The sequence below is a fragment of the Streptomyces sp. BK208 genome (genome assembly GCF_004364245.1).
In the GTDB taxonomy this organism is placed as follows: domain Bacteria; phylum Actinomycetota; class Actinomycetes; order Streptomycetales; family Streptomycetaceae; genus Streptomyces.
Genome location: NZ_SOAV01000004.1, coordinates 1 through 451,351, shown reverse-complemented (window position 1 = coordinate 451,351; position 451,351 = coordinate 1). Strand labels below are relative to the sequence as shown.

Genomic DNA, 451,351 nt, shown 5'->3' with positions numbered 1-451,351 from the left:
ACACCCGCGCGGCCGAGGCCCGTGAGCGAGCGGCCCGGCACGACTGGTACCGCCGCTACCGACACGACCATCCCGCACAGTTCGCCGCCGCCGACCAGGCACAGGCGGAGGCCGTCGCCGCCGTCGTACGGGAGGTCGGCGCGCGCCCGGCGTCCCGGTGGGAGGCCCGATGACCAGGCGCCAGCGCGTGGCCGAGAACCTCAACAGCGCACTGCACCACCTCCTCGGCGCCCACCCCGGCACATATCTGATCGGCGAGGACGTCGCCGACCCCTACGGCGGGGCGTTCAAGGTGACCCGGGGACTCTCCGACCGCTTCCCGGACCGGGTGCTGTCCTCACCGCTGAGCGAAGGCGGCATCGCCGGCGTGGGTGCGGGTCTGGCCCTGTCCGGCAACCGGTCCGTGGTCGAGATGATGTTCTCGGACTTCGCCGCGCTGGCCTTCGACCCGCTGCTGAACTTCGCCGCCAAGTCCGTGTCGATGTACGGCCGCAGGGTCCCGATGAGCATGGTCGTCCGCTGCCCCACCGGCGGCAACCGGGGGTACGGCCCGACGCACAGCCAGAGCCTGCAGAAGCACTTCCTCGGCATTCCCTCCCTGCACCTGCGGGAAGTCTCCCCGTTCCACGACAACCGGCGCGTACTGACCGCGATGCTCGACCGCGAGGAGCCCGGTGTGCTCTTCGAGGACAAGGTGCTCTACACCCGCGCCATGTACCGGGCGGGAGTCGTGGACGACCTCTTCCGCTACGAGGTGCTGACCGATCCCAGCGAGACCGCCCGGGTGTTCGCGCCTGACTGCGGACCCCCCGACTGGATCGTCCTGGCCCCGGGCGGGCTCACCGAACGGGCCGTCACCGCCCTGCGCACCCTGCTCCTCGAAGAGGAGATCACATGTGAACTGCTGGTGCCCTCCCAGCTCTACCCCTTCGACAGCAAGGCGCTGCTCCCGGTGCTGTCCCGGGCCGACCGCATCTGTGTCCTGGAGGACTCCACGGCCGACGGGACCTGGGGCGAGCTGCTCGCCCAGCAGATCCACGAGCAGCTGTGGAGCCGGCTGGCCCGCCCGGTACTGCCGCTGAGCGCCGAGCCGAGCATCGTGCCCACCGCGGCGCACCTGGAGCACGGCGTGCTGCTCCAGCCGTCCACCATCCACCGTGCGATCACGGAGGCGACGAAGTGATCGGCATCGAACTGCCCACGCTCAACACGAACGACTCCAGCTACACACTGGTCGAGTGGCTCGTCCCCGACGGCGACAGCGTCAAGGGCGAGGAACCGCTGGCCATCGTGGAGACCTCCAAGGCCAGTGAGGAGATCGAGAGCACCGGCTCCGGAATCCTGCACGTCCTCGTCGGCGGAGGCCAGGACTGCAGGCCGGGGCAGACCATCGCCTACCTCTTCGAGTCGGCCGAGGAGCGCGACTCCTACCGGGCGTCGGCCGCCACCCCGGCGGCGGCACCCGCACCCCCCGGCGCGGCGCCGACCATCACCGACGCGGCCCGTGCGCTCGCCGACCACCACGGGGTGTCCGAGGCCGAGCTGCGCGGTCTCGGGCGCACGGTCGTCCGTACGGCCGACGTCGAGGCCCTGGTGCGGCGGACCGAGGCGGCACCCGCCTCCACCGAGCGCCGACTGTCCAAGCGGCAGCGGACGGTGGGGGCGGTGGTGACCGAGTCGATGCGGACCGTCCCGGCCGCGGCCGCCTACGCCAAGGTCGACGTCGGACCGGCGGAGGAACTGGCCCGGCGGCTGTCCGAGCGCACCGGCAGTTTCGTCTCCCTGCCCGTCCTGCTGATCAAGGCGGTGGCGCGCCGGCACGCGGCACATCCCCTGATGTTCGCCGCGCTCACCGACGACGGCGCGGTGCGCGAGAGCGAACGCGCCCATGTGGGCGTCGCCATGGACGCGGGCCGGGGTCTGTACACCCCGGTGGTGCACGACGCCGCCGAGCTGAGCGGCGACCGGATCGCCGACCTGCTGACCGGCTTCCGGAGCAAGGCGTTCCGGGGCACGTTCCAGGCCGCCGAACTCACCGGGGCCAACATCATGGTCGCCCCGCACACCACCGAGGGCGTGGTCCTGGCCACCCCCATCGTCTTCCCCGGCCAGACCTGCGTGATCTCCATCGGCGCCGTCGACGACCAGGTGCTCCTCGACGCGCAGGGCACTTTGCGCACCCACCGGTTCGTCCACCTCGGCCTGGTCTACGACCACCGGGTGGTCAACGGCAGGGACGCGATGGCCCTGCTCAAGGACGTCAAGGAGGAGCTGGAGGCACCGGCCGCACTCGGCTGACCGCCGGCCCGCCGTCACGGAAACCCACCCCAGGGAACCCCGCCACCGCGGGACCCCGGCACACGGAAAACCCCGCCACCGCGGGACCCCGGCACACGGAACCCCACCACACGGAACCCCACCACCCCCGGGGCACCGCCCGTCGGACCGGAAAGGACACCCCTGACATGACCACCGACACCACACCCCACAGCCGCGCCTACGAGCTGCTCACCTCGGTTCTCAGCGACAAGTTCGAAGTGCCCCCCGAGTCGATCGCCCCCACGGCGACCTTCGAGCAACTGGACCTCGACTCGCTGGCCGTGGTGGAGCTCTTCGTCGTGCTCACCGAGGAACTCGGCATCGAGGTGCAGGACCGCGAGGCCGACCCGGACCTCACCCTGGCCGGCGTGGCCGACCTCATCGCCGAGGCCGTCAAGCCGTGACCGGCACCCGTCCCGACGTCGCCGTCACCGGGATCGGCCTGGTCACTCCGGCCGGCACCGGTCGCGAGGCCACCTGGGACGGCGTGTGCGCGGGCCGCCCCACCGCCCGGCACGTTCCCGAACTCAAGGGCCTCCCGGTCGACTTCGCCTGCCTCGTACCGGACTTCTCGCCCCGCGATCACGTCCCGGGCTCACGCCCCTGGCAGTACGACCGCTTCACCCAGTTCGCCCTCTACGCCGCTCTGGAGGCGGTCTCCGACGCCGGCCTGGACCCGGCCGGCTGGGACGCGGACCGCGTCGCGGTGGTCTTCGGCAGCTCGGCCGGCGGCACCGGCACCATGCTGGAACAGCACCGCAAGCTGCTCGAACTGGGCTCGGCACGCGTCTCACCGCTGCTGCTGCCGATGTTCCTGCCCAACATGGCCACCGGACAGCTCACCATCCACCTGCGGGCCCGGGGTCCGGCGCTGTGCACGGTCACCGCCTGCGCCTCCGGCGCCACCGCCATCGGCACCGCCCTGCAACTCCTGCGCTCCGGGGCCTGCGACATCGCCGTCGCGGGGGCCTCCGACGCGGTCGTACAGCCTTTCTGGGTCACCGGCTTCGACCGGATGGGCGCGCTGTCCCGGCGCGGCGACGACCCGCGGGCCGCCTCCCGGCCCTTCGACACCGCCCGGGACGGCTTCGTCATGGCGGAGGGCGGTGCGGCCCTGGTCCTGGAGTCGGCGAGTACGGCCAGGGCCCGCGGACGCCCCGGCTACGCCCTGCTGGCGGGCTACGGAGCCTCGTCCGACGCCCACCACCCCGTGGCACCCGACCCCGAGGGCAAGGGCGCCGCCCTCGCCGTGCGGCGGGCCCTCGACGACGCCGGCGCCCGCCCCGCGGACGTGCAGCACATCAACGCGCACGGCACCGGCACGCCGCTCAACGACGCCGCCGAGGCCCGTCTGATCCGTCGCCTCTTCCCTCACCGGCCCTCCGTGACCTCGGTCAAGGGCACCCTCGGCCACCTGCTCGGGGCGGCCGGGGCGGTCGAAGCCGCGATCACCGCCCTGTCCGTGGCCCACGGCCGGGTGCCTCCCGTGGCCAACCTCGAGAAGCAGGAAGGCGGCGCCGAGATCAACGCCGTCACCGGCAGCAGCCGGACGCAGCCCGTCGACCTCGCGCTGAGCCATTCCTTCGGTTTCGGCGGCCACAACGCCGTACTCGCCTTCAGAAGCTGCCCCGCCGAACCGGCCCGGGAGCCGGCCGCTCCTTCACCGTGAGTATTTCCGGGCGGCGGCAGCGGACATCCGAACGACCTCTTCGCCGGCCGCCGCCGGTCACTCAGGTCTCTCCACCCCCCTCCCGATCGTCGCGGAATTCGACGGACGCGAGACCGAGGAGACAGTCCGAACTCCGCGCCGTTCCCCCACGAAAGGAAAAGACCGTGAGTTTCCTCAACCCCCGTATCCCCGGTGTGAACTCGGACGACGTCGTCACGGACATCACCGAGGCCCCGCACCGCCTGGTCGCGGTCACCCAGGCCGGCGGGGCGCAGGTCATCGCCACCGTCGACGTACCTGCGGGAGAGGACGACTGGAACGCCCCGCCGGCCGAGGAGCATCCGCGTCCGGTGGTGCTCGTGCACGGCACCTTCGGCAACCGCGGCTACACGTGGAACACGGCGACCCCCCTGCTGCGGCAGAACGGCCACCGTGTCTTCCGGCTCGACTACGGCCAGCACGGCAACCCGGTGATCTTCGGCCTCGGTGACATCAAGCGCTCCGCCCGGCAACTGGCCGACTTCGTCGACGAGGTGCTGCGCCGCACCGGCACCCAGCAGGTCGACCTCGTCGGCTTCTCGCAGGGCGGCATGATGCCGCGCTACTACCTGAACGCCCTGGGCGGAGGACCCAAGGTGCGCAACTTCGTCGGCATCGCGCCCAGCAACCACGGAGTCACGGCACAGGGGCTGATGAACCTCGCCCGCCAGATTCCCGGTGCGGTGGAACTCCTCGAACAGGGCGCCGTCGGGGAGGTCGTGCCGGCCTGGCCGCAACTCCAGCACGACCACCCCTTCCAGCGCGAGCTGGCCGATCTCGGCGAGACGACGGAGGGCGTCCGCCACACCGTCATCGCCACCCAGTACGACGACGTGGTCACTCCGTACACGTCGTGCGCCCTCGCCAGGACCGAGGGCCGCTACGTCAACAACATCGTCCTCCAGGACATCGACCCGGACGACCACACGCCGCACGCCGCACGTGAGCATGCCCTACAACCCGACCGTGCTGAACGAAGTCCTCAAGGCCCTGGCCGACTGAGCCCTGCTGCCGTCCAGGAGAACGCGGGCGACCAGCGCCGGGTCGTCGTTCATCGGGACGTGGCCGCAGCCGCGCAGCCGCACCAGCCGGGCCCGCGGAATGGCGTGCTTGGCGCGTACGCCCTGCCGGGGCAGGAGCAGCCGGTCCCGGTCGCCCCACGCCACGGTGACGGGGACACCGGGCACGTCGTCGGTGAACAGCACGCTACGTCCGGCCCGGAGCGTCTCGGTGAACCCCGGCGCGTGCGCGAGCGCCAGCGTCTCGGCGACGACCGCCTCGGGGGAGCGGCGGCCGGGACGGGCGTAGATCGTGCTCGTCAGCGCGGTGCGGCCGACCGCGGTGCGGGACAGCCGTTCGACCAGCGGGAGGGGCAGGCTCCGGGCGGTCCGGCGCATCCCCATCAGGACGCCGAAGGCGTAGCGCCGCTCGGCCTGCGTCCAGAAGCCGGCCGGGGACAGGGCGGTCACCGACCGCACCAGGTTCTCGCGGGCGAGCCCCAGGGCCAGCAGACCGCCCAGCGAGTTGCCGGCCACGTGCGGCCGGTCGAGCCCCAGCGCCGCGCAGAAGGCGCCGAGTACCGCCGTCGTCGTCGGCAGATCGTGCGGCAGGCCGTGCGGGAGTGCGGACGACTGCCCGAACCCCGGCAGGTCCACGGCTGTCACCTCGCGCTCGGTCGCGAGGATGTCGACCACCGGGTCCCAGGCCTGCCGGTGGTGACCTATGCCGTGCAGCAGTAGCAGCGGCTCGCCCTCACCCACGCGCGCGTAGGCGAGGGTGATGTCCTGCGGACCGTGCTCGGTGGGGGCCGTGAAGGAGAGCGTTGCGGACACGGGGCTCCTTGTTGCTCCTTGCCGTGAACATGTGTTGCGGGAACGCATGTTCACGGGAACGAATGAACGACGATGGTGCGTAGACACCTTGTCAGTAAGAGCTACCGACGGGTAGCCCCCGGTCGCCGGCCGGCCTCGGGCGGGGGCGATTCCGCCTGGACAGGGCGGGACGTGTCCGCTGGGATGGAGCGGTGACCACCGACACCGCGACCGACGTCTTCGAAGAGCACCGCCCCGTCCTCCTGGGGGTCGCCTACCGCATGCTGGGCCGCCTCGCCGACGCGGAGGACGTGGTCCAGGAGGCCTGGCTGCGCTGGTCCGGCGCCGACCGCTCCGGCGTCCGGGAGGCGCGCGGGTACCTGGTGCGCGTCACCACCCGCCTCGCCATCGACCGGCTGCGCCAGGTCAAGTCGCGGGGCGAGACCTACGTCGGTCCCTGGCTGCCGGAGCCCTACGCCACCGACTTCGGGGACGCCGTGCAGGACACCGCCGAGCGGGCCGTGCTCGCCGACTCGGTGTCCTTCGCCGTGCTCGTCGTCCTGGAGTCGCTGTCACCGCTGGAACGGGCGGTCTTCGTCCTGAGGGAGGCGTTCGGCTACCCGTTCGCGGAGATCGCCGCGATGCTGGAGCGCGGGGAGGCCGCGGTGCGCCAGCTCGCCGGACGGGCCCGCAAGCACGTCGAGGAACGGCGGCCCCGCTACGACGTCGACCCGGCGCAGCGCCGCGACCTCACCGAACGCTTCCTCGCGGCCGCGGCGAACGGCGACATGGCCGGTCTGCTGGCCACGCTGGCGCCGGACGTACGGCTGGTGGGCGACAGCGGAGGCCGCGCCAAGGCACCGCTGCGCGTGCTGGAGAGCTCCGACAAGGTGGCCCGCTTCCTGCTCGGCGTGGCGCGGCAGGGCATCCCCGACGCCACCTTCCACTTCCTGGAGGTCAACGGCGGTCCGGCGCTGCTGGTCCGCTCCGGCGGGAAGCCCGACTCCGTGGTCCAGGTGGACGTCGCCGACGGCCGCATCCAGTCGGTGTACGTCATCCGCAACCCGGACAAGCTGGTGTCCCTGGCCGACATCCCCTAGACCGGCCCGCCCTCGTCACTCCACGGCCCCGGCCCCCGTCCCGCGACGGGGGCCGGGGCCGTCCTGTCGCCGGATTGGTCTTGACCAAGGGGGTGGGGCGTCTTATGGTCACAGAGAACTGCAACAACCTTTAATAAACAAGGGCGTCAAAACGCCGCCGGACCACGGCGATTGCGGAGGACAGGGTGGGGACCACGCAGTTGGAACCGGTGCCGGAGCCCAAGTACTGGCACCTCAGGACCGTGCTCAGCGAGGCCCTGGACTCGGAGTTCGAGGTGGGCGAGATCCTGCCCAACGAGCGCGACCTCGCCGCCCGCTTCGGCGTCGCCCGCGCGACGCTGCGCCAGGCCCTGGAGCAGCTCGAACTGGAGGGCAGGCTCCAGCGTCGCCGCGGCGTCGGCACGACCGTGGCCCCGCCGCGCGTCGGCGTGGCCGTCGACACCCGGGAGCACGCCTGGCCGGGAACGGCCGACGACGTTTGGCATCCGGTCGACTGCCTCCTCGCGGCACCGCCCGCGGCCGTGGCCGACGCCCTGGAGACGGGCCGCGACGAGGACGTCCACACCGTCCGCCGCTCCCGCGTGAGCCACGGCCAGCCCGTCGCAGCGGACCTGCTGTACGTCCCGTCGTCCTCGGTGCCCGGCCTCACCGCCATCGACGCGCCCTCCGGCGCCGCACGCGCGCGTGCCGTACTGCGCGAACTGCAGCGCGGGGTGCTGGAGCGGCGGGAGAGCGCCGTGGAGCTGGGCTCGGCCGGCGCGGACGACGCGAGGGAGCTGGACCGTCTCCCCGGCGCACCGGTGCTCGTGGTCACCACCCGCTACCTCGCCGAGGGCCGCACCGCCGCGCTCTCCGTCGCCACCTACCGCGCGGACACCTGCCGGCTGACGTTCGGCGACTTCGGCGACGTGGAGATCCACCACGGCCCCGAGACCCAGGCCTCCTGACCCACCCGCCCCTTCCGCGACCCTGCCCCCGACGCTCGACCGCGGGGACGGGGCGGGGTTCCCTGGGCAGGCCGCAGCAGGATCGCGCCGATTCCAGCCGCCCCCCCGGGGCTGTCCCGCTCGCCGATACGGCCTCTCACCGATGCCCCGGCCTCCCGCCGCGTGCGGCAGCGGCGGGCCGCGGCGTGCTCGTCGCCACGGTGGCCTCGCCCGGCTAGGTCGGGGCGACCCGCGGCGGTCGCGGGGGCAAGCATGCGGGCTCCCGCCGCCACGGCTCCGGGACGCGGTCAGGACCGGGCGACAGGGCCTGTCGCCCGGTGCGCCGGCCTCCCGAGCCGCGGGTCAGCGGCGGGCCGTCGCGCCCTCGACCGCGAACAGCTGCTCCTCCACATGGTCGAGCGCGAGCCGCAGCGCACCCGTCGCCACCGCGGCCTCGCCGAGCAGCGACAGCGCCACGCGCGGCGGGCGCAGGCAGTAGCGCGCCAGCTCCCGGCGCAACGGCTCCAGTACGCCGTCGAGACCGGCCGCCCAGCCCCCGATGACGACCATCTCGGGGTCGAGGGCCAGGGCCAGCGCCGCCACGTCGTGCACCAGCCGCTGGAGGAAACGCTCCACGGCCGCGCGGGCCCGTTCGTCGCCCTCCCGGGCCTCGGCGAAGACCTTGGCGACCGCCTGCTCGTCCAGCGGGTGCAGCGGCTGGTCCGTCGTCGACAGCAGCGTCTCCGGCGTCACGTCGCGGCCCAGCAGATGCAGCGCGCCGATCTCCCCGGCCGCCCCGCCGTACCCCCGGTGCAGCCGTCCGCCGATCAGCGCTCCGGCTCCGGGGCTCAGCCCGGCCAGCACGAACACCATGTCCTCGCACTCGGTGGCGGAACCCTTCCAGTGCTCGGCGACCGCCGCCGCGTTGGCGTCGTTCTCGACCAGGACCGGGCACTTGAAGGAACGGCTCAGCCGCTCGCCGAGGCCCAGGCCGGTCCACCCGGGCAGCGCCGTGCCCAGGCGGACCGTGCCGTCCGCCTCGACGATGCCGGGGGTGGCGGCGCCGACCGCGCGCAGCGAACCGCGCGCCACACCGGCCCGGCGCAGCAGCTCGGCGACGGCCGTGCGCAGCCGCTCCAGCCGCTCGTCGGCCGACGCGTTCTCGTCCACGTCCTTGGCCTGGGCACCGATCACCCGGCCGTCCAGGTCGGACAGGAGCGCTGCGACGCGGTGCGGGCCGATCTCCAGGCCGAGCAGGTGCCCGGCCTCCGCCCGGAACCGGAACCGCCGCGCGGGCCGCCCCTGCCGCCGGGCCGCCCCTTCGCCGGGCGCCGCCTCGACGACCAGACCGGCCTCCGTCAGCCCCTCGACGACGCCCTCGACGGTCGGCCGGGACAGCCCCGTCACCCGGGTGACCTCGGTCAGTGTCGCGGAGTCCGTCGCACGCAGCGCGTGCAGCACCACAGCGGAGTTGATCCTCCGCAACAGCGACGGATCCCCGCCGGTCAGGCCTGCCAAGGTCCGTCCTCCCAGCTCGTGCGCGTGTTGGGCCGGATGGTACTCGGCCCGCCGACCCCCGGCGAGCGCCGGTCCGCCCCTCCCCGGACCACCACCGTCCCTCACGCGGGTGCCACGAACCCCGACTCGTACGCCTTGATCACCGCCTGGGTGCGGTCCCGCGCCCCCAACTTCGCCAGGACGGCGCTCACGTGCGACTTCACCGTCTCCGTGCCGACCACCAGCCGCGCGGCGATCTCCGCGTTCGACAGCCCCCGCGCCATCAGCCGCAGCACCTCGCCCTCCCGCTCGGTCAGCCGGGCTCGCTCCAGCTCGGCACGCGCCGCGCGGTTCCCCTCGCCGTCGCCGTACTCGGCGGCCAGCTGCCGCACCGAGGCCGGGAACAGCAGGGAGTCGCCCTCGGCGATCAGCCGCACCGCGTGCACGATCTCGGCCGGGCGGGCGCGCTTGAGCAGAAATCCGTCGGCCCCCGCCCGCAGCGCCTCGTACACGTACTCGTCGTTCTCGAAGGTCGTCACCACGAGGATCTTCGGCGGGTCGGCCACCGTCCGCAGCAACGCGCGCGTGGCCTCGATGCCGTCCAGCAACGGCATACGGACGTCCATGGCGACCACGTCCGGCCGCACCTGCCGCACCAGCGGAATGACCGCCGCCCCGTCGGCCGCCTCACCGACCACCTCGATGTCCGGCTGCGCCTCCAGCACCGCCCGAAGGCCCGCACGTACCAGGGGTTCGTCGTCGACGAGGAGCACTCTGACCGGCATCGGGCCAGCGTAGATCAGCCCGGCGGCAGCTCGACGCGCACCTTCCAGTCACCGGCGCCGTCCGGCCCCGTGTGCGCCCGGCCGCCCAGCAGCGCGGCCCGTTCCCGAATGCCCCGCAGCCCCGCGCCGCGTCCCGGCGCCGCCCTCGGGTCCGGCAGCGGATTGCGCACGTCCAGGACCAGGACACCGTCCGCCACCTCGACGCGGACCCGGGTCGGCACGGCACCGGCGTGGCGCAGCACGTTGGTCAGCGCCTCCTGCAGGATGCGGTAGCCCTCGCGGGTGACGGGGCCCGGCAGTGTCTCCACGGCACCCGTGACCTCGGCGTCGACCTCGGCCCCCGAGGCACGGGCGGACTCCAGCAGCCGGTCGGCGTCGGCGAGCGTCGGTCTGCCGCTCACCGGCCGCTCCGACTCCCGCAGCACCCCGAGCACCCGCTCCAGGTCCTCCAGGGCAGCCCTGCCGGTCTCCTCGATCGCGCTCAGCGCCCGGTCGGTGAACTCGGCGCTCCCCGCCGCGCGCGCGGCGCCCGCCTGGACGACGGCGACGGTCAGCGCGTGGCCGATGGAGTCGTGCAGCTCGCGGGCGATGCGATTGCGTTCCAGAAGCTGCTCGGTGCGCTCCTCCAGGGCCGAGAGCCGTTCGGCGCGGGACGGTCCGAGCAGCCGGCGGGCGAGCCGGGTGATCAGTTCTCCGGCGCCGACGACGACCGCGGCGAGCAGCAGCAGCGGCAGCGGCGACAGCAGGCCGTACCACCAGTGGTTCCCCGCCAGGCGCAGGTACGAGCCCGGCGCCTGGTGCCCGCCCCGCGCCGCGTTCACCAGGTCGACGGCGAGGACGGGCAACTGCACCGTGAGCATCGCGACGCAGAAGCCGACGGCCAGACGGGCCTCCAGCCACACGACCAGGCGCCCGTGGTCGGCCCAGGTCGCGGACGGCGCCACCACGATGTCCACGCTCGCGTCGTCCGGCCGGTGACCGGTCAGCAGCAGCCTGGCCTGCACCCCCTCGACCACCCGCATCCCGGGCACCAGACCGGCGAGCGCCAGCGGCACCACCGACGCGAAGGCCCACGCCTCGTCGACGAATATCCACATGGCCGGCCACACCACGGCCATGAAGAGGTGCAGCCATCGCGTGTACGTCACGGCCCGACGGAACGGGCGCAGCAAGCCGGCCATCCGCCCATGCTCCCAGCCGCCTCCGGCACCGGACCTCCCCCGCACGGGGGAGACGATCTCCACCGGCGGGGGAGGCCCCGCCCCCGCGGCGAACGGCACGCTGCTGCCATGACCAGCATCGACGTCCAGAACCTCACCAAGGAGTACGGCACCCGACGAGCCGTCGACGACCTCACCTTCACCGTGCACCCCGGCCGTGTCACCGGCTTCCTCGGTCCCAACGGCGCCGGCAAGTCCACCACCATGCGGCTCGTGCTGGGCCTTGACCGGCCCACCTGCGGCACCGCGACCGTCGGCGGACGCGCCTACGCCGCGCTGCGCGAGCCGCTGCGGCAGGTCGGCGCCCTGCTCGACGCGGACGCGGCCCACGGCTCGCGCACCGCCAGGAACCACCTGCGCGTCCTGGCGGCGAGCAACCGCGTGCCCGCCCGCCGGGTCGACGAGGTGATGGAGGAGACGGGCATCGCGTCCGTGGCCCGCCGCCGGGTGAAGACGTACTCCCTGGGCATGCGTCAGCGGCTGGGCATCGCCGCCGCGCTGCTCGGCGACCCCGAGGTGGTGATGCTGGACGAGCCGTCCAACGGGCTGGACCCCGAGGGCATCATCTGGATCCGCGGACTGCTGCGCCGGCTCGCGGCCGAGGGGCGCACCGTCCTCGTCTCCAGCCACCTGATGAACGAGACCGCGTCCTTCGCAGACCACCTGGTCGTCCTCGGCCGGGGCCGCCTGCTCGCCGACACGCCGATGCGGGAGTTCATCGACGCCCGCGTGCGGCCCCGGGTCCGCGTCCGCACGTCCGACCCGACCGCCCTGAAGGCCGCTCTCGCCCGGCACGGCCACGAAGCCGTGGAACACGACGACGGCCACTGGACCGTGCAGCACGCGCGCGTGGACGACATCGGCCGGATCGTGTCCGGCGCGGGCGTACCCGTCCTCGAACTGGCCACCGACGAAGGCACGCTGGAACAGGCCTACCTCGACCTGACCGCCACCGAGACCGAGTTCACCGCACAGCCCCAGGAGGCCTGACCATGGATCTCGCGCCCGTTCTCCGCGCGGAGGCGCTCAAGGTGCTCACCCTGCGCTCGCTGTGCGGCACCTTGCTGGCCCTGTTCGCCTTCACCACCGCGTTCTCCGCGCTGGCGGGGGTGTCCGACACCTCCGACCCGGACTTCGACCCGCTGTTCATGGCCCTGTCCGGAGTCATGCCCGGCCAGATCGCGGCCGTCGCCTTCGGCGCGGTCGTCGTCTCCGGCGAGTACCAGGGCAACGGAATCCGGCTCACCCTGGCCGCCGTCCCGCAGCGGGGGCGGTGGTTCGCGGCGAAGCTGGCGGTCGTCGCCGTACCGGTCCTCGCGGTGGGGCTGGTCACCGCACTCGCCGCCCTGCTCGCCGCGCGTGCGGGCCTCGGCGCGGCGGCGGACGGACTCACCGCGGGCGAACAGGCCCGGGGCGTCGCGGGATGCGGGATCTACCTCACGCTCATGGCCCTGTTCGCGGCCGGCCTGACCACCCTGTTCCGCAGTGGCGTGGCCACCCTGTCCACACTGATCCCGTTCATCCTCGTCGTCTCCTTCGTGATCGGGGACACCGCGGGCAGCGGCGCCGACTTCCTGCCGGACAGAGCCGGGCAGATCGTCCTGTACCAGACGCACGAGGGAACCCTGGGGCCCTGGTCGGGGCTCGCGGTGACCGCCCTGTGGGCGGCGGCCGCACTCCTGGCCGGGCTGTGGCGGCTGCGCCGACGGGACGCCTGACCCCGAAGGCCCGGCGGCCGGTCTGACGCCCCGCCAATTGTCAGTGGCGGCGGGTTTACTGGAGGCATGGACATCGCGCGGCACCTCGCCCTCATCGACGAGCTGTGCTTCCGGCCGTTCCCGGCGGAGCACGGCCCGTTGGACGGGGGCACCGCGGGCCCCGGGTACTTCACGGCGGTTCTGGAGAGCAGCCACGGTCTCGGCGGCGGCGACCCGGCCCGGCGGGCGGCGACGGTGGAGCAGTACGAGAAGGAGCGGGACGCCCTCTACGAGCGTCTCGCCCGGCGCTGGGGCGAGACGGACCCCTGGAACCTGCAGACGGTCCTGCTGCGGACCGAGCGGGAGGAGATACCCGAGCCGTGGGCCGGCCTGAGTGCCCGCGCGGACACGGCCTGCCTGTGGGAGGCGCGGGGCACCGGCCGCTGGATCGCGGTCGCCGTCGCCGGCCGCGACGAGACGGACGAGGTGCGGCTGCTGGCGGTGCTCACGCGAGAGGCACCCCCGTGACCGCCCCGCCCCCGCCTGCTGCCCCGGCTACGCCTGCGGTCCCGCCTCCGCCGCGACCCGCAGCCGGGCGAACTCCTCCGCCATCGACTCCACCGACCAGTGCGCGTTGAGGCCGCTCGGATTGGGCAGCACCCACACCCGCGTACCGCCGAACATCCGCTCCTGTGGCCCCACTTGCGCCTTCCGCTCGTCGAAGGCCGTGCGGTACGCGGTGACCCCGACCACGGCCAGCCAGCGGGGCCGCAGCCGCGCCACCTTGGCCGTCAGCAGCCGCCCGCCCTCCCGGTACTCCTCGGCGGTCAGCTCGTCCGCCCGCGCGCTGGCCCGCGCCACGACGTTCGTGATGCCGAGCCCGTACGACGGCAACAGCTCCTGCTCCGACGGCTTGAGCAGCCGCGGGGTGAACCCGGACCGGTGCAGGACCGGCCAGAAGCGGTTGCCCGGGCGGGCGAAGTGGTGCCCCGTCGCCGCCGACAGCAGCCCCGGGTTGATGCCGCAGAACAGCACCCGCAGGCCGTCCGCGACGACGTCCGGCAGCAGACGGTCGCGGGCGGCCTCCAGCTCCTCCCGGGTGACCCGGCTCAGAGGATGGCTCCCGGGGTGTAACCCGCGGCCTCCGGGTGCCGCTTGACGATCTCCTCGATCCGGCCGACGACGACGGCGACCTGGCCGGCCGCGGCGCCGGTGAAGGAGAGCTTGTCGGCCATCAGGGCGTCGAGGGCGGCACGGTCCAGCGGGATGCGGTCGTCGGCGGCCAGCTTGTCGAGGAGCTCGTTGCGCTCGGCTCCCTGCTCGCGCATGGCCAGCGCGGAGGCGACGGCGTTCTCCTTGATCGCCTCGTGGGCGACCTCACGGCCGACCCCGGCCCGCACCGCGCCCATCAGCACCTTGGTGGTGGCGAGGAACGGCAGGTAGCGGTCCAGCTCGCGGGCCACGACAGCGGGGAAGGCGCCGAACTCGTCGAGCACGGTCAGGAACGTCTCCAGCAGCCCGTCCAGCGCGAAGAACGCGTCCGGCAGCGCGACCCGGCGCACCACCGAGCAGGACACGTCGCCCTCGTTCCACTGGTCGCCCGCCAGCTCGCCGGTCATCGAGGCGTAGCCGCGCAGGATCACCATCAGGCCGTTGACGCGCTCGCAGGAGCGGGTGTTCATCTTGTGCGGCATCGCCGAGGAGCCGACCTGGCCGGGCTTGAAGCCCTCGGTGACCAGCTCGTGCCCGGCCATCAGACGGATGGTCTTGGCCAGCGACGACGGGGCCGCCGCGAGCTGCACCAGCGCGGTGACGACCTCGTAGTCCAGGGAGCGCGGGTAGACCTGGCCGACCGAGGTGAACGCCTGCGAGAAGCCGAGGTGCCCGGCGATCCGCTGCTCCAGCTCGGCGAGCCTGCCCGCGTCGCCGCCGAGCAGGTCCAGCATGTCCTGGGCGGTGCCGACCGGGCCCTTGATGCCGCGCAGCGGGTAGCGGCCGAGCAGCTCCTCCACCCGGCCGTGGGCCACGAGCAGCTCGTCGGCGGCGGTGGCGAACCGCTTGCCCAGCGTCGTGGCCTGCGCGGCGACGTTGTGGGAGCGGCCGGCCATGACCAGCTCGCCGTACTCGCCCGCCAGCTTGCCGAGGCGGGCCAGGACGGCCACCGAACGGTCCCGGATCAGTTCGAGGGAGAGCCGGACCTGAAGCTGCTCGACGTTCTCCGTCAGGTCGCGTGAGGTCATGCCCTTGTGCACGTGCTCGTGCCCGGCGAGGTCGTTGAACTCCTCGATCCGCGCCTTCACGTCGTGCCGGGTGACCTTCTCGCGCTCGGCGATCGAGGCCAGGTCGACCTGGTCGAGGACGCGCTCGTAGTCGGCGATCGCGGCGTCGGGCACCTCGATGCCCAGGTCCTTCTGGGCCCGCAGCACGGCGAGCCAGAGCTGCCGCTCGAGCCTCACCTTCTGCTCGGGCGACCAGAGGGTGGCGAGCTCGGCGGAGGCGTAGCGTCCGGCGAGGACGTTCGGGATGCGGGGCTTGGCGGGAGCGGAAGTCACGTGGACGGATTCTACTGGCGATTCGTGCAGGTCGGCCCGGCGGGGCCGTTCGTCGGAAGCTACGAAGGGCCCCGGGCGCCGGCGATCACCGCGTCAGGTCCTCGTAGGGCAGCAGGTCCGGACGCTTGGGCGGCAGGCCGTCCCCGGACGAGCGGCCGGTCAGCCTGCGGCCTATCCACGGCAGCAGGTGCTGCCGGGCGAACCGGACGTCCGCGGTCCTGCGGGCCACCCAGCCCGGCGGCGCGGTCGCCGGGACCGGCGCGTGCCAGTCGGGGTCCTCGGCGTCGTACCCGAGCGCCTGCCACACCGCCTCCGCGACCCGGCGGTGGCCCTCGGCGGTCAGGTGCAGCCGGTCCACGTCCCACATCCGCGGGTCGGCCAGCGACCGGGCCGCGTACAGGTCGACGACCACGGCGCCGTGCTGTCCGGCCAGGTCGTCGATGATGGCGAAGAGCGCCTCCATGCGGGGCCGGAACCGCTCCAGCACCGGACCCTGGCGGCCCGGGCTGCGCATCAGCACCAGCTGCTCGCACCGCGGCGCGAGCCGCTCCACGGCCTGGGTCAGCAGGTCCCGCACCCGGGCCATGTCGCACTTGGGCCGCAGCGTGTCGTTGAGCCCGCCGACGAGCGTGATCACGTCGGCCCCCATGGCGGCGGCGACGTCCACCTGCTCCTCGACGATCTGCCCGATCAGCTTTCCGCGCACCGCCAGGTTGGCGTACCGGAAGCCGGGGGAGCGGGCCGCCATCCGCGTGGCGAGGAGGTCGGCCCAGCCCCGGTAGGAGCCGTCGGGCAGCAGGTCCGACATGCCCTCGGTGAAGGAGTCGCCGACGGCGACGAGACTGGAGTACGTGGGGTTCGTCTGCATGGCGACGGAAATGCTATCCCCTGCACATACCCGCCGGTCGGTCGCCCTCCGCGGACAGGTCCGGACGGCCCGGGTCCACCGGGGTCACGTCGGCTGCCCGAACAGCTCCCGCAGGACGTCCTCCATGGTCACCAGGCCCGCGAGCCGCCCGTCGGAGCCGAGGACCGCCGCCAGGTGGGTGCGGCTGCGCCGCATGGCGGTCAGGACGTCGTCCAGCGGGGTGCGCTCGCGTACCCGGGCGATGGGACGCATGTCCTGCAACCGGAACGGCAGGTCGCGCGGCGAGGCGTCCAGGGCGTCCTTGACGTGCAGGTAGCCGACGATCCGCCGCCCGTCGTCCACCACCGGGAAGCGGGAGAACCCCGACTGCGCCGACAGCCGCTCCAGCTGCTCCGGGGTGATGCCCACGCGCGCGTGGACGACGCGCTCCAGCGGCAGCACCACGTCCCGCACCGGCCGCCGGCCCAGCTCCAGGGCGTCGTGCAGGCGCTCCCGGGCCCGGTCGTCGATCAGACCGGCCTCGCCCGCGTCCTTGACGATCTCCGCCAGCTCGGTGTCCGTGAAGGTCGCCGCCACCTCGTTCCTGGCCTCGACCCTGAGCAGCTTGAGCAGCCCGTTCGCGAAGGCGTTGACCGTGAAGATCACCGGACGCAGTGCCCGGGACAGCGCCACCAGCGGCGGCCCGAGCGCCAGCGCGCTGCGCACCGGCTCGGCCAGCGCGACGTTCTTCGGCACCATCTCGCCGAGCAGCATGTGCAGATACGTCGCCAGCGCCAGGGCGATCACGAAGGACACCGCGTGACCCGCGCCCGAGGGCACCCCCACCGCGTGGAACACCGGTTCCAGCAGATGCGCGATCGCCGGTTCCGCGACCACGCCGAGGACCAGCGTGCACAGCGTGATGCCCAGCTGTGCCGCCGCCAGCAGCGCCGACACGTGCTCCAGTCCCCACAGCACGCGTTTGGCTCGGGTGTCGCCCTCTTCGGCGTACGGCTCCACCTGGCTGCGGCGCACGGAGATCAGGGCGAACTCGGCGCCCACGAAGAACGCGTTGACGACCAGCGTCGCCAGGCCGATCAGCAGCTGTACCGCGGTCACCGCCGAGCCTCCCCTTCGTCGTCCCCGCCGCCGGGACCGGTGCCGGCCGCCCCGTCGGCGCCCTCGGCGCGGTCGGCGCCGTCGAGGGGTGCGTGCATCAGCACCCGGGCGGCCCTGCGTCCCGTGGCGTCCACGACGTCCAGCCGCCAGCCGGAGACGTCGAGGCGGTCACCGACCGAGGGGATACGCCCCAGGCCCGCCGCCACCAGCCCCGCGACCGTCTCGTACGGTCCTTCGGGCACCCGCATCCCCAGCCGCTCCAGCCGGTCCACGCGCGCCGAGCCGTCGGCCCGGTACAGCGCGCGCCCCTCCTCGTCCGTGCCGGCCGGGTCCAGCTCGGGCGTCTCGTGCGGGTCGTGCTCGTCCCGGACCTGTCCCACGACCTCCTCGACGATGTCCTCCAGCGTCGCCACGCCCGCCGTCCCGCCGTACTCGTCGATCACCACGGCCATCGTGCGCCGCCCGGAGAGCCGGTCCAGCAGCCGGTCGACGGTCAGCGACTCGGGGACCAGCAGCGGCTCGCGCATCAGGTCGGCGACCGGCATGCCGGGCCGTCGCTCGGCGGGCACCGCCAGGACGTCCTTGACGTGCGCCGTCCCCACCACGGCGTCGAGGGTGTCCCGGTAGACGGGGAACCGGGACAGGCCCGTCGCCCGCGTCGCGTTCGCCACGTCCTCGCAGGTGGCCCGCGCGTCCAGGGCCACGACCTGGACGCGCGGGGTCATCACCTGCTGCGCCGTCAGGTCGGCGAGGTTCAGGGTGCGCACGAACAACTCGGCGGTGTCGGCCTCCAGCGCGCCCTCCTTGGCCGAGTGCCGGGCCAGCGCCGCCAGCTCCTGCGGCCCGCGCGCGGACGCCAGCTCCTCGGCGGGCTCCACGCCGAGACGGCGTACGACACGGTTGGCGGTGTTGTTCAGGTGGGTGATGAAGGGCCGGAAGGCGGTGCTGAACCAGCGCTGCGGGCCGCCCACCCGCTTGGCCACGGTCAACGGTGAGGAGATCGCCCAGTTCTTCGGCACCAGCTCGCCGACGATCATCAGGAAGAGCGTCGACAGGGCCGTGCCCAGCACCAGGGCCAGCGAGGACGCCGCCGAACGGGACATGCCCAGGTCCTCCAGCGGACCCGAGATCAGCGCCGCGACCGACGGCTCGGCGAGCATGCCGACCACCAGGTTGGTGACCGTGATGCCGAGCTGCGCGCCGGAAAGCTGGAACGTCAGGTTCCGGACGCCCTTGAGGGCGCTCGCCGCGCCCCGTTCGCCCCGCGCCGCGGCCCGCTCCAGTTCGCCCCGTTCGACGGTGGTCAGCGAGAACTCGGCCGCGACGAAGGCGCCGCACGCGAGCGACAGCAGGATCGCCACCAGCAGCAGGAGCACTTCGGTCATCGGGTCACCTCGGATCCATGATCGGCCAGGACCCGGAGATTCGCCCGATGTTCAATTCTTCAACCTTTCGTCCCGCGGCCACTCAGCCGGCGAGGTGCTTCACCCAGCGCCGCCACTGCTCCTGCGGCTCGTACCCGGCGGCCCGCCAGGCATGCTGGGCCCGCTCGTTGCGCACCAGCACCATCGCGTCCCCGCGGCGCCCGCCGAGCCGTACGAACCGCTCGTCGGCCGCCGCGAGGAGGGCCGAGCCGATGCCCTGACGCCGGTGGTCCGGGTGCACCGCCAGCCGGTACAGATGGCACCGCCAGCCGTCGAAGCCCGCGATCACCGTGCCCACCAGCCGCCCGTCGCGCTCCGCGAGGAGCAGCGCCTCGGGGTCGCGGGTCACCAGGCGCTCCACGCCGTCCCGGTCGTCACTGATGCTCGTTCCCTCGGCGGCCGTCTTCCAGAAGGCCAGTGCCGCGTCGACATCCTCGGGGGCGGCGGGCCGTATGCGCAGTTCGGTCATGCCGTGATCCCAGCATGATCGTTCAGGTCCCGTGCGGCGATTCCGGCATGCGGACCGGTGCGGCACGCGCGGCCCGGTCGCCGTTGACCAGGGCACGCCCGCCCGCCGGGTGGGCGCCGGGACCGGGACGGACTGCGCCGGTGGAGCGGCTGACCGCGGGGCGCCTCAGGCGGGCCGCCAGGCCGTGCCCTGGACGCAGTACGAACTCGGCAGGGCCGGCCCGTTCTCCGGCATCATCACGCGCCGGTAGGGCCCGAGGGTGAACCCGGCCTCCCGCAGCGCGGCCACCGGCTCGCGGGACAGGTGGCAGCCGCCGGACAACGGGGGCCACAGCGTCCGGTCCAGCGCGCGCTGGGCCGACGTCATCACCCGGCCGCCGCCCCTGCCGTGCTCGAAGAACCGCACCTGTCCGCCGGGCCGCAGCACGCGCCGCAGCTCCGCGAGCGCCCGCGGCACGTCCCGGACGCTGCACAGCACCAGCGAGACCACGGCCGCGTCGAAGGCCTCGCTCTTGACGGGCAGGGCCTCCGCGGTGCCCGGCGCCACGTCCACCGGAACCCGGGCACGCAGCGCCGCCTCCACCGCCAAGTGCCGCAGCACGCGCTCCGGTTCGATGGCGACCACCTCGGAGACGGTGTCCGGGTAGTGGGAGAAGTTCAGCCCGTTGCCCGCACCGACCTCGATCACCCGCCCGGACAGCCCGGTGAGCAGCCGCTCGCGCACCCGGGCCATGCCCATCCGGGTCTCGGCGTTCACACTGATCCGGGCGTAGCAGCGGGCGAACAGCGGATGGTGCACGGCGTCCCGCGGCACCCCGCGGGCCCGGACGGATCGCAGCGGCATGGGACCTCCCTCACGAGGTGGCGCCTTACCGCGATTGTCCCCCGCACCGGCCCCGCGCACCCCCCGGCGGGAGAGAGTCCCTCGCCCCACCCCGCGACGGTCCCGCCCGCGCCCGCGCCCGGAGGCCCCCGGGCTCACGCCGGGCGCGTGGCGCTTTTCCGCCCCCGGGCCGGCGGCGGTGCCGTGCGGGTGAGAGGTCCGCCTGCCGCCTGCCGCCTGCCGCCTGCCGCCCGCCGCCCGCCGCGGGCCGTGCCGTAGCGGCGGGCGGGCGGGCCCGGGGGCCCCGGGCCCGGGTCAGGAGGCGTGCCGGGTGCCGAACGCGTCCGCGTCCCAGGTGCCCTCCAGCGGGGGTGCCAGCCAGGCGGGTGCCGCCGAGCGGAAGGCGGCCGGAGCGAGGGCGCCCGCTCCGGCGGGCACGGCGCCCAGCAGTGGGGCACCGGTCACGTCCGGCAGGTCCGCGAGGTTGCAGCGGGAGGCCAGGTCCGGGGAGCCGGGCCAGCTGCCGATCACCAGGCCCGGCAGGTCCAGCCCCCGGGAGCGCAGTTCACGCGCCGTCAGCTCCGTGGTGTTCAGCGTGCCCAGCCCCGCCGACGTCACCACCAGCACCGGTGCGCCCAGCAGACCGGCGACGTCCGCGAGGGTCCCGCCGGCCGCGTCGAAGCGGACCAGAAGACCGCCCGCGCCCTCGACCAGGACCAGGTCGTGCTCGGTGGCCAGCTTGGCGGCGGCCTCCGCCACCTCGGACGGGCGCACCGGCGGCAGCCCGGCCCGGCGTGCGGCCGTGCCCGGTGCCAAGGGCTCAGGGAACCTGGCCACCTCGGCGACCGTGACGTCCCCCGCGAGCCGTGCCACCTCCTGCGCGTCCCCGGCCTCGTCCGGTCGCACGCCGGTCTGCGCCGCCTTCAGGACGGCCACGGACCGGCCGCCCGCCAGGGCCGCCGCGGCGACGGCGGCCGTCACGACCGTCTTGCCGACCTCCGTGCCCGTGCCCGTGATCACCAGTACCGGCATGTCATCCCTCCCGTGCCGCCGCGCACACCGCGCGGGCGATGCGTGCCACGTCCGCGTCACCCGTGACGTACGGCGGCATCGTGTAGACCAGGTCGCGGAACGGCCGCAGCCACACGCCCTCGCGCACGGCCGCCTCCGTCGCGGCCCGCATGTCGACGGGGTGGTCCAGCTGCACCACCCCGATCGCGCCGAGCACCCGCACGTCCCGCACCCCGGGCAGCGCGGCGGCGGGCGCTAGGCCGTCGACCAGGCCGGCCTCGATCCGCTTGACCTCCGCGAGCCAGTCCTGCCCGAGCAGCAGCCCGATCGACGCGCAGGCCACCGCCGCGGCCAGCGGATTGCCCATGAACGTCGGCCCGTGCGCCAGCACCGGCACCTCGCCCCGCGAGATCCCCTCGGCCACCCGCGAGGTGCACAAGGTGGCCGCCATCGTCAGATAACCGCCGGTCAACGCCTTGCCCACGCACATCACGTCCGGCGTCACCGCCGCGTGGTCCGCGGCGAACAAGGCACCCGTGCGCCCGAACCCGGTGGCGATCTCGTCGAACACCAGCAGCACGTCGTGCGCGTCGCAGGCCTCGCGCAGCACCCGCAGATACGCGGGGGAGTGGAACCGCATCCCGCCCGCACCCTGCACCACCGGCTCGACGATCACCGCCGCCAGTTCGCCGGCGTGCCGCTCGATCAGCGACCGCAGGTGGTCGGCGTAGGCCTCCTCGTACTCCGCCGGAGGCGCGTCCGCGAAGACCTGGCGCGGCAGGACGCCCGACCACAGCTCGTGCATCCCGCCCTCCGGGTCGCACACCGCCATGGGCTGCCAGGTGTCGCCGTGGTAGCCGCCGCGCCAGGTGAGCAGGCGCCGCTTGCCGGGACGGCCGAGCGAACGCCAGTACTGCAGGCACATCTTGACGGCGACCTCGACCGAGACCGAGCCGGAGTCGGCCAGGAACACGTGCTCGAGACCCTCGGGCGACATGTCGACAAGGAGCTTCGCCAGCCGTACGGCGGGCTCGTGGGTGAGCCCGCCGAACATGACGTGGCTCATCCGCTCCAACTGCCCGCGCGCGGCCTCGTTCAGCACCGGGTGGTTGTAGCCGTGGATCGCCGACCACCAGGACGACATCCCGTCGACCAGCTCGCCGGAGCCGTCGGCAGGCCGCAGGCGCACCCCGCTCGCCGACTCCACGACGAGCGGGTCCTGCCGGCCGGGCATGGGGCCGTACGGGTGCCAGACGTGCCGCCGGTCGAGCGCGAGCAGCTCGGCGACGTCCGTCGCGGGCTCAGGCATTGGGCGCGAGGTCCGTGCCGGCGCCGCGGCGGCGCACCGCCACCAGGTCCGTACGGGGCTCCTCGGCGGGGCGCGGCGCCGAGGACACGGGGGCGCACACTCCGCCGCCCGCGTGCGAGCCGCAGCCTCCGGCACCCTCCGCATCCGCGTGTGAGCCGCAACCCTCCGCATCCGCGTGCGAGCCGCAACCGCCGGCATCCGCGTGCGAGCCGCAGCCGCCGCCCCGCACCGAGGCGCGGTGCTCCGGCAGCGTGACCTCGCCGGCGCCCTCCACCTCGAAGCCGGCGTCCGCGATCATCTCCAGGTCGGCATGGCCCGCCTGGCCCTCGCTGGTCAGGTAGTCGCCCAGGAAGATCGAGTTGGCGAGGTGCAGGGCGAGCGGCTGCATCGTGCGCAGGTGGACCTCGCGCCCGCCCGCGATGCGCACCTCCACGTCCGGGCAGACGAAGCGCGTCATCGCCAGGATGCGCAGGCACCGCTGCGGGGTGAGGTGCCACTCCTTGGCCAGCGGGGTGCCCTCCATCGGGATCAGGAAGTTGACCGGCACCGAGTCCGGGTCCAGCTCGCGCAGCGAGAAGACCACGTCGACCAGGTCCTCGTCGCTCTCGCCCATGCCCGCGATGAGGCCGGAGCAGGCGGACAGCCCGGCCGCGTGCGCCTTGTTCACCGTGTCCACCCGGTCGGCGTACGTGTGCGTGGTCGTGATGTCGCCGTACGTCGACTCGGAGGTGTTGAGGTTGTGGTTGTAGGCGTCGGCGCCCGCCTCGCGCAGCCGCTCCGCCTGCCCGTCGGAGAGCAGCCCCAGGCAGGCGCACACCTCGACGGCCTCGTTCTGCTCCTTGATGGCCCGGATGGTGTCCGAGACCCGGTCCACGTCCCGGTCGGTCGGGCCGCGCCCGCTGGCCACCAGGCACACCCGCTTGGCGCCCCCGGACACCCCGGCCGCGGCCGCCGCGGAGGCCTGGTCGGGCTTGAGCCAGGTGTACTTGAGGATCTCCGCCTTGGAGCCCAGCCGCTGCGAGCAGTACGAGCAGTCCTCGGGGCACAGGCCCGACTTGAGGTTGACGAGGTAGTTGAGTTTCACCCGCCGGCCGAACCAGTGGCGGCGCACCTTTCCGGCCGCGGCCACCACGTCGAGCAGGTCGTCGTCGGAAGTGGCGAGGACGGCGAGCGCCTCCTCGCGGCTCGGCGTCTCGCGCCGAAGCCCCTTGTCCACCAGCGTGTTCAGCAGGTCCATGAGAGCCGATCCTGTCCTAAGGGGCCGTCCGCGGCCAAGGAGACTTTGCACAACACTGACAGATCGACGTGTGGGTATTGCCACACCTCGCGGGGGTGGCCGGACCGCTAATGTCTGTCCATTGCCTACAAAACCCCGGAGGGCCGCCCCATGGCGTTCGGCTGGATCGACGAGCAGGCGCGGGTACGCCGCGAGGCAGGGCTCGTACGGATTCTGCGCCCACGTCCGGCGGCGTCGCCGCTGCTGGACCTGGCGAGCAACGACTACCTGGGGCTGGCCCGCCACCCCGAGGTCGTCGAAGGGGCGGTGCGGGCCGCGCGGACCTGGGGCGGCGGCGCCACCGGCTCACGGCTCGTGACCGGCACCACCGCGCTGCACACCGAACTCGAGCGCGAACTGGCCGCCTTCTGCGGGTTCGAGGCGGCTCTGGTCTTCTCCTCCGGCTACGCGGCCAACCTCGCCGCCGTCACCGCGCTGGCACCGCACGGCAGTCTCGTCGTCTCCGACGCGGGCAACCACGCCTCTCTGATCGACGGCTGCCGACTCGCCCGCGGCACCACCCGGGTCGTGGAGCACGCCGACCCCCAGGCCGTGCGCAAGGCACTGGCGGAGCACGGCGGGCCCGCCGTGGCCGTCTCCGACACGGTCTTCTCGGTCGACGGCGACGCCGCGCCGCTGGCCGAACTCGCCGCCGTCTGCCGGGAGTACGGCGCCGGTCTGATCGTGGACGACGCCCACGGGCTCGGCGTCCTCGGCGGCGGCGGCCGGGGCGCCCCGCAGGGGGCGGGGCTCGCGGGCCGGGACGACGTCGTCGTGACCGTCACGCTGTCCAAGTCGCTCGGTGCCCAGGGCGGCGCCGTGCTCGGCCCCGCCCGGGTGATCGACCACCTGGTCAACGCGGCCCGCACGTTCATCTTCGACACCGGACTCGCCCCCGCCGCCGCGGGGGCGGCCCTCGCGGCGCTCGCACTGCTGCGCCGCGAGCCGGAGCGCGCGGGGCGGGCCCGCGCGGTCGCCGACGGACTGCACGCGCGCCTGACCGCCGCGGGGCTGGACGCGGTACGTCCGGACGCCGCGGTCGTGTCGGTGCGCGCGCCCTCCCCGGAGGCGGCCGTGCGGTGGGCGGCCGACTGCCGAGCGGCCGGCCTGTCCGTGGGCTGCTTCCGCCCTCCATCGGTGCCCGACGGCATCTCACGGCTCAGGCTGACCGCTCGCGGAGATCTCACCGCGGAGCAGGTTGAACGCGCTGTACGGGTGATCGTCGAAGCGCGGCCATGAGTCGGCGTGACACGGCCGTGCGTCGTCCGGCGTCCGGTGCGGTCAGCCCTGGTGGACGCCGGTCGTGAACGCCGTCCAGCTCTCGGGGGAGAAGAGCAGGGCGGGCCCGGCCGGGCTCTTGGAGTCACGTACGGCCAGCAGCCCGGCCCAGGGGCCGGCCGACGCACGTGCCGTCTCCACACAGTTGTTCGCGCCGGTGCTGTAGCTGCTGCGCAGCCACCGGGCGCCGGGCAGATCGGTGCTGACGGGGATGTTCCGGGGACGTGCGGACATGGAGCCTGACATGGTGCCTCCTTACGCGCCTGCCGCGGTCGCGGCGATGAAGTCCAACGAGTCCTCGGGCGAAAGGGCATGGATCAGAAGGGCGTCGAAGGCCTCGGTGTAGGCCTCTAGGTCTTCTTTCCGTTCGAGGTGCAGGCTACTCGTCAAGTGGTCGAGAACAACCACGTCGAGATCAGAAGTGCTCGAAAAGGAGAAGATTACGAAAGGGCCGGTGACGCCGATGTGCGCCCCGGCGGCAAAGGGCAGGACCCGGAGCCGGACATGGGGCAGTCGCGCGGCCTCGACCAGTCTGTCCAGCTGACGTGCCATCACCTCCGGTCCGCCCACCTCCCGGCGCAGCACCGCCTCGTCGAGGACCGCGCTCAGTTCCAGCGGCGGCTCGCCGCGCAGCACGTCCTGCCGGGCCAGCCGGACCTCCACCAGCGCGTCCAGCCGCGCCGCCGGCATCCCGTCCACCGCGGCCCGTGTCACCGCGCGGGCGTACTCCGGCGTCTGGAGCAGGCCCGGGACCACCGTGGTCTCCAGCGTGCGCATCGCGCTGGCCTGCGACTCCAGGCTGATGTAGTCGCGATAGGTCGGGGGCAGCACCCCGCGGTAGGCGTGCCACCAGTGGTTGCGGCCGCCCGCGTCCTCGGAGCGGGCCAGCATCACCAGCAGGCCCCGCAACTGTTCGTCGTCCACCCCGTAGACGTCCAGGAGTAACCGCACGTCGGCCGGTTTCGCACCGCTCGTGCCGGTCTCGATCCGGCTGACCTTCGACTGGTGCCAGCCCGCGAGCCGGGCCGCCTCCCCGCTGGTGATGCCCGCCGACGTGCGCAGGGCGCGCAGTTCCGCGCCCAGCTTGCGGCGGCGCACCACGGGACCGTGCTGCATGGGACAACTCCCTTACTCCTTATGAGCCGCCCAAATACGCTCTGCCGTCGCAGAGTTCACCGCTTCGAGCGACAGATATATGCATATCTTGGGGGATCGCCGCCCTTCACGGGCCTGGTGATGGCACTCTGGCGGCGAAGCACCAGTCCGGGACCGTACTCGAACCATCTCCTCCGTGTCGGGCCTGCGGTCCCGTGAGAAAGGGACGACGTCGCCATGGCAGACCATCTGGAAGCATCCGTCACTCTGCCGAGCGATCCCGCCTCGGTGGCCGCCGCGCGGACCTACGCGGTCGGCACCCTGGCGGAATGGGGGCTGCCGACCGACGCGGACCTGTCCGAGACCGTCCGCCTCGTCGTCTCCGAGCTGGCGACCAACGCGGTCCAGCACACGCTCGGGCAGTCGCCCACCTTCACGGTGGACCTCGTCCTCGACCGTGACGAGCGACTGCGCGTCGGTGTCACCGACAGCCATCCGCGCTTCCCCAAGCGGCTGCCCGCCGCCGTGCAGCAGGACAACGGGCGGGGCATGGTGATCATCCGCTGGCTGACCGCCGAGTGCGGCGGCAGCCTGAGGGTCCGGCCCACGCGCGAGGGCGGCAAGACCGTCTCCATCGAACTGCCCTGGACGCCCCCGGACGGTACGGGTGCACCCGCGGGAGTGACGGCGGGGCAGAACGCCGTCACTCCCGCGGGCGGACTACTTGACCCGGCCGTACCAGACGCTTGAGGTCCAGATCTTCTGCAGGCGCACCACGTCCCCGGTCTTCGGGGCGTGCCAGAGTCTGCCTTTGCCGGCGTAGATGCCGACGTGGTAGACGCTCGGTCCGGAGTGGAAGAACACCAGGTCGCCGACCTTGCGCTTGGCGGCGGAGACATGGCGGGTCTTGTTGTACTGCTGAGCCGCGGTGCGCGGCAGCTTCTTCCCGGCCTTCTTGAACGAGTACAGCGTCAGACCGGAGCAGTCGAACCGGTGCGGGCCGATGGCCCCCCAGCGGTACGGGGATCCCTTCTTCGAGGCCGCGATCTTGAGGGCTTTCGTCGCATGGCTCGCCGCGGCCGCCTCCGAGGCGACGCTGGGGACCACGACGGAACCGCCCACGGCGGCGAGGGTGAGAGCCGAGGCCGTACCGGCACGAGCCATCAGCGACGGGACACGATTGAGCGCGGACATGCGCAACCCTTCGTCAGCCGCCTGTGAAGGATGACCTGTCGGATTCGGGCTGGCGAAGTTGCCCGGCCGCACGAGTGCGGCTTCACCCCAAGGACCGCTCGGCCCGGTGCCTCTCGCGAGGACGGCCGTGCCGGCGACCCGTCGTGCTCGGGTCCTCCACTCCTGCCGATCCACTTCCCTTGCGACCGGTCGTCCGGACGGCGGCAGGACTCGGCGTCCGCCCGGACCGCCCCGCCGCTGCGGCGGGGTCTTGTCGTCAGTCACGGATCTTGTCCCGCCCCGAGGGGAATTCCCAACGGAACGTGCCTTTTGTGTTGTTACGTGGCGCTCGTCCGTTCGGGTTGCCGCCCCGTGTCGCGGACGGCGGCGAGCGTGGCGGCGGCCCCGGGACCAGCGGCGGAGTGCGGCGTCGTCCCGGCCGGACGTCCGGCGGCGCAACTTCGGCGGGTCGCCGATCGGAGGTGTTCCTACGCCGAAGGGGGGTAAGCCGTTTGGTCCGTTTCGGTCCGGGACCGTCCGGACCGGTGGCGGGGGACCGGAACCCGTCCCGAGCGCGGGCATGCGGAAGCAAGCCGATGGCACCGGTAATCAATCGGTCAAAACCGGGTCACGTGGCCGTAACACTCTAGCCCTAGTCTGCACCCCGATCCACCTGCGGTTTTCCATGTAGCGGTAGGTTAATTCCAGCCTGTTCCTGTGTGTTACATCTAGAACCGTCGCGGTGGCCGCGGCAGCCGGACCCTTCGGTCCCGGCGTCATGCCCTGTGAGGTGGTACATGCAACTGACCCCGCACGAGCAGGAGAGACTGCTCATCCATGTGGCGGCGGACGTGGCGGAGAAGCGCCGCGCACGAGGCGTCAAGCTCAATCATCCCGAGGTCGTCGCGCTGATCACCGCGCACATCCTCGAAGGCGCCCGGGACGGGCGCGGCGTCGGCGAACTCATGTCCTCCGGGCGCAAGCTGATCCAGCGCGACGAGGTCATGGAGGGCGTCCCCGAGATGATCCACGACGTGCAGGTCGAGGCCACCTTCCCCGACGGCACCAAGCTGGTCACCGTCCACGAGCCGATCCTCTGACGGGGCCGCAGTCGTGATCCCCGGAGAGATCCTTTTCGCCGACGGCCCGGTCGCCTTCAACGAAGGCCGGGAAGCCGTCCGCATGACCGTGCTCAACACCGCCGACCGGCCCGTTCAGGTCGGCTCCCACTACCACTTCGCCGAGGTCAACCCCGGTCTCGAGTTCGACCGCGCCGCGGCGCACGGCAGGCGGCTGGACATCGCCGCCGGCACCGCCGTCCGGTTCGAGCCCGGCATTCCCGTCGACGTGCGGCTGATTCCCCTCGGGGGCGCCCGTGTCGTCGTGGGTCTGCGCGGCGCGACCGGAGGTGCCCTCGATGCCTGAACTGTCCCGACCCGCCTACGCCGACCTGTTCGGCCCGACGACCGGCGACCGGATCCGCCTCGCCGACACCGACCTCCTGGTCGAGATCGAGGAGGACCGCTCGGGCGGTCCCGGCCGCTCCGGGGACGAAGCCGTCTTCGGCGGCGGCAAGGTGCTGCGCGAGTCCATGGGCCAGGGGCGCACCACCCGCGCCGAGGGCGCCCCCGACACCGTGATCACCGGCGCCCTGATCATCGACCACTGGGGTGTGGTCAAGGCCGACATCGGCATGCGCGACGGACGGATCACCGGCATCGGCAAGGCCGGCAACCCGGACACCATGGACGGCGTCCACCCCGACCTGGTCATCGGCCCGGAGACCGAGGTCATCGCGGGCAACGGCAAGATCGTCACCGCGGGCGGCATCGACACCCACGTCCACTTCATCGCGCCGAACGCCGTCGACGAGGCGCTGGCGTCCGGCATCACCACCCTCATCGGCGGGGGCACGGGCCCGGCCGAGGGCAGCAAGGCGACCACCGTGACGCCCGGGGCCCGGCACCTCGCCTGGATGTTCGCCGCGATGGAGTCGAGCCCCGTCAACATCGGCTTCCTCGGCAAGGGCAGCACCATGTCGAAGGAGTCGATGCGCGACCAGCTGCGCGCCGGCGTCCTCGGCTTCAAGATCCACGAGGACTGGGGTGCGACCCCCGCCGTCATCTCCGCCTGCCTGGACGTCTGCGAGGAGTCCGGCGTCCAGCTCGCCGTCCACACGGACACCCTGAACGAGTCCGGCTTCGTCGGTGACACCTTCGACGCGGTCGCGGGCCGCACCCTGCACGCCTTCCACGTCGAGGGCGCCGGCGGCGGGCACGCACCCGACATGATCACCGCGGTGTCGCTCCCCAACATGCTGCCGGCGTCCACCAATCCGACCCGGCCGCACACCGTCAACACCGTCGAGGAACACCTCGACATGCTGATGGTCTGCCACCACCTCAACCCGGCCGTCCCCGAGGACCTGGCCTTCGCCGAGTCCCGGATCCGGCCCAGCACCATCGCGGCCGAGGACATCCTGCACGACATGGGGGCGATCTCCATCATGTCGTCGGACGCCCAGGCCATGGGCCGCATCGGCGAGGTGATCCTGCGCACCTGGCAGACCGCGCACGTGATGAAGCGGCGGCGCGGCTTCCTGCCCGGTGACACCCGTGCCGACAACCTGCGCGCACGTCGCTATGTCGCCAAGTACACCATCAACCCGGCCGTCGCCCAGGGCATCGAGCACGAGGTCGGTTCCGTGGAGACAGGCAAGCTCGCCGACCTGGTGCTCTGGGACCCCCGCTTCTTCGGGGTGAAGCCGCAACTGGTCATCAAGGGCGGTCAGATCGCGTACGCGCAGATGGGCGACGCCAACGCCTCCATCCCCACCCCGCAACCGGTCCTGCCGCGCCCGATGTTCGGGGCGCTGGGGGCCGCCCCCGCGACCAACTCGGTCAACTTCGTCTCCGAGCAGGCCGTCGCGGACGGGTTGCCGGGGCGGCTGGGACTCGGACGGGAGTTCGTGCCCATCCGGTCCACGCGCGGGCGTACGAAGGCCGACATGCGGCAGAACGACGCGCTGCCCCGCGTGGAGGTCGCCGCGGACTCCTTCGCGGTGACCATCGACGGTGAACTCGTCGAGCCCGCTCCCGTCGACGAACTGCCGCTGGCCCAGCGGTACTTCCTCTTCTGAGCGCCCGGATGAGCCGCGCAGCACTGCTCGTCCTCGCCGACGGCCGCTTCCCCGCCGGAGGGCACGCCCACTCCGGCGGGGCGGAGGCCGCCGTCCGGGCGGGCCGCGTCACCGACGCCGCCAGCCTGGAGGCGTTCTGCCGGGGGCGGTTGCACACCAACGGAGTGGTCGCGGCCTGCGTGGCCGCGGCCGCCGCGCTCGGTGCCGACCCCGGCGAACTCGACCGGGCCGCCGACGCCCGCACCCCGTCGCCCGCCCTGCGGGTGGCGGCGCGCAGACTGGGGCGGCAGCTGACGCGGGCCGCCCGCTCGACCTGGCCGAGCCCCGAACTCGACGCCCTGGCCTCGGCGTTCCCCAAGGGCGCCCATCAGCCCGTGGTGCTGGGGCTGGCCGCGCGCGCGGCCGGTCTCGGGGCGCTGGACGCGGCGTACTGCTCGCTCTACGAAGGGGTGAGCGGACCCGCGACGGCCGTCGTGCGGCTGCTCGGCCTCGATCCGTTCGACGCGACGGGAGTGCTGGCGCGGCTCACGGGCGAGGTGGACCGGATCGCCGCGGACGCCGTGGAGGTGGCGGAACGGGTGGTGACCGACGGGGTCGACCTGCTGCCCGCGCGGTCCGCGCCGTTGCTGGAGATCGGGGCGGAGGCGCATGCCGCCTGGCCGGTGCGGTTGTTCGCCTCGTAGGCGGGATCGCCCCCGCCGCCCCTCCCCGTACCCAGGGGCTCCGCCCCTTCGACCCCGCCAGGGGGCTCTGCCTCCTGGACCCCTTCGGCCTGGGCCCCTTCGGCACGGAGCCCTTCGCTCTGGAGGGCCTTGTCCGCAAGCAGCCGGACGGGCTGGAGGGCCGACACCGACTTCGACAGGAGCCGTTCATGCACCTTGACCACCACCTCGAGACCCCCGCCGCCGTCTCCGCCGACGCCCGGCGGCCCGACGGGACCCGTCGCGCGCTGCGGATCGGGCTCGGCGGGCCCGTCGGGTCCGGGAAGACCGCCACCGTCGCCGCGCTGTGCCGGGCGCTGCGGGAGGAGTTGTCCCTCGCCGTGGTGACCAACGACATCTACACCCGGGAGGACGCCGAGTTCCTGCTCCGCGAGGCGGTGCTGCCGCCCGAGCGGATCACCGCCGTGGAGACCGGCGCCTGCCCGCACACCGCGATCCGGGACGACATCTCCGCCAACCTGGAGGCCGTCGAGGACCTGGAGGACGAGGTCGGGCCGCTCGACCTGGTGCTGGTGGAGTCCGGTGGGGACAATCTCACCGCCACCTTCTCCAGGGGGCTCGTCGACGCGCAGGTGTTCGTGATCGACGTGGCGGGCGGCGACGACATCCCGCGCAAGGGCGGCCCGGGGGTCGCCACCGCCGACCTGCTGATCGTGAACAAGACGGACCTCGCACCGTACGTCGGCTCCGATCTCGCGCGGATGGCCGCCGACGCCAAGGCGGCCCGCGGCGAACTCCCCGTCGTCCTGCAGTCGCTGCGCGGCGAGGACGGGGTCCGGGAGGTCGCCGACTGGGTACGGGAGCGGATCGCCGCGTGGACCGCGTGACCACCGCACCGGGCGGCGTCCGGGCCCGCGCCCGCATCCTCGCCCGCGGCGACGGACGGGGCGGCACCGTGCTGCCGGTGCTGGAGGGCGAGGGGCCCCTGGCCGTGCGGCGGACCCGGGGGAGCGGTGCCGAGGCCCGGGTGATGCTGGTCGGCGCGATGAGCGGGCCGCTCGGCGGCGACCGGTTCGAGGTGGCGGTCCACGCGGCCGAGGGGGCAAGGCTGCGGGTCGGGTCGGCCGCCGCCACGCTCGCGCTGCCCGGACAGGACAAGACCGGCGCCCGCTACGACGTCCGGCTCACCGTGGACGACGACGCCGAACTGTGCTGGCTGCCGGAGCAGCTGATCTGCGCCGACGGCAGCGACCTGGCCGTCACCACGACGGCCGACCTCGCCGCCGGGGCGCAGCTGCTGCTGCGCGAGGAGCAGGTGCTCGGACGTTCCGGTGAGGAACCCGGCCGCCTCACCAGCCGTCTGACCGTACGGATCGACGGCCGGTGCGTCCTCGACCAGGAGCTGGCCTGCGGGCCCGGCGCGCCGGGCGGCTGGGACGGGCCCGCCGGACTGGCCGGGCACCGCGCGGTCGGCCAACTGGTGGTCGTGCGACCGGAGTTCGCCGAGGCGCCGCCGACTGCCCGAATGTACGAGGAGGGTGCGGCCGTCATGCCGCTCGCCGGGCCCGCCGCCCTGGTCAGCGCGGTGGCGCCCGATGCGCTGCGGCTGCGGCGGCTGCTGGACGGGGCGCTGGCCTCGCTGGACTGAGCCTCCCGGCGCGGGCCGCCCGACGGTTCCGCCGATCGAACGCGTTTCTCCGTTTATCGGATTGGTAAAGAAGTAGCACCACCTCTGTTCTCAGTAATCCCACAGCCGCGAGGATCCCCGTACTTGTCGCGAACACGTACGGGGAGGGCCACTTGAGGAAGAGCAGCATGCGGCGGAGGGCGACCGCGATCGGCTCGGCCGGAGCGCTGGTCACGGCCACGCTGATAGCCGGCGCCGTCTCGGCACCCGCCGCGAGCGCCACCCCGGCAGGCGGGCACGGCCACGCGCGGGGCCAGGACCGGGAGGCACGCGGTGCCGCCATCGCCGCGGCCCTCGCCGCCCGGGCCGGCATCGACTGGCAGGACTGCGCCGCCGACTGGAACCTGCCCAAGCCCATCCAGTGCGGCTACGTCACGGTGCCGTTGGACTACGCCAAGCCGTTCGGCAAGCAGATCAAGATCGCGGTCGACCGCATCGGCAACACCGGGGGCAAGAGCGCGCGCCAGGGCGCCCTCATCTACAACCCCGGTGGCCCCGGCGGCTCCGGTCTGCGCTTCCCGGCCCGCGTCACGGGCAAGAACGCGGTGTGGGCCAAGACCGCCGAGGCCTACGACTTCGTCGGGTTCGACCCGCGCGGCGTCGGCCACTCCGCGCCCATCTCCTGCGTCGACCCGCAGGAGTTCGTCAAGGCGCCCAAGGCGGACCCCGTGCCCGGCTCCGAGGCGGACAAGCTCGCCCAGCGCAAGCTGGCCCGCGAGTACGCCGAGGGCTGCTTCGAGCGCAGCGGCGAGATGCTGCCGCACATGACCACGCCGAACACCGCGCGCGACCTCGACGTCGTCCGCGCGGCACTCGGCGAGAAGAAGCTCAACTACCTCGGCGTCTCCTACGGCACCTACCTCGGTGCCGTCTACGGCACCCTCTTCCCGGACCACGTCCGCCGCATGGTCGTCGACAGCGTCGTCAACCCGTCCCGCGACAAGATCTGGTACCAGGCCAACCTCGACCAGGACGTCGCCTTCGAGGGCCGCTGGAAGGACTGGCAGGACTGGGTGGCCGCGAACGACGCCACCTACCACCTCGGCGACACGCGCGCCGAGGTCCAGGACCAGTGGCTGAAGCTGCGCGCCGCGGCCGCGAAGGAGCCGCTGGGCGGCGTCGTCGGTCCGGCCGAGCTGATCTCCTTCTTCCAGAGCGCCCCGTACTACGACTCCGCCTGGGCGCCGACCGCGGAGACCTTCAGCAAGTACGTCGCCGGTGACACCCAGGCCCTCGTCGACGCCGCGGCGCCCGACCTGTCCGACACCGCGGGCAACGCCTCCGCGGAGAACGGCAACGCCGTCTACACGGCCGTCGAGTGCACCGACGCCAAGTGGCCCACCGACTGGAGGACCTGGGACCGGGACAACACCCGGCTGCACCGCGACCACCCGTTCATGACCTGGGCCAACGCCTGGATGAACCTGCCGTGCGCCACCTGGCCGGTCAAGCAGCAGACCCCGCCGGACGTGAAGACCGGCAAGGGACTTCCGCCGGTGCTGATCGTCCAGTCGGAGCGGGACGCGGCCACCCCGTACGACGGCGCCGTCGAACTGCACCAGCGGTTCAAGGGCTCGCGCCTGATCACCGAGCGGGACGCCGGCTCGCACGGCGTCACCGGGCTGGTCAACCCGTGCGTCAACGACCGTGTGGACACCTACCTGCTCACCGGCAAGCTGGACGGCCGTGACGTGACCTGCGCGCCGCACGCCACGCCCAAGCCGTAACCCGGCCCACGCGAGAGGGGGCGGCCGGTCGCACCGGCCGCCCCCTTCGTCGTGTCCGGTGCTCAGCCGGACCGGCCCGCCAGCCAGGCGTCCTCCGCCGCGTAGTCGAAGAGGTCGCCGTACGTCGTGAACATCCTCGGGTACGCCTCCCGCCAGTCCCGCCCGGCCAGCCGCTCCTCCAGGAAGGCCACCGTCTCCGGCAGGCTCTCGGCGTAGCGGACCACCGGGCGGTAGCCCAACTGCTCCCGCGCCGCGCTCATGTCGCACACCACCGGCGACGGTGTGCTCCACGGGGTCTCGCCCACACCGTCCACCGGCGGCGGACCGTCCACCAGCACGTCCCGCACCTCGACGCCCATCACCGCGTCGATCGCCGCCGCGATCTCCGCCACCGTCGGGGCGTCCGGGTCCACCGCGTTCAGGACGCGCGTGCCCGGCCGGGCGGCCGCCAGCCGGATCAGCTCGGCGATGTTGCGGACGCTCGCCGGGTGGAAGCGGCTCGCCCCGCCGTACGCGAGCACGCGCCGGCGCCTGCCGTCGAGGTTGCGCTTGACGAAGTACAGCTCGCGCGGGCTCCGGCAGTGCGGCCCGTGGATCGCGCCCGCCCGCAGGAGCGTCACCGGCAACCGGTCGCCGGCCGCGAGGAGTTCCCGCTCCAGCGCCACCTTGCGGGTGCTGTACGAGGTGTCGCCCGGAGGTACGGTGCGCTGCGTCTCGGGGACCGGCACCGGGTACTCGGGGAAGCCGCCGGGCTCCGCCTGCGTGTCGAAGCCGCGGCCCTTGTCGTCCTCGTAGACCGACACGCTGGAGATCGCCACCGCCGAGCCCACCCGCCCGGCGAGCGAGACCAACTGCCGTGCGTGCGGCTCCCCGTAGGCCACCATGTCCACCAGGACGTCACAGCCCTCGCCCACCGCGGCCGACAGCGCCGCGTCGTCCTCCCGGTCGGCCCGCGCCACCCGTACCTCCGCGGGCCAGCGCGCGTCCCTCTCGCCGCCGCGCGAGACGGCCGTCACCTCCCAGCCGTCCCGGGCCAGCGCGTCGACCGCCGCCCGTCCGATCTGCCCCGTCGCCCCGACCACCACTGCATGCGTCATGCGACGACCGTAGGCGCACCGCGGCCCGCCGGGCCACGACCTCTGCCGACGGCAGAGGAGGTGACCACGGGGGGCCACCACGAGGGAGCCGCCGCAGACGCGGCTCGCGGCGCCTACCGGTGCGGCAGCCGGGGGAACCTCCGGCCCTGGGCCGCCTTCCCGGCCTCCTCCGCCTTCACGTCCGCCGCGTAGCGGTCGACGTACTCCTGCCCGGACAGCGTGAGGATCGCGTGGACGATCTCGTCCGTGACGGCGCGCAGCACGGCCTTCTCACCCTCCATGCCCGCGTAGCGGGAGAAGTCGAGGGGCTCGCCGAAGCGGATCACCACCGGGTGCAGCTTCGGGATCTTGCGGCCCGGCGGCTGCGCCTCGAACGTGCCGATCATCGCGCAGGGCACGACCGGCACCCCGGCCCTGATGGCCATCACCGCGACACCGACCTTGCCCTTGTAGAGCCGGCCGTCGTGCGAGCGGGTGCCCTCCGGGTAGATGCCGAGCAACTCGCCCCGGTCCAGCACCCCGAGACCCTCGCGGATCGCGGCCTTCCCCGCCTCCTTGCCGGAGCGGTCGACGGGGATCTGGCCCGCGCTGCGGAAGAAGAACGCGGTCAGCCTGCCCTTGAGGCCCGGCCCCGTGAAGTACTCGGCCTTGGCGAGGAAGGTGATGCGGCGCTTGAGCACCGCGGGCATGAGGAAGTGGTCCGAGAAGGAGAGGTGGTTGCCCGCGACGATGGCCGCGCCCGACCCCGGCACATGGTCCAGGCCCTCGATGCGGGGGCGGAAGACGACCCTCAGCAGCGGACCCAGCAGTACGTACTTGAGCACGTAGTAGAACACGGTGTGTCTCCCAGTTCTCCGGGCTCCCGGCCGGCCGTCCGTGACCGGTGATCGATCGTAGCCCGACCACGCCGGAACCGGACGGGACCGGTTCGGCCGCTCTTCGGTCAACTCGATTGACGCCGTACACCCCGTCCTCTGTGCTGTCCGGTGACGGAACACGCGCGGCCCGGGCGGCGCGCGCGGACCGCTGCGGGGCGCGACCGCGGGAGGGCGGATGACCGGTGGACCGGCGCGGACGGCGGGGACCTCGTGGGCGGAGTTCGGGCGGCAGTTGCGCTCCCTTCGCAGGGCGGCCGGGTTGACCCAGCTGCAACTCGGCCTGCGGATCGGCTACCACCACTCGGCCGTGAGCAAACTGGAGGCGGGCCTGCGCGAGCCGCCCGCGGGCCTGGTGCGCCGGCTCGATGCGGTACTGGAGACCGGCGGCCGGCTCGCCGCGATCGTCGCCGCGCCGCACGAGGTGCCGAGACGACCGGGCCGGTTTCCGGCGGACCCGGCACTGTTCGCGCCGCTGCCCGGCGCGGACGATCCCGGCGGCCGGGAGGCGCCGGACCCCGGGATGTGGCCCGCCCGGCTGCCCGCCGAGGGCCTGGTGTGCCCGCTGCACGGCACCGCGGGGTGCGCGGTGCCCGGGCCGGGGGAGTTGCCTGGGCTGCTCGGCCGGCTCGGTCCGGCGGGCGGCCTGGGCCCGGGGCGGGGCGCGGGCACGGAAAGGGGCGCGGGCGGCGTCCGGGCGGCGGTCGCCGAGGCGGAGTTGCTGCACGGCCTCACCGCCGTCCTCGCCTGTCTCATCCGCGAGGCATTCCGGTACGGGGGACGCGTGACGGCCGTCGAGGGACTGCTGCGGGCCCTGGCCCGCTGGGCCGGTGAGGTCAACTCCGCCGGGCGGCTGCCGTACGGGCAGTTGCGGCTCGGCGCGCAGTACGCGCAGGTCGCCGGACGGCTGCGGATGGAGCGCGGGCAGACCGGCGTGGCGATGGCCTGGTTCGGCCACGGTCTGCGCTGGGCGGACGCCGTCCGGGACGCGCCGGCCCGCGCCACGCTGCTCAGCGACATGTGCACCCTGGTCCGGCTCGACGGGGACCCCTCGTCGATGCTCGGGTACGCGCAGGGCATCGGCGCCGTGGACGGGCGGCGCCGGTGGACGGCCACCCTGTCGGACCTCTACCAGGCGCGCGGCCACGCCCTGGCGGGCGACGCGGCGCAGAGCCGCCGTCACATCACCCTGGCCCGGCGGGGGTTCGCCCGCCTCGGCCCGCAGGACCTCCTGGAAGCGCCGTGGATGGCAGGGGCCGAGGGCGCGATGCGGGTCGACTCGGCGATCGGCGGCGCCCTGCGCGACCTCGCCGTGGCGACCGGGGACCGGGCCGCGGCCAGGCGCGCGGTCGACGCCACCGCACGCTCGCGGGCGCAGGTGCCGCCCCAGATGCGGGGCGCGCGGCTGCTGCTCACCCTGCGCCTGGCGGACAGCTGGGCGTGTGCCGGCGATCCCGGCGCCGCCGTCGCCCTGGCCTCGGAGGTCCTGCCGGAGGCCGTGCGCTCGCGCGAGTCGATGGTCACCGCCGAACTGCGTGGCCTGCACAGCCGGCTCACCGGGAGGTGGGCCGACCTGCCGGAGGTCCGTGAGTACCGCCGGCGGCTGCTGGACGCGGGGGAGTGAGCGCCGGGGACCGCGGCTTCGCAGGGCGGGCCGCTCGCGAGGCGCACCCCCGCTTGCCGGATTTTGACAGGTCCGTACCAGCCCCGCGGAGCCGTTGCTTCCGCCGCGGCGGGGTGTGAGGGTTCCGCCAGCCCGTGACATGACATGCAACGGACATCCGTAGGACGCGCTCCCGCACCCCGGGGAGCGCGTCCGGCAGGTCACGGCCCGGGCCGGCCCGACAGGCGCCTCCCCACTCTCACAAGGAGCCACGATGCTCAGACAGACCGCGGTGGCCGGGACAGTCCTGGCCATGACGCTCGCAGGGGTGGTGGTACCGACCTCCCTCGCCTCGGCCTCGGAGCGGTCCGCGCCCTCCGCGGCGGAACCCACCCCCGTCGGGAAGGCCGTCGCCGCGGCCGACCGGGCCGTCCGCAGCGGCCTCGACGCCCTCGTCGCCGGCGGCCCGGACGAGCAGTACGACCGTCACCAGGTCATCCCCTGGGGCAAGGATCTGTTCTCCGTCGCCTACGAACGCACCTACCACGGGCTGCCGGTGGTCGGCGGCGACGCCGTCGTCCTCGCCGACGGCAAGGGCAGGGTGCGTGCCGTCCAGTCGGCCACCGAGGCCGCCGTCGCGGTACCGACCGAGGCCCGGATCAAGGCCGAGCAGGCGGTGCGGACCAGCCGCAAGCGGCTCGCCGACGTCGACGAGGCCGACTCCGGACGGCTGGTGGTCCGGGTCGCGGACGACGTGCAGACCCTGGCCTGGGAGACCGTGCTCGTCGGCACCACCGAGGAGCACGTGCCCAGCAGACTGCACGTCTTCGTCGACGCCCGCACCGGAAAGGTCGTCGACAGCTACGACGAGGTGAAGGCCGGCACCGGCCACAGCGAGTGGAACGGCCCGGACCCGCTGACCATCGACACCTCGCGCTCCGGCAGCCAGTACGCCCTGCGCGACACCACCCGCCCGGGCCTGCAGTGCTCGGACTACAACGGCGGCCTGTTCACCGGCCCGGACGACGACTGGGGCACCGGCAGCGCCTCCAGTCGCGAGACCGGCTGCGTCGACGTCATGTACGCGGCGCAGAAGGAGTCCGACATGCTCCGCGACTGGCTCGGTCGCAACAGCCACAACGGCAACGGCGGCAGCTGGCCGGTCCTCGTCGGCCTCGACCAGCTCAACGCCTACTGGGACGGCTCACGGGTCACCATCGGCCACAACAGCGCCGGCAAGTGGATCGCCGGCATGGACGTGGTGGGCCACGAGTTCGGCCACGGCCTGGACAGCAACACCCCCGGCGGCGCCAACCACGAGAGCGGCCTGGGAGAGGCCACCGGCGACATCATGGGCGCGCTGACCGAGGCCTACGCGAACCAGCCGGCCCCCTACGACACCCCCGACTACACCGTCGGCGAGGAGATCGACCTCCAGGGCCGCGGCCCGATCCGCAACATGTACAACCCCCGGCTGGTCAACAACGACCCCACCTGCTACTCCGCCTCCATCCCGAACACCGAGGAACACGCGGCCGCCGGCCCCATGAACCACTGGTTCTACCTCCTCGCCGAGGGCTCCAGCCCCGGCGGCGGCAAGCCCGCAAGCCCCACATGCGACGGCAGCCAGGTGACCGGCGTCGGCATCCGGAACGCCGGAAAGATCTTCTACGGCGGGATGCTCCTCAAGACCAGCGGCATGACCTACAAGCGGTACCGCACCGCCACCCTCACCGCGGCCAAGAACCTGGACGCCTCCTGCGACCTGTTCGACGCCACCAGGGCGGCCTGGACGGCGGTCGCCGTCCCGGCCCAGGGCGGCGACCCGACCTGCACCCGGCAGGAGACCGACTTCTCGCTGGCCCTGAGCCCCGCGAGCGGAAACGTCGAGGCCGGCTCCGCGGCCCAGGCCACGGTCGACACCAGCACCGTCGCCGGCGGTGCCCAGCAGGTGGCGCTGACGGCCACCGGCACCCCGCCCGGCGTCAGCGTCACCTTCAGCCCCTCGACGGTCACCTCCGGATCCAGCTCGACGATGCGCGTGACCACCGCCTCCGGCACCGCCGCCGGGACCTACTCGATCACCGTCAAGGGCACGGCGGGCAGCAGGAGCCACACCGCGCAGTACACCCTCACCGTCGGCGGCGGCACCGGCCCGGGCACGCCGCCCGACGTCGACGTCGCCCAAGTGCAGGCCCACCTCGCGCAGTTCAACTCGATCGCCGCTCAGAACGGCGGCAACCGCCGGTCCACCGGCACCGGGTACGGCGCCTCCCTCGCGTACGTGAAGGGCAGGCTCCAGGCGGCCGGCTACACCGTCACCGAGCAGACCTGCACCTCCGGCTGCGCCGCGGGCGCGGGCAACAACCTCGTCGCCGAGTGGCCCAAGGGCGACGCGAACAGCGTCTACATGTTCGGCGCCCACCTCGACGGCGTCGCGGCCGGCCCCGGCATCAACGACAACGGCTCCGGTTCCGCCGCGCTCCTGGAGACCGCGCTCACCCTGGCGAAGCAGAACCCCACCATGAAGAGCCGGGTCCGCTTCGCCTGGTGGACCGACGAGGAACAGGGCCTCAACGGCTCCGACTTCTACGCCCGGAACCTCACCTCGACCGAGCGCGCCAGGATCAAGGCGTACTACAACTTCGACATGGTGGCCTCCGTCAACGGCGGCTACTTCATCAACAACCTGGCCTCGGCGGCCTCCGCCCCGATGCGGGAGTACTGGACCTCCCTCGGACTGGCCCCGCAGGAGAACGTCGAGGGCCAGGGCCGCTCCGACGACTACTCCTTCCAGCAGGTCGGCATCCCCACCTCCGGTTACGCCACCGGCGCCTCCGCGACCAAGTCCGCCTCGGAGGCCGCCAAATGGGGCGGCACCGCCGGCCGCTCCTACGACCCGTGCTACCACTCCGCCTGCGACACCACCGCCAACATCAGCGCCACCGCGCTGAACCGCAGCGCCGACGGCATCGCGTACACCATCTGGAAGACCGCCGTCGGCGACGCACCGAACCCGCCGGACGACTTCTCCCTCTCCGTGAACCCGTCCTCGGGCACGATCGCCCCGGGCGGCTCCGCGACGGTCACCGTGAACACCGCGACGACCGGCGGCGAAGCGCAGACCGTACGGCTGTCCGCGACCGGCGCGCCGACCGGCGTGAGCGTGGGCTTCAGCCCCGCCTCCGTCACCTCCGGCCAGTCCGCCACCGCCACCGTCCGGGTCGCCGCGGGCACGGCCGGCGGCACCTACACCCTGACCCTCACCGGCACGGGCACCGTCACGCACACCACCACGTACACCCTCACCGTGCCCGGCGACGGCGGCGGTGAGACCACCTGGCAGCCGGGAGCCACCTACGCGGCCGGTGATGAGGTGACCTACGCCGGCGTCCGCTACCGGTGCGTCCAGGGCCACACCGCCTACCCCGGCTGGGAGCCCCCGAACGTACCCGCCCTGTGGCAGCGCCTCTGACACCCCTGCGCCGGCACACACCCGGACACGCCTGACACGCCGACGGGGCGGTGGGGTTCACGAACGAACCCCACCGCCCCGTCCCCGCGCGCTCGCGGTGTCAGAACTTCGGCGTCGGCGCCTGCGCCTCGACGATCTCCGCGGCCTCCTCCTCGGTCCCCACCGCCGGCGGGGAGCCCGCCAGCGGCTTCTGGGCCGTCTCCCGCATGCAGGCCACGGCCACCACACCGACCAGCGCGGCGGCCATCGAGTAGTAGGCGGGCATCATGTCGGAGCCGGTCACGCTGATCAGGGCAGTGATCACCAGCGGTGTGGTGCCGCCGAAGATCGACGCCGACAGGTTGTAGCCGACCGAAAGGGACCCGTAGCGGACGTTGGTCGGGAACATCGCCGGGAGCGCCGCCGACATCGTGCCCAGCAGACAGACCAGTGACAGGCCGAGCATCAGCATGCCGCCCGAGACCGCGAGCAGACTGCCCTCCTGCACCAGGACGAAGGCCGGGGCGGACAGCACGAAGAAGCCGATCATGCCGGTCATCAGAAGGGGCTTGCGGCCGAAGCGGTCGGAGAGCCGGCCCACCTGGTTGATGATCAGCATCAGCAGCACCATCGTCGCCACCAGGATCATCAGACCGTGGCTCTCGCTGTAGTCCAGCTCGTCCGACAGGTACGTCGGCATGTACGACAGCAGCATGTAGTCGGTGATGTTGTAGGCGCCGACCAGCGCGATGCACAGCACCAGCGACCGCCAGTGGGTACGGAAGATCTTGGCGAGGTCGCCCCGCGCGGTGGTCTCCACCGCGTTCGCCGCCTCCGAGATGTGGACGTTGGAGTCCTCCAGCTTCAGGAAGGCAGGCGTGTCGTCCAGCTTCAGCCGCAGATAGATACCCACGATGCCCAGCGGCGCCGCCACCAGGAACGGGATCCGCCAGCCCCAGGCGTCCATCGTGTCGCTGCCCAGCCCCGCCGTCAGCGCGGTGACGAGAGTGGCGGCACCGGTGTACCCGGCGAGCGTGCCCAGCTCCAGGAAGCTGCCGAAGAAGCCGCGCCGCTTGTCGGGCGCGTACTCGGCGATGAAGGTGGAGGCGCCGCCGTACTCGCCGCCGGTGGAGAAGCCCTGGAGCAGGCGGAACAGGATCAGCAGCACCGGGGACCAGAAGCCGATCGAGTCGTAGCTGGGGATGAGCCCGATGGCCGCGGTGCCGATCGCCATGAGGATCATGGTCAGCGCGAGCACCTTCTTGCGGCCGATCCTGTCGCCCATCGGTCCGAAGACCATGCCGCCGATCGGCCGCACCAGGAACGCCACGGCGAACGTGGCGAACGAGGAGAGCAGCTGCGCGGTGTCACTCCCGGACGGGAAGAACACGCGGCCGATGGTGCCCGCGAGGTAGGCGTAGATGCCGAAGTCGAACCACTCCATGGCGTTGCCGAGAGAGGCGGCCTTCACGGCTCGCTTGACCGCGGCCTCGTCGGTGACGGTGATGTCCGACCGGCGCAACCGGGGGTTCTTCCGACGCTTGATCGCCCGGAAGAGGGCGGGGTGGCGGCGCACTGCCGCGGCGTCGGTCTCTGGGCCGTTGTCGGTGGGGGACGTGGCAGCCTCCCTTTCCACACGCAGACACTCCGGACGGAGCCTGCTGGGTCGTACGTCTCTCGGCTCGTACCCGTTCCCCCGATCATGCTGGGTATGGTCGTGACTTCGGTCATGTGACTGGGCCGATGAGGTGAGCGGACGGTGAGTACGCTGCGCACATGCGCATCTCCGTCTCCTCCGACATGGACGAACCCGTGGCCCGGCTCCTCGTCGAGGAGCTGCGCGGACGCGGACACGACGTACGGACGTACGGAGCGCTGAGCCCGGGAGCGGACCCCCGGTGGGCGACGTGCTCCGAGCGGGCGGCGCGCGAGGTCGCCGAGGGGCGGGCCGACCAGGCCGTGGTGTGCTGCTGGACCGGCACCGGCGCGTCCATCGCCGCCAACAAGGTCCCGGGCGTCCGCGCGGCCCTGTGCACCGACGCGTACACCGCGGACGGGGCGCGTCGCTGGAACGACGCCAACGTGCTCGCGCTCGGCCTGCGGCTGACGTCCGGGCCGCTGCTGCGGGAGATCCTCGACGCCTGGTTCGCGGCCGGGCCCGGCGAGGACGCCGAGGACCGCGACAACGTCGCCCACGTGGAGCGGCTCGACGAAGGACGCCGAGCCGCTCGGTGACCGCCCGCGGGCGTGGTCAGGACGTCAGGACCTTCTCCAGCGTCCCGAGGGCGCCCGACAGCTCCCCGGCCGTGACGGTCAGCGGCGGGGCGAGGCGGATCGTGGAGCCGTGGGTGTCCTTGACGAGGATGCCCTCACGCATCAGCCGCTCACCGATCTCGCGCCCGGTGCCCAGGGCCGGGTCCACGTCCACGCCCGCCCACAGGCCGCGTGCCCGGAAACCGACGACGCCCTTGCCGACCAGGGCGGCGAGGCCCTCGCGCAGCACCGTGCCCAGCTCGGCCGCGCGGCGCTGGAACTCGCCCGTCTCCAGCAGCTCCACCACCGCCGTGCCCACCGCGGCGGCCAGCGGATTGCCGCCGAACGTCGAACCGTGCTCGCCCGGATGCAGCACGCCCAGCACCTCGCGGCGGCCGACCACCGCCGACACCGGGACGATGCCGCCGCCGAGCGCCTTGCCGAGCAGCACCACGTCCGGCACCACCGACTCGTGCTCGACGGCCAGGGTGTGCCCCGTGCGGCCCAGGCCGGACTGGATCTCGTCCGCGACGAACAGGCAGCCCTTGCGCCGGGTCAGCTCCCGCACGCCCGCCAGGTAGCCGTCGTCCGGGATCAGCACCCCGGCCTCGCCCTGGATCGGCTCGATCAGCACGGCGGCCGTCGTCTCGTCGACCGCCGCCTCCATCGCCGCCAGGTCGTTGTAGGGGACGATCCGGAAGCCGGGGGTGAAGGGCCCGAATCCGGAGCGGGCCGTCTCGTCGGTGGAGAAGCCGACGATCGTCGTCGTACGGCCGTGGAAGTTGTCCGCGGCGACCACGATCGTCGCCCGGCCGGCCGGGACGCCCTTGACGTCGTAGGCCCACTTGCGGGCGACCTTGATGCCGCTCTCCACCGCCTCCGCGCCGGTGTTCATCGGCAGCACCATGTCCGTGCCGGTCAGCGCGGCCAGCCGCTCGGCGAAGCCCGCGAGCCGGTCGTTGTGGAAGGCGCGCGAGGTGAGCGTCAGCCGGTCCAGCTGGCGGTGCGCGGCCTCGATCAGCGCCGGGTGGCGGTGCCCGAAGTTGAGCGCCGAGTAGCCGGCCAGCATGTCCAGGTAGCGGCGGCCCTCCACGTCCTCCACCCAGGCGCCCTCGGCGCGGGCCACCACGACGGGCAGCGGGTGGTAGTTGTGCGCGAGGACGGGCTCCTCGGCGCGGATCAGCTCCGCGGAACCGCGGGCGGCGCGGGCGGGTGCGGTCATGAGCGGGTCTCCCGGATCTCCTGGGTGCAGCACTTGATGCCGCCACCGGCCTTGTGGAACTCGGACAGGTCGACGGGGACCGGCACGTAGCCGAGACCCGAGAGCCGCTCGGCCAGCCCCCGGGCCTCCGGAGCGATGAACACGTGCCGTCCGTCGGACACGGAGTTGAGCCCGAACGCCAGCGCGTCCTCGCGGGTGGCGAGCACCGCGTCCGGGTAGAGCCGCTCCAGCACCTCGCGACTGCCGGGGGAGAAGGCGCCCGGGTAGTAGGCGATGTTCCCGCCGCCCGACCCGGCTCCGCCGTCCCCCTCCGTACCGTCGTCGAGCACGAACAACGCCGTGTCCAGGTGGTAGAAGTACGGGTCCACCAAGGTCAGCGAGATCACCGGCACGCCGAAGAACTCCTGCACCTCGCGGTGCGCGTCCCGGGTCGTACGGAACCCGGTGCCGGCCAGGATGAAACGCCCGGCCGGGACCAGGTCGCCCTCGCCCTCGCAGACCGACTCGGGATGGTGGACCTCGAAGCCCTCCGTCTTGAACCACGCCTCGAAGGGCACCGACTCGGGACGCCGCTCCGGCGCGTGGAAGCGGGAACCGAAGACCCGGCCGCCGACCACGACCGCGCAGTTCGCGGCGAAGACCATGTCGGGCAGGCCGGGGACCGGGGCGACGACGTCCACGGTGTGTCCGTGGGCACGGTAGGTGTCGACCAGCGCCTGCCACTGGTCGAGTGCGCGGATGACGTCGACGGGTCGGGCGGTGCTCATCCACGGGTTGATCGCGTACTGCACGGCGAAGTGTCTGGGTTCGCAGACGACGAAGCGTCGCCGGCGCGGCACACGGGACTCGGTCACAGAGGGGTACCTCCGCTTTTCACGGTGCGTGACGGGGTGTTGACACCACGGTAGGAAGCGGCGCCCGAGCCCGACAAGCGACGAAGGCTGCGTGTTCCCGCAGGATCGCTGCGTCGTTCCCCCGTTCAGCGCACTTCTGCTGCGCCGTCCGGGGCGAGCAGGGCCGCTCCCGCCTCCGGACTGTCCGGGATCAGATGGGACAGCACCATCACACTGATCGTCTTCCGGATGAACGGCTCCGCCCGGATGCGCTCCAGGACCTCCTCGAAGTGCTCCACGTCCCGCGCCCGCACGTGCAGCAGCGCGTCCGCGCCACCGGTCACCGTCATCGCCGCCGTGATCTCCGGGTAGCCCCGCACGACCTCCGCGAGCCGCCGGGGCGGCGCCGCCCCCTCGCAGTACACCTCCACGTACGCCTCCGTGCGCCACCCCAGCGCGGAGGGCCGCACCGTCGCCGTGAACCCGGTGATCACGTCCGTCTCGCGGAGCCGGTCCACCCGGCGCTTGACCGCCGTCGAGGAGAGACCGATCTCCGCGCCGATCTCGGCGAAGGACGTCCTGGCGTTCTCCATCAGCGCGGTGACGATCTTCCGGTCGAGTTCGTCGAAGGAAGCGGGCCTGCTGTTCATGCGGGCACTGTATCCAGCGGATACGGCCACGTCGCGGGCGTGTGCAGGCGCTCGGATCGCCCCTACACTCCACGTTCATGCTGCGCGCCCTGGCTGTCGACGACGAACGCCCCTCGCTCGAGGAACTCGTGTACCTGCTGAACGCCGACCCCCGCATCGGCACCGCGGAGGGAGCGAGCGACGCGACCGAGGCGCTGCGCCGCATCAACCGGGCCCTGGAGTCGGGCCCGGACGGGCCGGACGCCATCGACGTCGTCTTCCTCGACATCCAGACGCCCGGCCTCGACGGACTGGACCTCGCCCGGCTGCTGACCGGGTTCGCCCGGCCGCCGCTGGTCGTGTTCGTCACCGCGCACGAGGACTTCGCCGTCCAGGCCTTCGACCTCAAGGCCGTCGACTACGTGCTCAAACCGGTGCGCAGGGAGCGGCTGGCGGAAGCCGTGCGGCGGGCCGTCGAACGGCGCGGCACCGCCGCCGTGCCCGCCCCGCGCATACCCGTGCACGAGCCCGACCCCGACCACGTCACCGTGGAACTGGGCGGCGTCACCCGCTTCGTCCCCGTCGACGACATCACCCACGTCGAGGCCCAGGGCGACTACGCCCGCCTGCACACCGACCGGGGCAGCCACCTCGTCCGCATCCCCCTGTCCACCCTGGAGGAGCGCTGGCGCGCCCGCGGCTTCGTCCGCATCCACCGCCGCCACCTCGTCGCCCTGCGTCACATCGGCGAGCTGCGCCTGGACGCCGGCACCGTCAGCGTCCTGGTCGGCACGGAGGAACTCCAGGTCAGCCGGCGCCACGCCCGCGAGCTGCGGGACCTGCTCATGCGGAGGCCGTGAGCCGTGCCCCAGGACCCCGCCGAACGCCGCGTCACCGTCACCGGCCCGCCCCGGCGCACCGCCCCGCCCGCCCGGCTCCGCTCGCGCGGGCGGCACCCCCAGGCCTCCGGCCACTACCGCCCGCGCACCGAGATCGACGAACAGACCACCCTCGGCCACACCTACGTCCGCTCCCTGATGCGCAGCCAGCTGCGCGCCGGTCTCACCGCCCTCGCGGTCCTCGGCCTCCTCGTCGGCCCGCTCCCGCTGCTGTTCGCGGCGCTGCCCGACGCCCGCCACCTGGAGTGGGCCGTCCTCGGGTTCGGCCTGTACGCCCCGCTGGTCCTCCTCGCCCGCTGGTACGTGCGCCGCGCCGAGCGCAACGAACGCGACTTCGTACGGCTCGTCGAGGACCGATGACCCCGCCGGACGAGAACGCGGCCGAGGCCGTGCACGAGTGGGACGAGGCCGAGGCCGTGCACGAGTGGGACGAGGCCGAGGGTCTGCACGAGAAGAACGAGGACGCGGCCGGGAAGGCGCCATGAACTCCAGCTACGCCATACCCGCCGTCGCCCTGGTCGTCGTCGCCACCGTCCTCGTCGGCGCCTTCGGCCTGCGCATCTCCCGCACCACCTCCGACTTCTACGTCGCCTCCCGCACCGTCGGCCCCCGCCTCAACGCCGCCGCCATCAGCGGCGAGTACCTCTCCGCCGCGTCCTTCCTCGGCATCGCGGGGCTGGTCCTGGTCCAGGGCCCCGACATGCTCTGGTACCCGGTCGGCTACACCGCCGGATACCTCGTCCTGCTCCTCTTCGTCGCCGCCCCGCTGCGCCGCTCGGGCGCCTACACGCTGCCCGACTTCGCCGAGGCCCGGCTCGCCTCCCCAGGGGTCCGGCGGCTCGCGGGGGCCTTCGTCGTCGGGGTCGGCTGGCTGTACCTGCTGCCCCAGCTCCAGGGCGCCGGGCTGACCCTGACGGTGCTCAGCGGTGCGCCCGACCGGCTGGGCGGGGTGATCGTCGCCGTCGTCGTGACCGCCATCGTCGCGGCCGGCGGCATGCGCAGCATCACCTTCGTCCAGGCCTTCCAGTTCTGGCTCAAACTCACGGCCCTCCTCGTCCCCGCCCTCTTCCTGGTGCTGGCCTGGCAGGGCGACGGCGCCCCCGGACGCCCCTTCGAGGAACCCGCCACCTTCCGCGAGCAGCGCTCGGTCCGGGTCGACGACGCCCTCACCCTCAAGCTCGACGAGCCGCTGACGGTCACCGTCGACGGCACCGTGGACGGCCGCGCCCGCGACGGCGCCCGTGTCGCGCTGCCCGCCGGCACACACCGCATCGAGGCCGGCACCCGCCTCACCTTCGCCGCGGACACCCCCGTACCCGCCGCCGGGCGCGGCGCCGACGACGCCCTGTCGCCCTCCCGGGCCGAAAGCCGCACGGAACGCCCGCTGTACGCCACGTACGGCCTGATCCTGGCCACCTTCCTGGGCACCATGGGCCTGCCGCACGTCGTGGTCCGCTTCTACACCAGTCCGCACGGCGTCGCCGCCCGCCGCACCACCGTCGCCGTGCTCGGCCTGATCGGCGCCTTCTACCTGCTGCCGCCCCTCTACGGCGCCCTCGGCCGCCTGTACGCGCCCGAGCTGACCCTCACCGGGGACGCCGACGCCGCCGTCCTGCTGCTGCCCGACCGGGTGATCGGGGGAGTGGGCGGCGACCTGCTCGGCGCGCTGGTCGCGGGCGGCGCCTTCGCGGCCTTCCTGTCCACCGCGTCGGGCCTCACCATGGCCGTCGCGGGCGTGCTCACCCAGGACGTGCTGCCGTCCCGCGCGGTGCCGCACTTCCGGCTCGGCACCCTGCTCGCCATGGCCGTGCCGCTGGCGGCGAGCGCGCTGGTGGGCGGACTGCCGGTCGCCGACGCCGTCGGCCTCGCCTTCGCCGTGTCCGCCTCCTCCTTCTGCCCGCTGCTCGTCCTCGGCATCTGGTGGCGGCGGCTCACCCCGCCCGGCGCCGCGGCCGGGATGCTGGTGGGCGGCGGCTCCGCCCTGCTCGCCGTCGCGGCCACCATGGGCGGCTTCCCCGGCGGCGGAGGCGCGCGGCACGCGCTGCTGGCCTGGCCCGCCCTGTGGTCGGTGCCGCTGGGCTTCCTCACCATGGTGCTGGTCTCCCTGGCCACCCCGGGCCGCGTACCGCCCGGAACGGCGGCGATCCTGGCCCGCTTCCACCTGCCGGAGGAACTGCGTGCGGAGGAGTTGCGTGCGGAGGAACCGCGCACGGAGGATCCACGCACGGGCGACGGGCGTACGGATGACGGGCGTACGGACCGCGGGCCCACCGTCGGCGCGCACACTGACGGCAGGCGTACGGACGACGTGCGGGTGACGGACGGCCCGCGCAAGGAGACGACGCGGTGAGCGGCTCCGCCGGCGGTTTCCTGGCGGGCCTCGCCGTCGCCCTGCTCCCCCTGCTGGCCGCCGGCTTCTGGCTGGGGCGGCGCACGGCCCGCCCGCAGCACCTCGGCGGCCTGGGCACCCCCGTGGAGCACGCCACCTTCCAGACCCTGCACACCGCCTCGCTGGCCGCTCCGCCGCTGCGTGCGGGCCTGACCGAGGAGACCGCGGGCAAGTCGGCCCGCAAGCTGCGCTCGCTGCTGGGAACGGACGCGCTGTGCCTGACCGACCTCGAAGAGGTGCTGGTCTGGGACGGCCTCGGTACCCACCATCGCGCCGAGATCATGGAACGGCTCTCGGGGCCGCTGGAGAGCGGACGCGGCGAAGCCTTCCGGCTCACCTGCGACACCCCGGACTGCACGGTGCGCTGGGCCGTCGTCGCCCCGCTCACCGTCGACGACCGGGTGCACGGCGCCCTCGTCGCCTGCGCGCCCCGCGAGTCCGCCGTCCTGGTCCGCGCGGCCGGGGAAGTGGCCCGCTGGGTCTCCGTCCAGCTGGAGCTGGCCGACCTCGACAGGTCCCGCACCCGCCTCATCGAGGCCGAGATCAAGGCGCTGCGCGCGCAGATCTCCCCGCACTTCATCTTCAACTCGCTCGCGGTGATCGCGTCCTTCGTGCGCACCGACCCCGAGCGTGCCCGTGAGCTGCTCCTGGAGTTCGCCGACTTCACCCGCTACTCGTTCCGCAGGCACGGCGACTTCACCACGCTCGCCGACGAGCTGCACGCCATCGACCACTACCTGGCGCTGGTGCGGGCCCGCTTCGGCGACCGCCTCGCCGTCACCCTCCAGATCGCCCCCGAGGTACTGCCGGTCGCGCTGCCCTTCCTCTGCCTCCAGCCCCTCGTGGAGAACGCCGTCAAACACGGCCTGGAGGGCAAGGCCGACCGCTGCCGCATCCAGATCACCGCCCAGGACACGGGCGCCGAGGCACTGGTCGTCATCGAGGACGACGGCGCCGGCATGGACCCGGACCTGCTGCGCCGCATCTTGGCGCGCGAGGTCAGCCCGTCGGGCGGCATCGGACTGTCCAACGTCGACGACCGCCTCCGCCAGGTCTACGGAGACGACCACGGCCTCGTCATCGAGACGGCCGTCGGCGCGGGCATGAAGATCACGGTCCGGCTGCCGAAGTACCAGCCGGGCGTGCACTCGGCGGGCCGGATCGGCCGCGAGTGAGCCGGGGCGCCCCGCGAGGGGCTCAGGCGCTGCGCGTGGCCACCAGCCCCACAGTGATCAGACCGAGCACGACCCAGCCGAACCACAGCCAGCCGTTGCTTCCGAGCGCCACCGTGTAGGCCGTCACCGCGACGAGCCCGCCGATGGTGAGCGCTCCCATCGTCTTCGTCGAACTGTCCGTGGAACCGGGCATCGCAACACCCTCCTCGTGGTCCGCTCCTCCTATGGTGCCCCGGTTCCGGCTCCGAAGGGGTGCGGACGACGAGATGCGTGCCGTCGCGGGGTCAGCCGCCCCGGGTGTTCAGCGAGGCCAGGTAGGCGTTGTACGCCGCGAGCTCCTTGTCGCCGTCGCGGTCGGCGGCCCGGTCGCTGCGCCGGGCCTGGCGCTCCTCCGAGGCGTACCACTGGAACAGCAGGGCGAGCAGCACGAGCACCGACGGGACCTCGCTGAAGGCCCAGGCGATGCCGCCGGCCGCGTTCTGGTCGGAGAGCGCGTCGATACCGAGTGAGGCGGGCGGGTTCTCGAACGTGCCGACCATCGGCGAGGAGGCCATCATCAGCGCGATGCCGAAGAACGCGTGGAACGGCATGCCCGCGAACAGCTCCAGCATCCGCATCAGGTAGCCCGGCCGGTGCGGTCCCGGGTCCACGCCCATGATCGGCCAGAAGAACACCACACCGACGGCGAGGAAGTGCACCATCATCCCGATGTGCCCGGCCTGGGAGCCCATCAGGGTGTCGAAGAGCGGGGTGAAGTACAGCGCGTACAGGCTCGCGATGAACAGCGGGATGGTGAACGCCGGATGGGTGATGATCCGCATGTACCGGCTGTGCAGCAGCATCAGCAGCAGTTCACGGGGCCCCTTGCGGCCACGGCCCGCCGGGGGCAGCGCGCGCAGCGCCAGCGTGATCGGGGCGCCCAGCAGCAGCAGGATCGGCGACACCATGCTGATCACCATGTGCTGGACCATGTGCACGCTGAACATGACCATGCCGTAGTCGTTCAGCTTGGTGCACATCATCAGGGCGACGCTCAGCACGCCGGCGACGAAGGCCACGGTGCGCCCGACCGGCCACTTGTCACCGCGCCGCACCAGGCGGGCGACACCCCAGCCGTAGAGCGCCAGCCCCACGAGGCAGGCGATCAGGAAGAACGGGTCCGCCGACCAGGCGAGCCCTCGCCCCAGCGTGAACGGCGGCAGATCCATCGTCATGCCGTGCCCGCTGTGATCCATCCGCCGGCTCCTGTTTCGTGGGGGTTGAGCGCGGTTGCACGCCGCTTGTCCGAAGCAAGCGTAGAACCGCCCCCGGCAGCATTCTCAACCGGGGGCGGCACAGCGCCCCGTCAGCGGCGCGGGGCTGTACCGATCTGCGGCGCCGCCGCGTGGGCGCGACGAACCGCAAACGGCCCGCAGGCCGCGCATCACCTCAAGGCCCGAGCTCCGACCGGCAGGTCAGAGAACACACTCCGCCTCCGCGTACCGCGCGTCCGGCACCGTCTTCAACGACTCCACCGCCTCGGCCAGCGGCACCATCTGGATGTCCGTCCCGCGCAGGGCCGTCATCTTCCCGAACTCCCCGCGGTGCACCGCCTCCACCGCGTGCCACCCGAACCGCGTCGCCAGCACCCGGTCGTACGCCGTCGGCGTGCCGCCGCGCTGGACGTGTCCGAGGATCACCGGCCGGGCCTCCTTGCCGAGCCGCTCCTCCAGCTCGATGGAGAGCTGGCGGGCGATCCCGGCGAAGCGCTCGTGGCCGTAGACGTCCTTGCCGCCCTCGTCGAAGTCCATGGACCCGGCCCTCGGCTTGGCACCCTCCGCGGCCACCACGATCGCGAACCGCTTGCCCGCGGAGAACCGCTCGCCGACCTTCGCCGTCAGCTCGTCGATGTCGAAGGGCCGCTCCGGGACGACGACGGCGTGCGCGCCCGCCGCCATGCCCGAGTGCAGCGCGATCCATCCGGTGTGGCGGCCCATGACCTCGACGATCAGCACCCGCTGGTGGGACTCGGCGGTGGTCTTCAGCCGGTCCAGGGCCTCGGTGGCGACGGTCACTGCGGTGTCGAAGCCGAACGTGACGTCGGTGACCGCTATGTCGTTGTCGATGGTCTTCGGCACGCCGACGATCGGCAGGCCGTTGTCGGACAGCAGCCGGGCCGCCTTCAGCGTGCCCTCGCCGCCGATCGGGATGATCGCGTCCAGGCCGAGTTCCTCGACGTGGCCGCGGGCCCGCTCGACACCGTCCCGCAGGTGCTCGGGACGGACCCGGGACGAGCCGAGGATGGTGCCGCCGCGGGCCAGGATGCCGCCGACCGCGTCGAGGTCGAGCTTGAGGTAGTCGCACTCCAGGAGGCCCTTCCAGCCGTCCCGGAAACCGATGACCTCGTCGCCGTGGTCGACGACGGCACGGTGCACGACGGACCGGATGACGGCGTTCAGGCCGGGGCAATCGCCGCCGGACGTGAGGACACCAATGCGCATAGCCCGAAATACCTTCTCAACGTGGCACGGGTCCGGACCGCGCTGTCCGGCTCGATCCCCGCCACCCTAGCGGCAACGGGGGGCGGGACCGAACCGTGCGTCCGCCTACTGGACGAGCCCGCTCACCTGTGCGGACGCGCCATCAGAAGGGCCGGGGCGGGGAGCGTCACGCAGGTCGCCGCGCGACGGCCGGCGTACGCGGGCTGCCGCGCGGCCGTACCTACGCGGGCTGCCGCGCGGCCGTACCTACGCGGGCTGCTGCGCGGCCGCGATGCGCTCGTTGCGGAGCGCCTCGTACCAGCGGTCGTCCGTCGGCGGCAGCGCGTTCACGTCCAGGGCCAGCTTGAGCAGCAGGTCCGCGATCTGCGGGTTCCGCGCCAGCACCGGGCCGTGCATGTACGTACCGAACACCGTGTCGTTGTACGCGCCCTCGGTGCCGTCCCCCGTGCCGTTGCCGTTGCCGAAGCGGACCTGGGCGAGCGGGCGGGCGGTGGGGCCGAGGTGGGTGACGCCCTGGTGGTTCTCGAAGCCGGTCAGCGGCGGCAGACCGAGCCGCGGGTCGATGTCGCCGAGGACGTCGCCGACGCACCGCGCGCCCTCGCCCCGGGTCGAGACCACGTCGAGCAGGCCGAGGCCGGGCTCGCGCTGTCCGAGGTCGTTGATGAATTCGTGGCCCAGGATCTGGTAGCCGGCGCAGACGGAGAAGACGATGGCGCCGTTCGCCACCGCCCGGTGCAGGCCGCCGTCACGGCGCAGCCGCTCGGCCGCGAGCCGCTGCGGGCGGTCCTCGCCGCCGCCGACCAGGTAGATGTCGCCGGAGGTCGGGATCGGCTGGTCGCTGCGCACGTCGAGCCGCGCCACGTCGAGGCCGCGCTGACGGGCCCGGCGCTCCACGACCAGGGCGTTGCCCTGGTCGCCGTAGGTGCTGAGCAGGTCCGGGTAGATCCAGACGATCCGCAGTTGGTTGTCGCTCACGAGAGTCCCCTGAAGTTACGCGGTCAGTTGCCGACGCGGCGGCGCAGGTCCTGGAAGGCGGTGTAGTTCGCGATGACCTCGATGCGTCCCGGCGGGCACAGCTGCACCGCCTGGTCGAGGTCCTCGCACACCTGGAACTGCTGGTTCGCGACCTCCAGGCGCACCGCGAGGTCCAGCTTCCGGTCGCCGACCACGCAGATCGGATGGCCGGACAGCCGGGTGTAGTCCACGTCCCACAGCCAGGAGGTGTCCGTGCCGTCGGCGCCGCGCGCGTTCACCGAGAGGATCACCGGGGCCGGCGGCGGGTCGATCAGGGAGAAGGTCTCCAGCCAGCCCGCCGGGTTCTTGGCGAGCAGCAGACGCAGGTCACGGCCCTGGAACTGGACCACGTCGTAACGGCCGGCGACCGCCTGCACCTGGTACATGCGCTCCAGGGCGACCTGCGGCGGCACCCCGAAGACGGCGGCGACCGCGGCCGACGAGGCGGCGTTGGCCTTGTTGGCGCGGCCCGGCAGCTGGAGGTGGATCGGCCAGGCGGAACCGTGCGGGTCCAGGACGTGGTCGCCGGACAGCGCCCAGCTCGGCGTCGGGCGGCGGAAGCCGCACTCGCCGCAGAACCAGTCGTCGCCGGGGCGCTGCATCACGCCGCCGCAGGACGGGCAGGACCAGGCGTCGTCCTTCCACATCTGCCCGGCGGCGACCCAGATCACGTTGGGGGAGGAGGAGGCGGCCCACACCACCAGCGGGTCGTCGGCGTTGGCGACGATCACGGCCTTCGAACCGGCCAGACCCTCGCGCCAGTTCTCCGCGAGCATGCGGGTCTCGGCGGCGCGGTCCAGCTGGTCGCGGGAGAGGTTGAGCAGCGCGATGCACTTCGGGTCGGTGGCCTGGGCGACGCCGACGAGGTACTTCTCGTCGACCTCGATGACCCCGTAGCGGGAGTCCGCGCCGCCCGCGAGGGCCGAGGTGATGCCGGCCGGCATGTTGGCACCGAGCGCGTTGGAGACGACCGGTCCGGCCGCCTTGAGCGCCTCGGCGATGAGCCGGGTGGTGGTGGTCTTGCCGTTGGTCGCCGAGACCAGGGTCACGTCCAGGTGCTGGGCGAGCCGGTGGAGGAGGTCGGGGTCGAGTTTCAGCGCGACGCGGCCGCCGATCACCGAACCGCTGCCGCGCCCCGCGGCGCGCGATGCCGCCGCGACCGCCTTGCCCGCGGTCACGGCGATCTTGGCCCGCGGCGTGAGCGGGTCCGAGTTGCCTGCCATCAGTTCTCGATCCTCCTTGCCGTACGCGCCGCGCCTGAAGCCTGTGAAGCCTGACGGCCACGTGGTGTGGACCTCAGCCTATCGAGATCCATTCGCACTCCCGAATCGCGGCACCGGCCACCGGGTTCCGGCGGTGGGCGCGTGCCGCCGGCGGACACTGGGACCTTACTCTGACCGCCATGCGACAAGGCCCCATCCCGGGCGCCCACGGGCGCGTCCGTCCCCTCAGCCTCCTCGGCGACCCCGTCCTGCACGCTCCCGGCGCGGAGGTGACGGACTTCGGCCCGGAACTCGCGGCGCTCGTGGAGGACTTGTTCGCGACCATGTACGCCGCCCACGGCGTCGGCCTGGCCGCGAACCAGATCGGCCGGGCGCTGCGCGTCTTCGTGTTCGACTGCCCGGACGACGAGGAGGAGCGGCACCTCGGGCACGTGGTGAACCCGCGGCTGGTGGAGACCGGCGGGGTGGTGGTGCGCGGTCCCGAGGGCTGTCTGTCCCTGCCGGGTCTGGAGGCGGGGACCGAGCGGCACGACGAGGCGGTCGTGACGGGCCTCACGGTGCGGGGCGAGCCGGTCACCGTGCGCGGCACGGGGTTCTTCGCGCGGTGCCTCCAGCACGAGTGCGATCACCTGGAGGGGCGGGTCTACGCCGATCGCCTGACCGGCCGGCGCCACCGGAAGCTGATGCGCCAGGTGGAGCGGGCGTCCTGGCACCGCTGAGCGGACCCGGCCGGTGAGGCTCCTCGGAGCGGCGGTCCGGGCGGTCAGAAGCCGGGGCCGCCCGCCTTGTCGCCGGCCGCGGCGAGGCGGCCCCACAGCAGGTCGGCCAGGCTGCGGACCAGTTCTTCCCGGGGGCAGGGCCGTTCGCCCAGCCACCAGTCCCCGGCGGCGTGCATCATGCCGACGATCCCGTGCCCCCAGACCCGGGCCAGCTGCTGAGTGCCCGGTCCGACGTCGAGGCGCTCCTCGATGACCTGGGCCAGCTCCTCGCCCATGCGGCGCAGCAGCGGCGCCGAGTGCCTGCCGACGTCGAAGCCCTGTTCCGACTGGTCGCCCGGAGCGCCGGCGCCCTCCGCCGGATGCATCAGGAAGCGGTACACCTGCGGGCGGGCCTCGATGGCCGCCAGATAGGTGTCCAGGGTCGACTCGACGCGCTGCCGGCGCTCCGCCGGGGCGTCCAGGGCGGCCCGCAACGAGGCGAGCAGGGCGTCCGTGTGCCGGACGGCGAGGGCGGCGTAGAGTCCGCCCTTGTCGCCGAAGTGGCGGTACAGGATGGGCTTGGTGATGCCCGCCTCGGCGGCGATGGCGTTCATCGAGGCCTGCGGACCGTCGCGCAGCACCACCCGGTCGGCGGCCTCGAGGAGCTCGCGCCGTCTGCGGTCGGCGGACGTCTGCTGATCGGCCCGCTGCGTGGTGTCCATGTACTTCTCCCCACCCGTGCTGTTTCGGTGACGCCTGCGCAAACTAACACTCACGGGGCGCGGCACATCGAACGGGAGGGCGAGGGGGTCCGGGGAGTTGACTTTTCCTACCCGTCGGTAACACACTCGGGGTTACCGCAAGTAACATGCACGGGCGTCACTGGAGGGGACATGGCCGAGTTCACCATGGAGCTGAGCGACGAACAGAAGGAGGTCCGGGACTGGCTGCACGGCTTCGCGGCCGACGTCATCCGTCCCGCGGCCGCCGAATGGGACGAGCGCGAGGAGACTCCCTGGCCGGTCATCCAGGAGGCCGCCAAGGTCGGCATCTACTCCCTCGACTTCTACGCCCAGCAGTACTTCGACTCCACCGGCCTCGGCATCCCCATGGCGATGGAGGAGCTGTTCTGGGGCGACGCGGGCATCGCCCTGTCGATCGTCGGCACCGGCCTGGCCGCCGTGGGCGTGCTCGCCAACGGCACCGAGGAGCAGATCGGCACCTGGATCCCGCAGATGTACGGCGACGCCAACGACGTGAAGGTCGCCGCCTTCTGCTCCTCCGAGCCCGACGCCGGCTCCGACGTGGCGTCCATGCGCACCCGCGCCGTCTACGACGAGGCCAAGGGCGAGTGGGTGCTCAACGGCACCAAGACCTGGGCGACCAACGGCGGCATCGCCAACGTCCACGTCGTCGTCGCGGTCGTCGACCCGGACCTGGGCTCCAAGGGCCACGCCTCCTTCATCGTGCCGCCGAACACGCCGGGGCTGTCCCAGGGCCAGAAGTTCAAGAAGCACGGCATCCGCGCCTCGCACACCGCCGAGGTCGTCCTCGACGGCGTGCGGGTGCCCGGTTCCTGCCTGCTCGGCGGCAAGGAGAAGCTGGACGCCCGCCTCGCCCGCGCCCGGGAGAAGGCCAGGAAGGGCGGCGAGCGCGTGAAGAACGCGGCGATGGCCACCTTCGAGGCGTCCCGCCCCGCCGTCGGCGCGATGGCGGTGGGCACGGCCCGGGCCGCGTACGAGGTGGCGCTGGAGTACGCCCAGACCCGCGAGCAGTTCGGGCGGCCGATCATCGACAACCAGGGCGTCGCCTTCCAGCTCGCGGACATGCGGACGTCCATCGACGCGGCGCGGCTGCTGGTGTGGCGGGCGTCCTGGATGGCGATCAACGGCAAGCCGTTCACGGCGGCCGAGGGGTCGATGTCCAAGCTGTTCGCGAGCGAGACCGCGAAGAAGGTGACCGCCCAGGCGATCCAGATCCTGGGCGGCAACGGCTACACCCGGGAGTACCCGGTGGAGCGGATGCACCGCGACTCCGCGATCTACACGATCTTCGAGGGTACGAGTGAGATCCAGCGGCTGGTGATCGCGCGGACGCTGGCCGGGATGCCGATCCGCTGAGCGCCGGCCCCGGTCCGTGACGCGGCGCCCGCCCGGCAAGGCGGTGCACCCCTCCCGGGGTGCACCGCCTGTGTCAGGAGGAGGGGCCGCTGCTGTGGGCGATGCAGGCCACGTCGATCCGGTCGGCCAGTTTGGCCAGCTCGATGGTGAGGGCCGCGACGGTGTCCTCGTCCAGACTCTCCTCGCCCGTCTCCACCAGCCGCAGCCACCGCCCGCCCACCGTGCGCAGCAGCTTGCTCACGTCGGACGCGGCGACCTGGAGCGTGCCGCGGTCGTCGACGATCAGAGGCAGGGTCACTTCGCGGTTCACAATGGGGATCGTAGTCGCGGAAGCCTCACGCTCCGTGCCATACGGTGGTGATGTTGCAGAACTCGCGGATACCGTGCCCGGACAGCTCACGCCCGTACCCCGACCGCTTGACCCCGCCGAACGGGAACGCCGGATGGGACGCCGTCATCCCGTTGACGTACACACCGCCGGCCTCCAGGTCCCGCACGAAGCGGTCCACGTCGGCGTCGTCGCGCGTCCACACGTTGGAACTGAGCCCGAAGTCCGTGTCGTTGGCGATCAGCACCGCTTCGTCCAGGTCCGCCGCCCGGTAGAGCGTGGCGACCGGCCCGAAGGCCTCCTCGCGGTGGATGCGCATCTCACGGGTGACGTCCGCCAGCACGGTCGGCGGGTAGTACCAGCCGGGACCGTCCGGGCGTTCACCACCGCACAGCACCGTCGCGCCGCCGCGCACGGCGTCGTCGACCAGCTCCACCAGGTCGTTGACACCCTGCTCGCTGGAGAGCGGGCCGACCTCGGTCTCCTCGTCCATCGGGTCGCCGACCCTCAGCGCCCGCATGCCCTCGGCGAAGCGCTCGGCGAAAGCGTCGTACACGTCCGTGTGCACGATGAACCGCTTGGCGGCGATGCACGACTGCCCCGCGTTCTGCGTGCGCGCGGTCACCGCCACCGCGGCCGCCCGGTCGATGTCGGCGGACGGCATGACGACGAAGGGATCGCTGCCGCCCAGCTCCAGCACCGTCTTCTTGATCATCTCTCCGGCGGTGGAGGCCACCGCGCGGCCGGCCGGCTCGCTGCCGGTGAGGGTGGCGGCCCGCACCCGCTCGTCGCGCAGGAGGTCGTCGACTGCGGCGGATCCGATGAGGAGGGTCTGGAAACAGCCCTCGGGGAAGCCCGCCCGGTGGAACAGGTCCTCCAGGTAGAGGGCGGTCTGCGGCACGTTCGAGGCGTGCTTGAGCAGTCCCACGTTGCCCGCCATCAGCGCGGGCGCGGCGAAGCGGATCACCTGCCAGAGCGGGAAGTTCCACGGCATCACCGCGAGCACCGGACCGAGCGGCCGGTAGCGGACCAGGGCCCGGGAGGCGCCGGAGTCCTTCACGTCGGCCTCCGAGGGCTCCTCGTCGGCCAGCAGCTCCGCCGCGTGGTCGGCGTACCAGCGCATCGTCTTGGCACACTTGACCGCCTCGGCGCGGGCCTGCTTGACCGGCTTGCCCATCTCCGTGGTGATGAGCCTGCCGATCTCCTTCTGGTCGGCCTCCAGGAGGTCGGCGGCCCGGCGCATCAGCCCGGCCCGCTCGTAGAACCCCGTGGTGCGGTACGTGCGGAAGGTGGCCTCCGCGAGCTCGATCCGGCGCTCGATCTCCTCCTCGCCCATGGCCTCGTACGTCCTGAGCGTCTCGCCGTTCGCCGGGTTCACCGTCGCGATGGGCATGGCCGACCTCCCTGGGTGCGTGCGTGCCTCGACCTTGGCGCGCGGCGCGGGGCGCCGCAACGGGGACGGGCCGCGGTGTTGCTCGTGGTGTCTCGTCAGTGCGAGTGCTCCGTCAGACGGTCGAGAAACGCGGCCTGCGCCTTCACGATCACCTCGCGGGCCGCGTCCAGGGCGAACCACGCCACCCGGTCCAGCTCCGGGAACTCCGCGGTCCGCCCCGACCTCGGCGGCCACTCCATGGTGAAGGTGCCGGGCAGGACCGCCGCCGGATCGAGGTCCGCCTCGACGGCCCACACGGTGACGACCTTCCCGCCCGCCTGCCGCACCTCGCCGAGCGGCACGGCCTCGCCCTCGGGCGGGGGCAGCCCCAGCTCCTCCTCGAACTCCCGCCGCGCCGCCTCCCACGCGGGCTCCGCCGGGTCGTACTCGCCCTTGGGGACCGTCCAGGCCCCCGCGTCGCGCCGGGTGTAGAACGGCCCGCCCATGTGGCCGAGAAGCACCTGGAGCTCCCCGCCGGGACCGCGCCGGTGCAGCAGCAGGCCCGCGCTGCGCCTCACGGTGCCACCCCGGGGTGCGCGGCGAGCAGCGTCTCCACGGTGTCCGCGTCCCCGGGGCGCTTGTCCTCGCGGTAGCGGACCACGCGGGCGAAGCGCAGGGTGACGCCGGCCGGGTAGCGGGTGGAACGCTGGAGGCCGTCGTAGGCGATCTCCACGACGAGCTCGGGGCGTACGGTCACGCCCCAGCCGTGCTCCTCGACGGCCAGCTCCTGGAGGCGCTCGGTCTGCCAGGCCAGCAGCGCGTCGGTCATGCCCTTGAAGGTCTTGCCGAGCATCGCGAACGAACCGTCGGCGGTGCGGGCGCCCAGATGGAGGTTGGACAGCCTGCCGGTGCGGCGCCCGTGACCCCACTCGGCGGCCAGCACCACCAGGTCGAGGGTGTGGACGGGTTTCACCTTCAGCCAGGAGGCGCCGCGCCGGCCCGCGCTGTAGGCGGCGTCGAGTCCCTTGACGACGACGCCCTCGTGTCCGCGCTCCAGCGTCCGGGCCAGGAACTCCTCCGCCGCCCCGGTGTCCCCGGCGTCGTGCACCAGCGTGCGCCGTACCCGCAGCGGCTCGGGGACCAGCCGGGCCAGCTCCGCGTGCCGTTCGGTCAGGGGTAGGTCGAGCAGGTCGCGGCCGTCGACGGACAGGACGTCGAAGAAGACCGCGGAGACCGGGAGCGCCCGCGCCGCCGTGGCGACGTCCGTACGGGAACCGATCCGGCCGGCCGTCTCCTGGAAGGAGCGGGGGCGTCCGTCGGCGTCGAGGGAGATCGCCTCGCCGTCCAGGACGAACCGCTCCCCGGGAAGCGCCAGGGCCGCCCCGGTGACCTCGGGGAGCCGGTCGGTGATGTCGTCCAGGGTGCGGGTGTAGACCCGCACGGTGCCGCCGTCCCGGTGCACCTGGACGCGGATGCCGTCCAGCTTCTCCTCCACGGCCGCCGTGCCCAGCTTGCCGACCGCCTCGGCGACCGAGGACGCGCTGTGCGCCAGCATCGGCAGCACCGGCCGGCCGACGGTGAGCCGGAAGGCCGCCAGGGCGCCGGGGCCGTCCGCCAGCAGTGCCTCGGCCACCGTCTGGAGCGAGCCGGCCAGCATCACCGCGCGTCGCACGTCCGCCGGGGGCGCCCCCGTCGCCGCTGCCAGGCCCTCGACGGCGGCCGCGTCCAGGGCGCCCTGGCGCACCTCCCCGGTGAGCAGTCCGATCAGGAAGCGCTGCTCCTCCTCGGTCGCCGCGCCCATCAGCTCGCCGACCTGCCGGGTCCGCTCGGCCTGCGCACCGGCGCCCGAGACCGCGCCCAGCCGGGTCAGGCGAGCGTCCACGTCGCGTACGGTCAGGGTCGGGGCGCCGGCGGGCGGGACCGGGCGGCCCAGCACCTTCCAGCCGACGCCGATCCGGCCCTGCGGGAGCCGTCCCGCCAGGTACGGGATGACGACCGGCACGTCCTCCGCCTCCGCCTCGCGGAACAGCTCCGCGAGCAGGACGGTCTTCCGGGACCGCGCCGACGTGGCGGCGACCTCCCGGGACACCTGGGCCAACCGGGCAAGCAACATGCCAACAGGGTGCACCTCAGTGGCCGGTCGTACACCCCGCGCGTTCCGCGCGAGGCGGCGAACGCCCCCTCCGGGTGCTCGGCCGTGCCCTCACTCCCCGACGGCCGCGTCCAGGTCCGACATGATCAGGTCGCCGACGATCGCCGTCGCCGCCCGGTAGCCGCCGCTCGCCGCGTGGACGACCTGCTCGGCGAAGCCCATCGCGTTGCCGGCCGTCCACACGCCCGGCACGCTCGTGCGGCCCGTCGGATCGACCACGGGGTAGGCGCCGAACGGGGTCTCCTGCAGCTCCGCCCCCAGCCGCTCCATCAGACCGGTCTGCGGAAGCGCCTTCGGGGCGACGAACAGCACCGTGCGCTCGTGCACCGTGCCGTCCGCCAGCCGGACCCCGGTGAGCCGGTCGTCCTCGACCCGCAGCCCGGCGACCTCGCCCGGCACCACCTTGACCCCGGCCGCGGCGAGCCGGCGCAGGTCGTCGTCGGACAGCTCGCGCTCGGCGACCGTGTGCAGGAAGAGCGTCACGTCGTCCGACCAGCCGGACACCATCAGGGCCTGGTGCACGCTGAGCGGGCTGGTGGCCAGGACGCCGAAGCGTTCGTCCCGCACCTCCCAGCCGTGGCAGAACGGGCAGTGCAGCACGTCCCGGCCGTACCGTTCGGCGACCCCCGGCACGGGCGGCAGCTCGTCCCTCAGCCCGGTGGTGACGATCAGCCTCCGGGAGCGCACCGTGGCCCCGCCCGCCAGTTCCACCGCGAAGTCCGCGCCGCGCGCGACGTCCACGGCGCGGTCGCGGACCAGCTCCACCCCGTAACGGGCGATCTCCTCCCGGCCGAGGGCAAGGAACTCGGCGGGGGACATGCCGTCCCGGGTCAGGTACCCCTGCATGTGGGCCGAGGGCGCGTTGCGCGGTTCACCGGCGTCGACGACCAGGGTGCGCAGCCGCGAGCGGCCCAGGAGGAGCGCTGCGGAGAGTCCGGCCGCGCCGCCGCCGACGACGATCACGTCGTACCGGCCGGTCGGGTCGCTGCTCTCGGTCGTGGTGCTGTGCTGGGTCATGGTGACCACCTCCACGACAGAAGGTCGCTCCTGGACCCCGGAATTGACAAACAGAGTTGCCGATTCTGCAATATCCCCATGACCGCAGACGATGTCCTCGCCGGTGTCGGACCCCGGCTCCGCCAGCTCCGCAAGGAGCGGGAGGTGACCCTGGCGGCCCTCTCCGGGGCCACGGGTATCTCGGTGAGCACCCTGTCGCGGCTGGAGTCGGGGCTGCGGAAACCGAGCCTCGAACTCCTGCTGCCGATCGCCCAGGCGCACCAGGTGCCGCTGGACGAGCTGGTCGGCGCTCCGCCGGTCCGCGACCCCCGGGTGCACGCCGAGCCGATCACGCGTCACGGCCGCACCCACTGGCCGCTCACCCGCCAGGCGGGCGGACTCCAGGCGTTCAAGGTGCTGATACCCCGAAGCGAGGAGGAGCCGGACCCGCGTACCCACGAGGGGTACGAGTGGCTGTACGTCCTCTCCGGCAGGCTGCGGCTCGTGCTCGGCCGGCACGACGTGGTGCTGGCGCCGGGGGAGGCCGCCGAGTTCGACACCCGGGTGCCGCACTGGTTCGGGTCGGCGGGGGAGGGGCCGGTCGAGTTCCTCAGCCTCTTCGGCCCGCAGGGGGAGCGGATGCACGTGCGGGCGCGGCCCAAGCGGTCCTGACGGCCGTGACGCACGACTGCCGTGGAAGCTGTTCCCTGAACGGCAAGCGACCGCTTAGTATGCGAAGGACCCGGTCGGACGACGCAGTCGGTGGAGGCCCCGCATGCAGGCATGGCAGGTGCACGAGAACGGCGAGCCGGGCGAGGTGATGCGCCTCGCGGACGTGGCGCCGCCGACACCCGGCGAGGGCCAGGTCCTGCTGAGGGTCCGCGCCGCGAACATCAACTTCCCGGACGCCCTGCTCTGCCGGGGTCAGTACCAGGTCAGGCCGCCGCTGCCGTTCACGCCCGGCGTGGAGATCTGCGGCGAGACCGAGGACGGCCGCCGCGTCATCGCCAACCCAGTGCTGCCGCACGGCGGCTTCGCCGAGTGCGCCCTCGCGGACGCACGCGCCCTGCTGCCCGCGCCCGACGCGCTGGACGACGCCGAGGCCGCCGCCCTGCACATCGGCTACCAGACCGGCTGGTTCGGCCTGCACCGCCGGGCCCGCCTCGAGGCCGGCGAGACCCTGCTCGTCCACGCCGCCGCGGGAGGCGTCGGGAGCGCCGCCGTACAGCTCGGCAAGGCGGCCGGCGCCACCGTCATCGGCGTCGTCGGCGGCCCGGACAAGGCGGCCGTCGCCCGTGAGCTGGGCTGCGACACGGTCGTCGACCGGCACGGAGAGGACGTCGTCGCCGCGGTGAAGGAGGCCACCGGCGGCCGGGGTGCCGACGTGATCTACGACCCCGTCGGCGGCCAGGCCTACGCCCAGTCCGCCAAGGCCGTCGCCTTCGAGGGCCGGATCGTCGTCGTCGGCTTCGCGAGCGGCACGATCCCCAGCCCCGCGCTGAACCACGCGCTGGTCAAGAACTACGCGATCCTCGGCCTGCACTGGGGCCTGTACAACACCAAGAACCCGGAGCTGGTCCGGCACTGCCACGAGCAGCTCACCGAGCTGGCCGCGCGGGGCGCGATCAAGCCGCTGGTGAGCGAGCGGGTGCCGCTCGCCGGTGCCGCCGACGCCGTACAGCGCGTCGCCGACGGAAGGACGACCGGCCGCGTGGCCGTCGTCCCGGAGAACCTGGACAAGGGAGCCACCGCATGACGGACGCAGCGGAACTGCGCCGCCGTACCCGGGAGCTGCTGGCCGCCCATCCGCCGGCGACCACCGAACGCCTGGACTTCCTGCGGGCCCGCTTCGACGCGGGACTCGCCTGGGTGCACTACCCGGAGGGCCTCGGCGGACTCGGTGCCCCCCGCTCCCTCCAGGCCGTCGTGGACGCCGAGCTGGCGGCGGAGGGCGCCCCCGACAACGACCCGCGGCGCATCGGCATCGGCCTCGGCATGGCCGCCCCCACCATCCTCCAGTACGGCACCGACGAGCAGAAGCACCGGCTGCTGCGGCCCCTGTGGACCGGGGAGGAGGTCTGGTGCCAGCTCTTCAGCGAGCCGGGCGCCGGGTCCGACCTGGCCGCCCTCGGCACCCGCGCGGTGCGGGACGACGGAGGGGACTGGATCGTCAACGGGCAGAAGGTGTGGACCTCCAGCGCGCACCTCGCCCGCTGGGCCATCCTCATCGCCCGCACCGACCCGGAGGTGCCCAAGCACCGGGGCATCACCTACTTCGTGTGCGACATGACCGACCCCGGCGTCGACGTGCGGCCGCTGCGCCAGATCACCGGCGAGGCCGAGTTCAACGAGGTCTTCCTCACCGACGTCCGCATCCCCGACTCCCGCCGTCTCGGCGAGGTCGGCGACGGCTGGCGGGTCGCGCAGACCACGCTCAACAACGAGCGGGTCGCCATCGGCGGCACCCCGATCCCCCGCGAGGGCGGCATGATCGGCAAGATCGCCGCGACCTGGCGGGAGCGTCCCGAACTGCGCTCCCACGACCTGCACCAGCGACTGCTCGGGCTGTGGGTAGAGGCAGAGGTCGCCCGCCTCACCGGCGTGCGCCTGCGCCAGCAGCTGGTGGCGGGCCAGCCCGGCCCCGAGGGTGCCGGCATGAAGCTGAACTTCGCCCGCCTCAACCAGGAGATCAGCGGCCTGGAGGTCGAACTCCTCGGCGAGGAGGGCCTGCTCTACGACGACTGGACCATGCGCCGCCCCGAGCTGGTCGACTTCACCGGCCGCGACGCCGGATACCGCTACCTGCGGTCCAAGGGCAACAGCATCGAGGGCGGGACCAGCGAGGTCCTGCTGAACATCGTCGCCGAGCGCGTCCTCGGTCTGCCCGCCGAACCGCGCACCGACAAGGACGTCGCATGGAAGGACCTCGCCCGATGAGCGCACAGCCGGAACCCGCTCTCCTCTACTCCGAGGAGGAAGAGGCGCTGCGTGCCGCCGTCCGGGACCTGCTCACCGACCACTGCGACCCGGCGGGCGTCATCACGCGCACCGAATCGGCCGCCCCGCACGACCTGACGCTGTGGAAGACCCTCGCCGGCTCGATGGGCCTTGCGGGCCTGCTGGTCCCCGAGGAACTGGGCGGGCAGGGCGCCACGCACCGGGAAGCCGCCGTGGTTCTGGAGGAGTTGGGGCGCGCGGTCGCACCGGTGCCGTACCTGACGAGCGCCGTCGTCGCCACCGAGGCGCTGCTGGCCTGCGGGGCCGACGACCTGCTCACCGAGCTGGCGGCCGCCACGACCGTGGCCGCGCTCGCCGTCGGGCTGCACGTCGCACCGGGCGGCGCCGTGCCGCACGTACGGCTCGAAGGCGGCACGCTGCACGGGGAGTTGACGGGGATCGCCGACGCGTCCTTCGCCGACGTGCTGCTGGTGCCGGCGAATGACGGAGGCCTTTACGCGGTCGCCACGGCCGACGCGAGTCTCGCCCCGCAGGTGTCGCTCGACGCCACCCGCCCGGTGGCACGGGTGACCTTCGACGGGGCGCCCGGGCGCCGGATCGGCGACGCGGAGCCCGCCGTGCGCCGGGCCCTGCGTGCCGGTGCCGGGCTGCTGGCCTCCGAACAACTGGGCCTCGCCGACTGGCTGCTGACCGAGACGGTCCGCTACCTCAAGGAACGCAAGCAGTTCAACCGGCAGGTCGGCGGCTTCCAGGCGCTCAAGCACCGGCTCGCCCGGCTGTGGCTGGAGGTGGCCGGCCTGCGCGCCGCCGCCCGGAGCGCCGCCGACGCCCTGGCGACCGGCGAGGACACCGACGTGGCCGTCGCCGTGGCGCAGGCGTACGCGGCCCAGGTCGCCGTCCACGCCGCCGAGGAGGCGCTGCAACTGCACGGCGGGCTCGGCATGACCTGGGAGCACCCCGTCCACCTGTACCTCAAGCGGGCCAAGGCCGACTCGATCGCCTACGGGGCGGCGGGCACCCACCGCACGGCCCTGGCCGAACTGGTCGACCTGCGAGCGCCCTGACGCGTCCTTCCGGGACCCGAGGGGGGCCTGGCGCGTGCCGTCCGGGTCGGGTCTGGCGCGTGCCGTTCGGGCCCTGAGGGGTCTGGCGCGTGCCGTCCGGGTCCCGAGGGGGGCTGGCCGAGGGGGGCTGGCGTGCCGTCCGGGTCCCGAAGGGGTGCTGGCGTGCCGCCCGGGACCCGAGAGGGGCCCTGGCGTGCCGTCCGGACGCCGCGTAGGTCCGAGTGAACGACCGGCGGCGGTCCGGCCAACTCCCCGCAGGGCTCTGCTCCCGAGGCCACCGGGCACCCATACTCACTGGGGTCCCGTACGGCACCTCCAGGGAGGCAGAGCATGGCCGGCACCACCCGACGCAGAGCCCTCACCACCCTCGGCGCCGCCCTCGCGGGCGCGGTCGCCCTGCCCGCCGGCACCGCGCTGGCGTCCGAAGGCAGGCACGGACCGCGCCCGTTGTGGCGCGCGCACGCCCACAACGACTACGAGCACCCCCGCCCTCTCCTCGACGCCCTCGACCACCGCTTCGGCAGCGTCGAGGCCGACATCTACCTGGTCGACGGTCAACTCCTCGTCGCCCACGACCCCGAGGACCTCGACCCCTCCCGCACCCTGGAGTCCCTGTACCTCGACCCGCTCGCCGCCCGCGTCCGCGCTGGCCACGGCCGGGTGTACCCGCGGGAGGCAGGCTCCCTGCAACTCCTGATCGACATCAAGACCGAAGGCGCGTCGACGTACCTCGAACTCGACCGCCGACTGCGCCGCTACCCGCACCTGTTCACGTCCTGTGTCCACGGACGGGTCCGCCCGGGCGCGGTCACCGCGGTGGTCTCCGGCGACCGGGCCGCCCGCGCGCCCATGGCGGCCCAGCGCACCCGCCGCGCCTTCTACGACGGCCGTCTCACCGACCTGGGCACCGCCGCACCGGCCTCCTTCGTCCCGCTCATCAGCGACAACTGGACGCTCAACTTCACCTGGCAGGGCGTGGGCGCCTTCCCGGCCGCCGAGCGGCGCAGGCTGCGGGAGATCACCGAAGCGGCCCACGCGCGCGGGCAGCGGGTGCGTTTCTGGGCCACGCCCGACGTGGCCGGGCCCGCGCGGGACGCCGTGTGGGGCGAACTGCTCGCCGCCGGGGTCGACCATCTCAACACCGACGACCTGGCGGGCCTGGAGGCCTTCCTCGACGCCCGCCGGGACCGGTAGGGGCGGCACCGGAACACCACTCGTTCGGCGGACAGGTCAGCTGCCCGGACGAACCGTCCGCTACGCCACACTTACGGCCGAACGCCGCGAAGTGGACGTGGCGGAGGAGGTTGACGATGGCCATTTCCATCTCTGTGGTGCTCTTGCTGTTCATCCTGGCGGTGCTCTTCCTGCGCAACGGCGGGCTGAAGGTCTCGCACGCGCTGGTGTGCCTGCTGCTCGGCTTCTACCTGGCGAGTACGAGCATCGCCCCGACCATCAGCAGCGGTCTGACGGCGACGGCGGACATCGTGAGCAGCCTCAGACCGTGACCCGGTGACCCGGGTCCCCGGTGTCTCAGCCGTCGATCACCCGGGAGCGGATGAGGAAGCGCACCCCCTCGGGTGCCTCCAGTGAGAAGCCGCTGCCCCGGCCCGGGACGACGTCCACCGTCAGCCGGGTGTGACGCCACCCCTCGTACTGGCTGCGCGACATCCAGAACTCCACCGGCTGCGCGACGCCGTCCACGGCCAGTTCGCCGAGCAGGACGTCCGAGGCGCCGGTGCGGAACTCGCCGGCCGGATAGCACATGGGTGCGCTGCCGTCGCAGCAGCCGCCGGACTGGTGGAACATCAGCGGGCCGTGCGCCTCGCTCAGCCGTCGCAGCAGCAGGGCCGCCTCAGGGGTCAGCTCGACGCGGGGGATCTCCTCGTATGTGTCGCCCATGGCGCGTATGGCACCACGGGGAAGGTTGCGAGTGCGTTGCGCGGCAGTGCCCCTTTCGGCGTACCTCTCTCGACGTGCCCCTCTCGCATATGTCTTTTGACATACCTATAGTTCCATACTTATTATCCGCGGGTGACCGAATCCAGCACCCGGCGCCGGGACATCGACCACGTGGCCTCCGGCCTCGCGGCGTGCCTTCCCGCGCTGCACCGGGCGCTGGACCGGCAGGTCGCCGCCCGGTACCCGCACCCCAAGCCCCCCGAGGGCCATCTCGCCCTGCTGCGGTTCGTCGCCCAGCACGAGGGCGCCACGGTGCGCGAGGCCGCCGAGTCCCTGCTGATGAAGCCGAACAACGTCAGCGCGCTGGTCTCCCAGCTCACCGAACAGGGTGACCTGGAGCGCCGGCGGGACAGCGCCGACAAGCGGGTCGCCCACCTCCACCTCACGGCCACGGCCCGTGAGCGGCTCTCCGAGGTGCGGGAGCTGGAGACCGCGTTCATCCGCCACGCCCTGACCTCCCTCACCGAGGGCCAGCAGGGCGCGCTGGGCTCCGCCCTGGACGCCCTCGACGCGTTGACGCGGCACCTCCACCCCGGCGTTCGCTGACCCACGGGCCCGCCCCTCGCGGTGCGCCGCTCCCTCCCCCCGTATCACCCCTTCCGGCAGCACCCCTTCCGGCAGCACCCCTTCCCGCAGCACGCCTCGCTGCGGTGCCCCCGCATCAGGAAGAGAAGGCTCCTTCATGCCGTCCACGTCTGTGGATCACTCCGCCATGCCCGCGGCCGAGACCGCCCCCGCCCCCGCCCCGGGGACGGCCGGCCGTCCGCGGGCCAATCCGTGGCTGACCCTCCTCGCCGTCGCGTTCGGACTGTTCATGGTCCAGCTCGACGGCTCCGTCGTCGCCATCGCCAACCCCGAGATCGGCGGCGACCTGCACGCGTCCACCGCCCAGCTCCAGTGGGTGACCAACGCCTATCTGCTCGCCCTCGCCGCCACCCTCATCCTGGGCGGCAAGCTCGGTGACCGCTTCGGCCGCCGCACCTACTACCTGGCGGGCGTCGCGGGCTTCACCCTCGCCTCGGTCGCCATCGGCCTGTCCGGTTCGATCGAGGGCGTGGTCGCCTTCCGGGCCCTCCAGGGCGCCTTCGGCGGACTGCTGATGCCCAACACCCTCGGACTGCTCCGCTCCGTCTTCCCGCCGAAGAAGTTCGCCATGGCGGTGGGCATCTGGGCCATGGTCTCCGCCGTCGCGACGGCTCTCGGCCCCATCGTCGGCGGCCTCCTCGTGGAGCACGTCGACTGGGAGTCGGTCTTCTACATCAACGCCCCCATCGGAGTCGCCGCCGTCGTCTTCGGCGCCCTCGTCCTCCCGGAGAGCCGCAACGCGGGCGGCCGGGAACGGTTCGACATACCCGGCCTCGTCCTGCTCGCCCTCGGCCTCCTGGCCGTCGTCTTCGGCGTCGTCAAGGGCGAGACCTGGGGCTGGACCTCCGCGGGCACCCTCGGTGCCGTCGCCGCCGGCCTCGTACTCCTGCTCGTGTTCGGCCGGTACGAGATGCGCGTGGAGCACCCGTTGCTGCCGATGCGGCTGTTCCGCAGCCGCGCGCTGACCATCGGGGCGATCGTCACCGCGCTGAACTTCTTCGTCATGCTCGGTGTGATCTTCTTCGTCATGCTGTACCTGCAGAACGTGCGCGGCTTCACGCCGGTCGAGGCCGGAGTGCGGACGCTCCCGCTCAGCCTCGCCTCGCTGGTGGCCTCACCCCTGGGCGCGGCCCTGACCCAGCGGTTCGGCCCCCGGCTGACCATGCCGCTGGGCATGCTGCTCCAGGCGGCATCCTGCTTCGGCATGCTCACCTGGCAGACCGACTCCTCCTACGCCACGATGTGGCCGCCGTTCATCGCGCTCGGCCTCGGCGTCGGCATGGTGATGTCCGCCTCCTCCGACGCCATCGTGGGCAACGCCCCCGTCCGCGACGGCGGCGTGGCGGGCGGCCTCCAGGCGACGACCCTGCAGATCGGCGGCGCGCTGGGCACGTCGGTGCTGGTCTCCCTGATCAGCGCCCGGGTCGGGGCGACCCTCACCGGCGAGCTGATCGAGGCGGGCGTGACGCCGGCCGTGGCCGACCGTCTCGGAGAGGCCGAGGACGCCGTGGCGATGGGCGTGGCACCCGTCTCCGGCGACCTGCCGGCCGGGTTGCGGGCCGCCGTGGTGGAGGGCAGCGGGCAGGCGTTCATGAACGGCGTCCACGTGGCCGTGATCGTCACCGGCACCCTCTGCGTGCTGGGCGCGGTCCTCGCCGCGGCCGGCCTCAGGCTTCCCCGGCCACGGAGCGCGGAAGCACCGTGACCCGGTGGAAATTGCACCCCGGGGGCGCCGAGTGCCCGGAACTCCCGGGGGCCGCCGTGGCGAGGTCGGCCGGGGGCCGGGACTGATGGGCCTTGAGGGCGATGCTCGTCAGGCTCAGCAGCAGGTCGACGTCCGCGTCGCAGTCCAGGTGCACGGTCACCCAGCGGGAGTTGGGCACCAGGCGGATGGCGGTGGACCCGCCGAGGTCGTACTGGAAGCGCTGGATGGCCCGGTGGGTGAGGTGGAGGTCCACGTCCCGGTCCGAGTGGAAGTGGACGATCTCGTCACGGACGGAGCGCAGCGCCCGTCCGGTTCGGCAACTGGCCGGACCTGAGGTCAGGTCCGGCCAGGCGTGCAGCCGCTCAAAGGCGCGCTGGGCCAGAGTCATGGCCCTATCGTCGCCCTATCACCGCCTCGCAACCAGGGGTTGAGCGATTCTTAACCGGCACGTGAGGTCGGAGGGGCTCCTCGGTTCCCTCAGGGACTCAGGACCTGCGCTCCCCAGCTCCCCAGCTCCTCAGCTCCTCAGCTCCTCAGGGAGTGACGCAGCCGATCGAGTCGGCCGGGAAGTTGTTGCCCGTCGACGTCGCGGTGAAGCCGAAGGTCACGCTCCCGTCCGGTGGTACGACCCGGTTGTGGTCCACGTTCCGGACCGTGACCGCGCCGTCGCTGCCCTTGGACGCCGAGCCGTTCCACACTCCGCCGAGCGTCGTTCCGTTGCCCGGCTGCCACCGCACCGCCCAGCCGTTCAGCGGCTCGGTCCCGTGGTTCATCACCGTGACCGAGCCCTGGAAGCCGCCGCTCCAGGAGTTCTCCACGGAGTACACGGCCATGCAGGACCCGCTGTGGGTCGGCGGGTCGGTCGGGTCGGTCGGGTCGGTCGGGTCCGGGTCCGGGGTGCTGCCGGAACCGCGGATGCCGGTGACCTCCCCGTTGCCGCCGTCGAAGACGACGTCCGAGCAGGAGAAGAAGTTCTCCTGGCTGTCGGAACGCACCCACTGCATGAAGATCAGCGCGTTGCCCGAGCGGCCCGAGGGAAGCGCGAGGTCCCAGTAGTAGTGGCCCCCGTCGGTGCCCGGCGAGCCCTGCTGGGGCGGGTTGGTCTTCGTCTGGATCAGCTCCAGGTCGTCCCAGCCCAGCTCGGACGTGGGCGACCAGCCCGGCTTGGTCAGGTACACCCGGAAGGACCCCGGGTGGGCGGCCCAGTTGCTGTACTGCACCGGGATCGTCGCCCCCGAAGTCAGGTGCGTGCGGGGCCAGTCACCACGGGGCGCGTTGTAGGCGGAGAAGTCGTACGGGGAGCGGTCGCCCGCGCTGCACAGGCTGCCGTCCGGCACGTAACCGGCGCCGCGGCCACCCGCGTTGGAGTCGAGTACGGCGAACCAGTTGTACAGCGCCGTCGCCCCGCTCTGGTCGAGCGCGGCCTGGCACGCCGGGTTCGTCGGGTCGAGGGCGCCGGTGCCGGTCTTGGCGTCCAGCTGGCACAGGTAGGTGCGGGAGCCGGGCATCATCGCCACGCCGTGCGCCTCGGCCCGGCCCTGCCCGAGCAGAAGGGCGCTGCCGAGCGCGCCGAGCAGGGTGGCCAGTACCGCCGCTAGAGACAGGAATCTGGTGCGTCGAACCATAGGGATCTCCTGGTTCCGGTCCATGGATGAGCAGAGTAATGATCAGTTCATGACAAGATCGAGTCGCGATGGAACCCTCGCCCGTCCGGGGCGGGCGCATCGACCGGACGGGCGAGGAGACGGTGGGTGTGTGACTGCTACGCCGTGGTGCAGGCGACGTCGTTCAGGCGGAATCCGGCCGGCTTGGCGAAGGTGCCGTCGTAGGTGCCCTGGAAGCCGAACGACAGGCTGCCGCCGGGGGCGATGCGGGCGTTGTGACTCGCCCCGGTCGCCGTGACGCTGCCCGTGGAGGGCGTGACGGACGCGTTCCAGGCGTTGGCGATCCGCTGGCCGGAGGGCAGTGTGAAGGCGAGCCGCCAGCCGTCGACGGGGGCGGTACCGGTGTTGGTGACCTTCACGTCCGCGGTGAAACCGCCCTGCCAGACGTTCGTGCCGTACGACACCGCGCACGCCGACGTGCCGCCCGGATTCCCGGGGTCGGGGTCGCCGCCCGGTGCGCCGCCGGTCTCGACGCTGGAGGAGAAGGAGTTCACGGCCAGCCCGGCACCGTTCTGCCAGGGTTCGAACCCTGCCTGAACGCTCGTCAGGTACCAGTCGTTCGCGGCGAGTCCGCGCGCGACCGTCTCCCGCACGAAGTCCTTGACGTCGAAGCTCCAGCTGCTGATCGCCGACGGGGCCACGAACGACAGCACGTCGTTGGAGCCGTTGCCGCCGCTCCACACCTCCCAGGTCCGCCCGCCGACGGTGGCCGTCCCCACCGGCGAGCCGATGGGCTGGATCGGGCCCACCCGGTTGAACCAGATCATGATCTCGGTCCGGTTCACCCCGTCGGTACGGGGGGTCGGGTCCAGCCAGATGTCGTACGAGGCGTTGTAGACCGCGTTGCCGACGAAGCTGTACGAGATGCTGGACGGCGCCGAGGAGATGGTGTCGACCCGGGCGGGGAGCTTGGTACCCGGCGAACAGGCCGTGTAGTGGCAGCCGTTGAAGATCGAGGGATACGACTTCGGCGCCCCGTTGGTCGGCGTCGAGCCGTCCGCCTGGGTGACCCGGAAGCCGGTGTCGGTGGCGGTGACGCACTGGGTGGCGCTGGAGCCCCAGCGGTTGTTCTGGACGATGTACCGCCCCTGGACGGTGGTCGTCCCGAAGGGCTCGCAGAGTGTGGTGTCCGCCTGGGCCGGTGCCGCGGTGGTCACGAGTGACGCGACGAGGGCGAAGGTCGCGCAGGCCGCGCCGAGGGCGCCTGAGAGGCCGCGGGGGACGCGGACTCGGGGCCGTAACGTTCGCATGGGGGGCCTCTCCGGGAGGGTGCGGGGGAGGGAGGGGCCGGTGCGGGAGCGCTCCCAACTCCCCACTGATGGGAGCGCTCCCACTTACCGGTTGATTGAGGACTGTAGGAGTGGTTCATGTTCCTGACAAGACTGTGCGCACCCGGATTGTCGAATGAATCTCGAAGCACCAGGTGAGAGGCATGCTTCTCGGGAGCGCTCCCGAAGAAGTCCCCGGGGGCACACGGCCCTCAGGCGCCGGTTCCCCTCGCTCAGGCGGAGTCCCGGATCACCAGTTCCGTACGGAGAATGACCTGCCGCCAGGCGACCGGAGTGTCCTCCATCTCCTCCTGCAGCAGCCGCACCATCGTGCGGCCGATCTCCTCCAGGGGCTGCCGGACGGTCGTCAGCGGCGGATCCGTGCGGCGGGCCGGGTGGAAGTCGTCGAAGCCGATCACCGCGACGTCCTGCGGCACCCGGCGGCCCGCGGCGCGCAGTGCGTGGAGCGCTCCGGCGGCCATCGTGTCGGAGGCGGCGAAGACCGCGTCGAGGTCCGGGTGGCGGTCGAGCAGTTCGGTCATCGCCCGGTGCCCGCTCTCCTCTGTGAAGTCGGTCCCCTCGACGACCAACGACGACCTTGCGGCCACGCCCGCCGACTCCAGCGCATCGTGGTATCCGCGCAGACGGCACTGGGCGACGTACATGTCGAGCGGTCCGCTGATCGCCCCGATCGTGCTCCGGCCGGCCTCCAGCAGGTACGTCACCGCGCCGCGCGCTCCGCCCGCGTTGTCGGCGTCGACGTACGTGACGCTCTCCTCGCCGGAACGGCGCCCCAGCATCACGGTGGGCAGCCCCGCCTTGGCCAGCATGTCCGGCAACGGGTCCTCGGCGTGCACGGACATGAGCAGCACGCCGTCGACCCGGCCGCCACGGGCGTACTCCACGAAGCGCTGCCGCTCGGTGTCCGTGAGGACCAGGGTGAGCAGCAGCTGCACCGGGGTGTCCGTGAGGGCGTCGCCGACGGCGTGGACGATCTCGGTGAAGAACGGCTCCCCGAACAGCCGCCAGTCCGGCTCCGTCATCACCAGCGCGACGGCGTCGGCACGGTGCCCCGCCAGGGAACGCGCCGCGAGGTTCGGCACGTACCCCAGTTCGGCGATGGCCCGCTGCACGGCGCGACGGGTCGAATCCCGCACGCCGGCCGCGTTGTTGATGACCCTCGAGACGGTGCCCCTGCCCACGCCTGCGCGCGCGGCCACCTCCTCCAGCGTCGGCGTACCGGGACGCTGTCTGCCCATGTCCGCCCGCCTTCCCCACGAGATCATCCGATACTACGGCGACCCGCCCGGGCCCGGCGGGGGATCGTGCGGGTGGAAGCCGGCAGATCGACAACAGGTGGTGCGGGTGGGAGCCGGCGGGCCGGTGGGACATGGTGCGGATGGAGACGGGCGGACGGTGGCGGACCGTCGGGTGGAGGCCGGCGGACCGGCGGGGATCGTACGGGGTGGAGGCAGGCCGATCGCCGGGGGGCCTACGGGGTGGAGGGCAGGCCGATCGCCGGAGGCAGCCGGCCGCACCGGAAGGGTTTCCGGCCGTCAGCCCTCCAGGGCGGTGCGCAGGTCCCACAGGATGCGCCAGGTGGTCGACCCCCGCTCGGCACGGCGCGCCGGGACCGGGCCGTCCCAGTACCGTCCGGGAAAGGCGGGGACCGAGGGCGAGGGCGACGGCGAGAGCGGGGGCGGGAGCGGGAGCGGGAGCGACGGCGAGGACGGCGGTGGTGGCGGGCCGCGGCGAGGGGCGGCCCGCTCACCGTCAGTCGTCCAGGCGGACCGGCATCAGCAGCGAGAACGTCTCCTCGTCGTCCACCCGGCGGATCGCCAGGGGCGTCGTGGGGGCGGCACCGAACTCCAGGACGAGCCGGTCCCGGCCCGCGGCGGCGAGCGCGTCCAGCAGGAACCCGCGGTCGACGCCGACGTCGTTCCCGTCCTCGTCGCCGTCCCCGCAGACCACCACCGCGCCGTCGTCCGCCGTCGCCAGCACACTGACGTCCCGCGCCGCACGGCCCGGCTCGCCCGCCTCCGCCACGCGGACGGGACCGGCCTCCAGCGCCTCCCGGAACCCGGGGACGTCGACGACGACCCGCCGCCCCGACGGCAGCCGGACGAGACGGCGGTAGTCGGGGAAGTCGTGCGCGAGACGCTCGCCCGATACCCGGCGCTCTCCCGCCTCCAGCGTCACGCGGTCGCCCTCCAGGGCGAAGTCGGCGGCCCCGTCGTCACCCAGCAGCGCCCGCATCGCGTCGACGAGCGGGGCGGGCACGAGGACCTGCTCACGCGGGCCACCGTGTCCGGCACCGGCCACGCGCGCGACGGCCATCCGGTACCGGTCGGTGGCCACCACGCGCAGTGCGTCACCGTCGACGTCGAACAGCACCCCGCCGAGCATCGGCAGCTCGGGGTCCGTGGCGACGGCGAAACGGACCGCGTCGAGCGCGCCCGCCAGTGCGGACGCGGAAAGGGACAGCCGGACGATGCCGGTAAGCGGCGAGGCGGTCATGGGGTTCTCCCTGCGATCGAGCAGCGCTTCGAGTGCGGAGAACTCGCCGCGGGCCTCGGTCAGCCCGCGTTCGAGACGGCGCAGGTGCGCCCCGAGAAGCCCGCGCACCAGATCCGTGTCCGGGCCGGACCAGCCGGCCAGCACCAGCCGGACGTCCGCCAACGGCATGCCCGCCCGCCGCAGCCGGGCCAGCAACCTGGCCTCTTCGAGCTGTTCCGGGGCGTACCAGCGGTACCCGCTCACCGGATCGACCCGCGCCGGGACCAGCACGCCGGCCCGGTCGTAGAACCGCAGGGCGCTCACCCCCAGTCCGCTGTCGCGGGCCGTCTCCCCAATGCTGCGCATCTCGCTCTCCACGTCCGCCACCCTGGTCCCTCGACCAGGTCGAGGGTCAACCACGGGCCGACGCCCGCGGGAACCGGCCTTTCCGCACAGCCCGCCCGTCCATCCTTCCGGCCTTGACCTCACGCGCACTTGAGGTACGACAGTGGTCCACATGAGCACAGAAGACGCATACGTGGAAGCACACCCGGCCGACATCAAGGCCATCGAAGGCGTCGTGGCCGCCGTCGAACGCACCCAGCGCGCCAAGGACGCCGAAGGGTTCCTCACCCTCTTCCACCCCGACGCGCTCTGGACCACCGCCCACGGCAAGGTCCTCCTGGGCCTCGACGCGATCGCCGGGTTCACCCGTGCGGTCCTCCCCGCCGCCGTCTGGGACGGCGACGTCACCTACGAGGTGACCCACACGCAGTTCCTGCGTCCGGACGTGGCCGCGGTCAAGGTCCGGCAGGTCTACCACTCGGCCGAGGGCGACACGGAGGGCGCCCCGCTCTACGTGATGACCAGGCAGGACGACGGACGCTGGCTGCTGCACGCCTGCCAGAACACCGAGGTCCAGAAGCCACGTTAGGGCTGTCGCTTCCGCAGCGCAGGGGAGGGGCGATCGGACTCACCAGGCCTTGCTCCACCCGGTCGTCCTGGAGAACGAGTCCAGCAGGTCCACCACGAAGACCAGGGTCGATCCGGGCGGGATCAACGGGGAGGGCGACTGGTTGCCGTAGCCGAGACGCGGGGGAACGATGATCTCGCGGCGGCCGCCGACCTTCATCCCCCTCACCCCCCGGTTCCCAGCCCTTGATGACCTTGCCACTGCCCAGGGCGAACTTGAACGGCTGGTCCCGGTCCCAGGAGGCATCGAACTCCTTCCCGGTCGCGAAGGTCACCCCGACATAGTGGACCCTGACCACCATGCCCGGCTTCACCTCGGCACCGTCCCCGACGACCAGGTCCCGGATGGTCAGCTCGGCAGGAGCGTCACCCTCCGGAACGTCGACCTCGGGCTTCGTCGGTTCACTCATTGCAGCCTCATCACTCTCAGCCGGAAGCCCTCGCACGGACCGGCCGGACACACTACCGAGAGGGCAGGTCCCCGGCACACGGGGGCCTGACCAGGCAAGTCGCCTGGTCGTGCCCAGCCAGGCCCCCTTCCCGGGTGTCTAGAAGAAGCCGAGCTTCTTGGGCGAGTACGACACCAGGAGGGTTCTTGGTCTGCAGGTGGTACACGCTCACCGTCGCCTCTGGCCTGCGGCAGAGGGTGGGATCGTCTGCCGTTGAGCCGAGCGGGTCCGCACCTGGGCCGGATCTCGGTGCGTGTTCCGTGGTGTCGGCGTGCGAGTCCAGCGGTACGACATGGCACAGGTTGTAGAGACCGTCTTCGCACGTCAGTCCAGGGCGGGCGTGGCCTGCCGGGCCACTCCTTGGACTCCGACCGCTCCGGCGGCGCGGCCGGTCCCCCTGCCGCCCGGCCCGCGGCACATCCCCAGTCACGGCACGGTCGACATGGCTGCCCCGACCAGCCAGGGCCCGCTCCCGCTGCGCCTGGACCGGGCGGAGGCGCCGTGCCGGGGCATCAGGCCGCGACGAGCTCCTGCTCGCGGGCCGGCGTCTGGGCCGCGGGCTTCTTCCTGTTCGGCAGCGAGAGCCGGAAGACCTTGCGCCACGCGGAGAACACCTGCTGGGGCAGCGGCCCGGTGACGTACTCCAGCTCGTACTTCTCGAACAGCGCGCGCACCCTCACCGCGACCTCGGCGTAGCGGTTGCTCGGCAGGTCCGGGAACAGGTGGTGCTCGATCTGGTGGGACAGGTTGCCGGTCATGAAGTGCATGGCCTTGCTGCCGCTGATGTTCGCCGAGCCCATCATCTGGCGCAGGTACCACTGGCCGCGTGTCTCACCCTTGATCGACCGGCGCTCGAAGACCTGCACGCCCTCGGGGAAGTGCCCGCACATGATCACCGAGTGGGACCAGAGGTTGCGGACCAGGTTGGCGGTGAACGTGGCGGCGAGTGTGGGGAGGAACGACGGGCCCGACAGCAGCGGGTGGATCACGTAGTCCTTGAGCACCTGCTTGCGGATCTTGCGGCCCACGGCCTTGGCCCGCGCGCGGAACTCCGGGTTCTTGCGGCGGCGCTTGCTCAGGTTCTTGCCGAGCTCCAGGTCGTACGCTGCGATGCCGTACTCGAAGAAGCAGGCGTTGATGAAGTTCCACAGCGGCTGGCCGAGGTGGAAGGGATGCCACTTCTGGTCCTCGTCGACGCGCATGATGCCGTAGCCGAGGTCGTTGTCCTTGCCGATCACGTTGGTGTACGTGTGGTGCAGCTCGTTGTGCGAGTGCTTCCACTGGTCCGCCGGCGAGACGTGATCCCATTCCCATGTGGTGGAGTGGATCTTCGGGTCCCGCATCCAGTCCCACTGGCCGTGCAGGATGTTGTGCCCGATCTCCATGTTGTCCATGATCTTCGCTACAGAGAGCCCGGCGGTGCCGATCAGCCACGCGGGCGGGAAGATCGAGAACAGCAGCACGCCCCTGCTGACCAGCTCGAGCTTGCGCTGGGCGGAGATGACCTTCCGGATGTAGGCGGCGTCCTTCTCGCCGCGGCCGGCGATCACCTCGTCGCGGATCGCGTCCAGCTCGCGGCCGAGCTCCTCGATCTGCTCCGCGGTCAGGTGGGCGGTGGGGTCGATGGCGGTCAAGGTGCTCCTACCGTTCGATGCTGCAGGGGCCCGCCGCGGCGGACACACAGGTCTGGATGAGGACGCCCGGCTCGGCCTCGGTGACCTCGCCGGTGCGCAGGTCGCGTACGGCACCCGCATTGAGCGGTGTGACGCAGCCGAAGCAGATGCCCATACGGCAACCGGAGGGCATGAGGACCCCGGATTCCTCGCCGACGTCCAGCAACGGCGTGGCGCCGTCCGCGGCGACGGTCTTGCCGGTCGTGCTGAAGGTGACCTCGCCGCCGTCACCGGCGACGACGATGCCGGGGCGGAAGCGTTCGGTGTGCAGGCGCTCCGGTACGCCGTGCTCGCTCCAGTGCTTCTCGGCGGCGTCGAGCACGCCCGCGGGCCCGCAGGCCCAGGTCTCGCGCTCGGCCCAGTCGGGCACGAGTTCGTCGAGACGGGCGATGTCCAGTATGCCGTCGGTGTCGGTGTGCACCTCGGTGAGCCGCAGCTTCGTATCCGCGACCAGACCGTGCAGTTCGTTGCGGAAGATCACGTCCTGCGGCTGTGGAGCGCAGTGGACCATGACGACGTCGTCGAACTCGGTGTCGCGCAGCATGCCCATGACCGGCGTGATGCCGCTTCCGGCCGTCAGGTACAGCACCTTGGCGGGCCTGGTCTTCGGCAGCACGAAGTCACCGGTCGCCTGGTCGAGCTGGATCAGCGTGCCCGGCTTCGCCCTGCGGACGAGGTGGTTGCTGACTTTGCCCCCCGGGATCGCCTTCACGGTGATCGTGACGCGGCCGTCGCGCCGGTCCGTCGGGGAGGTGATCGAGTAGGCACGCCACAGGCGCACACCGTCGACGTCGACGCCGATCCGCACGTACTGGCCGGCGGTGTGTCCACGCCAGCCCCGTCCCGGCCTGATCACGATGGTCGCGGCGTCATCCGTCTCGGGAAGCACGGCCTCGATGCGCCCACGCAGGTCGGCGCCCGCTCGCAGCGGGCTGACCAGGTCGAGGTAGTCCGACGGCAGCAGCGGCGTCGTGACCATCTCCAGTAGTTTCCACGCCCTGCTGCGGAGGGCTGTACTCGTCATGACCCCAGCTTGGTGAGTCCGAAGGCGTAAAGTCCTGACCGCAGGACGTGAATCTGGCCGCCCTATTTGTTCGCAGGGAACAAGAAATGAGCCATGCAGTCCAGAGGGCCAGCGAACTGGCCCTGGACGAGAGAACGGTCACCGCACTGCGGGCCGCGCTGAGGACCACCGCCGACGAGGTCGTCCAGGCGATCATCGACGAGGTTCCTCCCTACGCCAATGCCCTGTCGGGCAGCATGGGCGGCACCATCCGCCGAGCCGTCCGCACCGCCTTGGGGCACTACCTGGACCTCGCGAGCGGGAACGCCACCGGCGGCGACGCCGGTGACGCCGCCTACGAGCTGGGCCGGGGCGAGGTGCGCGACGGCCGTTCGATGGACGCTCTGCTCAGCGCCTACCGCGTCGGTGCCCGCGTGGCCTGGCGATGCCTGGCAGCAGGTGCCGTACCCGCGGGTCTGCCCGCCGCCGAGGTCGCCAAGTTCGCCGAGCTGACCTTCGCCTACATCGACGAGCTCTCCGCCGCGAGCGCCGCGGGCCATGCCGACGAACTGGCCGCCCAGGGCCGGGCTCAGGAGCGCCACCTGGAACAACTGGCCCGCGACCTCCTCGCCGGCTCGAGCCCGGACGTACTGCTTGTGTCAGCTCAACGGGCCGGGTGGCAGCCTCCGGTTTCGCTGACCGCGGTCCTGCTGCCCGCCGCCCAGGCCCGGCCTGCCTACCGCGTGCTCGACCCGAGCACCCTCGTCCTCGACGATCTGCCGGACGCCACGGGTGTGCTGCTTGTCCCCGATGCCGACCGATCACGTCTCATGCGACAGCTGGCCGACCGCACCGCCGTGGTGGGCCCTGCCCGGCCGTGGACGCGTGCGTCGGCCTCGTACGCACGAGCCGTACGCGCGCGCTCCCTCTCCTCCGGCATTCGCGACACCGAGGAGCACCTGTCCGAGCTGGTGCTGAGCGCCGACATGGACGCTTTCGTGGACCTGCGTGCCCGAGCGCTCGCACCGTTGCGGACCTTGCCCGACTCGACCGCGCGGCGGCTGGAGGAGACGTTGCGGGCGTGGCTGCTGCACCAGGGCAGGCGGGACGAGGTGGCGGCGGCGTTGTTCGTCCATCCCCAGACCGTCCGGTACCGGATGTCGCAGGTGCGGGAGCTGTTCCCGGATCTCGCATCACCGCACCGGGTCCTTGAACTGACGCTGGCGGTAGGTCTTCGGGGCAGGTGACGCGCTCCTCGACTGTCCACGGCCACATCCGGGGGGTCCACCGGCCGGTCAGTGCCCGCTCCGCGCGAGGCCCAGGCCCTTCGCGCCGGTGGGCCATCGCGCCGTCGTCACGGCTTCCCTCTGCTCTCTGCGAGGCCGTCCGCCCCGCCGGCGCGAGTGCCCAGCCGGCGGACGGACCGCGGTCCGTCCGACCGGCCGGGGCGAGTTTGGCAGGGGGCCGCCCCGGAGGGGTGGATGCGGGCAGCCAGAGCGGTGGCCAGCGCTTGCCATACGTCAGCGGCGAGGCCGACGTACCTGGACTGCGTGGCCTGTCGTGCGAGCTGTTGGAGCGCGGCGACGCCCTCCTCGACCCGGCCCGCGTGGATCGCCAGCCGGCCGTCGAGGACCGACAGGCGTACCCGGTCACGGTAGGGGAGACGCAAATCCTCCTCGGACAGCACGGTCCGACTGAGCAGGGCGGCGTCCTCCAACCGGCCCTGTGCAAAGGCGAGATGGGCCTGGAGGGTGTGCAGTTCCTGGAGCTGCGCAGGCGTGCCGGTCAGATCGAGGACGGAGGCGGCCTCTGTCAGCCACTCCTCCGCGGCGGCCACCCGAGGCGGTGACATCTGCAGTGCCGCAGCGGCGGCAGCGGTCCGCAGCCGGGCCCACGCGGTGAGGTCCTCCCGTCCGCCCTTGAGTAGACCCAGGGCCTTGTTCAGCCGGGCCATGGCGGCCGCGTCGTCGCCCTTGCGGCTGCTGACCACGGCGGCCGTCCACAGGGCCTCGGCCGCCTGTACGGCAGACGCCCGGGGCAGCAGATCGCGGTCCAACTCGCCGACGTGCTGCGAGGCCGCCTCCCACCGGCCGAGTTCCGTCTCACTGTTGATCAGCTCCAGCAGGGCGGCGAGGGTGTCGGGCACGCACAGGTGCGCGGTGCGGGCGAGGGAGAGCGCCTCCGTCGCCGCCGATTCCGCCGTGGCCAGGTCGCCGATCGCCCGTGTGCAGCGCGCGTAGCGGACGAGCGAGCGGGTGTGGAGGTCGGGGGCGCCCAACGAGCGGCTCAGCGCCAGGAGTTCCAGCAGGCGTGTGCGCTCCGATTGGTGGTCGCCGTCCCGATCGGCGGCTTGGCTGAGCAGCCACAGGGCCTGCCAGCGGGCGGCGGGGTCCTCGCCGGGGTCCTCCTCGACCGCGCGACTGAGCGCCGCGGTGCTGTCCGTCCCGGACGGCGCCGAGGCCACGGCGGCCAGCACTCCGCCCAGGGACCTGCCGTCCTGCGGGCCGGTCAGGGCCGAAGCGTCGACGCCGAGTCGCTGGGCGAGGTAGGCCACGGTGCGCTCGGTGGGCCGCCGGTCGCCGGACTCCAGGCGTGACAGGTGTCCCGTCGACATGCCGTCGCCGACGACGTCGGCCTGGCTCAGGCCGCGTGCGGTCCGGAGTCTTTTGAGTCGACGGCCGAACTGCGGCTGGTCGAGCATCTCCCTCCTCGGGTCAGGTGGCCCGATCGGCGCGGTATCCGTGGTTCCGCTTGCCCGATCGGGCAGGTGAGTTGTCAGCACTTTAAGGAGCGCGGCAAGGGGCGACAAGCGGTTGGGCGTGGCAGGCAAGCGCATTCCAGGGGCAGCGTCCCGGGCCGGCGGGATTGTTGGTGAGGGGGGTTCGTGGGGCCCGAATTCGGCCCATTCGCAGATGAGTTCACGCGTTGCCCAGGTCACCTGGCAAACTCTTGTCTCAAGGGTTGTCTCCCCTTAATCTCGAAGGAGGCTTCCCCCAAGCGATCCCCTCTTCGTCTCGTGGAGGTTCTCGTGCTCCCCATGGCCGAACGCGCTTCTCGTCTCGGCAGGGCTTACGTGTCGCCCGCCCGGCCCTTGGGCGGCCCGTCGACGGGACCGTACCCCGGGCTCGAACGACAGCGATGACAACGTTGCCCAGCAGGCCCGGATGACGGTCGTCTCGGCACCGCTCTCTCCGCTCACCTGACCCGATCCCGGCTCCATGGCCCGCCGCCGGCCGGGAACGACGCGGAACTGCGGCCCCGGCCACCGACGAGGTGGCGCGTGCCGTCACCGGGCGCTCGTCGACACCCAGTACAGCGCATCGGTCCGCTCCGCGTCCGTGACACCCTTCCCAGCCCCCCACGTGCAGGAAGAAGGACGGTACGTCCGTGGCCACCACGAGTTTCCCCGACGCCTCGCCCGGCAAGAAGAAGACCGCAGCCACAGCTGTTCCCGCCCGCCGCGACCTGATCGCCGCGCAGGACCATGTGACCCCGGCGGCCACCTGCACGGCCCACGTCTCCCCGCGGGACCTCGCGGTCACGGCCGCGGAACCCGAATTCGCCCGCCAATTCGGCCTGAGTGCCGAAGAAATCTGCGGACGGGGGCTCCTCGAACTGCTCCGTACCCCGACCCCAGGCCATTTGCGGGAACAGTGTGCCGCGCTTTCCTCGGGGCGTAGCCGGAGATTCAAGCAGAAGGTGACGGGCCGGGACGGCGACGGCCGTAGTTTTCATGCCGAAATCACCGCCATCGCCGTCAGGCAGCCCTCTGGTGAGACGGCCGGTGTCGTCGTCCTCCTGCGCCGGACGACGGAAGCGGTCACCGGCGGGCCCGTGCTCAGCGCCCTCGACGCGCAGGTTCTGGAGGGTGTGGCGAGTGGCGATTCCACGGTGCAGTTGGCCTCCCGTCTGTATCTGAGCCGCCAGGGCATCGAGTACCGCGTCGGACAGATGCTGCGTCGTTTCGACGCGCCCAACCGGCCCGCCCTCGTGGCGCGGGCACACGCCCTCGGGATGTTCGCCGCGGGGCAGTGGCCCCCGCGTGTCCTCCCGGAATGCGTGCGGTAGTGCGGAACGGGGCCTGCCGGGCCCCGCGCGGCGGCCGTGGCGGAAACACCGCCACGGCCGCCGTCGTAACGGCCCGGCCCCCGAAGTGGCCGGACCGGCCTCACGCTGCCGAGGGCTGCCAGGCTTCCTGGAACCGGCGGCGGGCACGGAAGAGACGGGAACGGACGGTGCCCACGGGCAGGGCGAGCACCTCGGCCATCTCCTCCTCGTTGAGCCCGTAGGCACGCAGGGTGAGGACCTGCCGGTGCGCCTGCGACAGGCGTTCCAGCACGTCGATGATGTACACCGCGTCCATGGGATTGGTCTCCTGCTGAGCTTCCACCTCGGAGCACCAGCTCTCCGTGCCGTAGCGCTTGGCGGTGCGGACGGCTTCCCGGACCGACACGGAGCGCACCCAGCCGTAGAACGCCGCCGGTTCGCGCAGGGATCCCAGGCCGCGGTAGACGGCGAGCAGTGCCTCCTGCGTGGCGTCGGCGCCGTCGTCATGGGTGATGGACCGGCAGAGACGCGCCACAAAGGGCGTGATGGCGGTCAGCAGGTGGTTCATCGCGTGCTCGTCGCCCGACTGGGCTCGGGGGAGCAGCGTGAGGGGGGAGGGGAGTTCGCTGAAGGTCTTCATGACGGACAGAGGTTCCTTACGGCCGGGCGGGCGAGGTCGAAGGGGCGAACGCGTGGACGTACTCAGCCGGTGGCGGCCAGGGCGTGCCCGGGCTCGGACGCATCCGTGAACGCCAGGAGTCCGGCGTGCACGTCGTCGCGGAAAGCCCTCATGAAGTCAGGGCTGTAACAGGCGGTGGAGTGGGGGAACTCGATGCTGAGCCGGCCCTCGAAGGAGACGACGCAGGCCATGACGGGGCTGCGACCGGCCTGCGGGAAGTAGTGCTCGCGGCCCGGGACCAGCCGTACGTCGACGGCCCGCAGCCCGCCGGGCAGGCGCGGACCCGGGACCACGCCCATGTTGGTGGCGATCACCGTGGCCAGTTGCAGGGCGGGGTTGCCGCGGATCTCCGGCGCGATGCGCACCTCGTGCACGTGGTCACCTCGGGAGAGGAAGTCGCTGAGACGGGCGTGCACGGCACGGGCCACCTCCGACGGCTCGGAGCTCGCGGACACCTGAAGGGCCTGCAGGTGGGTGGTGACCGCGGGGACCGGGGCGGAGGCGGGCAGCGGCGGGGACAGTCGCGAGCGCAGGTCGACGGGGGAGAGACAACCGAGCGTGCGGGCTCCGTCGTCCCCCGGCAGCCGCCGTCTCGCCGTCACCAGAAGGGTGGCGGAGATCAGAGCGTGCACCGAGACGCCCGAGGCGCGCGCCGTCCGGCGCAGCCGTGAGGTGAGGTCCGCGTCCAGGGTCATCCTGCGGACCTCGATGTGCCCGCCGGCGTCGGTCCCCTCGCCGGGGGCGGCGTCGTAGGGGATCAGTTCGACCGGGTGGCGCCGTATCTCCTCCAGGCGGCCGTCCAGGTACTTCGCCGTGTCGCCGTCGTCGACGGCAGGCAGCAGCCGGCTCACCGGCTCCGGCCAGCGGGGGTCCTCCGGATCGGCGCTCTCGCCGGTGCCCCCCTCGACCAACTGCCGGTAGCGGTCCCACAGGGCGTTGTGCAGCGCGATGCTGCTGTGGCCGTCGGTGACGGTGTGGTCGATCACCAGCACGAAGAGGTGGCGGTCCCCGCCCGATGCGCTGACCAGGACGGCGCGGCTGAGGGGACCTCCGAGCGGCAGTGGCCTGTTCAGCTCCGCCGCGTAGGCCTCGGTCTCGTCGCCGGTCCGGGTGATCAGCCGGGGCCGCTCGTCGGCATCGAGGACGCGCAACAGGTGCCCCACCCCGTCCTGTTCGATGCGGGAGCGCAGGGGCGGGTTCGCCTCGGCCGTGGCGTCGAACGCGGCCGACAGTGCCGCGACGTCCACCGGCCCACGCAGGGTGCAGGACAGCACGGCCCTGCTTCTCTGGCCCACGTAGAGCGTCTCGACCGGACACAGCGCACGGTGCATGCCGTCAGCCTTCTTTCCGTCGTTCGTTCCGGAAGTCCACGGCCCCGGGGACGGGTCTGCCACCGCGGTGGTCCGCGGGGAGGTCGGGGGCTTTTCGAGGGTGCACGGCGGTGCACGGCGGAATCCAGCTCGGAGGCCTCCGGGTGGGGAAGTCGCGTGAATTCCCTAGAAGTTGAGCAGCGGTCCGCACTCCCTAGCCCGGCGGATCTCAGGGAAATCCCTGAATCGCCGGCCGGCGGGCCGGTTCGCCTTGACGCGGCCTGTGCGGGTCCCTCAACGTGCTGTGACGTGAAACCGGGGCAGACGGTGTGATCGCCCTGACCCCGGGTGTTGCGGCCTTTGCATCCCCCTGTGGGCCGCGCCCGGTGTGCGGCCGTACACCGCGCGTGGGCGGGGCGGCACGGGGGTGGCCGCACCCGTCCGATCCGGCCGGGCCTCGCCGTCCGGGACATCTTCGGTTTGCCACGTGAGGTTTGCGCTATGTCACTCCAGGACGACGCATGTCGACCGCTGTCCGGAGCCCAGGAGGGCCTCTGGTACGCCGGACGGCTCGCACCGGACAGCGCCGCGTACAACACCGCGGAGGCCGTGGAGATCCACGGGCTCCTCGACTGCGCTCTGTTCGAGACCGCGTTGCGGCGCGTCGTGGCCGAGGCCGACACCTTCGCCCTGCGGTTCGCCGACACCGACGAAGGTCCGCGCTGCCACCCGGCTCCGGACGCGGACGACTGGAGTCTGAACCGAGCCGACGTCAGCGGCGCCGCCGATCCGGAGGCCACCGCATGGGAGTACGTCCGAGCCGACCTCGCGACCCCGGTGGACCCGGAGAAGGGTCCCCTGTTCGCGCACACCCTGCTCACCCTCGCCGAGGACCGGTACTTGTGGCTGCTGAGGGCCCATCACCTGCTCCTGGACGGTTACAGCTACAAGCTCCTCGGGCGCCGCCTGGCCGAGACGTACAACGCGCTGGCCGAGGACCGCGAACCGGAGCCGTGCGCCTTCGCGCCGGTGCGCCGGCTCCAGGAGGAGGAGGCGGCCTACCTCGCCTCCGAGCGCTCTGCCCGCGACCGTGACCACTGGGCGCAGCGTCTGGCCGGCCTGCCCGAACCCGCCCGGCTCACTGCCCGCACGGCGCCGCCCACCGCGCCCTTCCTGCGCCGCACCGCCGAACTGACGCCTGCCGAGACCGACGCCCTGGACACCGCGGCCGCCCGCCTCGGTGTCCGGCGTACCGACCTGCTGACCGCCGCGACCGCCGTCTACCTGCACCGGATGACCGGCGCCCACGACCTGGTGCTGGGCATGGCCACGATGAGCCGGCTGGGCAGCGCCGCCCTGCGCACCCCCGGCACCGCCTCGGACGTCCTGCCGCTGCGCGTGGCCGCCGCCCCCTCGACGAGCGTCGCGGAACTCGCCCGGGCCGTCGCCGGCGAACTGCAGGCCCTGCGTCGCCACCAGCGCTACCGCGGCGAGTTCCTCCGCCGCGACCTGGGCCTGCTGGGCACCGGCCGTCGACTGTACGGGCCGGTGCTGAACATCGTCCCGTTCAACGAGTCCCCGGTCTTCGGCGGTCACCCCACCACCTGGCACCACCTGTCCGGCGGAGCCGTCGACGACTTGCAGATCTCTGTGCGTCCCGGACAGCGCGGCGGCGGACTGTGGCTGGCCCTCGACGCCAACCCCGCCCTGTACGGCGAGGACGAACTCGCTTTGCACCGCGACCGGTTCTGCACACTGCTGCGCCTGATGGCCGAGGCCGGCCCGGCGACGCCGCTGGGTGATCTGGACATCCTGCTGCCGGGCGAACACCCCTGCGACACACCCGCGCACACGTATCCGGTCGGGCGGACCCTGACGCAGCTGTTCGAGGAGCGGGCCGCGGCCGGGCCCGAGCGCACGGCCGTCAGCCACGGGGACGAGCGGCTCACCTACGCCGGTCTCAACGCCGAGGCAAACCGGATCGCCCGGCTGCTGACCGAGCACGGCGCGGGCCCCGGCCGGGTCGTGGCGCTCGCCCTTGAGCGCGGCATCCGGCTGCTGCCCGCCCTGCTGGCCGTCCTGAAGACCGGCGCCGCCTACCTGCCCCTGGACCCGGGTCAGCCGGCCGGGCGGCTGCTGATGGTCGTCGAGGACGCGGCCCCCGTCGTCCTCGTCACCGAACACGCCCACGCCCACCTCGCCCGGGACGCCGTCCCCACCCTGCTGCTGGACGACCCCCAGGTGGCCGCAGATCTCGCCCGCCGCCCAGGCACCGACCTGACCGACACCGAACGGCACGGTCCGCTCAGCCCGTCCGACACCGCGTACATCATCCACACCTCCGGCTCCACCGGCCGCCCCAAGGGCGTACCCGTGCCGCACGCCAACGTCGTTCGCCTCTTCGCCGCCGCGGCCGAGCACTTCGACTTCCGGGCCGACGACGTGTGGACGCTGTTCCACTCCTACGCCTTCGACTTCTCCGTGTGGGAGATCTGGGGCGCCCTGCTGCACGGTGGCCGGGTCGTCGTTGTGCCCTATGCCGTCAGCCGCTCGCCGCGCGACTTCCTCGACCTGCTGCACCGCGAGGGCGTAACCGTCCTCAGCCAGACACCGTCCGCGTTCGAGCAGCTCATCGATGCCGACGTCGAACACGGCTGCGGCAGTGGGGTGTTGCGCTATGTCATCTTCGGCGGGGAGGCCCTGCGCCCGGCGCGGCTGCGCCCCTGGGCCGACCGGCACGGCCTCGACCGACCGGCGCTGGTGAACATGTACGGCATCACCGAGACCACCGTGCACGTCACCCACCACCGCCTCACCGAAGCCGACCTGGACGACCCGCGCCGCGTCAGCGTCATCGGCCGACCGCTCGCCGACCTGCGGGTGTACCTGCTGGACCCCGAGGGACGGCCGGTACCGCCCGGCGCGACAGGGGAGATGTACGTCTCCGGCGCCGGCGTCGCCCCCGGCTACCTCAACCGACCCGAGCAGACCGCGGAACGTTTCCTCGACGACCCCTACGGCCCGCCCGGCACCCGCATGTACCGCTCGGGCGACCTGGCCCGGCGCCGTCCCGACGGCACCCTCGACTACGTCGGCCGCGCCGACGCCCAGATACAGCTGCGCGGCTTCCGCGTCGAGCCCGGCGAGATCGAGGCCGTCCTCACCGACCACCCGGGCGTCGCCCGCGCCGCCGTCGTTCCCCGCCGCACCGGCAACGGCGCCCTGCACCTCGTCGCCTACACCGTCCCCTCGGGTGACACCCCTGCGGACCCCGCCGACCTGCGCACCCACGCGGCCACACACCTGCCCGAGCACATGGTCCCGGTCGCCTGCGTCCCCGTGGACCTCCTGCCGCTGACCGCGAACGGCAAACTCGACGTGCAGGCCCTGCCCGATCCCGACTTCGCCGCCGCCGCGTCCGGCACCCGGCCGGCGACTGCGCACCAGCGCCTGGTGTGTGCCCTGTTCGAGGACGTGCTGGACCTGCCACGCGAGTCCGTGGGCGTGGACGCCCGCTTCTTCGACCTGGGCGGCGACTCCCTGCTCGCCACCCGGCTGCTGGCCCGGCTGCGGCGGCGGACCGGTGCGGAGATCCCCATCACCGCCCTGTTCGAGGCGCCGACCCCGGCGGCGCTCGCCGAACGGTTCGCCGCGGGCACGCAGGACGCCCCGCCCCGACCCGTCCTCGGCGCCGTCGTTCGCCCGCAGCGGGTGCCGCTGTCCTTCGCCCAGGAACGCATGTGGTTCCTGAACCGGCTCGACGAGGGTGCGGCCACCTACCACATCCCGCTCCTGGTTCCCGTCGGATCCGGCCTGGACACCGAGGCGCTCCAGGCCGCGCTCGGGGACCTGGCCGACCGGCACGAGAGCCTGCGCACGGTGATCGCCGAACAGGACGGGACGGCCTCCCAGCGCATCCTGGCGCCCGGAGAGCTGCGCACGGTGCTGCGGCGCGTCGACTGCCCCGCCGCGGAGATCGCCGCCCACGTCCACGCAGCCTCGCGCCGCCCCTTCGACCTGACGGCGGAAAGCCCCCTGGCGGCCTGGCTGTTGGGCACCGGCAGTGACCGGGTCCTGCTGTTCGTACTGCACCACAGCGCCGCCGATGGCTGGTCGCTCACCCCCTTCGCCGCCGACCTGTCCGTCGCCTACGCCGCCCGCCGGGCGGGCCGGGCACCGGAGTGGCCCCCGCTGACGGTCCAGTACGCCGACTACGCGCTGTGGCAGCGCGCCCTGCTCGCGCCCGGTCCGGACAGCCCCGGCCGCCTGGAGCGGCTCACCACCCACTGGCGCGGCGTGCTGGACGCTCTGCCCGAGGAGTGCACGCTGCCCGGCGACCGGCCCCGTCCCACCGCACCGCGGGGCGCGGGCGCGCACGTCGAAGTCGCCGTCGACGCCGACCTGCACCGTGCACTGCTGCGGCTGGCCGACCGCGAGGGCGCCAGCCTGTTCATGGTGCTGCACGCCGCCGTCAGCGCCCTGCTCACCCGCTGCGGCGCCGGCGAGGACATCGTCCTCGGCACTCCCGTCGCCGGTCGCACCGAACCCGGCCTTGACCCCCTGATCGGCCTGATCACCAACACCCTCGTACTGCGTGCCGACACCTCCGGCGACCCCGCCTTCCTTGACCTTCTCGCCCGGTTGCGCACCGCCGACCTGGCCGCCCTGGACCACCAGGACCTGCCCTTCGACCGGCTGGTGGAGGACCTCAACCCGACCCGCGCGCCCGGCCGGCACCCCCTGTTCCAGGTGATGCTGGCCCTGCAGAACAACGCACCCGCCGTCCTCGAACTCGACGGCACCCGCACCTGGTTGCGGCCCACCGCCACCGGCACCGCCAAGTTCGACCTGTTCGTCGACGTCCTTCAGCACCACGATGCCGCGGGCGCCCCCGACGGCCTGACCCTGCAAGTCGAGTACGCCACCGACCTCTACGACGCCCGGACCGCCGAGGCGTTCGCCCGCGCCCTGCACGACGTCCTGCGCACGGTGAGCACCGACCCCGCCGTCCACCTCGGGCAGCTGCCCGCGCTTCCCGAGCGCACCGCCTTCCCGGCCACGGTCGACACGGCCGAGCTCGCGGACGCGGCCCGGTCCGTGCCCGGCATCCGCGAGGCCTACGTGTTGCCCGGCCACGGCGACGCCCCCGCCTGCCTGTACGTGGTGCCCGGGCGGCCCGACGCCGCCGAACGCGTCGAGGAGGTCCTGGCCCGCGCGGGCAACGGCACGGTCCGTGTCACGGCGGTGAACGCCCTGCCCCGGACCGAGGACGGCGGCGTCGACAGCGCGGCACTGCGGGCCCTGCCCGCCGTCGACACGACCGCGGCCAGGACCTGGCGGCAGCGGCTGGCCGAGCTGCCCGGCGTCACAGCCGTCGACGTGGCGATGGAGAACGCCCCCGAGGAACTGGAACGCCGCCACACCGGCCTGCCCGACCGCCCCGCTCAGGCCGCCTCCACCGCCCGCCCCGAGCCGGTCCGCGCCGTCCCCGCCGTCAGCGAGGGCCCCGCCCTGATCGAACCGTCCGTGCCGAGCTGGGTCGAGGCCCTGCGCCGCGCCGCCGCACGCGAGAAGGGCGACATCGTCCACGTCCACGACGACGGCAGCGAGCACCGGCGCACCTACGCATCCCTGATCCCCGAGGCATCCCGCGTCCTGGCCGGGCTGCGCCGGGCCGGCCTGCGTCCGGGCGACCGGGTCATCCTCCAGTGCGACGTCACCGAGGACTTCCTCGCCGTGCTGTGGGGCTGCGTCCTCGGCGGCTTCGTCGCCGTCCCGCTGACCGTCCCCGCCTCCTACGAGAGCCCCTCCGCGGCGCTGGCCAAGCTGGAGGGCATCTGGCGGATGCTCGGCCGGCCCTCGATCGTCTGCTCCGCCGGGCGCGAGGCCGGGCTGCGTGCGGTCGCCGCCCTGCAGGACGGGCCCGGGCCGCGCGTCACCACCGCCGAGGCCCTGCGCGCCGCGCCCGAGGACCACGACTGGTACCCCGCCCGGCCCGACGACCTGATGCTGATGCTGATGACGTCCGGCAGCACCGGCCTGCCCAAGGCGGTACGGCTCACCCACCGCAACGTGCTGACCCGCTCGGCCGCCACCGAGCAGCTCAACGGCCTCGGCGCCGACGACGTCTCCCTGAACTGGATCCCGCTCGACCACGTCACCGGCGTCGTCATGTTCCACCTGCGCGACGTGTACCTGGGCTGCCGCCAGATCCACGCCCCCACCCCCTGGATACTGCAGGACCCGCTGCGCTGGATGGACCTCGCCGACCGGCACCGGGTCACCGTCACCTGGGCGCCCAACTTCGCCTTCGGGCTCCTGGCCGAACAGTCCCACCGCTTCACCGGCCGTGACTGGGACCTGTCGCCGATGCGGTTGGTGATGAACGCAGGCGAGGTCGTCGTCGCGTCCGCGGCCCGGGGCTTCCTGCACGCGCTGAGGCCCTTCGGCCTGCCGCAGGACGTGATGCACCCCGGCTGGGGCATGTCCGAGACCTGCTCGGTGGTCACCGACGCCGTCCTGCCCGCCGAACAGGTCCCGGGCGAGGGCACGTTCGTGAGCTGCGGCCGCCCCTACCCGGGCTTCGCCATGCGGGTCGTCGACGAACAGGGCGCTGTCCTGCCCGAGGGCGAGGCGGGCCGCTTCCAGGTCCGCGGCACCTCGGTGACCGCCGGCTACCACGACAATCCGGCCGCCACCGCGGAGGCGTTCACCGACGACGGCTGGTTCGACACCGGCGACCTGGCGTTCCTGCGTGACGGAGAGCTCTACGTCACCGGCCGCGCCAAGGACGTCATCATCGTCAACGGCGTCAACCACTACAGCCACGAGATCGAGGCCTGCGTGGAGGAACTCCCCCACGCGGAGCGGAGTTTCACCGCCGCGGTCGCGGTACGCACCGACCCCGCCTCGCCCACCGACGAACTCGCCCTGTTCCTGCACCTCACCCCCGAGGCCGGCGCCGACCCGGCCCGCGCCCTGCGTGAGGTCGCCGGCAAGGTCACCCGGGAGATCGGCGTCAGCCCGGCCTTCCTCATCCCGGTGGCGCGGGACGCCGTCCCCAAGACGGAGATCGGCAAGATCCAGCGCACCAAGCTGCGCAAGAGCTTCGAGGCGGGCGACTTCGACGACGAGGTGCGCCGCACCCAGGTGCTGCTGGGCACCGCGGCCACCGTCCCCGACTGGTTCCTGCGCCCGGTGTGGCAGCGGACGCAACGCCCCGACGCCCCCGCCGTGGCGCCGGGCCGGCACACCCTCGTCCTGGCGGGCGGCGACCCTCGGGTCGGCGCACTCGCCAAGCGGCTTGCCGACGCGCTGCGCTCGGTGGGCGGCCTGTGCACGGTGGTCGAGGAGGCGGCCGCGTACGAGCGGGTGGACGCCGCCCACTACCGGGTCCGGCCCTTGGAGACCGCCGACTACGTCGCACTGCTGGGCCAGTTGGCGGACGACGAGCGGCCCGTCGACGCCGTCCTGTACCTGGGCGGGCTCCGCGGCACGGAAGAGCCGCCGGTGGCGCCGGACGACACGACGGGCGTGGAGCGGCTGCTGGCGTTCGCCCGGGCCCTCGCCGGCCGGCCCGGCCCGCAGCGTCCCGTGGACCTGGTGTACGTCTCGGCGGGCGCCCAGGCCGTGCGGCCCGGTGACCGGCCCTCACCGGCGCACGCCATGGCCGCGGCCCTGCTGAAGTCGCTGGCCGAGGAGTCCGCCGCGCTGCGGGCCCGCCACCTCGACCTGCCCGCCGACGACACCGCGGACCCGTTGACCGTCCTCGCGGCCGAGGCGGCGCACACCGTCGACGGCGCGGACGTCGCCCTCCGCGACGGACACCGCTACGTACGCCGCCTCGCCCCCCTGCCCGAAACCCCCTCCCGCGCCGAACCCCCCGCGCACGGTGGCTTCACCCTGATCACCGGCGGCCTCGGTGGTGTCGGGGCCGAGATCGCCGCCCACCTGCTGCGCACCCCCGGCACCCGGCTGCTCGTCCTCGGCCGCACCCCCGAAGACGAGGCCCGCGCCCTGCCGGGGCTGCGTGAGCGGGGAGAGGTCCGCTATGCCAGCGCCGACGTCACCGACGAACACCAGGTGCGGGCCGCCGTCGAGGCCGCCGCCGAGACCTGGGGCGTGCCCTTGAGGTCAGTGCTGCATCTGGCGGGCACGCTCGTGGAACGCCCCGTGCGCGACCTGGACACCACCACCTGGCGCCGGGCGCTGGAGGCGAAGGTGCGCGGCGCGTGGACGCTGCACCGGCTCACCGCCGACCACCCGCACGTCTCGTTCGTCACCTTCTCCACGGTCAACGGCTTCTTCGGCGGCGCCATGAACGCCGCCTACGCCGCCGCCAACGCCTACCTGGACGCCCTCGCCGAGTACCGCCGCAGCCTCGACCTGCCCGCGCAGTCGCTGGCCTGGAGCATGTGGCGCAACCGTGGCCTGAGCCGCGGCTACGGTCTCACCGCCCTCACCGAGGCCCGGGGCTACCGGTTGCTCGACCCGCCGGCCGCGCTGCGCTCGTTCGACTTCGCCCGCACCCTGGACGAACCGCACCTGTTGATCGGCGCCGACCGCACCGCCCCCTGGGTGGGCAGCCACGTCGTGGCACCCGTGCGCCAGACCCGGCGCCTGGCCGCCCGCGTCGGCCTGGAGGACGGCACCGACCTGGGAGCCCTGTACCGAGCCGCGGCCGCCGGTGCCCAGGCGGCCGGCCTGTCCGACGACGCGTGGACGCTTGCCTCGGCGGGCACCGGCGCCCGCCCGAACGAGCCCGAGACGGAAGAAGACCTGCGGCGCCTGGAGGGCCGGCTCGCCCAGCTGTGGCGCGAGGTCCTGAACCGCGACCGGGTGGGCCTGGACGACAACTTCTTCGACCTGGGCGGCAACTCGCTGCTCCTGGTCACCGCGCAGAGCGCCGTCAACCGCGCCATCGGCAGCGAGCTGTCCGTCGTCGACCTCTTCGCGCACCCCACAGTCCGGGACCTGGCCCGCCACCTGGCGGCCACCGGCGCGGGCCCGGTGGCCGGCGTCGAAGCGGCCTCCCGGCCGGAGAGCGGCGACGGCCTGGACCGCGCCAGGGAACAGGCCCGCCGGCAACGCGCGGCCCGCGCCCGCCGCTCCGCCCGCCAGGGCAAGGACCGCGGCCATATCTGAGCGGACCGACCGCACTGCGTACACCACCGAACCGGGAGAGGACGAGGCACAGGCCGTGCACAACACCACCGCATCCCACGAGGACGACCTGCCCGCCGTCGCCGTCATCGGCCTGGCGGGCCGCTTCCCCGGCGCCGACGATCTCGACGCCTTCTGGGACAACCTCGCGGCCGGCCGGGAGTCCGTACGGCCCGTCACCGACGAGGAGTTCCTCGCCGTCGGCGGCGACGCGCGAGACCTCGACGACCCGGCCCTGATCCGCATGGCGTCGGTGGTCGAGGGCATCGACCGCTTCGACTCCGGCTTCTTCGGCTACAGCCCCGCCGAGGCCGCCGTCGTCGACCCCCAGCAGCGGCTGCTGCTGGAGACGGCCTACCACGCCCTGGAGGACGCCGGCTGCCTCGGCGGAGACCGTGCGGGGGAGGCGTTCGGCGTGTACGCGGGGGCCGGCGACAGCCGCTACTACCCCGCCCACGTCCACCCCCGCTACGCCGGACAGCCCGGCTCGGTGGCGCTCGTCCACGCCGCCACCGCCAACTCCCTCGGCACGCTCGCCACCCGCGTGTCCTACGAACTGGGCCTCACCGGGCCCAGCGTGTCCCTGCAGACCGCGTGCTCCACCGCGCTGGTCGCCGTGCACACCGCCTGCCAGGACCTGCTCGACCACCGCTGCGACACCGCGCTCGCCGCCGCCGTCTCCCTCAACCCCTCCGCAGTACTGGGTTACCGCCACGTACCCGACGGGCCCTTCTCGCCCGACGGGCACTGCCGCGCCTTCGCCGCGGACGCCGCCGGCACCTCCTCCGGCGACGGTGTGGGCGCCGTCGTACTCAAGCGGCTCGAGGACGCCCTCGCCGACGGCGACCGCATCCGCGCCGTCATCCGCGGCAGCGCCGTCAACAACGACGGCCGGCGCAAGGTGGGCTTCAGCGCGCCCAGCGCCGCCGGACAGACCGAGGTCATCCTCGCCGCGCAGGCCCAGGCCGAGGTCGACGCCGCCACCATCGGCTTGATCGAGGCGCACGGCACCGCCACCAAACTCGGCGACCCCATCGAGGTGTCCGCCCTGACGGAAGCCTTCCGGCACAGCACGGACCGCACCGGGTTCTGCGCGCTCGGCTCGGTCAAGACCAACATCGGCCACCTCGGAGCCGCCGCCGGCATCGCCGGACTCATCAAGGCGGTCCTGGCCCTGGAGCACCGGCAGATCCCGCCGAGCCTGCACTTCGACCGGCCCAACCCGCTCATCGACTTCGACGCGAGCCCCTTCCGCGTGCCGACCGCGCTGGAGGAGTGGCCCGAGGGCGACCACCCCCGCCGCGCGGCCGTCAGCGCCTTCGGTATCGGCGGCACCAACGCCCACGTCATCCTGGAGGAAGCCCCCCGCACGCCCCCCGCCCCGCCCCGCCCGCCCCACGACGGCCGCCGCCTGGTGCTGCCCCTGTCGGCGCGCACCGCCGGCGCCCTGCGCGGCCAGGCCACCGCACTCGCCCGGCACCTCGAACGCCGGCCCGACCTGCGCCTGGACGACGTGGCCCACTCCCTGCGCACCGACCGGCCCGCACTGCGACACCGGCTCACCGTCACGGCGGCCACCCGCAAGGAGGCCCTGGACGCACTGCGCTCCGCGACCCCGGCCGCCCCTCCGCTCGCCGACGCCCCGGCCCGCGTGGCGTTCCTGCTGCCCGGCGGCGGCACCCAGTACCCGGGCATGGGCAAGGAGCTGTACCGCGACCAGGCCGTCTACCGCGACACCGTCGACGAGTGCGCCCGCATCCTGCGGCCCGTCCTCGGTGCCGACCTGCGCACCGCCCTCTTCGAGGAGCAACGGCCCGACGACACCTCCGCCTTCCTCGGGCTCGTCGTCACCGAGTACGCCCTGGGCCGTGCGCTCATGGAGTCGGGCGTGCGCCCCGACGCGCTGATCGGCCACTCGCTCGGCGAGTACACGGCCGCCTGCCTGGCCGGCGTCATCGACCTCGCCGACATGCTGCCCCTGGTCACCGAACGCATCCGGCTCATCAGTTCCGCCGGCGGAGCCACCGTCGGCGTCGCAGCTCCGGCCGAACGGATCAGGCCGCTGCTCGACACCGACCTGTCCCTCGCCGCTGTCAACGGCCCCACCGCCTGCACGGTCGCCGGACACCTCGGCGCCGTCACCCGCTTCGAGGCCGTACTCACCCGGCGCGGCATCCCGTTCCGCCGCCTGCGCATCCCCGTCGCGGCCCACTCGCACGTCCTGGACCCGGTCCTGCCGGCCTACGAGACCCACCTGCGCCAGGTCACCCTGCGTCCGCCGCGCATCCCGTACGTCACCAACGTCACCGGTACCTGGGTCACCGACGCCCAGGCCACCTCCGTCCAGCACTGGCTCGCCCACACCCGCGACACCGTGCGGTTCGCCGACGGCATCACCGCCCTGTGGGACCGGCTGCACCCCGTGCTCGTGGAGATCGGGCCGGGCGACACCCTGAGCAAGCTCGCCGCCGGCCGCCTCACCGACCGGACGCCGATGACGGTGACCACCATGCGCCACGCCAAGGCCGAGGCGTCCGACGGTTTCGTCCTCGCCGAAGCGCTGGGACGGCTGTGGAGCGCGGGCGTGGACCGCGCGCTGCCCCCGGTGCCGGGCGCACCCCGGCGGGTGCCGCTGCCTCCGTACGCCTTCGAGCGCCACCGTCACTGGATCGACGCGCCCGGCGCCCGGACGGAGCCCGCCCCCTCCGACGACACCACGACGACGGCAGGCCCCGGCCTCGCCCCCCGGCCCCGGCTGACGACCGAACACGTACCGCCCCGCGACGACCGCGAACGGGAGGTCACCCGGCTCTGGGAGGAGACCCTCGGCATCGGCGGCATCGGAGTGCACGACAACTTCTTCGACCTCGGTGGTGACTCGATGCGCGCCGTGCTGCTGGCGGGACGGCTGCGCCAGACCGGCGTCCTCCAAGTCCCGGCGGCGACCCTGCTGGCCGCGCCCACCGTGGCCGGAGTCCTGGCCGCGGCCGGCCGGCCGGACGGGCCGGCCCCCGAGACCACCTCTTCCGCGCTCGGCCCGCTGCTGCCGCTGCGTGCCGAGGGCAGCGCCGCCCCCCTGTTCTGCGTCCACCCCGGCGCGGGCGTCGCCTGGCGCTACACGGGCCTGCTGCCCCACCTCGGCGGCGATCAGCCCGTCTACGGCATCCAGGCCGCCGGCCTCGACGGCACCCGGCCGCCCGCCCCTGACGCCACCGCCATGGTCGACCACTACCTCGACCTGGTACGCCGGGTGCAACCCCGCGGCCCCTACCGGCTGCTGGGCTGGTCCTACGGCGGATTCGTCGCCCACGCCATGGCCTGCGCCCTGCAACGCGACGGCGAGCAGGTCGAACTCCTCGCGATGCTCGACGCGCCCCAGCCGCACGGCACGGCACACGACGCTGACGCCACAGAACGTCAGGTCGCCGCCCTGCTGTCCAGGGTGGCCGGAATCCCCGTCGACGCACAGACCTCCGTGGAGGCCGTCCTGGACCAGATCGGCGCCCGCGTCGCGGCCGACCCGGCGAGCGTCCCCGTCAGCGGCGCCGAGGCCGCCGCCATCGCTGCCGTCATGCGCAACAACCTGCGCATCGCGCCCCACTTCACCCCTGGCACCTACCGCGGTGACGTGCTGTTCTTCAGCGCCGTCGAGGAGCAGCGCACCCGACACCCGGCGGATCTGGCGGTGCTGCCCGGCAAGGCCGACAGCTGGCGGCCGCACGTCGACGGAACCCTTCACGACCACCGCGTGCCCTGCGGCCACTACGAGATGACCGAACCCGAACCCATCGCCCGCATCGGCGAAGCGGTGACGAAGGCACTACGTGCCCTCGGCGACCGCGCCTGCACACCCCCTTCCCCGTGAAACCGTGCGACGAGGAGAACCAGCGTGCAAGCGACCCAGGATCTCTACGAACTCGGTGACGCCCCCGAGATCGGCACCGCCCCGAAGAAGATGTACGCCTCGCTCATCCGCCGTGAGCGCTACGGACAGCCCGTCGACGCCTTCCGTACCGAGGTGGTCGACGTGCCGCCCGTGGGGCGCGGCCAGGTCCTGGTGAAGGTGATGGCGGCCGGCATCAACTACAACAACGTCTGGGCGGCACTCGGTTCGCCGCTCGACGTGATCGCCGCACGGCAGAAGGCCGGCGCCGCCGAGGACTTCCACATCGGCGGCTCCGACCTGTCCGGGATCGTGTGGGCGGTCGGCGAGGACGTACGCGGGGTGGGGCTCGGCGACGAGGTCATCGTCCTCGCCAACCGCTGGGACGAGAAGGCCGAGGACATCCGTCTCGGCGGCGACCCCACGTGGTCCGCCACCCAGCGGGTGTGGGGCTACGAGGAGAACTACGGCTCGTTCGCCCAGTTCGCCGTCGTCGACGACTACATGTGCCACCCGAAGCCCGCACGGCTGCCCTGGGCGGAGGCCGCCTGCTACATGGCGACCGCCGCCACCGCCTACCGCCAGCTCTTCGGCTGGCCGCCGCACACGGTCCGCCCCGGCGACCCGGTACTGATCTGGGGTGGCGCGGGCGGACTGGGCTGCATCGCCATCCAGCTCGTCCGGCACGTCGGCGGCATCCCCGTCGCGGTCGTCTCCAGCGAGGAACGGGGCGAGTTCTGCCTCAAACTGGGCGCCGAGGGCTTCATCGACCGGCGGAGGTTCGATCACTGGGGGAGGCTCCCGGACGCCTCCGACGAAGCGGCGATGGCACGCTGGCTGTCGGGAGCCAGGGCCTTCGGGCGGGCCTTCTGGGAGGTGCTGGGCGAGCGCCGCAGTCCACGCATCGTGCTGGAACACTCCGGCGCCGACACCATCCCCACCTCCCTGTACCTGTGCGGCAACGGCGGCATGGTCGTGCTGTGCGGTGGCACCACCGGCTACAACGGCGACGTCGACCTGCGGTTCCTGTGGATGCGGCAGAAGCGGCTGCAGGGCTCGCACGTCGCCACGGCACGAGAAGCACGTGAGGTCACCCGGCTGATCGACCAGGGGATCATCGATCCGTGCCTGTCCCAGACCTTCGACTTCGACGAGATCGGCCTCGCCCACCAGCTCATCCACGACAACCGGCACCCGGCGGGCAACATGGCGGCCCGAGTGGGCGACCTGGGGTGATTCGCCCGCGGCCTGAGGGGTACCTGCGGCGGGGTACGACGCACGCGCACCTCTTGGAGGTACCCCCATGGGCAAGCTGGGCGACATGATGAACAAGGCCAAGGAGATGGCCAAGGGTCACCCCGACCAGGCGGACAAGGGCGTCTCGGGCGCCGAGCGCATGGTCGACGAGCGCACGGGCAACAAGTACGACGCCCAGACCGACAAGGCGGCCGGCGCGGTGCGGCGTTCCTACCGGGACGGCGGCACGACGCCGGAGCGCTGACCCGTCGCCCCGCCCGTTCCCCGGCGCACCCGGGGAACGGGCGGCTTCTGTCAGCCGGGGATGGCGTCCCAGCCGGTCACGTAACTGAAGATTCCCGCCGCCCCGACGTGCACGACCCGCACCCGCACGGCACGCGCGGGATCCACGCGAAGGCAGACGCGCAGTTCGTCCCCGCAGGACGTTGCCCGCAAGTCCCGCAGGCCCCCGTCCGCCGCGGCGAGGGCCTTCCACGCAGATTCCTTGGCGGAGAACAATGCGGTCACCGACCAGACCACGAGCAGCGGCTCCTCGTCGGCACGCAGCACCAGACGGGCCGCCGCGCGGGGGAGGGGCCGCTGCTCCAGGTCACAGCCGAGAGGCAATTCCCCGTCGGCACCGCGCGCCACGGCGACGGCGATCCCCGCACTGTGCGAGATCGACGCGGCCCGGCCCGGCGGGAACACCGGCAGGCGCCCCGACCGGGGGATCTCACCACAGTCCAGCCCCACCGCCCACAGGGCCCGGCGGGCGGCCCGCCGGCCGGCCAGGAACTCCCGCCGCCGCTGCTCCGGCATCGACGCCGCGGCGGCCGCCTCGGCGGGCCCGGCCGGTTCCGCACCCGGCTCGGATGCGGCGGCGACGCCGAGCCCGAGTCCGACGGCGAGAAGGAGCGGACGCAGCGCGGCCAAATCATCGCGTACCCACGGCAGCGGCTTGCCACGGTGCGGCCCCTCTTCGGCCCGGCCCCACCACAGGGGTCTCCCGCAACCCCGAACCGCCGGCACAAGCTCCGCACCAGCTCGGGCCGGCCACGGCGTCCGCGTCGTGGCCGGCCCGGGGCACGTCGGGCGTTCACTCATCGCCGTCCGCCCTCGCGCGCCCTCATACCCGCAGCAGCTTCTTGATGATCTTGCCGGCGGGATTGCGCGGCACCTGTTCGACGAACTCCACCCGCCGCGGCCGCTTGTACGGCGCGAGCAGCGCCGTCACGTGTGCGAGCAACTCCGCGGTGCTCGGCTCCGCGTCCGCCTCCAGGGTCACGTAGGCCAGCGGCACCTCGCCGTAGTCCTCGTCGGGCATGCCGACGACCGCCGCGTCCCGGACCGCCGGGTGGGTCACCAGGGCGCGCTCGATCTCGGAGGGGTAGACGTTCTGACCCGCGCGGATGATCACGTCCTTGGTGCGGTCCACCAGGCTCATGCGGCCCTCGTCGTCCATGAAGCCGAGGTCACCCGTCCTGACCCAGCCGTCGCGGGTGATCTCGCGGGTGGCCTCCGGGTCGTTCCAGTAGCCCTGCATGACGCCCGGTCCGCGCACCACGATTTCGCCGATCTCGCCGGGCGGCAGTTCCCGGCCTGTCTCGTCGACAGCGCGGGCGGACATGCCCGGCACGACCCGTCCGCACGGGATGCGGGCGGTCACGTCCCCGGGCGCGGGGTGCTCGTCGGGACCGAGCGTGACGAACGGGCCCCCCACCTCGGTCATGCCGTACACCTGCCGGAAGCCGCACCCGAGCCGTTCGACCGCGTCGGCGTAGACGTCGAGCGGCATGGGGGCGGCCCCGTACAGCACCTCCCGCAGGGAGGACAGGTCGGTGTGCCCGGACGCCTTCGCCCGAAGCATGAAGCGCAGCATCTGAGGCACCAGCCACATATGCGTGGCGCGGTGCCGCTCCACCGCCGACAGCGCCCGCTGCGGAGTGAATCCGGGCATCAGCACGATCGTCGCTCCGGCCGCCAGGTAGGTGAGGGAAACGACCATGCTGCCGTGGTACAGCGGGCAGCAGTTGACCATGACGATGTCGTCGGTGGGGCGGGCCATCACGAGCCAGCCGAGGGCGATCGCGCGGAAGGACGCGCTGTCGACCGTCACGCCCTTGGCCTGCCCGGTGGTCGCCGAGGTGTGCAGTACGGCGATGGGGTCGGTGTCGGCGACGTCCGGCAGCTCCCGCTCCTCGGCCAGGGTGCCCAGCGCCGCGAAGGCTGGCTTGTCGACGGCGACCCGGAGACGCACCGACTTCGGCAGTTCGGCGTGTCGGTCGAGCAGTGCGGACTCGCCGAGGACGGCCACCGCGCCGACGCGCTCGACGATCCCGGCGACCTCGAGCTCGGCCAGGCTGTGATTGAGCGGCACGAACAGCGCGCCGAGACGGGCCAACGCGAAGTAGCACTCCAGGACCTCGATCCGGTCCTTGGAGAGCACGGCCACCCGGTCACCCCGTCCGATGCCCAATTCCGCCAGTCCGTGCGCCAGTTGCCGCGTACGGTCGTGCAGCTCGGTCCAGGTGACGCTGCGTTCGTCGTCCACCAGCGCGATCCGGCCGGGCCGGCACTGGCGGTTGCGCTCCAGCAGCTGTGTCAGCCACATCACGCACCACCGCTCGCGCCGGCGCCCGCGCGCTCGGCCACGAAACGCTCGTAGTCACCGATCGTGCGCAGCCCCTCCATGTCCTCGGCGGTGATTTCGACCCCGAGCCGCTGCTCGACCAGCAGGACCAGGCGCACCAGGTCCCCGGAGTCGATGCCGCTGGCGGCCAGGTCGGCGTCGTCGCCGATCCGGTCGGCGTACTCGACGGTGCCGGTGAGTTCGACCAGCAATTCCCTGATGGTGCTCATGGTTTCCCCTTTCGCCTCGGCGTGCCGGCCGCCGCGGTCCACGGACTGTCACCTCCTCAAGAGGCCGCCGCGGCCCGGCCGCACTCCCCGGACCGCCCCGTGAGCTTTGTCACGCACCCGAACCTCGCGGGCCGGGGATAGGCGGGCCGCACGCCCGGCCTCTTATCGCAACGAAGCAACCCGCTCCGCCCGGCATCCCGCGCGGGCGGTCGTCGAACCGAAGGAGTGATGTGCGTGCCCAGGCAGCCGGTACGGGTCCGGTTCCCGCGACGGTGCCCGCAGCACGGCACCGCCGCGACGGTCACCGCACGCCCGGGCGGTGTCCGGTGACCGCGTCGACCACCGCCACCACCACGGCCTCCGCCACCGCGGACGAGGCCGACCTGCTCGCCCACTTCGACGCGCTCATCGCCGAAGGCGAGACGATCGAACCGCGCGACTGGATGCCCGACGGCTACCGCCGCATGCTGGTGCGTCAAATCGCCCAGCACGCCCACTCCGAGATCATCGGCATGCAGCCCGAGGGCGCCTGGCTCACCCGAGCCCCGTCCCTGCATCGCAAGTCGGTGCTGCTCGCCAAGGTGCAGGACGAGGCGGGCCACGGCCTGTACCTGTACTCCGCGGCCGAGACACTCGGCGTGGACCGCGCCGACCTGCTGGACGCCCTGCACCACGGCCGGCAGCGCGCCTCGGCCGCCTTCAACCATCCCGCGCTGACCTGGGCGGACACCGGCGCCATCGCCTGGCTGACGGACGGCGCAGCCGTCATCAACCAGGCACCCCTGTGCCGTACCTCCTACGGGCCCTATGCCCGGGCGATGCGCCGCGTCTGCCAGGAGGAGGCCTTCCACGTACGTCAGGGCTACGACCTGATGCGCACCCTGTGCGAGGGGACCCCGGAGCAGAAGGAGATGGCGCAGGACGCGGTGAACCGCTGGTGGCTGCCGGCGGTGGCGCTGATGTTCGGACCGCCCGACACGGAGGCGGGCGGCGCCGACGCGCGGACCGCGGCGCTGGGGGCCGCGGTCTCCCGCCGCGCGATGGCCTGGGGCATCAAGCACCACACCAACGACGAGCTGCGCCAGCGTTTCGTCGACACCTGCGTCCCGCAGGCCGAGCGCCTCGGCCTGACGCTGCCCGACCCGGCGATCCGCTGGAACGAGGAGCGCGGGCACTACGACTTCACGCCCGTCGACTGGGAGACCTACCGCACCGCCCTGGGTGACGACACCCACTGGGCGCGGCAGCGCGTCGCGAGCCGCCTGGCCGCGCACGAGGGCGGCGCCTGGGTCAGGGAGGCCGTCGTCGCGTACGCCGCGAGGACGGACGAGCCGCGGGGAGCGGCCGCATGAGCGCGGCACGACAGGGCGCGCCGGCGTCCTGGGAGGTGTTCCTGCGTGCCCGCAGGGGCCTGGCGCACCAGCACGTGGGGTCGGTGCGTGCCGCCGGCCCGGACGCGGCACTGGCGGCCGCCCGCGACCTGTACACGCGCCGGGGCGAGCCCCTGTCGCTGTGGGTGGTCCGCTCCGACGCCGTGCACACGGCCTCCCCGGACGAACGCGACCCGTACTTCGCGGGCGCCCGCCACAAGCCGTACCGCTACCCCGAGCACTACGCACCGCTGACCGAGAAGGGCCCCGAAGGTGAGCACGACGAGTGACGTTGTGGCAGTGCGCCCCGGCACCCTGCCGGACGTGCCGCCGTCCGCCGCCCACCCCGATCTGGCCCGGTACGCGACGCGCCTCGGTGACGACGCGCTCGTCCTCGGACAGCGGCTGTGCCAGTGGATCACCCGTGCGCCGACCATCGACGAGGACCTGGCCCTGTCCAACATCGCCCTCGACCTGATCGGCCACGCCCGCGCGCTGCTCACCCGCGCCGGCCGCCTCGACGGAACCGGCCGCACCGAGGACGACTTCGCCTACACCCGCTCGGAGCGCGAGTTCACCAACGCCCTGCTGACCGAGCTGCCCAACGGCGACTTCGCCGTGACGGTGGCCCGGCAACTCGCCTACACCCACTACGCCGTCCTCCACTACGAGAACCTCGCGCACTGCGCCGACCCCGAGCTCGCCGCGTTCGGGGCCCGGGCCGCCAAGGAGGTCGCCTTCCACCGGCTGCACGCCGACCGCTGGACGGAGACTCTGGGACGCGGCACCGCCGAGAGCGCGCGCCGCATGCGACACGCCCTGGAGCGGGTGTGGCCCTACACCGGCGAACTCTTCGAGGAGGACGACCTCCTGCGCCGCCTGGCCGCGGCCGGCACCGTGCCCTCCCCGGCACCCCTGCGTGACACGTGGCTCGGGCGGGTCACCGGCGTCGTCACCGAGGCGGGCCTCGCCGTGCCCGTTCCCACCTGGTCGGCCACCGGCGGCCGCGCGGGCCTGCACAGCGAGGAGTTCGGGCCACTGATCGCCGAACTGCAGTCCGTGCGCAGGCAGTTCCCGGGAGGTGCCTGGTGAACGCACCCACGCCCGCACCGGTCACAGCCCGCTGCTCCGCCCAGGAGGTGCGCGAGCGGGTGGCCGCGCTCCCGGACCCGGAACTGCCGGTGATCGGACTCGGCGACCTCGGCGTGGTGGGCCGCGTCGCCCCCGGCGCCGACGGTGTGCTGGAGGTGGAGATCACACCCACCTACCTCGGCTGCCCCGCGCTGGCCGAGATCACCGCCGCCGTGCGGGAGGTTCTGACCTCCTGCGGCCACCCGGACGGCCGCGTCCGGCACGTCCTGACACCCCCCTGGACGACGGACCGCATCACCCCCGAGGGGCGGCGCGCCCTCGTCGCGCACGGCATCGCGCCACCCGCGACCCCGGCACCCGACAGCCCGGTCCCCGTCGCGCTGGGCGCCGTGCCCTGCCCGCACTGCGGCTCGAGGGCCACCCGGCCGCATAGCGCCTTCGGCCCGGCCCGCTGTCAGTCGGTGCTGTGGTGCACCGCGTGCCGCGAGCCCTTCCCCCACCTGACCGCGTTGTGAGGCACACCGTGAACACCGCCCCGCCCGCCCCCCTCGACGAGGCACCGGCCGGCCAGCCCCGCCGCTTCGGCTGGCACCCGCTGGACGTCCGCGAGGTCCGTCACCTGAGCGCCGACACGGTCGCCGTCACCCTGCACGTGCCCACCAACCTGCGCGATGTCTTCGCCCATCACCCCGGCCGGCACGTCGTCGTCCGGCACCGGCAGGCCGCCGGCACCGAACTGCTCCGCAGTTACTCGCTCTGCCCACCACCGCACGCCCCCTCGGCGCTCCGCCTGGTGATAAAACGCTCCGGCCCGGGCGGCTTCGGCGAGTACGCCACCACCCGGCTCGTACCGGGGGCGCGTCTGGAACTCTCCGCGCCCACCGGCGCCTTCGCCCTGCCGCGGCTGCCGGGCGCCCATCATGTGCTGCTCGCTGGCGGCACCGGCATCACCCCCCTGGCCCCGATGGCCGCCCACGCCCTGCGCCGGGACCCGACCTGCCGCGTCAGTCTGGTCCACTCGGTGCGCACCTCCCCCGACGCCGTGCTGGCCGATGAACTGGCGCAGGTCAAGGACGAGTTCGTCGACCGTTTCACCGTCCTGTACGTGCTGACGCGGGACGACCGGGGGAGCGGGGGCGGTCCGCTCGCACGGCGGCTGGACGCGTCCGGAGTGCGTCGGCTGCTGGCCGCCGTGGACGCCCGGCCGGGCCCGGACACCACGTTCGCCCTGTGCGGACCGCCCGGCCTCGTCGCCACCGCCCGGCACGTGCTGGCAGGCCTCGGTGCGGATCCCTCGCTCGTCCGCTGGGAGCTCTTCACCGCCGAGGACAGGCAGCCACCAGAGCCGGAGCCGCTCGGGCAGGCGCCGAGGGCGGGGGAGTACCGGGTCACGGCCCTGCTCGACGGGCGCCGCCGTGCCGCCACCGTCCTGCCGGACGACCCGGTCCTGCTCGACGCACTGCTGCGCAGCCACCCCGACGTGCCCTACGCCTGCCGGGAGGGCGTCTGCGGCAGCTGCCGCGCGAAGGTCGTATCCGGACAGGTGACAGCGGACGGCCAGCACGCCCTGGACGTACGCGACCGCGCCGCCGGCTACACGCTCGTCTGCCGCGCCAGGCCCCGCACTCCCGAGATCACCCTCGACTTCGACGCCTGATCCGTCAGCGCCATCCCTCAGCGAAGGAGATCCACGATGACCGCCACCGCCCGCCACACGGGGAAGACCGCCCTGGTCACCGGAGGCAGCCGGGGCATCGGCAGAGCGATCAGTCACCGCCTCGCCCGCGAAGGCGCGCTCGTCGCGGTCCACTACGGCCACGACCCGACGGCAGCCGAGCGGACCGTCAAGGAGATCCAGGCCGACGGCGGCCGCGCTTTTCCCGTCCACGCCGAACTCGGCGTCCCTGGCGACGCCGACACCCTGTGGTCCGCCTTCGACGACGCCCTGGCGCGGCAGGACGCCCCGGCGGACCTGGACATCCTCGTCAACAACGCGGGCATCACCGTACCCCGCCCCATCGCCCAGGTGACGGAGACCGACTTCGACCGCGTCTTCGCCATCAACGCCAAGGCGCCGTTCTTCATCATCCAGCGCGGATTGGACCGCCTGCGGGACGGCGGCCGGATCGTCAACATCTCCTCCGTCGCGACCCGCGTCGCCTTCCCGGCGATCGTCTCCTACACCATGACGAAGGCCGCCCTCGACTACCTCACCCTCTCCCTGGCCCAGGAGCTCGGCCCGCGGGGCATCACCGTCAACGCCGTCGCACCCGGTTACACCGAGACGGAGATCAACCCCACCCTCGCCGTCCCGGAGATCCGTCGCCGCTACTCCGAGGCCTCCACGTTCGGCCGGCTCGGCGACCCGGTGGACATCGCGGACGTCGTCTCCTTCGTCGCGAGCGACGACGCCCGCTGGGTGACCGGTCAGTGGATCGACGCGTCCGGCGGCGCCCACCTCGGTGTGTGACCCCTACGCACTCCTGGGAGATGTGATGAACGACCGCACGACCACCCTCGACGCACCGGCCACCGACGACACTCTGACCTGCCCCTTCGAGGGCGCCAGCCCCTACGACACGTATGTGCACGCCTCGGTCCTCAACACGCTGCAGCACCCGCTCACCGAGGCCCCGGACGAGATGAGCTTCCTCGTCACCACCCAGGTGATGGAGCTGTGGTTCACCCTGATCGTGCACGAGTGGCGCGCCGCCAAGGTCGCCTTCGCCAAGGACGACCTGCCCGCCGCCATGGACGCGCTGGTGCGCAGCCGCCGCGCGCTGACCGCTCTGAGCGGCGCCTGGGAGCCCATCGCCGCCCTGACGCCTGCCCAGTTCAACGGCTTCAGGGCCGCGTTCGGCCGGGCCTCGGGCTTCCAGTCGGCGATGTACCGGCATATGGAGTTCCTCCTCGGCGACAAGTCCGCCGGACTGCTGCGCGCCCACCGCGGCGACCCGGCCGTCCACGAGGCGCTCGCCGAGACCTACCGCGAACCGTCCCTGTACGACGACGTGCTGGCCTACCTCCACCGCCAGGGTCTGCCGGTCCCGGCCCATGTCCGCGAACGGGACGTGGTCCGCCCCTACGACGGAGACCCCGGAGTGGTGGAGGCGTGGAGGCACGTCTACGCCGGTCCGCAGCACCACCCCCACCTCGCCCTGGGCGAACTGCTCACGGACATCGCCGAACTCGTCACCCGCTGGCGGTTCGACCACCTCCTGGTGGTCCGCCGCGCCATGGGAGCCAAACCGGGCAGCGCCGGATCCGCCGGGCTCGCCTGGCTCGAACAGCGCGCGGCCCGGCCGGTCTTCCCCGAGCTGTGGGAGGTGCGCGGTGACGTCTAGGCCGATCTCCGCCTTCGCGGCCGAGGAGGAGCGACGGGTCCTGAGCCTGAAGCCGGTCCTGGCCCCGGTGCACGGCCGCTACGGCGACCACCCTCACCAGTCCTACGACGCCTGGCCGTCCGAGAACCCGGACGCCCCGCTGGTGATCCTCCTGCACGGCGGCTACTGGCGCTACGACCGGATGCACCTGACCCCCTTCGCCGAGTGGCTGTCCACGGAGGGGTTCAATGTGCTGCTCCCGGGCTTCAGACGGTCCGGCGGTGCGGGCGGCTACCCCGAGACCTTCGACGACATCGCCCGCATCGTCGACACGCTGCCCGAAGGCCGCCCCTACGTCCTGGCAGGCCACTGCTCCGGCGGCCACCTGGCCCTGTGGTGCGCCGCCCGGGGCCTGCTGCCGCCCGCCTCCCGCTGGTACACCCGCACCCTGCCGACGAGTGTGCTCGCCCTCGCCCCGATCACCGACCTCACCGCGACCCGCCGCGACCGCCTCAGCGATGACGCCGCCTTGCAATTCCTCGGCGGCGAGGAGCACTTCACGGCCCGCCTGCCCGAGGTCGACCCCCTCAGCCTGCTGCGCGGCACAGGAGCCACGGGCGTGGCCACCGTGCTCCTGCACGGCGCCGCGGACGAGGAGGTCCCCCTCACGCAGTTCAGCGATTACGCGGCCGTGCACCAGGACCTCAGGACGGTCGTCCTGCCCGACACCGGCCACTACACCCTCATCGAACCCGGGGCACCCGGCGCCCGCGCGGTCGCCGACACCCTCCGGGACATGGTGGCCGCCCACTTCCCGGCGGACGCCGGCCGCGCGGACGAGGAGGCCGCACACCGATGACCACCACACTTCCCGCAACCGCCACCCTGCACGAGCAGGCCGCACGGCTGGACGCCGACGACACCCTGGCCGACCTCCGGGCCCGCTTCGTGCTTCCGCCGGACGTCGTGTACCTCGACGGCAACTCCCTGGGCCCGCTGCCCGCCGCCGTGCCGGCGGCCCTGGACGCCGTCGTACGGCGCCAGTGGGCGACCGGACTCATCGGCTCCTGGAACGCGGCCGGCTGGTGGGAGGCGCCGCTGCGCGTCGGCGATGCCGTCGGAAGGCTCATCGGGGCGGCGCAGGGGCAGACGATCGCGGGCGACTCCACCAGCGTGCAGCTGTTCACCGCCCTCGACGCCGCCGCCGCCCTCCGCCCGGACCGCCCGCTGCTGGTCACCGACCCCGGGCACTTCCCGACCGACCGCTACCTCGCCGACGCGGTCGCCCGCCGCCGCGACCTGGAGGTACTGCACGTGCGCCCGGAGGACCTTCCGGACCTCCTCGCCGCAGACGGCGAACGGGTCGCCGTCGTCAGCTACTCGCCCGTCGACTACCGCACCGGCGAGCTGTACGACATGCGGACGCTGACCCGTGCCGCGCACGACGCCGGGGCCCTGGCGCTGTGGGATCTGTGCCACGCCGCCGGCGCCCTGCCCCTGGACGTCGACGGGCTGGGCGTGGACCTGGCGGTTGGCTGCGGCTACAAGTTCCTCTCCGGCGGCCCCGGCGCTCCCGCCTTCCTCTACGTCGCCCGACGCCACCACACCAGGCTGGAAACCCCGTTGCCGGGCTGGACCGGCCACACCGATCCTTTCGCCCTGGCCGACAGCTACACGCCTGCCCCCGGCATCGCCCGCGCCCGCATCGGCACCCCGCCGATCCTCTCCCTGCTCGCCCTGGAAGCGGCCCTCACCGCATTCGACGGCGTCGACCTGGCCCGGCTCCGTACCAAGAGCCTGTCGCTGACGGGCTTCTTCCTGCGCTGCGCGGGCGAACTCCTGACCCCTCTGGGCTTCACCCCCGTCACCCCGGCCGAGCCCGGCCGCCGCGGCAGTCAGGTCACCCTCCGTCACGCCCACGCCCGCGGTCTGGCCGTCGCCCTCGCGGAGGTCGGGGTCATCGCGGACATGCGTGCGCCGGACCTGCTCCGCTTCGGCGTCAACGCCCTCTACACCAGCCACCAGGACATGCTCGCCGCCGCAACGCGCCTGCGCGACCTCACCGAAAAGGCCGACTACGATCCGTCACCCCCCACCCAGGGCCCGGTGACCTGAACGGGGTTGTCCGGACGTGTGGTCAACACCCTCAGCGTCGCCGCGCAGGAGCGATTCCAGTGCCAGACCGGCGCCCGGACCGACCAGGGCGCCGACCGACGTCCGCCAGGCGGGCGCTGCTCCCGCCACGGGCACGTCAGGTGGACGAGGTGCGACGGCCGACGGCGTCGGTGGTCACGCAAGCTTGGTTGCCCGGAGCGCGAGATCACCTCCAGGCAACCCGACTCCAGGCTCTAGAAGAAGCCAAGTTTCCGAGGGCTGTAGGAACAGAGAATGTTCTTGGTCTGCTGGTAGTGCTCCAGCATCATCTTGTGGTTCTCCCGGCCGATGCCCGACTGCTTGTAACCGCCGAAGGCGGCGTGCGCCGGGTAGGCGTGGTAGCAGTTCGTCCACACGCGTCCCGCCTGGATCGCACGGCCCGCGCGGTAGGCGGTGTTCATGTCGCGGGTCCAGACTCCGGCGCCGAGGCCGTACAGGGTGTCGTTGGCGATCCCGACGGCGTCGTCGAAGTCGTCGAAGGGCGTCACCGACACGACCGGGCCGAAGATCTCCTCCTGGAAGATCCGCATGCGGTTGTGGCCCTCGAAGACGGTCGGCTGGACGTAGTAACCGCCCTTCAACTCGCCGTCGTGCTCGATCCGTTCCCCACCGGTGAGCACCTTGGCGCCCTCCTGACGGCCGATGTCCAGATAGGAGAGGATCTTCTCCAGCTGGTCGTTCGAGGCCTGCGCGCCGATCATCGTGTCGGTGTCCAGCGGGTGGCCCGGCTTGATCAGTTCGGTGCGGGCGACGGCGGCCTCCATGAACTCGGCGTAGCTGCCGCGCTGGACGAGGGCCCGGGACGGACAGGTGCAGACCTCGCCCTGATTGAGCGCGAACATCGTGAAGCCTTCGAGGGCCTTGTCCCGGAAATCGTCGTCCCGCGCCCAGACGTCGTCGAAGAAGATGTTCGGCGACTTGCCGCCCAGCTCCAGCGTGACCGGCTTGATGTTCTCCGAGGCGTACTGCATGATCAGCCGCCCGGTGGTGGTCTCCCCGGTGAAGGCCACCTTCGCCACCCGGGGGCTCGACGCCAGCGGTTTGCCCGCCTCCACGCCGAAGCCGTTCACGATGTTGAGGACACCGGGCGGCAGCAGGTCCGCCACCAGGCTCAGCAAGTAGTGGATCGAGGCCGGCGTCTGCTCCGCGGGCTTGAGGACCACCGCGTTCCCGGCGGCGAGGGCGGGGGCGAGTTTCCAGGCCGCCATCAGGATCGGGAAGTTCCACGGGATGATCTGCGCTACCACTCCCAGCGGCTCGTGGAAGTGGTACGCCACGGTGTCGTCGTCGACCTCACCGAGGGAACCCTCCTGGGCCCGGACCGCGCCCGCGAAATAGCGGAAGTGGTCGATGGCGAGCGGGATGTCCGCCGCCAGCGTCTCGCGCACCGGCTTGCCGTTCTCCCAGCTCTCGGCGACCGCCAGACGCTCCAGATTCGCCTCCATGCGGTCCGCGATCTTCAGCAGGACGTCGGACCGCTCCGTCACCGAGGTGCGGCCCCAGCCCGGAGCGGCCGCGTGGGCGGCGTCGAGCGCCCGCTCCACGTCGTCCGCCGTGCCGCGCGCGACCTCGGTGAACGGCAGACCGTTCACCGGGGACGGGTTCTCGAAGTACTGGCCGCGCGCCGGCGGCACGTACTCCCCGCCGATGAAGTGGTCGTAGCGGGACCGGTAGGAGACGATCGCGCCCTCGGTGCCGGGCGCCGCGTAACGGGTCATCCTGAGTGCCTCCCTCATCGAGCACTGCCCGTCGTCGGACAGCTCCGCGGTGAGGCTAGGAAGCGGGACGTTGCAGTGACGTTGCGGTGAGGCCGCGTGCGCCGTCGTGACCGCTCGGTCTTCCCGGCAACGCTCACCGGTGAACGCTCACCACGTGTCCGCCGCAGTCAGCTCGGACTCCAGCGCCGCGAGCCGGGCGGCGGTCGCCGCCGTCGGCCGGACCGCAGCCAGCGCGCGCCATATGTCGAAGTCGTCCTCCCCCCAGGGGGCGTGTGCCCAGTCGGCGAGCAGGTCGGGGTCGCCGCTGGCGATCAGGGCCGCGCGCAGACCGTCGGAGAGCCGGCGCCTGAGCCGTGCCACCGCCGGAGCCCGGGAGCCGGGCAGCAGGGGCCCCGCGTACTCCGCCGCGGCCGCCGTGACCGCACCGGCCCGCAGACGACGTTCGACGACGGAGGCGTCGGACGCGACGGGCATCGTGAGCCGGTACGGTCTGGAGGCCAGCCGCCCCGGGCCCAGGATGCCCCGCAGCCGCGCCAGTTCGGCCCGCAGCGTCACCGGCGGCACCGTCTCGTCCTCGTACAGCGCGCACAGCAGCTCGTCACCGCTCAGGCCCTCCGGGTGCTGGGCCAGCAGCACGACGATCTCACTGTGCCGCCGGCTCAGCCGCACCCGGCGGCCGTCCGTACGCAGCAGGGCCTCGTCGCGACCCAGCGCTGTCAGCTCGGCCGCCCCGGTCCCGGGCAGCTCCGGAGTGAGCAGCGCCAGCTGCGACTCGGCGGCCCGCGCCACCGCCTGTACGAAGCCCAGACTGTGCGGATGCGCCAGACCGTTCCCGCCGGTGATGTCCACGGCCCCCAGCACCCGCCCGGTGCGGGGGTCGTGCACCGGAGCGGCGGCGCAGGTCCAGGGGTGGACCCGGCGGATGAAGTGCTCGGCCGCGAAGACCTGCACCGGGCGCCCGACGGCCACCGCCGTGCCCGGCGCGTTCGTCCCGACGGCCGACTCCGCCCAGCGGGCGCCGGGCACGAAGTTCATGCGTCCCGCCAGGCGCCGGGTGGCCGGATGCCCCTCGACCCACAACAGCCGGCCGTGCGCGTCGCACACCGCGAGCAGATGCTCGCCGTCGGCGGCGAACGACCCCAGGAGTTCCCGGACCAGTGGCATCACCCGGGCCAGCGGGTGCTCGGACCGGTAGGTGCCGAGGTCACCGTCCGTCAGCTCCACGCTCGCGGTGCCGTCCGGGCCCACACCCGCATGGACCGACCGCCGCCACGAGTCCGCCACCACCGCGCGCACGGGCCGCGACACCGTGCCCGCCTCGGTGAACGCCTCGTGCGCCCGGCGAAGGGCCCGCGCACGCTCCACGGGATCCGCCCCCGGTTCCAGGGCCAGCCATGACTCGGTCAACTCGGCCTCCCCGGACGTCGCTGCGGTACGGGACATCGTGACTCCGTGGCCAGGCGCGGACAACCACCCGGACCGGCCGAACCACCCGGACCGGCCGAACCACCCGGACGTCGGCGTTCCGGGTGGACGGAACGATCGGGCGGCTGAGGGGGGAGGGGAGGAGGCGACGCGGGCCGGCGAGCGGGTCAGAAGAAGTTGACCAGTCTGATGTAGCGGGTCCAGTCCCAGAAGGGCCCCGGATCCGTGTGGTCGCTTCCGGGAACCTCGTGGTGCGCGATGATGCGGGAGCGGTCCTTCGGGATGCCGTAGGCGGTGCAGATCGCCGCGGTGAGCCGGGCCGACTGTTCGTACAGGGCGTCGGTGAAGTACTCGGGTCGGTCCACCCACCCCTCGTGTTCGATCCCGATGCTGCGGGTGTTGTAGTCCCAGTTGCCCGCGTGCCAGGCGATGTCCGCCTCGCGGACGCACTGCGCCACGTGCCCGTCGCCGGACCGGACGACGTAGTGCGCGGACACCTGCTTCTCGGGGTCGCGGAAGATGGACAAGGTGTCGTCGTACGTCTCCTGCGTGACGTGGACGACCACGTAGTCGACGGGATAGCTCGTGGGACGGCTCGACCGGCTGTAGTTGGACGAGGTGGCCGGCTGCCACTCGGCAGAGGGGTAGTCGGCGGCGCGGACCTGTGCGGCGGCGGCCCGGGTGCCGGAGAGCAGGGTGTAGGGGACGGTGGCCAGCGCGGCGCCCTTAAGGATCCGCCGCCTGCTCGGAACGGGTACTGTCCTCTCCCTGTCCATGGGGGTTGCCCTTTCGTCGGTGGGCCCTGGGCCCGGTGGGGGGTGGGTGCTCGGCTGTCCGGCATGACCGAGCGACACGACCCGGCGGCGTGGCGGACCGTCATGACGGGACGGCAGGGACAGGCCGTCATGACAGGGCGTCACGTCAACGAGACATGGCTGCGGAGCCGAAGCCGACGCGGACGTCCGGTCGCCCCGGGGGCGAGGTGCGTCCGCGTGAATCACCGTACGGGGAGCGGGGATTGCGCAGTAGAGCGCCGCGCCGTTCGGTGGACAGCCACCACCTTGTGGACACTGCGCTCACTCGATCGAGTGACGAGAGTGTCGTGCCTGTCCTTCTGAGGATCCTCGGTGCTGGTGCTGGTGCTGGTGCTGGTGCCGGGGCTGGGGCCGGGGTCCGGGGCCGCCGCTCGGGCGGGAAGGGGCACGGGACAGGGGGGAGAGGAGGCGGGAGGCGCGTCAGGCCCGCTCCGCCACCGCGCCCGGATCGTCCAGCACGGCCCGGACCACGGAGTGCGCGGCGCCGAGCAGTGGCCCCTGCGGACCCAGTTCCGACACCGAGACCGGGCAGGCCGGGCCCGCCGTGCGCCGGGCCAGTTCGTCGCGCAGCGACGGCAGCAGCCAGGGCGCGAGCCCGGCCAGGGCGCCGCCCAGCACCACTCCTTCGGGGTCCAGCAGGTTGACCGCGCCGGTCAGGGCGATGCCGAGCGCCGTGCCCGCGTCACGCAGGGCGCGCCGTACGTCCTCGTCGCCCTCCGCGGCTCGTCCGGCGAGCAGTCCGACACGGTCCTCCCCGGGGGCCACGCCCGCCGCGCGCAGCACGGCCTTCTCGCCCGCGTACTGCTCCAGGCACCCCCGCCCGCCGCAGGCGCACTCGGGGCCGTCCGGGCGTACCGGCACATGGCCGAGCTCACCGGCGAAACCGCGCGTACCGCGCAGCAGCCGGCCGTCGAAGACCACGGCCGCGCCGATGCCGATCTCGGCCGAGACGTGCAGGAAGTCCCGCGGAGTGCCGTCACCGAGCCACAGTTCGGCGAGCGCGCCGAAATTGGCCTCGTTGTCCACGGCCGGCGGCAGGTCCGCGGGCAGCAGCGCGCCCAGGTCCGCGTCGTGCCAGTCCAGGTTGGGGGCCCGTACGACGGTCCGGCCGTCCCGCGCCACGAGGCCCGGCACCGCCACCGCGAGCCCGGCCGGCCACAGCCCCTCGGCCTCGGCCTCCGCGACGACCTGCCCCACCAGGCCGGTGAGCTGCTCGAGCACCGGCTCCGGCGAACGGCCCCGATTGCTCCCGTACCGCACGGCACGCGCGCGTACCCGTCCCCGCAGGTCGACCGCGCAGACCGCGAGGTGGTCGACGCCGACCTCCGCCCCGATGCCGGCCGGGCCCTGTCCGCTGACGGCGAGCGCGGACCCGGGCCGGCCCACGCGACCCGGACGCTCGGGACCCAGCTCCTCCAGCAGACCCGAGCGGATGAGCTCGTCCACGAGAGTGGAGACGGCCGCCCGCGTCAACCCGATGCGCGAGGCGACGGCGGCCCTGGACAGCGGGCCCTCGGCGCTGACGGTGTGCATCACGCGCGCGAGATTGCGGCGTCGCATCCCTTGTTGCGTGTCCGGCAACGCGCGCCCGGGGCGGGCCGGATGGGCTTCGTGCGGCGGTGCGGTCATGCCTCCGTCAGTCCTTGGTCTGTCGTCGCTCGTCCGGCCCCCGGCCGGGGACCCGGGTCGTTCGGTCCGGCCCCCGGCCGGGAGTCAGGGTGAGGCTCGGTCCAGTCTCCGGCCAGGGACACGGTGTCGCGCGGCCCGGTCCCCGGCCGGACACGGTCAGGTCCGGTCCGCATGCGGGCGGCCCCTGCCCGGGATGCCCGGGGCGTGGCGGCCGGGGAGCGCCCCCGACCGCCACGCCCCGGTTCCGCGGGACCGGGCCCGTAACGCCCGACGCGGAAACCGGTCGCGTACCGTCCGTCGGTGGCCGCAGCCGTGACGAGCGTGCCCTCAGCGGGAGGACGCGTCCCGTTCCAGCAGCGGTGCCGCGTCGGAGAGTACCCCGGTGATCCTCTCCAGCGTCGCCCCGTCCCGTTCCACGGCGTCGAGCACCGGACCGGCCGCCGTGTTCCAGCGCCGGGCTACGGCGGCCGCGTCCTCACCCGTCAGCAGGCCGGCCGCCTGTGCCGCGGCACCGAGCGCGACCAGTTCCCTGGCCTCCGGGATCTGGACCGGGCGTCCGGACAGCCGTCGTACGGTCTGCTGCCAGGCCGCGCCCCGGGCGCCGCCGCCGATCAGCAGCAGCGGCGCGGACGGGTCCGCGTCGGCGTCCAGGACCAGGTCGAGCGCGCCGAGCAGCGAGTGGACGGCGCCGTCGTAAGCGGCCTGGAGCAACTGGCCCGCGGTCGTGTCGTGGCGCAGCCCGTGCAGGAGGCCTGAGGAGTGCGGGAGGTTCGGTGTGCGCTCGCCGTCCAGGAACGGCAGGAGCGTCACGCCGGTGCCCGGCTCGACCGCTTCCCGGTCCAGGTTCAGCAGGGCCGCCACGCGGTCGACGGCGAGCGTGCAGTTGAGGGTGCAGGCCAGCGGCAGCCAGTCGCCGCGCGCGTCGGCGAAGCCCGCCACGGTGCCGGTCGGGTCGGCGGGCCGGCGCTGCGACACGGCGTACACCGTGCCCGAGGTGCCCAGGCTCATCACGGGCACGCCGGGACGCAGGCCGAGGCCCAGCGCGGCGGCGGCGTTGTCACCGGTGCCGGCGGCGACCAGGGTGCCCTTGGCGAACGGCAGGTTGTGGCCGTCGCGCACGGTGCCCGCCACCTCGCCGGGCCGCACCACCCGGGGCAGCAACGCCGGATCGAGCCCCACGCGCGCGAGGATCTCCTCGTCGTACTCCTCCGTGCCCGACGCCCACCAGCCGGTGCCGGACACGTCACCGCGGTCGGTGGTGCCCTCGCCGGTGAGGCGCTCGGTGAGGTAGTCGTGGGGGAGCCGTACCGATTTCACCGCGCGGGCCGCGTCCGGCTCGTGCTCGGTCAGCCACGCCCACTTGGTGACCGTGAAGGAAGCGCTGGGGACACTTCCCGTGCGTTCCGCCCAGGCCTTGGCGCCGCCCAGCTCGTCGATCAGACGGCGGGCCTGAGGGGCCGAGCGCACGTCGTTCCACAGCAGGGCGGGGCGCACCGGCTCGCCCTGCGCGTCCAGCGTGACCAGTCCGTGCTGCTGCCCGCCGACGGACACGGCGGCGGCCTCACGGGCGGCGTCGCCGCACTGGCCCAGCGCCTCGCCCAGCGCGTCCCACCACTGGCGGGGATCGCTCTCACGGCCGGCCCCGGACGACACGGTGTGCGGTGCCTGGCCGCTCGCGACGACCCGGCCGGTGGCCGCGTCGACGACCAGTGCCTTGGTGGACTGGGTGGACGTGTCCACACCGACGACGAGCGGACCCTCGGCTGCTGACATCGGGCTTCTCTCCCTCTTCGGCGGGTCCTGTGACCCGGACTCACTCCTTCGGGGACACCTTGTCCCTTCCCAGGACCGTGTGTGCATACTAATTTGTAAAGCGCCATGACGAAATAGTCGGCAGCGATTGATCGGCAGCGAGTGAGGAGCCGCGGAATGAACTACCAGCCCACTCCCGAGGACAGGTTCACTTTCGGTTTGTGGACGGTCGGCTGGCAGGGCCGTGACCCGTTCGGTGATGCGACCCGGCAGGCCCTGGACCCGGCGGAGTCGGTGCGGCGTCTGTCGGAGCTGGGCGCCTACGGCGTCACGTTCCACGACGACGACCTGATCCCGTTCGGGTCGAGCGACACCGAGCGCGAGGCGCACATCAAGCGCTTCCGGCAGGCGCTGGACGCGACCGGCATGAAGGTGCCGATGGCGACGACGAACCTGTTCACGCATCCGGTGTTCAAGGACGGCGCCTTCACGGCGAACGACCGGGACGTGCGCCGCTACGCGCTGCGCAAGACGATCCGCAACATCGACCTGGCGGTCGAGCTGGGCGCGAGCGTCTACGTCGCCTGGGGCGGCCGCGAGGGCGCGGAGTCCGGCGCGGCCAAGGACGTGCGGGACGCGCTGGACCGCATGAAGGAGGCATTCGACCTGCTGGGCGAGTACGTCACCGAGCAGGGCTACGACCTGAAGTTCGCGATCGAGCCGAAGCCGAACGAGCCGCGCGGTGACATCCTGCTGCCGACCGTCGGTCACGCCCTGGCGTTCATCGAGCGCCTCGAACGGCCGGAACTCTACGGCGTGAACCCGGAGGTCGGCCACGAGCAGATGGCCGGTCTGAACTTCCCGCACGGCATCGCCCAGGCGCTGTGGGCGGGCAAGCTCTTCCACATCGACCTCAACGGCCAGTCCGGCATCAAGTACGACCAGGACCTGCGGTTCGGCGCGGGCGACCTGCGGGCAGCGTTCTGGCTCGTCGACCTGCTGGAGCGGGCCGGGTACGCCGGTCCGCGGCACTTCGACTTCAAGCCGCCGCGGACCGAGGACTTCGACGGCGTCTGGGCGTCGGCGGCCGGCTGCATGCGCAACTACCTGATCCTCAAGGACCGGGCGGCCGCATTCCGCGCCGACCCCCAGGTGCAGGAGGCCCTGGCCGCGGCCCGGCTGGACGAGCTGGCCCGTCCGACCGCCGAGGACGGTCTCGCGGGTCTGCTGGCCGACCGGAGCGCCTACGACACCTTCGACGTGGACGCGGCCGCGGCACGGGGTATGGCCTTCGAGCACCTCGACCAGCTCGCCATGGACCACCTGCTCGGCGCCCGCTGATCACTTCGGTCTCCGTGTGAACACCCCGGCCCCGCCCTTCTCGGGCGGGGCCGGAGCCCGTGGAGGCTTCCTTCCGTGCTCGTGTCAGGTGTCGTCACCGGGCACGTGCGCCGCCGAGGCCAGGGCCGTCGCGGGGTCCTGGCTCGCGCCGCCGGCGGGGGCCCACCGCCCGTGCTCCCGGCGGTACGGCCACCAGCGCCCGTCGCGGTCCAGGCGCAGCTGGTGCGGTGCGTCGGCGACGGTCCACCGGTTGGCCCGCCCCTGCAACGAGGGGTGCTCGCCCTCCTCCCAGGCCGACTCCAGAGCCGCACGCGCGCGTACGAGCGTGTCGCCCTCCACGGCCCACTCCTCCTCGAGCACGGACAGAGCGGCCGCGCCCCCGAGCCGCCATGCGCGCACGGCCACGGCCAGTGCCTCCCGCGTACGCCCCGATCCCGCGCAGAGACGGTCCAGCACCTCCGGTGCGGGATCTTCCCCGGCGGCCAGGCGCACCGCATCCTGCGCCACCGTCGGCTCCGCGGCCACGGCCTGCCGGTCGTGTCCGTCGCGCAGCGCCTCGGAGAGCAGGCGGTGGGCCTCCGACGCCGTCCGGGACGCCAGCAGGGCCAGCCGCGACGGATCGACACCGGGCGGGGGTGCCGCCTCGGTGTCCAGCGACGGCGGTACCCCTGGCCCTTCCCGGAGCCCGGGCGGCGCGGGCAACGGGGGCAGCAGCTGCCCCGCCGCGTACGCCTCGGCGGCGTCCACCCCTTCCGTCCCGGGTGCGACCGTCTCCGCGGGCGGGGCGGCGTGCGCCTGGAGGGCGTCGAGTACGGCGCTCTCCGTGCGCCCCCGCATCAGCAGCAGGACGAAGGGGTCCTCGTCCAGCAGCCTGGCGACCTGGTAGCAGAGCGCCGCCGTGTGCCCGCAGTGGTCCCAGGCGCCGCAGTCGCACTCCGGTTCCAGGTCGCCCATGCCCGGCAGCAGGTCGATGCCGGCCGCCGCGGCGTCCTCCACGAGGTACGGCGGCATGTCGCGGTCCAGCAGCGCCGCCACGTGTCCCGACCGCTCGATCGCCATGTCGACGAAGTGATCCCATTGGGTGTCGGAGAGCTGCCCCCACAGGACGTCGGCCCGATGCGCCGTGCGGTCCCGGTCCTGAACGATCGCGGTGATGCGCCCCGGCCGTACCGACACCGCGCCGACCGCTCCCGCGCGCGCGAGCCGCCGCCCCGTCTTCACCTGTGCCGTGTCCATGGCCGCGTCCTCCAGCGCCTTCAGCCAGGCGCGGCCCCACCAGGTCTGGGCGAAGCCCCGTCCCTGTGCGGGCGGCAGGGCGACGAACGTCCGTTCCGCGTCGTTGTCGTACCGAGTCATCGCGTACCCCCTCGCAGCTCGACCAGGTCGGCCAGTTCCGCGTCCGTCAGTTCCGTCAGTGCGGCCTCGCCCGTGCCCAGGACGGCGTCGGCGAGTTCCCTCTTGCGATTCAGCAGGGCGGCGATGCGATCCTCGATGGTCCCCTCGGCGATCATCCGGTGCACCTGCACCGGGCGCGTCTGGCCGATGCGGTAGGCGCGGTCGGTGGCCTGTGCCTCGACGGCGGGGTTCCACCAGCGGTCGTAGTGCACGACGTGTTCCGCGCGCGTGAGGTTCAGTCCGGTTCCCGCCGCCTTCAGCGACAGCAGGAAGACCGGCACCTCACCGTCCTGGAACCGCCGCACCAACGACTCCCGTGCCGTCACGGACGTGCCGCCGTGCAGGAACAGCGACGACACGCCGCGCGCGGCCAGATGCCGCTCCAGGAGCCGAGCCATCTGCACGTACTGCGTGAAGACCAGCACGCTCGCCCCTTCGGCGAGGATCGTGTCGAGCAGTTCGTCCAGCAGTTCCAGCTTCCCGGAGCGGCCGGTGATCCTCGGTCGGTCCTCCTTGAGGAACTGCGCCGGATGGTTGCAGATCTGTTTGAGGCCCGTCAGCAGCTTCACGATCATGCCGCGTCGCGCCATGCTGTCGGCCGCCGCGATCTCCGCGAGTGCCTCGCGCACCACGGCCTCGTACAGGCCCGCCTGTTCCGGGGTCAGCGACACGGGATGGTCCGTCTCGGTCTTCGGCGGCAGCTCAGGTGCGATGCCGGGGTCCGATTTGCGGCGTCGCAACAGGAACGGGCTCACGAGCCGGGCCAGTCGCTCCGCCGCCGCCGGGTCCTGCCCGCCCTCGACGGCCTGGGCGTGATGCCGGCGGAAGGTGCCCAGACTCCCGAGCAGTCCCGGGGTGGCCCAGTCGAGGACGGCCCACAGCTCCGAGAGGTTGTTCTCCACAGGTGTGCCCGTGAGCGCCACGCGCGCGCGTGCGCCGATGGAACGCAACTGCCGCGCGGTCTCGGAGTAGGGGTTCTTCACGTGCTGTGCCTCGTCCGCCACGACCATGCCCCACGAGACGGCGGAGAGCCGGTCGGTGTCCAGGCGCATGGTGCCGTAGGTGGTCAGCACGAACTCGCCGTCCGCCAGGTCGCCGAGGTCGCGGCGGGTGCCGTGGAAGCGACGCACCGGCGTGCCGGGCGCGAACCGCTCGATCTCCCGCTGCCAGTTGCCCATGAGGGAGGTCGGGCAGACCACCAGAGTGGGGCCGGCGGCGTCGGCGTCCGTCTGCCGGTGCAGATGCAGGGCGATGAGGGTGATGGTCTTTCCGAGCCCCATGTCGTCGGCCAGACAGCAGCCGAGTCCCAACGACGTCATGCGGACCAGCCAGTTGAGGCCCCGTCGCTGGTAGTCGCGCAGCGTGGCACGAAGGGCGGCGGGCTGCTCCACGCTCGCCTGCGCCTCGGGGTCGGCGAGGCGCTCCCGCAGGGTCGCCAGCCACCCCGTGGGGCGCACTTCCACACGGCGTCCGCCGACCTCCGTCGAACCCGTCAGAGCCACGGCGAGCGCGTCGACCGGCGTGACCTTGTGGTCCTGCCGGGCGCGGGCCCGGTGAGCCTCCTCTGGGTCGACGAGCACCCACCGGTCGCGCAGCCGCACGAGAGGGCGGTCGGCCTCGGCCAGCAGATCCAGCTCCTCGCGGGTGAGGCCCTCACCGCCGACGGCGAACGTCCAGTTGAAGGCGAGCAGGGCGTCGGCGGACAGGAACGACGGGCCGGCTTCGGACAGGTCCGCGCGCGTGCCCGGCGTGTCGTCGGGCGGTCCGACCTCGGCGCGCTCCGTCAGCTCGCGCGCCAGCTCCCTCGGCCAGTGCACGTCGACTCCCGCGCCGGCGAGCGCCGAGGAGCCCGCCCCGAGAAGCTCGGTCACCTCTTCGTCGGTGAGGTCGACGACGTCCGGTACGGCCGCCGACAGCAGAGGTCCGAGGGAGGACCAGGCCCGTGCCGCCCGGCGCAGGGCGAGCAGGGCGTCCATCCGCGCGCGCGTGCCGAACGCGTCGCCGACGGTGCCGGCCCACACCTCGGTGAGGTCCGCGACCCGGGCCGGGTCGCGGACACTGTGCACCTGGGGCACGGCCCGGAACGTCGGCCGGGCGTCCTGGGGAGCCGCGGCCGAAAGTCCCCGCACCTCGATACGCAGGGACAGCCGCACGCCCATGTCGTGCCCCGCGGCGACGTCCGCGGCCCACTCGCGCAGTTCGGGTGAGCGCCGTGGCTCCCGTGAGGCGTAGGCGGGTCCCGCTGTCAGGAGCTCGGCGGCGGGGGAGCGGGGCAGCGTGTCCGCGACGGCGTCCAGGAAGGACCGCACCAGGCTCTCGGGGTCGGGCAGTCTCGGGGGAACGGCACCGTGGACCGGGACCGCCCCGGCCTCCGGCGGCATGGCGGCGGCGAGATGGCGGATCCGCTCCGTCTCCTCCGCGCCCAGCGGACCCACCCGCCACGCGTCGTGCCCGCCCACGGACAGTCCGGGCAACAACAGCCCGCGCGCCACGAGGTGCAGGGCCTCGACGGCGACCGCGCCCCAGAAGACCGACGCCCGGTGGCCGTGCGCGCGGGCACGCGCGCGCGTGAGCACCGGCAGGGCGGCCCGCACCGGCAGCAGCACGGCCGGCACGCTCACCGCCTCCACACCCTCGCCGTCCGGCAGTACGACGGTCAGGCAAGGGTTTTCCGGACCTGCGGCCCGGACGGGGCCGGGCATTTCGCCGTCGGGCCGCCAGAACGCGACGGTGCCGGTGCGACCTGGATCGCCGGGCAGGAAAACAGCGCAGCAGTCGGCGAGTGCGGAGATCTCGGAGGAGGTGGGAAGAGCGTTCTGCGCAGCGATGATGTATTCCTCAAATTTGACTAGTCAGGATGCGGCGGCCGATGATACCCCATCGCTGGCATCCTGAGGTGCGATCTCGCTGTGGCATGAGTCACTGTTCAGATGGGGAGGTGTTCCCTCGACGCCTGTCCGTCGCCGGTGCCCGGTCATCCGGACTCCGGCGGGGCCTTCAGGTCACGTAGGGGTCGGTTCTCAGGGTGTTCTCAGGGTCACGGTACGGAACTGCCGGGAGCGCGGGCCCGTTTTCGATACAGAGAGCGGCAGTGGCCGCGAAGGAGGCGACACCATGTCGAACAACGCCAAGGTCGCAGCGGGCGGTGTGGCGGCCGGACTCATCCTGCTGATCTGGCTGCCCTGGTGGGCCGCCCTGCTGATCGTTCTGGGGGTCCCGGCCGCCGCCTACCTCGCGCTCGATCCGTCGCAGCGGCGCAGGCTGCGGCGCGTCTCGCGCAAGGAGATAGGCCGTTGAGGCGCTGACGCCGCGACGACCCGTGGTTCCTCCTGCTTCCGGGAGCGGGCGCCTTTCGTGCGCCCGGTCAGCTCGGACGCACGGCCATCTTGTCGAGCGCTTCGAGGAGACCCGGCAGAGACGGTCCCCGTCCCACCGGGAGGACCTCGCCGGGCTCGTCGTCGAGCAGGATGAAGGCGATGTCGTCGGTCCTGGCGACGAGCGACCAGCCGGGACCGTCCGCACGCAGCGTCCGCGCGTCTCCCGGGGCGAACGACGAGCGGACCCGGCCGAGCGGCGGCGGCGTGTCGACGTAGGCGCGGGCCTCCGCCAGCACCCGCCGGACGCCGCTGTGCCCGCTGGATTCCGCGTCGGCCCGATCGCCCGTGCCGTCGGCCCCGTCCGTGGCGTCGGCCTGTGCGCCCGCGCCGCCGCTTGCCCCGGCTCGCCCGTCCTCACCACCGGCACCGCCCGCGGAACCGGCACCGCCGTCCGGCGCCGGGAATTCGGCGTCGTCGATCTGCTCCCGCCACTGGGTCCACTGCAGGGCGATCTCGTCGGCCCCCAGACGCCGCTGAGCCGGCCCCCAGACAGTGGTGTCCGGCGGGCACAGGGCGGGCTGGTCGGCGGACTCGGGGCCCGGATCGTGCGGCAGGGGCACGCCAGGTGCCGCCACCGCGACCGCGAGCGGCCAGCCCGGCAGCGCGGTGACGACCGTGCGCTCGTCCGGCGACAGGTCGTACTCCATGCCGCAGTCCCACGACGCCACGGCGACAGCGACGAGCGAGACGTCGTCGACGACGACGGTCCACCGGGCGCCGTCACCGTCCTGGCCGAGCACCAGGCCGTAGCCGTCGGCCAGCGGTGGCAGCCCGAGCGCGGCGCACGCCTCCGGATAGTCGTCGCCCAGCACACTCGGGAACTTCGCCGGCGTCAGCAGCACCGCCGTGAGCACATAGAGCGCATCGTCCGCGGCGGCGACGGCGTCCTCGTCCGTCCCTGCCATCCCAGCCTCCCCATCGGTTCGTCCAATGGCGGGCACCCTAGTGTGCCCGGGAAGCCCTTGTCACGACGCCCAGACGCACGCGAGCTGCAGTTTTCCGGTTGGACGGGGGCGAATCGACCACCGGCCACCGGCCTGCCACGCTCAGTTCGCGGGCAGACCGAGAAGCGCGCGAGCCACCGTCTCCGGGGACTGGTCCCGTTCGCGCGCGAGCGCGATCACGGCCCGGCACGCCAGTTCGTTCACCCCGAACGAGAGGGCCTCCGGCGAGACGCGGCCCGCCGCCTCGTCGATCCGGTCCTGGTCGTCGTCCACGCACGCCGCGACGTAGGCGGCAGCGGCCTCGAAGAGGTTGTGCGAGCGTGACCCGTCGCCCGCCCTCCCGCCCTGTGCCGCTTCCGTGCGCCGAGCGGTGCGAGATCTGTCCCAGGCCTCAAGGATCCTGCTGAACAAGTGGACCACCCAATCCCTTGTGATCGCTCGGTTCGACGGTGCGTCTTCCGCTGTCCAACGTAGAGTTGAAGGCCCGACGGCAGAAGGGGGCGGCCGTGACGCGGCGCTTCGGAGTACTCGCACGGATCAGGAGCATGGACCCGCACGCGGACGCCTCGGAGATCTACCGGCTGTCCTCGGCCTACGAGTTCCCCTGGGATTTCGCCCGCGCCCTGGAACTGGCGCTCTACCGCACCTACGCCGTGCCGAGCATCGGCCGACTGCTCGCCGAGACGGCGGAGTTCACCGAGCGGCCGCAGAAGCGGTACGACGACACGGCGCTGTTGCTCGACGCCGTCGTCGAGCACGGCTTCGACAGTGAGCAGGGCCGCACGGCGATCCGGCGCATCAACCGGATGCACCGCAGCTACGACATCAGCAACGAAGACATGCGGTACGTCCTGTGCACGTTCGTCGTCATCCCCAAACGCTGGATCGACGCCTACGGGTGGCGCAGGATGTCGCGCCACGAGGCCGTCGCCTCCGCCGTCCACTACCGCACGCTCGGACGGCACATGGGCATCAGGGACCTTCCCGGCTCCTACGAGGAATTCGAAACCTGTCTCGACGCCTACGAGAAGGCGCACTTCGCCCCGGACGAGGGCGGACGCCGCGTCTCGGACGCCACCCTCGACCTCATGGCCTCCTGGTATCCCCGCCCCCTCGCCCCGCTGCTGCGAACGGGGACCCTCGCCCTGCTCGACGATTCCCTCCTGCGGGCCTTCGGCTACGCTCCGCCGAGCCCCGTCACGCGGGCGGTCGTGCGCCGGGCCGTCAGACTGCGCGGGCGCGCGGTCCGCCTGCTGCCACCCAGGCGCGCTCCGCACCATGCCCGTCAGAACAGGGAGATCAAGGGCTACCCCAACGGCTACCGGCTGGCGGAGCTGGGCACTCGTCCGGTCCCCGGCGTCCGGGGCTGTCCGGTCCGCGGCATCGACACGTCAGCCGTCGAGTGAGGCGATCGTCTCCCGCAGCCAGCTGAGTTCGGCCCGCGAGGTGGCCCGGGCGACGACCAGCACGCCACGTCGGAAGGGGTCCTCCAGCTCTTCGGCACCCAGCGGCCGGTCCCCGTCGTAGAAGAAGCTCGCGGGCTCCTCCAGGAAGGCCAGCCGGCGGCGCAGCACGGCGGCCTGGGCTGCGGCGTCGTCCAGGTGCCGGAGGAAGGCGAGCACGGTGAACCAGCGGTTCTCGTCGGTGATGTCGCGCTGGACGGGCTCCGCGAGCCGTCGACGCAGCTCCCGCCGGCCCGCCTCGGTGAGGATCAGAACGTGACGCGGCGCGGCCACGGACCCGGGCTGCGTGGTGCGCGCCAGGAGACCCGCCTTCTCCAGACGTTTGATGGCGGGGTAGAGCGTGCTCTCGGCGACCGGACGCACGTGTCCTGTCAGTGCGGTGATGCGCTTGCGCAGCTCGTAGCCGTGCAACGGGGCGTCGTAGAGGAAACCGAGGATGGCGAGCTCCAGCATGTCGGCATTATCGTCCCCATCCCTTCCGTCTGATGCGACCGGAGTACATCGGCCGCTCAATATATCGGCCACGATGTATTGTCGGCGGGCAGGAACAGCGGGACAGGGCACAGAACGAGACTGGGCACAGGGGGACGGTATGAACGAGGTGCGCTTCGACGGCAGGGGAAGTGTGGTCCGCTGGACGGAGACGCCCGGGGAGGAGCCCGCGCGGGTGTACGTGCACGGGCTCGGCTCGGTCTCTTCCGTCTACCACGCCCACATCGCGGCCCGGGCCGAACTGGCGGGCCGCCGCAGTCTCTTCGTCGACCTGCCAGGCCACGGCATCAGCGACCGTCCCGAGGACTTCGGCTACACGCTCACCGACCACGCCGACGCGCTGGCCGCCGTGCTGGACGCGACCGGACTGACCGGCGTCGAACTGGTCGCGCACAGCATGGGTGGCGCCGTCGCCGTCCTCCTCGCCCACCGGCGACCGCTACTCGTCTCCCGCCTTGTCCTCACGGAGGCCAACCTCGACGCGTCCCCGCCGCCGACCGCCGGCAGCAGCATCATCGCTTCGTACGAGGAGGACGACTTCGTCGACGGTGGCCACGCGCGCATGCTGGGGCAAGTCGGCCCCCAGTGGGCGGCGACGATGCGGCTCACCGATCCCCGCGCCCTGCACCGCTCCGCCGTCGGACTCTGCCGAGGGTCGGATCCTGCCCCGCGCGCCCTCCTGGAAGGACTTGCGATCGAGCGCGTGTACATCCAGGGCGAGCGCAGCGGTGAGGTGGAGGGCCGGGAGGCTTTGGAGGCCGCGGGCGTGCGCGTGACGACGGTGCCGGGGGCCGGGCACAACGTCATGCTCGACCGCCCGGACGCGTTCGCGGCGGTGGTCGCAGGGCCGCGCTGACTCAGGACGCGCGGGTCGCCCGGACCAGGAACCGGGCGTCCTCGTCGACGTAGGCCGTCACCTCCCACCCCGAACCGGCCAGCAGCGGACGGAGATTGTGTTCGGCGCGCAGGTCGTCCGGTGTGAGGCGCCGCCCCTGCCGGGCCGCGAGCGCCGCCCGGCCGATCGGGTGGAACAGCGCCAGCAGGCCGCCGGGGCGCACCACGCGGGCCAACTCCCGCAGGTTGGCTTCCGGATCGGGCAGGTGAGCGATGAGGCCCGCGGCGAACACCGCGTCGAGCGACCCCGAACGCAGCGGCAGCGCGGCCGCGTCCGCCAGCACGAGACGCCCGTCACCGTCCCTTCCGGCCCGGACGGCGGCCTGGAGCATCGCGGGGGTCAGATCGGCCCCGACGACCAGCCCCGACGGTCCCACGGCGGCGCGCAACGGCGGCAGGGCACGTCCGGTGCCGCATCCCGCGTCGAGCACGCGATCACCCTCACCGAGCCCCAGACCGGCGACCGCGGCCGCGTAGGCCGGACCGTCGTCGGGGAACCGGCGGTCCCAGTCGGCGGCCCGGGAGCCGAAGAATTCCTGAACGTGCGTGTGGTCGTCGCTCATGCCTCGCATGATCCCCCAAGGGCACGGACGGCGCCGCGGCGCACACGTTCGAGCGTGACGCGATCGTTCCAGCGCTTCTCGGTGTCAGATAACAACACCTTTCGAAATGCGCCCCCGTGGTGCGCCCGGTCCGGGACTAGCGTCCCGGGGCCATGGGACACCTGGACCACGCCGCCCTCGGCTGGCTGACCCCCGCGCTGTCGTACGCGATGGCCTGTATCGGCGCCGCCCTCGGACTGCGCTGCACCGTGCGCGCCCTGGCCGCCGCCGGGCGCGTCCGCCGCAACTGGCTCCTGACGGCGGCCTCGTCGATCGGCACGGGCATCTGGACCATGCACTTCGTGGCCATGCTCGGCTTCCGCGTGGACGGCACCGACATCCGGTACGACGTGCCGCTCACCCTGGTGAGTCTGCTCGTCGCCGTGCTCGTCGTCTGCGTCGGCGTCTTCGCCGTCGGCTACGGCCGCCACCGTGCGCGAGCCCTCCTGCTCGGTGGTCTCACCACGGGGATCGGCGTGGCGAGCATGCACTATCTCGGCATGGCCGCCATGCGGCTGCACGGCGAGGTGAGCTACGACCCGGTGCGCGTCGCGCTTTCCGTGCTCATAGCCGTCGCAGCCGCCACCGCGGCCCTGTGGGCGGCGCTGAACACCGAATCGCCTCTCGCGGTCGCCCTCGCCTCGCTGATCATGGGAGCGGCGGTGAGCAGCATGCACTACACCGGCATGTTCGCGGTGAGCGTGCGGGTCACGCCCTCGGGGGAGACGCTGCCGGGGGCCACGGCCATGCAGTTCATCTTCCCGCTCGCCGTCGGCCTCGGGTCGTACCTCTTCCTGACGTCGGCCTTCGTCGCGCTGTCGCCGACGGCCGGGGAGCGCGAGGCGTCCGCCTCGGCCCGGCAGCGCCCGGCCGGGAGCACCGCCCCGTGACGACGTCCCAGGGCGGGAGGATCCCGCGACAACGCACCGATCCCGGCCCGAGCGAGGAGGCCATGCGCCCGACCCGTAGCAACTCCGCCCGCACCACGTCCGGATCGGACGGCGCCACGCCGGCGCAGCCGTCCGCACGCGGTCGTCGCGCCCACGCCGGACCACCCGCCGACGAAGGCCCGGCAGAGCTTGCGGGAGAGGGCCCGGCAGGCCGCGGGGGCACGGCGCCCGGTGCACCCACCAGGCGTGCGTGGCCCGGACGGGTGCGCCCCCGCACCGTGCGCGCCAGGATCGTCTGCCTCCTGATGGTGCCCGTCGTGTCCCTGCTGGCCCTGTGGGCTTACGCCACCGTCACCACCGCCCAGGACGTCTCACGGCTGCGGCAGGTGCAACGCGTGGACGCCCGTGTCCGCGCCCCGGTCGGCGCCGCCGTCGCCGCCCTGCAGGCCGAGCGGTCCGCGGCCGTCCGCCACGCCACCGATCCCTCGTCGAGTCCCGCTGCCGACTACCGGGAACGGTCCGCGCGCACCGACCGCGCGGTGGCGGAGTTGCGGCTGGGCGACCGTCACACCGTGGCCGACAGCGAGGAACTGCCGGCCGCGGTGGCCCGACGGCTCGAGGCGTTCGTCACCGGCGCGGAGAGGCTGGGCCCGCTGCGCACCGCCGTACTCGACCACCGCGCGGACTGGGAGGAGGCCTACCGCCGGTACACGGCGGCCATCTCGGCGGCCTTCCCCGTGGGCGGCGCGCTGAGCGGAGTCCAGGCCGCCGATCCGGGATCCGACGCGCGCGTGCTGGTCGAATTCGCCCGCGCGGGCGAGGCACTCGCCCAGGAGGACGCCCTGCTGGCCGGTGCCCGGCTCTCCGGCGGGCTCGCCGGTGAGCGGCTGCGCCTGTTCACCGGAGCCGTCGACACCCGCCGGGCGCTGATCGAGTCCGCCGTCGTGGACCTGCGCGGCGCCGAGCGCGCCGCCTGGCAGCAACTGGCGGACGGCAGCGCGTACACCACGCTGGGCGCCGCGGAGGAGCGGTTGCTCGACGGCGCTTCGCGAGGACAGGCCGTCGAGGCGACGGTGCCCCGCTCCACCTGGGACGGCGCCCACGCGCGCGTGCGGGACGGCATGCGGGCGATCGAGCAGGACGCCGGACGCTCGGCCGCCGACCGGGCCGACCCGTTCACCCGCGGTGTGCTCACCCCGGCCGGGGCCGCGGTCCTGTTCGGCCTCCTCGCCGTCGCCACGTCCCTGGTCATCTCCGTCCGCATCGGCCGTGACCTGGTGGTCGAGCTGGTGAGCCTGCGCAACAGCGCCTTGGAGATCGCCCGGCACAAACTCCCCGAGGCCATGCGCCGACTGCGCGCCGGAGAGGAGATCGACATCCGGTCCGAGGCGCCGCCGCGGCCCCCCGCCGAGGACGAGGCCGGGCAGGTCGCGGAGGCGCTGGGCACCGTGCACCGGGCCGCCCTGCGCGCGGCGGTGGAACGCGCCGAACTCGCCGACGGCATCGCCGGGGTCTTCGTCAACCTCGCCCGCCGCAGCCAGATCCTCGTCCACCGCCAACTGAGCCTGCTGGACAGCATGGAACGCCGCTCCGACGATCCGAACGAACTCGGTGACCTCTTCCGCCTCGACCACCTCACCACCCGCATGCGGCGCCACGCCGAAAGCCTGATCATCCTCTCCGGCGCCGCGCCCGGCCGGGCCTGGCGCATGCCGGTCTCCCTGACCGACGTGGTCCGTGCCGCCGTGTCCGAAGTGGAGGACTACGCGCGGGTGGAGGTTCGACACCTTCCCGAGGCGCACGTCACCGGCGCGGCCGTCGCCGACGTCATCCACCTCCTGGCCGAGATCATCGAGAACGCCGCCCAGTTCTCACCACCCCACACGCGCGTGCGCGTCACCGGCGAACCCGTCGGCAACGGCTACGCGATCGAGGTCGAGGACCGCGGACTCGGCATGGGCAAGGACACCCTCGCCGAGGCCAACCACCGCATCGCCCGCTCCGAGACGCTCGACCTGTTCGACAGCGACCGGCTCGGCCTGTTCGTCGTCAGCCGGCTGGCCGCCCGGCAGGACATCAGGGTGCATCTCAAGGCATCCCCCTACGGCGGCACCACCGCCGTCGTCCTGCTGCCCACCGGCCTCCTGCACGGCGAGACGGTGGCGAGTCCTGGCGCGGCGGCACACGAGGCGGCCGGGGCCCAGGAACAGCCGTACACGCGCGTGACCGTCGCCACCGGGTGGCAGGAGCCGGTTCCCGCTCCGGTCGACCGGCCCGCGCTGACATCCGCCGTACCGGCGGCGACGCCCGCCACCGCGCCGGAGCCGGGTCGGCCTCCGGGCGCGCCCGCGCTGCCACTGCACCGACCGTCCGACACTCCCGAGCCCCGCGACGCCACCAGCCGTCCCGGCGCCGACGACGATCCCGCGAAGAGCGACGACCCTCGAGCGCCGCGACCGGCGGGGGAGTCCGGCGAGCTTCCCCGGCGGGTACGGCAGGCCAGCCTCGCCCCCCAACTGCGCGAAGCCGGTCCCGTGGAACCGGCCCCGCCCGGCCGGCCGCATGAGGACGAGGAACGCACCCCCGAAGCCGTACGGGACCGCATGACCGCCTACCGCGACGGGTGGTCGCGAGGCGGCGGCCGTCACCCCGGCCGAACGGCCCCGCCGGCCGGCCACAGCACCGAAGGAGACCCCGCATGATCCACAATCCCGGCACGGGCACCACCCGCCGGACCCGCGAACTCGACTGGCTGCTGGACGACCTCGTCGGGCTGGTGCACGAGGTACGGCACGCCGTGGTGCTGTCGAACGACGGCCTCGCCGTGGGCGCGTCGAACGGACTCGGCCGCGAAGACGCCGAACACCTCGCCGCCGTCGCCTCCGGTTTCCACAGCCTGGCCAAGGGAGCGGGGCGGCACTTCGGCGCGGGCGGTGTGCGCCAGACCATGGTCGAGATGGACGACGGCTTCCTGTTCGTGGCCGCCGCGGGAGACGGCTCCTGCATCGCTGTCCTCACCGCCGTGACCGCCGACATCGGACTGGTGGCCTACGAGATGGCACGGCTGGTCAGACGCGTCGGCGAACACCTGCGCACCGCACCGCGTGCTGCCGTGCGCCCGCCCTTCGGCGGATGACCCGGAAGGGCCTCACGGATGACCGAGGACTGCACGGGAGCGGGCCGGGAAGAGCCGGGCAGCCAGTGGTACGACCACGAGGCCGGGCCCCTCGTCCGCCCCTACGCGATGACCGGCGGCCGCACCCGGCCCGGCCCCGCCGGAGTGCGGTTCGATCTGATCGCCCTCGTCACGCGCGCCGTCGGCGCACCGGACGCCGACGACGGCACGCTGGGACCGGAACACCGGACACTGATCGACCTGTGCCGGACGGAAACCCAGTCGGTCGCCGAACTCGCCGCCGACGCCGACCTGCCCGTGGGCGTCGTCCGAGTGCTCCTCGGGGACCTGGTGGAGCTGGGGTCCGTCACCGTCAGCCGTCCCGTGCCGCCGGCGCAGTTGCCCGACGAACGGATCCTGCGCGAAGTGATCGACGGACTGCGCGCCCTGTAGAGAACCCGTAAGACCGTGACCGGCACGCATGTGCACGACCACCCGCAGCGAGAGAAGTGATCGATGCCCTCCGAACGCTCCGAACGCTCCGAACGCTCCGAACGTTCCGACGCCTCCGACGACGACACGAGCGCGCTGGCGCTGAAGATCCTGGTCGCCGGAGGGTTCGGCGTGGGCAAGACCACCTTGGTGGGCGCGGTCAGCGAGATCCGACCGCTGCGCACGGAGGAACTGCTCAGCGAGGCCGGGCGGCTGGTGGACGACACCGACGGCATCGACCGCAAGGTCACCACGACCGTCGCCATGGACTTCGGCCGCATCACCATCAGGTCCGGTCTCTCCCTGTACCTCTTCGGCACGCCGGGACAGGACCGGTTCTGGTTCCTCTGGGACGAACTGGCGCAGGGCGCGCTGGGCGCCGTCGTCCTCGCGGACACCCGCCGCCTGGCGGACTGCTTTCCCGCGGTCGACTACTTCGAGCACCGGCACATCCCGTTCGTGGTGGCCGTGAACTGTTTCACGGGCGCACGCCGGCACGACACCGACAGCGTCCTGCGCGCCCTCGACCTCGATCCGGGAACTCCCGTCGTGCTGTGTGACGCCCGGGACCGGAACTCGGGGAAGGAGGTGCTCATCCGGCTCGTCGAGTACGCCGGGCGGATGCACACCGCCCGGCTCCTCGACTCCGTGCGATGACCGCGACCGCGGCCGGGGCAGGCGCCCCGGTCCTAGTCCGCCACCGACTTCTGGGCCAGCACCTTGTCCACGGTGACACGGACGAGGAGTTCGCCCGGGACACCGTTGCGTGCCCCGAACTCCTCGGCGCGCTCCTCACCCATGTACCGGGCGCCGATACGGGCGGCCCAGTGCCTCAGCTCGCCCGGGTCCTCCGAGATCCGCGCACGCCCTTGCAACACGACGAAGTCGAAGGGCGGCCGGTCGTCGTCCACGCACAGCGCGACACGACCGTCACGGACCAGATTGCGCCCCTTCACGGTGTCCTTGCCGGTGTTGAACACCAGGTCGTCCCCGTCCAGCAGGAACCAGATGGGCGCCACGTGCGGGCTGCCGTCGGCCCGAACGGTCGAGAGCTTCCCGGTGCGGGTTCCGTCCGAGACGAAGGCCCGCCATTCCTCATCGGTCATCTTCTGTGCCATGGCCCCATCCTCCTTGCCCGGAGCACGGGCGTGGGGAAGGCTGGCGGACGGGTCCCCCGGCCAGGGGGAGGCTACACGTACGGGGAGACACGGGGAGATCGGACCATGGTGCACAACCAGGGACTCGGCTGGCTGCTTGACGACCTGACCGCGCGCGTCGAACACGTACGGCACGCGTTGGTCCTGTCCAACGACGGACTGGTGACCGGAGCGAGTACGGGTCTGCGACGCGAGGACGCCGAGCACCTCGCCGCCGTCTCGTCCGGGTTGCACAGCCTCGCCAAGGGTTCGGGCCGCCACTTCGGCGCCGGCCAGGTACGGCAGACGATGGTCGAGTTCGACGACGCCGTGCTGTTCGTCACCGCAGCGGGCTCGGGCAGCTGCCTGTGCGTGCTCAGCGGAGCGGAGGCCGACATCGGACAGATCGCGTACGAGATGACACTGCTGGTGAACCGGGTGGGCGAGCATCTCGACGTCGATGCGCGGCAGCCGGGACGAATAACACCCACAGAGCTCTGAGCTGGGGATTCGTCGCTCCGTCGGACGCCGCCGCAGAGTTTTCCACAGGGCTGGAACGGACAACGCGGACACGGCTACGGTTTTCGTGTCAGGGGGTGCGAACGGCACCTGCCACGCTCCACGGGGGAGACGAACCATGTCCGGCAGCACCGTCACGCACAAGACCACCGCGGCCTCCGAGCGGGCCGGGACGACCCGCGACCACCCCTCACTCGCGCCGACGCGCGCGGCGCGGGAACTGGGCCTCAGGCGGGATGAGTTCAACCTCGCCGTGCTCCTCGGCCGAATCCGTACGATGCCCGGCGACGGAGGAGGCGGACGGCGCGTCCCCCGCGACGAGATCGACCGGATCCGGGCGGCGGACGGCTTTCCCGAGCGGCTCCGGGCCGAGGTCAGGACCGTCGGGACCACGGAGGGCGCGGCCCTCATGGAGGTGACCGGAGCGCGGCTCACTCGTCTGGCACGGCTGGGGCTCGTGGTGCCCGTCAAGTTCTACGTGAACCGGTACCGCACCGTCGTCTGGCTGTATCTGGCCGAGGAGCTGAGCCAGTTCAAGCACGACGAGCGGAACGCCGCGCTGCTGAAGGGCCGTGCGCCCGAAGGGCTGCGGGACCAACTGAGGGAAGGGCTGGACCTGCGTCCTCGGAACTGGCGGGGAAGGCAGCTGGGCTTCCTGCTCCGCCAGGCCGACGACCCGTGGGCCCGGGCCGCGGCCGTGGCCTCGCTGCTCGACGCCGACGACGTCTCGGACGTCGTCGACGACCCCCACGAGCGCCTCCATCTGCTCGGGCTGCGCCCCACACCGGCGGCCCACGGCTCACCGGCGTCCCCGGCCGCACGGCTGGCCGAGGAGATCACGACGGCCTCCGGCCCGGACGAGATCGCGTGGCTCCGCTCGGACCTCGCGGAGGCGGTGGAATCGGCCCGCCGGCAGAGCCCCGTCCCCCGCCCGCATTCGATGCCGCCCGAGGCGGAGCGGCCGACGCCACGTGAAACGGCCCGCCCGGGACGGCTGAGCGGCCTGTTGGACCGGCTCCGGCGCAGAGACTCCTGACCTACAGGGCCCGGAACAGCCCCTCCTGGACGACCGACACCAGCATGCGTCCTTCCCTGTCGTAGATCCGTCCGCGGGCCAGACCGCGCCCGCCGGTCGCGATCGGGGACTCCTGGTCGTACAGGAACCACTCGTCCGCCCGGAACGGCCGGTGGAACCACATGGCGTGGTCCAGCGACGCCATGTCGAAGCCCCGGGGCCCCCACAGCGGCTCCACCGGGATGCGCACCGCGTCCAGGAGCGTCATGTCGCTGGCGTAGGTCAGGGCGCAGGTGTGCACGAGCGGATCGTCGCCCAGCGGGCCGACCGCGCGCATCCACACCGCGCTGCGGGGTTCGGACCCCTCTACCTCGTCGGCGCTCCAGCGCAGCCGGTCGACGTAGCGGATGTCGAAGGGCTGGCGGCGGGCCATCCGCTCCAACTGCTCCGGCAGCGCACCCAGGTGCTCGCGCACCTCTTCGGTGACCGTCGGCAGCGACTCCGGATCCGGAACGTTGCGGGCCGGCGGCAACTGATGCTCGAAACTCCCCTGCTCAGGCTTGTGGAAGGAGGCGGTGAGCGTGAAGATCGTGCGGCCCTGCTGCACCGCGGTGACCCGGCGGGTGGTGAACGACCGCCCGTCCCGGTCCCGTTCGACCTGGTACACGATCGGCACGCCGGGGCGGCCGGGACGCAGGAAGTACGCGTGCAGGGAGTGGACCGGGCGGTCGCCGTCGGTGGTGCGGCCCGCGGCGACCAGCGCCTGGCCGGCCACCTGGCCGCCGAAGACACGCTGCAGCGACTCCTCGGGGCTGCGGCCACGGAAGATGTTGACCTCGATCCGCTCCAGGTCGAGCAGGTCGACGAGGCTCTCGGCCGGATTCGTCATGGGTGAAGTTCTCCTGTGCTCACAGCTGGCCGACATCGGTGACACGGACGACCGCACGGCCCTCCGCGTCGGAGGCGGTGAGATCGACCTCCGCACTGATGCCCCAGTCGTGGTCGTCGTTCGGGTCGTCGAAGATCTGCCGCACGCGCCACAGCCCGTTCTGCGGCTCCTCCTCGATGACCAGCAGCTTCGGCCCGCGGGCGTCGGGCCCGGTGCCGAGGTCGTCGTACTCGTCCCAGTACTTGTCCAGGGCCTCGCCCCACGCGTCGGCGTCCCACCCCGCGTCGGCGTCCATCTCACCCAGCTCACCGACCTGGTCGAGGGCGGCGAGTTCGACACGGCGGAACATGGCGTTGCGGACCAGGACCCGGAAGGCGCGCGCGTTGGCGGTGACCGGCCGTACCTGATCGGCCTTCTCCTGGGCCTCCTCGGCCGTCATCTCCTCCGGATTGGCGAGCTGCTCCCACTCGTCGAGGAGACTGGAGTCGACCTGGCGCACCATCTCACCGAGCCACTCGATCAGGTCCTGCAGGTCCTCGGACTTCAGGTCGTCCGGGACGGTGTGGTCGAGGGCCTTGTAGGCGCTCGCCAGGTAGCGCAGCACGATGCCCTCGGTGCGGGCCAGTTCGTAATGGGAGACCAGTTCCGTGAAGGTCAGCGCCCGCTCGTACATGTCCCGGATGACCGACTTCGGGGACAGCGGGTGGTCACCGACCCAGGGGTGGCTCCTGCGGTACGTGTCGTAGGCGTGGAAGAGCAGCTCCTCCAGGGGCTTCGGGTACGTGACGTCCTGGAGGCGCTCCATGCGCTCCTCGTACTCGACGCCGTCCGCCTTCATCGCGGCCACGGCCTCGCCGCGGGCCTTGTTCTGCTGGGCCGCGAGGATCTGCCGCGGATCGTCCAGCGTGGACTCCACGACCGACACCATGTCCAGCGCGTACGACGGCGACTCCGGATCCAGCAGTTCGAAGGCGGCCAGGGCGAACGTGGACAGCGGCTGGTTCAGCGCGAAGTCCTGCTGCAGGTCCACCGTGAGCCGCACGATGCGCCCCTCGGCGTCCGGCTGGTCGAGCTTCTCCACGATGCCGCCGTCCAGCAGCGAGCGGTAGATCGCGATCGCGCGCCGGATGTGCCGCAGTTGCTGCCTGCGCGGCTCGTGGTTGTCCTCCAGCAGGTGCCGCATCGCGGAGAAGGCGTCACCGGGACGGGCGATCACCGACAGCAGCATGGTGTGCGTGACCCTGAAGCGGGACGTCAGCGGCTCCGGATCGGAGCCGATGAGCTTGTCGAACGTGCTCTCCGACCAGGCCACGAAGCCCTCGGGAGCCTTCTTCCGGACGACCTTGCGCCGCTTCTTCGGATCGTCACCGGCCTTGGCGAGCGCCTTCTCGTTCTCGACGACGTGCTCGGGCGCCTGGGCGACCACGAACCCCTCCGTGTCGAACCCGGCGCGCCCGGCCCGGCCGGCGATCTGGTGGAACTCCCGCGCCCGCAGCGTCCGGACCCGGGTGCCGTCGTACTTGGTCAGCGCGGTGAACAGCACCGTCCGGATCGGTACGTTGACGCCCACTCCCAGCGTGTCCGTCCCGCAGATCACCTTCAGGAGACCCGCCTGTGCGAGCTTCTCCACCAGCCGCCGGTACTTGGGCAGCATGCCGGCGTGGTGCACCCCGATGCCGTGCCGCACGTAGCGGGAGAGATTGCGGCCGAACTTCGTGGTGAAACGGAAGTTGCCGATCAATTCGGCGATCCGCTCCTTCTCCTCACGCGTGCACATGTTGATGCTCATCAGCGCCTGCGCCCGTTCCACGGCCTGCGCCTGGGTGAAGTGCACGATGTACACGGGCGCCTGCCGGGCCGCCAGCAGATCGGTGAGGGTCTCGGTGAGCGGGGTGTAGCGGAACTCGTAGGACAGGGGCACCGGACGGGTGGCCGAGCGGACCACCGCGGTGGGGCGGCCGGTACGGCGCGCGAGGTCCTTCTCGAAGAAGGAGACGTCGCCGAGCGTCGCCGACATCAGCACGAACTGGGCCTGCGGCAGCTCCAGCAGGGGAATCTGCCAGGCCCAGCCGCGGTCGGACTCCGCGTAGAAGTGGAACTCGTCCATGACGACCTGGCCGATGTCCGCGTGCTTGCCGTCACGCAGGGCGATGGACGCCAGCACCTCGGCCGTGCAGCAGATGACGGGGGCGTCGGAGTTCACGGAGGCGTCGCCGGTCAGCATGCCCACGTTCTCGGTGCCGAAGATCTTGCACAGCTCGAAGAACTTCTCCGACACCAGCGCCTTGATCGGAGCCGTGTAGAAGGTGACCTCGTCCCGGGCCAGCGCCGCGAAGTGGGCACCCGCCGCGATCATGCTCTTGCCCGAGCCGGTGGGCGTCGACACGATCACGTTCGCACCGGAGACCACCTCGATCAGCGCCTCCTCCTGATGGGGGTAGAGCGTGAGACCGCGTTCCCGGGCCCACGCCTCGAAGGCTTCGTACAGGGCATCGGGGTCGGCGGTCCGCGGCAGCTGATCGATGAGGGTCACGCCCCCATCTTGCCTGCCCGGGGGCGCAAGGAGGGAATCGGCTGTCGGCGGCAAGATCACGAACGCTACGCTGGGTCGCCGGTGCGACAACCAGGGACCCGGACAACTGCACAGCGGCACACGAGGAATGGGGCGGGCAACGGCGATGATGGGACCAGCACACTCACTGTCGGGCGCCGCGGCGTGGCTCGGCGTCGGGGCGGCGACCGCCGCCGCCGGTCACCCGATGCCCTGGCCGGTGCTGCTCGCCGGAGCCCTGATCTGCGCCGGGGCGGCGCTGGCCCCCGACCTCGACCACAAGGCGGCCACCATCTCCCGGTCCTTCGGGCCGGTCTCACGGTGGTTGTGCGAGATCGTCGACAAGCTGTCCTACGCCGTCTACAAGGCCACGAAGAAGCGGGCCGACCCGCGTCGCTCCGGCGGACACCGCACGCTGACACACACCTGGCTGTGGGCGGTCGTGATCGGCGCGGGCACGTCGGCCCTGGCCATCACGGGTGGCCGCTGGGCGGTGCTGGCGATCCTCTTCGTGCACATGGTGCTGGCCATCGAGGGCCTGCTCTGGCGGGCCGCCCGCGGCTCCAGCAGCGACGTGCTGGTCTGGCTGCTGGCCGGGACCAGCGCGTGGATCATCGCCGACATCCTCGACAAGACGGACGGCGGAGCGGACTGGCTGTTCACGGCGCCCGGCCAGGAGTACCTGTGGCTTGGGCTGCCGATCGTGCTCGGGGCCCTGGTACACGACATCGGGGACGCGCTGACCGTCTCGGGCTGCCCGATACTCTGGCCGATACCGGTGGGCCGCAAGCGCTGGTATCCCATCGGTCCGCCGAAGGTCATGCGGTTCCGGGCGGGCAGCTGGGTGGAGCTCAAGGTGCTGATGCCCGTGTTCATGCTGCTCGGGGGAGTGGGCGGCGCGGCGGCGCTCAACTTCATCTGAGCGACGCCGGCCCGGCCGGCTCAGCCGGCTTCCCCGGTCTCCTGTCCTTCGCCCGCACCGTAGCGCCGCTCGAAACGGGCGACGCGCCCCTCCGAGTCCACCGTCCGCGCCTTGCCCGTGTAGAAGGGGTGGCTCTCCGAGGAGATCTCCACGTCCACCACCGGGTACGTCTCGCCGTCGTCCCAGGCGATGGTCTCGTCGCTGACCGCCGTGGACCGGGTCAGGAAGGCGTATCCGGCACTGCGGTCCCGGAAGACGACAGGCCGGTAGTCGGGGTGCTTGTCCTGCTGCATGGCTGCTCCTCGTGCGGGAGGGATCGTCGGGGCGACGGCACGGGTCCGCCATCGCGGGGGGCCTCAGCCCGGCAGGGAGTCCTCGTCGACCACGTGCATCGCGGCCTCTTCGGCGGAGGCGGCCGCGCCGTCGATACCCACGTCCATGGCGACCAGGGCCGGCTCCTCGTCCTCGTGCGCGCCTTCGTCGGGGGCCACGAGCCGACCGGAACGGCCCGCGCCGACCTCGTTGTCCAGCAGTTCCCCGTCGGTCCCGTCGGAGTCGCCCAGCCCGTCGCCGTCGGGTGCGAGCTCGTCCGGACGCTCCTCGGCGAGTCGCTGGTCCAGCGTTTCGCCGCGCTGACGTTCGGCGGCCGTCACCCCGGTGTGCTCCACCGCCCAGGGACGCTCGGGCGGGGACCAGCCCCGGTCGAGGGGATCGTCGACGCCGTCCTCCTCCAGGGTGTCCTCGCCGTCGAGCAGACCGGTGTCCTCCCGCTGCTCGGATCCGTCCGGCTGGTAGACGTCATCTCCCCATCCGTCGACGCTGTTCACGGATACCTCCAGGGAATGGGGACCGGCCCCTTCTCGCCGTGGACCGCGGCGGGCCGCCGCTGCACGGAGCACAGGCCTCACCCGTCACGGAACCACCCGGTTCCCGGGCCTGCCTCGAGCCGGTGCCTCCTTCCAGCCTTCCACTCCCGTTCGGGAGCGCGCAACGGCACGGCACCCGCCCGGGTACCCGGCAGGCACGTCCTCCCGGCACCACCGCCTACCGGCGGGACCAGGGCAGCCGGGCGCCGGCCCGGAAACCGGACCGGCCGCCACCTGCCCAGCCCGGCCAGCACCTGCCCGGCCCGGTCCCGGCCGCTTCCGGCTGGTGCCCGACCGTCACAGCCCCGGTCCCGGCCGTCTCCGGCCCGGTCCCGCCTGCCTCCGGCCGGTGTGCGACCGCCACCGGCCCGTGCCCAGGTGTCCGTGCCGCGTACCGTCCCGGTCCGTCACCGCACCCCGTCCCGGCACCGGGCGCCGTCCGTGCCGTCCCTCCCTCGGCGGGTCTGACCCGGCTACCCGTGCCAGGACCGCCACAGTGCCGCGTACGCGCCGTCCGCCGCGACCAGCTCGTCGTGACTGCCCAGCTCACTGATCCGGCCGTTCTCGACCACGGCGATGACGTCCGCGTCGTGGGCGGTGTGCAGCCGATGGGCGATCGCGATCACCGTGCGACCGTCCAGGACCCGGGCCAGGGACCGTTCGAGATGGCGCGCCGCTCGCGGGTCGAGCAGGGACGTCGCCTCGTCCAGCACCAGGGTGTGCGGGTCGGCCAGCACCAGGCGGGCCAGCGCGATCTGCTGGGCCTGCGCCGGAGTGAGCGCGAAGCCGCCGGAGCCGACCTCGGTGTCCAGTCCCTCATCCAGCGCACGGGACCAGTCGTCCGCGTCGACCGCGCCCAGCGCCGCCCACAGCTCGGCGTCGGTGGCGCCGGCCTCGGCGAGACGGAGGTTGTCGCGCAGGGAGCCCACGAAGACGTGGTGCTCCTGGTTGACGAGGGCGACGTGCGAGCGGACCCGCTCCGCGGACATCCGGGAGAGTTCCGCGCCGCCCAGGGTGATCCGGCCCTCGCGGGGACCGTAGATCCCCGCGAGCAGCCTGCCGAGGGTGGATTTCCCGGCGCCCGACGGACCGACCAGGGCGAGCCTCGTGCCGGGGGCGACCTCCAGCGACACCTTGCGCAGGACGTCCACGCCCTCGAGGTAGCCGAAATGCACCTCGTCGGCGTGCACGTGGCGTCCGTCGGGGGCCAGGGACGAGTCACCGGCGTCCGGCTCGATGTCCCGTACGCCCACCAGCCGGGCCAGGGAGACCTGGGCCACCTGCAGCTCGTCGTACCAGCGCAGGATCAGGCCGACCGGGTCGACGAGCATCTGCGCGATCAGGGCCGCCGTGGTCAGCTGACCGACCCCGATCCAGCCCTGGAGGACGAAGACACCGCCGATGAGCAGGACGGAGGCGAGCACGGTCACATGGGTGACGTTGATGACGGGGAAGAGCACCGACCGCAGCCACAGGGTGTAGCGCTCCCAGGCCGTCCACTCGCTGATCCGGCGCTCCGAAAGTTCGATGCGGCGGGTGTCGAGACGGTGGGACTCGACGGTGCGCCCGGCGTCCACCGTCTCGGCGAGCGCGGCGGCCACCGCGGCGTACCCGGCGGCCTCCGAGCGGTAGGCGGCGGGGGCCCTGCGGAAGTACCAGCGGCAGCCGATCACCAGCAGCGGTACCGCGATCAGTACCGCGGGCGCCAGCGGTGGCGCCGTGACCACCAGCCCGGCGAGCAGCAGCACCACCCACACGGTGCCGATCGCGAGCTGGGGCACGGCCTCACGCATGGCGTTGGCGAGCCGGTCGATGTCGGTGGTGATCCTGGAGAGCAGGTCGCCCGTGCCGGCCCGCTCCAGCACGCCGGGCGGCAATCCGACCGACCGCACGAGGAAGTCCTCGCGCAGGTCCGCCAGCATCCGCTCGCCGAGCATGGCCCCCCGCAGCCGCACCTCGCGCACGAAGACGGCCTGGACGACCAGGGCGAGCAGGAAGAGCGTGGCGGTGAGACCGAGACGCAGCTCCCGGGTGTCGTCCGACACCCGTTCCACGAGCCCGCCCAGCAGGTAGGGGCCCGCCATCGAGGCGATCACGGCGACGGTGTTGACGGTGACGAGGAAGAGGAACGCCCGGCGGTGCCGACGCAGCAGTTCTCCCACGTACGCGCGTACGGTCGGGCGGGAGCCCACGGGCAGGGTGGTGGCCGTCGTGGGAGCCGCCGGGTCGTAGGACGGGGGCGCGACGCCGATCATGCCGTTTCCTCGATCTCTTCCAGTCGGTGCAGTACGTCGTCTTCGCGTCGGTGCAGTACGTCGTCTTCGCGCAGGGCGTCGTCGCTGAGGGCGCCGTCGCGACCGCCGTCGCGTTCGTCGTAGCGTCCGCCGTCACGTTCGTCGCCTCGGCCGTCGTCGGCCTCGGTCCGGGCCGGCTTGCGGCCGGCCGGTACGGCGTCCGGGCGTGCCGCGGTCTCCTCGTCGGTCTCGCGGGTCACCACCGCCCGGTACCGGGGCTCGGTGTGCAGCAGCTCCCGGTGGGTACCGACCGCCGCGACCTCGCCGTCGTGCAGGAACACGATCCGGTCCGCGCGGTCCAGGAGCAGCGGGGACGAGGTGAGGACGACCGTGGTGCGTCCCGCACGCAGGGCCCGAACGCCTTCCGCGATCCGTGCCTCCGTGTGCGAGTCCACGGCCGAGGTCGGTTCGTCCAGGACCAGCGCCTCCGGGTCGGTGATCAGGGACCGGGCCAGCGCCAGCCGCTGGCGCTGGCCGCCCGAAAGCGACCGGCCGCGTTCGGTGATCCGGGCGTCCATCGGGTCGTCGGCGCCGAGCGAACCCTGCGTGAGCGCCGTCAGGACGTCACCGCACTGGGCGGCGTTCAGCGCGTCGTCGGCGCCGACGGCGCCGGAGGCGGGCACGTCCAGCAGTTCGCGGAGCGTGCCGGAGAGCAGAACCGGGTCCTTGTCCTGGACCAGAACCGCGGTGCGAGCGGTCTTCAGGGGCAGCTCGTCCAGCGGCACGCCGCCCAGCAGCACCGACGTGCCCTTCTCCGAGGGGTGGCCGCCGAGCCGCTCGGCCAGCCGCCCGGCGGCGTCCGGGTCGCCGCACACCACGGCGGTGAACCGGCCTGCCGGGGCGAGCAGACCGGTGGCAGGGTCGTACAGATCCCCGGCAGGGGTCTCGGCGGCGCGTGAACCCGCGGTGTCCGTGGTGCGCTCCAGGGACAGCACCCGGGCCGCCCGGCCGGCCGAAGGACGGGAGAAGGAGTACGCCATGGCGATCTCCTCGAAGTGCCGCAGGGGGTAGGTGAGGATCATGACCGAGCTGTAGACGGTGACGAGTTCGCCGACGTCGATGCGGCCCTCGCGGGCCAGGTGGACGCCGTGCCAGACCACCGCGATCAGCAGCAGCCCCGGCAGCAGCACCTGGATGGCGGAGATCAGGGACCACATGCGGGCGCTGCGCACGGCCGCGTGGCGCACCTCCTGGGAGGCGTCGCGGTAGCGGTCGAGGAAGAGTTCCTCACCACCGATGCCGCGCAGCACGCGCAGTCCGGCGACGGTGTCCGAGGCGAGTTCGGTGGCGCGGCCGGCCTTGTCCCGCTGGACGTCGGCCCGCCGGGTGGCGCGCGGCAGCAGCGGCAGGACCGCCAGGGCAAGCACCGGCAGGCCGACGACCACGACGATGCCGAGCGCCGGCTGGTAGACGACCAGCGCCACGCAGACCAGCACGATGGTGAGCGCGGCCGCGGTGAAGCGGGAGACGGCCTCCACGAACCAGCCGATCTTCTCGACGTCACCGGTGGACACGGCCACGACCTCGCCGGCGGCGACGCGCCGGGTCAGCGCCGAGCCCAGCAGCGCGGTCTTGCGGGCCAGGAGTTGCTGGACGCGAGCAGCCGCGGTGATCCAGTTGGTGACGGCGGTGCGGTGCAGGAAGGTGTCGCCGATCGCGTTGCCGGCGCAGCACAGCGCCATGACGCCGCCCGCGACGGCGAGCCGGGCGCCGGAGCGGTCGACGACCGCCTGGACGGCGAGACCGATGCAGAACGGCAGAGCGGAGACGGAGGCGAAGTGCAGCAGGCCCCAGGCCAGTGACTTGAGTTGGCCGCCGAGCTGGTTGCGGAACAGCCACCACAGGAATCGGGGGCCCGTGCGTGCGTCGGGCACGCCCGGGTCAGGGTACGGAAGGTCTTGGATCTGCATGACGTCCCAGTGGCTCGTGTCAGGGGGTGCCGTCGCTACGCGGCATCAGGAGGCTGCAAACCGTGAAAGGTTCGCGTCGCCGGGCGCCCAAAATCAAGCGGTTTTCCGGGGTAGGGCCGGGAATCGGGCCGCGATTCCCCACATGCGCGTGGTGCGCGGCGCGCCACCCGTCCCACCCGAGGTGCCCCTTCCCGCCACCGTCCTGACGGCATGCCCGGGACGAGTGCGACCATGGACGGATGGCGAGTGGTGGAGTACGGCGTACGGCGGTCGTGGCAGCGGCCCTTGGCTCTTTGCTGACGGTGTCGGCGCTGTCCGCCTGCGGCGGCCCGTCCGGCTCCGGCGCGGACTCCGCGGCGAGCGCGCCCCCCGCCGGCGCGGGCCGCGGCAGCGCGACGGCCGACCCGAAGACCGTCCCAGGCGTCGGCGACCGGCTCCAGCGGCGTATCCCAACCGACTCGCGCCAGGTCGTCGCGGTGTACGGCGACGGCGTGGACTCCGCCGACTCCACGGCCGTGCTGTACACGAAGCGGGGCTCCGGCTGGCACCGTTCCCGCAGTTGGGCGGCGCACAACGGCACCAAGGGCTGGACGACCGACCACCACGAGAACGACAAGCGCAGTCCCGTCGGGGTGTTCACGCTCAGCGACGCGGGCGGCGTGCTCCCGGACCCGGATCCGGCCCCCGGCACCGGGCTGCCGTACAGCAGGTCGGCGAGCTTCGCGGCACCGCGCTGGTGGGCGAAGTCGTACTGGCACGACTTCGACTACGTCATCGCCATCGACTACAACCGCGTCAAGGGAACCCCGCCCAACGATCCGACGCGCCCCGAGGGCTCGTCCAAGGGCGGTTCGATCTGGCTCCACATGGACCACGGCAGCGGTACGTCGGCCTGCGTCAGTCTGCCCAAGCCGGCGATGGAGTACCTGCTGCGCACCCTCGACCCGGACCTGCACCCGGTGGTGGTCATGGGGGACAGGGCCAATCTGAAGGCCTGAGCAGGAAGCCTTCCGAACCCGAACCCGAACCCGAACGCGGAGCCGGCCCCGAACGCGGAGCCGGCCCAGGAGCCGGTCGTTCCCCGGACCCGGATCAGGACGTGTGGCGGTGGCCCCCGTCGCTGTCGGGACCGTCGACCAGTGTGTCCAGCAGCCCACCCAGCACCGCGCGCTGCTCGTCCGTCAGCGGGGCGAGGATCTCCTCGGCGGCGGACCGGCGCGCCGCGCGCAGTTCCCCCAGGGCCGCGCGTCCGTCGTCGGTCAGCTCGATGCGGATGACGCGGCGGTTGGCCGGGTCCGGGACGCGGCGCACCTTCCCGGCCGCCTCCAGACCGTCGACCAGTGTCGTCACCGCCCTGGGCACGACCTCGAGGCGCTCGGCGAGGTCGGCCATGCGCGGGGGCGAGCCCCAGTGCGCCAGCGTGCGCAGCAGCCGGGACTGCGCCGGGGTGATACCGAGGTCGCGGTGCTCGAGGTGGCGCTTCTGGATGCGGTGCACCCGGCGGGTGAGCCGCAGCAGCTGCTCGGCGAGCAGGCCGTCGGGATCGGGGGCGATCATGCGGGAACAATATCAGGATGGCGTTCATTGTGAGTATAGGTAACAATGACTGTCGATCCGTAATTCTCGATCCGTAATTCTCGATCCGTGATTTCTGATCCGTAATCCACGATCCGTGGGGACCACGCGCGCCCGCGGCGGTACCGCGAGGTCTGTCGTCCGGAGGGCTGCGCGCGCCCGTCCCTCGCCGTCTCCTAAGGAGCCCATGCGCCCCGATCGCGAATCCGCCTGGACCGCGCCTGCCGACGCCAAGGAACAGCCCCGGCAGGTGCGTCGCATCCTCACGCTGTTCCGGCCCTACCGCGGCCGTCTCGCGGTCGTCGGCCTGCTGGTCGGCGCCGCGTCCCTGGTGTCGGTCGCGACGCCCTTCCTGCTCAGGGAGATCCTCGACGTCGCGATCCCGGAGGGGCGCACCGGTCTGCTGAGCCTGCTCGCCCTCGGCATGATCTTCGGTGCGGTCCTGACCAGCGTCTTCGGCGTGCTGCAGACGCTCATCTCCACGACCGTGGGCCAGCGCGTCATGCACGACCTGCGCACCGCCGTCTACGGCCGGCTCCAGCAGATGTCCCTCGCCTTCTTCACCCGCACCCGCACCGGCGAGGTCCAGTCCCGCATCGCCAACGACATCGGCGGCATGCAGGCCACCGTCACCTCCACGGCGACCTCCCTGGTCTCCAACCTCACCAGCGTGGTGGCCACGATCGTCGCCATGGTCGTCCTCGACTGGCGCCTCACCGTCGTCTCCCTGCTCCTGCTTCCGGTGTTCGTGTGGATCAGCCGCCGCGTGGGCAGGGAGCGCAGGAAGATCACCACCCGGCGGCAGAAGCAGATGGCCGCGATGGCCGCCACGGTCACCGAGTCGCTCTCCGTCAGCGGCATCCTGCTCGGCCGCACCATGGGGCGGTCCGACTCGCTCACCCGCGCCTTCGCGGAGGAGTCGGAGAGTCTGGTCGACCTGGAGGTGAGGTCGAACATGGCGGGCCGCTGGCGGATGGCCGTCATCACGATCGTCATGGCCGCCATGCCGGCCGTCATCTACTGGACCGCCGGCATCGCCCTGCAGCTCGGTGGGCCGGATGTGTCGCTCGGTACGATCGTCGCCTTCGTCTCACTCCAGCAGGGACTGTTCCGGCCGACGGTGAGCCTGCTGTCGACCGGTGTCCAGATCCAGACCTCGCTCGCGCTCTTCCAGCGCATCTTCGAGTACCTCGACCTGCCGATCGACATCACCGAACGGCGGGACCCCGTCCACCTCGACCACATCAAGGGCGAGATCCGCTTCGAGCACGTCGAGTTCGGCTACGGCGGCAAGGGCGGCCCGGTGCTCGACGGCATCGACATCACGGTCCCCGCCGGCAGCAGCCTCGCCGTCGTCGGCCCCACCGGCGCCGGCAAGTCCACCCTCGGCCACCTGGTGCCGCGGTTGTACGACGTGACGGGCGGCCGGGTCACCCTCGACGGGGTCGACGTGCGCGACCTCGACTTCGACACCCTTGCCCGCGCGGTCGGCGTCGTGTCGCAGGAGACGTACCTCTTCCACGCCTCCGTCGCCGAGAACCTGCGTTTCGCCAAGCCGGACGCCACCGATGCGGAGCTGGAGGCGGCGGCGCGGGCGGCCCAGATCCACGACCACATCGCCGCCCTGCCCGAGGGCTACGACACCGTGGTGGGCGAGCGCGGCCACCGCTTCTCCGGCGGTGAGAAGCAGCGCCTGGCCATTGCCCGCACCATCCTGCGCGACCCGCCCGTCCTCGTCCTGGACGAGGCCACCAGCGCCCTGGACACCCGTACCGAGGCCGCCGTGCAGGGCGCCATCGACGCTCTGTCCGCCAACCGCACCACGATCACCATCGCCCACCGCCTCTCCACCGTCCGGGGTGCCGACCGGATCGTGGTCCTCGACTCCGGACGCCTGGCCGAACAGGGCACGCACGAGGCGCTGCTGGCACAGGACGGGAGGTACGCCGCGCTGGTCCGCAGGGACGCCCGACTGGAGCCGACGAAATGACGATATGCCGGGTTTGCGTGCATATGGGGGTTACCGTGCCCGCATGCAGATGAACACGCCGCCGCGGAACGCGAGAAGCGCGAGAAGCGCGAGAGGTGCCGGGAGCGCCAGGAGCGCCGGAGGTCACGGCAGCCCGAGGAATCCCGGAGGCCCTGGGGGCCCTGGAGGCCTCAGAGGTCCCAGCAGCCCAAGGAGGACGATCCGGCTCACGCGCCGGGGCCGTATCGCCCTGATCGCGATCGGCGCCGTGGTGGCCGGTACCGCCGTCGCGGTGCCGCTGCTGACGACGGACGAGGAGGGCGAGTCCCGTCCCACGTCCCTGACGATCCCGGAGGGCCGGCGCGCCACGGAGGTCTACGAAGCCGTCGACAAGGCCCTCGCCCTGCCCGCGGGCACCACCAAGAAGTCCCTGGCCAAGGCCGGCCTCAAGCTGCCGAACGACGCCGAGGGCAACCCCGAGGGCTACCTCTTCCCGGCGACCTACCCGCTGGGCGGGAACCCGACCCCGGAGAAGCTGCTGACGGCCATGGTCGACACGGCGAACAAGAGGTTCACCGGCGCGCCGGTCGCCGCGGGCGCCCAGCGCAACGCGCTGAACGTCTACCAGGCGGTCACCATCGCCAGCATCGTGCAGGAGGAGGCCGCCGACGAGGAGGACATGGGCAAGGTGGCCCGGGTGATCTTCAACCGGCTGGAACGCGGGATGCCGCTGCAGATGGACTCCACCATCAACTACGCCCTGGGCCGTTCGACGCTGAAGACCACCACCCAGGACACGAAGATCGACAGCCCGTACAACTCGTACCAGCGCATGGGGCTGCCGCCGACCCCCATCGCCAATCCCGGCGACGAGGCGATGAGTGCCGCGATCAACCCGACACCGGGGGACTGGCTGTACTTCGTCACGGTCAAGCCGGGTGACACCCGCTTCACCGCCGACTATGCCGAGCACCAGCGCAACGTGGCCGAGTTCAACCGCCTCCAGGCGAGCGCCGGGAGGAAGGGCGGGGCCGAGGCGGCCGAGTGACCCGTCGGGGCGTCACGCGGCGACCGGCTCGCCCCCGGCCAGCAGCCGCCTGATGTCCCGCACGGCCGCGCGGCCCGCCCGGTTGGCGCCGACGGTGCTGGCCGAGGGGCCGTAACCGACGAGATGGATCCGGGGATCGGCGACCGCGCGCGTCCCCTCGACCCGGACACCGCCGCCCGCCTCCCGCAGCCGCAGCGGCCTCAGGTGGTGGAGGGCGGCCCGGAACCCGGTCGCCCACAGGATCACGTCCGCCGTCACCCGCCGCCCGCCGCTCCACTCCACGCCCTCGGGAGTGATCCGGTCGAACATCGGCTGCCGGTCCAGCACTCCCGACGCCAGTCCGGCCCGGATCGCGTCGTTGAGCGGCAGTCCGGTCACCGAGACGACGCTCTTCGGTGGCAGCCCCTGCCGCACCCGTTCCTCCACGAGGGCCACCGCCGCCCGGCCCGCTCCCTCGTCGAAGGGCCCCTCGCGGAAGACGGGCGGCCTCCTGGTCACCCAGGTGGTGGCCGCCGCGAACGGAGCGATCTCCAGCAGGTGCTGCGTCCCGGAGGCGCCGCCGCCCACCACGATCACGCGCCGCCCGGCGAACTCCTCGGGCCCCGCGTACTGGGCGGTGTGCAGCTGCCGTCCCCGGAAGGTCTCCTGCCCGGGGTAGCGCGGCCAGAAGGGCCGGTCCCACGTGCCGGTCGCGTTGATCAGGGCGCGTGTCGCCCACGACCCGGCCGACGTCTCGACGAGCAGGCGCCCGTCCGCCCCCTCACGCACGGCACGCACGTCGACGGGGCGCCGCACCCGCAGGTCGAAGGTCCGCTCGTACGCGGCGAAGTACCCGCTGATCACCTCGGCGGACGGCCGCGCCGGATCCGCACCGGTCAGCTCCATGCCCGGCAGGGCGTGCATGCCGTGCACCCTGCCGTACGTCAGGGACGGCCAGCGGAACTGCCAGGCGCCGCCGGGCCCGGGGGAGTGGTCGAGCACCACGAAGTCGCGCTCCGGCTCGAAACCCGTGCGCCGGAGGTGATAGGCGGCGGCGAGTCCGGCCTGACCGGCCCCGATGACGACGACGTCGACCTCGCGCATGTTGTTCACGCTTCTACCAACGGTGCCGGAGGCCGCGATCTTCCCCCGGTGTCAGGATGGGGGCATGCCAGATGCCTTCACCACCCGAGTCCTGAACCTCGCCACCGGCGCGGCGGAGCGGGTCGCCGACATCACCGGCGACTGCGAGTCCTTCCTGCGCGAGGCGGCGTCCGGCCGCGACGGCCTGCTCAACGTGTTCGTCCCGCACGCCACCGCCGGGATCGCGATCATCGAGACCGGCGCCGGCAGCGACGACGACCTGCTCTCCGCCCTGCACACCCTGCTCCCGGCCGACGACCGCTGGCAGCACCGCCACGGGAGCCCCGGCCACGGCCGCGACCACGTCCTGCCGGCCTTCGTACCGCCGCACGCGACACTGCCGGTGATCGGCGGCCGCCTGGAACTCGGGACCTGGCAGTCGGTGTGCCTGGTGGACACCAACAAGGACAACCCCGACCGCCGGGTCCGGCTGAGCTTCCTCGGCTGACGGGGCGCTCTCCACGGGGGCGGGAGGCCCTACTCCACCGCCATCTCGCCCAGCTCCGACCAGTCCTCCTGGTCGACCGTCGCGTTCACGATGCGCGGGGTACGGGCCAGGTGCCGCGGCAGCTTCTCCCGCGCGGCGCGGAAGTGCGCGGATCCGACGTGCGCGGCGCCCGCCTCGTCGTCGCGGAACGCCTCGACCAGCACGTACTCCGTGGGGTCGTCGACGCTGCGCGACCAGTCGAACCAGAGACAGCCGGGTTCCGCCCGGGTGGCCCGGGTGAACTCACCGGCGATCTCCGGCCACCGGTCCGCGTGCTCGGGGAGTACCTGGAACTTCGCCGTGATGAAGATCATGGGGTCGGTTCCCTTTCTGGGGTCTCAGGGGGCGGGGACCGGAAGGGGGGGCCCGCGGACGGCGGGGCCCGGCAGCGGTCGGCCCGCCCGGGTCGAGGGGGCTGCGGACGAGGTTACCGACGAAGCCGGCGCCGGTCCCGGCGCCGGGCCGCCGCTCGACGGCCCGGTACGGGGTCGGCGTACCGGGCCGCACGCAGACCTTCCCGGGAGCGGGGCACGCTGCCGGGCCGGGTGAGCGCGGGTCAGGCGTTCGCCCGCTTCCGGCCACGCACCACCAGCCGCTTCACCAGCGGCCAGGCGAGCAGCAGCACGATCACGCCGTACACCGTCACCGAGAACGGCGTGTCGACCAGGCCCGACACGCTGCCGTCGCTGATCTGCAGGGCGCGGCGCAACTGCTGCTCGGCGTTCGGGCCGAGGATGACGCCGATCACGGCGGGCAGGACGGGCAGCCCGTAGCGCCGCATGCCGAAGCCGATGAGGCCGATGACGAGCAGGATCACCAGGTCGACCACCTCACCGCCGACCGCGTACGCGCCGACCGCCGCGAAGAACATGATCCCCGCGTACAGGTACGGGCGCGGGATCCGCAGCAGCTTGGCCCACACAGGAGCGAGCGGCAGGTTCAGGGCGAGCAGCAGCACCATGCCGACGAAGAGCGAGGCGATCAGACCCCACACCAGCTCGGGCTCGCGTTCGAAGAGCAGCGGTCCCGGCTGGATGCCGTACTGCTGGAAGGCGGCCAGCATGACCGCCGCGACCGCGGTGGTCGGCAGGCCCAGGGTCAGCATCGACACCAGCGTGCCCGCCGCCGAGGCCGACGCCGCCGACTCGGGGCCCGCCACCCCCTCGATGGCGCCCTTGCCCCACTCGTCCTTGTGCTTGGACAGCCGCTTCTCCGTGACGTACGAGAGGAAGGTCGGGATCTCCGCGCCGCCCGCCGGGATCGCGCCGAACGGGAAGCCGATGAACGGACCGCGCAGCCAGGACTTCCAGGTGCGCCTGACGTCGTCGCGGCCGAGCCAGGGGCGGCCCACCGGAATGGGCTCGGCCCCGCCGCGCCGCAGGTGCGCCGCCACCCACAGCGCCTCGCCGATCGCGAACAGACCGACCGCCACGATCACCACGTCCACACCGTCGGCGAGTTGCAGCGAACCGAAGGTCAGCCGCTGCTGGCCGGTCATCTGGTCGAGCCCCACCAGGCCGATGGTCAGACCGATCAGCAGCGAGGCCAGACCCCTGACGCGCGACGAACCCAGCACCGACGTCACGGCGATGAACGCCAGCACCATGATGGCGAAGTAGTCCGGAGCGCCGATGTCCACCGCCAGGTCGGCGACCGTGGGCGCCAGCGCGACCAGCAGGATCGTGCCGATCATGCCGCCCGCGAAGTGACCGATGGCCGCGGCGGCCAGCGCCTGCGCGCCGCGTCCCGCCTTCGCCATGGGGTTGCCCTCCATGGCCGCGACCACGGCGGCGCTCTCACCGGGGGTGTTGAGCAGGATGGAGGTGGTCGAACCGCCGAACATGGCGCCGTAATAAATGCCCGCGAACATGATGAACGCGGCGACCGGGTCAAGCCCGTACGTCACCGGCAGCAGCAGCGCCACCGCCATCGCGGGTCCGATGCCGGGCAGCACACCGATGGCCGTGCCCAGCAGCACGCCGAGGGCGGCCCACAGCAGGTTGAGCGGGGTGAGCGCCGTGCCGAACCCGTCCATGAGGGAGTTGAGGGCGTTCATGTCAGAGCACTCCCATCAGCGGACCGCCGGGCAGGGGCACGCCGAGCAGCTTGTCGAAGACGACGTAGGTGATCAGGGACAGCACCGCGGCGATCAGCGGATCGCGGTCCAGGCGGCGGCTGCCGAGGGCGAAGGCCGCACCCCAGAAGAGCAGCGCCCCCGCCACGGGGAAGCCGGCCGGCTCGATCAGGGCGGCGGCGCCGAGGAATATCCCGGACAGCAGCAGCACCGTGCGCCAGTCGGCCGGTTCGGACAGGTCGACGTCCTCGCCGCCCTCCGCCTCGCCCCGGCCGCCGCGCAGCACGTCCACGGCGAGCAGCGCCGCGATCACCAGCAGACCGATGCCGACCACGACCGGCACCGTCCTGGGGCCGACCGGGCCGCGCTGGGTGATGTCGACGTCCATGGTGAGCGCGTCGGTCAGCACGAGCACGCCGAGCGCCAGCAGCAGGACGCACACGCCGAGTTCGGAGTGCTCGCGCAGCCACGAGCCCCGGCCGGCGGCCCTCTCCTCGGGAACGTCGGTCGGCGTCGTCACAGTCCCAGCTCCTTCAGCACCGACACCACGCGCTCGTCCTGGGCGTCCAGGAAGTCGCCGAACTCCTCACCGGTCAGGAAGGCGTCGTCCCAGCCGTTCTGGTCCATGGACTTCTTCCACTCGGGCGAGTCGTGCAGTTCCTCGAACAGGCGGGTCAGCTTGGTGCGCTGCGCCTCGGACAGACCGGGCGGGGCGACGACGCCGCGCCAGTTGGTGAAGTTCACGTCGTAGCCCGACTCCTTGAGCGTGGGCACGTCCTGGAGGTCGTCCACCCGCTCGGGGCCGGTCACCGCGAGCACCCTCAGCTCACCCGCCTTGATCTGGTCCAGGTACTCGCCCACGCCGGAGACCCCGAAGCCGACCTTGTCGCCGAGGATCGAGGCGAGCAGCTCGCCGCCGCCGTCGAAGGGGATGTAGTTGACCGCCTTCGGGGAGATCCCGGCGGCCTGCGCCATCAGCATCGGCGCGAGGTGGTCGGGCCCGCCCGGAGACGAACCACCGCCCACGGGGATCTTGCCCGGGTCCTTCTTCCAGGCGTCGATCAGCTCGTCGATCGTCTTGTACGGCGAGTCCTTGGCGACCACGACGACGTCCTGCTCCTCGGTGAGACGCGCGATCGGCGTGGCGTCGGCGAGGGTCTTGGGCGCGTGGTTGGAGCGGGCGGCGCCCACGACACCGAGGCCCATGGACATGGCGAGCTTGCCGTTGCCGTGCTCGCTCACCAGGCGGCTCAGGCCCACGGTGCCGCCCGCGCCGGGCAGGTTGAACACCTCGATGCCGTGGGTGAGTCCGGCGTCCTCGGCGTTCTTCGCGGCCGTGCGGGCGGTGATGTCGTAGCCGCCGCCGGGCGTGTTGGGAACCATGAAGCGCAGGCCCGGGATGCGGGTGCCGGAGTCGGAGTCGTCGCCGGAGGAGAGCAACGGCGGCCCCGCCAGCACGAGCACGGCGGCTCCGAGCAGCGCGAGGGGGGTGCGCAGGCGCACGTATGACACCACCTGTCGGTCGGGTAGATCGGTACGGGGAAGCCCTGTGGGGAGGGTGACGTGGGCCACATGGTGCCCGGACGCCTGCCTCGTGTCTTCCTTCCGGAACCAAGGGAGGTTGTGTTCATTGCGGTCACCGGGGCGGGGCCGAACCGGCACCCGGCCGGCGCACCGCCGGTTCATTGCGATGAGGGCACATCCCTTTCCTTCGCCGCAGGTGGGCGCCATGATGGCGTCCCGGCACACCGACCGGTCTCCCCGCCGGTCACCGCATCCGCGTCCCCGTGCCTCCGCCCGTCCGTGAGCCGAGAACGAGTCCGCCGTGGCCCCCGCCTTCCGCCGTCAGACCCTCGCGGGCGAGATGCTGGTCCTCCAGCTCGCCATCGTCGTGGTCGTCCTGCTCGCGGTCGCCGCCGTCTCGCTCGCCCAGTCCAGGACCACCTTCAACCGGGTCGAGGGCCGCCGGGTCACCGCCCTCGCGGAACAGCTCGCCGCGACGCCGCTGGTGCGCAGCCAGCTGCTCGGCCCCCTGCCGCAGGAGGCCCTCGCCCCGCTGGTCAACGCCACACAGACCCAGTCGGGCGTCACCTCCGTCACGGTGGCCGACGCCGAGGGCCGCCTCGTCAGCTCCACGGACCCCACGCTGATCGGCGCCCAGGTGCCGCGCGGTGAGGGCGCCGAGGTCACCAGCGGCTGGTCGGGGCCGCTGACCGTGCGGGGCAGCCGGGAACTCGTCGCCCAGGTCCCGGTGCTCGGCGCCACCCGGCAGACCCTCGGCCGTCACCTCGGCACGGTGATGGTCGGCGAGGCCGACCCGACGGTGTGGCAGCGCCTGAGCGGCGCCTCCTCCTACCTCCTCGCCTACCTGGGCATCGCCAGCGGCCTCGGCGTCGCCGGGTCCTGGCTGCTCGCCCGGCGCGTCAAGCGGCAGACCCTGGGGCTCGAGCCGCGCGAGATCGCCGGCCTCGCCGAGCATCGCGAGGCCATGCTGTACGGCATCGCCGAGGGCGTCGTCGCCCTCGACCCGCAGCACCGGCTCACCCTGGTCAACGAGATGGGCCGGCGCCTGCTCGACCTGCCCGCGGACTGCGTGGGCCAGAGCCTGGACGGCCTCGGCATCGACGGACGGCTGCGGGACGTCCTCGCCGGTGCCACCTCCGCGGCGGCCGGGCCCAGCGACGAGGTCGTCGTCCGTCACGGCCGGGTCCTGGTCATGAACCGCATGACGGTCACCAAGGACGGCCGCACGCTCGGTTCGGTCACCACCCTGCGCGACCGCACCGAACTGGCCCGCCTGGAACGCGAGATCGGTTCCTTCCGCAGCACCTCCGAGCTGCTGCGCGCCCAGGCCCACGAGTTCGCCAACCAGTTGCACACCATCTCCGGCCTGATCCAGATCGGTGAGCAGGACGAAGTGGTGCGCTACGTGCGCGGGCTCACCCGGCGCCGCCAGTCCCTGGACCTCATCCTCAGCCGCCGGGTCCGTGACACCGCGGTCGCCGCGCTGATCACGGCGAAGTCCTCGCTGGCGGCCGAGCGCAGGGTCGCGCTGCGCGTGTCGGAGCGCACGGCGCTGGACCGGCTGGACCCGGCGGACGCCGCCGACGTGGCGACCGTGCTCGGCAACCTCGTCGACAACGCCGTGGACGCCGCAGCGTCCCCCGACGACGCGCACGAGGCCTGGGTCGAGGTCGAGCTGCGGCAGGACGCCGCCAGCGTCGAGGTCGTGGTCCGCGACTCCGGCCCCGGGGTGGCGCCCGAACTGGCCCGGGAGGTCTTCTCCCACGGCTTCACCACCAAGGCCGCCCGGCAGGGCGAGCGCGGTATCGGCCTGGCGCTGACCCGGCTGGTCTGCGAACGTCACGGCGGTGAGATCTCGGTGACCAACACCCCCGAGGGGGCCGTGTTCACCGCACGCATGACCGTCAGCCACCTCACCGACGCGGTGGCGGAAGGAGCAGCACCATGACGGCACCGAGCGACCCGTCCGACGCGACCGCCCCGACCGCCGGCCCCGAAGGGGTGCCCCGGGCCGCCGACCCGATCGGCGTGCTCGTGGTCGACGACGACTTCATGGTGGCCCGCGTCCACCGCGCGTTCGTCGAACGGGTCGAGCCGTTCCGGGTCGTCGGGGTCGCCGGCACCGGGGAGCAGGCGCTCGCCGCCGTCGGGGACCTGCGCCCCGACCTGATCCTGCTCGACCTGTACCTGCCGGACGTCTTCGGCCTGGACGTCATCCCACGGCTGCGCTCCGCCGGCCACGACTGCGACGTCATGGTCGTCAGCGCCGCCCGCGAGGCGGACGCGGTGCGGGGCGCCGTGCGCCACGGCGTGGTCGACTACCTGCTCAAACCCTTCGAGTTCGAGGATCTGCGGGTCCGGCTGGAGCGCTACGCCGTCCAGCGGGGCCGGCTGCTCGGCACGGTCGTGCGCAGCCAGGCCGACGTCGACCGCGTACTGGCCGGAGCCGCGGTGCAGGCGGCCAACGCCCCCGTGCTGCCCAAGGGCATGAGCGTGGAGACCGCCGAACTCGTCGAGCGCACCCTGCGTGAGGCCGACGGCACCCTGTCCGCCAGCGAGTGCGCGGCGCTGACGGGCGTCTCCCGGGTCAGCGCCCGCCGTTACCTGGAGTACTTCCACACCGTGGGCAGCGCGGACGTCTCCCTGCGCTACGGGGTGGCGGGCCGCCCCGAGCGCCGATACCGCTTCCTGGGCACGGTCACCGGCCTGGCGCTCCCGCCCGCAGCCCGTCCATGACGAAGTCGAGGAACCGGGTGACCCGCGGCTGCCAGTCGTCACCGGAGTCGATCAGCCAGAGGCCGCCGATGACGAGGAAGAAGTCGTCGGCGGAGACGCCCGGGCGGATGGTGCCGGCCGCCTCGTTGGCGCGCAGCAGGAGGTCGGCCGCGTCCATCACCGGGGCGGGTTCGGGTTTCGCCGGGCCCCCGGGCGCGCTCGTGACCAGCCGGATCGCGTCCGCCAGTCCGACCTTGGTCATGGCGAAGCGGGCGAGGTGGTCCAGCCACTCGCGCAGGGCGTCCTCGGGCCCCCGCGCGGCCAGCAGCTCGGGTGCCGCGTCGGCCACCTGCTGCATCTCGTAGCGGTAGACCTCCAGGACCAGCGCCTCGCGGTGCGGGAAGTTGCGGTAGAACGTGCCCTGTCCGACGCCCGCCTTCTTGGCGATGGTGCTCAGCGGGACGCGTGCGCAGCGGGTCAGCTCCTCCGTGGCCACGCGCAGGATGCGCTCGCGGTTGCGCTGCGCGTCCGACCGCAGAGGCGGGTCCGCCTCGTCTCTCCTCGACGGCGACACTCGTCCTCCTCCCGGGTTCGTGACCGAATCCCGTCCTTGCTAACCGGACAACTGTCCGTTACGTTTTCCAGTGAGCGGACAACTGTCCGGTTACCCGTCCAGTCTAGCGGCGGACGCGACCGGAAGGACCGGCCGACGGCCCACCGGCCACCGGCCACGCACACACCCCCCACTGCCTACAGCCCCATTCTCCCTGTCACCGGACACCTGTCACCAGACACCAAAGAAGGCTGACCATGGCTCCAGAGCCCTCGTCGACGTCCAGCGCCGTCACCCTGAACATCAACGGGGAGAAGCACCAGCTGACCGTCGACCACCGCACCACACTCCTCGACGCCCTGCGCGAGCGGCTCGACCTCACCGGCACCAAGAAGGGCTGTGACCAGGGCCAGTGCGGCGCCTGCACCGTCCTGGTCGACGGACGCCGTGCCGTCTCCTGCCTGAATCTCGCCGTCGCCGCCGAGGGGCGCGAGATCACCACCATCGAGGGCATGGCCGACGGCGACCGGCTGCACCCGGTCCAGCAGGCCTTCCTCGACCTCGACGGCTACCAGTGCGGTTACTGCACGCCTGGCCAGATCTGCTCGGCGATCGCCGTCATAGAGGAGCACGCGGCCGGCTGGCCCAGTGCCGCCACCGAGGACGTACGTCCCGAGGCCGGGCCGCCACCCCTGACACCGGACGAGATCCGCGAACGGATGAGCGGCAACCTCTGCCGCTGCGGTGCCTACGTCTCCATCGTCCAGGCGGTCACCCGTGCGGCCGAGGCCCACGAAGCCGCCGGCCGGCACGACGACGGCGACCGGTCCGCCGAGACGGTGAAGGAGACGGCGGCATGAGGGAGTTCGACTACCAGCGCGCCGACGACGTCTCCGGCGCCGTGGCCCTGCTCGCCGGGGACCCCGACGCCCGCTTCCTGGGCGGCGGCACCAACCTGGTCGACCTGATGAAGACCGGCGTCGAGCGCCCCGCCCGGCTCGTCGACGTCCGCGAACTGCCGCTGAACGGTATCGAGGAGAGCGCCGACGGCGGCCTGCGCATCGGCGCCACCGTCACCAACAGCGACCTCGCCGCCCACCCCGAGGTGCGCCGCCGCTACCCGGTCCTGAGCCAGGCGGTCCTGGCCGGCGCCTCCGGACAGCTGCGCAACATGGCCACCGTCGGGGGAAACCTCCTCCAGCGCACCCGCTGCGGCTACTTCACCGACCTCAGCAGGCCCTGCAACAAGCGGGCACCCGGCAGCGGTTGCTCCGCGATCACGGGTGAGCACCACAACCACGCCGTCCTGGGCGCATCCGACCACTGCGTGGCCGTCCACCCCTCCGACATGGGCGTGGCCCTCGCCGCCCTCGACGCCGTCGTGGAGTACGAAACCCTCGACGGCCCCGGCGAGTTGCCGCTGGCCGACTTCTACCTCCCCGTCGGGGACACCCCGCACCGGGAGACCGCCCTGCCGCCCGGGGCGCTGATCACCGGCGTCACCCTGCCGCCCGCCCCGGTCGCCGCCCGTTCCCGCTACCGCAAGGTCCGCGAGCGCGCTTCGTACGCCTTCGCGATCGGTTCGGTCGCCGCGGCGCTCGACGTCGAGGACGGCGTGGTGCGCGAGGCCCGGCTGGCCCTCGGCGCGGTCGCCTCGCGGCCCTGGCGGGCCCGCACCGCCGAGGCCGTGCTGACCGGGGCACCGGCCGACGGCGCCACCTTCGCCGCCGCCGCCGACGCCGAACTCGCGGCCGCCAGGCCGCTGCCCGACAACGGATACAAGGTGACCCTCATGCGCAACCTCGTGGTGGCCGTCCTGACCGAACTCGCCGAGGAGGCCGCCCGATGAGCACCGCCACCACCGGCCGCACGACGACCCGGGGCGCCGTCGGCACCGCCCACACGCGCGTAGAGGGCCGCGACAAGGTCACCGGAGCGGCCCGCTACGCCGGCGAGATCCCCTTCGCCGACCTCGCGCACGGCTGGCTGGTGCTGTCCACCGTGGCCCGCGGCCGGATCCGCACCATCGACACCGAGCCCGTCCTCGCCATGCCCGGCGTCCTCACCGTCCTGCACCACGGCAACGCCCCGCGCGTCGACACCGACTACGTGGGTCTGCTGGGCATCACGCCGGACCCCACCGCCGCCCTCTTCCAGAACGACCGGGTGCCGCACGTGGGCTGGCCGGTCGCCCTCGTCGTCGCCGGGACGTCCGAACAGGCCAGGGAGGCCGCCGAGGCCCTGGTCGTCTCCTACGACGAGGAACCGCACGACACCACGCTCACCACCGGACACCCGGGCGCCCACCCGGCCGGCGGCGTCATGCCCGGCGAGACCGCCAAGGGCGACCTGGCGGCCGGCCTCGCCGCCTCCGCCGTCGTGGTGGACGCGGAGTACACGACCCCCGAAGAGCACCACAGCATGATGGAGCCGCACGCCGCCACGGCCCGGTGGGACGGCGGCCGCCTGGAGGTCGTCGACTCCAACCAGGGCACCACCTGGATCCAGAGCGAACTGGCGAACATGTTCTCGCTGGACGCGTCCGCCGTGCGGGTGCGCTCCGAGCACATCGGCGGCGGCTTCGGCAGCAAGGGCCTGCGGGCCCACCAGGTCGCCGCCGTGATGGCCGCGACCGAACTGCAGCGGCCGGTACGCGTGGTCATGACGAGACGACAGATGTTCTCGCTGGCCGGCCACCGCAGCCCCACCGTCCAGCGCGTCCGCCTCGGCGCCGACGCCGACGGCCGGCTGCGCGCCCTGGAGCACCGCTCGCTGAGCCGGACGTCCACCGTCTACGAGTTCGTCGAACCCAGTGCGGGCGTGGCCCGGGTGATGTACGACGCCGACGCCCACCACACGGCCAACGAGGTCACGCCCCTCGACGTGCCGTCACCGACGTTCATGCGCGCGCCGGGCGAGGCGCCGGGGTCCTTCGCCGTCGAGTCGGCCCTCGACGAACTCGCCGAGCGCTGCGGCGTCGACCCGATCGAACTGCGCCTGCGCAACGAGCCCGAGGTGGGCCCGGTGTCCGGCCTGCCCTTCAGCAGCCGCAACCTGGAGGCCTGTTTCCGTGAGGGTGCCCGGCGGTTCGGCTGGGCCGAGCGCGACCCGCGCCCCGGCACCCGGCGCGACGGGCGCTGGCTCCTCGGCACGGGCACGGCCGCCGCCTCCTTCCACGCGGGCGCCGGACCCTCCACGGCCGCTCTGACCGCCCAGGCCGACGGCGGCTTCACCGTGCGGATCGCCGCCGCCGACATCGGCACCGGTGCCCGTACCGCGCTCACCCTGGTCGCGGCCGACGCGCTGCAGGTGGCGCCGGAGCGGATCCGGGTCCGGATCGGGGACAGCGACTTCGGCCCCGCGATGATCGCGGGCGGCTCGATGGGCACCCGCTCGTGGGCCTGGGCGATCACGGCCGCGGCCGCGGAACTGCGCGAACGCCTCGCCCTGGGCACCGACATCCCCGCCGAGGGCATCACCGTACGGTCCGACACCACCGAGGCCCTCGGCCGTCTCGCGCAGAAGGAACGGCACTCCTTCGGGGCGCAGTTCGCGGAGGTCGCCGTGGACCCCGCCACGGGCGAGGTACGGGTGCGCCGCATGCTCGGCATCTTCGCGGCGGGCCGGATCGTCAACCCGCTCACCGCCCGCAACCAGCTGGTCGGCGGCATGGTCTGGGGCATCTCCATGGCCCTGCACGAGGAGGCGGTCCGGGACCGGGCCAGCGGCGCCCTCTACGCTCCCGACCTCGCCGGTTACCACGTCGCCACCCACGCCGACGTGGGCGACATCCAGGCGGACTGGGTGGACGACGAGGACCCGGACGACCCCGTGGGCATCAAGGGGGTCGGCGAGATCGGCGTCGTGGGCGCCGCGGCCGCCGTCGCCAACGCGGTGCACCATGCGACCGGCGTGCGCCACCGCAGCCTGCCGATCCGTCCGGACCGTGTGCTGTCGGCGGGGGTGCCCGCGACCGGGGGCGGCACGGATGCTTGACATCGCCGACGAGCTGAACCGCTGGCTGGCCGAAGGCCGGGAGTTCGCCGTCGCCACCGTCGTCTCCGTCGGCGGCAGCGCACCGCGCGGGCCCGGCGCCGCCCTCGCCGTCGACAGCGACGGCACGGCGATCGGCTCCGTCTCCGGCGGCTGTGTGGAGGGCGCCGTGTACGAGCTGTGCACCGACGCCCTGCGCAGCGGCGAGACGGTGCGCGAGCGCTTCGGCTACAGCGACGAGGACGCCTTCGCGGTCGGGCTGACCTGCGGCGGCATCGTCGACGTCCTGGTCACGCCGGTCGGCGCGGACGCGCCGTCGCGTGAGGTGTTCCGGGCGGCGCTCGACAGCGCCGCCCGGGGCGGGACGGCGGCCCTCGCCCGGGTCGTCCGGGGCCCGGCCGGCCTGCTCGGGCGGGCCCTGCTGGTCCGCCCCGACGGCACCCGCGAGGGAGGACTCGGGGGCCACCCCGACCTGGACCGCACCGCCGCCGCCGAAGCCGGCGCTCTGCTGGACGCCGGGCGCACCGGCACGGTCGGGCTCTCGGAGGACGGTTCGCACTGCCCCGGCGGACTCACCCTGCTCGTCGAGTCCAGCGTGCCGCCGCCCCGCATGATCGTCTTCGGCGCGGTCGACTTCGCCGCGGCGCTGGTGCGGGCGGGGAAGTTCCTCGGACACCATGTGACGGTGTGCGACGCCCGGCCCGTCTTCGCCACCCGGGCCCGCTTCCCGGAGGCCGACGAGGTCGTCGTCGACTGGCCGCACCGCTACCTGCGCGGCACCCCGACCGACGGGCGCACGATGCTGTGCGTGCTGACCCACGACGCCAAGTTCGACGTGCCGCTGCTGACGGAGGCGCTGCGGATGCCGGTCGCCTTCGTCGGCGCCATGGGTTCGCGCCGCACCCACGAGGACCGCGACCGGCGGCTGCGCGAGGCGGGCCTGACCGAGGAGGAGCTGTCCCGGCTGCGCTCACCGATCGGTCTGGACCTCGGCGCCCGTACCCCCGAGGAGACCGCCCTGTCCATCGCGGCGGAGATCGTCGCCCTCCGCCGCGGCGGCACGGGCGTCCCCCTGACCGGCGGGGCGGCGCCGATCCACCGGGAGGTGACAGGGGCGGCTGCCTGAGGCAGAGGGAGGTGGCGGGTCCTGCCCGGGCCCGCCACCGCACCGTCGTGTCGGCTCCGGCCCGACAGACCGCGTACGGCGCCCCAGGGGCCCAGCACCCCCCGCTCGCCGTCGGCGGGCACGGCGTACTCACGCAGGGTCAGGGCGGGCACGACGGGTCCGGTGCCGCCGCGCGCTGATCGTCGCTGTCCTCCATGACGCTACGGCTGTCCCGGCGCCGGTGACCGAAACGGTGCGTTCCGTGCACTGCGCCCGCTGCGCGCACCCCCGCCGCCACCGCGGCCCCGCCCGTCCCGTGCTCGCCCAGCGGGCCCACCGCCAACCCCGCCTCGCGGCAGTCGCGCACGACGTCCGGCAGCGCGCCGAGCGTGGCCCGCCAGCTGCCCGGAGCGGAGGCGTGGTCGGTGTCGTGGAGAAGAATCGTGCCGCCGCCGCGCAGGTCCGCCGCGACGTTCGCGCGCACCGAGGCCGGCGTCGCGTCGTGCCGCCAGTCCTTGCCCCACGCCGTCCACAGCACCGGCCGCAGCCCGGCCCGGCGGGCGGCCGCCCAGCGCCCGGAGGTGAGGATGCCGTAGGGCGGCCGGTACCAGGTGGGGGACCGGCCGGTCACCTCGCCCACCACCTGCGCGGCGCGCAGCACCTCGCGCGCGTCCCGCAGCGGCGCCGGCCACCAGGGGCGGTCGTGCGCCCAGCCGTGCACACCGACTTCGTGCCCGCGCCGGGCCATCTCCCCGGCCACGGCAGGGTGCCGTGACACGTTCTCGCCGAGGACGAAGAACGTCGCCCGGACTCCGAGTGCGTCCAGGGCGTCGAGGAAGTGCGGTGTGGATACGGGGTCCGGGCCGTCGTCGAAGGTGAGCGCGACGTGACCGGGACCGCCCTGCCCCGCCAGCGCGGGGAACCGGCGCCGGCGCAGCCCGGGGAGCCAGGTCGCGGCCGGGCCGATGTGCGCCAGCGCGGCCGCGACCGGCGCGGCGGCCGCGACGGCATACACCACCGCACGCCCTGCGTGCCCCGCGTGTCCCACGTGCCCTGCGTGTCCCGCGTGAAGACTCTGACCCATTCCTGCTGCCTCCGGCCCGCTCGGTCGGTCCGTCCCGGACCGCTCATCGCCTCATCCCCCGCCCCGCCCCGGCCCGTCCCGCGCCGCCGTGGCCGTGTCCCAGGCACCGTGGACGGACGGCGCCCGGGCCAGCCCGACGCTGCCGAGGCCGATCAGAGCCACGCCGATCAGCTCGGGCAGCACCCGCACGCCGAGCACGATCTCCTCGCCGAACAGGGCCCAGCCCAGCGCGACGCTGGTCAGCGCGTCGCCGAGGGTCAGTGCGGGCTGCGAGGCCGCGAGGGTCCCCGCCCGCAGGGCGCTCTGCAACAACAGGAAGCTGATCACGCCCACCACCCCCGTCGCGTACGGCGGCCACTGGGTCAGCACCTCGCCCACCCCCTGGGACAGCCGCCCGGTGAGTTCCTTGAGCAGCGCCGCCGTCCCGCCGAACCCCACCGCCGACGCCGATCCGAACAGCGCCGCCCGGGGTGCGCCGTGCACCATGCTGCCGACCGAGGCGAGGACCGTGATCAGTACGAACAGCGCCAGGCCCGCCCAGATCCAGCGGCCCGAGGCGGCCGTGTCGTGACCGGCCGACGGAGCGGCGGCGCCCAGGAACAACGCGAGCCCCACGGCCAGGGCCGCGAAGGCCAGCCACGTCCGCGAGTCCGGGCGCCGGTGGAAGACGACGCTGCCCACCACCAGCGTGAAGAGCAGTTCGGTGGCCATCAGCGGCTGGACGACGGCCAGGCTGCCCACCGCCAGCGCGGCCCCCTGCAGCACCGTGGTCAGCGCGAGCAGCGCCGCCCCGCCGACCCAGTACCGGTCGTGCACCATCCGCAGCAGCGAGTGCAGCGCCGTGTGCCGGGCGCCCGCCCGGTTCTCGTCCTGCGCCGCGGCCCGGCGCTGCAGCACCGACGCCGCCGCGTTGGACAGCGCGGCGAACAGGGCGAGGACGACGGTGAGGACACTCACCGCGGCGCGCTCCCGGTCATCCGAACCGAGCGGCCAGCCGCCGGTACAGTCCCGGGGTCGCGCCGCGCACCCGGCACGGCAGCCGCAGCCACGAGGGCACGTACACCTCGTCGCGGCCCCGCACCACCGCGCCGCGCACCGCGTCGGCCACGCGCTCGGGCGGGACCGGACGCGGCCTGGACCGCCGGTAGGGGGTGCCGCGGCGCTCGAAGAACGGCGTGTCGACGACGCCGGGCACCACGTGGGTGACTCCCACGCCCGTGCCCCGCAGCTCGTAGCGCAACGAGTCCGCGAAGGCGCCGATCGCGGCCTTCGCCGCCGAGTACACGGCCTCGTCGCGCACCGCGACACTGCCCGCCAGCGAGCCGATGAGCACCACCCGCCCCGAACCCGCCGCCACCATCCCCGGCAGCACCAGCCGCACCAGCCGCAGCGTGGCCAGCACGTTGACGTCGAGCACCTCGTCGATGATGTGCGGCGGCATGTCCAGGAACTCGCCGGCCCAGCCCACGCCGGCTCCGGCCACCAGCAGGTCCACCGGGCCGGCCGTGGCCAGCGTGAAGTCGGCGAGCTGCCGGTCGGCGCCGGGGAGGGTGAGGTCCGCCGCGAACGCGGTGGCCGACGTGTCGTCGGCGACCTGGCGCAGCCGCACCGGGTCCCGTCCGGTCAGCACCAGCCGCCAGCCGTCCTCGCCGCCCAGCCGGCGGGCCACGGCCGCACCGATGCCGGAGGACGCCCCCGTCACGAGCGCCGTACGGGTCCGGGTGTCCAGGGCTCCCACGGGCCGCCGGGGCCTGGCACGGTCCGCGTCGGGTGCGACGACCTGCGGTCCGGGAGCGGACCGGGGACGGGAGAACGCATGGACCATGGGGACCACCTTGGCTCGGGGCGGGCACCGCGAAGCGACCGACCGGGTGGCCGGGCTCCGCCGTCCGTCCGGACGGGCGGTCACGGAGTATCCAGCCGCGGTACACCCGAAACGCCCGCATGTGCGGTGGTTTGGAACCCCTCACGTCGGCAACCTGGTCCGCTGTGCATCCTCGCAGCTCATCCGTGCCCCGCCGGGCCGGCACCGCACGCGGCCCGGGAGGCGGCCGACGCCTGCTGGTGCTCAGCGCGAGCATGGGCGCCGGCCACGACACGGTCGCCGCCGAACTGGTCCGCCGGGCCGGGGAGCGCGGCGACACCGCCCAGGTCGTCGACGTCCTGGCGCTCCTGCCGTACGGCCTGGGCACTGTCCTGAGGCGCTTCTACCGCGGGTCGGTACGGCACTTCCCCTGGGCGTACGCCGCCCTGTACCGCCTTTTCCTGCGACCCGGCCCGGGGCACCGCCCCAGCGGGACGCCCCTGGCCCGGCTCGCCGGGGGCCGACTGCGCGAGCTGGCCGAGCGCACGGGCGCGGACGTCGTCGTGCCCGTCTTCCACCTCGGCGCCCAGCTGACCGGCCATCTGCGGGCCCGCGGGCTGCTTTCCGTGCCCAGTGTCGTCCTCGTGATCGACTTCGAGGTCCACCGGCAGTGGCTGCACCCCGGCAACGACCACTGCCTGTGCCTCACCGAGGCCGCGGCGCGCCAGGTGCGGACGAGTACCGGCACGCCCGCGTCGGCCTGCGGACCTCTCGTGGCGCCCGGCTTCCTCGCCGGCACCCCCGACGTCCCGGGGGCGGCCGCGTGGCGTGACCTGTTCGACCGGCTCGGCCCCGGCCGGCCCGCCGTGGTGCTCTCCGCCGGCGCCTGGGGCGTCGGCTCGCACCTGGACACCACCGTCCGGCTCCTGGCGGAGCACGGCTTCCTGCCGGTCGTGCTCTGCGGCGACAACCGGCGGCTGCGCCGCGCACTGTCCGGCACCCCGGGTGTCCTCGCCCTGGGCTGGGTGACGGACATGCCCGGTCTGCTGCACGCCGCCCGGGCCCTGATCGACAACGCGGCCGGTCAGACCGCCGTACAGGCTCTCGCGGCCGGACTGCCGGTCGTGGGCCACCGTCCGATCCCGGGCCACGGCGCGGACGGCGTCCGGCGGATGGCGGAGCTGGGTGTGTCCGAGGCCGCCGAGGACGGGGACGCGCTGCTGCGCGCGCTGCGGCGGCTCACCGCACCGGGCCCGGCCAGGCGCCGGAGGGTCGCGGCCGGGCGCGCCCTGTTCACCGAGCAGCCCGACGCCCTGACCGCACTGACCGGCGCCGCCGACTCCGCGAGGGCCCGCCTGCGGCGGTGAGTGCGCGCACGGCCCGCGGGCCCGCGGGCCCGCGCACGGCGGTGCGAGCGCGCACGGCGACGACAGCGCGCCGACGGCGTCCGGCGCGCGGCCGTTTTCCCGCCCCGCCCCAGGGCACCCGGCACGGAACGCGAACCGGCACAAGGAGGCGACGTCGTGCGACTCGACGAATTCCTGGACCGGGTCCGCGACCGCGGTGAGTTCCACAGCGACGACGAGGCCGAGCAGGTCACCACGGCCGTCCTGTGGGTGATCGCGTCCCGCGTCCCGCCCGAGGAGGCCGCAGGTCTGGCCGCCGAGCTGCCCGCACCCCTGGACGACGCGCTGCGCCTGGAGCGCGGGCGTCCCGAGTCGTTCGGCCGCGAGGAGTTCCTCCGGCGGGTGGCCCAGCAGACCGGTGCGCGGCCACGCACCGCCGAGTGGGACGCGGGCGCCGTGCTGTCCGTCCTCGCCGAGGCGGTGCCCCGCGAACGCGTCGACCGTCTGCTGGCCCGGCTGCCCGCCGACTGCGCCGACCTCTTCGGCGACCCGCCGCCCCACCCGCAGCGCCCCGGCGGCACGCCCCACTGACCACTGACCCCACCGAGCCGCACCGAGCCTCACGGAGCCCCACCGAGATCGAGGAGACATGATGACGGACGTTGAGCAGCGCTACGCCGGCGGGGAGGAGGCACCCCTCGCCGGATACGCGACGCTCGCGACGACCTTCGCGGCGGGCGTCGGCGTGTTCGCGGCGACGGCGTGGCGGCGCGGCGTCCGGCTCCCGGACACCGTCCCGCCCTGGGACGTGGCCCTGCTGGGAACGGCGACGTTCAAAGCCTCCCGGCTGCTGACCAAGGACAAGATCACCAGCTTCCTGCGGGCGCCGTTCACCCGCCGTGAGGGGCACGGCAACGCCAACGAGGTGATGGACGCCGGACGCGGCACCGGTCTGCGCCGTGCCGTCGGTGACCTGCTCTCCTGCCCGTTCTGCACCTCAGCCTGGGTGGCCGGCGGACTCGTCGGCACCTACGCCGTCGCGCCGCGCGCGGGGCGGCTGCTGTGCGCCGGCCTCAGCGCGGTCGTCCTGTCGGACTGGCTGCAGTACGCCTGGAGCCTGACGGCGCAGAAGGCCGAGGAATGAGCGGAAGAACGGGCCGAGGCACGAGCGGAAGAACGGGCCGACGAACGAGCGGGTGACCGCCGGGCCGGGCCGCGCGGGGCGGCCGACCGGGCAGTGAGGCCGGTCAGTCGCGCTCGGCGCGCTCCGCCCGCTCGGCGTGCAGCTTCTTGACGCGGGCCGCCTCCTTGCGTACGTCCGCCTGGACGGCCTGCTCCCGCTCCAGCCATTCGGGGCGCTCCTGCCTCAGCGCGTCGATCTGCTCCGTGGTGAGCGGTTCCGCCACCCCGCCCCGGTGCAGGCCCGCGATGGAGATGCCCAGCCTGGCCGCCACCACCGGCCGCGGGTGCGGGCCGTCGCGCCGCAGCTCACGCAGCCACGCCGGGGGGTCGGCCTGCAGCGCGTTCAGCTCGGCACGGGTGACGACGCCCTCCTGGAACTCGGCGGGTGTGGCCTCGAGGTACACACCCAGCTTCTTCGCCGCGGTCGCGGGCTTCATGGTCTGGGTGTTCTGGTGCGACGTCATGCCGTCAAGGGTATCGATCGTGTGAGTGGCTCCCGACCACGCCCGGTAACCTGGCCGGGTGACAGGCTCGGAAGCTCCCCCCTCGTTCCGGCTCGCGTACGTCCCGGGGGTGACGCCCGACAAATGGGTGCGCATCTGGAACGAGCGGCTGCCGGACGTCCCGCTCGCCCTGACCCAGGTCCCGGCCGCCGACGCGGGCGGCGTGCTGCGGGACGGTGACGCCGACGCCGGACTGGTGCGGCTGCCCGTCGACCGGAGTGTGCTCAGCGCCATCCCGCTCTACACCGAGACCACGGTGGTGCTGGTCCTCAGGGACCACCTCGTCACGGCGGCCGAGGAGGTGAGCGTCGAGGACCTCGCCGACGAGATCGTGCTGCACCCCCTCGACGACGTCCTCGACTGGGAGCGGCTGCCCGGCAGGCCCGCCCTGGAACGTCCGGCCGGCACCGCGGACGCCGTCGAGCTGGTGGCGGCCGGGATCGGCGTGCTGCTCGTGCCGCTGTCGCTGGCCCGGCTGCACCACCGCAAGGACCTCACGTACCGCACGGTCACGGACGCCCCCGAGTCGAGCGTGGCCCTGTCCTGGCGGGAGGACGCGCACACGGACCGTGTCGAGGACTTCATCGGCATCGTCCGGGGCCGGACCGTCAACAGCACCCGGGGCCGGCAGCCCGAGCCGTCCGCCGCCCCGCGCCGCACGGCGGAGGGCGGCAGGTCGGGCGGCGGCAAGCCGGGCGGCGCGAGGTCGGGCGGCGGCAAAGCGGGTGGCAAGGCTGGCGGAAAGGCCGGCGGGAGGCAGACCGGAGGGGCCGCCCGGCGCGGTGCCGGGGGCGCGTCCAGGGGCGGCAGCGGCGGCAAGGGCAAGGGCGGACGCGGCGGCAGGCCGGGCCACCGCTGACTCAGCGGACCGTCGGACTCGGCGTGGGCGCCGAGGTGTTGACCTCCAGGCCGGGCGGCGCGGTGAGCGAGAGAACCGGCTCGCCCGGCTGCGGGGCCGGCGGGGTGAGCTGCACCTTGGGCAGGCTCGGCGGGGCGGTCTGCTGGAAGTTGACCTGGTCGAAGTTGACCAGCCCCGTTTTCTCCAGCACCGTGATGTGGTCAAGGACGGTGTCGTTGGCCTGGTCGGCGAGCTGCCGCACCAGGGAGTTCTTGGTGTTGGCGCGGATGTTGGCGATGGCCGGGAAGATCTGGCCGTGCGTGATCCGCATGATGTTGACCGCCGTCGTGTCGAACTGCTTGCCCGTGGTCCCGTCCACGGTCGACACGAACTGCTGCTGCTGCGGTGATGCCAGGTTGGGCAGGGTGATGCCCAGCTCCGGCGCGATCTTCCGGCAGGTCGCGTCCAGCCGGGAGTGGCCGACGACCAGGTGCTCACCCGCCTCCCTCATCTCCGCAGTCGTCCCCCGCTCCATGGCCATCAGCCCCAGGGGGTGCTCCCACAGTCCCGCGGCACGCACCTTCACCACGAAGTCCCGGTCCTGCTCGGTGAGCGGCCCGTACCGCGTCTCGGTGACGACGCGGGCCTGGTCGCTGCCCGCGTTCTGCACTCCCAGCATGGTCGGGTAGGCGAGTGCGGTCAGGGTGAGGACCAGGGCACCGGCCACGAAGGCGGTCCCTGCCGTGGCGCGCGTGATGCGCATCGTGCCTCCTGGGCGAAGACAGGCTCGGACACCGGGAGATACGGATACGGGCGCCGGTCTGATCACCGTCTCGGGCACTTGCTCGGATTCTTTCCCGAGTCAGGACGCCATCGGTCGCCGTAGGTCGCCGTCGGTTCAGGCAGTGCGCGCCTCGCGCACGAGCCAGTCGTACGCCGCCCGCGCGGTGAACTCCTCCTGGCCCCCGCGCAGCAGCAGCCCCGCGGTGGCGAACTCCGGGGCGTCGGCCTGCGCCGCGACGTAGGGGATCGCGATGCAGCGCATCCCGGCCGCGTGCGCGGCGGCGGCCCCGGGAGCGGCGTCCTCCAGGACCACGCACCGGGCCGGCCGCGTCCCCAGCCTGCGGGCCGCTTCCAGGAAGACGTCGGGGGCGGGCTTGCCCCGTGCGACCTCGTCGGCCGAGACGACCGTGCGCAGGTGCGCGTCCAGGCCGGTCCGGGCGAGGACCGTCCCGATCGCCTCCGGCGACGAACCCGACGCCACGGCCATCGGCACGCCCACGCCGGCCAGCAACTCGACGAACGCGCGCATCTCGGGGTACGCGCGGACCGAGGTGCGGACGATGTCGAGATAGTGGCGGTTCTTGACGGCGAGCAGCTCCCCGACCGTGGCCCGCAGCCCGTACCGCCGTTTCCAGTCGGCGACCGTCTCCCGGGTGCTGATACCCACGTACGCCTCGTGGTCGGCCCAGGTGAAGTCCGCGACGCCGTACTCGGCGAGAGTGCGTCGACCCGCCTCGTAGTAGTTCGGCTCGCTGTCCACGAGTGTTCCGTCCAGATCGAAGACGGCCGAGATGCCGCCGAGGGGTCCCATGGTGCTCATGGCGTCCAGGATGCCAAGGATCACCTGCGGGCCGAGCGGCCGATCGACTCCACGAGCGGCAGCAGCCGGTGCGGCACCCGCTCGCGCAACGCCACCTCGCTGCGGGTGCGGACCACACCGGGCAGGCTGATCAGCTTCTGCACCACATCCTCCAGGTGCGCGTTGTCACGGGCCACGACACGGGTGAGCAGGTCCCCGCCCCCGGTGATGGAGAAGGCCTCGACGATCTCCGGCACGGCCGCCAGCGCCTCGCCCACCTCGTCCAGATGCCCCTGGGTGACCTCGATGTGCACGAACGCGAGCACCGGATGGCCCAGGGCGGCGGGGGAGAGGGACGGAGCGGTACCGGTGATCACACCGTCCCGCTCCAGACGATCGAGACGGGCCTGGAGAGTGCCGCGGGCGACCCCGAGGAGGCGGGCGTACTCGCGCACACTGGTGCGCGGCTGCTCCAGGAGCAGACGGAGGATCCGGGTGTCGAGCTCGTCGACGGCCATCGCGGGCGGGCCCCTCTCGCGTCGGCCATTGGCACCCCAGTGGCCGTGAACATGTCGTGATCACTGTACCAATGGCCCATTCCTGCAGCGGCCGGTTGAGCCACTGGTGGCAGAGATGCTCCTATAGACGTGTCGATGGCGCTGCGGACCCCCGCGGCGCCTTTTGCATGCGGTGACTTCCAGCCGGTGGACGTGGACGAGCGAGGGGGCGGTAGGCAGTGCTGAAGAAGGTGTTCGTGAGCCCGGACCCGGGACGGTCCCGGCTGCGGTTCGCCGCCCGGGCCGTCCTCGGCATCGGGCTGGCCGTCGTGGTCTGCGGACTGGCCGGCACCTCCCTGGTCGGCGCGATCACCGGAGGGCTCGCCGCGCTGCTGGCGCTGTTCACCGTCACCGACGCCACCGTGCGCGGTCAGGCCGTCACCACCGCGCTGCTGCCGGTGGCGGGACTGCCCGTCCTCACCGCCGCCGCGGCGCTGCACGACCTGCCCGTGGTCCGGGACCTCGCCTTCCTCGCCGTCGTCGGCGCGGGCGTGTACGCGCGCCGCTGGGGGCCGCGCGGGCACAGCCTCGGCGTGTTCGCCTTCATGACCTTCTTCGTCGCCCAGTTCCTGCACGCCACCACGGACCGGCTGCCCGAGATGTACGCAGCCGTCCTGCTGTCCGTGGCCACCGCCGCGGCGGTGCGCTTCGGCCTGTGGTGCTACGAGCGCCGTCGCCCCGCGCCCGTCGTCCCCGCACCGCCCGCCGGCACCGGGCTGGCACGCATCACCACCCGCCAGGCCGTGCAGGCCACCGCCGGCGCGGGCTTCGCGCTGGTCGTGGGCCAGCTGGTGTCGGGCGACCGCTGGTACTGGGCCGTCGGCGCCACCTGGTGGGTCTTCGTCAACACCACTTCGCGCGGGGAGACGCTGGTGCGCGGCTTCCGGCGCGTCCTCGGCACGGTCGTCGGCATCGGCCTGGGCTTCCTGATCGCCGTGCCCCTCGCCGGGTCCGCGGTGCCCACCGCCGTACTCGCCGCCGCCTGCGTGTTCGGCATCTTCTACACCGCGGCGGTCTCCTACACCTGGATGATGCTCTGCGTGACCCTGCTCGCCGAGCTGCTCTACGGCCTGCTGGGCGTCCTCAGTCCCGGCCTGCTGGCGCTGCGCTTCGCCGAAACCGGCGTGGGCGCGCTCGGTGCCGTGCTCGCCGTGCTCTTCGTCCTGCCCGTCACCACCCATGCCGTCACCGACGCCTGGATCCAGCGCGCCCTGCGCTGCGTGCACGCCTGCACCGCCGAGGCCGCCGCCCGCCTCGCCGGCACCGAGGGCGCCGACCCGGCGCCCAGGGTCGCGGAACTGGAGCAGCTGCTCGGCCGGGTACGGCTGTCGGTCGCCCCGCTCGTCCACCCGCTGAGCCCGATGTACGGCCGCAGGCGGCGGGCCCGACGGGTCCTCGGCCTGCTCGACGACTGCGCCCGGGAGATCCGCGGGCTGGTCGCCGTCGCCGCCGACCCCGAGGCCTCCCACGACGCCCGGCTGGCCGCCGCCTGCTGGCGTGTCGAGGCCGCGGTCGAGGCGCTCACCGGCGGCGGCGTCCCCGCCCGCGCGGGCGGCCCGCGTGCCGCCGAACCGGCGCTGGCCCACCTCCACGACCTGGAACACGCCCTCGCCGAACTCGCCGCGCCGCTGGGAGCCCCTTCCGGTTCGCGACTGGCAGGCGCCTGACCCGCCGTACCCGCGGCACCCGTTTGGTCTAGACCGCATGTGATCGACTGCTACCGTCGCTCCCGGGTGAATGCCCGGGTCGGACGGCCGGAGGGTCGTACGGCCGGGCGATCGGACGCCCGGAGCCGGCGACCGGGCCGGACGGACAGGCCGGACGCTCAAGCCGGACGGCCGGTCGGTGCGTGATGCGGGTCGAGCGGGCAGACGGAGCGGGACGAGAGGGGCAGCGGTGGCGGACGGCGACAGGCGGCGGCGGGCATACATCGGGTCGTTCACGGCGGCCGGCGGCCCCGGGATCCTGACGGCGACCGTCGCGCCCGACGACGGAGCCCTCACGGTCGTGAGCGGCACGGACGGCCTGGCCGACCCCTCCTACCTGGCCCTGTCGCCCGACGGGGAGACCCTCTACGCCGTCAGCGAGACGGCCGAGGGCGCGGTGGCCGCGTACCGCGTGTGCGGCGACAAGCCCGAGCCCTTCGGGCGTCCGGTGTCCGTCGAGGGCGACGGACCCACCCACCTCGGCCTGTACGCCGGACACGTGCTGACCGCCAACTACGGCTCCGGCACCGTCACCGCGGTACCGCTGCGCGCCGACGGCACCCTGGCCCGGTCCGCGTCCGGCGTCCTGCGCCACACCGGCTCCGGCCCGCACGCCCAGCGGCAGCAGGGGCCGCACGCCCACCAGGTGCGGCCCGACCCCAGCGGGCGGTGGGCCGTCAGCGTGGACCTCGGCACCGACTCGGTGCGTGTCTGCACCCTCGCCGACGGCGCCCCCGCCGTGCACCGCGAGATCGCGCTGCGCCCCGGGTCGGGCCCGCGGCACCTGGCCTTCCACCCGGACGGCGCCCACGCCTACGTGGTCAACGAACTGTCGCCCACCGTCACCGTCTGCCACTGGGACGCCGCCGACGGCCTGCTCAAGCCGCTCACCGAGGTACCGGTGCTGCCGGGAGCCCCGGCGGGCGACGCCTACCCGTCCGGCATCGCCGTCTCGCCCGACGGCCGCTTCGTGTGGACCGCGACCCGCGGTGAGGACGTCCTGTCCGTGTTCGTCGTGGAGCCGGACGGACTCCGGCTGTCCGCCACCGTGCCCTGCGGCGGACACTGGCCCCGCGACATCACCGTCTCGGAGGGCTTCCTGTACGCGGCCAACGAACGCTCCGGAGACGTGACCTGGTTCGCCCTCGACCCGGCCACCGGCATTCCCCGCCGCACGGGCTCCCTGGCAGCCCCGGCGGCATCCTGCGTGGTCTTCGGCCCGGCCTGACGCGGTCGCGGGCGGAAGGCCCCCGCGGTCGCGGGCGGACAAGCCTCCTGTGCGTGGAAGGGGCCCGCTCCTGCCCCGGAGCGGGCCCCTTCCACGCGCGCCCGTGAAGAGCGCGGCACGTCACCGGACCGGCGTCCCCTGAGCCTGCTGCGGCGAGATGCCGAGCGCCGTCGTGTACTTGGCCAGCGCCAGCTTGCCGATCGCCGGGTACGGGCCCAGCGGCTCGGCGGCGGAGCAGCCCGCCTCCTTGGCCGCCTCCTCCAACACCGACTGCTCGATCTCCGGCCCGATCAGGTACGGCGCGAGCGCCAGCTGCTGGGACCCCGAGGAGCGCAGCTGCTCGGCCACGGACGCGATCGAGCCCTCCTCGTCCAGCGCCGCCGCGATCACCGGCACGGCGAGGCGCGCGGCGAGCAGCATGCCGGTGATCCCGGCCGCCTGGACCGCCTCGTCACCGCCCACGGAGGCCAGGATGATGCCGTCCGCCGCGGTCGCCACGGTGAACAGGCGGGCGCGGTCGGCGCGGGCGAGACCCGCCTCGGACAGCCGCACGTGCAGCGCCTCGGCCAGCAGCGGGTGGGGCCCCAGCACATCGGTCAGCTCGGCCGCGATCCTGCTGTCCATGACGGCCTGCCGGATCCGGCGCAGCAGCGCGTTGTCCGGGCCCGCGAGCAGCGGCACGACGACCGCGACGGGGCCCTCGGGCTCCCTCACGTCCAGACCGGCGGCACGCGCCTGCTCGAAGCGGGCGGTGCGCTCCTCGGCGGCCCGCACGAGCACGGTGGACAGGGTGGGGAACTCGTCGTCGTCCCCGTCGAGGTGGCCGATCCGGGCGTCGAGCCCGGGCAGCTCGGAGCGGGCGATGCTGATGACCTCGTCGGCGAGGCCGCGGGTGGCACTACTGGGCGTCCCCGGCACCGCGAGGACGAGCGCCGGCGCGCCCTCGGGAGCCACCAGGGGTTCGGGACGGCGGTGCCGTCCGGGCTGGCGGGGGCGCGGCATTCGTACGGGCAGGCCGGACGCGGGCCCAGTGGGGGAGCTCATGGCGCCGCATGTTACTGGTTTCCGGGGCTTCCCTGTTCGGGGAGGGTGCAGGTGAGCGGTATCCGTCCGGTTTTGTCTGATGAGTGATGTACGGATCGGCCGACATCGGCACGATTCACCTCACCGCCGGGCCGATGGTGACTGCCCGGCACGCTCCTCGGCCACAGCGCGGCCGGGAAGCCGACGCCGCTCACGGCAGCCGCCAGTCGACCGGCTGGCCCCCCATGCGCATCAACAGGTCGTTGGCCCGGCTGAACGGGCGGGATCCGAAGAAGCCCCGGTCCGCCGACATCGGGGACGGGTGCGCGGACTCCACGGCCGGCAGGTCGCCGAGCAGCGGCCGCAGATTGCGGGCGTCCCGGCCCCACAGAATGGACACCATCGGCTTGCCGCGCGCCGCGAGCGCCCGGATCGCCTGCTCGGTGACCTCCTCCCAGCCCTTGCCGCGGTGAGCGGCGGGCTTGCGCGGGGCCGTGGTGAGCGCCCTGTTGAGCAGCAGCACACCCTGCTCCGTCCAAGGCGTCAGGTCCCCGCTGGAGGGCTGCGGGAGATCCAGGTCGGCGTTCAGCTCGCGGAAGATGTTGAGCAGGCTGCCGGGCAGCGGACGTACCTCGGGGGCGACGGAGAAGGACAGCCCCACGGCATGCCCGGGGGTGGGATACGGGTCCTGCCCGACGATCAGCACCCGCACGTCGTCGAAGGGCTGTTGGAAGGCCCGCAGGACGTTCGCCCCGGAGGGGAGGTAGGTGCGTCCGGCGGCGATCTCCGCGCGCAGGAACTCACCCATCGAGGTGATCCGCCCGGCGACGGGTTCCAGGGCTTTCGCCCAGCCCGCTTCGACGATTTCGTTCAAGGGTCGTGGTGCCACGGGCGTCACCCTACTGCCGTACGGGTGGCGCCGATCAACCCGTGGCCGAAGCCGGTCCCCCCGGTCCGGTTCACGCGACGACCGCGGCCCGCACGCACAGCACGTCCGGCAGGTGCGAGGCCAACTGCCGCCAGCTGTCGCCGTCGTCGGCCGACGCGAACACCTCGCCGTTGCGGTTGCCGAAGTACACGCCCGCCCGGTCCGCGTCGTCCGTGGACAGCGCGTCGCGCAGCACGGTGCCGTAGTGGTCCTCCTGGGGCAGGCCCGCGGAGAGCGGCTCCCAGCTCCTGCCCGCGTCCGCCGTGCGGAAGACCCGGCACTTGCGGTCCGCCGGCACCCGGTCGGAGTCCGCGTTGATCGGGAAGACGTACGCCGTGTCGCCCCGGTGCGGATGGGCGGCCACCGCGAAACCGAAGGTGGAGGGCAGACCCTCGCCGATGTCCGTCCAGTGCCCGCCGGCGTCGTCGCTGCGGTACACCCCCCAGTGGTTCTGGAGGTACAGGCGGTCCGGGTTGGCCGCGTCCCGTGCGACCTTGTGCACGCACTGGCCGAACTCCGGGTCGGGATCGGGCAGGAAGACGGCGGAGACACCGGAGTTGGACGGCGCCCAGCTCGCGCCGCCGTCCGAGGTGCGGAACACGCCCGCGGTCGAGACGGCGACCGTCACCGACCGGGGATCGCGGCGGTCGGTGAGGACGGTGTGCAGTCCTTCACCGCCACCGCCGGGCACCCACCGCGAGCGCGTCGGGTGCTCCCACAGCGGGCGGACCAGCTCGAAGCTCTCGCCGCGGTCCTCCGAGCGGTACAGCGCGGCCGGCTCGGTGCCCGCGTACACCACGTCCGGCTCGGCGGCAGCGGGGTGCAGCTGCCACACCCGCTCCAGCGAGGCGCCGGTCTCCTTGGGGAACCTGACGGCGGGCGCGGCCGGTTCGGTCCAGGTCCGGCCCAGGTCGTCGGAGTGGAACACCGACGGGCCCCAGTGCGCGCTGTCGCCGCCGGCCAGCAGGCGCGGGGTGTCGCCGCGGGTGTCGAGGGCGACCGAGTACACCGCTTGGGCGTTGAAGCAGGGACTCTCGTCGAACTCCCAGGTGCCACCCCGCCGACGCCCGATGAACAGGCCCTTGCGGGTGCCCACGGCGAGCAGTACCTCGGTCATGCCGACCACCTCCGCGGCGTCCTCGTCGACGCCTTCGTCTCGGACACGGGCCAGTCTGCACCCAGCCACTGACAGTCACCCCGCGGAAGGCTGTCGTCGCAGGTCAGGCCGTGGTGTCGAGTCCGGTGAGGGGTCCTGCCGTGCCTCCCGGTCAGTCCGTTCCGGGCAGCGCCCGCGCCAGCACGCCGTCGAGGTCGGCCGTGTCCGGCAGCGTGCCGAAGGAGTGCCCCCAGTCGCCGCCCAGCCTGGTGGCGCAGAACGCGTCGGCGACGGCGGGCGGGGCGTGCCGGACCAGCAGCGAGCCCTGGAGGGTCAGGGCCATCAGCTCCACCAGCCGGCGGGCACCGGTCCCGGAGGCCTCGCCGAGCCCCGCCTCCAGCCGGGCCACCGCCGCGTCCAGCCGGGTGTCCGCACCGCGCGCGAGGGCGAGTTCCTCGAACAGGGCGTGCGCGCAGGCGGGGGAGCGGCCGAGCGCCCGCAGCACGTCGAGGGCGTTGACGTTCCCCGAGCCCTCCCAGATCGACAGCAGCGGTGCCTCGCGGTAGTGCCGGGGCATGCCCGACTCCTCGACGTACCCGTTGCCGCCCAGGCACTCCAGGGCCTCGGCGGTGAAGGCAGGCCCGCGCTTGGTCACCCAGTACTTGCCGACGGCGGTGGCGATCCTGCGGAACGCCGCCTCCCCGGCGTCCCCCCGCACGGCACGGTCGGCCGCGCCGGCGAGCCGCAGGGTGAGCGTGGTCGCGGCCTCGGACTCCAGCGCGAGGTCGGCCAGGACGTTGCGCATCAGGGGCTGGTCCACCAGCCGGGCGCCGAACGCGCTGCGGTGCCGTACGTGGTGACCGGCCTCGACTAGGGTCTTGCGCATCAGCGTCGCCGAGGACATCACGCAGTCCAGCCGGGTGCAGTTGACCATCTCGATGATGGTCTTGACGCCCTGCCCCTCCGGTCCGACCAGCCAGGCCACCGTCCCGTCGAACTCGGGCTCCGAGGAGGCGTTGGACCGGTTGCCGAGCTTGTCCTTCAGGCGCTGGATGCGGAAGGTGTTGCGGGTGCCGTCGGGCAGGACGCGCGGCACCAGGAAGCAGGACAGCCCGCCGGCCGCCTGCGCCAGCACCAGGAACACGTCGCACATCGGGGCCGACGTGAACCACTTGTGCCCGCGCAGCGTGTACACGCCGGGCTCGGCGGTCGCCGTGGCCGTCGTGGTGTTCGTCCGGACGTCCGAGCCGCCCTGCTTCTCGGTCATCCCCATGCCGGCCAGCAGGCCCTGCTTCTCCAGGGGCGTCCGCAGCCCCGGTTCGTACGCGCGGGAGGTCAGCAGCGGCTCGTAGAGGGCCGCCAGCTCGGGCTGGGCCCGCAGGGCCGGGACGGCGGCGTACGTCATCGACGTCGGGCACCCGTGCCCCGCCTCCGTGTGCCCCCAGACCAGGCCCCCGGCGGTCCGCGCCACGTGGGCGCCGGGCCGGTCGTCGGCCCACGGCGACCCGGCCAGGCCCTCGCCGACCGCCACCCGCATCAGGTGGTGCCAGCTCGGGTGGTACTCGACCTCGTCGACCCGGTCACCGTACCGGTCGTGCGTGCGCAGGACGGGCTCGTGCCGGTTGGCGAGGTCGCCCCAGTCCTGCGCCTCGGCACTGCCCGCCCGCCGGCCCAGCCGCCGCAGCCCGTCCTCGGCCCACGCCGCGCCCTCGCGCCGCACGCCCTCCAGCAGGACCGTGTCGTCGGACGCGTCGTAGGGGGCCAGGGGCGGAGGCTGGTTGGTGACGTCGTGCGTGGCGTACCCCGCCGGCCGGGCCCAGGGGTCCTGCGACGGCTCGTACGGCTCGTAGGGCGGCTCCTGCGCGAGTGTCGTCATGACCCGAGTGTTGCACTGCCTCTGCGGTCGCAGCAATAGTGCAACACGGTGGGCGCACGTACAGTACGTGCCCATGTGGACGAACGACACGTACCCGCGCGGATGAACGGTCCAAAGGCCCCCGGTGGGTTCCGACCGCGTCCGCTGTCCGCGCGGTCGGTGGTCCTGAGCCTGCTGCTCGGCACCCATCCCCCCGAGCTTCCGGCGCGGGAACTGGTGCGGCTCGTGGAGGGCTTCGACGTCGGCGCCTCCACCGCGCGCGCGGCGCTCAGCCGGATGGCCGCCGCCGGGGACCTGAGGCGCACCGGGACCGGATACCGGCTCAGCGAGCGGCTGCTGGAGCGCCAGCGGCGCCAGGACGAGGCCCTCGGCCCGCACACGCGCGCGTGGGAGGGCGACTGGGAGACGCTCGTGATCACCGCGACGGGGCGCGGGCCCGCCGCCCGTGCCGAGCTGCGCACCCGGCTGACCGCCCTGCGCCTGGCCGAACTCCGCGAGGGTGTCTGGCTGCGCCCCGCCAACCTCGACCGCCCGCTGCCCGCCGACCTCGGCCCGGTGGCCGAGCGGCTGGTCTCGCGGCCCGCGTCCCCGGCCGCCGAACTGGCCGCGCGCCTGTGGCCGCTGGCGGAGTGGTCCGACCACGCCCGGGCCCTGCTGGACCACGTCGGCCGGGCGCGGCGCCCGGCCGACCGCCTCACCGCCTTCGCGGCCGTGGTACGGCACCTGCTCGCCGATCCGGTGCTGCCCGCGGAGCTGCTCCCGCCCGACTGGCCGGGGGAGGCCCTGCGGGACGCCTACGCGCGGTACCAGCGGGAGCAGTCCGGACAGGTCCGGGCGCACGCCACCCGGACCTGAGGCGTCACTTGTAGGTGATGTCGGACGAGGAGTACTTGCAGTACGTGCCGTCGGCTCCCGAGCCGTTCGAGTCCGGCTCGTCCCCGTCGTCGTTGCCGATGTACTTCTGGCACGGGACGATCTTCTTGCTGCTGTCCCCGACGATCGTGATGTTGCGCAGGGTCGCGCTGTCGCCGTAGTTCGTGTTGATGCCGGCGATCCGGCCGCCCTTCCAGTTCACCTCGATGCCGCTGAGGTTGATCGTCCGCTTGTACTGCGTCGAGCAGTTGCCGCAGGAACGGACGAAGGTGCCGAAGTTCTTCACGGCGAAGTCGGAGACGTTCAGAGTGCCCGCGCCGTTGAACTGGAAGACCTTGTCGCCGGCCTCCTTGGCGCCACCGCCCGAGACCGTGTAGACGTTCGACGACGAGGAGCCCCGGAAGGTCGCCGCGTCCTCGCCGACGTCCTCCCACCAGACGTTCTGGAGCGTGCAGCTGCCCTTGCAGTGGACGCCGTCCGCGGCGGGAGCGCCGATGATCACGTTCTTGAGGACGGCGCCGGGGGCGAGCTCCAGGATCGGGCCCTGGTCCTCGTCCTGGCCGTCGGAGCCCAGGTCGCCGGTGCCGTACAGGCGCTTCATCCCGTAGTCCTTGGTACCGGAGACGGCGATGGTGGAGGAGACGCCCTGACTGCCGTTGGGGGTCGGCCAGGTGGCGGCGTGGGCCGAGGAGGCCCCGGAGGTCATGAGCATGCCAATCGAGAGTCCGAGCGCCGCCAGTGCGCCGGTCGCCGCGCGCCGTGGCAGGCGGGGGTGTGTCGCAGCGGTCATGTTCTGATCCCTTCCGAAGGGGTGGGGGTGAACGGAACATGTACGTGAACGTTGTGCATCAATCTGATCGCTTACCGGACGCCGAAGGCTCCCTTTGGGAAAATAGGAGCCTGCGGCGTCCGAGACGGTCACGCTGATGAACGGACCGTAGAGGGTAAGCGCTTTCTGGTCAACGCCTCGCGCGAAACCCCGCCCCCGGGGCCCCGCCGCTACATCCCCCAGCCGTACTGGTCCGGCATCCGGGCGTCCGCGCCGAGCTCCCGCGCCGCGTGCTGGGCCCAGGACGGGTTGCGCAGCAGCTCGCGGCCGAGCAGGACAGCGTCGGCCTCGCCGTTGGCCAGGATCTTCTCGGCCTGTCCGACTTCGGTGATCAGGCCGACCGCGGCGACCGGCAGTGGGCTCCCGGCCCTCACCCGCGCGGCGAACGGGACCTGGTAGCCGGGCCCGGTGGGGATCCGGACGCGCGGCACGTTGCCGCCGGTGGACACGTCCAGGAGGTCGACGCCGTGGGCCCGGAGGTCGCCGGCGAAACGGACGGTGTCCTCCGGCGTCCAGCCGCCCTCCTCCAGCCAGTCGGTCGCCGAGACGCGGAAGAACAGCGGCTTGTCGTCGGGCCACACCTCTCGTACGGCGTCGACGACCTCGAGGGCGAACCGGGTGCGGTTCTCGTACGAGCCGCCGTAGGCGTCGGTGCGGTGGTTGGAGTGCGGCGACAGGAACTCGTGGATCAGGTAGCCGTGGGCGCCGTGGATCTCGGCGATCTCGAAACCCGCGGCCAGCGCCCGGCGCGCGGCGTCCGCGAACCGGCCGACCAGCTCCTGGATCTGCGGGGCCGTCAGCTCGGTCGGCACCGGGTGCCGCTCGTCGAACGCCAGCGCGCTCGGCGCCAGCGGCTGCCAGCCGTACGCGTCCGGTCCCACCGGCGCCCCGCCCTTCCAGGGCTGCGCGGTCGACGCCTTGCGGCCGGCGTGGGCCAGCTGGATCGCGGGCACCGTGCCCCGGGAGCGCATGAAGTCGGTGATCCGGCGGAACGCCTCGGCCTGCGTGTCGTTCCACAGTCCGAGGTCCTGCGGGGAGATGCGGCCCTCGGGCGACACGCCCGTGGCCTCCACGACGATCAGCCCGGTGCCGCCCACCGCGCGGGCGCCGTAGTGCGCGAAGTGCCAGTCGCCCGGCACGCCTGTCGCCGGGCCCTCCGGCGCGGCCGAGTACTGGCACATCGGTGGCATCCAGATCCGGTTGGGGATCGTGGTGTCGCGGAGCCGGAGGGGCTCGAAGAGTGCGCTCATGGCGGGCTGCTCCCTGGGACGCTGCGGTTCGGGACGGCTCGTACGATAACCCTCGTAGTACGTCGAGTGTCAAACTACGGCGTCCTTCGTACAATGGGGTGCCCCGCCGACCGGCGGGACCCCCTGACGAACCGGAGTCGCCGTGCCTCCCGCCGCCACCGCCGCCGGCGCCCGCGAGCTGCCCCATCCCGCGCGTGCGGAGATCCGGCTCGAAGGGGTGCTGCACGCGCTGTCCGACCCGGTGCGGCTGCGGATCGTGCGGGACCTCGCCGCCGACAGCGACGCGCTCTTCTCCTGCTCGCACTTCGACCTGCCGGTCACCAAGTCCACCACCACGCACCATTTCCGGGTGCTGCGCGAGAGCGGGGTGATCCGGCAGACCTACCGGGGCACGGCCAAGCTGAACGGTCTGCGCCGGGACGACCTGGACACCCTCTTCCCCGGGCTGCTCGACGCGCTGCTGGCCGCGGCCGCCCGTCAGGCGGCCGTCGTCGGGAGCGACTGACCTCCGCGCCCGGGGCGCCTGCCCCGGCGCGGCCGCTCCGCTGACAGGGTGCCGCGTCGGCTGAACGAAGCGTGTTCCGTTCGTATGGAATGTGATCATTCGGTTACGTTGCGTATGTGCTCGAAGCATCCTTCGTTGATCGTTCTCTTCAGCTTTCCGACCGCTGTCCGGACGAGGGTGAGATGTCCGTGCGGCACGCCTGGGTGGTGAGCGAGGGCGGCACCACGACCTCGTGGTTCGACGTCCGGCTGGCCTTCGCCGACGGTGCCCGGGTCGACGCGCTCGCCGTGCTGTCCGGCCAGGACGTGCGGGTCGAGGACGTGCGGGCCCGGCCGCCGCTGTCCCTCGACGACCTGGCCGTGCTCGCCGAGTGGCTGGAGAACCCGCTGTTCGAGGCCTGCGTGCCGGTCGCCGCCCGTGGCGTTCCGGCCGCGTCGCGGCGGGCCAGGTCCGCGTGGCCGCGCGGACGGGAGGGGCGCAGGCTGGTCGCCCGGGAGTACCGGGCGGCCCGGGAGGAGGGCGGTGATCCGGTCCTCGCGGTGATGAGCGCGACCGGGCACAGCAGGCGCAAGTCGCTCAGGCTGATCGGCCAGGCGCGCGACGAGGGCTTCCTGACGCCGCGTCGCGCGCGTCGCTGAGGCGCACCCGGGAGCCCGTTCCGCCGCCGGGCCGCCGCGGCGTCACAGCATCGCGCGCATCCGGGAGATCTCACTCGTCTGCTGGGCGACCACGTCGTCGGCCATCTCCTCGATCCGTACGTTGTTGCCCTCGGACTTCACGTCCGCGGCCATATTGATCGCGCCCTCGTGGTGAGTGATCATCAGTGTCAGGAAGAGCTGGTCGAAGGCCTTGCCGCGCGCCGCGCGCAGTTTCTTCAACTGTGCCTCGGTCGCCATGCCCGGCATCGCGGCGTGCTCGTGCGGACCACCCGCCTTCTTCTCGCCGTTGGTCTCGAGCCAGCCCTCCATCGCCTTGATCTCCGGGCCCTGCGCGGCCGAGATCCGCTCGGCCAGCTTCCTGACCCGGCCGGACCCGGCCTGCTCCGGTGCCAGTTCGGTCATCTCCAGTGCCTGGGCGTGGTGCTGGATCATCATCCGCGCGTAGGAGACGTCCGCCGAGTTGGGGGAGTCGTCGTCGGCGCGCTGCTTCTCGGCGTCCTCGGCGGACAGGGTCCGGTTGCCCTCCCCCGGCTTGCCCGGCGCGATCACCGAGGGACCGGCCGCGGCCGCCGCGCCGGTGTCCGATCCCGAGTCGCAGGCTCCCAGCGCGAGCACCGCCAGTGCGCTCATCGAGGCCATGACGAGCGACGCGCTGGACGGCCCGGGGCGAGGGGACACGACGACCTCCTGTGACTGGGGGCACTCCCTGCGGGGAGGAAAGCGGAACACGTTGTGGGTGCGATGACCGTCCTAGCACGCTTCCGCGCGTCAGTGATCAAAAAACTTCATTGCGTCTTTGTTGCCCCCTGTTGGTATGTGCATGGCGAAGACGATACTGCGTGGTGCGTGAACCGTTCCAACCGGAACGGACGTTGGGAGGAAACAGTGACCCTGTTGAGCGACCCGCGAACGCGGCGCAGACGCCTGGGAGTCGCGGCCGCCGCCGCCGGACTCCTGTCCGCGCTGCTCACCGCAGGACCGGCCATGGCCACCCCCGACCCCGGGGACGGTCCGGCCACTTCGAAGGAGGTGTCGAAGAGCGCGCGCGCCGAGGTGCGCGAAGCCATCGAGAGCGGCGGGATACCCGGTCAGGACGAGACGGTCCACTCCGACAACATCGAACACCTGACCAACATCCCCAAGGACGCGCTGCCCGGCACCAATTCGGACCTGGCGTTCCAGGGCCGCTATGCCTTCGCCGGCAACTACGACGGCTTCCGCATCTTCGACATCAAGAACCCGAAGAAGCCGAAGACCGTCGCCCAGGTGCTGTGCCCGGGCTCGCAGAACGACATCTCCGTCTCCGGGGACCTGCTGTTCGTGTCGACCGACTCCTCGCGCAGCGACAGCAGTTGCAACAGCACCACGCAGCCCGCGACCGAGAAGTCCTCCTGGGAGGGCATGAAGGTCTTCGACATCAGCGACAAGCGGAACCCGAAGTACGTCGCCGCGGTCGAGACCGCCTGCGGTTCGCACACCCACACGCTGGTGCCCGAGCGCAAGAACGTCTACATCTACGTCTCCTCCTACTCACCGAACGCCGCCTACCCCGACTGCCAGCCGCCGCACGACGGGATCTCCGTGATCAAGGTGCCGCGCCAGGCACCCGAGCGGGCGGCCCTGGTGGGCTTCCCCGTGCTGTTCCCCGGTGAGGGCCCCGACGGCGGCGGCAACCCGGGCGGGCCCACCAACCCGGGCGTCACCAAGACCACCGGCTGCCACGACATCACGGTCCTGCCCTCCGAGGACCTGGCGGCGGGCGCCTGCATGGGCGACGGCATCCTGTTCTCCCTCAAGGACCCCGAGCACCCGAAGGTCATCGACCGCGTCCAGGACAACGTGAACTTCGCGTTCTGGCACTCGGCGACCTTCAACCAGAAGGCGAACAAGGTCGTCTTCACCGACGAGCTGGGCGGCGGCGGAGCCGCCACCTGCAACGCGGAGATCGGGCCGGACCGCGGCGCCGACGGCATCTACGACATCGTCGGCCGGGGCGACCACCGCAAGCTGGTCTTCCGCAACTACTTCAAGATCCCGCGCCACCAGGCCGACACCGAGAACTGCGTGGCCCACAACGGCTCGCTGATCCCGGTCAAGGGCAAGGACATCATGGTCCAGGCCTGGTACCAGGGCGGCGTCTCCGTCTGGGAGTTCACCGACTCCTCGCGGCCCAAGGAGATCGCCTACTTCGAGCGCGGCCCGCTGAGCACCGACACGATGATCACCGGTGGTTCCTGGTCGGCGTACTACTACAACGGCTACATCTACTCGAACGACATCGCCAAGGGCTTCGACGTCCTCAAGCTCAGCGACCGGCGCACCGACCCGGCCGAGCGGGTCCACCTGCGGGAGCTCAACACGCAGACGCAGCCGGACTACTTCGACTGAGCGGCCGGGTCCGTCCGGTCCGCCGGTTCCGTCCGTCCGGCCGGTTCCGTCCGGTCCACCTGATCCGTGCGTTCCGCGTGGGCCGGCTGCTCCGGGGTGCCGGTCTCGAAGAACCGCGACAGGTCCGGGTCGCACGTCGTCCCGCCGGGTGCTTCGGCTCCCGGCGGGACACCCAGCTTCCAGTCCAGCCGGTAGTGCCCGAACAACTCGGCGCGCAGCTCCGGCACCGGCATCGGCACCCCGGGCACGAGGGCCGCGAAGACGGCGCCCATCAACTGTGCGCGCAGCATCGGGTAGTCGCGGTCGACGTCCTGCGAGCCGTGCCGGGCCATGGTGTCCCGCAGCAACTCGGCGAGCCGTCGCTGCTCGGGGCACGGTACGAAGCCCACCTCGGCCTGGAGCAGCCCCGCCATGTGCTGGCGCATGAGCACCGGCCGGTCCCGGGCGAGTCCCAGGATCGCGTCGATGGCCCGCGCCAGCCGCTCGGACCCCCCCGAGGTGCGCGGCTCGCGCTCCAGAGCCTCCTCGAGGGTCCGGTGCATCAGCCGGTGCACGGCGGACTGCACCAACTGCCGCTTGCCGGGGAAGTAGTACGAGACCAGTCCGCGTGCCGAGCCTGCCCGGTCGGCGATGTCGCCCAGCGTGGTCGCCTCGTAGCCGCGCTCGCCCACCAGCTCCACGGCGGCCTGCAGAAGACGCTCCTTCGAGCGCCGCCGCAATTCTTCATTGACCGAGGCGCTGCGCGGGGACATGCTGTACTCCTGCGTTGACTGGCTGCCAGCCAACTATACTCGGCGCAGGCGGACGGACCTTCACGGATCGTCCGCACCGTCTGCCTCGGGCGACACGGGGGATCGTCCGAGGCGGACGGCACCACCCCATGGTTGCCTCGGGCTACATGCGTACCGGGTGAAGCCCGTCAGCCCAGGTCAGGACCCGTGCCGATCGGCTCGCGGATGCCCGCGCCGGTGCACCAGCACCGCGAGGGCCACGACCAGCGCGCCCAGGAGCCAGCCGCCGACGACGTCCGAGGCCCAGTGGACGCCGAGCCACACCCGGGTCACGCCCACCCCGGCCACGGAGACCAGGGCCACGGCGAGGCCGGCCCGGCGCGGGAGGCGCCCGGCGCCGTAGTGGTGCAGCAGCCACACCAGCAGGCCGCACACGAACGTGGCGGTCATGGCGTGCCCGGAGGGGAAGGCCGCGTAGTGCGCGGAGTCCACGGGGTCGGGCCAGACCGGGCGGGGGCGGTCCACCGCCGCCTTCAGGACCTGCTGCAGCAGACTGCCCGACAGGCACACCGCCGCCAGCCACCCGGCCGTCCACCGGTCGCCACGGCGCCACCACAGCCACACGACCACCACCGCGCAGAGCAGGCGCATCGTCCAGGGGTCCCACACCCAGTCGGTGAGGACCCGCATCGTCCGCGTGACGCCGCCTTCCTCGACGGCCCAGCGGTGCGTCGTGCCGGCGATGTCGTCGTCGAGTCTCAGCAGCGGCCCCCACTCGACGGCGACCAGGGTGAGCACGAGCGCGGAGCACACGGCCAGTGCCCAGGCGGCGCGAAGGGCCGTGCGCGGCTGCGGCGGGGCGGGCGGGGAGTCGACCGGCGGCGTCTGCATGCTGCGATACTCGCCGAACCGGGTCCTCCGGGGCCACTTCCCCTGCTAGCCCAACACCCACAGTCCCGGTGCGAAGGCCACCAGGACCGGAACCGCGGGCACCAGCGCGGCGGCGGCCGTCAGCCGCAGCCTCCGGCCCGCCGTGAGCCGGTTCGGTGGGGTGAGCAAGCGGTGGACCCGCTGCGGGACTTGGGCCTGAGCGGTCGGACACGGGCCGAAGACGCCCCGGCCCTCGTTGAGTTCGACCAGAGCCAGGGCGGTGGTCAGCCGCCCGAAGCGGCGGGAGGCGACGTCGTCGGCGGCCAGTTCGACCAGGCGGTGCATCTCGTCGCGGAACGCAGCGAAGACCGGAACCCGCGGGAAACCGTCGGCCAGCGCGACGGAGCAGTGCAGCAGCCAGTCGTGACGCGCCTGCGCGTGGCCCTTCTCGTGCGCGAGCACCGCGTCCAGTTGCCGGCCTTCGAGGCGGCGCAGCGCGGCGGTGGTGACCACCAGCTGCGGGGGAGCGGCGGGCAGCCACCAGGCGTCCGGCCGCTCGCCCTCCAGGACGACGAGCCGGCCGCGGCCGGGCTCCTCGCCCGGCAGCAGCGGAGCGCGGTGCCTCAGCTCCGCCCGGCGCAGCCGACGCCGGGAGCGGGCCCGCGCGACCTCCCGGGTCAGCATCGCGACGCTCCACAGGCCGCCGCAGGCCAGCGTGAGCGCGGTCGTGTCGGCCCACAGCCCCGAGGTGCCCAGCGCGTACGCCTCGACCACGCGTCCGGGGGCCGTCGCGAAGACGGGGCCGCCCACGGCGTGCCAGGCCGCCGCCGCGCTGAACGTCATCGACAGCGCGCAGCACACGATCACCGCCGCCACCGCACACTGCCAGACCCACAGGGCGACCACCGGTTCGCGATCCGGCCAGTCGGCCCGGGCGAGCAGCCTGGGGGCGAGCACGGCGGTCAGCGCGCCGAGCAGCAGCAGTGCCGCGGGGAGAATCATGGGGGCAGCCTATGAGCGCCGCGCCGTCGGCAGTACGGCCCCGGGCGCGAAGTGACGCAGCCAACGATCGCGCACGACGCGCGACGGGCAGGCCGGGGCCTCGGCGGCCCGGGCCGCATGCGGGCCGACGCCGGTGCATGCCGGGCTTCACTCAGGCCGACGCCGTGCAGGCCCGGCCCCACGCAGGCCGACGCCCGGCGCAGGCCGGGACCCGTTCGAGCCCGCCCCATGCGCGCCGGACCCTGTGCGGACCGGGCTCCGTACAGGCCGGGTGCCCGTGCGAACCGGCCGTGCAGGTCGCGCTCCGAGTGGGCGGGCCCCCGGCGTCCGTGTCACAGGGGCAGCAGCATGGCCAGCATCCCGATCGCCATGGAGAGGCGGCAGGCCAGGGCCAGCTCCGGCCGGTCGCCCCACGCCGCCGCCGTACGGCCGCCGGCTCCCGCTCCGTCGGCCGCGGACGCGACCGGTGTCCCCGGGCCACCGCCGGTCACCGCCACGACCGGTATCAGGCGTACGCCGGTCAGCAGGACGTATCCCGTGAAGTACAGCAGCAGCACTCCGGTCAGCACCGGTGTGCCGGACGCCCCGTGGGCATGGGTGTGCGCGGGGGACCCGGTCATCGCCACCGCCATGTAGACCATCGCCGCGGCGCCCACGAGGTGGTGCAGGTGGTGGCGCCCGGACCGGGCGGCCCACAACGCCCGCAGCCCGGCCGCGCCGAACACCACCGCATAGCCGGGCCAGACCCAGGCCGGCGGGGTGAACACGGCAGCGGGCACGGCCATGGCGGCCATGCCGAACCCCATGAGGGCCTCGCCGCCCGCGGCGCTGCGCTGCTCCTCGACGCCGCTGCGCATCCGCAGCAGGCAGTACACGCCGGTCGCCGCGCACAGCGCGACCAGCAGCCATCCGGACGACGCCGGTCCGTGCACAGCACCTCCCCGTTCCGCGGTCCACGGTCCGTCAAGGACTGCCCGGGCCACGCGGCGCGCACGCGAGCGCAAGGGGGTACGCGGGGGCACCAGGGGGAGCGCGCGTCCCGGGCGCGGGGGAACGCCGCAGGTCGGCGAGGCGGGCAGAGTGCGGGGTGATCTCCGGCACATTTGATTTACAGGTAAAACACTTGTTAATCTCCTTCTCATGAGCAGTGCGACCCCCACCCCCGGCACCCCACCGGTACGACGTCTGTCCCTGGCAGGCGTGCTGCGCCTGCGCCGGCCCTCCGAGATCTGGTTCAAGCCCGCCCTGAGTTCGGTCGCCGCCGTCGCCCCTCCCAACCTGCTCCTGCTGGCGTTCGGCCGGCTCGACCTGGCGATGTACACGATGGCCGGGGCCCTGTGCGCGCTCTACGCGCACAACCGCCCCTACGCGGCCCGCGCCCGCACCCTGGCGTGGGTGGTGCTCGGCATGCTCGGCGGCGTCGCCGTCGCCCTGGTCACCGCCTCCCTCACGCGCAACGCGGTCGTCCTCGTCACCGTCGGCGCGCTGCTGGCCGCCGTGCAGAAGACGCTCTGCGACGCGACCCGGGTCGGCCCGCCGGGCAACGTGGTCCTGACCTTCATCAGTTCCGCCACCCTCTTCGTCCCGCAGACCCTCGACCGGATCCCCGGTCACCTGGCGCTGGCCGCCGCCGCGGGCGTCTGGGCCTGGCTGGTCTGCATGGCCCCCGCCCTGATCCGCCCGCACGGCCCGGAGCGCCGGGCCACCGCCCAGGCGCTGAACGCCGCCGCCGCGTACGCCGCCACCCGCGGCACCGGTGACGGCCACGCCTCCGCCCGCGCCGCCGGGTACGCCGCCGTGCAGGCCGCCTGGCAGACGCTGCTGTCCCTCCCCGCGACGGGCACCCGCGCCACCACCCGGCACGCCCTGGAGCGCCTCGTCGTGCGCGCCGAGGTCGCACTCGCGGCCCCGGCCGACACCGACCCCGAGCGGCTGCGCGGCTGGGCCCTGGCCCTGCGCGGCGGCGGCCGGATCCCCCGCACCGGCGGCACGCCGGAGGACCGGGAGGAACTCCTCGGCGTGGACGCCGAACTCGCCGCCCGACCCGCGCCCCTGCGGCAGCGGCTCGGCCCGCTGGCCCCGATCGCCGTACGCACCGCCCTCGGCTGCGCGCTGGCCGGCTACGCCTCCCTCGCGCTCGGCATCGGCCGCCCGTACTGGGCGCTGGTCACCGCCGCCGCGCTCTACCAGGCCAACCTCACGCTGACCTGGAGCCGGGCCGTGCAGCGCGTGGTCGGCAACCTCGCCGGGGTGCTGCTCTTCGCCGCCATCGCCCCGCTCGCGCACCTCGGACAGGCGCTGCTCGTCCTGTGCTGCCTCGCCCTGAACTTCGGCGCCGAGGCCCTCATCACCCGCAACTACTGGCTCGGCAGCGTCTGCGTGACCCCGATGGCCCTGCTCGTCACCGAGTTCGCCGGCTACCAGGCCCCCGGCGACCTGATGACCGAGCGGGCCGTCGACACCCTCGTCGGGGCCCTGGTCGGCTTCCTCGCCGCCGTCGCCGTCACCAACCGGCGCGCCGGGAACCGCGTCGAACATGCGGTGGCCGCGGCCGACCGGGCCCGGGAAGGCGCCGCGCGCCTCCTCGCGGAGCAGGCCCCCGCCCCCGGCGCCCTGGAGGCCGCCCGCCGGAACCTGGCCGCCGCGCTGACCGACCTGCGGGCCACCGCGGACGGGGCGGCCGGCGAATGGTGGGGACGCGCACTGCCCCAGGAGAGGGTCGTGCTCGCCGAGCAGTCCGGACACCGTACGCTCGCCGAGGTGGTGCGACGCCGGGCAGCGCGTCCGGACCTGGACACGGGCACGAGAACGGAGGACGTACGGCCATGACCGCAACCGACGGGACAGCCCACGGCGGGGGAGCCGGCGACGGGGGGACGGGACCGGACGGGGACACCGTGGCCGCAGTCGTACGTCAGTGGCGTGCCGTCCGCCCGGACCTCGACACCGGGCCCATGGAGATCATCGGCCGCATCAACCGCTGCGCCGCCCTCCTCCAGCAGGCCGAGGACGCCCCGCTGCGCCGGGCGGGCCTCAGCCGGGCCGAGTTCGACCTGCTCGGCGCGCTGCGCCGCACCGGGCACGAGCTGACCCCCGGTGAGCTGGCCAGGGAGACCTTCTCCTCCGGCGCCGCCGTCACCAAGCGCCTCAAGCAGCTCACCGAGCGCGGTCTCGTCGAGCGGCGCGGCGACACCCGGGACCGCCGGGTCGCCCACCTCCGCCTCACGGGCGCCGGGCGCGACCTCGTCGACGGCATCCTGCCCGATCAGCTCGCCTACGAGTCCGCCGTGCTGTCCGGCGTGGACGGATCCCGGCAGGGTGAGCTGGCGGCGCTCCTCGGCGGGCTGCTGAGCCAGCTGGAGGGCCGCCTGGACGCGCTGCGGGCCTGATCCGCCGCCGTCCGACGACGCCCCCGCCGCCCTCCGGCGCCCGGCGGGTCAGCGCTCGTCGCCCGCCCGGTACACGCCGAACATCGCGCCCTGCGGATCCCGCAGCACCGCGATGCGCGGTCCGTCGGTCACGGCGGTCGGCTCCATGAGCACGGTGCCGCCGCCGTCGGTCGTGCCGACCGCGGCGGTGTCCACGTCCGCCACCGCGAAGTACGGCAGCCAGTGCGCCGGCACCTCGTGCGGGAACTTGTCGTCCATCGTCACCATGCCGCCGAAGTCCGCTCCGTCGATCCCCCACTGCGGATAGGCCGGCGAGGGGGTGACGCTCCAGCCGAAGACCGTGGTGTAGAAGTCGGCGGCCCGGTCGGGCTCCCGGGTCAGCAGCTCCACCCAGCCCAGCGTGCCGGGCGCGTTGAACAGCCCTGCGCCGGGGAAGGAGCGCGCCTGCCACAGCTGGAACGACGCCCCGGTGGGATCGGCGGCCACCGCGAAGCGGCCCGTGTCGAAGACGTCCGTGGGCCCCTGGAGGGCCGTCCCCCCGGCCGCCGTCACCTGCCGCAGGGCCGTGTCCGCGTCCCGCACGGCGAACGACACGTTCCACGCGACCGGCTGCCCCGGCCGGTGCAGCGGGGTCAGGGCGGCGACCGCCGCGTCGTCGATCCGCGCGATCGTGCAGCCGCCCGCCTGCTGCCGCGGGTCCGTGTGCGGATACCAGCCGAACAGCTCGGTGTAGAACCTCTTGGCCGCTTCCAGGTCGGTGGTCCCCAGCTCCGCCCAGCAGGGCCCGCCGGTCACCGGTTCGTGGAGCTTCATCGTGGTGGCGTCCTTCCGCCGGGGCCGCAGACCGTCCGCCCCCTCCAGCACGCTAAGGCCGGGCCGGGACCGCGGCCATCCGGCGGGAACGCACCGCGCTCGCGGCGCCCTTCCGACTACTCAGATCCCGGGCCGGTAGCGCAGCGGATGCCCGGCGGGCACCTCCACGAGCACGATCCGGGTGCCGTCCGGGTCCGCGATCCACATCTCCACCAGTCCCCACGGCTCCTCGACCGGCGGCCGTACGATCTCGACCCCCTTGGCCCGCAGTTCGTCGTGGGCCGCGGCGGCGTCCTCGACCTGGAGCCACAGGGCGAGCCCGGGGGCGGCGGGCGCCTCGGAGCGGCCGGAGACCTCGAGGAAGCCGCCACCGAGGAAGTAGACGGTGCCCCGCTCAGGACCGGTGCCGAACTCCCGGTGGACGGCGAGGCCGAGCTGCTCGCCGTAGAAGGCGCGGGAGCGGTCGGGGTCGGTGGGGCGGAGCAGCGTCCGGCTGCTGAGTACATGCACCATGCGGACCGACACTAGTGGCAGCGTTACTCTCTTCGGTGCCCCCGCCGCGCCCGAGCACGAACCGGAGACGCCCCACATGGACACCACCGCCGGCCCACTGACCTACCGCGACGCCACCGACACCGACGTGGACGCGCTCGTGGCGCTCGTGGAGTCCGCCTACCGGGGTGAGACCAGCCGGGCCGGCTGGACCACCGAGGCGGACATCCTCCAGGGGCAGCGCACCGACCCGCAGGGCGTGCTGGACGTGGTCAAGGCGCCGGACAGCCGTCTGCTGACGGTGGAGCGGGACGGCCGGATCGTGGCCTGCTGCCAGCTGGAGCACCGCGGGGCGCACGCCTACTTCGGGATGTTCGCCGTCAGCCCGGCGCTGCAGGGCTCGGGGCTGGGCAAGGCGATCATCGCGGAGGCCGAGCGGCGGGCCCGCGAGACGTGGGGCGTCACGGAGATGCACATGACCGTGATCTCCGTGCGCGAGGACCTGATCGCCTGGTACGAGCGCCGCGGCTACCGCCGTACGGGAGAGATGACCCCCTTCCCGTACGGCGACGAGCGCTTCGGCATCCCGCAGCGCGACGACCTCCAGTTCGAGCTGCTGGTCAAGCCACTGGTGTGACGGGCCCCCGGCCGCTCAGCCCGTTCGCCCCGCTCGGTCCGCTCAGTCCGTTCGCCCCGCTCGGTCCGCTCAGGCGGTGAAGCGGCCGGTGCGCTTGATCTCCGGGTAGTCGGTCGTCGCGCCGTCGAGTCCCAGGGCGCGCACCAGTCGCAGGTGGTCCTGGGTGTTCACGGTCCAGGAGAAGACCCGCAGACCCGCCTTGCGGGCCTTCTTCACGATCTCCAGCGTGATCCTGTTGATGTCCAGACACAGGGCCCCCGCGCCCGCCGCCACGGCACGGTCCACGACCTCGGGGCCGTAGTACTGGGCGACCAGGGCGGTCCGCACCCCCGGCACCAGCCGGGCGATCTCGACGATGGCCTCGTCGTGGAACGAGATCACCTCCACCCGGTCCACCAGGTCCCGGCGGAGCATCACCTCGGCCAGGACGCGCGCGGCCGCCGCGTCCTTGATCTCGGCCTGCAACGGGACCGAGACGGCGTCCAGCGCCTCCTCGAAGACCGGCACCCGCTCCCCGCGGCCCGCGTCCAGGGCGCGCAGCTCCTCCAGCGTCTTGTCGGCGATCGCTCCGGTGCCGTCGGTGGTGCGGTCCACGTCGGCGTCGTGCATGACGACGAGCGCGCCGTCCTTGCTCAGGTGCAGGTCCAGTTCGACGACGTCGAGGCCGGCCTGCTCGGCGGCGACGAAGGAACGCAGGGTGTTCTCGGGTTCGACACCCATCGCTCCGCGGTGACCGATGGTGAGGAAGTTCAAGGCTCGACTCGCTTCCGTCGACGTCGGCGTGGGCAGGGCGGCAGCCTAACGGCCCTGCCGGACCGTTTCCCCTGTGCCGCGCCGGGTATACGAACTCGACGCTCGACAGGAAAAAATGCGGCGAAGCCCGGGGTGAGGCAGGATAATTTACGGGACCTCCCCTTGATTGGAGAAACGTCGTATGTCTACGGTGTCGTGACGCTAGCTTCTCCCGTGGAGGATGGGACATGACGGAAATTCTTGTGCAGGTGGGTGCGGAGGAGAACGTTCCTCCGGTGAGCAGGGTGGTGGAGCACCCGGCATGGCCCGTGCTCAAGGATGCCGTGGAGCAGATCCAGCCATGGCAGTCCGCGGACGGGTCGATCGACTTCGACGCCGAGGGCGCCCCCGAGCGGGCCGCCGCCGAGGACGCCGTGCGCCGCGTCACCGGAGCCGTGCGCGAGCTGTCCCCGCTGCTGCCGCACGACGGCGCCTACCACGAGGCCCTGGTGCAGGACCTCGGCCGCTGGGCCGACGGCGGCTTCGAGATCCCCGACTTCCTCGACTCGCTGTTGGCCTTCCAGCCCGCCGCGAACCGCGCGGACGGCCTCCAGCATCTGGTCGTCTTCCCGATGTACACGCAGAACGGCAACCCGGACCGCAACCTCGAAGCGGTCGTGCTGCGCATGGTCTGGCCCGACTGGCTGGCCGAACTGGAGCGCACCCGCTACGACAACCCGCTGTTCTGCGGCATCACCTTCGAGGACTTCACGGCCGGCTACGACACCAACTCGGCCGTCCTCTTCCCGGAGACCATCGCCGTGCGCGAGGCCCCCGAGCGCTTCTCCTGGGGCGGCATCTTCTGCGACCGCGAGGCCGCCCGCTTCCGCCGCGTCACCGAGGCCGCCGTGGGCCTGCTGGGCCTGGAGCTGCCCGAGGACGTCGCCGCCATGGTCGACGACCAGAAGCGCTGCGAGGAGGCCTTCGTCCTGTGGGACATGGTCCACGACCGCACCCACAGCCACGGCGACCTGCCGTTCGACCCGTTCATGATCAAGCAGCGCCAGCCGTTCTGGATGTACGGCCTGGAGGAGCTGCGCTGCGACCTCACCGCCTTCAAGGAGGCCGTGAAGCTGGCGGACGAGGGTGTCCCGCAGGCCCGCGACGTGCAGTACGCGGTGCTCTTCGACCGCATGTTCCGCTTCCCGGTCACCGGCGAGCGGGTGCGCAACTACGACGGTCTCGGCGGCCAGCTCCTCTTCGCCTACCTGCACAAGCACGACGTCGTCCGCTGGACCGACAACAAGCTCTTCATCGACTGGCAGCGCGCGCCGCAGGTCACCAACCAGCTGTGCGCCGAGATCGAGAAGCTCTACCGCGACGGCATCGACCGTCCGAAGATCGTCCACTGGTTCGCCGGCTACGAGCTGGTCTCCACCTACCTCGCCCCGCACCCGGGCTCGAAGTGGGCCAAGGGCCCCGACGCCCTGGACCTGTCCCTGCCGCCGCGCAAACTCGTCGACGACGTGCTTCCCGACGAGTTTCCGCTGAGCATGTTCTACGAGGCCCTGTCCAAGAAGCTCAAGAAGGTGATCGCCGCCACCCGGGGCATCACCGCGGCCGCGGACGGCGCCGAGCGGGCCGCCGCGTGAGCGACGGCGGCGGCACGCACGGACACACACAGACACAGGCTCGGGAGGCGAGGACCATGGGGAACGGGGCGCTCGACGGCGCGGTGATCGCGGTGGCAGGGGCGGGCGGACCCGCCGGACGGGCCGCGCTGCTGCGGCTGGCCGAGGCGGGCGCGACCGTCGTCGGCGCGGACAACGACCCGGAGCGGCTCGCCGAGGCCGTGGACGCGGCGCGCTACGCGCACGGCGGCGCCACGGTCACCGGCGAGACGGTCGACCTGCTGGACCTGGACTCCACCCGGGCCTGGGCCGACCGCATCGAGCAGGAGTTCGGCCACGTCGACGGCGTGGTCCACCTCGTGGGCGGCTGGCGCGGCAGCAAGTCCTTCACCAAGACCGAACTGGGCGACTGGGACCTCCTGGAGAAGCTGCTCATCCGTACCGTGCAGCACACGTCCCTCGCCTTCCACGAGGCGCTCCAGCGCAGCGACCGCGGCCGCTACCTCCTGATCAGCGCCGCCGGCGCGTCCAGCCCCACCGCGGGCAACGCCGCCTACTCGGCCGCGAAGGCCGCCGCCGAGGCGTGGACGCTGGCCATGGGGGACTACTTCCGCAAGGCGGGGGGCGAGCAGGGACCGACGTCGGCGGCTGCGATCCTGGTGGTCAAGGCGTTGGTGCACGACGCGATGCGCGCCGAGCGTCCCAACGCGAAGTTCGCGGGCTTCACGGACGTGCGTGACCTCGCCGAGGCAGTCGCCGGTGTCTGGGACAAGCCCGCCGCGGAAGTGAACGGAACCCGTCTGTGGCTGACCGAGAAGCCGTGAACCCCCCGAAGACCGACGCGCGTCGCCACCACGACCCCGAGGTCCGCGGTTTCGCCAGTGACAACTACGCCGGCGCGCACCCCGAGGTGCTCGCCGCCCTGGCACTGGCCAACGGCGGGCACCAGGTCGCGTACGGCGAGGACGACTACACCGCGAACCTCCAGCAGGTGATCCGCAGCCACTTCGGCTCCGGCGCCGAGGCGTTCCCGGTCTTCAACGGCACCGGCGCCAACGTCGTCGCGCTCCAGGCGGTCACCGACCGCTGGGGCGCGGTGATCTGCGCCGAGAGCGCGCACATCAACGTCGACGAGGGCGGCGCCCCCGAGCGCATGGGCGGCCTGAAGCTGCTCACCGTCCCCACCCCCGACGGCAAGCTCACGCCCGACCTGATCGACCGGCAGGCGTACGGCTGGGACGACGAGCACCGGGCGATGCCGCAGGTCGTCTCGATCACCCAGAGCACCGAGCTGGGCACCCTCTACACACCCGACGAGATACGCGCCGTCTGCGAGCACGCCCACGCGCACGGCATGAAGGTGCACCTGGACGGCTCCCGGATAGCCAACGCCGCCGCCTCGCTGGACGTGCCCATGCGGACGTTCACCAACGCGGTCGGCGTGGACCTCCTCTCCCTCGGCGGCACCAAGAACGGCGCCCTGTTCGGCGAGGCGGTGGTGGTGCTGAACCAGGACGCGGTGCGCCACATGAAGCACCTGCGCAAGCTGTCCATGCAGCTCGCCTCCAAGATGCGCTTCGTGTCCGTGCAGCTGGAGGCCCTGCTGGCCAAGGACCTGTGGCTGCGCAACGCCCGGCACGCCAACGAGATGGCCCAGCGCCTGGCCGAGGGCGTGCGCGCCGTGCACGGGGTGGAGATCCTCTATCCGGTGCGGGCCAACGGGGTCTTCGCCCGGCTGCCGCACGAGGTGGGCGAGCGCCTGCAGAAGCGGTTCCGCTTCTACTTCTGGGACGAGGCCGCCGGGGTCGTGCGCTGGATGTGCGCCTTCGACACCACCGAGGACGACGTCGACGCGTTCGTGGCCGCCCTCAAGGAGGAGATGGCGCGCTGACGCACGACCCTCCGGGGCAAGGCAGTTTATGCATAGGTATGCGGTCACCTGAAAAGTCATTGACTGACGGGTGATCGCTTTCCTATGCTCTGCCGACATGGAGCTGATCCAGCAAACCCCTGACCTGTCCGCTTACCTGGCGTCGGACGAGGCCATCGACCACGAGCACCCGCGCGTGCGGGAGACGGCCGGCCTGCTCGCCAAGGAGGCGGAGGACTCGTATGCCTATGCGCGGCTGGCCTTCGAGTTCGTGCGCGACACGATTCCGCACTCGCAGGACTCCGGGGACCCGCGCGTCACCTGGCGGGCCTCCGACGTCCTGGAGCAGCGCACCGGCATCTGCTATGCCAAGGCCCACGCGCTGGCCGCGCTGCTGCGGGCCGAGGACATCCCCACCGCGCTGTGCTATCAGCGGTTCGACGTGGTGCACGGGCTGGTCGCGGTACGCCTCGACGGTGCGTGGCACCGGCAGGACCCGCGCGGTAACAAGCCCGGCGTGAACGCGCGGTTCTCCCTGCGGGGGGAGCGACTGGCCTTCACGCCGGACCGGGCGGCGGGCGAGGCGGACTACCCGGAGCTGTACGCGGCGCCGCATCCGGCGGTGCTGGACGCCCTGAAGACGGCCACCGACCGCCGTCACCTGTGGGAGACGCTCCCGGCCGCTCTGTGAGGCGTGCGGCTCAGTGCGCCTGGGCGGTGCGCAGCTGCTCGGGCGTCGGAGCCGTGCCGCCGAGATGGGCCGGCATCCACCAGGTGTCGTCGGCCCCCTTGGGACGGACCGGGTACGCGCGCTGCGCCGCCTCCAGCAGCTCCTGCACGCGCTCGCGCAGCCGCCGGGTGATGGCGCCCGCGTACTGATCGCGCGGGGCCTCCATCGCCTCGCCGACCCGGATGGTGATGGGGGTGTGGCTGCGCTTGAAGTTGCGCGGGTGGCCCTTGGTCCACAGGCGCTGGGTGCCCCACAGTGCCATCGGCACCAGCGGGACGTCCGCCTCCTGCGCGAGCCGCGCGGCTCCCGACTTGAAGCTCTTCAGGGTGAACGACTCGGAGATCGTCGCCTCCGGGAAGACCCCGACGATCTCCCCGGACTTCAGCGAGTCGAGGGCGTGGGCGTAGGCCGTCTCGCCCTGCTTGCGGTCCACCGGGATGTGCTTCATCCCGCGCATCAGCGGACCGGAGACGCGGTGCCGGAAGACCGACTCCTTCGCCATGAAGCGCACCAGCCGCTTCTGCGGCAGTGCGGCCAGACCGTCGAAGATGAAGTCCAGGTAGCTGATGTGGTTGCTCACCAGCACGGCGCCGCCCGAGCGCGGGATGTTCTCCGATCCCTGGCAGTCGATCTTGAGGTCCCACGCCTTGAACAGGGTGCGGGCGAGACCGATCACCGGGCGGTAGACGAGTTCTGCCATGGGCGGGTCGAACCCTTCCTTGTCAGCCTGGGAAGGGGGCTCCCAGTCGAAAGTTACGCAGCCGTAGGTTTACGGCTTGTCGCAGATCGTGCCCCAAGAACGGCCGGTGTACCAGCCTTGGTGCCCGGGTGCGGCGAGATCCTCATCACTCGCGCGGCCCCGGTGTGGCCGAAAAGCGATGGTGAGCGGGAATCTCCGCCGCCCCGCGAGCGCTGCACCTTCGGAGAACGGACCGGCGGCGCGCGGGTGAACGCGTGCCGATGAGTGCCGCGACGGCGGCGGAACGGGGGCGCGCCGATGCGCGAGCGGCACGACGGCAGGCGGTCCGGGGCCGCCGTCCCTCGGCTGGGTGCGGCCGACCTGGGTGCGGAACTCGGCCCGCGCGCGACGCTGGTGCAGTTCTCCAGCGCCTTCTGCGCGCCCTGCCGGGCCACCCGGAGGGTCCTCGGCGAGGTGGCCGGTATGGTCCCCGGCGTGGCCCACGTCGAGATCGACGCCGAGGGCCACCTGGAGCTCGTCCGCGCCCTCGACGTGGTCAAGACCCCCACCGTGCTGGTGCTGGACGCCGACGGCCGTGTCGTACGCCGTGCCGTGGGCCTGCCGCGCAAGGCGGACGTCGTCGCGGCGTTGGGCGAGGCGGTGTGACGAGCGACACGGCAGTGGCGAGGTCTTCTCCACAGCTTCGAGACCCCTGGACGTAATTGACTGTGTGTACCACCCGTCGTCAGCCTGCCCCCGCGTCCCGTTCCCCGCTCCCGGGGCCGAGGCGCGACGCGGAAGGAGGGACCCGCATGCCGGTCGGCCCCGACCTCGCCGCGCCGCGGCCCGCCACTGACGACCTGCTGCGGTCCGTCTTCCGGCGGCACGCGGCGGGCGTCGCCGTGATCACCGCGCGCGGTCCCGGCGGCCCGGTCGGTTTCACGGCCACGTCCCTCACCTCGGTCTCCGCCCGCCCGCCGCTGCTCTCCTTCGGGATCGGCACCGGTTCGTCGAGCTGGCCCGCGGTGTCCGAGGCCGAGCACGTCGGCGTCCATCTGCTCGGTGAGCACCAGGAGGAGCTCGCGGCCACCTTCGCCCGCAGCGGCGCCGACCGCTTCGCGGCGCCCACTGCCTGGCGGGAGGGGCCGAAGGGGGTGCCCGTACTGGACGGTGTGCTCGCCTGGCTGGTGTGCCGTGCGGTCGCCCGGGTGCCCGCCGGGGACCACCGGATCGTGCTGGCGGAGGTCCTCCTCGGCGACCCGGCGGGAGAGGGCAGGCCACTCCTGTACCACCAGGGGCGCTACCGGGGGCTGCGCGACTGACCGGCCCGCGGGGCGCCTTCTGCGGGGGTGTCGGGTTCCGGTTACGCTGCGTTGCGAAGGTCACAGTTCAAAGCGCTTGCTTAGCGGGAAAGAACTGGATGTACTGACGAGTAATATTCCGGGCGGAGCGCGGGTCGCCCCGACCGGGATCGGCCGCTTGGGGCGCCTATGCTGCCTGCAAGAGGCAGCACTGAAATGTCGACGCAGTAGGAGAGCCGGCGTGAGCTTGAGGATCGTTGTCACTGTGAAGTACGTGCCCGACGCCACTGGCGACCGGCACTTCGCCGATGACCTGACCGTCGACCGGGACGACGTGGACGGTCTGCTCTCCGAGCTGGACGAGTACGCGGTCGAGCAGGCGCTGCAGATCTCGGAGAACTCGGACGACGACGTGGAGGTCACCGTCCTGACGGTGGGCCCCGAGGACGCCAAGGACGCCCTGCGCAAGGCGCTGTCCATGGGTGCGGACAAGGCGATCCACGTCGAGGACGACGACCTGCACGGCACCGACGCCATCGGCACCTCCCTGGTGCTGGCCAAGGCGATCGAGAAGGCCGGCTACGACCTGGTCGTCTCCGGCATGGCCTCCACCGACGGCACCATGGGCGTCGTCCCGGCCCTGCTCGCGGAGCGCCTGGGCGTGCCGCAGGTGACGCTGCTGTCCGAGGTCTCGGTCGAGGGCACCACGGTCAAGGGCCGTCGCGACGGCGACGCGGCCACGGAGCAGCTGGAGGCGTCGCTGCCGGCGGTCGTGTCGGTCACCGACCAGTCGGGCGAGGCCCGTTACCCGTCCTTCAAGGGCATCATGGCGGCCAAGAAGAAGCCGGTGGAGTCCTGGGACCTGTCCGACCTCGACATCGACGAGGACGAGGTCGGCCTGGAGAACGCGTACACGGTCGTGGAGTCGGCGGCCGAGCGTCCGGCGCGCAGCGCGGGCACGATCGTCAAGGACGAGGGCGAGGGCGGCAAGCAGCTCGCTGAGTTCCTCGTGGGCCAGAAGTTCATCTGAGCCCGCCCCCTTACCGCCCCTCATCTTTCGCAAGCAGGAGAGAAGAAGTCCCATGGCTGAAGTTCTCGTCTACGTCGATCACGTGGACGGCGCCGTCCGCAAGCCGACCCTGGAGCTGCTGACGCTGGCCCGCCGCGTGGGCGAGCCCGTCGCCGTCGCGCTGGGCAACGGTGCCGGTGACACCGCCGCCGCCCTCGCCGAGCACGGCGCGGTCAAGGTCCTCACCCACGAGGCCGCCGAGTACGCCGACTACCTGGTCGTACCCAAGGTGGACGCCCTGCAGGCCGCCGTCGCCGCGGTCTCCCCGGCCGCCGTGCTGGTCCCGTCCTCCGCCGAGGGCAAGGAGATCGCCGCCCGCCTGGCGCTGCGTCTCGGATCGGGCGTCATCACCGACGCCGTCGACCTGGAGGCCGGCGACGAGGGCCCGGTGGCCACCCAGTCGGTGTTCGCCGCCGCCTTCACCACCAAGTCCCGTGTCTCCAAGGGCACTCCGGTCATCACGGTCAAGCCGAACTCGGCCGCCGTGGAGCCCGCCCCGGCCGCCGGCACCGTCGAGGCCCTGTCGGTCACCTTCTCCGACGCCGCGACCGGCACCAAGGTCACCGCGCGCACCCCGCGCGAGTCGACCGGACGTCCGGAGCTGACCGAGGCCGCGATCGTGGTCTCCGGCGGCCGCGGTGTCAACGGCGCGGAGAACTTCGCGATCATCGAGGCGCTGGCCGACTCGCTCGGTGCGGCCGTCGGTGCCTCGCGCGCCGCGGTGGACGCGGGCTGGTACCCGCACACCAACCAGGTCGGCCAGACCGGCAAGTCCGTCTCGCCGCAGCTGTACATCGCCTCCGGCATCTCCGGCGCGATCCAGCACCGCGCGGGCATGCAGACCTCGAAGACGATCGTGGCGATCAACAAGGACGCCGAGGCCCCGATCTTCGAGCTGGTCGACTACGGCGTCGTCGGCGACCTCTTCGACGTCGTCCCGCAGCTCACCGAGGAGGTCAAGTCCCGCAAGGGCTGACCCTCCCGGCCGCAGCACATGCCGAGGCCCCCGCGACCGTCCGTGGTCGCGGGGGCCTCGGCACGTGCGCAGGATGGGTGTTGACCGGCGGGAGACCGACAGATAACTTCGCTCTACGGATAAGTGATTCCGTTCAGCGGAAAAACGAACATCAGGAGGGTGTCGGATGGGTCAGCAGGAGAAGGTGGCAACGAGCCTCGCGGGCGCCGTCGGCGAGGAGATCAGTGCCTCCCTCGCACCGGTCGACGCGGAGCTGGAGCGCCGCTACCCCGGAGACCCGGGCACCCGCCAGCCCGTCCACACCGTCTACGTCCCCGGCGACGTCTTCGCCGCCGACACGATCCGCTCCTGGGGCGACCGGGCCCTCGCGGCCCTCGACGAGCACGCCCCGGACGCCGCCTCGTTCGCCGCGGTGCTCGGCCTCGCCGACGACCTCGCCGAGCCCGTGTACGCGCGCGTGCGCGCCAAGCTGGAGCGCGAGCCGGTCGAGGACCTGCGCGTCGACTTCGAGGACGGCTACGGCAACCGTACGGACGCCGAGGAGGACGAGGCGGCCGCCCGCGCGGCCCGGCTGGTCGCCGAGGCGTACGAACAGGGCACCGCGGCCCCGTACATGGGTATCCGCATGAAGTGCATGGAGGCGCCGGTGCGCGCCCGGGGCATCCGCACCCTCGACGTCTTCCTCAGCGGGCTGATGGAGGCCGGCGGCCTGCCCGACGGTCTGGTCCTCACCCTGCCCAAGGTGACCTACCCCGAGCAGGTCACCGCCATGGTGCGGCTCCTGGAGGCGTTCGAGAAGGCGCGCGGTCTCACGCCGGGCCGGATCGGCTTCGAGATCCAGATCGAGACCAGCCAGTCCATCCTGGCCGCCGACGGCACGGCCACCGTCGCCCGCATGATCCAGGCCGCCGAGGGCCGCGCCACCGGCCTGCACTACGGCACCTTCGACTACAGCGCCTGCCTCGGCGTCTCCGCCGCCCACCAGGCCAGCGACCACCCGGCCGCCGACCACGCCAAGGCGGTCATGCAGGTCGCCGCGGCCGGCACCGGCGTCCGCGTCTCGGACGGCTCCACCAACGTCCTGCCGGTCGGCCCCACCGCGCAGGTCCACGACGCCTGGCGGCTGCACTACGGCCTCACCCGCCGTGCCCTGGCCCGCGCCTACTACCAGGGCTGGGACATGCACCCCGGCCACATCCCCACCCGGTACGCGGCCGTCTTCGCCTTCTACCGCGAGGGCTTCGAGCAGGCCGCCGCCCGCCTCGCCCGCTACGCCAACCGCACCGGCGGCGACGTCATGGACGAGCCCGCCACCGCCAAGGCCCTCAGCGGCTACCTGCTGCGCGGCCTGGACTGCGGCGCCCTCGACATCGGCGAGGTCGCCCGGCTGACCGGCCTGACCCGCGCCGACCTGGAGGGCTTCTCGGGCCCGCGGCGCGGCGACCTCACGGCATCGGCGCAGTAGACCCCGGCCCCGCCGGCGGCCGCGTCCCGGCGAAGGGATCGTCCGGCCCGGAGCCCGCGTACCGCTCCAGGCCGGACGCCGTCACCCGCCGCTCCTCGGCGAACAGGCGCGTCCCCCGGTCGCACAGCCGCCGGTCCGCCCGAGCCCTGGCGCAGAACTCCTCCGGCGTCCGGCCGAACAGCTCCCGCAGCCGGGCCGAACCGTCCAGCAGCTCGGTGATCAGCGGCCGTTGCTCGCCCGGATGCCGCCGCGGCGCACCGGTGCCGTCGTGCAGCACGCCGTGACGGTTGACGTACGCGTACGCGCCGCGCAGCACCGAGCCGTCACCCGGCTCGACGCGCACCTCGGGCGCGGGCAGCCAGACGCGGTCGAAGTTGCCGCCCGCCATCGGCACGCCCTCGCTCGCGTCGATCACCGTGAGCTGCTCGGCGTCCAGCCACAGGACGAACAGCTCCCGTACGACGCCGGGGGCGGCCACCGGCGAGGCGGACACGTAGCCCATGCGGCTCACGTGCGCGGAGACGCCGATGTCCAGGCCGGTGACCCGCGACCTCACCATCGGGATCGGCGAGGCGATCCCGAACTCGGCCATCTTGTGCCGCAGCTGGCCCGGACTCGCGTTGGAGCCGATCGCCAGCACCGGGACCCGGCGGTCGGCGTCCTCGGGCACCGGCTGCTCCAGCGGCAGCAACCGGTCCCCGTCCAGCAGCCCGGACTCACGGGGCCAGGCGCCCGGGTACAGCAGCGGCTCCTCGCGCGGCACCCCGGCCAGCCCGAGCGCCGCCAGGGTCCGGTCCCCGCCGGGCGGCCGCGCGGTCTCCCGGCCCTGGTGCGGTGGTCGCGACACGGTGTGGTTCCTCCCGGCGGCGGTGCGTGGGGCGGGCGGCCCGTCAGTGCGAGGGCGGCAGCTCGCCCGAGCCCCGGGTGACCAGTCTGGTCGGCAGTTCGATGCGGTCGGGCGCGAGCAGGGTGCCGTCCAGCTGCCGGAAGAGCCGCTCGGCGGCGGTGCGGCCGAGGGCCGCCGCGTCCTGCGCGACCACGGTGACGCCCGGCCGGAGCAGGTCGGCCAGTTCGATGTCGTCGAAGCCGACCAGGGCCACGGCCCGGGTGTGCTCGGCCAGGACCCGGATCACGGTGACCGTCACCCGGTTGTTGCCCGTGAAGATCGCGGTGACCGGGTGCGGATCGGCGAGCATCTCCTCGGCCGCCCGGCGCACCCGCACCGGATCGGTGACGCCCAGGGACATCCAGGAGTCCTCGACCGGTATCCCGGCGTCCTCCATGGCGGCCCGGTAGCCGCGCAGCCGCTCGGCGGCGGTGTGGATGCGGGGCATGTCGCCGATGAAGCCGATCCTGCGGTGCCCGTGCGCGATCAGGTGCGCCACGCCGTCCCGGGCACCGCCGAAGTTGTCCGACACCACCACGTCCGCGTCGATCTGCCCCGCCGGACGGTCCACGAACACCGTGGCGACGCCCGCCTTCAGCTCCGGCTCCAGGTACCGGTGGTCGTCACCGGCGGGAATCACCACGAGACCGTCCACGCGCCGCGCGCACAGCGCCAGCACCAGCTCCTGCTCGCGCTCCGGGTCCTCCGCGCTCGATCCGTTGATCAGCAGCGCTCCGTGGGCGCGGGCGACCTCCTCGACGGCGCGGCTGAGCGGCCCGTAGAACGGGTCCGCCAGGTCCTCCAGGACCAGGCCGATGCTCGCGGTGCGGCCCTTGCGCAGCACCCGCGCGCTGTCGTTGCGGCGGAAGCCCAGCGCGTCGATGGCCTCCTGGACCCGGCGCTCGGTCTCCGGGGTGACCCCGGGCTCCCCGTTGACCACCCGGGACACGGTCTTGAGGCCGACACCCGCCCGGGCGGCGACGTCCTTCATGGTCGGGCGGTTGCCGTAGCGGTTCCCGGAGAGGCGGTCTGCGCGGCGGGTCGCGTCGGGCACGGTGCGGTGTCCTGTCCTGTCGTCCACGGGGATGCGTCGGCTCCTGCTGTCCGGGGGATGTGTCGGTCATGGGCTTGTATGAGGATGTGGCGTCGAGCATAGAGCCTGGACAACGTTGTCAGATGCGGGAGACACTGTCCATCGCACTCTCCGGCCCCTCGTCCCCACCACGGGGCCGGTCGCTGCGCGCTCTTGTATACGGCTTTTTTGTACGGCTTTTTCGCTTTCGGTCCGACGGGGAGATCCGACTCTGATGCACACCGACCTCGTGGCAGCGCTGGACATCGGCGGTACCAAGATCGCCGGCGCGCTGGTGGACGGCCACGGCCGCATCCAGGCGCGCGCGCAGCGTGCGACACCGGCCCGGGAGGACGGCGACACGGTGATGGGGGCCGTCGAGGCAGTCCTCGCGGACCTGGCCGCGTCGCCCCTGTGGGGCCGGGCCACGGCCGTCGGCATCGGCAGCGCGGGCCCGGTGGACGCCTCGGAGGGCACGGTCAGCCCGGTGAACGTGCCGGGCTGGCGCGACTATCCGCTGGTCCGGCGGGTGCGGTCGGCCACCGGTGGGCTGCCCGTGGAGCTGATCGGCGACGGAGTGGCCATCACGGCCGCCGAGCACTGGCAGGGCGCGGCCCGCGGGCACGACAACGCGCTGTGCATGGTGGTGTCGACCGGCGTCGGCGGCGGCCTGGTGCTGGGCGGCCGGCTGCATCCCGGACCGACCGGCAACGCCGGTCACATCGGACACATCAGCGTCGACCTGGACGGGGATCCCTGCCCGTGCGGCGCGCGCGGCTGCGTGGAGCGCATAGCGAGCGGCCCCAACATCGCCCGCCGCGCCCTGGACGCGGGCTGGCGGCCCGGCCCGGACGGCGACACCTCCGCCGCCGCGGTCGCCGCCGCCGCCCGCGCGGGCGACCCCGTCGCCGTCGCCTCCTTCGAGCGGGCCGCGCAGGCGCTGGCCGCCGGCATCGCCGCCACCGCGACCCTGGTCGAGATCGACATCGCCGTGGTCGGCGGGGGAGTGGGCAAGGCGGGGGACGTCCTCTTCACCCCGCTGCGCAAGGCACTCACCGCGTACGCGACCCTGTCCTTCGTCCAGCGCCTCGCGGTGGTCCCCGCTCAGATGGGGACGGACGCCGGGCTGGTCGGAGCGGCCGCGGCGGCCCTGTCGACGACGGCGGGCGTGACCGCCGCGCACGTCTGAGCCCCGCGCGGCGCCGGTACGCAGTGGTGCCTTCCGGGACTTCCGGGACGGCGCCCGTGACTCCGGCGCCGCGGCGCAGTTGGACGGGGCATGAAGAAGCGCAGCATGCTCGCCCTCGCGACCCTCGCCACCGGGTTCGTCGTCGCCGCCGTCAGCCCGTCCCACGCCGCCCCGAGCGACCTCCCGCTCCACCTCGACGTGGACGACACCGTCAGCTCCCTGCAGGACACCGTCGCCACCGAGAGCCTGTCCCTCGACGGCGACACCCTGGGATCGCTGGGCTGACGCCCACGGCAGGGCCGTCCAGCCCCCGCCGGACCACGCGGCGCCGGTGCCCCGAAAGGGCGCCGGCGCCGTTGTCATATGCCCTTTTCGCCGTCCACCGACCGGGCCTGGTTTTCGTGGCAGGGTGAAGCGGGCAAGCCACAGGGGGCCAACAGAAGAGGGGGACCTGTGACCGTCGTCTGGATCAACGGCGCGTTCGGTGCGGGAAAGACCACCACCGCACGGGAACTGATCGAACTGATCCCGAACAGCACGCTCTTCGACCCCGAAGTCGTCGGCGCGGCGCTCGCACACCTGCTGCCGCCCAAACGCCTGGCGGAGGTGGGCGACTTCCAGGACCTGCCGATCTGGCGCCGACTGGTGACCGACACCGCGGCCGCGCTGCTCGCGGACCTCGGCGGGACGCTGGTGGTCCCGATGACCCTACTGCGCCAGGACTACCGGGACGAGATCTTCGGCGGCCTCGCCGCCCGCAGGATCGAGGTCCACCACATCCTGCTGGCCCCGGCGGAAACGATCCTGCGAGAGCGCATAGCCCGCCGTGAGACACCCGACGACCTGCCGGACGGCGAGATACGGGTACGGCGGTGGAGCTACGACCACATCGAGCCCTACCGCACGGCCCTCGCCTCCTGGCTCACCGCCGACGCCCACCCCGTCGACACCGGCGCCCTCACCCCGTACCAGGCCGCCGCCCGGGTGGCCGAGGCCCTCGGCAGTGGCGCCGTGCCAGCCTGCGAGATCGTACAGACACCGGAACCAACCGGCGAGACCGTCGCGGCCGGCGTCCTGCTCTTCGACGAGCGGGACCGGGTCCTGCTCGTCGACCCCACCTACAAGCCCGGCTGGGAGTTCCCCGGCGGCGTCGTCGAACCCGGCGAGGCCCCGGCCCGGGCCGGCATGCGCGAGGTCACCGAGGAGACCGGGCTCAGCCTCGACGACGTACCGGCCCTGCTGGTCGTCGACTGGGAACCACCGGCACCCCCCGCCCACGGCGGTCTGCGGCTGCTCTTCGACGGTGGCCGGCTCGACTCGGCGGACGCGGACCGGGTCCTGCTGCCCGGCGCCGAGCTGCGCGCCTGGTGCTTCGCCACCGAGGACGAGGCCGCCGCCCTGCTGCCCCCGGTCCGCTACGAACGGCTGCGCTGGGCGCTGCGGGCCCGGGAACGCGGCGCCGCGCACTACCTGGAGGCGGGCACGCCGGTCGGCTGACGTCAGCCGACGGCCCGGTACGTCCGCGCCGAGGCCCGCAGCGCCTCCCCGGCCCGTACGGTCACCGGATCCCCGTGACCGAAGCAGGCGACCTCCGTGTCCAGGTCCGCCAGCCGTCCGAAGGAGGCCACGGCCAGGTCCCGGTCGACGTTGAACACACCGAGCATCACACCGCCGTCGACCGGCGACACGGCGACCGCGTCGCCCGTGCACAGCACGCCGTGGGACGGGAGGTGCACCGCGATGCTCCCGTCCGTGTGGCCCGGCGCGTGCACGACCCGGGCCCCGCCGCCGAAGTCCAGGACGTCACCGTCCACCACCTCCGTCACCCGGGCCGGCCGGGCGAAACCACCCCGCGGCAGCCGGCGCACGGCGTCCGCGTGCAACGGACGCTCCCAGTCCTCGAAGACGGGCGGCGGACCGGGCAGCTCGCCCCGCACGAAGGGCGCCTCGACGGTGTGCGCGACCACTTCGGCCCCGGTCAGCGCGGCGACCTCCTGGGCCCCGCCCGCGTGGTCCTCGTGGAAGTGGGTGAGCACCACACGCCGCAGCCGGCCGGCTGCCTCCGCGGCCTCGACGACACGCGCTCCGTACCCGGCAGGCCCCGCGTCGATGAGCGTCACCTCGTCACCGTCGCGCCAGAGGTAGGCCTGACCGACCGGGAAGCGCAGCAGACTCAGCCGCGGGAGGAGTTCGACGACATCCATACGGCGACCGTAGACAGGGCCCCGCCCGGTGGCGAGGCCCTCTGCCGACGGCAGAACGCGAAACGCGACCCGGCTCAGCTCGCGGCGTAGTTGAGCAGGAAGTGCGCCTCCGCCACCGACAGCCGCTCCAGCTCCTCCGGGGACACGCTCTCGTTCACGGCGTGGATCTGGGCCTCGGGCTCGCTCAGGCCGATCAGCAGGATCTCCGCGTCCGGGTAGAGGGCCGCCAGGGTGTTGCACAGCGGGATCGAGCCGCCCTGACCGGCGTACTGCATCTCCTCGCCGGGGTACGCCACCGCCATCGCGTCCGCCATGGCCTGGTAGGCGGGGCTCGTGGTGTCGGCGCGGAACGCCTGGCCCTGGCCGATCTGCTCGACGGCGACCCGGGCACCCCACGGCGTCCGCGCCTCCAGGTGGGCCCGAAGCAGCTTGGTGGCCTCGGCCGCGTCCACGCCCGGCGGCACCCGCAGGCTCACCAGCGCCCGCGCACCCGCCTGCACCGACGGGGTGGCGCCGACGACCGGCGGGCAGTCGATGCCGAGCACCGTGACGGCCGGCCGCGCCCAGATCCGGTCGGCGACGGAGCCGCTGCCGATCAGCTCCACACCGTCCAGCACCCGTGCGTCCCGGCGGAACTGCTCCTCGTCGTAGACCAGCCCCTCCCAGGTGCTGTCCGCCACGAGCCCGTCGACGGTCGTCGAGCCGTCCTCGGCGCGCAGCGAGTCCAGTACGCGGATCAGGGCGCCGAGGGCGTCGGGTGCCGCACCGCCGAACTGGCCGGAGTGCAGGTTGCCTTCGAGCGTGTCGACCTGCACGCGCAGCATCGTCATGCCGCGCAGCGTGGAGGTGACCGTCGGCAGGCCGACGCGGAAGTTGCCCGCGTCGCCGATGACGACGGTGTCCGCGGCCAGCAGCTCGGGGTGCGCCTCCGCGTACCGCTCCAGGCCGCCCGTGCCCTGCTCCTCGGAACCCTCGGCGATCACCTTGACGTGCACCGGCACGCCGCCGTTGGCCTTCAGGGCGCGCAGCGCGAGCAGGTGCATCAGCACGCCGCCCTTGCAGTCCGCGGTGCCCCGTCCGTACCAGCGGCCGTCGCGCTCGGTCAGCTCGAACGGCGGAGTGGCCCAGCCGGCCTCGTCCAGCGGCGGCTGCACGTCGTAGTGGGCGTAGAGCAGCACCGTCTTCGCGCCCTCGGGGCCGGGCAGGTACCCGTACACCGACTGCGTGCCGTCCGGCGTGTCCAGCAGGGCGACGTCCTGGAAGCCCTCGGCGCGCAGGGCCGTCGCTATCCAGTCGGCGGCCCCCTCGCTCTCGCTGCGCGGGAACTGTTCGAAGTCGGCCACCGACCTGAAGGCCACCAGCGCGGCGAGCTCCTCCTTCGCGCGGGGCATCAGCGAAGCGACGGTCTCGGCGACCGGATTCGGCGACATGGGCACGCTCCTTGTGGGTGCGACGTTGTACCAAGGAGTACTTGGAATGATCGGGCCGATCCTCCCACAGTGGCCTGCGGCGATGCCCGCCGTAGGATGCGGGGGTCAGGTGCGGCATGCGGTTTGATCGGAGCAGTAGACCATCGTGAGCAGCGAGAACTCTTCGGCGGACGACGCGCGTCAGGTCTGGGACGTGGTCGTGGTGGGCGCGGGACCGGCAGGGGCCTCGGCCGCCTACGCGGCGGCGGTCGCGGGGCGGCGCGTGCTGTTGCTGGAGAAGGCGGAGCTGCCCCGCTACAAAACGTGCGGCGGCGGCATCATCGGCCCCTCGCGCGACACCCTCCCACCCGGTTTCGAGCTGCCCCTCCAGGACCGGGTGCACGCGGTGACCTTCTCGAACAACGGGCGCTTCACCCGGACCCGCCGCTCCCGGCAGATGCTGTTCGGGCTGATCAACCGGCCCGAGTTCGACCTGCAGCTCGTCGAGCACGCCCAGAAGGCCGGTGCCGAGCTGCGGACCGGGGCGACGGTGACCCGGGTGGAGCAACACGGTTCGGCGGTGCCGGACCGGCGCACGGTCGCCGTCGTCCTCCAGGGCGGTGAGACGGTCCTGGCCCGCGCCGTGGTCGGCGCGGACGGCAGCGCCAGCCGGATAGGCGCGCACGTCGGGGTGAAGCTCGACCAGGTCGACCTGGGCCTGGAGGCGGAGATCCCGGTGCCCGAGACGGTCGCCGAGGACTGGAAGGGCCGGGTGCTCATCGACTGGGGCCCGATCCCCGGCAGTTACGGCTGGGTCTTCCCCAAGGGCGACACGCTGACGGTCGGGGTGATCTCGGCGCGCGGCGAGGGCGCGGCGACCAAGCGGTACCTGGAGGACTTCGTCGCCCGGCTCGGACTCTCCGGTTTCGAACCGAGCATCTCCTCCGGCCATCTGACGCGCTGCCGTGCGGACGACTCGCCGCTGTCGCGCGGCCGGGTCCTGGTGTGCGGCGACGCCGCCGGACTGCTGGAGCCGTGGACCCGCGAGGGCATCTCCTTCGCGCTGCGTTCGGGACGGCTCGCGGGGGAGTGGGCGGTGCGCGTCTCCGAGGCGCACGACGCGGTGGACGCGCGCAGGCAGGCCCTGAACTACGCGTTCGCGATCAAGGCCGGGCTGGGCGTGGAGATGAGCGTCGGCAAGCGGATGCTGGCGGTGTTCGAGCGCCGGCCCGGGCTGTTCCACGCGGCCCTGACGGGGTTCCGTCCGGCCTGGAAGGCGTTCCGGGACATCACGCAGGGCTCGACCTCGCTGGGCGAGCTGGTGCGTGGTCATCCGCTGGCGCAGCGGGCGCTGGCGGCGATGGACCGGCGTCCCGAGCCGTCCGCCTCGTCCTCCTCGCCCGAGCCCTCCGGGGCGTCCGAACCGACCGGATCGTCCGCGTCGACCGGGCCGTCGGGGCCGTCCGGGCCGTCCTCGGGGGAGGAGTCCGGCGCCTGACCCGCGGTCGGGTCGTCGCACTCCTGACCGTCCGTCGCGGCCGGGACCGAACCGGGTCCGGGCGGGCGGGGGCGTACTTCCCCGGGAGTACGGGCGGGCACCGCGCGCGGGTGACGCCGGCCGCGGTGCCCGGCGTCTAGCGTGGCGGACATGGACGGACAGCGCGAGCGCGGGGACCGGGCACCGCAGTGGCGGTGGCACGGGCCCCCGTGGTGGAACCGGCGGGTCGACGAGGAGCGCCGCCCCCGGTGGCCGTGGGTCTCCACCGCGCTCGTCACGGCGTTCGTGCTGGTCGGCTCGAACTTCGCCGCCCATGTGCAGGAAGGGGAGCGGGCCGGACTCGACCCCTTCGCCCGTGCGCTGCTGTTCGTGACGGGGGCCGCCCTGCTGTGGCGGCTGCGGTACCCGGTGCCGGTCGTGTTCGGCACGGCGGTCGCCACCCTGGCCTACCTGGGCGCCGGCTACCCGTACGGCCCGGTCTTCCTGGCCGTGGCGGTGGCCTGCTTCAGCGCCGTCGTCGCCGGGCACCGCGAGGCCGCGTGGGCGGCGATGGGGATCCTGTGGGCGGGGCACGCCCTGATGGCCCACTGGCTCTACCGCTGGCTGCCACCGGCCGGGGACTCCGCCGCGTCCTGGGGGCAGGAGCTCGGGATCGCCGCCTGGGTCGTGGCCGTCGCGGCCCTGTCGGAGCTGGCCCGGGCCCGCCGCGAGCAGTGGGCGCGGGAGCGGGCGGAGCGGGCCCGGGCGGCCCGGCGGCGTGCGGACGAGGAGCGGCTGCGGATCGCCCGTGAGCTGCACGACGTCCTCGCGCACAGCATCTCCGTCATCAACGTGCAGGCCGGCGTCGGGCTGGCCCTCCTGGACACGGACCCGGAGCAGGCCCGCACGGCGCTCACCACCATCAAGGACCAGAGCAAGGAGGCGCTCGGCGAGGTGCGGCAGGTGCTCGACACCCTGCGCACCCCGGGCGACGCGCCGCGCGCTCCGGCCCCCGGCCTCGACCGGCTCCCCGAACTGGTCGAACAGGCGGCGAGCGCCGGACTCACCGTCGAGGTGGAGGGGAAGCCGCCGCGTCTGTCGCCCGGCACCGACCTGGCCGCGTTCCGCATCGTGCAGGAGGCGCTCACCAACGTCGTACGGCACTCGGGTTCCCGGCACGCGCGCGTCCGACTCGACCGGGACGGGAGCACGCTGCGGCTGCGCGTCGACGACGACGGCCCCGCGACGGGCGCCGACGCGGGCGGCAGCGGCAACGGGCTGGCCGGGATGCGGGAGCGGGCGGCGGCTCTCGGTGGCACCATCGAGGCGGGCCCGCGTCCCGACGGCGGTTTCCGCGTCCTGGCGGCCCTGCCGGTCGACGTGGGGCACACGGCACAGACGAAGGACACGACGCAGGCGAAAGGGGACGACCGGTGATCCGCGTACTGCTCGCCGACGACCAGTCGTTGGTACGGGCCGGGTTCCGGGCGCTGCTGGACGCGCAGCCGGACATCGAGGTGGTCGCGGAGGCGGCCGACGGCGAGGAGGCCGTGCGCGCGATCCGCGAACTGCGGCCCGACGTCGTCCTCATGGACATCCGCATGCCCCTGCTGGACGGCCTCGCCGCGACCCGCCGGGTCACCGAGGACGCGGGGCTGCACGAGGTGAAGGTGGTCATGCTCACCACCTTCGAACTCGACGAGTACGTCTTCGAGGCGATCCGCTCCGGAGCCTCCGGCTTCCTGGTCAAGGACACCGAGCCCGAGGAACTGCTGCGCGCCGTACGGGCGGTGGTGGACGGCGACGCGCTGCTGTCACCGGGGGTGACGCGCCGGCTGATCGCCGAGTTCGCGGCCCGCTCCAAGGAGCCCGCGGCGGCCGGTGAGATGGCCCGGCTGACCGAGCGGGAGCGCGAGGTGATGGCCCTGGTCGGCATCGGACTGTCCAACGAGGAGATCGCCCGCCGACTCGTCGTCAGCCCGCTGACCGCCAAGACCCACGTCAGCCGCACCATGGTGAAGCTGGGCGCCCGCGACCGGGCCCAACTGGTGGTCCTCGCCTACGAGTCGGGGCTGGTGCGGCCGGGCTGGCTCGGCTGACCGCCGCGGCCGAACCGGACCAGTACGCTCACCACCCGGACGAAGAACACGGCCACGGCCAGCACCGTCCCCGCCCCGACGAGCGCGCCGCGCACCCGGCCCGGCAGGCCGAAGAGATACGCCGGTCCGGCCACGGCCTCGAACAGCACGGCCGCCGCGAACGCCGCACTGCACAGCGCGTAACCGATCTCGACCGTGACGGCGTCCCGCTCGCCCTGCGTACGCCGTCCCCCGTATGTGTCCATGCCGGCAAGTCTCCCAGAGCGACGGCGGCCCGGCAGGGGGTACGGTGCCGAGCGACCGAGCGACCGAGCGACCGAGCGACCGAGCGACCGAGCGACCGAGCGAGACCGGCTGACCGACGCCGCCGTCCCCGGGCGCCTCATCCCCACGTGACGCGCGACCGTTCCCGCCACAACGCGGCGAGCGAGGCGTCGCCGGCCACCTCCGGGAACGGCCGGCGGTTCCACAGCGCCGGGTAGAGCTGGGCGGCCGGTCCGGACAGCTCGCAGTCGGCGTCCTCCGCGTCCTCGGCGTCCTCCCGCACGGTCACCGGCGGCTGCGCGGACAGCCGGACGGTCCACACGGCGTCCGTCGCGTCCGTCGCCCGCACCCGCAGCGTGCGGGGTTCCTCGGTGCGTACGGCGCTCTTCGGCCGGGCGTGGAAGGCGCACAGCAGTTCGTCGACGCCGTCCACCGCGAACTCCACACCGATGCCGGTGGGTTCACCGCCCCGGGCCGACTCGGCGTCGAGCCGGTGCACGGTCGTCTCGTGCGCCTGCCGCCGGGCCCAGAAGGCCAAGGGCGAGGGAGCCGGCAGGAAGGACCAGCACCACACGCCGGGCGCGGCGCCGGCGAGGGTGTCGACGAGCCGCCCGTGTCCCTCTCGGAACCAGGTCAGGAGCGGGGCTCCGTCGAGGTCGGTGAGGTCTTCCGCGGGCCGGGGACCGGTGTGCCCCTCGGCGACGAACGCGGTCGCCCAGCGATGCACCATTCCCGTGTGCCGCAGCAGGTCCCGCACCCGCCAGCTGGGGCAGGTCGGTACCGGGGCGCCGGTACCCGCCGACTCGGCGGCGGCCGCCAGCAACACGCCTTCGCGGTCCAGGACTTCGATGTGAGCGGCAGTCTTCATGACAGGGAGTGTGCCGCAGGGCCCGGGCGCGGCGGCAGGTCCGCGCGCACCGGGAACGGCCGCCCGGCTCAGCCGGGCACCGCCGACCGCCGCGTCGCGACCGCGACCAGCACCGCCACTGCCGCGAGCGCCGCCACGCTGGTGAGGGCGGCGGACAGGGAGAACCAGTCGGCCATGAAGCCGATCGCGGGCGGCCCGAGCAGCATGCCGCCGTAGCCCAGCGTGGACGCGGTCGCGACCCCGCTGGGACCGCCCAGCGCACCGGCCCGCTCGACCGCGACCGGAAAGATGTTGGCGAGTCCGAGACCGGTGATCGCGAAGCCGAACAGCGCCGCCCACAGGGACGGGGCGAGCGAGCCGAGCAGCATGCCGGCCACGGCGGTGGTGCCGCCGGCCACCACCGTGGCCGTCCGCCCCAGGCGTTCGAGCAGGGTCGTCCCGGTCAGCCGGCCGACGGTCATGGCCAGGGCGAAGCACGAGTACCCCGCGGCAGCCATGCCCGGCGAGGCGTCGAGGTCCTGCTCCAGGTGCAGGGCGCCCCAGTCGGCCATGGCACCCTCGCCGTAGGCCGTGCACAGGGCGATCAGACCGAAGGTGACCACCAGGCGGCGGGTGCGGCGGTCCCGGTGGTGCGGGGCACCGTCCTTCCCGGGCGTGCGGTCCGTGCGGTCCGGTGGCGCGGCGGGCTCGCAGCGCAGCAGGGCCCGGCCGGCGAACAGCGTGACCAGCAGACCGGTCACGGTGAGGGCGAGCAGATGCCGCGTCGGCGACAGCGCCCCGGCGACCAGCCCGCCGAGCCCCGCCCCGACCATGCCGCCGAGGCTGAACGCCGCGTGGAAGCTGGGCATGATCGGGCGCTCGAGGACGGCCACCAGGTCGACGGCGGCGCTGTTGAAGGCGACGTTGATCCCGCCGTAGGCACTGCCGAAGACCAGGAGCACGACACCCAGGGCGAGGGCCGAACGGGTCAGCGGGGGCAGGGCGATGCTGAGGCAGAGCAGGACCGCGCAGGCGACGGTGACGGGGTGGCTGCCGTAGCGCCGGACCAGCCGCCCGGTGAGCGTCATGGTGACGACGGCACCCGCCGAGACGCCGAGCAGGGCGAGGCCCAGGGCGCTGGCGGAGGCGCCGGTCTGCTCCTTGATGGCGGGGATGCGCACCACCCAGCCGGCGAAGACGAAGCCGTCGAGGGCGAAGAAGACGGTCAGGGCGATGCGGAGACGGGTGAGATCGCGGCGGGGACCCGGCACGACACTGTGCGATCGGGTTTTGTTTATTTGCGGCACAAAGTCAGGCTAGGGGTCGGGCGGGATGGCGGCAAGGGTGCCGCGAGGGCGCGCGGAGGGGGAGGGCGAGCGGGCGGGACCGGGAGGAGGGAGGAGGCGAGGGCGAAGGGGGGAGCACGCCCCGCGCCCCGGCCGGCCGCACTCCCGGACGGACACCCCGGCCGCGGCGGGCGGAGCACCCGGGAACCGGCGCCCCGGGTGTCGCATACGCTCGACAGCACGATGATGAACAACCTCACCCCCCTGGAACCGAAGGCCGACAAGGCCACGGTCAGACGGCACAACCTCAGCCTGGTCCTGAGGGCCGTGCACGACGCGGGGGAGGCGACCAGGGCCGGCGTCGCCACACATGTCGGTCTGACCCGCGCCGCGGTGTCGTCCCTGGTGGAACAGCTCCTCGAATACGGCTTCGTCTCCGAATGGGGCAAGACCAGCAGTGGCCAGGCGGGGCGGCCCGGCACCGTCCTGAAGGTGTCCAGGTCGGGCCCCGCGGGCCTCGGCGTCGAGATCAACATCGACTACATCGCCGTGTGCGTCGTCGACCTCGCCGGCACCGACCGGGTGCGCCTGGTGGAGCACTCCGACAACCGCGGGGTCCAGGCCGGCGAGGTCGTCACGCGCGCGGCCCGGCTGGCGGCGCGCGCCATCGGCTCGGCGGCCGAGCAGGAACTCGTCCCGACCGGTGCCCACGTCGCCCTGCCGGGCCTGGTCACCGGCGGCAGCGTGCGCCAGGCTCCCAACCTGGGGTGGCAACGGGTCGCCATCGAGGGCCTGTTCGCCCAGGCGCTTCTCGCCCTGCGTCCCGCCCACCGCCCGCTGCCGGTCAGCTCCGACAACGAGGCCAACACCGCCGCCCTCGCCGAGCTGTGGTTCGGCGCGGGCACCGAGGGCGTGCGCAGCTTCCTGTACCTGACCGGCGAGATCGGCGTCGGCGGTGCCCTGGTGCTGGACGGCGAGCTGCTGCGCGGCGCGCACGGCTTCGCCGGGGAGATCGGCCACATGGTCGTCGACCCCGACGGCCCGCGCTGCCGCTGCGGTGCCCACGGCTGCCTGGAGCAGTACGCCGGTCAGGCCGCGCTGCTCGCCGCCGCGGGAATCGACGCGGACGCGGGCGTGCAGGGCGTCGCCGAACTGGAGCGCCGCGCCCGGCGGGGCGACCCGGCCGCGCTGTCGGCGATCGAACGGGCCGGACGGCAGCTGGGGGTCGTCGTCTCGGGCGCGGTGAACCTCTTCGACCCCGGCGCCGTCATGCTCGGCGGTGTCTACCGCGAGCTGATGGACTGGCTCGCCCCCGCCGTCGACCGGGAACTCGCCCGGCGCGTGGTCTCCGGGCTGTGGAGCGAGGGCGGCGAGCGGCTGCGCGCCGCGTCCTCGCTCGGCGACGCGGCGCGGGGCGCGGCCGGCGTGATCGTCCGCGAGGTGCTGGCCGACCCGGCGGCGTACGCGGAACGCGCCCCGGGCTGACGCGGGGGCGGCCCGCCCGCCGCTCGCGGCGGCCCGTGACGGCGCCGTTCCCGTGGCGCCGGCCGCGGAATCCGCATGGCGGTCCATCCGGGCCGTGCGGGGCCGGGCGAGGCCGTCCGGCGCCCCCGCCCCCGGCGTCACCCGCGGTTCGCGGCGATCATCTCCCGGTACCAGTGGTAGCTGTCCTTCGGCGTGCGCCGCTGTGTGCCGTAGTCGACCCGCACGATGCCGAAGCGCTTGTCGTAGCCGTACGCCCACTCGAAGTTGTCCAGCAGGGACCACACGTAGTACCCGCGCACGTCCACGCCCGCGTCCATCGCCGCCCGCAGAGCGGTGAGGTGGTCGCGCAGATAGGCGACCCGGTCGGTGTCGTGCACCGTGCCGTCGGCGGCCGCCGTGTCGTCCTCCGCCGAGCCGTTCTCGGTGATGTGGACCGGCGGCAGGGCGTCGCCGTACCGCTTCTTCAGCTCCACCAGCAGGTCGGTGAAGCTGTCCGGCACGACCGGCCAGTTCATCGCCGTGTGCCGCACGCCGGGCAGCCGCACCTCCTCGTACCGGTTGTCCGTGGCCACCCGCCGCGCCGGGTCGCTCTCGCGGTGGGGGGCGTCGGCGACCACGATCGGCCGGTAGTAGTTGATTCCGAGGAAGTCCAGCGGCTGGGAGATCAGCTCCAGGTCGCCGTCCCGGCGGAAGTCCTGGCCGGTGATCAGCTCGCCCCAGGTCTCCTCCTCGGTCGCCGGGTAGCGGCCCGCGAGGATCGGGTCGGTCCACACCAGGTTGTGCTGGGTGTCCGCGCGGACCACCGCCGCCCGGTCGGCGGGGGAGTCGGTGGCGGGCAGGTTGCGGTCCAGGTTGAGCGTGATGCCCACCTCGCGCACCCCGGCCGCGCGCAGCGCCTGCACGGCCAGCCCGTGGGCGACCAGCAGGTGGTGGGCGGCGGCCAGCGCACCCCGGCCCTCCTTGGCGCCGGGCGCGTGCCGGCCGATGGAGTAGCCGAGGAAGGAGCTGCACCACGGCTCGTTGAGAGTGATCCAGCGCGGCACCCGGTCGCCCAGGTGCTCCGCGACCACCGCCGTGTACTCGGCGAACCGCTCCGCCGTCTCCCGCACCCGCCAGCCGCCCTGCGTGGCGGAGCCGCTGCCGGACGGAGTCTCCAGGGCCTGCGGCAGGTCCCAGTGGTAGAGGGTGGCGGCCGGCTCGATGCCCGCCGCGAGCAGCTCGTCCACCAGCCGGGAGTAGAAGTCGAGCCCCTTGGGGTTCACCGCGCCCGAGCCGTCCGGCACGATGCGCGGCCAGGCGATCGAGAAGCGGTAGGAGTCCACACCCAGGTCGCGCAGCAGGGCCACGTCCTCGGGGTAGCGGTGGTAGTGGTCGCAGGCCACGTCACCGGTGTCGCCGTTCACCACCAGCCCCGGGGTGCGGCTGTAGGTGTCCCAGATCGACGGACCGCGGCCGTCCTCCGTCGCCGCGCCCTCGATCTGGTACGAGGCGGTCGCGGCGCCGAAGACGAAACCGGGCGGGAAACCGGGGTAGTCGCTCATGCTGTGGTGCTCATCTCCGTGCTTGCGTGACGTGCGGGGTGCGGTGGTCGGTTCACTTGACGGAACCGCCGGAGATTCCGGCGGCGATGTACTTCTGGGCGAGGACGAGGAGGATCGCCGCCGGCACCGCGGACAGCACGGAGGCGGCCATCACCGAGCCCCAGTCGCCGACGTGTGCGCCGATGTACTGGTAGATGCCCAGGGTGATGGGCTTGACGTCGTCGGTGGTGTTCAGGGTGAGGGCGAACATGAAGTCGCTCCACGAGAACAGGAACGCGAACAGCCCCGACGTGATCAGCGAGTTGCGGCTCATCGGCAGCACCACCCGCACGAACGTCCGCAGCGGCCCGGCCCCGTCGATCTGCGCGGCCTCGATCACCTCGCCCGGGATCGACACCATGAACGAGCGCATCAGCACGATGGAGAACGGGATGCCCAGCGAGGCGTCCGCCAGCATCAGGCCGAAGTAGGAGTTGACCAGGCCGAGGTCGACGTAGGAGTTGTAGAGCGCGTTGGCGATGACGATGCCCGGCACCATCTGGGTGATCAGCGTGCCGAAGACGATCGTGCGCGAGCCGCGCAGCCCGAACCGCGCGAGCCCGTAGGCGGCCGGCGCCGAGATCACCAGGCAGATGGCGACCGCGCCCAGCGAGACCGCCAGCGAGGTCAGCAGGTGCCCGCCCTGGTCGCTGATCGCCTTGGAGAAGCCGGACAGGTCCAGGCTGCCCGGCACCGGGTCGACCTGGAGCAGTCCCGCGTCGGGCTGCAGCGCGGTGTTGAGCATCCAGTACAGCGGGAACAGCATCACGCACAGGATCAGAACGCCGGCGACGGTGGAGCCCCAGCGGCGCCGGGAGGCGGTGGGCGTGTGGGAGGCCATGGACGTCACTTCCCCTCGGTGCGGTTGGCCCGCAGGTAGAACACCGCGAACACGGCGGAGATCAGGATGAGTACGTTGCCGACGACGGCGCCCGCGCCGAAGTCCAGCTGGACGAAGGAGTTCTGGTACGTCAGGGTGCCCAGCGTCTGCGTGGCGTCGGCCGGGCCGCCGTCGGTCAGGGCCAGGATCAGGTCGAGGATCTTGACCGTCGACATGAAGCCGAGCACCAGGACGACGGTGACGACGGGCTTGAGCATCGGCAGGGTGACCGAGCGGAAGGTACGCCAGGCCGAGGCGCCGTCGAGGGCGGCCGCCTCGTGCAGCTCCTTCGGGATCTCCTGGAGACCGCCGTACAGGATGACCATGTTGAACGGGATGCCGATCCAGATGTTGACCAGGATCACCGACAGCAGGGCCATCTCGGGGCTGGTCAGCCACGGCGTGTGGCCGCCGAGACCGAGGGTGTCCAGGAACGAGTTGAGCACACCCGTGTCCTGGTCGAGGATGCGCCGCCACACGATGCCGGACACCACCATGGGCACCAGCCAGGGCAGCAGGATCAGCGAGCGCAGCACCCCGTTCAGCGGGAAGCGGCGGCTGAAGAAGACCGCCAGCGCCAGTCCGATGCAGAACTGCCCGAGCAGCGAGCCCGCCGTGAAGACGAGCGTGTGCCACAGGGCCTTGCCGAACAGGGCGTCCTGGAAGACGTTGGACCAGTTGTCGGTGCCGTTGAAGGGCGCCTCACCGGTGAAGAAGGTCTTCGGCGTGTAGTCCTGGAAGCTCATCACGACGTTGCGCACGAGCGGGTAGCCGAAGAACAGCAGCATGAAGACGACGGCGGGGGCGACGAAGCCCCACCGGGTGAGCCTGCGCCGGCGCGCGATGCGGCCGGGGTCGGAAGGGGCGGGCGACGTGGACGGCTTCGCGGGTGTCCGCGCGGAGACGGACGACGTGGGCGTGGGCGTGGTCATGGGGGCGTACCTCAGTTCCCGCTCGTGGCCCGCTGCTGGGCGCGCTTCAGGGCGGTCTCACTGGACTGGCCGGTCAGGGCCGACTGGAAGGCGCTCTGCAGGGCGAGCGACACGCTCGACCAGCCGGCGCCGAGCTTCGCCGTCCGGGACCGGGCGACGGCCACCTGGTCGGCGAGCGAGTCCAGCTCGGGCACCTTCTCGCGCCATTCGGCGGCTGCCTTCGCGTTGGCCGGGACCATCCAGCTGTTGAGCGCGTAGGTCAGCTGCTCCTTCTCGCTCGCCAGACACGCGACGATCTTCCCGGCCGTCTTCTCCCGGGCCTCGTCACCGGTGTTGGGCACGGTCAGGACGGCGCCGCCGAGGGGACCCACCGAGTCGTCGCCCGCCGCGGGCACCGGGATCGGCGCGATGCCCCAGTGCAGCGACGTGTCGCTGTTGAGGGTCTCCACCTGCCACGGCCCGTTGATCATCATCGCCGCGTTGCCGGCCATGAACTGGTCGTTGACGTCCGCCTGGGTCCAGTTGACCGTCGACTTCGACAGCGAACGGTCCTTGAGCAGGCTCTTCCAGTAGTCCAGAGCCTCCACGACCTTCGGGCCGTCCAGGTCGGTCTCGTCACCGCCGTTGGACCACATGAACGGCGTGAACTGGAAGACGCCGTCCTCCGCGCCGCCCGCGCTGAGCGCCAGGCCGTACCGCTTGCCCCGTGTGAGCTCCTGCGCCGTCCGGCGCAGCTCCGCCCAGGTGGCCGGGACCTTCACGCCCGCCTCGTCGAGGACGTCCTTGTTGTAGAAGAGGGCCAGGGTGTTCACGGAGCGGGCCGCGCCGTAGTACGTGCCCTTGTAGGAGCCGAAGTCGACGATGCCGTCGGGGATGCCGTCGGTGCTCAGTCCGATCGTCCGCAGGTCGACGAGACCCCCCGCGTCCGCGAAGGTCGGCATCTCGGACGCGTCGAACTGCACGACGTCGGGCAGCGACTTGGACGAGGCCATGCGCAGGGCCTTCGTCATCACCTGCGCCGCCGGGACGCTCTGCTGCTCGATCGTGACACCCAGCTGCTCGCCGCAGCGGGCCATCGCCTCCGCGTCCCAGCGGTGGTACGACTCGTCGGTCGACGAGTTCATCACGGTGTACGTGTCGGCGTCCCGCTGCTGTCCGCAGCCGGCCAGTGCCGCCCCGGCGACCAGTACGGACACGGCGGTGAACGGGGCGACGACTCGGCGTGAGCGTCCTCGCCCGCGGCGCGTGGCAGCCGGAGGGTGTGCTGTCAAGGCGAGCGAGGTGAAGCGCTTCGACATGGTGCGGCCCTTGCTGTCGTACTGTCCGGCTCCGTCGCCGGACTGTTTTGTTTGATGTGATGACTAATACGTCACGGACCCGCTCCCGCGCTAGAGGAAAGTGGCCCCGGTCTCCCGGCTCCGTGCGGTGAGTGATGTGTTCCCTTGGGTAATACTCCCAGTTCAGCGCGGTGGAATGGTGGCGAACGTCTCGGCGGACGGATTTGTTTTGTGTACGATCAAAACGCTGTGAGACGGCCCCCGTGCTCCCCACCCGACAGCTCCCGCCCCACCCGAGGAAGATCATGAAGTTCACCGACGGCTTCTGGCTCATCCGTGAGGGTGTGCAACTCTCGTACGCCACCGAGGTACGCGATGTGCGCCCTGAATCGAAGCGCTTCACCGCCCATGCCGCCGTGAAGAAGGTGACGCGGAGGGGGGACACGCTCAACGCGCCGCTCCTCACGGTCGAATGCTTCTCTCCCGCCGAGGGCGTCATCGGCGTCCGCGTCACCCACCACGCCGGGAAGCGCCGGCCCGGCCCCGACTTCGCCCTCGCCGGCGCGCCGGACGGCGCCGGCGAGGTGCGCCAGGACGGCGGCCTCACCGAGCTGACCAGCGGTCCGCTCACCCTCCGCCTGGACCGCGAGGGCCCCTGGGGCCTCACCTTCCACGACGCCGACGGGCGCGAGCTGACCCGCGCCGACGCCAAGGGCACCGCCTTCGCCACCACCGGCGACGGCGCGCACCACATGCTCGGCCGCCTCGCCCTCGGCGTGGGCGAGCAGATCTACGGCCTCGGCGAACGCTTCACCCCGTTCGTCAAGAACGGCCAGGTCGTCGACATGTGGCAGGCGGACGGCGGCACGAGCAGCGAACAGGCCTACAAGAACGTCCCGTTCTACCTGTCCTCGCGCGGCTACGGCGTCTTCGTCAACCACCCCGGCGCGGTCTCCTTCGAGGTCGGCTCCGAGTCGGTGGGCCAGGTGCAGTTCAGCGTCGAGGACCAGACGCTGGAGTACTACGTCGTCGCCGGGCCCACGCCCAAGGACGTCCTCACCCGCTACACCGCCCTCACCGGCCGCCCCGCCCTGCCGCCGGCCTGGTCCTTCGGACTCTGGCTCACCACGTCCTTCACCACCTCGTACGACGAGGGGACCGTGACGAAGTTCGTGGACGGCATGGCCCGGCGCGGCATCCCGCTCTCCGTCTTCCACTTCGACTGCTTCTGGATGCGCGAGTACCAGTGGTGCGACTTCCAGTGGGACCCGGACGTCTTCCCGGACCCGGACGGCATGCTCGCCCGGCTCAAGGCCAAGGGGCTGAGGGTCAGCGCCTGGATCAACCCCTACATCGCGCAGAAGTCCCCGCTCTTCGACGAGGCCGCCGCCCTGGGGCACCTGGTGCGCAGGCCCGACGGCGACATCTGGCAGTGGGACCTGTGGCAGGCGGGCATGGGCCTGGTCGACTTCACCAGCCCGGCCGCCCGCGACTGGTTCGCCGGGAAGCTCAAGCCGCTGCTCGACCAGGGCGTGGACTGCTTCAAGACCGACTTCGGCGAGCGCATCCCCACCGACGTGGTCTGGCACGACGGCTCCGACCCGCAGCGCATGCACAACTACTACACGCACCTGTTCAACCGCACCGTCTTCGAACTCCTCGAGAAGGAGCGCGGTCAGGGCGAGGCCGTCCTCTTCGCCCGTTCGGCGACCGCGGGGGGCCAGCAGTACCCCGTCCACTGGGGCGGCGACTGCTGGTCGTCCTTCGAGGCGATGGCCGAGTCACTGCGGGGCGGCCTCTCCCTGTCCCTGAGCGGCTTCGGCTTCTGGAGCCACGACATCGGCGGCTTCGAGGGCACGCCCGACCCGGCGGTCTTCAAGCGCTGGCTCGCCTTCGGCCTGCTCTCCTCGCACAGCCGGCTGCACGGCTCCTCGTCCTACCGGGTGCCGTGGGAGTTCGGCGAGGAGGCGGTAGACGTCGCCCGCAGCTTCACCCTCCTCAAGCACCGCCTCATGCCCTACCTGTACGGCGTCGCCGCCGAGGCCCACCGCACCGGCGTGCCGATGATGCGGCCGATGGTCCTGGAGTACCCGCACGACCCGGCCTGCCGCCCGCTGGACCGCCAGTACATGCTCGGCCCCGACCTCCTCGTCGCCCCGGTCTTCACCGAGGACGGCGAGGTCGAGGTCTACCTTCCCGCGGGCACCTGGACCCACCTGCTGACCGGCGAGCGCGTCACCGGCCCGGCCTGGCGCACCGAACGGCACGGCTACGACAGTCTGCCCCTGTACGTCAGGGAGGGCGCCGTCCTGCCGCTCGCCGCCGACGACACGCGCCCCGACGGCGACTGGCTGGACGCCCCGACCCTGCTGGTCCATCCGACCGCCGACGCCGACTACACGGCCGAGGCCCGCGTGCCCGACCTCCTGGGCACACCGGCCGCGGCCTTCCGCGTGCGGCGCGAGGGGGACGCCCTGCGCGTCACCGCGAACGGCACCGACCGCCCGTTCACCGTCCGGGTCGCGGGCGGCGGGAGCGCGGAGGGCGAAGGGGAGGTGACCGTGCCGCTGTCGTGACGCCGGGACGCGGTCAGCGGTCGAGGCCGGCCAGCGCGGTCAGGAGACGCTCCACGTCGTCCGCGCCGGTGTAGGGCGCCAGTCCGACGCGGACGGCGCCCTCGTCGCCCAGGCCCAGGCGGCGCGAGGCCTCCAGGGCGTAGAAGGACCCGGCGGGCGCGTCGACGCCCCGCTCGGCCAGCTGCCGGTACACCTCGGCCGGCCGCAGGCCCGCCACGGTGAACAGCAGGGTCGGCGTGCGCCGTGCGGCCCGCGAGTACACGGTGACGCCGTCCAGCGCGGCCAGCCCCTCCTCGATCCGCTCGCGCAGCACGTCCTCGTGGCTCTCCAGCGCGGCGAACGAGGCGACCAGCCGGTCCCGGCGCGAGCCCCGGGCCTCCGGGGCGAGCCCTGCCAGGAAATCCACCGCCGCGCTCGCCCCGGCCAGCAACTCGTAGGGCAGCGTGCCCAGTTCGAACCGCTCGGGCACGGTGTCGGCGGACGGCAGCAGCTTGTCCGGGCGCAGCGACTCCAGCACCTCGGCCCGGCCGGTCAGCACGCCCAGGTGCGGTCCGAGGAACTTGTACGGCGAGCACACCAGCGTGTCCGCGCCCGTCTCCGCCAGGTCCACCACGGCGTGCGAGGCGTAGTGCACCGCGTCGACGTGGAAGTGCGCCCCGTGCGCGTGGACGAGGGACGCCAGCGCCGGCAGGTCCGGCATCGTCCCGATCAGGTTCGACGCGGCGGTGACCGCGACCAGCCTGGTACGCGGGCTCAGTACCGCCGCGACGTGCTCGGGCCGCAGCTCGCCCGTCGCGGGGTCGAAGTCCGCCCACCGCACGCGGGCCCCCGCCGCCTCGGCCGCCTGCACCCACGGCCGGATGTTCGAGTCGTGGTCGAGCCGGGTGACCACCACCTCGTCGCCCGGCGCCCAGTCCTTGCCCAGGGTCCGGGACAGGTCGTAGGTGAGCTGGGTTGCGCTGCGTCCGAAGGCGACCGTCTGCGGCGTGGCGGCGAGGAGGTCGGCGAGCGCGGACCGGGCCTCGGCCACGATCCGGTCGGCGTTGCGCTCGCCCTCGGTGTTGCGGCCCCGGTTGGCGAGCGGGGCGGTCAGCGCCGCGGCGATCGCGTCGATCACCGGCTGCGGGGTCTGCGTACCGCCCGGCGCGTCGAACCGCGCGGTACCGGACTTGAGGGCGGGCACATGTGCGCGGATCGCGGCGACGTCGAGGGCCATGGGGCAACTCCAGGGTCGTGGGTCCGGACGGACGGACCGGGCGGTTGTCGGGTGATGCGGTGCTTCGGCCGCGGTGGCAGGCAGGTGGTGCGGACCGGGGGTGTCGTTCGGTCCGGGCCGGTTCCGGGCGACGGTGCCCCGGTGCCGGCCCGAGCGGGGTCCGGGGCGTGCGGCTGCAAGCGGAGGGGGCGCCAGGGCACATGCCCGGCAACCGACGACAACGCCGCGGATGTGCCTGCCGGGCCCCGCGCGTCCGCGGCAAGATCCAAACGACACCCCCTGGGTCGCGCCCCGAGCCGCACCCGCGGCTCCAGCCACATGATCGCAGCCCCGGTGGGGCCGACGACAGGGACGAAGCGGCCTTCGGCCGCGAGGCGTTCCTGGAGGGCGGCGGGCCGCCACCGCCGCCGCCCGCGTCCTCGGCCTGCACCGCGACTCCGTCGTCGCCCGGCTGCGCCAGGTCCGCGAACGGCTCGGTGCTCCGCCGGACGACCCCGGCGGCCGGCTCGCCCTCCGGATGGCCTGTCGTGCCCTCACCTCCCCGTGGGCACGACGCGGCGTCAGGAGCCGGTGGCCTCCGTCCCGGCTTCCGACGGGTCCTTCTCCCGTCCGCCGGGATGCCGGTGCCGCCAGACCCAGAAGACCGCGCAGGACAGCAGCGCCCACCCGGCCAGCACCAGGAAGGGGAAGGCGTGCTGATGGCCCTGGAAGTACACCGCCGTGTGCTGCGCGTTGACCGAGGCCCCGGGCGGCAGCCACCGGCCGATCAGTCCCAGCGGTGACGGCAGCAGCGGCCAGGACACCGCGCCGCCCGAGGAGGGGTTGCCGATGATCACCATCAGGCCCCACGTGGGCAGCATCGCCCAGCGGCCGAACAGGGTGTTGAACATGGTGAAGACCATGCCGGACACGAACATCGTGAGCGCCAGGATCAGCCACGACTCGGCGAACGGCAGGTCCAGCGCGCCCAGCAGCCAGTCCACCGTGGCGGCGATGGCGAACCCGCCCAGCAGCGCGTAGGCCACCGTGAACAGGATGCGCTCGACCGGGGTGAGCGAGCGCGCGTGCACGCTCAGCTGGATCGCCCCGACGAAACCGATGATCACGGCGGCCAGTGAGATGTAGAAGATGGCCAGGCCGCGCGGGTCGCCCTCCTGGAGGGGGTTGACGTCCCGGACGGTGACCTGGACGCCGAGCTTCTCGCCCACGGCCGGTGCCGTCTGCGCGAGCAGTTCGGCGACCGACGAGCCGGACGCGCCGGACACGTCGAGAACGGCCCGCCGCCCGTCCTCGCGCAGTTCGAAGACCGCGAACACCTCCTGCTGCTCGATCGCCTCGTGGGCCGCGGCACGGGTCCGGTACGGATGCACCTTCACCGAGGTGTCGAGCGCCTTCTCCAGGCCGAGCAGATAGGCCTGCCCGCCCGCCCTCTCGTAGGAACCGACCACGGCCGTGGGGATCAGGCGCGGTGTCGGGTTCGCCATCGAGTAGGTGTACGAGCCCGCGAAGAGACCCGCCGCGGCCGCGAGGATCAGCACCAGCACGGTGGCCGGCCAGAACGGCGACTGCCGGAAGGCGGACCACCGGCCGCGCGCCGGGGGACCGCCTTCGGTGTCCTGGGACGTGTGCGCCATGTCCGGGCGGGGTCAGGCGTGGACCAGCGGAGTGTCCACGAGGTGCTCCGCCACGAACCACGCCTGGAGTTCGTTGGTGCGCAGCACCTCGGAGACCAGGAGGTCGTTGGTGCCGTCGTCCCCGTACTCCTGGGTGCGGGCCGCCGCGTCGTGACACTCGGTCAGGATCAGCTCGTGCGCCTCCAGCAGCCGCGACAGCATCGACGGCACCTCCTCGACCCCGTCCGGCGGACGCGGCACGGTGGTGATCTCGGCGACGTGCCGGGGATCGCCCACCGCGACGCCGCCCAGCGTCTGGACGCGCTCGGCGACGGTGTCGATCAGTTCGAGCTGCTCACCGGCGTGCTTGTCGAGGAGCAGGTGCAGTTGGTAGAACGTCGCCCCGCGCATCAGCCAGTGGTACTTCTTGTACAGGTCGTGCAGGATCCGGGTGTCCGCGAGGACCTTGTTGAGCCGCTGGCAGGAGTAGAGGCGGGTCTCCATGGTCAGGGCCACGGGGAACTGCTTGACGGTGCCGTACTCCTGAATGGTCCGGCCCCTCTGGTGCAGCCAGGGCTGGCTGCCGTCCGACCGGTGTTCCGCGGGCGACGAGGGATTCGGCTTCGGGGAACTCACGCCTGGACTCCTTCTGGAGACGACTGGAGACGGGCCGGTGTGTCACCGCCGGCCCCGTTTCCCCCCGCGCCAGTCGACCAGCCGCACGCCCGGCCCGCAAACGGTGGGGGTTGTCCGGGCTATGGCTCCCCGCCTATTGTCTGCGCTGTTGAAAGCGCTTTCTACCGGTGGTGTCCGTGTCCCGTGCGCCGCCCGTCCGAGGAGGACCGCATGTCCGCAGGGGAGGACCGCACGCCGCCGGGCCCCGTCCGCCGCAGGGTCGCCGTGGTCGGCACCGGCGCCATCGTCACCGGCGGCCACCTGCCGGCCCTCGCCGCCCACGCCGACCGCACCGAACTGGTCGCCGCCGTCGACGTGGACCCCTCACGGCTCGACGCGTTCCGCGCGCAGGCGCCGGGCGACGTCGCCGGGTACGCGTCGACGGAGGCCATGCTGGACGACGTACGCCCCGACCTCGTCCTCGTCGGCACGCCGCCGTCCCTGCACCGGGAGCAGACGGTGGCCGCGCTGAAGTCCGGCGCCTGGGTGCTGTGCGAGAAGCCGCTGTGCCTCTCCCTCGCCGAGTACGACGACATCGCGGCGGCCGAGGAGGCGTCCGGCGCGTACGCGTCCGTGGTCTTCCAGCACCGGTACGGCTCCGGGGCCGCGCACGCCCGTGAGCTGATCGCCGGCGGCGAGCTGGGCGCCCCGCTCGTCGCCCACTGCCAGACCACCTGGCACCGCGACGCCGCCTACTACGCGGTGCCCTGGCGCGGACGCTGGTCCACCGAGGGCGGCGGCCCGACCATGGGCCACGGCATCCACCAGTACGACCTGCTGCTGCACCTGCTGGGTCCCTGGGCGGAGATCCGGGCCATGGCCGCGCGCCTGGTCCACGACACCGAGAGCGAGGACGTCTCCACCGCCCTGGTGCGCTTCGAGAGCGGCGCTCTCGCCACCGTGGTCAACAGTGTGCTGTCCCCGGACGAGACGAGCCGGATACGCGTCGACTGCGCCGACGCGACGGTCGAGTTGACCCACCTGTACGGACACCGCAACGACGACTGGACCTACACCCCGGCCCGGCACGTCGCCCCCGAGCGTGCCGCCGCCTGGCGTACGCCTCCCGCCGACGTGCCCAGCTCCCACACGGCGCAGCTCGGCGCCGTGCTGGACGCCTGGGACGCCGGGGTCCGCCCGCCCGGCAGCGGCCCGCAGGCGCGCGCCACGCTGGAGTTCGCCGCGGCCCTGTACAAGGCGGCGTTCACCGGACGGCCGGTCCGTGCGGGCGAGATCGCTCCCGGCGATCCGTTCCACCTCGCCATGCACGGCGGGGATCCGGACTGGGCGCCAGGGGGACGCGCGTAGCGTCACAAGAATGCGGTGTTCACGACGAGTTGGGCCTCCGGAGGTGTGAACGGGTGGTCCAGGTGCGCATCATCTTGACATGAACCTGCGGCCCGAGTGGCGGGCCGCAGCCTCATGGAGGTGTGGGATGCACCGCAGACTCGCCACCGGACTCAGTGCCGCCGCGCTGGCCGTGACCACCGTCGTCGCCACCGCCGCGACCGCCGACGCCGTTCCCTCCGACAAGTCACAGGTACTCGCGAGCTGGACGCAGACCAGCGCGTCCAGCTACAACGCCTGGAACGCCGCGCGCGCCGACAAGTCCGCCTGGTCCGCCTACGGATTCGACTGGACCACCGACTACTGCTCCACCTCGCCGGACAACCCGTTCGGCTTTCCCTTCAGCACCTCCTGCGCACGGCACGACTTCGGCTACCGCAACTACAAGGCCGCGGGCACCTTCGACGCCAACAAGTCCCGGATCGACAGCGCCTTCTACGAGGACCTCAAGCGCGTCTGCGCCGGTTACGGCGGCGCCACCAAGACCGCCTGCAACAGCACCGCGTGGACGTACTACCAGGCGGTGAAGGTGTTCGGCTGACGGGACGCCGCCGCGAGCGCCGCGGCAGCGCTGGCGATGCCCAGTACGGCGCCCGCGGCCACGTCACCGGGATAGTGCACGCCGGTGTGGACCCGGGAGTAGCCCACGGCGCTAGCCAGCGCGCCGAGCGGCACGGCGGCCTCGGGCAGGACCACGCCGACGGCCGTGGCGAACGCGACCGCCGCGGCCGTGTGCCCTGACGGGAACGACGCCGACGCGGGCATGGGCACGTACCGGTCCGTGGTCACCCGCGCCGCCTCCCGGTCCGGTCGCGCCCGGTGCACCAGGTGCTTGCCGAGCAGGTTCGTCGAGGCCGACGCCACGGCGACCGCCGCCACGCCGACGAGGGCCGCCCGCCGCGCCCGCGCTCCGCTCAGCGAGAGCGCGGCGGCGATCCCGAGGGAGACCTTCGAATGGTCGGCGGCGTGGGACAGGCGCCGCAGTGCCCGGTCGAGGGCGGGCGTGGACGTGGCGGCCACCGCCGCGTACAGGGCGCCGTCCACGGCCCGCAGTTCGGCGAGCACGGCGCGGAGGGCCCGCCCGCGCTCCGGCATCCGGCCCGCGGCCGGGCCGAGCGGGCCGCGCGGGTCGCCGTCGGCGTTGGTCGGTCCGGTCATGGGCTCCTGCTCCGTGGGGAGACGGGACCCGAACCATCCTGCTCGCCCCGGGCCCGGGCGGCGCGCGGGCGGACCCGTCCGGGGGACGGCGCGGCGCGGGCGGCAGGCACCGAGCCGCCGGACCGGTCTGCTCCCCGGGCGGCTGCCCTTCGCGGGTGGCGGCGGCGCGGCGGCCCGGTGGCGGGTGTGGGTCAGGCCGTGGCCTTGAAGCCCCTCAGCCGCAGGCTGTTGCCCACGACGAAGACGGAGGAGAAGGCCATGGCCGCCCCGGCGATCATCGGATTGAGCAGTCCCGCCGCGGCGAGCGGCAGGGCGGCGAGGTTGTAGGCGAAGGCCCAGAACAGGTTGGACCTGATGGTGCCGAGCGTCCTGCGGGCCAGCCGGATGGCGTCGGCGGCGGTGCGCAGGTCACCGCGGACCAGGGTGAGGTCGCCCGCCTCGATGGCGGCATCCGTGCCGGTGCCCATGGCGAGCCCCAGGTCGGCCCGGGCGAGCGCGGCGGCGTCGTTGACACCGTCGCCGACCATGGCCACCGAGCGGCCCTCGTTCTGGAGGCGTTCGACGACGGCCACCTTGTCCTGCGGCAGGACCTCGGCGACGACGTGCTCGGCGTCGATGCCCACCTCGCGCGCCACGGAGGCGGCCACCGCCTCGTTGTCGCCGGTCAGCAGCATCGGCGTCAGGCCGAGGGCGCGCAGCCGGGCGATCGCCTCGGGGCTGGTGTCCTTGACCGCGTCGGCGACCTCCAGGACCGCGCGGGCCTCGCCGTCCCAGGCGACGGCGATCGCGGTGCGCCCGGCCCGCTCCGCCTCGGCCTTGGCCCCGGCCAGCCGGGCGGGCAGTTCCACGGCCCGATCGGCGAGCAGCTTCTCGCGGCCGACCAGGACCGCGTGCCCGTCGACGACGCCCTGGACACCGAGACCCGGGACGCCGGTGAAGTCCTCGGGGACGGGCAGCGTGCCGACCCGCTCGGCGGCGCCCGCGGCCACCGCCCGGGCGATCGGGTGCTCCGAGGCGTGCTCCAACGCCCCGGCCAGCCGCAGGACTTCGGTCTCCTCGACATCTGTCGCGGTGTGCACGGCGAGCAGGGTCATGCGGCCGGTGGTGACGGTGCCGGTCTTGTCGAGGACGACGGTGTCGACCCTGCGGGTGGACTCCAGGACCTCGGGGCCCTTGATGAGGATGCCGAGCTGGGCGCCGCGCCCGGTGCCGACCAGCAGCGCGGTCGGGGTGGCGAGCCCCAGGGCGCAGGGGCAGGCGATGATCAGGACGGCGACGGCGGCGGTGAACGCGGCCGTCGGTCCTGAGCCGTTGCCGATCCAGAAGCCGAGGGTGGCCAGAGCGAGGGCGATGACGACGGGGACGAAGACACCGGAGACGCGGTCGGCGAGCCGCTGGACGGCCGCCTTGCCGTTCTGGGCGTCCTCGACCAGCTTCGCCATCCGCGCCAGCTGCGTGTCCGCGCCGACCCGGACCGCCTCGACCACCAGCCGGCCGCCCACGTTCATGGTCGCTCCGGTGACGCCGTCGCCGACGCCGACCTCGACCGGGACGGACTCGCCGGTGAGCATCGACGCGTCGACGGCCGAGGCGCCCTCGACGACCGTGCCGTCGGTGGCGATCTTCTCCCCCGGGCGGACCAGGAAACGGTCGCCGGCCTTCAGCTCCCCGACGGGAATCTCCTCCTCACGGCCTTCCCGGAGCACGGTGACGTCCTTGGCGCCCAGTTCCAGCAGGGCCCTGAGCGCGGCACCGGCCTTGCGCCGGGAACGGGCCTCGAAGTAGCGCCCGGCGAGGAGGAAGGCGGTCACCCCGGCCGCGGCCTCCAGGTAGATGTTCGCGGAGCCGTCGCCGCGGGCGATGGTGAGTTCGAAGGGGTGGGTCATGCCGGGAGCGCCCGCGGTGCCGAGGAACAGGGCCCACAGCGACCACAGGAACGCCGCCGACGTGCCGACCGAGACCAGGGTGTCCATGGTGGCCGCGCCGTGGCGGGCGTTGGTGAACGCGGCCTTGTGGAAGGGCCAGGCCGCGTACGTCACCACGGGGGCCGCCAAGGTCAGCGACAGCCACTGCCAGTAGGTGAACTGCAAGGCCGGCACCATCGCCATCGCGATCACGGGGACCGCCAGCACCACGGCGGTCACCAGCCGCTGCCGGAGCGGCCGCAGTGCGTCGTCCGGCCCGGCGTCCTCCGCGCCGCTCGCGGGCTCGGCCCGGGCCGGCTCCGGTGGGCGGGCCGTGTACCCGGTCGCCTCGACCATGGCGATCAACTCCGGGACGGACACGTCACCGGTATGGAAGATCCTCGCCTTCTCCGTCGCGTAGTTGACGGTGGCGGTCACTCCGTCGAGCCGGTTGAGCTTCTTCTCGATCCGGGCGGCGCACGAGGCACAGGTCATGCCGCCGATGGCGAGCTCCACCTCGGCTGGTGCGCTGGTCGTACCGGGGGTCATGGCTGCTCCTGATGGGGGGCGTCGGCCGGGGCGCGGGTCCCGGTGTGCGGCGGGGGTGTCGGGTCGGTCAGACACGACCGGTCAGCTCGTAGCCCGCTTCGTGGACCACCCGGGCGATCACGGTGTCGTCCGGCGCCGCGGTGGCCGTGACGGTCACCCGTCCGGTGCCGAGTTCGACGTCCACCCGGGTGACACCGTCCAGTTCGCCGATCGCCCGCGTGAGCGTCGCGCCGCAGTGACCGCAGCTCATGCCGGAGACGGCGTAGGTGGTGGACGCGGGGGACACGGCGGCGGTGAGGTTCGAGGGCATGGCTTCCTCCGGGAGCGAGCGAAAGGTGCGATACGGGGCGGGGGTATCCGCCTCGCGAGCTCATGTTTACCCCTAGGGGGTATGTGAAGCAAGTGTTCCCGTCGCTTGACTAGGTACCCCCTGGGGGTATCGTGAGGTGCAGGGAGGGTCTTCGAGTGCCCCGGAGACCCGTGATCGAGGAGACGACCGTCATGCACACCGGACTGAGGATCACCGCGTTCGCCGCCGCCCTGGCCGCGGCCTTCGGCACCGCCTACGGCGTCGGCGCGGGAGTGGACCCGATCGTCGCGAACGGCGCACCCGCGCCCCACGGCGGGCACGGCGAACGGGACGGCGCCAGTGAGGAGGCGCCGCGGCCGGACGAGGGCGGCGGACACGGAGGACACCAGGACACCCCGGCCGGCGGCCTGCAGATCTCCGAGGACGGTTACACCCTCGACCTCGCCACCCCGCGCGTCACCGCCGGACAGCGCAGCGAACTGCGCTTCACGGTCCGGGACGCGAGCGGCGCGGCGGTCACCGCGTACCAGCGGGAGCACGACAAGGAGCTCCACCTCATCCTGGCCTCACGCGACCTGGTCACCTACCGCCACCTGCACCCCACCCGCGCCGCCGACGGCACCTGGAGCACCCCCGTCGACCTGCCCGCGGCGGGCGGTTACCGCGTTTTCGCCGACTTCACCCCGGCGGGCAAGGGCGCGAAGAACCTCACCCTCGGCGCCGACCTGGCCGCCTCAGGCCGTTACGAGCCGGCGCGGCTGCCCGCCCCGAACAGCACCGCCCGGGTCGACGGCTACCAGGTGGCACTCGCGGGTTCCCTGCGCCCGGGCAAGGCGAGCGAGCTGAAACTGACGGTGTCCCGCGACGGCGAACCCGTCAACGACCTCCAGCCCTACCTCGGCGCCTACGGCCACCTCGTCGCCCTGCGCTCAGGCGACCTCGCGTACCTGCACGTCCACCCGAACGGCGAACCCTGCGACGGCACCACGGAACCCGGCCCGGGGATCTCCTTCACGGCCACCGCACCCAGTAGCGGCACCTACCGTCTCTTCCTCGACTTCCGGCACCGCGGCGAGGTCCGCACCGCGGCGTTCACCGTGCGCGCCGGGTCGGTGCCGGGCGCGGCCGAACCCGCCCCGGCCGGCACGCCGGAGCACTCCGGCGGCCACGGCCACTGAACCGCACCGTCGCCGGCGGCCCCTCAGGCCGTGACGACCCGGACGCCCGCCTCCTCGAACCGGCGCACCAGCTCCGGGTCGGCCGCGCCGTCCGTCACCAGGGTGTCCACCGACTCGGTCGCGCAGATCCGGGCGAACGCCCGTCGGCCCAGCTTGCTGGAGTCGGCGGCCACGACCACCCGCTCGGCGCGCTCGCACAGCAGCCGGTTGATCGCGGCCTCCGCCTCGTCGTGGGCGGCGGCGCCGTGCGCGACGTCGAAGGCGACGACGCCCAGTACGGCCACGTCGAGCGTCACCTGACCCAGCACCCCGTCCGCGAGCGGACCGATCAGCTCGTACGACTGCGCCCGGGCCACACCTCCGGTCACCACGATCTTGAACTGCGGCCGCACGGCCAGCTCGTTGGCGATGTTGAGGGCGTTGGTGACCACGGTCAGCGCGGGGGTGCCGGAGGCCAGGTCGGCGCGCACGGCCAGGGCGCGCGCCACTTCCGTGGTGGTCGTGCCCCCGGTCAGTCCCACCGCCTCGCCGGGCGCCACCAGCGCCGCGACCGCCTGGGCGACGCGCTGCTTCTCCGACGCCCGACGGGCCGTCTTGTAACGCAGCGGCAGTTCGTACGACACCCCGTGCACGACCGCGCCACCGCGCGTGCGCACCAGCATCTGCTGTTCGGCGAGCCGGTCGAAGTCGCGGCGGATCGTCGCGGCCGAGACCTCCAGTTCGGTCGCCGCCTCCTCGACGTCCAGCCGGCCGCGCTCGACGAGCAGCTCCAGCAGCGCCTTCCAGCGGGCGTCGCGCGACATCCGCGCCTCCGTTCCTCGACCCCCGCCGACCCTAGCGCACCGCACAGTTCGTCCTATTGCTTGATTGTGCTCGAAAGCTCGCTATATCTTGCAGGAACAATCAGCCTGTGTGCGGGGAGAGTGCGACATGACGTACGTCGAGGACGAGCTCAACAGCCAGCCCGAGTGCTGGGCACGCGCCGCGGCCCAGGCGGCGGACCACACACCGGCGCTGCCGGCGGCGGGGGAGCGGGTGGCGATCGTCGGATGCGGCACCTCGTACTTCATGGCGCAGGCGGCGGCGGCCCTGCGCGAGGACGCGGGCCTGGGGGAGACGGACGCGTTCGCCGCCTCCGAGTTCCCGCGAGGCCGCGCGTACGACCGGGTCGTCGCCCTCACCCGGTCCGGCACCACCACCGAAGTGCTGGCGCTGCTCGCGGAGTTGAAGGGCCGCACGCGGACCGTCGCGCTCACCGCCGACCCGGGGACGCCGGTCATGACCGCCGCCGACGACCTGGTCGTCCTCGACTTCGCCGACGAGCGGTCCGTCGTGCAGACGCGGTTCGCGACCACCGCGCTCACCCTGCTCCGCGCCCACCTGGGCCTGCACACCGACGCCGTCGTCGCCGACGCCCGCACCGCGCTCGCCGCCGAACTGCCCGAGGGGCTCGTCGAGCGCACCCAGTTCACCTTCCTCGGCCGGGGCTGGACCGTCGGACTGGCCAACGAGGCCGGCCTGAAGATGCGCGAGGCCTCCCTGTCGTGGACCGAGGCCTACCCGGCGATGGAGTACCGGCACGGCCCCATCAGCATCAGCACCGCGGGCACGGCCACCTGGATGTTCGGCGAGGCGCCCGAGGGGCTGGCCGATCAGGTCCGGGAGACCGGCGCGATGTGGGTGCCCGGCGAGCTGGACCCGCTGGCCGAACTGGTCCGCGCCCAGCGGCTGGCCGTGGCCGTCGCCGCCGCCCGCGGCCTCGACCCGGACCGCCCGCGCCATCTGACCCGCTCGGTGATCCTCGCCCCCTGAAGCCTCCTGAAGCCCCCCGAAGCCCCCGGGCTCGCTCCCCGGAGCCCGCTGCCGAAGCCCGCCCCCCTACGCCCGGATAGGACAGACCGTGCCCCTCGCCACCACCGGCGACCTGGTCGGCCGTGCCACCGCCGCGCGCTCCGCGGTCGCCGCCTTCAACGTCATCACCCTGGAGCACATCGAGGCCGTCGTCGCGGGCGCCGAGTCCGCGCGGATGCCCGTCGTCCTCCAGGTCAGCGAGAACGCCGTCAAGTACCGCTACGGCCGCCTGCTGCCCCTGGCCCGCGCGGCCGTCGCCGCCGCCGAGGGCGCCGCCGTGCCCGTCGCCCTGCACCTCGACCACGTCCAGGGCGACGGCCTGCTGCGGCAGGCCCCGGACGCCGGGTTCAGCTCCGTGATGTACGACGCCGCCCGGCTGCCGTACGCGGACAACCTCGCGGCGACCCGGGCCGCCGCCGACTGGGCCCACGCCCAGGGGCTTTGGATCGAGGCCGAGTTGGGGGAGGTCGGCGGGAAGAACGGCGCACCGCCGCTCGACGCCCACGCCCCCGGTGCCCGCACCGACCCCGCCGAGGCCCGCGCCTTCGTGGCCGACTCCGGCGTCGACGCCCTGGCCGTCGCCGTCGGCAGCTCCCACGCCATGACGACGCGCACCGCGGCCCTCGACCACGACCTGCTCAAGGCGCTGTCCGGCACCCTGGACGTGCCCCTCGTCCTGCACGGCTCCTCCGGCGTCCCGGACGACGAGCTCGCCGCGGCCGTCGCGGGCGGCATCGCCAAGGTCAACGTCGGCACCGCCCTCAACATCGCCATGACCGGCGCGATCAGGGAGCACCTGGCCGCCCGGCCCGACGCGGTGGACTCGCGCGACTACCTCACCGCGGGGAGGGAGGCCATGGCCCGTACGGTGACGGCGCTCATCCAGGTGGTCGCCCGGACCGCGCCCCCTCCCGCGGCCGCTCCGGCCGCTACTGCTTGACCGCCCTCAGCACCACGAACTTCCGGTCGCCCGCGACCAGCCGGCTGTTGCCGAACAGGCGACGCAGCGTGACGTGGTACCCCAGGTGCCGGTTGCCGACCACCCACAGTTCGCCGCCGGGGCGCAGCGCCCGCCGCGCCCCGGTGAACATCCGGTGGGCCGTCGCGTCCGTCGTCGCCTGATGGGAGTGGAACGGCGGATTGTTGAGCACCAGGTCGACATTTCCGTCCGGCACCCCGGCCAGCCCGTCGCCGAGGCGGAACTCCGCCCGGCCCGGGGAGCCGTTCGCCCGGTACGTCGCCTCGGCCGAGGCCACGGCCTGGAACGACTCGTCGGTGAACAGCACCTCGGCGTCCGGATCGGCCAGCGCCACCGCCGTACCGACCACACCGTTGCCGCAGCCGAGGTCCACGACCCGCCGGAAGGCCCCGGGGTCCGGCAGGTGCCGGAGGAAGAAGCGGGTGCCGATGTCGAGCCGGTCGGCGCAGAAGACGCCCGCGTGGCTGACGACGGGGCGGCCGGAGAGCGGTCCCACGTCGTCGGGGAGCCGGTAGCCGAGCGGCCAGGGGTTGGCCGGCCGCTCCAGCGCGGGGTCGGGCTCCGAGAAGATCAGCCGGGCCTTCCTCACCGCCAGCGAGGTCCGGGTCGGCCCGACGATCCGCTCGAACAGCCGGAGCGTCGAGGTGTGGATCTCCTTCACCATCCCGGTGCCCACCACGACCGTGCCCTCGTGCAGCGCGGGCGCCAGCCGCAGCAGCTGGTCCTCCAGCAGCGCCAGGCTCTTCGGCACCCGCACCAGCAGTACGTCGACGCGGTCCGGCGGCGGGTCCTGCGTGGTGAGCAGGCGCACCGCACCCGGTGCGGCGCCGGCCCGCTCCAGGTTGGCCCGCGTCGCCTCCCGGGCGAGGTGCGAGTCGGTGATCTGCACCGGCCGGTGCGCCGCGAGCGCCGTCACCAGCGCTCCCCAGCGGTCGCCGACGACCACGACCGTGCCGTCGAGCGGCACCTCCCGCTCGGCGAGGTGCCCCAGCAGGTACTCGTCGGACGCGTCCCAGGCACGCAGCCGGTCCCGCGGGTCCTCCGGGTAGCGGGACAGCACGTGCTCGCCCCACGGCGTGGCCATACGGCCGTCACGGTCGCTGCGGTCGTGCGCACCGCGGTCGTGCGCACCGCGGTCGTCCGCGCCGCGTTCGTCGGGGCCGGGGGTGTTCGTGCTGCGGTGGTTCGTGCTGCGGTCGTTCATCGTGTGCCCAGGCTAGCCGAGCCGCAGCTCAGCGCCGGTCGCGGCGGTGAGGCGGGACGCGGAGGCACGATGGGGGCATGGACGCCGAGCTGTTCCCCAGGACCCCGACCGTGATCGCGCCCGCTGCCGTCCACGTACCGGACTGGCTGGACGCGGACGCGCAGCGCGAGCTGCTGGACGCCTGCCGGGACTGGGCCCGCCCCCCGGCGGGACTGCGCACGGTGCGCACCCCGGGCGGCGGCACCATGACCGCCCGGCAGGTCTGCCTCGGCCGGCACTGGTACCCGTACGGCTACGCCTCCACCGCGGTCGACGGCGACGGCGCCCCGGTCAAGCCCTTCCCCGCGTGGCTCGACGACCTCGCCCGCCGTGCGGTGACCGACGCGCTGGGCACCGAGGCGGTGGCACCGGCGCCGTACGACATCGCGCTGGTGGATTTCTACGACGCCGACGCGCGCATGGGCATGCACCGCGACGCGGACGAGCGGTCCGACGCCCCCGTGGTCTCCCTGAGCCTCGGTGACACCTGCGTCTTCCGCTTCGGCAACCCGGAGACCCGCACCCGCCCCTACACCGACATCGAGCTGCGCAGCGGCGACCTGTTCGTCTTCGGCGGCCCCTCCCGGCTCGCCTACCACGGCGTCCCGAGGGTGCACCCGGGCACCGCACCGCCCGAGTCGGGACTCACCGGACGGCTGAACATCACGCTCAGGGTCAGTGGGCTCTAGTGCTCCGACGGCGTGGGTACGCCGGGTCCGTGGTGGGGGAGGGGAGGGGCGGCCGAACCGCTGTGGGTGCGTGCGTAACGCGCGGGTGTGGTGCCGACGTGGCGCATGAAGTGCCGGTTCAGGTGGGCCTGGTCGTGGAACCCCACAGTCGTGGCGACATCGGCGGGCCGGTGGCCGTCGAGGAGCAGCTGTCGTGCCTGGTCGATGCGCTTGCCGGTGAGATAGGCGTGGGGCGGCAGGCCGTACGTCAGCTTGAAGCAGCGGATCAGGTGGGTGGGGTGGGCGTGCAGGATGGCGGCGGCTTCGCGCAGGGATATGCCGGCGCGTGTCCGGGAGTCCAGTAGATCCCGCAATGCGGTGGCGAGCCGGTTCGCCTCACGTCCCGGTACGCGAGGGTGGAGACCGGTGAGGTGGAAGCCGAGCCGTTCCTGGATGAACGAGAGGCGGGACTCGGCCTCCAGTTCGCCCCCCGTACGGGCAAGTGCGGCGTGCAGCCGGTGGATCCGGTGGCGAAGCAGCCGGTCGTCGATGACCGGGGTGTCCACGGCGCGGCCGGCCAGCCGTTGGGGGAGTACGGAGTCGTCGAGGTAGAGGTTGCGCTTGCGGAATCCGGACGCGGTGACGGTCCGGCCGTCGTGGGAGACGCCAGGCGGCAACAGGAGGACGCAGGAGTTGCCGGTCGCCCCGTGACGGCGGCGGTCGAGTGCGAAGTCGACCGCCCCGTCATCGAGGATCATCAGGTCCCACGTGCCGTGGGTGTGGGCCGGGTACGCGTGCTCGGTGAAGTGCGCGTGGAAAACCTCGGAGATGCCCGGGACCTCGGGCCGCCATGCGCTGACGGAGGCGCGGGGTCGGTGTCCAGTCATGCCAGGAACGTACAAGACCGGCACGGTCCGGGGGCGGCAGGCTGATGAAGCCGGCCGAAGGGTGCCCGAGGAGGTGCCCCGGTTGACCGGCCTTGCGGAAGGATGCCGTATGTCCAGGTCTGTTGTGCCCGTCAACCTCGTCGACAAGCTGGCGCAGTTCAGCGAGCTGTGGTCGCAGAAGCGGGTGGCTGTGGTCAACGACTACGAGGTCAAGGTGGCAAAACTGAAGGGGGAGTTCGTCTGGCACACCCACGAGGACACCGACGAACTGTTCCTGGTCATCGCCGGGCGGCTCAGAATCCAGCTCAGGGACGCCGATGTGGTGCTGGAGCCCGGCGAGTTGTTCGTGGTTCCCCGTGGGGTCGAACACTGCCCCGTGGCGGACGAGGAGACCGCGATTCTGCTGTTCGAACCGAAGGGAACGATCAACACCGGCGACGCGGGCGGACCGATGACCAAGGCGGCCGAGGTCCTCGGCTGACGTGGACGGCTGCGGTGGCCGACACCCCGCGGCGAGCCTGCCCGGCGGGCCTGGACGGGTTCAACGGCCTTTGGTGTGCGAGCCCGAGGGCCGGGGCAGTGGCTGACGCCAGTCGCCCAGGGCCGTCACAAGGAGCCGGCGGGCGAGGAGACGTACTTCGTCCCACGCCGGATCCGCGAGCAGGGCGTCGGCCCAGAGGCCGACGCGGCATCCGGCATCGATCTCGCCGACGCGTCGGCCGATCGCCCGGAAGCCGCGCAGGTCCCCGGGCCCGAACGCCCCGCGCTCCGTGAGTCCTTCAGCGATGGAGCAGATGAGTTCCACCTCCTCGACGACGTCCTTCGTCTCCACGTCCCGCTCGCCCAGCCAGGCAAGCTGATCAGGGGAGTCGGCCGCGAAGAGGACCATGCAACGCAGCGACCAGTCACGAAGTTTCGCATCGCCGAGATCGTTCATCCGTGCAGGATCGCACGCGGAGTTCGCTTGCCCACGGCAGGACGGAGAACGAGGCCCTCGCTGCGGGTACGGCGGAGCCTCGGGCGACCGGCGCCCCGCCCAGAGGTGTTGCCAGGTCCACCCCGGCAGGGGTGCTGAGCCGCTGGTGGGCTCGGCGTGACGCTCATAGCGTCGGGGCATGACGGATTCCACGAACGATCAGCGATCGGGTACCACCAGGCGGACGGCGCTGCGCGGTCTGGGGCTCGCGGTGGGTGCCACCGCCCTGTCCGGCGGGGCCGGAGCGTCGCGAGCAGCGGCTGAGCCTCGTCGCGGGTCCACCACCTACGTGCTGGTGCACGGCACCCACAGCGCCGGCGCGTTCTGGACGCCGATCGCGCGGGAGTTGACGCTCCGGGGCCACCGCGTCGTCATGGTGGACCAGCCGCGGCACGGCACGGAGGCCTTCCTCCCGGAGTCCTACCAGCGGCAGGACCTCGAAGCGATGGCGTCCGAGCCCTCCCCGCTGTCGGGCCTCGGACTGGACGACTACGAGGCACGCGTCACGGGTGCCGTGCGGCGCGCGGCGAGGAACGGCCCGGTGGTGCTGGTCGGGCACAGTCTGGGCGGCGTGTCGGTCAGCCGCGTCGGCAACGCCGTCCCGCACCTGCTTCACCACCTCTGCTACATGGCCGCCTTCTGCCCCAGCCGTGCCCTGCCCACAGCGGACGCCTGCACGGCGGCACCCGAGAACGCCGACGCCGTCAGTCCGGTCGAGCTGACGGTGGGCGACCCGGACCGCCTCGGAGTGCTGCGGCTGAACTTCCGGACAGGTGAGCGTCGTGAACTCGCCCTTCTCAAGGAGATGATCTGCGCCGATTACCCGGAAGCCGACTTCCGCCGGGTACTGGCCGGCATGCAGACCGACGAGCCCGTCGCCGCCTACGCGGGTCGAGCCGTCGGCCGCGCCGAGAGCTGGGGACGCATTCGCCGCACCTACCTGCGCTTCGGTGAGGACCGGACGATAGCCACCGCTCTCCAGGACAGGATGGTCGCGGAAGCCGACGCGCTCACCCCCGGCAACCCTTTCCGCGTACACGACTTCCCGGAGGCGTCCCACGTGGGCCCGCTGGACCCCGCTCCCGTCACCGACGTCCTGGACACTCTCGCGGCGTAGACGCAGCCCGGTCGTGAGCACCTCCGCCTCCCACTCGGGTCAGTGTGCCTCCCCAGGACCAGGCAAGTGATCGTGGGACGGACTTCCTGCGGGGCCAGGCCAGCCGGGTCGTCGTGCTGGGTCGCCCGGACCGAGATCGGAAGAGGCGTCCCGGGCGGCGACACGGACGGATCATGGGAGACTCCCCCTCATGAGCGGCAAGGCGGACCCCCGGGCGGCGGGGGAAGGGACCACCTCGAGGACGCGGCTGGACCGGGGACGCGGTGCGCTCGGACCCGCGTTGGAGCTGGTGCACACCGGCCGCGCCCCCACCCGGGCCGTCCTCACCGCGGAACTGGGGGTGACCCGCGCCACGGCGGGCGCGGTGGCCGCGGAACTGGAGGCGCTCGGCCTGATCCGGGTGGACGCCCGGCCCGGCGCGGCGGCCGGCTCCCAGGGCCGCCCCTCGCACCGTCTCTCGGTCGCCGAGGACGGGCCCGTCGCCCTCGCCGCCCAGATCCACGCCGACGGTTTCCGCGCGGCCCTGGTCGGTCTAGGCGGCCGGATCGTCGCCACCGCACCCGGCTGCGAGGTCGTCGACGCCGACCCGGCGAAGGTGCTGGGCTCCGTCGTCGAGGCGGGCGCGGAACTCCTGAGCCGGACCGGGCGCCGCTGCGTCGGCGCGGGGCTCGCCGTGCCGTCGGCCGTCGCGGAACCGGAGGGCCTGGCCCTGAACCCGCTGCACCTGGCCTGGCCGGCGGGTGCCCCGGTGCGGGAGATCTTCGCCCGGCAGGTGCGGGCCGCCGGGATCGAGGGGCCCGCCTTCGCCGCCAACGACGTCAACCTCGCGGCCCTCGCCGAGCACCGCCACGGCGCCGGACGCGGCGCGCGCGACCTGCTGTGCGTGGCCACCGGCCACCGCGGGGTCGGCGGTGCGCTGGTCCTCGACGGCCGCCTGCACACCGGCAGTTCCGGTCTCGCCCTGGAGGTCGGCCACCTCGCCGTCAATCCCGAGGGGCGCCCCTGCCACTGTGGGAGCCGCGGCTGCCTGGACGTGGAGACCGACCCGCTGGCCTTCCTCACGGCCGCCGGACGCGAGCCGGGCCCCGACGTCTCACTGCTCCAGCGGTCCTACGACCTGATCCGCGACCACTACGCCGACCCGGCCGTCCGCACCGCCACCGAGACCCTCATCGACCGCCTCGGCCTGGGCCTCGCCGGCCTGGTGAACATCCTCAACCCCGACCGCATCGTCCTCGGCGGACTGCACCGGGCGCTTCTCGACGCCGACCCGGAGCGGCTGCGCGCGGTCGTCGCCGGGCGCAGCCTGTGGGGCCAGAGCGGCGGCGTGCCGATCCTGCCCTGCGGCCTGGACCACAACAGCCTCGTCGGTGCGGCCGAGTTGGCCTGGCAGCCGGTCCTGGACGACCCGCTGGGCGTACCGGCGTAGGCAGCCGGAGGACGCCTCAGGTCGCGGGCCCGTCGCCGCCGCTCGGCGCGTGGCCGAGGTCGATGACGCAGAAGACGTTGCCGTCCGGGTCGGCCAGGACGACGAAGTCCGGGTCGGGCGGGTATCGGTCCCACTCGACGGCCCGCGCCCCCAGGGCGATCAGCCGCCGCACCTCCGCCTCCTGCTCCTCGGCTGAGTCGGTGAACAGGTCGAGGTGCAGACGGGGGCGCGGCTCCACCGGCGAGTCGCTGCGCATCAGTCCGAGAGCGCGGCCGGAGCCGTCCGCGTGGTACAGGGTGCGCCACGTCTCGCTCTGCCGTTCCTCCGTGGTGACCAGCGGCAGCGCCTGGGTCCAGAACGCCACCGCACGGGGGATGTCGGTGACACCGATGACGGGAATTCCGAGTCTCAGCATGATCGCGACCCTACGTACTGTGCGAGCCCGTCGCCCAGCGACCAGTCGGCGGAGGTGTTCTCGCTCAGGGTGACGAGGACGTTGCGGGGGGCCGTCCCCGCGTACTCCTCGGCGAGTTCGGCGATCCGGTGGTACAGCGCCTCCTTCTGCCAGGTCGTCCGCCCTGCCCGCAGGGTGATCGCCACGAAGACGATGCCCTCGTCCCGGTGCACGCCGAGGTAGTCGTCGTGGGGCAGGGTGCCGCGGGCGGCGTCGTGCGCCGTCAGCACCTGGAAGCGGTCGTCGGGCGGGATGCCGAGCGTCTCCACGAGGGCGTCGTGGACGGCCCGGCCGAGCGCGTCGAGCCGGTCCGGGCGGGAGTCGGTGCCGTAGGCGTCTATGCGTACGAAAGGCATGGGGTTCCCCTGTCGAGTGGTAGGCCGCATCCGCATCCGGTGCCGGTCGGTGCCGGTGCCGGTGCCGGTGCCGGTGCCCGGACCCGGGTCCGGCAGCCCGCGGCGGGTGGCCCGGACGTCAGTGCCAGGCGACGGCGAACGCCCGCGCGGGATTGTCGGTGAGGATGCGCCGCACCAGGTCGTCCCCCACGGCGAGCGCCAGCCGGGGCGCCACGCGGCGCAGCAGGTACGGCATCCCCGGCCCGCCGTCGACCGACCGGGCGGACGCGGTGGTCGTGTCGCCGCCGAGCAGCAGCCGGTCGCCGAACCCCGCGTCGGCGAGGTCCCGCACCGCGTCCGGCATCCGCCAGTCGGTGGCGTGGTTGCCCCGCGACGGCCCGTCGAAGGCCAGCCAGCACCCCGAGCGGGCGGCGAGCCGGTGCGTCACGGCGTCGGGGGCGCGGTTGAGGTGCCCGAGGATCAGGTGGTCCGGCGGTACCTCCAACTCGCCGCACAGCAGGTCCAGTACGTCCAGGGCGCCGGTGCCCAGCTCCAGGTGGACGGCGATGGGCGCGCCCGTCGCGTGGTGCGCCTCGGCCGCCGCCGACATGGTCCACCGCGCGTGCGCGTCGAGCGCGTGGAAACCCCCGGCCACCTTGATCAGTCCGGCGCGCACGCCCGACGTCCCGATGCCCCGCGTCAGCTCGCCGACGAAGACCTCGGCGAGCCGGCCCCGCAGCGCGGCGAGGGTCTCCTCTGCGTAGTGGACCTCCTGGTGCAGCCCCGTCGCGGCCACCACGTGCACTCCGGTCTCCCGGGACAGTCCCGGCAGATCGGCGGCCCGCCGTCCCAGCCCGTACGGCGTCCACTGCATCACGGCGCCGCCGCCCCGCTCCCGGAACGCGGTCAGCTCGGCACGTGCAGCCGCCGCGTCGTCCAGCTCCTCGCCGGGCAGCCGGGGAGAGGCGAAGAACAAGTGGTCGTGCGCGTCGCACACGCCCAACTCCCCACCGGGCACGTCCCCGAGCACGGTGCGGACGGCGCTCACCACTGCCGCCCCCTCGCCAGCAGGCCCCGCCCCGGCTCGGAGAGGTGCAGCACGTGGAAGACCTCGCCCTCCGCCCCGTCCGGCGCCTCGCCCGCGTGGAGCGAGAAGTGCGCCAGCTCCCAGCGGGCGGTGTCCACGACCGCCGCGGCGAGCAGCGTCCCGTCCGCGGCCGCCAGCCGTCCGGCCTCCCGCACGGCCCGCTGCGCCACCTCCGACAGCGCCCCGCCTTCCGGGACCGGCTGCCTCCGCAGGACGGCCACCCGCGCGGGGGAGCCGGCGGCGCCGCCCTCCTCGTACGCGAGGCCCGTCCACTGCCGGACCGCGGGCCGGCCGAAGTCGTCGGTGGGCCGCTGGAAGGCGCCCTCCCAGAGGAAGGCGTTCATGCCCTCCACGCTCCGCCACAGGTAGAACGGTGCGTACTGGTTGACCGGTGACCCGTCCCGCCCGCGCTCGCGCACCAGGTAGGCCTTGAGTCCGAGGCCGGGCCAGTCGTCCAGCAGGTGCCCGGTGCCGGCCACGCGGTCCCTGATGACGTCCATCGGGTAGTCGGCGGGCAGGGTGAACGAGTACTGCATGGCGTGCATGGATGCCCCCTCAGGCGTGCTGGTCCTCGTCGGCGACGTGCGCGCCCCACTCGGTGGTCGTGCCGTCCCCGGCGGCCTCGACGACCGCGAGGTGGGTCATGAAGGTGCGCGGCCCGGCGCCGTGCCAGTGCCACTCGCCCGGTGCGATCCACACGGTGTCGCCCGCGCGGACGTGCTCGACCGCGCCGCCCCTGCGCTGCACCCGGCCCTCGCCCTCCAGGATGTGCAGGACCTGGCCGTGCGGGTGGTGGTGCCAGGCGGTGTGCGCGCCCGGTGCGAAGTGGACGTTGAACATGCGGAGCCGGGAGGGCGCCGGGGGCACGGCGATCTCGTCCAGCCAGACCGCGCCGGTGAAGTTCTCGGCCGGGCCCTGCTCGGTCGCGGGGCGCTGTCGGGTGATGTGCACTGGTCCTCGGACTCCTCTACGCGGTGGTGTTCCTGTGAGTGGCGAGCAGCGAGAGCAGCCCTCGGACGGCCGCCTCGAAGGCGGTGGGGGAGCCGGACGCGCGGGCCAGCACGTAGCCGCCCTGGACGGTCGCGACGACCGCCGCCGCGACCTCCGCCCCGTCCAGCGAGGGCGCGAACTCGCCCTGCTCCCGGCCCTCCTCGACCAACCCGGCGATCCGCTCGCGCAGCCAGTCGAGGGTCTCGTCCACTGGGGCGCGCAGGGCGTCGTCGGCGATCACGTCCGGGTCCATGGTCAGACGGCCGACCGGGCACCCCCGCAACACGTCGCGCTCGCGCAGCAGATACGCCTCGATCCGCTCGTACGGCGTCCCCGGGCCGTCGAGCAGGGCGGCGGCGGTGACCCGCATCTCCTGGGCCGTCCGCCGGATCGCGGCGAGCGCGAGATCGGGCTTGCCCTTGAAGTGGTGATACATGCTGCCCTGCCCGGCGCCGGCCCGTTCGAGGATCGCCTTGGGGCTGGTGCCCACGTATCCCCGCTCCCACAACAGCTCGCGGGTGGACTCGATCAGTCGTTCCGAGGTGCTCATGCACGCACTGTACATACTAGTAGTTACAGAAGTCGAGTGATCGGGGAAGCGCGGCGTGCGAGGGGGAAGCGGGAGGGCGCAGCGGGAGGGGGGAAGCAGACGCGCGCCGCCGGAGTACTCCCGGCGGCGTACGCACACTGCCGCTGGCCGTACGACGACCGGGGCCCCCTCCCGGAGCGAGGCTCGGAAGCGACACGAGGGACATCGCGACCGAGGAGTTGGACGACATGGAGACCCTGGCACAGTTCGGCGACGGCGGGCCCGGCCCGTGGATCCTGCTCTTCCCGGTGATCTGGGTGCTGGTCATCGGCGGCGGCATCACCCTGCTGCGCCGCACGGTGTGGCGCGGGCGCCGCGGCCCCGGGCGGCCGGGGAGCGCCGAGGACAACTCGCCCATCACGGTGCTCGGCCACCGCTTCGCCTCCGGCGAGATCGACGAGGACGAGTACTGGCGCCGCCTGTCCGTGCTGGACGAGCAGTTCGGCAGGAGCGGAAAGGGCGGCGCGGCATGACCACGACGACCGTCACCCGGGCCGCCGCCCGGGTCGTGGACGCCGTGAAGGTGTACGGCGGTGGCGACACCGCCGTACACGCCCTCGACGGCGTGAGCGTCGACTTTCCGGCCGGCCGCTTCACCGCCATCATGGGGCCCTCCGGCTCCGGCAAGTCCACCCTGATGCACTGCGCCGCCGGCCTGGACACGCTCACCTCGGGCAGCGCCCACATCGGCGACACCGACCTCGGCACCCTGGACGACCGCCGGCTCACCCTGCTGCGCCGCGACCGCGTCGGCTTTGTGTTCCAGGCGTTCAACCTGGTGCCGACCCTGACCGTCGCCGAGAACATCACCCTCCCCCTCGACCTCGCCGGAGGGCCCGGTGACACCGAGTGGGTCGACGCCCTGATCGACGTCGTCGGACTGCGCGACCGCCTCCACCACCGGCCCGCCGAACTCTCCGGCGGTCAGCAGCAACGCGTCGCCGTGGCCCGCGCCTTCGCGGGCCGGCCGGACGTGGTCTTCGCCGACGAGCCCACCGGCAACCTCGACTCCCGCTCCGGCGGCGAGGTGCTGGGCCTGCTCGGCCGCACCGTCCGGCAGACCGGCCGCACCGTCGTCATGGTCACCCACGACCCGGTCGCCGCCGCCCACGCGGACGAGGTCGTCTTCCTCGCCGACGGACGCCTCGTCGACCGTATGGACGCGCCCACCGCCGACACGGTCCTCGACCGGATGAAAGCCTTCGAGGTGCCGTCATGAACGCCTCCGTCCGCCTGAGCGCGTCCTCGCTCAGGGCCCACAAGCGACGCTTCGCCGGTACGTTCCTCGCCGTGGCCTTGGGCGTCGCCTTCCTGGCCGGCACCCTCGTCATGGGCGACACGCTCCGCGCGAGCTTCGACACGATGTTCGGCGACGCCGCCGGCGGCACCGACGCCGTGGTGCGCAGCGCCGACGCGATCACCGCGCCGGGCGAGAGCCAGGGCGTGCGGCAGCCGGTCGGCACCGGCCTGGTGCGAACCGTCGAGCGGGTGCCCGGTGTCGCGGCCGCCGCTCCCAGCATCCAGGGCGCGGGCCAGCTCGTCGGTGCGGACGGCGACCCGATCGGCGGTCAGGGCCCGCCCACGCTGGCCGGCAACTGGATCACCGACCCGGAGCTGAACCCGTACCGCCTCGCCGAGGGCCGTGCCCCGCACAGGTCCGGCGAGGTCGTCGTCAACCGCGGCGCCGCCGAGAAGGGCGGCCTGGCGATCGGCGACACCACCGTCCTGCGCACCCCCGACCCCGTCGAGGTCACCATCGTCGGCCTCGCCACCTTCGGCGGTGCGGACGGCATGGCCCAGGTGACCTTCACCGGCATGACCCAGGCCGACGCCGAGAAACACCTCAGCGCGCGGCCGGGCGAGGCGGCGAGCATCCAGGTGCGGGCCGGGCCGGGCGTCGGCCAGCGGGAACTCGTGGAGCGGCTCACCCGCGTGCTGCCCGGGGGCGTCGAGGCCATCACCGGGCAGGAGTCGGCCGCGGAGAACACCGACATGATCTCCAGCCGGTTCCTGACGCTGTTCACGACCTTCCTGCTCGTCTTCTCCGGCATCGCCCTGCTGGTCGCGACCTTCTCGATCCACAACACCTTCGCCATCGTGGTCGCCCAGCGCACCCGCGAGAACGCCCTGCTGCGCGCCATCGGCGCCTCCCGGCACCAGGTCACCGCCGCCACTCTCGTCGAGGCGGCCGTCGTGGCCGTGACCGCGTCCGCCGCCGGACTCGCGGGCGGCATCGGCATCGCGGCCGGGCTCCAGGCCCTGTTCCCCGCGATCGGTTTCCCGTTCCCCGACGGCGCCCTGGTGATCGGCGCGCCGTCGCTGCTGCTCCCGCTCGCCGTCGGCGTCGTGGTCTGCCTCGGCTCCGCCCTGCTGCCCGCCGTCCGTGCCGGGCGCACGGCACCGCTCGCCGCGCTGCGCGAGACGGCCGTCGACACCTCCGGCGCCTCCCGCGCGCGGGCGGTCACCGGCACGGCGCTGCTCGGGCTCGCCCTCGCCCTGACGCTCGCCGGGGTCCTGGTCTCCCCGTCGGTGTGGCAGGCGGGAGCGGGCGCCGTCCTGGCCCTGGCCTCCTTCGTCGTCCTCGGCCCGGTCGCCGCCACCGCCGCCGTACGCGTCCTCGGTGCCCCGCTGGACCGGATGCGCGGCGTCACCGGGGTCCTCGCCCGGCGCAACGCGCTGCGCAGTCCCAAGCGGACGGCGGCGACCGCCGGGGCGCTGATGATCGGCGTGGCGGTCGTGTCGCTGTTCACGGTGTTCGGCGCCTCGCTCAAGGCGACCATGGACCAGACCGTCTCCCGGTCCTTCGCCGGCGACGTAGCCGTCAGCGCGCCGTCCTTCGGCGCGGGCGGCAGCGGCCTCAGTCCCCGCCTGGCCGGTGCGGTCCAGGAGCTGCCCCAGGTGGACACCGCCGTCGGACTGGGCCGCGGGGTGGCGGAAGTCGACGGCAGGGGACGGGCGTTGACCGTCACCGATCCGGACGCCCTGGACCGCGCCTTCGACCTGGGCACCGTCCACGGTTCCCTGGACGACCTGGGCGCCGACGGCCTCGCCATCACCGAGAGCGAGGCGGAGAAGCAGGGGCTGACCACCGGGGACACCACCCGCCTCACCTTCACCGACGGACGCAGCGCCACCTTCACCGTCCGCGCGGTCTACGGGCAGTCGGAACTCGTCGGCGACTACGTCATCACCCGCACCGCCTGGGCCCCGCACCGCACCCAGGACTCCGACACCCTGATCGCGGTCGACTTCGCGGACGGCGTGGACCCGGACGAGGGCAGGGCCGCGGTCGAGAAGGTCGCCGACCGGTACGGCAACCCCGAGGTGCAGACCCGCGACGCGTACGCGCGGTCCTCGGCGGGCGGGATCGACATGATGCTGACCCTCGTCTACGCGCTGCTCGCCCTCGCGGTGCTCATCGCACTCCTGGGCATCGCCAACACCCTGACCCTGGCGGTCCACGAGCGCACCCGCGAACTGGGGCTGCTGAGGGCCGTCGGGCAGACCCGGGCGCAGCTGCGGGCCATGGTCCGCTGGGAGTCCGTCCTGGTCGCCGCCTTCGGCACGGCCGGCGGGCTCGGTCTCGGCGCCTTCCTCGGCTGGGTCCTCGTGGCGGCCTCCGACGGTGCCTCGGACTCCGCCTTCGTCTTCGCGCTGCCGCCCGTACGGCTCGCCGTGGTGGCTCTGGTGGGCCTCGCCGCCGGGGCCTTGGCGGGCCTGCGACCTGCCCGGCGGGCCGCCCGCCTGGACGTCCTGCACGCGGTCGCCACGGAGTAGTCGGGTCCCACGGCGCGGCGCCGGGCGTCGATCCCGGTCGGCTTGCCGTCCTGCACCGTCCCCGCCGTCGCACGGCGAGGACGGCGGGCCGGCCGCCGGTGCCCGGCGCCCACGCCGGGCACCGCGGCGGGGAGTTGGTGAGCGGCCTCCTGGAGAGGGCACCGGCAGCGGCGGGACCGGGTCCGCCGGTGCCGGTGCCGGTGCGCGGGCGAGGGAGTGCGCGGAACCCGTTCGCACGAAACCCGTCCGCGCCGGGCCGCTCAGCCCGGCGTCAGGCGTCGGTTCGTCCCGGTGCCAGGTCGTCCGCCCAGCCGGCCGCCAGGACGGACGTCGCCTGCCGGGCCTCAGGACGTCGGCCGGTACGGCGAAGTCGTGGCCCGGCCCGTCGCAGCGGGCCACGCCGGACACCGGACGCCGACCGCCCACGCGCCCGGCAAGACGGCGGCAGGCCCGCCATCCGGGCCCGCAACCTCCGGCCGGGACCGTCCCGGTGAGCCCGTCCACCGCCCGCGGGGTGCCCGCCGGCCGCCGCTCGCCCGCTGCCCTTGGCCGCAGCACCGCCCGCCCCGTGACCTCGGTCCGCGGCGCGCCGCCGGCCGCGCCATGCACGGCAACTCGTCCCGGCCGCAGGCCGCAACGCCGTGGCACGGTCCACGCCGGTGGAGGGTCACCGCCCGGTCAGCCGACAACGGCCGGCCGGGCGGGAGCGGGTTGGGGGCTGCCGAGGTCGACCGCGTGCTCGACCTCGGCGAACGCGGCGACCGGTACGTCCTCGACCAGCCGGCGCGGCGGGCGCGTCGACACGGGCGGTACGGTGCCGACCGCCGTCGGAAGCGTGAACCAGACGACCTTGCCCGACTCACCGTCCGGCCGTGCGCCCCAGCTCTCGCTCATCGCGGCCACCATGGCGAGCCCACGCCCACGGGTCGCGAGGGGCCCGGCGTCGTCCACGACGGGCAGGCTCGGATCCTGGTCGCGCACCGAGACCGTGAGCCGGTCCAGGAGCAGTTCCATCTCCACGGTGCAGGTCTTGTCCGGCCGCGCATGCAGGTGGACGTTGGTCAGCAACTCCGTCACGCCGAGCACGGCCCGGTCGATCAGGAGGTCCATATGCCAGTAGCGCAATTGCGCAGATACGATTCTGCGGACCTGGCCGATCCGCGACGGCAGGGCTTGGAGCTCCACCGTGCAGTGTCTGCTTGGGTGAGTGATCACGGCTGCGACTCCCCGACATAGAGGTCCGGAAGAACACGGAGTTCGGATCCAGCGGGGCGCACGTGGCACACGCCGCCCGCTGTCGTGGCCGGCGGGCTGGTTCGCAGCGTTATCGCCGGTAAACCCAGAGTGACGTGAGACCAGCGTGACGCAAGGGGTGAGGCACCGCAACTTACGGCCATCTCTCAGGCGCGGCGTCCGGCCGCCCTGCGCACCGCTTCGATGAAGCGGCCGGCCGCCGGTGGGCCCGGCTCGCCGGGGGCGGGGTCGCGCTCGCCGAGCGTCAGCAGGTACCGCTTGCCGTCGAGGTCGGCCAGTGCCCGGTCGTGCGGGGCGAACCACGGACGGGAGGCCCGCACCGCCTGCACCGGCGCGCTGTCTATCTCGCTGCCGTAGCTGGTGAGCAACTCGACCCTGCCACCGCTGATCCGGACCGTCCCGGCCCGGGTGAGGGAACGCAGCCGCTTGCCGATCCGCACCCCCGTGGCCCTGAACTCCGGCTCCGCCATGGCCGTCGCCCCCTCGTGCGCGTCGGTTGCCGGACCGTGCAGCGACCGCGGTGCTCCCGGTACCGGCTCGTGTCGTGCTCCCGTGTACGTCCGCGACGGGAATCCGTTCCCGCCGCAGGCAGTCTGCCCGCACCGCGCGCCGAGCACCAGTACGCGCTGCCCCTTTCCGGAGGCGACCGGAGCACTCGCGCGAATGCGCCCCCCGTCGCGCCCGTACCACGCCCACCTCGGCTCCCCAGGAGTGGCTTTGAGGCACCCAAAGGGGTGTTTATGCAGGTGAGAAGCGTGTGGAAGGTGTTTATGATCGGGCTGTCGGCCGCGCTGTCCGCCGTCGGCGCGCAGCGTAAGGAGCCCCCGAAGTGAGCACTGACCGGCAGCCCGGCACCGGCGCCACCCTCGACGTCGACCACAGCGACGCCGCCTACCGCACCTGGCTGAAAGAGGCCGTCCGCAAGGTCCAGGCCGACGCCAACCGCTCGGCCGACACCCATCTCCTCCTGTTCCCGCTCCCCGAGCACTGGGGCATCGACCTGTACCTGAAGGACGAGTCGACCCACCCCACCGGCAGCCTCAAGCACCGCCTCGCCCGCTCCCTGTTCCTCTACGGCCTGTGCAACGGCTGGATCCGGCCGGACCGGCCGGTCATCGAGGCGTCCAGCGGTTCGACGGCCGTCTCCGAGGCGTACTTCGCGAGCCTGATCGGCGTGCCGTTCATCGCCGTCATGCCCCGCACGACGAGCACGGAGAAGATCCGCCTGATCGAGTTCCACGGCGGGCGGTGCCACTTCGTGGACGACTCCCGGCGGATGTACGAGGAGTCCGCCCGCCTCGCGGCGGAGACCGGCGGCCATTACATGGACCAGTTCACCTACGCCGAACGCGCCACCGACTGGCGCGGCAACAACAACATCGCCGAGTCGATCTTCCGGCAGCTGAGGCTGGAGCGGTACCCGGAGCCTTCCTGGATCGTCGCCACGGCCGGCACCGGCGGCACCTCGGCGACCCTCGCCCGCTACGTCCACTACATGCAGTACGACACCCGCGTCTGCGTCGCCGACCCGGAGAACTCCTGCTTCTTCGAGGGCTGGACCACCGGCGACCCCGACGTGGCCTGCGACCGGGGCTCCCGGATCGAGGGGATCGGCCGGCCCCGCATGGAACCGAGCTTCGTGCCCGGCGCGATCGACCGCATGATGAAGGTGCCGGACGCGGCGAGTGTCGCGGCCGTACGCGCCCTGGAGCAGGTCGTGGGCCGCAAGGCGGGCGGCTCGACGGGCACCGGGCTGTGGAGCGCGCTGAAGATCGTCGCCGAGATGGTCTCCGCGGGGGACCGGGGCAGCGTCGTGACGCTGCTGTGCGATCCGGGGGACCGGTACCTCGACAAGTACTACTCCGACGCCTGGCTCGTCGAACAGGGGCTCGACATCGCGCCGTACACGGCGGCGATCGAGTCGCTGCTGCGGACGGGCACCTGGCCCTGCTGACACCGGCCGCGGGCTACGCGCGCCGCAGCCGCCGGTCCAGCGAGGTGACCGCGCCACCGAAGGCCCGCCCCAGCCCCGGACGCGCCCGGGCGAGCACGAAGCGGAACGGCGCCGTACCGTCCGCCGCGAACGTCCACCGCACCCGCGTCCCGGTGCCGGCGGGTGTCAGCCGCCACTCCTCCAGCATCGCCCGGGCACCCGGCGCGTTGGTGACGTCGACGCGATAGGCGTACACCTCGGGGCGCTCGGCCGCCAGTACCGTCTCCACGAAGCGCGCACCGCCCCTGAGCCGGATCTCGCGCCCCGCGCCCTCACCGATGGGCCGGGCGAACGTCACCGCCGAGAACCACGCCGTCCAGCCGGGCACGTCCTCGGCCAGGGCACGGAAGACGGCGTCCGGCGCGGCGCGGATCTCCCGGGCGAAGACCAGGCGTACCTGCGCCGTCCCGGCGAAACCGAGACCCACTGGACGCAGACGGCGGACCATGGGCACACCCCCCTGGTGAGCAACGGCGCACGCGGACGACCGGCCGAGTGGCGCCACGATAACCCGGGGCGCGCCGGGTGTCAGCGGGGCGAGCGAAGCACGGCAGCGGCCCGTACGCCTGGTTCTTCGCGCCGGCCGGCGGGCGTCAGTCGGCCGACGGCTCCGGCTCGCCCGCGACGACCAGCCCGAGGTGCTCGGCCACCTCCGTGCGCGCCTGGCCGGACAGACCGGAATCGGTCACCAGCGTGTCCACCTGATCCAGCGCCGCGAACGAACTCAGGCCCACGACGCCCCACTTGGTGTGATCCGCGACCACCACGACACGCCGTGCCGACTGCACGAGGCGCCGGTTCGTCTCCGCCTCCGCGAGGTTCGGCGTGGACAGACCGGCCTCCGCCGATATCCCGTGCACACCCAGGAACAGCACGTCGAAGTGGAGCGTCGCGATCGCCTGGTCGGCCACCGGGCCAACCAACGAGTCGGACGGCGTGCGCACACCGCCGGTGAGCACCACCGTCGCCGCGCCCTGCCGCGCCCCGGAGGTGCGCTGCGCGACGTGGAACACGTCGGCCACCCGCACCGAGTTGGTGACCACCGTCAGGTCCGGCACGTCCACCAGCCGGTGCGCCAGCGCGTACGTCGTCGTCCCGCCCGACAGGGCGATCGCGGCGCCCGGCGCGACCAGCTCCGCGGCGGCCCGCGCGATGTCCTCCTTGGCGGTCGGCTCCAGACCAGACTTGGCCTCGAACCCCGGCTCGTGGGTGCTCGCCTCGGCCACAGGGACCGCGCCCCCGTGCACCTTCTCCAGCACACCCTGCCGGGACAGCGCGTCGAGGTCGCGGCGGACCGTCATGTCCGACACGCCCAGCTTGCGGGTCAGCTCGTTGACCCGGACCCCGCCCCGGCGGCGCACCTCGTCCAGGATCAGGGCGCGCCGCTGCTCCGCGAGGAGGTTCGGATTCTCGCTCACGTACGCTTCGGTCCTTTCGCCGCACAACCGCCCGACACGCCGACGCACTCGCTCCGATGAGGACTTCTCCCCGCACCTGTGCGCGGACGTCCCATCCTCGCACGCCCCATCGCGGCCCGCGCCACCGCCCGGCACGGCGGCGCCGGTCACACGGATCGGGGAGATTCCGTGCCGAGGGGTGCGGGACGCCCCCGGAACGGAGATCCTGGTGCCCGCACGGACACGGCCGACGGCGCGTCACGCGGGAGTGCGGACAGTGGAACAGACGCAGCAAGGACCCGGGAGCGCGGGGACGGACGCGAGAAGCGGCACCGCTCTGGAACTCCTGGTGCACGGAGTGGGCGGTACGTCGCCCGCCGAGATGCTGGACGATCCGCGGACCGTCCGGATCACCGGCGACCACGTCGCGGCCGTGTTCCGGCGCGCCGAGGACGCCGACGCCGAGTCCCGGCCCGCCGACTACCGGGGCCGCCCGGTGCCCGAGGCCTACGTCTGGTGCAACCTCACCTCCGGCAACGGCACCCGCGCCCTGTGGCTGCTGCTCCTGCCCTTCATGGTCGTCAACATCGCCCACTGGATGCGGCCAGCCGCCGACGGCCGGGTCCGCACGGTCCGCCTCTACGGGCTGCTGGTGCGGCTCGCCGGCCTCACCCTCACCGTGCTCCTCGTCGCCGCCGCCTGCGAGGTCGCGCTCGACCTCGTCGCCTGGCAGTGCGCGGGCACGCGCGCGTGCGCCGAGCGGCACTCCTGGCTCGGCTTCTTGTCACCGGCGACCTCGGACGGCGGCTGGTGGACCCTGCCCGGCCGCAGGCTCGCCCTCGCGGCAGCGGTGCCCGCCGCGCTGACCGGGCTGCTGTGGTACCTGTCGCTGCGCACCTGGCGGGCCTACGAGTCCCAGCAGCCGATGGACCGCGAGCCCGACCCCGAGGAGCACTCCCGCCGCGCCGCGCTCGGCCGCCCCGGGTTCTGGTACGGGCGCCGCCTGGTGGCCCGGCTGCGTGCCGCGCACACCGCCGCAGGGCTGCTGACGGTCGCCGTGGCGGTCGTCCTGCCCGCGGCCCGCTTCGACCGGCGCCCCGGCGGGCCCGCGTCGCTCGACGCGCTGGGATGGGCGCTGGCGGGGGCGCTGGCCGCGGCGGCGGTCGGCGTGGTCGCGGTGGTGTGCCGCCGGGGCCGCAGCGAGCGGTACGTGGACCGGCGGCTCGACGAGCACCTCGTACGCCTCCTGCCGCTCGCCGCTCTCCTCCTGTTCGTCCTCGCCCTGCTGTACGGCGGCTGGGCCCGTCCCGGGTGGACGTCGGACGGGCGGCTGTCCGGGGACGCGGCCTTCGGCGGCATCGCCCTGGTGCAGGGCCTGCTGGTGATCGCGCTGGCCGTGGTCGCCCGCCTGCTCCACCGCGCCCGCCCCGACGCCCGCGCCGCGATCGGGGGCCTCGGCGGTCCCGCCGTCGCCATGCTGGCCTGCGCGCTGGGCGGTGTCATGTCCGGCGGCGTCTCCCAGCGCGTCTCCGACTGGATGGACGGCACCGGCACCTTCCTCGACGGCCCGCCCGTCCTGCTCACCTGGCAGGCGTCCGTCATCCCGCCGCTGCTCGTCGTCGTCCTGCTGATGTGCGCCGTGCTCGCCCGGCACACCCTGCGGCTGGCCCGCGCGGAACGGGACGCCGTGGAACGCGATCACCCGGGGGAGAGCGGAGACCCGGGGCGCACCCGGCGCATCGCCCTCACCCGCGCCACGGCCACGCTCACCGACCTGGCTCCCGTCCTCGTCGCCGTCACCTCCGCAGCCACCCTGCTGCTCGGCGCCGGGGCCCTGGTGGGTGCCCTGACGACCGGGAAGGTGCCCGGCGAGGCCGCGCGCGGGACGTACGCCGTCGTCCAGGGGGCCGCCCAGACCGCGCAGGAGCTGGGCTCCTGGCTGATCGGCCTCGGCTTCATACTGTTCGTCACCTGGGGCAGGCGCGCCTACAAGGACGCCTCCGCGCGGCGCACCATCGGCATCCTGTGGGACGTCGGCACCTTCTGGCCGCGCGCCGCGCATCCCTTCGCGCCCCCCTGCTACGCCGAGCGCGCGGTGCCCGACCTCACCTGGCGGATGGCGACCTGGACCCGCGCCACCGGCGGGCGGCTCGTCATCTCCGGCCACTCGCAGGGCAGTGTCCTGGCCGCCGCCGCGTCCTGGCAGCTTGAGCCGTCCGCCCGCAGCCGTGTCGCGCTGCTCACCTACGGCTCCCCGCTGGAGCGGCTGTACGGCCGCTGGTTCCCGGCCCACTTCGGTCCCGACGCGCTCGCCTCGCTGCACGAGGAGGTCGACTGCTGGCGCAACCTGTACCGGCGCACCGACCCCATCGGCGGCCCGGTGCGGCTGCCGGGCGACGCGGGCCCCGCCGTGGACCGCGCCCCCCTCAAGGACCCGCTGACGTACGGCCGGACCGAGACGCACCCGCTGCCCGCGCCGATCCTCGGCCACTCCGACTACCAGGCCGACCCGGCCTTCGTCGAGGAACGACGGCGGCTGCTGGCCCGGCTGCGACCGGAGGTGCCGGCGCCGCGCCACACCGGCGGCGCGGCCCCGCCCCTCCCGGCGGCGGACGACGCGACGGAAACCTGCTGAGGCCCGCCCCGGCCGGCCGCGGTTCCCCTACGGCAGTTCGGGCAGGTCCTCGGGGTAGAGCAGGGTCAGGTCGTCGGTGCTCGGGTCGGACAGCTGGGCGACCCGGCTCGCGTGGCGCTCCACCATCGCCTCGAAGGTCTGGCGGGCGGTGCGGCCGTTGCCGAACGCCGGACCCTTGGGGATCTTCGTGAAGTACGCCGTCAGCGCCTCGGGAGTGCCCGGCCCCAGCCGGTACTCGTGCTCGTCGGCCTGCTGCTCCACGATCCGCAGCAGCTCCCCGGGGCCGTAGTCGCCGAAGGTGATGGTGCGTGAGAACCGGGACGCCACACCGGGGTTGACGGACAGGAAGCGCTCCATCTCCGCCGTGTACCCCGCGACGATCACGACGACGGCCTCCCGCTGGTCCTCCATCAGCTTGACCAGGGTGTCGATGGCCTCCTTGCCGAAGTCCCGGCCCGCGTCCTCGGGCGAGAGCGCGTACGCCTCGTCGATGAACAGCACGCCCCCGTGCGCCCGCTGGAACGCCTCCTGGGTGCGGATGGCCGTCGACCCGATGTGCTCGCCCACCAGGTCCACCCGGGACACCTCGACCAGGTGCCCCTTGTCCAGCACCCCGAGGGAGGCGAGGATCTCGCCGTACAGCCGGGCGACCGTCGTCTTTCCGGTGCCGGGAGAGCCGGTGAAGACCAGGTGGCGCTTGACCGACGCTGCCTTCAGGCCCGCCCGCCGGCGGCGCCGGCCCACCTCGATCATGTCGGTCAGCGCACGCACCTCGCGCTTGACGCTGTCCAGGCCGACCAGGGCGTCCAGTTCTCCCAGGACGGCCTGCGAGGTGCGGGCAGGCTCCGACGGGGCCGCGGCGGCGATCAGCGGCTCCTGCTCCATGGTGCGCTGACCGGGGATCGAGCCCAGCAGCCCGGGGGACTGGGCCGCCGTCTGCACCACCGGCTCCGGCGCCGCGGACGCCGCCAGGCCGGTGCTCTCGTCGCTGGTGCAGTCCTCGACGAGCGGACCGGAGTCGTACGCCGTGTCGGGGCCGCCCTCCGCGAACTCGTACCCGCCGCGCGCGCACCGCTCCGTGCGGCACTTCCGCAGCGTCGTGCGGCAGCCGTCGATCACGTGGAAGCCGTAGCCCGCGCTGCCGGTGACCCGGCAGCCCAGGAAGCTGCCGCGGCCTCCGGCGGACACGTAGACACCCGCCTCGGAAGGGGAGTCGACGGTGCAGCGCTCGATGGTGGGGTCGGCGCCCTTGGTGACGATCACACCGGTGCGATTGCCGTCCAGGGTGCAGTTGTTGAGGGTGCCACCGCTGCCGTGGTCGCGGAACCAGGCGCCGGTCGCGGCGTCCCGGATGCGGCAGTCGTCGAGCTGCGCGGTGGCGCCGTCGCTCACCGACACGGCGGTGTTGCGCACCTGGGAGAGGTCGCTGTCGACGACGTCCGCGCGCGAACCGCGGTCCAGGACGAACAGCGCGTCCGGCACGTCGTGCACCCGGCAGGAGTCGAGCACCGCGGTGGCGCCGTCACTGACCCAGACCGCCGGGTAGTCGCCGGTGCTGTCGAAGATCTCGCACTGGTTGGCGTCCACACGCGTGCCCGGGTCCCACACCGACAGGCCGTTGCGCCCGAACTGCCGCACGGTGGTGCGGGTCAGGGTGAGGACCGAGCGGGACCTGAGGTCGACCGCGTTCTCCGGGATGTCGTGGATGCGGCAGTCGGCCAGGGTGAGCACCGCGTCCGTGTCCAGGGTGACGCCGTCTCCGGTGGTCCGGTGCACGTCGCAGTCGGTCAGGTGGGCCGTGGCCCGGCCGGTCACCTGCACGCCGCTGCCCCGGACCTCGTAGACCTCGCAGCCCACGGCCTCCAGGGCGGAGCCCTCGCCGGTCGCCGTCAGTCCGCTGCCCGCGGCGTGGTGCACCCGGCAGCGCTCCAGCCGGGGGTGGGCGCCGGAGCGCACCGCGACGCCCGCCTGGCCGGCCGCGACGACCTCGCACTCCTCGAACACGCCGCCCCCGCCGTCCAGGACGGCGATGCCGACACCGGCCGGATTGTCGACGGTGCAGCGCCGCACCGTGGGACGCGCGCTGCCGCGCACCTCTATCCCGGAGGCGGAACGCGCGACGACCCGCAGACCCAGCAGCTCGGGTGTGCCGTCCTCGACGAGCACGGCGGGCGCCGCCGCGTCCTGCCCCTCGACGTGCAGGTCCTGGACCACCGCCGAGGCGCGCACGGTCAGCGGGACGCCGTCGGCGGGCGCGATGCGCACCGACCCCTGACCGCCCTCGGGCCCGCGCAGGGTCACCGCCCGCTGGACGACGAGATTCTCCCGGTAGGTCCCGGGGGCGATGGTGAGGACGTCACCGTCGGCCGCGGCCTCCAGGGCGGCGGCGAGCGATGCGTACTCACCCGTGCGGCGCCGCCACCGCGAGGTGCCGGTGTGCGTCACCTGGACCGTGCCCTGTGCCATGGCGTTGCTGTGCCCCCACCTCGTCGTACGCGGGTCGTCACCGAATCCGTTCGGCCCGGTCCACCGTAGCGTGCGCGCAGGTGGTGGGTTGACCGGAGGCGCAAGCCCGTCAACTGCCCGCGCCGGTCCGGCCCCAGTCCGGTCCCGCCCGCTCCCATTCCCGCTCCAGGCGGGCGTACCGCCGGCGGACCAGGCGCCAGACCACGATCCGCCGGGCGACCTCCACCGAGGCCGCGGCCGCCACCGCGGTGCCCGTCCCGGCGAGCACCGCGTGGGTGGTCGCGGTCGCGGAGTCCAGCGGGCGGGCCACCGCCCGGCCCCGCGCGTCCGTCCACAGCGCGAACCGGTCGCCGCCGTCCGGATCGTCGACCGCCACCAGGACGGCGGCCTCGTGCCGCGAGCCGTCCGGCCCGGTCCAGGCGGCGAGGACACGGCGGCGCACGTCCTCGCCCGAGGCGCCCTCCGGGTCGACGGCCAGGGGTGAACGCTCCAGGGCCCGGACCACGGTGGCCGTCACCCGGTGCCGGGACTCGTGCTGTTCGCGCACCGACCGCTGCAGGGTGCCCTGCGCCGCGCCGCCCACGAGGACGCCGATCAGGGGCGCCACGGACACGATCAGCAGCAGCGCCGTCAGGGCCACCCAGGCCTCGGCCAGATCGCTCGCGCGGCACAGCGGATTGCCTCGCCAGCGCCACAGACCACTGATCACTCGCACGCGCGCACCCCCTTCCGCTCCCCCCGTCGAGCAGGTCACCCGGGCCGCGGCCGGGCCGGCCGCGGGAGCGTGCCGCCCGCGGCCGGTGGACCTGCCGGCCGAGTTCTCATGAAGCTCTCACGCGGCCCAACGCGCGGACCCCGTACCGGGTTCCCGTTACCGGGCCGTTTGTCCGGAACGAGGAACCCGTCCGGGGCAACGCCCGTACGTCACCCGATGATCCGCACCGGGTCGCCGACCCGGACCGTGCCGCGGCCGAGCGGGACCAGGTTCTGCCCGAAGACCAGCTTGCCGTCGATGCGCCGGTGCCGGGCGAGGCTGTGCAGAGGCTCGGCGCCCCGGGCCGCGGTGCCCTGGTCGGTGGTCGTCACGACGCACCGTCCGCACGGCTTGGCGACCCGCAGGACGACCTCCCCCACGGCGACGCGCGACCAGCCGTCCTCGGCCCAGGGCTCGGTGCCGGAGACGACCAGGTTCGGCCGGAAGCGGTCCATGGGCAGCGGGCCCTCGGCCGCGTGCTCGCCCCGCGCGATCAGGGAGTTGAGGGCGTCGAGCGAGGCGGTGGCGGTCAGCAGCAGCGGGAAGCCGTCCGCGAACGAGACGGTCTCGTCCGCCCGCGCGTACTCGGGGTCCACGGGCCGGCGGGTGGCGGGATCGTCGAGGTGCACCAGGCGGACGTCGGTCCCGAGCAGCGCGCTGCACCAGGCGTGCGCGGCCTCGTCCTCGGCGGGGACCGCCTCGACCTTGTCCCGGAAGATCCGCACCGTCACGGTGCCCACCGCGGGCGGCACCGGCACCGTGAGCGGCGCCGTGCCGGGCGCGGACAGCCGTACGCCGCCACCGGGCAGAGGCTCGGCGGCGGCCAGGGCGAGGCGCGGCTGCGTGCGTTGCGTGACGACCTTTCCCCCGTCGTCGATCAGCATCCAGCGTCGGTCCCCGGCCGGCCCCCAGGGCTCCACGACGGCCTCCTGGACCGACAGGCTCCGGAAGGCCTTGACCGGGTGGACGTGGATCGACTGCAGTCGCGCGTACCTCATGGGGTCATCGTGCCAGGTGGCACCGCCGACCCGGCCGACGGCTCAGTAGCCGCGGTACTGCTGCTGGTTGTACGGATCCTGGTACGGCGCCGGGGCCGGCCGGGGAGCCGCGGGGCGCATCGCCTCGTACCCCGCGGGGCCGGGAGCGGCCGGGCGCGACTGCTGCGGCTGCTGGGGGCCGGGGTAGCCGCGGGGCGCGGTGGCCTGGTGCGGGATGTACGCGGCGGGGGCCTGCTGCAGCGGGGCGGGCTGCGGGGCCTGCTGCGGGTATCCGTAGGACGGTTGCGAGGGGCCCGCCGGGAGGGCGGGCAGGGCGGACGACAGCGCGGGCAGGTGGCTGCTGCTCGGCATGTCGTACGCGGCGGGGACCCGGATCGGGGCGATCTGCGGTGTGCCCCGTTCGGCCACGAGAGAGTCGTAGATCGGGGTGTCCGGGAAGGAGGCGGAGTAGTAGCCGCCGCCATAAGTGGAGCGGGGGGAGGTCATGGCCATAAGTTAAGCCCACGATGTGCTGGTTGGGGAGACCGATAAGAGGGTTGTTTTCCGTGTCCGCGGTGACCCGGCATCGCCAATGCGAGCGAACTTGGCAAAATAGGGCGTCATGCCGCGCGAGTTTGCGGTAAAGGCCAAGCTCCGCAAGGGTTACCGGCGGGTTACCGAGGTTGATCGCGTTTTCCACGGGACTCCCTCCGCGCGCGGGCGGCACGGAGAATAGGTTGGGCGTCGGAAACTCGAAGAAGCGCCGGGACACGGCCCGGCTCGGTGACACGTGATGGGGGCGGACATGTCAATGTCGAAGGGATCGAACACCCCGGTGCCGACCACGGCACTGCGGGTCGAACTGGGCTGGAGATCCGGTCCCGGCGTACCCGACGCGGACGCCTCCGCCCTGCTCCTGGTGGGCGGAAAGGTCCGTTCCGACGCGGACTTCGTCTTCTACAACCAGCCCGCCCACTCCTCCGGCGCCGTCCGGCACGAGGGCAAGCGCGACGCCGGCGGCCGGGTGACCGACAGCCTGCTCGTCGACCTCGCCCGCGTGGAGCCCGCGATCGAGACCGTGATCCTCGCCGCCTCCTCCGACGGCGGAGCGTTCGGGCAGGTGCCCGATCTGTACATCGAGGTCAACGACGCCGCGCGGAACACCGTCGTCGCCCGCTTCGACAATCCGGGCGCGACCGTCGAGACGGCCTTCGTGCTCGGCGAGTTCTACCGACGGCAGGGCGCCTGGAAGTTCCGCGCCGTCGGCCAGGGCTACGACAGCGGACTGGAGGGACTGGCCACCGACTACGGCATCTCGGTGGACGAACCCCAGCACGCGCCGCCGGCCGCACCGCCCGCGCCGGTGGCCCCGCCCGCTCCGGCGGCCACGACGCCCGCGCCGTCCCCCTTCGCGCCGCCCGCGGCCCGTCCGGCCGCCGCCCCGCCCCCGCCGGCCGCGCCCCCCGCCGGCGCGCAGGTGAGCCTGTCCAAGGTCACGCTCACCAAGGCGGCGCCCGCCGTCTCGCTGACCAAGCAGGGCGGCACCTCCGGTGCCATGCGCGTCAACCTCAACTGGCAGGTGCGCAAGCAGTTCTCGGGCTGGGGCCGCAAGCTCGGCCGCCCGGTCGCCATGCACGACGACCTCGACCTGGACCTGTGCTGCCTGTACGAACTGACCGACGGCAGCAAGGGAGTCGTCCAGGCACTCGGCAACGCCTTCGGCGCGCTGCACCAGCCGCCGTTCATCCACCTGGACGGCGACGACCGCACCGGCGCCGTGTCGACCGGCGAGAACCTCACCATCAGCCTCGACCACCAGCGGTACTTCCGGCGCATCCTCGTCTTCGTGACCATCTACGAGGGCGCCCGTTCCTTCGCCGACCTGCACGCCACCGTCACCCTCCAGCCGCAGTACGGTGCCGCGGTCGACTTCTCGCTCGACGAGTGCACCGTGCCCTCGACGGTGTGCGCCCTCGCACTGATCACCAACACCGGGAACGACCTCGTCGTCCAGCGCGAGGCCCGCTACCTGGTGCCCGAGCGCGGGGTGAGCCCGCAGCGAACCGTCGACTACGCCTACGGCTGGGGCATGAACTGGACCCCCGGTCGCAAGTGACCGGCCCCGGGCCGGTGCTCAGCCCTCCTCGGGCACGGCGTCCGGGCGGGCGTAGGTGCGGCCCTTCCAGGCCGCGCCCCGCCCCCGGTAGTGCTGCACCGCCGAGTCGACCGTCATCAGGAGATAGAGGAAGGCGGTGAGCGGCAGCAGCGGCGCGAGCCACCAGGGCTGCCGGTAGTAGCGCAGCATCGGCAGGTACGTCGCCGCCATCACCAGCCAGGCGGCGGCACCCGGCACGGCCGTCGCGCCCCGCCCCGCCGCCAGGCCGAGCACGAGCGCCGCCGGCGGCACCAGGTACACGAGCGCCAGCCCGAGCACCGTCGCGGCGAGGACCAGCGGCTGGTGCCGCAACTGCGCGTACGCGCTGCGCGAGACCATCCGCCACAGGTCGTGCAGCCGCGGATACGGACGCACACTGTCCACCCGCTCGGCCAGGCCCAGCCAGACCCGGCCACCCGCACCCTTCACCGCGCGGGCGAGCGCCACGTCGTCGATCACCGCGTGCCGGATGGCGTCCGGGATCCGCGCCCGCTCGGCGGCGTCGGCACGCAGCAGCACACAGCCGCCCGCCGCGGCCGCCGTCCGCGTCCCCTTCTTCCCGGTCCCCTTGTCACCCGCCCCGTTCCTCCCGTCGCCGCCGATCCACCGGAACGGGTAGAGCTGGGCGAAGAAGTAGACGAAGGCCGGCACCACGAGCCGCTCCCACAGGCTCTCCACCCGCAGCCGGGCCATCTGGGAGACGACGTCGAACCCTCCCGTGCCTGCCGCCGAGACCAGCCCGCGCAGGCTGTCCGGCGCGTGCGCGATGTCGGCGTCCGTCAGCAGCAGGTATTCGGGTCCGCGCGCGCGTGCCAGGCCGATCCCGTGCCGCACGGCCCACAGCTTGCCCGTCCAGCCGGCGGGCGGCTCCCCGGGCGAGGCCACCGTGAGCGGCAGTCCCTCGTGCCGCCGGGCCAGCTCGCAGGCCAGCGCGCCCGTGCCGTCCGTGCTGCCGTCGTCGATCAGGAAGACCTCGGCCCGCCCCGGGTAGTCCTGGGCCAGCAGCGAGGGCAGGCTCGCGGGGAGCACCGCCGCCTCGTCGCGCGCCGGGACGACGACGCACACCGAGGGCCAGACGGCGGGCTCCGTGCGGGCCGGGAGTCTGACGTCGGTACGCCAGAAGAAGCCACGGGCGAGCAGCAGCCACAGCCAGACGGCGAGGGAGAGGGCTGCCACGACGGTCTCGGCGGAAGTCCACGCATCGGCGCTCACGTGCGCAGTCTGCCCCACGGCACCGGCCGCCGGCGGGCACATCGTCTATGGTGGCCGGGTGAAGATCGCGCTCATGGACTCCGGAATCGGTCTGCTGGCGGCCACCGCCGCGGTACGGCGGCTGCGACCGGACGCCGATCTCATCCTCTCCCTCGACCCCGACGGCATGCCCTGGGGGCCGCGTACCCCGGAGGACCTGACCGGGCGTGCCCTCGCCGTGGCCGAGGCCGCCGCCGCGCACCGTCCGGACGCCCTGATCGTCGGCTGCAACACCGCCACCGTGCACGCGCTGCCCGCGCTGCGCGCCCGGCTCGAGCCCGGCGTGCCCGTGATCGGCACCGTGCCGGCGATCAAGCCCGCGGCGGCGGGCGGCGGCCCGGTGGCGATCTGGGCGACGCCCGCCACCACCGGCAGCCCCTACCAGCGCGACCTGATCGAGAAGTTCGCCGGCGACGCGGCGGTCACCGAGGTGCCCTGCCCGGGACTCGCGGACGCCGTCGAGCACGCGGACGAGGCGGCGATCAACGGAGCCGTCGCCGCCGCGGCCGCCCTCACCCCCGACGACGTGACGACCGTCGTCCTGGGCTGCACCCACTACGAGCTGGTCGCCGAGCGCATCCGCGCCGCCGTGCAGCGCCCCGGCGCCCCGCGCCTCGTCCTGCACGGGTCCGCCGGGGCGGTGGCCGCCCAGGCGCTGCGCCGGATCGGCGCCCGGCCCGACCCCGGCGCCCCCGCGGAGGGCACCATGACCGTGCTCCTCAGCGGACGCGAGGGCGCGCTGCCCGCGCCCGCGCTGGCCTACGACGAGGGCCGGCTCCTGCGCACGGTCACACCGGCCGGCTGACCGGCCCGTCCGCCCGGTCGGCCCAGTCACCCTGTGCGACGAGGGTACCAGCGCAGCGAAACCTGAGTAGTCTCATTGCCATGAGGCATCGCCACGGCGAGATCGTCCCCCAGTCGAACGTCTGGACCGGCCGTGCCACCAACCGCGTCCAGTGGTTCCTGGCGCTCATCGGCGTCGCCAGCGTGGCGCTCGGCATCGCCCTGGCCGTCGAGTCCGCCTGGGAGTCCGGCGTCGCCCCGCTCGCCATGGCCGTGGTCGGCTGCATCGCGGCGGGACTGCTGGTGCTCTTCGGCACGCTCGCGTTCGTGCACGTCGCGCTGAGAGTCGACGACGACTGCCTCGAAGTGCGCTGCGGCCACATCGGCGTCCCCCGCCGCCGCATCCCCCTCTCGCACGTCGCCGGCGCCGAGTTCGCGCCGCACGTCACCCCGCGCCACTGGGGCGGCTGGGGTTACCGCTGGCGGCCGGAGCGGGGCACCGCCGTGGTCGTCCGGCGCGGGGAGGGGCTGGTCCTGCGGCTGTGGGACGGCCACACCTTCACGGTCACCGTCGACGACGCGGAGGCGGCCGTCCAGGTCATCAAGGACCGCCTCCGGCCGAAAGCGCCGGGCCCGGCCCACTGACCCCACCGGCACCCCGAGCCGCCGGCGCGCGGGTGGGGCGGACGCCGCGGCACCGGCGGTCCACAGCCCGCGACCTCCCCGGACCGTCCTGTCCGGGGCCCGCGCACCCGCCGTACACTCCGGGGGGTGACAGCCACCGCAACCTCCGTCGGCGAGTCGGACCGCACGCAGCCGCAGACCACGCCCGCCTCCCGGGCCGTCGCGCGCCTCCTGCGCCTCCTGCCGGCCGCCGTCGCCGCACTCTCCGGGGTGCTGCTCTACGTCAGCTTCCCGCCGCGCACCCTGTGGTGGCTCGCGCTGCCCGCCTTCGCCGCCCTCGGCCTGCTGCTGGGCGGCCGCGGCTGGAAGGCCGGCCTGGGCCTCGGCTACCTCTTCGGGCTCGGTTTCCTGCTGCCCCTGCTGGTGTGGACCGGTGTGGAGGTCGGCCCCGGCCCCTGGCTCGCCCTGGTCGCGATCGAGGCGCTCTTCGTCGCGGCGGTCGGCGCGGGCGTGGCCGCGGTGTCGAAGCTGCCGGGATGGCCGGTGTGGGCGGCGGCACTGTGGACCGCGGGGGAGGCGGCACGCGCGCGTGCTCCGTTCGAGGGCTTCCCCTGGGGCAAGATCGCGTTCGGTCAGGCGGACGGCGTCTTCCTGCCGCTCGCCGCGCTCGGCGGCACACCGGTACTCGGCTTCGCGGTCGTCCTGTGCGGTTTCGGTCTCGGCGAGGCCGTGCGCCTGGCCGTCCGGGCCCGCCGCGGGGACGAGGTACGACGCGGTGCCGCGGCGGTGGCGCTGCTCGGCATGGCCGTACCCGTCGTGGCGGCCGTGGCCGCCCGGCCGCTGGTCAGCGACAAGGCGGAGGACGGCACCGCCACCGTCGCCGTGATCCAGGGCAACGTGCCGCGCGCGGGCCTCGGCTTCAACGCCCAGCGCCGTGCCGTACTCGACTACCACGCGCGGGAAACCCTGCGTCTGGCCGCCGACGTGGAGGCGGGGAAGGCGGCCCGCCCCGACTTCGTGCTCTGGCCGGAGAACTCCTCGGACATCGACCCCTTCGCCAACGCCGACGCCCGCGCGATCATCGACCGGGCCGCCAAGGCGATCGGCGCGCCCATCTCGGTCGGCGGCGTCGTGGACCGCGACGGCAAGCTGCTCAACGAGCAGATCCTGTGGGACCCGGACAAGGGCCCCGTCGACACCTACGACAAGCGGCAGATCCAGCCCTTCGGCGAGTACCTGCCGCTGCGCTCGCTCATCGGGGCGATCAACGAGACGTGGACCACCATGGTCAGCCGGGACTTCAGCCGGGGCACCGAGCCCGGCGTGTTCACCATGGCCGGCACCAAGGTCGGCCTGGTGACCTGCTACGAGGCGGCCTTCGACTGGGCCGTGCGCTCCGAGGTCACCGACGGCGCCCGGATGATCTCCGTGCCCAGCAACAACGCCACCTTCGACCGCAGCGAGATGACCTACCAGCAGCTCGCCATGTCCCGGATCCGCGCGGTCGAGCACAGCCGGACCGTCACCGTCCCGGTGACCAGCGGCGTCAGCGCGATCATCATGCCGGACGGCAGGGTCACCCGGAAGACCGGCATGTTCGTGGCGGACTCCCTGGTCCAGGAGGTGCCCCTGCGCTCCTCCGAGACGCCCGCCACCCGGGTCGGCATCGCACCCGAGATCGCCCTGGTGCTGCTCGCGGCCGGCGGGATCGGCTGGGCCGTCGGCGCCGGTGTGCGCGGCCGACGCGCCCGCACCGTGTAGCGGTACGCCCGCCGCACGCCCCGCGGCACCGGCGGGAGCGGCCGGGGCATCCCGTTAGGGTCGGGCCCATGACTACTCCCGATTTCATCCGCGACCTGCGCGCCTCGGCCGGGCACCAGCTCCTGTGGCTCCCCGGAGTCACCGCCGTCGTCTTCGACGACGAGGGCAGGGTGCTGCTCGGCCGCCGGTCCGACAACGGGCGCTGGTCCCTGATCGGAGGCATCCCGGAGCCGGGCGAGCAGCCCGCCGCCTGCGCCGTGCGCGAGGTCGAGGAGGAGACCGCCGTCCGGTGCGTCGTCGAGCGGCTGGTCCTCGTCCAGGCACTGAAGCCGGTCACCTACGACAACGGCGACGTGTGCCAGTTCATGGACATCACCTTCCGCTGCCGGGCCGTCGGCGGCGAGGCCCGGGTCAACGACGACGAGTCGCTGGAGGTCGGCTGGTTCGCGGTGGACGCGCTGCCGGACATCAAAGAGTTCGGACACGCCCGGGTCAAGCAGGCCCTGTCCGACGCCCCCGCGTGGTTCGACCCCGCCGCTTCCCTCTGAGGCACGGGGCGCGCCCGCATGGGGCGACGCCCCGCGCCGGCTGCTCAGACGCAGGTGACGCGCAGGTCCGCCCAGTCCGCGTGGTCGTAGTCGACGCCGTCCCCGGCGTCCGTGACCACCAGGCGGACCACGTCCGCCCCGGAGACGTCGGCGAGGACGGCGAGCGCCGGATCGGCGTGGGTCACCGTGCCCGTCGACGCGGCCCTGGTCCCGTCGGCCCAGACCTCGAAGGCCACGCTGCCCCGGTCGCCCGACTCGTCGTCCACACCGACCTGCGCGGTGACCTCGCTGCACGCGCCGCCGAGGTAGTACTCCACGCTGCTCGGCGCGTGGACGCCGAGGCCCTTGGCGAACTCCCGGCCGCCCACGGTGATCGGCCCGCCGTCGCCGGCCTGGCTCTCGCCCACGCTCCGGTCCCGCTCGACGGGTCCCCAGCCGTTGGAGGAGCTGAGCGGACCGGCGTCCGACAGGGCGGTCCGGCCCGCGGGCAGCGGCACGCCGACGCGCACCGTCACCGGCACCGCCGAGGTGACCCAGGCGCCGGAACGCGTGCGGTGTCTCGCCGTGAGCGTCAGGTCCCGGTCACCCGCGGAGGTGCCCTCGGGCACCGTGACGTCCCAGTCCGTCGCCAGGGTCCCGCCCGGCTCGAGAGCACGCGCCGACGTGGCGGACCTGGGGGTGACGCGCCAGCCCTCGGGACCGGTCAGGGCGACCCGCACCGAGTGGGCCGCGCTGCCGCCCAGGTCGGTGACCCTGGAGGTGATCCGCTCGGTGCGCCCGGCCTCGGTCACCGTGTCACCGTCCGCGCTCACGTCCACGGCGGGCGGGTACTGGGCCCACTTCCTGTCGGCCGCCACCCGCACCAGCACCGTGCCGTGCGCGGGGACGGTCGCGGCGATCGTGCCCGTCGTGCCGGCGTCACTGTGCTTCCACAGGTCACGCATCGCGTACCCGCGCGCCTGCGGCAGGCCGACGGCCCGCGCGGTCGTCTCGATCCGCTGCGCGCGGGAGCCCTCGTTGAACAGCGCGACCGCGCGGCCGCCGTCCGCCAGCTCCTTCGACACGACCCACCGGCCGCCCTCCGAGGAGACGACCTCGCCCTGCCTGCCCAGCGGGTCCTGGTCGACGGCGATCACCTCGTCGTTGGTGAGGATGTCGAACGCCGACTCGGGCGCCGTGCGCAGGTCGGAGCCGATCAGCAGCGGTGCCGCCATGACCGACCACATGGAGAAGTGCGTGCGGTACTCGGTGTCCGTCATGCCCCCGTTGCCGACCTCCAGCATGTCGGGGTCGTTCCATCCGCCGGGGTGCGCGTACGGGGCGAGCGCGAGGTTCGCCTTCATGATCGAGGACATCGAGCTCCAGCTGTCGCTGATGTCACCGGTGGTGCGCCAGAGCTGGCCCAGCTCGCCGGCCCACTCCCACGGCTTGTTCTGTCCCCACTCGCAGATGCTGTAGACGATCGGCCGGCCGGTCGCCGCGAGCGCGTCCCGCATGGTGGTGTAGCGCTGCTTCGCGTCGACACCCTGGTTGTTGCAGTTGTCGTACTTGAGGTAGTCGACGCCCCAGTCGGCGAACTGCCGCGCGTCGCCGTACTCGTGGCCGAGGGCGCCGGGGAAGCCGATGTCGCTGCACGTCTTGGTGCCGGCGCTGGTGTAGATGCCGAACTTCAGGCCCTTGGAGTGGACGTAGTCGGCGACGGCCCCGATGCCGTTCGGGAAGCGCTTGGGGTCGGGCACCAAGCGGCCGTCGGCGTCGCGTTCCGGCAGCGCCCAGCAGTCGTCCAGGTTGACGTACTCGTAGCCGGCGTCCTTCAGGCCGCGTTCCACGAAGAGGTCGGCGATGCCCTTGACCATCGACTCGTCGAACTCGTCGCGGCAGTGCGTGGAGTTCCAGTTGTTGAAGCCCATCGGCGGGGTGAGGGCCAGTCCCTGGTGACCGGGGGCCGCCGCGGGCCTCGCGGGCACCGGGGCCGGGGCCGCGGGCGCGGCCTGTGCGTTCACCCCCAGGCCCGCGGCGGCGATCAGCCCGGCGGCCACCGCGGCCAGGGCTCTGCGGCCGGTGATGCGCGGTTCACGCATGGCAAGGTGACGCATCGTTCCACTCCTCCGCTGTTCGTCGGAAGCGGTGCGCGGGGAGACACGCATCGTCAACGCGCGCTCACAGTAGGGGCGTTGAGGTCTGAGGGAAAGAGGGCGTTCATGGTGGATTCTGTGCTCTCTCCCGGACGCCGCGGTGCGCGGATCTTGACGCGGTGCTCCGTCCTCCCCGAGCATCGGGCCGAGAGCCCCGCGGGGTCCGAGGCGCCGTGACCGCCGGGCGCCAGGCTTCGGGAAGCGGGCGCGGGGACTCACGGACCGCGACCGAAGGGGCGGGGATGGCGACGGAAGGCACCGGCGGCGCACCCGCCGCACTGCCGGTGCGCACCCTCGGGCGCAGCGGCGTACCCGTCACCGCCCTCGGCTTCGGTGCCGCCGCCGTCGCCGGACTCTACGAGGAGGTGGGGGAGGAACAGGCGGCGGCGACCGTGGAGGCTGCCTGGGACGCGGGCATCCGCTACTTCGACACCGCCCCGCACTACGGCCTGGGCCTGTCGGAACGCCGACTGGGCGCGGCCCTGCGGACCAGGCCGCGGGACTCCTACACCCTGTCCACCAAGGTGGGCCGCCTGCTCGAACCGTACGACGGCGGTGGCGACGACCTGGCCGACGGATTCGCCGTACCCGCCACCCACCGGCGCCGCTGGGACTTCAGCGCCGACGGAGTACGCCGCTCCCTGGAGGCCAGCCTGACCCGACTCGGTCTCGACCGCGTGGACCTCGTGCTGCTCCACGACCCCGACGGCCACGAGCGGCAGGCCTTCGACGAGGCCTACCCGGCGCTGGAGGACCTCCGCACCCAAGGCGTCGTCCGGGCCATCGGCGCCGGGATGAACCAGACCCGGATGCTGGCCCGCTTCGTCACGGACACCGACGTCGACGCGGTGCTCTGCGCCGGGCGCTACACGCTGCTCGATCAGAGCGCGCTCCAGGACCTGCTGCCCGGAGCGGAAGCCGCCGGCAAGAGCGTGATCGTCGGGGGAGTGTTCAACTCCGGCCTGCTGGCGGCTCCCGCGCCCGGCGCCACGTACGACTACACGGCGGCGCCCGGCCGACTCCTGCGCCGCGCCCTGCGCATGCGCGACGCCACCGAGGCACTCGGCGTGCCGCTGCGGGCCGCGGCCCTCCGCTTCCCCTTCGGGCACCCGGCGGTCGCGGCCGTCCTCGTCGGCGCCCGCTCGGCCGCCGAGGCCGGTGACGCGGCCGCGCAGTACCGCGGGCCCGTGCCGGGGGCCGTGTGGCAGGCGTTGCGCGAGCGGGACCTGCTGCCGCCCGGCGCCCCCACTCCCGGATCCGCCGGATGACCGGCACCCGTACCGGGTGACGCCCAGCCGGAGCACCGGTGGGCCCCGCCCTCCGGGCAGCGGGACGACCGGCGTTCCGGGCCGCGCGTGACGTGCCCGGCGGTCACTGGGCCCGGCGGTGCGCACGTGGCGGTGGTGGTGCGGCTCGGTCCGGTCCGCAGCGGTCGAGTGCCGCACGGACCCGGGCGAGCCCTTCCGTCCGCCAGTGGTCCCGGTCGGGCATCTGGTCGCCCCGGCGCCAGCGCCAGGCCGAGAACAGTGCCCAGTTCAGGGCGCGGCACCGGAGGAGGATCCCGGGGTCTGCCTCCGGGCAGTGCTCCGCCACCGCTTCGGGCGCATGGGCGAGGTCGAACTCGACCGGTCCGCGGCAGCAGGTGGCGAGGTCCACGAAGAGCGGCCCCCGCCTCGTGTTCAGGAGATTGCCCGGGTGGGGCTCGCCGTGCAGCAGTTGATCGCGGGAGCGGTCGGCACCGAGCGAGGCGCGCAGTCCACCGAGCGTGCCGCTGAGGAACTCCCGGTCCTCGTAGGAGAGTTCCGGCGAGCGCTCCCGGTCACCCACCTGCTTGAGCGCCGCGGCCACCCGATCGGTGAAGTGGGGTGCGCGCAGATCGATCCGGCGCAGGGCAGCGTGGTGCCGCGTCAGCGTGTCCGCGTAGGCAGCCGGTGCGACCTCCGGACCCACCGGCTCGTAGTAGGTCCACAGGGAGACGGCGAAGCCGTCGCGCGTGTGGACGCGCGGCTCCACCCGCGGGTCGAGCCCGGCCACCGGAGCGCCGACGCCGGCGAGCCGGCGGGCGACCTCCGCCTCGAACTCGGAGTCGGCCCGCTGTGCCGCGGGCGCGACCCTGGCGAGCACGTCGCAGGGGAGCAGGCGCAGCGCGACACGGTCCGAGTCGTGGACCACGCTCACGTCCTCGGCCCGAAGACCCAGCGCCGTGGCGGTCGCTCGTCCTGCCGCGACCGCGCGACGCAGTTCGGACGGCTCCATACGCTGCTCCTCCGTGCTCTCTGCGGTCGTCGGGCAGTGCGTCGGGAAGGCCGCCGGCGAGGCCCGTGACGTCGACGAAGTGTACGCCGGGCGGTCCGTCACGCCACCGCGCCGCCGGGCGGTCCGTCACGCCACCGCGCCGCCGGGTGCCGCCGCCGCGCCGCCCGGCGGCGCGGTGCTCTGCCGTACCACGAGATGGGTCGCCAGCTCGATGCGCCGGCCGGCCCCGCGGGGGTCCTCCCGCTGGAAGAGCATGCGGGTGGCTTCCTCGGCCATGTGCCGCAGCGGTTGGTGCACGGTGGTCAGCGGCGGGCTCGACCACTGGGCGAGCGGCACGTCGTCGTAGCCGACGACCGAGAGGTCCTGAGGGACCCTCAGTCCCCTGACCCGGGCCGCCTCCAGCACGCCGAGGGCCTGGAGGTCGCTGCCCGCGAAGACCGCCGTCGGCCGCTCGGGCCCGGCGAGCAGGTCCATGCCGTGCTCGAAGCCGCTCTCCACGCTGTAGTCGCCGTAGCGGACCAGGGCGGGGTCGATGGGCAGGCCCGCCATGGTCATCGCCGAGCGGTAGCCGTCGAGGCGGGCCAGCGAGCACAGCATGTCCTCGAACCCGGTGATGATCGCGACGCGCCGGTGCCCGTGGTCGGTGAGGTGGCGGGTGGCCGCCAAACCCCCGGCCCAGTTGGCGGAGCCGACGGACGGGACGTCGGGGTCGGGGTCGCCGGCCGGGTCGACGATGACGAAGGGGATGTCCCAGGACCGCAGCCGGTGCTTGACCTCCGCGGGGAGCGAGGAGAAGACCAGCACGACACCGAGCGGCCTGCGCCCGAGCACCCCCTCGATCCAGTCCGGCGCGGGAGCGTGCCGGGTGCCGCTGCGGGTGAGCACGACCTCGGTCCGATGGGCCTTGGCGACCTCCTCCACGCCCCGGACCAGCTCCATCGCCCAGACGCTGTCCAGTTCGTGGAAGACGAGTTCGACCAGCGGCGAACGCGGCGGGGTCGCGCTCCGGCGCCGGTAACCGTGCACCTCGAGGAGCCGCTCCACCTTGGCCCGGGTGGAGCGGGAGACATCCGAACGACCGTTGAGGACCTTCGAAACTGTCGGGGGCGAGACCCCCGCCTCTTTCGCCACCTCGGCCAGGGTCACCCTGGCGCTCACCTCAACTTCCTCGTGCATGCTCGAAGGATAGGGCATGCGGTCGATAACGTTTTGAGACGGCAGCCGCACGGCCATTGACCGGAAATCCGGTCTCACTTTACTGTCCGACCAGCATGGACTTTCGGTGATGGTGCCGAAACTTTCGAAAGGCGAACGATGAAGACACGTGCGCGCTTGCCCAGACTGGTCGCCACCGGCGCGACGCTCGCCCTGGCGCTGAGCCTGTCGGCCTGCGGTGACGGGAACGGCGGGGCGTCGTCGGACGACGGCAAGATCCATGTCCTGGTCTACGGGGACGCCAGCAACAAGGTCGAAGAGCAGATCGTCAAGACCTTCAACGAGACGTCCGACGTCAAGGCGGTGCTCGACACCATCCCCGGTGCCGACTACCAGACCAAGCTGCAGACGATCATCAACACCCCGCAGGCTCCGGACGTCTTCTTCAACTGGGGCGGCGGCAGCATCAAGCCGTTCGTCAAGGCGGACCTGCTCCTCCCGCTGGACGACTTCATCAAGAAGAACCCGGACCTGGAGAAGAAGTTCCTGCCGTCCGTCTTCGAGAGCGCCGTCGTCGACGGCAAGCCGTACGGCGTCCCGATGCGCGGTACCCAGCCGGTGCTGCTGTTCCACAACAAGAAGGTCCTCGACGACGCGGGCGTCCAGCCGCCGAAGACCTGGGACGAGCTGCTCGACGCGGTGGGCAAGCTCAAGGACGCGGGCGTCACGCCGATCGCGCTCGGTGGCGGCGACGTCTGGCCCACCCAGATGTGGTTCCAGTACCTCTACGACCGCATAGCCGGACCGGAGCTGTTCGCGAAGGCCGTCGGCGGCGACAAGAGCGCCTGGGAGAGCGCGGAGAGCAAGAAGGCCCTGGACATGATCAAGGAGCTGGTCGACTCCGGGGCCTTCGGCAAGAACTACGACTCCGTCAAGTACACCAACGGCGGCTCGGTCCAGCTGGTGGCCTCAGGCAAGGCCGGCTTCGAGCTGATGGGTTCCTGGTACTACTCCCAGCAGCTCACGGACCACAAGGAGTTCGCCGAGAAGGACCTCGGCTACACCGCTTTCCCGACCGTCGCGGGCGGCAAGGGCGACCCGGCCGACGTGGCGGGCAACACCAACAACTACTACTCGGTGATGAAGAAGACCAAGCACCCCGAGGCGGTCGCCGAGTTCCTGAAGCTCATGTACTCCGACGACTTCGTCAAGGCGCAGCTCGACATCGGCAACCTGCCGACGACGACGAACACCGACAAGTTCATCGACGGTTCCGGCACCCCCGAGTACTCGCGCTTCCAGTACGACCTGGTCTCCGACGCCCCGTCCTTCCAGCTGTCCTGGGACCAGGCGTACCCGCAGAAGGCCAGCTCGGACATGCACAAGGCCATCCAGCAGTTCTTCAACGGACAGCTCGACGCGGACGGCTTCATCAAGGCCATGCAGGCCCTCCCGACCGAGTGACGAACGGCTCATGACCACAGACCTCACGAGCGCACGGCCCGCCGCCGGACCCCGCAAGGAGTCCCGGCGGCGGCCGCCCGCCTCGTCCGCGACGACGGTGGGCCGCCCCGGCTTCGGCTGGGCGGTGCCCGCCGCAGTGTTCTTCTTCCTCTTCGCGATCGTCCCGCTGATCATGGTGGCGGTGCTGTCCTTCATGAGCTGGGACGGCATCAGCTCGCCCGAGTTCGTCGGCACGGACAACTGGTCGCGCCTCATCGACGACCCGGTGATGCTCAAGAGCATCTGGCTGACCCTGCTGCTGACCGCGCTCGGCGTGGTCCTGCAGACTCCGCTGAGCATCCTGCTCGGCGTCTGGGCCGCCGGCCACCAGCGCAACCGCGCCGTCCTGTCCGTCATCTACTTCATCCCGCTGCTGCTGTCCGCGACGGCCGTGTCCGTGCTGTGGCGGGCGCTGCTCGACCCGAACTTCGGCATCCCCGCCGAGGCCACGTGGCTCTTCGGCGACGGCAACCTGTTCGGCGAGCAGAGCACCGCCATCGGCGTGCTGGCCTTCGTCAGCACCTGGCAGTTCACCCCGTTCCACACGCTGATCTACCAGGGCGCCGCCCGCTCCGTCCCGCAGGTGCTGTACCAGGCGGCGGAGATCGACGGGGCGGGCCGCTACCGGCAGTTCTTCCACATCACCCTGCCGCAGCTGCGGACCTCGATGATCACCTCGATGATCCTGATGATCGTCGGCGGACTGACCACCTTCGAGACCGTCCTCATCCTGACCCAGGGCGGCCCCGGCACGGACACCACCATCAGCGCCTACTACATGTACGACAAGGCGTTCAAGGGCTTCGACTACGGCACCGGCTCCGCGATCGCCCTCGCCCTGGTCGTCGCCGCCACCGTCATCTCGCTGGTCGTCGTCCGGGTCTCCGGCTACGACAAGATGCGCAGCTCCATGGAGGGTGTGTCATGAGACGCCGACCCAACTACGTGGCCGGCGTCGGCTCGCTCGTCTGGCTCGTCCTGGTCGGGCTGCCGCTGTACGTGATGCTCGCCGCGACCCTGCGGACCCGCCAGGACTACGCCGAGAACGGCCCGGTCTCGTTCCCGGACAGCTTCACGCTGGACAACTTCACCGGTGCCTTCGACTCGGGCTTCGGCCAGTACTTCCTCAACACGCTCGTCGTCACCGCCTGCGTGATCGGCATCGTGCTGCTGCTGGTCCCGCCGCTCGCCTACGCGATCGTCCGCAGCCGCGGCAGGGCCACGTCGGCGATCTTCCGGCTGTTCCTGCTCGGCCTGGCCATCCCGGCCCAGGCCGTGATCGTGCCGATGTTCTACCTGATCAGCGAAGCGGGGCTGTACGACAACCTGCTCGGCGTCATCCTGCCGACGGCCGCCTTCTGCCTGCCGATGTCCGCGCTGATCCTCAGCGGCGCGATGCGTGACATCTCCTCGGAGCTGTACGAGGCCATGGCGATGGACGGCGCCAGTCCGCGGCGCATGTTCTTCCAGCTCGTCGTCCCGCTGTCCCGCGGCGGACTCTCCACGATCGTGGTGTTCTCCGCACTCCAGGCGTGGAACGGCTTCCTGTTCCCGCTGGTCCTGACCCAGTCCGAGTCCACCAAGGTGGTCACCCTGGGTCTGTACAACTTCCAGACCGCGCACGGGATCGACATCCCCGGTCTGCTGGGAGCCGTGGTGCTGTCCATGGTGCCCATCCTGCTCGTCTACCTGTTCGCCCGTCGCGCCCTGGTCCAGGGGCTGATGGGTGTCGGAGGAAAGTGACTGCCGACGTGGCTGTAGAGACCACTCCCGAAATTCCCCTCTGGAACGACCCCACCCGCCCCGTCGCCGCCCGAGTCGACGCGCTCGTCGCCGCGATGACCCTCGAGGAGAAGATCGCCCAGCTGTACGGCGTGTGGGTCGGCGCCTCCGACAAGGGCGGTGAAGTCGCCCCCCACCAGCACGACATGGAGGAGGCCGTCGACCTCGACGCGCTCGTGCCCGCCGGGCTCGGCCAGCTCACCCGCCCCTTCGGCACCGTCCCCGTCGACCCCGCGCTCGGCGCGCTCTCCCTCATGCGCACCCAGGCCCGCATCACCTCGGCCGGCCGCTTCGGCATCCCCGCCGTCGCCCACGAGGAGTGCCTGGCCGGCTTCGCCGCCTGGGGCGCCACGGCCTACCCCGTCCCCCTGTCCTGGGGCGCCACCTTCGACCCGGACGTGGTGCGCCGGATGGCCGCCGCCATCGGCCGCGACATGCGCTCCCTCGGCATCCACCAGGGCCTCGCGCCCGTCCTCGACGTGGTCCGCGACGCCCGCTGGGGCCGGGTCGAGGAGACCATCGGGGAGGACCCCTACCTCGTCGGCACCATCGGTACCGCGTACGTCCAGGGCCTGGAGTCCGCCGGGATCGTCGCCACCCTCAAGCACTTCGTGGGCTACTCCGCCTCCCGCGCCGGCCGCAACCTCGCCCCCTCCTCCGTGGGCACCCGCGAGCGGGCCGACGTCCTGCTCCCGCCGTTCGAGATGGCCGTCCGCGAGGGCGGCCCCCGTTCCGTGATGTCCGCCTACACCGACATCGACGGCGTGCCCGCCGCGGGCGACGAGACGCTGCTGACCGGGCTGCTGCGCGACACCTGGGGCTTCGAGGGAACGGTCGTCGCCGACTACTTCGGCATCGCCTTCCTCAAGACGCTGCACGGCGTCGTCGCCGACTGGACCGACGCCGCCTCGGCCGCCCTGCACGCGGGCCTGGACGTCGAGCTGCCCACCGTCAAGACCTTCGGTGCCCCGCTCGTCGAGGCGGTCACCGACGGCCGGGTGCCCGAGGCGCTCATCGACCGGGCGCTGCGCCGGGTCCTCGGCCAGAAGGCCCAGCTCGGCCTGCTCGACCCGGACTGGAGCCCGGTCCCGCCCGCGCTCGACGGGGTGGATTTGGACGACCCGGAGGCGCTGCGCGGACGGATCGACCTGGACCGGCCCGAGAACCGGGAACTGGCCCGGGAGATCGCCGACAAGGCGGTCGTGCTGCTCACCAACGACGGCACCCTGCCGCTCGCCGGTCCCCGCCGCATCGCCCTGGTCGGTCCCAACGCCACCGAGGCGACCGCGGTGCTCGGCTGCTACTCCTTCCCCCGGCACGTCGGCGTGCAGCACCCGCAGGTGCCGGTCGGCATCGACCTGCCCACCCTGCACGACACGCTGACCGCCGAGTTCCCCGACGCGGAGATCACCGTCGCCCGGGGCACCGGCGTCGACGACGGCGACCTCTCCGGCATCGAGGCGGCGGTGGACGCGGCCCGCGAGGCGGACGTGGTCGTCGCCGTCCTCGGTGACCGGGCCGGCCTGTTCGGCCGCGGCACGAGCGGTGAGGGCTGCGACGCCGAGTCCCTCACCCTGCCCGGCGCCCAGCAGCAGCTCCTCGACGCGCTCCTCGACGCCGGCAGCCCCGTGGTCACCGTTCTGCTCGCCGGGCGGCCCTACGCGCTGGGCCGGGCGGTGACCGAGTCCGCCGCGATCGTGCAGTCCTTCTTCCCCGGCGAGGAGGGCACCGCCGCCATCGCCGGCGTGCTCAGCGGGCGCACCAGCCCCTCCGGCAGGCTGCCCGTCAGCGTGCCCCGCGGCCCGGGCGCCCAGCCGACCACCTACCTCGGGGCGCGGCTCGCCCAGGCCAGCGAGGTGTCCAACATCGACCCGACACCCGCCTTCGGCTTCGGGCACGGGCTCACGTACACCGCGTTCGCCTGGAGCGACCTCGTGGCGCACGGGGAGCAGGTGCCCACGGACGGCGCGTTCTCGGTGGAACTCACCGTCCGCAACACCGGCGAACGGCACGGCACCGAGGTGGTGCAGCTCTACCTGCACGACCCGGTCGCCTCCGTCGTGCAGCCGGTGCAGCGCCTCGTCGGCTGGACGCGGGTGCCGCTGGCCCCGGGCGAGGCCCGCCGGGTGCGCGTCGAGGTACCCGCCGACCTCGCCTCCTTCACCGGCCGCGACGGCCGCCGCGTCGTCGAACCCGGGGAGCTGGAGCTGCGGTTCGCCGCGTCCAGCACGGAGACGCGGCTGACGGCGACGGTCGCGCTCACCGGACCGGAACGGCAGGTCGACCACACGCGGCGCCTGCACGCCGTGTTCACGCAGGAGGCGCTGGAGACCCAGGAGCCACTGGAGACCCAGGAGACCCAGGGCGTCTGAGTCTGCGCCGGACGGCGAGCGGCGGCCCCGGGGCTCCGGCCCCGGCACCGCCGCTCGCCGGACGGCTCAGTGGACGACGTCGAAGACGTTCTTCTGCAGGCCGTTGGCGTAGACCTCGTGCTCGACGAGCCGCAGCTTCCGCGCGTCGTTGTCCGCGTCGCTGAACAGCCGCTTGCCCGCACCGAGGAGGAGCGGGAAGACCAGCAGGTGGTAGCGGTCGATCAGGCCGGCGTCCGACAGGCCCCGGTTCAGGGCGGCACTGCCGTGCACGATGATCGGCCCGCCCTCGGTCTGCTTCAGCGCGGCGACCTCGTCGAGCGAACGCAGGATCGTCGTCTCGCCCCAGTTCGTGACCAGGTCGTCCTCGGTGAGCGTGGTGGAGACGACGTACTTCGGCATCTTCCGGTACTCGGGAAACTCCTCCATGTCCGGCCACACCGGGCTGAACGCCTGGTAGCTGACCCGTCCGAGGAGCAGTGCCGTGGCCTCGCTCTGCTCCCGGCCCTTGATCTCGAACGCCTCGGGGAGGAAATCCACGTGCTTGACGGTCCACCCGGAGTTCCGGTAGCCGGGCTCGCCGCCCGGGGCCTCCACGACACCGTCGAGCGAGACGAAAGCGGTGCTGATCAGAGTACGCATGCGAAGTCCTCAACGTTTCGTGTGCGGTCGGACACCACTACGACCCGGGCCCCGGCGAAAACTCATCGGTCGCGGCCGGGACGGCGGCCGGCCGGCGGGAGAGCCCGCAGCGCGTCGACGGCGTGCAGGGCCACGTGGAGTTCGGTGCGCTGCTCGCCGGACTCCAGGTCCCGGCCGAGCAACCGCTCGATGGTGCGCAGCCGCTGGTAGACGGTCTCCCGGGACAGGCCCGACGAGCGGGCGGCGACCGTTTTGTTGCCCGCGGCGTCCAGGTAGCCCCGCAGGGTCGTCACGAGGTCGGTGCCGTGCCGGGCGTCGTGGTCCAGGAGCGGCCCCAACTGCCGTTCGGCGAAGTCCTGGAGGCGGGTGTCGTCGCGCAGCGCGAACAGCAGGCGGCGCAGGCCGATGTCGGACCGCTCGTGGAAGGAACGGCCGGACGGCAGCGGCAGGCCCGGGTCGGCGGCCTCGGCCACCCGGGCCGCCTCGCGGAACGAGCGGGCCACGTCGGCCAGGTCGCCGGCCGGCGCGCCGGCGCTCACCGTGGCACCCGGGGCCGCGTCCAGGGCGGTGCGGCTCACCCGCTGCACGGCCTCGCGCCAGGGGCGGGTCGGGCGCAGCGCCAGCAGCACCCCGAGACGGGTGGGGGAGAGGAGCCCGGCGAGCACCCGCGGACCCTGGGGGGCCGACTCCTCGCAGAGCCGCACCTCGGCGGCCGCGGCGTCCTCAGCCGAGGGCAGGTCCGCCAGGACGGCGACGAAGAGGGTGTCGTCCGCCGGCACCCCCAGGGCGGTGAGGCGGGCCCGCGCGTCCGCGGGGGAGCGGTGACGCTGTTCGACCAGCTCGCGCAGGGCGTTGCGGTGAGCGGTGCGTTCCCAGGGCGTGGGGTGGGTGAGGCGGGCGATGGTGAGCGCCATCGCGGTCCGCTCCAGCACCGTGACGTCCTCGGGCCCGAAGGCCCGGCCGGGGTGCGCCGCGGGCAGCATGACCACCCGGCCCCACCTCTCGCCCTGGTACTCCACGGGCGCCGCCAGCCAGCCCTCGGGGCCCGAGACCCCCGCCCGGTCGGTGGCCGGCGTGGTGCGCGAGCGGCGTTCCCAGTCCGTGAGCGCGGCCCGCTCCACGGACCCGGAGGGCTCGCAGACCAGCGCCCGGTGCACCAGGTTCTCCAGCACGACTGTGCGGGCGCTCATCTCCGCGGCGGCGCGCAGCACCTCCTCGGGGCCCGCGCCGCGCAGGGTGAGGGCGGTGAACGCCTCGTGCACGCGCTGGGTCCTGCGCATCGCCTCCGCCTGGTGGCCGAGGATCAGCGTGTGGACCACCTGGGTGACCTCCAGGAAGTTGACGTCGCTGGCGAGCGTCACCAGGGGCAGACCCCGCGCCCGGCAGGCCTGGACCAGGGCGTCGGGCGGCCGGTGGTAGCGGCGCACCAGCTCGATGACCAGGGCCGCGGCCCCGACGCCGGCGAGTTCGTCGATGTAGCGGCGGACGCCGGCCGGGTCGTCGGGCAGGGGCATGCCGGTGGTGAGGACGAGCTCGCCGCCCTTGAGGAAGGAGGCGGGGTCCGTCAGTTCGGTGACGTGGACCCAGCGGACCGGACGGTCCACGTGCTCCTCGCCGGCGACCACCCGCGGATCACCCCCGGCCACCACCGGAAGCGCCAGCACGTCGGCCACGGTGGGCGCCCGGCCCGACGGGCCAGGCTGCCGGTTCTCGCTCACGGTGCCTCCCTGGCACTCAGGCTACGCCGCACACCTGACACATCGTCCGGACGGCGTGCCCCGGCCGGACAGATCAGGCGTTGCCGCGCCCGCCGCGCCGGGAAGGCTCGGGGGACCGCAGGAGACCGACGAGCAGGCCGGGAGACGAGCATGACCGCACTGTCGCCGCACCTTCGCCAGGCCACCCCCGTGGTGGCGGTCCGGGGCGAGGGCGTCCACCTTCACGGCGAGGACGGCCGCCGCTATCTGGACTTCACCGCCGGCATCGGCGTCACCAGCACCGGCCACTGCCACCCCAGGGTCGTGGCCGCCGCCCAGGAGCAGGTCGCCACCCTGGTCCACGGGCAGTACACCACCGTCATGCACCCGCCGCTGCGGCGCCTGGTCGGCAAGCTCGGCGAGGTGCTGCCCCAGGGCCTGGACAGCCTGTTCTTCACCAACTCCGGCAGCGAGGCGGTCGAGGCCGCGCTGCGCCTGGCCCGCCAGGCCACCGGACGGCCCAACGTGCTGGTCTGCCACGGCGGCTTCCACGGCCGCACCGTGGCCGCCGCCGCCATGACCACCTCCGGCACCCGCTTCAGGTCCGGGTTCTCCCCGCTGATGAGCGGCGTCGTCGTCACCCCCTTCCCGACCGCCTTCCGCTACGGCTGGGACGAGGAGACCGCCACCCGCTTCGCCCTGAGGGAACTCGACTACACCCTCCAGACGATCTCGTCTCCCGCCGACACCGCCGCCGTGATCGTCGAACCGGTCCTCGGCGAGGGCGGATACGTGCCCGCGAACCGGGCCTTCCTCCAGGGCCTGCGCGAGCGCGCCGACCGGCACGGCTTCCTGCTGATCCTCGACGAGGTGCAGACCGGTGTGGGCCGCACCGGCCGGTTCTGGGGCCACGAGCACTTCGGCGTCGTTCCCGACGTCCTCGTCACCGCCAAGGGACTGGCCAGCGGTTTCCCGCTGTCCGGCATCGCCGCCCCCGAGGAGCTGATGCGCAAGGCGTGGGCCGGCTCGCAGGGCGGGACGTACGGGGCCAACGCGGTCGCCTGCGCGGCTGCCTGCGCCACCCTCGACGTCGTGCGCGACGAGAAGCTCGTGGAGAACGCCGAGACGATGGGAGCCCGGTTGCGCCACGGCCTGGAGGCGGTGGCGTCCCGCACCCCGGCCATCGGCGACGTACGGGGCATGGGGCTGATGCTGGCGAGCGAGTTCGTCACCGAGGACGGCGAGCCGGACCCGGAGACCGCCGCCCGGGTGCAGCGGGCCGCCGTCGACGAAGGACTGCTCCTCCTGCTGTGCGGGGCCTGGAACCAGGTGGTGCGGATGATCCCGGCCCTCGTGATCGACGAGACGGCCGTCGACGAGGGCCTGCGGGCGTGGGCCGCCGCCGTGGAGGCCGGTACGTCGGAGGCGACGGGACGATGACGGACGCCGCGACCCGCCCCACGACCCGCCCCGCACCGACCGCACACCGGCGCGAAGGAGTGCCCTCATGACCGAGACCCCGACGCGGCTGTTCGTCGGCGGAGCCTGGGTGGACGCCGCGGACGGCGCCCTCATGCCCGTCGACGACCCCGCCACCGGCGAGATCCTCGCCCACGTCGCCGACGCCGGCCCCGAGGACGCCCGGCTCGCCGAGGAGGCGGCGGTCCGGGCGCAGCGGGAGTGGGCCCGCACGGCACCCCGGGCACGCAGCGAGATCCTGCGCCGCGCCTACGAGATCGTCCTGGAGCGCGCGGACGCGCTGGCCCGCCTGATGACCTCCGAGATGGGCAAACCGCTGGCCGAGGCCCGGGGCGAGGTCGCCTACGCCGCGGAGTTCTTCCGCTGGTTCTCCGAGGAGGCCGTCCGGATCGACGGCGGCCACGGCGTGCTGCCCGACGGACGCCACCGCATGCTGCTCTCCCGGCGCCCGGTCGGCCCCTGCCTGCTGATCACCCCGTGGAACTTCCCGCTCGCCATGGGCACCCGCAAGATCGGCCCCGCGATCGCGGCCGGCTGCACGATGGTGCTCAAGCCGGCCCCGCAGACCCCGCTCACCGGCCTGGCCCTCGCCGCGATCCTCCAGGAGGCGGGACTGCCCGACGGGGTGCTGAACGTCGTCCCGACCTCACGGGCCGGGGAGGTGTGCGAACCCCTCCTGCGCGGCGGGCGGATCCGCAAGCTCTCCTTCACCGGCTCGACGGCCGTCGGACGGCTGCTCCTGGCACAGTGCGCCGACACGGTCGTGCGGACCTCCATGGAACTGGGCGGCAACGCGCCGTTCGTGGTCTTCGACGACGCGGACCTGGACGCCGCCGTGGACGGCGCGATGGTCGCCAAGATGCGCAACATGGGAGAGGCGTGCACCGCGGCCAACCGCTTCTTCGTGCACCGGTCGGTGGCCCGGGAGTTCGCGGACCGGCTGGCCCGGCGGATGGGGGCGCTGGTGGTGGGCCCCGGCACCGAGGACGGCGTCGACGTCGGCCCGCTCATCGACGCCGCCGGGCGGGCCAAGGTCGGGGAACTGGTCGCCGACGCGGTGGAGCGCGGCGCGCGGGTCCTGGTCGGCGGCACCACGCCCGGGGGCCCCGGATGTTTCTACCCGCCCACGGTGCTCACCGACGTCTCCCCGGACAGCCGCCTGATGAGCACGGAGATCTTCGGTCCCGTCGCGGCGCTCCTCACCTTCGACGACGAGGACGAGGTGGTCAGGCGGGCCAACGACACGCCGTGGGGACTGGTCGGCTACGTCTTCACCGAGGGCCTGGACCGCGCCCTGCGGGTCAGCGAACGCCTGGAGGTGGGCATGGTCGGACTCAACACCGGCCTGGTCTCCAACCCCGCCGCGCCCTTCGGCGGCGTCAAGCAGTCGGGACTCGGCCGGGAGGGCGGCCGGGCGGGGATCGAGGAGTTCCTGGAGTACCAGTACGTGGCGCTGCCGACGGGGTGACGCGTGCGACGGGGGTCGGGGCGACGCACGCCGCGCGGGAGGGGGTGACGCAGGTCGCCCGGGACGGGGCTTTGCATGGTCATGCGTAATCATGCATACTCTTCCTATGTCCAAGGTCCTCACCTCCCTCCCCACCGGCGAGCGCGTCGGTATCGCCTTCTCGGGCGGCCTCGACACCTCGGTCGCGGTCGCGTGGATGCGTGACAAGGGCGCCGTCCCCTGCACGTACACCGCCGACATCGGCCAGTACGACGAGCCCGACATCGCCTCGGTGCCCGACCGTGCCAAGACGTACGGCGCCGAGGTCGCGCGCCTGGTCGACTGCCGCGAGGCGCTGGTCGAGGAAGGGCTGGCCGCACTCACCTGCGGGGCGTTCCACATCCGCTCGGGCGGGCGTGCCTACTTCAACACCACGCCGCTGGGCCGTGCCGTCACGGGCACCCTCCTCGTCCGGGCGATGCTCGAGGACGACGTCCAGATCTGGGGCGACGGCTCCACGTTCAAGGGCAACGACATCGAGCGGTTCTACCGGTACGGCCTGCTCGCCAACCCGCAGCTGCGGATCTACAAGCCCTGGCTCGACGCGGACTTCGTGACGGAGCTGGGCGGGCGCAAGGAGATGTCGGAGTGGCTGGTCGCCCACGACCTGCCGTACCGGGACTCCACCGAGAAGGCGTACTCCACCGACGCCAACATCTGGGGCGCCACCCACGAGGCCAAGACGCTGGAGCACCTCGACACCGGCGTGGAGACCGTGGAGCCCATCATGGGCGTGCGGTTCTGGGACCCGTCGGTCGAGATCGCGCCGGAGGACGTGACCATCGGCTTCGACCAGGGCCGTCCGGTGACGATCAACGGCAAGGAGTTCGCCTCCGCGGTCGACCTGGTGATGGAGGCCAACGCCATCGGCGGCCGGCACGGCATGGGCATGTCCGACCAGATCGAGAACCGGATCATCGAGGCCAAGAGCCGCGGCATCTACGAGGCCCCCGGCATGGCCCTGCTGCACGCCGCCTACGAGCGCCTGGTCAACGCCATCCACAACGAGGACACCCTCGCCCAGTACCACACCGAGGGGCGGCGGCTCGGACGGCTGATGTACGAGGGCCGCTGGCTCGACCCGCAGTCCCTCATGATCCGGGAGTCGCTGCAGCGCTGGGTCGGCTCGGCGGTCACCGGAGAGGTCACGCTGCGGCTGCGGCGCGGTGAGGACTACTCCATCCTCGACACCACCGGACCGGCCTTCAGCTACCACCCGGACAAGCTGTCCATGGAGCGCACCGAGGACTCCGCGTTCGGCCCCGTGGACCGGATCGGCCAGCTCACCATGCGGAACCTGGACATCGCCGACTCCCGCGCCAAGCTGGAGCAGTACGCGGGGCTCGGTCTCATCGGCACCGCCAACCCCGCGATCGGCGCCGCCCAGGCCGCCGCGACCGGGCTGATCGGCGCCATGCCGGAGGGCGGCGCGCAGGCCATCGCCTCCCGCGGCGAGGTCTCCGGCGAAGACGAGCTGCTCGACCGTGCCGCGATGGAGTCCGGCACCGACTGACCCCCGCGTCCCCGTCGGCGGGGACCGCGTACCGGCAAGGGCCGGCCCGACACCTCAGGGTGTCGGGCCGGCCCTTGCGTTTGTCACCCCTGTTTCCTTCAGTCGCGCAGGGCTTGCGTTCCTCATGAGCTTCGAACGGCTCACCCCGGTCGCTGTATCCACGAAATGTCATCTCAGGGGCTGCGCAAGCTAATTGTAAGCAACGCAAGCCGTTTGCGTGTCAACTTCGGCCTCAACCGCGACCGTTGACAAACGGGTGACACGCTAGAAACCTGATGACGCACTTTCCGCAAGGAATCGACTGCCTCGCTCAATTGGCGCGCAGATTCGGTGCTCCCCCCAACTGCCGGACCGTCGCGCCCTCCCCGACTCCCCACGGAACAGAGGACCCCCATGAGACGGAGATCCCTCGGCCGGCGGACGCTCTCGGGCGCCGCCGTCGCCGGGCTGATGACGGTCGGGCTCCTGCCGCTGCCCCTCACCGCCGCCGCACACGCGGCGACGCCGACGGTGGCCGCCGCCGACGTCAACCTGGCGCTCGGCCGCCCGGCGAGGGCGGGCGGCTCGCACGGCGCCTACCCGGCCGGCAACGCCACCGACGGACAGCAGGCCACCTACTGGGAGGGGCCGGCCGGCTCCTTCCCGCAGTGGGTCCAGGTCGACCTCGGCACCGCCCGCGACGTCGACCGGGTGGTCCTGAAGCTGCCCGCCGCCTGGGAGAGCAGGACCCAGACGCTCTCCGTGCGGGGCAGCACCGACGGCTCGGCCTTCCACAGCCTCGACGCCTCGGACGGGCGGGCGTTCGGGCCCTCCGGGGCGGGCGCCGTCGCCATCGACCTGGACTCCCCGTCCGAGGCCCGCTACGTCCGCGTCGACATCACCGGCAACACCGGCTGGAACGCCGCCCAGCTGGCCGAACTGGAGGTGTACGGCGACGACGCCGACACCGGCCCGCCGCCCGCCGGCACCAACCTCGCCCGCAACAAGCCGGCCGAGGCCACCTCGACGACGCAGAACTACGTCGCCGCCAACGCCACCGACGACTCCACCTCCACCTACTGGGAGGCCGCCGGCAACCCGGCCGACCTCACCGTCAAGCTCGGCTCCGACGCCGACGTCAGCGGTGTCGTGGTCAAGCTCAGTCCGGACCCGGTGTGGTCCGCCCGCACCCAGAGCATCCAGGTGCTCGGCCGGGCCCAGGGCGAGAGCGGCTTCACCTCGCTGCGCGACCGCGCCGACTACGCCTTCAGCCCCGGCCAGGGCAACGCGGTGACCATCCCGGTCGGCGGCCGGGTCTCCGACGTACGGCTCCGGTTCTTCTCCAACACCGGCGCACCCGGCGGCCAGGTCGCCGAGTTCCAGGTCATCGGCGCCGCCGCACCCGCACCCGACCTCACCGTCACCGGTCTCGACTGGTCGCCCGCCGCGCCGGACGAGCGCGACGAGGTCACCGTGAACACCACGGTCCGCAACACCGGCACCGCCGCCTCGAAGGAGACGACCGCCGAGGTCACCGTGGAGGGCACGACGGCCGGCAGCGCCAAGGTCCCCGCGCTCGACCCCGGCCAGTCCGCCGAGGTCGCCGTCGCCACCGGCACCCACCCGGCCGGCAGCTACGCGGTCACCGCCGTGGCCGACCCGAAGAACACCGTCGCAGAGCTGGACGACACCAACAACAGCCGCGCCGCCGCCGAACGCCTCGTCGTTGGCCAGGCACCCGGACCCGACCTCGAGGTGCGCTCCGTCACCACCAGCCCGGCCAACCCGGCGGTGGGCGCCGAGGTCTCCTTCACCGTCGCCGTGCACAACCGCGGCACCAGCGCCGCCGAGGCGGGCTCGGTGACCCGGGTCCAGGCCGGCTCCACCACCCTGGACGGCACGACCGGGCAGGTCGCGGCGGGCGCCACGGTGAACGTGCCGATCAGCGGCACCTGGACGGCGACCGGCGGCGGGGTCAACCTCACCGCCACCGCCGACGCCACCGCCCGGATCGCCGAGACCGACGAGAACAACAACGTGCTCGCCAAGTCCCTCGTCGTCGGACGCGGCGCCGCCGTGCCGTACACCGAGTACGAGGCCGAGGACGGCCGGTACGACGGCACCCTGCTCACCACCGACGCCGAGCGGACCTTCGGGCACACCGACTTCGGCACCGAGTCCTCGGGCCGCAAGTCCGTCCGGCTGAACTCGACCGGCCAGTACGTCGAGTTCACCTCCACCACACCCACCAACTCCATCGTGGTGCGCAACTCGATCCCGGACGCCCCGGGCGGCGGCGGAGCCGAGGCCACCATCAGCCTCTACGCCGACGGCGAGTTCGTGCAGAAGCTCGGCCTGTCGTCCAAGCACAGCTGGCTCTACGGCAGCACCGACGACCCCGAGGGGCTCACCAACCGGCCCGGCGGCGACGCCCGGCGCCTCTTCGACGAGTCCCACGCGCTCCTCGACCGGACCTTCCCGCAGGGCACCGAGTTCCGCCTCCAGCGCGACGCGGGAGACTCGGCCGCCTTCTACGTCATCGACCTGATCGACCTGGAGCAGGTCGCGCCCGCGAAGACCAAGCCCGCCGAGTGCACCTCCATCACCGCGTACGGCGCCGTCCCCGGCGACGGCCTCGACGACACCGACGCCATCCAGCGCGCCGTCACCGACGACCAGAACGGCAGGATCGACTGCGTGTGGATCCCGGCCGGGCAGTGGCGCCAGGAGCAGAAGATCCTCACCGACGATCCGCTCGACCGCGGCCAGTACAACCAGGTCGGCATCAGCGACGTCACCATCCGCGGCGCCGGGATGTGGCACTCCCAGCTCTACACCCTGACCCCGCCGCAGGAGGCCGGCGGCATCAACCACCCGCACGAGGGGAACTTCGGCTTCGACATCGACGACAACACCCAGATCTCCGACCTCGCCGTCTTCGGTTCGGGCACCATCCGCGGCGGTGACGGCAACGCGGAGGGCGGTGTCGGCCTCAACGGCCGGTTCGGCAAGAACACGAAGATCAGCAACGTGTGGATCGAGCACGCCAACGTCGGCGTCTGGGTCGGCCGCGACTACTCGAACATCCCCGAGCTGTGGGGACCGGCCGACGGCCTGGAGTTCACCGGCATGCGCATCCGCGACACCTACGCGGACGGCATCAACTTCTCCAACGGCACCCGCAACTCCACCGTCTACAACTCCTCCTTCCGCACCACCGGCGACGACTCGCTCGCGGTCTGGGCCAACAAGTACGTGAAGGACACCTCCGTGGACGTCGGCCACGACAACCACTTCCGCAACAACACCGTCCAGCTGCCGTGGCGGGCCAACGGCATCGCCGTGTACGGCGGCCACGGCAACACCATCGAGAACAACGTCGTCTCCGACACCATGAACTACCCCGGCATCATGCTCGCCACCGACCACGACCCGCTGCCCTTCTCCGGGCAGACGCTCATCGCGGGCAACGCCCTGCACCGCACCGGCGGCGCGTTCTGGGGCGAGGCGCAGGAGTTCGGCGCCATCACGCTGTTCGCGCAGGGCCAGGACATCCCGGGGGTCACCATCCGGGACACCGAGATCCTCGACTCCACCTACGACGGCATCCAGTTCAAGACGGGAGGCGGCGCGATGCCGGACGTGAAGATCCAGAACGTCCGCATCGACAGGTCCAACAACGGCTCCGGCATCCTCGCGATGAGCGGCGCCCGCGGCAGCGCGACCCTGACCGACGTCACGATCACCAACTCGGCCGAAGGGGACGTGCGGATCGAACCGGGCTCCCAGTTCAAGATCAACCAGTAGGAGCCGGCAGCAACCGCGGGCCGGTCAGCCCACGGCCGAACAGCGGGACACCGCCCGGCGGCGCGGAGCACCACCGCGTCGCCGGGTTTCCGCCGCGCCCTCCAGCCGGCCCGGCGAGCGCTCCACGGGAGGGCGGCGGCCTTCGTCCTCGACGCGTTCGGCGTTGAGTTCCCCGACCGCGCCGAGCGCGTCGCCGATCGTCGCGTAGTCCACCGCGACGAAGTTGACCGGCCTGCCGCGCTGCCGTTCACAGCTGTGCGCCCGTTCCAGCACCCGCTGCCGGGAGTTGACGACCCCGGCGTCCAGCCGCAGCCCGCCGCCCGCCGTGACGAAGTGGTTCAGCAGGAAGAGGCGCCCGTCCGAGCCGCCCCGGTTGGGCAGGCAGGACATCTCGTCCGGGCTGCGGAAGGCGAAGGGCGTCTCCATGGCGTACCGGTAGAGGTTGCGGTACCAGGGCGCGGGCCCGTCCGCCTTCTCCGCGAACACGACCAGCCGCCGGCCACCGTCGATCATGTCCTTGAGCTTCGGCCACGGGCGGTCCGGGTCCGGGTCCGGCTCGAACAGCAGATCCGAGAGGCCGGCCCGGGCGAAGGCGTCCTGCGTCGCCACCGCGTCCACGCCGTCCTGGAGGATCAGCGTGACCACCTCCGTGGGGTTGTCGCGCAGCCACTGGCCGATCTGCCGCAGCGTCGGCTCCAGTTCGAGGGCGCCGGCGCCGCACACCGAGTGACACAGCCACAGGCCCGGGTGGGGCGGGTTCACCCGCTCCAGGATCGAGGTCAGCCGGCGGCGCTCGGCGGGGGAGAAGTCCGAGGTGCTCAGCCGCTCCGCCACCTCCTGCGGCCGTTCCCAGCGGTGGGTGTCGAGGAGCAGCACCCGCACCCCGGCGCCCAGCTGGCCGACGATGTCGGGGTCCTGGAGGGGACCGATGAACCGGTCCGCCGTCGTCGCCATCGCGTTGTGCGAGGCGAGCTGGGCGATCTCGTCGTAGCGGGCGTCGCACAGCTCGGCGCTGCCCTGGCAGATGCGCGGCGAGGAACCGGTGATCGCCACCGGCGCCAGCATCGTCCCGACGAGGGCGACGGCGGTGACGGTGAACGTCAGCGCCGGGACGTGCCGCGGATCGGTGAGGACGGGCACACCGGGCCGGGTCTGCCACACCCAGCCGACGGTGATCAGCAGGGCGCCCGCGGCGAGCAGGATGACCGCGACGACGACGGCGGTGGTCAGCAGCCGGTCGAGCGCTGCGGCCTGCACGTCGGCGAGCAGCCCCGAGGCCGCCGGGGGCCACGACGCCGGGGTGCCGAACAGCGTGTCGCGCAGCGTGAGGCGCAGCACGAGCACGGTCAGCGCCAGCAGCGAGGCGGCGGCGGCCGGCACCCAGCCCAGCGGTATCAGCCGCCGCTTGGCGGGCGAGGGCGTCAGAAGCCACAGCAGGGTGAGCGCGGCGGCACACAGCACGGCCGCCGCCGGTTCCACCACGTCCTGGAAGAGCCGGGTGACGCCCCTGGCCCGGTCCAGCGGAGCCAGCGCCTCCGTGCCGGGCTCGACGTCGACGGTCACCACCCACGTGCCCTGCCTCGCCTCCCGCAGCAGCTCCTCGGCGGCGTCCCGCACCTGGTCGGTCAGGGCCACCGGGGCGATCGCGGCCAGGGCCGAGGCCACGTCCCCGCGGTCCAGCGCCGTCCGCACGGTCGACCTGACGTCGTCGTGCGTCGCGCCGTCCGGTACCACCCGCATCAGCGCGTCCGTGGCCGCGCCCGCCTGGCCGCGGGAGAGCGGCAGCGTCGGCAGCTCGTCCAGCGGAGCCTCGCCGGCCACCACCCGCGCCACCAGTTCGGACAGATGCTGCACGAAGGCCCGGAAGTCGGGTTCGGACCGCTTCTGCAGGGCGGCGACGGCGTCACCGAAGTACGCCTGGCTGAGCCGCTCGACGTTCTCGACGACGGGCTCCAGATCGACTCTGACCCGCAGCCGGTCGCGGTCGCCCTCCAGGTAGTGGACCATCTCCGCGATCTGGCCCTGGCCCATGGTCCGCAGGGTCTCGGGCGGGACCACCACCTTGAGGTTCGAGGTGATGGTCGACTGGGGCACCGGCAGCCGCTCCAGCAGGTCGCTGGTGAGCGGCGTACTGCCCGGATCCACCAGCACCTCGTCGTAGAAGCGCTGGTAGGCCCGCTCGTCCTCCAGCACCTTGCCGTAGAACCCGGCGTCCAGCACCGTGCTGCGGACGACGGCCGCCGCGGCCAGGACGGTCAGGCTCAGCACCGCCACGCACCAGACCAGCGCCCCGACCCAGGGCGAGCGCCGACCCAGTGCGTTCATGGAGCCATTCTCGTGTCAGCCGGCCGCCGCAGCGCACGGACGCCGGGACGGGCAGTGCTCCCACACACATGCCCCGCGCGGACCGGCCGATACCCGTCGCCGCTCCGCTCCGTCGCGGACGCCCCGCTCCCAGGCCCGGCACGCGCGAGGGGCGGTGGGCACCCTCGCCCCACCGCCCCTCGCGCCCTCGCGCCGCTCGTCGTGCGGATCAGACCGCCGGAGCCGGGTACGTCGGGTACTCCACCCCGGAGACGTGCTGGACGACGCGGACGACCTGGCAGGAGTAGCCGAACTCGTTGTCGTACCAGAGGTAGAGGATCGCGTTGTCACCCTCGACCTTCAGCGCGCCGGCGTCCACGATCGAGGCGTGGCGCGAGCCGATGAAGTCGCTGGAGACCGCGTCGGGGGCGTTGATGAAGTCGATCTGGCGCTTGAGCGGCGAGGTCAGCGACACCTCGCGCAGGTGCTCCACGACCTCTTCGCGGCTCGCCTCGCGGGCCAGCTGGAGGTTGAGGATCGCGATCGACACGTCCGGCACGGGCACCCGGATGGAGCTGCCCGTGATCCGCGCCTTGAGGTCGGGCAGCGCCTTGGCCACGGCGGAGGCGGCACCGGTCTCCGTGATGACCATGTTCAGCGGCGCGCTGCGGCCCCGGCGGTCCGACTTGTGGTAGTTGTCCAGCAGGTTCTGGTCGTTGGTGAAGGAGTGCACCGTCTCCACGTGACCGCGCAGGACGCCGTACTCGTCCTCCATCGCCTTGAGCGGCGGGACGATCGCGTTGGTGGTGCAGGACGCGCAGGACAGGATCCGCTCGTCCGGCTTGACGGTGTCGTGGTTGACGCCGTGGACGATGTTCGGGACGTCGCCCTTGCCCGGCGCGGTCAGCACGACCTTGTCGACGCCCGGCCGCAGGTGCTTGGACAGGCCCTCGCGGTCGCGCCACTTGCCCGTGTTGTCGATGAGGATGGCGTTCTTGATGCCGTACGCGGTGTAGTCGACCTGGGTCGGGTCGTCCGCGTAGATCACCTTGACGGCGTTGCCGTTGGCGAGGATCGTGCTGTTCTCCTCGTCGACGGTGATCGTGCCCTGGAACTGGCCGTGCACCGAGTCGCGGCGCAGCAGCGAGGCGCGCTTGACGAGATCCTGCTCGCCACCGCCCCGGACCACGATCGCGCGCAGCCGCAGCCCGTTGCCCGAGCCGGCCTTCTCGATCAGCAGCCGGGCGACGAGCCGGCCGATGCGGCCGAAGCCGTACAGGACGACGTCGCGCCCTTCGCGCCGGTCGATCTTGTTGGCGCCGGTGGCCCCGGCCACGGCGTCGGCGGTGAACTCCTCGACCGACAGTCCGCGGTCGTCGCTCCGGTAGGTCTCGGCGAGCATGCCGATGTCGATCTGCGAGGGCCCGAGGTCGAGCGTGGTGAGCGCCCGCAGGAAGGGCATCGTCTCGGTGACCGACAGCTCCGCACCGGCGATCTGGCGGGCGAAGCGGTGGGTCTTGAGGATGCTGACCACCGACTTGTTCACCAGGGAACGGCTGTGCAGCAGGATCGTGACGTCCTGCTCCCGGTGCAGCTTCCCGATCATCGGGATCATCGATTCCGCGGTCTCTTCGCGGTGCTTCCAGTTGGTGAACGAGTCGTCGTTGACAGTCACGTCTCTATCTTTCGAGCTAGGCGGCGCTCATATGCTAACCCGACCACCCTTCTGATCGATCAAGTGGGCCCCTCGTCCATCAGATGAGTACACGGGCGCGCGTGGTCCCGGGCAGGACCGGCCCCGTCGGCCGGGTGCGGGCCTCGGGCGGGGGCGGCGAACGTGATTGCGTCACGGACCCCCGGGGTACGCGAGCCTGGACCGCGTCCGCGCCGCTTGTGCGCGCGGACCGAAACGACGCCGCTACCAGGGAATCTGCCATGGAGACACCCGCGAACGACCATCCCGTCACGCCCGCCCAGCGGGCGCTCGACACGCTGGCCGAGACCACCGAGACCGCCGACAACACGGCGGCGCTCGACACGCTCGCGAGCAGCGACGTCCTCGTGCCGGTGCCCGACGACGCGAACGACCAGGACGCCGCCGACCCCGGCATGCTGGCGTTGCCGGTGCTGGAGCAGCAGGGCGGCCGCCAGGTGGTGCCCGTGTTCACCTCGGAACTGGAGATGGCCGACCTGCTGCCGTACGTCTCGCGCTACCGCATGGTGCCGCTCGGCGCCCTCGCGGCGCAGTGGCCGGCCGACGACCTGTCGCTGTCCATCGACGCCGGTTCGGAACACCGGCTCACCCTCACGTCGGACGGCGTGCGCACCCTGCTGGCGCGCCCCTAGGCCGAGGCGACGGTCGGCCCTCGTCCCGCGTCAGGGGCGGGGGCCGTCCTCGTCGTCGCCGAGCACGCGGGCCAGAGCCGCCCGCTGGAGCGGCAGTATCTCGGCGTGCAGGTCGCGGCCCCGGGGCGTCAGCGCCACGTACACACCGCGCCGGTCCTCCGTGCACATGGAACGCTGCACGAGACCGTCCTTCTCCAGCCGGGCGATGAGCCGGGACAGCGCGCTCTGACTGAGGTGGACCCGGCCGGCCAGGTTCTGCACCCGGCACCGGTCGCCGTCCTCGGGTCCCTCGCTCACCAGGAGGTCGAGCACCTCGAAGTCGCTCGCGCCCAGTCCGTGCGGATGCAGGGCCCGGTCGATCTCGCACATCGTGCGCGCGTGCACCGAGAGGATGCCCCGCCACCGTTCCTCGAGCCGCGCACCGGCGGTCCTGGCTGCCATGCCTGAACGGTAGCACCGGAACCGAAATTGGTTGAATGTGCAAATGAAGTGGCCGCGTTAGGCTGAGTACCGGCCGTGGCCCCGAGGGCGCGGCGCGGCGGTGGGGCCCGCCGTACCCGAACCGCGGCTCAGGTGCCGCCGACGGTCCCTGCTTGCGCACGGGGATGCCCCCGGCACGGCGAGTGGGAGACGGACGAGCATGACAGCCCCCAGGACCGGTCGCTTCGGCGGAGCCCGGCCGAGGACCGCGAGACGGCCCGGCCCGAGGGCCCAGGCGCCGGTCGTCGCCGTCGTGGCCCTCGGCGGTGGCACCGGCGCCGCCGCGCGCTACGCCGCCTCCCTGTGGTGGCCGACGCCGGCCGGCGGCTTCCCCTGGACGACCTTCTGGGTCAACGTGGCCGGCTGCGTCCTGATCGGGGCGTTCATGGTGGCCGTCACCGAGGTGTGGTCCGTCCACCGCCTGGTCCGGCCCTTCTTCGGCACCGGCGTGCTCGGCGGCTTCACCACCTTCTCCACCTACGCGGTCGACAGCCGGTCCCTGTTCGCCGACGGCCGGATCCCCACCGGCCTTGTCTACCTGGCCGCGACCCCGGTCGCGGCTCTCACGGCGGTGTCGCTCGCCACGTGGGCGGCCCGCCGCGTCCTGGAGCGGAGGCCGTCGTGAACTGGCTGCTGGTCGTCGCGGGCGGCATGATCGGTGCCCCGCTGCGCTACCTCACCGACCGGGCCGTGCAGTCCCGGCACGGCTCCGCCTTCCCCTGGGGCACCTTCACGGTCAACGTGACCGGCAGCCTGGTCCTCGGTCTGCTGACGGGGGCCGCCCTGGCCGGAGCGGCCGGTTCCGAGGTGCGGCTGCTACTGGGGACCGGACTGTGCGGCGCCCTGACGACGTACTCGACCTTCTCCTACGAGACGCTCCGGCTGACCGAGACCGGCGCGCGCCTGCCGGCCGCCGTGAACGTCGTCGCGGGCGTGGCGGCCGGCCTCGCGGCGGCGTTCGCGGGGGTGACGCTGGCCGACGCGCTCTGGACCTGACGCCGGGCACACAGCCGGGTGTAGTAGGAACTGGATGTTATGAGCGCCATCAGCATCGGTCAGGCCGTCGTCCTCGGAGCCGTCGAGGGGGTGACCGAGTTCCTGCCCGTCTCCTCCACCGGGCACCTCAAGATCGTCGAGGGGCTGATGGGCATCCCCGTCGACGACGACGCCGTCATCGGCTTCTCCGCGGTCATCCAGGTCGGTGCGATCGCCGCCGTGCTCGTCTACTTCTCCAAGGACATCGCGCGGATCGTCTCCGCCTGGGGGCGCGGCCTGCGCGACCGGGAGGAGCGGTACCACCACGACTACAAGTTCGCCTGGTGGGTCATCCTCGCCACCGTCCCCGTGGTGGTCGTCGGTCTGGCCGCCAAGTCCCTGATCAAGGGCCCGCTCGCCTCGCTGTGGGTGGTGGCGGGCTCGCTGATCGTCGGCAGCGCCGTGATGTGGTGGGCCGACCGCACCGGGCGGCACAAGCGGGGCGAGGACGACACGTCCTTCACGGACGCCATGCTGGTCGGCGGCTCCCAGATCCTCGCCCTGCTCTTCCCGGGCTTCTCCCGCTCCGGCGCCACCATGTCCACCGCCCTGCTGCTCGACCTCGACCGGGTCGCCGCCACCCGGCTGTCCTTCTTCCTCGGCATCCCGGCCCTGACCGGGGCCGGCCTGTACGAGCTGAAGGACGCGCTGGGCACCGGGACGGGCGCCGCACCGCTGGCGGTCGGCACCCTCGTCTCCTTCGTGGTGGCCTACGCCTCCATCGCCTGGCTGCTGAAGTTCGTCGCCCAGCACACCTTCAACACCTTCGTGATCTACCGGATCGCCGTCGGTGTCCTGCTGTTCGGGCTGCTCGGCACGGGGGTGCTGCACAGCTGACCGCCGGGCCGGCCGGGCGCCGTGCGGCCCGGACAGCCGACCGCCGGGACCGCCGCTCGGCCCGGCCGCTCAGCGGGCGGCGCGCAGCGGCTCCCCGACGCTGCGCATGTGGCGCAGTGCCTCGCGGTGCGAGGCCAGCAGCCCCGTCTGGTGGTACGGCACGCCCAGCTCGGCGCAGTACGCCTCGGTGATGGCCTGGGCCCGGCCGAGGGCGGGAGTCGGCATGCTGGGGAAGAGATGGTGCTCGATCTGGTAGTTGAGGCCGCCCATGAAGGCGTCCACGAGCGCGCCGCCCCGCACGTTGCGGGAGGTCAGGACCTGACGGCGCAGGAAGTCCAGCCGTGTGCCCTCCTCGATCATCGGCATGCCCTTGTGGTTGGGCGCGAAGACCGAACCCAGGTAGATGCCGAACAGACCCTGGTGCACGACGAGGAAGGCGAGCGCCTTGCCGGGGGAGAGGACCGTGAACAGGCCGCCGAAGTACACCGCGAAGTGGGCGACGAGCAGCGTGCCCTCCAGGACCGGGCGCTTCACGGCCCGGCCGCCCAGCGCCTTGAAGCTGTTGAAGCTCAGATTGAGCCCTTCCAGCGTCAGCAGCGGGAAGAACAGGGCGGCCTGGTGCCTGCCGACGAAACGCGGCAACCCGGTCGCCCGGCTCGCCTGCCCCCGGGACCACACCAGGATGTCGGGGGAGACGTCCGGGTCCTTCTCCTCGTGGTTGGGATTGGCGTGGTGGCGGGTGTGCTTGTTCATCCACCAGCCGTAACTCATGCCGAGCAGCAGGTCGGCCACCAGCAGACCGCCCGCCTCGCTGGGGCGCCGGCGCGAGAAGACCTGCCGGTGGGCGAGGTCGTGGGCCGCGAGCCCGAGCTGGCCGAAGACGACGGCGAGCCCGACCGCGACGAAGAGCTGGCTCCAGCTGTCCCCCAGGGCGACGAACGCGGCGACACCGCCCGCGAGCGCGAGGGCGACGGCGCCGAACCGCACCGTGTAGTAGAGCGGGCGGCGCCTGAGCAGCCCCGCGTCGGCTATGCGCCGCGACAGTTCGGAGAAGTCGCTTCCCTTGTCGCGGCTCTTCCCCTGTGCGCCCGTGGGCCGGCTCTCGACGAGCACCGTTGAATTGACCATGTACCCGAGTATGTGAACGGGACACCGGCCGCAGAATGGCGTCCGCCCCCGAAACGGGGGTGTGGCCAGCACCACCCCCGGGCGGGGGTCCTCCCGCTGCCTCCTCCGGCGCCCGGCCCGGCCCGAGGGGAGAATGGCGATCATGAGCACACCGACGACCTTCCGGCCGGTCCTGGAACGCATCGCCGAGGAGATCGAGCGGACGCCGGGCAGCGGCCGGCCCGCCGACTACATCCCGGCGCTCGCCGCCCTCGACCCGCGCCGCTTCGGCATGGCCGTCGCCGAACCGGACGGCACGGTGTACGGCGTGGGGGACTGGCGGGAGCCGTTCTCGGCCCAGTCCATCACCAAGGTCTTCACCCTCGCCCTCGACCTGGCCAGGGAGGGCGACGCCCTGTGGGACCACGTGGGCCGGGAGCCGTCCGGCAACCCGTTCAACTCCCTGGTGCAGCTGGAGTACGAGAACGGCATCCCGCGCAACCCGTTCATCAACGCGGGCGCCCTCGTCGTCACCGACCGGCTGCACACCCGGACCGGAGACGCGGCCGGTGAACTGCTCGCCTTCCTGCGCGCGGAGAGCGGCAACCCGGATCTGACCTACGACGAGGAGGTCGCCGCCTCCGAAGCCGCGCACGGCGACCGGAACGCCGCCCTCGCCCACTTCATGGCGTCCTACGGCAACATCGACAACCCCGTGCCGGTGCTGCTCCAGCAGTACTTCCGCCAGTGCTCCGTCGCCGCCTCCTGCGCCGACCTGGCCCTGGCGACGGGCTTCCTCGCCCGGCACGGCATCCGGGCCGACGGCACCCGGCTGCTCAGCCGCAGCCGGGCCAAGCAGGTCAACGCGGTGATGCTGACCTGCGGCACCTACGACGCGGCCGGTGACTTCGCACACCGGGTGGGCCTGCCGGGCAAGAGCGGGGTCGGCGGCGGCATCATCGCGGTCGTGCCGGGCCACTGCACGCTGTGCGTGTGGAGCCCCGGCCTGGACGAGCGGGGCAACTCGGTGGCCGGGGTGGCGGCCCTGGACCGCTTCACGACCCTGACCGGACTGTCGGTGTTCTGAGTGGACGGGACGCGGGACGCCACCGTCAACTCCCGGCGTCCCGTACGAGCTTGAGCCGCAGGGCGAGTGCCACGACGCCGGCCCCGAGGCCCGCGGCCGCCAGGATCGCGCCGGTCTCCTCCCAGCCGGGCTCGTTCTCCGCCGGCTTCGCGACGGCCACCGGCGCGGGCTCGGCCTGCGGTCCCTGCCGGGGCCGGCCGCTCTCCGGTACGAGCGAGCCCACCGGATCGACCTCCCCGTCCGCAGCGAATCCCCAGTCGAGCAGCGCACGGGCCTCCTCGTAGACGGCGTGGCCGCCGCCGTCCTGAGGGTTCATCACGGTGACGACCAGGGTCCGCCCCTCACGTCGGGCGGCGGCGATGAGCGTGTTGCCGGCGTTGCTGGTGTAGCCGTTCTTGACGCCGATCATCCCCGGGTACGGCGCCACCCCGTCGGCCCCGGTGAGCAGCCGGTTGGTGTTCATGATCCCGTACGCGCTCCCGTCGCGCCCCGGGAACAGCGCGTCGACCGTGGCGCAGTACCGGGCGAAGTCGGGCCGCCGCAGCCCGGCCCGGCCGAAGACGGCCAGGTCGTACGCCGAGGAGACCTGCCCCGGGGTGTCGTACCCGTCGGGCGAGCGGACATGGGTGTCACGGGCGCCGAGCGCGCGGGCCTCGGCCTGCATCCGGGCGGCGGTGGCGCTCCAGCCGCCGGTCAGCGAGGCGAGGACGTGCACGGCGTCGTTGCCCGAGTTGAGGAAGACGCCGTTCCACAGGTCGGAGAGCCGGTAGGTCTGCCCCTCGACGACACCGACCAGGCTGCTGCCCGGGCCGATGCCGGCCAGGTCCTCGGTGCTGACCTCGTGGTGGAGGCCGCCCGGCAGCGCCGGCAGCACCGTGAGGGCGAACAGCGTCTTGAGGGTGCTGGCCGGCGGCAGCCTGCGGTGCGCGTCGTGCGCCGCCAGCACGTCGCCCGTGCCGGCGTCGGCCACGACCCAGGACAGGGCGGAGACTTCGGGGACCCGGGGCGCTCCGGGGTGCGGCCGGACCTGCGTACCTGAGCGGTACAGCGGCGACGTCCGCGCCGTCGTGCCGCCGGGCGGGAGGGGGTCCGGCCCTCCCGGGCGTGCGGCCGCGGCGGCGGGCACGAGCGTCAGCAGACCCGCCACGCAGAGCAAGCAGGTGGACCGAACCGCCCGAGATGAGAATCCGATAGTCATACCGCAAACGTAGGAACGGGCCCCCGAACCGCCACGCTGACCGGGCCGGGTCGCGCCCGCGAGCACCCGAATGCCGTAGCGAGGGGCCGGTGTGAACGCCGTGGCGGCGGTCCGGCGGGCGGGGTCAGCCGGCGGGCAGCGTCGGCTGCACCTGCCGCAGGAAGGTGGCGTTGTCCGGCGTCCGGCGCAGCCGTTCCAGCAGGGTCTCCACGCCGGACTGCCCGTCGCGGGTCCCCAGGGCCCGCCGCAGCCCGCGCACGGCGCTCGTCTCGGCGGCGGACAGCAGGAGTTCCTCGCGCCGGGTGCCGGAGCCGGTCAGATCCACGGCCGGGAAGACCCGGCGGGAGGCGAGCTCGCGGTTCAGCCGCAGCTCCATGTTGCCGGTGCTCTTGAGCTCTTCGAAGTAGAAGTCGTCGGCGCGCGAGCCGGTCTCCACCAGGGCGGTGGCGAGAATGGTGAGGGAGCCGCCCTCCTCGGCGGTGCGGGCCGCGCCGAAGAACCGCTTGGGACCCAGCAGCGCACCCGCGTCCACGCCGCCGCTCAGCGTGCGGCCGCCGGACGAGGCGGCGTTGTTGTGCGCCCTGCACAGCCGGGTGAGGGAGTCGAGGAGGACGACGACGTCCTCCCCGGCCTCGACGAGCCGCTTGGCCCGCTCGATCACCAGCTCGGCGAGCGCGATGTGCTCCTTGGCGCTGCGGTCGAAGGTCGAGGCGTACACCTCGCCCCGTACGGAGCGCCGCATGTCGGTGACCTCCTCGGGGCGTTCGTCGAGCAGCACCACCATCAGGCGGGACTCGGGGTGGTTGCCGGCCACCGCGGCCGCGATCTGCTGGAGGAGGACGGTCTTGCCGGTCTTGGGCGGCGCGACGATCAGGCCGCGCTGTCCCTTGCCGACGGGGGCCATCAGGTCGGCGACGCGCCCGGTGAGGCCCGCCGCCGGGTGTTCGAGCCGCAGCCGCTCGTGCGGGTGCAGCGGGGTCAGGTCGGCGAAGTGCCGCCGTGCGCCCGGCCGGCCGGGGGAGCGGCCGTTGACGCGGACGACGTCGCTCAGGGTGAGCCGGTCGCCGCGCACCCCCTCGACGAGGTCGCCCCTGCGCAGCCCGTGCCGGCGGATCAACGCGGCCGGGAGGACGGGGTCGGTGGGTTCGGCGTGCAGGCTCTTGCCGCGCAGACGCCCCTTGCCGCCCGCTTCGATGTCGAGGACACCGCTCGCGATCTCGGCCGGGGACTGCTGGACAGGGGGGTGTTCGAGTGTGGTGGTCATGGTGGTCGGTCCTTTCGAGGACACGGGCATGGAACATGCGGAGGGAAGGGGGGAAGCCGCGCGAGGGGTCGGACGACACGCCTCCGGACGGCGGGGAACAGCGCCTCGGACCGGGCGGGGACGAGAATCCCGCTCGTGAGGTCGTGCTGAGAAGCGGACGAGCCGGTCGCACCTGGACGGGCGGGTCCGCGAACCGAAGGGAAACTGGCACCGGCGCCCCGGAACGAAGGGGCGTACACAAGTGCTGTCCGCACCGTACCACGGGATGCGGTGCCGTGGCGGTCGGGCGGGACCATCGAGGTCCCACCCCCTGCAACACGGCCGGTCAGGGGCTTGTTCCCGCTTCCGCGCGTGCCGCGTGCGTCATCCGCACGCGTCCCGGGCGTGCGGCGTGCCTCATCCGCACGTGTCCCGTGCGGATGAGGCATTCCTCTTCCGCACGTGTCCACACGTCTTCCGCACGCTCCTGCCGGGGTCAGTCGGCCGAACGCGCCCCGGCCTCCGCCGCCTCCTGCGCGACCCGCTCGAACTGCGCCGCCATGGCGGCCTGGAGGGCCTGAGCGCCCGACAACGGGCGCACCATCACCGTCAGTTCCGCGATGCGGCCGGACGCGTCCAGGCGCAGGAAGTCGCAGCCGCCGATCTCACGGTCGCCCACCCGTGCCGTGAAGAGCAGCGCGTGGTCGCGACCGTCCGCCTCGCCGATGACGCGCTCGTAGCGGAAGTCCTCGAAGACCCGCTCGACCGCGCGCAGGATCGCCATCGTGATCGCCTTGCCCCGGTAGGGCTTGAAGACGACGGGGCTGGAGAAGACCACGTCGTCGGCCAGCAGTGCTTCGACGGCGTCCATGTCGTGTGCCTCGACCGCCTCGCGGAATGCCCGCATCGCCACTCCCTCATACTGAACTATTTGAATAGGTGTGGAGTAGAGTAGTCGTCCTGGCCTCCGCTTGCTAGCGTGTCGACATGTCTCTCAAGTACGCCGTCCTGGCCGCTCTGCTGGAGGGCGAGGCCTCGGGCTACGAGCTGTCCAAGGTGTTCGACGTGTCGCTCGCCAACTTCTGGCCCGCCACGCCGCAGCAGCTCTACCGGGAGCTGGAGCGCCTCGCGGGCGACGGACTCATCGAGGCCCGGACCGTGCAGCAGGAACGCAGGCCCACCAAAAGGCTGTTCTCGCTCACCGCGGCCGGCCGGGAGCAGCTGGGCGCCTTCGCCGCCGAGCCGACCCGGCGGCCCACCGCCGTCCGCGACGAGTTCCTGATCAAGATGCAGGCGATGGACGGCGTCGACCCGCACGTCGTCCGCGCGCTGGTCGAGGAGCGCAGGGCCTGGGCGCTGGGCAAGCTCGCCCGCTACGAGCGGGTGCGGGAACGTCTCCTGGACGGCCGCTCCGAGGAGGAGCACCTGCGGGACGCGGACCGGGTCGGGCCCTACCTCACCCTGGCCGCCGGGATCACCTTCGAGCGGGAGAACGCCCGCTGGTGCGAGCGCGTGCTCGCCGTGCTCGACGAGCGCCGCGCTCCCACCGGGTCCGCCGGGTCCGCCGGGCACGCCGGACAAGCCCTAGGCTGACCGGATGTTCAGCCCCGAAGGCCCCACCCTGCGCGAACTCGCCGTCCAGGCGCTGTCGTCGGTCGAGCGGGGCTACGACCTGCTCGCGCCGAAGTTCGACCACACCCCCTACCGGACGCCGGACCGGCTGCTGGACGCCGCCGCCCGCGCGCTGGCGCCGATGGGACCCTTCGCCGCCGGCCTCGACCTGTGCTGCGGCACCGGCGCCGGCGTGGACGTCCTGGCCCGGGTGTGCCGGGAGCGGGTGACCGGGGTCGACTTCAGCGCGGGCATGCTGGAGGTCGCGCGCGCCCGCACCCTGCCGCCGGCCCCGGCGGTGTCCTGGGTGCGTGCGGACGCCCGTGCCCTGCCGTTCGGCCCCGTCTTCGACCTCGTGGTGAGCTTCGGGGCGTTCGGGCACTTCCTGCCCCGCGAACTGCCGGGCCTGTTCGGCCGGGTGCGCTCCGTGCTCCGCCCCGGCGGCTGCTTCGCCTTCCCGGTCGTCGCGCCGCCCCGGCCCGGTTCGGCGGGGTACTGGACGTTGCTCGGCTTCGACGCGGCGATGCGGGTGCGCAACGCGCTGTGGCGGCCTCCGTTCGTCATGTACTACCGCACGTTCCGGCTCGGCGACGTGGGCCGTGCGCTGTCCCGCGCCGGCTTCCGGGCCGACCTGCACGCCCTGCCGGAGTTCGGCCGCCGGCCCGACGGCAGCCCCCGTGTCCGGCTCGTCGTGGCCCGGCGGCTCGGGCAGGCCGCCCTCAGCCGGCCGCCGGCAGGGTGAACTCGTAGACCAGGGCGTCCCGCCGGGTGTCCACCAGGAGGTCCGTGATCTCCAGCGGCCGCGCGTACTGGTCGTGCACCCGCCGCACGACCCGCACCGACGCGGCGTCGGGCTGGAGGGTGATGGTGTCCCGGTGGTGCAGTGTCAGGCCCGCCGTCCGCATCCAGTCGTAGGCCCGGCGCAGTTGCGCGCAGGCGACACCGTCGGCGCGGTCCCGGTAGCGTGCCAGTTCCTCGACCTCGGCGAGCGCCACGGCGGAAAACGATGTCACCGCCGTCCGCGTGCCGCTTCCTCCGGCCGCCGCAGACGTGAAGCGGTGCATCAGGGTCGGCCGTCCCGGCACCAGCCCCAGCGCCGTCGCGTGCTCGGGAGGCGGCGCCGCCCAGACGACGGTGGCCCGGTCCCCGGTACGGGGCTCCGCCGCCCGGGCGCCCACCGGGAAGACGAGGGGTGCCGGGCTCGCGGTCGGCGGCCCGGGCAGGGCGACGTGGCTGCCCCGCCGGTCGGTGGTGAGCAGACCGTCGCGGCGCAGCACGTCCAGCGCCTGGCGCACGGTCTCCCGGCTGACCCCGAAGTGCTCAGCCAGCCGGCGCTCACCCGGCAGCCGTTCGCCCGGCGGGGCGGTCCCGTCGCGCAGCTCGCCGAGCAGTTGGTCCGCCACCCGCCGGTACAGGGGCGGCCGGACATCGGCGGGGGACTGGTCGTGGGGGGTGGTGCGGGCCATGCCGCGCCTCCTGTTGATGACGTACGGTAGCCGCGCGGGCTCGGTGCGCCACCAGAATTACCATTGGTCTAAACCAGCTGGGAAGCCCGGGCCGCCGGATCGGCCGAAACACCACCCACGGACCTCAGGCGTAGCGGCTCAGCCAGCCCAGCTTCGCGGCCTCCTGGAACGGCCCGCCCCCCTCGTGGTCGTTGAAGTCGTACACCTCGATCCTCTTGTCCTCGTGCGTCCAGGCGTTGAACGCGGCGAAAACGGTCGACGGCGGGCAGGTCTGGTCCTCCAGGGCGGCCGAGAACAGGGCGGGCGTCCGGCCCCGCGCCGCGAAGTGCACGCCGTCGAAGTACGACAGCGTGCGCAGCGCGTCCCCGGTCCTGCCGCGGTGCGTCTTGAGGTACAGCCCGACCTCACGGTAGGGATGCCGGTCGGTGAGCGTGGTGGCGCGGGGGAAGTCGCACAGGAACGGCACGTCGGGCGCGACCGCGACCAGATCCGGCACCAGACCGCCCACCGCTATCGTGATGCCGCCGCCCTGGCTGGCGCCCAGCGCGACCGTGCGGGTCGCGTCGGTCAGCGGGTGGGAGCGCGCCGCCTCGACCGCGCGCACGGCGTCGGTGAAGACCCGGCGGTAGTAGTAGTTCTCGGGGGCGTCCAGGCCGCGGGTCATGAACCCCGGGTAGGCGGGCGTGCCGCCGACCGGGTCCGGCGTCCCGCCGCCACCGCCCCAGGCGCTGCCCTGGCCGCGGGTGTCCATCACGAAGTGCGCCCGGCCCGAGGAGGCCCACAGCAGGTGCTCGTGCGGCAGCCCGCGCCCGCCGCCGTACCCGACGAACTCCACCACCAGCGGCAACGGCCCGTCCGCCGCGGCGGGCAGGGTCAGCCAGCCCTTCACCGGGTGACCGCCGAACCCGGCGAACGTCACGTCGTACACCCGCACCGTGGACAGCCCCGTCTCGACCGGTTCGAAGCGGGCGTCCAGGTCGTGCTCGCGCGCCTCCGCGAGCGTCTTGCCCCAGAACGCGTCGAAGTCCTCGGGCTCGGCCGACGCGCTGCGGTACGCGTGGAGTTCGTCGAGCGGAAGGTCGAACAGGGCCATCGAGAACCGCCTTTGCGGGGAGTCGTGCCAGACCGTGCGGATGATCACACCGTACGTGAGCGCCCGAAGGGCTCGCCAGGTCCGGTCGCAGGCGGGACCGCGCACGGGGCGCTCAGGCCCGGCGGTGCGACCACTGCGGCTCGGTGAGCGCCCAGTCGCGGTCCCACTCCGCCATGCGCCGGCGCAGCGCCACCCCGCGCACCGCCCGGTGCGCGAGGAACACCGTGAGCCCCGTGCCGATGGCGGTGAACGAGCCGACGGTGGCGCTGTGCTGCCAGATCTCGGCACCGTCCGACGGCGGCGGCACGCTCCGGCCGCGGGAGTCCAGCCACACGTCGACCGTGTCACCGTCACGGGCACCGGACGGCACCCGTGCCGTGGTGCTCTCCCGCGTGCCGTCCGGCGCCTTCCAGTGGACGGTCGCGCGGTACGAGTGCTGCCCGCCGAGCTCCCCCGTCGGCAGGGTCTCCGAGACCCTCTCGACCACCTCGGCGCGCACGTGCCGCCGCTCCGCCCGCTGCTCGGCGACGATCGCCTGAGCCTGGCCGTAGCCCCACCAGGCCGTGGCGGCCCCGAGCAGCGGCGCGCCCACGAACAGCAACAGGGTGAACAGCACCGTGGTCCACGCTTCGACGACGTCCGACCGGCGCCGCAGTGGATTGCGCGGCCGGCGCCGGCCGCCTACCCGGGTTCGCATGTCGACCTCCCCGCGTTCACCGCGACCCGAGGGGCGGACGGACGGCCAGGGGACGCGGGGGAGGCCGCCGCGCCTTCGTGTCGCGCCACGTGTGCGAGTGCCCGCACAGGCCAGGTACCCCGTCCTGCGGACCTCGCTCACGTTCCGGGCGGGATCAGCCGAAGCGCTCGATCCGGATCCGGTCCACCGGCTGCCCCGCCGCCACGAGGAGCCGTGACGCGTGTTCCGCGAAGGAGTTGGACCCGCACACGTACGCCTCCCAGCCGCCGGCGGGCGGCTCGGCCAGGAGCGGCGCCAGATGGGCGGAGGACAGACGGCCCACGGGCGTCCCGGCCGGCGCGGTGCGGGTGAAGACGGGCGTCGTCTCCGCGCCGTACTCACGGGCGTAGATCAGCTCCTCGGGGCTCCGCGCGGACACGAGGAGCCGCAGCGGCACGGTCAGGCCCCGCGCCCGGTGGTGCCGCACCATCGACATCAGCGGCACCACCCCGGAGCCGGCGCCCAGGAGCAGGGCGGGCCGGTCGCCCGGCCAGGCGAAGAAGCCGCTGAGCGGGCCGCGCACCTCGATCTCGTCACCGGGCCGTGCCACCGTGTGGAACCAGCCCGACACCTCCCCGTCGGCCACGCGGTCGAGGGTCAGCTCGATGTGCCCGGACTCGTCCGGCGCGGAGGCCAGCGAGTAGTGGCGCTGCGCCCGGTAGCCGTCCTCGGCGGTGAGCCGCAGCATCAGGTGCTGGCCGGGCAGGTGGCCCGCCCAGCCGGGCACGGCGAGGCGGAAGGTCGAGGCACGGGGCGTCTCACGGCGGATCTCCGTGAGGGTGGCCGTCTGCCACCTCCCGGCCACCGCGCCGTTCACCTCGATGCGTCCGGGCACGGCGAACCGTGCCGGGGGCGTGGAAGCCCCTGCCGTGTGCGTGGCCGTCTCAGTCACCGGAGTACCGCTGCTCCTCCCAGGGATTGCCGCGGGCGTGGTACCCGTTCTGCTCCCAGAAGCCGGGCTCGTCGTGGTCGAGGAGCTCCAGACCGGCGATCCACTTCACGCTCTTCCAGAAGTACAGGTGGGGAACGACCAGCCGGGCCGGGCCGCCGTGCTCGGGGGCCAGCGGCCGGCCGTCGTACTCCCACACGATCCAGGCGCGCCCGCCGGTGAGGTCCGCGAGCGGCAGGTTCGCGGTGTAGCCGGTGTGCGCGTGGGCGACGGCGTGCGTGGCGGACGGCAGCGGCCCCGCCGCGTCCAGGAAGGCGTCGAGGGACACGCCACCGAACCGCACCCCGAACTTCGACCAGCCGGTCACGCAGTGGATGTCGCCCGCGTACCCGGACGCCGGCAGCGCGCGGGCCCCGGCCAGGTCCCAGGTCCGGGGCCCGGCCACCAGGCCGCCCACGCGGAAGGTCCAGTCGGCCGGCGCGATCTCGGGCGTGACCTCGGCGGAGAGCACGGGCCAGTCGTCACCCGCGTCGTACTGGCCGGGCGGCAGCCCCGGCCGGGCGGCGCGCGGGCGCCCGGTGAAGCCTCGGGTGGTGTTCATGCGGTGGAGCCTTTCGGCCCGTCGGGGCGGTCCTGCCCGCGACCGGCGTGATCTGTGCGTACCCGTCGTCCGTGCGTTCCGTCGGAGGCGCGTACCCGTCGACGGTGCGTACCCGTCAACCGTACGTGTCCCGCGGCCGTGCCCGGTCCTCGTCCTCGCCGCGGGGCGCGCCCGGCCACGCGTTGTACCGCTCCAGATACGCGGCGAAGCGGAGCAGGTCCTCCTCGCGCCAGTCCGCGAGCCGCTCCCGGAAGGCGGCCCGCCGGCTCTCGGTGACCTGGCCCAGGATGCGCCGTCCCGCCTCCGTCAGGTGCAGCACCTGCACACGGTGGTCGTCCGGGTCGCCCCGCCGCTCGATCAGCCCGGCGCGCTCCAGCGCCGACACCTGACGGCTGACGGTGGACTTGTCCAGCGCGTAGTGGGCGGCCAGGTCCGTGGCCCGGCGGCCGCCGCGCTCCTCCAGGTCCCCGAGCAGCGTGTACGACACCAGCGACAGCTCCGGGTGCATGCGCCCCGCCGAGGCGCGGGCCCGGCGGGCGAAGGCCGTCATCTCCCGGTGAATGGTCTCCACGGCCGCGTCCGCGGGGCGTCCGCCGAGGGCTGCGACCGTCTCGTCGGGTGTCTCGGCAGCCGGCACGGATCCTCCTCGCATCGCACTGGTTGCACAGTACAACTTGGTCGGACGTCGCGTGAACCGGCCGCTTGAGGGAGGTCGTCGCCGTCTGATCATTGGGGTAGTGTGACCGGCGGCCGCGGACCGCCCCGGCCGCCGGAGACCGGGAGGTGAGACCGATTACCGCTGTGTCGGCCCGGATGCTCTTCTCCCACGGCAGTGCGGTCACCGCGAGCGAGTGACCGGGAGAGCGTCCTTCGGTTCCCGAAAGGCTCTCGGCTTCCATGCCTCCCACCTTCCCGGCGTCGCCCTCCGGGGCGCCTCTCTCCGCTTCTCCCGCGCATCTCTTCTCCGCGTCCCTCCCCTCGCGTGACTCCGTCGTCTCCGCGCTGCGCGCCGCCGGCTGCGTCTTCGCCGAGGACGAGGCGGAACTCCTGCTGACCACCGCCCGCACGGCCACGGAACTCACCGCACTGGTCGAGGGCCGCGTCACCGGCCTGCCCCTGGAACTCGTCCTCGGCTGGGCCGACTTCCGCGGCCTGCGCATCACCGTCGCCCCCGGCGTCTTCGTGCCCCGCCGGCGCACCGAGTTCCTGGTGTCCGAGGCCCTGGCCCACGCTCCGCACGCGAGCGTCGTCGTCGACCTGTGCTGCGGTTCGGGCGCCGTCGGCGCCGCCCTGGCGGCCGCCCTGGACCGGCCCGAGGTGCACGCCGCCGACGTCGACCCGGCCGCCGTGCGCTGCGCCCGCGGCAACCTCGCCGGCGCGGGCGGCCGGGTGTACACAGGTGACCTGTTCGACGCGCTGCCCGGCACGTTGCGCGGCCGGGTGGAGATCCTCGCGGCCAACGTGCCGTACGTCCCCTCCGGCGAGGTCGCCCTGCTGCCCGCCGAGGCCCGCGACCACGAACCGCTGGTCGCCCTCGACGGCGGCGCCGACGGCCTCGACGTGCTGCGCAGGGTCGCGTCGGCGGCGCCCGGCTGGCTCGCGCCGGGCGGCTGCCTGCTGGTCGAGACGAGCGAACGCCAGGCGGCCGACGCCGTCGACGCCTTCAACCGGGCCGGGCTGACGACCCGCCTCGCCGTCTGCGCCGAGCTGCACGCCCACGTGGTGGTCGGCGTCCGGGGCTGACCGTCTCCGGCGCGTACCGCCGCCGGTCGTCCGTGCCGCCTGCCGCGGCGGGACCGGGGGTCACGGCACCGGCGGCGTGGCCCGGGCGATCAGCAGGGCCACGTCGTCGGAGTTCTCCGGCTCGTGCAGGGTGCGCAGCAGCAGGTCGCAGACCTCCTCCAGCGGGCGGTCCGGGCCCTCCAGCAGGGCGAGGAGCGCGTCCAGCCGCTCGTCCAGCGGCTGCCGGCGCGTCTCCACCAGACCGTCGGTGTAGAACACCAGCCGGTCGCCCGGCTCCAGGTCGACGGTGGTGGTGGAGAAGGCGACACCGCCCACCCCGAGCGGCACCCCGGTGGGCAGGTCGAGCAGCTCGGGCGGCCGGCCCGCCCGCAGGCGGATCGGGGGCAGGTGCCCGGCGTTGGCGATCCGGCACTGCCGGCGGTGCGGGTCGTGGACGGCGTACAAGCAGGTGGCGATGGCCTGGTCCAGGCCGGCCGTGGTCCGCTCCAGGTGGCCGAGCAGCAGCGCGGGGTCCATCTCCAGGGCGGCCAGGGTGTTGGTCGCGGTGCGCAGCTGCCCCATGGAGGCCGCCGCCGTGATGCCGCTGCCCATCACGTCGCCCACCACCAGCGCGGTCCTGCCGCCCGCCAGCTCGATCACGTCGAACCAGTCGCCGCCCACCTCGCTGGTGCCCCCGGCCGGCTGGTAGCGGGAGGCGACCTCCAGCCCGCCCGTGACCGGCGGATGGCTCGGCAGCAGGCTGCGCTGGAGGGTGAGCGCGGTGTCGCGGGCGTTCTGGTACCAGCGGGCGTTGTCGATCTGCAGCGCCGCCCGGGCGGCCAGCTCCCGGGCCAGCAGCAGGTCGTCCTCGTCGAACGGCGTCGGGTTGGCGATCCGCTTCAGGTCCAGGGCGCCCAGCACCTCGCCGCGCGCGATCAGGGGCACGGCCAGGTACGAGTGCACGCCCGCCCGGGCCAGCAGTTCGGCCGCCTCGGGAGAGCGGGCGATGCGTTTCAGGTCCTCGGGCGTCACCCGCGGCACCGTCACCGGACGGCCGGTGCGCACGCACTCGGTGACCAGACGGTCCGGTCCGTACCGGGCGACCCGGCCGGGCTGGTCGGCCGCCCGCAGCGCATCCCGGGCACTATCGTCCGCGCGTACGGCCAGCGCCTTGATCACCGCGGACTCGGCCGGACCCAGCGTGCTGCGCCGGCCCTCCACCACGGCGTCCAGGAGATCCACGGCGGCGATGTCGGCGAGGCCGGGCACGGCCACGTCGGCCAGCTCGAACGCGGTGCGGTCCAGCTGCAGCGTGGTGCCGATCCGGGCGGACGCGTCCGCCACGGCGGCCAGCCGGCGCCGCGCGCCCTCCGCCTCGGCCGCCGTCCGGTACTGCTCGGTGACGTCGACGACCGAGATGGCCACGCCCAGCACGGCACCCAGGGCGTCCTCCAGCCGGTACAGCGACACCGACCAGGCGTGCTCCGTGTCCGGGTCCGCGGGGGTCCGCCCGGTCGCGGGCTGGTCGACGACCGGCTCCCCGGTCTCCAGCACCCGGCGCGCCGCCTCCTCCAGCGGGACGGTGTCCACCTGGGGCAGCAGATCACTGATCGTCCGGCCCAGGTGCTCCTCGGCGGGGACGCCGTTCAGCCGCTCCAGAGCCGGGTTGACCGAGACGTACCGCAGCTCGGGATCGAGGACGGCCAGACCGATCGGCGACTGCGTGACCACCCGCGTGGACAGGGCCACGTCCCGCTCCAGCCGGCGCACCGTCGACTGGTCGGCCGCGAGTCCGAGGGCGTAGACGTCCCCGCGGTCGTCCAGCAGCCGCATGTTGCGGAACTCGACCAGCCGGGTGCTGCCGTCCTTGTGCCGGACCGGGAAGGCACCGGCCCAGCTGCGGCCCGTCCTCATGACGTCCCCGAACAGCTTCACGACCAGGTCGAGGTGGCGTTCGTGGACCATGATGCGGGCCGCGTACTGCCCCAGCGCCTCCGGCGCCGAGTACCCGAACAGCTCCTCGGCCTGCGGGCTCCACAGGACGATCCGTCCCTCGGTGTCCAGCACGATCGAGGCCACGTTCAGCAGGTCGAGCAGCCCACTGGGCCGCACCGGGCCGCGCGGCGACGGCTCGCCCCCGAACCCGGCAGACCCCGCTGCACTCATCCCACGTCCCGCCTTCGCCGTCCGACGCGGCACGCCCTTCGATGCCGGCTTCCTTGTTCTACCGCGTTCCACCGCGAACAGAGCCGGTCCGTCAAGGCTCCACCATCTCCTCCCAGCATCTTCCCGCAGGCCGGGGAGTGCCGCACGGAGCGCGCGAGGCCGCCGGACGGCCGGGCGCGGGCATCGCCGGACGGCCCGGCCCGGGCGCCGCCGGACGGAGCACGTGCGGGGTGCCCCCGGAGTGCCCCCGGAGTGCGTCCGAAGTTGGTCTGTACATGACGGTATGGGCCGTCCAGACTGTGCGCCGGGCCCCGCACCCGCCCGGCCGCCCCCCACCCGAGGAGCCTCCATGTCCCTGCGTGCCCGGCAACGTTGTCACACCGTCCTGACCGGACTCGCCGTCCTCGCCCTCTCCCTCGCGCTCGCCGGTCCGGCGCACGCGGCCGCGCCGGCCGCCGACTCCTGGACGGAGGTGGGCTCCGACCGTGCCGATCCGCTGACCGAGAGCCAGGGCCTGGCCTCCGTCGAGGTCCCGGCGGGCAGTCCCAACCGCTACACCGGCATCGGCACCGTCCCCCTCGGCCTCAGCGCGCGCGGCTGGAACCACGTCGGCGACCCCGACGCCACCTACGACGGCCACTACATCGAGCCGTACCAGCGCGACAGCGGGAACACGAAGATGTTCCGCGTGCAGGCGCCGGACGGGAGCTGGTCGGAGTACGTGCACACGCTGAGTGCGGGGGAGGCGCTGAACAACTCGTGGTCCGCCGTCTCCCCGGACGGCCAGTGGATGCTGGCCGGCGAGTGGGGCACCATGGACCGGCTGCTGGTCTTTCCCACCCCCGGTGTCAACCCCGCCACCTCGCCCTCGGCCGACCTGCCCCGGGCGGCCACCGTCCGCCTGGACCACGCCGTGCGCGACGTCCAGGGCTGCGACTTCCTGGACGCGACCACGCTGCTGTGCTCCTCCGACGACCCGGAGGGCACGCTCTTCGGCCTCACCAAACCGCTGCTGCGCGTCGACCTGTCGGCCGCGCCCGGCGGCGGCGACGTCACCGGGCACGTCACCGCGCTGCGGCAGCTGCCCCTGCGCAGCGCCTGCTCGGGCGGCTTCGAGGCGGAGGGCGTCGACTACGACCGGCGGACCGGAACCCTGCGCGTGATCGTCGTGTCGCCGGGCTTCTGCGTCCTGACGGACAGCAAGACGTACCGGTTCACCCGGGGCTGACCCGGCCGCTTCGCGCCGGGCCGCGCGGGGTGCTTTTCTGGGGGTATCGGCGGTGCCCACGAGAGGAAGCGATCACGATGGACGGTGAGCGACTGCATCCCGAGTCCGTCTCGGTGGAGCTGAGCGGATGCAGCAAGGAGGACGCCCGGACCGTGTTCGACGCCCTGTGCGCGTGCTACTCCTCCGACCGGCACGCGGGCGACGCGACCCGGGAGTACCACGAGGTGCGCCCGACGGTGTGGCTCGGCACCTTCGACGTGGCCGACGCCCACGGCGGGGCGTGCGACCCCGCCCGGCTCGGGTCGTCCGTGGAGGCCGACGTGCAGGGCGGCTACTGGGCGATCGAGAGGTTCCGCACCACGCTGGACTCCCTGTTCACCGTGCACGACCTGAGCACGGCCTCCGGAGACCAGGAGCGGGAACTGCACGTCCGTCTCGAAAGCCACTGACCAGGCATCTCCGCATCAGGCCCGGTGACCGGTGAGGTGTGCGCCACCCTGTTGTGCAACTAGTTGCACAACAGGGTGGCGGTCCTCTACAACAGAGGCACCACACCGCGCACGGAGGGCCCGATGAGCCGTTACCCGCACCTGCTGAGCCCGCTGGACCTGGGCTTCACCACGCTGCCCAACCGGGTCCTGATGGGCTCCATGCACGTCGGCCTCGAGGAGGCCGAGCGCGGCTTCGAACGCATGGCGGCCTTCTACGCCGCCCGGGCCCGCGGCGGCGTGGGCCTGATCGTCACCGGTGGCATCGCCCCCAACGACGAGGGCCGCCCCTACCCCGGCGGCGCCAAGCTCACCACCGGGGCGGAGGCCGCACAGCACCGGACCGTCACCGACGCCGTGCACCGCGAGGGCGGCCGCATCGCGCTGCAGATCCTGCACTTCGGCCGCTACGCCTACCACGCCGACCTGGTCGCCCCGAGCGCGCTCCAGGCCCCGATCAGCCCGCACGTCCCGCGCGAGATGACCGACGCCGAGGTCGAGCGCACCATCGACGACTACGTCCGCACCGCACGCCTGGCGCGCGAGGCCGGGTACGACGGCGTCGAGATCATGGGCTCCGAGGGCTACCTGATCAACGAGTTCATCGCCGCCCGGACCAACCACCGCACCGACCGCTGGGGCGGCTCGTACGAGAACCGCTGCCGTTTCCCCGTCGAGATCGTCCGCCGGGTGCGCGAGGCGGTCGGCGAGGACTTCATCGTCGTCTACCGCCTCTCCATGCTCGACCTGGTGCCCGGCGGCTCCACCCTGGACGAGGTGATCACCCTCGCCAAGGCCGTCGAGGCCGCCGGAGCCACGATCATCAACACCGGCATCGGCTGGCACGAGGCCCGCATCCCCACCATCGCCACCTCCGTGCCCCGCGGCGCCTACACCTGGGTGACCAGGCGGCTGATGGGCGAGGTGTCCGTCCCGCTCGTCACCACCAACCGCATCAACACCCCCGAGGTGGCCGAGGCACTGCTCGCCGAGGGTACGGCCGACATGGTCTCGATGGCCCGCCCGATGCTCGCCGACCCCGACTTCGTCGCCAAGGCCGCGGCCGGGCGCCCCGAGGCGATCAACACCTGCATCGGTTGCAACCAGGCCTGCCTGGACCACACATTCAGCGGACAGATCACCTCCTGCCTGGTCAATCCGCGCGCCTGCCACGAGACCGAGCTGGTCCTCGCGCCCACCCGGCGGCGCAAGCGCGTGGCCGTCGTCGGCGCCGGACCGGCCGGCCTCGCCTGCGCGGTGAGCGCCGCCGAACGCGGCCACGAGGTCACCCTGTTCGACGCCGCCGCCGAGATCGGCGGGCAGCTGAACGTCGCCCGCAAGGTCCCCGGCAAGCAGGAGTTCGACGAGACGCTGCGCTACTTCCGCACCCAGCTCGCGGCCCACGGCGTCGACGTCCGCCTGAACACCCGCGTCGGCGTCGGCGACCTCACCGGCCACGACGAGGTCGTCGTCGCCACCGGCGTCACCCCGCGCACGCCCGACATCCCCGGCGTCGACCACCCCTCCGTCGTCGGCTACCTCGACGTCCTGCGCGACGGTGCCCCCGTCGGCGAGCGCGTCGCGATCCTCGGCGCCGGCGGGATCGGCTTCGACGTCGCCGAGTACCTCACCGACGGCGGCGACAAGGCGCACGAGGACCCCGGGACGTACTTCCGCCTCTGGGGCGTCGACACCGACTACCGCGCGCCCGGCGGCCTCGCCGCACCGGAGCGGCCCGCACCGCCGCGCACCGTCCACCTGCTCCAGCGCAAGGCCACCAAGGTCGGCGCCGGGCTCGGCAAGACCACCGGCTGGATCCACCGCACCGAGCTGAAACACCGCGGCGTCACCATGGTCCCGGGCGTGCGCTACGACCGTATCGACGACGCCGGACTGCACATCACCGTCGGTGACGAGTCCACCGTGCTGGAGGTCGACACCGTCGTCCTGTGCACGGGCCAGGAGCCGAGCCGGAGCCTGTACGACGACCTGGTCGCCGCCGGGCACAGCGCGCACCTCATCGGCGGCGCCGACGTGGCCGCCGAACTGGACGCCAAGCGCGCCGTCAAGCAGGGCACCGAGCTGGCGGCGGCGCTGTAGGAGGCGCGTGGGCCGTCCCTAGGATGAGCCCATGTCACTCCCGCACGCGATCCTCACCGCCCTGGTCGAAAAGCCGTCGTCGGGGCTGGAGCTGACCCGCCGGTTCGACAGGTCGATCGGCTACTTCTGGTCGGCCACGCACCAGCAGATCTATCGCGAGCTGGGAAAGCTGGAGGGGCAGGGCCTGATCCGCGCCCTGCCCGGCCAGCAGCCGGCCCGCGGGCAGAAGAAGTCCTACGAGGTCCTGCCCGCGGGCCGCGCCGAACTGGCCCGCTGGACCGCCGCCCCGCACGACCCCAAGCCCCTGCGGGACACGATGCTGCTGCGGCTGCGCGCCGCCGCAGTGGTGGGCACCGCCGGGGTCGGGGCCGATCTGCGTCGCCATCTGGAAATGCACGAGCGGCAGTTGGCCGAGTACGAGGAGATCGAGGAGCGGGACTTCCCGCCCGACCGGGACAGCACCGAGGACCGCCTGAGGCACCTGGTGCTCCGGGCCGGCATCGACCTGGAGACGTTCTGGACCGGGTGGCTCAGGCACGCGGTGGCGGAGTTCGCCGAACTGCCCGGCGACGAACCGGCCTGACCGCGGTCACGGCGGTGGGGGCGCCCGGACGGAGCCCCCGGCGCAGAACCGCGGTCGGTACGGCGTCGGCGCGGGTACGGCCCATGACCGGTACGACCCCGGCACCGGGACGGCCCATGACCGGTACGGCTCGGAACCGGTACGGCCCAGGACCGGGACGGCTCAGAACCGGTACGGCTTCGAGCGGCGGCGCAGGAACCAGGCCGCGGCGATGACGCCGGCCCCCACCAGCGCGCCGCCCGCCACCAGGGTGGCCGTGCCGTAGTCCTGGATCGCCCCGCCGAGGCCGCCCATCACACCGCCCGGCGACGCGGACGGGGAGGGGACGGCGGAGCGGCTGGGGGAGGGCGAGGGCGCCGAGGACACGATGACCGTCTGGGCGCCGGCGTTGCTGTTGTTCGAGCACATGACGATCACCGTGTACGTACCGGGCGAGATGCCCGACCAGGCCGCCGACTGGCCCGAGCCGCTGCCGGACAGCGCCACCTGACGCCCCTCGGCGAAGTCCCGCTGGCTGCTGGTGAGCAGCGAGGCGGTGCCCCAACTGCCGTTGAGCTGGGCGCAGGCGGTGGTCGTGACCGACACGGTGGTCCCGGTGGTGCTCACGGAGATGCCCGGACCCGCGAGGGCCGGTGCGGCGGCCGGGAGGACGGGCAGCGCGGCGGCCGCCGCCACGGTCGCACCCGAGCGGAGAAGTGGCGATGAGATGCGCATGTCGACTGCCCTTTCGGCGGCACGGCCGGCGGTACATCCCTTGCGCCGCCGGGATCGGGAACGCCCGTGCTCCCTCTGGCAGCCAACAGGGCAGCGGCCGTGCCCGCATGCGGAGCGCGACCGCCCAGGTGACGCGTCCACCGCCCGCCCCCGCCGGGTGGCGGCCGCACGGCGTCAGCCCGTACCCGTGGTCACCTTCCGCTCCGCCGAGAAGCCGCCCCAGGTCCCGTCGGCCAGCCGCGCCCGGATCCGCACCCGGTGGGTGACCCCGGCCTCGCGTCCGGCGTAGAAGCTGTACTCGGCTCTGTCGCGCGGCGCGTCGGCGCCGTAGACCAGCGAGGTCGCCGCACGGCCGTCCAGGTGGATCTGGTACTCGGTCACCGCAGTCTCGGTGTGCGGCGGGATCCAGGAGAGGTCCAGGTAGTACGCCCCGTCGGCCCGGTGGGAGGCGGCGCGCAGCGCGGTGGGCGCGGTGGCGTGCCCGTCGTCGGAGCCCGGGGTGGTGAGCCGGACCGCGGCACCGGCGGGGGAGACGTTGTCGGCCGCGTCCCGCGCCCGGACGGTGAAGGAGTAGCGGGTGCCAGGCCGCAGCCCCGTGACCACGGCAGCCGTCTGGGCGCCACCGACGCTGTGCACCTTCGCGTCGCCCTGGTAGACGTCGTAGGACACGACGGCACGGTCGTCCTTCGCTGCCGACCAGGTGAGCTGGACCGCCCGGCTGCCCGCCGCCCGGCCGCGCACGTCGCCCGGAGGGGCCGGGGCGGAAGCGTCGGCCGCCGCGGCGGGCGTGGTCGCCCGCACCTCCCGGCTGCGCGGTCCGAGCCGGCCGTCGCCGTCCCGCGCCCGCACGGTGAAGGCGTACGCCGTCGAGGGGCGCAGCCGGGTGACGTCCACCATCCGCTCGGACGCCGGCACCTTCTTCACCAGCGTGCCGCCGCGGTACACCTCGTAGCCCTCGACGCCGTCGACCGCGTGCCACATCACGTGCACGCTCGTCGCGCTGCCGGCCTGCGCGGTGACGCCCATGGGCACCGCGGGCAGCCCTCCGCCGCCGTCGTCCTCGCCCCCGCCCCAGCCGCAGGAGGTGAGCAGGACCAGTGCCCCGCCGAGCAGAGCGCACCGGCGCCGGAAGGCCGGAACGGGTACGTCACGCACGGATCTGCCTCCCAACGGCGCCGGCTCGACGGCGATGACCCGTAATGGTCCGGACCAATATGGCGCCCCAGGTGCCGTCACATCAAGAGGGCGTCACACCAGGAGGGCCGTGGAGGACAATCGTCCGGAAGTGTTCCGTACGCTGAGGCACCCGTGTTCCCAACTCCCGGGTTCCCGCCGGGACTGGGCCGATGGCGCGAGGACCGCTGTCGTCGCCGAACCCCGCGCCGACCCCGGTGCAGACCCCGCGTTGGTGCCGGGCGGCCGGACGGGTCGCGGGCGTCGCAGGCCCGGCCCCGCCGGCCCCCGGTCGCCCGCCTCCCGGCCCACGGGCCGGACGACGGGTGTGCACCGTCTGGCCCTGCAAAAGGTGGCCGCCGGGAGCGTTTCGGGGACAGATGGGGCCGAGTGCTGCCATGTCCCCGAGGAGAGGCCACATCCGTGCGTGTCCAGTCGCTCACACTGGTCGCGGCCAGCGCCGCCCTGCTCGCCCCCACGACGTTCCCGGCCGCCCCGCCCCCGCCGGAGGCCGGCCCGTCGGCGCGCGTCCTGCTGCCCGGTGTCCCGGAGCGTGCCGGGACCGTGCGGGCGGACCGGTCCGGGGTCCGGGTCGGACCCGTCCCGCACGGCCCCGCAGGCCGGTCCCGGCCCCCTTCGCGGGTCCGGCCCGGGGCCGGACCCGGGCACGGCGCGGGCGACGGGCCCGTCCGCGCCGCCGACCTGCTGGCCAGAGTCCGGGACTGCGACCCGGTGTCGTCCGGGCGCTACCGCAACGACGCCGGAGCACCGGCCGACATCCCGGTCTGCGGCACGCGGGACGCCGTGTACTGGAAGGCCGATCTGGACGTCGACTGCGACGGCCGGCCCGGCGACCGGTGCAACAGCCACACCGACGCGCAATTCAGCCCGTCCACCGCCTACACGGAGTCGGACGGCCGCCCGCTGGACGCGGAACACCTGCCCTACGTCGTCGTACCCGGCCCCAGCGACATCTGGGACCACCGGGAGGACGACGTCCGCGGCGGATCCCTCGCGGCGCTCGTGCACGGAGACCGGGTGCGGTACGCCGTCGTGGGCGACGTCGGCCCGCGCGACCTCATCGGCGAGGCCTCCTACGCCGCCGCCCGCTCCCTCGGCATCCCCGCCGACCCCGAGGGCGGCGGCGTCGCCTCCGACGTGACGTACATCGTCTTCAAGGGCAGCAAGGCCGAGCCCATCGAGGACACGGCCGCCGCAAGGAAGGCGGGGGAGCGGCTGGCCCGGAAGTTCGCGGCGGGCGACTGAGCGGGCCGGGGCCGGCCGGGGCCCGGCGGAGTGCCCGCCGCTTCCCGGCCGTGCGCCCGGACCGTCCGCTCATGCCTTCCGGTAGGAGTACGCCTCCGCGGCCGCCGCCTCCACGGCCGCCAGGTCGGCTCCCGTCGCGGCCGTGACGACCGCCGCCACCGCGCCCTCGACGAACGGCGCGTCCACCAGACGGGTGTCGTCCGGCAGTTCGTCGCCCTCGGCGAGCAGCGCCTTGACGGTGAGCACCGCACTGCCCAGGTCGGTGAGTACGGCCACCCCCGCGCCACGGTCCACGGACGCGGCGGCGGCCGCGACCAGTTCCGAGCTGGTGCCGAAACCGCCGGAGGCGGTACCGCCCGCCGGGGCGACGGCCACGTCCCCGGCGCCGCCCGCCAGGGCCTTCGCCAGCTCCGCCACCGAGGCGGCGACCTCGGCGCTGTGGGAGACCAGGACGATCCCCACCGACTGCTGCCCGTCACTCACCGGCCGTCTCCTTCAGTGCCTCGAAGAGCAGTGCGGCCGAGGTCGCCCCCGGGTCCTGGTGCCCGATGCTGCGCTCGCCCAGATAGCTCGCCCTGCCCTTGCGGGCCTGCATCGGCGTCGTCGCCTCGGCTCCCTCGGCGGCCGCCGCACCGGCCGCGGCGAACGAGTCGCCCAGGGCGTCCACGGCGGGCGTCAGCGCGTCGACCATGGTCTTGTCGCCCGGCGCGGCACCGCCCAGCGTCCGGACGGCGTCCACCCCCGCCCGCAGCGCCTCGGCGAGCTGGTCGGCACTCACCTCGGCCGCGTCCCCGAGCGTCTTGCCGGTACGGCGCAGCAGCGTGCCGTACAGCGGGCCGGAGGCACCGCCGACCGTGGAGATGAGCTGCCGTCCGGCGAGGGTGAGGACGGCACCGGGCGTGTCGGGTGCCTCCTTCCCCAGTGCGGCGGACACGGCCGTGAACCCGCGCTGCAGATTGCTGCCGTGGTCGGCGTCGCCGATGGGTGAGTCGAGGGCGGTGAGCCGCTCGGCGTCGCGGTCCACCAGCGCCGTGGTCGCCGTCATCCAACGGCGGAAGAAGTCGGCGTCGAGCACAGGATCTCCTTGCCTGGTAGGTACGTCGCGATTCTTCCCCCGCCCGCCGTCACATGCCCCACCGCAGGCCCGGAGTACTGACCGGTGCGTCCCACAGGGCGAGCAGTTCCTCGTCGATCTGGCACAGGGTGACCGAGGCGCCGGCCATGTCGAGGGAGGTGACGTAGTTGCCGACGAGGGTGCGGGCGACGGCGACGCCCCGCTCGCCGAGGACGCGCTGCACCTCGGCGTTGAACCCGTACAGCTCCAGCAGCGGCGTCGCGCCCATGCCGTTGACCAGGACCAGGACGGGGTTGCGCGGGGCGAGGTCGGTCAGCACCGCCTCCACGGCGGCCTCGGCGATCTCGCCCGAGGTCATCATCGCCCGCCGCTCCCGGCCGGGCTCCCCGTGGATGCCGATGCCCAGCTCCAGTTCTCCGGCGGGCAGGTCGAAGGTGGGGCTGCCCTTGGCCGGCGTGGTGACGGCGCTGAGCGCCACACCGAAACTGCGCGAGCCGTCGTTGACCCGGCGGGCGATCGCCTCCACCTGCTCCAGCGGCCGGCCCTCCCGCGCCGCCGCCCCGGCGATCTTCTCCACGAACAGGGTCGCCCCCGTACCGCGCCGGCCGGCCGTGTAGAGGCTGTCCGTCACCGCCACGTCGTCGTTGACGAGCACCTTCGCGATCTGGATGCCCTCGTCCTCGGCCAGTTCCGCGGCCATGTCGAAGTTGAGCACGTCACCGGTGTAGTTCTTGACGACGAACAGCACCCCGGCCCCGCTGTCCACGGCCGCTGCGGCCCGCACCATCTGGTCCGGCACCGGTGAGGTGAAGACCTCACCCGGACACGCGGCCGACAGCATCCCGGGGCCCACGAACCCGCCGTGCAGCGGCTCGTGCCCGGAACCACCCCCCGACACCAGGGCGACCTGCCCCGCCACGGGGGCGTCCCGGCGCACGATCACCCTGTTCTCGACATCCACGGTCAACTCGGGATGGGCGGCCGCCATACCGCGCAGCGCGTCGGCGACGACGGTCTCGGGAACGTTGATGAGCATCCTCAAGGGTATCTCCTAGGAAGAGCGGTGGACGGGCCTGCGGCGGGTGTTTTTCCTGGTCGGAGCAGGGGCGAGCAGTTGGGTGACGTTGGCGGTCGTGGCGGTTGGGGCGGGTTCCGGCGGTACTGATACTGACTCGGCGCTGACTCGGTGACGAGGTGTCAGTCGTGCGGCGTGCCGACTGCGCACCGGCAAGAGACCTACAGGGGCAGTATCAGCCTTGCGCGTGTGAAGGTCACCTGAAGCGCGGTCCGGAGAGTTCCGAATCCGCCGATCCGGCAGACACGGTCACCTCTCGGAACGGGGGTCACATCCCGAGGGGCCGACCGGTCCCGGCCGGGCGCCGACGGCTGTTTCGGACGAAACGGTATCGGGCGACTCGGCGTCGCGCGCGAGGACACGGAGACGCGCAGCGGGCCGCGTCCGGCAACGGGGGGGGGCTCCGGGCGCGCGCGGCGCTGTTCTGCTGCGTCGACCGGGGTGGCGGAGGCGCTCATCTTCGTGGACGGCGCGTGACGCTCCTTCCTTCGGGGCGCTCGGAGCGCCGTTTCCCACCGACCCGCACACAGTGGTTCCTGAGCCACCCGTTTCCGGGAAGAGGGAGAGGCATGTCATGAAGATCGCGGTCTTGGGCGGTACCGGGCTGATCGGCTCGCAGGTCGTCGAGAACCTGAACGCCGCCGGACACGAGGCGGTACCGCATGCGCTGTCCACCGGGGTCGACGTCGTCAGCGGCCAGGGGGTGGACCGGGCGGTCGAGGGAGCCGACGTCGTCGTCAACCTGACGAACAGCCCGACCTTCGACGACGCCTCCCTGGCCTTCTTCGAGGCCTCCATGGGAAACCTGCTGTCCTCCGCCGGAGACAGTGGGGTGGGGCATTTCGTCGTCCTCTCCATCGTCGGCGTCGACAAGGTGCCAGAACTGGACTACTACCGCGCCAAGGCCCTCCAGGAGGAGCTCCTGCGGGGCGGTCCCGTTCCGTACTCGATCGTGCGGGCCACCCAGTTCATGGAGTTCATGGACGCGGTCCTGGCCTGGACGGCCGACGACGACAGCGTCCGGCTGCCGCCCACGCCGATCCAGCCGATCGCCGCGAAGGACGTCGCCGCCGCGGTGGCGGAGGTCGCCGTGGGCGCACCCCTGAACGGGGTCCGCAACATCGGTGGGCCCGAGGTCTTCGCCCTCGACGACCTGGGCCGGCTGATCCTGTCCCGCAAGGGTGACAGCCGCACGGTGGTCACCGACCCCTCCGCCGGGATGTTCGCGGCAGTCAGAGGCGACGTGCTCACCGACACGGACGCACACCTGGCTCCCACCCGGTACACCGACTGGCTCTCCTGAGCCGTGGCGGTGCGGGGCGGCGGGTGCGGTCCTTCGTGCGGGCCGCCCCGGTCACGGCGCAGCGGTGCGGGATCGCGCGGAAGCGGCCCGGGCGGCTCGTCGTGGGCGAGGGCACGGGGGAGGTACGTGACGCGGTCCGTGCGCACGGTCCCGACGCCGAGCCTGCCGCCCTGGAGCCGGCCCCGCGACGTCCATCGGCCCGCGCCGGCCTCCGGGTCCGCCGGACGGAGCACCGGGTCCCGTTCGACGGCGCCGGACGCCTGCTCGGCCGAAAGGGCCCGTGCCACATGTCGCATCGGCGCGGCCCGCGATTCCCGACGGCGCGCCGGTCCCCTAATCTCGTGCGTGAGGGCGGGCGGACGCTCCGCGCGCCGGCACCGGGGGAGGCGATCGTGCTCGCCAGTGGAACACGGTGGTTCGTGGGCACGGTGGCCGTGCTCTGCGTGGTCCTCGTAGGTTCCCGTTCCCCCGGCGGCTCCGACGCCGGCCGGAGCCGCCCCGTGCGGCCCGAGCGCGACGTGGTGGCGAACCGCGTCATGACGTGGAACCTCTGCAACCCGTGCAAGGAGAGCAACGCCCACCGGGCCGCCGAGATCGCCGCGTTCGCCCCTCAGGTCCTCGGCGTGCAGGAGGCCTGCGTGCGGGACGTCGAGGCGATCCGGGACCACTTGGAGAACATCCACGGACTCGTCTACCACGTCCGGTACGGGACGGTCCTGAACAAGCGGAGCCGCTGCGGGGGAACGCCCTGGAACCCGGGCGCGTTCGGTCAGGCCGTCCTCTCCGCCGCGCCCATGACCGACCACGTCGGCGTGGAGTACCCCGAGGGCGGCTCCGAGGACCGCGGCTACATGGCGGTCACCACCGAGGTCGACGGCCAGAAGGTACGGGTCTTCAACACCCACCTCGCCCAGCGCCGGCAGGAGTCGGTCCGGGCGGGGCAGGCCGCCGTGCTCGCCACCGAGGTCGCCCGGCATGAACGCGCCATCGTCCTGGGTGACTTCAACGCGGTGCCGGACGCGCCCGAACTCTCGCGCCTCTGGTCCCTGGCCGTCGACGCGGACCCCGGGTGCCGTCCCGCGGGCACCGCCGCCGGCACCTGCCGGGCCACCACGGACTGGCAGAGCAAGTTCGACTACGTCTTCCTGCGCGGCATCGCCCCGGGTGAGTACCGCGTGCATCCCTCCCGGTACTCCGACCACCACCTGTTCTACGCCGACCTCGACCTGGCGTGATCCGGTCTGAGCTATCGTTCTGAGCACCCTGGGGATCACGTCCGTCGCGCGAACAAGGAGCTGCAACACGCCCTTGTACAGGCGGGATTCACAACTCCTGACCGGAGTCCGGGGTCTCCGCCCGATCACACGCAGAGAGAATCGGATGCGCATCAGAAACACGAGCCTCGCGCTTGCAGGTTCCGCGATGGCGGCCGCTCTGGTCACCGCCTCACCGGCCGTCGCGGACTCCACCCCCACACTTCCCAAGCCCTCGCTCACCGGTGTCCTCGCGGTGCAGAAGCAGGCGATGGCCGCGGGGGCGCCCGGCGCCCTCACCCGGATCGACGCCGGCTCCGCGGTCTACCGGCTCTCCACGGGCAAGGCGGACCGGGCCGCCGGCACGCCCATGGACGCCGACCGCAGGTTCCGCGTCGGCAGCGTCAGCAAGAGCTTCACCACCGTCGTGCTCATGCAGCTCGTCGCCGAGGGACGCATCGACCTGGACGCGCCGGCCAACGACTACCTGCCGCAGGCCCTGCCCGACGACCGCATCACCGTGCGCCACCTCCTGAGTCACCGCAGTGGACTGTGGGACTACACGAACGACATGTTCTACAACACCGTGCCCGGCTTCGAAGCCGTGCGGAACAAGGTGTTCACGTACCAGGAACTCATCGACCTCTCGACGGCGCATGCCCCCACCAACCAGCCGGGAGCCGCCTACAGTTACTCGAACACCAACTTCGTGGTGCTGGGCCTGATGATCGAGCACATCACGGGCGTGCCGATGGCCACGCAGTACCAGCAGCGGATCTTCGAGCCGCTCGGCCTGAGGAACACCTCGTACGTCCACCCGCGGACGACTCTCACCGGTTCGTACGCACGCGGCTACGTCCGCGACGACGACACCACGCTGCCCCTGGTGGACTCGACCGAGCAGACCGTCTCGTGGGCGCAGTCGGCCGGTGCCGTCATCTCGAACGCCGCCGACCTGAACCGCTTCTTCGCCGCGGTCGTCTCCGGCGAACTCGTCGGCCCCGCGCAGCTGCGCGAGATGATGAGCATGGTCCCGGTCAACGCGGACCAGACCCAGTCCTACGGCCTCGGGCTGCGCGGCAGGAAGCTCTCCTGCGGTGTCACCGTCTACGGCCACACCGGCACCGTCCAGGGCTACTACACCTACGCGTTCACGACGGCCGACGGCCGGCGCAGCATGTCGTCGATGGCGAACACCTCCAACAACGGCACGGTGAACACCATCCTCGGCGGCACCCTCGAGGCCGCCTTCTGCGGCACCGACCCGACGCGGACGACCACTCTCAGCCGCTCCGCCGCGGCCGACGACGGTCACACCGAGGACATCGCTCCGCAGGTCGTACGTCACTGACCCGGCCCGGCGCGTAGCCCTCGGGTCACGCGCCGGCACCGCCGCCGGGGGCCTGTCACCACGGGCGCTGTCCGGCCGGGACGGTCAGCGGGGCGCGCGGCGGATGCGGAGCGGACCGCGCGCTTCGGCCTGCGTCACGGGCCGGCCGGCCCGGGTCACCTCCACCTTGCCGGCCGCCGCCAGCCGCCAGGCCGCTCGGCGGGCCGGTTCCATGAGCGCTCGCCAGCCCTCGTCGTCACCGTCGTAGGCATGGCGTGCGGCGTCGGACGGGCAGATCGAAGCACCGTCCCGGCGTCGCTCCAGCAGGGCCGTGATGGCCCGTTCGAGCCGTCGGGTGAGCTGCGCGTCCGTCTCCGTCACGCCTTCCAGTGTGGCCCCGGTCGCCCGGGCGGGCGAACTGCGGGGCCGACGCTTCCGGCAGCCGGGGTCCCGGTTGGCCCACCAGGGGGAACACCGGGGCCGCGTGACGCGAGCGGCGGGCCGGGGGCGTCCGTGACGGGGACACTGCCGGGGAGTCAGCGCGCGCCGCCCGTGTACGGGCACCGGAACGGTGCGTGGATCGTCCTCGGCCCCGGGAGGCACACCATGACGCCCTGTCCACTCGTGTGAGGGGGTCCCGGAAGTGGAAGCGCGACGGCCGTCCCGGGGGAGCCTCCGGGGAAGGGCGCTTGTGGTGGCTGCCCGCCGTGGTGGTCGCCACGGCGTTCGTGCTCGACGTCGCCACCGGGGGAGGTGTCAACACGTTCCCCGTCCTCGCGGCGGCCCCCGGAGTCGCCGCCAGCGTGCTGACGCTGAGCGGGACCATCGCGACGGGTGTCGCGGTGAACCTCGTGGGGATCACCCTGGTGTACCTGGAGCGGGAGCCGGTCCGTGAGGACCTGGTCTCGTTCAGCAGTCTCGTCGTGCTCACCGCCATCGCCGCCGTTCTCAACGTGCAGTTGACGTCCAATCGACGGCAGTTGAGGACCAGCCGTGAGGTGGCGGCCGCGGTGCAGCGGGCCGTGCTCCCGGACCCGCCACGCCGGGTGGGCAGGCTGGCCGTGGCATCCCGCTACGAGGTCGCCCACGAGGAGGCCGCCATCGGCGGCGACCTCTTCGCGATCCATGAGACGGCCCACGGCATCCGCATGATCATCGCCGATGTGCGCGGCAAGGGGCTCCAGGCCGTCCGCACGGTCAACGCACTCCTCGGCTCGTTCCACGAAGCCTGCCATCACCAGGCGGAGCTGGCAGGTGTCGTGCGGCAACTGGAGAGCCGCATGAGGGAGGACGTCCGGCAGTCGAGCGGGGCGGCGGCCGAGTCGTTCGCCACGGCCGTCGTCGCGGAGCTGCCTCCGGACTCTTCCGTGCTGCGCGTGGCCAACCGGGGTCACGCGGCGCCCCTGCTGGTCCGCGACGGGAGGGCGGACCCGCTGGAACCCACCGCGCCGTCGCTGCCGCTGGGCCTGGGTGACCTCGTCGGCGACGACGTCCTGGTCGACCGGTTCGAGCTGCCCGTGGGATCCACTCTGGTGCTGTTCACCGACGGCATCAACGAGGCCCGTGACGCGGACGGTGTCTTCTTCGACCCCGCCTCGGTACTGTCGCGGCGCTGGCCGGCCGACCCGGACGCCGTGGTCGACGCCGTGCTCGGGGCCGTCCTCCGGCACACCGGGGGAGACCTTCAGGACGACGCGGCGCTGTTCGCGGCAACCCTGTCCGCCCCGCCCGGCCGTTCTCCGCAGACCGCTGCCCGGAGCGGGCGCTGACCGGCGCGGCCGCTCTCACTCGTCGACGGAACCGGGCGCCGGTGCGCTGCCCGGGTCCCGGCGGGATTCGGGCAGCCTGCCGAGCAGCGTCCCGCGTCCATCGGGCGAGGCTTCGGGCGAGCGGGGCTCCTCGTCCGGTGCCGCGACGACCAGCACGTGGTCCCCGGCGGCCCAGACGCGTCGTTCCGACCTGCCCGGAGCCAGCCGAACGCCGGTATCGAGGCTCGCGGCGCCGCCGTCGTCAGCCCGGTATCCGATCGCGCACTCCCCGTGCCTGAGGGCGGACACCACCACGGTGGCGAAGGACGCCGCCCTTCCGGGGAGCACGTAGTGGCGGGCCGGTCGCAGGGCGAGGGCGCCGCCCCGGGCGGTGAGGAGCTCCTCGAAGACGGCCGCCATGCCGGTGCTCTGGGAGATCCTGGCCATGACCAGCGAGGTGAGTTCTCCGCGCACGACCGCGGCTGACATCGGACCCAGCGGGGCCAGCGGCAGGCTGCGGTGGTCACTCAACTCGGCCACCACGGGGAGCGCTCGGCCCGTCTCCTCCTCCAGCGCGCTCAGCGCCAGCAACGTCAGCAGGGTGTCGTCGTCGGGCCGGGGCCGTTCCGGTCCGGCGTCCGGGCCGAGTGCGATCACACTGTCGTAGCCGAAGAGATCCAACGTCCGAAGGGTGTGGGGGAGGGTCGGCTCTCCCTTGTGATGGGCGACGGTGATCCTCATGTCCTCGGCGAGGCTACCGGGCCCCGGTCCGTCGTCGGGACCGGAGACGACGTGCAGCTGTGAGCCCTGCCGCGCCGTGCGACCGAGCAGGTCCACGATGAGTGGAGCACGGCGGTTCCAGCCCAGCAGCAGCGTTTTCGAGGGGCGTCGTTCCCGGGGCACCGGGTCGGGCATGACGGTGAGATCCACGGCGGCGTCCTCCGGCGTCCGGAGGGCGGGCCGGTCGTCCTCGGCGACGACGATCAACCGATCACCCGGACCCATACGAGCCTCGCGCGCCGGTGTGAGCAGGGCGCGGCCGCCGGCCGTCAGGAAGCCGACGGCACACGCCCTGTCGTAACGCAGCGAAATCTCGGCGAACGTCAGCCCCAAGGCGTCCGGCGCCCGGATCACGTGCAGTTCGGCTCCCGCCAGATCGAGCAGGTCCCGCAGCGCCCCCGCCAGACCCGGGTGGCGGGCGGCCTGGACGAGTAATCGCGCCGTGGTGGACTCGACGTCCAGGACGACGCCCCGCGGTCCGGCGGCCAGCCGGGCCGCGGCCAGGAACCGCTCGTCGCGCACGGCGGCCACGACCGGTGGGCCCGCCTCGGCTCCGAGCAGCGACCGCAGGGCCAACAGGGTCCGGACGACCTCCGCGTTGGCCGCGTCGTCGTCGCCCGGCACGACCAGGAGGGAGTGCGCGGCGGCAGGGGAGAGGAGCGTGAGGGCGGCGGGGTCCGTCGGCGCTCCCGTACGGCAGACCACGCGTACGCCACGGGTCGATCCCAGCACCGTGTTCAACTCCGACGCCATGACCGTGGAGTCCCGTTCGGCGAGCACCGCCACGGCTCCCCGCATCCGGCCCGCCTGGGCCGCGACCATCTCGCCGACAAGGGTGAAGACCTGGTCGGACCAGCCGAGCACCACCGCGTGTCCCCGCTCCAGCACCGTGGACCGGCCCCGCCGCAGTTCCTCCAGCCGGTCACCCAGCCCGGTCGTGATCACACCCACCAGCGTGGACACGCAGAGCAGGGCGATCAGCCCGAGGAACACCGACAGGAGCATCCGCAGCGGTGCGCCGGTCACCCCGCCGAGGCGGAGGGTCTCGGCGCTCGTGCGCCACACCGCGAGGAGCCGCTCCGAGAGGGAGCGGGGCGCTGCGGGGTCCGTCCACACCAGCAGCGTGCTGACGGGCACGACGACCACCAGACAGCACACGGCGAGCCAGCCGAGCAGCGCACCGGTGCTGCGGGCCAGTGTCCGGTCGAAGACATAGCGCGCCCGTTGTCGCAAGGAATCCGGCTGCTGCCGCCGCACCACGTCTGCCCCCTACCGTTCCGCACACCGCGTGTGCCGTCAGCGGAAGAGTGCTGGTGCGAAAGCCGCGACACACCGTGCCGCCGGGATGTTCACCCGTAGGGGGTCACGCGTCCGCGGGTGACGGCGGCCGGCGCGTCCTCAGACGTGTGCCTCGGCGGGAAGACCCGTCCAGCGCAGCTCGGCGGGCAGGTGTCGCATGTCGTTGGATACCGCGACGGAGGCCGCCCGGCCGGGCGGGTAGCGGATGACGGTGAGGGCCGCGTTGCCGTGGTCGAGGCCGAGCCAGCGCCACTTCGGGGCGTGCATGGCGTCGCGGACGAGCCAGGCGACGAGGAAGTTGTGGGTGACGACCAGTTCGTGCCGGTCCTCCGCGCCGTCCGTCACCGGTCCGGTGAACCGCCGCAGCGCCCGGCGGGCCAGCTCCGCACCGCGCTCGCGTTCCTCCTCGTCGGTGGCGGCGAGGAAACGGAGGTAGAAGTCCGCCGCGTCGGCGGGCAGTTCGGACCGCTGCGGCACGTGGGGCACGTAGTCACCGGCGATCTCCGAGACGCGCGGAGTGACGTTCTCCAGTTCGTCGGCGATCAGGTGTGCCGTCTGCGCGGCCCGCGGCAGGGGGCCGTGGTGGAAGGACGTGATGGGGACGTCCCTCAGGCGCCTGCCGAGCAGGGTGGCCTGGCGCCGGCCGGTGTCCGTCAGCCCGCTCTCGTCGGGTGACGCCTCGCCGTGCCGCGCCAGGTAGAGGTAACGGGTGGCCGTGCCGGTCATCTCTGGCTCCTCGGGACGCACTGGTGATCTTGTGCTCCCACGGACGCCGGGCCCCCGCTCCTCGGTTCCTCGCCCCTCGGTTCCCCGCGCCCCGGTTCCCCGCGCCCGGGGGCGACGGCGGCCTCCCACGGTCAGGCGGGGTACGGCCCCGCGGCTCCGTCAGCGCACCACCTCGGCCCAGACCACCTTGCCGGTCTCCGTCCAGCGCACCCCCCACCGGGTGGTGAGCCGGTGCACCACGTGCAGGCCGCGCCCCCCGTCGTCGAGGAGCCCGTTCCGGCCGAGCCGCGGTCTGCCGTTGCCGGTGTCACCGACCTCGCACAGCAGGCCGGGTCCCGACCTGATCAGCCGTACGGTGATGGGGCCGCCCGCGTAGCGGACCGCGTTGGTGACCAGCTCGCTGACCAGGAGCAGCACACTGTCCCGGGTGGTGTCCCTGATGTCCCACTGCCGCAGCAGCGCGGAGACCAGCGCGCGGGCGCGGGCGGCCGCGTCCTCGCGGGCGGGCAGCCGCCAGGTCGCCGTGTCGCCCTTGCGGTAACCGATCATCCGCGCGAGCAGCAGGGTCACGTCGTCACGCTGCCGCGCCGGCATCACCTCGGACACCACCCGCCGTGCGGCCTGCTGCAGCGCGTCCCAGGGGTGGACCGAGGCCACGGCGTCCGCCAGTCTGCCGATGCCCTCGTCGATCGGCGTCGCCGGATCCTCGACCAGACCGTCGGTGTAGAGGGCGAGCAGGGAGCCCGGAGGCGCGACGAACGTGTGCACGCCGAACGGCTCCCGCAGTGCGAACTCGGCGCCCAGACCGGGGTGCGGACGGACCGCCAGCGGTGCGGCGCGTCCGTCCGGCGACACCAGGATCGGGGGGAGATGCCCCGCGCTGGACAACGCCACCCGGTGGCTGACCGGGTCGTAGACGGCGATGCAGCACGTCGACCCGAGGGCGCTGTAGCCGGCCGCCAGCCCGGACTCCGCGTCGTCCAGCAGCGTCACGGTCTCGTCCAGGTGCTCCAGCACCTCGTCGGGCGCGAGCCCCGCGGACAGCAGCGCGCGGGCCTCCATGCTCAGCTGGCCCATGGTCGCCGCTGCCCCCAGGCCGTGACCGACGACGTCACCGACGACCAGCGCGGTACGGCCGTCCGGCAGCGGGAAGCTGTTCACCCAGTCCCCGCCGACGCCCGCGCTGTCGGGGGTGGTGGGCTGGTAGACACTGGCGGTCTGGACGGTGCCGCTGCCGGACCGCGGCAGCAGCCGGCGTTGCAGGGCCAGCACCTGTGTGTGCTCGCGCTGGTGCTGGCGGGCCAGGTCCACGTGGTGGGCAGTCCTGGCCACCAGTTCCTGCAGGTCGAACAGCTCACTGTCGGCGAAGGGACGGTCCGCGCGCCGCCAGACCTCCGCCACGCCCAGGACGACGGGCGGATCCCCCTCCAGGACCAGCGGCACGCACGCCACCCCGGCCGAACGCTCCCCGGGCACCAGGGCGCGCACCAGCCGCGGGCTCCCCAGAACCCGCTCGATCGCCTCACGGTCGGGGATGACGACGGACTGCGGGGCGTCGCCACGACGGATCGCCTGGGCCAGCAGCCGGCTCGCGTCGCCGGGCAGGTCTTCGCCGAGGGTGACGTAGCCCTCGGGCCACGCCCGGTCCGGGACCAGGGCGGCCCGCCGCAGCCGGATGCGGCCCTGCGTCCGCCCGGTGACCCCCTCGCCCGTCCACACGGCGAAGTCGAGATCGATGGCGGCCACGTCCCCCCAGGCCAGCAGCGACTCCGCGAGCGACTGCGCGGTCTCGCCGATGTCCAGCGAGGTGCCGATCGCGGTCTCGGCGGCGTACAGGTGCAGCCTGCGTGCCATGGCGATCACGGAGACGGTCAGGCCCTCCTGCGGAGGCGCCGCGGGCAGGATGCTCATCGAGACCACCAGCTCCGACCCGTCGGACCGCCGCAGGCGCTGGACCCGGGCGACGTGCGCCTCCCCGGTCTCCAGGACCTGCCGCAACCGCCGGGTGACCGTCGGGACGTCTCCCTGCGGCAGGAGGTCGACGAACGGTCGCCCGACCGCGGCGTCCAGCCCCGTGAAGACGGGGGCCTCCAGATTGCGGTCGGTGACTCTCAGCTCCCGGTCCAGATTGACCACGCCGAGGATCCGCTCCTGGCGGCCCGCTGCGGGGTGGCCGACCTGCGGTGACTGCCCGCCGGGGTCGGCCGGTGACCCGGCAGCACCGGACGCCGCCGCTCCGTCACGCGGGATGTACTGCCCCAGGGCGCTGCTGACCAGGTGGAACGGCGACGAGGACGAAGGGGAGGGTGTGGAGTCCATGCGGCTCCCTCAGCTCACTCGCCAACCCCGGCACAGCGCCGGGGCCGTACCCGAACCCGTGCGGAGGAGCCCCGAGCATCCCGACCGCACACCCCATTCAATAACACCCGCGGACGCTTCGCCCACACCAGCGGACCGGGCGGTGAACACGGAAAGTGACCGAGGAGCGCCCCTACAGCCACTGTCCTTCCAGGGCGGTGGCCGTCAGGCCCGGTGCCGCCGCGTACAGCACGGCCCGGCTGCCCGCCTTCTGCCCGGCGTCGCAGGCCCGGCGCAGGATGTCGAACACGGCGGCGCCGCCGCGGTTGCCGCTCGTGTAGCTGTCGCGGCTGTACTCCAGGAGGCCCGACGGCCAGTCCGCGGGCATCGTCTGTTCCATGTACTCCAGCACCCGGGTCCCGCCGGGGTGCGCGAGGAGCACGTCGGGGTGCCAGGAGTCGGGGTCGTCCTCGTAGCGGACGCGGAGCCACTCCCACATCGCGGTGACCGTGTCCTGCACCGCCCGCGGACCGCGCCGGTCCATCACGAAGTGCGTGCCGTCCGCGCGGGTGTCCAGGCGGTGCAGGTCCTGCGTGCCCGGCAGAGTGTGGTGCCAGGAGGCGTCCAGCCGCAGCACCGACTCGGGCCTCGGGCGGCCGGTGACCACCGCGGCGACCGCGGTGTCCGCGAACAGCAGCCGGACGATCAGGGACTCGAGGGTGTCGTCACCGGGCTGGTAGGTCGTGCTGAGCGCCTCGGAGATCACGACCAGGACCACCCGGTCGGGGTCCGCCGCCACCAGGTCCGCCGCCAGCGCCAGCGAACGGGTCCCGGCCACGCACGCCCACTGGGTGGCCGGCAGCAGCATGGTGTCGCCGCGGAGCGGAAGCCGGTTGGCCAGGGCGACGTCCAGACCGGGCAGCGCCGGGGTGGTGGAGTTGCTGGTGATCAGGCAGTCGACGTCCGCGACGTCCAGCCCGGCGATCTGCAGGGCTCCGCGCGCCGCACGCTCGCCGTAGGACTGCACGGCCTCCCAGGCCGGGGCGGTGCGCTCCTGGACGGTCTGCGCCGCGGGAACCGCGTCGAGCGCGGTGAGCACGCGGTCCGCGTCCTGCTCGGTGAACCCGTCGCGGATCAGCGCCTCCCGGGCGGGCCCGCGCGCGGCGGCTCCCAGGGCGCCGCCGTTGCCCGGGGCGACGGCGGCCTCCAGGGGCAGCATCCACCCGCGCGTCTCGATGCCGGTACTGGCCGCGATGCCGTCGACCCGCGGCGCCCACGCCGCGTCCGGGTGCCGGTCGCGTACTTCCGCCACGATCTGGCGGGTGTCCACGGAATGCTCGCCGTGTATCACGGAGGGAGGGCACAGGTATGCGGCCACGATCGGCACCTTTCTACGGATTCTGCGGTGTGCAGGCGTGCAGGTGGAGCGGCGCCGAGCAGGGGAGCTTGGTGGAGAAGGGGGAAGCGTCACGCGAGCCGTGGCGTGGGTCACTTCGGCGCTCTGCGTCCAAGTCGGCGACGGCGCGCGTCACTTCGGGCGGCGCCTCGTACTTCGAGCATGGACGCGAAACGGGCATTTGCGCAGTGACCCACGCAACTTGGGCGGTGCCGGGATGAGTGAGACGGCACACACGCCGAAGGCCGCCCCGGCGGCGCGAGGTCCGGCCCGGCGGGCCCGGCGCGCTACGCGACGGGCCGGTGGAGTGCCCTGATGCCGGCCAGGACGAGCGTGACCCCGGCGAGGAACTGCTCCCGGTCGTCATGGCCGCGCACCTGGGCCGCGACGGCGCGGGTGAACGGGTAGTCGTCCGGGTCGAGTCCTTCCCAGGCCGTCGACACGGCGTCCAGGAACTCGGTCCTGTCCACGTCGGGCCCCAGAGCGCCGGCTTCGGCGCCGGCGCCGTTCGCGGCGTTCTGGCCGGCGGCGCCCAGGATGTAGTGCATCAGCGTCGAGGACGCCGTGAACCAGTCGGCCTCGGGCACGCCCATCGCCCGGACCTGCCGGCCGAGACTCTCGAAGATCCGTGGCGCCACGGTCCCCCCGGGGGTGCGGGACAGTTGCGTCGCGAGCTGTGCCGCGAGCCACGGATGCGCTTCGGTCGCGTCGAACAGGCCGAGCGCCACGGCGCGTACGACGTCCTCGGGGGAGTCGGCGGCCCCGGCCGGTTCGACCGTCACGGCGGCGCCGACGACCGCGTCCGTGGCGGCGCCGAGCAGTTCGGCCTTCCCCGTGATGTGCCAGTAGATCGCCCCAGGACCGGTCGCGAGGCGTTCGGCCAGCGCGCGGAAGGTGAGGCCGCGCTCGCCCGCCGTGTCGAGGAGTTCGACGGCGGCCTTGACGATGCGCTCCCGCGAGAGGGGTTCCTGCCGCCGGTCCGGACGGCGCGACCTGGTTGCCATGCCGCCCATCCTAGACGCCGTGGAACGCCGTTCCAGCTTGACAGGTGATGGAACGGCGTTCCAGAGTGAAGGGCCTGGAACGGTGTTCCAGCGACATGGCCGGCCGGCTTCCGGTGCGGCAGTCCACGACCAGGAGGAGATGCGCCATGACCGCACACGTCACGATCGTCGGCGCCGGACTCGGCGGCCTCACGCTCGCCCGCGTCCTGCACGTCCACGGCATACCGGTCACCGTCTACGAGGCCGAGGCCTCGCCGGAGGCCCGCGCACAGGGCGGGATGCTCGACATCCACGACGGCACGGGCCGGTCCGCCCTGCGGGCCGCGGGCCTGACCGATGAGTTCCGCGGGCTCGTCCTGGACGGCCGGCAGGCCACGCGGGCCCTCGCCCCGGACGGGACGGTGCTGTACGAGGAGGACGACGACGGCACGGGCGGCCGGCCGGAGGTGATGCGGGGCGAACTGCGGCGGACCCTGCTCGCGTCACTCCCCTCGGGCACCGTCCGCTGGGGGCACAAGGTCCGTGCCGTCCACGCCCTCGGAGAGGGCCGGTACGAGGTGTCCTTCGCCGACGGCACCTCCCGGGTCACGAGTCTGCTGGTCGGCGCGGACGGCGCCTGGTCCCGGGTCCGCCCGCTGCTGTCCGGCGCCGTGCCCGAGTACGTCGGCATGAGTTTCGTCGAGACCTACCTGCTCGGCGCCGACACGAGGCACCCGGCCACCGCGAAAGCGGTCGGCGGCGGCACGATGTTCGCGCTCGTACCGGGCCGGGCGATCCAGGCCCACCGGGAGAGCGGCGGGGCCCTCCACGCGTACGTGGCGCTGCGCAAGCCGTCCGCGTGGTTCGACGGCATCGGCCTCGGCGACCCGGCGGCCGTCGCACGGGTGGCGGAGGAGTTCGCCGGCTGGGCACCGGAACTGACCGCGCTGGTCACCGACGCCGACACCGCGCCGGTCGTGCGGCCCCTCCACACCCTCCCCGCCGCACACCGGTGGGACCGCGTGCCGGGAGTGACCCTGCTCGGCGACGCCGCCCACCTCATGCCGCCCTCCGGCGAGGGCGCCAACCTCGCCATGTACGACGGCGCGGAACTCGGCACGGCGCTCGCCGCCCACCCCGGCGACGTGGAGGCCGCGCTCACCGCGTACGAACGGGACCTGTTCCCGCGCAGCGCGGCGGCGGCCGCCGACGCCTCCCGCCTGCACGCGCTGATGTTCGGCGACGACGCGCCGCACGGCCTCATCAGGATGTTCGCCGGACAGGACTAGCGGGTCGGCCGTGCGTCGGCACCCGCGAGTGACGATGCGCCAGCCGTCGACGGTCGCCCGGGGCGCGGAGACCGGGCAGAATCCGGGGGTGACCCTCACCCCGCGGCAGCTCGCCCTGTCCACCCTGGACCGCCAACTCCTTCTCGAACGCCGGAGACTGGACGTGGCGGAGGCGGTCGGCCGGCTGTGCGCACTGCAGGCCCAGTCGCCGGCGTCGCCCTACCTGGCGCTGTGGAACCGGCTGGAGGGCTTCGCGCCCGAGGATCTCGACGCGGCCTTCGCGGAGCGCCGCGTCGTGAAGGCGACGCTGATGCGGATCACACTGCACGCCGTGCGCGGCGAGGACCACGAGCCCTTCCGCGCGGCCATGCTGAGCACCCTGCGGTCGTCGCGCCTGTCCGACCGCCGCTACACCTCGACGGCGCTGACCCCTGCCGACGCCGACGCGCTGCTCCCGGAACTCGCGGCGTTCCTGGCGCGGCCGCGCACCGGCGCCGAGGTGGAGGCGGAGGTCACCGCGCGGTTCGGGGAGCACGCGCACCGTGTGTGGTGGGCGCTGCGGACCTACGCGCCGGTGCACCACGGGCCGACCGGCGGCCCGTGGTCGTTCACGGCGCGCAACGCCTACGTGGCGGCCCCGGCCGCCCCGGAGGCCGGGCCCGAGGAGGCGGGCGCGGGGGTGCGGCGGCTGCTGGTGGCCTACCTGCGCGCGTTCGGGCCCGCCTCCGCCCAGGACTTCGCCCGGTTCACCCTGCTGACGAGCCGGGTGATCGCGCAGGCGCTGCGGGAACTGGGTGACCGGGTGGTCCGGGTGGCGGGCCCGGACGGCGCCGCGCTGATCGACCTGCCGGAGGCGGTGGTGCCGGACGAGCGGACCCCGGCGCCCCCGAGGCTGCTCCCGATGTGGGACAGCGCGTTGCTGGCCCACGTGGTCCCCGGCCGGCTCATGCCCCCTCGGTACCGGCCGTGGGTCGTCCGGCGCAACGGGGACGTGCTGCCCTGCCTGCTCGTCGACGGGCGGGTCGCCGGGGTGTGGCGCGCGGTCGACGGCGCACTGGAACTGACCGCCTTCCACACGCTGGACAAGGCGGCGTGGCGGGGACTGACCGAGGAGGCCGAGAGGCTGTCCGCCCTGCTCGCCGACCGGGATCCGGCCGTCTACGGGCGTTACCGGCACTGGTGGGACAAGGGCTTCCCCGAAGCCGAGCGGGTGATCGTGCGGGGCTGATCACCCACTCGGTTCCGGTGGGGTGCGCACCGGCTCACATGGGCGTCGCCCTGTCCGGCGGCAGCGTCCTCGTGACCCGTCGGTCGCCGTCGTCCCGCCGGGAGTGGAGGCGGGACGCCAGACTCCAGCGGCCCGGACCGACGGCGGCGACCAGGAGGAAGGACCAGCAGAACAGGGCCGCCGACTCCCCGCCGTTCTCGATGGGGAAGAGGCCGTCGGGCTGGTGCTCGACGAAGTAGGCGTAGGCCATGGAGCCCGAACACAGGACGGCCGCCGCGCGGGTCGCGACGCCGCACAGGACCAGGGTGCCGCCGACGAGTTGCACCACGGCGGCCCACCAGCCGGGCCACGCGGCGAAACCCGGGGCGGGCCCGTGCGGACCGCCCAGGACGTCGAACAGGGTGGCCACTCCGTGACAGGCGAACAGCAGGCCGACGACGATGCGGAAGAGCGCGATCACGTGCTCCCTGCGTTTGTCCAGCGCTTCCAACGATGGTGCTCCTCTCTTGCGCAGCGACCGCGACGTTTCCGGGCGGCCGGTGGGGGTGGTGCGCAGTGCGGGGCAGGGTCCGACGGCGTCCTGAGGGAGGAGAGGACGCACGACCCATTCGAACCTTCAACCATCATGGGATCCTTGTCTAGACCAATAGCGCGACGAGTTGCGGGCGGGGACCGAGGCGGCGCACGCGCTCGGCGCCTTCGCCGTTCGACCGGCGACCGTGGGCCGGGGAGGCCCCGGAAACCGCACGGCCGCGCGACCACGTGGTGTCGTGATCGCGCGGCCGTGCGGGGGCGGGGCGGTTACGGGGTGACCCGGTTGCCGCCGAAGGTCACCACGAGGGTGCCGTCCGCGGCGAAGGACCAGTCCAGCGCGCCCGTGTACGCGGCACACCGGGACCCGTTCGAGCCGGTCCAGAACTGGTTCGAACCGTCGGCGTCGCCCACGGTCTTGTCCTTCGTGCCGTCGTCGTCGCGGCACGAGGTGTTGTTGCGGAACACCGAACTGCCCGCGTCGAAGGAGAAGTTGCGCTCGGCGTTGTCGATGCCGACGTTGTCCGAGATCGTCATGGTGCCCGGGTTGCGGTTGTAGGTGAACCCGTGCTTGCCGTTGTGGTAGGCGATGCTGCGGCGCACCACGTGGTCGACCTTGATGTCCTCGCCGCCCAGCTTGTAACCGTTGCGGTCACCGCTGGAGTTCTGGGTGCCGTCGGAGAGGGTGCCGTTCTCGTAGGCCAGGGAGTCCTCGATGGTGACCGCGCCGATCGCGCCGGTGTCGGTCTTGGTGTACAGGTCCCAGCCGTCGTCGATGTTGTTGTGGGACACGGCGTCGCGGAAGACGTTGCCGGGACCCACCGTGAGCTTGGCGGCGAAACCGTCGGCGTCCTCGCCGTCGGAGTCGGCGTTGTCGTGCGACTCCGCGCTCACGATGAGGTTGTCGGACGGCCACTGGTCGCGGGGCGTGTCGGAGGCGGTCCGCGACAGTTGCAGCCCGGTGTCGCGGTTGAAGCGCGTCACCGTGCGCTCGAACACGTTGTGGCTGCCGCCGACGAAGATGCCGTTGTCCCCGGCGTGCTCGACCACGACACCCTTGACGTGCCAGTACGAGCCGTTGACCGCGAGCCCTCGGTTCGAGGAACTCTCGGACTGTGCGGCGAAGTTGAGCACCGGCGTCTCGCCCGGGTAGGCGGACAGCTCGGTGCGGTCGCCCGAGGTGCCGTCGTTGCCCTGCGGCACGGTGACCGTCTGGGCGTAGCGGTAGGTGCCGCCGCGCAGGTAGATCGTGCCGCCGGGGGAGACGCGGCCGATCGCCGAGGTGAGTGTGGTCGGGTCGGACTCCGTCCCGGAGGCGCCGTCGGTGCCGGCCGGCGACACGTAGAGCGCGGAGCCGGACGTCGGCGGTGTCGTGTCGCCGCCGGGCGCCTCGGCGTCGACGTAGTCGAGGTTCGGCAGACCGGTGGCGGAGGTGGGAGTGAGCCGGACGGTGTTGTTCCCCGCCCGCACCGGCACCGTGACGGTCTTCGTCGCCCACGTGTCCCAGGCGCCGGTGGGAGCGAACGACGCCGAGGCGACGCTCGAACCGTTCACGATGATGTCCGCGGGCCGGGCGCCGTCGGTGCCGTTGGCGAAGCGCACGCTCAGCGTCGCCGTGCCCGCGGCCGGTGAGCCGACGGTGAACTGGGCGTAGGCGCCCTTGGCGTTGGTGCCGTTGCAGAAGCCGCTGCCGGAGTAGCCGGACCAGTCCGAGTCGATGGTGCCGGTGCAGACCGTCGGGGAGTTCTCGGCCTCGTGACGGGCGGACGCGGCCTGCGCGGAAGTGCCGGACAGAGCGGCGAGCGTGCCGGCCAGCAGCGCGGCGCTCGCGACGACGGGTCTTACGTGCATCGTGTCTCCAGGGGGTTGGGTCCGACCAGGACGGGGTGGGAGGATCGGCTGGAGAAAGCGCTTTCACGTACTCTGTCGTCGGACCCTAGAAGCTCGCCGTGCACGCGTCAATAGCTCGGTATATGAATGCTGTTCACCATATTGAACAAATGGCATCGGTGGGCTGACGCCTGGAGGCGCACGCTCACCCGAGGGCGGGCCCCGTGACGGGGTGTCCGTCGGCGTCGTAGGGCCAGACGTTGGTCCGGCAACCGTGCAGGCCCTTGATCTGCTGCATCATCACCGGCGCCGGGCGCCCCGCCCCGGGGCACCCCTCGTGACCGTGGCCGAGGAAGTGCCCGACCTCGTGATTGATGATCAGCGCCCGGTACGACGGCACGTCGTCCGCGTAGTACTGCGTCGCCAGCAGCCATCGTTTGAGGTTGACCATGACGTCCTGGCCCACGTTGCAGTTGACCTCGCCACCGGTGTCGAGGCCGTACCGGCCGCAGATGTCGTCCACCGTCGCCGCCGTGGCGAGCCGTACCCGGAAGTCGGCCGTGCCGCCGGACACCCGCCGGAACCCGACGTCGCCGTCGGCCGTCCAGCCCCGCTCGTCGGCGAGGATGTCCTCGACCTCGGCCGCGACGTCCCGCGCCGGGATCCCGATGCCGTCCTCGACCTGTACCACGTACGTCAGCGTCCGTCCGCTCCCGCCGACGCGGTCGCCCCCGCCGTCTGCGGTGGCGAAGGTCCCCGGCCCCGACGCCGGAACGGAGCCGGGATCCGGCGTGCCGTCCGTCCCCTTCCCGCCGCCCTTCCCCGCGTCTTCCTTCCCACCGCCCTGCCTGCCGTTCTCCTCGCCCTTCCCGCCGTCCCCCTCCTCGTCCTTCTTCTCTCCGTCCCCCTCCCCGTCCGTCTCGGGTGTGGGCTCGGCCTTCCGCGCCTGCTGCGTGCCGTCGGTGCCGGCCGCCGACGGCGCACCGGCCGCTCCGGTGGCGTCGCCCGAGGTTTCCGCCGTCCGCTGGAGGGCCAGGCCGCCGGTGAGCACCAGGACGGCTCCCGCCGCGATCCCCGGCCACAGCAGACGGTGCCGACCACCCCGCCGGCGGGCGCGGCCACCGTGGCGTCGGCGGCCCGTGGCGGAGGACGGCGGGGGAGTCGATCGGCGGCGTTCACTCATGATCACGAAGCGTGCCCGGGCCGTGTGATCGGGCGTGGACGGCTTCTGGACCTCTGTGTAACAGCACTCACCCGCACGCGGACTCCGGCCCGCGCACACGCATACTGAGGTCCATGCCAAGGGTCCTGATCATCGAAGACGACCGCGCCGTCCGGGACGGCGTGCTCCTGGCCCTGCGCCGGCAGGGACACGAGGTCGTCGGCGCCGCGACCGGCGAGGACGGGCTGGAGCAGCTCCGGTCGTTCCGTCCCGAGGCCGTGATCCTCGACCTGATGCTGCCGGGCATGTCCGGCCTGGAGGTGTGCCGCCGCATACGCGCCCACGACCAGGTGCCGATCATCATGGCCACCGCCCGCGGCGACGACACCGACATCGTCGTCGGACTGGAGGCCGGAGCCGACGACTACGTGGTCAAGCCGGTCCGCGCCCGTGTGCTGGACGCGCGCATACGCGCCGTGCTGCGCCGCGTGGGCGGCACCTCGGACGACCAGGGGACGGCGCGCACCGAACACCACGGTGACCTCGTCATCGACCGGGCCGGACTGACCGTCACCCACCAGGGACGACAGGTAGCCCTCGGCCCCTCCGAACTGCGGCTGCTGCTCACCCTGTCCGCCTCCGCCGGGCAGGTGTTCAGCCGCCAGCAGCTCCTCGAGGCCGTGTGGGAGCACAACTACCACGGGGACGCCCGGCTCGTGGACGCCTGCGTCAAACGACTGCGGTCCAAGATCGGCGAACCTCCGGGCAGTCCACGCTACGTCCACACCGTGCGCGGCTTCGGCTACCGGTTCGGGCCGCGGTGAAGCTTCCGCGGGTGCTGCGCGCGCTGGTGGGTCTGCGGCTGCGGCTGGTGGTGGCCTTCACCCTGGTCGCCGTCGTCGCCACGGTGACCACCGGCGCGCTGACCTTCCGCGAGGCACGCACCGGCGTCCTTCAGCAGAGCCAGGACACCGTGATCGAGGACTTCCGGCACCGCGTCAACACCCTCGTGCCCAACTACCGTTTCCCGCCCGACGCCGCCGACCTCCAGGCGTTCGCCGACGACGTCTCCAGGGGCGGGCGGTCCCAGCCGTGGCGGGTGCTGGTCGCCTACCGGCAGGCGAGCGCGACGTCCGCCCCCGGCGACGCGTTCGGGGAGCTGTCCCCGGCGATGCGCCAGTCGGTGCGCTCCCGCCGGGCCACCGTGTTCCAGCGGGTGTCGAGGGACGGCCACTCCTCACTGGTCGTCGGCATGCCCGTCACCTTCGCCGGGCTGTACAGCACCGAGCGGCGCGCCTCCGGGATCGAGGTCTACCTCACCGTGCCGCAGCAGGACGAACAGGGCTACGTCGACGCGCTGGTCGCCGCCATCGAACGCGCCACCGTACCGGCCCTGGTCCTGGCCGTCCTGATCGCACTCCTCGCCGCTCGCGGCGTGCTGCGGCCGGTGCGGGCGCTGCGCCGGGCGACCCGGAGCATCGCCGAGGGGCACCTTGACACCAGGCTCGCGGTGCACGGCTCCGACGAACTCGCCGACCTCTCCCGCACCTTCAACGAAACCGCCGCCGCGCTGGAGGGCTCGGTGGCCGAACTGCGGCGCATGGAGGCCGGCGCCCGGCGCTTCGCCGCGGACGTCTCCCACGAACTGCGCACCCCGCTGGCGGCGATGTCGGCGGTCACGGACGTACTCGACGAGGACGCGGCCGGCCTGGACGAGGACACCGCGACGGCCGTGCGACTCATCAGCACGGAGACCACGAAGCTGGCCGCCCTGGTGGACGACCTGATGGAGATCTCCCGGTTCGACGCGGGCGCGGCCGCCCTGCACCTGGACGAGATCGACCTGGCCGAGTCGCTGCGGCGCACGCTGGCCTCCCGCGGCTGGCAGGACACCGTGGAGACCGGCCTGCCGGAACCGGGGGAGCTGCGCGGCCGGGTCGATCCGCGCCGCCTCGACGTGATCGTGGCGAACCTCGTCGCCAACGCCCTCAGGCACGGCGCACCCCCGGTCCGCCTGGAGCTCGGCGTCCAGGACGGCCCACGTGCCGGGAGACAGGCGGTCGTCACGGTCCGCGACGGCGGGGACGGCATCCCCGTGAGCGTGCTGCCGCATGTCTTCGACCGCTTCTACAAGTCGGCCGGCGCCCGCGCCCGGAGCGAGGGCAGCGGCCTCGGGCTGGCCATCGCGACGGAGAACGCGCGTCTGCACGGCGGCACCGTCCGGGCGGCCAACCATCCGGAGGGCGGCGCCGTCTTCACGGTCGTCCTGCCCCTGCCGCCGGACGACGCGGAGGAACGGGCGACGCTCCCGCACTCGGCCCCGCACCGGACCCAGGACACGAACCTGGACACAGAGACGGACACGCCGATGGAGGCCAGGACATGAACCCGTCGCCGCGCTCACGGGCGGACGTCGCGCCCCCGCCCGGGCAACCGTCGCACGGCCGTCCCGGCCGTCCCGGCCGAAGCGCGGGACGCGCACTCCCCGTGCTGCTCGCGGCGCTGCTTCCGCTCTCCGCCTGCGGCATCCCGGAGACCGGGGTGGTCGAGGCGGGCGAACCCGCGACCGGCGTCCTGCGACCGGGCGTCACGGCCGTCCCGTCGGAGACGGTGCCGCAGGAGATGCCCCGCGTGAACGTCCCGCTGTACTTCGTCGCGGACGGCGACCTGACGGCGGTCTCCCGCACCGTGCCGGGCTCGGCCGACCTCGCGGGCACCGTGCTCATGCTGTTCGAAGGGCCCGACGCGCAGGAGCGCGGCAAGGGTCTGACCACCGAACTTCCCCCCACAGCCGAGGCTCCGACCATCCGCACCGACGGCACGGCGGTCAACGTCCGGCTGCCGCGAAGCGCCGGAAGCCTCAGCGACACGGCCGTCGACCAACTGGCCTGCACGGTCGCCGTCGCCCGGCTGCGGCAGGACCCGGCGCTGGGGAGCGCGAAGGTCACCGTCGAACAGCCCGGCGGGCGGCTGGCCGGCCGTTCCAGCGACGACTGCCCGTCCGGCACCACCGGCGAGCCCACCGTTTCCCCGTAGACCGCCGCCGACCGACCGGCGGAAGCGTCGCAGGGCCGGCGGAAGCGTCGCAGGACCCGCAGGACCCGCGGGACCCGCCGGATTGTTCGGAGACGGGGAGCCGCCCGTCGGCCCGGTCGACGGTGCGTGCGGCCATATGAAGGGCCCGCGCATCTGCGCGGGCCCGTTTCCTCAGCGACGGTACGGCGCAGGGGTTCCCCCGGCGCCGTACCGGAACACTCGGGTCAGCGGCCGCCCGGGCCGCCGCTGCCGAAGGAGCCACTGCTGCCCTCGTCCCAACGGCGCCGCTGCTGATCGGCGGCGGTACGGCTGCCCTGGTGGCCGAGTTCGTGCGGCAGCGTGCGTTCGTCGCTCTGCGGCATCTCGTGCGGCTCCCGGCGCTCCCGCTCCTCGTGGACGGGGCCACCCTCGGGCATACGGGGCTGTTCCTCGGGACGCGGCGGCGGCGACTCCCGGCGCTTTTGCCGACTGCCGAAAGCGAAGGCGCCGATCAACACGGCCACCACCACGACACCCGCCACGATCAGCCACACGGCGGTCGTGCCGGAACCGCCCGCGGCCAGGTCCATCCATGCATTGGTCATGGAGCGCGGGTACCCCCGACCCCCGTCACCAACCAGCTCACCGCGGTCGTGACGCTCGCGTCCGCGAACGGCCGATGCCGGGCCGCGGACCGCCGCGAGCGGGTCCGGCCGGGAGACACGGTCCGCAGACCCCGGAAACACCGGGACCCGCGGTTTGGTGCCGCCCCCAGCGGCAACCCGCGCGGTGTGACATCGACGACGACTTCCCAGCAGGAACTGTTCCGTTTCCTCGAGGACCGCTTCGCGTGCGCACAGGCGTGCACCGAGTGCGCCCGGGCCTGCGCCCTGCGGGCGAGCCTCGTGGACCCGGACGGGACCGAGAACCAGGAACTCGTACGACGCAGGGGCATCATGTGCGCGGAGGTCTGCGACGCGACCTGCCGGGTGCTGTCCGAGCAGAACCAGGTGGACGAGGGCGCCATCCGCGCTCAACTGGAGTGGTGCCGCCAGGTGTGCCTGGAGAGCGCCCACGTCTTCGACGGACACCCGGGCGCCGAGGAGAGCGCCAAGGCCTGCCGCGACTGTGCCCGTGCCTGCGGGGAGTTCCTCGCCACCCTGCGCTGAGCCCTGGGGCGGCGGCGCACGGGGGCGTTAGCCTGCCACCGTGACGGCGACGCGGACGAACACCGACCCCGGACTCTTCGGCCCCGACTCGGTTACCTGGCACGCGCACGGCGACCCGATGATGTGGGTGGCCGGCATCCGCGCGCTGTACCTCCAGGCACTGCACCCGCGCGCGGTGCGCGCGGTGATGGAGAACAGCGACTTCCGCCGCGACGCCTGGGGCCGCCTGATGCGCACCGCGGGCTTCGTCGGCACCACGACCTACGGCACCACCGAGGCCGCCGAGCGGGCCGGCGCCAGGGTGCGCAGGATCCACCGCATGCTCGGCGCCACGGACCCGGACACGGGGGAGCGTTACGCCGTCGACGAACCCGAGCTGCTGCTGTGGGTGCACTGCGCCGAGATCGGCTCCTACCTGCACGTCCTGCGCCGCTCCGGATTCCCGCTCACCGACGCCGACGCCGACCGCTACCTCGCCGAACACCGGCACAGCGCCCGCCTCGTCGGCCTCGCCCCCGGCTCCGCCCCGGCCAACCGGAGCGAGCTGGCCGCCTACTTCACGCGAGTACGACCCGAACTGGCCGCCGGGCCGGACGCGCACGAGGTGGACGACTTCCTGCGCCGCCCGCCCACCCACCCGCTCCTGGTCCCGGCCCGCGAACTGCTGTGGCGCAGGATCGCCCGTCTGGCGTACGACTCCCTACCGCCGTACGCGCACGAGCTCTACGGCACACCGGCGTCCCCGCCCGCCACCGTCACCCGCCGGCTGCGCGCCACGGGCGCCCTGCTGCGGACGGTCCCCGCTCGTCTGCGCTGGCAGCTGCCGCCCCGGCACATCCTGAGCGCCATGGCACGGCTCGGCCCGGCCGCGCGTCCGGCGCCATACAAAATCGGACGGCAGGCGGCCATACTGGACCGGCCAGGGGAGGGCGGGGCGGACGGAACCACGGGGGCGGCGAAGTCATGGGGGACAGCACGCTGATCCAGGGCCGGTACCGGCTGCTGGAGAGGATCGGACGCGGCGGCATGGGGGAGGTGTGGCGGGCGCGGGACGAGTCACTGGGCCGGCGCATCGCCGTCAAGTGCCTCAAGCCGCGGGGCGCGCAGCAGGACCACGCCTTCACCCACGTCCTGCGGGAGAGGTTCCGGCGTGAGGCCCGGGTGGCCGCCGCGCTCCAGCACCGCGGAGTGACCGTCGTCCACGACTTCGGCGACTGGGACGGGGTGCTCTTCCTGGTCATGGAACTGCTGGAGGGGCACGACCTGAGCCGGCTCCTGGAGGACAACAAAGGCCACCCGCTGCCGGTCCCGGACGTCGTCGACATCGCCGAACAGCTCGCCGCCGCGCTCGCCTACACGCACGAGCAGGGCATCGTCCACCGCGACCTCAAACCCGCGAACATCGTGCGGACCGCCGACGGCACCGTGAAGATCTGCGACTTCGGCATCGCCCGGCTCGGTCACGACGGGGGCTTCACCGCCCGCCTCACGGGCACCGGCATCCCCATGGGCACCCCGCACTACATGTCGCCCGAGCAGATCGGCGGCGACGAGGTCGACCGGCGCAGCGACCTGTACTCACTGGGCTGCGTGCTCTACGAGATGGCCACCGGCGTCCCGCCGTTCGACCTCGGCGACCCCTGGGCGATCCTCGTCGGCCACCGCGACACCGAGCCCGAACCGCCCGCCGCCCGTCGCGCCGGCCTGCCCGGTTACCTGGACCGGATCATCCTCGACCTGCTTGCCAAGCGGCCCGAGCAGCGGCCTGACGACGCCCGGGAACTGGGCCGCCGGATCACCGACGGACGCGCGGCGGCGCTCGGGGCCACGTCGGTGGCGACCGGACCGCGGACGCGTGAACCGGCCGCGGACCGCGCCCGGCTGCCGTCGTGGACCCGCGGCATGACCACCGGCCGCTCGGCGGCCCGCGGCGGCCCGCACGCCACACCCCCGGACCCCGGCGCGGGCCTGTCCGGCGAGTGGATCCCGCGCCCCGCCGGGAACCGGAACGGCGAGGGCCGGGACGCCGAGGGCCGGGACGCCGAGAGCCCGGGCGCCGGGGACGGGGCCGGCGGGGGCCGGACCACCGAGGAGGCCCACCGTACGGCCCGCGAGGCGGCCGCGGCCCGGGCCCGTGTACTCGGGCCCGACCATCCCGACACCCTGGTCACCCGCTACGAGGTGGCCCAAGAACTCGGGCGGCTGGACCGCTGGCAGGAGGCCCTCGCGACCTACCGCGAGGTCGCCGCGGCCCGCGCGCGAGTGCTCGGCCCACGCCACCCCGACACCCTCGCCGCCCGCGACGACGAGGCCCACTGCCTGGAACAGCTCGGCCACGCCGGCGAGGCCACGGAGCTGTACCGCAGGGTCGCGGTGCTGCGCGGGGCGGCGGCACCCTGACCGGGGGAGCGCCGCGGGGCCGGCACGGCAGGCAGAGGGAGCGCCGCGGGGGCCGAACGCGGCAGACCGGGGTGGCCGGCGGGCGGCCGTGACGGTGCCGGCGGCGGGCTGGCCGCCCCCGATCGGGTCGTGCTACCAAGAGCCATGACGCCCCCGCCGAGCACCCCCAGCACCCCCGGCACCTTCGGCACCTACGACGCCGTCGTCGTCGGCGGCGGCCACAACGGCCTGGTCGCCGCCGCCTACCTGGCCCGGGCCGGCCGCTCCGTGCTGGTCCTGGAACGACTGGACCACACCGGCGGAGCGGCCGTGTCCACTCGGCCGTTCACCGGGCTCGACGCACGACTGTCGCGCTACTCCTACCTCGTCAGCCTGCTGCCCCGGAAGATCGTGCGGGACCTCGGCCTGCGCTTCCGGGTACGTGCGCGCACCGTCTCCTCGTACACGCCCGTCGAGCGCGCCGGGCTGCCCACCGGGCTCCTCGTCGGCGGGGGCGAGCGGCGCACCCGTGAGTCCTTCGCCCGGCTCACCGGCTCCGAGCGGGAGTACGCGGCCTGGCAGCGCTTCTACGCCATGACCGGTCACGTGGCCCGGCGGGTCTTCCCGACCCTCACCGAACCGCTGCCCACCCGGGACGAACTGCGCCGCAGGGTCGACGACGAGGCGGCCTGGCGGGCCCTGTTCGAGGAACCGGTCGGTGTCGCGATCGAGGACCACTTCGCCGACGACCTGGTACGGGGTGTGGCCCTCACCGACGCCCTGATCGGCACCTTCGCCGACGCGCACGACCCGTCCCTCGCCCAGAACCGCTGCTTCCTCTACCACGTGATCGGCGGCGGCACCGGCGCCTGGGACGTGCCGGTCGGCGGCATGGGCGCCCTCACCGACGCGCTGGCCGAAGCGGCCCGCGCCGCCGGTGCCGTGCTCGCCACCGGACACGAGGCGGTGCGGATCGACGCCGACGGGCGCACCGCCGAGGTGACCTACCGCTCGGCCGACGGCGAGCAGGTCGCCGCCGCGCGTCACGTCCTGGTCAACGCCTCCCCGCGGGAACTGGCGGCACTCACCGGGCAGGCGGCGCCGCCGCCCGCCGAAGGCGCCCAGCTCAAGGTGAACATGCTGCTGACCCGGCTGCCGCGGCTGCGCGACCCCGAGGCCGACCCGCGCGAGGCCTTCGCCGGAACCTTCCACATCGCCGAGGGCTACGGTCAGCTTGCCGCCGCGCACGCGCGGGCGGCCGCCGGTGAACTGCCCGACGCACCGCCCTCCGAGATCTACTGCCACTCACTGACCGACCCCACCATCCTCGGCCCCGGCCTGGCCGCGAAGGGCATGCACACCCTCACCCTGTTCGGCCTGCACACACCGGCACGCCTCTTCGAGAGGGACAACGACGCCGTACGCGAGGAACTGCTGACGTCCACCCTCGCCCAGCTCGACGCCCATCTCGCCGAACCCCTCGCCGACTGCCTGGCGACCGACGCCGACGGGCGGCCCTGCATCGAGGCCAGGTCGCCCCTCGACCTGGACCGCGACCTGCGCCTGCCCGGCGGGAACATCTTCCACCGCGAGCTGTCCTGGCCCCACGCCCAGGAGGGCACCGGGCACTGGGGAGTGGAGACCGGCCGGGCGAACGTCCTGCTGTGCGGCGCGGGCGCCGTGCGCGGGGGAGGGGTGAGCGGTGTGCCGGGGCACAACGCGGCGATGGCGGTGCTGGAGGGGACCGGAGGCTGACGTACGAGGACGCCTGCCGGGGCGGGGACCGGGCACCGCGGCACCACGCATGCTCCGTCTTGAGCCTTGCTGTTGCCCGTAGCCCGTAGCCCGTGGGGGCCCGGCGCCCCGTGTCGCCCCTCGGGTGGGATCAGTCGGCCGACGCCGACCACCCCACCGCCTCGACGCGCGCCGCGTCCGCGGGGCGCGCGTCGTGGAACAGGACGTCGCCGCCCGCCTCCGCGCGCAGCCCGTCGACGTACGCCCCGCGCCCGACGTACAGGCGGTCGGTCGTGCAGCGCCAGCGCAGGGTGAGGCCGCGTGTGGCCGGGAGGGCGGCGGTCAACCGGTGCCAGACGCGTCCCGACCAGCCGGTCGCCGAGCCCGCCGGGTGCTCCCGGGGAGCCTCTCCGTGCCGGGTCGTGGTGAACGGGACCGGCCGCCACGACGCGCCGCCGTCGGTCGTGGCCTCCAGGACGAGGGTGTCCGATCCGGGCTCGGTGTCCCACCACAGCGAGCAGCGCAGTCGAGCCCGTCCCGCCGACGTGTCCAGCGCGGGCAGGGTCAGCGTGGCCGTGGCGGAACTCGCCGTCCCCGAGAACCAGGCGGTGCGCCCGTGCTCGGGCCGGACCGGCACCGCCCGTGCCAGGTTGGTGCCGGCCGCCACCCGCGGAGCCGATCCGGACCGCCAGCTCCGCACCGGGTGGACGGAGTTGCCGAGTACGACGAGGAACGAGTCGGTCGTGGGGTCGAGCACCAGCGAGGTGCCGGTGAATCCGGTGTGCCCGGCCGTGCGCGGTGTCGCCATCGCGCCCATGTACCAGTGCTGGTACAGCTCGAAGCCCAGGCCGTGCTCGTCGCCCGGGAAGTCGGTGTTGAAGTCGGTGAACATCAGCTCCACCGACTCCGGCCGCAGGATGCGCGAGCGCCCGTAGGAGCCGCCGTTGAGCAGCGTACGGCCGAGGACCGCGAGGTCCCACGCGCAGGAGAACACCCCCGCGTGCCCGGCGACCCCGCCCAGGCTGAAGGCGTTCTCGTCGTGCACCTCGCCCCACACCAGGCCCCGGTCCAGGCCGGACCAGGGCTGCCGGGCGTCCTCGGTGGCCGCGATCCCCGGCCGCCAGGAGGCGGGCGGGTTGTAGCGGGTGCGGCCCAGACCGAGCGGCCCGGTGACCTCGTCGCGCAGCAGGACGTCCAGGGCGCGGCCGGTGATCCTCTCCAGGACCAGCTGCAGCGAGATCATGTTCAGGTCCGAGTACAGGTACGCCGTGCCGGGCGCGTTCACCGGCACCTCGTCGTAGACGAGTTGTACCTTCTCCTCGCGCGTGGGCACGCTGTACAGCGGGACCCACGCCCGGAAACCCGAGGTGTGGGTCAGCAGGTGACGGATCGTCACCTGCTGCTTGCCCGCCCGGCCGAAGTCCGGCAGGTACGAGGTGACCGGCGCCTCCAGCTCCAGCGCGCCCCGCTCCAGCTGCTGCACGGCGAGGATCGAGGTGAACAGCTTGGAGATCGACGCGAGGTCGAACACCGTGTCCTTCGCCATCGGGATCTGCTGCCCCGCCGGGAACTCGACACCGGTGTCGGTCGCCTCGTCGTAGGCCCGGTAGCGCACCGCCATCCCGATCGGCTCGTGCAGCGCCACCGTGCCGCCCCGGCCGGCGAGCAGCACGGCCCCCGCGTACCAAGGGTGCTCGGGGGACGGGCCGAGGAACGCCTCGGCGTCGGTGACGAGCCGGCGCAGATGGCCCGGGAGCAGCCCGGCGCGCTCGGCCGAACCGTGCCGGAGCGTGGGCCGGCGGCCCGTGCCGGAGGCGGCCGCGGCCGGCCCCGCCGCGAACGGGGCGATGGCCAGTGCACCGCCCAGGGCCAAGGCGCCCGCCCCTAGTTGACGCCGTGTGCATCCGTGCGTCCCCTGACCGGCCATCGAAGAGCCTCCCGCAACCGAAGCTGAAAGTATCTTTCCCGGATCGCCGTGCGGAGTGAAACTTTCCTGTCAGTGACGGGCCGTGTCAATGGGGCGTACGGAGCGGACGCGCGGAGCCGGCGGACCGGCGCACACGGCTTGACCCGCCCTCGTGACCGGCCGAGGATCATGTCATGACGACCGGACACGGCAGCACCGTTGACGGAGTGCTGCGGCGCAGCGCCCGGCGCACTCCGGCACGCGTCGCGGTGGAGTACCGCGACCGCACCTGGACCTACGGGGAACTGGACACCGCGGTATCCCGCGCGGCGAGCGTCCTGCTGGACGAGGGCCTGTCCCCGGGCGACCGGGTCGGCGCCTACGGCCACAACTCCGACGCCTACCTCATCGCCTTCCTGGCCTGCGCCCGCGCGGGCCTGGTGCACGTCCCCGTCAACCAGAACCTCACCGGCGACGACCTCGCCTACGTCGTCGGACAGTCCGGCAGCACCCTGGTCCTCACCGACCCCGGCCTCGCCGCCCGGCTCCCCGCAGGGACACGCGCCCTGCCGCTGCGCGACGCCGAGGGTTCGCTGCTCGCCCGCCTCGCGTCGGCACCCGCGTACGACGGCCCCGAACCGGGCGCCGAGGACCTGGTGCAGCTCCTCTACACCTCGGGCACCACCGCGCTGCCCAAGGGCGCGATGATGACCCACCGGGCGCTGGTGCACGAGTACCGGAGCGCCATCACCGCCCTGGATCTCGGCGCGGGCGACCGCCCGGTGCACGCCCTGCCGCTCTACCACTCGGCGCAGACCCACGTCTTCCTGCTGCCCTACCTCGCGGTCGGCGCCACCAACATCGTCCTGGACGCACCGGACGGCGACCGGCTCTTCGACCTGATCGAAGCGGGCCGCGTGGACAGCCTGTTCGCCCCGCCCACCGTGTGGATCGGCCTCGCCAACCGCGCCGACTTCGCCACCCGCGACCTGGGCGGGCTGCGCAAGGCCTACTACGGCGCCTCGATCATGCCGGTGCCCGTCCTGGAACGGCTGCGCGCACGCCTGCCGCACCTGGCCTTCTACAACTGCTTCGGACAGAGCGAGATCGGTCCCCTCGCCACCGTCCTCGGGCCCGACGAACACGAAGGCCGGATGGACTCCTGCGGGCGTCCCGTCCTGTTCGTCGACGCGCGCGTGGTGGACGAGGACGGCAAGGACGTGCCCGACGGCACGCCCGGCGAAGTGGTCTACCGCTCCCCGCAGCTGTGCGAGGGGTACTGGGACAAGCCCGAGGAGACCGAGGCCGCCTTCCGCGACGGCTGGTTCCACTCCGGCGACCTCGCCGTGCGGGACGCGGAGGGCTACTACACGATCGTCGACCGGGTGAAGGACGTCATCAACTCCGGCGGCGTGCTGGTCGCCTCGCGCCAGGTCGAGGACGCCCTCTACGCGCACGAGGCCGTCGCGGAGGCGGCCGTGATCGGCCTGCCCGACGAGCGCTGGATCGAGGCCGTCACGGCCGTCGTCGTCCCGCGCGGCGAGGTCACCGAGGACGAACTGATCGCGCACGCCCGCGAGAAACTCGCCGCGTTCAAGGCACCCAAACACATCCGGTTCGTGGACGCCCTGCCGCGCAACGCCAGCGGCAAGATCCTCAAGAGGGAGCTGCGGGACCGCTTCACCCGTTCCTGAATCCGAAGCCGTCCCTGCACGGCCTGTCCGAGGCCGGACCCGATCGCTAGGCTGGCCGCGCACGACGACACCGGGAGGAGCACGGACGTGGCCGAGAGCACCACCCACCAGCGCCCGCTCATGGGCTGGGACAAGCCGCACCTGGATCTCAGCAACGCGCAGTGGCAGTCCAGCAGCCGAGGCCTGGGGGATGTCCAGATCGCCTTCGTCGAGGGATTCATCGCCATGCGCAACAGCGGCAGCCCGGAAAGCCCCTCGTTGATCTTCACCCCGGACGAGTGGGGTGCGTTCGTCTCCGGAGCGCGAGAAGGAGAGTTCGACCTCACGTAGCCACCACGGGGTGCGCCGACCGGCCGAACCTGGGTGTTCGCTCCGCCGCCGGGGGGAAGTCCGTACTCCGGAGGTGAGGACCCATGAGCACCCTGCCGGTCATCGCGGCGGTCGACGGTTCGGACGACGGCCTGCGCGCCCTGGACTGGGCGCTCGACGCCGCCCACCGGCGCGAGGCACCCCTGCGGGTGGTGCACGTGCGCCAGTACGCCGCCTGGGCCCAGACCGACGTCCTCGTCGCGGGCCCACCGGACACGACCGAGGACCCGGCGCTCGACCAGGCCCGCGCGCACCTGCAGGGACGGGCTTTCGCGGTGCCGACGGAATACGTCGGCATGGAGGGCGTACCGGGGGCCCTGCTCCCGGAACTGGGCGCCGACGCCCAGCTGCTGGTGCTCGGCTCCCGCGGCCGGGGCGGCTTCGCCGGCCTGCTGCTCGGCTCCAACGGCATGGCCGCCGCCCGCGACGCCGAGTGCCCCGTCGTCGTGGTGCCCCGTCCCGGGCGCGAGGTCCACGGCGAGGCACCGGACGACCCCGGTCCCCGGGTGGTGGTCGGCCTGCACGTGGACAGCCCCGACGACGCCGCCCTCGCCTTCGCCTTCACCGAGGCCGAGCTGCGCGGCGCCCGCCTCCAGGTGGTCGCCGCCTACCCGTGGCCGGTGCAGACCTGGGCCGCCGCGGGGCAGATCGTGCCGCCGGTGATCGACGCGGTCTCCCTCGAAAGCGAGACCAGGGTCCTCGCCGACGGCTTCCTCGCACCCCACCGCGAGCGTCACCCCGGTGTCCGGGCCGAGCCGTACGTCGCGCCGGGCGACGCCGCGGGACACCTGGTCGCCTCCTCCCGGGACGCCGACCTGGTCGTCGTCGGACGCCACCGGCGGCGCCTGCTGGCCCCCGCCCGCATGATGGGCTCGGTCACCCACGCCGTCCTGCTGCACGCGGCGTCCCCGGTCGCGGTGATCCCCCCGGCGTCACCGCGGGAGTGACGCCCGGACCCGTACCCGGCACGCGGCGACCGGGTCCGGGCGGCCCGCGGCCCGGAGCGCCACCGGCGCGTCGCCGAGCCCGGCCGTGGGTCCGCCCGCACACCGTTCACCCGGCCCGGACACGTACCATGGCGGCATGTCGTTCCTCCGCCGCCGCAGCGCCACACCCGCCGGGCCCGACTTCGACGTACTGGCCATGGACCCGGGCGACTGGCCCGGGAATCTCGGCGCCGGTCTGCTGCCCGCGCCCGACGGCACCTGCCAGGGCGTCTTCCTGCGCTACGACCTGTTCGGCGGCCGCGGTCCCGCGATGATCATCGGCAACCTGCCGGACGGCTCCCCGGCGCGCGAGATCCCCGAGGGAGAGATCCCCTTCGAGGTGGCCCAGCTGCTGCTCGCCCTGGAGAACGACGAGGAGATCACGGTCGTCGGCGCCGAGGACGTCCCCGTGATGCAGGGCGACAACCTGCTCATCGTGCGCCGCCTCAAGCTCTCCGAGAGCCGGATCTCCTGCGTGCAGTTCGACCGCAGCGACGGTGTCCTGGTGACCATCGCCGCCTGGGACCGCCCCATCACCGACGACCTGTACGCCCTGCTGAAGCCGCTCCCGGCGGAGCTTTTCCAGCAGGGCTGAGACCGCTCCCGTCAGCGCGCGGCCGAGACGGTCACGTCGGCGGCGCGCACGAACGCCACCCGGTGGCCGTACTGGATCTCGTAGTACTGGTCCTCGCCCCGCACCACCCGGTGGGACGCCTCGTCGAAGGTCACCGCGTAGTAGTACTCGCCGGGCACCTTCTCACCCACCACGTACTTCTGCCCCGCCGGCAGGGCGTACGGCAGCGGCGACACCGCCTGGGCGGGCACGTCCGCCGGGTAGGCGGCCTTCTCCGGGTACGCGCGCCCGTACACCGGGACGCTCTCCAGGCCCTTGCGCGGGGTGATCACCCGGCCCGACGCGGGCACCGCCGCCGGGCTCCTGCGCGGGTTGTGGAACCAGGCCTTCTGGCCCAGGTACCAGATGGCCGTCCAGTCGCCCCACCGGTCGGCCACCGCGTACTGCTGGCCCGTGGAGACCCGCGAGGACAGGTCGTTCACCCCGGTCGTCGGCGTGCCGCCGAGGCCGACGTCCTTGATCAGCGGCGCCTTCACGTCGTGGTCGGAGTACAGCCGCACCTCGCTGGAGCCGTGCGCCGTGCAGGGCTCGCCCGGCGTCTCGCAGCCCGTGTACTCGGGACGGTTGGCGTCGTAGTCCGGGCGGATCGTCACCAGGGACGACTTCCTGCCCGCGGTCGGTTCGACGGGCCGGCCGAGCAGCTGGAAGTAGTGCCGCCAGTCCCAGTAGGGGCCCGGGTCGGTGTGCATGCCCGGGATCGTCGCCGTGGTGGTGCCGGGGACGTTGTCGTGGCCCAGCACGTGCTGCCGGTCCAGCGGGATGCCGTACTTCCCGGCCAGGTACTTCACCAGCCGCGCCGAGGACCGGTACATCGCCTCCGTGTACCAGGCGTCCGGCTCCGTCAGGAAACCCTCGTGCTCCAGGCCGATCGACCCCGCGTTGACGTACCAGTTGCCCGCGTGCCAGGCCACGTCCTTCGCCTTCACGTGCTGCGCGATGTGGCCGTCGGTGGAGCGCAGCGTGTAGTTCCAGGACACGTAGGTGGGGTCCTGGACCAGGTTGAGGACACCGTTCCAGGTGCCCTCGGTGTCGTGCACGACGATGTAGCGGATGCGCTGGGAGGCAGGCCTGTCGCCCAGGTCGTGGTTGCCGTAGTCGCCGTCGCCGAACTCCTCGTACGGGGCGGGGACCCACTCGCACGACACCGACCTCGGGCACTCCGTGCCGGCCGCGGACGCCGCGCGCAGACCCGCGTCGCCCAGCTGGGAGACGTCGGGCGCCAGGCCGGGGCGGGCCGCCAGCGTGACCTGCTGGCCGGCGTCCGTGGTGCGCCGCTCGCCCGTCCGGATCACCTCGTAGACGTCGTTCGCGTACGACGCGGCCGTCGCGGAGTCCTCCGCCCCCGAGAAGCGGGCCACCGCCCCGTACCAGTCCGCAGGGTCGGGGCTCAGCGGTTCGCCCAGTTCCCGCTGGGCGGCGGCGAGCAGCGCGGCACCGCCGGACACGTTCGCCGCCGGGTCGGTGCGCAGCGACTCGGGGCTCAGTCCGGTCAGCCCGGCGGCCTTCGGCAGGGTGGTCAGCCGGGCAGGCAGGTCGGCGCTGGCCGCGGTGGGGGCCTGCGCCGACCCGCCGACCCGCAGCCGGGCACGCGCGTCGTCGCCGCGCGGGTCCTCGCCCCCCTCGCCGTGGTGGGACCGGGGCGTCTCGGCCAGCGCCGTGCGGGCGTCGGTGAGGTGCAGCGGTCCGTAGCCACCGGTCACGCTCGGCGCTCCACCGTGCGCGTCCCAGCGGGACTGCAGATAGGAGACGCCGAGGAGGACGCTCTGCGGTACGTGGTACTCGGCCGCCGCGGCGGCGAACGCCCGCTGCAGACGGTCCGGGGCGGACGGCGCGTCCGGGGCCACGGCGGCGGACGGCGCCGCGCCGAGCAGCGGCAGCAGCAGCGCCGCGGTGGCCAGGGCGGGCACGACGGGGGATCCTCGCAAAGCGGCCTCCTGTGACGGTCGGGCGGGACGGGGCGTGGGGGGACGTGCGGGGCCGGGCGTGGGTCAGTGGTACCCGGCGGTCCGACGATCCGTCAATCATGCCGTCGCGGCGGCGATTTCCCACGTCAGCAGGGGGTCCGGCGGGTTTCGTGGCGGCGGGGCACGGGCCTGCGCGGCGTCAGTGGCGTACACCAATGGCCCCTGCACACACCCGGTTGGCGGAGACACCAAAAAAAGCGGTGTGCTCCCATCAGGAGCACACCGCGGACCACCGTCTTCCCTGCGTCCCTCCCGTCAGCGCGTGCCGACCGCCGCCCGCACCGCCCGGCGCGCCATCTGACAGTCGTCGTGCAGCCGGCGCAGCAGCAGCCGCTGCTCCTCGCCGGTCGGGGCGGCACCCGGATGGGCCGGCGCCGACGGCGCGGCGACCGTGTCGTGCATCGAACGCTGCACGGCCGTCTCGTACGTACGGATCTCCCGGGTCAGTACGAGCATCAGGTTCACCAGGAACGCGTCGCGCGCCGCCGTGCCCGTGGACTGGGCGATCTGGCTGATCTGACGGCGGGCCGCCGGGGCGTCGCCGAGGACGGCCCACAGCGTCGCCAGGTCGTAACCCGGCAGGTACCAGCCCGCGTGCTCCCAGTCCACCAGCACCGGACCGGCCGGGGACATGAGGATGTTGGACAGCAGCGCGTCACCGTGGCAGAACTGGCCCATGCCCTGCCGTCCGCCCGCATGGGCGATGCCGTGCAGCAGCTTCTGCAGGTCGCCCAGGTCCCGGTCGGTGAGCAGCCCCAGCTCGTGGTAGCGGGAGATCCGGGCCGCGTAGTCCAGCGGGGGGTCGAAGGTGCCGGCCGGCGGTCGCCAGGCGTTCAGCCGGCAGACCGCTCCGATCGCCGCCCTGATGTCCGCCCGCGGCGGGGCCTCCAGAGGGTGCCGCTGCAGTGCGGCCACTCGTCCGGGCATCCGCTCGATCACCAGCGTGCCGTTGTCCGGATCCGCCGCGATCAGCCTCGGCACCCGCACCGGAGGGCGCTGCCGGACGAACGAGCGGTATGCCCCTATCTCGTGCCGGCTGCGCTCCGCCCAGGCGGGGGAGTGGTCCACTAAGCACTTGGCCACCGCCGTGCTGCGCCCGGTCGTCCCGACCAGGAGCACGGAACGCCCGCTGCGCCGCAGCACCTGCACGGGGGAGAACTCCGGGCAGATCCGGTGCACGGCGGCGATCGCCGTGCGCAGTTGGGCCCCCTGGGGGCCGGACAGGTCGATTCTTCCGCTGAGCGGCTGCGTGCCGGGCCCCGCGCCGAGCCGCGCCCTGCCGGCTCCGAGCACCGGGGCCGCCGGACGCGCGGGGGCGAGGTAGGGGCCGCCGCCCGCCGTCGGGCGGGGGTGCAGCGAGCGCTGCGGGGCGGACACGGAGGACGATGCTGCGTACATGGGCGAGACAGATCCCTTCGTGTGCCTGTTGTGCCTGCCTGAAGTGCGCTGCCGGTCCGGCCCGTTCGGTGCCGGGGGCCACGCCTTCCGAAAGCCGTCGCGCCGCCCGACCGGCCGCCCGGGACCACCCTGGGGAGTACCCCCCGCGGCGACCGGGTCGGGGTGGCGCATTCCTACCTGACACCCGGCCGCCCGTGGCACACCATCTGGCGCACCCTGGCGAACGGTGGCGAATAGTCGCCCGGCAACCCGCACGGGGCTACTGTCAACTCAGCCGAGAACCTGGGGGCTTGACGTGAGCAAAGAACCCAACACCCGTCTGTCGGACCTGTTCGGCCTGGCCGGCTGGTCCAAGGGCGAGCTCGCGAGGCTGGTCAACCGGCAGGCGGCGGCCATGGGCCACCCCCAGCTGGCGACCGACACCTCGCGGGTGCGGCGGTGGATCGACATGGGAGAGATCCCGCGCGATCCGGTGCCGCGGGTGCTGGCGGTTCTGTTCACCGAGCGTCTCGGCCGTGTCGTGACCATCGAGGACCTCGGTCTGGTCCGGCACGGGCGCGCGGGGAAACGGCCACCCGGCGGGAGCGAGGAGCATCCCGACGGAGTGCCGTGGGCGCCCGAGCGGACTGCGGCGGTCCTCACCGAATTCACGGGAATGGACCTCATGCTCAACCGACGCGGCTTGGTGGGCGCGGGCGCCGCGCTCGCCACGGGCTCCGCACTCAGCAGCGCCATGCACGACTGGCTGCACACCGATCCGGCCCTGGCGGCCGACGCCCCCGACCTCCGCACACCCCTGCACGCCGACCCCGCTGGGTTCGACCGGTACGAGGCCGCCCCCATCGGGTCGCAGGAAGTGGAGGAACTGGAGCGCTCGGTCGAGGTGTTCCGCGCCTGGGACGCCGCCCGCGGCGGCGGACTCCAGCGCAAGGCCGTGGTGGGCCAGCTCAACGAGGTGGGCGGCATGCTCGCCTACCACCACCCACCCCATCTCCAGCGCCGTCTGTGGGGCGTCGCGGCCAACCTCGCCGTCCTCGCGGGCTGGATGTCGCACGACGTCGGCCTGGAACCCACGGCGCAGAAGTACTTCGTCATCGCCGCGCACGCGGCGCGCGAGGGCGGCGACCGGCCCCGGGCGGGCGAGGCCCTCTCCCGGGCGGCCCGCCAGATGGTGCACCTGGGCAAGCCCGACGAGGCGCTGGACCTGATGAAGCTCGCCCAGTCAGGCTCCGGCGATCAGGTACTGCCGCGCACCAAGGCCATGCTGTACACCATCGAGGCCTGGGCGCAGGCAGCCATGGGCAAGGGCCAGGCGATGCGCCGCACCCTGGGCCGGGCCGAGGACCTCTTCGTCTCCGACAAGGCGGACGTACCGCCCCCGGACTGGATGCAGACGTTCAAGGAGGAGGACCTGTACGGCATGCAGGCCCTGGCCTACCGGACGCTCGCCGAGTTCGAGCCGGGGGCCGCCGCGCACGCGCAGCACTACGCGGACAAGGCCCTGGCCCTGAGGATCGACGGCCGGCAGCGGTCGAAGATCTTCGACTACCTGTCGATGGCCTCCGCCTGCTTCATCGCCGACGACCCCGAGCAGGCGGACCGGTACGCGCGGCTGGCCCTGGTGTCGATGGGGTCCAACTCCTCCCGGCGGACCTGGGACCGGCTGCGCCAGATGTACCGGCTCACCGCCGAGTACACCGGCTACCCGAAGATCCAGGAACTGCGCGAGGAGATCAAGCTGGCGCTGCCCAAGGCGAAGTCGGCGAGGGGGAAGGGGCCGGACGGCACCACCGCGCCGGTGTAGGGCGCGACACGCTCCGCCGGACCGTCGAGGGGCTAGGGCATGACCCGGGCCACCAGCAGGCAGGCGTCCCGGCGCCCCGGCAGCTCGCCGAGTTCCCGCGTCGCGATCGCCACGGCATGGTGCGCCGATTCCGCCCCGGTCAGATCGGGGGCCAGCGCGAGGAGGTGCTCCACGGCCTCCGGTTCGAGCGCCCCGGTGTGCAGGAGCAGCAGGTCGCCAGCTTCGAGGGTCGCCTCGGCGTGCCCGGACGGTCTGTCCTGTGCGGATGACCCGTCCTGTGCGGACGTCCCGTCCCGGCCGGACAGGACGTGCCCCGTCCCGCCGCGGAACAGCAGCGGGGCGGGCCCTGCGGCGTGCGCCCAGCTCAGGGTGCGGGTGCCCGGCCGGTACCCGCAGTACAGGGCCGCGCGCACCGGTGGCAGGGCGGTGGCCCCGGTCAAGCGGGCGAGCCGGTCGCGGAGCCGTGCGGGCGGGCCGCCGGCCAGCGCCAGACCGCGCAGGGCGCCGATGAGCACCGCCGGGCCGTGCGCCTCGGTACCCGGTGCCTCCAAGTCGCCGACGGTGAGGAGGGTTTCGTCGCCGTCGGCGAGCGGGCACGCGTCGTACCAGCCGCCGTACCGCGACCGCAGGGCCGTCGCGGGCGTCGGCGACAGGTGCGCGGCGGCCAGGTCCAGGCCGGGCCGGCCCTCGTCCGGGAAGCGCAGAAGGGCGTGCCAGGGCGGCGGCGGAGGGTGCCGGACCCCGTCACGGGTCTCGCTCACCACCCGCTGGCTGCGCCGCAGTTCACTGACGTCCCGCAGCACCGCCCACATCGAGGCGGTGCTGCCGTCGGCGTCGAGCACGGGCTCGCCCATCATGTGCACGGTGCGCACGGCCCCGTCGGGGTGGACGACGCGGAACTCGCCGTCGATGGGCCGGGCGTCGACCAGACAGTCCGTGACCATCGCGGTCAGCTTCGGGCGGTCCTCGGTGAGGACCAGGGAGGGCAGTTCGTCGAGGCTCAGCGGGGCGGACGCGGGGTCGCGGCCCAGGATGGGGAAGAGCTCCCCGGACCACTCGGCCTCGTCCGTCAGCAGGTTCCACTCCGCGCTGCCGACCCGGCTGAGCAGCGAACCGGGGCGTGGGGAGGGCGCCGGACCGTCCCGCAGCTGCGCCAGGTGCGCGTCGAGATCGGTGAGTTGGTGCAACGCCAGGTCGTACAGGGCGCGCTGCCAGCGTCCCCGGGGGTCCGCCGCGTCGTCCCGGCTGCCCCGCCGCACCGCGTCCACGTCGCCCCGCAGCCGCCGCGTCTGCGAAATGAGTGCCTCGACCGAGCCGTTCCCCGGGGGCTGGGCGGCCGGGTGGTCCGCGGAGAGATGGGACGACATGACGCACTCCGATGTGCTGACGGTACGACCGAGGTGGATCCGGGACGGGCGGGAAGGACCGTTACGACTGTTGCACAGGCCGCCATGGCTCGTAAGGGATTCGGCGACACACGATACGGTGGTGCTTTTGGCATATGCCATAGTCTTCCCGGTGCGAGTCGGGTACGCGTCCCACCCATCCGGCGCTCGGGGCAAGTCGTAGGCTTCCTACGGGACTTGACGGGTACCGGAGTGCCAGGGTGTCGTCGCTCGGGTGTTCGTCGGACCCCTGTTCTATGCCGGGCCGTGCGGGACCGGCCGGGGCGCCAGTTCGACGGGCGTGCGCGTGCCCGTCTCCAGCGCCCGCACCCCGGCCTCGGCGACCGCGGCGGCCGCGTACCCGTCCCAGGTGCCGGGCCCGGTGACCTGTCCCCGCCGGGTGGCGTCCACCCAGCTCTGCACCTGGCGGTCGTACGCGTCCGCGAACCGTACGAGGTAGTCCTGCGGCACCTCCTCCCGCGCGCCGCCCGCCGCCGTCACCAGCATGGTGTGCGCCTGGCCGATCCGGGCGCTGCCCGCCTCGCAGACGGCCTCGCACCGCACCTCGTAGCCGAAGCCGCAGTTGACGAAGATCTCCACGTCCACCACGGCGCCGCCCTCGGTCTCGAAGAGCACCAGCTGCGGGTCGAGCAGCCCCTCGGGCGCACCCGCCGACGGGCGCGGACGCAGCACGGTCACCGCGGTCAGCTCCTGGCCGAGCAGCCAGCGGGCCGCGTCGATCTCGTGCGAGACGGAGCTGTTGACCAGCATCGCCGAGGTGAAGTGCGGCGGCGAGGAGACGTTGCGGTGCACGCAGTGCAGCATCAGGGGCCGGCCGAGGCGTCCGCCGTCCAGGAGCGACTTCAACTGCCGGTACTCGGCGTCGTAGCGTCGCATGAACCCGATCTGCGCCAGCCGCCTGCCCAGGCGCGCCTCCGCCTCCACCACGCGCAACGCGCCCGCGGAGTCCGGCACCATGGGCTTCTCGCACAGGACCGGGAGCCCGCGGGCGAAGGCGGCCAGCAGTGCCTCCTCGTGCGCCTCGCCGGGCGAGGCGATCAGGACGGCCTCCACGCCCGGCGCGTCGAGCGCGGCCTCGGCGTCCGTGTGCACGGTGACCCCGCCGATCCCGGCCGCGGCCTCCTTCGCCCGCTCGGAGTCGGGGTCCGCCACCGCGGCCACCCGGGCGCCGCTCACCACCCGGTCGAGGCGCCGTACGTGATCGGCGCCCATGTGCCCCGCGCCCAGGACCGCCACACCCAGAAGTTCACTCACCCGCGCCCGCTCCTTCGCCGTCCGCCGCGCACCCGCGAACGGCGGGTACGTGTACGACGAACAGGCTTTCACGCCCGTCAAGGGACCGGTACGGAGAGCCGGCGCGGGCGCGGCGGTCCGCCTCAGTACCGCAGGACGCCCGCGATCCCCTCCACGTCCCCGAGCGCGCCGTCCGGTACGAAGCGCACGTCGGCGCCGGTCTCCAGACACTGCTCGACGATCTCGTCCACGATGTCCTCGCGGGCGTCGAGGTCGCCGTCGCTCGCCGGGAGCAGGTGCTCGCCGTCGTCGCGCATCGTCACCTTGAAGTTCTCCTCGACGGCCAGCAGCCGTACGCGGCCCGTGTGGGCGCTCTCCCACAACTCGTCGACCCCGGCCGCGAAGTCCTTGCGGCCGCGGGCCGCGTCCAGTTCCCTGGCCACCGCCTCGACCGACCCGCGCGCCTCGTCCTCCAGCACCGGCCGGATCGCCTGCCACACCGCCTCGGCGGAACCGTGCGCGAGCCCGCCGTGCGGGACGAGCACCGCGTCCGAGGCGAGCGCGCCCGCCTCGTCGAACAGGGAGAGCGCCGGCTCGGGGCCGGTGACGTACAGCGGCCGGGGATGGGCGCGCAGCACCTTCGCCATCGCGGAGTCGGCGTCCCGCAGGAACCTGCGGGTGCCCTCGTCCCGGAACGTGCTCGGCGCGTCGCCGATCCGCTCCTGGCGTTCGGGGTCGAAGTCCTCCTCGGGCCGGTCGAGCGGGAAACCGCCGAGGTGTTCCTCGACGACCCGGCCCCCGCCGCCGTTCCACAGCTTGACGCGGTCGGCGGCGACCGACAGGACCCAGAACGGCCGCTCGGCGGCCTGTGCGGCGACGAGGTTGCGGGTCAGGAAGGTGTCCGAGAGGACCACGCGCTCGGGCACGGAGCGGCTGAGCGTCCAGACCTGGTGCTCACCGGGAGCCGCGAAGATCGCCAGGCCGTCCTCGGCGTGGGTCAGGTCGATCTCGGCCAGGGCCCGGTCCAGCTCGTCGGACACCGCCGCGCGCCGGTCGCGGCTGACCGCGGGGTCCTCCTCCAGCCGCTTCTTGGCCGTGGCCACGGCGTTGCGCAACCGGACGCGGTCCTGGGCGTTGTCCGGCTCGCGGCGGTGCGTCGGCGTCAGTACGGACACGGCCGGGTAGGGGCGTGGGCGCCGCAGCTCGGCGAGGGTGGCGGGACTCAGATCGTGCTCCATGACAGCACGATAGGGCCGATGGGCATATCGGGCATTCGGAACGGCCGTCCGTTCAGTCGGAGCCGTCCTCGCCGGCGGACCCCGAGCCGCACGAGCTGCCGTCGGGCGGCAGGGAGCCGTAGAGGAGGAAGTCGTCGACCTTGCGGTGCACGCACCCGGAGGACGCGTAGCCGGTGTGTCCCTCGCCCCGGTTGTCCAGGACCACGGCGGAGGGGCCGAGCCGGTCGGCCGTCTCCGTCGTCCAGCGGTACGGGGTGGCCGGATCGCCGCGGGTGCCGACCAGCAGCATCCTGGCCGTGTCGAGGTTCTTCACGTCGTCCCGGATGTAGTCCGTGCCCTTGGGCCGGCCGTAGCACATCAGCACCTGGGTGAGCCGGTACCGGCCGAAGACGGGCGAGGCCTCCTCGTAGCGTGCGCGCAGCCGGCCGAGGGACGCGGTGACCCGGTCGGCGGTGGGCCGGTCGGGGTCGTCCGCGCAGTTGATCGCCATCAGGGCGGCCGGGAGGTTGTCCATGGGGACGTCCTCCTCGTCGGTCAGTCCGGCGCCGCCCCCGTCCTCGCGCGGGGAGGTGCGGCCGGGGGCGCGGACCGGGAAGGTGACGCCGCCGGAGGAGAAGCCCTCCAGGCCGCGGGTGTCACCGTCCCCGAGCAACTGCGCCAGCGCCCGCTCCAGGGAGGGCCACAGATCCCGGCTGTACAGCGCCTGACCGATCGCACCGACCATGTCCTGCCCGGTGAAGGGTTCGCCGAAGGCCGACGGCACCGGGTCGGAGTCGAGGGAGGCGACGAGCCGTACGACCTGGTCCCGGGCGGCGCGGGCGTCCTGGCCGAACGGGCAGGCGACGTCCTCCACGCACCAGTCGAGGAAGTTCTCCAGCGCGGTCTGCTGTCCGCGCGCCCCGGCCAGCCCCTGCTCGGCCAGCGGTTCCGTCAGGGTGTCCACGCCGTCCAGCACCATCCGGCCGACCTTGTCGGGGAACTGCGCCGCGTACACCGCGCCCAGCCGGGTCCCGTAGGAGAAACCCAGGTAGTTGAGCCGGTCGTCGCCGAGCGCCCGGCGCATCACGTCCATGTCGCGCGCGGCGTCCACCGTGCCTATGTGGGGCAGCACGGGGCCGGAGTACTCGGCGCACTCGGCCGCCGCGTCCCGCAGCCGCGCCAGCACCTTCCGCGGGTCGGCCGCTCCCTCGTCCCCGCCCGTCGCCTCCATGATCTTCAGGGTGGCCGGTCCGCAGGAGACCGGGGAGGACCGGCCGACGCCGCGGGGATCGAAGGTCACGACGTCGTAGCCGTTGGTGAGGTGCATGAACTCCTTGCCGCTCACGGCGAGTTCGTCGACACCGGAACCACCGGGACCGCCGAAGTTCAACAGGACCGAGCCGCGCGAGCGGCCGGTCGCCCGGTACCGGGCGAGAGCCACGTCGAGGGTTCTTCCCCCGGGCCGCGCGTAGTCGACGGGGACGGTGACCTTGCCGCACTGCAGGTCCCTGGGCATCTCCGTGCCCCGGCACGCCGACCACGTGACCTTCTGGTCGTAGAACCGGGACAGGCCGGGCCGGGCGGCGAGCCCGGCCGCCGTGGCCGCGGCGCTGTCGGCGCTCCCGGTGGCCGTGGCGTTCACGGCGGGCAGGCCCGCACCCAGCAGGGCCAGACCGAGCACTGCGGTGGCCGCGCGGCGCCGAACCGGGGGCCGAGTCTCCAGCATGGGCTTGGCCTGCATCGATGCCTCCAGGACGCCCCGTCGCGGACCGGTGGTCGGCGCCCTCGCTCACTTTAAGGGGGCTTCACGGCCGCCGCCTCCGGGCGGCGTCGCGGCGAGCGGCGCACCGCTTGTTCGATGAACCGCCCACTCGATGGGGTGAAAGACCGATAAGCCATAACTCGGATGGTGCGCACACGGTTTAACCGGTGCGGGCGAGCGCCCGCGACCATGTCTGGAAGGCAGGGAACCTCATGAGAAGGGTTACCCGAAATGGTGTGCTCGCCGTCGCCGCATCGGGCGCGCTGGCCGTGACGATGCCCGCGTACGCGGCGTTCGCGTCCGACGGCGCGGGCGCCGACGGGGCCGCGGCCGGATCACCCGGGCTGATCTCCGGCAACACCGTCCAGCTCCCGGTGGACGTGCCGGTCAACGTGTGCGGCAACACCGTGAACGTGGTGGGTCTCCTCAACCCGGCCGCGGGCAACCGCTGCGCCAACACCGGCCGGGCGGAGGCGTCGCACCCGGGGGCTTCGCACCAGGGGGCGGGCGCCTCAGGGAAGGCGTCCGGCGGTGCGGTCGCCGAGGGCGGCGGAAACGACTCGCCGGGCGTGCTCTCGGGCAACGGTGTGCAGCTGCCGGTGGACCTTCCGGTGAACGTCACCGGCAACAGCGTCAACGTGGTCGGCATCGGCAACCCGGCCGTCGGCAACGAGTCGACGAACGGCCCCGGCGGCCACCCGCGGCCCGAACGGCCCCCGGCGGAGCCGGAGCCGGAGCCGTCCGCCCCAGAGGAGGAGCGCACCGCACCCGCGCCGTCCCCGCACGCCGCGCCGCCGAGGGAGCAGGTCTCCCTCGCCCACACCGGGGCCGACGGGACCCTGCCCGCCCTCGCCGGCTCGGCCGCGCTCGTGCTCGGCGGGGCCGCCCTCCGCCGGCGCTTCCGGCCGGGTGCCGAGGGCTGACCGTGCTCTCCGGGGCGCCCGCCGTCGAGGCGGGCGCCCCCGCTCAGCCGCGTCCCCCGTTGAAGCGCCGGTGCAATGCGTGGATCTCCTCGGAGAGCCCCGGCACCGGGCCCTCCACGGTCACGCCGGGCGCCACCTCACGGACCGGGAGCGCCCGTACCGGTGCCGCCGGTACGCCCCACTCCGCCAGCCAGGCGCCCAGTTGCTCCGACGAGGCGACGTAGACGATGCGCCCCAGCCCCACCCACGCGTGGGCGGCGGCGCACATCGGACAGTGTTCGCCGGACGTGTACACCGTGGCCGCCGCCCGTTCCCCCGGGGTCAGGTGGGCGGCGGACCAGCGGGCGAGCTCGAACTCCGGGTGACGGGTCCGGTCGCCCGAGGCGACCCGGTTGCGGTCCTCGGCCAGCACTGCGCCGTCCCCGCCCACCAGTACCGACCCGAACGGCTCGTCGCCCGCCTCCAGCGCCTCGGCCGCCAGTTCCACACAACGGCGCAGATGGCGCAGTTCGGCGTCCTTCACGGCCATGGCGTACCGCCCTCCTGGTGGCTTGATCCTTCCCGCCCAGCCTAGGGCCCCTCACCCGGCACCGTTGTCGGAACGCATCGCGCACGTTAAGGTATATAACCAAGTGGAAAAGCTATAGCGCGTGCGAGACGTGCCGAACGACAGGAGTGCCATGACCACCGCAACCCCGCAGCCGCGGGCCCCGCACACCGTCCTGGGATCCGGCCCGGCCGGCACGGCGCTCGCCCGTGAGCTGGTGCGCAGAGGGCATCCGGTCCGGCTGGTGGACCGCAGGGCGGCAGGTCCCGAGATCGAGGGTGTCGAGCGGTTCGCCGCCGACGTGAGCACGGCCGACGGGGCCCGCGCCGCCCTGGGTGACGCCGACGTCGTGCACCACTGCGTCAACGTCGCCTATCACCTCCAGGTCGAGGTGATGCCCCGGATCCAGGAAGCCGTCCTGGCCGCCGTCGCGGCGAGCGGCGCCCGCCTGGTCGTACTCGACACCCTCTACCCGTACGGCGAGACCGGGGGAGTGGTGATGACCGAGGAGAGCCCCTGGAAGGCGACCAGCCGGAAGGGGCGGATGCGCGCCGAGCTGGACGAGCGGTACCTCGAGGCGCACCGGTCCGGCCGGGCCCGGGTGGCCCTCGGCCGCAGCGCCGACTTCGTCGGTCCCGGGGTCCTCAGCTCGTCACTGGGCGCGGCCGTCTTCCCCGGCGCGCTCACCGGCGGGGAGGTCGTCGCCCTGGGCGACATCGATCTGCCGCACAGCTACACCGGCATAGGCGACGTGGCGGCCGGCCTCGCCACGCTCGGGGAACACCCCGAGGGCGACGGGCGGGTCTGGCATCTGCCGACCGCACCGGCCGTCAGTACGCGCGAGATCCACGCGATGGTCGCGCGGCGCGTCGGCCGCCCGCTGAACGTCGTGGTGCTCGAACGGCCCCGGCCCTACGGGCCCTTCGACGACCGGATGATGGCCGAGTACGAGGAGATGTTCTACCAGCACACGGAGCCGCAGATCATGGACTCCGGTGCGTTCGAGCGGTCCTTCGGGGTGGCTCCGACCGCGCTCGCGGACACCGTGGACACGACCGTCACCTGGTACGAGGAGTGGCTCCGCAACAGGTGACGGCCGGGTCCGTCCGTCCTCAACGGCCGGGGCGCGACCGGGAGCGGTCCAGTGCGGCCACGCCGACCGCGGCCAGAGCGATCTGGATGAGCCACTCGACCCAGTCGACGCCGTCGGTGTCCGCCACGTCGAACGCCGACGCGACCCACGATCCGACGAACGCGGCCGCGATGCCGACGAGGATCGTCCACAGGACGCCGATGCGCTGCCGTCCGGGAACGACCAGCCTGCCCAGCACGCCGATGACGACACCGATGACGATGGCGCTGATTATTCCGTCGATCTCCATCTCCACCCCTTCATGTCAAGGTTCTCGCAGTAGTGCGTCTGCCCACTGCGGGCGGGTGCAGTCCGGCGGTCCCGGCCGTCGCCCGCGGGCGCGTGACCGGTGGCGCGGCGGGGCGCACACGCGCCGGGCCGGCCCGCGGGTGCGAGCCGGCCCGGCGCCGTTTCCTCCCCTGTGTCTAGTGCCTGTGCGGGGCGCTCCGCGCCGCCGTGCCGGCGCAGACCATGCCCAGGACAAGGGCCAGTGCCCCGATGATGATGTTGTTCCAGATGACGCCGGCGTCCGGGCTCGAGCCGACGATCCACGGCGAGATGATCATCCACACGCCGATCGCGCACATGGCCCAGCTGAGGCCGTACATGCGCTCCGGGGCGCGGGTGAATCCGAGGGCCAGCAGACCGATGGCGATGCCCACGATCAGGTTGTGGGCCACGAGTGAGGGCTGACTGGTGGTGAAGTGGAGTATCCACGGGGACACGGCACAGTAGAGGCCGAGCAGGAACACCGGCCCGTCCACGAGTGCCACGTCGCGACCACCGAGCATGCGCGCGTAGCGCGCCTGCATTTCCGGGGCGTCCGGGTGGCTGGTGATGTCACCTCGGGGGTGCGAGACGTTGGCCATGAGTCGTCTCCTTTGACTTGCAGGCCGACCGCTTCTTCCGGTGCGGTGTGCGGTAGCGCCGCATATGTTCATTCTGCTCTTATTTCTGCCTTATGTGTAGTCGTGGGCGCTCCGGGATCCGGGCGTGCGCGATCATCGCGAGGCGGCCGGATCCGGCCGCCTCGCATTGTCACGCGCGTGTGAAATCCGGTTCCGCGATCCGGGACCGGTCCGCATCTCCTTGACCGTGCTCGACCGCGTCTGCCACGATCACCGACATGATGACGCGACCGGACCTCACGCGGCGACGCCACGTCGACCTCGCGCGCGTCTCCAGCTCCTCCTGTCGCACCGCGGCCTGATCCCGCCGGTCCGCCGCCCGATCCCGCCGGTCCGCCGCCCGATCCCGCCGGTCCGCCGCCCGATTCGCCCCGCGCCGCGGTCCTCCGCACCGCCCTGCGCGCGATCTCCCGCACCGCCCGAACCCGGCGGCTGCACAGCCGGGTTGCCCCCGGTGCTTCCCATGTCCCGGTGGACGCACTCCCGCTGGTGACTCTGCCGGCGCTCCGCCGCGTCCGCCTCCCCGAAAGAGGACCACCATGGCCACCGTCCTGTCCGTCTCCGGCAGTCCGTCCGCCTCCTCGCGCACCAACCGGCTGTTGCGTCACCTCGACGAGCGGCTGACCGCACAGGGCCACGAGGTGATCCCGCTCGACGTCCGCACCGTCCCCGCCCAGGCGCTGCTCGGTGCCGACTTCAGGCACCCCGCGATCACCGAGGCGGCCGAGCTGTTCGCCCGCGCCGACGGGGTCGTGGTCGGCACGCCCGTCTACAAGGCGTCGTACTCCGGTGTCCTGAAGGCTCTTCTCGACCTGCTCCCGCAGTACGCCCTCACCGGCAAGACGGTGCTGCCGCTCGCCACCGGCGGGTCCACCGCCCACGTCCTGGCGATCGACTACGCGCTCCGCCCCGTGCTGAACTCCATGGGCGCCGCGCACGTCGTGCAGGGCTGGTTCACCCTGGACCGGGACATCACGGCGCACGAGGACGGCACCGTCACCGTCGCCCCGGAGACCGCACAGGCACTCGCTCAGGTGGTCGACCAGTTCTCGGCGGCCCTGGCCGCCCGTCCTGCCGCCCCCGCCCCCGCGCTCACGGCGGCGGGCTGACCGGGGCACGCCGCCCGGGCACCGCCGAGCCGCGCCAACTCCGGGGTCGGCCCGTCGGATTGGAATGGTCTACACCCTTGACTGGTACATACCAACGCGGTTGAGTGTGCCCCACACCCCCCTCCACGGCCGCCCCCACGCCGTGGCCGGTCCGACCGGCACGTGCGCACAAGGTTCCGCTCTTCCCTGCCCTTGTACGGGGAGCGGCCGTGCTCCGCAGAAGGAGACGTACCTGTGTCGAGGCGCCGTACATCCGCCCTGGTGACCGCGCTCGCCCTCGCGGGCGCCGTGCCGCTGCTCGTGCCCGCCGACGAAGCGTCGGCGGCCGCCTGTTCCAGCTACCCCGCCTGGTCGGCCGGCCGGAACTACAACACCGGCGACATCGTCCGCTACACCGACGGCAAGACCTACATCGCCGAGCACGCCAACCCCGGCTACGACCCGCTCATCAGCACCTGGTACTGGGACCCGTACGCCTGCGACGGCGGTTCGCAGACGCCGGTCGGCAACTTCGTGGTCAGCGAAGCCCAGTTCAACCAGATGTTCCCGGGCCGGAACTCCTTCTACACCTACAGCGGTCTCACCGCCGCGCTCAGCGCCTACCCCGGTTTCGCCAACACCGGCAGCGACACCACGAAGAAGCAGGAGGCCGCGGCCTTCCTCGCCAACGTCAGCCACGAGACCGGCGGGCTCGTGCACATCGTCGAGCAGAACACCGCCAACTATCCGCACTACTGCGACTGGAGCCAGCCCTACGGCTGTCCGGCGGGGCAGGCCGCCTACTACGGGCGGGGCCCGATCCAGCTCAGCTGGAACTTCAACTACAAGGCGGCGGGCGACGCGCTCGGCATCGACCTGCTGGGCAACCCCTGGCTGGTGCAGAACGACGCGGCCGTGGCCTGGAAGACCGGCCTGTGGTACTGGAACACCCAGTCCGGGCCGGGCACCATGACCCCGCACAACGCGATGGTCAACGGCGCCGGCTTCGGCCAGACCATCCGCTCCATCAACGGCTCGCTGGAGTGCGACGGCAGGAACCCCGCCCAGGTCCAGAGCCGGGTCGCCAAGTACCAGCAGTTCAGCCAGATCCTCGGCGTCTCCCCGGGCGGGAACCTGTACTGCTGACCCTCGCCCGGTGTGCGAAACTCCGCCGATGACCTCGGAAACGATCACCGCGGAGTCCGCGGGCACCTGGCACCTCGGCGACCTGCCCGTCCGCCGTGTCGGCTTCGGCGCGATGCGGCTGACGGGCAGCGCCGCCTTCCACCTCGGCACCCCGAGCGACCGCGAACGCTCCCTCGCCGTACTGCGCCGGGCCGTCGAACTCGGCGTCAACCACATCGACACCGCCGCCTTCTACTTCTCCTCGCTGCGCTCCGCCAACGAACTGATCAACAGCGCGCTGGCGCCCTACGCCGACGACCTGGTCGTCGCCACCAAGGTCGGCCCGTACCGCGACTGGTCGGGGGAGTGGGGCACCCCCGCCCGTCCCGAGGACCTGCGCGGCCACGTCGAGGAGAACCTGCGGCAGCTCGGCCGCGACCACCTCGACGTCGTCTACCTGCGCCGCATGCGGCAGGACTCGGTCGCCGAGCACTTCGGCGCCCTGGCCGAGCTGCGCGAGGCGGGACTCATCCGCCATCTCGCCCTCTCCGACGTGGAGCCCCGGCACCTGGCCGAGGCCCGGGCCATCGCGCCGGTGGTGAGCGTGCAGAACCGGTACGGACTCGGCTTCCACGACCCCGCCACCGACGCGCTCCTCGCCCAGTGCCGCGCCCAGGGCATCGCCTTCGTGCCGTTCTACGCCATCGCGGGCGAGGCCGGACCGCGCGGCGCCGGCGCCGCGCACGAGGAGGAGGTGCACGCGGTGGCCCGGGCGCACGGGGCGAGCCCCGCCCAGGTCAGGATCGCCTGGACCCTCCACCAGGGCCCGCACGTCCTGGCCATCCCCGGCACCGGCGATCCCGGGCACCTCGCCGAGAACGTCGCCGCCGGTGCCCTCCGCCTCACCGACGAGGACCTGGCCCGGCTCGACGGCGCCCGCACGAGCTGACGGAGAGTCGTCGGCGCGCCGCGTGCCCGGGTGGTCCCCCGCACCCGGGCCCACGCTGTCACGGCGTCGCGCCCATGGGCGTGGGGCCGGGCTCTCCGAGCGGGATGTCGCGCAGGCCGCGCAGGGGTGAGAAGAACAGCCACAGTCCCGCGCAGCAGCCGCCGGCCACCGCGATCCACAGGGTGCCTCGCACGCCGACGGCGGCGGCGAGAGCGCCACCGGCTAGACCCCCCAGCGGAAGCGTGCCCCAGTTGATCCAGCGGGCGGTGGCACTGACCCTGCCGAGCATGTCCGGCGGGCAGACGGACTGGCGGTAACTGGTCAACGAGATGCCCGCGACGGTCGAGGCGAAGGTCCACGAGATCCAGCCGAAGCCGAACAGCAGCACCCGCCAGCCGGGACCGGCCAGCGGAATGAGCAGGCCGGGCAGCGAAAGCAGGGTCATGGCGATCCAGCTGATCCGCGCCGAGCCGACCTTGCGGGCCAGATACCGGGCCGTCACGCCTCCCACCACCCCGCCCACGGCCCCCAGCGCCAGCAGCAGCCCGACCAGTCCCTCCGCCACGTGCAGCGTGCGGATGAGGAACACCGGGCCGAGGCTCTCCACCATGATCACGAAGAAGTTGGCCGTGCCGTTGAACGCCACGGAGTTGCGCAGTACGGGGTCACGGGTGACGTAGGCGAGCCCTTCACGGATCTGCGACCGCAGTGCGGGCCGTCGGCCGGGCCCGGGGCGGGCGGGGCGGGGCTCGCGCTTACGGATCGCCGTCAACGAGCCCGCCGACGCCGCGAAGGAGAGCGCGTCGGCGGCCATCGCCCCGGCGGCGCCGATCAGGGTCACCAGCCCTCCGCCCAGACCGGGCCCGGCGATCTGCGCGACCGACCGGGAAGCCGCGAGCCTGCTGTTGCCGTCCAGGAGTTGGTCACGGTCGAGCAGGACCGGCAGGTAGCTCTGGTAGGCCACCGAGAAGAACACCGAGAACACGCTGGAGACGACGGCGACGGCGAAGAGCTGGGCGAGGGTCAGCTTCCCGAAGGCATGGGCCAGCGGCACCGAGCCGATCACCAGGAACAGCGCGAGGTCGCAGCCGATCATCAGCCGGCGCTTGGCCACCCGGTCCACGACCACCCCGGCGGGCAGCGCCACCAGCAGGTACGCGCTCGTCTCCGCCGCCGCCAGCAGACCGACCTGGAACGCGGAGGCGTCCAGCAGCACGACGGCGACCAACGGCAGTGCGAGCACGGTGATCTGCGATCCCGTCTCGCTGATCGTCTGGCTCCCCCACAGCAGCAGGAAGTCACGATGACGCCGGACGGACGGGCGCGATCCCTCGGCATCGGTCACCGGGCGGTCCTTTCACGGAATCGCCGAGTTCGGGCAGGTGTCACCGCGAACGCGAGGAGAGGGCAGTCTGCTGGCGGATGTCCTCGGTGCGCGTCCGTCGCCCGATGCCGGCCGCGCCTCGGGAGGGACGGTCGGGCGTCATGCCAGTCCGCCCGTCGCCCGCAGGTTCTGGCCCGTGATCCACGCGCCGCCCGGCCCCACGAGGAACGCGACGACGTCGGCCACGTCGGACGGTTGCCCCAGCCGGCCGAGGGGCGTCCTGCCGACGACGGCCAGGAGAGCCTCCGGCGGGTTGGTCCCCCTGAGCAGGTCGGTGTCGGTCGCGCCGGGGGAAACGGTGTTGACCGTGATGCCGCGTGGCCCGAGCTCCCGGGCGGCGACCGCGGTCAGTTGCTCGATCGCGCCCTTGCTGGCGGCGTACGGCCCGATGCCCGGCACGGGCCGTACGGTGTTCATGGTGGAGATGTTCACGATCCGCCCGCCGTCGCGCATCCGCCTGGCCGCGTAACGCATCGTCAGGAAGACCGACCTGGTGTTGGCTGCCATCACGCCGTCGAACACCTCCGCCTCGGTCTCGGCCAGGGGGGCCGGGGCGAAGGACGTCGCCGCGTTGTTGACCAGGACGTCCACGCTGCCGAGATGCGCCTCGGCGGACTCCATCAGCCGCTCGGCCGCATCCGGCTCCCTCAGGTCGAGCCGCATCGCCCGGACCTTGCCGCCGTTCGCCCGGACGGTGCGGACGACGTCGGCGGCGGCTTCGTCGGCAGTGGAGTAGTTGAAGACCACGTCCGCTCCGTCGCGGCACAGGCGTTCGACGATGGCCCGGCCGATCCCCCGGGAGCCACCCGTGACCACGGCAGTCCTGTCATCGAGCACGGTTCCTCCATGTCGGAGAGAAGATCACATCGGATGTCGAACCTACCGATGCCGATGCCCCCGAGGGGCGGCTTCCGCCGTGCGGGACGAACGGCAGCCGCACCCCGCGTGCCGGCCGGCCGCGATCGTCCTCGACGGCTCTCCCCTGCCGTGTCCCGCACCCGGACTTGGCGTCCGGGGAGTTTTACGTATAACCTCTCCCGTCAATCGCCCGTCCCGGAAGGTGCCGATGACACGCATCGCCCTGGTCTCCCTCGTCGTCGACGACTACGACGAGGCGATCCGCTTCTACACCGAGGCCCTCGGCTTCCGCCTCGCCGAGGACGCCCCCCGGCCCGACGGCTCCCGCTGGGTCGTCGTCGAGCCCGGAGGCCCGGAGCAGGGAACCGCCCTGCTGCTGGCCCGCGCCAAGGGCGACGCCCAGCGTGCCAGGGTGGGTGACCAGACCGGCGGACGGGTCGGGTTCTTCCTCCACACCGACGACTTCGCCCGCGACCACGCCCGCATGACGGCGGCGGGCGTGACCTTCCTGGAGGAGCCCCGGCACGAGGCCTACGGCAGCGTCGCCGTCTTCCAGGACCTGTACGGCAACCGCTGGGACCTGCTCCAGCCCGCCGCCCCCTGATCCGTCCCCGCTCCACGGACCGCACCCGCGTCTCCCGTCCCCGTCCGCACCGTCCAACCGCCGAGGTACCGCCGCACATGACATCTACGCGCATAGACACCGAGACCCTCCGCCGCCTGCCCAAGGCGGTCCTGCACGACCACCTCGACGGCGGCCTGCGCCCGGCGACCGTCGTGGAGCTGGCCGGGAGCGTCGGCCACACCTTGCCCACCACCGACCCCGACGAGCTGGCCGCCTGGTACTACGAGGCCGCCAACTCCGGGGACCTGGTGCGCTACATCGCCACCTTCGAGCACACCCTCGCCGTGATGCAGAACCGCGAGGGGCTGCTGCGCACCACCGAGGAGTACGTCCTCGACCTCGCCGCTGACGGGGTCGTCTACGGCGAGGTCCGCTACGCTCCCGAGCTGATGACCAACGGCGGACTGACCCTCGCCGAGGTCGTCGAGACCGTCCAGGAGGGGCTGGCGGCCGGCATGGCCAAGGCCGCCGCGGCGGGCACCCCGGTCCGGGTCGGCACCCTGCTGTGCGGCATGCGGATGTTCGACCGGGTCCGCGAGGCCGCCGACCTCGCGGTCGCCTTCCGGGACTCCGGTGTCGTGGGCTTCGACATCGCCGGCGCCGAGGACGGGTTCCCGCCCGCCGACCACCTCGACGCCTTCGAGCACCTGCGCCGCGAGAACGTGCCGTTCACCATCCACGCCGGTGAGGCACACGGACTGCCCAGCATCCACCAGGCCCTCCAGGTCTGCGGCGCCCAGCGCATCGGCCACGGTGTGCGCATCACCGACGACATCCCCGACCTCGCCGCGGGCAAGCTCGGCCGGCTCGCCGCCTGGGTGCGCGACCGCCGCGTCGCCCTGGAGATGTGCCCCACCTCCAACCTCCAGACCGGCGCCGCCACCTCGATCGCCGAGCACCCGATCACGGCGCTCAAGGACCTCGGCTTCCGCGTCACCCTCAACACCGACAACCGTCTCGTCTCGGGTACGACGATGACGCGCGAGATGTCCCTCCTGGTCGAGCAGGCGGGCTGGGGCATCGACGACCTGCGCACGGTCACCGTGAACGCCCTCAAGAGCGCCTTCGCCCCGTTCGACGAGCGCAAGGCGCTCATCGAGGACGTCGTGCTGCCGGGCTACGCGTCCGCGCTCTGAACGAGTCCGCGCACATAGGCGGCCTGTCCGACGTGCTGGAGATCGTCGGACAGGACGCTGACCAGCCGTACGGCGAGCGTGACCGGCGGGTCCCAGTTGTCGTCGACGACCCGCTCCAGGTCCTTGGCGGACAGGGAGCGCAGGGCCGTGAGCGTCTGTTCGTGGACGGCGTCGTAGTAGCCGGTCAGCAGGTCGCCCGAGTCGACCCGCACCTTCGCCACCTCGGTGGAGTCGTGGCCGTAGCCCGTGTCGCGGCGGGGCAGGCCGAGGCCGAAGCGCTGCTCCCACTCCCCGGTGAGCCACACCTGGTCGAGCCCGAAGGCGTCGGCGACGTGGTCGTCCTGGACGCGGGTGAGATGCCAGACCAGCCAGGCGACCGAGTTGGCGTCGGGGGCCGGGCGGGCGTTCAGGCCGTCGGGGTCCAGGCCCTCGACGGCGGCGTGGACTTCTTCCTGGATGCGGCCGTAGCCCTCGATGAGGATGTCCTTCGCATGCATACGTCCACCATCGCGCAGTCGGCGCCCCGGCGCTCCCCGTTCACGCGTTCCCCTTCTCCCTCTCCAGCAGACCCATCAGCGCCCGCGCGGCCGGACTGGTGGCCTGCGAGGGCGGCAGCAGCGCGATGGTCTCGTACTCCGTGCCCTCGGCGTCCTTGAGGGGCAGCGAGGTGAGGGCGGCCCGCTTGTGGCGGAAGTGGCGCGGGACCACCGCGATGCCGAGGTTCTCGTCGATCAGGTCGAGCAGCCCGTGCACGTCGTTCACCTCCAGCGGCACGGTCCGCCGCACGCCCGCCGCGGCGAAGACGGCGTCGGTGACGCGGCGCGGACCCCAGTCCGGGTGGAAGTCGACGAAGACTTCGTCGGCGAGGTCGTGCGGGGTCAGCACCGCGCCGTCCGCCACCAGCCGGTGGTCCGGATGGCACAGCACGGTCATCGCCTCGCCGGCCAGCGACACCGAGCGAAGCTGGTCGGTGTCCTCCTGGGTGCGGTAGGCGAAGGCCAGGTCGAGCCGGCCCGCCGCGACCTCCTCCGCCAGCTCCCCGGAGCCCGCCTGCCGCAGCCGGATCTCCACGTCCGGGTGGCGCCGCCGGAAAGCGGCCAGCAGCCGGGCCACCGGCACCCCGGCGATGCACTGCTCGGCGCCCAGCGACAGCGTCCCGCGCAGCACCCCCTGCACCGCGGCGACCGCCTCGTGCGCCGACCGCACCTGGGCGAGGATCCGCCGGGCCTCGTCCAGCAGCGCCCGCCCGGCCTCCGTCAGGGTCACCCGGCGGGTCGTGCGCACGAACAGCGGCGCCCGCAGCTCCCGCTCCAGCGCCCGGATGGACGCCGACAGGCCGGACTGGGACACCAGCAGCCGCTCCGCCGCCCGGGTGAAGTGCTGGTCCTCGGCGACCGCGACGAAATGCTGGAGATGACGTAGTTCCACGATTGAGAAGCCTAACCGCGCAATCCCATCGGATTCTTCTGTTGGACCACTGCACGCAGGTCAGGCCAGAGTGGAGGACGGTTCCACCCAAACCCCGTACCTCGGGGGCCAACCCCTCTGGAGTCGCGTTGTACACCGCACACCCCGACCGCTACGCGGAGATGCCCTACCGGCGCACCGGACGCAGCGGCCTGAAGCTCCCCGCGCTCTCGCTCGGCCTGTGGCACAACTTCGGCCCGGACCGACCCGTCGAGACCCAGCGCGCCATCCTGCGCCGCGCCTTCGACCTGGGCGTCACCCACTTCGACCTCGCCAACAACTACGGCCCGCCCCCCGGCTCGGCCGAGTCCGCGCTCGGTGCGGCCCTCAAGGCCGACTTCACGCCGTACCGCGACGAGCTGGTCATCTCGACCAAGGCCGGCTACCTGATGTGGCCCGGACCGTACGGCGAGTGGGGCTCGCGCAAGTACCTGCTGTCGTCCCTGGACCAGAGCCTGTCCCGGATGGGCCTGGACCACGTCGACGTCTTCTACTCGCACCGCCCGGACCCCGAGACTCCGCTGGAGGAGACGATGGGGGCCCTGCACACCGCGGTACAGCAGGGCAAGGCGCTGTACGTCGGCGTCTCCAACTACTCGCCGGAGCAGACCCGCGAGGCGGCCCGCATCCTCGCCGAGCTGGGCACCCCGCTGCTGATCCACCAGCCGCGCTACTCCATGCTCGACCGCCGCCCCGAGACCAGCGGCCTGCTGGACACCCTGGACGAGCTGGAGGTCGGCTCCATCGCGTACTCCCCGCTGGAGCAGGGCCTGCTCACCGGCCGCTACCTGAACGGCATCCCGGAGGACTCCCGGGCCGCGAGCGACAGCCCCTTCCTGAACTCCGACGCGGTCACCGAGGAGCTGGTCGGCCGGCTGCGCACCCTGAACGAGATCGCCGCGTCCCGCGGCCAGTCACTGGCGCAGACGGCCCTGGCCTGGGTGCTGCGGCAGGGCAGGGTGACCTCCGCCCTGGTGGGCGCCAGCAGCCCGCGGCAGCTGGAGGACAGTGTCGCGGCCATCGGCAACCTGGATTTCGACGCCGACGAACTGGCCCGTATCGACAAGATCGTCAAGGGCTAGCAGGACGCGAGGGCGGCAGCGCGGGCCCGGGCCCGGAGCGGAGAACACCGGCTCCGGACCCGGGCCCGCGCGTGTCACCGGCCGGATCAGGCTCCGGCGGGCACCCGGTCGAGGAAGCCGTAGACGTCCCGGATGCGGCCCTCCTCGTCCAGCGTGACCACGTCGGACCCGGCCACGGGCGCCGAGCCGTCGGCCTCGTTCACCAGCTCCCAGGAGAAGCGCGCCGTGTCGTGGTGCCCGTCCACCACACCCGACAGGCGGAAGACGAAGCCGGGGAACTGCTCGTGCACCCCCGTGATCACGGCCGCGATCTGCTCGTGGCCGCGGGCGTCGGCCAGCGGGTCGGTGTAGCCGCCGTCATTGGTCCAGGCCGCGGCGACCGCCTTGGCCCGCGCGTCGGGGGCGGCGTTCCAGGCCTCGAAGTAACGGGCGACGGCGTTCTCGAAGCGGCGCGTGGGTGCGGACATGGCGATCAGCCTCCGTCGAGGGGATGTGTGCTGGTCAGGGGCCGGGTTCCGGTCTCGGCGACCCGGTACCGCAACCATGCCCGCACCCGTCGGCGCCGTCGATTACCCGCAAGGTCATGGCCCCCGCCGCGACGGGCGGCGCGGGGAGGCGGTGCGCAGCGGGACCCGGGCCGTCGTCACGGCGCAGCGTTTCGGCCATCAATAGCGGTGAATATGCCAGGAGACTGGCCGGAAATTCATGGTGACAGTGGTTCAGCCGTGAACATACTCACCACTAGGGCCTCTCACACCACGCGACAGCGCCCTCACGCACAGCACACGAGCCGCACGGACGTCATGCCGGACCGGCAGGCGGTTCGGTGACGGGGGAGGGTAGCAGTGCACGACGAGTTCTTGTGCCACGTCACCGCCTACGGAGTCTGCGACGGCCGGCGCATCGGCGTCCCGCTGGGCACCTACCGGGCGCCCACCCTCGCCCTCGCCCTGTGGTGGCTGCGGGACCGGGCGGCATGGATCGCCGAACGGCTCGATCCGCAGCCCGAGACCCCCCACTTACCGCGCGGCGCCCTGACCCCCGTCGCCGACGACGCACCCGACGTGCCGCGCATGCTGCGCGTCTGGTGCGCCGACGACGTACAGCAGGATCTGGTCGCCGACGAGTTGGCCGCGGGGCATCTGGTGCGCATCGCGACCAGTGACGAGACCACCGAGTACGAGCTGATGGCCGAGTCCGTGGACGCGCTGCGCATGCAGCGGGCCGCCCCGCCCCTGGTCGTCCCCGTCGCCTGAGCCCGCCGCGAAGCCGTCCCGCCGGATCTCAGCGCGGACCCCGGCCGGACCGTTCGCCCACCCACCGCGCGAGCAGCGCGCCCAGGAACCCGGCGACCAGCCCCCACAGCAGCGCGAGACCCACCGCACCCCGAAGGCGCGGCCGCAGGAAGAACCGCCCGGACAGTCCGCCGCCCAGGTCGCCGATTCCGAGCACCGACAGTCCGTAGTGGGCGGAGATCCGTCCGACGAGGCCGATCATCAGCACCGTGAGCGCCAGGGCCACCGCCATGCGCACCGCCTGCAGCCAGGCCGGCGTCCGGACCGGAGAGCGGGCCGCCATCAGGTACCCGGCCGCCAGGACCAGCACCGCAGCGGCCACCAGGAGCCACCACAGCCGCCCGTCGCGCTCGGTGAGGGTGCCCAGGTTCACGGTCGAGACGTCCGGCGTGCGCAGTACGTCGTCGAGCACCTTGGGCATCGGCAGCCCGAACGGCCCCTCGGCCCGCCCGTCCCAGGTCGCCCCCAGACCGATCGTGAGGGCGGGCCAGGCCAGGTTCGGCAGCCCGAGCAGCAGCACGGCGAAGGTCTCCGCCGGACGGTCCCGCGTCACGGCGACGACCAGGGCGACGACGGCACCGAGGACGACGTACGCGAGGAGCAGCGCGACCATCGCGTACGCGGCCGGACGCACCGCCGTCCGCAGCCGCGCCGGTGGCCCGGGCAGCGGCGCGGCGCGCGAGACCAGCAGGGCGAGGACGAGCACTCCCGCCAGCCACAGCAGGCCGAAGAGGACGGTCAGCGGCACGTCCGTGGTGAAGCCGACGGTCGGGGTGACGTCGAAGAAGTCACCGAGGTCGCCCAGCAGGCCCTCGCCGAGGGACACCTCGAAGGTCTGCCGCGCGGCGAACGCCGTCCCGAGGAGGCCGAGCAGCCACAGCACGGCGATCCGGCCCGCCCAGCCGGCCAGTTCCGGGGCGCCGGCGACGGTCCGGTGGCGCAGCGGCCGCAGAAAGCCCCGGGCGACGACCAGGGCGCCGGTCAAGGTGACGGACAGCGGCATCACGGTCAGCCCCGCGTCGGTGGCCGCCAGCTCACCCGCGTCGCCGGACATCTCGAGCGCGCCGCCCACGGCGGTCACGACGGTCGCCACGACGACCCGCGGGAAGGCGTTGTCGGGCAGGTCCGCGGCCCCGGCCGCCCACAGTCCGAGCGCGGCCACGAGTCCCATCGCGAGCAGCGCGGCGAGCACCGTGCCCAGGGCCTGCGCCCAGCCGTGACGGGCGGTCGCCCGGCCGGAGGGCCCGGCAGAGCCCGGTGGTCCCGGAGGGCCGGGTGGTCGCGGAGGGGCGGGCGGCCGGGGTGGGACGGGCGGGTTCGGTGGGTTTTGCGAACTCACGCTGACACGCTATGCAGCCGCCGAGGGGCCCGCCCGCCGGAAGGGCCGTCCGCGCCGGCCGGCACGGCGGCTTGTGGCGCGACGGCCCATGACGTGACGGCCTATGGCGCGACGGCTCATGACGTGACGGCTTATGGCGGCGACGGCTCACGGGGCCCGGCTGCCGCTCAGCCCTGGCGGACGACCAGCGCGTAGTCGCCGAGGCCCAGCAGACGGTCGGCCGGAAGCTCGCCGCGCGTGGTGAACAGTGCGAGGAGGCGAGCCGTCCGGGTGTCGAACGCGACGTCCAGCACCGTGCCGTGCCCGGTGCCCGTGTCGAAGAGGATCCGGTGGCCCAGCAGCTCGTGGTGGGCGGGCTCCGCATCGGGGACGGTGACGGACCGGACGCGGACGGCGCCGGGCCCGATCGAGTGCACCGCGTCCCACGGCAGTGCCTTCTCCCGGCCGAACCGGCCGTCGCGGAACCGGACATGGCTGACCGATCCCGACACGACGTCGACGGTCAGGGACGTCACGGTGCCGAGCGGCCCGGCCCCGTCCGGCGGAAGTACCGGCAGCCCGCGCACCTCGGTGAACAGCATCACGGCAGCGAGCCCCTCCAGTGGCCGGGCACGCCGCCGACCAGGGCGGTGAAGCCGTTCAGGTCGTCCGCGACGTGCCGGACGGAGTCCTCGGGCAGGACCAGCGCCCGGCCGCTGACCGTGAGCGTCTGCCCACGCGGCACGTACACCCGGCGCCGGTGCCGGGAGGGACCCGAGACGAAGCGCCTGTTCGCCGCCACCCGGAAGCCGAGCACCCGTCCACCGGTGCCGCCCTCCACCACGACGTCGAGCACCGTGCCGACCTCCGCGCCCGCCTCGGTCAGCACCTTGGCCCCCAGCAGCCGGGCCCGCACGTTCTGCTGGTCCGCCGTCATCACCGCCGCGTTCACCAGGCCCCGCCGGTCCCGGATCATCACCGCGTCATGACCGAGCGCGTACACCGCCGACCACGGCAGCCCCTCTCTGAGCGGGCCGGAGAGCAGGCCCCGGCCCGTCAGGGTGAAACCGGTGATCCGGCCCGCGGCCGCGTCGCATACGGTGTCCTTGACGTGGGCGACGGCATCGCCGCCGAGGGTGACCACCGGCCGGGTGGTGAGGCTTCGTGCGGCCATCAGTTCGTTCATCGCACCCTTCCCCGATCCCGATCGCACACCCTTCCGCTCTCCCGGGTTCCCCGCGGCACTGTGACGATGCCCGCACTGCGAGGAGGCGGGGACTGCGACGCGCGGTTCGGGGTAGGGGGCAGATGCAGCGGCGTCCGGCGAGTCCGGCTTCGAGAGAGAAACGCATGACCGACTACCTGGACGGGGCAGTGATACCGACTGGTTTCGACGTACCCGTCGAACCGCTGAGGCGGGCGGCGCACTACTCCGGCGAGCCGGGATGCATAGCGCGGGCGCGGGCCTTCGCCTCGCTCTTCCTCGACCAGCTGAGGACCGAGTGGTGCTCCACGATCGGTCCGCGCGCCGACGGCGCGGTGCTCCTGGTGGTGAGCGAGCTGGTCACCAACGCCGACCGGCACAGCATGGGGCCGTACATCCTGGAGCTCGAGGGCACGGGCACCTCGGTGGCGGTGACCGTCTACGACAGCAGCGGCGCCGTACCGGAGCGCTTTCCCCGGGACCCCGAGCGCATCGGCCGGCACGGCCTCGAGATCGTGCACGCCCTGGTCGAGACGGTCGTCGTCGAGCGCGTCCCGGTCGGCAAGCGCGTACGCGCCGTGGTGCCCCTCACCGAGGAGTGAAGGGCACCGTCGTCACCGCGGGGGCCGGGGCTCAGGCGCAGCCCAGCTCGCCCAGCATGCCCTCGCGCAGCCGGGTGATGATCCGCTTGATCAGCCGGGACACGTGCATCTGCGAGCAGCCCAGCCGCTCACCGATCTCCGCCTGCGTGGCCTCCTCGACGAACCGCAGGTGGATGATCTGGCGGTCGCGCTCGCTCAGCTCTGCCATCAGCGGGGCCAGCGAGTGGAAGTCCTCCACCAGCCGCAGCCCTTCCTCCTCGATGCCGATGAAGTCGGCCAGGACGGACTCGCCGCCCTCGGGTCCGTCGCCGGTCAGGGCGGCGTCCAGCGAGGAGGAGTTGTAGCCGTTGGCCGCGATCTGACCCTCGACCACCTCGCTCTCGCCGATGTTCATCAGCGTGGCCAGCTCGGCGACGGTGGGCTCGCGGTCCAGCCGGGAGGAGAGCTCCTCGCGGGCCCTGGCCAGCTCCACACGCAGTTCCTGGAGCCGCCGCGGCACGTGCACCGCCCAGGTGGTGTCCCGGAAGAAGCGCTTGATCTCACCGACGATGTAGGGCAGCGCGAAGGACGTGAACTCGACCTCGCGGGACAGCTCGAAGCGGTCGATGGCCTTGATCAGGCCGATCATGCCGGTCTGGACGATGTCCTCCATGTCGTCCCCGCGACCGCGGAAGCGGCCGGCGGCGAAGCGCACGAGCGACATGTTCATCTCGATCAGCGTGTTGCGCGCGTACTGGTACTCGTGCGTGCCCTCTTCGAGCTCCGTCAGACGCCGGAAGAACTGGCGGGACAGCTGTCGCGCGTCGCGGGGGGCCACGGTGCGGGGGTCCACCTGTCGCAGTGCGGATCCCTCACCCGTCCCGCTTCCGGCGGTCTTCCCGACGACCTGCGCTTCCGGCCGGACCACGGCGGTCTCCATTACCTCTCCCACGAAAGTCACGGTTGGACGTCTCCCTAGGCTGATTCCCGCTTGCGGGTACCCGGGTCGCGGCAACTCATGCCACCCGATTTCCCGGGTGGCGCGATCTGTGTGCCGCGGCGTCTTCGCGGGTGCTGCGTACCCGTCCAGGGTAGTCCCGCGGGAGGTGACCGGCACTGCGCGGGTCCCGCCTCGATTTCCCTGAGGGCGAAACGCCGCACCCTTCCGTGATCCGGCCGGGACCCTAGGCTGAGGAGGTGACCAGCCACGTGCCGAACGAAGTCCGCGTCATTCCGCTGCGCCCGCGGGCCGCGCGCCCCGGGACCCGCCCCGCCGCCCCGCCGGTCTCCCCGGAGCGGAGGCCGCCCACCGTGCGCGAGCCCCTGTGGCGCGATCTGGTCGGCGACGTACTGCGGCGTGAGCGCCTCGGACAGGAGCGCACGCTGAAGGAGGTCGCGGAGGCCGCCCGGATCTCCATGCCCTACCTGTCGGAGGTGGAGCGCGGCCGCAAGGAGGCGTCCTCGGAGGTCCTGGCCGCCGCCGCCGGCGCCCTCGGACTCGGCCTCGCGGACCTGCTGGCCCGCGCGCAGGGCGAGCTGATCCGTCTCACCTCCCGGCACACCGGTGCGGGACAGGCGGCGAGGACCGGCCAGGGGGCGTCCGGAGCGCGCTTCGACGGAATGTGCCTGGCCGCCTGAATTGGCGCACGGTCCGGCGCCCCGCCCCGGGCGGGGCGCCGGACCGTGCGCTCACACCCTCGCCAGCCGCCGGACCAGCACCTCGTCGGCCAGCCCGTACGCCACCGCCTCCTGGGCGGTGAACACCTTGTCGCGGTCCATGTCCGCGCGCAGGGTCGCGGCGTCGTGGTGGGTGTGGCGGGCCAGCACCTCCTCCACCTGGGAGCGGATCCGGACCATCTCCTTGGCCTGGAGCGCCAGGTCGGAGACCGTGCCCTGCCGCCCGCCGCTGGCCGGCTGCCCCAGCAAAACGCGCGCGTGTTCCAGGACGAACCGCCGCCCCGGGTCGCCGGCCGCCAGCAGCACGGCGGCCGTGGACGCCGCCTGCCCGACGCAGAACGTGGAGATCGGCGCCTGCACGAAGGTCATCGTGTCGTAGATCGCCATCAGCGAGGTGAACGAGCCGCCGGGGGAGTTGATGTAGACGGCGATCTCGCTCTCCGGGGCCGACGACTCCAGGTGCAGGAGCTGCGCGATCACGACATTGGCCACGCCGTCGTCGATCTCGGTCCCCAGGAAGATGATCCGCTCCGACAGCAGCCGGCTGAACACGTCGTAGGACCGCTCGCCCTGCGGGGTCCGCTCGACGACGTTCGGAATCGTGTAGCTCCCCATGTCACAGCCCCATCCGTCGCTTGGTGGCGGCCGGGCGCACATCCGTGAGGGACTGCACGACGTGGTCCACCATTCCGTACTCCCTGGCCTCCTCGGCCGTGAACCAGCGGTCGCGGTCCCCGTCCCGGGAGATGGTCTCCGGGCTCTGCCCGGTGTGCTCGGCGGTGATCCGCTCGATGGTCCGCTTGGTGAAGTCCAGGTTGTCCGCCTGGATCTCGATGTCGGCGGTGGTGCCGCCGATGCCCGCCGACGGCTGGTGCATCATGATCCGCGCGTTCGGCAGGGCGTAGCGCTTGCCCGCCGTACCGACGCTCAGCAGGAACTGGCCCATGCTGGCCGCGAACCCCATCGCGAGCGTGGAGACGTCGTTCGGGATCAGCCGCATCGTGTCGTAGATGGCGAGCCCCGCGTGCACCGAGCCGCCGGGGCTGTTGATGTACAGGCTGATCTCGGTGCGCGGGTCCTGTGCGGACAGGATGAGCAGCTGGGCGCAGACCCGGTTCGCGGAGACCTCGTCGACCTGCGTGCCCAGCAGCACGATCCGCTGGTCGAGCAACTGCTCGGCGAGCCGGTCGTCGAACCGGGTGGCGGGGGTGTCGCCCTCCTCTGCCCTGGGCAGTGCGGCCGGGCCGGAGATGAGTGGGGACATCGGCGCTCCTTGTCGAGTGGTGTCGAGTGGTGTCGGGGGTGTCGAGTCGTGGCGGGTGGTGCGGCCGGCGACCGTGGTGCGCGGCCGAACGCTCCGCGCTCTCCCACTCTCTGTCCGTCGCGGCTCCCACCGGGCATTTCTCTGCCCCCGGCAGATTCGCCACCGGCAGAGCGATGAGTTCGGCGGCCCGCGCCGGTCGACAGAGGTGACCGTGTGTTCCGCCCCCAGGAGGCAGTCATGAGCAGCGACGGATTCACCACGTGCCTGTGGTTCGACGGCGAGGCCGAGGACGCCGCGCACTTCTACGTCTCCGTCTTCGAGAACTCCGGGATCGGCGCCGTCACCCGCTACCCCGAGGGAGCGCACCAGCCCGCCGGCACCGTGCTCACCGTCGAGTTCACGGCCAACGGCCAGAAGTTCGTCGGGCTCAACGGCGGCCCGGAGTTCCGGTTCAACGAGGCGATCTCCTTCCAGATCACCTGTGACGACCAGGACGAGGTCGACCACTACTGGACCAGGCTCACCGAGGGCGGCGGCGAGGAGGGACCCTGCGGCTGGCTCAAGGACCGGTTCGGCGTGTCCTGGCAGGTCGTCCCGCGCAGGCTCGAAGAGATGTTCCGCGACCCCGATCCCGCCAGGGCGGGGCGCGCCAACAAGGCCATGATGTCGATGCGCAAGCTCGACATCGCCGCGCTCGAGCGGGCCTACGCCGGCGAGTGACCCCGCGGCGGAGGCACCGCCGGCGCGCGGGGCGGGGACGCGGTGGCTAGCGTGAAGAGGCGGACCGGTCCCCCCCTCGCATCCCACCCTCGTCCGTCCGTACAGGAGGCGGCAGTCATGGCCGTGCGACCTGAAGGGGCCCCTTGCTGGGCCGACGCGATGTTCACCGACGTGGAGGGAGCCAAGACCTTCTACGGCGCCGTCCTCGGCTGGACCTTCGGCGAGACGTCGTCGGAGTTCGGCGACTACACGCAGTGCTATGCGGAAGGCAAGGCGGTGGCCGCCGTGGTCCCGCCCCCGCCCGGCCGCGAGGAGCGGTCCCAGTGGTGCCTCTACCTCGCCTCCCCGGACGCGGCGGCGACCGCCGGCCGGATCCGCGGGGCCGGCGGCGATCTGCTCCTGGAACCGATGCGGGTCGGCGACTTCGGCACCATGTGCCTGGCGCGGGATCCGAGCGGCGTCGTCTTCGGCGTCTGGCAGGGCGACGCGCACGAGGGCTTCGAGGCGACGGCCGTGCCCGGCGCGTACTGCTGGGCCGAGGTCTTCACCCGCGAGCCCGCCGCCTCTGACGCCTTCTTCCCCGCCGTCTTCCCCTACCGGGCCCGGCAGATGCAGGACGACCAGGTGGACTTCCGCATCTTCGACCTCGGCGGCGACCCCGTCCTGGGCCGCATGGCCATGACGGAGGACTTCCCGCCCGAGGTACCGCCCTACATCAACGTCTACTTCACCGTCGGTGACTGCGACGCGGCCGTGGCCCGCGCCACCGGGCTCGGCGGCGTCCTGCGGTTCGGTCCGGTCACGACCCCGTTCGGCCGGTTCGCCGCCCTGAGCGACCCGCAGGGCGCGAGCTTCTCGGTGATCGACACCACGACGACCGAAGGGGAGATGCCGAAGGTCACGGACGTCTCCTGAGCCCGGTCCCGGGGCTCCGCCGGACCATGGCATGATCGAGCGCATGCGTGAACGTGCAGTGGCCGCGTGCGACGGGGCTTCGAAGGGAAACCCGGGTCCGGCCGGCTGGGCCTGGGTGCTCGCCGACGCGTCGGAGAACCCGGTGCGCTGGGAGGCCGGTCCGCTCGGCAGGGCCACCAACAACATCGCGGAACTGACGGCGCTGGAGCGCCTGCTGGCGTCGACCGACCCCGACGTGCCGCTCGAGGTCCGCATGGACTCGCAGTACGCCATGAAGGCCGTCACCACCTGGCTGCCCGGCTGGAAGCGCAACGGCTGGAAGACGGCCGCCGGCAAGCCGGTCGCCAACCAGGAGCTGGTCGTGCGCATCGACGAGCTGCTCGAAGGACGCTCGGTCGAGTTCCGCTACGTACCCGCCCACCAGGTGGACGGCGACCGGCTCAACGACTTCGCCGACCGCGCCGCCAGCCAGGCGGCCGTCGTCCAGGAACCCGCGGGCAGCGGTCTCGGCTCGCCGGAACCGCCACCCGCACCGGACGTCCCGGCGGCCCGCAGGGCCCCGCGCCGCGGGGCCGGCGCGGCCCGCAAGGGCGGCTCCTCCGCGCGCACCATCAAGGCGAAGTTCGCCGGACGCTGCCTGTGCGGCCGCCCCTACGCGGCCGGCGAGCCGATCGCCAAGAACGACCAGGGCTGGGGCCACCCGGAGTGCCGCACGGCGGCCGCCGGGTAACGCGCGAGGACCCACGGCCGTGTAGCACCGGCCCCGTGCCTCCCCCTTGTTACTCTGCGGTCCCGAATGACCGTGATGAGTGCATACCAGGGGTGTGTGTGAAGGTCGCCTGCGTCGGCGGTGGGCCCGCCGGACTGTATCTGTCGATCCTGCTGAAGCGGCAGGACCCGTCCCACGACGTCACCGTCCACGAACGCGACCCGGAGGGCTCCACCTACGGCTGGGGCGTCACCTACTGGCGCGGGCTGCTCGACCGGCTGCACGAGCACGACCCGGTCTCCGCGCGCGCCGTCGAGGAGCACTCGGTGCGCTGGCGCGACGGCGTCGCCCACGTGGGCGGCCGGGCCACCCGGCACCAGGGCGACGAGGGCTTCGGCATCGGCCGCCACCGGCTCCTCGCGATCCTCGCGGCACGCGCCCGCGACCTGGGCGTGCGCCTGGAGTTCGAGCGCCCGGTCAGCGGTGCCAACCCGCCCGCCGCCGACCTCGTGGTGGCGGCCGACGGCGCGGGCAGCGCCCTGCGCACCCATCACGCCGACCACTTCGGCACCGGGATCACCGGCGGCCGCAACCACTACGTGTGGCTCGGCACCACCAAGGCCTTCGACGCCTTCACCTTCGCCTTCGTCGAGACCGACCACGGCTGGATCTGGGCGTACGGCTACGGTTACGGCCCCGAGGGCAGCACCTGCGTCGTCGAGTGCGCCCCCGCCACCTGGACCGGCCTGGGCCTGGACCGGGCCGACGAGGCCGAGGCGCTGGTCCTGCTGGAGAAGCTCTTCGCCGACGTGCTGGACGGGCACCCGCTCACCGCCCGGCCGTCCGGCCGGGCCGGCACCGCGTGGCCCGTCTTCCGCACCGTCACCAACCGCACCTGGTCCCGGGGCAACCTCGTGCTGCTCGGCGACGCCGCGCACACCACGCACTACTCCATCGGCGCCGGCACCACGCTCGCCCTGGAGGACGCCATGACGCTGTCCGCGGCGCTGCGCGAGCGGGCCGGTCTGCCGGACGCCCTCGCCCACTACGAACGCGAACGCCGGGCCGCCCTGCTGCCGGTGCAGAGCGCGGCCCGGCTCAGCGCCCAGTGGTACGAGAACCTGCCCCGCTACGTCCACCTGCCGCCCGACGAGATGTTCGCCCTGCTCGGCCAGCGCCACTCGCCGCTGCTGCCGTACCTCCCGCCCCGCCTGTACTACCGGCTCGACCGGGCGGCCGGACGGCTGGAGACGCTGCGCCGGGTCAAGCGCCGGCTGGGCCCGAGGATCGCGCGCACGGTACAGGCACGCAGGCTCGCCACCGCCGACGGGCCGGGCGGCCCCGGGCGTCCCGACACGGTGCCCGCGCACCGCGGATGACAGACTGACGCCATGGACGAGCGTACTTTCGGCAGGTCGGATCAGCACGCGTCGGTCGTCGGCCTCGGCACCTGGCAACTGGGCTCCGACTGGGGAGACGTGGACGACAAGGAGGCCCTCGCGGTACTGGAGGCGGCGGCCGAATCGGGGGTGACCTTCTTCGACACGGCCGACGTCTACGGCGACGGCCGCAGCGAGCAGACCATCGCGACCTTCCTCGCGAGCAGGCCCGACCTGCACGTGCTCATCGCCACCAAGATGGGCCGCCGGGTGGACCAGATCCCGCAGAACTACGTGCTGGACAACTTCCGGGAGTGGAACGACCGTTCCCGCCGCAACCTCGGCGTCGACCGCCTGGACCTCGTGCAGCTGCACTGCCCGCCGACGCCCGTCTACTCCAGCGACGAGGTGTTCGACGCCCTGGACACCCTCGTCGAGGAGGAGCGTGTCGCCGCGTACGGCGTGAGTGTGGAGACCTGCGCCGAGGCGCTCACCGCCATCGCCCGGCCGAACGTGGCCAGCGTCCAGATCATCCTCAACCCGTTCCGGATGAAGCCCCTGCGCGAGGTGCTGCCCGCGGCCCGGGAGGCGGGCGTCGGCGTCATCGCCCGGGTGCCGCTGGCCTCCGGCCTGCTGTCGGGCAAGTACACCAAGGACACGGTCTTCGCGGCCAACGACCACCGGAACTACAACCGGCACGGCGAGGCCTTCGACCAGGGGGAGACCTTCTCCGGCGTCGACTTCGCCACCGGGGTGGAGGCCGCCGCCGAGTTCGCGGCGCTCGCGCCCGAGGGGTACACCCCGGCCCAGCTGGCGCTGCGCTGGATCATCCAGCAGCCCGGCGTGACCAGTGTGATCCCGGGCGCCCGCTCGCCCGAGCAGGCCCGCGCCAACACGGACGCCGCCCGGCTGCCGGAGCTGTCCGAGGACACCCTGGCCGCCGTCCGGGACCTCTACGACCGCCGGATCAAGGACCAGGTCGAGGGCCGCTGGTAGGCGTCCGCGAGGCGGCGGTCACGGGGCCTCACGGCACCAGGAGCAACTGCCTTTCGCGCTCCTGGTCGCCGGAGGCCGCTCCGTCGTCGCGCGTGGTGAAGGCACCGGACAGGGTCCGGGCCGCCGCCTCCACCGCCTGCGGGGTGCCCTGGACGGTGACGGTCACCGCGGTGGACAGCGTTCCGCCCGCCGCCGGATCCGACGCCGCTCGCGGCGCGTCCGGGGAGTCGAAGGTCGCGGTGCGCACCGTCGCCCCCTCGTCCGCGGGGAGGTCGCCGGGAGCCCCGAAGACGCCCTCCAGTGCGCGGACGATCGTTCGCGCGTCCTCGATGCCGCCGCCGTCGAGCGTCACGGTGAGCTGTGTGTCGGACATTCTTCGCCTTCCTTGCCGCGCCTTGGTCGTTCCCGGCTCGTGTAACCGTCCCCCGATCACCCAAACCGGGCGTCGCCGTGCCGGACCGGCGGCTGAGGACGGGGATCGCGGGGAAGGGGAAGGGAACGCAGGCTACCGGCAACGGAGGAACACGTGACGCACTCGGACTCGGAACCGGCCGACGAGGGACAGGTCCGGCGCAGGGGTCGCAACGAGACCGAGGAGGAGCGCGCCGACCGGATGTGGACGGAGCTGATCCAGGAGGTCCGCGTCGCTCAGATGGGCGTCCAGATCCTGTTCGGCTTCCTGCTCACCGTGGTGTTCCAGCCGAAGTACGAGAAACTCCCGGACGTCGATCAGACCATCTACCTGATCACCGTGGTCCTCGGGGCCGTCACGACCGGCGCCCTGATCGGACCGGTCTCGCTGCACCGCCTCGTCTCCGGCCGGCGGGTGAAACCCCAGGCGGTGCGGTGGGCGTCCCGGCTGACCCTGCTCGGCCTCGTCCTGCTGCTCGCCACGACGGCCTGCTCGCTCCTGCTGATCCTGCGCGTCGCGACCCACGACGGCTTCGTGCCCTACCTCGTCACCGGCGTGGTGCTCTGGTACCTGCTGTGCTGGTTCGGGCTTCCCCTGTGGACCCGGCACCGCCACACGACACGCTGAGTCTCGCGGCCGGCCGTCCCTCAGCCCTCGGCGGTCAGCCCGGCGAGGAAGTCGTCGACGCACACCTCTTCCTCCCCGGGCCGGACCACCGCGTGCGTGTCGCGCAGGAAGGACTCCACGGCCGAGGCCCACACGAACACCACCGCGCGGTGGCGGCCCCCGTCGGCCCGGTCGTTGCCGAGCAGCTCGATGCGCAGCTCGTCCCACATGCCCCGGGACTCGGGACGCAGCCGCACGTCGCCCACGCCGACCGGGCGGGTCAGCCCCTCACCGACCATCTCCCGGTCCAGCGCCCACTCGGCGAGCACCCGGCCGTCGTGGCTGAAGACCACGGAGAGGGCGAACGGGTCCGCCGCGTCGTACCGGAAATGGGCGAGGACGGGGAACCGGTCGGCGGCCTCGCCCGCCTGGAGCTGCACGACCAGGGTCTTGTGCACGACGGTGTTCACGAGGGCCTCCAGGGGGACGGACGTAAAGCCCTCTAGTACCCGCTCCACGGGCAAGATGCTCGGTCGTTCGAGTGATGCGCCCACGTCACCTCTCAGTCCCGGCCGAACGCCTCCCGCAGCGCGGGCAGCAGGGTCTTCTCCGACCAGTCGAGGAAGGCGTGCTGGGTGTCGCCGCCGATCTGCACCAGCGCGACCTCGGTGAACCCGGCCTCGACGTACGGCCGCACGGCGTCCACGAAGGCGTCCGGGTCGTCGCCGCAGGGGATGGACCCGGCGACGTCGTCGGGCCGCACGAACTGGGTGGCCGCCTCGAAGGAGTCCGGGTGGGGCAGTTCGGAGTTGACCTTCCAGCCGCTGCCGAACCAGCGGAACTGGGAGTGGGCGCGCTCGATCGCCGTGTCCCGGTCGGGGTCGTAGCACACGGGCAGCTGACCCACGCGCGCCTTGCCGGTGCCGCCGTGCCGGTCGAAGGACTCCAGCAGCTCCGCCTTGGGCTCGGTGGCGATCACCAGGTCGGCGAACTCGCCCGCCAGCTTGCAGGAGCGCTCGCCGGAGACGGCGAGACCGATGGGCGGCAGGTCCTCCGGCAGGTCCCACAGCCGGGCGGACTCCACGTCGAAGTGCGTGCCCCGGTGGTTCACGTGACCGCCCCGGAACAGTGCGCGGATGATCTCCAGGGACTCCTGCAGCATCTCGTGCCGCACGTCGACCGACGGCCATCCGCCGCCCACCACGTGCTCGTTGAGGTTCTCTCCCGAGCCCAGTCCCAGCCGGAACCGGCCCTGGGACAGCAGCTGCATCGTGGCCGCCTTCTGCGCCACCACCGCGGGGTGGTAGCGGAACGTCGGACACGTCACGTACGTCATCAGCGGAATGCGGGAGGTCGCCTGCGCCGCGGCGCCCAGCACGCTCCACGCGTAGGGCGCGTGGCCCTGCGAACGCAGCCAGGGGAAGTAGTGGTCCGAGGTCACCGAGAAGTCGAACCCGACCTCCTCGGCCCGTACCAGATGGCCGACGAGTTCACGCGGTCCGGCCTGCTCGGTCATCATGGTGTATCCGATGTGTGCCATGACGGCCGAGTCCCCGCCCCGCCGAAGGGAAAACCGGGGGAAACGGGGCGCAAGAGGGTCAGGCCGCGCCCTCCCGGAAGGTCTTGAGGAAGGCGGCGAGCGCTCGTGCGTTCGCGGTGTCGCCCCAGTCACCGGCCGGTGTCGTCCAGCGCAGCGAGAAGCTCCGTCCCCCGCCGAGCAGGAATCCGCGGCCGAAGGTGCGCACCCGGGCGCCGTCGTACCGGGCCAGCCACTCCATGTCGGCCGCCTCGCGCCCCCGGTACGTGACCGCGCGGATCTCGCCGATCCGCCGGTAGCCGCCCGAGCGGGCGAGGCCGGGCTCGACGTCGTCGCGCCAGACCGCCACCGGGTCCGTGCCCGCGCGCCTGCTGTAGGTGACGGCGAGGGTGCGCGGATCGCCGGCGGTTCCGAACACCACCCGGTACGCGCCGTCCGGAACACGTGCGGTGTCCAGTCGCCGCCAGCCGCCGGGAAGGGCGACGGAGAATCCCTCCGGCGCGTCGTAGCGGCGGAACCCGGCCGGGGCGGAGGCACCCGGAGCCGGGGAAGCCGGCGCACTCGCGCCCGGCCGGCCGGTGGGTGAGGCGGGGGAGGAGGGGGCGGTGGAGCCGGGCGGCGGCGCGGAGGGCGCCGGGGGACGCTGCCGGGCGTCCGCCGGGGCACCGCCGTCCGTGCCGGGAAGACGGCCGGTGACGGCGAGGGTGGCGACCGTGACCGCGGCGAGAGCCAGCGCGCCACCGGCGACGACCAGGGGCCGCCGAGCCCGGTAGGGGCTCGCGGGCGGTGCGGCGGCCGAGGTGTCGCCCGGCTCCGGCCGGGGTTCCTCGTCCGCGGTGAGGCCGGGGTCCTGCGCCAGCGCCCGGACGAGGGCCGCGCGTACCGCCGGGCGGGTCGGCCGCTCCCGGGAGTCCTTGCGCAGCAGTCCCCGCACGGCCTGGGCGAGCGGACCGGCGCGCACCGGCGTCCGCAGCGGCAGGCGGTCGACCCCCTTGAGCGTCGCCTCGGGCCGGCCCCGGTCACGGAAGGGCGCACGGCCCTCGACCATCGTGTACAGGATCGCGCCCAGCGTCCACAGATCGGCGGCGGGCCCGATCCGCTCGTTGCGGGCCTGCTCGGGCGAGGCGTACGCGGGGGAGGTCAGCCGTGGGACGAGCGTGGCTCCGGCCAGCCCGAAGCCGGTGACGACGACGGTGCCCTCCTCGCGCACGTACACCTGACCCGGGCTCAGCTCACCGTGCGTCACACCGTGGGCGTGCGCCGCCTCCAGCACGGTCAGCAGCTCCAGGCCGATGCGCGCCGCCCGGACGTGGTCGAGGGCGCCCTCGCGCTCGAGGAGGTCCGCGAGCGGAACACCCTCGACCCATTCGGTCACCGTCCACAGCGTGCCGTCGGCGACCACCGCGTCCAGCACCGTGGCGATCCGTCCGGGGCACAGCGACGCCATGGTCCCGCAGGTGCGGGCCACCCGGCCGGGGGCCCGGCGGGCGGCGTCCCCGGCCCCTTCCTCCGGCAGCCCGATCCGGGTGACCAGGCACGGGTGGCCCGTCGTGGCGTCCTCCCCGGACCAGCAGAGGCGGTTCGTCTCGCGCTGGACGACCTCGAACAGGCGGTAGCGTCCGGCGACCAGCCCGTGTGTGGAGACGTGCGCCCTGCCCATGGCCCTCCCTCGCTCGCACCGCCGGCTTCCGGCTCGACCAGTGGTACGTCGAGGGCCCCGGGGTGCGTTCAGCGAGCGCGCCCGTCCGACCCGATTCTGACTCTCCTTCAAAAAGCCGGCGCCGGCGCTCTGCCGAGAAGTCCGGACGGGCCGGGTGTCAGGCCGGCCCGAAGCGTTCCGCCCACGCCGCCATGTCGGCCACCGTGGCATTGCCTCCGCAGACCACGAGGCCGATCCGGGCGTCGTCGCCCACCCGCTCCACCACCCGCCGGGCCGCCGGCAGCAGACAGCCGGCGGCCGGCTCGGTCCACACCTTCGCGTGCTCGGCGAGCGTGAGCGAGCCCTGGACGGCCTCCCGGTCCGACACCACGAGCACCTCGGTGACCAGCTCCGCCACGTGGTCGTACGTCACCTGGGAGACGGACGGCGCGCTGAGCGTGGTGACGACCGAGGACAGGGGCACCGCGAGCGGCCCGCCCGCCGCGAGCGCCCGGGACATGGCCTCGGCGCCCGCCGTCTCCACGCCCCAGATCCGCACTCCGGGCCGCAGCGCCCGCAGTGCCGCCGCCACCCCCGCGATCAGCCCGCCGCCCCCGATGCTCACCAGCACGTCGGTGAGGTCCCCGGCGTCCTCGGCGAACTCCAGGCCCACCGTGCCCTGTCCCGCGATGACCACGGGGTCGTCGAAGGGGTGGACCAGGGTCAGCCCCTCCTCCCGGAGCCGGGCGACGAGCGCGAAGGCGCTGTCCATGCCGTCGGTGAGCCGGACCAGGGCGCCCGCCTCCTCGGCGATCTCCACGGAACGGGCCGGAGCCGTACGCGGCATCACCACCGTGGCCTTCACGTCGAGGGCCGCCGCCATCACGGCCACGGCGATGCCGTGGTTGCCGCCGCTGACCGCGACGACACCGGCGGCGCGCTCGGCCCCGGTCAGCGACAGCAGCTTCGCCGTCGCGCCGCGCGCCTTGAACGAGCCGGTGCGCTGGAGCAGTTCCAGTTTGGCGGTGACCGGGACGCCGAGCAGCGCGGACAGCCCCGGGCTGGGCACGGTCGGGGTGCGTACGACGTGTCCGGCGATCCGCTCGGCCGCGGTTTCGATCTCCGTGATCGCGATCAAGGCAGTCTCTTCCTTCCGGCGCGGGCGGGTGATCCGCGCCCGTTCGCAGCCTTGCGCGCGAGGCCCCCCAAGGTCAACAAGCCCCGGAGCGGGGCTCAGTGCTGCTGCGGCTTCTGCGGCGTCGCCTCGCTCGGCCGTACCACGACGAAGCCCTCGCCCTGGAGGACCAGTTGGACGGCTTCCCCGGAACCGCCGCGCAGCATCGAGCCGATCGACTGCGAGCGGTGCAGGGAGGTCGACAGCCCCGCGGACCAGCCGACGACCGCGTCGGTGTCGACGTACACCGGGTACTGGTGCGACACGGGGATGACCAGCGGGTCGCCCTCGCACACCAGCCCCAGCCTGCCCTGCCCGGTGAAGACGCTGTTGAACAGCCCGCCGCCCGCGATGCCGGAGCCCTTCACCGTGGCGATGCGGTACGAGAGCGAGGCGTCGAAGCACAGGACGTTGCGGCCGTTGACGGTGAACTCGTCACCCGGCTCGACCTCCACGACGAAGCAGGTCTGGGCCTCGTGGGCGAACCAGGCCTCGCCCTGCCCGCGCACCGCCATCAGCGGCAGCCCCTCCCCGGTGACCGCGCGCTTGAGCATGCCGCCCACGCCCTGGCCCTTGCGTTCGAACTGGAGGCTGCCCCGGTAGGCGATCATCGCGCCCTGCCGGGCGAGCATCTCGCCGTTCACCGTGTACCGGATGCACTTGGAGTTCTCGACGGTCATGCCGGGCGCCGAGGCGGGCCGGACCATGTGTTCGCTGGAAAAGAGGTCACCCTTCATGACGGCATCCTGGCCCGGACCGTCCCGTTCCGCCAAGATCGGGTGCGGGTCCGGACTATGACGACGTGGGTTCCGGGGCGATCAGTCGCTGCCGGTAGGCGACCGCGACCGCCTCCGTGCGGCTCGCCGCGTTCAGTTTGGCGAGGATGTTGGACACGTGGACGCTCGCGGTCTTGGCGCTGATGAACAGCTCCTCGCCGATCCGGCGGTTGCTGTGGCCCAGGGCGAGCAGCCGCAGGACGTCCTGTTCGCGGGCGGTCAGCACCGCGGTGCCCTGGGGCGGTGCCGGGTCCGTGAGCCGGCCGCGCCGGGCCAGGTCGTCGAGCCGGTCGCGCAGCACCGTCGCGCCGAGCCGGTCGGCCTCCCGGCGTACGGCGTCGGCCTCGGCGGCCGCCTCCTCGCGGCGGTCCGCCGCCAGCAGGGCCTCGGTCAGCCGCAGCCTGCACCGCGCGCGTTCGTAGACGTCGCCGTGCCCGAAGGCGGCCACCGCCTTCTCCCAGGCAGCCGGGTCCGCGGCCGCGGCCGGGATCCGCGACCACTCCGCCTCCGCCCGCGCCAGCCACGCCTGCCCTTCCGGCCCCTGCGGGACGCCGTCGTACCCGTGCGCGGCGGACCGGCGGGCATCGGCCAGCAGCTCCGCCGCCGTGTCCGTCCAGCGGGCCACCCCGGTCCCGTCCCCGGTCCGGCGCAGCTCGGTCACGGTGTCGGCGACCGCGGACAGCGCGAGGGTGGCGAGGCGGACGGTCACGGCGGGCCGCTCGCCCGCCTCGGTGAGCGCCTCGACGCTGGAGCGCATCCACCGCACGGCGTCCTCCGCGTCGCCGCGCAAGGCCGCCGCGTCGGTCAGCACCAGCCCCGCAACCATCCGCGCCATCCAGTCGAAGGGTCCCTTCAGCAGGGCCCGGGCCCGGTCGGCCGCCCCGAGGTCGCCGCGCGCCAGCGCCACGAACAGCCCCGGCCCGGCGGCGTGTCCGTCCGCGACCGGCCGTTCCCCGTCATGCCCGGCGGACTCGCGCAGGACCTCGTCCCAGTGGCCCAGCGTGTACTGGACCAGGAGCCGCAGATAGCGCATCTCCCGCGGGTACGGCGAGGACAGCAGCCCGAAGCGGCGGGCCCGCTCCAGTCCCTCCGACGCCCAGGGCAGGCACTCCTCCAGGTCTCCGGACTCGAAGCAGCCGATGGCGAGGTTGAACAGAGCACGCAGCTCCACCGGAGCGTTGCCCGCGCGCCGGGCCAGGTCGCGTGCCTCGATCAGCCGCTCGCGGCCCTGCGGGGTGGCGCGGTTGCCGCCCTCCAGGCTCGTCAGGGAGATCAGCAGATCGGCGCGCGCGTCGGTGACCTCCAGCTCCTCGGCGACCCGCAGCGCGCGGCGGGCCACCCGCAGCGCCGTCTCGTTCTCACCGACCTGACGGGCCGTCGACACATGGGTGGCCGCCGCCCACACCCACGTCGACGACGGCGGCTCGGCGGGGATCAGTGCGAGTGCCTCGCTGCTGTAGGTGTAGGCGGCCGGCAGGTTGTCGACGCTCAGCAGATTCCCGGCCAGCGTGTAACGGACGCGGGCGGCCAGTTCGAGGTCCGCGTCCTGGCCGAGACCGGCCAGTGCGGAGCGGGTCAGGGAGACCGCGCGGTGCAGTTCCCCGGCGTGCACGGCGGCCGCGGAGGCGCGCAGGGTGAGGGTCACGGCGTCGGGTCCCGCGGGGCGCGCGGTGGCGTCGACCGCCGTCCACAGGTCGAGGGCCGCCTCGACGTGCCGCAGCTCCTCGGCGGGCGCCTGGACCCGCTGGGCGTGGTCGGCGGCCTCCAGGGAGGCGGCGAGCGCCTCGGGCAGGTCGTGGCTCGCGCGGTAGTGGTGGGCGCGCTCGGCCGCGCTGTCCGCCCGGCGGTCGGGACCGGCCAGCAGCCGGGCGAACGCGCCGTGCAGCCGCGACCGTTCACCCGGCAGCAGGTCGGCGTAGACCGCCTCGCGGGCGAGGGCGTGCCGGAAGGAGTAGGTGTCCCCGTCACCGGAGACCAGCAACTGCCGTTCCACCGCCTCGCGCAGCGCCGACTCCAGCTCCTGCTCGGGCAGCCCGACGGCGTCCCGCAGCAGGTCGTGCCCCACGCGCCGACCGGCGACGGCGGCGGTGCGCAGCACCTGCTGGGCGGTGTCCGACAGCTGCTCGACCCGGATGAGCAGCACGTCGGCGAGTCCGCTGGGGACGCCCCCGGCGGGCGCGTCCGTGGCGGCCACCAGCTCCTCGGCGTAGAAGGCGTTGCCCTCCGCCCGCTCCACGATCCGGCGCACGGTGGTGTCCGGCAGCCGCCGCTCCCGCAGCGAACGCACCAGCCGGGCCACGTCGGCGTCGGGCAGCGGACGCAGCTCCAGCCTCTCCACGCCGGGCAGGCGCACCAGTTCGGCCAGCAGCGGACGCAGCGGGTGGCGGCGGTGCAGGTCGTCCGCCCGGTACGAGGCGAACAGCGCGAGCCGGTGACCGGGCACCCCGCCCGCGGGGCGCTGCAGGACTCCCCGGCTGAGCAGGAACCTCAGCAGGTCCCGGGAGGACTGGTCGGCCCAGTGTAGGTCCTCCAGGACCAGCAGCAGCGGCGCGATGTCCGCCACCTCGGTCAGCAGGGCCGCGACGCCCTCGAAGAGCCGCAGCCGGGAGGGCGCGGCGTCCGTCGCGTCGGCCGGAGCGCCGCCGAGCAGCCGGTCGGCCACCGGATGCCCGGCCGGCACGGCGGCGAACCGCTCGTCGGCGGCCAGGGCGCCCAGGATCTCCGTGAACGGCAGGTACGGCAGGCCCACGTCGCCCAGGTCCACGCAGTGCCCGGTGAGGACGGTCGTCCCGGCCGCCGCGGCCCGCCCGGCGACCTCGTCCAGGGTCCGGGTCTTGCCGACCCCGGCGTCCCCGGCGACGAGGACCGCGCGGGCCTCACCGGCTCGGGCGCGCTCCAATACGCCGGTGAGACGGGCGAGTTCGTCCTCGCGGCCGACGAGCGGGCTGGTCAGTGAGGTCTGCGGCACGCTGCCCATCCTGACACGCGGGTCCGGCGGCGGGCCTCCCCGTTCCGAGCCGGACGTCCGTCCGCGTCCGCCCGTCAGCGGTGCAGGGCGTCCGCCCAGTTCGCCGGGACCCGGCCCGCGGGGCCCGGCGACGGCTGGTCGTCCGGATGGCTGGCGGGCGGGGCGAGGTCAGGGCCGGACGCGCGCACCTCGTTCGTCGCGTAGTCCCAGTACCAGTCCTCGCCCGGTTCGTAGCTCTGCACCACCGGATGGCCGGTGGACCGGTAGTGGCCGGTCGCGTGCTGTCCCGGTGAGCTGTCGCAGCAGCCGACATGGCCACAGGCCGCGCAGCGCCGCAGGTGGAACCACCAGCCGCCCGCGGCGTCGCACTCGGCGCAGCCGGTGCCGCTGGGCGGGACGGTGGGGTCGATTCCGGTGTCGCTGGTCATACCGTCTCCTCGGTCGCGTCGGTGGAATCGGCTCGGGGGGTGGAACCGGTCGCGTCGGCCGGTCGGGTCTCCGCGGCGGTCAGCGGCAGGAGCACCTGGAAACGGGTGTCGCCCGGCACGGACTCGACCTGGAGGCTGCCGTGGTGCTTGTTGACCACGATCCGCCAGGAGATGTCCAGGCCGAGCCCGGTGCCCTCGCCCACCGGCTTGGTGGTGAAGAACGGGTCGAAGATGCGCTCCCGGATCTCCGGGGCGATGCCGGTGCCGGTGTCGCGGAACTCCACCAGCAGCCGGTCGTGGTGGAGCGCGGTCCGCACGGTCAGCGTCCCCTCGCCGCCCGCGCCGTTGACCGCGGCGACCGCGTTGTCGATCAGGTTGGTCCACACCTGGTTCAGCTCCGCCGGGTACGCGGGGACCTCGGGCACCGTGCGGTCGTACTCCTTGACGACCTCGATCCGCGGGCCGATCTTCCCGGACAGCATCAGCAGGGTGCTGTCGAGGAGTTCGTGGACGTCGACCGTCCGGTAGGGCGCCCGGTCCAGCTGCGCGTACTGCTTGGCCGCGTTCACCAGGTGGGAGACCCGGGCGGTGGAGTCCGCGATCTCGTTCATCAGCAGCTCGGTCTCGACGGTGTAGTTGAGCCAGCCGACCGCTCCCGGCAGGATCTCCTCGTCCACGGCCGCCGCGACCTGCTCCAGCCACTCGGTGTCCAGACCCGCCTGCACGAAGGTCGGCGCGAGCTGCCAGCCCTGCTCGATGCCGTGGTCCGCCAGCCAGTCGCCCAGGGCGTCCTCACGGTCGGAGGCCTCCAGCGGGCTGAGCGAGGGCGCCTTGGCGACCCGTTCCGCCGTGCGTTCCTGGATCTCGATCAGCTCCGCGAGCGCGTCCCGGGAGAACGGCCCCTCGGCGATCACGGCGAGCTTGTGCCGCATCTTGGCCACCCGTTCCCGCAGCGTCGAGGTGGCCCGTACCGCGGCCGCCGCCGGGTTGTTCAGCTCGTGCGTGAGACCCGCGGACAGCGAGCCCAGCGCCAGCAGCCGCTCGCGCTGGCCGATGGCGCGCTGGTTGTTCTTGGCCCCGAAGAACAGCCCCTCCAGCAGGTGCACCGCCATCGGGAACCACTCCCGCATGACGGCGGCGAAGGTGTCCGCGGGCAGCACGAAGAAGCGCGACGGTTCGGTGACCCGCATGGAGTTCGTGTAGACCTGCGGCAGCCGGTCGCCGACGTACGCCTGCATCGCGCCCGCGTACACCCCGCGCTGCGAGGTCCGGTTGGTCTCCACGTCGTCCTCGCCGACCCGGCGGGACAGCACCACCGTGCCCTCCAGCAGCACGTAGAAGCACGTGGCGTCCTGACCCTCGGTGTACACCGGACCGGGCTCGAACAGCTCCACCCGGCCCTCCGCGCAGAGTCGGCCCAGCTGCTCGGGCGCCAGCTTCTCGAACAGGAACAGCTGCCCGATCTCGCCGGGGCTGCACGGCATCGGCCGCCCGCTCACGACTGCTCCAGGTAACGGTGGACGAGCATGACGGCCATGGCTCCCTCTCCGACGGCGGACGCGACCCGCTTGGCGGACTCCGCGCGGGCGTCGCCCGCCACGAAGACGCCCGGGACGCTGGTTTCCAGGTGGTACGGCGGACGGTCCAGCTCCCAGTCGGCCGGCGGCCGTCCGTCGGGCGTCAGATCGGGCCCGGCGAGGATGAACCCGCGCTCGTCGCGCAGCACCGTGCCGTCCAGCCAGTCGGTGAGCGGGGCCGCGCCGATGAAGACGAACAGCCACTGCGCGTCGACCAGTTCGGTGGCACCGCTCGCCGCGTCGCGCAGCGTCAGCCGCTCCAGGTGGCCGTCGCCGTGCGCGCCCTCGACGAGGGTGCCGCAGCGCACCCGGATGTTGGGGGTCTCCTCGATCTGCTGGATCAGGTAGTACGACATCGACGCCTCCAGGGAGCCGCCGCGCACCAGCAGCGTCACCGACTTGGCGCCCCGGGCCAGGTACATCGCCGCCTGTCCGGCCGAGTTGGCACCGCCGACGATGTACACGTCGTGGCCCTGGCAGGAGGCCGCCTCGGTCAGCGCCGAACCGTAGAACACGCCGCAGCCGGCCAGGTCCTCGGTACCGGGGGCGGTCAGCTGCCGGTAGGAGACGCCGGTCGCCAGGATGACGCTGTGCGCGGCGATCGCCGAGCCGTCCGAGAACCGGACGACCCGCGCCGCGCCGTTCACCTCAAGACCGGTCACCTCGCGCGCGGTGAGGATCTCGGCGCCGAACTTCGCCGCCTGCCGCCGGGCCCGGTCGGTGAGCTGGCCGCCGGAGACGCCGTCGGGGAACCCGAGGTAGTTCTCGATGCGGGAACTCTGCCCGGCCTGCCCACCGGTCGCCGACCGCTCCACCAGCACCGTCCGCAGCCCTTCCGAGGCCCCGTACACCGCCGCGCCGAGCCCGGCCGGACCGCCGCCGATCACCACCAGGTCGTAGAAGTCGGCCGTCGGCGTGGTCGCCAGGCCCACCCGGGCGGCCAGCTCCGGCGCCTCCGGCTCCACCAGCGGCGTCCCGTCCGGCGTGATCACCACCGGCAGCCGCTGCCCGTCCTGCCCGGCCGCCGACAGCAGCCGCCGCCCCTCCGGCTCGTCCGAGGAGTACCAGCGGTACGGCACCTGGTTGCGGGCCAGGAACTCCCGGACCTCCGAGGACCGCGCCGACCAGCGGTGCCCGACGACCTTGGTGCTGGGCACCGGCCGGTGGTCGCCGGAGCGCCAGGCCTGGAGCAGGTCGTCCAGGACCGGGTAGAGCTTCTCCTCGGGCGGGTCCCAGGGCTTGAGCAGGTAGTGGTCCAGATCGACGACGTTGATCGCGTCGATCGCCGCGTCGGTGTCCGCGTACGCCGTCAGCAGCACCCGCCGGGCGCCCGGATACACGTCCAGGGCCTGTTCCAGGAACTCGATGCCGTTCATCTGCGGCATCCGGTAGTCGGCCAGGATCACGGCCACCAGGTCGCCGCGCAGCTTCAGCTCCCGCAGCGCCTCCAGCGCCGACTCGCCGGACTCCGCGCGCACGATCCGGTACGTGGCGCCGTAGCGCCGCCGCAGGTCGCGTGCGACGGCACGGGACACCCCCGGATCGTCGTCGACGGTCATGATGACGGTCCGTGTCTCCCCGTCGGCCTGTGCCATACGTCCCCCACGTCGAGCGGCCGGGTTCACGGCACGGCGTCCCCGTCACCGCACCGGCCTGGAGCCCATCGTATGTTCGATCGCGGGACCTCGCTCAGCGGCGGCGGGGGCACCGAGTGCGCAGGTGCCCGCCCCTGCGCGGTGCCGGGGGCGGCTTGGGGAAGACTGGCCTCCATGGACGAGACCGCGACGCAGGGAGGGACCCGCATGACGCGCCCGATCACGGCAGGCCTGGACGGTTCGGAGGAGAGCCTGGCCGCGCTGGCCTGGGCGGCGAGGGAGGCGGTCCGCCGCGACGCCCCGCTGCACGTGGTGCACGCCTGGCGGTTCCAGGACCGGGGGGTGGCCGGCACGGTGGACCGCGCGACACAGGAGACGTGGGCGCGGGACGGCCTCGCCGCTGCGGTCGGGACGGTCACCGAGCGGCACCCCGGTCTCACCGTGACGACCGACATCCGCGAGGGCGACGCCGTCGCGGCGCTGCTCGCCGGGACGGCCGGCGCCGAGTCGCTGGTGCTCGGCTCGCGCGGCCACGGGGCGGTCGTCGGCTTCCTGCTCGGTTCGGTCGGCCGGCAGGTCATCGCCGAGGCGCCGCGGCCGGTCGTCCTGGTGCGCGCCGGGGACGAGGCGAGCGCCGAGGCGGCGGGCCGCGAGGTCGTCGTGGGCCAGCAGGGCGAGCCGGAGGACAGCGCCGACGTCATCGGGTTCGCCTTCGAGGCCGCCGCCGCGCGCGGCGCCACCGTGCGTGCCGTGCGTGCCTGGCAGCTGCCGACGGTCTTCACCTACAGCCCCGGCTCCATGGCGCTCGCCGACGAGGCCGGGGGCCTGGAGCAGTACGAGAGGAAGGCGCTCGGCGAGGCGCTCGCACCGTGGCGCGAGCGCTTCCCCGACGTCCCGGTGGTCGAGCACGTGGAGATGGGCAGTGCCGGGCAGGTGCTGCTGTCGGTGAGCGGGGGAGCCCAGTTGATGGTCGTCGGCCGCCGCGCCCGCCGTACCGCCGTCGGCGCCCGGATCGGTTCGGTGGCCCACGGCGTCCTGCACCACGCGGAGTGCCCGGTGGCGGTCGTCCCGCACAGCTGACCGCGGTGCAGGCGCTGTTCAGTCCGCGGTGGGCCGCAGGGTCTCCCGGGCCGTGGGCAAAATGTTGACCAGGTAGTCCTCGACGGCCGTGTCCAGGCCGATGTCGTGCTGGGCCCGCTCGGACAGGTACCAGCGGTGCTCCAGCAGCTCGTGGTAGATCTCCGCCGGGTCCATCGCGCCGCGCAGCTCCACCGGCACGGCGCGCACGGTGGGCCGGAAGACCTCCCGCACCCAGCGGTGGGCGAGGACCTCCGGGCGGGCGCCGAGGGGGTCGCCCGGGGCGTAGTCGTCCTGGGTGGCCATCCAGCTCTCCAGGTCGTTGAGCAGCCGCCTGGCCTGGTTCTCCTCGGCGTCCAGGCCGGTCAGGCGCAGCAGCTGGCGCTGGTGGTGACCGGCGTCGACGACCTTGGGCACGAAGGTGACCGTGTCGCCGTTGGAGGCGTGTTCGATCTGCATCTCGGCCACGTCGAAACCGAGGTCGTTGAGCCGCCGGATCCGGCGCTCGATGTAGTGGTACTTGCCCGCCGGGTAGACGGAGGTGCGGGTCAGCTCCTCCCACAGGCTCCGGTAGCGGGCGCATATCTCCGTGCCGAAGTCGATCGGGTCGACGGACGGGTGCAGCGCCCCGGCCGCCTCCAGGTCGAGCAGTTCGCCGCTGATGTTCACCCGGGCGAGGTCGAGGTCGTAGTCGCGCTGCCCGGGGCTGAGCCGGGCGTGCAGCTCCCCGGTCTCGGCGTCCACCAGGTAGGCGGCGTAGGCGCCCGCGTCGCGCCGGAAGAGCGTGTTGGACAGCGAGCAGTCCCCCCAGGCGAACCCCGCCAGGTGCAGCCGGACCAGGAGCACGGCGAGGGCGTCCATCAGCCGGTGCATGGTCGCCGGACGCAGCGTCGTCTCGAACATCGACCGGTACGGCTGCGAGCCGCCCAGGTGCCGGGTGACCAGCACCGGCTCCAGCGCGCCGCCGTCGGCGTCCGCGCGCCCGGTGATCACGGCCAGCGCGTCCACCGCCGGGATGGCGAGCCGGTCCAGGTCGCGCAGCAGCTGGTACTCGCGCAGCGCGGGCCGTTCGGCCAGCTCCTTGACGGCGATGACCTCGTCCCCGGCGCGCGCGTAGCGGACCACGTGCCGGGAGATGCCGCGCGGCAGCGGCACGAGGTACTCCTCGGGCCACTGCTCCAGCGGCAGCTGCCAGGGCAGTTCGAGCAGGAGCGCGGGGTGCTCCGGGTTGGTGGCGCTGATCTGCAAGGCCATGCCCCGACCTTAGACGGCCCGTTCCCGGGCCAGCTCCGCGGCGTCCCTCACCGGCCCGCGGTGCAGGGGGCCGTGTCCCGGCAGCAGGAGGTCGCCCTCCAGACCGGCGACGACGTCGAGCGAGGCGATCGCGCGCGGGCGGTCGTGGTGGAACAGGTCCGGCAGCAGCTGCGGTCCCTCGGTACGGGAGAGGGCGTGCCCGCTGACCAGGGCGTCGCCGGAGACCACCACTCCGGCGTCGGGGAGGTGGTACACGCAGTGGCCGTCGGTGTGGCCGGGCGTGTGTACCGGCACCGGCCGGCCGGGCAGGTCCAGGGCGCCGCCCGCCGGGAAGGGCGCGGGAGCGGTCACCGGGTGCTGCTCGGTCCCCCCGGCGCGCAGCACGTGCGCCATCCACGGCAGCACGCCGGGCCGCCAGGCGTTGCGCAGCACCGCGGCGACCGACACCTGCTGGAGGAAGTCGCGCCGGGCGTGCGGCACTTCGGCCTCGTGCAGCAGGACCGGGGTGCCGTGGGCGGCGCGCAGGTACTCGGCCGAGCCCAGGTGGTCGTTGTGCGCGTGCGTGATCAGCACGGCCGCCACCGCCTCGGGCGCGATCCCGACGGCGGCCAGGGAGGCGAGCAGGTCCCGGCGGTCACCGGGATACCCGGTGTCCACCAGCGTCGCCGCGTCGCCGTCGGTGAGGATGATCCAGTTGGTGTGGCCGCCGTGCACCAGGTAGGTGCCGTCGGCGACCTGCCGTACGTCCGCGCTCATGGTCTCCCGCGTTCCAGGTCGGCTGTCCCCGCGCGGGGACAGCCAACCAGAAACCGCGGCCGGGTGGTTGCCGGTGTCCTCAGCGCACGCCGTGCGGGCGGAACTGGATGCTGATGCGGGGCCCGGCGGCGCGGGTGCTCTTGGGGACGCAGTGCTCCCAGGTGCGCTGGCAGGAGCCGCCCATGACGATCAGGTCGCCGTGGCCCAGCGGGCGGCGCACGGTCGGGCCGCCTCCGCCGGCCGGGCGCAGCAGCAGGTCCCGGGGGGCACCGACCGAGAGGATGGCGACCATCGTGTCCTGGCGCGCGCCGCGCCCGATCCGGTCGCCGTGCCAGGCGACGCTGTCCCGGCCGTCGCGGTAGTGGCACAGGCCCGCGGTGGTGAAGGGTTCGCCCAGCTCCCCGGCGTAGCGGGCGGACAGCGCGTCGCGTGCCTCGGTCAGCAGGGGGTCGGGCAGCGGGTCGGCCGCGCCGTAGAACGCCAGCAGCCGGGGGACGTCGACGACACGCTCGTACATGGCACGCCGCTCGGCGCGCCAGGGGACTTCGGTGGCCAGTCGCTCGAACAGCGCGTCGGCGCCGTTCAGCCACCCGGGGAGCAGGTCGATCCAGGCTCCCGAGCCGAGGTGGGTGCGGCGCAACCCGTCGAGCGGCCCGAGCCGGACCTCGTCGGTCTGGTCGAAGAGCGAGCCCTGGAGGTGCGTGGTCATGGAACCAGCGTACCCCTTGTCTCGAATGAGTGTTCTATTGGAGTGCCGTCCCTCCCGTAAGCCGTCCTTCTCGCGTTCCCGCCCTTTCGATACAGCGGTGTATCCGATACATTCGCGCATCGAACGAGGGAGGGGCGGCCGCATGACGGCGAAGGCGACCACCGGGCGGGTGACCAGGCGGCGCGTGCGCACCCGCGCGAACCTCCTGGACGCGGCGTTCGGGGTGTTCGCGGCCAAGGGGTTCGGACGGGTGTCGATCGAGGAGGTCTGCGAGGCCGCCGGATACAGCCGGGGCGCCTTCTACTCCAACTTCGACAGCCTCGACGAGCTGTTCTTCGCCCTCTACGAGCAACGGGCCGGCCTGATCGCCGAGCAGGTGTCCGCCGCCCTCGCCTCCGACGGCCCCGCCCTGGACGTGCCCGCCGCCGTGGAGCGCGTCACCGAGGCGCTGCTCCTGGACCGGGACTGGCTCCTGGTGAAGACGGACTTCCTGGTGCACGCCGCCCGGGCCCCCGAGGTCGCCCGGACCCTGCTGGAGCACCGGGCCCGCCTGCGGAACACCATCGCCGACCGGCTCGCGCGAGCCGGGGGGCACACCGCCCTGCCCGCCGTACTTGGCGGCATCGACGGTGCCGCGCACGCCGTGGTCGCCGCGTACGACGGAGTCACCACCCAGCTCCTCCTGGACCGGGACGTGGTCCGTGCCCGGGCCTGGCTGGGGCGGTTGCTCACCGCGCTGCTCACCGACGGCAGCGCCCGTCAATGACACAACAGGAAGGGACGGTCGCCATGGATGCCGACGTCATCGTGGTCGGAGCGGGTCTGGCGGGTCTGGTCGCGGCCCACGAGCTGACCAGCCGGGGCAGGAGGGTCGCCCTGGTCGACCAGGAGAACGCCGCCAACCTCGGCGGACAGGCCTTCTGGTCCTTCGGCGGTCTCTTCCTCGTCGACTCCCCGGAGCAGCGCAGGCTCGGCGTCAAGGACTCCCTCGACCTCGCCTGGAGCGACTGGCAGGGCAGCGCCGGTTTCGACCGGACGCAGGACGAGGACTCCTGGGCGGTGCGCTGGGCGCGGGCGTACGTCGAGTGGGCGGCGGGGGAGAAGCGTTCCTGGCTGGCCGGACACGGCATCACCTTCCTGCCCACCGTCGGCTGGGCCGAGCGCGGCGACCTGAGGGCCGGCGGGCACGGCAACTCCGTGCCCCGCTTCCACATCGCCTGGGGGACCGGCACCGGGGTCGTCGAACCCTTCGTGCGGTACGCGAGGCAGGCCGCCCGTGACGGGCTGCTCACCTTTCACCACCGACACCGCGTCGACCACCTGGTCGTCGAGGGCGGCGCCGCGCGCGGTGTGCGCGGCACGGTCCTCGCCGCGGACGACTCACCGCGCGGCGTCGCCTCCAACCGCGACGCGACGGGAGAGTTCGAGCTCACCGCCCCGGCCGTGATCGTCACCTCCGGCGGCATCGGCGCCGACCACGACATCGTCCGCCGGCACTGGCCCGAGCGCCTGGGCACCCCGCCCGCCGAGATGGTCACCGGAGTGCCCGCCTACGTCGACGGACGCATGCTCGACATCAGCGCCGCGGCGGGCGCCCGCCTGGTCAACCGCGACCGCATGTGGCACTACACCGAGGGCGTGCGCAACTGGGACCCGATCTGGCCCGGCCACGGCATCCGCATCCTGCCCGGCCCGTCCTCCCTGTGGTTCGACGCGCTGGGCCGCCGGCTGCCCGAGCCGTACCTGCCCGGCTACGACACCCTCGGCACGCTGCGCCACCTGCGCACGGCCGAGGACCTCGCGGGCCACGACCACTCCTGGTTCATCCTCACCCAGAAGATCATCGAGAAGGAGTTCGCGCTCTCCGGTTCCGAGCAGAACCCCGACATCACCGCCAAGGACCGCGCGGGCTTCCTGCGCGAACGGGTCCTCGGCAAGGGGGCGCCCGGCCCGGTGGACGCCTTCCTGCGCCGGGGCGCCGACTTCGTGAGCGCACCGGACCTGGAGCAACTGGTGGAGAAGATGAACCGGTTGACCGAGAAGCCGCTCCTGGACGCCGCCGCGCTGCGACGCCAGATCGAGGCCCGCGACCTGCAGATGGCCAACCCGTACGCCAAGGACGCCCAGGTCCAGGGCATCCGCAACGCCCGCCGCTACATCGGCGACCGCCTCGGCCGCGTCGCGGCCCCGCACCGGATCCTCGACCCGGCCGCGGGCCCGCTGATCGGCGTCAAGCTGCACATCCTCACCCGCAAGACGCTCGGCGGCATCCAGACCGACCTCGACTCCCGCGCCCTGGCCGCCGACGGCACTCCCGTCGAAGGTCTGTACGCGGCCGGCGAGGTGGCCGGCTTCGGCGGGGGAGGGGTGCACGGGTACAACGCGCTGGAGGGCACCTTCCTCGGCGGCTGCCTGTTCTCCGGGCGGGCGGCGGGCCGGGCCGCGGCGCGGCAGACCGCCTGAGCGGGACCGGAGGCCGGCTGCTCCGCCCCGCTCACCCCTGGCCGAGGAGGCGGAGCAGCACGGAGGCGTGGCTCTCGTCGGGGGACCTGGACGCGGTCAGCAGCGTCACGTCCCCCTCGGCCGTCAGCTCCCGTACGTGATCGAGGAGTTCGGCCGCCTCGGGCTCGGCCAGCTCCGCCTCGTAGCGCCGCGCGAACTCCTCGTACGAGCCCTCGCCCGCGTGGTACCAGCGGCGCAGTCCGGTCGACGGGGTGAGTCCCTTCGGCCACTCGTCCACGTGCGCCGCGTCCTTCGCCACGCCCCGGGGCCACAGCCGGTCCACGAGGACCCGCACGCCGTCGTCCGGTTCGGGCGGGTCGTAGACGCGGCGCACACGCACGTTCATGGCGGTCCTCTCGAGGCCGGTGCCGCCCTCGCGGCCTGGGTCGGGGTGGGGCGCCGGGGTCAGCCGGACCTGCGCCGCGCGGCCTCGCGCCGCTTGAGCGCACGGCGTTCCAGCTCGTCGGTTCCGCCCCACACGCCGATGGTCTGCCCGGTGTCGAGTGCCCAGCGCAGGCACTGCTCCTGGACCGGGCAGGTCCGGCAGACCGCCTTCGCCTGCTCGGCCTGCAGCGCGGCCGGTCCGGTGGTGCCGATCGGGAAGAAGAGGTCGGGGTCCTCCGTCCGGCATGCGGCGTGCTCTCGCCAGTTGTCCATCAAAGTCACCTGCGATCGGTATCGTTCGCGTCTTCGTGCATGGCTTGCTCCTCTGCGGGTGACCTGTCGACAGCGGGGTGAAACCGGTCCGTCGGCCGACCGGCGCCCGCGCACTACCGGCGCAGCGCCTGCGCGGCCGCCGTGACCACCGCTTCCGACACCGTGGCGAGGGCCGGGGAATCGAGCTTCCACTGCTGCCAGTACAGCGTGATGTCCACCGTCAGGTCCGGGGCGAAGCAGACGAGGCGGCCGGTGTGCAACAGGGGCTCGGCCTGCGGCTGCGGGACCATGCCCCAGCCCAGTCCGGCGGCGACCGCGTCGAGGAAGCCCTCCGAGGTCGGGACGTAGTGCCGCGCGGCGCTCGCGCCCTCGTGACCGAGCCGCCGCGCGAAGGAGTCCTGGAAGTCGTCCCGGCGGTCGAAGACCACCACGGGGGCGTCGGCGACGGACTCCCTCGGCGGCCCTGCCAGATGCCGGGCGGCGAAGGCGGGAGCGGCACAGGGCAGATAGCGCATCCGGCCCAGCGCCCGGACCGTGCAGCCCGGCACCGGCTCCGGCGACGAGGTCACCGCCGCCATCACCGCGCCCTCCCGCAGCAGCGCCGCGGTGTGCCCCTCGTCCTCGCGGCGCAGCTCGAAGCAGAGCGCGGGCTCCCGGGGGATGCGGGTGAGCGCGGGCAGGAACCAGGTGGCCAGCGAGTCCGCGTTCACCGCCACCGACACCCGGGTCGGCTCGCCCTCCCCCCGCAGGCCCAGCTCGGCCGAGGCGTCCCGCTCCAGTCGCGCGACCTGGCGGGCCAGCCGCACCAGCACCGCCCCCGAGTCGGTCGCCCGCACCGGCTTGGTGCGCAGCAGCAGCACCCGCCCGGTCCGCTGCTCCAGCGCCTTCACCCGCTGACTGACCGCGGACGGCGTCACGTGCAGGGCGGCCGCCGCCGCGTCGAACGTGCCCTCGTCCACCACGGCGAGCAGCGTGCGTACGTGGTCCAGCGGCAGATCCGCGAAAGGCGTCGTCACGTCGTCATCACGACGGCTAATGATACGTAAGAATCTTTAGCTGGATGTCCGGTGATCGTCCCGTTTAGCGTCGAGGGCATGAACAACGCGCTCACGGCCGCGGCCGCCGGTTTCGGCACCGGTCTCTCGCTCATCGTCGCCATCGGTGCCCAGAACGCCTTCGTCCTGCGTCAGGGGATCCGCCGGGACGCCGTCCTCGCCGTGGTCGGGATCTGCGCGCTGTCCGACGCCGTGCTCATCGCCCTGGGCGTCGGCGGGGTCGGCGCCGTGGTGGTGGCCTGGCCGGGTGCGCTGACCGCCGTGGGCTGGATCGGCGGCGCCTTCCTGCTCTGCTACGGCGCCCTGGCCGCCCGGCGGGTGGTCCGCCCGTCCGGCGTGCTGCGGGCGGAGGGCGACGCGGCGGGCTCCCGTCGCCGGGCCGTGCTCACCTGCCTGGCGCTGACCTGGCTCAACCCGCACGTCTACCTCGACACCGTGTTCCTGCTGGGCTCGGTCGCCGCCGACCGGGGGCCGCTGCGCTGGACCTTCGGCCTCGGGGCCGCGGTCGCCAGCCTGGTCTGGTTCGCCGCGCTCGGCTTCGGCGGCCGCCACCTCGGCCGCTTCCTTGCCCGGCCGGGGGCCTGGCGCGTCGTGGACGGTCTGGTGGCCGCCACCATGATCGCTCTCGGTGTCTCGCTCATCGCCGGCGCCTGAGCCGGGCCGCCTGTGGCCCCGGGTGTTCGGACGGACTCGAACGGAGCTGCGATAGTGATCCCCGCAGCCGAAAGATGTATCGAGCATGTAGGAAGCGCGTGGACACCAGCGAGAGCAGCAGTGAGAGCGGCACCGGACAGCAAGCGAAGACCCCGGCGGCGGCGGCGGCGGACGGTGCGGGGCGGCGGGGGTGGCGCCGCTGGGCCATGGACACCCGCCCCCTGCGCCGCCCGGCCTACCGGAGGCTGTGGTCCTCGACCATCGTCACGGCCGTCGGCAGCCAGCTCACGGCGGTCGCGGTACCGAAGCAGATCTACGACATCACCGGCTCCTCGGCCTGGGTGGGTGCCGCGAGCCTCGCCGGTCTGCTGCCGCTCATCGTGTTCGCGCTGTGGGGCGGCGCGGTGGCCGACACCATGGACCGCCGCAAGCTGCTGCTGATCACCAACACCGGCATCGCGGTGACCTCGCTGCTCTTCTGGGTGCAGGCGGTCACCGGCCTGGAGTCGGTGGCCGCGCTGATGCTGCTGCTCGCGCTGCAGCAGGCCTTCTGGGGTCTCAACGCCCCCGCCCGCAACGCCTCCATCGCCCGCCTGGTGCCCGAGGACGAACTGCCCGCCGCCAACGCCCTCGGTTCCACCGTCATGCAGACCGGGCAGGTGGTCGGCCCGCTGCTCGCCGGTGCGCTGATCCCGGTGATCGGACTGCCGGAGCTGTACCTGATCGACGCCCTGGCCCTGTGCGTCACCGTGTGGGCGGTCCACCAGCTTCCCGCGCTGCCGCCGCTGGCCGGCACGGCGGTGCGGCGCGCGGGCCTGCGCGAGGTCGTGGCGGGCTTCCGCTACATCGCCGGGCACAAGGTGCTGCTGCTGTCCTTCCTGGCCGACATCGTCGCCATGGTCCTCGGCATGCCCCGCGCCCTTTTCCCGCAGCTCGCCGCCGAGACGTACTCCTCCTACGGCGAAGGGCTCGCGCTCGGTCTGCTCTTCGCGGCGATCCCCGTCGGCGCCGTGGCCGGCGGGCTGTTCTCCGGCACCTTCTCGCGGGCGCGCCGGCACGGCTGGATGGTGATCGGCGCGGTCGTCGTGTGGGGTGCGGCCATCACCGGTGCCGGGCTGAGCGGCAGCCTGTGGCTCGCGGTGGCGTTCCTCGCCCTGGCCGGGGTCGCCGACATGGTCTCCATGGTCTTCCGCGGGGCGATCCTGCTGTCCGCCGCCACCGACGAGATGCGCGGGCGCATGCAGGGCGTGTTCACCGTCGTCGTCGCGGGCGGCCCGCGGCTGGCCGACGTCCTGCACGGCGGCGCGGGCTCCGCCTTCGGGGCGCGGGAGGCCGTGGCCGGCGGCGGGCTGCTCGTCGTGGTGGTGATGCTGGCCCTGGCCGGCATGGTGCCGGCCCTGCGCCGCTACCGCGTCTGACGGCGCCTCACAGGGAGCCGCGTCCGTGCAGCGCGTAGTGCTCCATGAGCCGGCCCCGGGTGGACTCCAGCCGGTGCGCGAGGATCTCCGCGACCGAGCGCACCAGCACGATGCCCAGCTGCGGGTCCCGCTCGCACAGGTCGAGCACGGCGGCCGCGTCGAACTCGTAGGCGCGCACCTGGCTGAACGCCTCGGCGCCGAAGTCCCACTCGTAGGGCGGGAACAGCCAGGACCAGCCGAGCAGGTCGCCCACGCCGAGACTGGCCACCGTGACCCGCTGCACCGAGGTGACCTGCTGGGTCAGGGAGACCGCGCCGGAGCGGATGACCCAGAAACGGTCGGCCCGGCTGCCCGCCTCGAAGATGAGGTCGTCCTCCGGGAAGGAGACCTCACGGGCGAGCCTCATCAGCCGCTCGCGCTGGGGGAGGGGCAGGGCGGTCAGGAGTTTGATCGCTTTGGTCATGGCACGGGGCTCCTCGCCGGCGATTCGGTTCCGGGGCTTTCCCTAAGCCCATTGGAGTCGCTGTCGGCGCCCTGAGCACCTCGGCGGACGGCGGATCCCGTACGGATTCCGTGCCGGAAGCGGGGACGGTCGCGTGAGGGCGTGAAAAAGCCCTGGCCGGACGGGGGAGGCCGGCCAGGGCCGTAAGCGGTGGCCGCGGAGGACTTTCCGTCGACTCCGTCGCCACGTATGTATGAACGCTAAACCATCTCTGGGAGTTCCGTGAAACCGGCACCGGGGCGAGTGACCTGTTTCACTCACCCCGCACCGAGACCTCCCCTCAGTCCTCACTCTCCGCGACGACCCTGATCGTCTCCAGAGCCGGATCGCTCGGGTCGGGCAGGTACATCCCGCCCTCCAGACCGCTGCGCAGATAGCGCAGGACCGGCTCGGCCAGCCGCTCGCCCGGCAGGACGGCCGGGATACCGGGCGGGTATGGCGTGATCATCTCCGCCGCGATCCGGCCGGCGGCCCGCTCCAGGGGCACGTCCTCGGTGGGCCCGAAGAACGCGTCCCGGGGCAGGGCCACCTGCGGCATCCGCAGCCCGGCGGGCGAGGGGACCTCGATCCGCGGCGCCGGCGGCAGGCCGGGCGCGGCCCGGGCGAGGTCCTTGAGGGCGGTGAGCAGTTCGTCGGCGGTCTCCCGGTCGTCGCCGTGGGTGATCTGCGCGCCGATCCGGCGGTGGTCGGTGATGTGCGCGATCACGCCGCGGTGCTCGCGCAGCCAGTCCGCCGCCTGGTAGCCCGAGATGCCGAGCCCGTCCAGGTCGATGATGACCGGCAGCGGGTCGAAGCCGTGGGCGAGACCGGGACCGCAGAAGTCCTCGCGTTCGTTGACGTGCAGGCCCTCGATCTCCTCGACCGCCGCCCGGACGTCGGCCGCCAGTTCCAGCGCGCCGCCCATCACCTCGTGCCCACGCAGCGCCATCTGCCGGCGCCAGCCGTCGAGCCCGGCGAAGATCAGCACCGAGGGGCTGGTGCTGCCCAGCAGGTCGGCGCGCATCCCGAGAAGCTTCGGCGGCACCAGGTCACCGCGCAGGTGGAAGACCGAGCCCTGCTCAAGACCGCTGCCCATCTTGTGGATGCTGGTCACGCAGATGTCGGCGCCCGCGTCCATCGCCCAGGACGGCAGGTCGGGGTGGAAGGGCAGGTGCGCGCCCCACGCCTCGTCGACGATGAGCGGCACCGAGCGCCGGTGGCAGACCTCGGCGACGGCCCGCAGGTCGGCACTGGCCCCGTACGGCGTCGGGCTGGTCACCAGCGCACCCTTGGCGTCGGGGTGGGCGGCGAAGGCCTCCTCGAACGCCTCGGGGGACGGCGGATGCGCCAGATGCCGCTCGGCGTCCCAGCGCGGCTCGACCCAGACCGGTTCGATGCCGGACAGGATCAGCCCCGAGACCACCGACTTGTGGGCGTCCCGGCCGATCAGCAGCTTCTCGTGCGGTCCCGCGACCGCCAGCATCGCCGCCTTCACCGACAGGGAACTCCCGCACGTCGAGAAGAAGGTGTGGTCGGCGTGGACGGCGTCCGCCATCAGCTCCTGGGCCCGCTGCAGCACCCGTCCCCGGGTGAGCCGGTCGTCGAGCCCGCCCACCGCCAGGACGTCGCCGTAGAACACCGCGTCACCCAGCACCTCGCGCACCGCCGGGTCGGCCCCGCGCGCCTGCTTGTGGCCAGGTGGCGTGAACGAGAGGCGCCCCTCACGGTGGTAGTCGACGAGGGCTTCCAGGACCGGTGCGTGATGGTGGTCGGCTGTCATGCCGCCCGGTTTCCCGTCCGCCGCCCCGTCAATCCGTCCCGCGGCCCGTCACCCCGAGGTACGGCCCGGGGTCAGCACCTCGTCGAGCACCCGCAGCACGGCCTCGTAGGCCACCGTCCGCACGGCGGCCTCCTGCGACCCCTGCGGATCGGTCGTCCGCAGTTCCTCGCTGCGCGACCGCCAACGGCGTCCTTCTTCCACCGCGCAGGCCCTCGCGCGGTGCATCCGGCGCAGCAGTTCGTCCGAGTCCACAACATCCGTCATGCACTCCGCGTACCCCCGTACGGCGCCCGGATGGCCCTTGGGCCGCGTGGTGGACCTGATGTTTGCCGGTACCCGCAGAGGTCAGCCGACAGGGACGGGCCGCACGGCGCGAGCGGCCGGGTCTCGGACTCCCACCGACCAGGGACCGGGCCCTTCCACCGACCAGGGAGCTGACGGATGTGTGACAGGGACACGATGCAGTCCGCCGTCGAGGAGCGCGGCTCGGACGCGCACCACCGCTACCGGCCGTGCCGGCCCGCCGACGCCCGCAGGGCGGTCGAGGACGCCGTCACGGCACACGCCGGCGCCGCCGGGGCCGGCCCGCACGACCGCGCGTGGTGCGACGCGGGCGCCCTGTCGGACGCGTTGCTCGTCGCCTCGGAGCTGACCACCAACGCCATCCTGCACGGCGGAGGCGTCACCGACTTCCAGGTGGACGTGGGGGATCCCGGGGTGCGCCTGTCGGTGTGCGACCGCAGCCACGACGTCCCGGTGGCGTTGGCCCCCACCGACGACCGCGGCCGCCGGCGCCTGGGCGGCCGGGGCTGGCCGATCGTCTGCCGCCTGGCACGCGAGGTACGCGTGGCAGATCTTCCCTCGGGAGGCAAGTGCATCACCGTGCTCGTTCCGCTGTCCTGATGACTTTTGGAAAAGCGGAGTTTGTTCCACCGGGGCAGGGGCAGTCGCAGTTTCGTGCTTCGGACCGGAGGCGCAGCAGCGGGAGCGGCACAGCCGTTTCGGCGCTCCGGCTGTGCCGGGGCGACCCGGACAGCGCCGTTCCCGCGGAAAGTCCCCTGAGACCACCGTTCAGGAGCGAATCCGCATGCTCATAGAAACACCCGCCATCCGTCCCGTCACCCCCCAGTCGACCGACTCTTCCGCCACCGCCACCCGCCGTCGGCACGACGACGCCCCGGACACCATGGCGCTCTTCGGCCGGCTGGCGGGACTGCCGGACGGCCCCGAGCGGGACGCCGTACGCGACGAACTCGTCACGGCCTGGCTGCCCATGGCACACCGGATCGCCGGGCGGTTCCGGGACCGCGGCGAATCCCTCGAGGACCTCCGCCAGGTCGCGGCGCTCGGCCTGGTCAAGGCCATCGACCGCTTCGACCCGGAGCGGGGAGCCTTCGAGAGCTACGCCGTGCCCACCATCACCGGTGAGGTCAAGCGCCACTTCCGCGACCGGATGTGGGCCCTGCGGGTGCCCCGCCGCGTCCAGGAACTGCGCAACAAGGTGCGTGTCGCCCGCAGGGAACTCGTCCAGAGCCCGGGCAGTCCCGAACCGTCGGTGGCCGCCCTGGCCGCCCACACCGGGCTGACCGAGGACGAGGTCACCGCCGGCATGGAGGCGCTGGAGAGCTTCAGCACCCTGTCGCTGGACGCCGAACTGGCGGCCGGCGACGACGGCTACAGCCTCGCGGACACCCTCGGCGCGGCCGACACCTCCTACGACACCGTGATCGACCGCGAGTCGGCCAAGGAAGGCCTGCGCAAGCTGCCCGAGAGGGAGCGCGCCATTCTCTACATGCGCTTCTTCGAGGACATGACACAGAGCCGGATCGCCGACTGCCTCGGCATCTCGCAGATGCACGTGTCCCGGCTCATCAGCCGCAGCTGCGCCCGCGTGCGCGACGAGGCGATGGGACAGCGGGCGGTCCGCCCCGGCCACGCGGCGCGCCCCCGGTGAGCCGCGGGGACGAGGGGCCGGACGCACGGGGCACCACCAGGGAGGGACGAGACGGATGCTGATGCCACACCCCGCGGAACTGCGCAGACTCCTGGAGGAGTACGAGACGGCCGCCACGAACGAGCCCGCGGACGTGACGGGCGAACCGGGCCCGCGGACCCGGGACCTCGCCTACACGCTGTGCGTGTCCACCGGCACCCGTGACGTGCGCGGGGCCCTGGAGGCCGCCCGGCGCCAGCTGGCGGCCGCGCTGGAGCCGGCGCCCGTGCCCGGTGGCGCACCCGCGGGCGTGGCGGACTGACGAGGACGAACGGACCAGGGACGCACAGGGGCACGACGGCGCGGCTGCCCGCACACCGCAAGGCGGTGTGCGGGCAGCCGCACGTCGGCCGTCGCAGGCACACCGGCGACCGTGGCGGTGTGCGCGCAGGATGCCGGGGCATCCGGAATTTCGGGAGGGGATTCACATGAACGCACGTGTCCAGGCACTCACCGGACGGGGCCGCGCCAGGCGGGCCGCCAACGGGTCGGCGGCCGAGGGGGCCGCCCGGGCCGGGCTCACCGCCCGCGGTGTCATCTACCTGCTGGTCGGCATCCTGGCCCTGCAGATCGCCTTCGGTTCGGGCAACCGGCAGGCGGACCGGGGCGGCGCCCTGGAGGAGCTGGCGGACAAGCCGTTCGGGGCCGTCCTGCTGTGGGCGCTGGGCGCCGGGCTCGTCGGCATGGCTCTGTGGAGGCTGTCCGAGGCGCTCTTCGGCGTCACGGGCAAGGACGGCCACACGGCCAAGAAGCGCCTGCCGGCCGCCGCCCGCTGCGTGTTCTACGCCTTCGTCGCCTACTCCGTGCTGGCCTTCGCGGCGGGTGCGGGCGGCGGCGGCTCCAGCGACCGGCAGTCCCGGGACGTCACGGCCAGGGTGATGGACATACCCGCCGGCCGGTGGCTCGTGGGCATCGCGGGCGTCGGCATCGTCATCGCCGGAGCCGTCATCGGCATCCAGGCGGCGCGCCGCAGCTATCACAAGAAGATGAAGCTCGGCGAGCTGAGCCCCCGCGTCCGGCGACTGGTCGACGTCACCGGCGTGGGCGGCGGGGTGGCCCGCGGCCTCGTCTTCGCCGGGGCCGGCGTCTTCGCCGTTCGGGCCGCCGTCGACTACGACCCCGACCGGGTCAAGGGACTGGACGACACCCTGCGCTCCTTCGCCGACACCCCCCTCGGCCCCTGGCTGCTGGTCCTGGTCGCCGCCGGACTGGTGCTTTTCGGCGTGTTCTCCTTCACCCTCGCCCGCTGGCGGAGGGTCTGAGCCGCCCGGCACGGGGAACACGGGGCGAATGAACGAACACGAGATTCCTCCGCCGGACGGACGTCCCGTGGACGTCTACCTCGACCTCCTGCGCGTCCGCATGCCGAACGACGACTACCAGCTGCTGCTCAGCGTGGTGGAACCGGTCCTCCAGGCGATCGACGAGCAGCAGATGCCGACCATCGACTTCTCCCTGGACGGGGACAGCGCCGAGGCGCTGCCCCAGGAGATCAGGGACGAGGCCGCTCTGGTCATCGCCACCGCCGTCACCGGACGTCTCGACAACGAGGTCGTCGAGATAGACACCGACGTGACCGGACCGGTCCGGGTGGTCACCGACGCGGCCACCGCCTCCGACCCCGAGCGCCTCGGCGAGATAGCCGACTACCTCAAGGAACGCCACCAGCAGAACGAGGAACTGCGCGGCATCGCCGAGGCCAGCGGTATGCCCAGCGACTTCTGACCCTCACCCACACCCACCGGGTGGCACCGTCACCGCTGCGGCGCCTTGACGGGCACCCCCAGCGGCCGGGCGAGGCCGACCACCGCCTCGTCCAGCCGCTCCAGATGCCGCAGTACCCGGCCCGTGATGCGCCCGTACCGCGGCACCCCGGCGGCGTCCGGCTCCAGCAGCGAGGCGATGCTCGGGCCGGTCTCCACCTCCGTCCCGGCGTCGTCCTCGGTGACGCGGGCGGCGATCGCCTCGATGTTGCGCACAGTGCGCCGCACGGCACCGCGCAGCCGCGGGTCGGCCGCGATCGAGGGATGGGTGGGCAGCAGCTCGGCCGTCGCCGCCAGCGACCGCGCGTGATAGGCGCAGGTCTCCAGCAGCGCCACCACGTACTGGGCCGTGTCCCGCCGGGCCCGCAGCGGCGTGATCGGATGGGTCAGCGGCTGGGTGGCCGCCCGCAGGTCGCCCAGCGCCTGGTCCAGCTCCCGCGCCGTGTCCAGCAGATCGGCCGCCGGACCGCCGCTGAGCTGGTCGACGGCGCCCTCCGTCACGTCGGTGAGCCGCTCAAGGACCGTGCCGAGGAGTTCGTTCGTACGCCGGTCGGTGCGGATCGGCAGCACCAGCGCCGCCGCCACGATCCCGCAGACCGCGCCGAGCGCCGTCTCCTCCACCCGCAGCAGCAGCACCGACATGCTGTAGGTGTGCAGCAGCGTGTACAGCAGCCCCAGCATCGCGGTGACGAAGAACGACATCAGCGTGTAGGACAGCGGCGCCGTGTAGAACATCGCGAAGATCAGCACCAGCACCAGCCCGAACGCGGTCCAGGTGTGGTTGCCGACCAGGCCGGCCAGCACGATGCCCGCCACCACGCCCAGCACGGTGCCGAGCAGACGGCGGTAGCCCTTGACCAGGATCTCGCCCGTCGAGGCGGTGTTGATGAAGACGATCCAGCAGGTCAGGACCGCCCAGTACCAGCGCTGCGTGGACAGGAACTCGCCGCCGACGATGGCCAGCGAGGACCCCACGGCCACCTGCACCGCGGCGCGCGTGGTGGGCCGCCGCAGCCCGGTCGGCTCCTCCTCCTGCACCGCCTCCTCACCGGCGTCGATGGCCGCGTCCTCGGCGTCCAGCTCCTCGCGGGACCTGGCGGTGGCCGGTGAGTCGTCCGACTCGTCCTGCGGCCCGTCCAGAGCGATCCTGAGGCCCATGACCGCGCGTGCCGCCTCACCGATGCCGCGGAACACGTCCTGGACGGCCGCGGTCGCGTCGGGAAGGTTCTCCTCGTCGCGGTAGCCGAGCAGCCGGTTGCGCAGGTGGGACAGCGCGGTGCCGCGCGCCTCGGCGGGCGGCCGCAGCACCAGCGTGCGCAGCGCCGCCAGATCGCGGCGCAGTGTCTCCGTGGCCTCACCCGGCGCCGGCGAGTGCCCCACCGCGGGAGCGGGCGCGCCGGGCAGGTGCAGGGTCAGGGTGTCCGCCCGCTCGGCGCTGCGCGCGGTCAGCAGCAGCAGGCCGAGGCGCTCGGAGGCGATCTCGGCGTCCGCGATGCGCCGCTGCACCAGGCGGGCCGTGGACGCGTCGGGCGTGCCCTCCTCCAGCCGGGACTGGATCAGCAGGGCGGTCTCGTGCAGGCGCGCGGTGCCCTCGCGCAGGCGCACCAGCGTCTTGTCGATGGCGTCGGGACCGGCGTCCAGCAGCTCGATCTGGGTGGCGATCAGCTGGGCCAGCCGGGCCCGGAAGGCCTGCCGCAGCAGCCGCAGGATGCGCGCGGGCGTCGCCGGGACCACCCCGAACCGCACCACCGCGCTGGAGGCGAACGCCACGGCGATCGCGGCGTACAGCCCCGGCAGCCCCGACACCTTCGCGCCGACGAACAGCGACACGAAGTAGACCTGGAAGCCGATCAGCCCGAGCGCCGTGCCCCGGTCGCCGAACCGGCGGACGAAGACCGCGCAGAAGATCAGGACGACGAAGAAGGCGTCGCCGAGGACGACCCGCGAGGTGAGCAGCGTGCTCAGCGAGACCGAGGCCAGGGCGACCGGCAGACCCAGCGCCAGTGTGACGGCCTGCGGGCCTGGTTCCTTCTCCCGGATGGCGAAGGTCGCGACCATCGCCACCATGGCCCCCGCCACCAGATGCTTGACGTCGACGCCGGCGACGGCGAGCACGCCCAGTGTCAGCGCGATGGCGCCCACCGTGCGCAAGCCCGCCGTCAGCCGCAACAGCCCCGGGTCGGACGCGGCGACGCGGTCCCGCAACCGTGTCCGCGCCGAGCGCCCCGCTGCCTTCACGCCGCCGTACACTCTCCCGATTCACAGCCGGCCCTCACAGCCGGTTCCAGCCACGGCCCGGCCACTTCACGCCGAGATCCACTTCTCAGCATGTCATGCCCCGGCCCGGTACCGGCGGCGGGGGCGGCCCCCGTCACAACTCCGCCCGGCTCGCCTCCCGCACCTGCTCCCGCACCTGCTCCGGGGTCAGATACGCGTCCGTGTACTCGAAGTCCTTCAGCTTGGCCGGCTTGCGGGCCTGGAAACCGGTACGGACGAAATCGTCGCCGGCCACCGCGTTGAGCGCCCAGTTGGCCGCCACGCGGGCCTTCGCCACGCCCGTGCGCAGCGCCGACCAGTGGTAGCCGCGGGCCACCGCCTGCGCGGGCAGGCCCTTGAGCTCGACACCCAGCGGCTTGGAGACCGCGTCCGCGCCGCCGAGGTCCACGACGAGACCGAGGTCCTTGTGGACGTAGGGCCGCATCGGCTGGCCCCGCAGGGTGGCGATGAGGTTCTCCGCGACGTGCCGGCCCTGCCGCATCGCGTGCTGGGCGGTGGGCGGGCAGACGGCACCCTCCTTGCCCTTGGCGAGGTCGGGAACGGCCGCGGAGTCGCCGAGCGCGAACACCCCGTCGTGGTCGGGCAGGCACATCTCGGCGGTGACCGCGAGGCGCCCCTTGACGGTCTCCGCGCCGAGGGTGGCCATCAGCGGACTGGCGACCACGCCCGCCGTCCAGATCAGGGTGCGGGTGGGCACCACCCGGCCGTCCGTGAAGGTGACCTCCTCGGGGCCGGCCTTGTCGATGGAGACCCCCAGGGAGATGTCGATGCCGCGCCGCGTGAGGATCTCCTGCGCGTCGCGTCCGAGCTTCTCGCCCAGCTCCGGCATCAGCTTCGGCGCGATGTCGATCAGGTGCCACTTGATCAGGGCCGGGTCCAGCCGGGTGTAGCGCTTGACGGCCGCGTGCGTCAGCCGCTGCAGACAGGCCGCGGTCTCGGTGCCCGCGTAGCCGCCGCCCACCACCACGAACTGCAGCCGGGAGGCGCGCTCGGCCGGGTCCTGGCTGGCGTCGGCGAGATCCAGCTGCGAGATGACGTGGTCGCGGATGTACGCGGCCTCCGCCAGCGTCTTCATGCCGAACGCGTGGTCGGTGAGCCCCGGGATGTCGAACGTCCGGGTGATGCTCCCGGGCGCCAGCACGATGTAGTCGTACGGCTCGTTGACGATCCGGTCGGTGATGGTGCGCACCACGCACACCTTCGCCTCGAGGTCCACGCCGATGGCGCCGCCCGGAATGATGCGGGTCCGGTACTTGCGGCTGCGGCGCAGGGAGAGCGCGATCGACTGGGGAGTGAGCACCCCCGCGGCGACGTGCGGCAGCAGCGGCAGATAGAGCTGGTAGGAGAACGGGGTCACCAGAGTGATCTCGGCCTCTTCGGGGGAGAGCCGGCGTTCCAGACGACGGACGCACTCCACGCCGGCGAAGCCTGCGCCGACCACCAGGATCCTGGGTCGTGTCACGGTGTTCATCCCTTTCTGCGGCGCCGGGGCGGTCTGCCGCGAACGCCCATCGCCTGCCCGTGGATCGCTGCTTCGCACCTCAGGCGGGCCACCGCGCTCCGACCGCTTCGGCGGGCCGGGTGCGGCAGGCAGGCGGCACGTCCTGATCACCACCATGCCCCGCCCGGGACCAAAGCGCACCGGGCGAGGGCGAACCGTGTGAAACGTGCGAGGTCAGCCCGTGGGGCTCAGGTGGCACAGCAGCAGGCACACGTCGTCGTCGCGTTCCGAGTCGCTGAGCATCGGATGCAGGATGCCGTCCGCCGCACCCTCCAGATCCGTGTCCAGCCGGTCCGCGTCGAAGGACCCGAGCGTGTCCGCGAGACGGGCGATGCCCGGGTCTATGCCCCGGGCGCGGCGCTCCACAAGACCGTCCGTGTACAGCGCGAGCGTCGAACCGGGCGGCACGGGCACCGTGTGGTCCGCGATCTCCTGCCGCAGCGGGATGCCGAGCATCGCCCCGGGCCTGGCGTCCAGTGTCCGCACCCGTCCGTCCGGGGTGCGCAGCACCGGCGGCGGGTGCCCGGCCGCCGCCCACGTCATGGTGGTCTCCGCGGGGTGGAAGCGCGCGATGACGGCGGTGGCGAACAGGTCGGGCTGGAGGTGGTGCAGGAATACGTGCAGGCGGGTCAGCAGCTGCCCCGGGCTGCCGCCGTCGACCGCGTACGCGCGCAGGGCGGTGCGCAGCTGACTCATCATCACGGCCGCGTGCAGCCCGTGCCCGGTGACGTCCCCGACCACGACGATGACTCCGCCGTCGGGCTGACGGAAGGCGTCGTACCAGTCGCCCCCGATGTTCAGCCCGTGGGTGGCCGGCAGGTAGCGGGCGGCCATCACGAGACCGGGCGGGGCCGGCAGCTCCGTCAGCAGGGCCCGCTGGAGCGTCTCGGCGATGTCGCGGTTGTGCTCGTAGCGCTGGGCGTGGTCGATCGCGATGCTGGTCCGCCGGGTCAGCTCCACCAGCATGACGGCGTCGTCCGGGTCCCAGCGCTCCCCGGGCGGGGACAGGGTCACCACGCCGAGCGGCGCCTGCCGGGTCGGCAGCGGGATGCTCAGCAGGGGCCGGTCGGGGGCGGCCGCCGAGGGCGGCTGGTCGTCGACGCCGGGCAGCCCTCCCGGGTGCGCGGCGGCGTACTGCGGCCGGCCGGTGCGGGCGGCGACCACCGCGGCCGCCGGGTGAGCGGGTCCGGGCCGGTCGCCGTCCTGGTCGAACAGCCAGATGTCGACGTCGGACGCGTACTCGGGCACCAGCAGCTCCGGCAGCCTGCGCACGATCTCGTGGTGGTCGAGCGACGCCGTGAGCACCGCGCTCGCGTCCGCCAGGAAGGTGAGCCTGCGCCGGGCGTTCTCGGCCTCCGTACGCGCCTTGCGCTCGGCGGCGAACGCCTCGCGCTGGGCCCGCCCGGCGGCGTCCAGCTCGGCGTGCAGCGCCACCACGCCCTGGTTCGTCTGCTGCAGCTCCTCGCGGTGGAACTCGACCAGGTTCTCCTGCTCGGTGAGTCTCTCCAGCACCAGCGCCGTGTCCTCGTCGGCACCGAGCAGGGCCTCCGCCAGCCCCGCCGGGTCGTCCGCCACGGTCTCGGCGCCGAGATCCGCCGACGCCTCGGGACACGGCACCGTGACCCGCCACGGCGGCTGTCCGGCGGCAGCGGCCTCGGGCGACGGCGTCACCACGGCGTGCAGCACGCTCTGCCGGGCACCCGGCGTGGCGAGGGAGACGGTGCCGGTGTCGAGGGTGAGCCGCCAGGTGCCGCCCTTGGCGAGACACAGCCGCAACTGCGCGCCGAGCAGGGCCGTCAGCCGGGTGCGCTCCACGGGCGGTACACCGCAGGCCGCCGCCAGCCGTGCGGTGCCGATGCGGGCCAGCGCCGCGTCGACGACGCCGGCGATCTGCCAGGTTCGGGTCATGGGCCGTCCGGCGGGGTAGGGGCCAGCACGGCGACGGCGGTGTCGTCCCGGACCGGCCGGGCCGGGCTGCTGGCGTCACGGATGGTCACGGCGGCGGTCACCGCCGGGTCGGTCGCGGTGCGGCAGGTGTCGGACGTCGGCGACCAGCGGCTCGGCAGACCGTCGCTGTGCAGGACCAGGACCCGGTCGTCCGCCCAGGGTCTCTCCTCCTCGCGCAGCGTCGTGGGCCGGTGGGTGCCGACGATGCCGGGCCGCGACACCAGGTGCCGCCAGGTGCCGCCCTCGCACAGCCGCGCCCCGATGTTGCCGACGCCGGTGAACCGGAGCAGGCCGGCCCGCGTGTCGATCTGGGCCACCGCGACGGCCGCGCCGCGGGTGCCGGACAACGCGCGGTCGAGCTGCCGCATCGCCTCGGCCGGCGGCAGGTGGGGCGAGGCGCGCAGCGCCTCCACGGCGGCGGTCGAGGCACGGGCGGCGTCCGGACCGTGACCGAGTCCGTCGGCCAGCATCAGCGTGACGAGGTCCCCGTGGCGCACCCAGGCCCAGGCGTCACCCGAGTACTCCGCCCCGCCGAACGGGACGTTCACCGCACCGGCCCGCACCCGGCCCGCCGGACCGGAGCCGGTGACGGCGGCCTCGGGCACGGGACCGATCCGGGCGACCACCACCGTGCCCCGGCCGGGGACGGTGTGCAGGTCGAAGTCGTCCGCGAGGCGCGCACAGGTGCCCAGCCCCGCACCGAGCGAGTTCTTGGTGGTGAAGCCGTCGCGCAGCGCGGCGGACACGTCGGGGATCCCCGGACCGTGGTCGACCGCGGCGACCTGCACGCACGGCGCCGCCTCACGGTCGGCCGGGAGGATGGGCGGGGGGACGACGTCGATCAGGACCTGGCCGCCCCCGGCGTGCTTGAGCAGGTTGGTGGCCAGCTCGGTCGCCACCAGCGCCGCGGTGGAGGTCCGCTGCTCGTCGAGACCGGCCAATGCCGCCGCGTGCTCCGCGGCGACCCTCGCGTCGCGCACCCGGGTCGAGTCGTGCACCGGGACGTCCCACACACGGGGCATCAGGGCTCCTCACGAGGGCGTGGCGGCCGGCCCACCCAGGACGTCACCCGCACGGTCGTACCGGCACCGGGAGAGCTCTCGATGGCGAACTCGTGCACCAGGCGGCGCGCGCCGCCCAGCCCCATGCCGAGACCACCGCCGGAGGTGAAACCGTCGCTGAGCGCCCGGTCCAGGTCCGGGATGCCGGGCCCCTCGTCGCTGAAGGTCAGCCGCAGCCCCTGTGTGGCGCCCTCGACGAGCGACTCCGCCTCCATGGTGCCGCCACCGCCGTACACGAGGGTGTTGCGGGCCAGCTCACTGGCCGCCGTGACCAGCTTCGTCTGGTCCACCAGACCGAAACCCAGCTGGGCGGCGGCCTGCCGCACATGCTGTCGCACCCACATCAGATCCATGTCCGAATGGATCGGCAAACGGGCCTGGGAGCCCGCTGCAGTGTGCATCACTGACTCTCCTGGCGCAGGCCGCCGAAGCGGGACGACGGAGCCTGCTGTCTGAGGAGCTCCATGGCCACCTCGGTGCTGAGCGCGGTGTGCACGCCCGGCAGGGTCAGGCCCAGCTCCACCAGCGTGATGGCGACCGCCGGCCGCATGCCGACCAGCACGGTCCGTGCGGCCAGCAGACCGGTCTGCCCGGCGATCTCGGCCAGGACCCGGCCGAGGAACGAGTCGACGATCTCCACGCCGGAGATGTCGATGATCACTCCGGTGGCACCGCTGCGCACGATGGTCTCGGCCAGGTCGTCCTGGAGCTGCTGGGCCGTGCTGTCGTGCAGATCCCCCTGAAGGGTGACCAGCAGGACCTCACCGATCCGCAGTACCGGAACACGCCCCGACACCGGAGCCCCGTGGGGCCCGGGGAATGGCTGGCTCACCGGCCGACCGCTCCGTTCGCCGCCGGTGTCACGATCCCCACACCGAGCTCGTGCAGCACGTACTTCAGCGCGTCGGCCAGGCTCGCCCGGGTGACCACCGTGCCGAGGTCAAGACCGAGGTGGACCATGGTCTGCGCGATCGCGGGCCGGATGCCGGAGACGATGCACTCCGCGCCCATCAGCCGGGCCGCCGCGACCGTCTTCATCAGGTGCTGGGCCACCAGCGAGTCGACGGTCGGAACACCGGTGATGTCGAGGATGGCGAAACGCGCCTGCTGCTCGACGACGGACTCCAGCAGGGTCTCCATCACCACCTGGCTGCGCGCGCTGTCCAGCGTGCCGATCAGCGGGACGGCCACGATGCCGTCCCACAGCTTGATGACCGGCGTGGCCACCTCGAGCAGCTGGAGACGCTGGCGGTCGATGAGCGCCTGCCCCTCGCTGAGAGCCGTCTGCATCACCACGACCCGCAGGGTACCCATCAGCACGCTCAGCGTGGTGACACACTCCCGGACGTACCCCGCGGGAGCGTCCTCGGGCAGGTCGGCCACCAGCAGGTTCTCGACGGGCGGACGCAGCGCGGCCAGCTCGCCCGACACCTGCGCGGCGCTCAGCCCGGCCCGTGAGCGGGCCGCGCCCATGCGCGCCAACTGTTCGCGCACCTCGGTGAACCCGGCGGCGTCCGGGTCCTCCACGCGGGCCGCGTCCGCGACGTGGGCCAGCGCGTCCACGACGGACTTGCCCGCCTCGACCGCCTCGTCGCGCGAGACGGTGAACACGGCACGGAACAGCGGTTCGTCCGCCCATCGCTGGGCGATCTCCTCACGCCGGCGCCGCAGAAAATCCCTGATCTCGTGCGTCGGCGCGCCCGCCGTTCCCTCCGCCTGCTCCGGCACCTGCCCCACTCCTCATCCGCGTTGCGCCGCACCTCACCTCGTACGGAAGCGACGTGCCGACGTCGTGACTCTGACGGCCGACTACTGTATCCACCCGCCGACCTGGCACGGCACCCGCTTCCGTACGACCGGTCCGGATGAGGCGCGGGGCACGGCGCTCAGGCGTCGGGCACCTGCGGCCCCTCCGGGTGCGCGTCCACGCGGGAGAGGGCCTCGTCGACGCTCTGGGAGACCGGCACCGTGATGCTCACCCCCGTCAGGTCCAGGACGCGCTGCACCGCCGGGAGCGGCGAGATGATGTGCACGCTGCCCGGCAGGTCGCGGGCCTCCTGGTAGACGCGCAGGATGATGTTCATGCCGGACGAGTCCATGAACGGGACCTCCGACAGGTCCAGCAGGAAGTGCCGTCGGCCGTGGTGCAGCTGGTTGGCCAGGTGGTGCTGGAACTCGGTCGCGGTGTCGACGTCCAGGTAGCCCTCCACCTTGAGCAGCGCGACGTCCTCCCGCGGCAGCGTCACCTCGACGGACAGCGGGTTCTGGGCTATGGGCACGTGTACCTCCAACAACGCGGCGGTGCGGTGGACCGTCGTGTGGTCCATCGCGCGGGGCGGATACCCCCGAAACCCGGATCCACACCCGCCGACCGGACCGGTTCACCACCCTGTGGCTCATCCCACCCGGATGCCGACCAGACACGTGTCGTCGTCCGTGTCCGACCTGCTGTACGTGAGCAGCCGGTCCAGGTGCTGGTCCAGGGTGTTCGGCGTCGGACGCACGGTGCTCAGCAGCTGGGTCAGCGCCTCCTCCACGGGGCGGTCGCGCCGCTCGATCAGACCGTCGGTGTACATCAGCAGGGTGTCCCCGCCGGCCAGCTGCACCTCGGACTCCTCGTACGCCGCCTCCGCGGCCGCGCCCAGCAGGATGCCCCTGACCAGCGGCAGCGGCTCCGCTCCCGGGCCCCGCACCAGCACCGGCGGAAGATGGCCGGCCCTGGCCCAGCGCAGCGTGTTCCGGGCCGGGTCGTACAGGCCGCACACCGCCGTGGCGGTGACACCGCCCGTCAGATGGTGCGCCACGATGTTCAGCCAGGACAGCAGCTGCCCCGGACCGGCCCCGGTCACCGCCAGACCGCGCAGCGCGTTGCGCAGCACCACCATGCTGGTCGCCGCCTCTATCCCGTGCCCGGCGACGTCCCCCACGCACAGCAGCACCAGCCCGCTCGGCAGCACGACGGCGTCGTACCAGTCGCCGCCCACCAGCTGGTCCGTCTCCGCGGGCCGGTACCGGACGGCCACCTGGAGGTCCGGCACCCGCAGCGGGGCCTGGGCCGGGGGCATGATGGCGTGCTGCAGCTGAAGGGTGAGCCGGGCGCGCTCGACGGCCTGCTGTTCGGTGTGTGCCAGCTGGTCGCGCGTCGCGGCGAGTGCCACCTCCGTCCAGTGCTGGGCGGAGATGTCCTGACAGGCACCCCGTACGAGCAGCAGCCGGTCGTCGGTGTCCAGGACCGGCTCGGCGACCACCCGCACGTGCCGGGTCACCCCGTCGGGCCGCCGCAGTCGGAAGGCCGCCGACGCCGGCCGGCGGTGGTGCAGCAGCGTGCGCAGGAACCGCCCGATGGCCACGGCGTCGTCCGGGTGGGCGTGCGCGGCCAGCTCCTCCAGCGGGACCGGCGCGCTCGTCTGCGGCCGCCCGTACAGGTCGAACAGCTGCCCGTTCCAGGTGATCTCGCCGGTCAGCAGGTTCTCCTCGAAACCGCCGATGCGGCCGAGCCGCTGGGCGTGCTGGAGGAGGCTGGCCAGCCGCGCCGTCTCGTCCTCGATGCGCCAGATGAGCAGCACCGCGTTGCCGTGCCGGCTGACACTGATGTCCGCGACCGCCGACAGCGGCACCTGGTCCACCAGAGCCGTCAGGTTCATGTGCCGGGCCCGGAACGGCTCGCCCGTGGCGTACACCCGCTCCACGTTGCGGAACAGCTCGCTGTCCCCGGCGGCCATCGGGTAGGTCTCCAGGAGCAGCGCGCCGCCCACGACGGCGCGTGGCCGCCCGGCCGGGTCCAGGAAGCGTTTGTTCACGTGCTGGATGCGGAAGTCCGCCAGGTTGCCCGAGGCGTCCAGGTGCGGGACCAGGACCAGGGCGGGGTCGTGCAGCCCGTCGGCGAGGTCCATCAGCTCCACCGCGTCCGGCACGACCCGGGGCTCGTGCCCCGAGCCGCTCGGCGTGTACGACTCCAGGGTGTGCGCGCACAGCTCCGCCAAGGCCTCCACCTGGCGGACCACCTGGGGCGGCTGCGGTGCCAGCGGCACCGCCCAGGCGATCTCCAGTACGCCGTGGATGCGCCCACCGGTACCGGCGGGCAGCGCGACCCTGCCGCCGTCCGGGTACTGGTGGCGGCCCACGCTGGGCAGCCCCGTCTCCGCGAGGGACGCGTACCACTGCCCCGCCCGGTCGGTCAGTCCGCGCCGGGCCACCGTCGCCACGTCGGGCGGCACGTAGTGCCAGCGGGTCGCCTCCGCCGACGGGAAGCCGGCGCTGCCCGCCAGGGTGAGCGACCCGTCGTACCCGGCCGCCCAGATGGCCACCGCGACCGCGCCGAGCGGGCGCAGTGCCTGCTCCAGCAGGGCGTCGGCGACGGCCTGGGTGTCGTTAGCGGCCAGCGCGCCGCTCTCGGCGGCCCGCAGGCGTACGGCGGCCGACCCGGCCACCGCCTCACCGGTCCCGTCCGCGTCCGCCGCGACCGCGCCGGCGGCGTCGTCGTCCGGGACCGCGGTCCGAGCGGCGGCGGTCGCCGCCAGGAACGCGTCCGTCACCTCCGACATACGGTCGCGGGCGGCCTGGTTGATGACGTCGACCGCGAACTGGAGCGGCGTGGCCTGGGACTGCTCGGCCAGTTCGGTCAGCTGCCGGGCGGCCTGTGCAGGACCGCAGCCGAGCCGGGCGACCAGGATGCCCTTCGCCAGCTCGATCAGTGCCCGGCCCTCGGCCTCCGCCTGGGCGGCCCGTACCTCACGGCTGAGCCGGTCGACCGTGGCCGCCAGCCGGCCCACGGGCGACAACGGGGTCATGCCCCCGAGGTCGGACGCGGCCGGCTGGAGGTCACCGCCCGGCTCGCCGGGCTGCTCGGAGGCGTTCATGCGGGCAGCCACCGCCGTACGCAGGCGATGAGGTCCTTGGTGTCGACGGGTTTGGTGACGTAGTCGCTGGCGCCCGAGGCGAGGCTCTTCTCCCGGTCCCCGGGCATCGCCTTCGCCGTGACGGCGATGATCGGCAGCTCGGCGTACCGGGGGATCCGGCGGATCTCGGCCGTCGCCGTGTAGCCGTCCATCTCGGGCATCATCACGTCCATCAGGACCAGCGCGATCTCCGGATGGTCCACCAGCGTCTCGATGCCCCGGCGGCCGTTCTCCGCGTGCAGGACCCGGAAGCCGTGCAGCTCCAGGATGCCGCTGAGCGCGAAGAGGTTGCGCGCGTCGTCGTCGACGACGAGAACGGTGCGCCCGGCGGGCGGCGCATGGCCGGTCTGGGCCGTCAGGCGCAGCGGTTCCTCCGGCCGGACCAGGGAGAGCACGTCACCGGGTTCCTCCGCGGCCAGGTGGAGGGCGATGCGCTCGCGCAGCTCGTCGAGGCTCGACAGGAACTCCAGCGCCCCGCCCGCCGGGCCCGAGCGCAGGTCGTCCTCCAGGGCGGCGTCGACGCGGTGAGCGCTGTGCACCAGCACCGGCACGCTCGCCAGCGCCGAGTCGCCCCGCAGCGCGTGCAGGAAACGGGACGCCTCGTCGTCCCGCATCCCCAGCTCCAGTACGACGCAGTGGCACGGCTCGGCGGCCAGCGCACCGGCCGCCTCCTCCGCCCCCACGGCGGTGATCACGTCGAGCGGCGGCCGGTCGCCCGCGTCGTCCCGCCCGTGCGTCAGATCCGCGATCACGCTCTCCGCGACCAGGGTCAGCAGCCCGCGCGGCCGCTCCTCCACGACGAGCAGCCGCCGCGGCCGCTGCCGGTGGCCGCCGGTCAGCTCGGGCAACGGCAGGGGCCCGTCGAGCACGTCGGCGGACGCCTCGGCCGGGACCCGCTCCGGCCCCCGGACCAGCAGGTCCTCGAAGTCCGGGCGCGCCACCGGCAGGAACAGCGTGAACGTGCTGCCCCGGTCCGGCGTGCTGTCCACGGTGACGGCCCCGCCGAGCAGCTGGGCGATCTCCCGGGTGATGGACAGGCCGAGCCCGGTGCCGCCGTACTTGCGGCTCGTCGTGCCGTCCGCCTGCTGGAACGCGCCGAAGATCGACTCCAGGTTCTGTTCCGGGATGCCGATGCCGGTGTCCTTCACCCGGAAGGCCACCACCGCCCCGCCCCGGACCACACCGGCGGGCACCTCGTCGTCCGGCGCCGGCTCGACGGCCAGCTCCACGCCGCCCCGCTCGGTGAACTTCACCGCGTTGGACAGCAGGTTGCGCAGCACCTGACGCAGCCGGGAGTCGTCGGTCAGCAGGTCCGCCGGGGCCCCGGCGGCCGTGGACACCGTGAACTCCAGGCCCTTCTGCGTCGTCATGGGCCGGAACGTGGCCTCGACGTACTCGATGAGCTGGCGCAACGTCACGCGCTCGGGGGAGACGTCCATCTTCCCCGCCTCGACCTTCGACAGGTCCAGGATGTCGTTGATCAGCTGCAGCAGGTCCGAGCCCGCCGAGTGGATGATGCCCGCGTACTCGACCTGCTTCGGGGTGAGGTTGCGTGAGGGGTTCTGGGCGAGCAGCTGGGCCAGGATGAGCAGGCTGTTGAGCGGGGTACGCAGCTCGTGGCTCATGTTGGCCAGGAACTCCGACTTGTACTTCGAGGCCAGCGACAGCTGCTGGGCGCGCGCCTCCAGCTCCTGCCTGGCCTGCTCGATCTGCAGGTTCTTCGCCTCGATGTCCCGGTTCTGCGAGGCGAGCAGGGACGCCTTGTCCTCCAGCTCGGCGTTGGAGTGCTGCAGCTCCTCCTGCTGCGCCTGCAGCTCCGCGGAGCGGGCCTGGAGTTCGGCGGTCAGGCGCTGCGACTCGGCGAGCAGCTCGTCGGTGCGGGCGTTGGCCACGATGGTGTTGACGTTCACGCCGATGGTCTCCATCAGCAGCTCCAGGAAGTCCTGGTTGATCTGCGTGAACGGGGCGACCGAGGCGAGTTCGATGACCCCGAGCACCTGCCCCTCCACCACGATGGGCAGCAGCACCAGCGCGGCCGGCACCACCTCGCCCAGCCCCGAGGAGACCGTCAGGTAGCCGGGCGGCAGGTCGTTCACCATGATGGTGCGCCGGCTGCGCGCCGCCTGGCCGACCAGGGTGCGGCCGAAGGAGATGCGGGTGGGCCGCTCCGTGTGCTCCGGATAGCCGTAGGAACCGACGAGTCGCAGCTCGGGACCGCCGTCCCCGTCCTCGGCCAGGTAGAAGGCACCGTACTGGGCCGACACCAGCGGCACCAGCTCGTCCATGATCAGCTCCGCGACCACCGGCAGGTCCCGGTGCCCCTGCATCAGACCGGAGATGCGGGCGAGGTTCGTCTTGAGCCAGTCCTGCTCCTGGTTGGCCCGCGTGGTCTCGCGCAGGGACTCCACCATGGCGTTGATGTTGTCCTTGAGCTCGGCGACCTCGCCGGACGCCTCCACGTTGACCGAGCGGGTCAGGTCGCCCTCGGCGACGGCCGACGTGACCTCGGCGATCGCGCGGACCTGCCGGGTGAGGTTGCCGGCCAGCTCGTTGACGTTCTCCGTGAGGCGCTTCCAGGTGCCGGAGACGCCTTCCACCTCGGCCTGGCCGCCGAGCCGGCCCTCGGTGCCGACCTCGCGGGCGACGCGGGTGACCTCGTCGGCGAAGGCGGAGAGCTGGTCGACCATGGTGTTGATCGTCGTCTTGAGTTCGAGGATCTCGCCACGCGCGTCGACGTCGATCTTCTTCGACAGGTCGCCCCGGGCCACCGCCGTCGTCACCAGGGCGATGTTGCGCACCTGGTTGGTGAGGTTGTTGGCCATCGAGTTGACGTTGTCGGTGAGGTCCTTCCAGGTGCCGGCGACGTTCGGCACGTTCGCCTGGCCGCCGAGGCGTCCGTCGGTGCCGACCTCGCGGGCGACGCGGGTGACCTCGCCGGCGAACGCCGACAGGGTGTCGACCATCGTGTTGATCACGTCGGCCAGCGCGGCGACCTCGCCCTCGGCGTCGACGGTGATCCGCTGCGACAGGTCGCCCCGGGCCACCGCGGTGGCCACCTGGGCGATGGAGCGGACCTGACCGGTCAGGTTCGACGCCATCACGTTGACGTTGTCGGTGAGGTCCTTCCAGGTGCCCGACACACCGCGCACCCGTGCCTGCCCGCCCAGGTTGCCGGCCGTGCCGACCTCGCGGGCGACGCGGGTGACCTCGTCGGCGAAGGCGGAGAGCTGGTCGACCATCGTGTTGATGGTGTTCTTCAGCTCCAGGATCTCGCCGCGGGCGTCCACGGTGATCTTCTGGGAGAGGTCGCCCTTGGCGACGGCGGTCGCCACCTGGGCGACGTTGCGCACCTGGTTGGTCAGGTTGCCCGCCATGAAGTTCACCGAGTCGGTGAGGTCGCGCCACGTGCCCTTGACGCCCTGCACGTCGGCCTGGCCGCCGAGCCGCCCGTCGGTGCCGACCTCGCGGGCGACGCGGGTGACCTCGTCGGCGAAGGCGGAGAGCTGGTCGACCATCGTGTTGATGGTGTTCTTCAGCTCCAGGATCTCGCCGCGGGCGTCCACGTCGATCTTCTGGGAGAGGTCGCCCCTGGCGACCGCCGTGGCCACCTGGGCGATGTCACGGACCTGGGTGGTGAGGTTGCCCGCCATGGCGTTGACCGAGTCCGTCAGGTCGGCCCAGGTGCCCGAGACCCCCGGCACCTTCGCCTGCCCGCCCAGGGTCCCCTCCGTGCCGACCTCGCGGGAGACCCGCGTGACCTCGGAGGTGAACACGGACAACTGGTCCACCATGCCGTTGAAGACCGTGGCGATGTCGCCCATCAGCCCGTCGGCGTCGTCCGGCAGCCGGGTACCGAAGTCGCCGTCCCGTACGGCCGTGAGGCCCGCCAGGAGACGGCGCAGCTCCTGATCGCCGGGAGCCGCGTCGACGGCACCTGCGCTGTCGTTGGTCATCTGCACCCTCGTTCCGCTCCCCGGGAGTCCTCGGGCGAGGACTCGCCACCCCCTCCGGACCGTTCGGGCGGTCCGGCCTTCCGTGCCCGCGTCTGCGCAGTTCACGGATGTGCCCCAGGCAGAAAAATACGTCAGAGGCTAACCCAGTCCCGGGGCCCGGACAAAGCGATGAGTCACCCGGCCGAACGCGTACCCACGGACGGGTAACGCCGCCTCGGCACCACCGCGCGGACAGGCAGGCCGGACACCGGCCGCACCGGAGCGCCCACCGGGCTCGAATGCGGTCGGCCCGGCCGGGTACGTGCTGCTGTGGAGCCGGTCCGGACCTTTGCGTCCCGTCCCGGCCCCACAGCGGTCACCGACACGGGAGGGAAGGGCAGGGTGCCGATGGAGAGCATCTGGTCGTACGCGGCGGAGAGCGGTCACCTGGCGGGAGCGGACCTGACGGGCTGTGATGTGGTCGCCGAGGACGGCACCATCGGGCACGTGGACCGGCAGGCGGAGCACTTCGGCATGCCGCACCTCGTCGTCGACACCGGCGTCTGGGTGTTCGGCCGCAGTGTGCTCGTGCCGGTCGGAGTGGTCCGCGGCGTCGACGCCGAGACGCGCACGGTCAAGCTGAACTGCACCAGGGCCGAGGTCAAGGCCGCGCCCAGGTTCCGGACCGACAGCGAGACGATGGACCGCGAGTACCTGGCGTCCGTCGGCGACTACTACCACCGGCTGCCGCCGCGGGAGAGTTCCGCGATCTGACCGGACCGAACGACAGCGCGCCGAAACCGGGGGACACCACGCACATGGAAGCAGCCGACCGGATCACCACGGCCACCGCGGCCGGCACGGCACCCCCGGGCACCACGCCCGGCCCCGTACCCGCCGCGCCGGGGGCGGGGGCGAGCGCGGCGGCGGCGCGGGCGTACGCGGAGGCGATGGCGCGGACGCGGTGGGGCGGGTACGGCCGTGAGGTGCGCGAGGAGGACGTGGCCGACCTGCTGCTCGTGGTCTCGGAACTGGTCACCAACGCGATCCGGCACGGCGACGGATTGGCCGGCTTCGAGGCCCGCCCCACGGACGAGGGGCTGTGGATCGCCGTCCACGACAACAGCACCGTGGTGCCCCGGGCCGTGGCCGCGTTTCCCACCACGCACCCCGGCGGTGGGTACGGATGGCCGCTGGTCGCCCGCCTCGCCCGGGACATCGCCGTCGACCTGCGACCGGGAGGCGGCAAGACGATCAGTGCCCTGGTGCCCCTGCGGGCGGCGGCCCCGTGAGCGACGCGGTCACCTGACCGCCCGGCTCACCAGGGCAGGAAGACGTGGATGTCCTTGCCCTGCTCCCCGGTGACGACGCTCACCTGGTCGGACAGGGTGTGGATCAGGTGCCAGCCGATGCCGCCGCCGCCCTTGCTCGGATGGAAGGGGCGCGGCGCGGGCTCGGTGGTGTTGGTGTCGTGCATCACCACGTGCACGCCGTCGAACGTACGGCGCAGCCGCAGCTGGAAGGGCCCCGGTGCGTACTGCACGGCGTTCGCCGCCAGCTCCGTGACGACGAGGAGGATGTCGTCCCAGTGCTCGGGCGCCGCGGGCGGCGCCGCACGGGCGAGGTCGTAGAGGAACTCCTCCGCGACCAGCCGCGCACCGGTCACATTGTGCAGTTCCCCGGTGAAACTGGCGGTGCGGTTCGTGATCTCCTCGGAAGCCAGTGTCCTGTCCCAACGCGACTCGGCTGCCATTGCGCCTTCCCGGCCCGGCCACGGCCGGGCGTCGTCTCTTCTCCTTCGCCTTCCCACCGTTGTAAGTGCCCGTGCCGGGCGAACCTAGTCGCGCCGTTGTCACCTGGCCAGGGGGTGGGCCGGTCGCCGGATCAGCGGAGGAACACGTTGTCCGCGTCCTCCCAGCCCGCCGGCTCCCGCGACGGCGCCTGGCCGGGCCGGCGGTGCGAGCGGGCCGCGTACATCGCGTCGATCTCCAGGGAGTAGGCCTGCGCGATCGCGTCCCGCCGGAGCTTCATCGACGGGGTGAGCAGGCCGCCTGCCACGTCGAAGGGGGCGGGCAGGACACGGAAGACCCTGATGGACTCCGAGCGCGAGACGGCGCTGTTGGCCGCGGCCACGGCCCGCGCGATCTCCTCCCGCAGCGCGTTCTCCTCGCGGGCCTCCCGGGCCGGTGCGTCGCCCGGCAGGGCCAGGGAGGCCCGCCAGTGGGTCAGGAACTCGGGGTCCAGCGTGATCAGCGCGCCGACGCACGGCCGGTTGTCGCCGACCAGCACCGCCTGGTGGACCAGCGGGTGCATCCGCAGCCGCTCCTCCAGCGCGGCCGGCGCCACGCTCTTGCCGCCGCTGGTGATGATGACGTCCTTCTTGCGCCCGGTGATCGCCAGGTAGTTCTCGTCGTCCAGGTGCCCGAGGTCGCCGGTGGCCAGCCAGCCGCCGCGCAGCACCGCACGGGTGGCGGCCTCGTCGCCGAGGTACCCCCGGAACAGCGACGGCCCGCGCACCAGGATCTCCCCGTCGTCCGCCACCCGGATCTCCGTCCCGGGCAGCGGCTGGCCCACGGTGCCGGACTTCTCCCGGCCCAGCGGCTGCATGGTCAGCCCGCCGCTGGTCTCGGTCAGACCGTAGCCGTCGTGCACGTAGACGCCGATGCCCTCGTAGAAGAGGGACAGCTCGCGGCTGAGCGGTGAACCGCCGGAGGTGGCCCGGCCCACCCGGCCGCCCAGGGCGCCGCGCAGCCTCCGGTACACCGTCCGCTCGTACAGGGCGTGCTGGAGGCGCAGGTCGAAGCCGGGCCCCGCCCCCCGGCCGAGACGCAGCCGCTCCTGCGCGGCGGCGAAGTCCCGCGCCGTGTGCGCGGCCCGCTCGAACAGGGCACCCCGGCCCGCCTGCTGGGCGGTGCGCAGGAAGTTCTTGTAGATCTTCTCCAGGACCGACGGCACCGCGTACAGGTACGTCGGACGGAAGGAACACAGGGCCGAGGAGAGGGCCTCCCCGGTCATCGCGGGTTCGTGCGCCATGAGGAGCCCGCCCCGGACGCACAGGGTCTGGATCATCAGCCCGTACACGTGTGCGAACGGCAGGTAGGCGAGGACCGCTCCCTGCTCTCCCTCGGGCGCCACCGTGTGGCCCCAGCCCGCCAGCAGCGTGTCGCACGGGCCGGCCAGGCCCCGGTGGCTCAGCGCACAGCCCAAAGCGCGGCCCGTGGTGCCCGAGGTGTAGGCGACCACCGCCGTGGAGTCGGGCAGCACGATGCGGCGCAGGGAGTCGACGGAGGCGAACGGGAGGAAGGCGCCGCGCTCCACCAGCGAGTCCAGCGCGCCCGCGTCCAGCTGCCAGACGTGGCGCAGCGCGGGCAGGGACGCGCACACCGGGCCGACGGTCATCACGCTCTGCTCGTCCTCGACCAGCACCCCCACGCAGCCCGCGTCCCGCAGGATCCACTCGACCTGCTCGCGCGAGGAGGTCGGATAGACCGGCACGACCTCGGCGCCCACCGTCCACAGGGCGTAGCTGAAGACCGTCCACTCGTACCGGGTGCGGGCCATGACCGCCACCCGGTCGCCCGGCGAGACACCGCTCGCGATCAGGCCCTTCGCCACGTCGACCACCTCGTCGCGGAACTCCACGGCGCTCACCTCGTCCCAGACCGCCGAGCCGGGGGAGCGGCGGCGGGCGAGCATCGGCAGGGCAGGCGTGCGGGCGGCCGTCTCGAAGAGGCTGTCGGCGAGGCCCCCGGTCAGCGGCGGGACGGCCCGGGGAGCTAGAGCGGGGTCGTGCATGCGCCGGCTCCTGACGTGTACGGACGGTGGTCCCCGACCGGCACCGGTGAGCACCGGGGTCGACGGTGCTCGGAGGCTAGCCCAGCCGCGGTCGGCGGGGGGCCGGGACGGCAGAAGTGTTCACACCTGGTGATCCCGGCGGATCGGGGGACCCGGGAGATATGAGCTATTCGAACCCGGATCCCGATCCGCGACTCAGTACCGGCCTGGAGCCGGGCGGCGGCGTTCCGCCCGGGGAGACCCCGCCGGCGGAGAGCAGCATGCCCGAGGCCGGCCCCCGGGACCTGCTCAGCAATCCGGCCAAGGGCTGGGCCAAGGGGCCGATGACGCTGATCCTCGCCGTCGTGCTGGTCTTCGCGGTGGGTCTGCTGGGCTACGCCCTGGCCCTCATCTACTGAGCGCGCCCTGATCTTCATCCACTGAGGGCCAGGGGCCGCCGACCGGCGCCCGGTCCGTTCGACGCCCGGTCCGATGCCGGTCCACGGCCCGCCGGACGGCAGCGAACGGGCCGCTGCGGGACGTCTCAGCCCGCCTGGGTGCGGCGCACGCAGGCGGCGACGACCTCCCGCAGGCTGCCCGTGCTCTCCAGCAGGCCGCGCTGCACCCGCGCTCCGTTGCCGTCCCGCAGCAGTGTGTCGACACCCTTGCGCACCAGGTCGAGGTCGCCCGCGGCGGCGAGGGCCTCCTCGGTGTGCTCCACCAGGGCCCGCAGGACCCTCTCGGCGGGCATCCGCCGCATCGTCCCCGGGTGCAGCAGCTCCTCCGTCAGCCCCGACCGGGCGGCCCGCCAGGCGGCGAGGCGCAGGAGGCTGACGCTGTGCCCGGCCGGCTCGACGCCCTCGCGCCACTCCCGAGCAGCCGTCTCGACCAGCGCGCGGGCGAGCGCGGCGAGGACGACGGCCGTCGAGGCGTCCAGGCAGACGTCCGCGACCCGGAACTCGACCGTCGGATACCGCTGGGAGAGCCGGATGTCGAGGTAGACCATCGCGTCGTCCAGGATCGTCCCCGTGGCGAGCATGTCCGCGATCCGGCGGTGATACCGCTCCGCCGAGCCGAACAGCTCGGTGGGACCGGCCGACGGCCAGCGCTGCCAGACCCGGCTGCGGTAACTGCTGTACGAGGAGTCCACGCCCTGCCAGAACGGCGAGTTGGCGCTGAGCGCGGTCAGTACCGGGAGCCAGGGCCGCACGCGGTCGATCACCGCGACGCCCTCCTCGTCCGACTCGACGGAGACGTGCACGTGGCAGCCGAGGACCAGCTGTTCCTGGACGACGACGCCGTACTGCTCTGCCATCCACTCGTAGCGCCGGTTCACGCCGATGGACGGGGTGACCGGGAGCGGTGACGTGGCGAGCGCGGCGACCGCGCACCCGATTCCGCCGGCGTGCCGCCCGGCCTCCTCGCGGCAGCGGACGATCTCCGCGTGCAGCCTCTCCATGTCCGCCTGCGGATGCGTGGCGAACTCGAGCATCTGCTCGTGCAGCTCCTTCTCGAAGACGTCCTGCTCCGCGTCGTCCAGCGAGGCCCGGGCGAGCACGGCCGCTGACAGCGCCCGCGGCTCGCCGGTCGCGGGATCGACCAGGAGGAGTTCCTCCTCCACTCCGACGGTGCGCACCTGTTGCCGCCTTTCTGAGGGCCTGTGTGACCAACCGACTGCCCCGGGGCGGCCGGTCGGACACCTGGTCACCTCACAGGGCGTACGGCATCAGCCACACCGTGGCCAGCGGGGGCAGTGTGATCCGGAGGTTCCCGTCCTCCGGCTTGACCGGGTCCGGGTTGGCCACACCGCCGCCGCCGTACTCCTCGGCGTCGGTGTTGAGCACCTCCTGCCAGGCGACGGCCTCGTCACCGACGGCCAGCTCGTACGCGTGCCGGACCACCGGGGAGAAGTTCGACACCGCCAGCAGCGGGGAGCCGTCCGCGGCGTACCGCAGGAAGGCGAAGACGTTGTCCTCGGCCGCGTCCACCGACACCCACCGGAAGCCGGCCGGGTCGGTGTCGCGCTGCCACAGGGCCGGGGTGCGCGCGTAGCGGGTGTTCAGCTCGCGGACCAGGTCCTGCACCCCGCGGTGGTCGCCCGCCGAGTGATACCCCTCGTCGAGCAGCCACCACTCCGGACCCTGCTTCTCCGACCACTCGGCACCCTGTGCGAACTCCTGCCCCATGAAGAGCAGCTGCTTGCCGGGGTGGGCCCACATGAAGCCCAGGTAGGCGCGCACGTTCGCGCGCCGCTGCCACCAGTCGCCCGGCATCTTCGACACCAGCGCCTGCTTGCCGTGCACCACCTCGTCGTGGGAGATCGGCAGCACGTAGTTCTCGCTGTACGCGTACACCATGGAGAAGGACATCTCATGGTGGTGGTACTTGCGGTGCACCGGCTCGTGGGCCACGTACTCCAGCGAGTCGTGCATCCAGCCCATGTTCCACTTCAGGCCGAAGCCCAGCCCGCCGGTGTCGGTCGGCCGGGTCACCCCGCCCCACGCCGTCGACTCCTCGGCGATGGTCACCACGCCCGGGCAGCGCCGGTAGACGGTCGCGTTCATCTCCTGGAGGAAGGCCATGGCCGCCAGGTCCTCCCGGCCGCCGTACCGGTTGGGCTCCCACTGGCCGGAGTCGCGCGAGTAGTCCAGGTAGAGCATCGAGGCGACCGCGTCCACGCGCAGCCCGTCGATGTGGAACTCCTCGCACCAGTACACGGCGTTCGCCACCAGGAAGTTGCGCACCTCGGTCCGGGCGAAGTCGAAGGTGTACGTCCCCCAGTCCGGGTGGGTCGCGCGCCGGTCGTCCCCGGGCTCGTACAGCGGGTCCCCGTCGAAGCGGCCCAGCGCCCAGTCGTCCTTCGGGAAGTGCGCCGGCACCCAGTCCATGATCACGCCGATCCCGGCCCGGTGCAGCGCGTCGACCAGGTACCGGAAGTCGTCCGGGGTGCCGAGGCGCGCGGTCGGGGCGTAGAACCCGGTGACCTGGTAGCCCCAGGACGGGCCGTAGGGGTGCTCGGCGACCGGCATCAGCTCGACGTGGGTGAAGCCCAGGTCCGTGACGTAGGCCGGCAGCTCCTCGGCCAGCTCGCGGTAGGTCAGTCCCGGCCGCCAGGACGGCAGGTGCACCTCGTAGACGGAGAACGGCGCCTCGTGCACGGGCCGGGCGGCGCGGGTCCGCATCCACTGGGCGTCGCCCCACTCGTAGTGCGAGGCGGTCACCACGGACGCGGTGTTCGGCGGCTCCTCGGCCGCGCGGGCCATCGGGTCGGCCTTCAGGAAACGGTGCCCGTAGCGCGAGTGGATCTCGAACTTGTACCGGGTGCCCTCGCCGACACCCGGCAGGAACAGCTCCCACACGCCGGACGAACCCAGCGAACGCATCGGGAAAGCCGTGCCGTCCCAGTGGGTGAAGTCGGTGGCGACCCGCACCCCCTGCGCGTTCGGCGCCCACACCGTGAAGCGGGTGCCGGTGACGCCCTCGTGGGTCATCGGCTCCGCGCCGAGGGCCTGCCACAGCTGCTCGTGCCGGCCCTCGCCGATCAGGTGCAGGTCCAGTTCGCCGAGCGCGGGCAGGAAGCGGTACGGGTCGTGCGTCTCCTGCGGCTCGCCCTCCTCGTACGCCACCACCAGCGTGTACGCCGGGATCCCGGACAGCGGAAGGACGCCGGAGAACAGGCCGTCCCCTTCCGACGCCAGGGCGTGGCGCTCGCCGTCGACGAGCACGCCGACCTCGCGGGCGAAGGGGCGCAGCGTCCGGAAGACGATGCCGCCGGGCACCGGGTGGGCGCCGAGCAGGGCGTGCGGGTCGTGGTGGGCACCGGCCAGCAGGCGCCCCCGGTCGGTGGGGTCGAGGGGCGGCGCGGTCGCGCAGGCACCGGGTGCGTGCGGGGCCGGGGCGGACGGCTCGGGGATCGAGGTGTCGCGGAGGGCCACGGGTCAGTCTCCTCTCACGGCGAGTCGTTCGATCGCCGCCATGGGTACGGGAAGCCAGTCGGGACGGTGCCGGGCCTCGTACAGCACCTCGTACACGGCACGGTCCGTCTCGTAGGCGCGGAGCAGGCCGTGCTTCTTGCGGGGGTCCCATCCGGCGCGGGCCGCGTAGCCCGCGCAGAACGCCTCCCGGCAGCGGCGCGCCCACTCGGGGCGCCACGGGCGGCGCTGCCGGGCGGCGTAGTCGAAGGAACGCAGCATCCCCGCGATGTCGCGGACGGGGGAGTGGGCGCTGCGCCGTTCGGCCAGCGGGCGCGAGGGCTCGCCCTCGAAGTCGATGACGAACCAGTCCCGGCCCGCCCGCAGCACCTGACCGAGGTGCAGGTCGCCGTGGATGCGCTGGGCGGGCGGTCCCCAGTCGCAGGTGGACAGCGCCGCGAAGGCCGTCCGCAGCCCCGGTACGAAGGGTTGCAGCGCCGGCACGCAGTGCGCGGCCGCGTCGAGCCGCTCGGTCATCGCCGCCGCCGTGCGGTCGTTCTCACCGGGTGCGCCCACCGGGAAGGCGGAGGCCAGCGCCCGGTGCACGTCGCCCATCGCCTGCCCCAGTTCGTGGGCCTGCACGGTGAACTCGTCCCCTGCGGCGAGCGCGTTCAGGGCGAGGGTCCAGCCGTCGGAGGCGCCGTGCAGGAACGGCTGGAGCACCCCGAGCGTCGCCTGGTAGGGATGGGTCGTGCGCATCCACGCCACCGGCGCGGGGACCCGGCCGCAGCCCTGGCGGGCCAGCGCGTCCGGCACCTCCAGGTCGGGATTGACGCCGGGCTGGACGCGCCGGAACAGCTTCAGGATGAACTCGTCGCCGTAGATCAGCGAGGAGTTCGACTGCTCGGCGTCCAGCAGCCGCGGCGCGAGCCCGCCGGGCACCGGACGCGCGGCGTCGGCCTCGAAGCGCAGCGGCCCCGCCTTGCCGGGGTGCCGGAGCCGCTCCAGGAGCAGCTGGGCGGTGCGGGGATCGTGCAGGGCGTCGTAGACGGTCCGCCCGGCCAGCGGACCGTCCTGCACCTGGCCGATGATCGCCCGGCCCAGGCGCGGCGAGGGCTGCTCGCGCACGCCGAGGAGCAGCTGGTAGCAGTCCCCGGCCTGCGGGGTGCCGCCCGGGGAGGGCACGGAGCCCTGCCCGGTGTGCACCAGGAGGTGCAGACAGCCCGGGAACAGCTCGGTCATCGACAGCAGACCCAGCTCGGCCACGGGCCGGTCCTTGCCCGCGAACCAGCGTTGGCGCGGCAGCCACTCCCGCAGCAGCTCGCCGAGCGACTCCATCGGCTCGGCGAGCTGCCCGCGTCCGGGGCGCAGGGATGCGGTCTTCGGCATGGTGACGCGTCCTTTCCTCGGCCCACGCTCAAGCGCGGCGGCCGATGCGGGATGCGACTCGGGTGAGCCGGAACCAGTAGAAGCCGTGGCCCCCGAGGGTCAGCAGGTACGGCAGTTCGCCGATCGCGGGGAAGCGGACGCCGCCGAACAGCTCGACCGGGTGGCGCCCGGCGAACTCGCGCAGGTCCAGCTCGGTGGGCTGGGCGAAGCGCGCGAAGTTGTTCACGCACAGCACCAGGTCGTCCTCGTACTCCCGCAGGAAGGCCAGCACCGCGGGGTTGGAGGAGGGCAGCTCGGTGTAGGTGCCCAGGCCGAAGGCGGGGTTCTGCTTGCGGATCTCGATCATGCGCCGGGTCCAGTGCAGCAGGGACGAGGGCGAGGCCATGGACGCCTCGACGTTCGTCACCTGGTAGCCGTAGACCGGGTCCATGATCGTGGGCAGGTAGAGGCGGCCCGGGTCACAGGTCGAGAAGCCGGCGTTGCGGTCGGGCGTCCACTGCATGGGGGTGCGCACGGCGTCGCGGTCGCCGAGCCAGATGTTGTCGCCCATGCCGATCTCGTCGCCGTAGTAGAGGATCGGTGATCCCGGGAGGGCGAGGAGCAGGGCGGTGAACAGCTCGATCTGGTCGCGGTCGTTGTCCAGCAGGGTGGCGAGCCGCCGGCGGATGCCGATGTTGGCGCGCATGCGCGGGTCCTTGGCGTACTCCGCGTACATGTAGTCGCGTTCCTCGTCGGTGACCATCTCCAGGGTCAGCTCGTCGTGGTTGCGCAGGAAGATGCCCCACTGGCAGCCGGACGGGATGGCCGGGGTCTTGGCGAGGATTTCCGAGACCGGGTAGCGGGACTCGCGGCGCACGGCCATGAAGATGCGGGGCATGACGGGGAAGTGGAAGGCCATGTGGCACTCGTCGCCGCCGGTGGCGTAGTCGCCGAAGTAGTCGACGACGTCCTCCGGCCACTGGTTGGCCTCCGCCAGCAGCACGGTGTCCGGGTACTGGGCGTCGATCTCGCGGCGCACCCGTTTGAGGAACGCGTGGGAGGCGGGCAGGTTCTCGCAGTTGGTGCCCTCTTCGGCGTACAGGTAGGGCACGGCGTCGAGACGGTAGCCGTCCACGCCCAGGTCGAGCCAGAACTTCAGGGCCGCCAGCATCTCCTCCTGCACGGCCGGGTTCTCGTAGTTGAGGTCCGGCTGGTGGGAGAAGAAGCGGTGCCAGAAGTACTGGCCGCGCACCGGGTCGTAGGTCCAGTTGGACGCCTCGGTGTCGACGAAGATGATGCGGGCGTCCGCGTAGCGGGTGTCGTCGTCGGCCCAGACGTAGTAGTCGCCGTAGGGGCCGTCCGGGTTCTTGCGGGACTCCTGGAACCACGGGTGCTGGTCGCTGGTGTGGTTCATGACGAAGTCGATGATCACGCGCATGCCGCGCTGGTGGGCGGCGTCCACGAACTCCACGAAGTCGGCGAGGTCGCCGAACTCGGGCAGGACGGCGGTGTAGTCGGAGACGTCGTAGCCGCCGTCGCGCAGCGGCGACTTGAAGAAGGGCGGGAGCCACAGGCAGTCCACACCCAGCCATTGCAGGTAGTCCAGTTTGGCGGTCAGGCCCTTGAGGTCGCCGACGCCGTCGCCGTTGCTGTCCTGGAAGGAGCGGACGAGGACCTCGTAGAAGACGGCTCTCTTGAACCAGTCCGGGTCGCGGTCCTTGGCGGGGGTGTCCTCGAAGGTGTCCGGCACGGGCTCGTTGACGGTCATGAGACTCCCGCCCCTCCGTTCTGCGGCGCGGCGGCGGACGGCCGCCGGACGTGGAAGACATGGGCGGGGGCCCGGCCGGGTTCGAGCCGCACGTAGTTCGTCCGGCCCCACTGGTAGGTCCGGCCGGTGAGTTCGTCGTGGACCGGCACCGACTCGTGCCGGTCCAGACCGAGCTGCGGCATGTCGAGGGAGATCGTGGCCTCCTGGGTGCGATGCGGATCGAGGTTCACGACCACCAGGACGACGTCGGACCCTTCGCGCTTGCTGTACGCGATCAGCGCGTCGTTGTCGGTGTGGTGGAAGCGGAGGTTCCGCAGCCGGTGCAGCGCGGGGTGGGCGCGCCGGATGGTGTTGAGGCGGGTGACGAGGGGGGCGATGGTGGTGCCCTCGCGGGCGGCGGTGGCCCAGTCGCGGGGTTTGAGCTGGTACTTCTCCGAGTCGAGGTATTCCTCGCTGCCCTCGCGCAGCGGGGTGTTCTCGCACAGTTCGTAGCCGCTGTAGATGCCCCAGGTGGGGGAGAGGGT

General features: G+C 73.2%; 415 protein-coding genes, 4 pseudogenes and 1 riboswitch (1 of these 420 cut by a window edge). Of the genes and pseudogenes, 196 read left to right on the top strand and 223 right to left on the bottom strand.

Going from position 1 to position 451,351, the window contains the following annotated elements:
• From EV562_RS13075 to EV562_RS36000, 6 genes and pseudogenes are all read left to right on the top strand, one after another.
• Positions 1 to 173, top strand: partial view of a thiamine pyrophosphate-dependent dehydrogenase E1 component subunit alpha gene (locus EV562_RS13075; protein WP_133886949.1) — the end only. Its footprint begins 799 nt before the window's first position; 173 of the gene's 972 nt are visible here — the last part of the coding sequence; its start codon lies off the left edge, out of view; it ends in the stop codon at positions 171 to 173.
• Positions 170 to 1,183 (top strand): transketolase C-terminal domain-containing protein, encoded by a 1,014-nt coding sequence (locus tag EV562_RS13070; RefSeq protein ID WP_133886948.1) that lies wholly within the window; start codon positions 170 to 172, stop codon positions 1,181 to 1,183. The genes EV562_RS13075 and EV562_RS13070 overlap by 4 nt, the downstream gene beginning before the upstream one ends.
• Positions 1,180 to 2,298 carry a 2-oxo acid dehydrogenase subunit E2 gene (locus EV562_RS13065; protein WP_133886947.1) on the top strand — a complete coding sequence of 373 codons (1,119 nt, stop codon included), beginning with the start codon at positions 1,180 to 1,182 and terminating at the stop codon, positions 2,296 to 2,298. Before EV562_RS13070 ends, EV562_RS13065 begins: the two co-directional genes overlap by 4 nt.
• A 167-nt stretch (positions 2,299 to 2,465) precedes the next feature.
• Positions 2,466 to 2,723, top strand: a complete 258-nt coding sequence (locus tag EV562_RS13060; RefSeq protein WP_133886946.1) for a phosphopantetheine-binding protein — start codon at positions 2,466 to 2,468, stop codon at positions 2,721 to 2,723.
• Positions 2,720 to 3,988 (top strand): beta-ketoacyl-[acyl-carrier-protein] synthase family protein, encoded by a 1,269-nt coding sequence (locus EV562_RS13055; RefSeq protein ID WP_133886945.1) that lies wholly within the window; start codon positions 2,720 to 2,722, stop codon positions 3,986 to 3,988. Before EV562_RS13060 ends, EV562_RS13055 begins: the two co-directional genes overlap by 4 nt.
• Positions 3,985 to 4,623: pseudogene (locus tag EV562_RS36000) on the top strand (alpha/beta fold hydrolase); the annotation flags it as partial. The gene EV562_RS13055 and the pseudogene EV562_RS36000, both read left to right, overlap by 4 nt.
• A 357-nt stretch (positions 4,624 to 4,980) precedes the next feature.
• Here the strand turns inward: EV562_RS36000 and EV562_RS13045 are convergent.
• The gene (locus tag EV562_RS13045) at positions 4,981 to 5,859 is read right to left on the bottom strand and encodes an alpha/beta fold hydrolase (protein ID WP_166661744.1); all 879 of its coding nucleotides are present in this window, start codon (positions 5,857 to 5,859) and stop codon (positions 4,981 to 4,983) included.
• Positions 5,860 to 6,050: 191 nt separating this feature from the next.
• Between EV562_RS13045 and EV562_RS13040 the strand changes: the two genes are divergently transcribed.
• Together EV562_RS13040 and EV562_RS13035 are read left to right on the top strand one after the other, a co-directional pair.
• Positions 6,051 to 6,938, top strand: a complete 888-nt coding sequence (locus EV562_RS13040; protein ID WP_133886944.1) for an RNA polymerase sigma-70 factor — start codon at positions 6,051 to 6,053, stop codon at positions 6,936 to 6,938.
• 185 nt (positions 6,939 to 7,123) lie between these two features.
• Positions 7,124 to 7,885: a GntR family transcriptional regulator gene (locus EV562_RS13035; RefSeq protein WP_133886943.1), complete on the top strand. Its 762-nt coding sequence runs from the start codon at positions 7,124 to 7,126 to the stop codon at positions 7,883 to 7,885.
• Positions 7,886 to 8,227: 342 nt separating this feature from the next.
• Here the strand turns inward: EV562_RS13035 and EV562_RS13030 are convergent, their stop codons facing one another.
• The 3 genes from EV562_RS13030 to EV562_RS13020 all read right to left on the bottom strand — a co-directional run bounded on the left by EV562_RS13030 (position 8,228) and on the right by EV562_RS13020 (position 11,327).
• On the bottom strand, positions 8,228 to 9,382 hold the full coding sequence (locus tag EV562_RS13030; protein ID WP_133886942.1) for an ROK family transcriptional regulator: 1,155 nt from the start codon (positions 9,380 to 9,382) through the stop codon (positions 8,228 to 8,230).
• Positions 9,383 to 9,483: 101 nt separating this feature from the next.
• On the bottom strand, positions 9,484 to 10,146 hold the full coding sequence (locus EV562_RS13025) for a response regulator transcription factor (RefSeq protein ID WP_133886941.1): 663 nt from the start codon (positions 10,144 to 10,146) through the stop codon (positions 9,484 to 9,486).
• A 14-nt stretch (positions 10,147 to 10,160) separates the two neighbouring features.
• Positions 10,161 to 11,327, bottom strand: a complete 1,167-nt coding sequence (locus EV562_RS13020; protein ID WP_133886940.1) for a histidine kinase — start codon at positions 11,325 to 11,327, stop codon at positions 10,161 to 10,163.
• Between the two features lie 108 nt (positions 11,328 to 11,435).
• Here EV562_RS13020 and EV562_RS13015 point away from each other — a divergent pair, with 108 nt between their 5' ends.
• The 3 genes from EV562_RS13015 to EV562_RS13005 all read left to right on the top strand — a co-directional run bounded on the left by EV562_RS13015 (position 11,436) and on the right by EV562_RS13005 (position 13,591).
• Positions 11,436 to 12,356 (top strand): ATP-binding cassette domain-containing protein, encoded by a 921-nt coding sequence (locus EV562_RS13015; RefSeq protein ID WP_133886939.1) that lies wholly within the window; start codon positions 11,436 to 11,438, stop codon positions 12,354 to 12,356.
• 2 nt (positions 12,357 to 12,358) lie between these two features.
• The gene (locus EV562_RS13010; RefSeq protein ID WP_133886938.1) at positions 12,359 to 13,084 is read left to right on the top strand and encodes an ABC transporter permease; all 726 of its coding nucleotides are present in this window, start codon (positions 12,359 to 12,361) and stop codon (positions 13,082 to 13,084) included.
• Positions 13,085 to 13,150: 66 nt separating this feature from the next.
• Positions 13,151 to 13,591 (top strand): hypothetical protein, encoded by a 441-nt coding sequence (locus EV562_RS13005; RefSeq protein WP_133886937.1) that lies wholly within the window; start codon positions 13,151 to 13,153, stop codon positions 13,589 to 13,591.
• 27 nt (positions 13,592 to 13,618) lie between these two features.
• Here the strand turns inward: EV562_RS13005 and mug are convergent, their stop codons facing one another.
• From mug to bioB, 10 genes are all read right to left on the bottom strand, one after another.
• A complete protein-coding gene (gene mug / locus EV562_RS13000) occupies positions 13,619 to 14,176 on the bottom strand; it encodes a G/U mismatch-specific DNA glycosylase (protein ID WP_166661762.1) in 558 nt (185 codons plus the stop codon).
• A complete protein-coding gene (gene purB / locus EV562_RS12995) occupies positions 14,173 to 15,615 on the bottom strand; it encodes an adenylosuccinate lyase (protein ID WP_133886935.1) in 1,443 nt (480 codons plus the stop codon). The genes mug and purB overlap by 4 nt, the downstream gene beginning before the upstream one ends.
• A gap of 85 nt (positions 15,616 to 15,700) precedes the next feature.
• Positions 15,701 to 16,483: an SGNH/GDSL hydrolase family protein gene (locus tag EV562_RS12990; protein ID WP_133886934.1), complete on the bottom strand. Its 783-nt coding sequence runs from the start codon at positions 16,481 to 16,483 to the stop codon at positions 15,701 to 15,703.
• A gap of 84 nt (positions 16,484 to 16,567) precedes the next feature.
• Positions 16,568 to 17,581, bottom strand: a complete 1,014-nt coding sequence (locus tag EV562_RS12985; RefSeq protein WP_133886933.1) for a hemolysin family protein — start codon at positions 17,579 to 17,581, stop codon at positions 16,568 to 16,570.
• Positions 17,578 to 18,966 carry a hemolysin family protein gene (locus EV562_RS12980; protein ID WP_133886932.1) on the bottom strand — a complete coding sequence of 463 codons (1,389 nt, stop codon included), beginning with the start codon at positions 18,964 to 18,966 and terminating at the stop codon, positions 17,578 to 17,580. Before EV562_RS12980 ends, EV562_RS12985 begins: the two co-directional genes overlap by 4 nt.
• Positions 18,967 to 19,048: 82 nt before the next feature.
• On the bottom strand, positions 19,049 to 19,474 hold the full coding sequence (locus tag EV562_RS12975) for a GNAT family N-acetyltransferase (RefSeq protein WP_133886931.1): 426 nt from the start codon (positions 19,472 to 19,474) through the stop codon (positions 19,049 to 19,051).
• Positions 19,475 to 19,639: 165 nt separating this feature from the next.
• Positions 19,640 to 20,317 carry a class I SAM-dependent methyltransferase gene (locus EV562_RS12970; protein ID WP_133886930.1) on the bottom strand — a complete coding sequence of 226 codons (678 nt, stop codon included), beginning with the start codon at positions 20,315 to 20,317 and terminating at the stop codon, positions 19,640 to 19,642.
• A 294-nt stretch (positions 20,318 to 20,611) separates the two neighbouring features.
• Positions 20,612 to 21,328: a dethiobiotin synthase gene (gene bioD / locus EV562_RS12965; protein ID WP_133886929.1), complete on the bottom strand. Its 717-nt coding sequence runs from the start codon at positions 21,326 to 21,328 to the stop codon at positions 20,612 to 20,614.
• 1 nt (position 21,329) lies between these two features.
• Entirely contained in the window at positions 21,330 to 22,616 is a 1,287-nt protein-coding gene (locus tag EV562_RS12960; protein ID WP_133886928.1) for an adenosylmethionine--8-amino-7-oxononanoate transaminase, read from the bottom strand.
• On the bottom strand, positions 22,609 to 23,853 hold the full coding sequence (gene bioB / locus EV562_RS12955; RefSeq protein WP_133886927.1) for a biotin synthase BioB: 1,245 nt from the start codon (positions 23,851 to 23,853) through the stop codon (positions 22,609 to 22,611). Before bioB ends, EV562_RS12960 begins: the two co-directional genes overlap by 8 nt.
• 150 nt (positions 23,854 to 24,003) lie before the next feature.
• Between bioB and EV562_RS12950 the strand changes: the two genes are divergently transcribed.
• Positions 24,004 to 25,131 carry an 8-amino-7-oxononanoate synthase gene (locus EV562_RS12950; protein WP_133886926.1) on the top strand — a complete coding sequence of 376 codons (1,128 nt, stop codon included), beginning with the start codon at positions 24,004 to 24,006 and terminating at the stop codon, positions 25,129 to 25,131.
• A gap of 42 nt (positions 25,132 to 25,173) precedes the next feature.
• Here EV562_RS12950 and EV562_RS12945 read toward each other — a convergent pair whose 3' ends face one another.
• Positions 25,174 to 25,404 (bottom strand): DUF397 domain-containing protein, encoded by a 231-nt coding sequence (locus EV562_RS12945; RefSeq protein WP_133887057.1) that lies wholly within the window; start codon positions 25,402 to 25,404, stop codon positions 25,174 to 25,176.
• A gap of 21 nt (positions 25,405 to 25,425) precedes the next feature.
• Positions 25,426 to 26,286 carry a helix-turn-helix transcriptional regulator gene (locus EV562_RS12940; RefSeq protein ID WP_133886925.1) on the bottom strand — a complete coding sequence of 287 codons (861 nt, stop codon included), beginning with the start codon at positions 26,284 to 26,286 and terminating at the stop codon, positions 25,426 to 25,428.
• A gap of 216 nt (positions 26,287 to 26,502) precedes the next feature.
• Between EV562_RS12940 and EV562_RS12935 the strand changes: the two genes are divergently transcribed.
• Complete coding sequence (locus EV562_RS12935; protein ID WP_133886924.1) at positions 26,503 to 27,015, top strand: ATP-binding protein; 513 nt, start codon at positions 26,503 to 26,505, stop codon at positions 27,013 to 27,015.
• Here the strand turns inward: EV562_RS12935 and EV562_RS12930 are convergent.
• Positions 26,986 to 27,459, bottom strand: coding sequence for a C40 family peptidase (locus tag EV562_RS12930; protein ID WP_133886923.1), 474 nt, complete (start codon positions 27,457 to 27,459; stop codon positions 26,986 to 26,988). The two genes, EV562_RS12935 and EV562_RS12930, sit on opposite strands and share 30 nt — an antisense overlap.
• A 3-nt stretch (positions 27,460 to 27,462) precedes the next feature.
• Positions 27,463 to 27,685, bottom strand: a riboswitch (cyclic di-AMP (ydaO/yuaA leader).
• A gap of 550 nt (positions 27,686 to 28,235) precedes the next feature.
• Between EV562_RS12930 and EV562_RS12925 the strand changes: the two genes are divergently transcribed.
• The 7 genes from EV562_RS12925 (at position 28,236) to EV562_RS12895 (ending at position 34,653) form a co-directional block, all read left to right on the top strand.
• Complete coding sequence (locus EV562_RS12925; protein WP_133886922.1) at positions 28,236 to 28,538, top strand: urease subunit gamma; 303 nt, start codon at positions 28,236 to 28,238, stop codon at positions 28,536 to 28,538.
• 13 nt (positions 28,539 to 28,551) lie between these two features.
• The gene (locus EV562_RS12920; protein ID WP_133886921.1) at positions 28,552 to 28,863 is read left to right on the top strand and encodes an urease subunit beta; all 312 of its coding nucleotides are present in this window, start codon (positions 28,552 to 28,554) and stop codon (positions 28,861 to 28,863) included.
• The gene (locus EV562_RS12915) at positions 28,856 to 30,577 is read left to right on the top strand and encodes an urease subunit alpha (protein WP_133886920.1); all 1,722 of its coding nucleotides are present in this window, start codon (positions 28,856 to 28,858) and stop codon (positions 30,575 to 30,577) included. Before EV562_RS12920 ends, EV562_RS12915 begins: the two co-directional genes overlap by 8 nt.
• A gap of 8 nt (positions 30,578 to 30,585) precedes the next feature.
• Entirely contained in the window at positions 30,586 to 31,260 is a 675-nt protein-coding gene (locus EV562_RS12910; RefSeq protein ID WP_133886919.1) for an urease accessory UreF family protein, read from the top strand.
• Between the two features lie 188 nt (positions 31,261 to 31,448).
• The gene (ureG, locus tag EV562_RS12905) at positions 31,449 to 32,126 is read left to right on the top strand and encodes an urease accessory protein UreG (RefSeq protein ID WP_133886918.1); all 678 of its coding nucleotides are present in this window, start codon (positions 31,449 to 31,451) and stop codon (positions 32,124 to 32,126) included.
• Positions 32,123 to 32,887 carry an urease accessory protein UreD gene (locus EV562_RS12900; protein ID WP_133887056.1) on the top strand — a complete coding sequence of 255 codons (765 nt, stop codon included), beginning with the start codon at positions 32,123 to 32,125 and terminating at the stop codon, positions 32,885 to 32,887. Before ureG ends, EV562_RS12900 begins: the two co-directional genes overlap by 4 nt.
• A 152-nt stretch (positions 32,888 to 33,039) precedes the next feature.
• Positions 33,040 to 34,653, top strand: a complete 1,614-nt coding sequence (locus tag EV562_RS12895) for an alpha/beta hydrolase (protein ID WP_133886917.1) — start codon at positions 33,040 to 33,042, stop codon at positions 34,651 to 34,653.
• Positions 34,654 to 34,715: 62 nt separating this feature from the next.
• Here EV562_RS12895 and EV562_RS12890 read toward each other — a convergent pair whose 3' ends face one another.
• Entirely contained in the window at positions 34,716 to 35,750 is a 1,035-nt protein-coding gene (locus EV562_RS12890) for an NAD-dependent epimerase/dehydratase family protein (RefSeq protein ID WP_133886916.1), read from the bottom strand.
• A 113-nt stretch (positions 35,751 to 35,863) separates the two neighbouring features.
• On the bottom strand, positions 35,864 to 36,586 hold the full coding sequence (locus tag EV562_RS12885) for a lysophospholipid acyltransferase family protein (protein ID WP_133886915.1): 723 nt from the start codon (positions 36,584 to 36,586) through the stop codon (positions 35,864 to 35,866).
• A 217-nt stretch (positions 36,587 to 36,803) separates the two neighbouring features.
• Between EV562_RS12885 and EV562_RS12880 the strand changes: the two genes are divergently transcribed.
• Both EV562_RS12880 and EV562_RS12875 read left to right on the top strand, forming a co-directional pair.
• Positions 36,804 to 38,249 carry a helix-turn-helix transcriptional regulator gene (locus tag EV562_RS12880; protein WP_133886914.1) on the top strand — a complete coding sequence of 482 codons (1,446 nt, stop codon included), beginning with the start codon at positions 36,804 to 36,806 and terminating at the stop codon, positions 38,247 to 38,249.
• Between the two features lie 253 nt (positions 38,250 to 38,502).
• Positions 38,503 to 41,703, top strand: a complete 3,201-nt coding sequence (locus tag EV562_RS12875; protein WP_133886913.1) for a M20/M25/M40 family metallo-hydrolase — start codon at positions 38,503 to 38,505, stop codon at positions 41,701 to 41,703.
• A gap of 100 nt (positions 41,704 to 41,803) precedes the next feature.
• On the opposite strand, the gene proP is transcribed toward EV562_RS12875, so the two are convergent.
• On the bottom strand, positions 41,804 to 43,318 hold the full coding sequence (gene proP / locus EV562_RS12870; protein ID WP_133886912.1) for a glycine betaine/L-proline transporter ProP: 1,515 nt from the start codon (positions 43,316 to 43,318) through the stop codon (positions 41,804 to 41,806).
• A gap of 140 nt (positions 43,319 to 43,458) precedes the next feature.
• Between proP and EV562_RS12865 the strand changes: the two genes are divergently transcribed.
• On the top strand, positions 43,459 to 43,917 hold the full coding sequence (locus EV562_RS12865) for an RpiB/LacA/LacB family sugar-phosphate isomerase (RefSeq protein WP_133886911.1): 459 nt from the start codon (positions 43,459 to 43,461) through the stop codon (positions 43,915 to 43,917).
• 16 nt (positions 43,918 to 43,933) lie between these two features.
• Here EV562_RS12865 and rocD read toward each other — a convergent pair whose 3' ends face one another.
• From rocD to EV562_RS12850, 3 genes are all read right to left on the bottom strand, one after another.
• A complete protein-coding gene (gene rocD, locus EV562_RS12860; protein ID WP_133886910.1) occupies positions 43,934 to 45,157 on the bottom strand; it encodes an ornithine--oxo-acid transaminase in 1,224 nt (407 codons plus the stop codon).
• Positions 45,154 to 46,011, bottom strand: a complete 858-nt coding sequence (gene ddaH, locus EV562_RS12855; RefSeq protein ID WP_133886909.1) for a dimethylargininase — start codon at positions 46,009 to 46,011, stop codon at positions 45,154 to 45,156. The genes rocD and ddaH overlap by 4 nt, the downstream gene beginning before the upstream one ends.
• 125 nt (positions 46,012 to 46,136) lie before the next feature.
• The gene (locus tag EV562_RS12850) at positions 46,137 to 46,640 is read right to left on the bottom strand and encodes an Lrp/AsnC family transcriptional regulator (RefSeq protein WP_133886908.1); all 504 of its coding nucleotides are present in this window, start codon (positions 46,638 to 46,640) and stop codon (positions 46,137 to 46,139) included.
• 77 nt (positions 46,641 to 46,717) lie between these two features.
• On the opposite strand from EV562_RS12850, the gene EV562_RS12845 reads away from it, so the two are divergent.
• From EV562_RS12845 to EV562_RS12830, 5 genes are read left to right on the top strand one after another with little or no spacing between them, the layout of a single operon-like run.
• Positions 46,718 to 47,479 carry a LytTR family DNA-binding domain-containing protein gene (locus EV562_RS12845; protein WP_133886907.1) on the top strand — a complete coding sequence of 254 codons (762 nt, stop codon included), beginning with the start codon at positions 46,718 to 46,720 and terminating at the stop codon, positions 47,477 to 47,479.
• 3 nt (positions 47,480 to 47,482) lie between these two features.
• Positions 47,483 to 47,878 carry a hypothetical protein gene (locus EV562_RS12840; RefSeq protein ID WP_133886906.1) on the top strand — a complete coding sequence of 132 codons (396 nt, stop codon included), beginning with the start codon at positions 47,483 to 47,485 and terminating at the stop codon, positions 47,876 to 47,878.
• Positions 47,875 to 48,003, top strand: a complete 129-nt coding sequence (locus tag EV562_RS35880) for a hypothetical protein (protein WP_279588484.1) — start codon at positions 47,875 to 47,877, stop codon at positions 48,001 to 48,003. Before EV562_RS12840 ends, EV562_RS35880 begins: the two co-directional genes overlap by 4 nt.
• Positions 48,000 to 49,868: a cation acetate symporter gene (locus EV562_RS12835; protein ID WP_243860042.1), complete on the top strand. Its 1,869-nt coding sequence runs from the start codon at positions 48,000 to 48,002 to the stop codon at positions 49,866 to 49,868. The genes EV562_RS35880 and EV562_RS12835 overlap by 4 nt, the downstream gene beginning before the upstream one ends.
• Complete coding sequence (locus EV562_RS12830) at positions 49,865 to 51,082, top strand: histidine kinase (protein ID WP_133886905.1); 1,218 nt, start codon at positions 49,865 to 49,867, stop codon at positions 51,080 to 51,082. The genes EV562_RS12835 and EV562_RS12830 overlap by 4 nt, the downstream gene beginning before the upstream one ends.
• 22 nt (positions 51,083 to 51,104) lie before the next feature.
• On the opposite strand, the gene EV562_RS12825 is transcribed toward EV562_RS12830, so the two are convergent.
• From EV562_RS12825 to EV562_RS12805, 5 genes are all read right to left on the bottom strand, one after another.
• Positions 51,105 to 51,275: a hypothetical protein gene (locus EV562_RS12825; RefSeq protein WP_166661743.1), complete on the bottom strand. Its 171-nt coding sequence runs from the start codon at positions 51,273 to 51,275 to the stop codon at positions 51,105 to 51,107.
• Positions 51,276 to 51,366: 91 nt separating this feature from the next.
• Positions 51,367 to 52,317, bottom strand: a complete 951-nt coding sequence (locus EV562_RS12820) for a cytochrome c oxidase assembly protein (protein WP_133886903.1) — start codon at positions 52,315 to 52,317, stop codon at positions 51,367 to 51,369.
• A 219-nt stretch (positions 52,318 to 52,536) separates the two neighbouring features.
• Positions 52,537 to 53,562 carry a 6-phosphofructokinase gene (locus EV562_RS12815; RefSeq protein ID WP_133886902.1) on the bottom strand — a complete coding sequence of 342 codons (1,026 nt, stop codon included), beginning with the start codon at positions 53,560 to 53,562 and terminating at the stop codon, positions 52,537 to 52,539.
• A 246-nt stretch (positions 53,563 to 53,808) separates the two neighbouring features.
• Positions 53,809 to 54,537 (bottom strand): glutamine amidotransferase, encoded by a 729-nt coding sequence (locus EV562_RS12810; RefSeq protein ID WP_133886901.1) that lies wholly within the window; start codon positions 54,535 to 54,537, stop codon positions 53,809 to 53,811.
• A gap of 23 nt (positions 54,538 to 54,560) precedes the next feature.
• Positions 54,561 to 55,799: a MurT ligase domain-containing protein gene (locus tag EV562_RS12805; RefSeq protein WP_133886900.1), complete on the bottom strand. Its 1,239-nt coding sequence runs from the start codon at positions 55,797 to 55,799 to the stop codon at positions 54,561 to 54,563.
• A 179-nt stretch (positions 55,800 to 55,978) separates the two neighbouring features.
• Here EV562_RS12805 and def point away from each other — a divergent pair, with 179 nt between their 5' ends.
• A complete protein-coding gene (def, locus tag EV562_RS12800) occupies positions 55,979 to 56,518 on the top strand; it encodes a peptide deformylase (RefSeq protein WP_133886899.1) in 540 nt (179 codons plus the stop codon).
• 44 nt (positions 56,519 to 56,562) lie between these two features.
• Here the strand turns inward: def and EV562_RS12795 are convergent, their stop codons facing one another.
• Positions 56,563 to 57,219, bottom strand: coding sequence for a TetR family transcriptional regulator (locus EV562_RS12795; RefSeq protein WP_133886898.1), 657 nt, complete (start codon positions 57,217 to 57,219; stop codon positions 56,563 to 56,565).
• Positions 57,220 to 57,390: 171 nt separating this feature from the next.
• Between EV562_RS12795 and EV562_RS12790 the strand changes: the two genes are divergently transcribed.
• Positions 57,391 to 58,617: an acyl-CoA dehydrogenase family protein gene (locus tag EV562_RS12790; RefSeq protein ID WP_133886897.1), complete on the top strand. Its 1,227-nt coding sequence runs from the start codon at positions 57,391 to 57,393 to the stop codon at positions 58,615 to 58,617.
• Positions 58,618 to 58,690: 73 nt separating this feature from the next.
• On the opposite strand, the gene EV562_RS12785 is transcribed toward EV562_RS12790, so the two are convergent.
• The 5 genes from EV562_RS12785 to EV562_RS12765 form a co-directional block, all read right to left on the bottom strand.
• Complete coding sequence (locus tag EV562_RS12785) at positions 58,691 to 58,927, bottom strand: DUF6213 family protein (RefSeq protein ID WP_003977626.1); 237 nt, start codon at positions 58,925 to 58,927, stop codon at positions 58,691 to 58,693.
• 25 nt (positions 58,928 to 58,952) lie between these two features.
• Positions 58,953 to 60,338 (bottom strand): NADP-dependent succinic semialdehyde dehydrogenase, encoded by a 1,386-nt coding sequence (locus EV562_RS12780; RefSeq protein ID WP_133886896.1) that lies wholly within the window; start codon positions 60,336 to 60,338, stop codon positions 58,953 to 58,955.
• Between the two features lie 95 nt (positions 60,339 to 60,433).
• A complete protein-coding gene (locus EV562_RS12775) occupies positions 60,434 to 60,895 on the bottom strand; it encodes an NUDIX domain-containing protein (RefSeq protein ID WP_133886895.1) in 462 nt (153 codons plus the stop codon).
• On the bottom strand, positions 60,892 to 62,430 hold the full coding sequence (locus EV562_RS12770; protein WP_133886894.1) for an ATP-dependent DNA ligase: 1,539 nt from the start codon (positions 62,428 to 62,430) through the stop codon (positions 60,892 to 60,894). The genes EV562_RS12775 and EV562_RS12770 overlap by 4 nt, the downstream gene beginning before the upstream one ends.
• A gap of 90 nt (positions 62,431 to 62,520) precedes the next feature.
• On the bottom strand, positions 62,521 to 63,486 hold the full coding sequence (locus tag EV562_RS12765; protein WP_133886893.1) for an NAD(P)/FAD-dependent oxidoreductase: 966 nt from the start codon (positions 63,484 to 63,486) through the stop codon (positions 62,521 to 62,523).
• Positions 63,487 to 63,564: 78 nt separating this feature from the next.
• Here EV562_RS12765 and EV562_RS12760 point away from each other — a divergent pair, with 78 nt between their 5' ends.
• The 6 genes from EV562_RS12760 (at position 63,565) to EV562_RS12735 (ending at position 68,992) form a co-directional block, all read left to right on the top strand.
• Complete coding sequence (locus tag EV562_RS12760; RefSeq protein WP_133886892.1) at positions 63,565 to 64,137, top strand: XRE family transcriptional regulator; 573 nt, start codon at positions 63,565 to 63,567, stop codon at positions 64,135 to 64,137.
• A 103-nt stretch (positions 64,138 to 64,240) separates the two neighbouring features.
• Positions 64,241 to 65,221 (top strand): NADPH:quinone oxidoreductase family protein, encoded by a 981-nt coding sequence (locus tag EV562_RS12755; protein WP_133886891.1) that lies wholly within the window; start codon positions 64,241 to 64,243, stop codon positions 65,219 to 65,221.
• Positions 65,218 to 66,402: an acyl-CoA dehydrogenase family protein gene (locus tag EV562_RS12750; protein WP_133886890.1), complete on the top strand. Its 1,185-nt coding sequence runs from the start codon at positions 65,218 to 65,220 to the stop codon at positions 66,400 to 66,402. Before EV562_RS12755 ends, EV562_RS12750 begins: the two co-directional genes overlap by 4 nt.
• Positions 66,399 to 67,487, top strand: coding sequence for an acyl-CoA dehydrogenase family protein (locus tag EV562_RS12745; RefSeq protein WP_133886889.1), 1,089 nt, complete (start codon positions 66,399 to 66,401; stop codon positions 67,485 to 67,487). Before EV562_RS12750 ends, EV562_RS12745 begins: the two co-directional genes overlap by 4 nt.
• Before the next feature lie 330 nt (positions 67,488 to 67,817).
• Positions 67,818 to 68,681 (top strand): phosphatidylinositol-specific phospholipase C/glycerophosphodiester phosphodiesterase family protein, encoded by an 864-nt coding sequence (locus tag EV562_RS12740; protein ID WP_133886888.1) that lies wholly within the window; start codon positions 67,818 to 67,820, stop codon positions 68,679 to 68,681.
• 116 nt (positions 68,682 to 68,797) lie between these two features.
• Positions 68,798 to 68,992: a hypothetical protein gene (locus EV562_RS12735; protein ID WP_133886887.1), complete on the top strand. Its 195-nt coding sequence runs from the start codon at positions 68,798 to 68,800 to the stop codon at positions 68,990 to 68,992.
• A gap of 25 nt (positions 68,993 to 69,017) precedes the next feature.
• On the opposite strand, the gene EV562_RS12730 is transcribed toward EV562_RS12735, so the two are convergent.
• Entirely contained in the window at positions 69,018 to 69,386 is a 369-nt protein-coding gene (locus EV562_RS12730; protein WP_133886886.1) for a DUF779 domain-containing protein, read from the bottom strand.
• A gap of 132 nt (positions 69,387 to 69,518) precedes the next feature.
• On the opposite strand from EV562_RS12730, the gene EV562_RS12725 reads away from it, so the two are divergent.
• The gene (locus EV562_RS12725; RefSeq protein WP_133886885.1) at positions 69,519 to 69,992 is read left to right on the top strand and encodes a MarR family winged helix-turn-helix transcriptional regulator; all 474 of its coding nucleotides are present in this window, start codon (positions 69,519 to 69,521) and stop codon (positions 69,990 to 69,992) included.
• A 136-nt stretch (positions 69,993 to 70,128) separates the two neighbouring features.
• Complete coding sequence (locus tag EV562_RS12720; protein ID WP_133886884.1) at positions 70,129 to 71,736, top strand: MFS transporter; 1,608 nt, start codon at positions 70,129 to 70,131, stop codon at positions 71,734 to 71,736.
• On the opposite strand, the gene EV562_RS12715 is transcribed toward EV562_RS12720, so the two are convergent.
• The 5 genes from EV562_RS12715 to EV562_RS12695 form a co-directional block, all read right to left on the bottom strand.
• Positions 71,699 to 72,124, bottom strand: a complete 426-nt coding sequence (locus EV562_RS12715) for a luciferase family protein (protein ID WP_133886883.1) — start codon at positions 72,122 to 72,124, stop codon at positions 71,699 to 71,701. The two genes, EV562_RS12720 and EV562_RS12715, sit on opposite strands and share 38 nt — an antisense overlap.
• Positions 72,125 to 72,269: 145 nt before the next feature.
• Entirely contained in the window at positions 72,270 to 73,361 is a 1,092-nt protein-coding gene (locus EV562_RS12710; RefSeq protein WP_133886882.1) for a lytic polysaccharide monooxygenase, read from the bottom strand.
• A 137-nt stretch (positions 73,362 to 73,498) separates the two neighbouring features.
• Positions 73,499 to 74,650: a cellulose binding domain-containing protein gene (locus EV562_RS12705; protein WP_133886881.1), complete on the bottom strand. Its 1,152-nt coding sequence runs from the start codon at positions 74,648 to 74,650 to the stop codon at positions 73,499 to 73,501.
• Between the two features lie 251 nt (positions 74,651 to 74,901).
• Positions 74,902 to 75,927, bottom strand: a complete 1,026-nt coding sequence (locus tag EV562_RS12700; RefSeq protein ID WP_133886880.1) for a LacI family DNA-binding transcriptional regulator — start codon at positions 75,925 to 75,927, stop codon at positions 74,902 to 74,904.
• Between the two features lie 514 nt (positions 75,928 to 76,441).
• Entirely contained in the window at positions 76,442 to 77,530 is a 1,089-nt protein-coding gene (locus EV562_RS12695; protein ID WP_208298340.1) for a MerR family transcriptional regulator, read from the bottom strand.
• A 151-nt stretch (positions 77,531 to 77,681) separates the two neighbouring features.
• Between EV562_RS12695 and EV562_RS12690 the strand changes: the two genes are divergently transcribed.
• Positions 77,682 to 78,098, top strand: a complete 417-nt coding sequence (locus EV562_RS12690) for an SgcJ/EcaC family oxidoreductase (RefSeq protein ID WP_243860041.1) — start codon at positions 77,682 to 77,684, stop codon at positions 78,096 to 78,098.
• Between the two features lie 39 nt (positions 78,099 to 78,137).
• On the opposite strand, the pseudogene EV562_RS12685 reads toward EV562_RS12690, so the two are convergent.
• The 3 genes and pseudogenes from EV562_RS12685 to EV562_RS12670 form a co-directional block, all read right to left on the bottom strand.
• Positions 78,138 to 78,546 (bottom strand): annotated as a pseudogene (locus EV562_RS12685) (FKBP-type peptidyl-prolyl cis-trans isomerase).
• A gap of 551 nt (positions 78,547 to 79,097) precedes the next feature.
• Complete coding sequence (locus EV562_RS12675; RefSeq protein ID WP_133886877.1) at positions 79,098 to 80,219, bottom strand: acyl-CoA desaturase; 1,122 nt, start codon at positions 80,217 to 80,219, stop codon at positions 79,098 to 79,100.
• Between the two features lie 7 nt (positions 80,220 to 80,226).
• Positions 80,227 to 81,282 carry a ferredoxin reductase gene (locus tag EV562_RS12670; protein ID WP_133886876.1) on the bottom strand — a complete coding sequence of 352 codons (1,056 nt, stop codon included), beginning with the start codon at positions 81,280 to 81,282 and terminating at the stop codon, positions 80,227 to 80,229.
• Between the two features lie 86 nt (positions 81,283 to 81,368).
• On the opposite strand from EV562_RS12670, the gene EV562_RS12665 reads away from it, so the two are divergent.
• Positions 81,369 to 82,508, top strand: a complete 1,140-nt coding sequence (locus EV562_RS12665) for a PucR family transcriptional regulator (protein ID WP_133886875.1) — start codon at positions 81,369 to 81,371, stop codon at positions 82,506 to 82,508.
• A gap of 107 nt (positions 82,509 to 82,615) precedes the next feature.
• Here EV562_RS12665 and EV562_RS12660 read toward each other — a convergent pair whose 3' ends face one another.
• Positions 82,616 to 83,962 (bottom strand): helix-turn-helix domain-containing protein, encoded by a 1,347-nt coding sequence (locus EV562_RS12660; protein WP_133886874.1) that lies wholly within the window; start codon positions 83,960 to 83,962, stop codon positions 82,616 to 82,618.
• A 686-nt stretch (positions 83,963 to 84,648) separates the two neighbouring features.
• On the opposite strand from EV562_RS12660, the gene EV562_RS12655 reads away from it, so the two are divergent.
• Positions 84,649 to 85,329, top strand: a complete 681-nt coding sequence (locus EV562_RS12655) for a PAS domain-containing protein (protein WP_133886873.1) — start codon at positions 84,649 to 84,651, stop codon at positions 85,327 to 85,329.
• Between the two features lie 100 nt (positions 85,330 to 85,429).
• On the opposite strand, the gene EV562_RS12650 is transcribed toward EV562_RS12655, so the two are convergent.
• Positions 85,430 to 85,948 carry an RNA polymerase sigma factor gene (locus EV562_RS12650; protein ID WP_133886872.1) on the bottom strand — a complete coding sequence of 173 codons (519 nt, stop codon included), beginning with the start codon at positions 85,946 to 85,948 and terminating at the stop codon, positions 85,430 to 85,432.
• 62 nt (positions 85,949 to 86,010) lie between these two features.
• Positions 86,011 to 87,318, bottom strand: a complete 1,308-nt coding sequence (locus EV562_RS12645) for a condensation domain-containing protein (protein WP_133886871.1) — start codon at positions 87,316 to 87,318, stop codon at positions 86,011 to 86,013.
• Between the two features lie 480 nt (positions 87,319 to 87,798).
• On the opposite strand from EV562_RS12645, the gene EV562_RS12640 reads away from it, so the two are divergent.
• From EV562_RS12640 to EV562_RS12625, 4 genes are all read left to right on the top strand, one after another.
• Positions 87,799 to 96,441 carry a non-ribosomal peptide synthetase gene (locus tag EV562_RS12640; RefSeq protein WP_133886870.1) on the top strand — a complete coding sequence of 2,881 codons (8,643 nt, stop codon included), beginning with the start codon at positions 87,799 to 87,801 and terminating at the stop codon, positions 96,439 to 96,441.
• Positions 96,442 to 96,496: 55 nt separating this feature from the next.
• Positions 96,497 to 100,324: a type I polyketide synthase gene (locus tag EV562_RS12635; protein ID WP_133886869.1), complete on the top strand. Its 3,828-nt coding sequence runs from the start codon at positions 96,497 to 96,499 to the stop codon at positions 100,322 to 100,324.
• A gap of 24 nt (positions 100,325 to 100,348) precedes the next feature.
• On the top strand, positions 100,349 to 101,578 hold the full coding sequence (gene ccrA / locus EV562_RS12630; RefSeq protein ID WP_133886868.1) for a crotonyl-CoA carboxylase/reductase: 1,230 nt from the start codon (positions 100,349 to 100,351) through the stop codon (positions 101,576 to 101,578).
• A gap of 67 nt (positions 101,579 to 101,645) precedes the next feature.
• Positions 101,646 to 101,843: an antitoxin gene (locus EV562_RS12625; protein ID WP_077799488.1), complete on the top strand. Its 198-nt coding sequence runs from the start codon at positions 101,646 to 101,648 to the stop codon at positions 101,841 to 101,843.
• A 50-nt stretch (positions 101,844 to 101,893) separates the two neighbouring features.
• On the opposite strand, the gene EV562_RS12620 is transcribed toward EV562_RS12625, so the two are convergent.
• The 3 genes from EV562_RS12620 to EV562_RS12610 form a co-directional block, all read right to left on the bottom strand.
• Positions 101,894 to 102,511 carry an enterobactin synthetase gene (locus EV562_RS12620; protein WP_243860040.1) on the bottom strand — a complete coding sequence of 206 codons (618 nt, stop codon included), beginning with the start codon at positions 102,509 to 102,511 and terminating at the stop codon, positions 101,894 to 101,896.
• A 193-nt stretch (positions 102,512 to 102,704) separates the two neighbouring features.
• Entirely contained in the window at positions 102,705 to 104,189 is a 1,485-nt protein-coding gene (locus EV562_RS12615) for an AMP-binding protein (protein WP_133886867.1), read from the bottom strand.
• Positions 104,189 to 104,437 (bottom strand): acyl carrier protein, encoded by a 249-nt coding sequence (locus EV562_RS12610; RefSeq protein ID WP_133886866.1) that lies wholly within the window; start codon positions 104,435 to 104,437, stop codon positions 104,189 to 104,191. Before EV562_RS12610 ends, EV562_RS12615 begins: the two co-directional genes overlap by 1 nt.
• A gap of 383 nt (positions 104,438 to 104,820) precedes the next feature.
• Here EV562_RS12610 and paaA point away from each other — a divergent pair, with 383 nt between their 5' ends.
• From paaA to EV562_RS12565, 9 genes are read left to right on the top strand one after another with little or no spacing between them, the layout of a single operon-like run.
• A complete protein-coding gene (gene paaA / locus EV562_RS12605) occupies positions 104,821 to 105,789 on the top strand; it encodes a 1,2-phenylacetyl-CoA epoxidase subunit PaaA (RefSeq protein WP_243860052.1) in 969 nt (322 codons plus the stop codon).
• Positions 105,786 to 106,097, top strand: coding sequence for a 1,2-phenylacetyl-CoA epoxidase subunit PaaB (gene paaB / locus EV562_RS12600; RefSeq protein ID WP_125188764.1), 312 nt, complete (start codon positions 105,786 to 105,788; stop codon positions 106,095 to 106,097). The genes paaA and paaB overlap by 4 nt, the downstream gene beginning before the upstream one ends.
• A 25-nt stretch (positions 106,098 to 106,122) precedes the next feature.
• A complete protein-coding gene (gene paaC / locus EV562_RS12595; protein WP_133887054.1) occupies positions 106,123 to 106,899 on the top strand; it encodes a 1,2-phenylacetyl-CoA epoxidase subunit PaaC in 777 nt (258 codons plus the stop codon).
• A complete protein-coding gene (paaD, locus tag EV562_RS12590) occupies positions 106,896 to 107,414 on the top strand; it encodes a 1,2-phenylacetyl-CoA epoxidase subunit PaaD (RefSeq protein WP_208298339.1) in 519 nt (172 codons plus the stop codon). Before paaC ends, paaD begins: the two co-directional genes overlap by 4 nt.
• 8 nt (positions 107,415 to 107,422) lie before the next feature.
• Positions 107,423 to 108,556, top strand: a complete 1,134-nt coding sequence (locus EV562_RS12585; protein ID WP_208298338.1) for a 2Fe-2S iron-sulfur cluster-binding protein — start codon at positions 107,423 to 107,425, stop codon at positions 108,554 to 108,556.
• Between the two features lie 36 nt (positions 108,557 to 108,592).
• Positions 108,593 to 109,369, top strand: a complete 777-nt coding sequence (locus EV562_RS12580; RefSeq protein ID WP_133886863.1) for an SDR family oxidoreductase — start codon at positions 108,593 to 108,595, stop codon at positions 109,367 to 109,369.
• Positions 109,370 to 109,394: 25 nt separating this feature from the next.
• Positions 109,395 to 110,243 carry a tryptophan 2,3-dioxygenase family protein gene (locus EV562_RS12575; protein ID WP_133886862.1) on the top strand — a complete coding sequence of 283 codons (849 nt, stop codon included), beginning with the start codon at positions 109,395 to 109,397 and terminating at the stop codon, positions 110,241 to 110,243.
• A complete protein-coding gene (locus EV562_RS12570; protein ID WP_133886861.1) occupies positions 110,233 to 111,081 on the top strand; it encodes an alpha/beta fold hydrolase in 849 nt (282 codons plus the stop codon). Before EV562_RS12575 ends, EV562_RS12570 begins: the two co-directional genes overlap by 11 nt.
• Positions 111,078 to 112,337: an aminotransferase class V-fold PLP-dependent enzyme gene (locus EV562_RS12565; protein ID WP_133886860.1), complete on the top strand. Its 1,260-nt coding sequence runs from the start codon at positions 111,078 to 111,080 to the stop codon at positions 112,335 to 112,337. The genes EV562_RS12570 and EV562_RS12565 overlap by 4 nt, the downstream gene beginning before the upstream one ends.
• A 233-nt stretch (positions 112,338 to 112,570) precedes the next feature.
• On the opposite strand, the gene EV562_RS12560 is transcribed toward EV562_RS12565, so the two are convergent.
• The 5 genes from EV562_RS12560 to xylB form a co-directional block, all read right to left on the bottom strand.
• Positions 112,571 to 114,094, bottom strand: coding sequence for an aldehyde dehydrogenase family protein (locus EV562_RS12560; protein WP_133886859.1), 1,524 nt, complete (start codon positions 114,092 to 114,094; stop codon positions 112,571 to 112,573).
• Between the two features lie 147 nt (positions 114,095 to 114,241).
• Positions 114,242 to 115,537, bottom strand: coding sequence for a GAF domain-containing protein (locus EV562_RS12555; RefSeq protein WP_243860039.1), 1,296 nt, complete (start codon positions 115,535 to 115,537; stop codon positions 114,242 to 114,244).
• Positions 115,538 to 115,686: 149 nt separating this feature from the next.
• Positions 115,687 to 116,295 carry an N-acetylmuramoyl-L-alanine amidase gene (locus tag EV562_RS12550; protein ID WP_133886858.1) on the bottom strand — a complete coding sequence of 203 codons (609 nt, stop codon included), beginning with the start codon at positions 116,293 to 116,295 and terminating at the stop codon, positions 115,687 to 115,689.
• Between the two features lie 459 nt (positions 116,296 to 116,754).
• Positions 116,755 to 117,963, bottom strand: a complete 1,209-nt coding sequence (locus EV562_RS12545; RefSeq protein ID WP_133886857.1) for an ROK family transcriptional regulator — start codon at positions 117,961 to 117,963, stop codon at positions 116,755 to 116,757.
• Positions 117,964 to 118,290: 327 nt separating this feature from the next.
• Positions 118,291 to 119,736, bottom strand: coding sequence for a xylulokinase (gene xylB, locus EV562_RS12540; RefSeq protein WP_133886856.1), 1,446 nt, complete (start codon positions 119,734 to 119,736; stop codon positions 118,291 to 118,293).
• Positions 119,737 to 119,892: 156 nt separating this feature from the next.
• On the opposite strand from xylB, the gene xylA reads away from it, so the two are divergent.
• Entirely contained in the window at positions 119,893 to 121,056 is a 1,164-nt protein-coding gene (xylA, locus tag EV562_RS12535; protein WP_133886855.1) for a xylose isomerase, read from the top strand.
• An 84-nt stretch (positions 121,057 to 121,140) separates the two neighbouring features.
• Here xylA and EV562_RS12530 read toward each other — a convergent pair whose 3' ends face one another.
• Both EV562_RS12530 and EV562_RS12525 read right to left on the bottom strand, forming a co-directional pair.
• Positions 121,141 to 122,412, bottom strand: coding sequence for an SWF or SNF family helicase (locus EV562_RS12530; protein WP_133886854.1), 1,272 nt, complete (start codon positions 122,410 to 122,412; stop codon positions 121,141 to 121,143).
• The gene (locus tag EV562_RS12525; RefSeq protein WP_243860051.1) at positions 122,409 to 125,066 is read right to left on the bottom strand and encodes a DEAD/DEAH box helicase; all 2,658 of its coding nucleotides are present in this window, start codon (positions 125,064 to 125,066) and stop codon (positions 122,409 to 122,411) included. Before EV562_RS12525 ends, EV562_RS12530 begins: the two co-directional genes overlap by 4 nt.
• A 499-nt stretch (positions 125,067 to 125,565) precedes the next feature.
• Here EV562_RS12525 and EV562_RS12520 point away from each other — a divergent pair, with 499 nt between their 5' ends.
• Positions 125,566 to 125,748 (top strand): hypothetical protein, encoded by a 183-nt coding sequence (locus EV562_RS12520; protein ID WP_061446050.1) that lies wholly within the window; start codon positions 125,566 to 125,568, stop codon positions 125,746 to 125,748.
• A gap of 67 nt (positions 125,749 to 125,815) precedes the next feature.
• On the opposite strand, the gene EV562_RS12515 is transcribed toward EV562_RS12520, so the two are convergent.
• Both EV562_RS12515 and EV562_RS12510 read right to left on the bottom strand, forming a co-directional pair.
• Entirely contained in the window at positions 125,816 to 126,733 is a 918-nt protein-coding gene (locus tag EV562_RS12515) for a hypothetical protein (RefSeq protein ID WP_133886852.1), read from the bottom strand.
• A gap of 141 nt (positions 126,734 to 126,874) precedes the next feature.
• A complete protein-coding gene (locus tag EV562_RS12510; protein ID WP_208298337.1) occupies positions 126,875 to 127,183 on the bottom strand; it encodes a hypothetical protein in 309 nt (102 codons plus the stop codon).
• 134 nt (positions 127,184 to 127,317) lie between these two features.
• Here EV562_RS12510 and EV562_RS12505 point away from each other — a divergent pair, with 134 nt between their 5' ends.
• Positions 127,318 to 128,178, top strand: a complete 861-nt coding sequence (locus EV562_RS12505) for an oxygenase MpaB family protein (RefSeq protein ID WP_133886850.1) — start codon at positions 127,318 to 127,320, stop codon at positions 128,176 to 128,178.
• On the opposite strand, the gene EV562_RS12500 is transcribed toward EV562_RS12505, so the two are convergent.
• Positions 128,164 to 128,688, bottom strand: coding sequence for a PadR family transcriptional regulator (locus EV562_RS12500; protein WP_133886849.1), 525 nt, complete (start codon positions 128,686 to 128,688; stop codon positions 128,164 to 128,166). The genes EV562_RS12505 and EV562_RS12500 overlap by 15 nt on opposite strands.
• Before the next feature lie 139 nt (positions 128,689 to 128,827).
• Between EV562_RS12500 and EV562_RS12495 the strand changes: the two genes are divergently transcribed.
• Complete coding sequence (locus EV562_RS12495) at positions 128,828 to 129,583, top strand: alpha/beta hydrolase (RefSeq protein WP_133886848.1); 756 nt, start codon at positions 128,828 to 128,830, stop codon at positions 129,581 to 129,583.
• Position 129,584: 1 nt separating this feature from the next.
• Here the strand turns inward: EV562_RS12495 and EV562_RS12490 are convergent, their stop codons facing one another.
• On the bottom strand, positions 129,585 to 130,184 hold the full coding sequence (locus tag EV562_RS12490) for a class I SAM-dependent methyltransferase (protein WP_133886847.1): 600 nt from the start codon (positions 130,182 to 130,184) through the stop codon (positions 129,585 to 129,587).
• Positions 130,185 to 130,336: 152 nt separating this feature from the next.
• Between EV562_RS12490 and EV562_RS12485 the strand changes: the two genes are divergently transcribed.
• The 5 genes from EV562_RS12485 to EV562_RS12465 all read left to right on the top strand — a co-directional run bounded on the left by EV562_RS12485 (position 130,337) and on the right by EV562_RS12465 (position 135,377).
• Positions 130,337 to 131,113 (top strand): MHYT domain-containing protein, encoded by a 777-nt coding sequence (locus EV562_RS12485; RefSeq protein ID WP_133886846.1) that lies wholly within the window; start codon positions 130,337 to 130,339, stop codon positions 131,111 to 131,113.
• A gap of 62 nt (positions 131,114 to 131,175) precedes the next feature.
• Positions 131,176 to 133,815: a nitrate- and nitrite sensing domain-containing protein gene (locus tag EV562_RS12480; protein WP_133886845.1), complete on the top strand. Its 2,640-nt coding sequence runs from the start codon at positions 131,176 to 131,178 to the stop codon at positions 133,813 to 133,815.
• A complete protein-coding gene (locus tag EV562_RS12475) occupies positions 133,812 to 134,249 on the top strand; it encodes a roadblock/LC7 domain-containing protein (protein ID WP_133886844.1) in 438 nt (145 codons plus the stop codon). Before EV562_RS12480 ends, EV562_RS12475 begins: the two co-directional genes overlap by 4 nt.
• Positions 134,250 to 134,267: 18 nt before the next feature.
• Entirely contained in the window at positions 134,268 to 134,681 is a 414-nt protein-coding gene (locus tag EV562_RS12470; protein WP_133886843.1) for a DUF742 domain-containing protein, read from the top strand.
• Positions 134,682 to 134,744: 63 nt separating this feature from the next.
• Positions 134,745 to 135,377 (top strand): ATP/GTP-binding protein, encoded by a 633-nt coding sequence (locus EV562_RS12465; protein ID WP_133886842.1) that lies wholly within the window; start codon positions 134,745 to 134,747, stop codon positions 135,375 to 135,377.
• Positions 135,378 to 135,409: 32 nt separating this feature from the next.
• Here the strand turns inward: EV562_RS12465 and EV562_RS12460 are convergent, their stop codons facing one another.
• A complete protein-coding gene (locus tag EV562_RS12460) occupies positions 135,410 to 135,838 on the bottom strand; it encodes a PPOX class F420-dependent oxidoreductase (protein ID WP_133886841.1) in 429 nt (142 codons plus the stop codon).
• A 105-nt stretch (positions 135,839 to 135,943) separates the two neighbouring features.
• Between EV562_RS12460 and EV562_RS12455 the strand changes: the two genes are divergently transcribed.
• Together EV562_RS12455 and EV562_RS12450 are read left to right on the top strand one after the other, a co-directional pair.
• Positions 135,944 to 136,357, top strand: coding sequence for a roadblock/LC7 domain-containing protein (locus EV562_RS12455; protein ID WP_133886840.1), 414 nt, complete (start codon positions 135,944 to 135,946; stop codon positions 136,355 to 136,357).
• 136 nt (positions 136,358 to 136,493) lie between these two features.
• On the top strand, positions 136,494 to 137,411 hold the full coding sequence (locus EV562_RS12450) for a DUF6397 family protein (protein ID WP_133886839.1): 918 nt from the start codon (positions 136,494 to 136,496) through the stop codon (positions 137,409 to 137,411).
• A 1-nt stretch (position 137,412) separates the two neighbouring features.
• Here EV562_RS12450 and EV562_RS12445 read toward each other — a convergent pair whose 3' ends face one another.
• Positions 137,413 to 138,279: an acyl-CoA thioesterase II gene (locus EV562_RS12445; RefSeq protein ID WP_133886838.1), complete on the bottom strand. Its 867-nt coding sequence runs from the start codon at positions 138,277 to 138,279 to the stop codon at positions 137,413 to 137,415.
• A 19-nt stretch (positions 138,280 to 138,298) separates the two neighbouring features.
• Entirely contained in the window at positions 138,299 to 140,812 is a 2,514-nt protein-coding gene (locus EV562_RS12440; protein WP_166661741.1) for a DEAD/DEAH box helicase, read from the bottom strand.
• Between the two features lie 145 nt (positions 140,813 to 140,957).
• On the opposite strand from EV562_RS12440, the gene EV562_RS12435 reads away from it, so the two are divergent.
• On the top strand, positions 140,958 to 141,752 hold the full coding sequence (locus tag EV562_RS12435) for a metal-dependent hydrolase (RefSeq protein WP_133886836.1): 795 nt from the start codon (positions 140,958 to 140,960) through the stop codon (positions 141,750 to 141,752).
• A gap of 20 nt (positions 141,753 to 141,772) precedes the next feature.
• Here EV562_RS12435 and EV562_RS12430 read toward each other — a convergent pair whose 3' ends face one another.
• From EV562_RS12430 to EV562_RS12415, 4 genes are all read right to left on the bottom strand, one after another.
• Positions 141,773 to 142,045 carry a type B 50S ribosomal protein L31 gene (locus EV562_RS12430; protein WP_133886835.1) on the bottom strand — a complete coding sequence of 91 codons (273 nt, stop codon included), beginning with the start codon at positions 142,043 to 142,045 and terminating at the stop codon, positions 141,773 to 141,775.
• A 63-nt stretch (positions 142,046 to 142,108) separates the two neighbouring features.
• Positions 142,109 to 142,579, bottom strand: a complete 471-nt coding sequence (locus EV562_RS12425) for a DUF5709 domain-containing protein (protein WP_133886834.1) — start codon at positions 142,577 to 142,579, stop codon at positions 142,109 to 142,111.
• Between the two features lie 512 nt (positions 142,580 to 143,091).
• Positions 143,092 to 144,873, bottom strand: coding sequence for an ABC transporter ATP-binding protein (locus EV562_RS12420; RefSeq protein ID WP_133886833.1), 1,782 nt, complete (start codon positions 144,871 to 144,873; stop codon positions 143,092 to 143,094).
• On the bottom strand, positions 144,870 to 146,822 hold the full coding sequence (locus tag EV562_RS12415) for an ABC transporter ATP-binding protein (RefSeq protein WP_133886832.1): 1,953 nt from the start codon (positions 146,820 to 146,822) through the stop codon (positions 144,870 to 144,872). The genes EV562_RS12420 and EV562_RS12415 overlap by 4 nt, the downstream gene beginning before the upstream one ends.
• Before the next feature lie 239 nt (positions 146,823 to 147,061).
• On the opposite strand from EV562_RS12415, the gene EV562_RS12410 reads away from it, so the two are divergent.
• Positions 147,062 to 147,820 carry a hypothetical protein gene (locus EV562_RS12410; RefSeq protein WP_133886831.1) on the top strand — a complete coding sequence of 253 codons (759 nt, stop codon included), beginning with the start codon at positions 147,062 to 147,064 and terminating at the stop codon, positions 147,818 to 147,820.
• 94 nt (positions 147,821 to 147,914) lie between these two features.
• On the opposite strand, the gene EV562_RS12405 is transcribed toward EV562_RS12410, so the two are convergent.
• Positions 147,915 to 148,379, bottom strand: coding sequence for a MarR family transcriptional regulator (locus tag EV562_RS12405; RefSeq protein ID WP_133886830.1), 465 nt, complete (start codon positions 148,377 to 148,379; stop codon positions 147,915 to 147,917).
• A gap of 205 nt (positions 148,380 to 148,584) precedes the next feature.
• Here EV562_RS12405 and EV562_RS12400 point away from each other — a divergent pair, with 205 nt between their 5' ends.
• On the top strand, positions 148,585 to 150,387 hold the full coding sequence (locus tag EV562_RS12400) for an ABC transporter ATP-binding protein (RefSeq protein ID WP_133886829.1): 1,803 nt from the start codon (positions 148,585 to 148,587) through the stop codon (positions 150,385 to 150,387).
• Between the two features lie 223 nt (positions 150,388 to 150,610).
• Positions 150,611 to 151,414: an endolytic transglycosylase MltG gene (mltG, locus tag EV562_RS12390; protein WP_166661759.1), complete on the top strand. Its 804-nt coding sequence runs from the start codon at positions 150,611 to 150,613 to the stop codon at positions 151,412 to 151,414.
• A gap of 12 nt (positions 151,415 to 151,426) precedes the next feature.
• Here the strand turns inward: mltG and EV562_RS12385 are convergent, their stop codons facing one another.
• Positions 151,427 to 152,506 carry an NAD(P)-binding domain-containing protein gene (locus EV562_RS12385; RefSeq protein ID WP_133886826.1) on the bottom strand — a complete coding sequence of 360 codons (1,080 nt, stop codon included), beginning with the start codon at positions 152,504 to 152,506 and terminating at the stop codon, positions 151,427 to 151,429.
• A gap of 55 nt (positions 152,507 to 152,561) precedes the next feature.
• On the opposite strand from EV562_RS12385, the gene EV562_RS12380 reads away from it, so the two are divergent.
• On the top strand, positions 152,562 to 152,984 hold the full coding sequence (locus EV562_RS12380) for a secondary thiamine-phosphate synthase enzyme YjbQ (protein ID WP_133886825.1): 423 nt from the start codon (positions 152,562 to 152,564) through the stop codon (positions 152,982 to 152,984).
• 29 nt (positions 152,985 to 153,013) lie between these two features.
• Here the strand turns inward: EV562_RS12380 and EV562_RS12375 are convergent, their stop codons facing one another.
• The 4 genes from EV562_RS12375 to EV562_RS12360 form a co-directional block, all read right to left on the bottom strand.
• Complete coding sequence (locus tag EV562_RS12375; protein WP_133886824.1) at positions 153,014 to 153,337, bottom strand: putative quinol monooxygenase; 324 nt, start codon at positions 153,335 to 153,337, stop codon at positions 153,014 to 153,016.
• 242 nt (positions 153,338 to 153,579) lie between these two features.
• A complete protein-coding gene (locus tag EV562_RS12370) occupies positions 153,580 to 155,079 on the bottom strand; it encodes a tripartite tricarboxylate transporter permease (RefSeq protein WP_133886823.1) in 1,500 nt (499 codons plus the stop codon).
• Position 155,080: 1 nt separating this feature from the next.
• Complete coding sequence (locus tag EV562_RS12365) at positions 155,081 to 155,617, bottom strand: tripartite tricarboxylate transporter TctB family protein (protein WP_133886822.1); 537 nt, start codon at positions 155,615 to 155,617, stop codon at positions 155,081 to 155,083.
• Positions 155,614 to 156,600 (bottom strand): tripartite tricarboxylate transporter substrate binding protein, encoded by a 987-nt coding sequence (locus EV562_RS12360; RefSeq protein WP_166661740.1) that lies wholly within the window; start codon positions 156,598 to 156,600, stop codon positions 155,614 to 155,616. The genes EV562_RS12365 and EV562_RS12360 overlap by 4 nt, the downstream gene beginning before the upstream one ends.
• A 322-nt stretch (positions 156,601 to 156,922) precedes the next feature.
• Here EV562_RS12360 and EV562_RS12355 point away from each other — a divergent pair, with 322 nt between their 5' ends.
• Positions 156,923 to 158,569 (top strand): ATP-binding protein, encoded by a 1,647-nt coding sequence (locus EV562_RS12355; protein ID WP_133886820.1) that lies wholly within the window; start codon positions 156,923 to 156,925, stop codon positions 158,567 to 158,569.
• Positions 158,566 to 159,357, top strand: coding sequence for a response regulator (locus EV562_RS12350; protein WP_133886819.1), 792 nt, complete (start codon positions 158,566 to 158,568; stop codon positions 159,355 to 159,357). The genes EV562_RS12355 and EV562_RS12350 overlap by 4 nt, the downstream gene beginning before the upstream one ends.
• Here the strand turns inward: EV562_RS12350 and EV562_RS12345 are convergent.
• On the bottom strand, positions 159,320 to 159,910 hold the full coding sequence (locus EV562_RS12345; protein ID WP_133886818.1) for a TetR/AcrR family transcriptional regulator: 591 nt from the start codon (positions 159,908 to 159,910) through the stop codon (positions 159,320 to 159,322). The genes EV562_RS12350 and EV562_RS12345 overlap by 38 nt on opposite strands.
• Positions 159,911 to 160,146: 236 nt before the next feature.
• On the opposite strand from EV562_RS12345, the gene EV562_RS12340 reads away from it, so the two are divergent.
• The 4 genes from EV562_RS12340 to EV562_RS12325 are packed head-to-tail and all read left to right on the top strand — an operon-like array spanning position 160,147 to position 165,008.
• A complete protein-coding gene (locus tag EV562_RS12340) occupies positions 160,147 to 160,749 on the top strand; it encodes a 2Fe-2S iron-sulfur cluster-binding protein (RefSeq protein WP_133886817.1) in 603 nt (200 codons plus the stop codon).
• Entirely contained in the window at positions 160,746 to 161,738 is a 993-nt protein-coding gene (locus EV562_RS12335) for a xanthine dehydrogenase family protein subunit M (RefSeq protein WP_133886816.1), read from the top strand. The genes EV562_RS12340 and EV562_RS12335 overlap by 4 nt, the downstream gene beginning before the upstream one ends.
• On the top strand, positions 161,735 to 163,885 hold the full coding sequence (locus tag EV562_RS12330; RefSeq protein WP_133886815.1) for a xanthine dehydrogenase family protein molybdopterin-binding subunit: 2,151 nt from the start codon (positions 161,735 to 161,737) through the stop codon (positions 163,883 to 163,885). Before EV562_RS12335 ends, EV562_RS12330 begins: the two co-directional genes overlap by 4 nt.
• Entirely contained in the window at positions 163,878 to 165,008 is a 1,131-nt protein-coding gene (locus tag EV562_RS12325; protein WP_133886814.1) for an XdhC/CoxI family protein, read from the top strand. Before EV562_RS12330 ends, EV562_RS12325 begins: the two co-directional genes overlap by 8 nt.
• 139 nt (positions 165,009 to 165,147) lie before the next feature.
• On the opposite strand, the gene EV562_RS12320 is transcribed toward EV562_RS12325, so the two are convergent.
• From EV562_RS12320 to EV562_RS12310, 3 genes are all read right to left on the bottom strand, one after another.
• A complete protein-coding gene (locus EV562_RS12320) occupies positions 165,148 to 166,002 on the bottom strand; it encodes a polysaccharide deacetylase family protein (protein WP_243860050.1) in 855 nt (284 codons plus the stop codon).
• Positions 166,003 to 166,122: 120 nt separating this feature from the next.
• Positions 166,123 to 167,028 carry a DMT family transporter gene (locus EV562_RS12315; RefSeq protein WP_133886812.1) on the bottom strand — a complete coding sequence of 302 codons (906 nt, stop codon included), beginning with the start codon at positions 167,026 to 167,028 and terminating at the stop codon, positions 166,123 to 166,125.
• Positions 167,029 to 167,044: 16 nt separating this feature from the next.
• Positions 167,045 to 167,896 (bottom strand): SDR family NAD(P)-dependent oxidoreductase, encoded by an 852-nt coding sequence (locus EV562_RS12310; RefSeq protein WP_166661739.1) that lies wholly within the window; start codon positions 167,894 to 167,896, stop codon positions 167,045 to 167,047.
• Positions 167,897 to 168,150: 254 nt separating this feature from the next.
• Between EV562_RS12310 and EV562_RS12305 the strand changes: the two genes are divergently transcribed.
• The 3 genes from EV562_RS12305 (at position 168,151) to EV562_RS12295 (ending at position 170,365) form a co-directional block, all read left to right on the top strand.
• On the top strand, positions 168,151 to 169,242 hold the full coding sequence (locus EV562_RS12305) for a galactosyldiacylglycerol synthase (protein ID WP_166661757.1): 1,092 nt from the start codon (positions 168,151 to 168,153) through the stop codon (positions 169,240 to 169,242).
• 156 nt (positions 169,243 to 169,398) lie between these two features.
• Positions 169,399 to 169,812: a DUF2267 domain-containing protein gene (locus EV562_RS12300; protein WP_133886810.1), complete on the top strand. Its 414-nt coding sequence runs from the start codon at positions 169,399 to 169,401 to the stop codon at positions 169,810 to 169,812.
• A 61-nt stretch (positions 169,813 to 169,873) separates the two neighbouring features.
• A complete protein-coding gene (locus EV562_RS12295; RefSeq protein WP_133887050.1) occupies positions 169,874 to 170,365 on the top strand; it encodes a DUF1360 domain-containing protein in 492 nt (163 codons plus the stop codon).
• A 103-nt stretch (positions 170,366 to 170,468) separates the two neighbouring features.
• On the opposite strand, the gene EV562_RS12290 is transcribed toward EV562_RS12295, so the two are convergent.
• Positions 170,469 to 170,867 (bottom strand): DUF5997 family protein, encoded by a 399-nt coding sequence (locus EV562_RS12290; protein ID WP_133886809.1) that lies wholly within the window; start codon positions 170,865 to 170,867, stop codon positions 170,469 to 170,471.
• A gap of 58 nt (positions 170,868 to 170,925) precedes the next feature.
• On the opposite strand from EV562_RS12290, the gene EV562_RS12285 reads away from it, so the two are divergent.
• The gene (locus EV562_RS12285) at positions 170,926 to 171,765 is read left to right on the top strand and encodes a LysR substrate-binding domain-containing protein (protein WP_133886808.1); all 840 of its coding nucleotides are present in this window, start codon (positions 170,926 to 170,928) and stop codon (positions 171,763 to 171,765) included.
• 1 nt (position 171,766) lies between these two features.
• Here the strand turns inward: EV562_RS12285 and EV562_RS12280 are convergent, their stop codons facing one another.
• From EV562_RS12280 to EV562_RS12270, 3 genes are all read right to left on the bottom strand, one after another.
• The gene (locus EV562_RS12280) at positions 171,767 to 172,507 is read right to left on the bottom strand and encodes a DUF4142 domain-containing protein (protein ID WP_133886807.1); all 741 of its coding nucleotides are present in this window, start codon (positions 172,505 to 172,507) and stop codon (positions 171,767 to 171,769) included.
• A 135-nt stretch (positions 172,508 to 172,642) separates the two neighbouring features.
• Positions 172,643 to 173,338, bottom strand: coding sequence for an HAD family phosphatase (locus tag EV562_RS12275; RefSeq protein ID WP_166661756.1), 696 nt, complete (start codon positions 173,336 to 173,338; stop codon positions 172,643 to 172,645).
• A gap of 29 nt (positions 173,339 to 173,367) precedes the next feature.
• Positions 173,368 to 173,844, bottom strand: a complete 477-nt coding sequence (locus tag EV562_RS12270) for an Lrp/AsnC family transcriptional regulator (RefSeq protein WP_031033981.1) — start codon at positions 173,842 to 173,844, stop codon at positions 173,368 to 173,370.
• 218 nt (positions 173,845 to 174,062) lie between these two features.
• Between EV562_RS12270 and EV562_RS12265 the strand changes: the two genes are divergently transcribed.
• On the top strand, positions 174,063 to 175,550 hold the full coding sequence (locus EV562_RS12265; protein ID WP_133886805.1) for an FUSC family protein: 1,488 nt from the start codon (positions 174,063 to 174,065) through the stop codon (positions 175,548 to 175,550).
• Between the two features lie 229 nt (positions 175,551 to 175,779).
• The gene (locus EV562_RS12260; RefSeq protein WP_133886804.1) at positions 175,780 to 176,817 is read left to right on the top strand and encodes a lactonase family protein; all 1,038 of its coding nucleotides are present in this window, start codon (positions 175,780 to 175,782) and stop codon (positions 176,815 to 176,817) included.
• A gap of 120 nt (positions 176,818 to 176,937) precedes the next feature.
• Here the strand turns inward: EV562_RS12260 and EV562_RS12255 are convergent, their stop codons facing one another.
• The 4 genes from EV562_RS12255 to EV562_RS12240 all read right to left on the bottom strand — a co-directional run bounded on the left by EV562_RS12255 (position 176,938) and on the right by EV562_RS12240 (position 181,740).
• Positions 176,938 to 177,861 carry a hypothetical protein gene (locus tag EV562_RS12255; protein WP_133886803.1) on the bottom strand — a complete coding sequence of 308 codons (924 nt, stop codon included), beginning with the start codon at positions 177,859 to 177,861 and terminating at the stop codon, positions 176,938 to 176,940.
• Positions 177,862 to 178,051: 190 nt separating this feature from the next.
• On the bottom strand, positions 178,052 to 178,729 hold the full coding sequence (locus tag EV562_RS12250) for a uracil-DNA glycosylase (RefSeq protein WP_133886802.1): 678 nt from the start codon (positions 178,727 to 178,729) through the stop codon (positions 178,052 to 178,054).
• 70 nt (positions 178,730 to 178,799) lie between these two features.
• Entirely contained in the window at positions 178,800 to 179,954 is a 1,155-nt protein-coding gene (locus EV562_RS12245) for a sialidase family protein (RefSeq protein ID WP_133886801.1), read from the bottom strand.
• 82 nt (positions 179,955 to 180,036) lie between these two features.
• Positions 180,037 to 181,740 carry an acyl-CoA dehydrogenase family protein gene (locus EV562_RS12240; protein WP_133886800.1) on the bottom strand — a complete coding sequence of 568 codons (1,704 nt, stop codon included), beginning with the start codon at positions 181,738 to 181,740 and terminating at the stop codon, positions 180,037 to 180,039.
• 102 nt (positions 181,741 to 181,842) lie between these two features.
• Here EV562_RS12240 and EV562_RS12235 point away from each other — a divergent pair, with 102 nt between their 5' ends.
• Positions 181,843 to 182,595, top strand: coding sequence for a PaaX family transcriptional regulator C-terminal domain-containing protein (locus EV562_RS12235; protein ID WP_208298345.1), 753 nt, complete (start codon positions 181,843 to 181,845; stop codon positions 182,593 to 182,595).
• A gap of 4 nt (positions 182,596 to 182,599) precedes the next feature.
• On the opposite strand, the gene EV562_RS12230 is transcribed toward EV562_RS12235, so the two are convergent.
• Positions 182,600 to 183,403, bottom strand: coding sequence for a pectate lyase (locus EV562_RS12230; RefSeq protein WP_133886798.1), 804 nt, complete (start codon positions 183,401 to 183,403; stop codon positions 182,600 to 182,602).
• A 209-nt stretch (positions 183,404 to 183,612) separates the two neighbouring features.
• Positions 183,613 to 184,692, bottom strand: a complete 1,080-nt coding sequence (locus EV562_RS12225; protein ID WP_133886797.1) for an NADH:flavin oxidoreductase/NADH oxidase — start codon at positions 184,690 to 184,692, stop codon at positions 183,613 to 183,615.
• A 142-nt stretch (positions 184,693 to 184,834) separates the two neighbouring features.
• On the opposite strand from EV562_RS12225, the gene EV562_RS12220 reads away from it, so the two are divergent.
• Positions 184,835 to 185,197 carry a helix-turn-helix transcriptional regulator gene (locus EV562_RS12220; protein WP_133886796.1) on the top strand — a complete coding sequence of 121 codons (363 nt, stop codon included), beginning with the start codon at positions 184,835 to 184,837 and terminating at the stop codon, positions 185,195 to 185,197.
• Positions 185,198 to 185,379: 182 nt separating this feature from the next.
• Entirely contained in the window at positions 185,380 to 185,835 is a 456-nt protein-coding gene (locus EV562_RS12215; RefSeq protein ID WP_133886795.1) for a DUF6214 family protein, read from the top strand.
• A gap of 42 nt (positions 185,836 to 185,877) precedes the next feature.
• Here EV562_RS12215 and EV562_RS12210 read toward each other — a convergent pair whose 3' ends face one another.
• Complete coding sequence (locus tag EV562_RS12210) at positions 185,878 to 186,534, bottom strand: DUF305 domain-containing protein (RefSeq protein ID WP_133886794.1); 657 nt, start codon at positions 186,532 to 186,534, stop codon at positions 185,878 to 185,880.
• 207 nt (positions 186,535 to 186,741) lie between these two features.
• On the opposite strand from EV562_RS12210, the gene EV562_RS12205 reads away from it, so the two are divergent.
• Positions 186,742 to 188,244, top strand: coding sequence for a hypothetical protein (locus EV562_RS12205; RefSeq protein WP_133886793.1), 1,503 nt, complete (start codon positions 186,742 to 186,744; stop codon positions 188,242 to 188,244).
• Here the strand turns inward: EV562_RS12205 and EV562_RS12200 are convergent.
• The 4 genes from EV562_RS12200 to EV562_RS12185 all read right to left on the bottom strand — a co-directional run bounded on the left by EV562_RS12200 (position 188,232) and on the right by EV562_RS12185 (position 191,779).
• Complete coding sequence (locus EV562_RS12200; RefSeq protein WP_133886792.1) at positions 188,232 to 188,996, bottom strand: TetR/AcrR family transcriptional regulator; 765 nt, start codon at positions 188,994 to 188,996, stop codon at positions 188,232 to 188,234. The two genes, EV562_RS12205 and EV562_RS12200, sit on opposite strands and share 13 nt — an antisense overlap.
• Before the next feature lie 177 nt (positions 188,997 to 189,173).
• Entirely contained in the window at positions 189,174 to 189,866 is a 693-nt protein-coding gene (locus EV562_RS12195) for a phosphatase PAP2 family protein (RefSeq protein ID WP_133886791.1), read from the bottom strand.
• A 45-nt stretch (positions 189,867 to 189,911) separates the two neighbouring features.
• On the bottom strand, positions 189,912 to 190,847 hold the full coding sequence (locus EV562_RS12190; protein WP_133886790.1) for a M56 family metallopeptidase: 936 nt from the start codon (positions 190,845 to 190,847) through the stop codon (positions 189,912 to 189,914).
• Between the two features lie 332 nt (positions 190,848 to 191,179).
• A complete protein-coding gene (locus EV562_RS12185) occupies positions 191,180 to 191,779 on the bottom strand; it encodes a DUF5134 domain-containing protein (protein WP_133886789.1) in 600 nt (199 codons plus the stop codon).
• 208 nt (positions 191,780 to 191,987) lie between these two features.
• Here EV562_RS12185 and EV562_RS12180 point away from each other — a divergent pair, with 208 nt between their 5' ends.
• Positions 191,988 to 193,676: an FUSC family protein gene (locus tag EV562_RS12180; RefSeq protein WP_133886788.1), complete on the top strand. Its 1,689-nt coding sequence runs from the start codon at positions 191,988 to 191,990 to the stop codon at positions 193,674 to 193,676.
• Positions 193,673 to 194,236 carry a MarR family transcriptional regulator gene (locus EV562_RS12175; protein WP_133886787.1) on the top strand — a complete coding sequence of 188 codons (564 nt, stop codon included), beginning with the start codon at positions 193,673 to 193,675 and terminating at the stop codon, positions 194,234 to 194,236. Before EV562_RS12180 ends, EV562_RS12175 begins: the two co-directional genes overlap by 4 nt.
• Before the next feature lie 48 nt (positions 194,237 to 194,284).
• Here EV562_RS12175 and EV562_RS12170 read toward each other — a convergent pair whose 3' ends face one another.
• The gene (locus EV562_RS12170) at positions 194,285 to 195,049 is read right to left on the bottom strand and encodes a VOC family protein (protein ID WP_166661738.1); all 765 of its coding nucleotides are present in this window, start codon (positions 195,047 to 195,049) and stop codon (positions 194,285 to 194,287) included.
• Between the two features lie 120 nt (positions 195,050 to 195,169).
• Positions 195,170 to 195,562 (bottom strand): glyoxalase superfamily protein, encoded by a 393-nt coding sequence (locus EV562_RS12165; protein WP_133886786.1) that lies wholly within the window; start codon positions 195,560 to 195,562, stop codon positions 195,170 to 195,172.
• A gap of 76 nt (positions 195,563 to 195,638) precedes the next feature.
• Here EV562_RS12165 and EV562_RS12160 point away from each other — a divergent pair, with 76 nt between their 5' ends.
• Complete coding sequence (locus tag EV562_RS12160; protein ID WP_133886785.1) at positions 195,639 to 196,178, top strand: GNAT family N-acetyltransferase; 540 nt, start codon at positions 195,639 to 195,641, stop codon at positions 196,176 to 196,178.
• Between the two features lie 69 nt (positions 196,179 to 196,247).
• Here the strand turns inward: EV562_RS12160 and EV562_RS12155 are convergent, their stop codons facing one another.
• Entirely contained in the window at positions 196,248 to 196,931 is a 684-nt protein-coding gene (locus EV562_RS12155) for a glycerophosphodiester phosphodiesterase family protein (RefSeq protein WP_133886784.1), read from the bottom strand.
• Positions 196,932 to 197,158: 227 nt separating this feature from the next.
• Between EV562_RS12155 and EV562_RS12150 the strand changes: the two genes are divergently transcribed.
• From EV562_RS12150 to EV562_RS12135, 4 genes are all read left to right on the top strand, one after another.
• Positions 197,159 to 198,562 carry a DUF6421 family protein gene (locus tag EV562_RS12150; RefSeq protein WP_133886783.1) on the top strand — a complete coding sequence of 468 codons (1,404 nt, stop codon included), beginning with the start codon at positions 197,159 to 197,161 and terminating at the stop codon, positions 198,560 to 198,562.
• A 56-nt stretch (positions 198,563 to 198,618) separates the two neighbouring features.
• Positions 198,619 to 199,365, top strand: a complete 747-nt coding sequence (locus EV562_RS12145) for an SDR family oxidoreductase (protein ID WP_133886782.1) — start codon at positions 198,619 to 198,621, stop codon at positions 199,363 to 199,365.
• Complete coding sequence (locus tag EV562_RS12140) at positions 199,362 to 200,432, top strand: low specificity L-threonine aldolase (RefSeq protein ID WP_133886781.1); 1,071 nt, start codon at positions 199,362 to 199,364, stop codon at positions 200,430 to 200,432. Before EV562_RS12145 ends, EV562_RS12140 begins: the two co-directional genes overlap by 4 nt.
• Positions 200,433 to 200,529: 97 nt before the next feature.
• Positions 200,530 to 201,102: a transglutaminase domain-containing protein gene (locus EV562_RS12135; protein ID WP_166661737.1), complete on the top strand. Its 573-nt coding sequence runs from the start codon at positions 200,530 to 200,532 to the stop codon at positions 201,100 to 201,102.
• Between the two features lie 10 nt (positions 201,103 to 201,112).
• Here the strand turns inward: EV562_RS12135 and EV562_RS12130 are convergent, their stop codons facing one another.
• Positions 201,113 to 201,841 carry a lysophospholipid acyltransferase family protein gene (locus EV562_RS12130; RefSeq protein WP_133886779.1) on the bottom strand — a complete coding sequence of 243 codons (729 nt, stop codon included), beginning with the start codon at positions 201,839 to 201,841 and terminating at the stop codon, positions 201,113 to 201,115.
• Between the two features lie 297 nt (positions 201,842 to 202,138).
• Here EV562_RS12130 and EV562_RS12125 point away from each other — a divergent pair, with 297 nt between their 5' ends.
• The 5 genes from EV562_RS12125 (at position 202,139) to EV562_RS12105 (ending at position 206,631) form a co-directional block, all read left to right on the top strand.
• Entirely contained in the window at positions 202,139 to 202,486 is a 348-nt protein-coding gene (locus tag EV562_RS12125; RefSeq protein ID WP_133886778.1) for a thioredoxin family protein, read from the top strand.
• Between the two features lie 146 nt (positions 202,487 to 202,632).
• Positions 202,633 to 203,142 carry a flavin reductase family protein gene (locus EV562_RS12120; RefSeq protein WP_133886777.1) on the top strand — a complete coding sequence of 170 codons (510 nt, stop codon included), beginning with the start codon at positions 202,633 to 202,635 and terminating at the stop codon, positions 203,140 to 203,142.
• A gap of 220 nt (positions 203,143 to 203,362) precedes the next feature.
• Complete coding sequence (locus tag EV562_RS12115) at positions 203,363 to 204,151, top strand: electron transfer flavoprotein subunit beta/FixA family protein (protein WP_133886776.1); 789 nt, start codon at positions 203,363 to 203,365, stop codon at positions 204,149 to 204,151.
• A 52-nt stretch (positions 204,152 to 204,203) separates the two neighbouring features.
• Positions 204,204 to 205,166 carry an electron transfer flavoprotein subunit alpha/FixB family protein gene (locus EV562_RS12110; protein WP_133886775.1) on the top strand — a complete coding sequence of 321 codons (963 nt, stop codon included), beginning with the start codon at positions 204,204 to 204,206 and terminating at the stop codon, positions 205,164 to 205,166.
• A gap of 166 nt (positions 205,167 to 205,332) precedes the next feature.
• A complete protein-coding gene (locus EV562_RS12105) occupies positions 205,333 to 206,631 on the top strand; it encodes an aldolase/citrate lyase family protein (RefSeq protein WP_133886774.1) in 1,299 nt (432 codons plus the stop codon).
• Here EV562_RS12105 and EV562_RS12100 read toward each other — a convergent pair.
• Both EV562_RS12100 and EV562_RS12095 read right to left on the bottom strand, forming a co-directional pair.
• Positions 206,612 to 207,478 carry a hypothetical protein gene (locus EV562_RS12100; RefSeq protein ID WP_133886773.1) on the bottom strand — a complete coding sequence of 289 codons (867 nt, stop codon included), beginning with the start codon at positions 207,476 to 207,478 and terminating at the stop codon, positions 206,612 to 206,614. The genes EV562_RS12105 and EV562_RS12100 overlap by 20 nt on opposite strands.
• Positions 207,479 to 207,521: 43 nt before the next feature.
• Complete coding sequence (locus tag EV562_RS12095) at positions 207,522 to 208,598, bottom strand: LacI family DNA-binding transcriptional regulator (protein ID WP_166661736.1); 1,077 nt, start codon at positions 208,596 to 208,598, stop codon at positions 207,522 to 207,524.
• Positions 208,599 to 208,824: 226 nt separating this feature from the next.
• Between EV562_RS12095 and EV562_RS12090 the strand changes: the two genes are divergently transcribed.
• The 3 genes from EV562_RS12090 to EV562_RS12080 all read left to right on the top strand — a co-directional run bounded on the left by EV562_RS12090 (position 208,825) and on the right by EV562_RS12080 (position 211,275).
• Positions 208,825 to 209,778 carry an ROK family protein gene (locus tag EV562_RS12090; protein WP_133886772.1) on the top strand — a complete coding sequence of 318 codons (954 nt, stop codon included), beginning with the start codon at positions 208,825 to 208,827 and terminating at the stop codon, positions 209,776 to 209,778.
• 90 nt (positions 209,779 to 209,868) lie between these two features.
• A complete protein-coding gene (locus EV562_RS12085; RefSeq protein ID WP_133886771.1) occupies positions 209,869 to 210,063 on the top strand; it encodes a hypothetical protein in 195 nt (64 codons plus the stop codon).
• A gap of 168 nt (positions 210,064 to 210,231) precedes the next feature.
• Positions 210,232 to 211,275, top strand: coding sequence for an NUDIX domain-containing protein (locus EV562_RS12080; protein WP_133886770.1), 1,044 nt, complete (start codon positions 210,232 to 210,234; stop codon positions 211,273 to 211,275).
• 2 nt (positions 211,276 to 211,277) lie between these two features.
• Here the strand turns inward: EV562_RS12080 and EV562_RS12075 are convergent, their stop codons facing one another.
• Complete coding sequence (locus EV562_RS12075) at positions 211,278 to 211,982, bottom strand: MBL fold metallo-hydrolase (protein WP_133886769.1); 705 nt, start codon at positions 211,980 to 211,982, stop codon at positions 211,278 to 211,280.
• A 74-nt stretch (positions 211,983 to 212,056) separates the two neighbouring features.
• Complete coding sequence (locus EV562_RS12070; RefSeq protein ID WP_133886768.1) at positions 212,057 to 213,412, bottom strand: dipeptidase; 1,356 nt, start codon at positions 213,410 to 213,412, stop codon at positions 212,057 to 212,059.
• 145 nt (positions 213,413 to 213,557) lie between these two features.
• Here EV562_RS12070 and EV562_RS12065 point away from each other — a divergent pair, with 145 nt between their 5' ends.
• The 3 genes from EV562_RS12065 to EV562_RS12055 all read left to right on the top strand — a co-directional run bounded on the left by EV562_RS12065 (position 213,558) and on the right by EV562_RS12055 (position 216,967).
• A complete protein-coding gene (locus EV562_RS12065; protein WP_133886767.1) occupies positions 213,558 to 214,889 on the top strand; it encodes a geranylgeranyl reductase family protein in 1,332 nt (443 codons plus the stop codon).
• Positions 214,890 to 215,039: 150 nt separating this feature from the next.
• Positions 215,040 to 216,305, top strand: coding sequence for a sensor histidine kinase (locus tag EV562_RS12060; RefSeq protein ID WP_133886766.1), 1,266 nt, complete (start codon positions 215,040 to 215,042; stop codon positions 216,303 to 216,305).
• The gene (locus EV562_RS12055; protein ID WP_133886765.1) at positions 216,302 to 216,967 is read left to right on the top strand and encodes a response regulator transcription factor; all 666 of its coding nucleotides are present in this window, start codon (positions 216,302 to 216,304) and stop codon (positions 216,965 to 216,967) included. Before EV562_RS12060 ends, EV562_RS12055 begins: the two co-directional genes overlap by 4 nt.
• On the opposite strand, the gene EV562_RS12050 is transcribed toward EV562_RS12055, so the two are convergent.
• The 3 genes from EV562_RS12050 to EV562_RS12040 form a co-directional block, all read right to left on the bottom strand.
• Complete coding sequence (locus EV562_RS12050; protein ID WP_133886764.1) at positions 216,928 to 217,212, bottom strand: DUF6332 family protein; 285 nt, start codon at positions 217,210 to 217,212, stop codon at positions 216,928 to 216,930. The two genes, EV562_RS12055 and EV562_RS12050, sit on opposite strands and share 40 nt — an antisense overlap.
• A gap of 137 nt (positions 217,213 to 217,349) precedes the next feature.
• The gene (locus EV562_RS12045) at positions 217,350 to 218,099 is read right to left on the bottom strand and encodes a maleylpyruvate isomerase family mycothiol-dependent enzyme (RefSeq protein WP_133886763.1); all 750 of its coding nucleotides are present in this window, start codon (positions 218,097 to 218,099) and stop codon (positions 217,350 to 217,352) included.
• 68 nt (positions 218,100 to 218,167) lie between these two features.
• On the bottom strand, positions 218,168 to 219,349 hold the full coding sequence (locus EV562_RS12040) for an MFS transporter (RefSeq protein WP_133886762.1): 1,182 nt from the start codon (positions 219,347 to 219,349) through the stop codon (positions 218,168 to 218,170).
• A gap of 258 nt (positions 219,350 to 219,607) precedes the next feature.
• Between EV562_RS12040 and EV562_RS12035 the strand changes: the two genes are divergently transcribed.
• The gene (locus tag EV562_RS12035; protein WP_133886761.1) at positions 219,608 to 220,849 is read left to right on the top strand and encodes an ROK family protein; all 1,242 of its coding nucleotides are present in this window, start codon (positions 219,608 to 219,610) and stop codon (positions 220,847 to 220,849) included.
• Positions 220,850 to 220,986: 137 nt separating this feature from the next.
• Here EV562_RS12035 and EV562_RS12030 read toward each other — a convergent pair whose 3' ends face one another.
• From EV562_RS12030 to EV562_RS12015, 4 genes are read right to left on the bottom strand one after another with little or no spacing between them, the layout of a single operon-like run.
• Positions 220,987 to 222,390: a GH1 family beta-glucosidase gene (locus EV562_RS12030; protein ID WP_133886760.1), complete on the bottom strand. Its 1,404-nt coding sequence runs from the start codon at positions 222,388 to 222,390 to the stop codon at positions 220,987 to 220,989.
• A gap of 52 nt (positions 222,391 to 222,442) precedes the next feature.
• Positions 222,443 to 223,270 carry a carbohydrate ABC transporter permease gene (locus tag EV562_RS12025; protein WP_133886759.1) on the bottom strand — a complete coding sequence of 276 codons (828 nt, stop codon included), beginning with the start codon at positions 223,268 to 223,270 and terminating at the stop codon, positions 222,443 to 222,445.
• 5 nt (positions 223,271 to 223,275) lie between these two features.
• Positions 223,276 to 224,241: a sugar ABC transporter permease gene (locus tag EV562_RS12020; protein WP_133886758.1), complete on the bottom strand. Its 966-nt coding sequence runs from the start codon at positions 224,239 to 224,241 to the stop codon at positions 223,276 to 223,278.
• An 11-nt stretch (positions 224,242 to 224,252) separates the two neighbouring features.
• Positions 224,253 to 225,539, bottom strand: a complete 1,287-nt coding sequence (locus tag EV562_RS12015) for a sugar ABC transporter substrate-binding protein (protein ID WP_166661734.1) — start codon at positions 225,537 to 225,539, stop codon at positions 224,253 to 224,255.
• 284 nt (positions 225,540 to 225,823) lie between these two features.
• On the opposite strand from EV562_RS12015, the gene yicI reads away from it, so the two are divergent.
• On the top strand, positions 225,824 to 228,094 hold the full coding sequence (gene yicI, locus EV562_RS12010; RefSeq protein WP_133886757.1) for an alpha-xylosidase: 2,271 nt from the start codon (positions 225,824 to 225,826) through the stop codon (positions 228,092 to 228,094).
• Positions 228,095 to 228,107: 13 nt separating this feature from the next.
• Here yicI and EV562_RS12005 read toward each other — a convergent pair whose 3' ends face one another.
• Positions 228,108 to 229,310, bottom strand: a complete 1,203-nt coding sequence (locus EV562_RS12005; protein WP_133886756.1) for a cysteine desulfurase-like protein — start codon at positions 229,308 to 229,310, stop codon at positions 228,108 to 228,110.
• Between the two features lie 409 nt (positions 229,311 to 229,719).
• Here EV562_RS12005 and EV562_RS35875 point away from each other — a divergent pair.
• A pseudogene (locus EV562_RS35875) lies at positions 229,720 to 229,830 on the top strand (helix-turn-helix domain-containing protein); the annotation flags it as partial.
• Positions 229,831 to 229,870: 40 nt separating this feature from the next.
• On the opposite strand, the gene EV562_RS11990 reads toward EV562_RS35875, so the two are convergent.
• Complete coding sequence (locus EV562_RS11990) at positions 229,871 to 230,944, bottom strand: ABC transporter permease (protein ID WP_133886755.1); 1,074 nt, start codon at positions 230,942 to 230,944, stop codon at positions 229,871 to 229,873.
• Positions 230,945 to 230,956: 12 nt separating this feature from the next.
• On the bottom strand, positions 230,957 to 231,559 hold the full coding sequence (locus EV562_RS11985) for a DNA starvation/stationary phase protection protein (RefSeq protein ID WP_133886754.1): 603 nt from the start codon (positions 231,557 to 231,559) through the stop codon (positions 230,957 to 230,959).
• A gap of 210 nt (positions 231,560 to 231,769) precedes the next feature.
• Here EV562_RS11985 and EV562_RS11980 point away from each other — a divergent pair, with 210 nt between their 5' ends.
• The gene (locus EV562_RS11980; RefSeq protein WP_133886753.1) at positions 231,770 to 232,906 is read left to right on the top strand and encodes a Gfo/Idh/MocA family oxidoreductase; all 1,137 of its coding nucleotides are present in this window, start codon (positions 231,770 to 231,772) and stop codon (positions 232,904 to 232,906) included.
• A gap of 127 nt (positions 232,907 to 233,033) precedes the next feature.
• Entirely contained in the window at positions 233,034 to 233,486 is a 453-nt protein-coding gene (locus tag EV562_RS11975) for a phospholipase (protein WP_133886752.1), read from the top strand.
• Here the strand turns inward: EV562_RS11975 and EV562_RS11970 are convergent.
• The 3 genes from EV562_RS11970 to EV562_RS11960 all read right to left on the bottom strand — a co-directional run bounded on the left by EV562_RS11970 (position 233,459) and on the right by EV562_RS11960 (position 236,866).
• Entirely contained in the window at positions 233,459 to 234,103 is a 645-nt protein-coding gene (locus tag EV562_RS11970; protein ID WP_133886751.1) for a phosphatase PAP2 family protein, read from the bottom strand. The genes EV562_RS11975 and EV562_RS11970 overlap by 28 nt on opposite strands.
• A 191-nt stretch (positions 234,104 to 234,294) precedes the next feature.
• Entirely contained in the window at positions 234,295 to 236,556 is a 2,262-nt protein-coding gene (locus tag EV562_RS11965) for a heavy metal translocating P-type ATPase (protein ID WP_133886750.1), read from the bottom strand.
• A 67-nt stretch (positions 236,557 to 236,623) separates the two neighbouring features.
• The gene (locus EV562_RS11960; protein WP_133886749.1) at positions 236,624 to 236,866 is read right to left on the bottom strand and encodes a heavy-metal-associated domain-containing protein; all 243 of its coding nucleotides are present in this window, start codon (positions 236,864 to 236,866) and stop codon (positions 236,624 to 236,626) included.
• Positions 236,867 to 237,057: 191 nt separating this feature from the next.
• Here EV562_RS11960 and EV562_RS11955 point away from each other — a divergent pair, with 191 nt between their 5' ends.
• Positions 237,058 to 238,044 (top strand): hypothetical protein, encoded by a 987-nt coding sequence (locus tag EV562_RS11955; protein ID WP_133887046.1) that lies wholly within the window; start codon positions 237,058 to 237,060, stop codon positions 238,042 to 238,044.
• A 23-nt stretch (positions 238,045 to 238,067) separates the two neighbouring features.
• Here the strand turns inward: EV562_RS11955 and EV562_RS11950 are convergent, their stop codons facing one another.
• Positions 238,068 to 238,847 carry a DeoR/GlpR family DNA-binding transcription regulator gene (locus EV562_RS11950; protein ID WP_133886748.1) on the bottom strand — a complete coding sequence of 260 codons (780 nt, stop codon included), beginning with the start codon at positions 238,845 to 238,847 and terminating at the stop codon, positions 238,068 to 238,070.
• A 127-nt stretch (positions 238,848 to 238,974) separates the two neighbouring features.
• Here EV562_RS11950 and EV562_RS11945 point away from each other — a divergent pair, with 127 nt between their 5' ends.
• Both EV562_RS11945 and EV562_RS11940 read left to right on the top strand, forming a co-directional pair.
• Positions 238,975 to 239,856 carry an SIS domain-containing protein gene (locus EV562_RS11945; RefSeq protein WP_133886747.1) on the top strand — a complete coding sequence of 294 codons (882 nt, stop codon included), beginning with the start codon at positions 238,975 to 238,977 and terminating at the stop codon, positions 239,854 to 239,856.
• Positions 239,857 to 239,944: 88 nt separating this feature from the next.
• On the top strand, positions 239,945 to 240,835 hold the full coding sequence (locus EV562_RS11940; protein WP_133886746.1) for a ketose-bisphosphate aldolase: 891 nt from the start codon (positions 239,945 to 239,947) through the stop codon (positions 240,833 to 240,835).
• On the opposite strand, the gene EV562_RS11935 is transcribed toward EV562_RS11940, so the two are convergent.
• The gene (locus EV562_RS11935; RefSeq protein WP_166661755.1) at positions 240,825 to 241,958 is read right to left on the bottom strand and encodes a methyltransferase; all 1,134 of its coding nucleotides are present in this window, start codon (positions 241,956 to 241,958) and stop codon (positions 240,825 to 240,827) included. The genes EV562_RS11940 and EV562_RS11935 overlap by 11 nt on opposite strands.
• A gap of 197 nt (positions 241,959 to 242,155) precedes the next feature.
• Here EV562_RS11935 and EV562_RS11930 point away from each other — a divergent pair, with 197 nt between their 5' ends.
• The gene (locus EV562_RS11930; RefSeq protein WP_133886744.1) at positions 242,156 to 242,806 is read left to right on the top strand and encodes an alpha-ketoglutarate-dependent dioxygenase AlkB; all 651 of its coding nucleotides are present in this window, start codon (positions 242,156 to 242,158) and stop codon (positions 242,804 to 242,806) included.
• Here EV562_RS11930 and EV562_RS11925 read toward each other — a convergent pair.
• On the bottom strand, positions 242,803 to 243,672 hold the full coding sequence (locus EV562_RS11925; protein ID WP_133886743.1) for an AraC family transcriptional regulator: 870 nt from the start codon (positions 243,670 to 243,672) through the stop codon (positions 242,803 to 242,805). The genes EV562_RS11930 and EV562_RS11925 overlap by 4 nt on opposite strands.
• A gap of 109 nt (positions 243,673 to 243,781) precedes the next feature.
• On the opposite strand from EV562_RS11925, the gene EV562_RS11920 reads away from it, so the two are divergent.
• On the top strand, positions 243,782 to 244,153 hold the full coding sequence (locus EV562_RS11920) for a cupin domain-containing protein (RefSeq protein WP_133886742.1): 372 nt from the start codon (positions 243,782 to 243,784) through the stop codon (positions 244,151 to 244,153).
• A 60-nt stretch (positions 244,154 to 244,213) separates the two neighbouring features.
• On the opposite strand, the gene EV562_RS11915 is transcribed toward EV562_RS11920, so the two are convergent.
• Complete coding sequence (locus EV562_RS11915) at positions 244,214 to 244,609, bottom strand: hypothetical protein (RefSeq protein ID WP_133886741.1); 396 nt, start codon at positions 244,607 to 244,609, stop codon at positions 244,214 to 244,216.
• A 328-nt stretch (positions 244,610 to 244,937) separates the two neighbouring features.
• Here EV562_RS11915 and EV562_RS11910 point away from each other — a divergent pair, with 328 nt between their 5' ends.
• On the top strand, positions 244,938 to 245,765 hold the full coding sequence (locus EV562_RS11910; protein WP_166661754.1) for an alpha/beta hydrolase: 828 nt from the start codon (positions 244,938 to 244,940) through the stop codon (positions 245,763 to 245,765).
• 190 nt (positions 245,766 to 245,955) lie between these two features.
• Positions 245,956 to 247,194: an ROK family protein gene (locus tag EV562_RS11905; protein WP_133886739.1), complete on the top strand. Its 1,239-nt coding sequence runs from the start codon at positions 245,956 to 245,958 to the stop codon at positions 247,192 to 247,194.
• 16 nt (positions 247,195 to 247,210) lie between these two features.
• Here EV562_RS11905 and EV562_RS11900 read toward each other — a convergent pair whose 3' ends face one another.
• The 6 genes from EV562_RS11900 to EV562_RS11875 all read right to left on the bottom strand — a co-directional run bounded on the left by EV562_RS11900 (position 247,211) and on the right by EV562_RS11875 (position 250,610).
• Positions 247,211 to 247,609, bottom strand: coding sequence for a VOC family protein (locus tag EV562_RS11900; RefSeq protein ID WP_133886738.1), 399 nt, complete (start codon positions 247,607 to 247,609; stop codon positions 247,211 to 247,213).
• The gene (locus tag EV562_RS11895; RefSeq protein ID WP_133886737.1) at positions 247,603 to 248,004 is read right to left on the bottom strand and encodes a tautomerase family protein; all 402 of its coding nucleotides are present in this window, start codon (positions 248,002 to 248,004) and stop codon (positions 247,603 to 247,605) included. The genes EV562_RS11900 and EV562_RS11895 overlap by 7 nt, the downstream gene beginning before the upstream one ends.
• Before the next feature lie 118 nt (positions 248,005 to 248,122).
• Positions 248,123 to 249,031 carry a phosphotriesterase gene (locus EV562_RS11890; RefSeq protein WP_133886736.1) on the bottom strand — a complete coding sequence of 303 codons (909 nt, stop codon included), beginning with the start codon at positions 249,029 to 249,031 and terminating at the stop codon, positions 248,123 to 248,125.
• The gene (locus tag EV562_RS11885; RefSeq protein ID WP_133886735.1) at positions 249,028 to 249,615 is read right to left on the bottom strand and encodes a DUF4865 family protein; all 588 of its coding nucleotides are present in this window, start codon (positions 249,613 to 249,615) and stop codon (positions 249,028 to 249,030) included. The genes EV562_RS11890 and EV562_RS11885 overlap by 4 nt, the downstream gene beginning before the upstream one ends.
• Before the next feature lie 10 nt (positions 249,616 to 249,625).
• The gene (locus EV562_RS11880) at positions 249,626 to 250,021 is read right to left on the bottom strand and encodes a cupin domain-containing protein (RefSeq protein ID WP_133886734.1); all 396 of its coding nucleotides are present in this window, start codon (positions 250,019 to 250,021) and stop codon (positions 249,626 to 249,628) included.
• A gap of 16 nt (positions 250,022 to 250,037) precedes the next feature.
• Complete coding sequence (locus tag EV562_RS11875; RefSeq protein WP_243860038.1) at positions 250,038 to 250,610, bottom strand: TetR/AcrR family transcriptional regulator; 573 nt, start codon at positions 250,608 to 250,610, stop codon at positions 250,038 to 250,040.
• 227 nt (positions 250,611 to 250,837) lie between these two features.
• Here EV562_RS11875 and EV562_RS11870 point away from each other — a divergent pair, with 227 nt between their 5' ends.
• From EV562_RS11870 to EV562_RS11860, 3 genes are read left to right on the top strand one after another with little or no spacing between them, the layout of a single operon-like run.
• Positions 250,838 to 251,122, top strand: coding sequence for an SHOCT domain-containing protein (locus EV562_RS11870; protein WP_133886732.1), 285 nt, complete (start codon positions 250,838 to 250,840; stop codon positions 251,120 to 251,122).
• The gene (locus EV562_RS11865) at positions 251,119 to 251,868 is read left to right on the top strand and encodes an ABC transporter ATP-binding protein (protein WP_133886731.1); all 750 of its coding nucleotides are present in this window, start codon (positions 251,119 to 251,121) and stop codon (positions 251,866 to 251,868) included. The genes EV562_RS11870 and EV562_RS11865 overlap by 4 nt, the downstream gene beginning before the upstream one ends.
• The gene (locus EV562_RS11860) at positions 251,865 to 254,426 is read left to right on the top strand and encodes an ABC transporter permease (RefSeq protein WP_133886730.1); all 2,562 of its coding nucleotides are present in this window, start codon (positions 251,865 to 251,867) and stop codon (positions 254,424 to 254,426) included. The genes EV562_RS11865 and EV562_RS11860 overlap by 4 nt, the downstream gene beginning before the upstream one ends.
• A 678-nt stretch (positions 254,427 to 255,104) precedes the next feature.
• Here EV562_RS11860 and EV562_RS11855 read toward each other — a convergent pair.
• Both EV562_RS11855 and EV562_RS11850 read right to left on the bottom strand, forming a co-directional pair.
• Positions 255,105 to 255,611 carry an ATP-binding protein gene (locus EV562_RS11855; RefSeq protein WP_133886729.1) on the bottom strand — a complete coding sequence of 169 codons (507 nt, stop codon included), beginning with the start codon at positions 255,609 to 255,611 and terminating at the stop codon, positions 255,105 to 255,107.
• 215 nt (positions 255,612 to 255,826) lie between these two features.
• Complete coding sequence (locus EV562_RS11850; RefSeq protein ID WP_133886728.1) at positions 255,827 to 256,150, bottom strand: hypothetical protein; 324 nt, start codon at positions 256,148 to 256,150, stop codon at positions 255,827 to 255,829.
• A 359-nt stretch (positions 256,151 to 256,509) separates the two neighbouring features.
• Here EV562_RS11850 and EV562_RS11845 point away from each other — a divergent pair, with 359 nt between their 5' ends.
• Positions 256,510 to 257,634: a PLP-dependent cysteine synthase family protein gene (locus EV562_RS11845; RefSeq protein WP_133886727.1), complete on the top strand. Its 1,125-nt coding sequence runs from the start codon at positions 256,510 to 256,512 to the stop codon at positions 257,632 to 257,634.
• Between the two features lie 13 nt (positions 257,635 to 257,647).
• Here the strand turns inward: EV562_RS11845 and EV562_RS11840 are convergent, their stop codons facing one another.
• Together EV562_RS11840 and EV562_RS11835 are read right to left on the bottom strand one after the other, a co-directional pair.
• Positions 257,648 to 258,121, bottom strand: coding sequence for an SRPBCC family protein (locus tag EV562_RS11840; RefSeq protein WP_133886726.1), 474 nt, complete (start codon positions 258,119 to 258,121; stop codon positions 257,648 to 257,650).
• 145 nt (positions 258,122 to 258,266) lie between these two features.
• Positions 258,267 to 259,091, bottom strand: a complete 825-nt coding sequence (locus tag EV562_RS11835) for a DeoR/GlpR family DNA-binding transcription regulator (RefSeq protein ID WP_133886725.1) — start codon at positions 259,089 to 259,091, stop codon at positions 258,267 to 258,269.
• A gap of 256 nt (positions 259,092 to 259,347) precedes the next feature.
• Here EV562_RS11835 and EV562_RS11830 point away from each other — a divergent pair, with 256 nt between their 5' ends.
• Positions 259,348 to 261,705: a hypothetical protein gene (locus tag EV562_RS11830; RefSeq protein ID WP_133886724.1), complete on the top strand. Its 2,358-nt coding sequence runs from the start codon at positions 259,348 to 259,350 to the stop codon at positions 261,703 to 261,705.
• Positions 261,706 to 261,732: 27 nt separating this feature from the next.
• Here the strand turns inward: EV562_RS11830 and EV562_RS11825 are convergent, their stop codons facing one another.
• From EV562_RS11825 to EV562_RS11810, 4 genes are all read right to left on the bottom strand, one after another.
• Positions 261,733 to 264,171, bottom strand: a complete 2,439-nt coding sequence (locus EV562_RS11825; RefSeq protein ID WP_133886723.1) for a right-handed parallel beta-helix repeat-containing protein — start codon at positions 264,169 to 264,171, stop codon at positions 261,733 to 261,735.
• A gap of 109 nt (positions 264,172 to 264,280) precedes the next feature.
• Positions 264,281 to 264,886, bottom strand: coding sequence for a hypothetical protein (locus EV562_RS11820; protein WP_133886722.1), 606 nt, complete (start codon positions 264,884 to 264,886; stop codon positions 264,281 to 264,283).
• Positions 264,887 to 265,095: 209 nt separating this feature from the next.
• Positions 265,096 to 265,923, bottom strand: coding sequence for an MOSC N-terminal beta barrel domain-containing protein (locus EV562_RS11815; RefSeq protein ID WP_133886721.1), 828 nt, complete (start codon positions 265,921 to 265,923; stop codon positions 265,096 to 265,098).
• Between the two features lie 42 nt (positions 265,924 to 265,965).
• Positions 265,966 to 266,409 (bottom strand): DUF6643 family protein, encoded by a 444-nt coding sequence (locus tag EV562_RS11810; protein ID WP_166661733.1) that lies wholly within the window; start codon positions 266,407 to 266,409, stop codon positions 265,966 to 265,968.
• Positions 266,410 to 266,713: 304 nt separating this feature from the next.
• Between EV562_RS11810 and EV562_RS11805 the strand changes: the two genes are divergently transcribed.
• Positions 266,714 to 268,018: a TerD family protein gene (locus EV562_RS11805; protein ID WP_133886719.1), complete on the top strand. Its 1,305-nt coding sequence runs from the start codon at positions 266,714 to 266,716 to the stop codon at positions 268,016 to 268,018.
• An 18-nt stretch (positions 268,019 to 268,036) separates the two neighbouring features.
• Here EV562_RS11805 and EV562_RS11800 read toward each other — a convergent pair whose 3' ends face one another.
• Positions 268,037 to 269,287 carry a glycosyltransferase gene (locus tag EV562_RS11800; protein WP_166661732.1) on the bottom strand — a complete coding sequence of 417 codons (1,251 nt, stop codon included), beginning with the start codon at positions 269,285 to 269,287 and terminating at the stop codon, positions 268,037 to 268,039.
• 40 nt (positions 269,288 to 269,327) lie between these two features.
• Between EV562_RS11800 and EV562_RS11795 the strand changes: the two genes are divergently transcribed.
• The 4 genes from EV562_RS11795 (at position 269,328) to EV562_RS11780 (ending at position 273,024) form a co-directional block, all read left to right on the top strand.
• A complete protein-coding gene (locus EV562_RS11795) occupies positions 269,328 to 270,113 on the top strand; it encodes an aspartate/glutamate racemase family protein (protein WP_133886717.1) in 786 nt (261 codons plus the stop codon).
• Positions 270,114 to 270,193: 80 nt separating this feature from the next.
• Positions 270,194 to 270,736 carry a hypothetical protein gene (locus EV562_RS11790; RefSeq protein WP_133886716.1) on the top strand — a complete coding sequence of 181 codons (543 nt, stop codon included), beginning with the start codon at positions 270,194 to 270,196 and terminating at the stop codon, positions 270,734 to 270,736.
• Between the two features lie 126 nt (positions 270,737 to 270,862).
• Positions 270,863 to 272,476, top strand: coding sequence for an apolipoprotein N-acyltransferase (lnt, locus tag EV562_RS11785; protein WP_133886715.1), 1,614 nt, complete (start codon positions 270,863 to 270,865; stop codon positions 272,474 to 272,476).
• A 68-nt stretch (positions 272,477 to 272,544) separates the two neighbouring features.
• Positions 272,545 to 273,024: an NUDIX domain-containing protein gene (locus tag EV562_RS11780; protein WP_133886714.1), complete on the top strand. Its 480-nt coding sequence runs from the start codon at positions 272,545 to 272,547 to the stop codon at positions 273,022 to 273,024.
• A 44-nt stretch (positions 273,025 to 273,068) separates the two neighbouring features.
• Here the strand turns inward: EV562_RS11780 and EV562_RS11775 are convergent, their stop codons facing one another.
• On the bottom strand, positions 273,069 to 275,120 hold the full coding sequence (locus EV562_RS11775; protein WP_133886713.1) for an NPCBM/NEW2 domain-containing protein: 2,052 nt from the start codon (positions 275,118 to 275,120) through the stop codon (positions 273,069 to 273,071).
• 281 nt (positions 275,121 to 275,401) lie between these two features.
• Between EV562_RS11775 and EV562_RS11770 the strand changes: the two genes are divergently transcribed.
• Positions 275,402 to 276,427 carry an aldo/keto reductase gene (locus EV562_RS11770; RefSeq protein WP_208298336.1) on the top strand — a complete coding sequence of 342 codons (1,026 nt, stop codon included), beginning with the start codon at positions 275,402 to 275,404 and terminating at the stop codon, positions 276,425 to 276,427.
• 103 nt (positions 276,428 to 276,530) lie between these two features.
• Here the strand turns inward: EV562_RS11770 and EV562_RS11765 are convergent, their stop codons facing one another.
• Both EV562_RS11765 and EV562_RS11760 read right to left on the bottom strand, forming a co-directional pair.
• A complete protein-coding gene (locus EV562_RS11765) occupies positions 276,531 to 277,415 on the bottom strand; it encodes a phosphotransferase (protein WP_133886712.1) in 885 nt (294 codons plus the stop codon).
• Positions 277,416 to 277,541: 126 nt separating this feature from the next.
• A complete protein-coding gene (locus tag EV562_RS11760) occupies positions 277,542 to 278,591 on the bottom strand; it encodes a LacI family DNA-binding transcriptional regulator (protein WP_208298335.1) in 1,050 nt (349 codons plus the stop codon).
• 138 nt (positions 278,592 to 278,729) lie between these two features.
• On the opposite strand from EV562_RS11760, the gene EV562_RS11755 reads away from it, so the two are divergent.
• Genes EV562_RS11755 through EV562_RS11740 form a run of 4 tightly spaced genes read left to right on the top strand, consistent with a single transcriptional unit; the run spans position 278,730 to position 284,227 of the window.
• Positions 278,730 to 280,034 (top strand): extracellular solute-binding protein, encoded by a 1,305-nt coding sequence (locus EV562_RS11755; protein ID WP_133886711.1) that lies wholly within the window; start codon positions 278,730 to 278,732, stop codon positions 280,032 to 280,034.
• Between the two features lie 10 nt (positions 280,035 to 280,044).
• Positions 280,045 to 281,001 carry a sugar ABC transporter permease gene (locus EV562_RS11750; protein ID WP_133886710.1) on the top strand — a complete coding sequence of 319 codons (957 nt, stop codon included), beginning with the start codon at positions 280,045 to 280,047 and terminating at the stop codon, positions 280,999 to 281,001.
• Entirely contained in the window at positions 280,998 to 281,816 is an 819-nt protein-coding gene (locus EV562_RS11745) for a carbohydrate ABC transporter permease (protein WP_133886709.1), read from the top strand. Before EV562_RS11750 ends, EV562_RS11745 begins: the two co-directional genes overlap by 4 nt.
• Positions 281,813 to 284,227, top strand: coding sequence for a glycoside hydrolase family 3 N-terminal domain-containing protein (locus EV562_RS11740; protein ID WP_133886708.1), 2,415 nt, complete (start codon positions 281,813 to 281,815; stop codon positions 284,225 to 284,227). The genes EV562_RS11745 and EV562_RS11740 overlap by 4 nt, the downstream gene beginning before the upstream one ends.
• 66 nt (positions 284,228 to 284,293) lie before the next feature.
• Here EV562_RS11740 and EV562_RS11735 read toward each other — a convergent pair whose 3' ends face one another.
• Both EV562_RS11735 and EV562_RS11730 read right to left on the bottom strand, forming a co-directional pair.
• A complete protein-coding gene (locus EV562_RS11735) occupies positions 284,294 to 284,866 on the bottom strand; it encodes a dihydrofolate reductase family protein (protein WP_133886707.1) in 573 nt (190 codons plus the stop codon).
• Positions 284,867 to 284,928: 62 nt separating this feature from the next.
• Entirely contained in the window at positions 284,929 to 286,584 is a 1,656-nt protein-coding gene (locus tag EV562_RS11730; RefSeq protein ID WP_133886706.1) for a PucR family transcriptional regulator ligand-binding domain-containing protein, read from the bottom strand.
• A gap of 150 nt (positions 286,585 to 286,734) precedes the next feature.
• Here EV562_RS11730 and EV562_RS11725 point away from each other — a divergent pair, with 150 nt between their 5' ends.
• From EV562_RS11725 to EV562_RS11710, 4 genes are all read left to right on the top strand, one after another.
• On the top strand, positions 286,735 to 288,003 hold the full coding sequence (locus EV562_RS11725; protein WP_133886705.1) for an aminotransferase class III-fold pyridoxal phosphate-dependent enzyme: 1,269 nt from the start codon (positions 286,735 to 286,737) through the stop codon (positions 288,001 to 288,003).
• A gap of 67 nt (positions 288,004 to 288,070) precedes the next feature.
• The gene (locus EV562_RS11720) at positions 288,071 to 289,510 is read left to right on the top strand and encodes an NAD-dependent succinate-semialdehyde dehydrogenase (RefSeq protein WP_133886704.1); all 1,440 of its coding nucleotides are present in this window, start codon (positions 288,071 to 288,073) and stop codon (positions 289,508 to 289,510) included.
• Positions 289,511 to 289,616: 106 nt separating this feature from the next.
• Complete coding sequence (gene argG / locus EV562_RS11715; RefSeq protein WP_133886703.1) at positions 289,617 to 291,062, top strand: argininosuccinate synthase; 1,446 nt, start codon at positions 289,617 to 289,619, stop codon at positions 291,060 to 291,062.
• A 393-nt stretch (positions 291,063 to 291,455) separates the two neighbouring features.
• A complete protein-coding gene (locus EV562_RS11710; RefSeq protein ID WP_133886702.1) occupies positions 291,456 to 294,848 on the top strand; it encodes a CARDB domain-containing protein in 3,393 nt (1,130 codons plus the stop codon).
• A 24-nt stretch (positions 294,849 to 294,872) separates the two neighbouring features.
• Here EV562_RS11710 and EV562_RS11705 read toward each other — a convergent pair whose 3' ends face one another.
• Positions 294,873 to 297,173: a hypothetical protein gene (locus EV562_RS11705; protein WP_133886701.1), complete on the bottom strand. Its 2,301-nt coding sequence runs from the start codon at positions 297,171 to 297,173 to the stop codon at positions 294,873 to 294,875.
• Between the two features lie 208 nt (positions 297,174 to 297,381).
• Positions 297,382 to 298,827: a glyceraldehyde-3-phosphate dehydrogenase gene (locus EV562_RS11700; RefSeq protein WP_133886700.1), complete on the bottom strand. Its 1,446-nt coding sequence runs from the start codon at positions 298,825 to 298,827 to the stop codon at positions 297,382 to 297,384.
• A gap of 260 nt (positions 298,828 to 299,087) precedes the next feature.
• Between EV562_RS11700 and EV562_RS11695 the strand changes: the two genes are divergently transcribed.
• A complete protein-coding gene (locus EV562_RS11695; protein ID WP_133886699.1) occupies positions 299,088 to 299,498 on the top strand; it encodes an SseB family protein in 411 nt (136 codons plus the stop codon).
• Between the two features lie 30 nt (positions 299,499 to 299,528).
• Here EV562_RS11695 and EV562_RS11690 read toward each other — a convergent pair whose 3' ends face one another.
• On the bottom strand, positions 299,529 to 299,939 hold the full coding sequence (locus EV562_RS11690) for a MarR family transcriptional regulator (RefSeq protein ID WP_133886698.1): 411 nt from the start codon (positions 299,937 to 299,939) through the stop codon (positions 299,529 to 299,531).
• A 199-nt stretch (positions 299,940 to 300,138) separates the two neighbouring features.
• On the opposite strand from EV562_RS11690, the gene crcB (EV562_RS11685) reads away from it, so the two are divergent.
• The 3 genes from crcB (EV562_RS11685) to EV562_RS11675 are packed head-to-tail and all read left to right on the top strand — an operon-like array spanning position 300,139 to position 301,850.
• Positions 300,139 to 300,603 carry a fluoride efflux transporter CrcB gene (gene crcB, locus EV562_RS11685; RefSeq protein WP_133886697.1) on the top strand — a complete coding sequence of 155 codons (465 nt, stop codon included), beginning with the start codon at positions 300,139 to 300,141 and terminating at the stop codon, positions 300,601 to 300,603.
• Entirely contained in the window at positions 300,600 to 300,974 is a 375-nt protein-coding gene (crcB, locus tag EV562_RS11680; RefSeq protein ID WP_133886696.1) for a fluoride efflux transporter CrcB, read from the top strand. The genes crcB (EV562_RS11685) and crcB (EV562_RS11680) overlap by 4 nt, the downstream gene beginning before the upstream one ends.
• Positions 300,975 to 301,013: 39 nt before the next feature.
• Positions 301,014 to 301,850 (top strand): undecaprenyl-diphosphate phosphatase, encoded by an 837-nt coding sequence (locus EV562_RS11675; protein WP_133886695.1) that lies wholly within the window; start codon positions 301,014 to 301,016, stop codon positions 301,848 to 301,850.
• Positions 301,851 to 301,919: 69 nt separating this feature from the next.
• Here the strand turns inward: EV562_RS11675 and EV562_RS11670 are convergent, their stop codons facing one another.
• Positions 301,920 to 302,978, bottom strand: coding sequence for an acyl-CoA desaturase (locus EV562_RS11670; protein ID WP_208298334.1), 1,059 nt, complete (start codon positions 302,976 to 302,978; stop codon positions 301,920 to 301,922).
• A gap of 133 nt (positions 302,979 to 303,111) precedes the next feature.
• Between EV562_RS11670 and EV562_RS11665 the strand changes: the two genes are divergently transcribed.
• Positions 303,112 to 304,044: a glutaminase gene (locus EV562_RS11665; protein ID WP_166661730.1), complete on the top strand. Its 933-nt coding sequence runs from the start codon at positions 303,112 to 303,114 to the stop codon at positions 304,042 to 304,044.
• Between the two features lie 25 nt (positions 304,045 to 304,069).
• Here the strand turns inward: EV562_RS11665 and EV562_RS11660 are convergent, their stop codons facing one another.
• The 3 genes from EV562_RS11660 to EV562_RS11650 all read right to left on the bottom strand — a co-directional run bounded on the left by EV562_RS11660 (position 304,070) and on the right by EV562_RS11650 (position 307,392).
• Positions 304,070 to 305,242, bottom strand: a complete 1,173-nt coding sequence (locus tag EV562_RS11660; RefSeq protein ID WP_166661729.1) for a serine hydrolase — start codon at positions 305,240 to 305,242, stop codon at positions 304,070 to 304,072.
• Positions 305,243 to 305,366: 124 nt separating this feature from the next.
• Complete coding sequence (gene rho, locus EV562_RS11655) at positions 305,367 to 306,506, bottom strand: transcription termination factor Rho (protein WP_133886692.1); 1,140 nt, start codon at positions 306,504 to 306,506, stop codon at positions 305,367 to 305,369.
• Positions 306,507 to 306,981: 475 nt separating this feature from the next.
• Positions 306,982 to 307,392 (bottom strand): nuclear transport factor 2 family protein, encoded by a 411-nt coding sequence (locus tag EV562_RS11650; RefSeq protein ID WP_133886691.1) that lies wholly within the window; start codon positions 307,390 to 307,392, stop codon positions 306,982 to 306,984.
• Positions 307,393 to 307,472: 80 nt separating this feature from the next.
• Between EV562_RS11650 and EV562_RS11645 the strand changes: the two genes are divergently transcribed.
• On the top strand, positions 307,473 to 308,078 hold the full coding sequence (locus EV562_RS11645) for a PadR family transcriptional regulator (protein WP_133886690.1): 606 nt from the start codon (positions 307,473 to 307,475) through the stop codon (positions 308,076 to 308,078).
• Between the two features lie 4 nt (positions 308,079 to 308,082).
• A complete protein-coding gene (locus EV562_RS11640; protein WP_133886689.1) occupies positions 308,083 to 308,838 on the top strand; it encodes a class I SAM-dependent methyltransferase in 756 nt (251 codons plus the stop codon).
• Here EV562_RS11640 and EV562_RS11635 read toward each other — a convergent pair.
• The 6 genes from EV562_RS11635 to EV562_RS11610 form a co-directional block, all read right to left on the bottom strand.
• Positions 308,816 to 309,562 carry a GntR family transcriptional regulator gene (locus tag EV562_RS11635; protein ID WP_133886688.1) on the bottom strand — a complete coding sequence of 249 codons (747 nt, stop codon included), beginning with the start codon at positions 309,560 to 309,562 and terminating at the stop codon, positions 308,816 to 308,818. The genes EV562_RS11640 and EV562_RS11635 overlap by 23 nt on opposite strands.
• A 124-nt stretch (positions 309,563 to 309,686) precedes the next feature.
• Positions 309,687 to 310,655, bottom strand: a complete 969-nt coding sequence (locus EV562_RS11630) for an acetylxylan esterase (protein WP_133886687.1) — start codon at positions 310,653 to 310,655, stop codon at positions 309,687 to 309,689.
• Positions 310,656 to 310,767: 112 nt separating this feature from the next.
• A complete protein-coding gene (locus EV562_RS11625) occupies positions 310,768 to 311,352 on the bottom strand; it encodes a hypothetical protein (protein WP_133886686.1) in 585 nt (194 codons plus the stop codon).
• A 154-nt stretch (positions 311,353 to 311,506) separates the two neighbouring features.
• Positions 311,507 to 312,283: a ferredoxin reductase gene (locus tag EV562_RS11620; protein WP_243860037.1), complete on the bottom strand. Its 777-nt coding sequence runs from the start codon at positions 312,281 to 312,283 to the stop codon at positions 311,507 to 311,509.
• A complete protein-coding gene (locus EV562_RS11615) occupies positions 312,276 to 312,881 on the bottom strand; it encodes a sulfite oxidase-like oxidoreductase (protein WP_133886685.1) in 606 nt (201 codons plus the stop codon). Before EV562_RS11615 ends, EV562_RS11620 begins: the two co-directional genes overlap by 8 nt.
• Before the next feature lie 115 nt (positions 312,882 to 312,996).
• Positions 312,997 to 313,518 (bottom strand): MarR family winged helix-turn-helix transcriptional regulator, encoded by a 522-nt coding sequence (locus EV562_RS11610; RefSeq protein ID WP_133886684.1) that lies wholly within the window; start codon positions 313,516 to 313,518, stop codon positions 312,997 to 312,999.
• Positions 313,519 to 313,778: 260 nt separating this feature from the next.
• Between EV562_RS11610 and EV562_RS11605 the strand changes: the two genes are divergently transcribed.
• Positions 313,779 to 314,624 (top strand): putative protein N(5)-glutamine methyltransferase, encoded by an 846-nt coding sequence (locus tag EV562_RS11605; RefSeq protein WP_133886683.1) that lies wholly within the window; start codon positions 313,779 to 313,781, stop codon positions 314,622 to 314,624.
• Between the two features lie 60 nt (positions 314,625 to 314,684).
• Here EV562_RS11605 and EV562_RS11600 read toward each other — a convergent pair whose 3' ends face one another.
• Entirely contained in the window at positions 314,685 to 316,769 is a 2,085-nt protein-coding gene (locus EV562_RS11600; RefSeq protein ID WP_133886682.1) for a SpoIIE family protein phosphatase, read from the bottom strand.
• Between the two features lie 349 nt (positions 316,770 to 317,118).
• Between EV562_RS11600 and EV562_RS11595 the strand changes: the two genes are divergently transcribed.
• The 4 genes from EV562_RS11595 (at position 317,119) to EV562_RS11580 (ending at position 321,168) form a co-directional block, all read left to right on the top strand.
• Positions 317,119 to 317,997, top strand: a complete 879-nt coding sequence (locus EV562_RS11595) for a hypothetical protein (RefSeq protein WP_133886681.1) — start codon at positions 317,119 to 317,121, stop codon at positions 317,995 to 317,997.
• 77 nt (positions 317,998 to 318,074) lie between these two features.
• Positions 318,075 to 318,446, top strand: a complete 372-nt coding sequence (locus EV562_RS11590; RefSeq protein ID WP_133886680.1) for a hypothetical protein — start codon at positions 318,075 to 318,077, stop codon at positions 318,444 to 318,446.
• A gap of 123 nt (positions 318,447 to 318,569) precedes the next feature.
• Positions 318,570 to 320,585: an NADPH-dependent 2,4-dienoyl-CoA reductase gene (locus EV562_RS11585; protein WP_133886679.1), complete on the top strand. Its 2,016-nt coding sequence runs from the start codon at positions 318,570 to 318,572 to the stop codon at positions 320,583 to 320,585.
• Positions 320,586 to 320,616: 31 nt separating this feature from the next.
• Positions 320,617 to 321,168, top strand: a complete 552-nt coding sequence (locus EV562_RS11580; RefSeq protein ID WP_133886678.1) for a PadR family transcriptional regulator — start codon at positions 320,617 to 320,619, stop codon at positions 321,166 to 321,168.
• A gap of 162 nt (positions 321,169 to 321,330) precedes the next feature.
• Here the strand turns inward: EV562_RS11580 and EV562_RS11575 are convergent, their stop codons facing one another.
• Together EV562_RS11575 and EV562_RS11570 are read right to left on the bottom strand one after the other, a co-directional pair.
• Positions 321,331 to 321,882, bottom strand: a complete 552-nt coding sequence (locus EV562_RS11575) for a hypothetical protein (RefSeq protein ID WP_133886677.1) — start codon at positions 321,880 to 321,882, stop codon at positions 321,331 to 321,333.
• 174 nt (positions 321,883 to 322,056) lie between these two features.
• Positions 322,057 to 323,037, bottom strand: coding sequence for a fibronectin type III domain-containing protein (locus EV562_RS11570; RefSeq protein ID WP_133886676.1), 981 nt, complete (start codon positions 323,035 to 323,037; stop codon positions 322,057 to 322,059).
• A 441-nt stretch (positions 323,038 to 323,478) separates the two neighbouring features.
• Here EV562_RS11570 and EV562_RS11565 point away from each other — a divergent pair, with 441 nt between their 5' ends.
• On the top strand, positions 323,479 to 324,321 hold the full coding sequence (locus EV562_RS11565) for a glycoside hydrolase family 75 protein (protein ID WP_166661727.1): 843 nt from the start codon (positions 323,479 to 323,481) through the stop codon (positions 324,319 to 324,321).
• Between the two features lie 69 nt (positions 324,322 to 324,390).
• On the opposite strand, the gene EV562_RS11560 is transcribed toward EV562_RS11565, so the two are convergent.
• From EV562_RS11560 to dhaK, 3 genes are read right to left on the bottom strand one after another with little or no spacing between them, the layout of a single operon-like run.
• The gene (locus EV562_RS11560) at positions 324,391 to 324,804 is read right to left on the bottom strand and encodes a PTS fructose transporter subunit IIA (RefSeq protein WP_166661726.1); all 414 of its coding nucleotides are present in this window, start codon (positions 324,802 to 324,804) and stop codon (positions 324,391 to 324,393) included.
• The gene (gene dhaL / locus EV562_RS11555; RefSeq protein ID WP_133886675.1) at positions 324,797 to 325,396 is read right to left on the bottom strand and encodes a dihydroxyacetone kinase subunit DhaL; all 600 of its coding nucleotides are present in this window, start codon (positions 325,394 to 325,396) and stop codon (positions 324,797 to 324,799) included. Before dhaL ends, EV562_RS11560 begins: the two co-directional genes overlap by 8 nt.
• 49 nt (positions 325,397 to 325,445) lie before the next feature.
• A complete protein-coding gene (gene dhaK, locus EV562_RS11550) occupies positions 325,446 to 326,438 on the bottom strand; it encodes a dihydroxyacetone kinase subunit DhaK (protein ID WP_133886674.1) in 993 nt (330 codons plus the stop codon).
• Between the two features lie 607 nt (positions 326,439 to 327,045).
• Here dhaK and EV562_RS11545 point away from each other — a divergent pair.
• The 3 genes from EV562_RS11545 to EV562_RS11535 all read left to right on the top strand — a co-directional run bounded on the left by EV562_RS11545 (position 327,046) and on the right by EV562_RS11535 (position 330,378).
• Positions 327,046 to 327,774, top strand: coding sequence for an NAD(P)H-binding protein (locus EV562_RS11545; RefSeq protein WP_133886673.1), 729 nt, complete (start codon positions 327,046 to 327,048; stop codon positions 327,772 to 327,774).
• Between the two features lie 389 nt (positions 327,775 to 328,163).
• Positions 328,164 to 329,009: an endonuclease/exonuclease/phosphatase family protein gene (locus tag EV562_RS11540; protein WP_243860049.1), complete on the top strand. Its 846-nt coding sequence runs from the start codon at positions 328,164 to 328,166 to the stop codon at positions 329,007 to 329,009.
• 145 nt (positions 329,010 to 329,154) lie between these two features.
• Positions 329,155 to 330,378, top strand: coding sequence for a serine hydrolase domain-containing protein (locus tag EV562_RS11535; protein ID WP_133886671.1), 1,224 nt, complete (start codon positions 329,155 to 329,157; stop codon positions 330,376 to 330,378).
• An 84-nt stretch (positions 330,379 to 330,462) separates the two neighbouring features.
• On the opposite strand, the gene EV562_RS11530 is transcribed toward EV562_RS11535, so the two are convergent.
• Positions 330,463 to 330,738: a DUF3253 domain-containing protein gene (locus EV562_RS11530; RefSeq protein ID WP_133886670.1), complete on the bottom strand. Its 276-nt coding sequence runs from the start codon at positions 330,736 to 330,738 to the stop codon at positions 330,463 to 330,465.
• Positions 330,739 to 331,046: 308 nt separating this feature from the next.
• Between EV562_RS11530 and EV562_RS11525 the strand changes: the two genes are divergently transcribed.
• The gene (locus EV562_RS11525) at positions 331,047 to 332,126 is read left to right on the top strand and encodes a PP2C family protein-serine/threonine phosphatase (protein ID WP_133886669.1); all 1,080 of its coding nucleotides are present in this window, start codon (positions 331,047 to 331,049) and stop codon (positions 332,124 to 332,126) included.
• Between the two features lie 15 nt (positions 332,127 to 332,141).
• Here the strand turns inward: EV562_RS11525 and EV562_RS11520 are convergent, their stop codons facing one another.
• The 5 genes from EV562_RS11520 to EV562_RS11500 form a co-directional block, all read right to left on the bottom strand.
• Positions 332,142 to 334,118 (bottom strand): NAD-binding lipoprotein, encoded by a 1,977-nt coding sequence (locus EV562_RS11520; RefSeq protein WP_347877071.1) that lies wholly within the window; start codon positions 334,116 to 334,118, stop codon positions 332,142 to 332,144.
• 165 nt (positions 334,119 to 334,283) lie between these two features.
• On the bottom strand, positions 334,284 to 334,910 hold the full coding sequence (locus tag EV562_RS11515) for a histidine phosphatase family protein (RefSeq protein ID WP_133886668.1): 627 nt from the start codon (positions 334,908 to 334,910) through the stop codon (positions 334,284 to 334,286).
• Between the two features lie 159 nt (positions 334,911 to 335,069).
• The gene (locus tag EV562_RS11510; protein WP_133886667.1) at positions 335,070 to 337,229 is read right to left on the bottom strand and encodes a SpoIIE family protein phosphatase; all 2,160 of its coding nucleotides are present in this window, start codon (positions 337,227 to 337,229) and stop codon (positions 335,070 to 335,072) included.
• Positions 337,230 to 337,401: 172 nt separating this feature from the next.
• Entirely contained in the window at positions 337,402 to 338,586 is a 1,185-nt protein-coding gene (locus EV562_RS11505; protein WP_133886666.1) for a type III polyketide synthase, read from the bottom strand.
• A gap of 305 nt (positions 338,587 to 338,891) precedes the next feature.
• Positions 338,892 to 339,608 (bottom strand): TetR/AcrR family transcriptional regulator, encoded by a 717-nt coding sequence (locus tag EV562_RS11500; RefSeq protein ID WP_133886665.1) that lies wholly within the window; start codon positions 339,606 to 339,608, stop codon positions 338,892 to 338,894.
• A gap of 146 nt (positions 339,609 to 339,754) precedes the next feature.
• Between EV562_RS11500 and EV562_RS11495 the strand changes: the two genes are divergently transcribed.
• Complete coding sequence (locus EV562_RS11495) at positions 339,755 to 340,876, top strand: NAD(P)/FAD-dependent oxidoreductase (RefSeq protein ID WP_133886664.1); 1,122 nt, start codon at positions 339,755 to 339,757, stop codon at positions 340,874 to 340,876.
• 88 nt (positions 340,877 to 340,964) lie between these two features.
• Positions 340,965 to 342,104 (top strand): winged helix DNA-binding domain-containing protein, encoded by a 1,140-nt coding sequence (locus tag EV562_RS11490; RefSeq protein WP_133886663.1) that lies wholly within the window; start codon positions 340,965 to 340,967, stop codon positions 342,102 to 342,104.
• Between the two features lie 34 nt (positions 342,105 to 342,138).
• Here the strand turns inward: EV562_RS11490 and EV562_RS11485 are convergent, their stop codons facing one another.
• The 3 genes from EV562_RS11485 to EV562_RS11475 form a co-directional block, all read right to left on the bottom strand.
• Complete coding sequence (locus tag EV562_RS11485; protein WP_133886662.1) at positions 342,139 to 342,594, bottom strand: DoxX family protein; 456 nt, start codon at positions 342,592 to 342,594, stop codon at positions 342,139 to 342,141.
• A gap of 311 nt (positions 342,595 to 342,905) precedes the next feature.
• Positions 342,906 to 344,486, bottom strand: a complete 1,581-nt coding sequence (locus tag EV562_RS11480; protein WP_133886661.1) for a carbohydrate-binding protein — start codon at positions 344,484 to 344,486, stop codon at positions 342,906 to 342,908.
• Positions 344,487 to 344,670: 184 nt separating this feature from the next.
• On the bottom strand, positions 344,671 to 345,648 hold the full coding sequence (locus EV562_RS11475; RefSeq protein ID WP_133886660.1) for a DUF3152 domain-containing protein: 978 nt from the start codon (positions 345,646 to 345,648) through the stop codon (positions 344,671 to 344,673).
• Between the two features lie 113 nt (positions 345,649 to 345,761).
• Between EV562_RS11475 and EV562_RS11470 the strand changes: the two genes are divergently transcribed.
• From EV562_RS11470 to EV562_RS11460, 3 genes are all read left to right on the top strand, one after another.
• Complete coding sequence (locus EV562_RS11470; RefSeq protein ID WP_133886659.1) at positions 345,762 to 346,451, top strand: response regulator transcription factor; 690 nt, start codon at positions 345,762 to 345,764, stop codon at positions 346,449 to 346,451.
• Positions 346,452 to 346,462: 11 nt separating this feature from the next.
• Positions 346,463 to 348,013 (top strand): HAMP domain-containing sensor histidine kinase, encoded by a 1,551-nt coding sequence (locus EV562_RS11465; protein ID WP_243860048.1) that lies wholly within the window; start codon positions 346,463 to 346,465, stop codon positions 348,011 to 348,013.
• A 101-nt stretch (positions 348,014 to 348,114) separates the two neighbouring features.
• The gene (locus EV562_RS11460; protein ID WP_133887039.1) at positions 348,115 to 348,663 is read left to right on the top strand and encodes a hypothetical protein; all 549 of its coding nucleotides are present in this window, start codon (positions 348,115 to 348,117) and stop codon (positions 348,661 to 348,663) included.
• A 224-nt stretch (positions 348,664 to 348,887) separates the two neighbouring features.
• On the opposite strand, the gene EV562_RS11450 is transcribed toward EV562_RS11460, so the two are convergent.
• Positions 348,888 to 349,247, bottom strand: coding sequence for a DUF6479 family protein (locus EV562_RS11450; protein WP_133886657.1), 360 nt, complete (start codon positions 349,245 to 349,247; stop codon positions 348,888 to 348,890).
• 186 nt (positions 349,248 to 349,433) lie between these two features.
• On the opposite strand from EV562_RS11450, the gene EV562_RS11445 reads away from it, so the two are divergent.
• The 4 genes and pseudogenes from EV562_RS11445 (at position 349,434) to EV562_RS11430 (ending at position 353,945) form a co-directional block, all read left to right on the top strand.
• Complete coding sequence (locus EV562_RS11445) at positions 349,434 to 349,811, top strand: four-helix bundle copper-binding protein (RefSeq protein ID WP_133886656.1); 378 nt, start codon at positions 349,434 to 349,436, stop codon at positions 349,809 to 349,811.
• A gap of 40 nt (positions 349,812 to 349,851) precedes the next feature.
• Positions 349,852 to 350,793, top strand: coding sequence for an oxygenase MpaB family protein (locus EV562_RS11440; RefSeq protein WP_133886655.1), 942 nt, complete (start codon positions 349,852 to 349,854; stop codon positions 350,791 to 350,793).
• Positions 350,775 to 352,172: pseudogene (locus EV562_RS11435) on the top strand (serine/threonine-protein kinase); the annotation flags it as partial. The gene EV562_RS11440 and the pseudogene EV562_RS11435, both read left to right, overlap by 19 nt.
• A gap of 183 nt (positions 352,173 to 352,355) precedes the next feature.
• Positions 352,356 to 353,945 carry an NAD(P)/FAD-dependent oxidoreductase gene (locus tag EV562_RS11430; protein ID WP_133886653.1) on the top strand — a complete coding sequence of 530 codons (1,590 nt, stop codon included), beginning with the start codon at positions 352,356 to 352,358 and terminating at the stop codon, positions 353,943 to 353,945.
• 130 nt (positions 353,946 to 354,075) lie between these two features.
• Here EV562_RS11430 and EV562_RS11425 read toward each other — a convergent pair whose 3' ends face one another.
• Positions 354,076 to 355,851 carry a serine hydrolase domain-containing protein gene (locus EV562_RS11425; protein ID WP_133886652.1) on the bottom strand — a complete coding sequence of 592 codons (1,776 nt, stop codon included), beginning with the start codon at positions 355,849 to 355,851 and terminating at the stop codon, positions 354,076 to 354,078.
• 173 nt (positions 355,852 to 356,024) lie between these two features.
• Between EV562_RS11425 and EV562_RS11420 the strand changes: the two genes are divergently transcribed.
• The 4 genes from EV562_RS11420 to EV562_RS11405 all read left to right on the top strand — a co-directional run bounded on the left by EV562_RS11420 (position 356,025) and on the right by EV562_RS11405 (position 359,474).
• Positions 356,025 to 357,524 carry an acyl-CoA synthetase gene (locus EV562_RS11420; RefSeq protein WP_133886651.1) on the top strand — a complete coding sequence of 500 codons (1,500 nt, stop codon included), beginning with the start codon at positions 356,025 to 356,027 and terminating at the stop codon, positions 357,522 to 357,524.
• Between the two features lie 87 nt (positions 357,525 to 357,611).
• On the top strand, positions 357,612 to 357,854 hold the full coding sequence (locus tag EV562_RS11415) for a DUF397 domain-containing protein (protein WP_133886650.1): 243 nt from the start codon (positions 357,612 to 357,614) through the stop codon (positions 357,852 to 357,854).
• Positions 357,855 to 357,937: 83 nt separating this feature from the next.
• Positions 357,938 to 358,840, top strand: a complete 903-nt coding sequence (locus tag EV562_RS11410) for a universal stress protein (RefSeq protein WP_133886649.1) — start codon at positions 357,938 to 357,940, stop codon at positions 358,838 to 358,840.
• A gap of 136 nt (positions 358,841 to 358,976) precedes the next feature.
• Positions 358,977 to 359,474, top strand: coding sequence for a hypothetical protein (locus tag EV562_RS11405; protein WP_133886648.1), 498 nt, complete (start codon positions 358,977 to 358,979; stop codon positions 359,472 to 359,474).
• An 11-nt stretch (positions 359,475 to 359,485) separates the two neighbouring features.
• Here the strand turns inward: EV562_RS11405 and EV562_RS11400 are convergent, their stop codons facing one another.
• Together EV562_RS11400 and EV562_RS11395 are read right to left on the bottom strand one after the other, a co-directional pair.
• Positions 359,486 to 361,420: an N-acetylmuramoyl-L-alanine amidase gene (locus tag EV562_RS11400; protein ID WP_133886647.1), complete on the bottom strand. Its 1,935-nt coding sequence runs from the start codon at positions 361,418 to 361,420 to the stop codon at positions 359,486 to 359,488.
• 312 nt (positions 361,421 to 361,732) lie between these two features.
• The gene (locus EV562_RS11395) at positions 361,733 to 362,875 is read right to left on the bottom strand and encodes an aminoglycoside phosphotransferase family protein (protein WP_166661725.1); all 1,143 of its coding nucleotides are present in this window, start codon (positions 362,873 to 362,875) and stop codon (positions 361,733 to 361,735) included.
• 295 nt (positions 362,876 to 363,170) lie between these two features.
• On the opposite strand from EV562_RS11395, the gene EV562_RS11390 reads away from it, so the two are divergent.
• Positions 363,171 to 364,679, top strand: coding sequence for a hypothetical protein (locus tag EV562_RS11390; RefSeq protein WP_133886646.1), 1,509 nt, complete (start codon positions 363,171 to 363,173; stop codon positions 364,677 to 364,679).
• Positions 364,680 to 364,711: 32 nt separating this feature from the next.
• Here the strand turns inward: EV562_RS11390 and EV562_RS11385 are convergent, their stop codons facing one another.
• The 4 genes from EV562_RS11385 to EV562_RS11370 all read right to left on the bottom strand — a co-directional run bounded on the left by EV562_RS11385 (position 364,712) and on the right by EV562_RS11370 (position 370,276).
• Entirely contained in the window at positions 364,712 to 366,046 is a 1,335-nt protein-coding gene (locus tag EV562_RS11385; RefSeq protein ID WP_133886645.1) for a PAS domain-containing protein, read from the bottom strand.
• Positions 366,047 to 366,319: 273 nt separating this feature from the next.
• Positions 366,320 to 367,339 (bottom strand): Gfo/Idh/MocA family oxidoreductase, encoded by a 1,020-nt coding sequence (locus tag EV562_RS11380; RefSeq protein ID WP_133886644.1) that lies wholly within the window; start codon positions 367,337 to 367,339, stop codon positions 366,320 to 366,322.
• A 122-nt stretch (positions 367,340 to 367,461) separates the two neighbouring features.
• On the bottom strand, positions 367,462 to 368,556 hold the full coding sequence (locus EV562_RS11375) for a chemotaxis protein (RefSeq protein ID WP_133886643.1): 1,095 nt from the start codon (positions 368,554 to 368,556) through the stop codon (positions 367,462 to 367,464).
• A gap of 52 nt (positions 368,557 to 368,608) precedes the next feature.
• On the bottom strand, positions 368,609 to 370,276 hold the full coding sequence (locus EV562_RS11370; RefSeq protein WP_133886642.1) for an alpha/beta hydrolase: 1,668 nt from the start codon (positions 370,274 to 370,276) through the stop codon (positions 368,609 to 368,611).
• Positions 370,277 to 370,509: 233 nt separating this feature from the next.
• Here EV562_RS11370 and EV562_RS11365 point away from each other — a divergent pair, with 233 nt between their 5' ends.
• Positions 370,510 to 371,220, top strand: a complete 711-nt coding sequence (locus tag EV562_RS11365; protein WP_133886641.1) for a chaplin — start codon at positions 370,510 to 370,512, stop codon at positions 371,218 to 371,220.
• 43 nt (positions 371,221 to 371,263) lie between these two features.
• Here EV562_RS11365 and EV562_RS11360 read toward each other — a convergent pair whose 3' ends face one another.
• Positions 371,264 to 371,749 (bottom strand): nucleoside deaminase, encoded by a 486-nt coding sequence (locus EV562_RS11360; RefSeq protein WP_133886640.1) that lies wholly within the window; start codon positions 371,747 to 371,749, stop codon positions 371,264 to 371,266.
• Positions 371,750 to 371,900: 151 nt separating this feature from the next.
• Between EV562_RS11360 and EV562_RS11355 the strand changes: the two genes are divergently transcribed.
• Positions 371,901 to 372,860: an NAD-dependent epimerase/dehydratase family protein gene (locus EV562_RS11355; protein WP_133886639.1), complete on the top strand. Its 960-nt coding sequence runs from the start codon at positions 371,901 to 371,903 to the stop codon at positions 372,858 to 372,860.
• Between the two features lie 19 nt (positions 372,861 to 372,879).
• Here EV562_RS11355 and EV562_RS11350 read toward each other — a convergent pair whose 3' ends face one another.
• Positions 372,880 to 373,149 (bottom strand): GlsB/YeaQ/YmgE family stress response membrane protein, encoded by a 270-nt coding sequence (locus tag EV562_RS11350; protein ID WP_133886638.1) that lies wholly within the window; start codon positions 373,147 to 373,149, stop codon positions 372,880 to 372,882.
• Between the two features lie 175 nt (positions 373,150 to 373,324).
• Positions 373,325 to 373,768, bottom strand: coding sequence for an SPW repeat protein (locus EV562_RS11345; RefSeq protein WP_133886637.1), 444 nt, complete (start codon positions 373,766 to 373,768; stop codon positions 373,325 to 373,327).
• A gap of 578 nt (positions 373,769 to 374,346) precedes the next feature.
• Here EV562_RS11345 and ssuE point away from each other — a divergent pair.
• The 3 genes from ssuE to EV562_RS11325 all read left to right on the top strand — a co-directional run bounded on the left by ssuE (position 374,347) and on the right by EV562_RS11325 (position 376,969).
• Entirely contained in the window at positions 374,347 to 374,916 is a 570-nt protein-coding gene (gene ssuE, locus EV562_RS11335) for an NADPH-dependent FMN reductase (RefSeq protein ID WP_133886636.1), read from the top strand.
• 234 nt (positions 374,917 to 375,150) lie between these two features.
• Positions 375,151 to 376,041, top strand: coding sequence for a glycoside hydrolase family 19 protein (locus EV562_RS11330; protein WP_133886635.1), 891 nt, complete (start codon positions 375,151 to 375,153; stop codon positions 376,039 to 376,041).
• 28 nt (positions 376,042 to 376,069) lie between these two features.
• Entirely contained in the window at positions 376,070 to 376,969 is a 900-nt protein-coding gene (locus tag EV562_RS11325) for an aldo/keto reductase (protein WP_166661724.1), read from the top strand.
• 58 nt (positions 376,970 to 377,027) lie between these two features.
• Here EV562_RS11325 and EV562_RS11320 read toward each other — a convergent pair whose 3' ends face one another.
• Positions 377,028 to 378,314: an MFS transporter gene (locus tag EV562_RS11320; RefSeq protein WP_133886633.1), complete on the bottom strand. Its 1,287-nt coding sequence runs from the start codon at positions 378,312 to 378,314 to the stop codon at positions 377,028 to 377,030.
• Between the two features lie 138 nt (positions 378,315 to 378,452).
• Positions 378,453 to 379,190, bottom strand: a complete 738-nt coding sequence (locus EV562_RS11315; RefSeq protein WP_133886632.1) for an SDR family oxidoreductase — start codon at positions 379,188 to 379,190, stop codon at positions 378,453 to 378,455.
• Between the two features lie 229 nt (positions 379,191 to 379,419).
• Here EV562_RS11315 and EV562_RS11310 point away from each other — a divergent pair, with 229 nt between their 5' ends.
• Positions 379,420 to 379,815 carry a VOC family protein gene (locus tag EV562_RS11310; RefSeq protein WP_133886631.1) on the top strand — a complete coding sequence of 132 codons (396 nt, stop codon included), beginning with the start codon at positions 379,420 to 379,422 and terminating at the stop codon, positions 379,813 to 379,815.
• A gap of 77 nt (positions 379,816 to 379,892) precedes the next feature.
• Complete coding sequence (locus tag EV562_RS11305; RefSeq protein ID WP_133886630.1) at positions 379,893 to 380,972, top strand: adenosine deaminase; 1,080 nt, start codon at positions 379,893 to 379,895, stop codon at positions 380,970 to 380,972.
• Here EV562_RS11305 and EV562_RS11300 read toward each other — a convergent pair.
• Both EV562_RS11300 and EV562_RS11295 read right to left on the bottom strand, forming a co-directional pair.
• Entirely contained in the window at positions 380,954 to 381,469 is a 516-nt protein-coding gene (locus EV562_RS11300; protein WP_133886629.1) for a DUF664 domain-containing protein, read from the bottom strand. The genes EV562_RS11305 and EV562_RS11300 overlap by 19 nt on opposite strands.
• Positions 381,470 to 381,509: 40 nt before the next feature.
• Entirely contained in the window at positions 381,510 to 382,400 is an 891-nt protein-coding gene (locus tag EV562_RS11295; protein ID WP_133886628.1) for a LysR substrate-binding domain-containing protein, read from the bottom strand.
• A gap of 128 nt (positions 382,401 to 382,528) precedes the next feature.
• Here EV562_RS11295 and mgrA point away from each other — a divergent pair, with 128 nt between their 5' ends.
• Positions 382,529 to 383,521 carry an L-glyceraldehyde 3-phosphate reductase gene (gene mgrA / locus EV562_RS11290; protein WP_133886627.1) on the top strand — a complete coding sequence of 331 codons (993 nt, stop codon included), beginning with the start codon at positions 382,529 to 382,531 and terminating at the stop codon, positions 383,519 to 383,521.
• A gap of 86 nt (positions 383,522 to 383,607) precedes the next feature.
• Here the strand turns inward: mgrA and EV562_RS11285 are convergent, their stop codons facing one another.
• Positions 383,608 to 383,988 carry a nuclear transport factor 2 family protein gene (locus EV562_RS11285; protein WP_133886626.1) on the bottom strand — a complete coding sequence of 127 codons (381 nt, stop codon included), beginning with the start codon at positions 383,986 to 383,988 and terminating at the stop codon, positions 383,608 to 383,610.
• Positions 383,989 to 384,366: 378 nt separating this feature from the next.
• Here EV562_RS11285 and EV562_RS11280 point away from each other — a divergent pair, with 378 nt between their 5' ends.
• Entirely contained in the window at positions 384,367 to 384,777 is a 411-nt protein-coding gene (locus EV562_RS11280; RefSeq protein ID WP_133886625.1) for a hypothetical protein, read from the top strand.
• Between the two features lie 28 nt (positions 384,778 to 384,805).
• On the opposite strand, the gene EV562_RS11275 is transcribed toward EV562_RS11280, so the two are convergent.
• From EV562_RS11275 to EV562_RS11265, 3 genes are all read right to left on the bottom strand, one after another.
• Positions 384,806 to 386,155 carry a streptophobe family protein gene (locus tag EV562_RS11275; RefSeq protein WP_279588483.1) on the bottom strand — a complete coding sequence of 450 codons (1,350 nt, stop codon included), beginning with the start codon at positions 386,153 to 386,155 and terminating at the stop codon, positions 384,806 to 384,808.
• A gap of 167 nt (positions 386,156 to 386,322) precedes the next feature.
• Positions 386,323 to 386,739, bottom strand: a complete 417-nt coding sequence (locus EV562_RS11270; protein ID WP_133886623.1) for a PRC-barrel domain-containing protein — start codon at positions 386,737 to 386,739, stop codon at positions 386,323 to 386,325.
• Complete coding sequence (locus tag EV562_RS11265; protein ID WP_133886622.1) at positions 386,736 to 387,320, bottom strand: PRC-barrel domain-containing protein; 585 nt, start codon at positions 387,318 to 387,320, stop codon at positions 386,736 to 386,738. Before EV562_RS11265 ends, EV562_RS11270 begins: the two co-directional genes overlap by 4 nt.
• Positions 387,321 to 387,484: 164 nt before the next feature.
• Here EV562_RS11265 and EV562_RS11260 point away from each other — a divergent pair, with 164 nt between their 5' ends.
• Positions 387,485 to 387,940: an ATP-binding protein gene (locus EV562_RS11260; RefSeq protein ID WP_133886621.1), complete on the top strand. Its 456-nt coding sequence runs from the start codon at positions 387,485 to 387,487 to the stop codon at positions 387,938 to 387,940.
• A 31-nt stretch (positions 387,941 to 387,971) separates the two neighbouring features.
• Here EV562_RS11260 and EV562_RS11255 read toward each other — a convergent pair whose 3' ends face one another.
• Positions 387,972 to 388,859, bottom strand: coding sequence for an RNA polymerase sigma factor SigF (locus EV562_RS11255; protein ID WP_133887037.1), 888 nt, complete (start codon positions 388,857 to 388,859; stop codon positions 387,972 to 387,974).
• 257 nt (positions 388,860 to 389,116) lie between these two features.
• Between EV562_RS11255 and EV562_RS11250 the strand changes: the two genes are divergently transcribed.
• Positions 389,117 to 389,557, top strand: a complete 441-nt coding sequence (locus EV562_RS11250; RefSeq protein ID WP_133886620.1) for a helix-turn-helix transcriptional regulator — start codon at positions 389,117 to 389,119, stop codon at positions 389,555 to 389,557.
• Positions 389,558 to 389,608: 51 nt separating this feature from the next.
• Here the strand turns inward: EV562_RS11250 and EV562_RS11245 are convergent, their stop codons facing one another.
• Complete coding sequence (locus tag EV562_RS11245) at positions 389,609 to 390,211, bottom strand: ATP-dependent Clp protease proteolytic subunit (RefSeq protein ID WP_133886619.1); 603 nt, start codon at positions 390,209 to 390,211, stop codon at positions 389,609 to 389,611.
• Between the two features lies 1 nt (position 390,212).
• Positions 390,213 to 390,860, bottom strand: a complete 648-nt coding sequence (locus EV562_RS11240; protein ID WP_133886618.1) for an ATP-dependent Clp protease proteolytic subunit — start codon at positions 390,858 to 390,860, stop codon at positions 390,213 to 390,215.
• A gap of 237 nt (positions 390,861 to 391,097) precedes the next feature.
• Between EV562_RS11240 and EV562_RS11235 the strand changes: the two genes are divergently transcribed.
• From EV562_RS11235 to EV562_RS11215, 5 genes are all read left to right on the top strand, one after another.
• Positions 391,098 to 391,580, top strand: a complete 483-nt coding sequence (locus EV562_RS11235) for a VOC family protein (protein ID WP_133886617.1) — start codon at positions 391,098 to 391,100, stop codon at positions 391,578 to 391,580.
• Between the two features lie 117 nt (positions 391,581 to 391,697).
• Complete coding sequence (locus EV562_RS11230; protein ID WP_133886616.1) at positions 391,698 to 392,495, top strand: VOC family protein; 798 nt, start codon at positions 391,698 to 391,700, stop codon at positions 392,493 to 392,495.
• Positions 392,496 to 392,526: 31 nt separating this feature from the next.
• On the top strand, positions 392,527 to 393,225 hold the full coding sequence (locus tag EV562_RS11225) for a ribonuclease H (RefSeq protein WP_133886615.1): 699 nt from the start codon (positions 392,527 to 392,529) through the stop codon (positions 393,223 to 393,225).
• A 98-nt stretch (positions 393,226 to 393,323) separates the two neighbouring features.
• The gene (locus EV562_RS11220; RefSeq protein WP_243860036.1) at positions 393,324 to 394,583 is read left to right on the top strand and encodes an FAD-dependent monooxygenase; all 1,260 of its coding nucleotides are present in this window, start codon (positions 393,324 to 393,326) and stop codon (positions 394,581 to 394,583) included.
• A 12-nt stretch (positions 394,584 to 394,595) separates the two neighbouring features.
• Complete coding sequence (locus EV562_RS11215) at positions 394,596 to 395,579, top strand: aldo/keto reductase (RefSeq protein ID WP_133886613.1); 984 nt, start codon at positions 394,596 to 394,598, stop codon at positions 395,577 to 395,579.
• Between the two features lie 28 nt (positions 395,580 to 395,607).
• Here EV562_RS11215 and EV562_RS11210 read toward each other — a convergent pair whose 3' ends face one another.
• Positions 395,608 to 395,952 carry a hypothetical protein gene (locus EV562_RS11210; RefSeq protein ID WP_133886612.1) on the bottom strand — a complete coding sequence of 115 codons (345 nt, stop codon included), beginning with the start codon at positions 395,950 to 395,952 and terminating at the stop codon, positions 395,608 to 395,610.
• 240 nt (positions 395,953 to 396,192) lie between these two features.
• Here EV562_RS11210 and EV562_RS11205 point away from each other — a divergent pair, with 240 nt between their 5' ends.
• A complete protein-coding gene (locus EV562_RS11205) occupies positions 396,193 to 396,618 on the top strand; it encodes a DUF6328 family protein (RefSeq protein ID WP_243860046.1) in 426 nt (141 codons plus the stop codon).
• A 20-nt stretch (positions 396,619 to 396,638) separates the two neighbouring features.
• On the opposite strand, the gene EV562_RS11200 is transcribed toward EV562_RS11205, so the two are convergent.
• The 9 genes from EV562_RS11200 to EV562_RS11160 all read right to left on the bottom strand — a co-directional run bounded on the left by EV562_RS11200 (position 396,639) and on the right by EV562_RS11160 (position 408,291).
• Positions 396,639 to 397,067 (bottom strand): SsgA family sporulation/cell division regulator, encoded by a 429-nt coding sequence (locus EV562_RS11200; RefSeq protein ID WP_133887036.1) that lies wholly within the window; start codon positions 397,065 to 397,067, stop codon positions 396,639 to 396,641.
• A gap of 92 nt (positions 397,068 to 397,159) precedes the next feature.
• Entirely contained in the window at positions 397,160 to 398,137 is a 978-nt protein-coding gene (locus tag EV562_RS11195) for an LLM class F420-dependent oxidoreductase (RefSeq protein ID WP_133886610.1), read from the bottom strand.
• Positions 398,138 to 398,195: 58 nt separating this feature from the next.
• Positions 398,196 to 399,794 carry a serine/threonine-protein kinase gene (locus EV562_RS11190; RefSeq protein ID WP_133886609.1) on the bottom strand — a complete coding sequence of 533 codons (1,599 nt, stop codon included), beginning with the start codon at positions 399,792 to 399,794 and terminating at the stop codon, positions 398,196 to 398,198.
• A gap of 157 nt (positions 399,795 to 399,951) precedes the next feature.
• On the bottom strand, positions 399,952 to 400,911 hold the full coding sequence (locus tag EV562_RS11185; protein WP_133886608.1) for a threonine/serine dehydratase: 960 nt from the start codon (positions 400,909 to 400,911) through the stop codon (positions 399,952 to 399,954).
• A gap of 95 nt (positions 400,912 to 401,006) precedes the next feature.
• The gene (locus tag EV562_RS11180; protein ID WP_133886607.1) at positions 401,007 to 401,684 is read right to left on the bottom strand and encodes an AIM24 family protein; all 678 of its coding nucleotides are present in this window, start codon (positions 401,682 to 401,684) and stop codon (positions 401,007 to 401,009) included.
• 55 nt (positions 401,685 to 401,739) lie between these two features.
• Positions 401,740 to 404,700: a helix-turn-helix transcriptional regulator gene (locus EV562_RS11175; protein WP_133886606.1), complete on the bottom strand. Its 2,961-nt coding sequence runs from the start codon at positions 404,698 to 404,700 to the stop codon at positions 401,740 to 401,742.
• Positions 404,701 to 404,765: 65 nt separating this feature from the next.
• Positions 404,766 to 405,119, bottom strand: coding sequence for a UBP-type zinc finger domain-containing protein (locus EV562_RS11170; RefSeq protein WP_133886605.1), 354 nt, complete (start codon positions 405,117 to 405,119; stop codon positions 404,766 to 404,768).
• Positions 405,116 to 406,618: an ATP-binding protein gene (locus EV562_RS11165; protein ID WP_133886604.1), complete on the bottom strand. Its 1,503-nt coding sequence runs from the start codon at positions 406,616 to 406,618 to the stop codon at positions 405,116 to 405,118. Before EV562_RS11165 ends, EV562_RS11170 begins: the two co-directional genes overlap by 4 nt.
• The gene (locus tag EV562_RS11160; protein ID WP_133886603.1) at positions 406,615 to 408,291 is read right to left on the bottom strand and encodes an FAD-dependent oxidoreductase; all 1,677 of its coding nucleotides are present in this window, start codon (positions 408,289 to 408,291) and stop codon (positions 406,615 to 406,617) included. The genes EV562_RS11165 and EV562_RS11160 overlap by 4 nt, the downstream gene beginning before the upstream one ends.
• A 207-nt stretch (positions 408,292 to 408,498) precedes the next feature.
• Between EV562_RS11160 and EV562_RS11155 the strand changes: the two genes are divergently transcribed.
• On the top strand, positions 408,499 to 409,371 hold the full coding sequence (locus EV562_RS11155) for a universal stress protein (protein WP_166661723.1): 873 nt from the start codon (positions 408,499 to 408,501) through the stop codon (positions 409,369 to 409,371).
• 18 nt (positions 409,372 to 409,389) lie between these two features.
• Here EV562_RS11155 and EV562_RS11150 read toward each other — a convergent pair whose 3' ends face one another.
• From EV562_RS11150 to EV562_RS11140, 3 genes are all read right to left on the bottom strand, one after another.
• Positions 409,390 to 410,622, bottom strand: a complete 1,233-nt coding sequence (locus EV562_RS11150; RefSeq protein ID WP_133886601.1) for a DUF4032 domain-containing protein — start codon at positions 410,620 to 410,622, stop codon at positions 409,390 to 409,392.
• Between the two features lie 9 nt (positions 410,623 to 410,631).
• Positions 410,632 to 411,378, bottom strand: coding sequence for an MBL fold metallo-hydrolase (locus tag EV562_RS11145; protein WP_133886600.1), 747 nt, complete (start codon positions 411,376 to 411,378; stop codon positions 410,632 to 410,634).
• 79 nt (positions 411,379 to 411,457) lie between these two features.
• Positions 411,458 to 412,087 (bottom strand): alpha-ketoglutarate-dependent dioxygenase AlkB, encoded by a 630-nt coding sequence (locus EV562_RS11140; RefSeq protein ID WP_133886599.1) that lies wholly within the window; start codon positions 412,085 to 412,087, stop codon positions 411,458 to 411,460.
• Positions 412,088 to 412,229: 142 nt separating this feature from the next.
• On the opposite strand from EV562_RS11140, the gene EV562_RS11135 reads away from it, so the two are divergent.
• Positions 412,230 to 412,853 carry a TetR/AcrR family transcriptional regulator gene (locus tag EV562_RS11135; protein WP_166661722.1) on the top strand — a complete coding sequence of 208 codons (624 nt, stop codon included), beginning with the start codon at positions 412,230 to 412,232 and terminating at the stop codon, positions 412,851 to 412,853.
• Positions 412,854 to 412,876: 23 nt separating this feature from the next.
• Positions 412,877 to 414,550 (top strand): FAD-binding dehydrogenase, encoded by a 1,674-nt coding sequence (locus EV562_RS11130; RefSeq protein ID WP_133886598.1) that lies wholly within the window; start codon positions 412,877 to 412,879, stop codon positions 414,548 to 414,550.
• A gap of 31 nt (positions 414,551 to 414,581) precedes the next feature.
• Here EV562_RS11130 and EV562_RS11125 read toward each other — a convergent pair whose 3' ends face one another.
• From EV562_RS11125 to EV562_RS11115, 3 genes are all read right to left on the bottom strand, one after another.
• Positions 414,582 to 414,935 carry a DUF488 family protein gene (locus EV562_RS11125; protein ID WP_133886597.1) on the bottom strand — a complete coding sequence of 118 codons (354 nt, stop codon included), beginning with the start codon at positions 414,933 to 414,935 and terminating at the stop codon, positions 414,582 to 414,584.
• Between the two features lie 59 nt (positions 414,936 to 414,994).
• The gene (locus EV562_RS11120; protein WP_133886596.1) at positions 414,995 to 415,246 is read right to left on the bottom strand and encodes a WhiB family transcriptional regulator; all 252 of its coding nucleotides are present in this window, start codon (positions 415,244 to 415,246) and stop codon (positions 414,995 to 414,997) included.
• Positions 415,247 to 415,359: 113 nt separating this feature from the next.
• On the bottom strand, positions 415,360 to 416,262 hold the full coding sequence (locus EV562_RS11115) for a LysR family transcriptional regulator ArgP (RefSeq protein ID WP_133886595.1): 903 nt from the start codon (positions 416,260 to 416,262) through the stop codon (positions 415,360 to 415,362).
• Positions 416,263 to 416,340: 78 nt separating this feature from the next.
• On the opposite strand from EV562_RS11115, the gene EV562_RS11110 reads away from it, so the two are divergent.
• A complete protein-coding gene (locus EV562_RS11110) occupies positions 416,341 to 416,955 on the top strand; it encodes a LysE/ArgO family amino acid transporter (protein WP_133886594.1) in 615 nt (204 codons plus the stop codon).
• Between the two features lie 74 nt (positions 416,956 to 417,029).
• Complete coding sequence (locus EV562_RS11105) at positions 417,030 to 418,373, top strand: MFS transporter (protein ID WP_133886593.1); 1,344 nt, start codon at positions 417,030 to 417,032, stop codon at positions 418,371 to 418,373.
• 7 nt (positions 418,374 to 418,380) lie between these two features.
• On the opposite strand, the gene EV562_RS11100 is transcribed toward EV562_RS11105, so the two are convergent.
• The 3 genes from EV562_RS11100 to EV562_RS11090 form a co-directional block, all read right to left on the bottom strand.
• On the bottom strand, positions 418,381 to 418,836 hold the full coding sequence (locus tag EV562_RS11100) for a cyclic nucleotide-binding domain-containing protein (protein WP_133886592.1): 456 nt from the start codon (positions 418,834 to 418,836) through the stop codon (positions 418,381 to 418,383).
• 319 nt (positions 418,837 to 419,155) lie between these two features.
• Positions 419,156 to 420,634: an aminotransferase class I/II-fold pyridoxal phosphate-dependent enzyme gene (locus EV562_RS11095; RefSeq protein ID WP_133886591.1), complete on the bottom strand. Its 1,479-nt coding sequence runs from the start codon at positions 420,632 to 420,634 to the stop codon at positions 419,156 to 419,158.
• A 48-nt stretch (positions 420,635 to 420,682) separates the two neighbouring features.
• Positions 420,683 to 420,898, bottom strand: coding sequence for a hypothetical protein (locus EV562_RS11090; protein ID WP_133886590.1), 216 nt, complete (start codon positions 420,896 to 420,898; stop codon positions 420,683 to 420,685).
• Between the two features lie 177 nt (positions 420,899 to 421,075).
• Here EV562_RS11090 and EV562_RS11085 point away from each other — a divergent pair, with 177 nt between their 5' ends.
• From EV562_RS11085 to EV562_RS11065, 5 genes are all read left to right on the top strand, one after another.
• Positions 421,076 to 421,537: an ATP-binding protein gene (locus tag EV562_RS11085; RefSeq protein ID WP_133886589.1), complete on the top strand. Its 462-nt coding sequence runs from the start codon at positions 421,076 to 421,078 to the stop codon at positions 421,535 to 421,537.
• 184 nt (positions 421,538 to 421,721) lie between these two features.
• Positions 421,722 to 422,588 carry a SigB/SigF/SigG family RNA polymerase sigma factor gene (locus tag EV562_RS11080; RefSeq protein ID WP_133886588.1) on the top strand — a complete coding sequence of 289 codons (867 nt, stop codon included), beginning with the start codon at positions 421,722 to 421,724 and terminating at the stop codon, positions 422,586 to 422,588.
• A gap of 55 nt (positions 422,589 to 422,643) precedes the next feature.
• Positions 422,644 to 422,889: a DUF5133 domain-containing protein gene (locus EV562_RS11075; RefSeq protein WP_133886587.1), complete on the top strand. Its 246-nt coding sequence runs from the start codon at positions 422,644 to 422,646 to the stop codon at positions 422,887 to 422,889.
• A 166-nt stretch (positions 422,890 to 423,055) separates the two neighbouring features.
• A complete protein-coding gene (locus EV562_RS11070) occupies positions 423,056 to 423,889 on the top strand; it encodes a DUF1206 domain-containing protein (protein WP_133886586.1) in 834 nt (277 codons plus the stop codon).
• Positions 423,890 to 423,917: 28 nt separating this feature from the next.
• Positions 423,918 to 424,352 carry a hypothetical protein gene (locus tag EV562_RS11065; RefSeq protein ID WP_133886585.1) on the top strand — a complete coding sequence of 145 codons (435 nt, stop codon included), beginning with the start codon at positions 423,918 to 423,920 and terminating at the stop codon, positions 424,350 to 424,352.
• Between the two features lie 29 nt (positions 424,353 to 424,381).
• Here EV562_RS11065 and EV562_RS11060 read toward each other — a convergent pair whose 3' ends face one another.
• From EV562_RS11060 to EV562_RS11015, 10 genes are all read right to left on the bottom strand, one after another.
• A complete protein-coding gene (locus EV562_RS11060; protein WP_166661721.1) occupies positions 424,382 to 426,628 on the bottom strand; it encodes an FUSC family protein in 2,247 nt (748 codons plus the stop codon).
• 133 nt (positions 426,629 to 426,761) lie between these two features.
• Positions 426,762 to 428,138 carry an NAD(P)/FAD-dependent oxidoreductase gene (locus EV562_RS11055; RefSeq protein ID WP_166661720.1) on the bottom strand — a complete coding sequence of 459 codons (1,377 nt, stop codon included), beginning with the start codon at positions 428,136 to 428,138 and terminating at the stop codon, positions 426,762 to 426,764.
• A gap of 204 nt (positions 428,139 to 428,342) precedes the next feature.
• Positions 428,343 to 430,076 carry a SpoIIE family protein phosphatase gene (locus EV562_RS11050; RefSeq protein ID WP_133886582.1) on the bottom strand — a complete coding sequence of 578 codons (1,734 nt, stop codon included), beginning with the start codon at positions 430,074 to 430,076 and terminating at the stop codon, positions 428,343 to 428,345.
• Positions 430,073 to 431,137, bottom strand: a complete 1,065-nt coding sequence (locus EV562_RS11045) for an ATP-binding SpoIIE family protein phosphatase (protein WP_133886581.1) — start codon at positions 431,135 to 431,137, stop codon at positions 430,073 to 430,075. The genes EV562_RS11050 and EV562_RS11045 overlap by 4 nt, the downstream gene beginning before the upstream one ends.
• A complete protein-coding gene (locus tag EV562_RS11040; RefSeq protein ID WP_133886580.1) occupies positions 431,137 to 431,577 on the bottom strand; it encodes an anti-sigma regulatory factor in 441 nt (146 codons plus the stop codon). Before EV562_RS11040 ends, EV562_RS11045 begins: the two co-directional genes overlap by 1 nt.
• Positions 431,577 to 432,008 (bottom strand): STAS domain-containing protein, encoded by a 432-nt coding sequence (locus EV562_RS11035; protein ID WP_133886579.1) that lies wholly within the window; start codon positions 432,006 to 432,008, stop codon positions 431,577 to 431,579. Before EV562_RS11035 ends, EV562_RS11040 begins: the two co-directional genes overlap by 1 nt.
• Positions 432,005 to 432,904, bottom strand: a complete 900-nt coding sequence (locus EV562_RS11030) for an STAS domain-containing protein (protein WP_133886578.1) — start codon at positions 432,902 to 432,904, stop codon at positions 432,005 to 432,007. The genes EV562_RS11035 and EV562_RS11030 overlap by 4 nt, the downstream gene beginning before the upstream one ends.
• Positions 432,905 to 433,062: 158 nt before the next feature.
• Positions 433,063 to 433,455: an STAS domain-containing protein gene (locus EV562_RS11025; RefSeq protein WP_133886577.1), complete on the bottom strand. Its 393-nt coding sequence runs from the start codon at positions 433,453 to 433,455 to the stop codon at positions 433,063 to 433,065.
• A gap of 117 nt (positions 433,456 to 433,572) precedes the next feature.
• Positions 433,573 to 436,035: a SpoIIE family protein phosphatase gene (locus EV562_RS11020; protein WP_133886576.1), complete on the bottom strand. Its 2,463-nt coding sequence runs from the start codon at positions 436,033 to 436,035 to the stop codon at positions 433,573 to 433,575.
• Complete coding sequence (locus EV562_RS11015) at positions 436,032 to 440,027, bottom strand: HAMP domain-containing protein (RefSeq protein ID WP_133886575.1); 3,996 nt, start codon at positions 440,025 to 440,027, stop codon at positions 436,032 to 436,034. Before EV562_RS11015 ends, EV562_RS11020 begins: the two co-directional genes overlap by 4 nt.
• Before the next feature lie 381 nt (positions 440,028 to 440,408).
• Between EV562_RS11015 and EV562_RS11010 the strand changes: the two genes are divergently transcribed.
• A complete protein-coding gene (locus tag EV562_RS11010; protein WP_133886574.1) occupies positions 440,409 to 440,780 on the top strand; it encodes a PRC-barrel domain-containing protein in 372 nt (123 codons plus the stop codon).
• A 44-nt stretch (positions 440,781 to 440,824) separates the two neighbouring features.
• Entirely contained in the window at positions 440,825 to 441,298 is a 474-nt protein-coding gene (locus EV562_RS11005; protein WP_133886573.1) for an ATP-binding protein, read from the top strand.
• 26 nt (positions 441,299 to 441,324) lie between these two features.
• On the opposite strand, the gene EV562_RS11000 is transcribed toward EV562_RS11005, so the two are convergent.
• Entirely contained in the window at positions 441,325 to 441,759 is a 435-nt protein-coding gene (locus EV562_RS11000) for an ATP-binding protein (protein WP_133886572.1), read from the bottom strand.
• A 131-nt stretch (positions 441,760 to 441,890) separates the two neighbouring features.
• Positions 441,891 to 443,801 (bottom strand): AMP-dependent synthetase/ligase, encoded by a 1,911-nt coding sequence (locus EV562_RS10995; protein ID WP_133886571.1) that lies wholly within the window; start codon positions 443,799 to 443,801, stop codon positions 441,891 to 441,893.
• 161 nt (positions 443,802 to 443,962) lie between these two features.
• Between EV562_RS10995 and EV562_RS10990 the strand changes: the two genes are divergently transcribed.
• The gene (locus EV562_RS10990; RefSeq protein ID WP_133886570.1) at positions 443,963 to 444,199 is read left to right on the top strand and encodes a DUF6480 family protein; all 237 of its coding nucleotides are present in this window, start codon (positions 443,963 to 443,965) and stop codon (positions 444,197 to 444,199) included.
• A gap of 125 nt (positions 444,200 to 444,324) precedes the next feature.
• Here EV562_RS10990 and EV562_RS10985 read toward each other — a convergent pair whose 3' ends face one another.
• From EV562_RS10985 to EV562_RS10965, 5 genes are all read right to left on the bottom strand, one after another.
• Positions 444,325 to 445,416, bottom strand: a complete 1,092-nt coding sequence (locus EV562_RS10985; RefSeq protein ID WP_133886569.1) for a glutamate--cysteine ligase — start codon at positions 445,414 to 445,416, stop codon at positions 444,325 to 444,327.
• Between the two features lie 73 nt (positions 445,417 to 445,489).
• Positions 445,490 to 447,715, bottom strand: coding sequence for a 1,4-alpha-glucan branching enzyme (glgB, locus tag EV562_RS10980; protein WP_133886568.1), 2,226 nt, complete (start codon positions 447,713 to 447,715; stop codon positions 445,490 to 445,492).
• Positions 447,716 to 447,718: 3 nt separating this feature from the next.
• Complete coding sequence (locus EV562_RS10975) at positions 447,719 to 449,080, bottom strand: maltokinase (RefSeq protein ID WP_133886567.1); 1,362 nt, start codon at positions 449,078 to 449,080, stop codon at positions 447,719 to 447,721.
• A gap of 28 nt (positions 449,081 to 449,108) precedes the next feature.
• On the bottom strand, positions 449,109 to 450,827 hold the full coding sequence (gene treS, locus EV562_RS10970) for a maltose alpha-D-glucosyltransferase (RefSeq protein WP_133886566.1): 1,719 nt from the start codon (positions 450,825 to 450,827) through the stop codon (positions 449,109 to 449,111).
• The coding region (locus EV562_RS10965; RefSeq protein WP_133886565.1) for a DUF3459 domain-containing protein at positions 450,824 to 451,351 on the bottom strand (528 nt) is incomplete at its 5' end. The genes treS and EV562_RS10965, both read right to left, overlap by 4 nt.

Excerpts from the sequence above, each read along its gene's own strand:
- EV562_RS13070 (WP_133886948.1), top strand. The coding sequence starts at position 170 with ATGACCAGGCGCCAGCGCGTGGCCGAGAACCTCAACAGCGCACTGCAC.
- EV562_RS13060 (WP_133886946.1), top strand. The coding sequence starts at position 2,466 with ATGACCACCGACACCACACCCCACAGCCGCGCCTACGAGCTGCTCACC.
- EV562_RS13025 (WP_133886941.1), bottom strand. The coding sequence starts at position 10,146 with ATGCCGGTCAGAGTGCTCCTCGTCGACGACGAACCCCTGGTACGTGCG.
- EV562_RS13020 (WP_133886940.1), bottom strand. The coding sequence starts at position 11,327 with ATGGCCGGCTTGCTGCGCCCGTTCCGTCGGGCCGTGACGTACACGCGA.
- EV562_RS13015 (WP_133886939.1), top strand. The coding sequence starts at position 11,436 with ATGACCAGCATCGACGTCCAGAACCTCACCAAGGAGTACGGCACCCGA.
- EV562_RS13010 (WP_133886938.1), top strand. The coding sequence starts at position 12,359 with ATGGATCTCGCGCCCGTTCTCCGCGCGGAGGCGCTCAAGGTGCTCACC.
- EV562_RS13005 (WP_133886937.1), top strand. The coding sequence starts at position 13,151 with ATGGACATCGCGCGGCACCTCGCCCTCATCGACGAGCTGTGCTTCCGG.
- EV562_RS12990 (WP_133886934.1), bottom strand. The coding sequence starts at position 16,483 with ATGCAGACGAACCCCACGTACTCCAGTCTCGTCGCCGTCGGCGACTCC.
- EV562_RS12980 (WP_133886932.1), bottom strand. The coding sequence starts at position 18,966 with ATGACCGAAGTGCTCCTGCTGCTGGTGGCGATCCTGCTGTCGCTCGCG.
- EV562_RS12975 (WP_133886931.1), bottom strand. The coding sequence starts at position 19,474 with ATGACCGAACTGCGCATACGGCCCGCCGCCCCCGAGGATGTCGACGCG.
- EV562_RS12970 (WP_133886930.1), bottom strand. The coding sequence starts at position 20,317 with ATGCCGCTGCGATCCGTCCGGGCCCGCGGGGTGCCGCGGGACGCCGTG.
- bioD (WP_133886929.1), bottom strand. The coding sequence starts at position 21,328 with ATGCCGGTACTGGTGATCACGGGCACGGGCACGGAGGTCGGCAAGACG.
- EV562_RS12960 (WP_133886928.1), bottom strand. The coding sequence starts at position 22,616 with ATGCCTGAGCCCGCGACGGACGTCGCCGAGCTGCTCGCGCTCGACCGG.
- bioB (WP_133886927.1), bottom strand. The coding sequence starts at position 23,853 with ATGGACCTGCTGAACACGCTGGTGGACAAGGGGCTTCGGCGCGAGACG.
- EV562_RS12950 (WP_133886926.1), top strand. The coding sequence starts at position 24,004 with ATGGCGTTCGGCTGGATCGACGAGCAGGCGCGGGTACGCCGCGAGGCA.
- EV562_RS12945 (WP_133887057.1), bottom strand. The coding sequence starts at position 25,404 with ATGTCCGCACGTCCCCGGAACATCCCCGTCAGCACCGATCTGCCCGGC.
- EV562_RS12940 (WP_133886925.1), bottom strand. The coding sequence starts at position 26,286 with ATGCAGCACGGTCCCGTGGTGCGCCGCCGCAAGCTGGGCGCGGAACTG.
- EV562_RS12935 (WP_133886924.1), top strand. The coding sequence starts at position 26,503 with ATGGCAGACCATCTGGAAGCATCCGTCACTCTGCCGAGCGATCCCGCC.
- EV562_RS12930 (WP_133886923.1), bottom strand. The coding sequence starts at position 27,459 with ATGTCCGCGCTCAATCGTGTCCCGTCGCTGATGGCTCGTGCCGGTACG.
- EV562_RS12925 (WP_133886922.1), top strand. The coding sequence starts at position 28,236 with ATGCAACTGACCCCGCACGAGCAGGAGAGACTGCTCATCCATGTGGCG.
- EV562_RS12915 (WP_133886920.1), top strand. The coding sequence starts at position 28,856 with ATGCCTGAACTGTCCCGACCCGCCTACGCCGACCTGTTCGGCCCGACG.
- EV562_RS12910 (WP_133886919.1), top strand. The coding sequence starts at position 30,586 with ATGAGCCGCGCAGCACTGCTCGTCCTCGCCGACGGCCGCTTCCCCGCC.
- ureG (WP_133886918.1), top strand. The coding sequence starts at position 31,449 with ATGCACCTTGACCACCACCTCGAGACCCCCGCCGCCGTCTCCGCCGAC.
- EV562_RS12890 (WP_133886916.1), bottom strand. The coding sequence starts at position 35,750 with ATGACGCATGCAGTGGTGGTCGGGGCGACGGGGCAGATCGGACGGGCG.
- EV562_RS12880 (WP_133886914.1), top strand. The coding sequence starts at position 36,804 with ATGACCGGTGGACCGGCGCGGACGGCGGGGACCTCGTGGGCGGAGTTC.
- EV562_RS12875 (WP_133886913.1), top strand. The coding sequence starts at position 38,503 with ATGCTCAGACAGACCGCGGTGGCCGGGACAGTCCTGGCCATGACGCTC.
- EV562_RS12865 (WP_133886911.1), top strand. The coding sequence starts at position 43,459 with ATGCGCATCTCCGTCTCCTCCGACATGGACGAACCCGTGGCCCGGCTC.
- rocD (WP_133886910.1), bottom strand. The coding sequence starts at position 45,157 with ATGACCGCACCCGCCCGCGCCGCCCGCGGTTCCGCGGAGCTGATCCGC.
- EV562_RS12850 (WP_133886908.1), bottom strand. The coding sequence starts at position 46,640 with ATGAACAGCAGGCCCGCTTCCTTCGACGAACTCGACCGGAAGATCGTC.
- EV562_RS12845 (WP_133886907.1), top strand. The coding sequence starts at position 46,718 with ATGCTGCGCGCCCTGGCTGTCGACGACGAACGCCCCTCGCTCGAGGAA.
- EV562_RS35880 (WP_279588484.1), top strand. The coding sequence starts at position 47,875 with ATGACCCCGCCGGACGAGAACGCGGCCGAGGCCGTGCACGAGTGGGAC.
- EV562_RS12835 (WP_243860042.1), top strand. The coding sequence starts at position 48,000 with ATGAACTCCAGCTACGCCATACCCGCCGTCGCCCTGGTCGTCGTCGCC.
- EV562_RS12825 (WP_166661743.1), bottom strand. The coding sequence starts at position 51,275 with ATGCCCGGTTCCACGGACAGTTCGACGAAGACGATGGGAGCGCTCACC.
- EV562_RS12820 (WP_133886903.1), bottom strand. The coding sequence starts at position 52,317 with ATGGATCACAGCGGGCACGGCATGACGATGGATCTGCCGCCGTTCACG.
- EV562_RS12815 (WP_133886902.1), bottom strand. The coding sequence starts at position 53,562 with ATGCGCATTGGTGTCCTCACGTCCGGCGGCGATTGCCCCGGCCTGAAC.
- EV562_RS12805 (WP_133886900.1), bottom strand. The coding sequence starts at position 55,799 with ATGGCAGGCAACTCGGACCCGCTCACGCCGCGGGCCAAGATCGCCGTG.
- def (WP_133886899.1), top strand. The coding sequence starts at position 55,979 with ATGCGACAAGGCCCCATCCCGGGCGCCCACGGGCGCGTCCGTCCCCTC.
- EV562_RS12795 (WP_133886898.1), bottom strand. The coding sequence starts at position 57,219 with ATGGACACCACGCAGCGGGCCGATCAGCAGACGTCCGCCGACCGCAGA.
- EV562_RS12790 (WP_133886897.1), top strand. The coding sequence starts at position 57,391 with ATGGCCGAGTTCACCATGGAGCTGAGCGACGAACAGAAGGAGGTCCGG.
- EV562_RS12780 (WP_133886896.1), bottom strand. The coding sequence starts at position 60,338 with ATGCCCATCGCGACGGTGAACCCGGCGAACGGCGAGACGCTCAGGACG.
- EV562_RS12770 (WP_133886894.1), bottom strand. The coding sequence starts at position 62,430 with ATGTTGCTTGCCCGGTTGGCCCAGGTGTCCCGGGAGGTCGCCGCCACG.
- EV562_RS12765 (WP_133886893.1), bottom strand. The coding sequence starts at position 63,486 with ATGACCCAGCACAGCACCACGACCGAGAGCAGCGACCCGACCGGCCGG.
- EV562_RS12760 (WP_133886892.1), top strand. The coding sequence starts at position 63,565 with ATGACCGCAGACGATGTCCTCGCCGGTGTCGGACCCCGGCTCCGCCAG.
- EV562_RS12755 (WP_133886891.1), top strand. The coding sequence starts at position 64,241 with ATGCAGGCATGGCAGGTGCACGAGAACGGCGAGCCGGGCGAGGTGATG.
- EV562_RS12750 (WP_133886890.1), top strand. The coding sequence starts at position 65,218 with ATGACGGACGCAGCGGAACTGCGCCGCCGTACCCGGGAGCTGCTGGCC.
- EV562_RS12745 (WP_133886889.1), top strand. The coding sequence starts at position 66,399 with ATGAGCGCACAGCCGGAACCCGCTCTCCTCTACTCCGAGGAGGAAGAG.
- EV562_RS12740 (WP_133886888.1), top strand. The coding sequence starts at position 67,818 with ATGGCCGGCACCACCCGACGCAGAGCCCTCACCACCCTCGGCGCCGCC.
- EV562_RS12735 (WP_133886887.1), top strand. The coding sequence starts at position 68,798 with ATGGCCATTTCCATCTCTGTGGTGCTCTTGCTGTTCATCCTGGCGGTG.
- EV562_RS12730 (WP_133886886.1), bottom strand. The coding sequence starts at position 69,386 with ATGGGCGACACATACGAGGAGATCCCCCGCGTCGAGCTGACCCCTGAG.
- EV562_RS12720 (WP_133886884.1), top strand. The coding sequence starts at position 70,129 with ATGCCGTCCACGTCTGTGGATCACTCCGCCATGCCCGCGGCCGAGACC.
- EV562_RS12715 (WP_133886883.1), bottom strand. The coding sequence starts at position 72,124 with ATGACTCTGGCCCAGCGCGCCTTTGAGCGGCTGCACGCCTGGCCGGAC.
- EV562_RS12710 (WP_133886882.1), bottom strand. The coding sequence starts at position 73,361 with ATGGTTCGACGCACCAGATTCCTGTCTCTAGCGGCGGTACTGGCCACC.
- EV562_RS12705 (WP_133886881.1), bottom strand. The coding sequence starts at position 74,650 with ATGCGAACGTTACGGCCCCGAGTCCGCGTCCCCCGCGGCCTCTCAGGC.
- EV562_RS12700 (WP_133886880.1), bottom strand. The coding sequence starts at position 75,927 with ATGGGCAGACAGCGTCCCGGTACGCCGACGCTGGAGGAGGTGGCCGCG.
- EV562_RS12695 (WP_208298340.1), bottom strand. The coding sequence starts at position 77,530 with ATGCGCAGCATTGGGGAGACGGCCCGCGACAGCGGACTGGGGGTGAGC.
- EV562_RS12690 (WP_243860041.1), top strand. The coding sequence starts at position 77,682 with ATGAGCACAGAAGACGCATACGTGGAAGCACACCCGGCCGACATCAAG.
- EV562_RS12670 (WP_133886876.1), bottom strand. The coding sequence starts at position 81,282 with ATGACGAGTACAGCCCTCCGCAGCAGGGCGTGGAAACTACTGGAGATG.
- EV562_RS12665 (WP_133886875.1), top strand. The coding sequence starts at position 81,369 with ATGAGCCATGCAGTCCAGAGGGCCAGCGAACTGGCCCTGGACGAGAGA.
- EV562_RS12660 (WP_133886874.1), bottom strand. The coding sequence starts at position 83,962 with ATGCTCGACCAGCCGCAGTTCGGCCGTCGACTCAAAAGACTCCGGACC.
- EV562_RS12650 (WP_133886872.1), bottom strand. The coding sequence starts at position 85,948 with ATGAAGACCTTCAGCGAACTCCCCTCCCCCCTCACGCTGCTCCCCCGA.
- EV562_RS12645 (WP_133886871.1), bottom strand. The coding sequence starts at position 87,318 with ATGCACCGTGCGCTGTGTCCGGTCGAGACGCTCTACGTGGGCCAGAGA.
- EV562_RS12640 (WP_133886870.1), top strand. The coding sequence starts at position 87,799 with ATGTCACTCCAGGACGACGCATGTCGACCGCTGTCCGGAGCCCAGGAG.
- EV562_RS12625 (WP_077799488.1), top strand. The coding sequence starts at position 101,646 with ATGGGCAAGCTGGGCGACATGATGAACAAGGCCAAGGAGATGGCCAAG.
- EV562_RS12615 (WP_133886867.1), bottom strand. The coding sequence starts at position 104,189 with ATGTGGCTGACACAGCTGCTGGAGCGCAACCGCCAGTGCCGGCCCGGC.
- EV562_RS12610 (WP_133886866.1), bottom strand. The coding sequence starts at position 104,437 with ATGAGCACCATCAGGGAATTGCTGGTCGAACTCACCGGCACCGTCGAG.
- paaB (WP_125188764.1), top strand. The coding sequence starts at position 105,786 with ATGAGCGCGGCACGACAGGGCGCGCCGGCGTCCTGGGAGGTGTTCCTG.
- EV562_RS12580 (WP_133886863.1), top strand. The coding sequence starts at position 108,593 with ATGACCGCCACCGCCCGCCACACGGGGAAGACCGCCCTGGTCACCGGA.
- EV562_RS12575 (WP_133886862.1), top strand. The coding sequence starts at position 109,395 with ATGAACGACCGCACGACCACCCTCGACGCACCGGCCACCGACGACACT.
- EV562_RS12565 (WP_133886860.1), top strand. The coding sequence starts at position 111,078 with ATGACCACCACACTTCCCGCAACCGCCACCCTGCACGAGCAGGCCGCA.
- EV562_RS12560 (WP_133886859.1), bottom strand. The coding sequence starts at position 114,094 with ATGACCCGTTACGCGGCGCCCGGCACCGAGGGCGCGATCGTCTCCTAC.
- EV562_RS12555 (WP_243860039.1), bottom strand. The coding sequence starts at position 115,537 with ATGTCCCGTACCGCAGCGACGTCCGGGGAGGCCGAGTTGACCGAGTCA.
- EV562_RS12550 (WP_133886858.1), bottom strand. The coding sequence starts at position 116,295 with ATGGACAGGGAGAGGACAGTACCCGTTCCGAGCAGGCGGCGGATCCTT.
- EV562_RS12545 (WP_133886857.1), bottom strand. The coding sequence starts at position 117,963 with ATGACCGCACCGCCGCACGAAGCCCATCCGGCCCGCCCCGGGCGCGCG.
- xylB (WP_133886856.1), bottom strand. The coding sequence starts at position 119,736 with ATGTCAGCAGCCGAGGGTCCGCTCGTCGTCGGTGTGGACACGTCCACC.
- xylA (WP_133886855.1), top strand. The coding sequence starts at position 119,893 with ATGAACTACCAGCCCACTCCCGAGGACAGGTTCACTTTCGGTTTGTGG.
- EV562_RS12530 (WP_133886854.1), bottom strand. The coding sequence starts at position 122,412 with ATGACTCGGTACGACAACGACGCGGAACGGACGTTCGTCGCCCTGCCG.
- EV562_RS12520 (WP_061446050.1), top strand. The coding sequence starts at position 125,566 with ATGTCGAACAACGCCAAGGTCGCAGCGGGCGGTGTGGCGGCCGGACTC.
- EV562_RS12515 (WP_133886852.1), bottom strand. The coding sequence starts at position 126,733 with ATGGCAGGGACGGACGAGGACGCCGTCGCCGCCGCGGACGATGCGCTC.
- EV562_RS12505 (WP_133886850.1), top strand. The coding sequence starts at position 127,318 with ATGGACCCGCACGCGGACGCCTCGGAGATCTACCGGCTGTCCTCGGCC.
- EV562_RS12500 (WP_133886849.1), bottom strand. The coding sequence starts at position 128,688 with ATGCTGGAGCTCGCCATCCTCGGTTTCCTCTACGACGCCCCGTTGCAC.
- EV562_RS12495 (WP_133886848.1), top strand. The coding sequence starts at position 128,828 with ATGAACGAGGTGCGCTTCGACGGCAGGGGAAGTGTGGTCCGCTGGACG.
- EV562_RS12490 (WP_133886847.1), bottom strand. The coding sequence starts at position 130,184 with ATGAGCGACGACCACACGCACGTTCAGGAATTCTTCGGCTCCCGGGCC.
- EV562_RS12485 (WP_133886846.1), top strand. The coding sequence starts at position 130,337 with ATGGGACACCTGGACCACGCCGCCCTCGGCTGGCTGACCCCCGCGCTG.
- EV562_RS12480 (WP_133886845.1), top strand. The coding sequence starts at position 131,176 with ATGCGCCCGACCCGTAGCAACTCCGCCCGCACCACGTCCGGATCGGAC.
- EV562_RS12475 (WP_133886844.1), top strand. The coding sequence starts at position 133,812 with ATGATCCACAATCCCGGCACGGGCACCACCCGCCGGACCCGCGAACTC.
- EV562_RS12470 (WP_133886843.1), top strand. The coding sequence starts at position 134,268 with ATGACCGAGGACTGCACGGGAGCGGGCCGGGAAGAGCCGGGCAGCCAG.
- EV562_RS12465 (WP_133886842.1), top strand. The coding sequence starts at position 134,745 with ATGCCCTCCGAACGCTCCGAACGCTCCGAACGCTCCGAACGTTCCGAC.
- EV562_RS12460 (WP_133886841.1), bottom strand. The coding sequence starts at position 135,838 with ATGGCACAGAAGATGACCGATGAGGAATGGCGGGCCTTCGTCTCGGAC.
- EV562_RS12455 (WP_133886840.1), top strand. The coding sequence starts at position 135,944 with ATGGTGCACAACCAGGGACTCGGCTGGCTGCTTGACGACCTGACCGCG.
- EV562_RS12450 (WP_133886839.1), top strand. The coding sequence starts at position 136,494 with ATGTCCGGCAGCACCGTCACGCACAAGACCACCGCGGCCTCCGAGCGG.
- EV562_RS12445 (WP_133886838.1), bottom strand. The coding sequence starts at position 138,279 with ATGACGAATCCGGCCGAGAGCCTCGTCGACCTGCTCGACCTGGAGCGG.
- EV562_RS12435 (WP_133886836.1), top strand. The coding sequence starts at position 140,958 with ATGATGGGACCAGCACACTCACTGTCGGGCGCCGCGGCGTGGCTCGGC.
- EV562_RS12430 (WP_133886835.1), bottom strand. The coding sequence starts at position 142,045 with ATGCAGCAGGACAAGCACCCCGACTACCGGCCTGTCGTCTTCCGGGAC.
- EV562_RS12420 (WP_133886833.1), bottom strand. The coding sequence starts at position 144,873 with ATGATCGGCGTCGCGCCCCCGTCCTACGACCCGGCGGCTCCCACGACG.
- EV562_RS12415 (WP_133886832.1), bottom strand. The coding sequence starts at position 146,822 with ATGCAGATCCAAGACCTTCCGTACCCTGACCCGGGCGTGCCCGACGCA.
- EV562_RS12410 (WP_133886831.1), top strand. The coding sequence starts at position 147,062 with ATGGCGAGTGGTGGAGTACGGCGTACGGCGGTCGTGGCAGCGGCCCTT.
- EV562_RS12405 (WP_133886830.1), bottom strand. The coding sequence starts at position 148,379 with ATGATCGCCCCCGATCCCGACGGCCTGCTCGCCGAGCAGCTGCTGCGG.
- EV562_RS12400 (WP_133886829.1), top strand. The coding sequence starts at position 148,585 with ATGCGCCCCGATCGCGAATCCGCCTGGACCGCGCCTGCCGACGCCAAG.
- EV562_RS12380 (WP_133886825.1), top strand. The coding sequence starts at position 152,562 with ATGCCAGATGCCTTCACCACCCGAGTCCTGAACCTCGCCACCGGCGCG.
- EV562_RS12375 (WP_133886824.1), bottom strand. The coding sequence starts at position 153,337 with ATGATCTTCATCACGGCGAAGTTCCAGGTACTCCCCGAGCACGCGGAC.
- EV562_RS12370 (WP_133886823.1), bottom strand. The coding sequence starts at position 155,079 with ATGAACGCCCTCAACTCCCTCATGGACGGGTTCGGCACGGCGCTCACC.
- EV562_RS12350 (WP_133886819.1), top strand. The coding sequence starts at position 158,566 with ATGACGGCACCGAGCGACCCGTCCGACGCGACCGCCCCGACCGCCGGC.
- EV562_RS12340 (WP_133886817.1), top strand. The coding sequence starts at position 160,147 with ATGGCTCCAGAGCCCTCGTCGACGTCCAGCGCCGTCACCCTGAACATC.
- EV562_RS12335 (WP_133886816.1), top strand. The coding sequence starts at position 160,746 with ATGAGGGAGTTCGACTACCAGCGCGCCGACGACGTCTCCGGCGCCGTG.
- EV562_RS12330 (WP_133886815.1), top strand. The coding sequence starts at position 161,735 with ATGAGCACCGCCACCACCGGCCGCACGACGACCCGGGGCGCCGTCGGC.
- EV562_RS12325 (WP_133886814.1), top strand. The coding sequence starts at position 163,878 with ATGCTTGACATCGCCGACGAGCTGAACCGCTGGCTGGCCGAAGGCCGG.
- EV562_RS12310 (WP_166661739.1), bottom strand. The coding sequence starts at position 167,896 with ATGGTCCATGCGTTCTCCCGTCCCCGGTCCGCTCCCGGACCGCAGGTC.
- EV562_RS12305 (WP_166661757.1), top strand. The coding sequence starts at position 168,151 with ATGGGCGCCGGCCACGACACGGTCGCCGCCGAACTGGTCCGCCGGGCC.
- EV562_RS12295 (WP_133887050.1), top strand. The coding sequence starts at position 169,874 with ATGACGGACGTTGAGCAGCGCTACGCCGGCGGGGAGGAGGCACCCCTC.
- EV562_RS12290 (WP_133886809.1), bottom strand. The coding sequence starts at position 170,867 with ATGACGTCGCACCAGAACACCCAGACCATGAAGCCCGCGACCGCGGCG.
- EV562_RS12280 (WP_133886807.1), bottom strand. The coding sequence starts at position 172,507 with ATGCGCATCACGCGCGCCACGGCAGGGACCGCCTTCGTGGCCGGTGCC.
- EV562_RS12275 (WP_166661756.1), bottom strand. The coding sequence starts at position 173,338 with ATGGGACCCCTCGGCGGCATCTCGGCCGTCTTCGATCTGGACGGAACA.
- EV562_RS12270 (WP_031033981.1), bottom strand. The coding sequence starts at position 173,844 with ATGGCCGTCGACGAGCTCGACACCCGGATCCTCCGTCTGCTCCTGGAG.
- EV562_RS12255 (WP_133886803.1), bottom strand. The coding sequence starts at position 177,861 with ATGAGCTCCCCCACTGGGCCCGCGTCCGGCCTGCCCGTACGAATGCCG.
- EV562_RS12240 (WP_133886800.1), bottom strand. The coding sequence starts at position 181,740 with ATGACGACACTCGCGCAGGAGCCGCCCTACGAGCCGTACGAGCCGTCG.
- EV562_RS12235 (WP_208298345.1), top strand. The coding sequence starts at position 181,843 with ATGAACGGTCCAAAGGCCCCCGGTGGGTTCCGACCGCGTCCGCTGTCC.
- EV562_RS12230 (WP_133886798.1), bottom strand. The coding sequence starts at position 183,403 with ATGACCGCTGCGACACACCCCCGCCTGCCACGGCGCGCGGCGACCGGC.
- EV562_RS12225 (WP_133886797.1), bottom strand. The coding sequence starts at position 184,692 with ATGAGCGCACTCTTCGAGCCCCTCCGGCTCCGCGACACCACGATCCCC.
- EV562_RS12215 (WP_133886795.1), top strand. The coding sequence starts at position 185,380 with ATGTCCGTGCGGCACGCCTGGGTGGTGAGCGAGGGCGGCACCACGACC.
- EV562_RS12200 (WP_133886792.1), bottom strand. The coding sequence starts at position 188,996 with ATGTCCCCGCGCAGCGCCTCGGTCAATGAAGAATTGCGGCGGCGCTCG.
- EV562_RS12195 (WP_133886791.1), bottom strand. The coding sequence starts at position 189,866 with ATGCAGACGCCGCCGGTCGACTCCCCGCCCGCCCCGCCGCAGCCGCGC.
- EV562_RS12190 (WP_133886790.1), bottom strand. The coding sequence starts at position 190,847 with ATGATTCTCCCCGCGGCACTGCTGCTGCTCGGCGCGCTGACCGCCGTG.
- EV562_RS12180 (WP_133886788.1), top strand. The coding sequence starts at position 191,988 with ATGAGCAGTGCGACCCCCACCCCCGGCACCCCACCGGTACGACGTCTG.
- EV562_RS12175 (WP_133886787.1), top strand. The coding sequence starts at position 193,673 with ATGACCGCAACCGACGGGACAGCCCACGGCGGGGGAGCCGGCGACGGG.
- EV562_RS12170 (WP_166661738.1), bottom strand. The coding sequence starts at position 195,049 with ATGAAGCTCCACGAACCGGTGACCGGCGGGCCCTGCTGGGCGGAGCTG.
- EV562_RS12165 (WP_133886786.1), bottom strand. The coding sequence starts at position 195,562 with ATGGTGCATGTACTCAGCAGCCGGACGCTGCTCCGCCCCACCGACCCC.
- EV562_RS12160 (WP_133886785.1), top strand. The coding sequence starts at position 195,639 with ATGGACACCACCGCCGGCCCACTGACCTACCGCGACGCCACCGACACC.
- EV562_RS12150 (WP_133886783.1), top strand. The coding sequence starts at position 197,159 with ATGACGGAAATTCTTGTGCAGGTGGGTGCGGAGGAGAACGTTCCTCCG.
- EV562_RS12145 (WP_133886782.1), top strand. The coding sequence starts at position 198,619 with ATGGGGAACGGGGCGCTCGACGGCGCGGTGATCGCGGTGGCAGGGGCG.
- EV562_RS12135 (WP_166661737.1), top strand. The coding sequence starts at position 200,530 with ATGGAGCTGATCCAGCAAACCCCTGACCTGTCCGCTTACCTGGCGTCG.
- EV562_RS12130 (WP_133886779.1), bottom strand. The coding sequence starts at position 201,841 with ATGGCAGAACTCGTCTACCGCCCGGTGATCGGTCTCGCCCGCACCCTG.
- EV562_RS12125 (WP_133886778.1), top strand. The coding sequence starts at position 202,139 with ATGCGCGAGCGGCACGACGGCAGGCGGTCCGGGGCCGCCGTCCCTCGG.
- EV562_RS12120 (WP_133886777.1), top strand. The coding sequence starts at position 202,633 with ATGCCGGTCGGCCCCGACCTCGCCGCGCCGCGGCCCGCCACTGACGAC.
- EV562_RS12110 (WP_133886775.1), top strand. The coding sequence starts at position 204,204 with ATGGCTGAAGTTCTCGTCTACGTCGATCACGTGGACGGCGCCGTCCGC.
- EV562_RS12105 (WP_133886774.1), top strand. The coding sequence starts at position 205,333 with ATGGGTCAGCAGGAGAAGGTGGCAACGAGCCTCGCGGGCGCCGTCGGC.
- EV562_RS12090 (WP_133886772.1), top strand. The coding sequence starts at position 208,825 with ATGCACACCGACCTCGTGGCAGCGCTGGACATCGGCGGTACCAAGATC.
- EV562_RS12085 (WP_133886771.1), top strand. The coding sequence starts at position 209,869 with ATGAAGAAGCGCAGCATGCTCGCCCTCGCGACCCTCGCCACCGGGTTC.
- EV562_RS12075 (WP_133886769.1), bottom strand. The coding sequence starts at position 211,982 with ATGGATGTCGTCGAACTCCTCCCGCGGCTGAGTCTGCTGCGCTTCCCG.
- EV562_RS12070 (WP_133886768.1), bottom strand. The coding sequence starts at position 213,412 with ATGTCGCCGAATCCGGTCGCCGAGACCGTCGCTTCGCTGATGCCCCGC.
- EV562_RS12060 (WP_133886766.1), top strand. The coding sequence starts at position 215,040 with ATGGACGGACAGCGCGAGCGCGGGGACCGGGCACCGCAGTGGCGGTGG.
- EV562_RS12050 (WP_133886764.1), bottom strand. The coding sequence starts at position 217,212 with ATGGACACATACGGGGGACGGCGTACGCAGGGCGAGCGGGACGCCGTC.
- EV562_RS12045 (WP_133886763.1), bottom strand. The coding sequence starts at position 218,099 with ATGAAGACTGCCGCTCACATCGAAGTCCTGGACCGCGAAGGCGTGTTG.
- EV562_RS12035 (WP_133886761.1), top strand. The coding sequence starts at position 219,608 with ATGATGAACAACCTCACCCCCCTGGAACCGAAGGCCGACAAGGCCACG.
- EV562_RS12030 (WP_133886760.1), bottom strand. The coding sequence starts at position 222,390 with ATGAGCGACTACCCCGGTTTCCCGCCCGGTTTCGTCTTCGGCGCCGCG.
- EV562_RS12025 (WP_133886759.1), bottom strand. The coding sequence starts at position 223,270 with ATGGCCTCCCACACGCCCACCGCCTCCCGGCGCCGCTGGGGCTCCACC.
- EV562_RS12020 (WP_133886758.1), bottom strand. The coding sequence starts at position 224,241 with ATGACCACGCCCACGCCCACGTCGTCCGTCTCCGCGCGGACACCCGCG.
- EV562_RS12015 (WP_166661734.1), bottom strand. The coding sequence starts at position 225,539 with ATGTCGAAGCGCTTCACCTCGCTCGCCTTGACAGCACACCCTCCGGCT.
- yicI (WP_133886757.1), top strand. The coding sequence starts at position 225,824 with ATGAAGTTCACCGACGGCTTCTGGCTCATCCGTGAGGGTGTGCAACTC.
- EV562_RS12005 (WP_133886756.1), bottom strand. The coding sequence starts at position 229,310 with ATGGCCCTCGACGTCGCCGCGATCCGCGCACATGTGCCCGCCCTCAAG.
- EV562_RS11990 (WP_133886755.1), bottom strand. The coding sequence starts at position 230,944 with ATGGCGCACACGTCCCAGGACACCGAAGGCGGTCCCCCGGCGCGCGGC.
- EV562_RS11980 (WP_133886753.1), top strand. The coding sequence starts at position 231,770 with ATGTCCGCAGGGGAGGACCGCACGCCGCCGGGCCCCGTCCGCCGCAGG.
- EV562_RS11975 (WP_133886752.1), top strand. The coding sequence starts at position 233,034 with ATGCACCGCAGACTCGCCACCGGACTCAGTGCCGCCGCGCTGGCCGTG.
- EV562_RS11970 (WP_133886751.1), bottom strand. The coding sequence starts at position 234,103 with ATGACCGGACCGACCAACGCCGACGGCGACCCGCGCGGCCCGCTCGGC.
- EV562_RS11965 (WP_133886750.1), bottom strand. The coding sequence starts at position 236,556 with ATGACCCCCGGTACGACCAGCGCACCAGCCGAGGTGGAGCTCGCCATC.
- EV562_RS11960 (WP_133886749.1), bottom strand. The coding sequence starts at position 236,866 with ATGCCCTCGAACCTCACCGCCGCCGTGTCCCCCGCGTCCACCACCTAC.
- EV562_RS11955 (WP_133887046.1), top strand. The coding sequence starts at position 237,058 with ATGCACACCGGACTGAGGATCACCGCGTTCGCCGCCGCCCTGGCCGCG.
- EV562_RS11950 (WP_133886748.1), bottom strand. The coding sequence starts at position 238,847 with ATGTCGCGCGACGCCCGCTGGAAGGCGCTGCTGGAGCTGCTCGTCGAG.
- EV562_RS11945 (WP_133886747.1), top strand. The coding sequence starts at position 238,975 with ATGACGTACGTCGAGGACGAGCTCAACAGCCAGCCCGAGTGCTGGGCA.
- EV562_RS11935 (WP_166661755.1), bottom strand. The coding sequence starts at position 241,958 with ATGGCCACGCCGTGGGGCGAGCACGTGCTGTCCCGCTACCCGGAGGAC.
- EV562_RS11930 (WP_133886744.1), top strand. The coding sequence starts at position 242,156 with ATGGACGCCGAGCTGTTCCCCAGGACCCCGACCGTGATCGCGCCCGCT.
- EV562_RS11925 (WP_133886743.1), bottom strand. The coding sequence starts at position 243,672 with ATGACTGGACACCGACCCCGCGCCTCCGTCAGCGCATGGCGGCCCGAG.
- EV562_RS11920 (WP_133886742.1), top strand. The coding sequence starts at position 243,782 with ATGTCCAGGTCTGTTGTGCCCGTCAACCTCGTCGACAAGCTGGCGCAG.
- EV562_RS11915 (WP_133886741.1), bottom strand. The coding sequence starts at position 244,609 with ATGAACGATCTCGGCGATGCGAAACTTCGTGACTGGTCGCTGCGTTGC.
- EV562_RS11905 (WP_133886739.1), top strand. The coding sequence starts at position 245,956 with ATGAGCGGCAAGGCGGACCCCCGGGCGGCGGGGGAAGGGACCACCTCG.
- EV562_RS11900 (WP_133886738.1), bottom strand. The coding sequence starts at position 247,609 with ATGCTGAGACTCGGAATTCCCGTCATCGGTGTCACCGACATCCCCCGT.
- EV562_RS11895 (WP_133886737.1), bottom strand. The coding sequence starts at position 248,004 with ATGCCTTTCGTACGCATAGACGCCTACGGCACCGACTCCCGCCCGGAC.
- EV562_RS11885 (WP_133886735.1), bottom strand. The coding sequence starts at position 249,615 with ATGCACGCCATGCAGTACTCGTTCACCCTGCCCGCCGACTACCCGATG.
- EV562_RS11875 (WP_243860038.1), bottom strand. The coding sequence starts at position 250,610 with ATGAGCACCTCGGAACGACTGATCGAGTCCACCCGCGAGCTGTTGTGG.
- EV562_RS11870 (WP_133886732.1), top strand. The coding sequence starts at position 250,838 with ATGGAGACCCTGGCACAGTTCGGCGACGGCGGGCCCGGCCCGTGGATC.
- EV562_RS11865 (WP_133886731.1), top strand. The coding sequence starts at position 251,119 with ATGACCACGACGACCGTCACCCGGGCCGCCGCCCGGGTCGTGGACGCC.
- EV562_RS11860 (WP_133886730.1), top strand. The coding sequence starts at position 251,865 with ATGAACGCCTCCGTCCGCCTGAGCGCGTCCTCGCTCAGGGCCCACAAG.
- EV562_RS11850 (WP_133886728.1), bottom strand. The coding sequence starts at position 256,150 with ATGGCGGAGCCGGAGTTCAGGGCCACGGGGGTGCGGATCGGCAAGCGG.
- EV562_RS11840 (WP_133886726.1), bottom strand. The coding sequence starts at position 258,121 with ATGGTCCGCCGTCTGCGTCCAGTGGGTCTCGGTTTCGCCGGGACGGCG.
- EV562_RS11825 (WP_133886723.1), bottom strand. The coding sequence starts at position 264,171 with ATGGCACAGGGCACGGTCCAGGTGACGCACACCGGCACCTCGCGGTGG.
- EV562_RS11815 (WP_133886721.1), bottom strand. The coding sequence starts at position 265,923 with ATGAGGTACGCGCGACTGCAGTCGATCCACGTCCACCCGGTCAAGGCC.
- EV562_RS11810 (WP_166661733.1), bottom strand. The coding sequence starts at position 266,409 with ATGACCTCCCCCCGCTCCACTTATGGCGGCGGCTACTACTCCGCCTCC.
- EV562_RS11805 (WP_133886719.1), top strand. The coding sequence starts at position 266,714 with ATGTCGAAGGGATCGAACACCCCGGTGCCGACCACGGCACTGCGGGTC.
- EV562_RS11790 (WP_133886716.1), top strand. The coding sequence starts at position 270,194 with ATGAGGCATCGCCACGGCGAGATCGTCCCCCAGTCGAACGTCTGGACC.
- EV562_RS11780 (WP_133886714.1), top strand. The coding sequence starts at position 272,545 with ATGACTACTCCCGATTTCATCCGCGACCTGCGCGCCTCGGCCGGGCAC.
- EV562_RS11775 (WP_133886713.1), bottom strand. The coding sequence starts at position 275,120 with ATGCGTCACCTTGCCATGCGTGAACCGCGCATCACCGGCCGCAGAGCC.
- EV562_RS11770 (WP_208298336.1), top strand. The coding sequence starts at position 275,402 with ATGGCGACGGAAGGCACCGGCGGCGCACCCGCCGCACTGCCGGTGCGC.
- EV562_RS11765 (WP_133886712.1), bottom strand. The coding sequence starts at position 277,415 with ATGGAGCCGTCCGAACTGCGTCGCGCGGTCGCGGCAGGACGAGCGACC.
- EV562_RS11760 (WP_208298335.1), bottom strand. The coding sequence starts at position 278,591 with ATGCACGAGGAAGTTGAGGTGAGCGCCAGGGTGACCCTGGCCGAGGTG.
- EV562_RS11755 (WP_133886711.1), top strand. The coding sequence starts at position 278,730 with ATGAAGACACGTGCGCGCTTGCCCAGACTGGTCGCCACCGGCGCGACG.
- EV562_RS11750 (WP_133886710.1), top strand. The coding sequence starts at position 280,045 with ATGACCACAGACCTCACGAGCGCACGGCCCGCCGCCGGACCCCGCAAG.
- EV562_RS11745 (WP_133886709.1), top strand. The coding sequence starts at position 280,998 with ATGAGACGCCGACCCAACTACGTGGCCGGCGTCGGCTCGCTCGTCTGG.
- EV562_RS11735 (WP_133886707.1), bottom strand. The coding sequence starts at position 284,866 with ATGCGTACTCTGATCAGCACCGCTTTCGTCTCGCTCGACGGTGTCGTG.
- EV562_RS11725 (WP_133886705.1), top strand. The coding sequence starts at position 286,735 with ATGACCGCACTGTCGCCGCACCTTCGCCAGGCCACCCCCGTGGTGGCG.
- EV562_RS11720 (WP_133886704.1), top strand. The coding sequence starts at position 288,071 with ATGACCGAGACCCCGACGCGGCTGTTCGTCGGCGGAGCCTGGGTGGAC.
- argG (WP_133886703.1), top strand. The coding sequence starts at position 289,617 with ATGTCCAAGGTCCTCACCTCCCTCCCCACCGGCGAGCGCGTCGGTATC.
- EV562_RS11710 (WP_133886702.1), top strand. The coding sequence starts at position 291,456 with ATGAGACGGAGATCCCTCGGCCGGCGGACGCTCTCGGGCGCCGCCGTC.
- EV562_RS11705 (WP_133886701.1), bottom strand. The coding sequence starts at position 297,173 with ATGAACGCACTGGGTCGGCGCTCGCCCTGGGTCGGGGCGCTGGTCTGG.
- EV562_RS11695 (WP_133886699.1), top strand. The coding sequence starts at position 299,088 with ATGGAGACACCCGCGAACGACCATCCCGTCACGCCCGCCCAGCGGGCG.
- EV562_RS11690 (WP_133886698.1), bottom strand. The coding sequence starts at position 299,939 with ATGGCAGCCAGGACCGCCGGTGCGCGGCTCGAGGAACGGTGGCGGGGC.
- crcB (WP_133886697.1), top strand. The coding sequence starts at position 300,139 with ATGACAGCCCCCAGGACCGGTCGCTTCGGCGGAGCCCGGCCGAGGACC.
- EV562_RS11675 (WP_133886695.1), top strand. The coding sequence starts at position 301,014 with ATGAGCGCCATCAGCATCGGTCAGGCCGTCGTCCTCGGAGCCGTCGAG.
- EV562_RS11670 (WP_208298334.1), bottom strand. The coding sequence starts at position 302,978 with ATGGTCAATTCAACGGTGCTCGTCGAGAGCCGGCCCACGGGCGCACAG.
- EV562_RS11665 (WP_166661730.1), top strand. The coding sequence starts at position 303,112 with ATGGCGATCATGAGCACACCGACGACCTTCCGGCCGGTCCTGGAACGC.
- EV562_RS11660 (WP_166661729.1), bottom strand. The coding sequence starts at position 305,242 with ATGACTATCGGATTCTCATCTCGGGCGGTTCGGTCCACCTGCTTGCTC.
- rho (WP_133886692.1), bottom strand. The coding sequence starts at position 306,506 with ATGACCACCACACTCGAACACCCCCCTGTCCAGCAGTCCCCGGCCGAG.
- EV562_RS11650 (WP_133886691.1), bottom strand. The coding sequence starts at position 307,392 with ATGCGGGCATTCCGCGAGGCGGTCGAGGCACACGACATGGACGCCGTC.
- EV562_RS11645 (WP_133886690.1), top strand. The coding sequence starts at position 307,473 with ATGTCTCTCAAGTACGCCGTCCTGGCCGCTCTGCTGGAGGGCGAGGCC.
- EV562_RS11640 (WP_133886689.1), top strand. The coding sequence starts at position 308,083 with ATGTTCAGCCCCGAAGGCCCCACCCTGCGCGAACTCGCCGTCCAGGCG.
- EV562_RS11635 (WP_133886688.1), bottom strand. The coding sequence starts at position 309,562 with ATGGCCCGCACCACCCCCCACGACCAGTCCCCCGCCGATGTCCGGCCG.
- EV562_RS11630 (WP_133886687.1), bottom strand. The coding sequence starts at position 310,655 with ATGGCCCTGTTCGACCTTCCGCTCGACGAACTCCACGCGTACCGCAGC.
- EV562_RS11625 (WP_133886686.1), bottom strand. The coding sequence starts at position 311,352 with ATGCGAACCCGGGTAGGCGGCCGGCGCCGGCCGCGCAATCCACTGCGG.
- EV562_RS11615 (WP_133886685.1), bottom strand. The coding sequence starts at position 312,881 with ATGAACACCACCCGAGGCTTCACCGGGCGCCCGCGCGCCGCCCGGCCG.
- EV562_RS11605 (WP_133886683.1), top strand. The coding sequence starts at position 313,779 with ATGCCTCCCACCTTCCCGGCGTCGCCCTCCGGGGCGCCTCTCTCCGCT.
- EV562_RS11600 (WP_133886682.1), bottom strand. The coding sequence starts at position 316,769 with ATGAGTGCAGCGGGGTCTGCCGGGTTCGGGGGCGAGCCGTCGCCGCGC.
- EV562_RS11595 (WP_133886681.1), top strand. The coding sequence starts at position 317,119 with ATGTCCCTGCGTGCCCGGCAACGTTGTCACACCGTCCTGACCGGACTC.
- EV562_RS11590 (WP_133886680.1), top strand. The coding sequence starts at position 318,075 with ATGGACGGTGAGCGACTGCATCCCGAGTCCGTCTCGGTGGAGCTGAGC.
- EV562_RS11585 (WP_133886679.1), top strand. The coding sequence starts at position 318,570 with ATGAGCCGTTACCCGCACCTGCTGAGCCCGCTGGACCTGGGCTTCACC.
- EV562_RS11580 (WP_133886678.1), top strand. The coding sequence starts at position 320,617 with ATGTCACTCCCGCACGCGATCCTCACCGCCCTGGTCGAAAAGCCGTCG.
- EV562_RS11575 (WP_133886677.1), bottom strand. The coding sequence starts at position 321,882 with ATGCGCATCTCATCGCCACTTCTCCGCTCGGGTGCGACCGTGGCGGCG.
- EV562_RS11545 (WP_133886673.1), top strand. The coding sequence starts at position 327,046 with ATGAAGATCGCGGTCTTGGGCGGTACCGGGCTGATCGGCTCGCAGGTC.
- EV562_RS11535 (WP_133886671.1), top strand. The coding sequence starts at position 329,155 with ATGCGCATCAGAAACACGAGCCTCGCGCTTGCAGGTTCCGCGATGGCG.
- EV562_RS11515 (WP_133886668.1), bottom strand. The coding sequence starts at position 334,910 with ATGACCGGCACGGCCACCCGTTACCTCTACCTGGCGCGGCACGGCGAG.
- EV562_RS11510 (WP_133886667.1), bottom strand. The coding sequence starts at position 337,229 with ATGGACTCCACACCCTCCCCTTCGTCCTCGTCGCCGTTCCACCTGGTC.
- EV562_RS11500 (WP_133886665.1), bottom strand. The coding sequence starts at position 339,608 with ATGGCAACCAGGTCGCGCCGTCCGGACCGGCGGCAGGAACCCCTCTCG.
- EV562_RS11495 (WP_133886664.1), top strand. The coding sequence starts at position 339,755 with ATGACCGCACACGTCACGATCGTCGGCGCCGGACTCGGCGGCCTCACG.
- EV562_RS11480 (WP_133886661.1), bottom strand. The coding sequence starts at position 344,486 with ATGCACGTAAGACCCGTCGTCGCGAGCGCCGCGCTGCTGGCCGGCACG.
- EV562_RS11475 (WP_133886660.1), bottom strand. The coding sequence starts at position 345,648 with ATGAGTGAACGCCGCCGATCGACTCCCCCGCCGTCCTCCGCCACGGGC.
- EV562_RS11470 (WP_133886659.1), top strand. The coding sequence starts at position 345,762 with ATGCCAAGGGTCCTGATCATCGAAGACGACCGCGCCGTCCGGGACGGC.
- EV562_RS11450 (WP_133886657.1), bottom strand. The coding sequence starts at position 349,247 with ATGACCAATGCATGGATGGACCTGGCCGCGGGCGGTTCCGGCACGACC.
- EV562_RS11430 (WP_133886653.1), top strand. The coding sequence starts at position 352,356 with ATGACGCCCCCGCCGAGCACCCCCAGCACCCCCGGCACCTTCGGCACC.
- EV562_RS11425 (WP_133886652.1), bottom strand. The coding sequence starts at position 355,851 with ATGGCCGGTCAGGGGACGCACGGATGCACACGGCGTCAACTAGGGGCG.
- EV562_RS11420 (WP_133886651.1), top strand. The coding sequence starts at position 356,025 with ATGACGACCGGACACGGCAGCACCGTTGACGGAGTGCTGCGGCGCAGC.
- EV562_RS11410 (WP_133886649.1), top strand. The coding sequence starts at position 357,938 with ATGAGCACCCTGCCGGTCATCGCGGCGGTCGACGGTTCGGACGACGGC.
- EV562_RS11405 (WP_133886648.1), top strand. The coding sequence starts at position 358,977 with ATGTCGTTCCTCCGCCGCCGCAGCGCCACACCCGCCGGGCCCGACTTC.
- EV562_RS11395 (WP_166661725.1), bottom strand. The coding sequence starts at position 362,875 with ATGTACGCAGCATCGTCCTCCGTGTCCGCCCCGCAGCGCTCGCTGCAC.
- EV562_RS11385 (WP_133886645.1), bottom strand. The coding sequence starts at position 366,046 with ATGTCGTCCCATCTCTCCGCGGACCACCCGGCCGCCCAGCCCCCGGGG.
- EV562_RS11375 (WP_133886643.1), bottom strand. The coding sequence starts at position 368,556 with ATGGAGCACGATCTGAGTCCCGCCACCCTCGCCGAGCTGCGGCGCCCA.
- EV562_RS11370 (WP_133886642.1), bottom strand. The coding sequence starts at position 370,276 with ATGCAGGCCAAGCCCATGCTGGAGACTCGGCCCCCGGTTCGGCGCCGC.
- EV562_RS11365 (WP_133886641.1), top strand. The coding sequence starts at position 370,510 with ATGAGAAGGGTTACCCGAAATGGTGTGCTCGCCGTCGCCGCATCGGGC.
- EV562_RS11360 (WP_133886640.1), bottom strand. The coding sequence starts at position 371,749 with ATGGCCGTGAAGGACGCCGAACTGCGCCATCTGCGCCGTTGTGTGGAA.
- EV562_RS11355 (WP_133886639.1), top strand. The coding sequence starts at position 371,901 with ATGACCACCGCAACCCCGCAGCCGCGGGCCCCGCACACCGTCCTGGGA.
- EV562_RS11350 (WP_133886638.1), bottom strand. The coding sequence starts at position 373,149 with ATGGAGATCGACGGAATAATCAGCGCCATCGTCATCGGTGTCGTCATC.
- EV562_RS11345 (WP_133886637.1), bottom strand. The coding sequence starts at position 373,768 with ATGGCCAACGTCTCGCACCCCCGAGGTGACATCACCAGCCACCCGGAC.
- ssuE (WP_133886636.1), top strand. The coding sequence starts at position 374,347 with ATGGCCACCGTCCTGTCCGTCTCCGGCAGTCCGTCCGCCTCCTCGCGC.
- EV562_RS11325 (WP_166661724.1), top strand. The coding sequence starts at position 376,070 with ATGACCTCGGAAACGATCACCGCGGAGTCCGCGGGCACCTGGCACCTC.
- EV562_RS11310 (WP_133886631.1), top strand. The coding sequence starts at position 379,420 with ATGACACGCATCGCCCTGGTCTCCCTCGTCGTCGACGACTACGACGAG.
- EV562_RS11305 (WP_133886630.1), top strand. The coding sequence starts at position 379,893 with ATGACATCTACGCGCATAGACACCGAGACCCTCCGCCGCCTGCCCAAG.
- EV562_RS11300 (WP_133886629.1), bottom strand. The coding sequence starts at position 381,469 with ATGCATGCGAAGGACATCCTCATCGAGGGCTACGGCCGCATCCAGGAA.
- EV562_RS11285 (WP_133886626.1), bottom strand. The coding sequence starts at position 383,988 with ATGTCCGCACCCACGCGCCGCTTCGAGAACGCCGTCGCCCGTTACTTC.
- EV562_RS11265 (WP_133886622.1), bottom strand. The coding sequence starts at position 387,320 with ATGAACGAACTGATGGCCGCACGAAGCCTCACCACCCGGCCGGTGGTC.
- EV562_RS11260 (WP_133886621.1), top strand. The coding sequence starts at position 387,485 with ATGACCGACTACCTGGACGGGGCAGTGATACCGACTGGTTTCGACGTA.
- EV562_RS11255 (WP_133887037.1), bottom strand. The coding sequence starts at position 388,859 with ATGGAGACCGCCGTGGTCCGGCCGGAAGCGCAGGTCGTCGGGAAGACC.
- EV562_RS11245 (WP_133886619.1), bottom strand. The coding sequence starts at position 390,211 with ATGGGGAGCTACACGATTCCGAACGTCGTCGAGCGGACCCCGCAGGGC.
- EV562_RS11240 (WP_133886618.1), bottom strand. The coding sequence starts at position 390,860 with ATGTCCCCACTCATCTCCGGCCCGGCCGCACTGCCCAGGGCAGAGGAG.
- EV562_RS11235 (WP_133886617.1), top strand. The coding sequence starts at position 391,098 with ATGAGCAGCGACGGATTCACCACGTGCCTGTGGTTCGACGGCGAGGCC.
- EV562_RS11230 (WP_133886616.1), top strand. The coding sequence starts at position 391,698 with ATGGCCGTGCGACCTGAAGGGGCCCCTTGCTGGGCCGACGCGATGTTC.
- EV562_RS11225 (WP_133886615.1), top strand. The coding sequence starts at position 392,527 with ATGATCGAGCGCATGCGTGAACGTGCAGTGGCCGCGTGCGACGGGGCT.
- EV562_RS11215 (WP_133886613.1), top strand. The coding sequence starts at position 394,596 with ATGGACGAGCGTACTTTCGGCAGGTCGGATCAGCACGCGTCGGTCGTC.
- EV562_RS11210 (WP_133886612.1), bottom strand. The coding sequence starts at position 395,952 with ATGTCCGACACACAGCTCACCGTGACGCTCGACGGCGGCGGCATCGAG.
- EV562_RS11205 (WP_243860046.1), top strand. The coding sequence starts at position 396,193 with ATGTGGACGGAGCTGATCCAGGAGGTCCGCGTCGCTCAGATGGGCGTC.
- EV562_RS11195 (WP_133886610.1), bottom strand. The coding sequence starts at position 398,137 with ATGGCACACATCGGATACACCATGATGACCGAGCAGGCCGGACCGCGT.
- EV562_RS11190 (WP_133886609.1), bottom strand. The coding sequence starts at position 399,794 with ATGGGCAGGGCGCACGTCTCCACACACGGGCTGGTCGCCGGACGCTAC.
- EV562_RS11180 (WP_133886607.1), bottom strand. The coding sequence starts at position 401,684 with ATGAAGGGTGACCTCTTTTCCAGCGAACACATGGTCCGGCCCGCCTCG.
- EV562_RS11175 (WP_133886606.1), bottom strand. The coding sequence starts at position 404,700 with ATGGGCAGCGTGCCGCAGACCTCACTGACCAGCCCGCTCGTCGGCCGC.
- EV562_RS11170 (WP_133886605.1), bottom strand. The coding sequence starts at position 405,119 with ATGACCAGCGACACCGGAATCGACCCCACCGTCCCGCCCAGCGGCACC.
- EV562_RS11160 (WP_133886603.1), bottom strand. The coding sequence starts at position 408,291 with ATGGCACAGGCCGACGGGGAGACACGGACCGTCATCATGACCGTCGAC.
- EV562_RS11155 (WP_166661723.1), top strand. The coding sequence starts at position 408,499 with ATGACGCGCCCGATCACGGCAGGCCTGGACGGTTCGGAGGAGAGCCTG.
- EV562_RS11150 (WP_133886601.1), bottom strand. The coding sequence starts at position 410,622 with ATGGCCTTGCAGATCAGCGCCACCAACCCGGAGCACCCCGCGCTCCTG.
- EV562_RS11145 (WP_133886600.1), bottom strand. The coding sequence starts at position 411,378 with ATGAGCGCGGACGTACGGCAGGTCGCCGACGGCACCTACCTGGTGCAC.
- EV562_RS11140 (WP_133886599.1), bottom strand. The coding sequence starts at position 412,087 with ATGACCACGCACCTCCAGGGCTCGCTCTTCGACCAGACCGACGAGGTC.
- EV562_RS11135 (WP_166661722.1), top strand. The coding sequence starts at position 412,230 with ATGACGGCGAAGGCGACCACCGGGCGGGTGACCAGGCGGCGCGTGCGC.
- EV562_RS11130 (WP_133886598.1), top strand. The coding sequence starts at position 412,877 with ATGGATGCCGACGTCATCGTGGTCGGAGCGGGTCTGGCGGGTCTGGTC.
- EV562_RS11125 (WP_133886597.1), bottom strand. The coding sequence starts at position 414,935 with ATGAACGTGCGTGTGCGCCGCGTCTACGACCCGCCCGAACCGGACGAC.
- EV562_RS11120 (WP_133886596.1), bottom strand. The coding sequence starts at position 415,246 with ATGGACAACTGGCGAGAGCACGCCGCATGCCGGACGGAGGACCCCGAC.
- EV562_RS11110 (WP_133886594.1), top strand. The coding sequence starts at position 416,341 with ATGAACAACGCGCTCACGGCCGCGGCCGCCGGTTTCGGCACCGGTCTC.
- EV562_RS11105 (WP_133886593.1), top strand. The coding sequence starts at position 417,030 with ATGTATCGAGCATGTAGGAAGCGCGTGGACACCAGCGAGAGCAGCAGT.
- EV562_RS11100 (WP_133886592.1), bottom strand. The coding sequence starts at position 418,836 with ATGACCAAAGCGATCAAACTCCTGACCGCCCTGCCCCTCCCCCAGCGC.
- EV562_RS11095 (WP_133886591.1), bottom strand. The coding sequence starts at position 420,634 with ATGACAGCCGACCACCATCACGCACCGGTCCTGGAAGCCCTCGTCGAC.
- EV562_RS11090 (WP_133886590.1), bottom strand. The coding sequence starts at position 420,898 with ATGACGGATGTTGTGGACTCGGACGAACTGCTGCGCCGGATGCACCGC.
- EV562_RS11085 (WP_133886589.1), top strand. The coding sequence starts at position 421,076 with ATGTGTGACAGGGACACGATGCAGTCCGCCGTCGAGGAGCGCGGCTCG.
- EV562_RS11080 (WP_133886588.1), top strand. The coding sequence starts at position 421,722 with ATGCTCATAGAAACACCCGCCATCCGTCCCGTCACCCCCCAGTCGACC.
- EV562_RS11075 (WP_133886587.1), top strand. The coding sequence starts at position 422,644 with ATGCTGATGCCACACCCCGCGGAACTGCGCAGACTCCTGGAGGAGTAC.
- EV562_RS11070 (WP_133886586.1), top strand. The coding sequence starts at position 423,056 with ATGAACGCACGTGTCCAGGCACTCACCGGACGGGGCCGCGCCAGGCGG.
- EV562_RS11065 (WP_133886585.1), top strand. The coding sequence starts at position 423,918 with ATGAACGAACACGAGATTCCTCCGCCGGACGGACGTCCCGTGGACGTC.
- EV562_RS11055 (WP_166661720.1), bottom strand. The coding sequence starts at position 428,138 with ATGAACACCGTGACACGACCCAGGATCCTGGTGGTCGGCGCAGGCTTC.
- EV562_RS11050 (WP_133886582.1), bottom strand. The coding sequence starts at position 430,076 with ATGACCCGAACCTGGCAGATCGCCGGCGTCGTCGACGCGGCGCTGGCC.
- EV562_RS11045 (WP_133886581.1), bottom strand. The coding sequence starts at position 431,137 with ATGCCCCGTGTGTGGGACGTCCCGGTGCACGACTCGACCCGGGTGCGC.
- EV562_RS11040 (WP_133886580.1), bottom strand. The coding sequence starts at position 431,577 with ATGCACACTGCAGCGGGCTCCCAGGCCCGTTTGCCGATCCATTCGGAC.
- EV562_RS11020 (WP_133886576.1), bottom strand. The coding sequence starts at position 436,035 with ATGAACGCCTCCGAGCAGCCCGGCGAGCCGGGCGGTGACCTCCAGCCG.
- EV562_RS11015 (WP_133886575.1), bottom strand. The coding sequence starts at position 440,027 with ATGACCAACGACAGCGCAGGTGCCGTCGACGCGGCTCCCGGCGATCAG.
- EV562_RS11005 (WP_133886573.1), top strand. The coding sequence starts at position 440,825 with ATGGAAGCAGCCGACCGGATCACCACGGCCACCGCGGCCGGCACGGCA.
- EV562_RS11000 (WP_133886572.1), bottom strand. The coding sequence starts at position 441,759 with ATGGCAGCCGAGTCGCGTTGGGACAGGACACTGGCTTCCGAGGAGATC.
- EV562_RS10995 (WP_133886571.1), bottom strand. The coding sequence starts at position 443,801 with ATGCACGACCCCGCTCTAGCTCCCCGGGCCGTCCCGCCGCTGACCGGG.
- EV562_RS10990 (WP_133886570.1), top strand. The coding sequence starts at position 443,963 with ATGAGCTATTCGAACCCGGATCCCGATCCGCGACTCAGTACCGGCCTG.
- EV562_RS10975 (WP_133886567.1), bottom strand. The coding sequence starts at position 449,080 with ATGCCGAAGACCGCATCCCTGCGCCCCGGACGCGGGCAGCTCGCCGAG.
- treS (WP_133886566.1), bottom strand. The coding sequence starts at position 450,827 with ATGACCGTCAACGAGCCCGTGCCGGACACCTTCGAGGACACCCCCGCC.